The 461,373-nt window shown below is 52.9% G+C and carries 379 protein-coding genes, 7 tRNA genes, 3 rRNA genes, 1 other RNA gene, 2 pseudogenes, 1 riboswitch and 2 other annotated features (2 of these 395 cut by a window edge); of the genes and pseudogenes, 66 read left to right on the top strand and 326 right to left on the bottom strand.

Annotated features, from left to right (window positions below; all coding sequences use genetic code 11):
- From carA to NSS64_RS05080, 5 genes are all read right to left on the bottom strand, one after another.
- On the bottom strand, positions 1–889 hold the 5' portion of the coding sequence (gene carA / locus NSS64_RS05100; protein ID WP_340752336.1) for a glutamine-hydrolyzing carbamoyl-phosphate synthase small subunit. The gene continues 293 nt to the left of window position 1, outside the view; 889 of the gene's 1,182 nt are visible here — the first part of the coding sequence; the start codon lies at positions 887–889; the stop codon falls past the left edge of the window.
- A gap of 84 nt (positions 890–973) precedes the next feature.
- Entirely contained in the window at positions 974–2,248 is a 1,275-nt protein-coding gene (locus NSS64_RS05095; protein ID WP_445667770.1) for a dihydroorotase, read from the bottom strand.
- Positions 2,249–2,363: 115 nt separating this feature from the next.
- The gene (locus NSS64_RS05090; RefSeq protein ID WP_076076017.1) at positions 2,364–3,272 is read right to left on the bottom strand and encodes an aspartate carbamoyltransferase catalytic subunit; all 909 of its coding nucleotides are present in this window, start codon (positions 3,270–3,272) and stop codon (positions 2,364–2,366) included.
- A gap of 2 nt (positions 3,273–3,274) precedes the next feature.
- Positions 3,275–3,856 (bottom strand): bifunctional pyr operon transcriptional regulator/uracil phosphoribosyltransferase PyrR, encoded by a 582-nt coding sequence (pyrR, locus tag NSS64_RS05085; protein ID WP_341139404.1) that lies wholly within the window; start codon positions 3,854–3,856, stop codon positions 3,275–3,277.
- A 623-nt stretch (positions 3,857–4,479) separates the two neighbouring features.
- Complete coding sequence (locus NSS64_RS05080; RefSeq protein WP_341139403.1) at positions 4,480–4,716, bottom strand: hypothetical protein; 237 nt, start codon at positions 4,714–4,716, stop codon at positions 4,480–4,482.
- Between the two features lie 169 nt (positions 4,717–4,885).
- Between NSS64_RS05080 and NSS64_RS05075 the strand changes: the two genes are divergently transcribed.
- Positions 4,886–5,446: a GNAT family N-acetyltransferase gene (locus tag NSS64_RS05075; RefSeq protein WP_341139402.1), complete on the top strand. Its 561-nt coding sequence runs from the start codon at positions 4,886–4,888 to the stop codon at positions 5,444–5,446.
- A 354-nt stretch (positions 5,447–5,800) separates the two neighbouring features.
- On the opposite strand, the gene NSS64_RS05070 is transcribed toward NSS64_RS05075, so the two are convergent.
- From NSS64_RS05070 to lspA, 3 genes are all read right to left on the bottom strand, one after another.
- Entirely contained in the window at positions 5,801–7,054 is a 1,254-nt protein-coding gene (locus NSS64_RS05070) for an LL-diaminopimelate aminotransferase (protein WP_340938928.1), read from the bottom strand.
- Positions 7,055–7,155: 101 nt separating this feature from the next.
- The gene (locus NSS64_RS05065; RefSeq protein ID WP_341139401.1) at positions 7,156–8,130 is read right to left on the bottom strand and encodes an RluA family pseudouridine synthase; all 975 of its coding nucleotides are present in this window, start codon (positions 8,128–8,130) and stop codon (positions 7,156–7,158) included.
- Entirely contained in the window at positions 8,123–8,626 is a 504-nt protein-coding gene (gene lspA / locus NSS64_RS05060; RefSeq protein WP_076075971.1) for a signal peptidase II, read from the bottom strand. Before lspA ends, NSS64_RS05065 begins: the two co-directional genes overlap by 8 nt.
- A 256-nt stretch (positions 8,627–8,882) precedes the next feature.
- Here lspA and NSS64_RS05055 point away from each other — a divergent pair, with 256 nt between their 5' ends.
- Positions 8,883–9,611, top strand: coding sequence for a TraR/DksA C4-type zinc finger protein (locus tag NSS64_RS05055; protein ID WP_340938926.1), 729 nt, complete (start codon positions 8,883–8,885; stop codon positions 9,609–9,611).
- A 361-nt stretch (positions 9,612–9,972) separates the two neighbouring features.
- Here the strand turns inward: NSS64_RS05055 and NSS64_RS05050 are convergent, their stop codons facing one another.
- The 14 genes from NSS64_RS05050 to NSS64_RS04985 form a co-directional block, all read right to left on the bottom strand.
- The gene (locus NSS64_RS05050) at positions 9,973–10,257 is read right to left on the bottom strand and encodes a DUF5665 domain-containing protein (protein WP_340995684.1); all 285 of its coding nucleotides are present in this window, start codon (positions 10,255–10,257) and stop codon (positions 9,973–9,975) included.
- 453 nt (positions 10,258–10,710) lie between these two features.
- Positions 10,711–13,803, bottom strand: coding sequence for an isoleucine--tRNA ligase (ileS, locus tag NSS64_RS05045; protein WP_341139400.1), 3,093 nt, complete (start codon positions 13,801–13,803; stop codon positions 10,711–10,713).
- Positions 13,804–15,066: 1,263 nt separating this feature from the next.
- Positions 15,067–16,119 carry a pseudaminic acid synthase gene (gene pseI, locus NSS64_RS05040; RefSeq protein WP_341139399.1) on the bottom strand — a complete coding sequence of 351 codons (1,053 nt, stop codon included), beginning with the start codon at positions 16,117–16,119 and terminating at the stop codon, positions 15,067–15,069.
- Positions 16,097–16,669 carry a UDP-4-amino-4,6-dideoxy-N-acetyl-beta-L-altrosamine N-acetyltransferase gene (gene pseH / locus NSS64_RS05035; RefSeq protein ID WP_340993958.1) on the bottom strand — a complete coding sequence of 191 codons (573 nt, stop codon included), beginning with the start codon at positions 16,667–16,669 and terminating at the stop codon, positions 16,097–16,099. The genes pseI and pseH overlap by 23 nt, the downstream gene beginning before the upstream one ends.
- The gene (gene pseG / locus NSS64_RS05030; protein WP_341139398.1) at positions 16,641–17,759 is read right to left on the bottom strand and encodes a UDP-2,4-diacetamido-2,4,6-trideoxy-beta-L-altropyranose hydrolase; all 1,119 of its coding nucleotides are present in this window, start codon (positions 17,757–17,759) and stop codon (positions 16,641–16,643) included. The genes pseH and pseG overlap by 29 nt, the downstream gene beginning before the upstream one ends.
- Positions 17,753–18,547, bottom strand: a complete 795-nt coding sequence (locus tag NSS64_RS05025; RefSeq protein WP_341139397.1) for an SDR family oxidoreductase — start codon at positions 18,545–18,547, stop codon at positions 17,753–17,755. Before NSS64_RS05025 ends, pseG begins: the two co-directional genes overlap by 7 nt.
- A gap of 4 nt (positions 18,548–18,551) precedes the next feature.
- The gene (locus NSS64_RS05020; RefSeq protein ID WP_341139396.1) at positions 18,552–19,469 is read right to left on the bottom strand and encodes an aldo/keto reductase; all 918 of its coding nucleotides are present in this window, start codon (positions 19,467–19,469) and stop codon (positions 18,552–18,554) included.
- Positions 19,470–19,486: 17 nt separating this feature from the next.
- On the bottom strand, positions 19,487–21,256 hold the full coding sequence (locus NSS64_RS05015) for an N-acetylneuraminate synthase family protein (RefSeq protein ID WP_341139395.1): 1,770 nt from the start codon (positions 21,254–21,256) through the stop codon (positions 19,487–19,489).
- A 23-nt stretch (positions 21,257–21,279) separates the two neighbouring features.
- Positions 21,280–22,476 carry a UDP-4-amino-4,6-dideoxy-N-acetyl-beta-L-altrosamine transaminase gene (gene pseC / locus NSS64_RS05010; protein WP_341139394.1) on the bottom strand — a complete coding sequence of 399 codons (1,197 nt, stop codon included), beginning with the start codon at positions 22,474–22,476 and terminating at the stop codon, positions 21,280–21,282.
- A complete protein-coding gene (locus tag NSS64_RS05005; protein ID WP_341139393.1) occupies positions 22,473–23,438 on the bottom strand; it encodes a dTDP-glucose 4,6-dehydratase in 966 nt (321 codons plus the stop codon). Before NSS64_RS05005 ends, pseC begins: the two co-directional genes overlap by 4 nt.
- An 11-nt stretch (positions 23,439–23,449) precedes the next feature.
- Positions 23,450–24,454, bottom strand: a complete 1,005-nt coding sequence (locus tag NSS64_RS05000) for an SDR family NAD(P)-dependent oxidoreductase (protein ID WP_341139392.1) — start codon at positions 24,452–24,454, stop codon at positions 23,450–23,452.
- Positions 24,455–24,471: 17 nt separating this feature from the next.
- Positions 24,472–25,896: a CDP-glycerol glycerophosphotransferase family protein gene (locus NSS64_RS04995; protein WP_340993965.1), complete on the bottom strand. Its 1,425-nt coding sequence runs from the start codon at positions 25,894–25,896 to the stop codon at positions 24,472–24,474.
- A 41-nt stretch (positions 25,897–25,937) separates the two neighbouring features.
- The gene (locus tag NSS64_RS04990; protein ID WP_340993966.1) at positions 25,938–26,714 is read right to left on the bottom strand and encodes a glycosyltransferase family 2 protein; all 777 of its coding nucleotides are present in this window, start codon (positions 26,712–26,714) and stop codon (positions 25,938–25,940) included.
- 179 nt (positions 26,715–26,893) lie between these two features.
- Positions 26,894–27,868: a CgeB family protein gene (locus NSS64_RS04985; RefSeq protein ID WP_341139391.1), complete on the bottom strand. Its 975-nt coding sequence runs from the start codon at positions 27,866–27,868 to the stop codon at positions 26,894–26,896.
- 111 nt (positions 27,869–27,979) lie between these two features.
- Between NSS64_RS04985 and NSS64_RS04980 the strand changes: the two genes are divergently transcribed.
- Positions 27,980–28,417, top strand: a complete 438-nt coding sequence (locus NSS64_RS04980) for a hypothetical protein (RefSeq protein ID WP_341139390.1) — start codon at positions 27,980–27,982, stop codon at positions 28,415–28,417.
- 95 nt (positions 28,418–28,512) lie between these two features.
- Here the strand turns inward: NSS64_RS04980 and NSS64_RS04975 are convergent, their stop codons facing one another.
- The 36 genes and pseudogenes from NSS64_RS04975 to NSS64_RS04800 form a co-directional block, all read right to left on the bottom strand.
- On the bottom strand, positions 28,513–28,998 hold the full coding sequence (locus NSS64_RS04975; RefSeq protein ID WP_036690176.1) for a DivIVA domain-containing protein: 486 nt from the start codon (positions 28,996–28,998) through the stop codon (positions 28,513–28,515).
- A 131-nt stretch (positions 28,999–29,129) separates the two neighbouring features.
- Positions 29,130–29,912: a YlmH family RNA-binding protein gene (locus tag NSS64_RS04970; protein ID WP_341139389.1), complete on the bottom strand. Its 783-nt coding sequence runs from the start codon at positions 29,910–29,912 to the stop codon at positions 29,130–29,132.
- Between the two features lie 4 nt (positions 29,913–29,916).
- A complete protein-coding gene (locus NSS64_RS04965; protein ID WP_340938909.1) occupies positions 29,917–30,189 on the bottom strand; it encodes a YggT family protein in 273 nt (90 codons plus the stop codon).
- A 4-nt stretch (positions 30,190–30,193) separates the two neighbouring features.
- A complete protein-coding gene (locus NSS64_RS04960) occupies positions 30,194–30,637 on the bottom strand; it encodes a cell division protein SepF (protein ID WP_036690181.1) in 444 nt (147 codons plus the stop codon).
- Complete coding sequence (locus NSS64_RS04955; protein ID WP_340938908.1) at positions 30,637–31,332, bottom strand: YggS family pyridoxal phosphate-dependent enzyme; 696 nt, start codon at positions 31,330–31,332, stop codon at positions 30,637–30,639. The genes NSS64_RS04960 and NSS64_RS04955 overlap by 1 nt, the downstream gene beginning before the upstream one ends.
- A gap of 4 nt (positions 31,333–31,336) precedes the next feature.
- Positions 31,337–32,194 carry a peptidoglycan editing factor PgeF gene (pgeF, locus tag NSS64_RS04950; protein WP_341139388.1) on the bottom strand — a complete coding sequence of 286 codons (858 nt, stop codon included), beginning with the start codon at positions 32,192–32,194 and terminating at the stop codon, positions 31,337–31,339.
- Between the two features lie 103 nt (positions 32,195–32,297).
- Positions 32,298–32,642, bottom strand: a complete 345-nt coding sequence (locus NSS64_RS04945) for a YlmC/YmxH family sporulation protein (RefSeq protein ID WP_209871931.1) — start codon at positions 32,640–32,642, stop codon at positions 32,298–32,300.
- 166 nt (positions 32,643–32,808) lie between these two features.
- A complete protein-coding gene (gene sigG, locus NSS64_RS04940) occupies positions 32,809–33,591 on the bottom strand; it encodes an RNA polymerase sporulation sigma factor SigG (protein ID WP_036690188.1) in 783 nt (260 codons plus the stop codon).
- A gap of 78 nt (positions 33,592–33,669) precedes the next feature.
- The gene (sigE, locus tag NSS64_RS04935; RefSeq protein WP_036690190.1) at positions 33,670–34,392 is read right to left on the bottom strand and encodes an RNA polymerase sporulation sigma factor SigE; all 723 of its coding nucleotides are present in this window, start codon (positions 34,390–34,392) and stop codon (positions 33,670–33,672) included.
- Positions 34,393–34,400: 8 nt separating this feature from the next.
- Positions 34,401–35,369: a sigma-E processing peptidase SpoIIGA gene (gene spoIIGA, locus NSS64_RS04930; RefSeq protein ID WP_341139387.1), complete on the bottom strand. Its 969-nt coding sequence runs from the start codon at positions 35,367–35,369 to the stop codon at positions 34,401–34,403.
- A gap of 214 nt (positions 35,370–35,583) precedes the next feature.
- The gene (locus NSS64_RS04925; protein WP_341139386.1) at positions 35,584–36,447 is read right to left on the bottom strand and encodes an Rpn family recombination-promoting nuclease/putative transposase; all 864 of its coding nucleotides are present in this window, start codon (positions 36,445–36,447) and stop codon (positions 35,584–35,586) included.
- A gap of 125 nt (positions 36,448–36,572) precedes the next feature.
- Complete coding sequence (gene ftsZ / locus NSS64_RS04920; RefSeq protein ID WP_036690196.1) at positions 36,573–37,691, bottom strand: cell division protein FtsZ; 1,119 nt, start codon at positions 37,689–37,691, stop codon at positions 36,573–36,575.
- 63 nt (positions 37,692–37,754) lie between these two features.
- Complete coding sequence (ftsA, locus tag NSS64_RS04915) at positions 37,755–39,017, bottom strand: cell division protein FtsA (RefSeq protein WP_036690197.1); 1,263 nt, start codon at positions 39,015–39,017, stop codon at positions 37,755–37,757.
- A 316-nt stretch (positions 39,018–39,333) separates the two neighbouring features.
- Complete coding sequence (locus NSS64_RS04910; RefSeq protein WP_340993972.1) at positions 39,334–40,098, bottom strand: cell division protein FtsQ/DivIB; 765 nt, start codon at positions 40,096–40,098, stop codon at positions 39,334–39,336.
- A gap of 65 nt (positions 40,099–40,163) precedes the next feature.
- Complete coding sequence (gene murA / locus NSS64_RS04905) at positions 40,164–41,447, bottom strand: UDP-N-acetylglucosamine 1-carboxyvinyltransferase (RefSeq protein ID WP_340938902.1); 1,284 nt, start codon at positions 41,445–41,447, stop codon at positions 40,164–40,166.
- 185 nt (positions 41,448–41,632) lie between these two features.
- Positions 41,633–42,748 (bottom strand): undecaprenyldiphospho-muramoylpentapeptide beta-N-acetylglucosaminyltransferase, encoded by a 1,116-nt coding sequence (gene murG / locus NSS64_RS04900; protein WP_341139385.1) that lies wholly within the window; start codon positions 42,746–42,748, stop codon positions 41,633–41,635.
- A 5-nt stretch (positions 42,749–42,753) separates the two neighbouring features.
- Positions 42,754–43,851, bottom strand: a complete 1,098-nt coding sequence (gene spoVE / locus NSS64_RS04895; RefSeq protein WP_036724276.1) for a stage V sporulation protein E — start codon at positions 43,849–43,851, stop codon at positions 42,754–42,756.
- A 49-nt stretch (positions 43,852–43,900) separates the two neighbouring features.
- Positions 43,901–45,322, bottom strand: coding sequence for a UDP-N-acetylmuramoyl-L-alanine--D-glutamate ligase (gene murD / locus NSS64_RS04890; RefSeq protein WP_341139384.1), 1,422 nt, complete (start codon positions 45,320–45,322; stop codon positions 43,901–43,903).
- A gap of 3 nt (positions 45,323–45,325) precedes the next feature.
- The gene (gene mraY, locus NSS64_RS04885; RefSeq protein WP_340752298.1) at positions 45,326–46,291 is read right to left on the bottom strand and encodes a phospho-N-acetylmuramoyl-pentapeptide-transferase; all 966 of its coding nucleotides are present in this window, start codon (positions 46,289–46,291) and stop codon (positions 45,326–45,328) included.
- A 15-nt stretch (positions 46,292–46,306) separates the two neighbouring features.
- Positions 46,307–47,716, bottom strand: a complete 1,410-nt coding sequence (locus tag NSS64_RS04880) for a UDP-N-acetylmuramoyl-tripeptide--D-alanyl-D-alanine ligase (protein ID WP_341139383.1) — start codon at positions 47,714–47,716, stop codon at positions 46,307–46,309.
- Positions 47,716–49,203 carry a UDP-N-acetylmuramoyl-L-alanyl-D-glutamate--2,6-diaminopimelate ligase gene (locus NSS64_RS04875; RefSeq protein WP_341139382.1) on the bottom strand — a complete coding sequence of 496 codons (1,488 nt, stop codon included), beginning with the start codon at positions 49,201–49,203 and terminating at the stop codon, positions 47,716–47,718. The genes NSS64_RS04880 and NSS64_RS04875 overlap by 1 nt, the downstream gene beginning before the upstream one ends.
- Before the next feature lie 94 nt (positions 49,204–49,297).
- On the bottom strand, positions 49,298–51,226 hold the full coding sequence (locus NSS64_RS04870; RefSeq protein WP_341139381.1) for a stage V sporulation protein D: 1,929 nt from the start codon (positions 51,224–51,226) through the stop codon (positions 49,298–49,300).
- Positions 51,227–51,316: 90 nt separating this feature from the next.
- On the bottom strand, positions 51,317–53,548 hold the full coding sequence (locus NSS64_RS04865; protein WP_341139380.1) for a penicillin-binding transpeptidase domain-containing protein: 2,232 nt from the start codon (positions 53,546–53,548) through the stop codon (positions 51,317–51,319).
- A gap of 46 nt (positions 53,549–53,594) precedes the next feature.
- Positions 53,595–53,990 carry a hypothetical protein gene (locus tag NSS64_RS04860; protein WP_341139379.1) on the bottom strand — a complete coding sequence of 132 codons (396 nt, stop codon included), beginning with the start codon at positions 53,988–53,990 and terminating at the stop codon, positions 53,595–53,597.
- A 23-nt stretch (positions 53,991–54,013) separates the two neighbouring features.
- Positions 54,014–54,967, bottom strand: a complete 954-nt coding sequence (rsmH, locus tag NSS64_RS04855) for a 16S rRNA (cytosine(1402)-N(4))-methyltransferase RsmH (RefSeq protein WP_340752294.1) — start codon at positions 54,965–54,967, stop codon at positions 54,014–54,016.
- 39 nt (positions 54,968–55,006) lie between these two features.
- Positions 55,007–55,444 carry a division/cell wall cluster transcriptional repressor MraZ gene (mraZ, locus tag NSS64_RS04850; RefSeq protein WP_036724286.1) on the bottom strand — a complete coding sequence of 146 codons (438 nt, stop codon included), beginning with the start codon at positions 55,442–55,444 and terminating at the stop codon, positions 55,007–55,009.
- A 209-nt stretch (positions 55,445–55,653) separates the two neighbouring features.
- On the bottom strand, positions 55,654–56,925 hold the full coding sequence (locus NSS64_RS04845) for an adenosylhomocysteinase (RefSeq protein ID WP_340938893.1): 1,272 nt from the start codon (positions 56,923–56,925) through the stop codon (positions 55,654–55,656).
- Between the two features lie 25 nt (positions 56,926–56,950).
- Positions 56,951–58,582, bottom strand: coding sequence for a bacillithiol biosynthesis cysteine-adding enzyme BshC (gene bshC / locus NSS64_RS04840; RefSeq protein WP_341139378.1), 1,632 nt, complete (start codon positions 58,580–58,582; stop codon positions 56,951–56,953).
- A gap of 194 nt (positions 58,583–58,776) precedes the next feature.
- The gene (locus NSS64_RS04835) at positions 58,777–59,697 is read right to left on the bottom strand and encodes an ABC transporter ATP-binding protein (RefSeq protein ID WP_036724386.1); all 921 of its coding nucleotides are present in this window, start codon (positions 59,695–59,697) and stop codon (positions 58,777–58,779) included.
- A 194-nt stretch (positions 59,698–59,891) separates the two neighbouring features.
- Positions 59,892–60,115 (bottom strand): annotated as a pseudogene (locus NSS64_RS04830) (peptide ABC transporter ATP-binding protein); the annotation flags it as partial.
- A 25-nt stretch (positions 60,116–60,140) separates the two neighbouring features.
- On the bottom strand, positions 60,141–61,088 hold the full coding sequence (locus NSS64_RS04825; RefSeq protein WP_341139377.1) for an ABC transporter permease: 948 nt from the start codon (positions 61,086–61,088) through the stop codon (positions 60,141–60,143).
- A 3-nt stretch (positions 61,089–61,091) separates the two neighbouring features.
- Positions 61,092–62,024 (bottom strand): ABC transporter permease, encoded by a 933-nt coding sequence (locus tag NSS64_RS04820; protein WP_340938890.1) that lies wholly within the window; start codon positions 62,022–62,024, stop codon positions 61,092–61,094.
- 224 nt (positions 62,025–62,248) lie between these two features.
- The gene (locus NSS64_RS04815; protein ID WP_341139376.1) at positions 62,249–63,967 is read right to left on the bottom strand and encodes a peptide ABC transporter substrate-binding protein; all 1,719 of its coding nucleotides are present in this window, start codon (positions 63,965–63,967) and stop codon (positions 62,249–62,251) included.
- 150 nt (positions 63,968–64,117) lie between these two features.
- Positions 64,118–64,504 (bottom strand): DUF3397 domain-containing protein, encoded by a 387-nt coding sequence (locus NSS64_RS04810; protein ID WP_036690228.1) that lies wholly within the window; start codon positions 64,502–64,504, stop codon positions 64,118–64,120.
- Between the two features lie 6 nt (positions 64,505–64,510).
- On the bottom strand, positions 64,511–65,491 hold the full coding sequence (locus NSS64_RS04805) for a ketopantoate reductase family protein (RefSeq protein ID WP_341139375.1): 981 nt from the start codon (positions 65,489–65,491) through the stop codon (positions 64,511–64,513).
- Between the two features lie 137 nt (positions 65,492–65,628).
- The gene (locus NSS64_RS04800) at positions 65,629–66,276 is read right to left on the bottom strand and encodes an RsfA family transcriptional regulator (protein ID WP_340938887.1); all 648 of its coding nucleotides are present in this window, start codon (positions 66,274–66,276) and stop codon (positions 65,629–65,631) included.
- Between the two features lie 346 nt (positions 66,277–66,622).
- On the opposite strand from NSS64_RS04800, the gene NSS64_RS04795 reads away from it, so the two are divergent.
- Together NSS64_RS04795 and NSS64_RS04790 are read left to right on the top strand one after the other, a co-directional pair.
- Positions 66,623–66,859 carry a DUF2626 family protein gene (locus NSS64_RS04795; RefSeq protein ID WP_036724295.1) on the top strand — a complete coding sequence of 79 codons (237 nt, stop codon included), beginning with the start codon at positions 66,623–66,625 and terminating at the stop codon, positions 66,857–66,859.
- A gap of 173 nt (positions 66,860–67,032) precedes the next feature.
- A complete protein-coding gene (locus tag NSS64_RS04790) occupies positions 67,033–68,169 on the top strand; it encodes a coiled-coil domain-containing protein (protein WP_340938886.1) in 1,137 nt (378 codons plus the stop codon).
- On the opposite strand, the gene NSS64_RS04785 is transcribed toward NSS64_RS04790, so the two are convergent.
- Both NSS64_RS04785 and NSS64_RS04780 read right to left on the bottom strand, forming a co-directional pair.
- Positions 68,161–69,393 carry an extracellular solute-binding protein gene (locus NSS64_RS04785; RefSeq protein ID WP_341139374.1) on the bottom strand — a complete coding sequence of 411 codons (1,233 nt, stop codon included), beginning with the start codon at positions 69,391–69,393 and terminating at the stop codon, positions 68,161–68,163. The genes NSS64_RS04790 and NSS64_RS04785 overlap by 9 nt on opposite strands.
- Positions 69,394–69,791: 398 nt before the next feature.
- Entirely contained in the window at positions 69,792–71,123 is a 1,332-nt protein-coding gene (locus NSS64_RS04780) for a PhoH family protein (protein ID WP_036724299.1), read from the bottom strand.
- Positions 71,124–71,229: 106 nt separating this feature from the next.
- On the opposite strand from NSS64_RS04780, the gene NSS64_RS04775 reads away from it, so the two are divergent.
- Complete coding sequence (locus tag NSS64_RS04775; protein WP_341139373.1) at positions 71,230–71,805, top strand: YhcN/YlaJ family sporulation lipoprotein; 576 nt, start codon at positions 71,230–71,232, stop codon at positions 71,803–71,805.
- Between the two features lie 34 nt (positions 71,806–71,839).
- On the opposite strand, the gene NSS64_RS04770 is transcribed toward NSS64_RS04775, so the two are convergent.
- From NSS64_RS04770 to NSS64_RS04745, 6 genes are all read right to left on the bottom strand, one after another.
- The gene (locus NSS64_RS04770; RefSeq protein WP_036690242.1) at positions 71,840–72,292 is read right to left on the bottom strand and encodes a pyridoxamine 5'-phosphate oxidase family protein; all 453 of its coding nucleotides are present in this window, start codon (positions 72,290–72,292) and stop codon (positions 71,840–71,842) included.
- Positions 72,293–72,392: 100 nt separating this feature from the next.
- The gene (locus NSS64_RS04765) at positions 72,393–73,499 is read right to left on the bottom strand and encodes an LCP family protein (RefSeq protein WP_340993982.1); all 1,107 of its coding nucleotides are present in this window, start codon (positions 73,497–73,499) and stop codon (positions 72,393–72,395) included.
- Between the two features lie 87 nt (positions 73,500–73,586).
- A complete protein-coding gene (locus NSS64_RS04760; RefSeq protein WP_341142759.1) occupies positions 73,587–73,883 on the bottom strand; it encodes a YlaH-like family protein in 297 nt (98 codons plus the stop codon).
- Positions 73,884–74,034: 151 nt separating this feature from the next.
- The gene (typA, locus tag NSS64_RS04755; protein ID WP_036724305.1) at positions 74,035–75,879 is read right to left on the bottom strand and encodes a translational GTPase TypA; all 1,845 of its coding nucleotides are present in this window, start codon (positions 75,877–75,879) and stop codon (positions 74,035–74,037) included.
- 255 nt (positions 75,880–76,134) lie between these two features.
- Entirely contained in the window at positions 76,135–76,647 is a 513-nt protein-coding gene (locus NSS64_RS04750) for a hypothetical protein (RefSeq protein WP_076075875.1), read from the bottom strand.
- Between the two features lie 209 nt (positions 76,648–76,856).
- Positions 76,857–77,519 carry a TerC family protein gene (locus NSS64_RS04745; protein WP_340938880.1) on the bottom strand — a complete coding sequence of 221 codons (663 nt, stop codon included), beginning with the start codon at positions 77,517–77,519 and terminating at the stop codon, positions 76,857–76,859.
- A 182-nt stretch (positions 77,520–77,701) separates the two neighbouring features.
- Here NSS64_RS04745 and NSS64_RS04740 point away from each other — a divergent pair, with 182 nt between their 5' ends.
- Positions 77,702–78,391 (top strand): TerC family protein, encoded by a 690-nt coding sequence (locus NSS64_RS04740; RefSeq protein WP_341139372.1) that lies wholly within the window; start codon positions 77,702–77,704, stop codon positions 78,389–78,391.
- Here NSS64_RS04740 and thiI read toward each other — a convergent pair.
- The 6 genes from thiI to NSS64_RS04710 form a co-directional block, all read right to left on the bottom strand.
- Entirely contained in the window at positions 78,373–79,614 is a 1,242-nt protein-coding gene (thiI, locus tag NSS64_RS04735; RefSeq protein WP_341142758.1) for a tRNA uracil 4-sulfurtransferase ThiI, read from the bottom strand. The two genes, NSS64_RS04740 and thiI, sit on opposite strands and share 19 nt — an antisense overlap.
- 57 nt (positions 79,615–79,671) lie before the next feature.
- Positions 79,672–80,823, bottom strand: a complete 1,152-nt coding sequence (locus tag NSS64_RS04730) for a cysteine desulfurase family protein (protein WP_341139371.1) — start codon at positions 80,821–80,823, stop codon at positions 79,672–79,674.
- A 112-nt stretch (positions 80,824–80,935) separates the two neighbouring features.
- On the bottom strand, positions 80,936–81,583 hold the full coding sequence (locus NSS64_RS04725) for a lytic transglycosylase domain-containing protein (RefSeq protein WP_445667829.1): 648 nt from the start codon (positions 81,581–81,583) through the stop codon (positions 80,936–80,938).
- A gap of 218 nt (positions 81,584–81,801) precedes the next feature.
- Positions 81,802–82,212 carry a hypothetical protein gene (locus NSS64_RS04720; RefSeq protein WP_341139369.1) on the bottom strand — a complete coding sequence of 137 codons (411 nt, stop codon included), beginning with the start codon at positions 82,210–82,212 and terminating at the stop codon, positions 81,802–81,804.
- 13 nt (positions 82,213–82,225) lie between these two features.
- Positions 82,226–82,447 carry a DUF1540 domain-containing protein gene (locus NSS64_RS04715; protein WP_445253443.1) on the bottom strand — a complete coding sequence of 74 codons (222 nt, stop codon included), beginning with the start codon at positions 82,445–82,447 and terminating at the stop codon, positions 82,226–82,228.
- A 152-nt stretch (positions 82,448–82,599) separates the two neighbouring features.
- Entirely contained in the window at positions 82,600–83,097 is a 498-nt protein-coding gene (locus NSS64_RS04710) for a YpuI family protein (protein ID WP_036724316.1), read from the bottom strand.
- Between the two features lie 284 nt (positions 83,098–83,381).
- Here NSS64_RS04710 and NSS64_RS04705 point away from each other — a divergent pair, with 284 nt between their 5' ends.
- Positions 83,382–85,253, top strand: coding sequence for a S8 family peptidase (locus tag NSS64_RS04705; RefSeq protein ID WP_341139368.1), 1,872 nt, complete (start codon positions 83,382–83,384; stop codon positions 85,251–85,253).
- Between the two features lie 17 nt (positions 85,254–85,270).
- Here the strand turns inward: NSS64_RS04705 and pdxR are convergent, their stop codons facing one another.
- Positions 85,271–86,704: a MocR-like pyridoxine biosynthesis transcription factor PdxR gene (gene pdxR, locus NSS64_RS04700; RefSeq protein ID WP_341139367.1), complete on the bottom strand. Its 1,434-nt coding sequence runs from the start codon at positions 86,702–86,704 to the stop codon at positions 85,271–85,273.
- A gap of 96 nt (positions 86,705–86,800) precedes the next feature.
- Here pdxR and NSS64_RS04695 point away from each other — a divergent pair, with 96 nt between their 5' ends.
- A complete protein-coding gene (locus NSS64_RS04695; RefSeq protein WP_341139366.1) occupies positions 86,801–88,015 on the top strand; it encodes an aminotransferase-like domain-containing protein in 1,215 nt (404 codons plus the stop codon).
- A gap of 426 nt (positions 88,016–88,441) precedes the next feature.
- Here the strand turns inward: NSS64_RS04695 and rnpB are convergent.
- From rnpB to NSS64_RS04540, 31 genes are all read right to left on the bottom strand, one after another.
- An RNA gene (rnpB, locus tag NSS64_RS04690) (RNase P RNA component class A) lies at positions 88,442–88,859 on the bottom strand.
- 63 nt (positions 88,860–88,922) lie between these two features.
- A complete protein-coding gene (locus NSS64_RS04685) occupies positions 88,923–90,038 on the bottom strand; it encodes a Nif3-like dinuclear metal center hexameric protein (RefSeq protein ID WP_076075850.1) in 1,116 nt (371 codons plus the stop codon).
- The gene (locus NSS64_RS04680; RefSeq protein WP_341139365.1) at positions 90,014–90,793 is read right to left on the bottom strand and encodes a tRNA (adenine(22)-N(1))-methyltransferase; all 780 of its coding nucleotides are present in this window, start codon (positions 90,791–90,793) and stop codon (positions 90,014–90,016) included. Before NSS64_RS04680 ends, NSS64_RS04685 begins: the two co-directional genes overlap by 25 nt.
- Entirely contained in the window at positions 90,790–91,614 is an 825-nt protein-coding gene (locus NSS64_RS04675; protein WP_341139364.1) for a hypothetical protein, read from the bottom strand. The genes NSS64_RS04680 and NSS64_RS04675 overlap by 4 nt, the downstream gene beginning before the upstream one ends.
- Positions 91,615–91,753: 139 nt before the next feature.
- On the bottom strand, positions 91,754–92,887 hold the full coding sequence (rpoD, locus tag NSS64_RS04670) for an RNA polymerase sigma factor RpoD (RefSeq protein WP_036690273.1): 1,134 nt from the start codon (positions 92,885–92,887) through the stop codon (positions 91,754–91,756).
- 40 nt (positions 92,888–92,927) lie between these two features.
- Positions 92,928–94,763 carry a DNA primase gene (gene dnaG, locus NSS64_RS04665; RefSeq protein WP_245368119.1) on the bottom strand — a complete coding sequence of 612 codons (1,836 nt, stop codon included), beginning with the start codon at positions 94,761–94,763 and terminating at the stop codon, positions 92,928–92,930.
- A gap of 24 nt (positions 94,764–94,787) precedes the next feature.
- The gene (locus NSS64_RS04660) at positions 94,788–95,267 is read right to left on the bottom strand and encodes a YaiI/YqxD family protein (protein ID WP_076076338.1); all 480 of its coding nucleotides are present in this window, start codon (positions 95,265–95,267) and stop codon (positions 94,788–94,790) included.
- Between the two features lie 175 nt (positions 95,268–95,442).
- Positions 95,443–97,524: a glycine--tRNA ligase subunit beta gene (gene glyS / locus NSS64_RS04655; RefSeq protein ID WP_341139363.1), complete on the bottom strand. Its 2,082-nt coding sequence runs from the start codon at positions 97,522–97,524 to the stop codon at positions 95,443–95,445.
- Positions 97,517–98,404, bottom strand: a complete 888-nt coding sequence (gene glyQ / locus NSS64_RS04650; RefSeq protein ID WP_036724333.1) for a glycine--tRNA ligase subunit alpha — start codon at positions 98,402–98,404, stop codon at positions 97,517–97,519. Before glyQ ends, glyS begins: the two co-directional genes overlap by 8 nt.
- A 446-nt stretch (positions 98,405–98,850) precedes the next feature.
- Positions 98,851–99,606 carry a DNA repair protein RecO gene (recO, locus tag NSS64_RS04645; protein WP_341139362.1) on the bottom strand — a complete coding sequence of 252 codons (756 nt, stop codon included), beginning with the start codon at positions 99,604–99,606 and terminating at the stop codon, positions 98,851–98,853.
- A gap of 36 nt (positions 99,607–99,642) precedes the next feature.
- Positions 99,643–99,786: a YqzL family protein gene (locus NSS64_RS04640; RefSeq protein ID WP_076075837.1), complete on the bottom strand. Its 144-nt coding sequence runs from the start codon at positions 99,784–99,786 to the stop codon at positions 99,643–99,645.
- Between the two features lie 110 nt (positions 99,787–99,896).
- The gene (gene era, locus NSS64_RS04635; RefSeq protein ID WP_036724337.1) at positions 99,897–100,787 is read right to left on the bottom strand and encodes a GTPase Era; all 891 of its coding nucleotides are present in this window, start codon (positions 100,785–100,787) and stop codon (positions 99,897–99,899) included.
- A gap of 512 nt (positions 100,788–101,299) precedes the next feature.
- The gene (locus NSS64_RS04630) at positions 101,300–101,572 is read right to left on the bottom strand and encodes a hypothetical protein (RefSeq protein WP_341139361.1); all 273 of its coding nucleotides are present in this window, start codon (positions 101,570–101,572) and stop codon (positions 101,300–101,302) included.
- Positions 101,573–101,784: 212 nt separating this feature from the next.
- A complete protein-coding gene (locus NSS64_RS04625) occupies positions 101,785–102,204 on the bottom strand; it encodes a cytidine deaminase (protein ID WP_341139360.1) in 420 nt (139 codons plus the stop codon).
- A 179-nt stretch (positions 102,205–102,383) separates the two neighbouring features.
- Complete coding sequence (locus NSS64_RS04620) at positions 102,384–102,779, bottom strand: diacylglycerol kinase family protein (protein ID WP_341139359.1); 396 nt, start codon at positions 102,777–102,779, stop codon at positions 102,384–102,386.
- The gene (gene ybeY / locus NSS64_RS04615; RefSeq protein ID WP_340938864.1) at positions 102,779–103,279 is read right to left on the bottom strand and encodes an rRNA maturation RNase YbeY; all 501 of its coding nucleotides are present in this window, start codon (positions 103,277–103,279) and stop codon (positions 102,779–102,781) included. Before ybeY ends, NSS64_RS04620 begins: the two co-directional genes overlap by 1 nt.
- A complete protein-coding gene (locus NSS64_RS04610) occupies positions 103,251–105,530 on the bottom strand; it encodes an HD family phosphohydrolase (RefSeq protein WP_340938863.1) in 2,280 nt (759 codons plus the stop codon). The genes ybeY and NSS64_RS04610 overlap by 29 nt, the downstream gene beginning before the upstream one ends.
- A gap of 17 nt (positions 105,531–105,547) precedes the next feature.
- Complete coding sequence (locus tag NSS64_RS04605) at positions 105,548–106,519, bottom strand: PhoH family protein (protein WP_036690294.1); 972 nt, start codon at positions 106,517–106,519, stop codon at positions 105,548–105,550.
- A 15-nt stretch (positions 106,520–106,534) separates the two neighbouring features.
- Positions 106,535–107,716, bottom strand: coding sequence for a sporulation protein YqfD (gene yqfD / locus NSS64_RS04600; protein ID WP_341139358.1), 1,182 nt, complete (start codon positions 107,714–107,716; stop codon positions 106,535–106,537).
- Entirely contained in the window at positions 107,713–108,006 is a 294-nt protein-coding gene (yqfC, locus tag NSS64_RS04595; protein ID WP_036690297.1) for a sporulation protein YqfC, read from the bottom strand. The genes yqfD and yqfC overlap by 4 nt, the downstream gene beginning before the upstream one ends.
- Positions 108,007–108,187: 181 nt before the next feature.
- On the bottom strand, positions 108,188–108,781 hold the full coding sequence (locus NSS64_RS04590) for a hypothetical protein (protein WP_341139357.1): 594 nt from the start codon (positions 108,779–108,781) through the stop codon (positions 108,188–108,190).
- Between the two features lie 16 nt (positions 108,782–108,797).
- A complete protein-coding gene (gene floA, locus NSS64_RS04585; protein WP_341139356.1) occupies positions 108,798–109,799 on the bottom strand; it encodes a flotillin-like protein FloA in 1,002 nt (333 codons plus the stop codon).
- A 36-nt stretch (positions 109,800–109,835) separates the two neighbouring features.
- Positions 109,836–111,173, bottom strand: a complete 1,338-nt coding sequence (locus tag NSS64_RS04580; protein WP_341142757.1) for an NfeD family protein — start codon at positions 111,171–111,173, stop codon at positions 109,836–109,838.
- Between the two features lie 202 nt (positions 111,174–111,375).
- Complete coding sequence (locus NSS64_RS04575; protein WP_036724349.1) at positions 111,376–111,819, bottom strand: GatB/YqeY domain-containing protein; 444 nt, start codon at positions 111,817–111,819, stop codon at positions 111,376–111,378.
- A 15-nt stretch (positions 111,820–111,834) separates the two neighbouring features.
- Positions 111,835–112,008, bottom strand: coding sequence for a 30S ribosomal protein S21 (gene rpsU, locus NSS64_RS04570; RefSeq protein WP_005547957.1), 174 nt, complete (start codon positions 112,006–112,008; stop codon positions 111,835–111,837).
- Positions 112,009–112,150: 142 nt separating this feature from the next.
- Entirely contained in the window at positions 112,151–112,510 is a 360-nt protein-coding gene (locus NSS64_RS04565; RefSeq protein ID WP_076075810.1) for a histidine triad nucleotide-binding protein, read from the bottom strand.
- 1,191 nt (positions 112,511–113,701) lie between these two features.
- The gene (locus NSS64_RS04560) at positions 113,702–117,346 is read right to left on the bottom strand and encodes an AAA family ATPase (protein ID WP_341139355.1); all 3,645 of its coding nucleotides are present in this window, start codon (positions 117,344–117,346) and stop codon (positions 113,702–113,704) included.
- 1 nt (position 117,347) lies between these two features.
- Complete coding sequence (locus tag NSS64_RS04555; RefSeq protein WP_341139354.1) at positions 117,348–118,532, bottom strand: exonuclease SbcCD subunit D; 1,185 nt, start codon at positions 118,530–118,532, stop codon at positions 117,348–117,350.
- A 372-nt stretch (positions 118,533–118,904) separates the two neighbouring features.
- Positions 118,905–123,086 carry a UvrD-helicase domain-containing protein gene (locus tag NSS64_RS04550; protein ID WP_341139353.1) on the bottom strand — a complete coding sequence of 1,394 codons (4,182 nt, stop codon included), beginning with the start codon at positions 123,084–123,086 and terminating at the stop codon, positions 118,905–118,907.
- Complete coding sequence (gene addB / locus NSS64_RS04545; RefSeq protein ID WP_341139352.1) at positions 123,083–126,643, bottom strand: helicase-exonuclease AddAB subunit AddB; 3,561 nt, start codon at positions 126,641–126,643, stop codon at positions 123,083–123,085. Before addB ends, NSS64_RS04550 begins: the two co-directional genes overlap by 4 nt.
- 314 nt (positions 126,644–126,957) lie before the next feature.
- Positions 126,958–128,361, bottom strand: a complete 1,404-nt coding sequence (locus tag NSS64_RS04540) for a class I SAM-dependent rRNA methyltransferase (protein WP_341139351.1) — start codon at positions 128,359–128,361, stop codon at positions 126,958–126,960.
- Between the two features lie 100 nt (positions 128,362–128,461).
- Here NSS64_RS04540 and NSS64_RS04535 point away from each other — a divergent pair, with 100 nt between their 5' ends.
- Both NSS64_RS04535 and NSS64_RS04530 read left to right on the top strand, forming a co-directional pair.
- A complete protein-coding gene (locus tag NSS64_RS04535) occupies positions 128,462–129,451 on the top strand; it encodes a Na/Pi cotransporter family protein (protein ID WP_341142756.1) in 990 nt (329 codons plus the stop codon).
- 149 nt (positions 129,452–129,600) lie between these two features.
- Positions 129,601–129,978 (top strand): SpoIIAA family protein, encoded by a 378-nt coding sequence (locus NSS64_RS04530; protein ID WP_036732199.1) that lies wholly within the window; start codon positions 129,601–129,603, stop codon positions 129,976–129,978.
- 121 nt (positions 129,979–130,099) lie between these two features.
- On the opposite strand, the gene NSS64_RS04525 is transcribed toward NSS64_RS04530, so the two are convergent.
- The 13 genes from NSS64_RS04525 to NSS64_RS04465 all read right to left on the bottom strand — a co-directional run bounded on the left by NSS64_RS04525 (position 130,100) and on the right by NSS64_RS04465 (position 142,223).
- Complete coding sequence (locus tag NSS64_RS04525; protein WP_340950805.1) at positions 130,100–130,306, bottom strand: hypothetical protein; 207 nt, start codon at positions 130,304–130,306, stop codon at positions 130,100–130,102.
- Between the two features lie 134 nt (positions 130,307–130,440).
- Entirely contained in the window at positions 130,441–132,687 is a 2,247-nt protein-coding gene (locus NSS64_RS04520; protein WP_341139350.1) for an Ig-like domain-containing protein, read from the bottom strand.
- A 211-nt stretch (positions 132,688–132,898) separates the two neighbouring features.
- Entirely contained in the window at positions 132,899–134,248 is a 1,350-nt protein-coding gene (gene mtaB, locus NSS64_RS04515) for a tRNA (N(6)-L-threonylcarbamoyladenosine(37)-C(2))-methylthiotransferase MtaB (RefSeq protein WP_341139349.1), read from the bottom strand.
- 3 nt (positions 134,249–134,251) lie between these two features.
- Complete coding sequence (locus NSS64_RS04510; RefSeq protein ID WP_340994002.1) at positions 134,252–135,016, bottom strand: RsmE family RNA methyltransferase; 765 nt, start codon at positions 135,014–135,016, stop codon at positions 134,252–134,254.
- Between the two features lie 163 nt (positions 135,017–135,179).
- A complete protein-coding gene (locus NSS64_RS04505) occupies positions 135,180–135,863 on the bottom strand; it encodes a site-2 protease family protein (protein WP_340994003.1) in 684 nt (227 codons plus the stop codon).
- 2 nt (positions 135,864–135,865) lie between these two features.
- Positions 135,866–136,924: a 50S ribosomal protein L11 methyltransferase gene (gene prmA, locus NSS64_RS04500; protein ID WP_341139348.1), complete on the bottom strand. Its 1,059-nt coding sequence runs from the start codon at positions 136,922–136,924 to the stop codon at positions 135,866–135,868.
- Between the two features lie 160 nt (positions 136,925–137,084).
- Positions 137,085–137,666: a DNA-3-methyladenine glycosylase I gene (locus tag NSS64_RS04495; RefSeq protein ID WP_340938848.1), complete on the bottom strand. Its 582-nt coding sequence runs from the start codon at positions 137,664–137,666 to the stop codon at positions 137,085–137,087.
- Between the two features lie 111 nt (positions 137,667–137,777).
- Entirely contained in the window at positions 137,778–139,439 is a 1,662-nt protein-coding gene (locus NSS64_RS04490; RefSeq protein ID WP_341139347.1) for a DUF4179 domain-containing protein, read from the bottom strand.
- Entirely contained in the window at positions 139,399–139,956 is a 558-nt protein-coding gene (locus NSS64_RS04485) for an RNA polymerase sigma factor (protein ID WP_209872145.1), read from the bottom strand. Before NSS64_RS04485 ends, NSS64_RS04490 begins: the two co-directional genes overlap by 41 nt.
- Before the next feature lie 188 nt (positions 139,957–140,144).
- Complete coding sequence (locus NSS64_RS04480) at positions 140,145–141,056, bottom strand: methyl-accepting chemotaxis protein (protein WP_340938845.1); 912 nt, start codon at positions 141,054–141,056, stop codon at positions 140,145–140,147.
- Positions 141,057–141,166: 110 nt separating this feature from the next.
- Positions 141,167–141,526, bottom strand: coding sequence for a hypothetical protein (locus NSS64_RS04475; RefSeq protein ID WP_341139346.1), 360 nt, complete (start codon positions 141,524–141,526; stop codon positions 141,167–141,169).
- 122 nt (positions 141,527–141,648) lie between these two features.
- Positions 141,649–141,828: a YfhD family protein gene (locus NSS64_RS04470; protein ID WP_036732220.1), complete on the bottom strand. Its 180-nt coding sequence runs from the start codon at positions 141,826–141,828 to the stop codon at positions 141,649–141,651.
- 35 nt (positions 141,829–141,863) lie between these two features.
- Entirely contained in the window at positions 141,864–142,223 is a 360-nt protein-coding gene (locus NSS64_RS04465) for a hypothetical protein (RefSeq protein WP_340938842.1), read from the bottom strand.
- Positions 142,224–142,761: 538 nt separating this feature from the next.
- Here NSS64_RS04465 and NSS64_RS04460 point away from each other — a divergent pair.
- Complete coding sequence (locus NSS64_RS04460; protein WP_341139345.1) at positions 142,762–146,832, top strand: S8 family serine peptidase; 4,071 nt, start codon at positions 142,762–142,764, stop codon at positions 146,830–146,832.
- A 420-nt stretch (positions 146,833–147,252) separates the two neighbouring features.
- Here the strand turns inward: NSS64_RS04460 and dnaJ are convergent, their stop codons facing one another.
- The 10 genes from dnaJ to gpr all read right to left on the bottom strand — a co-directional run bounded on the left by dnaJ (position 147,253) and on the right by gpr (position 159,513).
- Complete coding sequence (gene dnaJ / locus NSS64_RS04455; protein WP_341139344.1) at positions 147,253–148,380, bottom strand: molecular chaperone DnaJ; 1,128 nt, start codon at positions 148,378–148,380, stop codon at positions 147,253–147,255.
- A gap of 118 nt (positions 148,381–148,498) precedes the next feature.
- Positions 148,499–150,346: a molecular chaperone DnaK gene (gene dnaK, locus NSS64_RS04450; RefSeq protein ID WP_340938839.1), complete on the bottom strand. Its 1,848-nt coding sequence runs from the start codon at positions 150,344–150,346 to the stop codon at positions 148,499–148,501.
- A 73-nt stretch (positions 150,347–150,419) separates the two neighbouring features.
- Complete coding sequence (gene grpE / locus NSS64_RS04445) at positions 150,420–151,007, bottom strand: nucleotide exchange factor GrpE (protein ID WP_341139343.1); 588 nt, start codon at positions 151,005–151,007, stop codon at positions 150,420–150,422.
- Positions 151,008–151,056: 49 nt separating this feature from the next.
- Complete coding sequence (gene hrcA, locus NSS64_RS04440; protein WP_340994015.1) at positions 151,057–152,088, bottom strand: heat-inducible transcriptional repressor HrcA; 1,032 nt, start codon at positions 152,086–152,088, stop codon at positions 151,057–151,059.
- A gap of 251 nt (positions 152,089–152,339) precedes the next feature.
- Positions 152,340–152,849: an N-acetyltransferase gene (locus tag NSS64_RS04435; protein ID WP_340938834.1), complete on the bottom strand. Its 510-nt coding sequence runs from the start codon at positions 152,847–152,849 to the stop codon at positions 152,340–152,342.
- A 74-nt stretch (positions 152,850–152,923) separates the two neighbouring features.
- Positions 152,924–154,108 carry a radical SAM family heme chaperone HemW gene (gene hemW, locus NSS64_RS04430; RefSeq protein WP_340938832.1) on the bottom strand — a complete coding sequence of 395 codons (1,185 nt, stop codon included), beginning with the start codon at positions 154,106–154,108 and terminating at the stop codon, positions 152,924–152,926.
- Between the two features lie 144 nt (positions 154,109–154,252).
- Positions 154,253–156,064, bottom strand: coding sequence for a translation elongation factor 4 (gene lepA, locus NSS64_RS04425; protein WP_340938830.1), 1,812 nt, complete (start codon positions 156,062–156,064; stop codon positions 154,253–154,255).
- 225 nt (positions 156,065–156,289) lie between these two features.
- Positions 156,290–156,805 (bottom strand): hypothetical protein, encoded by a 516-nt coding sequence (locus tag NSS64_RS04420; RefSeq protein ID WP_341139342.1) that lies wholly within the window; start codon positions 156,803–156,805, stop codon positions 156,290–156,292.
- 30 nt (positions 156,806–156,835) lie between these two features.
- On the bottom strand, positions 156,836–158,209 hold the full coding sequence (locus NSS64_RS04415) for a stage II sporulation protein P (protein ID WP_341139341.1): 1,374 nt from the start codon (positions 158,207–158,209) through the stop codon (positions 156,836–156,838).
- Positions 158,210–158,502: 293 nt separating this feature from the next.
- The gene (gene gpr, locus NSS64_RS04410) at positions 158,503–159,513 is read right to left on the bottom strand and encodes a GPR endopeptidase (protein WP_340938827.1); all 1,011 of its coding nucleotides are present in this window, start codon (positions 159,511–159,513) and stop codon (positions 158,503–158,505) included.
- A 180-nt stretch (positions 159,514–159,693) separates the two neighbouring features.
- On the opposite strand from gpr, the gene rpsT reads away from it, so the two are divergent.
- Positions 159,694–159,966 carry a 30S ribosomal protein S20 gene (gene rpsT, locus NSS64_RS04405; protein ID WP_036732246.1) on the top strand — a complete coding sequence of 91 codons (273 nt, stop codon included), beginning with the start codon at positions 159,694–159,696 and terminating at the stop codon, positions 159,964–159,966.
- 190 nt (positions 159,967–160,156) lie between these two features.
- On the opposite strand, the gene holA is transcribed toward rpsT, so the two are convergent.
- The 5 genes from holA to NSS64_RS04380 all read right to left on the bottom strand — a co-directional run bounded on the left by holA (position 160,157) and on the right by NSS64_RS04380 (position 164,738).
- Positions 160,157–161,176, bottom strand: a complete 1,020-nt coding sequence (gene holA / locus NSS64_RS04400) for a DNA polymerase III subunit delta (RefSeq protein WP_341139340.1) — start codon at positions 161,174–161,176, stop codon at positions 160,157–160,159.
- Positions 161,177–161,485: 309 nt separating this feature from the next.
- The gene (locus tag NSS64_RS04395) at positions 161,486–162,745 is read right to left on the bottom strand and encodes a zf-HC2 domain-containing protein (RefSeq protein WP_341139339.1); all 1,260 of its coding nucleotides are present in this window, start codon (positions 162,743–162,745) and stop codon (positions 161,486–161,488) included.
- Positions 162,742–163,293: an RNA polymerase sigma factor gene (locus tag NSS64_RS04390; protein WP_036690462.1), complete on the bottom strand. Its 552-nt coding sequence runs from the start codon at positions 163,291–163,293 to the stop codon at positions 162,742–162,744. The genes NSS64_RS04395 and NSS64_RS04390 overlap by 4 nt, the downstream gene beginning before the upstream one ends.
- 290 nt (positions 163,294–163,583) lie before the next feature.
- Positions 163,584–163,844, bottom strand: a complete 261-nt coding sequence (locus NSS64_RS04385) for a hypothetical protein (protein ID WP_341139338.1) — start codon at positions 163,842–163,844, stop codon at positions 163,584–163,586.
- Between the two features lie 252 nt (positions 163,845–164,096).
- Positions 164,097–164,738: a bifunctional 2-keto-4-hydroxyglutarate aldolase/2-keto-3-deoxy-6-phosphogluconate aldolase gene (locus NSS64_RS04380; RefSeq protein WP_341139337.1), complete on the bottom strand. Its 642-nt coding sequence runs from the start codon at positions 164,736–164,738 to the stop codon at positions 164,097–164,099.
- A gap of 340 nt (positions 164,739–165,078) precedes the next feature.
- Here NSS64_RS04380 and NSS64_RS04375 point away from each other — a divergent pair, with 340 nt between their 5' ends.
- Positions 165,079–166,032 carry a sugar kinase gene (locus NSS64_RS04375; RefSeq protein ID WP_339250324.1) on the top strand — a complete coding sequence of 318 codons (954 nt, stop codon included), beginning with the start codon at positions 165,079–165,081 and terminating at the stop codon, positions 166,030–166,032.
- A 375-nt stretch (positions 166,033–166,407) separates the two neighbouring features.
- Here NSS64_RS04375 and NSS64_RS04370 read toward each other — a convergent pair whose 3' ends face one another.
- From NSS64_RS04370 to NSS64_RS04360, 3 genes are all read right to left on the bottom strand, one after another.
- Positions 166,408–167,433, bottom strand: a complete 1,026-nt coding sequence (locus NSS64_RS04370) for a LacI family DNA-binding transcriptional regulator (protein WP_341139336.1) — start codon at positions 167,431–167,433, stop codon at positions 166,408–166,410.
- A 135-nt stretch (positions 167,434–167,568) separates the two neighbouring features.
- Entirely contained in the window at positions 167,569–168,726 is a 1,158-nt protein-coding gene (locus tag NSS64_RS04365) for a hypothetical protein (protein WP_341139335.1), read from the bottom strand.
- A complete protein-coding gene (locus NSS64_RS04360; protein ID WP_341139334.1) occupies positions 168,723–169,259 on the bottom strand; it encodes an RNA polymerase sigma factor in 537 nt (178 codons plus the stop codon). Before NSS64_RS04360 ends, NSS64_RS04365 begins: the two co-directional genes overlap by 4 nt.
- Positions 169,260–169,874: 615 nt before the next feature.
- On the opposite strand from NSS64_RS04360, the gene nrdI reads away from it, so the two are divergent.
- The 4 genes from nrdI to NSS64_RS04340 all read left to right on the top strand — a co-directional run bounded on the left by nrdI (position 169,875) and on the right by NSS64_RS04340 (position 174,536).
- A complete protein-coding gene (gene nrdI, locus NSS64_RS04355) occupies positions 169,875–170,234 on the top strand; it encodes a class Ib ribonucleoside-diphosphate reductase assembly flavoprotein NrdI (protein ID WP_036732265.1) in 360 nt (119 codons plus the stop codon).
- Positions 170,221–172,305 (top strand): class 1b ribonucleoside-diphosphate reductase subunit alpha, encoded by a 2,085-nt coding sequence (nrdE, locus tag NSS64_RS04350; protein ID WP_341139333.1) that lies wholly within the window; start codon positions 170,221–170,223, stop codon positions 172,303–172,305. Before nrdI ends, nrdE begins: the two co-directional genes overlap by 14 nt.
- Before the next feature lie 36 nt (positions 172,306–172,341).
- Positions 172,342–173,301 (top strand): class 1b ribonucleoside-diphosphate reductase subunit beta, encoded by a 960-nt coding sequence (gene nrdF, locus NSS64_RS04345; protein WP_341139332.1) that lies wholly within the window; start codon positions 172,342–172,344, stop codon positions 173,299–173,301.
- A gap of 455 nt (positions 173,302–173,756) precedes the next feature.
- Entirely contained in the window at positions 173,757–174,536 is a 780-nt protein-coding gene (locus tag NSS64_RS04340; protein ID WP_341139331.1) for an alpha/beta fold hydrolase, read from the top strand.
- Positions 174,537–174,558: 22 nt separating this feature from the next.
- Here NSS64_RS04340 and NSS64_RS04335 read toward each other — a convergent pair whose 3' ends face one another.
- From NSS64_RS04335 to NSS64_RS04315, 5 genes are all read right to left on the bottom strand, one after another.
- Positions 174,559–175,323 carry an ABC transporter permease gene (locus NSS64_RS04335; protein ID WP_341139330.1) on the bottom strand — a complete coding sequence of 255 codons (765 nt, stop codon included), beginning with the start codon at positions 175,321–175,323 and terminating at the stop codon, positions 174,559–174,561.
- Positions 175,316–176,242, bottom strand: coding sequence for an ABC transporter ATP-binding protein (locus NSS64_RS04330; RefSeq protein ID WP_341139329.1), 927 nt, complete (start codon positions 176,240–176,242; stop codon positions 175,316–175,318). The genes NSS64_RS04335 and NSS64_RS04330 overlap by 8 nt, the downstream gene beginning before the upstream one ends.
- Before the next feature lie 80 nt (positions 176,243–176,322).
- Positions 176,323–177,030 (bottom strand): response regulator transcription factor, encoded by a 708-nt coding sequence (locus NSS64_RS04325; RefSeq protein WP_341139328.1) that lies wholly within the window; start codon positions 177,028–177,030, stop codon positions 176,323–176,325.
- Positions 177,008–177,961 carry a sensor histidine kinase gene (locus NSS64_RS04320; protein WP_341139327.1) on the bottom strand — a complete coding sequence of 318 codons (954 nt, stop codon included), beginning with the start codon at positions 177,959–177,961 and terminating at the stop codon, positions 177,008–177,010. Before NSS64_RS04320 ends, NSS64_RS04325 begins: the two co-directional genes overlap by 23 nt.
- Positions 177,962–178,299: 338 nt before the next feature.
- Positions 178,300–178,632, bottom strand: a complete 333-nt coding sequence (locus NSS64_RS04315; protein WP_036732281.1) for a PASTA domain-containing protein — start codon at positions 178,630–178,632, stop codon at positions 178,300–178,302.
- Positions 178,633–178,886: 254 nt separating this feature from the next.
- Between NSS64_RS04315 and NSS64_RS04310 the strand changes: the two genes are divergently transcribed.
- Positions 178,887–179,468 carry a hypothetical protein gene (locus NSS64_RS04310; RefSeq protein WP_341139326.1) on the top strand — a complete coding sequence of 194 codons (582 nt, stop codon included), beginning with the start codon at positions 178,887–178,889 and terminating at the stop codon, positions 179,466–179,468.
- Positions 179,469–179,668: 200 nt separating this feature from the next.
- On the opposite strand, the gene NSS64_RS04305 is transcribed toward NSS64_RS04310, so the two are convergent.
- From NSS64_RS04305 to NSS64_RS04295, 3 genes are all read right to left on the bottom strand, one after another.
- Positions 179,669–182,347 carry a ComEC/Rec2 family competence protein gene (locus NSS64_RS04305; protein WP_341139325.1) on the bottom strand — a complete coding sequence of 893 codons (2,679 nt, stop codon included), beginning with the start codon at positions 182,345–182,347 and terminating at the stop codon, positions 179,669–179,671.
- A 159-nt stretch (positions 182,348–182,506) separates the two neighbouring features.
- The gene (locus NSS64_RS04300; RefSeq protein WP_341139324.1) at positions 182,507–183,025 is read right to left on the bottom strand and encodes a deoxycytidylate deaminase; all 519 of its coding nucleotides are present in this window, start codon (positions 183,023–183,025) and stop codon (positions 182,507–182,509) included.
- 624 nt (positions 183,026–183,649) lie between these two features.
- Complete coding sequence (locus tag NSS64_RS04295) at positions 183,650–184,480, bottom strand: ComEA family DNA-binding protein (RefSeq protein WP_341139323.1); 831 nt, start codon at positions 184,478–184,480, stop codon at positions 183,650–183,652.
- Positions 184,481–184,618: 138 nt separating this feature from the next.
- On the opposite strand from NSS64_RS04295, the gene comER reads away from it, so the two are divergent.
- On the top strand, positions 184,619–185,470 hold the full coding sequence (comER, locus tag NSS64_RS04290; RefSeq protein WP_341139322.1) for a late competence protein ComER: 852 nt from the start codon (positions 184,619–184,621) through the stop codon (positions 185,468–185,470).
- 589 nt (positions 185,471–186,059) lie between these two features.
- Here comER and leuS read toward each other — a convergent pair.
- Positions 186,060–188,489: a leucine--tRNA ligase gene (gene leuS / locus NSS64_RS04285; RefSeq protein WP_341139321.1), complete on the bottom strand. Its 2,430-nt coding sequence runs from the start codon at positions 188,487–188,489 to the stop codon at positions 186,060–186,062.
- 811 nt (positions 188,490–189,300) lie between these two features.
- Positions 189,301–190,368: an AI-2E family transporter gene (locus NSS64_RS04280; RefSeq protein ID WP_340950761.1), complete on the bottom strand. Its 1,068-nt coding sequence runs from the start codon at positions 190,366–190,368 to the stop codon at positions 189,301–189,303.
- 227 nt (positions 190,369–190,595) lie between these two features.
- On the opposite strand from NSS64_RS04280, the gene bglS reads away from it, so the two are divergent.
- Positions 190,596–191,285, top strand: a complete 690-nt coding sequence (bglS, locus tag NSS64_RS04275) for a beta-glucanase (protein WP_036732455.1) — start codon at positions 190,596–190,598, stop codon at positions 191,283–191,285.
- A gap of 280 nt (positions 191,286–191,565) precedes the next feature.
- On the opposite strand, the gene NSS64_RS04270 is transcribed toward bglS, so the two are convergent.
- Positions 191,566–193,146, bottom strand: coding sequence for an extracellular solute-binding protein (locus tag NSS64_RS04270; RefSeq protein WP_341139320.1), 1,581 nt, complete (start codon positions 193,144–193,146; stop codon positions 191,566–191,568).
- Positions 193,147–193,230: 84 nt separating this feature from the next.
- Between NSS64_RS04270 and NSS64_RS04265 the strand changes: the two genes are divergently transcribed.
- Together NSS64_RS04265 and NSS64_RS04260 are read left to right on the top strand one after the other, a co-directional pair.
- Positions 193,231–194,979, top strand: coding sequence for a sensor histidine kinase (locus NSS64_RS04265; protein WP_341139319.1), 1,749 nt, complete (start codon positions 193,231–193,233; stop codon positions 194,977–194,979).
- The gene (locus tag NSS64_RS04260) at positions 194,957–196,564 is read left to right on the top strand and encodes a response regulator (RefSeq protein ID WP_341139318.1); all 1,608 of its coding nucleotides are present in this window, start codon (positions 194,957–194,959) and stop codon (positions 196,562–196,564) included. Before NSS64_RS04265 ends, NSS64_RS04260 begins: the two co-directional genes overlap by 23 nt.
- 5 nt (positions 196,565–196,569) lie before the next feature.
- Here NSS64_RS04260 and NSS64_RS04255 read toward each other — a convergent pair whose 3' ends face one another.
- The 6 genes from NSS64_RS04255 to NSS64_RS04230 all read right to left on the bottom strand — a co-directional run bounded on the left by NSS64_RS04255 (position 196,570) and on the right by NSS64_RS04230 (position 207,176).
- Entirely contained in the window at positions 196,570–199,542 is a 2,973-nt protein-coding gene (locus tag NSS64_RS04255; RefSeq protein WP_341139317.1) for a GH36-type glycosyl hydrolase domain-containing protein, read from the bottom strand.
- Positions 199,543–199,751: 209 nt separating this feature from the next.
- Positions 199,752–204,305, bottom strand: a complete 4,554-nt coding sequence (locus NSS64_RS04250) for a carbohydrate binding domain-containing protein (RefSeq protein ID WP_341139316.1) — start codon at positions 204,303–204,305, stop codon at positions 199,752–199,754.
- A 256-nt stretch (positions 204,306–204,561) separates the two neighbouring features.
- Positions 204,562–204,771, bottom strand: a complete 210-nt coding sequence (locus NSS64_RS04245) for a hypothetical protein (RefSeq protein WP_036690502.1) — start codon at positions 204,769–204,771, stop codon at positions 204,562–204,564.
- A gap of 14 nt (positions 204,772–204,785) precedes the next feature.
- Complete coding sequence (locus NSS64_RS04240; protein WP_341139315.1) at positions 204,786–205,307, bottom strand: PRC-barrel domain-containing protein; 522 nt, start codon at positions 205,305–205,307, stop codon at positions 204,786–204,788.
- Positions 205,308–205,396: 89 nt separating this feature from the next.
- Complete coding sequence (locus NSS64_RS04235; RefSeq protein ID WP_340938788.1) at positions 205,397–206,548, bottom strand: cysteine desulfurase family protein; 1,152 nt, start codon at positions 206,546–206,548, stop codon at positions 205,397–205,399.
- Between the two features lie 157 nt (positions 206,549–206,705).
- Complete coding sequence (locus NSS64_RS04230) at positions 206,706–207,176, bottom strand: DUF523 domain-containing protein (RefSeq protein WP_341139314.1); 471 nt, start codon at positions 207,174–207,176, stop codon at positions 206,706–206,708.
- Positions 207,177–207,278: 102 nt separating this feature from the next.
- Here NSS64_RS04230 and NSS64_RS04225 point away from each other — a divergent pair, with 102 nt between their 5' ends.
- From NSS64_RS04225 to NSS64_RS04215, 3 genes are all read left to right on the top strand, one after another.
- A complete protein-coding gene (locus NSS64_RS04225; protein ID WP_341139313.1) occupies positions 207,279–207,977 on the top strand; it encodes an SOS response-associated peptidase in 699 nt (232 codons plus the stop codon).
- Positions 207,978–208,087: 110 nt separating this feature from the next.
- Positions 208,088–209,902, top strand: coding sequence for an alpha-glycosidase (locus tag NSS64_RS04220; protein WP_341139312.1), 1,815 nt, complete (start codon positions 208,088–208,090; stop codon positions 209,900–209,902).
- Between the two features lie 151 nt (positions 209,903–210,053).
- Positions 210,054–210,458, top strand: coding sequence for a GNAT family N-acetyltransferase (locus NSS64_RS04215; protein ID WP_341139311.1), 405 nt, complete (start codon positions 210,054–210,056; stop codon positions 210,456–210,458).
- Positions 210,459–210,464: 6 nt separating this feature from the next.
- On the opposite strand, the gene NSS64_RS04210 is transcribed toward NSS64_RS04215, so the two are convergent.
- From NSS64_RS04210 to NSS64_RS04200, 3 genes are read right to left on the bottom strand one after another with little or no spacing between them, the layout of a single operon-like run.
- Positions 210,465–210,944 (bottom strand): hypothetical protein, encoded by a 480-nt coding sequence (locus tag NSS64_RS04210; protein WP_036732304.1) that lies wholly within the window; start codon positions 210,942–210,944, stop codon positions 210,465–210,467.
- Positions 210,941–212,200 (bottom strand): DNA polymerase IV, encoded by a 1,260-nt coding sequence (locus NSS64_RS04205; RefSeq protein ID WP_341139310.1) that lies wholly within the window; start codon positions 212,198–212,200, stop codon positions 210,941–210,943. The genes NSS64_RS04210 and NSS64_RS04205 overlap by 4 nt, the downstream gene beginning before the upstream one ends.
- Positions 212,193–212,390: a hypothetical protein gene (locus tag NSS64_RS04200; RefSeq protein ID WP_340938778.1), complete on the bottom strand. Its 198-nt coding sequence runs from the start codon at positions 212,388–212,390 to the stop codon at positions 212,193–212,195. The genes NSS64_RS04205 and NSS64_RS04200 overlap by 8 nt, the downstream gene beginning before the upstream one ends.
- 221 nt (positions 212,391–212,611) lie before the next feature.
- Here NSS64_RS04200 and NSS64_RS04195 point away from each other — a divergent pair, with 221 nt between their 5' ends.
- A complete protein-coding gene (locus tag NSS64_RS04195; protein WP_341142755.1) occupies positions 212,612–212,932 on the top strand; it encodes a hypothetical protein in 321 nt (106 codons plus the stop codon).
- Positions 212,933–213,271: 339 nt separating this feature from the next.
- Here the strand turns inward: NSS64_RS04195 and NSS64_RS04190 are convergent, their stop codons facing one another.
- Positions 213,272–213,997: a hypothetical protein gene (locus NSS64_RS04190; RefSeq protein ID WP_340938776.1), complete on the bottom strand. Its 726-nt coding sequence runs from the start codon at positions 213,995–213,997 to the stop codon at positions 213,272–213,274.
- Between the two features lie 177 nt (positions 213,998–214,174).
- Between NSS64_RS04190 and NSS64_RS04185 the strand changes: the two genes are divergently transcribed.
- Positions 214,175–214,522, top strand: coding sequence for a DUF3221 domain-containing protein (locus NSS64_RS04185; RefSeq protein WP_341139309.1), 348 nt, complete (start codon positions 214,175–214,177; stop codon positions 214,520–214,522).
- A 286-nt stretch (positions 214,523–214,808) separates the two neighbouring features.
- On the opposite strand, the gene NSS64_RS04180 is transcribed toward NSS64_RS04185, so the two are convergent.
- Positions 214,809–215,216 carry a hypothetical protein gene (locus NSS64_RS04180; protein ID WP_340938774.1) on the bottom strand — a complete coding sequence of 136 codons (408 nt, stop codon included), beginning with the start codon at positions 215,214–215,216 and terminating at the stop codon, positions 214,809–214,811.
- Positions 215,217–215,448: 232 nt separating this feature from the next.
- Between NSS64_RS04180 and NSS64_RS04175 the strand changes: the two genes are divergently transcribed.
- A complete protein-coding gene (locus tag NSS64_RS04175; RefSeq protein WP_341139308.1) occupies positions 215,449–216,450 on the top strand; it encodes a VanZ family protein in 1,002 nt (333 codons plus the stop codon).
- Between the two features lie 44 nt (positions 216,451–216,494).
- Here NSS64_RS04175 and NSS64_RS04170 read toward each other — a convergent pair whose 3' ends face one another.
- Positions 216,495–217,379, bottom strand: a complete 885-nt coding sequence (locus tag NSS64_RS04170; protein ID WP_341139307.1) for a LysR family transcriptional regulator — start codon at positions 217,377–217,379, stop codon at positions 216,495–216,497.
- A gap of 147 nt (positions 217,380–217,526) precedes the next feature.
- On the opposite strand from NSS64_RS04170, the gene NSS64_RS04165 reads away from it, so the two are divergent.
- A complete protein-coding gene (locus tag NSS64_RS04165; protein WP_341139306.1) occupies positions 217,527–218,474 on the top strand; it encodes an NAD(P)-dependent oxidoreductase in 948 nt (315 codons plus the stop codon).
- 66 nt (positions 218,475–218,540) lie between these two features.
- Here NSS64_RS04165 and NSS64_RS04160 read toward each other — a convergent pair whose 3' ends face one another.
- The 7 genes from NSS64_RS04160 to cymR form a co-directional block, all read right to left on the bottom strand.
- A complete protein-coding gene (locus NSS64_RS04160) occupies positions 218,541–219,029 on the bottom strand; it encodes a DUF4358 domain-containing protein (RefSeq protein ID WP_341139305.1) in 489 nt (162 codons plus the stop codon).
- 22 nt (positions 219,030–219,051) lie between these two features.
- A complete protein-coding gene (locus NSS64_RS04155) occupies positions 219,052–220,200 on the bottom strand; it encodes a DHHW family protein (protein WP_341139304.1) in 1,149 nt (382 codons plus the stop codon).
- A gap of 15 nt (positions 220,201–220,215) precedes the next feature.
- Entirely contained in the window at positions 220,216–221,622 is a 1,407-nt protein-coding gene (locus NSS64_RS04150; RefSeq protein ID WP_341139303.1) for an MBOAT family O-acyltransferase, read from the bottom strand.
- Positions 221,623–221,657: 35 nt separating this feature from the next.
- A complete protein-coding gene (locus NSS64_RS04145; protein ID WP_341139302.1) occupies positions 221,658–222,344 on the bottom strand; it encodes a GDSL-type esterase/lipase family protein in 687 nt (228 codons plus the stop codon).
- Positions 222,345–222,493: 149 nt separating this feature from the next.
- Positions 222,494–224,311, bottom strand: coding sequence for a sensor histidine kinase (locus tag NSS64_RS04140; protein ID WP_341139301.1), 1,818 nt, complete (start codon positions 224,309–224,311; stop codon positions 222,494–222,496).
- Positions 224,308–224,985: a response regulator transcription factor gene (locus NSS64_RS04135; protein WP_341139300.1), complete on the bottom strand. Its 678-nt coding sequence runs from the start codon at positions 224,983–224,985 to the stop codon at positions 224,308–224,310. The genes NSS64_RS04140 and NSS64_RS04135 overlap by 4 nt, the downstream gene beginning before the upstream one ends.
- A 184-nt stretch (positions 224,986–225,169) precedes the next feature.
- Positions 225,170–225,589 (bottom strand): cysteine metabolism transcriptional regulator CymR, encoded by a 420-nt coding sequence (gene cymR, locus NSS64_RS04130; RefSeq protein ID WP_036732323.1) that lies wholly within the window; start codon positions 225,587–225,589, stop codon positions 225,170–225,172.
- Positions 225,590–225,865: 276 nt separating this feature from the next.
- Here cymR and mnmA point away from each other — a divergent pair, with 276 nt between their 5' ends.
- The gene (mnmA, locus tag NSS64_RS04125) at positions 225,866–227,008 is read left to right on the top strand and encodes a tRNA 2-thiouridine(34) synthase MnmA (RefSeq protein ID WP_341139299.1); all 1,143 of its coding nucleotides are present in this window, start codon (positions 225,866–225,868) and stop codon (positions 227,006–227,008) included.
- A gap of 164 nt (positions 227,009–227,172) precedes the next feature.
- Here the strand turns inward: mnmA and NSS64_RS04120 are convergent, their stop codons facing one another.
- The 4 genes from NSS64_RS04120 to NSS64_RS04105 form a co-directional block, all read right to left on the bottom strand.
- The gene (locus tag NSS64_RS04120) at positions 227,173–230,085 is read right to left on the bottom strand and encodes a glycoside hydrolase family 48 protein (protein WP_341142754.1); all 2,913 of its coding nucleotides are present in this window, start codon (positions 230,083–230,085) and stop codon (positions 227,173–227,175) included.
- Between the two features lie 30 nt (positions 230,086–230,115).
- The gene (locus NSS64_RS04115; protein WP_341139298.1) at positions 230,116–232,851 is read right to left on the bottom strand and encodes a glycoside hydrolase family 9 protein; all 2,736 of its coding nucleotides are present in this window, start codon (positions 232,849–232,851) and stop codon (positions 230,116–230,118) included.
- A 618-nt stretch (positions 232,852–233,469) separates the two neighbouring features.
- Positions 233,470–234,792 (bottom strand): IS4 family transposase, encoded by a 1,323-nt coding sequence (locus tag NSS64_RS04110; protein WP_341139296.1) that lies wholly within the window; start codon positions 234,790–234,792, stop codon positions 233,470–233,472.
- A gap of 249 nt (positions 234,793–235,041) precedes the next feature.
- Entirely contained in the window at positions 235,042–237,057 is a 2,016-nt protein-coding gene (locus tag NSS64_RS04105) for a methyl-accepting chemotaxis protein (protein ID WP_341139297.1), read from the bottom strand.
- Positions 237,058–237,666: 609 nt separating this feature from the next.
- Here NSS64_RS04105 and NSS64_RS04100 point away from each other — a divergent pair.
- From NSS64_RS04100 to NSS64_RS04090, 3 genes are all read left to right on the top strand, one after another.
- Positions 237,667–237,957: a CD3324 family protein gene (locus tag NSS64_RS04100; protein WP_340938757.1), complete on the top strand. Its 291-nt coding sequence runs from the start codon at positions 237,667–237,669 to the stop codon at positions 237,955–237,957.
- Between the two features lie 142 nt (positions 237,958–238,099).
- Entirely contained in the window at positions 238,100–239,404 is a 1,305-nt protein-coding gene (locus tag NSS64_RS04095) for a replication-associated recombination protein A (RefSeq protein ID WP_340938758.1), read from the top strand.
- Between the two features lie 650 nt (positions 239,405–240,054).
- Complete coding sequence (locus NSS64_RS04090) at positions 240,055–241,377, top strand: IS4 family transposase (RefSeq protein WP_341139296.1); 1,323 nt, start codon at positions 240,055–240,057, stop codon at positions 241,375–241,377.
- A 516-nt stretch (positions 241,378–241,893) separates the two neighbouring features.
- On the opposite strand, the gene NSS64_RS04085 is transcribed toward NSS64_RS04090, so the two are convergent.
- From NSS64_RS04085 to NSS64_RS04040, 10 genes are all read right to left on the bottom strand, one after another.
- Positions 241,894–244,098 (bottom strand): HelD family protein, encoded by a 2,205-nt coding sequence (locus NSS64_RS04085; protein WP_341139295.1) that lies wholly within the window; start codon positions 244,096–244,098, stop codon positions 241,894–241,896.
- Between the two features lie 138 nt (positions 244,099–244,236).
- The gene (locus tag NSS64_RS04080; RefSeq protein WP_340938754.1) at positions 244,237–245,538 is read right to left on the bottom strand and encodes an NCS2 family permease; all 1,302 of its coding nucleotides are present in this window, start codon (positions 245,536–245,538) and stop codon (positions 244,237–244,239) included.
- A gap of 117 nt (positions 245,539–245,655) precedes the next feature.
- The gene (locus tag NSS64_RS04075; RefSeq protein WP_341139294.1) at positions 245,656–246,414 is read right to left on the bottom strand and encodes a tRNA threonylcarbamoyladenosine dehydratase; all 759 of its coding nucleotides are present in this window, start codon (positions 246,412–246,414) and stop codon (positions 245,656–245,658) included.
- Positions 246,415–246,490: 76 nt separating this feature from the next.
- Positions 246,491–248,269, bottom strand: coding sequence for an aspartate--tRNA ligase (gene aspS / locus NSS64_RS04070; protein WP_340994063.1), 1,779 nt, complete (start codon positions 248,267–248,269; stop codon positions 246,491–246,493).
- 50 nt (positions 248,270–248,319) lie between these two features.
- The gene (gene hisS / locus NSS64_RS04065; RefSeq protein WP_340994064.1) at positions 248,320–249,579 is read right to left on the bottom strand and encodes a histidine--tRNA ligase; all 1,260 of its coding nucleotides are present in this window, start codon (positions 249,577–249,579) and stop codon (positions 248,320–248,322) included.
- Between the two features lie 1,378 nt (positions 249,580–250,957).
- Positions 250,958–251,419 carry a hypothetical protein gene (locus NSS64_RS04060; RefSeq protein WP_036732344.1) on the bottom strand — a complete coding sequence of 154 codons (462 nt, stop codon included), beginning with the start codon at positions 251,417–251,419 and terminating at the stop codon, positions 250,958–250,960.
- Between the two features lie 59 nt (positions 251,420–251,478).
- Entirely contained in the window at positions 251,479–251,985 is a 507-nt protein-coding gene (locus tag NSS64_RS04055; RefSeq protein ID WP_341139293.1) for a type 1 glutamine amidotransferase domain-containing protein, read from the bottom strand.
- 158 nt (positions 251,986–252,143) lie between these two features.
- A complete protein-coding gene (locus tag NSS64_RS04050) occupies positions 252,144–252,308 on the bottom strand; it encodes a hypothetical protein (protein WP_155991691.1) in 165 nt (54 codons plus the stop codon).
- A gap of 386 nt (positions 252,309–252,694) precedes the next feature.
- Positions 252,695–253,138 (bottom strand): D-aminoacyl-tRNA deacylase, encoded by a 444-nt coding sequence (gene dtd, locus NSS64_RS04045; protein WP_340938748.1) that lies wholly within the window; start codon positions 253,136–253,138, stop codon positions 252,695–252,697.
- Positions 253,139–253,166: 28 nt separating this feature from the next.
- A complete protein-coding gene (locus tag NSS64_RS04040; protein ID WP_340938746.1) occupies positions 253,167–255,347 on the bottom strand; it encodes a RelA/SpoT family protein in 2,181 nt (726 codons plus the stop codon).
- 312 nt (positions 255,348–255,659) lie between these two features.
- On the opposite strand from NSS64_RS04040, the gene uraA reads away from it, so the two are divergent.
- Positions 255,660–256,970 (top strand): uracil permease, encoded by a 1,311-nt coding sequence (gene uraA / locus NSS64_RS04035; RefSeq protein WP_209872306.1) that lies wholly within the window; start codon positions 255,660–255,662, stop codon positions 256,968–256,970.
- Between the two features lie 112 nt (positions 256,971–257,082).
- Here uraA and NSS64_RS04030 read toward each other — a convergent pair whose 3' ends face one another.
- From NSS64_RS04030 to NSS64_RS04005, 6 genes are all read right to left on the bottom strand, one after another.
- A complete protein-coding gene (locus tag NSS64_RS04030) occupies positions 257,083–257,601 on the bottom strand; it encodes an adenine phosphoribosyltransferase (protein ID WP_036732465.1) in 519 nt (172 codons plus the stop codon).
- Positions 257,602–257,683: 82 nt separating this feature from the next.
- Complete coding sequence (gene recJ / locus NSS64_RS04025) at positions 257,684–260,086, bottom strand: single-stranded-DNA-specific exonuclease RecJ (protein ID WP_341139292.1); 2,403 nt, start codon at positions 260,084–260,086, stop codon at positions 257,684–257,686.
- A 29-nt stretch (positions 260,087–260,115) separates the two neighbouring features.
- A complete protein-coding gene (locus tag NSS64_RS04020) occupies positions 260,116–261,081 on the bottom strand; it encodes a cation diffusion facilitator family transporter (RefSeq protein ID WP_341139291.1) in 966 nt (321 codons plus the stop codon).
- 121 nt (positions 261,082–261,202) lie between these two features.
- Positions 261,203–262,102 (bottom strand): protein translocase subunit SecF, encoded by a 900-nt coding sequence (gene secF, locus NSS64_RS04015; protein WP_340938741.1) that lies wholly within the window; start codon positions 262,100–262,102, stop codon positions 261,203–261,205.
- Positions 262,092–263,345 carry a protein translocase subunit SecD gene (secD, locus tag NSS64_RS04010; RefSeq protein ID WP_341139290.1) on the bottom strand — a complete coding sequence of 418 codons (1,254 nt, stop codon included), beginning with the start codon at positions 263,343–263,345 and terminating at the stop codon, positions 262,092–262,094. The genes secF and secD overlap by 11 nt, the downstream gene beginning before the upstream one ends.
- Before the next feature lie 233 nt (positions 263,346–263,578).
- Positions 263,579–263,830 carry a post-transcriptional regulator gene (locus NSS64_RS04005; RefSeq protein WP_036690543.1) on the bottom strand — a complete coding sequence of 84 codons (252 nt, stop codon included), beginning with the start codon at positions 263,828–263,830 and terminating at the stop codon, positions 263,579–263,581.
- Positions 263,831–264,044: 214 nt separating this feature from the next.
- Between NSS64_RS04005 and spoVB the strand changes: the two genes are divergently transcribed.
- Entirely contained in the window at positions 264,045–265,646 is a 1,602-nt protein-coding gene (gene spoVB, locus NSS64_RS04000) for a stage V sporulation protein B (RefSeq protein WP_340994069.1), read from the top strand.
- Here the strand turns inward: spoVB and NSS64_RS03995 are convergent.
- The gene (locus NSS64_RS03995) at positions 265,643–266,452 is read right to left on the bottom strand and encodes a DUF421 domain-containing protein (RefSeq protein ID WP_340938737.1); all 810 of its coding nucleotides are present in this window, start codon (positions 266,450–266,452) and stop codon (positions 265,643–265,645) included. The two genes, spoVB and NSS64_RS03995, sit on opposite strands and share 4 nt — an antisense overlap.
- Positions 266,453–266,652: 200 nt before the next feature.
- On the opposite strand from NSS64_RS03995, the gene NSS64_RS03990 reads away from it, so the two are divergent.
- Both NSS64_RS03990 and NSS64_RS03985 read left to right on the top strand, forming a co-directional pair.
- On the top strand, positions 266,653–267,045 hold the full coding sequence (locus NSS64_RS03990) for a TIGR04086 family membrane protein (protein WP_341139289.1): 393 nt from the start codon (positions 266,653–266,655) through the stop codon (positions 267,043–267,045).
- Positions 267,046–267,144: 99 nt separating this feature from the next.
- A complete protein-coding gene (locus NSS64_RS03985; RefSeq protein ID WP_340994070.1) occupies positions 267,145–267,984 on the top strand; it encodes a phosphatase PAP2 family protein in 840 nt (279 codons plus the stop codon).
- 89 nt (positions 267,985–268,073) lie between these two features.
- Here NSS64_RS03985 and yajC read toward each other — a convergent pair whose 3' ends face one another.
- The 9 genes from yajC to NSS64_RS03940 form a co-directional block, all read right to left on the bottom strand.
- Positions 268,074–268,391, bottom strand: coding sequence for a preprotein translocase subunit YajC (gene yajC, locus NSS64_RS03980; protein WP_340938733.1), 318 nt, complete (start codon positions 268,389–268,391; stop codon positions 268,074–268,076).
- A 45-nt stretch (positions 268,392–268,436) separates the two neighbouring features.
- Entirely contained in the window at positions 268,437–269,573 is a 1,137-nt protein-coding gene (gene tgt / locus NSS64_RS03975; RefSeq protein ID WP_340938732.1) for a tRNA guanosine(34) transglycosylase Tgt, read from the bottom strand.
- Positions 269,574–269,594: 21 nt separating this feature from the next.
- A complete protein-coding gene (queA, locus tag NSS64_RS03970; protein ID WP_341139288.1) occupies positions 269,595–270,623 on the bottom strand; it encodes a tRNA preQ1(34) S-adenosylmethionine ribosyltransferase-isomerase QueA in 1,029 nt (342 codons plus the stop codon).
- Positions 270,624–270,640: 17 nt separating this feature from the next.
- Positions 270,641–272,743 carry a SpoIID/LytB domain-containing protein gene (locus tag NSS64_RS03965; protein WP_341139287.1) on the bottom strand — a complete coding sequence of 701 codons (2,103 nt, stop codon included), beginning with the start codon at positions 272,741–272,743 and terminating at the stop codon, positions 270,641–270,643.
- Between the two features lie 65 nt (positions 272,744–272,808).
- On the bottom strand, positions 272,809–273,816 hold the full coding sequence (gene ruvB, locus NSS64_RS03960; RefSeq protein WP_036690556.1) for a Holliday junction branch migration DNA helicase RuvB: 1,008 nt from the start codon (positions 273,814–273,816) through the stop codon (positions 272,809–272,811).
- Positions 273,817–273,842: 26 nt separating this feature from the next.
- Positions 273,843–274,466, bottom strand: a complete 624-nt coding sequence (ruvA, locus tag NSS64_RS03955; RefSeq protein WP_341139286.1) for a Holliday junction branch migration protein RuvA — start codon at positions 274,464–274,466, stop codon at positions 273,843–273,845.
- Positions 274,463–274,966, bottom strand: coding sequence for a crossover junction endodeoxyribonuclease RuvC (gene ruvC, locus NSS64_RS03950; protein ID WP_036690559.1), 504 nt, complete (start codon positions 274,964–274,966; stop codon positions 274,463–274,465). The genes ruvA and ruvC overlap by 4 nt, the downstream gene beginning before the upstream one ends.
- 203 nt (positions 274,967–275,169) lie before the next feature.
- Positions 275,170–275,916 (bottom strand): BofC C-terminal domain-containing protein, encoded by a 747-nt coding sequence (locus NSS64_RS03945; RefSeq protein WP_341139285.1) that lies wholly within the window; start codon positions 275,914–275,916, stop codon positions 275,170–275,172.
- Positions 275,917–276,004: 88 nt separating this feature from the next.
- Entirely contained in the window at positions 276,005–277,246 is a 1,242-nt protein-coding gene (locus tag NSS64_RS03940; RefSeq protein ID WP_341139284.1) for a serpin family protein, read from the bottom strand.
- Between the two features lie 193 nt (positions 277,247–277,439).
- Between NSS64_RS03940 and fabV the strand changes: the two genes are divergently transcribed.
- The gene (gene fabV, locus NSS64_RS03935; RefSeq protein WP_341139283.1) at positions 277,440–278,630 is read left to right on the top strand and encodes an enoyl-ACP reductase FabV; all 1,191 of its coding nucleotides are present in this window, start codon (positions 277,440–277,442) and stop codon (positions 278,628–278,630) included.
- 119 nt (positions 278,631–278,749) lie between these two features.
- On the opposite strand, the gene NSS64_RS03930 is transcribed toward fabV, so the two are convergent.
- From NSS64_RS03930 to NSS64_RS03920, 3 genes are all read right to left on the bottom strand, one after another.
- Positions 278,750–279,460, bottom strand: coding sequence for an ABC transporter permease (locus NSS64_RS03930; protein WP_341139282.1), 711 nt, complete (start codon positions 279,458–279,460; stop codon positions 278,750–278,752).
- Entirely contained in the window at positions 279,457–280,302 is an 846-nt protein-coding gene (locus tag NSS64_RS03925) for an ABC transporter ATP-binding protein (protein ID WP_341139281.1), read from the bottom strand. Before NSS64_RS03925 ends, NSS64_RS03930 begins: the two co-directional genes overlap by 4 nt.
- 105 nt (positions 280,303–280,407) lie before the next feature.
- On the bottom strand, positions 280,408–281,343 hold the full coding sequence (locus tag NSS64_RS03920; protein ID WP_340938720.1) for a LytTR family transcriptional regulator DNA-binding domain-containing protein: 936 nt from the start codon (positions 281,341–281,343) through the stop codon (positions 280,408–280,410).
- A 111-nt stretch (positions 281,344–281,454) separates the two neighbouring features.
- Here NSS64_RS03920 and NSS64_RS03915 point away from each other — a divergent pair, with 111 nt between their 5' ends.
- Positions 281,455–281,916, top strand: coding sequence for a hypothetical protein (locus NSS64_RS03915; protein ID WP_341139280.1), 462 nt, complete (start codon positions 281,455–281,457; stop codon positions 281,914–281,916).
- Between the two features lie 107 nt (positions 281,917–282,023).
- Positions 282,024–283,178 (top strand): glycoside hydrolase family 88 protein, encoded by a 1,155-nt coding sequence (locus NSS64_RS03910; protein WP_445667828.1) that lies wholly within the window; start codon positions 282,024–282,026, stop codon positions 283,176–283,178.
- 7 nt (positions 283,179–283,185) lie between these two features.
- Here NSS64_RS03910 and NSS64_RS03905 read toward each other — a convergent pair whose 3' ends face one another.
- A complete protein-coding gene (locus NSS64_RS03905; protein WP_341139278.1) occupies positions 283,186–283,563 on the bottom strand; it encodes a hypothetical protein in 378 nt (125 codons plus the stop codon).
- A 561-nt stretch (positions 283,564–284,124) separates the two neighbouring features.
- Here NSS64_RS03905 and NSS64_RS03900 point away from each other — a divergent pair.
- The 5 genes from NSS64_RS03900 (at position 284,125) to NSS64_RS03880 (ending at position 289,918) form a co-directional block, all read left to right on the top strand.
- A complete protein-coding gene (locus NSS64_RS03900) occupies positions 284,125–285,090 on the top strand; it encodes an MBL fold metallo-hydrolase (RefSeq protein ID WP_341139277.1) in 966 nt (321 codons plus the stop codon).
- 392 nt (positions 285,091–285,482) lie between these two features.
- Complete coding sequence (locus tag NSS64_RS03895) at positions 285,483–286,187, top strand: response regulator transcription factor (RefSeq protein WP_340938713.1); 705 nt, start codon at positions 285,483–285,485, stop codon at positions 286,185–286,187.
- Complete coding sequence (locus NSS64_RS03890) at positions 286,184–287,197, top strand: sensor histidine kinase (protein WP_341139276.1); 1,014 nt, start codon at positions 286,184–286,186, stop codon at positions 287,195–287,197. Before NSS64_RS03895 ends, NSS64_RS03890 begins: the two co-directional genes overlap by 4 nt.
- 98 nt (positions 287,198–287,295) lie before the next feature.
- Positions 287,296–288,063: an ABC transporter ATP-binding protein gene (locus NSS64_RS03885; protein ID WP_340994083.1), complete on the top strand. Its 768-nt coding sequence runs from the start codon at positions 287,296–287,298 to the stop codon at positions 288,061–288,063.
- Positions 288,035–289,918, top strand: coding sequence for an ABC transporter permease (locus NSS64_RS03880; RefSeq protein WP_341139275.1), 1,884 nt, complete (start codon positions 288,035–288,037; stop codon positions 289,916–289,918). The genes NSS64_RS03885 and NSS64_RS03880 overlap by 29 nt, the downstream gene beginning before the upstream one ends.
- A 59-nt stretch (positions 289,919–289,977) precedes the next feature.
- Here the strand turns inward: NSS64_RS03880 and NSS64_RS03875 are convergent, their stop codons facing one another.
- The 6 genes from NSS64_RS03875 to NSS64_RS03850 form a co-directional block, all read right to left on the bottom strand.
- A complete protein-coding gene (locus tag NSS64_RS03875) occupies positions 289,978–293,751 on the bottom strand; it encodes an Ig-like domain-containing protein (RefSeq protein ID WP_341139274.1) in 3,774 nt (1,257 codons plus the stop codon).
- A gap of 142 nt (positions 293,752–293,893) precedes the next feature.
- Entirely contained in the window at positions 293,894–295,444 is a 1,551-nt protein-coding gene (locus NSS64_RS03870) for an ABC transporter substrate-binding protein (RefSeq protein ID WP_341139273.1), read from the bottom strand.
- A gap of 38 nt (positions 295,445–295,482) precedes the next feature.
- Positions 295,483–296,367: a carbohydrate ABC transporter permease gene (locus NSS64_RS03865; RefSeq protein ID WP_341139272.1), complete on the bottom strand. Its 885-nt coding sequence runs from the start codon at positions 296,365–296,367 to the stop codon at positions 295,483–295,485.
- Positions 296,368–296,382: 15 nt separating this feature from the next.
- On the bottom strand, positions 296,383–297,369 hold the full coding sequence (locus NSS64_RS03860; RefSeq protein WP_341139271.1) for an ABC transporter permease: 987 nt from the start codon (positions 297,367–297,369) through the stop codon (positions 296,383–296,385).
- A 248-nt stretch (positions 297,370–297,617) separates the two neighbouring features.
- Positions 297,618–299,927 carry a helix-turn-helix domain-containing protein gene (locus NSS64_RS03855; RefSeq protein WP_340938705.1) on the bottom strand — a complete coding sequence of 770 codons (2,310 nt, stop codon included), beginning with the start codon at positions 299,925–299,927 and terminating at the stop codon, positions 297,618–297,620.
- A 33-nt stretch (positions 299,928–299,960) separates the two neighbouring features.
- Positions 299,961–300,707 carry an SGNH/GDSL hydrolase family protein gene (locus NSS64_RS03850; protein WP_341139270.1) on the bottom strand — a complete coding sequence of 249 codons (747 nt, stop codon included), beginning with the start codon at positions 300,705–300,707 and terminating at the stop codon, positions 299,961–299,963.
- 134 nt (positions 300,708–300,841) lie between these two features.
- Between NSS64_RS03850 and NSS64_RS03845 the strand changes: the two genes are divergently transcribed.
- Entirely contained in the window at positions 300,842–301,708 is an 867-nt protein-coding gene (locus NSS64_RS03845; RefSeq protein ID WP_340938702.1) for an AraC family transcriptional regulator, read from the top strand.
- A 19-nt stretch (positions 301,709–301,727) separates the two neighbouring features.
- Here the strand turns inward: NSS64_RS03845 and NSS64_RS03840 are convergent, their stop codons facing one another.
- Positions 301,728–302,639 (bottom strand): AraC family transcriptional regulator, encoded by a 912-nt coding sequence (locus NSS64_RS03840; protein WP_340994091.1) that lies wholly within the window; start codon positions 302,637–302,639, stop codon positions 301,728–301,730.
- A gap of 130 nt (positions 302,640–302,769) precedes the next feature.
- Here NSS64_RS03840 and NSS64_RS03835 point away from each other — a divergent pair, with 130 nt between their 5' ends.
- Complete coding sequence (locus NSS64_RS03835) at positions 302,770–304,761, top strand: alpha-amylase family protein (protein WP_341139269.1); 1,992 nt, start codon at positions 302,770–302,772, stop codon at positions 304,759–304,761.
- A gap of 326 nt (positions 304,762–305,087) precedes the next feature.
- Positions 305,088–305,207, top strand: a complete 120-nt coding sequence (locus NSS64_RS03830; protein WP_341139268.1) for an NAD(P)-dependent oxidoreductase — start codon at positions 305,088–305,090, stop codon at positions 305,205–305,207.
- Between the two features lie 96 nt (positions 305,208–305,303).
- Here the strand turns inward: NSS64_RS03830 and NSS64_RS03825 are convergent.
- The 46 genes from NSS64_RS03825 to NSS64_RS03600 all read right to left on the bottom strand — a co-directional run bounded on the left by NSS64_RS03825 (position 305,304) and on the right by NSS64_RS03600 (position 350,289).
- Positions 305,304–305,382 (bottom strand) — tRNA-Leu (locus NSS64_RS03825).
- A 187-nt stretch (positions 305,383–305,569) separates the two neighbouring features.
- Positions 305,570–305,646: transfer RNA gene (locus NSS64_RS03820), tRNA-Arg, on the bottom strand.
- 6 nt (positions 305,647–305,652) lie between these two features.
- Positions 305,653–305,727, bottom strand: a tRNA-Gly gene (locus tag NSS64_RS03815).
- 32 nt (positions 305,728–305,759) lie between these two features.
- A tRNA-Asp gene (locus NSS64_RS03810) sits at positions 305,760–305,837 on the bottom strand.
- Between the two features lie 9 nt (positions 305,838–305,846).
- Positions 305,847–305,920: transfer RNA gene (locus NSS64_RS03805), tRNA-Met, on the bottom strand.
- Between the two features lie 41 nt (positions 305,921–305,961).
- A tRNA-Val gene (locus NSS64_RS03800) sits at positions 305,962–306,037 on the bottom strand.
- A 187-nt stretch (positions 306,038–306,224) separates the two neighbouring features.
- Positions 306,225–306,299 (bottom strand) — tRNA-Glu (locus NSS64_RS03795).
- Positions 306,300–306,442: 143 nt separating this feature from the next.
- Positions 306,443–306,559, bottom strand: a 5S ribosomal RNA gene (gene rrf, locus NSS64_RS03790).
- A 148-nt stretch (positions 306,560–306,707) separates the two neighbouring features.
- Positions 306,708–309,754, bottom strand: a 23S ribosomal RNA gene (locus tag NSS64_RS03785).
- 243 nt (positions 309,755–309,997) lie between these two features.
- Positions 309,998–311,558, bottom strand: a 16S ribosomal RNA gene (locus NSS64_RS03780).
- The 16S, 23S and 5S rRNA genes sit together here with 7 tRNA genes alongside, the layout of an rRNA operon.
- Before the next feature lie 466 nt (positions 311,559–312,024).
- Positions 312,025–313,572 (bottom strand): LysM peptidoglycan-binding domain-containing protein, encoded by a 1,548-nt coding sequence (locus NSS64_RS03775; RefSeq protein WP_341139267.1) that lies wholly within the window; start codon positions 313,570–313,572, stop codon positions 312,025–312,027.
- Between the two features lie 214 nt (positions 313,573–313,786).
- A complete protein-coding gene (ilvE, locus tag NSS64_RS03770; protein ID WP_340994102.1) occupies positions 313,787–314,668 on the bottom strand; it encodes a branched-chain-amino-acid transaminase in 882 nt (293 codons plus the stop codon).
- A gap of 4 nt (positions 314,669–314,672) precedes the next feature.
- On the bottom strand, positions 314,673–315,560 hold the full coding sequence (gene pheA / locus NSS64_RS03765) for a prephenate dehydratase (protein WP_341139266.1): 888 nt from the start codon (positions 315,558–315,560) through the stop codon (positions 314,673–314,675).
- Positions 315,557–316,537, bottom strand: coding sequence for a homoserine kinase (gene thrB, locus NSS64_RS03760; RefSeq protein WP_341139265.1), 981 nt, complete (start codon positions 316,535–316,537; stop codon positions 315,557–315,559). Before thrB ends, pheA begins: the two co-directional genes overlap by 4 nt.
- A 64-nt stretch (positions 316,538–316,601) precedes the next feature.
- Positions 316,602–317,888 (bottom strand): homoserine dehydrogenase, encoded by a 1,287-nt coding sequence (locus NSS64_RS03755; RefSeq protein ID WP_341139264.1) that lies wholly within the window; start codon positions 317,886–317,888, stop codon positions 316,602–316,604.
- 8 nt (positions 317,889–317,896) lie between these two features.
- Complete coding sequence (locus NSS64_RS03750; protein WP_036698990.1) at positions 317,897–318,334, bottom strand: ACT domain-containing protein; 438 nt, start codon at positions 318,332–318,334, stop codon at positions 317,897–317,899.
- A 147-nt stretch (positions 318,335–318,481) separates the two neighbouring features.
- Entirely contained in the window at positions 318,482–319,237 is a 756-nt protein-coding gene (locus NSS64_RS03745) for a hypothetical protein (RefSeq protein WP_341139263.1), read from the bottom strand.
- 15 nt (positions 319,238–319,252) lie between these two features.
- Positions 319,253–319,999: a hypothetical protein gene (locus NSS64_RS03740; RefSeq protein WP_341139262.1), complete on the bottom strand. Its 747-nt coding sequence runs from the start codon at positions 319,997–319,999 to the stop codon at positions 319,253–319,255.
- A 5-nt stretch (positions 320,000–320,004) separates the two neighbouring features.
- On the bottom strand, positions 320,005–321,183 hold the full coding sequence (locus NSS64_RS03735) for an SPFH domain-containing protein (protein WP_341139261.1): 1,179 nt from the start codon (positions 321,181–321,183) through the stop codon (positions 320,005–320,007).
- A 214-nt stretch (positions 321,184–321,397) separates the two neighbouring features.
- A complete protein-coding gene (gene obgE / locus NSS64_RS03730; protein WP_341139260.1) occupies positions 321,398–322,705 on the bottom strand; it encodes a GTPase ObgE in 1,308 nt (435 codons plus the stop codon).
- A 15-nt stretch (positions 322,706–322,720) separates the two neighbouring features.
- Positions 322,721–323,461 (bottom strand): Spo0B domain-containing protein, encoded by a 741-nt coding sequence (locus NSS64_RS03725; protein ID WP_076079456.1) that lies wholly within the window; start codon positions 323,459–323,461, stop codon positions 322,721–322,723.
- A gap of 238 nt (positions 323,462–323,699) precedes the next feature.
- Positions 323,700–324,011, bottom strand: coding sequence for a 50S ribosomal protein L27 (gene rpmA / locus NSS64_RS03720; RefSeq protein ID WP_020429282.1), 312 nt, complete (start codon positions 324,009–324,011; stop codon positions 323,700–323,702).
- 17 nt (positions 324,012–324,028) lie between these two features.
- On the bottom strand, positions 324,029–324,364 hold the full coding sequence (locus NSS64_RS03715; RefSeq protein ID WP_340938673.1) for a ribosomal-processing cysteine protease Prp: 336 nt from the start codon (positions 324,362–324,364) through the stop codon (positions 324,029–324,031).
- A 12-nt stretch (positions 324,365–324,376) separates the two neighbouring features.
- Complete coding sequence (gene rplU / locus NSS64_RS03710; protein WP_036698983.1) at positions 324,377–324,688, bottom strand: 50S ribosomal protein L21; 312 nt, start codon at positions 324,686–324,688, stop codon at positions 324,377–324,379.
- Between the two features lie 14 nt (positions 324,689–324,702).
- Positions 324,703–324,788 (bottom strand) — a sequence feature (ribosomal protein L21 leader region).
- Positions 324,789–324,889: 101 nt separating this feature from the next.
- Positions 324,890–326,131, bottom strand: coding sequence for an Rne/Rng family ribonuclease (locus NSS64_RS03705; RefSeq protein WP_341139259.1), 1,242 nt, complete (start codon positions 326,129–326,131; stop codon positions 324,890–324,892).
- 34 nt (positions 326,132–326,165) lie between these two features.
- Positions 326,166–327,008: a M50 family metallopeptidase gene (locus NSS64_RS03700; protein ID WP_340938670.1), complete on the bottom strand. Its 843-nt coding sequence runs from the start codon at positions 327,006–327,008 to the stop codon at positions 326,166–326,168.
- Positions 327,001–327,867 (bottom strand): M23 family metallopeptidase, encoded by an 867-nt coding sequence (locus tag NSS64_RS03695; protein ID WP_340938669.1) that lies wholly within the window; start codon positions 327,865–327,867, stop codon positions 327,001–327,003. Before NSS64_RS03695 ends, NSS64_RS03700 begins: the two co-directional genes overlap by 8 nt.
- Positions 327,868–328,033: 166 nt before the next feature.
- Entirely contained in the window at positions 328,034–328,828 is a 795-nt protein-coding gene (gene minD, locus NSS64_RS03690) for a septum site-determining protein MinD (RefSeq protein ID WP_076079452.1), read from the bottom strand.
- A 5-nt stretch (positions 328,829–328,833) separates the two neighbouring features.
- Positions 328,834–329,493: a septum site-determining protein MinC gene (gene minC / locus NSS64_RS03685; protein WP_036698972.1), complete on the bottom strand. Its 660-nt coding sequence runs from the start codon at positions 329,491–329,493 to the stop codon at positions 328,834–328,836.
- A gap of 81 nt (positions 329,494–329,574) precedes the next feature.
- On the bottom strand, positions 329,575–330,105 hold the full coding sequence (gene mreD / locus NSS64_RS03680; protein ID WP_341139258.1) for a rod shape-determining protein MreD: 531 nt from the start codon (positions 330,103–330,105) through the stop codon (positions 329,575–329,577).
- On the bottom strand, positions 330,105–330,974 hold the full coding sequence (mreC, locus tag NSS64_RS03675) for a rod shape-determining protein MreC (RefSeq protein ID WP_341139257.1): 870 nt from the start codon (positions 330,972–330,974) through the stop codon (positions 330,105–330,107). The genes mreD and mreC overlap by 1 nt, the downstream gene beginning before the upstream one ends.
- A gap of 67 nt (positions 330,975–331,041) precedes the next feature.
- Positions 331,042–332,076 carry a rod shape-determining protein gene (locus NSS64_RS03670; RefSeq protein WP_036725912.1) on the bottom strand — a complete coding sequence of 345 codons (1,035 nt, stop codon included), beginning with the start codon at positions 332,074–332,076 and terminating at the stop codon, positions 331,042–331,044.
- Between the two features lie 39 nt (positions 332,077–332,115).
- Positions 332,116–332,805 carry a RadC family protein gene (gene radC / locus NSS64_RS03665; RefSeq protein WP_340938666.1) on the bottom strand — a complete coding sequence of 230 codons (690 nt, stop codon included), beginning with the start codon at positions 332,803–332,805 and terminating at the stop codon, positions 332,116–332,118.
- 26 nt (positions 332,806–332,831) lie between these two features.
- Positions 332,832–333,434, bottom strand: a complete 603-nt coding sequence (locus NSS64_RS03660; RefSeq protein WP_341139256.1) for a Maf family protein — start codon at positions 333,432–333,434, stop codon at positions 332,832–332,834.
- 37 nt (positions 333,435–333,471) lie between these two features.
- Positions 333,472–333,717, bottom strand: a complete 246-nt coding sequence (locus NSS64_RS03655; RefSeq protein ID WP_076079449.1) for a DUF4321 domain-containing protein — start codon at positions 333,715–333,717, stop codon at positions 333,472–333,474.
- A 227-nt stretch (positions 333,718–333,944) separates the two neighbouring features.
- Positions 333,945–335,300 (bottom strand): SPOR domain-containing protein, encoded by a 1,356-nt coding sequence (locus NSS64_RS03650; RefSeq protein ID WP_341139255.1) that lies wholly within the window; start codon positions 335,298–335,300, stop codon positions 333,945–333,947.
- A gap of 76 nt (positions 335,301–335,376) precedes the next feature.
- Positions 335,377–336,564, bottom strand: coding sequence for a glycosyltransferase (locus NSS64_RS03645; RefSeq protein ID WP_341139254.1), 1,188 nt, complete (start codon positions 336,562–336,564; stop codon positions 335,377–335,379).
- Between the two features lie 175 nt (positions 336,565–336,739).
- A complete protein-coding gene (locus NSS64_RS03640; protein ID WP_341139253.1) occupies positions 336,740–337,921 on the bottom strand; it encodes a glycosyltransferase family 4 protein in 1,182 nt (393 codons plus the stop codon).
- Positions 337,922–337,974: 53 nt separating this feature from the next.
- The gene (locus NSS64_RS03635) at positions 337,975–339,147 is read right to left on the bottom strand and encodes a GGDEF domain-containing protein (protein ID WP_341139252.1); all 1,173 of its coding nucleotides are present in this window, start codon (positions 339,145–339,147) and stop codon (positions 337,975–337,977) included.
- A 58-nt stretch (positions 339,148–339,205) separates the two neighbouring features.
- Complete coding sequence (locus NSS64_RS03630; protein ID WP_341139251.1) at positions 339,206–340,363, bottom strand: GGDEF domain-containing protein; 1,158 nt, start codon at positions 340,361–340,363, stop codon at positions 339,206–339,208.
- A 173-nt stretch (positions 340,364–340,536) separates the two neighbouring features.
- Positions 340,537–341,913: a UDP-N-acetylmuramate--L-alanine ligase gene (murC, locus tag NSS64_RS03625; RefSeq protein WP_076079445.1), complete on the bottom strand. Its 1,377-nt coding sequence runs from the start codon at positions 341,911–341,913 to the stop codon at positions 340,537–340,539.
- A 7-nt stretch (positions 341,914–341,920) separates the two neighbouring features.
- On the bottom strand, positions 341,921–343,297 hold the full coding sequence (locus NSS64_RS03620; RefSeq protein ID WP_341139250.1) for a bifunctional folylpolyglutamate synthase/dihydrofolate synthase: 1,377 nt from the start codon (positions 343,295–343,297) through the stop codon (positions 341,921–341,923).
- Positions 343,298–343,302: 5 nt separating this feature from the next.
- Positions 343,303–345,939 carry a valine--tRNA ligase gene (locus NSS64_RS03615; RefSeq protein WP_341142753.1) on the bottom strand — a complete coding sequence of 879 codons (2,637 nt, stop codon included), beginning with the start codon at positions 345,937–345,939 and terminating at the stop codon, positions 343,303–343,305.
- 159 nt (positions 345,940–346,098) lie between these two features.
- Positions 346,099–346,382: a binding site (T-box leader), on the bottom strand.
- A 92-nt stretch (positions 346,383–346,474) separates the two neighbouring features.
- Entirely contained in the window at positions 346,475–347,137 is a 663-nt protein-coding gene (locus NSS64_RS03610) for a stalk domain-containing protein (RefSeq protein WP_340938658.1), read from the bottom strand.
- A 230-nt stretch (positions 347,138–347,367) separates the two neighbouring features.
- Positions 347,368–348,732, bottom strand: a complete 1,365-nt coding sequence (locus tag NSS64_RS03605; RefSeq protein WP_341139249.1) for a LysM peptidoglycan-binding domain-containing protein — start codon at positions 348,730–348,732, stop codon at positions 347,368–347,370.
- Between the two features lie 135 nt (positions 348,733–348,867).
- Positions 348,868–350,289, bottom strand: coding sequence for a glycosyltransferase family 4 protein (locus NSS64_RS03600; protein WP_341139248.1), 1,422 nt, complete (start codon positions 350,287–350,289; stop codon positions 348,868–348,870).
- A 195-nt stretch (positions 350,290–350,484) separates the two neighbouring features.
- On the opposite strand from NSS64_RS03600, the gene NSS64_RS03595 reads away from it, so the two are divergent.
- Positions 350,485–351,726 carry a GGDEF domain-containing protein gene (locus NSS64_RS03595; protein WP_341139247.1) on the top strand — a complete coding sequence of 414 codons (1,242 nt, stop codon included), beginning with the start codon at positions 350,485–350,487 and terminating at the stop codon, positions 351,724–351,726.
- A gap of 189 nt (positions 351,727–351,915) precedes the next feature.
- On the opposite strand, the gene ypfJ is transcribed toward NSS64_RS03595, so the two are convergent.
- Positions 351,916–352,770, bottom strand: a complete 855-nt coding sequence (gene ypfJ / locus NSS64_RS03590) for a KPN_02809 family neutral zinc metallopeptidase (RefSeq protein ID WP_341139246.1) — start codon at positions 352,768–352,770, stop codon at positions 351,916–351,918.
- 206 nt (positions 352,771–352,976) lie between these two features.
- Here ypfJ and NSS64_RS03585 point away from each other — a divergent pair, with 206 nt between their 5' ends.
- Entirely contained in the window at positions 352,977–353,771 is a 795-nt protein-coding gene (locus tag NSS64_RS03585; RefSeq protein ID WP_341139245.1) for a hypothetical protein, read from the top strand.
- A 92-nt stretch (positions 353,772–353,863) separates the two neighbouring features.
- Here the strand turns inward: NSS64_RS03585 and NSS64_RS03580 are convergent, their stop codons facing one another.
- The 11 genes and pseudogenes from NSS64_RS03580 to hemA form a co-directional block, all read right to left on the bottom strand.
- Positions 353,864–354,415, bottom strand: a complete 552-nt coding sequence (locus NSS64_RS03580) for a hypothetical protein (RefSeq protein ID WP_209876979.1) — start codon at positions 354,413–354,415, stop codon at positions 353,864–353,866.
- Between the two features lie 917 nt (positions 354,416–355,332).
- Positions 355,333–356,058, bottom strand: a pseudogene (locus NSS64_RS03575) (RluA family pseudouridine synthase); the annotation flags it as partial.
- 236 nt (positions 356,059–356,294) lie between these two features.
- Positions 356,295–357,596, bottom strand: coding sequence for a glutamate-1-semialdehyde 2,1-aminomutase (gene hemL, locus NSS64_RS03570; RefSeq protein WP_341139244.1), 1,302 nt, complete (start codon positions 357,594–357,596; stop codon positions 356,295–356,297).
- An 18-nt stretch (positions 357,597–357,614) separates the two neighbouring features.
- Positions 357,615–358,613: a porphobilinogen synthase gene (gene hemB / locus NSS64_RS03565; RefSeq protein ID WP_341139243.1), complete on the bottom strand. Its 999-nt coding sequence runs from the start codon at positions 358,611–358,613 to the stop codon at positions 357,615–357,617.
- Between the two features lie 142 nt (positions 358,614–358,755).
- On the bottom strand, positions 358,756–360,303 hold the full coding sequence (cobA, locus tag NSS64_RS03560; protein ID WP_341139242.1) for a uroporphyrinogen-III C-methyltransferase: 1,548 nt from the start codon (positions 360,301–360,303) through the stop codon (positions 358,756–358,758).
- Positions 360,304–360,347: 44 nt separating this feature from the next.
- A complete protein-coding gene (hemC, locus tag NSS64_RS03555; protein ID WP_341139241.1) occupies positions 360,348–361,295 on the bottom strand; it encodes a hydroxymethylbilane synthase in 948 nt (315 codons plus the stop codon).
- A gap of 810 nt (positions 361,296–362,105) precedes the next feature.
- The gene (locus NSS64_RS03550; protein ID WP_341139240.1) at positions 362,106–362,753 is read right to left on the bottom strand and encodes a precorrin-2 dehydrogenase/sirohydrochlorin ferrochelatase family protein; all 648 of its coding nucleotides are present in this window, start codon (positions 362,751–362,753) and stop codon (positions 362,106–362,108) included.
- Between the two features lie 6 nt (positions 362,754–362,759).
- Positions 362,760–362,909, bottom strand: a complete 150-nt coding sequence (locus NSS64_RS03545) for a hypothetical protein (RefSeq protein WP_341139239.1) — start codon at positions 362,907–362,909, stop codon at positions 362,760–362,762.
- Positions 362,899–363,066, bottom strand: a complete 168-nt coding sequence (locus NSS64_RS03540; RefSeq protein ID WP_341139238.1) for a hypothetical protein — start codon at positions 363,064–363,066, stop codon at positions 362,899–362,901. Before NSS64_RS03540 ends, NSS64_RS03545 begins: the two co-directional genes overlap by 11 nt.
- Positions 363,067–363,072: 6 nt before the next feature.
- Positions 363,073–363,897, bottom strand: a complete 825-nt coding sequence (gene ccsA / locus NSS64_RS03535; protein ID WP_340994132.1) for a cytochrome c biogenesis protein CcsA — start codon at positions 363,895–363,897, stop codon at positions 363,073–363,075.
- A 5-nt stretch (positions 363,898–363,902) separates the two neighbouring features.
- A complete protein-coding gene (gene hemA, locus NSS64_RS03530) occupies positions 363,903–365,294 on the bottom strand; it encodes a glutamyl-tRNA reductase (RefSeq protein WP_340994133.1) in 1,392 nt (463 codons plus the stop codon).
- A 331-nt stretch (positions 365,295–365,625) separates the two neighbouring features.
- Positions 365,626–365,728, top strand: a riboswitch (purine riboswitch).
- A 125-nt stretch (positions 365,729–365,853) separates the two neighbouring features.
- On the opposite strand from hemA, the gene NSS64_RS03525 reads away from it, so the two are divergent.
- The 3 genes from NSS64_RS03525 to hpt are packed head-to-tail and all read left to right on the top strand — an operon-like array spanning position 365,854 to position 368,519.
- Complete coding sequence (locus tag NSS64_RS03525) at positions 365,854–366,414, top strand: phosphoribosyltransferase (protein WP_076079433.1); 561 nt, start codon at positions 365,854–365,856, stop codon at positions 366,412–366,414.
- A 32-nt stretch (positions 366,415–366,446) separates the two neighbouring features.
- Complete coding sequence (locus NSS64_RS03520) at positions 366,447–367,961, top strand: IMP dehydrogenase (RefSeq protein WP_341139237.1); 1,515 nt, start codon at positions 366,447–366,449, stop codon at positions 367,959–367,961.
- Positions 367,962–367,991: 30 nt separating this feature from the next.
- On the top strand, positions 367,992–368,519 hold the full coding sequence (gene hpt / locus NSS64_RS03515; RefSeq protein ID WP_076079431.1) for a hypoxanthine phosphoribosyltransferase: 528 nt from the start codon (positions 367,992–367,994) through the stop codon (positions 368,517–368,519).
- Positions 368,520–368,580: 61 nt separating this feature from the next.
- On the opposite strand, the gene NSS64_RS03510 is transcribed toward hpt, so the two are convergent.
- The 18 genes from NSS64_RS03510 to NSS64_RS03425 form a co-directional block, all read right to left on the bottom strand.
- Positions 368,581–370,143: a glycoside hydrolase family 76 protein gene (locus tag NSS64_RS03510; RefSeq protein WP_341139236.1), complete on the bottom strand. Its 1,563-nt coding sequence runs from the start codon at positions 370,141–370,143 to the stop codon at positions 368,581–368,583.
- A gap of 56 nt (positions 370,144–370,199) precedes the next feature.
- Positions 370,200–371,258 (bottom strand): glycoside hydrolase family 76 protein, encoded by a 1,059-nt coding sequence (locus NSS64_RS03505; protein WP_341139235.1) that lies wholly within the window; start codon positions 371,256–371,258, stop codon positions 370,200–370,202.
- A gap of 17 nt (positions 371,259–371,275) precedes the next feature.
- Positions 371,276–372,352 carry a glycoside hydrolase family 76 protein gene (locus tag NSS64_RS03500; RefSeq protein ID WP_341139234.1) on the bottom strand — a complete coding sequence of 359 codons (1,077 nt, stop codon included), beginning with the start codon at positions 372,350–372,352 and terminating at the stop codon, positions 371,276–371,278.
- A gap of 42 nt (positions 372,353–372,394) precedes the next feature.
- A complete protein-coding gene (locus NSS64_RS03495) occupies positions 372,395–373,282 on the bottom strand; it encodes a carbohydrate ABC transporter permease (protein WP_173132356.1) in 888 nt (295 codons plus the stop codon).
- 33 nt (positions 373,283–373,315) lie between these two features.
- Entirely contained in the window at positions 373,316–374,203 is an 888-nt protein-coding gene (locus NSS64_RS03490) for a carbohydrate ABC transporter permease (protein ID WP_173132353.1), read from the bottom strand.
- A 41-nt stretch (positions 374,204–374,244) separates the two neighbouring features.
- On the bottom strand, positions 374,245–375,546 hold the full coding sequence (locus NSS64_RS03485; protein WP_341139233.1) for an ABC transporter substrate-binding protein: 1,302 nt from the start codon (positions 375,544–375,546) through the stop codon (positions 374,245–374,247).
- Positions 375,547–375,595: 49 nt separating this feature from the next.
- Positions 375,596–376,891, bottom strand: a complete 1,296-nt coding sequence (locus NSS64_RS03480) for a glycoside hydrolase family 125 protein (protein ID WP_445667827.1) — start codon at positions 376,889–376,891, stop codon at positions 375,596–375,598.
- Positions 376,892–377,105: 214 nt separating this feature from the next.
- Positions 377,106–378,269 carry a GntR family transcriptional regulator gene (locus NSS64_RS03475; RefSeq protein ID WP_341139232.1) on the bottom strand — a complete coding sequence of 388 codons (1,164 nt, stop codon included), beginning with the start codon at positions 378,267–378,269 and terminating at the stop codon, positions 377,106–377,108.
- A gap of 95 nt (positions 378,270–378,364) precedes the next feature.
- The gene (locus NSS64_RS03470) at positions 378,365–379,525 is read right to left on the bottom strand and encodes a glycoside hydrolase family 88 protein (RefSeq protein WP_341139231.1); all 1,161 of its coding nucleotides are present in this window, start codon (positions 379,523–379,525) and stop codon (positions 378,365–378,367) included.
- Complete coding sequence (locus tag NSS64_RS03465; RefSeq protein WP_341139230.1) at positions 379,518–380,885, bottom strand: hypothetical protein; 1,368 nt, start codon at positions 380,883–380,885, stop codon at positions 379,518–379,520. Before NSS64_RS03465 ends, NSS64_RS03470 begins: the two co-directional genes overlap by 8 nt.
- A gap of 70 nt (positions 380,886–380,955) precedes the next feature.
- Positions 380,956–382,731 carry a cache domain-containing sensor histidine kinase gene (locus NSS64_RS03460; protein WP_341139229.1) on the bottom strand — a complete coding sequence of 592 codons (1,776 nt, stop codon included), beginning with the start codon at positions 382,729–382,731 and terminating at the stop codon, positions 380,956–380,958.
- Positions 382,728–384,344 carry a response regulator gene (locus tag NSS64_RS03455; protein WP_341139228.1) on the bottom strand — a complete coding sequence of 539 codons (1,617 nt, stop codon included), beginning with the start codon at positions 384,342–384,344 and terminating at the stop codon, positions 382,728–382,730. Before NSS64_RS03455 ends, NSS64_RS03460 begins: the two co-directional genes overlap by 4 nt.
- Positions 384,345–384,394: 50 nt before the next feature.
- Positions 384,395–385,981, bottom strand: coding sequence for an extracellular solute-binding protein (locus NSS64_RS03450; protein ID WP_341139227.1), 1,587 nt, complete (start codon positions 385,979–385,981; stop codon positions 384,395–384,397).
- Between the two features lie 99 nt (positions 385,982–386,080).
- Entirely contained in the window at positions 386,081–386,947 is an 867-nt protein-coding gene (locus NSS64_RS03445; RefSeq protein WP_341139226.1) for a carbohydrate ABC transporter permease, read from the bottom strand.
- Positions 386,948–386,958: 11 nt separating this feature from the next.
- On the bottom strand, positions 386,959–387,918 hold the full coding sequence (locus NSS64_RS03440) for an ABC transporter permease subunit (protein ID WP_083685112.1): 960 nt from the start codon (positions 387,916–387,918) through the stop codon (positions 386,959–386,961).
- A 264-nt stretch (positions 387,919–388,182) separates the two neighbouring features.
- Entirely contained in the window at positions 388,183–388,449 is a 267-nt protein-coding gene (locus NSS64_RS03435; RefSeq protein WP_076079418.1) for a hypothetical protein, read from the bottom strand.
- Between the two features lie 415 nt (positions 388,450–388,864).
- The gene (locus NSS64_RS03430) at positions 388,865–389,644 is read right to left on the bottom strand and encodes an SDR family NAD(P)-dependent oxidoreductase (RefSeq protein WP_341139225.1); all 780 of its coding nucleotides are present in this window, start codon (positions 389,642–389,644) and stop codon (positions 388,865–388,867) included.
- Positions 389,645–389,758: 114 nt separating this feature from the next.
- On the bottom strand, positions 389,759–390,076 hold the full coding sequence (locus tag NSS64_RS03425; protein WP_341139224.1) for a hypothetical protein: 318 nt from the start codon (positions 390,074–390,076) through the stop codon (positions 389,759–389,761).
- 187 nt (positions 390,077–390,263) lie between these two features.
- Here NSS64_RS03425 and NSS64_RS03420 point away from each other — a divergent pair, with 187 nt between their 5' ends.
- Positions 390,264–390,572: a hypothetical protein gene (locus tag NSS64_RS03420; protein ID WP_341139223.1), complete on the top strand. Its 309-nt coding sequence runs from the start codon at positions 390,264–390,266 to the stop codon at positions 390,570–390,572.
- A gap of 115 nt (positions 390,573–390,687) precedes the next feature.
- Here the strand turns inward: NSS64_RS03420 and NSS64_RS03415 are convergent, their stop codons facing one another.
- The 3 genes from NSS64_RS03415 to NSS64_RS03405 all read right to left on the bottom strand — a co-directional run bounded on the left by NSS64_RS03415 (position 390,688) and on the right by NSS64_RS03405 (position 392,834).
- Positions 390,688–391,875, bottom strand: coding sequence for a hypothetical protein (locus tag NSS64_RS03415; RefSeq protein ID WP_341139222.1), 1,188 nt, complete (start codon positions 391,873–391,875; stop codon positions 390,688–390,690).
- A 134-nt stretch (positions 391,876–392,009) separates the two neighbouring features.
- Complete coding sequence (locus NSS64_RS03410; RefSeq protein ID WP_341139221.1) at positions 392,010–392,285, bottom strand: hypothetical protein; 276 nt, start codon at positions 392,283–392,285, stop codon at positions 392,010–392,012.
- A gap of 126 nt (positions 392,286–392,411) precedes the next feature.
- Positions 392,412–392,834, bottom strand: a complete 423-nt coding sequence (locus NSS64_RS03405; RefSeq protein WP_076079411.1) for a hypothetical protein — start codon at positions 392,832–392,834, stop codon at positions 392,412–392,414.
- Between the two features lie 338 nt (positions 392,835–393,172).
- Here NSS64_RS03405 and NSS64_RS03400 point away from each other — a divergent pair, with 338 nt between their 5' ends.
- Positions 393,173–393,352, top strand: a complete 180-nt coding sequence (locus tag NSS64_RS03400; RefSeq protein ID WP_341139220.1) for a hypothetical protein — start codon at positions 393,173–393,175, stop codon at positions 393,350–393,352.
- Between the two features lie 72 nt (positions 393,353–393,424).
- On the opposite strand, the gene NSS64_RS03395 is transcribed toward NSS64_RS03400, so the two are convergent.
- The 5 genes from NSS64_RS03395 to NSS64_RS03375 all read right to left on the bottom strand — a co-directional run bounded on the left by NSS64_RS03395 (position 393,425) and on the right by NSS64_RS03375 (position 398,961).
- On the bottom strand, positions 393,425–394,321 hold the full coding sequence (locus NSS64_RS03395) for a sugar phosphate isomerase/epimerase family protein (protein WP_341139219.1): 897 nt from the start codon (positions 394,319–394,321) through the stop codon (positions 393,425–393,427).
- Between the two features lie 43 nt (positions 394,322–394,364).
- Positions 394,365–395,387 carry a LacI family DNA-binding transcriptional regulator gene (locus tag NSS64_RS03390; protein WP_340938627.1) on the bottom strand — a complete coding sequence of 341 codons (1,023 nt, stop codon included), beginning with the start codon at positions 395,385–395,387 and terminating at the stop codon, positions 394,365–394,367.
- A 65-nt stretch (positions 395,388–395,452) separates the two neighbouring features.
- Entirely contained in the window at positions 395,453–397,024 is a 1,572-nt protein-coding gene (locus NSS64_RS03385; RefSeq protein WP_341139218.1) for a DUF3502 domain-containing protein, read from the bottom strand.
- A 77-nt stretch (positions 397,025–397,101) separates the two neighbouring features.
- Positions 397,102–397,998, bottom strand: coding sequence for a carbohydrate ABC transporter permease (locus NSS64_RS03380; RefSeq protein ID WP_340938624.1), 897 nt, complete (start codon positions 397,996–397,998; stop codon positions 397,102–397,104).
- Between the two features lie 27 nt (positions 397,999–398,025).
- Positions 398,026–398,961 carry an ABC transporter permease gene (locus NSS64_RS03375; RefSeq protein ID WP_036725975.1) on the bottom strand — a complete coding sequence of 312 codons (936 nt, stop codon included), beginning with the start codon at positions 398,959–398,961 and terminating at the stop codon, positions 398,026–398,028.
- A gap of 387 nt (positions 398,962–399,348) precedes the next feature.
- Here NSS64_RS03375 and NSS64_RS03370 point away from each other — a divergent pair, with 387 nt between their 5' ends.
- Together NSS64_RS03370 and bglX are read left to right on the top strand one after the other, a co-directional pair.
- The gene (locus NSS64_RS03370) at positions 399,349–402,702 is read left to right on the top strand and encodes a GH36-type glycosyl hydrolase domain-containing protein (protein WP_341139217.1); all 3,354 of its coding nucleotides are present in this window, start codon (positions 399,349–399,351) and stop codon (positions 402,700–402,702) included.
- Positions 402,671–404,905, top strand: a complete 2,235-nt coding sequence (bglX, locus tag NSS64_RS03365; protein ID WP_341139216.1) for a beta-glucosidase BglX — start codon at positions 402,671–402,673, stop codon at positions 404,903–404,905. The genes NSS64_RS03370 and bglX overlap by 32 nt, the downstream gene beginning before the upstream one ends.
- Positions 404,906–404,994: 89 nt before the next feature.
- Here the strand turns inward: bglX and NSS64_RS03360 are convergent, their stop codons facing one another.
- Positions 404,995–405,765, bottom strand: a complete 771-nt coding sequence (locus tag NSS64_RS03360) for a DeoR/GlpR family DNA-binding transcription regulator (protein ID WP_341139215.1) — start codon at positions 405,763–405,765, stop codon at positions 404,995–404,997.
- A gap of 781 nt (positions 405,766–406,546) precedes the next feature.
- Between NSS64_RS03360 and NSS64_RS03355 the strand changes: the two genes are divergently transcribed.
- Genes NSS64_RS03355 through NSS64_RS03345 form a run of 3 tightly spaced genes read left to right on the top strand, consistent with a single transcriptional unit; the run spans position 406,547 to position 411,638 of the window.
- Positions 406,547–407,515, top strand: a complete 969-nt coding sequence (locus tag NSS64_RS03355; RefSeq protein WP_341139214.1) for a metallophosphoesterase family protein — start codon at positions 406,547–406,549, stop codon at positions 407,513–407,515.
- A 25-nt stretch (positions 407,516–407,540) separates the two neighbouring features.
- Positions 407,541–408,413 carry a DMT family transporter gene (locus NSS64_RS03350; protein WP_341139213.1) on the top strand — a complete coding sequence of 291 codons (873 nt, stop codon included), beginning with the start codon at positions 407,541–407,543 and terminating at the stop codon, positions 408,411–408,413.
- A 54-nt stretch (positions 408,414–408,467) separates the two neighbouring features.
- Entirely contained in the window at positions 408,468–411,638 is a 3,171-nt protein-coding gene (locus NSS64_RS03345; RefSeq protein ID WP_341139212.1) for a hybrid sensor histidine kinase/response regulator, read from the top strand.
- Positions 411,639–411,733: 95 nt separating this feature from the next.
- Here NSS64_RS03345 and NSS64_RS03340 read toward each other — a convergent pair whose 3' ends face one another.
- From NSS64_RS03340 to NSS64_RS03320, 5 genes are all read right to left on the bottom strand, one after another.
- Positions 411,734–417,004, bottom strand: coding sequence for an S-layer homology domain-containing protein (locus NSS64_RS03340; RefSeq protein ID WP_341139211.1), 5,271 nt, complete (start codon positions 417,002–417,004; stop codon positions 411,734–411,736).
- A 261-nt stretch (positions 417,005–417,265) separates the two neighbouring features.
- On the bottom strand, positions 417,266–419,050 hold the full coding sequence (locus NSS64_RS03335; protein WP_341139210.1) for an aminopeptidase P family protein: 1,785 nt from the start codon (positions 419,048–419,050) through the stop codon (positions 417,266–417,268).
- Positions 419,051–419,127: 77 nt separating this feature from the next.
- The gene (locus NSS64_RS03330; protein WP_155991469.1) at positions 419,128–419,280 is read right to left on the bottom strand and encodes a hypothetical protein; all 153 of its coding nucleotides are present in this window, start codon (positions 419,278–419,280) and stop codon (positions 419,128–419,130) included.
- 357 nt (positions 419,281–419,637) lie between these two features.
- Entirely contained in the window at positions 419,638–421,038 is a 1,401-nt protein-coding gene (locus NSS64_RS03325) for a helix-turn-helix domain-containing protein (RefSeq protein ID WP_341139209.1), read from the bottom strand.
- A 165-nt stretch (positions 421,039–421,203) separates the two neighbouring features.
- On the bottom strand, positions 421,204–422,130 hold the full coding sequence (locus tag NSS64_RS03320; RefSeq protein ID WP_341139208.1) for a helix-turn-helix transcriptional regulator: 927 nt from the start codon (positions 422,128–422,130) through the stop codon (positions 421,204–421,206).
- Between the two features lie 174 nt (positions 422,131–422,304).
- On the opposite strand from NSS64_RS03320, the gene NSS64_RS03315 reads away from it, so the two are divergent.
- Complete coding sequence (locus NSS64_RS03315) at positions 422,305–423,000, top strand: nuclear transport factor 2 family protein (RefSeq protein ID WP_341139207.1); 696 nt, start codon at positions 422,305–422,307, stop codon at positions 422,998–423,000.
- A 254-nt stretch (positions 423,001–423,254) separates the two neighbouring features.
- On the opposite strand, the gene NSS64_RS03310 is transcribed toward NSS64_RS03315, so the two are convergent.
- From NSS64_RS03310 to lonB, 26 genes are all read right to left on the bottom strand, one after another.
- Positions 423,255–423,881, bottom strand: coding sequence for a YdcF family protein (locus tag NSS64_RS03310; protein WP_341142751.1), 627 nt, complete (start codon positions 423,879–423,881; stop codon positions 423,255–423,257).
- Positions 423,882–423,910: 29 nt separating this feature from the next.
- Positions 423,911–425,038 carry a non-hydrolyzing UDP-N-acetylglucosamine 2-epimerase gene (gene wecB / locus NSS64_RS03305; RefSeq protein ID WP_341139206.1) on the bottom strand — a complete coding sequence of 376 codons (1,128 nt, stop codon included), beginning with the start codon at positions 425,036–425,038 and terminating at the stop codon, positions 423,911–423,913.
- Positions 425,039–426,148 (bottom strand): capsular polysaccharide biosynthesis protein CapF, encoded by a 1,110-nt coding sequence (locus NSS64_RS03300; RefSeq protein WP_341139205.1) that lies wholly within the window; start codon positions 426,146–426,148, stop codon positions 425,039–425,041.
- Positions 426,145–427,167, bottom strand: a complete 1,023-nt coding sequence (locus NSS64_RS03295; RefSeq protein WP_341139204.1) for a polysaccharide biosynthesis protein — start codon at positions 427,165–427,167, stop codon at positions 426,145–426,147. The genes NSS64_RS03300 and NSS64_RS03295 overlap by 4 nt, the downstream gene beginning before the upstream one ends.
- Complete coding sequence (locus tag NSS64_RS03290; RefSeq protein WP_341139203.1) at positions 427,160–428,539, bottom strand: lipopolysaccharide biosynthesis protein; 1,380 nt, start codon at positions 428,537–428,539, stop codon at positions 427,160–427,162. Before NSS64_RS03290 ends, NSS64_RS03295 begins: the two co-directional genes overlap by 8 nt.
- 4 nt (positions 428,540–428,543) lie before the next feature.
- Entirely contained in the window at positions 428,544–429,692 is a 1,149-nt protein-coding gene (locus tag NSS64_RS03285; RefSeq protein WP_341139202.1) for a hypothetical protein, read from the bottom strand.
- Positions 429,670–430,932, bottom strand: coding sequence for a hypothetical protein (locus NSS64_RS03280; RefSeq protein WP_341139201.1), 1,263 nt, complete (start codon positions 430,930–430,932; stop codon positions 429,670–429,672). Before NSS64_RS03280 ends, NSS64_RS03285 begins: the two co-directional genes overlap by 23 nt.
- Positions 430,910–432,124: a glycosyltransferase gene (locus NSS64_RS03275; protein WP_341139200.1), complete on the bottom strand. Its 1,215-nt coding sequence runs from the start codon at positions 432,122–432,124 to the stop codon at positions 430,910–430,912. The genes NSS64_RS03280 and NSS64_RS03275 overlap by 23 nt, the downstream gene beginning before the upstream one ends.
- Entirely contained in the window at positions 432,121–433,428 is a 1,308-nt protein-coding gene (locus tag NSS64_RS03270) for a glycosyltransferase family protein (protein WP_341139199.1), read from the bottom strand. The genes NSS64_RS03275 and NSS64_RS03270 overlap by 4 nt, the downstream gene beginning before the upstream one ends.
- Position 433,429: 1 nt before the next feature.
- Positions 433,430–434,215 carry a glycosyltransferase gene (locus tag NSS64_RS03265; RefSeq protein ID WP_341139198.1) on the bottom strand — a complete coding sequence of 262 codons (786 nt, stop codon included), beginning with the start codon at positions 434,213–434,215 and terminating at the stop codon, positions 433,430–433,432.
- A 35-nt stretch (positions 434,216–434,250) separates the two neighbouring features.
- Complete coding sequence (locus NSS64_RS03260; RefSeq protein ID WP_341139197.1) at positions 434,251–435,528, bottom strand: phenylacetate--CoA ligase family protein; 1,278 nt, start codon at positions 435,526–435,528, stop codon at positions 434,251–434,253.
- Positions 435,529–435,578: 50 nt separating this feature from the next.
- On the bottom strand, positions 435,579–436,886 hold the full coding sequence (locus NSS64_RS03255) for a UDP-glucose dehydrogenase family protein (RefSeq protein WP_341139196.1): 1,308 nt from the start codon (positions 436,884–436,886) through the stop codon (positions 435,579–435,581).
- Positions 436,887–436,905: 19 nt separating this feature from the next.
- Complete coding sequence (locus tag NSS64_RS03250; RefSeq protein WP_341139195.1) at positions 436,906–437,682, bottom strand: glycosyltransferase family 2 protein; 777 nt, start codon at positions 437,680–437,682, stop codon at positions 436,906–436,908.
- Positions 437,679–438,542 (bottom strand): NAD-dependent epimerase/dehydratase family protein, encoded by an 864-nt coding sequence (locus tag NSS64_RS03245; protein ID WP_341139194.1) that lies wholly within the window; start codon positions 438,540–438,542, stop codon positions 437,679–437,681. The genes NSS64_RS03250 and NSS64_RS03245 overlap by 4 nt, the downstream gene beginning before the upstream one ends.
- Entirely contained in the window at positions 438,543–439,166 is a 624-nt protein-coding gene (locus NSS64_RS03240) for a sugar transferase (RefSeq protein WP_341139193.1), read from the bottom strand.
- Between the two features lie 108 nt (positions 439,167–439,274).
- Complete coding sequence (locus NSS64_RS03235) at positions 439,275–440,327, bottom strand: stalk domain-containing protein (RefSeq protein WP_341139192.1); 1,053 nt, start codon at positions 440,325–440,327, stop codon at positions 439,275–439,277.
- 2 nt (positions 440,328–440,329) lie between these two features.
- On the bottom strand, positions 440,330–440,992 hold the full coding sequence (locus tag NSS64_RS03230) for a hypothetical protein (protein WP_341139191.1): 663 nt from the start codon (positions 440,990–440,992) through the stop codon (positions 440,330–440,332).
- A 23-nt stretch (positions 440,993–441,015) separates the two neighbouring features.
- Positions 441,016–442,848: a polysaccharide biosynthesis protein gene (locus tag NSS64_RS03225; protein ID WP_341139190.1), complete on the bottom strand. Its 1,833-nt coding sequence runs from the start codon at positions 442,846–442,848 to the stop codon at positions 441,016–441,018.
- A 41-nt stretch (positions 442,849–442,889) separates the two neighbouring features.
- Complete coding sequence (locus tag NSS64_RS03220) at positions 442,890–443,576, bottom strand: CpsD/CapB family tyrosine-protein kinase (protein ID WP_209876903.1); 687 nt, start codon at positions 443,574–443,576, stop codon at positions 442,890–442,892.
- Positions 443,557–444,339 carry a YveK family protein gene (locus tag NSS64_RS03215; RefSeq protein ID WP_076159883.1) on the bottom strand — a complete coding sequence of 261 codons (783 nt, stop codon included), beginning with the start codon at positions 444,337–444,339 and terminating at the stop codon, positions 443,557–443,559. The genes NSS64_RS03220 and NSS64_RS03215 overlap by 20 nt, the downstream gene beginning before the upstream one ends.
- A 92-nt stretch (positions 444,340–444,431) precedes the next feature.
- Positions 444,432–446,459 carry an S-layer homology domain-containing protein gene (locus NSS64_RS03210; protein ID WP_341139189.1) on the bottom strand — a complete coding sequence of 676 codons (2,028 nt, stop codon included), beginning with the start codon at positions 446,457–446,459 and terminating at the stop codon, positions 444,432–444,434.
- A 92-nt stretch (positions 446,460–446,551) separates the two neighbouring features.
- Complete coding sequence (locus NSS64_RS03205) at positions 446,552–447,334, bottom strand: tyrosine-protein phosphatase (protein WP_209876899.1); 783 nt, start codon at positions 447,332–447,334, stop codon at positions 446,552–446,554.
- Positions 447,335–447,435: 101 nt separating this feature from the next.
- On the bottom strand, positions 447,436–448,023 hold the full coding sequence (locus NSS64_RS03200; protein WP_341139188.1) for a non-ribosomal peptide synthetase module: 588 nt from the start codon (positions 448,021–448,023) through the stop codon (positions 447,436–447,438).
- A 30-nt stretch (positions 448,024–448,053) separates the two neighbouring features.
- Positions 448,054–448,719 carry a ribosome biogenesis GTP-binding protein YihA/YsxC gene (gene yihA / locus NSS64_RS03195; protein WP_036726020.1) on the bottom strand — a complete coding sequence of 222 codons (666 nt, stop codon included), beginning with the start codon at positions 448,717–448,719 and terminating at the stop codon, positions 448,054–448,056.
- Positions 448,720–448,731: 12 nt separating this feature from the next.
- Positions 448,732–451,125 carry an endopeptidase La gene (lon, locus tag NSS64_RS03190; protein WP_339311338.1) on the bottom strand — a complete coding sequence of 798 codons (2,394 nt, stop codon included), beginning with the start codon at positions 451,123–451,125 and terminating at the stop codon, positions 448,732–448,734.
- Positions 451,126–451,354: 229 nt separating this feature from the next.
- Positions 451,355–453,064 (bottom strand): ATP-dependent protease LonB, encoded by a 1,710-nt coding sequence (lonB, locus tag NSS64_RS03185; protein ID WP_341139187.1) that lies wholly within the window; start codon positions 453,062–453,064, stop codon positions 451,355–451,357.
- 188 nt (positions 453,065–453,252) lie between these two features.
- On the opposite strand from lonB, the gene NSS64_RS03180 reads away from it, so the two are divergent.
- The 4 genes from NSS64_RS03180 to NSS64_RS03165 are packed head-to-tail and all read left to right on the top strand — an operon-like array spanning position 453,253 to position 457,302.
- The gene (locus tag NSS64_RS03180; protein WP_341139186.1) at positions 453,253–454,716 is read left to right on the top strand and encodes a spore germination protein; all 1,464 of its coding nucleotides are present in this window, start codon (positions 453,253–453,255) and stop codon (positions 454,714–454,716) included.
- Between the two features lie 41 nt (positions 454,717–454,757).
- The gene (locus NSS64_RS03175; protein ID WP_341139185.1) at positions 454,758–455,963 is read left to right on the top strand and encodes a Ger(x)C family spore germination protein; all 1,206 of its coding nucleotides are present in this window, start codon (positions 454,758–454,760) and stop codon (positions 455,961–455,963) included.
- Complete coding sequence (locus NSS64_RS03170; RefSeq protein ID WP_341139184.1) at positions 455,960–456,169, top strand: hypothetical protein; 210 nt, start codon at positions 455,960–455,962, stop codon at positions 456,167–456,169. Before NSS64_RS03175 ends, NSS64_RS03170 begins: the two co-directional genes overlap by 4 nt.
- Before the next feature lie 32 nt (positions 456,170–456,201).
- Entirely contained in the window at positions 456,202–457,302 is a 1,101-nt protein-coding gene (locus tag NSS64_RS03165) for a GerAB/ArcD/ProY family transporter (RefSeq protein ID WP_341139183.1), read from the top strand.
- A 107-nt stretch (positions 457,303–457,409) separates the two neighbouring features.
- Here the strand turns inward: NSS64_RS03165 and ispG are convergent, their stop codons facing one another.
- The 4 genes from ispG to tig form a co-directional block, all read right to left on the bottom strand.
- On the bottom strand, positions 457,410–458,555 hold the full coding sequence (gene ispG / locus NSS64_RS03160) for a flavodoxin-dependent (E)-4-hydroxy-3-methylbut-2-enyl-diphosphate synthase (protein ID WP_209877026.1): 1,146 nt from the start codon (positions 458,553–458,555) through the stop codon (positions 457,410–457,412).
- A 130-nt stretch (positions 458,556–458,685) separates the two neighbouring features.
- Positions 458,686–459,942, bottom strand: a complete 1,257-nt coding sequence (gene clpX / locus NSS64_RS03155) for an ATP-dependent Clp protease ATP-binding subunit ClpX (RefSeq protein WP_036697574.1) — start codon at positions 459,940–459,942, stop codon at positions 458,686–458,688.
- A gap of 12 nt (positions 459,943–459,954) precedes the next feature.
- The gene (gene clpP, locus NSS64_RS03150) at positions 459,955–460,545 is read right to left on the bottom strand and encodes an ATP-dependent Clp endopeptidase proteolytic subunit ClpP (protein ID WP_340752026.1); all 591 of its coding nucleotides are present in this window, start codon (positions 460,543–460,545) and stop codon (positions 459,955–459,957) included.
- A 282-nt stretch (positions 460,546–460,827) separates the two neighbouring features.
- Positions 460,828–461,373, bottom strand: the final stretch of a protein-coding gene (gene tig, locus NSS64_RS03145; RefSeq protein WP_340938558.1) for a trigger factor. The gene runs 798 nt beyond the window's last position; 546 of the gene's 1,344 nt are visible here — the last part of the coding sequence; its start codon lies beyond the right edge, outside the window; its stop codon occupies positions 460,828–460,830.

Raw genomic sequence — 461,373 nt, 5'->3', positions numbered from 1 at the left:
CATTCACGGTGTACCCATGATTCTGGGAGGTGATGAAGCAGCGTCCGCTCTCCAGCTCCTTCACCGGATGGTTCCCGCCGCGATGGCCGAACTTGAGCTTCTCTGTATCAGCGCCGCAAGCCAGAGCGAACAGCTGGTGCCCCAGGCAGATACCGAAGATCGGGTATTCGCCGAGCAGCTCGGAGATCGTCTGTACCGCATAAGGCACATCCTTCGGGTCTCCAGGGCCATTCGAGAGCTGAATGCCGTCAGGGTTCAGGCGGCGGATCTCGTCTGCGGTGACATCATGAGGGACAACCACCACATCACAGCCGCGGTTGTTCAGCTCGCGCAGAATACCGGTCTTCGCGCCGTAATCAACCAGCACGATGCGTTCTTTGGTGCCCGGGCTGCTGTAGGCTGCTGTAGTTGAGGTACGTGCAACCTGATTGCGCAGCTCTTCAATGGTAGTGTCACCCATCATCTCCATCAATTCTTCCACACGCTTGTTCGAAGTGGTGAGAATTGCCTTCATGGTGCCATAGTGGCGGATAATGCGGGTAAGCATACGGGTATCAATCTCGCTGATGCCGGGAATGTCATATTCCTTCAGCAGATCGTCTACACTGTATTCAGCACGCCAGTTGCTGGGTACGGATTCGTGACGCCGCACGACAAAGCCGTGTACAAAAGGGCGAACGGACTCGAAGTCATCACGGGTAATGCCGTAATTCCCGATCAGCGGATACGTCATGGTGACGATCTGCCCACAGTACGAAGGGTCCGATAGTACCTCCTGATAGCCTGTAATTCCTGTGTTAAAAACAACCTCGCCCGTCTTCTCGCCTTCCGCGCCAAATGCGGTGCCTGTAAACAGTGTTCCGTCCTGAAGCAGCAATCTCGCCTGCATGCCTTCCACTCCTTCTTGTTTCTGTAGTCTGATTCTTATGTCACAGCCATGCAGCCGGGCTGCATGGGCTACTGCTTACTTCTGTTAAGCCTCACTCCATACGGCTCTGCCGTCTACCCAGGTCTTCACCGGCCAGCCCTTAAGCTTCCATCCGGTAAAAGGTGTATTACGACCCTTGCTTGCAAACGTAGCAGGATCTACTGATTTCTCTTCATTCAAGTCAATCAGGGTCAGATCGGCAGGCGCCCCTACTGTAAGGCTGCCTGTATTCAGTCTGAACACCCGGGCCGGATCAGCGGTCATCCGCTGCACCAGCAGGGACAGATCCCATTTGCCTGTGGCCACAAAAGCGGTATACAGCAGCGGGAAGGCCGTCTCAAAGCCGACGATGCCAAACGGTGCAAGCTGCATGCCCTTGGCCTTCTCTTCCTCGCTGTGCGGGGCATGGTCGGTCACGATGATATCCAGCGTGCCGTCCAGCAGCCCTTCGATGCAGGCTTCAACGTCGCGGCGCGAGCGCAGCGGCGGGTTCATTTTCCAATTGGCGTCCATGCCCGGAATGTCTTCCTCCGAAAGCAGCAGATGATGCGGACACACCTCGGCGGTCACCTTAATGCCAATTTGCTTCGCCTGGCGGATCAGCCGGACCGACTGCTCGGTGCTGACATGGCACACATGATAGTGGACGCCCGTTGCTTCAGACAGCAGAATGTCACGGCCTACATGAATGGCTTCCGATTCGTTCGGAATTCCCTTCAGGCCATGCTTGTCGGCAAAAGTGCCTTCGGCTACAGGCGCTCCTTCCACCAGCGAGTTATCCTCACAGTGGGCAATGACCGGCATATCCAGTCCCTTCGCCAGCTTCATCGCATCCTTCATCATCTGCGCGCTCTGTACGCCTACGCCATCATCGGTGAAGCCGATCGCTCCTGCTTCCTTGAGTGCCGCAAAATCCGTCAGCTCGCGTCCCAGCTCATTCTTGGTAATGGCCGCATAAGGCAGCACCTTAACTAGTCCCGCTTCGCGCGCCTTATCCTTCACGAGCTGTACGATCTCTGCACTGTCTGTTACCGGGCGTGTATTCGGCATGCAGGCAATCGTTGTGAATCCGCCTTTGGCTGCCGAACGTGCGCCGGTCTCAATCGTTTCCTTATGCTCGAACCCCGGTTCGCGCAGATGTACGTGCATATCAATCAGTCCCGGAATCAGCAGCTTGCCTTCCGCTTCAACGGTCTCCCCGGCTTCCTCTACCGCCTCGGCGGCATCCTGAATCTTCGAGATAATACCGTCCTGCACAACAATATGCTTGCGCTCCAGCACGCCTTCTTCGTTCAGTACACTGGCATTTTTGATGATCACGGTTAGGATTCTCCTTTGTGCCTTCCGGCCGCAGCCGTAAGCTCTGTAGTTATTATATAATAAAAATTCATCTTTGTGTATATTTATTAATACTCTTATGTGAGGTTTTTTTCTGCTATTGCAGCGCCCGCTCCATGACAGCCATCCGTACCGGGACTCCGTTCGCCATCTGCGGGAAAATCCGGGACTGGCTGCTCTCCACCACCGCATCGTCGATCTCTACATTGCGGTTGACCGGCGCCGGGTGCATGATAATCGTTGCCGGGTCCAGCCTGGACGCCCGTTCCTCAGTCAGCCCGAAGTGCTCCCGGTACTGCTCAGCCGATAAAATAATACCCGAAGCATGCCGCTCCAGCTGCACTCTCAGCATCATGACCACATCCGCCTTCAGCGCTTCTTCCATGGACACGTATGGAGCGTAGGCCGCAAGCTCAGGAGCCTGCATATTCGCCGGTGCGCAGAACTGCACGCTTGCCCCCATTTTGGTGAGTGCCCAGAGGTTGGACCGTGCTACCCGGCTGTGCATAATATCCCCGATTATTGAGACCTTCAGGCCCTTCAATCCGCCAAAATGCTTGCGCATCGTGTACAGGTCCAGCAGCGCCTGCGTCGGATGCTCGTTGTTGCCGTCCCCGGCATTGATCAGCGGAACGCCAACCTTCTCGGCAAGCTGCTGCAGCACACCGGCAGGCTTCAGCCGGACTACTCCGGCATCGATCCCCATTGACTCCAGTGTGCGCACGGTGTCGTAGATCGACTCGCCCTTCTCCACACTGGAGGCCGCAGCCGTGAAGTTCAGCACTTGCACACCCAGGCGTTTCTCGGCCATCTCGAAGGAAAAGCGGGTTCTTGTACTATTCTCGAAGAACATATTGGCAACAAAATGTGCTCTCAGCACCGGCGTGAGCTTCTCGCTCTGATGATCCCAGTAGGCTGTTCTGTCTAACAGCTGGGTAATCTCCGACCCCGCCAGCTCCTTCATCCCCAGCAGACTGCGTTCCTTCACTTTGGTTGCCGTCATCATTGTTATCGTTCCTCCCGGTTTGAAATAATGTACACTTCGTCCTTGCCGTCATATTCGCTCAGGGACACTTCAATCTGCTCATGCCTGGAGGTAGGTACGTTCTTGCCGATATAGTCGGGGCGGATCGGCAGCTCCCGGTGGCCGCGGTCAGCCAGTACAGCCAGCTGGATCATCCGGGGCCGTCCGCAATCCATCAGCGCATCCATTGCCGCGCGGATCGTTCTTCCGGTGTACAATACATCGTCGAACAGGATCACTTTCTTGTCCCGGGTGCCGCTGGTGCTCGGAGGCAGGATTAGGTTGCTGTTGACAACTGCCTTGTCCATCGCTTCCAGGTTGTCCCCGCCGCCTTCGCGGTCATCGCGGTAATGGGTGATGTCCAGCTCCCCGTAAGGGATGTCCACGCCCTCAATTTCCTTAATGCGCTCCGCAATCCGCTGAGCCAGATAGATCCCCCGGGTGCGGATGCCGACCAGCAGGCAATTCTCGATACCCTTGTTTTTCTCCAAAATCTCATGTGCAATGCGTGACAGTGCCCGGCGAATCGCCGTTTCGTCCATAATGACATTTTTTTCAGTAACCATCCTCTTTGCCATCCCCCTGCTTGATCGCCTGTTCAAGTTCCCCGGATAACAAAAAACTCCTTGCCCAAAGCAGGCAAGGAGTGAAATCCGCAGATTCAAAAAGATGGCGTGTCCGCGCGCATAAAAAGACCCTCCGTACTCATACGGATTCCTTCTTTACATGACGCGAACCTCGATTCACGTTACCTTGCCAGCCTCACGGGACTGAATTAAAGGCGCTATTCAACTATAGGGAATTATGACAGATGGATGGGGGGATGTCAAATTTTCTTCACTGGTTAGGGAAATGTTTAGGTGAAGTGCGCGGCTGCGGCTGGGTTTAGGTGAAGTGCGCGGCTGCGGTGATTTTGGACTTTCGGTCGCTGTTGTCTCCAGATTGATTTGAATAAACCGCTTAGCGGATTAAATCCGGAGACAAAGGCGAACGCTGCCGCTCCTACAGTTCCAAAATCCCCTCCGCCGCTTCCACCTAAACGGTGAAAGAGATTTGTCATCCCCCCTTGGGGTGGGGGCAGAAGTGAAGAAGCACTATGGCGCTGCGCTGATAGTGCGGACTACACAACTGCGGAATTCAGGAGTTTCACTAATGGCACAAGACACCGTATCAGCGGCAATATGCCAGCTCATTTAAAAAAAGTGACCGCCACAATCAAACTCATTAACAACACAGGGATACCGTAGACAATCATGTATCCTATATATTTCACGGGTCTGGGAAGGCTAGTTAGATCAACTCGCCGAAAAGGCCCCCCGCCTTCGATCAGCTGCTGAGGCAACAATTGTTCATCGATATAACCAATACTGCTTTCAGCAATATCGGCTTTCTTATGGGTTTCAGTATGTGCGGGTGTAGTGTTCATCTTCTCTCTCCTAATGGAATTATAATGTCGTACAAGATCCAACAGCACAAGAGTCTGATTATTTGTTCTCATATTATACATTTTTTTACACGGGCGATCTACCCTAATTTCGTTCCAGCCCCTGCTCTGTTATGATAAAACTGGAATGGAACTGGAGGCGAATGAAATCATGAACATGGAGTTTATTACTATAGAAAAATGGGATGAAGCGTGGTGGGGGCGGATGGAGCAGATCTACCATGAGGCTTTTCCCAGCGGAGCTAAGACGGAAGCGATTCTGCGCAGTATGCTGAACCGGGGGATTGGTTACTTACATGCGGGGGTGCATCAGGGGGTAGTTGTCGCGATGGCTGTTACGGGTGTTGTGGGACAAGCTGCGGACAAGATCCTGATTATCGATTACCTCGCAGTAGATAAGGCATTGCGCGGAGAGGGAACGGGGACCTGGATGCTGGAGCAGATCAAAGCTTGGGCTATGCAGGAATACAGCATCCGTGGAATTATCATCGAGGCTGAATCGGGAGCTACGGAGTCGCACAAGGAACGTATTCATTTCTGGAAGCGGAACGGGTTCGTCCTGACCTCCTATGTGCATCAATATCGAATGGTACCGGAGCCTTATCAGGCGATGATGCTGCCGCTGGGTGGATCGGTGAATGTGCCGGATGACGGCGAAGGATTGTTTCGTTATATCAATGCTTTTCATAAGGTAGCTTACCGGAAAGGATAAGCGGCACTGCTTCCCTACATGTTGCACATTATGCAGGAATTCTTCCGCTTAACGAAGCTGCTGGGCCAATTGTTGCAGTTTTTGCAGGATTCATGCCAAAGATTTATCATTACCGAATGGATTGTTGCAAAAAGTGCAGGATTTGCGTGTCCGGGCTTGGTTTGAGCGGTGCGAGGTTGCAATTTGTGCAACAAATTGGGGCGGGTGGCCGGTTCAGGCCGGGCGATCACCATAGTAAATAGACGGCGACCAAGTGGAAACGGCATTGCCGTCCTTGTAAAGGACCGTACCGTTTCAGCGAGAAATAAAAACCGCCGCAGATTGCTCTGCAGCGGCTCCCATTCAAACCAAAACTTAAAATTCAAATTCAACGTCGCTAAGACGTCTTTGGATTTCGGAGATGACACGCTTCTCCTCTTCCTCGCCCTTGGCCACGAAGGTCACGGAGAAACGCACGAACGCGCCGGCATCATCCCAAGGCACGGTGGAGATGAGCTTCTCGCGGATCAGGAACTGCGAGAAATCCTCGCCGGATTCGAAGCGGCGTCCGCCCTTGACGCCCTTAGGTGCGGCTACATAAAGGAAGAAGGAGCCCTTTGGCTTCTCGGCCTTGAAGCCCAGGCTGTTCAGCGCATCCACCAGCATGTTGTGGCGGCGGGAGTATTTGGCGGCAATCGCTTCGGTAATCTCAGGATGAGAGAGGCCGTAAGCGGCAGCTTTTTGAATGGCGATGAACTGGCCGGAATCATTGTTGTCCTTCACATCACTGAACGCCTTCACGATCAGCGGATTGCCGGCCACGAAGCCGATTCTCCAGCCGGTCATGTTATAGGACTTGGACAAGGAGTGCAGCTCAACGCCAACATCCTTCGCACCAGGCACGGACAGGAAGCTCAGCGGCTTCACGCCGTCATACGTCAATGCAGCATAAGGTGCGTCATGGATGACGACTACATCATATTTTTTGGCCCAGGCCACTACTTCGCTGAAGAATTCAGGGGTGGCGCTTGCGCCGGTAGGGTTGTTCGGATAGTTGAGGTAGAGCAGCTTCGCCTTACGGGCAACCTCTTCAGGAATGGAGCTCAGATCAGGCAGGAAGTTGTTCTCCTTCTTCAGCTCCACAGAGTAGACTTGTCCTCCCAGATACTTGGTATGAGTACCCAGTACCGGATAGCCCGGAATGGTCATGATCGTGATATCGCCCGGATTAATGAATACGGATGGCAGCATAGCCAGCGCAGGCTTGGAACCGATGGAATGCACGATTTCCGTTACAGGGTCAATTCCGTCTACCTGAAAAACTTCCTTAAGATACACAGCCGCAGCCGCTTTGAATTCAGGAATACCGTTATCGGAGTAGCCGCGGTTCTCTTCCTTGGCCGCTTCCAGCGCAAGTCTTGCCACAATGCCTTCATCTGCCATTTCGTCCGGCTCGCCGACGCCCATGTCGATCAGTTCAATGTTCGGAAAATCCTGCTTCGCCGAAGCTTTGGCGCGTTTGATTTTCTCGAATTTGTAGATGGAGGTGTCCTTGCCGTATCCTTCGCCGCCGATGCGGTCTGCGAAATTCGTCTGAATGAATGTAGCCTGATATTGTTCAATGCTCATAATCTTCTATTCATCTCCTGGGCCTAAATTGTGAAGCTATGCTCTTAATATGACGCAAATCGGGCCTGTGTACCATGGATTTATAATCTATTGATTTGTACTTATCTGCTGCGCAGTGTAAATAGAAGCTCTTCCATATCCGCCGGGATCGGCGCGCTGAACTCCTTGTACTCGCCTGTAGAAGGATGTACGAATCCAAGTACCGCTGCATGAAGGGCTTGTCCGTTCATGGTAGTTCCCTTGCTGCGCCCGTAGACCGGATCACCCACCAGCGGATGGCCGATGAATTTCATGTGAACACGGATCTGGTGCGTCCGCCCCGTCTCAAGCTGAAGCTCCAGCAGTGTGCAGTCACCGAAGCGCTCCAGCACGGTAAAATGCGTCACGGAGCGCTTGCTGTTCTTCTCAGTTACGGTATACAGCTTACGGTCATGCGGATCACGGCCGATTGGCGCATCTACGGTCCCCTTGTCATGGGACAGATTGCCGTGTACCACTGCGATATAGCGGCGGGTCACGCTGTGCTCCTTAAGCTGGGCGGACAACGAAGCATGACTGGCGTCATTCTTAGCCGCCATAATCAGACCGGAGGTATCCTTGTCGATCCGGTGGACAATGCCTGGACGAATCTCGCCGTTAATGCCGGACAGATCCTTGCAATGATACATCAGCGCATTGACCAGGGTGCCGGAGGGATGTCCCACTGCCGGATGCACGACCATGCCGCGCGGCTTATTCACCACAATCACATCGCTGTCCTCGTAGGCCACTTCCAGCGGAATATCCTGTGCGATCAGGTCCGTAACCTCGGGTTCCGGCACCGTAACAGTTACCTTATCGCCTTCATTCAGCTTGTAGTTCGCTTTGACCGGCGAGCCGTTCACCACTACATGTCCGCTGCCGATCCATAGCTGAACCTGGGAGCGCGAGATCTCGTCTTCCAAGGCCTCTGTAACGTATTTATCAATCCGCTCCCGCGCATTTCCCTCGGCAACGATCCATTCGGTGACGTCTCTGTCTTCCTCGAGGGCGCCTGAATCCGCCAGCTCTTTGACGTCTTTGTTCAAATCATTCATTCCCTTCTTTGACTTCCTGTGATTCCTTCACCTCGGTGACTTCCTGTTCGCCCTTCACTTCCAGCAGCGTATCCAGAATAATCAGACCCACCCCGACCACAATACAGGAATCGGCCACGTTGAAGATCGGGAACGTATAGCTGCCGAAATTGAACATGAGGAAATCCACAACCTCACCGTTAAGAATCCGGTCCAGAAAGTTGCCGATCGCTCCGCCAAGGACAAGCGCCAGCGCGGTAGGCAGCAGCTTGCGGGTCTTGCGGGCCTTGTTCAGGTACCAGACGATTCCGCATACAACGATTACTGTAATCACAATGAAGAACCATTGCTGCCCCTCCAGAATTCCGAAGGCGGCTCCACGATTGCGGTGCGACGTAATAATGAAGAAATCCTTGATTACCGGAATTTGCTCTGCGAGCTCCAGCCGGGTGGCAATCAGATATTTGGTACCCTGGTCAATCAGAAATACAATTAGCGCAATCAGAAAGTACACCACAGAAGTTGTCACTCCGTTCTTATTTTTCCCGCGGCTACGCGGTACGAATACTGTATAAAGACTTGTATATTGTAGCACAGGCCTCAAGAACCCGTCTATTGCATGACCAGGCAAACCGGTTAAGGAAGGGCACTATTTGCCAGCGCTAAAAAAGGGCCCCGGAGGCCAAGCTATCCGTACAAGCGGAACCGGCTTTGCCGTCCTTTGAAAGGACGGTACCGTTTCAGCGATTAGCTACCGAAAGGAGCTCACAGCAATGAGCCATCTGACACCACAGCAGCTCTCCGGGCTGCGTACTGCTCTTCTGCAGCAGCAGGAGGATATCAAGCACAGGCTAAGCAATAGCGGACAATACGGACTGCAGGAGGCTATGCGTGACAACACGGGTGAGCTGTCGGAAATCGATAACCATCCCGGCGATGCTGCCACAGAGCTGTATAACCGTTCCATGGATATCTCCCTGCTGGAGCGGGATGAGCATGAGCTGGATGATATTGAATCAGCCCTGCGGGCGATGGACGAAGGAACCTACGGCATCTGCATCGCCAGCGGCGAACCTATTCCCTATGAGCGACTGGCCGCCCTTCCCTCCACCCGCTACACGAAAGAGCATGCTCCCCGTCAGAGTGCTCCGTTCACCCGGCCGGCCGAGGAGGAGCTGCTGTCTCCGCCGTTTGGCCGCACCAGTCTGGATGAGCGGGACGACCAGAACGGGTTCGATGGCGAGGATGCCTGGCAGATCGTGGAGAGCTGGGGCAACTCGGATTCGCCGGCTATGGCAGAAGGGAACAACATCGGCTCCTACAATGATATGGAGATCGAAGCGGACGAAACCGAGGGCTTCGTGGAGCCCTGGGAGAATTTCGTGGCCACCGACATTTCAGGCAATCATCTGATGATTATCAAGGGCAACAGCTACCGTCATTACATGGACGACGAGGAAGGCGACTACCTGCTGGACCCGACTCGAAAAGAACGGAAGTAGCACAGCTGGCACAGCAAGTGAGCACAAACCATGGCCCAGCTAATGCTTGGCAATGGTTAGGAACGATCCGATGAGAGAGCTGGAGAGGCTTAATTGCACTTTGTACAACTAAAACATCTGATTCATAGGCTATATCTCGTTTAGTTGCATTCCGTACATTTAAAAAGCCTTCTTCGCTAAGTTCGGTCCTCTTTAGGCAAATTTAGTTGTACAGAATACAGTTATCCGTCTAAAGCAGGCTATTTCGCTGCATTTAGGTGTACATTCTACAACTATCCCTGTGCTTGTCTTAGAACCCTGTTCCATTTCTGTCTAACTAGTACTGCCCCACAATGTGGGGTTATTTCAGGTTCAGCGCCGCTCAGAACGTCTTCAGCTCCAGTTGATGCTGGACAATCCGTACAATATCCGCGATATAATCGCCGATGATCGGCAGATTGAGTGCACCAAGCACCTGAAGCACATAAATAATCGTCGCTGCAAAAAAAGTGAATCCGAGCGCAATCCCCAGCCCCCTGGCCACGCCGGAGAGAATGTTCAGCCAGATTAGCCGGAACGGGGAATACAGCAGCTCGGTATATTCCGAGATTCGTGACTTCTCCATCTGCTGGGCCAGACTCGTGGTCATCCGGTACAGGGCGTTCAGCTTCTCTTCCGGGGGAAGGTCGGCCGGATCAACGGTTGCTGTGACAGATACTGTAGGCTTAGAACGGGGAGAAGCGGCTGGCTGACTTGTCCCAGGATATTCTGCGCCCGGTTCTGTCTTGCCCGAAGGGCCTGCTCCAGAATGCGGGGGCTGCTTCTCATGCGGCGAGTCCTCCCTGTTATTCCCTCTGTCCGTGGTTCTGATCGAAATTCTGCCCGGCCCTTCCGGCTGCTTCGGCTGCTCCGCAGGACTCTTCCCGCCTTTCCATCCGCCCATGCCCCTGCACCTCCTGGTTGTCTATAAGCCGCAAAACAAACGAGCCCGGTCAAAGAGAGTTCTCTCTTCAAGCACAGGGCTCGTCATTTGCATTCTAACCCGTGGAACCTTTTCCTTTGCGGCTAGTATATGCCATACAGGGACAAGTAATGCAGGAAATGCGCGGCCGCTCTGGAGTTAAGCGCCGATATGAATACCGATGCTCTTGCCGCCGGCATCCACGGTCTCATAGGTATACTCTCCGTCAAAATCAACCGTAGTCACCAGTACATTCTCACGCAGCACATGCTCGAATGCAGTCACCGCTGCCTTCAGCTCGTCATCGACATGCAGCGTCAGGGCAATCCGCTTGTCGATCGGCAGATCCAGACGTTTGCGGTAATCCTGCACCGCACGTACGACTTCGCGTACCCAGCCTTCCTGTACCAGCTCCGGCGTGATTTCCGTGTTCAAGGCCACGGTCAGTCCATAGCCGGAAGCGGAGGCAAAGCCTGGTTTGGCCTGCTTCTCCACCAGCAGCTCCTCGGACGTAATCTGCAGCTCTTCTCCGTCCGGTGACACAATGGCGATAACGCCTTCTTGCACTGCTTTGCGGGTAGCGTCACTATCCATCGCTTTGAGGAAGCCTTGCAGGAAGCCGACGCTCTTGCCGTATTTCTTGCCTGCTACCTTCAGGTTCAGCTTCAGGGTGAAGTCTACGAAGCCGCTGTCGCTGTGCTCGATGACAATATTTTTGACGTTGATCTCTTCTTTGATCAGCTCTTCATAATCCGCCACGTTGAAGTTGTCAGGCGTGGATGCAATCAGCTCGGACAACGGCTGGCGGTTCTTGATGCCGCTCTCGTTGCGGACGTTACGGGCCAGCTCGACGATGCCGCGGGCGTACTCCATATCTTTTTCCAGAGCAAGGTCGATCAGGTTCTCATCCGCTGCGGGATAGTCTGCCAGATGCACGCTCTCCCCGCCGCCCAGGTTCGTGAAGATATCCTCGGACAGCATCGGAGTGAATGGAGCCATCAGCTTGGCCGTGGTCAGCAGAACATGCGTAAGGGTGCGGTAAGCATCCAGCTTCTCTTCGCCCAGCCCGCTGCCCCAGAACCGGTCACGGGAACGGCGGATGTACCAGTTGCTCAGCTCATCCACGAAATTCTCAATCGCCTTGGAGGTGTTCACGAAATCATTCACGGCCAGCCCTTTATCCACCAGCACGATCAGGCTGTTCAGGCGGGACAGAATCCAGCGGTCGAGCTTATGCCCAGACACCTTGAACGGGTGATCCGCAGGATCATAGCCGTCGATTCCGGCGTACAGCGTAAGGAAAGCATGCGTGTTCACCAGAGTGTCCACTACCTTGGACTTCGTCTCCCCGACCAGACCGCGCGAGAACCGCTTGTTGTTCCACGGCGCACTGTCAGACAGAATGGCCCAGCGGAAGGCATCCGTGCCGTATTCGTTCATGATTTCCCATGGATCGATGACATTGCCTTTGGATTTGGACATTTTCTGGCCGTTCTCATCGAAAATATGGCCGTGGGCGATAACCGCCTTATACGGAGCCTTGCCTGTGAACAAGGTAGATACCGCCAGCAGGCTGTAGAACCAGCCGCGCGTCTGGTCGATCCCTTCGCAGATCATATCTGCCGGATACTGGTCCTCGAACCGGTCTTGATTCTCGAACGGGTAATGACTCTGGGCGAACGGCATTGAGCCGCTGTCGAACCAGACGTCGATCACTTCCGGGGTGCGGACCATGATGCCTCCTTCGCTGAACGGGCTGCGCAGCTGGATATTATCCACGTACGGCTTGTGCAGCTCGATATCCTCTGCCACTTCCCCGATAGCCATCGCTCTCAGCTCGGCAATGCTGTGCGGTGCGAATTCCTTGCCGGTATCCTGGCAGACCCATACGTTAAGCGGTGTACCCCAGTAACGGTTACGGCTGATATTCCAGTCCACCAGCTCCTCCAGGAACTTGCCGAAGCGGCCTTCGCGCACATGGTCCGGGTACCAGTCCACACTGTTATTGTTGGCAATCAGCTGATCCTTGATCGCTGTCGTCTGGATGAACCAGCTGTCTGTTGCGTAATAGAGCAGCGGGGTGTCGCAGCGCCAGCAGAACGGATAGCTGTGCTCGTATTTCTCTTTGTGGTAGAGCAGGCCGCGTTCAGACAGCACCTTCACGATATCAAGGTCACAGTCCTTCACGAACCGTCCGGCAAAATCACTCACTACATCCGTGTATTTCCCGGAAGCATCCACTACATTCACGAAGCTGATCCCATTCTCGCGGCAGCTCTTATAGTCGTCTTCCCCGTGAGCCGGAGCCATATGTACGATCCCGGTACCGCTGGAGTCCGTTACAAAAGAGGCTCCGACAATCACATTATGCTTCTCTGCCTTGATATAACCGAACGGCGGTGTGTAGCTCTGGCCGATAAAGTCAGCGCCTGTGTGTGTCGACAGGATAGTGTACTCGCCCTTCAACACATCGTCCACCAGATTCTTAGCCAGTACATACACGCCGTCTTCCTGCTGCGCACGCACATATTCCATAACCGGATTCATCGCCAGCGCCATGTGCGCCGGAAGCGTCCAAGGCGTAGTCGTCCAGGCCAGCACATAGTCGCCGCTGCCGTCCAGCTTGAACTTGGCGGTGGCACTCAGATCCTTAACTGTCTTATACCCCTGGGCTACTTCATGGGAGCTGAGGGTCGTCTGGCAGCTCGGGCAGTACGGGCTAACGCGGTGCCCCCGGTACATCAGGCCTTTCTCATGAACAGTAGCCAGGATGTTCCACACGCTCTCGATATACGTATTGTCCAGCGTTACATACGGATGATCCAGATCTGTCCAGTAACCGATCGCTTCTGTGAACTCGCGCCACTGCTTCTCATAGCCGAATACACTTTCCTTACATTCCTTGATGAACTTCTCCACACCGTATTCTTCGATATCCTGCTTGCCGGAGATGCCGAGCTTCTTCTGCACCCCGAGCTCTACCGGCAGGCCGTGCGTGTCCCAGCCCGCTTTGCGGATGACGCGGAAGCCCTTCATGGTCTGATAGCGGCCGATGAAGTCCTTGATGACCCGACCCAGCACGTGCCCGATATGCGGCACCCCGTTCGCGGTGGGCGGCCCTTCATAGAACACATAGTTCGGGCGTCCCTCGCGGTTCTCCATCGAGCGGCGGAACGTGTCCTCCTCGCTCCACTTTTTCAAGATCCGGACATCTCTGGCCCGGGCTTTTTCTTTGACGTCTACCTTATGCATGATGGTCAATCCCTTCGTTTAGTCTTAAACTGTATCGGATATCATCCGAGCCTTCTTCTTTTAAAAAGATTTTAAAACTTTAAAGCTTTTCGATCCCTCCCAAACCCTCCCTTCGCCAAGGGAGGGCCCCAAGGGCGCCGCCCTCTGGACACCCGAAATAAGTGCATCGTGCGAGGAGCAGGGTCAGTGGAAGGGAAGGATTACTTCGGCGGAGTCCTCGGCCCTTCTTAGGCTGCCCTGACGGGTACGCCTGCGGGGCCTTAACTGCGTGGGGCCTTGCCGTTACTTTTGGGCCACCCGGCCCGCGAACCCGGAGGGCAGCACTGGACGGGGGCCTTGCCGTTGGCTCTTGGGCCACCCGGCCCGCGATCCCGGAGGGCAGCACTGGACGGGGCCTTGCCGTTGGCTCTTGGGCCACCCGGCCCGCGAACCCGGAGGGCAGCACTGGACGGGGCCTTGCCGTTAGCTCTTGGGCCACCCGGCCCGCGAACCCGGAGGGCAGCTACTTGGACGGGGGGCTTGCCGTTGACTCTTGGGCCCCCGGCCCGCGATCCCGGAGGGCAGCACTGGACGGGGCCTTGCCGTTAGCTCTTGGGCCACCCGGCCCGCGAACCCGGAGGGCAGCACTGGTCGGGGGGCTTGCCGTTGACTCTTGGGCCACCCGGCCCGCGAACCCGGAGGGCAGCACTGGACGGGCGCGCCCGGGGCTTTGCCGTTTGCGCTGTTAAGGCCCCGCAGGCGAACCCGATAGGGCAGCCTAAGAAGGGCCGGTCCTACGCCGAACAAATTTTTCCCCTTCCGCGGACGCCTCTCCAACCTCGATAAGCACTTGTTGCGGGTGTCCAGAGGGCGGCCAGCCCTTGGGGTCCCCCTTGGAAGGGGGATTTAGGGGGATGCCCACCACACAAAAATGCGCCGCCCCGCCCCCAAAGGGGCGAGACAGCGCTCGCGATACCACCCTAATCTGCACTGCACGCACATCCTAAGGGTGTGGATTCAGTACAATCTCAGTCCGCAGGCAATAGACAACCTTGCGGGTCCGGGATAACGTCCGGCAGACGGCGGAGCCTACGCACGTATTACACGCTTCAGCTTAGCTTCTAGGGGAGGATCTTCGGGTAAGGCGTGAACGATCGGCTCGCAGCAAGCACCGACTCTCTGGAGAACGTTACCTTATCGTACTTGTCCCGTCATCGAATTTGGATTCAATGGATACAGATATGTTCTAGTTATAGACGTTTTCGCCCCAATTGTCAAGGCGGATTACAGCAGCAGGTCCCAGCTCAGCGGGGTGCCGACGGGCAGATCGGTTCTGAGGCGTTTGCCGAGAAGCAGATCATAATATTGGGGCGCGAGGCCGTAGCCGGGACGAATGACTTTGAGGTTATCCGTAGTGAGCAGGTCTCCGGCCTTGATGTCCTTGGAGGTATAGACAGACCGTCTGAATTGCAGGGATTTCTCTTCTTCGGGGGTGGGCCCGATGGAGACGCCGCCGAGCGCCCTCCAGGCCGTATCTGTCTCCCGGACCAGGGAAGCGAATTCTGCCGGCTCCAGGGAGAATGCAGCATCCACCCCGCCTTCCGCACGGTTAAGGGTGAAATGCTTTTCGATCACCGTACTGCCCAGCGCCACGCTTGCCACAGCGGCCCCTACGCCCAGGGTATGGTCGGACAGGCCCACCTGAGCACGGAAGACGTCGCGCAGATACGGAATGGTATTGAGGTTGGTATTCCCGGGCGAAGCCGGATAGCTGCTGGTGCATTTGAGCAGGATATACTCCCGGCAGCCGGCTTCAGTTATGGTCTGGACAGCCTGTTCAATATCGCCAAGCGAAGCCATTCCGGTCGAGATGATCATCGGCTTCCCTTTGGAGGCTACCTTTCGCAATAAGGGAATATCATTATTTTCGAAGGAAGCAATCTTGTAGCAGTCGACGCCGAGGGTCTCCAGGAATTCGAGCGAGGACTCATCGAACGGGGTGCTGAACGGAATCATCCCGAGCGCCCTACACGAAGCAAAGATAGGCTCATGCCACTCCCAGGGCGTATACGCCTCAGCATACAGCTCATACAGCGATTTCCCCTTCCACAGTCCATTCGAATCCCCAATCATGAAATCCTTATTCCGTAGATTAAGCGTCATGGTGTCCGGCGTATAGGTCTGGATTTTGAACGCATGTGCACCCGCCCCGGCGGCGGCCTTAACGATTTCGAGCGCACGGTCCAGAGACTGATTATGATTACCGGACATCTCCGCGATCACAAAAGGCGGATGCCCGCTGCCGATGGTGCGGTTACCGATCTTTATTTCCTTCATGGCCTGTCGTTGCCTCCTCTGTCAGCCGTAGCCTGTGCTTCTCCCATTGCTCCCGGAACAGGGCCATCAAGACCACATCCACTGGCTGATGATTTCTGATCCGTTGCCTGCCTAGCCTGCCTTCCTCTATGAAGCCTAGCTTGCGGTGATAGGACAGGCTCCGCTGATTGAAATCCAGGATTTGCGCGCACACCTTACTTAGCTGCTCCACCTGGAAAATATGCTCCAGTGCCAAGATTCCCATCATGGTGCCGGAGCCGGGGGGACAGCTCATGTCCCCTATATAAAAGCCCCATTCACAGGTCTTATGGACCCTGTCGATCTGTGAGAACTGCACGAAGCCTACCGGTGTGTCCAGATAGTAACAGATTCGAACCACCCGGCTGGTATCCTCGGCAATAGCATCCATCCAGCTAAGATGCTCTTCCAGCGCAATGATCCCGTCATGATTCATATAGGGCCTGATATGATCCGCATTGCGCCATTCCCATATGAGCCGGCTATGCTCTTGGCCCAGCTTCTCAAGCCTGTAGTCCCTTAGGTCTGCCATAGTCCCCTCCCATAATCCTGTCTATGACCTCATCCCATTTATCCTCGCCCATCAGGCGGAGCGCCTGCTCAGACATGGCCCGTACTCTGGGCGGGTTAGCGAGCATAGAATTAAGCCCCTGCTCAATTGTTTGAGCGGTCACCTCGTTACTCTTCCCCAGGCAAAGTGCAGCCCCCTGCGCATGAACCAAGGCCGTGATCTCCCGCTGATTATCCGCCGTAATAATACACAGTGAAGGCAGGCCCAGGTAACAGCGCTCCCAGGTCGTACTTCCGCCTGCTCCGATGGAGAGGTCTGCCTTCTGCATCAAGTCAGCCATATAATCAATCTGACAATGGAAGCTGGCCTGTGGCATCGTGCCGCATAAGGCTGCGATGTCATCCTTGCGGCGGTTCATTCCTCCTGCCACTACATCCAACCGCAGGTTTGCGAATGCGGGGCTCTGTAGTGCTTGTAAGGTCTTCAGGGTCTCCCCCGTAGGATCTGTGCCGCCAAAAAACACCAGAACCCGGCTTATGCTTCCGTCCCGTTCAGCCAGCCCCAGCTTAGCCGCACGGAATTCCGGCCGCAGCAGCGTATAGCATGTGCCTGTCAATTTCGTGCAATAAGCGGGAAGCAACCCCTGGTAGCGGTCCCGGGCAGCGGATGGATTGGGGTCCAGCAGCAGATCACACTCATGCGGACGGTCCGCCAAATCGTCGATGGCCACCAGCTTCTTCACTTTCCTCTGGACCATTGTCTCCCACCGCTTATCAATGCCGTAATGGTCAACAATGAGGCAATCTGCAGGAGCAGCTCCCTCCAGCCGCTGCACTGTCTCCAGGGCATCGGTCCGCCAGTCCACCTGAAGCCAGAATGCGGCGTATGACGGATCATCCGGCGGCGGAAGCAGCTCCACCGCATAGCCCTGCCCCCTGATATAATCTGCCAGATTCCCCGGCAGCTCGCGGCAGATGAAGGTGACCTGCCCGCCCCTGGCGGCAAGTCCGCCTGCAAGTGTGAGGCAGCGCATAATATGGCCCGTGCCCATAGAATACGAGGAATCGGCGCGAATCCATATATTCATCTGCTTATCTGCTGTGCTTACCATGCGGTCCAGCCTCCGTCAACAGAGATATTCTCACCTGTAACATAGCTTGAAGCGGCAGAAGCCAGGAATACCATGACTCCCTTCAAATCTTCAGGAGTGCCGATCCTGCCCAGCGGATTCTTCCTCTCCAGCTGCCGGATGAACTGCGGATCGGCTTGAACCGCTGCATTAGGAAAAGGCCCAGGCGATACCGTATTGGCCCTGATTCCGTGTGTCCCGAAGTGGCAGGCAATGTAACGGGTAAACTGGCCAATCGCCGCTTTACCGGCCCCGTAATTGGCGGGATTATCCATCCCGCTGTCTCCGTAGACCTCCGGGTTCGGCGAGACCAGCCCATACATCGAGGAGACGTTAATGATGGAGCCTCTCTTTTGTTCAACCATATAGGGCAGGACGGCCTTGACACATCTGAAGGTTCCATTGATCGTCCCGTCCAGCCCGGCCAGCCACTGCTCTTCACTCATGACGGCCAGCTTGGCGGCTGAGCTGAACGCGGCATTATTCACCAGAATATCGATGCTTCCGGCCGCTTCGGCGATGCTCTGAATACATTCTCTGACTGATGCTTCATCCCGGATATCCATTGCCTTGCCGAAGCAGGCTGCTCCGGTTGTCCGGGCAATGGCCTCCGCCGCCTCCTTGCAGCGCTGCACGTTCGAGCTGACCAGATAGACTGTCGCGCCAGCCTCAGCCAGCCCCTCTGCTATAGCTGTGCCCAGATAACCAGCCCCTCCGGTCACAACCGCTGCCTTGCCTTGCAGATTAAATATTTCTTGAAGAGTACGCATCCGGTTACTTCCACCTCCTGGGGTCAATGATCTCTACAGGAATATCCGTAAAGGATTCACCAAGCTTATGCCTCACTGCCCGGCTTAGAGGGGGCAACGCCATCATCCGCAGGTTCTCCTGCACCTGTTCCACCGTCTCGCAACCAATCACCATCCCGGATATCCCCGGAAGATCTCTCACATAGAGGAAGCACAGCTCTTTAACGGGTATCCCGGTTTCCTCGCTGTACCTGATTAATCGTAACAATGGCTGCTCCGCCTGCTTCAGCCCCGCCGGAAGCTGCTCCGGTGCCATCAGCAGCAGGCCTTGCAGATAGACACTGCGGACGAAGATTTCTGTGCCCTTCCGGGCGAGCCGCTTCAGCATTCCATTCGTTATCCATCTCTGGTCCAGCACATTCAACGGAATTTGAATGCTGTCCAGGTCCTCCGCGCGCATAAAATTCGCAATATCCTCCGCATCATACACGGATACACCGATTCTACGGATGAGCTGCTGCTGCTTCAGCTCCTGCAGCATTCGCAGAATCTCACCGCCCTGGTAGGGCAGATCCAGCGGATCATGCAAGAGACAGACATCCAGCGCAGAGCACTTCAGCCGGTTCAGGGAAGAGCGGACAGAAGAGGTGACGAACCTCCTCCGCGCTTCCTCCGTGCGCAGTCCTAACCGCTGGACGGAAGGAAGCTTCGTCACAATCTGCGGCCGGCTCTGCGGATCTGCACCTTCCAGGCAATCTCCGATGATAGACTCGCTGTCCCCATATCCCGGTGCGGTATCCAAATAACCGATCCCCGAGGAGAGGGCATATTGGAGCAGTTCGTTCCTCTGTTGTATAGAGAAATTGACAGCTGTATTCGCAATCCCGTAATTTCCGCCTAACTGGGCTGTACCCAGCACAAGGCTCGCTCTATTCGTCATCATCCGAAGCCTCGCTAACGTTATGGTCTCTTTTTCAGGGTGGTTGCTTCATTCAGCTCCTTGACCAGCTCCGTATCATCCCGCCATTTCACCTGAATGCCCCGGTTGCGCTCAGCCATCTCAGGGTGGCCCTGCAGGAATGCCTTCAATTCTTCGAAGTACAGCGGTCTTGCACCCACATCCAGTGCCTGGTAGATCGCCTCGAACAGCTCCAGATCCTGAATCTCATCCATGGTTAACCGCCACTCGGGATGCACCCACTCTGCAGGAAGATCCACAGCATTGATCTTGAAGAGCTGCGGATTGTTGAAAAAGTAAAAGGACAGATACTCCGCATGCGTAAGCGGATTGGAATAGTGCAGCAGCCTTCTCAGCGCTTCAACGGTAAACACATCCCCCACCGTACCCATGGTCGACTCCTTGGCGTAGGTAAAGTCCGCACCGCTTGCCAGATGCCGGTCTATCAAAAACTGAAGCATCTCCGGGGAGATCGCCGGATTGTCACCGGTGACCCGGACTACGATATCTGCCTGGGCCGCTTCAGCCACGCTCAGCATTCTTGCAGCCACATTGTCCGGGTCGCCGGTTACCACCTTCACCTGATGGTTCAGGGTGAACGCTGTAAGGGGCTGGTCGTCCGGCAGATCCGAGGTGGCCAGCACCACCTCATAGCCGCCCGGCACAGCCAGACAATTCATCAGGCATCTCTCGATGGCTGGAATGCCGTGAATCTCGCGCAGCGCCTTGCGGCGGAGCCGGGTGGATTTCAATCTGCAGATGACGGCGATGCAGATTTTGGGTACTTTTACCTTCCTGGGCGTGATGGGTGTGTTCGCTGGTATTGCTGCCGTTGCAATCATAGGGAATTGCACCGAAGCATTGCGGGCCATGAGGGCATCCGACTTAGAGGAACGTTTATAGCATATGTTCGCAGGCGTGATGATTTCACCAGGGTGCAGCTCCGTACGGGAGATGATCTTCAGAGAGGAATCCTCCAGATACCTTCTTTCCGATTCCTTAATTTCGAGGCTGCCCAGTACACACTCTGCCCGGCGCAGCTTATCCACCATCCGCCAGAATTCCTCGGGCGTAAGCGCCGAATAATAGTCAATGCCCTTCTCCGCACGATTCAGAGTGATATGCTTCTCAATGACACTGGCGCCCAGCAGATAGGCATAGACCGGAAGATCAACCGCCATTTCATGATCGGCATCCTCATGGTCCGCGAAGCCCACCTCCAGCTGATAGGTCTGCTTAATATGGGCGATCCGGCTCAGATTAGACTCCTCCGTCCGGGTCGGATAGCCCTGGAAGCCGTGCATTAGCACGATGGGGCCTTTGAAATGACTCCGGATGTAGGATAATTGGGAATCCATCTCTTCCTCCAGCCAGCCGCTTACGCCGATGAGTAAGGGCTTATCGAACCTGTGCAGGGCTTGAATCAAGGGGAGCGACTGTAAGACGGTTGTCGGTAATTTCAAGCCGTCTACCTGACCTTCAAGCTCCGTAAGCAGCCCGGCCCCCCATTCATCATAGAGATCTACCCAGACCTCCAGCCCCGCATCCTTGGCAAGCTGTACCGCCTCCGCCCATTGCTGCTTGCTGATGAACAAATCGATATACGTCTGATAATGGATGAAATCCGGCACCGCTAGGCTGTCGTAATGGAACCATTGAAATTTCACCCCGTCAGCGCCGCTGCGTGCGGCTGCGAGGATCAGCTCCCGCAGCCGGCCGGGGTCGCCCATATGGGCATTGGCAATCTCGGCAATCACCTTCACTTTGGCCACATTAATCACTCCCTTCTCTATTTTCACTTGGAGTAGTGGCGGATCACCTTCTTGACCGCGGCGACCACATCCATCACATCTTCAGCTTCCATGCCCGCATACAGCGGGAGCGTAATGAATTCTTCGTAGCAGCTTTCAGCGACCGGACAGATCCCCTTCTTGAATCCCAAGCTTTCGTAGTACGGATGCAGATAGGCGGGAATGTAGTGGACGTTGACTCCGATGTTTTCCTTTTGCAACGCCTGAAAGACCGTCTTGCGGGTGGCCTTCAGCCTTACGAGCTGAAGTCTGACAATGAACAGATGCCAGCTCGACTCTGCCTCGGGAAGCTGATGCGGCAGAATAAGCTCCTTGGCACTACTCAGCTCTTGCAGATACAAGGCTGCAAGCTGCTTGCGCTTCTCAATGAAGCTTCCGATTCTGCGCAGCTGGGAGATGCCGAGTGACGTCTGGATATCTGTGATCCGGTAGTTGTATCCGAGGAATTGCATCTCGTAATACCAGGGTCCGTGGTTCTCCCTTAACTTGCGCTCATCCCTGGTGATGCCGTGCGTGCGGAACTGCAGCAGCTTCTCATAATACGCCGGGTTATTGGTCGTAATCATTCCGCCTTCGCCCGTTGTTATATGCTTTACAGGATGGAAGCTGAACATGGTCATATCCCCGATAGCCCCGATGCTTCTATCCTTATATCTGGCGCCAAGCGCATGGGCGGCATCCTCAATCACGATCAGATTATGCTCCCGGGCAATCTTCAGAATCTCATCCAGCTGTGCCGGCTGGCCGGTGAAATGGACCGGGATAATCGCTTTCGTTCTCGCGGTTATGCTCTCTCTGATCCGCTGCGGATCAATATTGTACGTCAGCGGATCGATATCCGCGAATACCGGTACGCCCCCCTGATACAGCACACAATTCGCCGTGGCAGCAAACGTCATGGGAGTCGTAATCACCTCATCGCCTTCGCCGATCCCGGCGGCATAACAGGCCCCGTGCAATGCCGCAGTTCCGCTGGAGAAGGCCACCGCATATTTTGCCCCAGTAAACGCTGCGATCTCTGCTTCGAATTGCTCAATGGCCGGGCCGCTGGTCAAATAATCACTTTGCAGCACCTTGACCACGGACTCAATATCCTCGTCATCGATCATCTGTCTCCCATACGGCAGGTAGTGGGCACGTACAGGCTTCCCGCCGTCAATGGCCAGTTTGCTTTTACTCATGACTGGTTCGGCTCCTTTCGGTGAAAGGTCTCAAGAATCCATTGCTCTGTCCGCCGGATGCCCTCTTGGATCGTAACCTTGGGCGTCCAGGACAAGTGCTTCTCTGCCTTGTTGTAATTGCATAACAGCTTCTGGATCTCACTCTGTGGGTGAATATGCGGAACGTGATGGATGGGGGCCTGCCCGTCTGCAATAAGCTCGGCCAATTGATTGACAGTGATATCCACACCCGTGCCTGCATTGACAATTTCTCCATGCAGCTTGTCGCTGTAGCCCGCCTCCACCACGAAATCTGCACAGTCCCCCACGTATAATAGATCCCGTGATTGGGTGCCGTCTCCGTAGATATTCAGCGGCTCGCCCTTTAATTTGCTGTGGATGAAGATCGCCACAACGCCGCCTTCGCCGCCGGTTTTCTGATAGGGACCATAGGTGTTGAACGGTCTTACAACGACCACCGGCAGATCATAAGCATAGTAATAGGATAGCACCATATTCTCCGCAGCAATCTTGGCACCGGCATAAGGAGAGGCTGGCTTGATGGGGGATTGCTCGTCAATTCCCTGCTCATCCGTAGCTCTGGCGTAGACCATGCAGGTACTCATGAAGACCATCTTCACCTGCTGCTTGCGGCATTCCTCCAGCAGATAGAAGGTGGCCAGTGTATCATTGTTGAACGTGGTCTCAGGATCATCTATGCTGTCTTGCACATTGATACTTGCTGCCAGATGGTAACACAGGTCGAAAGTATGCTCCCGGAAAATCTCCTTCAAGGCTTCTCTGTCCTTGAGGTCCATGATCTGCACCTTCTGCAAATGCTCGTGATCTTCATACTCTTTCAGATTATCCAGTGAAGAATTCGCCAGATTATCAATGATCCATACCCTTTGTCCATCCTTTAACAAACGTCCGACCACCGATCTGCCGATGAAGCCTGTGCCTCCGGTTACAAGTATATTCATAGTAGCCTCCACTAGATTAGATTTTGTTCCGATGCCAGCTTCCTTACCTGCTCCTTGGTCAGCGGGATCTCTCCTTCGGAGCTGTAGGTGCCCGGCTTCGGCCTGCCTGCTCCCCGGTAGGACTGCGGTGCAGCATAGGGGGAAGGGACAATGTATACATCCTTTAATTCATAGGCGGTTAAGGATTCCTCGTGGGTCATCAGCTCTTCGTACCTCTTCTCACCGGGCTTCAGGCCGATCTCCAGAATCTTCACCGCAGACGGGCGGGTCCCGTATTTCTTCGGTGCCTCCTCGGCCACAACCTCAGCCAGATCCTTCAGCCTGATCACGGGCATCTTCAGAATAAAAGTCTCACCGCCCTTCGCCAGCTGCAGGGACTGAACGGTGAGCCGGGTCGCCTGCTCCAGCGTCATCATGAACCTTGTCATGGACAGATCTGTTACGGTGATCGATCTGCCTTCTCTCGCCTGCTTCACAAACAAGGGAATGACAGACCCTCTGGACCCCATCACATTCCCGAACCGCACCGTGCAGAACACCGTTTGGCCAGAGGCTCCCGAGGTGACGGCAGAGGAAATCAGCTTCTCCGCAGACAGCTTGGTGGCTCCGTAGTTATTGGTCGGTGAAATGGCCTTATCTGTGCTTGTAAAAACGACCTTGTGTACCTTCTGCTGCTTCGCTGCCTGAATCACGTTATGAGTGCCGATAATATTCGTTAGTACAGCCTCGAACGGGTTATATTCACAGAAGGATACATGCTTCATAGCAGCTGTATGGAACACATAATCTATCCCCTCCATCGCAGCCAGCACGCGGTCATAATCCCGGACATCGCCGATCAGATAGCTAAGCCTTGCGTTCCCTTGCAGCTCATCCTGCAGCTCGAACTGTTTATATTCATCTCTGCTGAGAATCCGGATGATCTGAGGCCCCTGCTTCAGCAGGAGCTTCACAATACTTTTCCCGATCGTGCCGGTTCCTCCAATGACCAGAATTTTCTTGTTCCTAAAGAACATCTCCTCCTCCCCCCTGTTCATAGCTTGGGTCTTCCCTGGATCAGGCGGTCCATTAATTCGGCAAGTCTCCGGCCGGATTGCTCAATCTGATAGGATTGCTGCAAGAACTTATCCATCACAGTCTTGTAGTTTACTTTCTCTTTATTGCTGGAGAAATAATGGGCCACCATTCGGGTCAGATCAGCCGGTTCTTTTTGAATATAGGGATCAAGGGCATCATAGTAATCATATTCACGGTTGGCCTGAATGAATTTGTAGACAAATACAGGCTTGTCGAATAAAAGGCCTTCCAGGGCAACCGTGGAGAGGGTGGCGACCACAGCGTCCGATTTCATAATCAGCTCACGGGTGTCAGCCTTTCGGTCGGTAACCACATGAACATTGCTATATTCTTCTTCATACTCGGTATACAGCGAAATCAGCTTCTTGGACAGCTCCCAGGGATGGGGCTTGATGATCAGCTGAAACTGCGGATGTGAGGCCAATTGGGTGAGCAGGGTGCGGATCTTGTATTCATCCAGCGTCGGTCCGGTAGCGATTAGTAAGGTGATTTTATGAGGATCAAGCTGGTAGGTTTCCCTAAAAGATTCTATAGCGGTGGGCTTCGAAGTAAAGATATCATCATAACGCGGGTGGCCGGTGATCACAATTCGCTCCGCTTCAAGCCCTCTTCTCGTATACCAGTCGTGTTCATATTGCCCGTAGATTCCGATATGGCTGGAGAATACAGGAATGAATGCTTCCTCTCCCATCAGAATTCCGTGCTGCAGACATACGCTGGGAATCCCCTTAATCCCTGCAACGACGGCAAGTGTCCGGCTGGCAACATCCTCTGTCGTACCTACCATTACAGCGGCTACCGGCAGGTCATTGTAGAGATTAAACACCATTTCAATCGTATCTACAATGGAAGGAATCCGGCTTAGGAAGGTCTGGGTAAAAAATTCATTACTGAATGCAGGGTGTCCTTCGGCCTTAGCGAATAGCTCCGCCGCCCGCTGGATCAGCTCTTCCGCCTCAGCTTTGGTGTCCTGCTTGTAGCCCAGGCTGTAAACATTGGGGATGCCAAATAACTCATCCGCTCTGGAACGGGATAGAATCATAGCCGAATTTCCGCTGAAATGCTCGCTGATCGTTTGCTCCGACATTCTGATATAGTCCAGATTAATCAGTATTTTGCCCTTCAGATTGGACTTCACGGGCTGATAGAGCGGCGCAACCCACTTTTCAAAGAAAGGCTGAATCTGGTGCTGCTCTTGAATACCGGAATGCTCCAGCTTCAGCTTAAAATCACTGCTCCCCATCTCGCTTCTAAGCTCATCATTGATTTGCTGATAGAAGTTCGTCATCAGGGCCAGAGGGATATTCCTGTATTTCAGCTCCTGCGCAACATGGATAAATTCACTATAGAGCGACCAGTAATTGGACAGATAGATAGACAATCCGTTTTCCCTCCTCGTGGTACCTTTCTATGGCAGAGACCTTATTTCTTTTGCTGCTGAATGGATTTCAGCTCTTCTCTCAGCTCCTTGCAGGTTCGCTGCGGTGGAAGCATCTGGATGAATTGACTCTTCTCCTGGTGCGCCAATTGGTAGTGAATGGACAGCTCGGTGATATAGTTATCATCCAGAATCTCATCCACCGGGTAGAAATCCCAGAACTGGTTGAGCCGCCAGAAGAACCGGCCGTCGCCAATTCTATAGAACTCCGGATTCTCATCCCAGTAGGACCCGAACTTGTCATGAATGACCGGAAGAATGGAGCTTCTGTGCAGGATGGAGCAATGATCAATGACGCAAGGAGCCACCGAAACGATTTTTTTGGCCGGTCTTAGCTGGCTGCGGGTCACTTCATTGTGTTCATTCAAGTAGTTGACCAGCGATGCAGAGTAGGCAATCATGACCTCGGGGTTCTCCTCCAGATAGTCCACCATCTGCTCTAGTCTAGTATTTCTGTAACAGTTGTCATCCGTGGCATAGGAAATATACTCTCCCTTGGCTTGATACAGGGCTTGATTGATCAGTGCGGAATATCTGACCTTCTCCACTCTCTGCTGCAGAGTTTCTGTATCGCTTCTGACAAATTTGATTCTCTTATCCTTGAGATAGGGCTCAATCACTTTCAGAGTTTCTTCATTCGAGTTATCATCCATCAGGTAGAATTCAAAGTCTGTAAGCGTCTGATTCAGAATGGATTCAATGGACTTTGCGACATATGCGGCCTTATTGTAGCTGGTCATAATGATCGTAACTTTTGGCAATCGAATACCTCCCCCGCTGTTTACTTGCTATCATATGTATCCTTCTTCGAAACGTTATAGGTTAGAAGACTAAATTTTCAAATGGAGGACAGAATACCGCTCGTAATCTATGGGCAAACCTGAATAGACGCCTAACAGCATGGCTGTTAAGCGTCTATCAGGTCCGGTAAATCCGTCTATTAAGCTTGCACGTTCATCAACAAATCATGCAGCCGGTGCTCAAAGGTATGGGCTGCCAGCACCTGCTGCCTCGCGGCTTCAGCGATCCGCTTGCGCTCATCGCCATGTGCCATGTAGTAATGGATCTTCTGCAGTAAATCATGCTTATCCTGATACGAAACCACCTGTGTGCCTTCTTCAAACTGCTGACGGAGCCCGCTCTTATAATCTGTAAGCTGGAACGCTTCACAGCTGGCCGCATCGAAGGTGCGGTTGTTGATGCTTGTGGCGATAATCCCCGCCCGGTTCCGGTTGTACTTCTCAGCGTAGGGCCGGTGGATATTCAGCACAATTTTCGCCCCGTTATAATAATTGGCAGCCGTTTCCGGCGGAACCCAGGCATTCACCAGCTCCACATTGCGGTTAGCGTTGTGCTTCCATTCATGATAGTACCGCCCCCACCCCCGCCCCACCAGTTGGATACGATAGGCTGTGCCTGCAAGTAAGGCTTCTATAAGCTCAATCCGGTTACTGTAAGGCACACCTACTAAGCAGAGATCACTTGTGTACTCCTCGGATACGGCTGCGGGATGAAACAGATTCGGGTCTGTGCCAAGAGGCAAATGATAGACACGCGGATGACCCAGCGCCCGATAATGCTCCAATGCAGCCTGGTCAATGGTGAACATATAATCGAAATAAGCAATCAGCGGAATCGTCCAATCCATGTAATAAGGGTCCTCTGTCATCCATACCGCCGACTTCACCCCGGATTGTCTGATGAACTCCAGCACCGGCTGCGCAACCTTCAGACCGCCTATAAGCAAAATCAGTTCCGGCTGCCACGAATGCTGTTTAAGCTTCAATCCATTCAACACACTGCCAGGCTGCACAGCTCTGCAATGATGCCCCGCTTTCAGCAAAGCCTCTGTGATACGCTGTTCGAAGAAAGAATACACACCCTGGAAGCCTGAAGTTATCAATAGGATATTCATAGCTATCACCACCATAAGTCCGATATTTTTCCAGTCTATAGGATGTTGTCTCTAACATATTATTCACTCAAAACATAGGATGGAACTATGCCATCGTAGGGAGGTGAAAAAATGCCGTATACCCTAGTTGAATTTGCCAGGAGTGTCGATACCAACCTATCGTTTGGATCTACCATTCCAATCGACGGGACCCAACGCCTGATTTTAGAATTCGGTATGGCTGTTTCTGCTCCAAGCAATTTTGTAGAGCTCACTACAACGGTTGGCTGGTTGGTTACGAACGTGTTTGCTACACCGCCCGTTCAGCCCACGCTCCTGCTTGAAGTGCGTCTGGATGGAAACCTCGTCGGCAGTGCCGAACAATCCGCCATCCCGGGGGATGAAGATGAGACGGTTCGAATGACAACCATGTTCCAGACCATCCTTACCGATCTTCCTGAAGGCTATTATGCGTTTCAAGTCTTTGCCTCCAATCTGGAGGATATCCTAGGCGAAATTAATCTGGGTGGCCCTACCCACATTACAGGCAAAGTATTCGTACCCGTTTAAAAGGCACAAAAAAACTCCTTAGCTTGAGGTCTTGATTGACCTGTTGCTAAGGAGTTTTTGTGTATTAGGGGTACAAGCTAATCATCATCTTAGGCTCAGAGCGCGTTCTCGCTAACCTCACGGCTCTCCAGCGCATTCCAGTCATCCTGGGACAGCAGCTCCAGCTGGGCTTCCAGCAGCGTCCGGAACCGGGTACGGTAGATCGAAGCCTGCTTGCGCAGCTCCTCGGTCTCGATCGCCACCTTGCGGGATTTGGACAACGCTTCGTTGATAATCCGGTCGGCGTTCTTCTCCGCTTCCTTGAGGATCAGCTGGGATTCCTTCTTAGAGTTGTTCTTGACATCATCCGCAGCCTCCTGGGCTACAAGAATAGTCTTGGACAGGCTTTCTTCAATATTGACGAAATGATCCAGGCGTTCCTGAAGGGTTAACAGCTGGTTGTGCAGTTCCTTGTTCTCCCGGATCACACTCTCGTAATCCTTAATCACCTGATCCAGAAATTCATTGACCTCATCTTCGTCATAACCGCGGATTCTCCGGGAGAATTCCTTGTTATGTATATCGAGCGGTGTTAATGGCATGCTGTGCACCTCCTAGAAATTTCGGTGAAGATTATAGATGAAAGACAATTACCGGCGCACGGCCTGCTAAATGTCCATATTTCCCTGAGATTATCAATTTCGACAAGCACAGCTGTAATCCTGCAAAGACTTCAGACAAATTTGCCTACCAAAATCCGGTAACGGCCCTTCTTCGTCAAGCTGCCGATCTCCAGCACCTTGAACCGTCCGAAGCCCTGGATAGAGACCATGTCCCCGTCCTTCAGCGAGCAGGACGGGTCTTCCTCGACCTTCCAGTTGACCCGGACGCGCCCGGCCTTGATTGGGGCCAGAATCTTGCTCCGGCTCAGCCGTGTGACATCCGCTGCAATCCCGTCAAGCCTGAGGGAAGCCACTGTGAACTCCATCGCCTCCAGCTTGACCTCACTGCTGCGCAGGCCGGATAACGGCAGAATCTCCGTACTGACGTTAATCCGGTGTACACCGGTCAAATGAATGGACAGGTAATCCGCGATGTCAGCAGCCACCACTACGTGGCAGCCGTCTTCCAGCACATGAATATCGCCGATCTTGCCTCTTGTGATGCCCAGTCCCAGGATTGCTCCCATATAATCCCCATGCATAAGCGAGAGAAATTTCTGTTCGCCTGAGGTGATATTCAGCACGCTAAGCTCCATAGCCTCTTCCGTGAGGTCACGGTAATCCGGGGCCACCAGCCCCCGCTTCCGTTCGGCATCCGAAGAACCGCCCTCCCAGCGCACAATCACATCGGGATGGCGGTTCACCAGACTCTGCAGAATATAGGCCTGACGGGGGTCCAGGAATTCGGTCAGCTTCGTCTCATGATACTCCCCGGCATTCGTGACCCACTCCCAGGCCTTGTCCACAAACGGCCGCTCATCCGGGTGGAAATGCCCGTAGATTTCATTCTTCATCGGATTAGCCGAAGACCGAGGTTACGATAGACTGAAGCCCGACTGCGGCAAAGCGCAGCATGATAATCGCGACAATCGGGGAAATATCCAGCGTTCCAAACAGCGGAGGGATAATCCTCCGGAACGGCGCCAGATACGGCTCCACCAGCTTGCCCAGCAGCTCGCCGATAAAGTTCTCACGCAGATTCGGCAGCCAGGACATCAGAATGTATACGAGAATCATGTAATAGTAAATCTGAAATAGGATGAATATAATTGAAGATACTTCGTTTAACACCTGCTCACCTCATTCTGTTGTAATCTTGCTCGTCACCCAGGATCTCGGTAATGGAGCCTTGAATCTCCACGGTGTCCGGTGTGCACATAAATATATTGCCCCCAATTTTGGATATTCCTCCACCCAGAGCATAAACAGTTCCGCTGAGAAAATCGATAATCCGCATCGCCTGGTCATTGCGCACCCGCTGCAGGTTAATTACTACCGTACGGTGTGAACGCAGATGGTCGGCAATCTCCTGCGCCTCGTCATACGAACGCGGCTCGTAGAGCACAACCTTCACATTTTTTTGGGAATGAATGCTGACGACGTTGGCCCTCTGATTCTTGCGTGTTTCTACAGGGGCGGGTTCGTATTCATCCTCATCGCGGGAGATTTGCTCCCGTTCCACAATCTCCTCTTCCTCCTGCAAGCCCAAGAAACTCATAAATCGGTTCATCACGCCCATCATTCTCCCTCCTCATGACCTACTAATACCGTTCCCAGGCGTACCCGGGTGGCTCCTTCCTGTATCGCCACTTCAAAGTCATTCGACATGCCCATCGACAGCTCTTGTATTGGCTCAGGTGTCAAGCCCAGGAGATTCAGCCGGTCACGCAGCTCGCGGAGTCCGCGGAATACCGGCCGGGTCGCCTCGGGGTCTTCCTCGTGAGGAGCCATCGTCATCAGTCCGATGACCTTCACCCGGTCAAGCGGGGCGATCTCCCTCAGGAAGTCCTCCACCGCTTCCGGCGCCAGGCCGAACTTGGTATCCTCGCCTGAAATATTCACCTGCAGGAACACCTTCACATCAAGTCCCGCAGCCTCCGCCTTCTTATGCAGCTCCCTGGCCAGCGACAGCCGGTCCAGAGAGTGAATATATTGAAATTTACCGATAACGTCCTTCACCTTATTCGTCTGCAAATGCCCGATAAAGTGCCATATTCCCTTATGTCCAAGCGCATTCCATTTCGGCTCCGCATCCTGCCAGCGGCTCTCGGCGATCTCCTCAAGACCTGCCTCCAGCACAGCGGCAACCGTATTCAGCGATACGTATTTCGTTACCGCAATCAGCTTGACTTCACTGGTATCCCGGCCGCTGGCCGCGCAGGCCCGTGCGACACGTTCCCGGGTAGTGGCTATTCTTTCTTGTAGCGAGGCCAAAATGTCAACTCTCCTTTATTCCGATCCAGCTCGTCATTCTCCCAGTGACCCCGTTTTCCTTCCGGTAGGAGAAGAACAGATCACTGTTACAGCTTGTACACCAAGTTGTACATTCGATATGAGTCGGCAATATTCCTGCTTTTATCATAATGCGTTGATTCAATTCTTTCAAGTTCAGCATCATTTTGCTGCTGTCTGTCTCCGATGGTCTATATATAGCCCGCGCACCTTCTGCCGCAGCCGGCAGGTTCAGCCCGGCCTCCAGGCGGCGGACAGGGTCCATTACATAATCATCCACCTCATAGCAGCAGTCACCGATGGAAGGCCCTATAGCGGCCTGTATGTCCTCTGGACGGCTCCCGTACGTCTGTCCCATGCGCTCCACCATCGCCGCCGCGATTTCCGCCACGGTCCCCTTCCAGCCAGCATGCGCCAGCCCTACCACGCGGTTCAGCGGATCATGGAAGAACAGCGGCACACAATCAGCGTAAAAAGAAGTCAGCAGCACCCCGGGCACATTCGTCAGCAGCCCGTCCGTGGCCTGAAAGGCAGAGTTCCGGTCCAGGCTGCCCCGGCCCCGGTCCTGTTCTGTAATGACTGCGATCTCTTTGCCGTGGGTCTGTTCCCCGCAGGTCCAGTCGGCCAGCCGGAAGCCCAAACTCTCAGCCAGCAGTCTGCGGTTAGCCAGCACATCCGCCGGATCATCCCCTACATGAAAAGCACAATTGAAGCTGTCATACGGCTTCGTGCCGCTGCCGCCTGCTCTGCCGGTAAAGCCTGCAGTAATGCTCTTATAGGGCTCACGCCACGGCTCCAGATGCAGCAGCATGGGCGCTGCGCCATTTTGCATAAACGGTTCCATCTCTTCACCTCCGCTTAAGTGTAACACAAACTCATCCCACACCGTCCATTTCTCAACCCACCCTATGACTATACCCATAAAGGCAGAAAAAAGACGCACCTCATTAATAAGTGCGCCGTTCACTGCGGTCCGGCCGATCCAGGTACATCATCTCGCGGTCTTCCTGTCCCTGCGGTATGCGGGGCTCCTCCAGCTTCACGAGCACGACATCTGCCCCGATCTTCACGATATTCCGCCACGGAATCACAAGATCGGCGCCGCCGCCGAACAGCCCCATGAATCTGGTGTACCCCGGGACAATCACAGCGTCAATAACGCCTCTGCGCAAATCCAGCTCCAGATCGCTGATCTGGCCCAGCCGTTTACCGTCCACAATATTGATTACATCTTTGGTTTGAAAATCGGAGATTTTCATCTTTTTACCCGAAGCTGACGTTTCCTCAATCATCCTGCCACCCCTGTACATTCAGACCTATAGCTTCAGTATATGTCCTTAGGGCTTGGCCGCATGACTGTATTCCAGAGCCTTAGCGCCCCGGACATATAAAAGGATATCCCGGCTGGCCGCTAGGTGCCGCCATCCGGAATATCCTCCGCTCATTTATAGACTGTGGTCAGGACTTTACATGCTTTTGCATTTGCTGGATCGCTGATTTCTCAAGCCGTGAGACCTGGGCCTGTGAGATGCCAATCTCGTCGGCGACCTCCATCTGGGTCTTGCCTTCGAAGAAGCGCATGGACAGAATGCGTTTCTCGCGCTGCCCCAGCCGCTGCATGGCCTCCCGGAGCGCAATCTCCTCAATCCAGGAGACATCCTTGTTCTTGTCGTCACTGATCTGATCCATCACATAGATCGGGTCCCCGCCGTCATGATAGATCGGCTCGAACAGGGATACCGGGTCCTGAATCGCATCAAGCGCGAAGACAACATCCTCCTTCGGAACGCCGAGCGCTTCGGATATTTCGAAGATCGTCGGCTCCCGCGAATTCTGGTTCGTCAGGCTGTCACGCACCTGCAGCGCCTTATAGGCAATGTCGCGCAAGGAGCGGGATACCCGGATCGGGTTGTTGTCGCGCAAGTAGCGGCGAATCTCTCCGATGATCATCGGCACCGCATAGGTGGAGAACTTGACATTCTGCGATAAATCGAAATTATCGATGGCTTTCATGAGTCCGATGCAGCCTACCTGAAACAAATCATCCACGAACTCTCCACGATTATTGAACCTTTGAATCACGCTTAGCACAAGCCTGAGGTTGCCATTTACCAATTTCTCTCTGGCGGATCGCTCGCCCTGCTGCTGCAGCGAAGTGAACAATGCCCGCATTTCCACGTTCGTGAGAACAGGCAGCTTGGCGGTGTCCACACCGCAAATCTCGACTTTATTTCGGGTCATGATGATTAACCTCCCAAGGAGAAACATTACTGTACATTATCTCCCCGGTCCGGCATTTTATTCCTCAGCTTTCATCACTTACACCATCTTGTTGAACTCCTTGCGCAGCCGCTTGATAATTCGTTTCTCCAGGCGCGAAATATAGGATTGGGAAATGCCCAGCAGATCGGCCACATCCTTTTGCGTTTTTTCCTCGCCGCCCCGCAGCCCGAACCGCAGCTCCATAATCAGCCGTTCCCGTTCGCTAAGCTTCTCCAGCGCCTTCTGCAGCAGCTTACGGTCGACCTGCTCCTCAATGTTGCGGTAGATCGTATCGTTCTCCGTGCCCAGCACATCCGAGAGCAGCAGCTCGTTGCCGTCCCAGTCAATATTCAGCGGTTCATCAAAAGAAACCTCGCTTCTGGTCTTGCTGTTGCGCCGCAGATACATCAGAATCTCATTCTCGATGCAGCGCGAGGCGTAGGTGGCCAGCTTGATTTTTTTCTCCGGATCAAAGGTGTTGACCGCCTTAATGAGTCCAATCGCGCCAATAGATACCAGATCCTCGATGTTAATGCCGGTGTTCTCGAATTTCCGGGCGATGTAGACCACCAGCCGCAGGTTACGCTCAATCAGCATAGCCCGGACCGCCGCATCCCCGCTGGAGAGCCGCTGGAGCAGAAATTCCTCCTCCTCGCGTGTCAGCGGCGGCGGCAGCGCTTCACTTCCCCCGATATAATAAATCTCCTGGCTCTTCAGACCGAGCAGAAACAGCATGCGGTAATACTGCAGTTGCAGCACAAGCTTGAATTTAACCATTATTGTTCCTCCTATAGGTTACTTAGCCCCATCACCTTGTCAGCCGGCGCTTCTGGAGCACTCTCTTTATGGGTCAGGTCAGGATGTATGACCGCCCGGTACGCGCCGTCTCCCGACAGTGTCCCGCCATCCAGCCCGATGAGTACCCTTGTGCTGCAAAAGGTATCACCGCCAAGCTCTATCCTCACCTTATCCGGCTTCAGCGCGAGCATGAAGGATGCCCCGCGGTTGACGCCTCTGTACGGCACCAGCCGTACCCTGTCCTGCCAGGCGAACGACTGCCCGTCCGTTTCCAGTACAAGTGTATCTGCACCCGTCTGGGTCAGCCTCCCTTTCCAGGAAGCCGGCAAATGGCCCTCCCACAGCGAGGCTTCCATCACCATCACCGGAATCCTCGTCAGCGGATCGCTGAGCCGGTTCCCGGTATCCAGCAGTCCGGGGCAGGTAACTGAAACTCCGTCGATCTCCACCGTCACTTCCCCGATATAGGAATCCAGCTGCTCTCTGTGCCGGCGGGAGGACTGGATCAGCTTGAAGAGCAGCAGCACAAGAGGAAGCAGGGCAAGCACGAACCAGAACCCGATCTTCAGCCGGTAAGCTTGGCCTCCCGATGAGGTGAAGATTATGCCCTTCCAGATGTCACCAGAGCTTTGCAGCAGATAATGAACGCCTATGATCCCTCCCGCCGCCGCAAAATTAATGATATAAAACGCCCCAAATGCCCGAAGATAGCTTTGCAGACTTCTAAATCCAAAGGCTATCCAGATCATCAAAACCGATAAACCGAATTTGACGAGAAAGGTATACAGAAAGGACAGCTCCGGTACAAACATCATGACCACATAGAGAGCCCCCGCCAGCGCTGAGAGTGTCAGCCGCCACCAGGACACCTTGTGCTTAACCAGCCAGCTTGTCAGCCACAGCAGGACTCCGTCGATCAGCAGATTGGCGGCAAAAATCAAGTCAATATACACAACCATCGCTCTCACCTGCCTGCAAGCGGATATCTATCCGGAGGCCGGGGTGCAGGCTCTCTTTTTAGACGATATGATTAGTATAGAAACTCCCGCATCCAAAGTCTGTCTAAACATGGGGGGCGTTCTTGCAGTTTTTTTGTCGAGTTATAGGCCTTGAGAGGAACTTCAGCGCACAACAAAAGCCAGCCTTAAGCGGCTGGCTTCATTCGTGCCGGATTTAATTGTTGATAGATTTCAACTCTTCTTCGGAGAGTCCGGTGGCCTTCTGCACTGAAGGATAATCCATTCCCATAGACAAGAGATTCTTTGCTATAACCCGTTTGGCTTCTAGCTCACCTGCCGCTGTACCTTCCGCCACTCCCTTGACGAAGCCTTCCCTAAGCGCACCATCACGCTGTGAAGCTTCGTCCATCAGAATCTTCTGGCGGTCCTCATATTTACGGCGGGCTTCTGAATCCTGACTCAGAAATTCCAGCGTCTCCATCGCCTTCTTCAAGGCTGGCTCGTTCATTTGCAGCACCTCCCAATCAGAGTAGTCAATCCCTTTCAAGAACAGCAGCCAGTTCACAAGGCCGCCCTCGCCGGGCTTAGCCGGCTGGTTCAGCTTGGGCAGCTCCAGGAAATGAATCTCGATATCGTCTGTCAGCGGCGCTCCGCTGCTGTCCTCCCGCAAATGAAATACACTGTGTGTATGTTCATTAGGGAGTACCTTATAATTCAGAATATTGATGGTCACACATTTCTTGAGGTCTATATATTTGCCGCTCACCTGAAGCTGGCCCGCATACCTTTTGCTCCAGTAATACAAGGTCCGTTTCTCAATATCATATTTGTTAAACAGCTGCATCTCAATATTAATCAGCTTGCCGTCTACAGACTTCGCCCAAATGTCAAATATCGATTGCTTATCCAGCGGATCATCCTTATCCGTATAGGGATTGAGCAGCACCACTTCCTCCAGCGGAAGATCGCCCGCATCCAAGAATATCTGGTTCAGAAAAGCGAGCAGTACATCCTTGTTGCCCTCGCTTGCAAATATCCGCTTAAATACAAAATCCACCCGGGGGTCCAGCATTTCCATGGTATCGTCTCCCGTTAACGTTATTATACAGCCTGAAAAGCAAAAAAACACCATACCCCGCAGTTCAAAGCTGCGTGATACGGTGCTTCCGTAACAGTCTAAGCTATAATCGCTATTGATGGCTCTTAATCATTATTGCCGCGTGTCCGGTTGCGCAGGAAAGTCGGAATATCCAGCTGATCAGAGCTTGTCTGATTCCCGAACGGACGAAGATTCTCACTCTTGCTCTTATTATCAGCAGCGGGTTCGCTGTTTGCCGCAGGACGGCGTACAGGAGCTATGGGAGAAGGCTTGTGTTCAAAACCGGTCGCAATAACCGTAACCTTGATCTCGTCCTTCATGCTCTCTTCGATAATGGCACCGAAGATCATATTCACTTCAGGGTCCGAAGCAGAGGTAACAATCTCGGCAGCTTCATTCACTTCGTACAGGGAGAGGTTAGAGCCGCCTGTAATGTTCATAATGACGCCGCGTGCACCTTCAATGGAGGTTTCAAGCAGCGGGCTCATGATCGCCTTGCGGGCCGCCTCAGATGCACGGTTCTCACCGGTTGCAATCCCGATGCCCATAAGCGCTGAACCGCGCTCCGTCATAATCGTCTTCACATCGGCAAAGTCAAGGTTGATTAGGCCGGGAACCTGAATAAGGTCGGAGATGCCTTGTACCGCCTGACGGAGTACATTGTCCGCTTCACGGAAGGCTTCGAGCATTGGAGTCTTCTTATCCACAATTTCCAGGAGGCGGTCATTCGGAATCACAATCAGCGTATCAACCTTTTCCTTGAGCGCTTCGATTCCGAGCTCTGCCTGGTTGGCACGTTTTCTGCCTTCAAAAGTGAACGGGCGGGTCACGACGCCTACCGTCAATGCTCCGCATTCTCTGGCGATTTCGGCAATGACAGGCGCTGCGCCTGTTCCGGTACCGCCGCCCATGCCTGCGGTAACGAAGACCATATCCGCGCCCTTCAGCGTATTCGAGATCAGATCGCGGGATTCCTCTGCCGCCTTCTTGCCGACCTCAGGATTCGCTCCTGCGCCAAGTCCGCGGGTCAATTTATCCCCGATTTGTAATTTATGCTCCGATTTGGCCATATGCAGCGCTTGGGCGTCTGTATTAACCGTGATGAACTCAACACCCTGAACGCCATTTTCAATCATCCGGTTCACAGCGTTGCTTCCGCCGCCGCCGACGCCGATGACTTTTATTTGCGCCAAACTCTCCATTTCAAAATCAAATTCCAACATATTGTTTCCATCTCCCCCTCGAGTAGTGCTTGGATGGCCAGTCCAAGTATATCTGGATTACACTTATATGAACTCGCTAAACATATTCTTTAGTCGTTCCACCAGACCCGGCTTCTTGGAAGAATCCTGAACCGGCGCTGCGCTCTGCTTGCTGCGGTTAACGGTCTTCTTGTTGGCACTTCCGCCGCTGCTCCGTCCGCGGTAGTTACGTACCACATTATGAAGGATGCCTACGCCGCCCGTGAAGCCGGGGTCGCGTACTCCAATATAATCCGGAACAGCGATCCGTACGGAGGCTGCCAGCTCGTTCTGGGCCACCTTAAGCACCCCAGGCATCGAAACTGTACCACCCGTAAGTATATAACCTCCCGGGAGCTCCGTATAACCAAGCCGCTTCACTTCCTGGCGGATCAGGTGGAAGATTTCCTGGACTCTCGGCTCGATAATCGCCGCCAGATCTTCCTGGTTGAATTCCTTCTCTACATTGCTGCCGATACGCAGGACCTTGAAAACGACCTCCGAAGCGGCATCGTCGATCCAGGCACAGCCGTATTTCAGCTTGACCTTCTCGGCCTGGTCGGTAAGTGTCCGAAGTCCGTACGCAATATCATTGGTTATGAATTCTCCACCGATCGGAATCGTGGAGGTTGCACTAAGGGAACCTTCTTCATATACGGCTATCGTGGCTTGTCCGGCACCTATATCCACCAGTACAGCCCCCATCGATTTCTCATCTTTGGAGAGCGCTAATCCGCCAGCCCCGAGAGACATAAGGACAAGATCTTTAACCTTAAGACCTGATTTCTCCACGCAGCGGAGCAGATTATGTATGGGGGTCTTGGCACCGGTAATGATCGTGGCCTCCACTTCCAGGCGGACGCCGATCATTCCGCGCGGGTCCTGAATGCCTTCAAGGCCGTCTACGATATACTGCTTGGCGACAACATCAATGACCTCGCGTTCAGGCGGGAGTGCAATGACCTCCGCTGCCTTGATTACGCGGTCGATGTCATCTTCGCCGATCTCACGGTCCTCATTCTGAACGGCAACTACGCCATGGCTGGATTGCAGGCCGATATGGTTGCCGGAAATGCCGACATACACCTCGGATATTTGAATACCGACCATTTGCTCCGCATGCTCTACGGCACTCCTGATCGATTGCACAGTCTGATCGATGTCTACAATCGCACCCTTGCGTATCCCTTCCGAATCAGCAGATCCAACGCCAATAATATTGAAGGTTCCACTAGTAACTTCCCCGATTATTGCCCGAACTTTGGATGTACCGATGTCCAAACTAACAATGATGTCATTGTTGCTCAAGCCCTATGGCACCTCCTGTTATAATCATAATAAACATGTCTTTGATCCCGGTCGCGGGAAACATCTCTGTACATATTCAACATCCCTAATCCTTTCCCTCTTTTTTCAACAAATTTTTTGAGAGGAATAATATGACAAGGTATTCACGTGCAGGCAGGCGCCCTCCGCTTAGCGGGATCAGCACCTGACATTCAAACAAGGAAAACAAGAGAACAACGGCTATATATCTCAAAAAATCCGCAGAAAAAAGAGGGATATTGCTTATTGCCCGTAAAACAGATTGTAGCATTTATTCCGCTCTATTAGTAGGGACTATTTACTCTTGTGTCTCTGCGTCTTCCCCGTTGTCCCCGGCTTCGGTATGGAACGGAACATAGGAATCCGCCTCCAGCATTTTGATCAGTCCCGGCTCCTCCGTCTGAATCACCTGATTCAAATAGCCTACTTTATTCTTCAGCAGGGAAATGGCCGTAATGACCTCAAAACGTGAACGTGTATAGAGCTTGATCCGGTCAGGAAAAGATAACGTCGGGGAAGGCACGATCTCCGATATATCACTGGTCAGTTCATTTGGAATTTCGGCCAGCGCCTGGCACAGCTTGGTCTTATAAGGATCGTCAGCCTTCCAGTTGGTCAGTATCGGCTTCTCCACGGCAATTCCGGTATCCGTCACAGAGACGGCGGCCCCGCTCGACAGAATAGCCTCCAGCACGCCTGCCTGGTCCAGCTCATAGGCAACCGCCGGGTACTCCTTCACAGTGATCGTAACCACACCGGGGAACCTCTTGCTCACTTGCGCCTCCTGAACCGTCTTCAGCTCCTCCAGCGCCTTCCCCACAGTATCTCCGGAGACTGCGAAGAACTGTCCTCCGATCTTCAGACCGCTTGCAGCCAGCAGCTGCTCGCGGGACGTATATTTATCCCCCTGCATTTCAATGGCTGTAATCTTGCTGATCGACGAACGGAAGAAGATTACAGCCAGCAGCGCAGTGAACAGCAGTGCCAGGATAATGATGATTTTACGGTTTTTTCTCTTGCTAGGCTTGTCCTCTTTCAAAAGAGGTATTCGCGTTTTTGGCATTCTCATATCTCCGTAATAAGGCCCTGTCTCCTTCCTCACGGCTACGCCGAAGGAGACAGGGAGCTTTAATTGGCCAAATCCAGCGGGTCAGGCACAGGCACCTTGCGGCTAATGCGTGCTCCCAGCTTCTGAAACAGTAACTCAATGCCGTCGTATCCACGGTCAATATGATGCGCCTGCTCAACAATAGTCGTTCCCTGAGCAGCCAGCCCGGCGATTACAAGGGCTGCTCCTGCCCGCAGGTCAGTAGCCTCAACCGTTGCCCCATACAACCTCTGAACGCCGCGTATGAAGGCCCTGTTCAGATCAATGGAGATATCGGCTCCCATCCGGGCCATCTCCTCCACATGCTTGAAGCGCCCTTCGAAGACCGTTTCCTTAATCACACTGAATCCTTCTGCCAGGGACAATAGAACCATAACCTGAGACTGCAGGTCCGTAGGAAAGGACGGATACGGAGAGGTAACAATTCGCTCAACCGCACGGGGACGTCCCATACAGCTGATATTAATTATATCATTGCACACTGTAATTTGAACACCGGCGCGCCTCAGGATGTGGATCAGGGAGGTCAAATGTCCTGCATTGGTGTGTGTCAGCGTCACATTGCCCCGCGTGGCGGCGGCGGCAATCATCACGGTTCCGGCAACAATCCGGTCGGGGATCACCTCATAGCTGCAGGCATGGAGCTTGCGGACACCCTGAATGGTGATCGTATCCGTCCCTGCGCCGATAATCTGTGCCCCCATCGCATTGAGGAAGTTCTGCAGGTCCTGGATTTCCGGCTCTCTCGCTGCCCCGGAGACGGTGGTCGTGCCCTCGGCCATGGCGGCGGCCATCATGATATTCTCCGTGGCGCCCACGCTGGGATAATCCAGATGGATATCACAGCCTCTCAAGCTGGCAGCCCGGCAGCAGATCCGGCCGCCGGACTCCTCAATCTCTGCCCCGAGCAGCTTCAGGCCCTGCAGGTGGAGGTCAATCTTGCGCTCCCCGATGGCACAGCCCCCCGGCTGATAGATCGTCACTTCCCCGAACTTGGCCAAAAGCGGGCCCATCAGGAATATGGAGGATCTCATCTGCCGCATCAGGTCCTCCGGAACATGAGAGGTCAGGAGAAAGGATGTATCGACGGTGACCGTCTCCTCTTCATGTACTGTCCTGCAGCCCAGCCGCTGCAGAATATGCAGCATCGTTTCGATGTCCAGCAGCTTCGGCACATTATGCAGTGAGTGAACTCCTTCGGCCAGCAGGCTGGCTGCCAGAATGGGCAGTGCCGCATTTTTTGCTCCATGGATACGTATGGTGCCTGACAGGGGGTTTCCACCCTCAATCACCAATTTGTCCAATGTATCACCTCCGAGATTACCGCTCACCCACCGTAAGCACTTCCTGCACCACGGTCCTGCAGAATCGGCCGGAACGAACTCCGTTTCCGAATCTCAGACATTAAGAAGCGCTCTGGGTGATTGTCACGATTATAGGATCATCCTATGTTCGGAGCTCCGTGTGTGTGACAATGTCAGCCCGGATTCTAGCGTTCCCGTCCTGCAGCCAGCCTGCGGAGCTCGCTGACAACCAGGGAGGCGGAATCTCTTTTGCCTAGGCGTCTAGAGGCCTCCGACATGCTGTGACGCAGCGTATCCGCTCCGATGATCTTCTGAACCGCTGTGAACAGCGCCTCGCCGCTTAAGTCCTTCTCCAGCAGTACCACTGCCGCACCTTCACCTTCCAGCGCTCTGGCGTTGGCTTCCTGATGATTGTTCGTTACATTGGGAGACGGAATGAGGACAGAGGGTATGCCAAGCGCGGTAATCTCTGCAAGGAAAGAGGCGCCTGCCCGGTTCACGATCAGGGAAGTGCAGGCCAGCACCTCAGGCATATTGTGAACGTAAGGGAGGACATGCAGCCAGTTCGGAATACCGCCCAGCTGCTCGCGTACCGCTTTGCGGGTATCCTCAAAGTAAGACTCTCCGGTGACATACACATAGTGAACACCATTACCCTTACCCACAAAGGGTGCCATTTCAATCATGGCACGGTTAATCGCCTTGGCTCCTCCGCTTCCTCCGACAACCAGCACCACCGTGCTTCCTTCGGGGATACCGAGTGAAGCGAAGCCTCGCTGCGGATTAGCCGTCATGACCGTAGTGGCCCGGGGATTGCCCGTATAGATTACATTCTTGGCCCCGGGAAAAGCAGGCTCTGTGCCTTCAAAGCTCACCGCGACCGTGCTGGCATACCGGCTGAGAAAGCGGTTGGTCAGTCCCGGAATCGCATTCTGTTCATGGATCAGCGTCGGGATACCGAGCCGGGAGGCTGCATACACCACAGGTCCGCAGACATACCCCCCGGTGCCGACAACTACATCAGGCTTGAACTCACGCAGCATGGCTTTGGAGGCTTTGACCCCCTTCAGGAACCGCATGACCGTCTTCACATTATCCATCGACAGCTTGCGGCGGAAGCCTGTAATATCAATGGACTGGAAAGGCAGATTCTCCTGGGGAACCAGCTTGCTCTCCAGACCTCGCTTGCCTCCTATATACAGGAAGACAGAATCCGCATCTTCGGATTCCAGTTGTCTGGCTACGGCAACGGCAGGATAGATATGTCCTCCTGTGCCGCCGCCGGTAAGTACAATACGCATGTCTTTCACCTCGCATAACGGGATAAATTAAGCAGAATGCCAAGAGCTGTGAGCATCAGGGTGAGCGATGAGCCGCCATAGCTGATGAGCGGAAGCGTGATGCCGGTTACCGGAATCAGGCCGATTACCACACCGATGTTGATGACGACCTGAACCGCCACCATACAGACGATTCCTACGGCAAGATAGCTGCCGAAGCGGTCCGGCAGGCTCATGGCTACCTTCATTCCGCGCCAGATCAGCAACAGGAACAGCAGCAGCACGGCCAGCCCTCCGATGAATCCCAGCTCCTCGGCCAAGATGGAGAAAATAAAATCAGTCTGCGGCTCCGGGACATAGCTGTATTTTTGCCGGCTCATCCCGAAGCCCAGTCCGCCCAGCCCGCCGGGACCCACCGCGTAGAGCGACTGAATGATCTGATAACCCGCGCCCAGCGGATCGGACCACGGGTCCAGGAAGGCGGTGATCCGCTGCAGCCGGTAAGGCGCAGCGGCAATGAGTCCGGCGAACCCGGCCAGTCCCAGCGCACCAAGGGAGAGCAGATGCTTCATCCGCGCCCCCGCAGTGAAGACCATCATCATAGCCGCACCGAACATGACAGTGCCTGTGCCGAGATCCGGCTGCAGCATAATCAATGCGAACGCGGAGCCGATCAGCGCAAGCGGCGGAAGCAGCCCGCGCATGAAGCTGGAGATGTCATACTCCTCGGTTCCAAGCCACTTGGCCAGGAAGAGGATCATCCCCATTTTCATGAATTCCGAGGGCTGAATGCCGAAGGAGCTGATGCCGAGCCAGCTGCGTGCACCTCCGCGAACCACGCCGATGCCGGGAATCAGCACCAGCACCAGCAGGGCGAAGCACACCAGCAGGAGCGGCCGGGCGAACCTTTTCAGCACCAGATAATCGGTGTTCGCCGTAATGAACATCGCGATGAGGCCCAGGCCTGCGAACAGCATCTGTCTTTTGACAAAATAAAACGAATCGCCATAATTGCGGAAGCCCAGAACGGACCCGGCACTGTATACCATTACCATACCGATAGCCAGTAAAGCCAGTATCGGAAGCAGCAGCCAGATATCGGGCGCATGACGGGATTTGTTCATCAGGAGCACACCTCTTGCATCCGTAGTAGGGGCTTATCCACCCCCCTACTTAAAGGTTATGCACCGCCTCTTTAAAAATACGCCCGCGCTCCTCATAGGAGGTAAACATATCCCAGCTGGCACAGGCAGGGGACAGGAGAACTACATCCCCCGCTTCCGCCAGGGCGGAAGCCTCCCGCACAGCCTGCTCCAGCACGGCAGCGGCACTCTCCCCATTATCGACGGAGATGACAGTCTTTACTCCTGCCAGCCGGGCTACAGCCGCCAGCTTGTCCCGGGTCTGTCCAAGCGCCACCAGGGCTTTGACATTCTCTCCGAGGACAGGCAGCAGCTCCATATAATCCGAGCCGCGGTCCAGACCCCCGGCGATCAGAATGACCGGCTTCCGGAAGGAGGCCAGCGCCATGGAGGTAGCTTTGGAATTGGTAGCCTTGGAATTGTTATAATAGGCGGCCCCTGCCTTGTCTGTTACATACTCCAGCCTGTGCTCCACCCCGCGGAAGGAAGCCAGCACCGGACCCAGCACCGCCGGGTCCGCTCCTGCGGCAATGGCAATGCCGCAGGCAGCCAGCGCATTCCCCACATTGAAACGGCCGGGAAGTCCGATAGAATCAACATCGGCTATTTCGGTCTCGCTCCCGGTGTAATCGCGGCAGATAATGACCCGCTTCAGCTCGTCTGCCGTATCCGCCACGTAGGACGGGCGGACGAAGATGCCCTGCACCAGCTCCTCGTTCATGGAGAAGGGCAGAATGCCCGCCTTCAGATAGGGTACGAGCTCGCGGCAGACCGAATCATCCCAATTCAGCACAGCGGTATCCTCCGGTCCCTGATTGGCGAACAGCTTCGACTTGGAGGCTACATAATCCTCCATGCCTCCATGGTAGTCCAGGTGGGTCTCCGCCACATTCAGCAAGGCAGCGATTCTGGGCCGGAATGCTTCGGTGCCCTTCAGCTGGAAGCTGCTTAGCTCGACCACCATCCAGTTGTCCGCGTCAGCCTCCTGTGCGGCCTGAGAGAGCGGCGTTCCTATGTTCCCGGCCACAATGGGGCGCATCCCTGCTGCCTCCAGCATATGGCCCACCCAGGTCGTTGTAGTGGTCTTGCCGTTGGAGCCGGTGATGCCGATCATCGGGGCAGCGCAGAGATGATAAGCTACCTCCACCTCGGTCACCACCTCAATCCCCAGCTCCAGCGCCTGCTGCACCGGAGCGACCGAATAGGGAATTCCCGGGTTCTTGACAACCAGCTGCACACCCTCGTGGATCAGGCTCTCCGGATGCCCGCCGCATAGAACAGAAATTCCCAAAGATTCCAGTTCGGAAGCTTCGGGACTCTGATCTCTTTCCTTTTTATCATTGACCGTCACCACAGCGCCGTGTTCATGCAGCACCTTGGCCACCTGGACGCCGCTTTTGGCGAGCCCCAGGACGACCACCTCTTGACCACGGTACAGATCCGGATGTTTCATTCGTTACAACCCCTTGATGAGATATAGTCCAGCTGCCGCCAGCACGAGGCCCACGGCCCAGAAGGAGACAACTACACGCCACTCCGACCAGCCGCCAAGTTCAAAGTGATGATGGATCGGGCTCATTCTGAATACCCGTTTGCCGCGCGTCTTAAACGAAGCGACCTGAATAATTACGGACAGCATTTCAACCACGAAGACTCCGCCAATCACCACAAAGAGCAGCTCGGTCTTGGTGACAATAGCAATCGCGCCAATCGCCCCGCCGATCCCGAAGGAGCCGAAATCGCCCATGAACACCTTGGCAGGATGGGCATTGAATACGAGAAAGCCAAGCACTGCGCCAATCATCGCAGCAGCACAGACACCAGCGGCAATCGAGGTTGCCTGCATGGCTACCACCGCGAAGGCAGCGAGCGCAATTGCGCTTACGCCTGACAGCAGACCATCCACACCGTCCGTGAAGTTAACGGCATTCGTGACCGCCATCATCATCAGCACAATGAACGGATAATAGAACCAGGGGCCCCAGTCGAAGCTGAAGGAGGTTCCCGGAACGCTGATATTCGTATGATGCCCGGAAGAGATCAGCAGAACACTGAGCACGACGCCGACCAGCAGCTGGCCCAGCAGCTTCTGGCGGGCCGTAAGCCCGAGGGAGCGCTTGAACACAATTTTGATATAATCATCCAGGAAACCAATGAGTCCATAGCCCAGCGTAGCAGCCAGCAGTACATAGAAGTCGGAATTAATGACCGAGAATTTCAGAAAAGACAGCGTGAACGCGACCATGATAATTACGCCGCCCATGGTAGGGGTTCCCGCCTTCTTCAGATGGGTCTGGGGCCCGTCGTCACGAACCTGCTGTCCCAGCTTAAGCCGGCGCAGCAGCGGTATGATCAGCGGAGCGGCAATGACCGCAAGGATAAAGGACACAGCAATAGTCAGCAGAAGTAATTGATAATCCATGGGTACACCCCTCCTTTAGTTAGCATTCGCTTCAGAATGTTCTTTCAAGCGCTGTAGCACTTCTTCCAGCCGCATCCCTCTGGATGCTTTGAACAACACAACATCGTCATTGCCGCACTTCGCGTTCAAGGCATCGATCAAGGCTTCTTTATCTGTAAAAGCATAGATATGCCCGGCCTCAAAACGCTCCGAGGCCGCCGCCGCAAGCTGCGCCGACAGCGGGCCGAAGGTGAATACGTCATCCGTCAGCTCCGGGTCGATATAGCTGCCGATCTGCCGGTGGAACTGAAGCTCCTCCGGCCCGAGTTCCAGCATGTCCCCCAGCACCGCGATTCTGCGGCCGCTGCATTTCATGGACTGCAGCACATCAATCGCCGCTCTCATGGATGTAGGACTGGCATTATAGGCATCATTCAAGAGCACCAGCCCGCTTGCCGCCTGAATAACCTCAATCCGCATACCGGTCAGCTTGAGGCCGCTTAGTCCTTCTGCTATATTCTCACCCGTCACCTTATAATGACGCGCCACTGCAAGCGCAGCGAGCGCATTAATTACATTATGCTGCCCCGGCAGCGGAAGGGTGAAGGCCCGCTCCCCATGCTGCAGCGAGGTGAAGGTCATTCCACCGCTGTGCGTCATCAGGCCGGTCGGATAATCATCATTGTCAGCCGACTGCCCGAAGCGGAAGGTTAGCAGCCCTTCAGGCGTGCGGAAGCCTGGCTCTGCCAGAACCTCGGCAAGCAGCGGCTCATCCCCGTTATAGATCAGCAGCCCGCCTGGCTGAAGTCCGTCCACAATCTCCAGCTTAGCTCTGGCAATCTCCTTGCGGGAGCCAAGCTGGAGCAGATGGGATTCGCCGACATTGGTAATTACCGCTACGTCAGGAGAAGCGAGCAGAGACAAGAGGGCAATCTCTCCCCGTGAGCTCATGCCCATCTCCAGCACAGCGATCTCAACATCGCTGTCCATGGAGAGAATCGTAAGCGGCAGGCCGATATGATTGTTGAAGTTCCCTTGGGTCTTGTGTACCTTGTACTGCACTTCCAGCAGTGCCGTAATCATATCCTTGGTCGTCGTCTTGCCGTTGCTTCCCGTTACGGCAACCACCTGGGGGGCCACCTCAGCCAAATAGGCGGAGGACAGCTTCTGCAGTGCCTCTAAAGTGTCCTCTACCAGTATAATCCCGCCGCCTGCGGGTGCAGGCCCCTTATCCCTCTGCCAGAGGGCAGCGGCAGCTCCTGCCGCCAGCGAAGCGGCTGCATAGTGATGGCCGTCGAAGTTCTCTCCAACGAGCGGGACGAACAGGCAGTCCCGCGATATTTTGCGCGAGTCGGTTACGACTCCCTTAATCTCTATATCCTTAGCTTCGGATGAAGACAGCTCTCCTCCGCACATTTCCGCGACGTTATGCAATGTTCTAATCATCAATAGCTTCGGCCCCTTATCACTTCTTTGGCAACGATGCGGTCATCGAAATCATGCACGACTCCCTTGATCAGCTGATAGGTCTCGTGACCTTTCCCCGCAATCAATACTACATCGCCGAGGCTTGCCATTTCAACAGCTTTTGTGATGGCTTCCCTCCGGTCCGGAATCATCTCATAGCGCTCGCGCGCCACGCCATCCTCACGCAGGCCGGCCTCAATATCGGCCAGAATCTGCAGCGGGTCCTCCGTCCGCGGGTTGTCGGAGGTGACCAGCACATGATCGCTGTATTTGGCAGCTATTTTGCCCATGAGCGGCCGTTTGGTCGTATCGCGGTCCCCGCCGCAGCCGAAGACAGTCAGCACCTTGCCTTGCGCAAACTCCGTAACAGCCTTCAGCACATTCTCCAGACCGTCCGGCGTATGCGCATAGTCAACGATTACCGCGAAATCCTGACCGGCATCCACTGATTCGACACGGCCGTCCACGCCGGACACCGACTCCAGACTGGCCTTGATGTCCGCAAGCGGCACATCCTCCAGCAGCGCAGCCGTAATAGCCGCAAGCGCATTATAGACGTTAAACTTGCCGACCATGCGAAGCGAAATATCCGTCTCACCCTTAAACGTCTCCACGTGGAAAAAAGTTCCTTTGGAGGTGATCGATATTTGCGAGGCCCGGACATTGGCAGCCTTGTCGATACCATATGTAATGACCTCCGCTGCGGTCTGGGCGGCAAAATAGGCGCTGGCTTCATCGTCGGCATTCAGCACGGCATATTTGCGTTCTTCCTTCCACGGGGAGATCACGTTGCCGAGCCGTGAGAAGAACAAGCCCTTCACTGCGCGGTACTCCTCCATCGTATGGTGGTAATCCAGGTGATCCTGGGTCAGATTCGTAAAGATCGCGGTGCGGTAGTCGGTCCCTTTCACACGGCCCTGCTGGAGGGCATGGGAGGACACCTCCATTACACAGCACTGCACGCCCTTAAGCGCCATATGATTCAGGCTGCGCTGAAGCTCCAGCGATTCCTGAGTCGTACCGGACATCGGATAGCTCTGACCGTCATACCGCATCTGGATTGTACCGATCAGGCCGGTCTTCACCCCATGATCCTGCATGATCCGTTCAATCAGATACGTAGTCGTGGTCTTGCCGTTGGTACCGGTGATGCCGATCAGCTTCATCCGGCTGCTCGGTGAACCGAAGAAGGCATTGGACAGCACAGACATGGCATACCGGCAGTCATCCACCACGATCTGTGGCAGGTCAATGTCCAGCTTCCGTTCGCAGACCAGGGCAGCCGCGCCCTTGGCAGCAGCCTGAGGTGCGTAATCATGTCCGTCCACTGTATGTCCGGGCAGACAGATGAACAAATCGCCCGGCCCCACCTTGCGTGAATCGGCCTGCAAATCTGATATTTCTATGTCTCCGTCCCCGTATAGACGGGAAGCAGCCAGACAAGAAGAGAGCTCTTTAATTAACATACCTATCCCTCACTCTGCATAAAATCCTTATATTTTGGGCGAATTATCCATTTCAATAAATTATACTTGTAAGTTTTTCAATATATAACAAATCTTATGGTTCACTTGGCGTTCCCATGTAAATCCGGATCGTGGAGCCTTGCTGCACTCTTGCCCCGGCCTTCGGAGCCTGATTGATCACAGTATTGCCGGTGCCGGAACGGACCAGCATGAAATTCATATTCAGATCCTCATAGATATCCTGAACGGTAGCTCCCGTAAGATCAGGAACCGTCACGATCGGGGTCTCGCCGTATTTATAGGTTCTCGGCAGCTGATCCTTACGCTCTGGAACCTTCAGATACAGAAGAGAATCCTCAAGAATATTCTGGACAATCGGAGCGGCTACTACACCCCCGAACTGAATTCCCTTCGGGTTATCGACTGCCGTATAGACCACGATCTGCGGATCATCCGCCGGGGCGAAGCCGATAAAGGAAACGATGTGCTCCGTAGGAGAATACCGGCCGTTGATTACTTTCTGTGCTGTCCCTGTTTTGCCGCCCACACGGTAGCCGTCAATAAATGCCGGCCGGCCTGTGCCTTTGGCAACCACGCTCTCAAGGGCAGCCCGCACTTTCTTCGAGGTCTCCTCCGAGATCACCTGCCGCACTTCCTCCGGCTCAGTCTCGGAGACAACGTTCCCGGTATCCGGGTTAATCCAGGCCTTGGCCACATGCGGAGTATACAGCTTGCCGCCGTTGATGGCTGCCGATACCGCAGCAATCTGCTGGATGGGCGTGACGGATACCCCCTGGCCGAATGCAGTAGTCGCCAGCTCCACCGGGCCCACCTGGGCCGGCTTGAACAGAATCCCGTTCGCTTCCCCGTTCAAATCAATGCCCGTCTTACTCCCGAAGCCGAAATCCCGGATGTACTTGAACAGCGTATCCTTACCCAGACGCTGTCCCAAGGCTACAAATCCCGGGTTGCAAGAGTTCTCGACCACTTCAAGGAAGGTCTGACTTCCATGCCCGCCCTTCTTCCAGCAGCGCAGCTTGGCTCCGCCGACCTCAATGTAGCCCGGATCAAAAAAATGCTCATGCTGCAGATCCACCTTCCCCTCCTGCAAGGCCGCAGCCAGCGTGATGATCTTGAAGGTGGAACCCGGCTCATACGTCATCCAGATCGGAAGATTCCGGTTATATACCTCGGCATCGTATTCCTGGTAAGCCCCCGGCTCATACCCCGGCCGGCTGGCCATCGCCAGAATCTCGCCATTGCGGGGGTCCATGGCAATAGACCAGGCCCCCTGCGCCTGATATTTCACCATGGCCTGATCCAGCTCGCGTTCCATAATAGATTGAATCTGCTTGTCGATGGTCAGCTGCAGGCTAAGTCCATCCTGCGGCTCAGTGTACTTCTCGGAGGACCCGGGCATCAGCCGGCCTCCCGCATCGGAGAGATAGGAGATATTGCCCGCACTCCCCTGAAGCAGCTTATCATAGATACTCTCAATACCGGTAATCCCCTGATTGTCAATTCCGGTGAAGCCCAGAATATGTGCGGCCAGATCCCCGAAGGGATAATACCGTTTGTTATCCTCAGCGACAACGATGCCCGGCAGCTGCAAATTACGGATGCTCGCGGCAAGCTCCATCGTAATTTTGCGGCCGCCGGGCTGCAGTTTCACTGAGGCTTTCTTTTGGGTCAGCAGCTGAACAAGCTTCTCCTCGGTCATGCCGAGCAGCGGAGCCAGCTGCTTCGCGGTCTGTTCCTTCTCCTTCACCTGTACAGGAATGGCATAAACCGTCGGTGAACTGATGTTATAAGCCAGCGCCACACCCTCCCTGTCCAGAATCTCGCCGCGCTTGGCGGTGAAGGGGATATTCCGCCGCCATAAATCCTCGGCCCTCTCGCTCAGCTTCTCGCCTTGGGTTAACTGTACATAGGCAAGACGCACAGCCAGCGCGCCGAACAACACGGCCAGTCCCAGCAGCGTCCACAGCATTCTCCGCCGGCTAACGACTTTCGATACCTTCATTGAGTTCTCCCCGCTTTCACTCATAGACATGATCTCTTACCTTCATGACTATTCGGGACAAACAGGGGTTAGAACAAGCCTATTAGGGTGTTACTCTGCAGCTTCTTCCTTATCGGCATCACCGGCTAAGGCAACAGGTATATTCTCGCCGTATTCATTGAGAGGGCTAAGCGTAAGTGATACCTGCGTTTTCCCTTTACTCTTGGCCTGGCTCTGCTCTGTGACATAGCCTTCTCCCTCAATGGAGATCCCGACCTTCAGCAGGTTCAGAATCTCCAGCGCATCGCGCAGAGACTGCCCGCGCAGATCAGGAAGCGTCACGTTCTCTCCCTGCTCGCTTAACAGATAGATGCGCTGTCCGGCGGTCAGTACGGTGCCCTTCTCAGGATACTGGCTGACCACATTTGCCCCTTGGCCTACAGCTTCAAAATCAAAGCCCTGATTAATGAGCAGTTGTCTCGCCGCCTTCACCGTCTTGCCGGTCAGATCCGGCGCTTTGCGCTGGACCACAGCCTCGGCCTTCACCGTCTTCTTGTCAGCAGGGCCTGTGACATCCCCCGCTTTGGGTACGCCCATATAAGGAAGCGCCTGGGAGACGATATCTTTGAAGACCGGACCCGCCGCCGCACCCCCGCCGGCCGCATCGGCAGGTTCGTCAATAATGACGAAGACTGCGATCTTAGGGTCATTGGCTGGTGCATAACCGAGGAAGGAGGAGCGGACCTTATCGCGGTCATACCCGCCCTTACCATCCGGCTTGATCGCCGTACCTGTCTTACCTGCTACCCGGTATCCCTCAATATAGGCATGCCGGCCGGTTCCGTGCTGCTGATCGGCCACTACCTGCTCCAGATAGCTGCTTGTCTCACGGGCACTTGCCTCGGATAGTACCTGACGCACAACCTCTGTCTGCGTGACCGTAGTCTTGCCGGTGTTCGGATCGGTAACCTCCTTCACCACATGCGGCACGAGCAGTTTGCCGCCGTTCGCAATCGCCGCGACGGCTGCAAGCTGTTGAATCGGAGTCACCAGCAGCTTACCGTGTCCATAGGCAAGCGTTGCATTCTCTACCGCCCTGTTCGGATCAGGGTTGACAATACCCGTAACCTCTCCCGGGAGGTCAATGCCTGTCTTTTCAGTGAACCCGAAATCCGTAATATACTGCAGCAGCTTCTCTTTGCCCAGCATCTCATAACCGAGCTTGACGAACGCAACGTTACTCGACCGCTTAACTCCTTCGAGGAAACTAATGGTTCCGTAACCGGCTCTGTTCATATCATAGATAGGCTTGCTGTATCCCTTAATCCGGACGGAACCGGACTGGAAGGTGGCATTCGGATTGAACAGCTTCTCCTGCACAGCACCCGCCAGCGGTACAATCTTGAACGTTGAACCCGGTTCAAATCTCGTCATAATAGCATGGTTATAGAAGCCGGCTGCATCCTGATTCTGATCATAATATTCATTTGGGTTAAAGGTAGGCATATTGGCCAGACCCAGAATCTCCATCGTCTTCGGGTCGGCAGCAATAACACTGATCGACTTCGGCTTATACTCCGCATACGCCTTTTTCATAGCCTCTTCAATATAGAACTGAATCGTGCTGTCAATCGTCAGCTTGTAGTTGCTTCCATTGACCACAGGCTGGAACGTATCCTTCGAATCGGGCAGCTTGATGCCCTTGCCGTCACTCTGGTAATTCAGCTTGCCGTCCGTACCGGAGAGCTGTTTGTTCAGGAGCTTTTCCAGTCCCATCATCGCTTTGCCGTCCCTGTCGGTATATCCCAGAATATGTGCAGCGAGCGCCCCCTTCGGATAATAGCGCTTCTGCTCCCTGACGAGTCCGACTCCGGTCTCCAGCGTATCATGCTCCTTCTTGAGCTTCTCAACGAAAGCCGTCACTTTATCTTTCATTTCCTCATCGATTTTCCAGCCCTCATTACGGATCTCGCGGTTCTTCAGATATTTCCCGTCTTTATCCTTGGCCTCCACCAGCTTCTTCAACTCATCCACCGGCTTGTTCAGCAGCTCATGCAGGCCCTGAATCACCTCTTCACCGATCTTTTTCTCGGCAATGACCTCAGGGTTAACCACCACCGTGTAGGCCGGCACATCGCTTGCCAGAACACTGCCGTTACGGTCTTCGATCACCCCGCGGACAGCCTTGATGGTTGAAGTGTGGGCCCACTGCTTAGCTGCAGTCTCCTGCCACTCCTTGCCTTGCAGAACCTGAATCCAGAATACTCTGGCGACTAAAACAAGAAAAAAGAGGGTAATACACCCTCCTATAAACAGCGTGCGAAGTTTGATTCTCTTAACCATAAGGTACCTCACAACCTCTATTATTGCGATTGCCGTTCATCGCTGATTATTTACCGGCTTTGTCAGTAGCCTGGCTGTTAAGCGGAACATAGATAGTAGAGTCCTCAGAAGGGACCACAAAGCCCATTTCCTTCGCCCGCGGGACAATCGTCTGCTCCAGCGTCTGCTTCTCCATCTGATAGGTGGCAATTTGCTTTTTGTTATTGGCGATTTCGCTGTCCAGCTTCTGGGCCTGCATATTCAAATCGTAAATATGGACGTAACGCCAGATCAGGGCGGCTGCTACCAGAATAAAAGCTCCCAGTGTCAGCAGGTACATAAGCTTCTCCTGCAGCGGAAGCACTCTCCGCGTGGTAACAACTTTCTTTTTCTCACGGTAGAGCGGGTTGGTCTCTTGTTTTCTCTTGGGTTGAACTGCTAAATTACCGCGGGTATAAGCCATCTCTGATTCTCCTTTATCGTCATCTACAATTTCTCTGCGATACGCAGCTTGGCTGAACGGGCACGCGAGTTAAGCTCCAGCTCTTCTTCCCCCGGCACAATCGGCTTGCGGTTGATCAGCTTCAGGGTGCCTTCGGCACCGCACACGCAGTACGGAAGGTCAGGCGGACAAGTGCAACGGCTCAGATAGCTGCTGAAAATCTGCTTGCAGATCCGGTCCTCCAGCGAGTGAAAGGTAATAACAGACACCCTTCCCTCAGGCGCCAGACAGCGTACAGCGGCATGCAGCCCTTCCTCAAAAGCGCCCAGCTCATCATTGACAGCAATCCGCAGCCCCTGAAAGCTCCGCTTGGCCGGATGTCCTCCGGTCCTTCTTGCCGCCGCAGGAATGCCTTCCTTAATCAGCTCGGCCAGCTCTCCGGTGCTCTCCACCGGACGTTCTTCCCTGCGCTCTACAATCTTCCGGGCAATCCGCCGGGAGAATTTCTCTTCTCCATACTGGAAAAGCACCCTGGCGATTTCCTGTTCACTCCAGGTGTTGACGATATCCGCCGCGCTCAGCTGCGCCGACTGGTCCATCCGCATATCCAGCGGAGCGTCATGGTTGTAGCTGAAGCCCCGTTCCCCTTCATCAAACTGCGGAGAGGATACTCCCAGATCAAAGAGAATCCCGTCTACTTGGGGAACTCCATCCTTTTGCGGAACAAATGGCAATCCCTTCAGCACCTGCTCCAGATCGCGGAAGTTGGTCTTGACGGTCACCACCTTGTCGCCGTATCCGGATAATCTCTCCTTCGCGTTGTTCAGTGCCCAGTCATCCTGATCCAGACAGATCAGCCGTCCCCCGCCGCTAAGCTTGGATGCGATAAGGGCGCTGTGCCCGGCTCCCCCGAGCGTACAATCTACATATAGGCCATCCTTCTTGATGTGCAGCCCTTCTGTCGCTTCTTCTTTTAGTACCGTGATGTGGTGAAACAAGCTGCATCCCTCCAAGGCAGTAATTCGAAATGTTATGTTTTATAGATCAAAATTGAAATCCACCAATTTCTCGGCGATTTCGTTGAACGATTCCTCTGACTGTTCGAAGTACTGCTCCCATAGCTCCTTGTTCCAGATCTCCACCCGGTTCGAAACGCCCAGAATAACACAGTCCTTGTCCAGCTTGGCATATTGCCGCAAGTTTCCCGGCAGATTCACCCTGCCTTGCTTGTCCCATACACACTCCGTCGCTCCCGAGAAAAAAAAGCGGCTGAAGGCACGGGCATCCGATTTCATCAGTGAAAGGCTTTTAAGCTTTTGCTCCATGATTCCCCATTCTTCCATGGGATAAACAAACAGGCAGGAGTCCAGGCCGCGGGTCGCCACGAAGGAGGTTCCAAGCATGTCACGGAATTTGGCCGGGATAATGATCCGTCCTTTATCGTCAATGGTATGCTGGTATTCCCCCATAAACATGATCTATTCCCACCTCTACATCCCGATTCCCCACTTTGCCCCACTTTTCACCACCTAAGCATAATAGATTCGCCATTAAAAATCAAAAACCTTTTTCCGGAGCAAGGTAATTTTTTCTTATTTGTCAAGAGGCTATTCCTGCATCCCCTGCGGACACGCAAAAGCCCGGGCCAATGTGATTGGCTCCGGGCTCGTGCAGATCCATATCCTTAGTCGTTCAGATTCCAGCTGTCCAGATACTCGACTTGCGCCTGTGTCAGGCTGTCGATGGATATCCCCAGACTTTCCAGCTTGTAACGCGCTACCTGCTCATCCAGCTCATAGGGAACATTCTCCACTTTGACACCAATACTCTTATAATTGTCATTCACATATTTAAGGGACAATGCCTGGAGTGCGAAGGTGGTATCCATAATCTCTGCCGGATGGCCATCGGCTGCGCCAAGGTTCACCAGACGTCCTTCGGCCAGGAGGTACAGCTTGCGTCCATCCTTCAGCTGATACTCTTCGATATTCTTGCGCACCGTCCGCTGCGACACTGAGCGCTCAGCCAGCTCCGGCTTGTTGACTTCCACATCGAAATGTCCGGCATTGCAGAGAATCGCGCCATCCTTCATCACATCATAATGCTCACCACGGATCACATAACGGTTACCTGTGACTGTAACGAAGAAATCACCGTGCTTCGCAGCTTCGAGCATCGGCATGACATGGAAGCCGTCCATATGCGCCTCTACCGCCTTAATTGCATCCACTTCCGTAACAATTACGTTCGCCCCAAGCCCCTTGGCCCGCATCGCTACCCCTTTGCCGCACCAGCCATATCCCACCACAACCACGGTCTTGCCGGCCACAATCAGGTTCGTAGTGCGAACAATGCCGTCCCATGCCGATTGTCCTGTGCCATATCGGTTATCGAACAAATATTTACAATAGGCGTCATTTACAGCCACCATCGGGAACTTTAGCATTCCTTGCTTCTGCAGTGCCTTAAGGCGGATGATACCGGTAGTTGTCTCCTCAGCACCACCACGGATATTCTCCATCAGGTCGGGTCGTTCGGAGTGCAGCAGGGTGGCGAAATCACCGCCGTCATCAATAATCAGGTCAGGCTTGCTCTCCAGCGCCTTGATGTTCAGTGCTTTGAACTCCTCCGGGGAGGGGTTGTACTTGGCGAACACCGTAATGCCGTCCTCAACAAGCGCAGCGCACACATCGTCCTGGGTAGATAACGGGTTGGACCCTGTAATCGTTACCTCAGCGCCGCCAGCCTGCACTACCTTGGCCAGATAAGCAGTCTTGGCTTCCAGGTGAAGGGTGATCGATACCTTGAGCCCCTTGAACGGCTGCTCGGCTTCGAACTGCTCACGGATACGGTTCAGTACCGGCATATGCTGGCGAACCCAGTCGATTTTGAGATGCCCCTCGGGTGCAAGCGACATATCGGCAACAATACTGTTTTGCTTGGATAATGAACTCATGGTAGGACCCCCTAGAATAATTTGCTTACATATAAATAATACGGTGTGTTCCGCTGTAGTCAGCAGGCACAGCCATCAATTCCTCCAGCCATTCCAGCCCGTACCGGTTCAGATAATACATCATATTGTAGACCCGCTCCTGAAGCTTGCCCAGCGGCATTAGCGATAGCTCAATCCGTTCCCACTGGCGCAGCGCAGCCTCATTCTGCTTCTCCATCGCATCCAGAGCTTTGCCCTGCAGGAAGGAGATCTGGTCAATAATCTTATCCTTATTATTGCTGCCCAGCTTCAGCAGGCCCGCCTGAATACTGCCAAGCTGTTCGATCAGCGGCTCATACATCCCGGAGAATGCTGATTTGATCTCTTCGAATTTGTCTTCGAGCTTCAGCTCATCCTGAGCGTTCAGCCACGCCTTGCGTTTATCATCCAGACCAGTCTGCACATCCGTGAAGGATAAGCCGTATTTATCCATATGCTTGCGAAGCGTTCCCTCAATCACTGTAAAAGACATGCGCGGAATAATCAGCGGCATCTGTCCATCCAGCACCCTGAAGGCTTGATGCGGAATGGCCCAGTAAGCCATTTCCCCTTGTCCAAGCACCGTAGCAAGTACAGGAAGTACATAGTCCTGCATCAGCGGACGGGTTAGCACATTGTTGCTGAACCGTTCGGGATGGCTCTCCAGCAGCTCCAGCAGCTCGGAACGAGAGAATGAGACAGTCGCCTTCCGGTCTGCGAACCGCCCCTCCACCTTATGGAGCAGAAGCCTTGCACCTTCATGAATATAGAAAAGATTCGCATTGCCGGGCGTCACATCAGCCTGCAGCTCATATCCGCTCGCCTTAATCCGTTCAGCCGCTGCAAGATAGGCCGCCTCCAGTTCGTCATTCCGTTCGATCATGGAAGCGAACATGGGCGCTTCCAGCCTGCGCAGCGCAGGATCGGCCGAATCCAGCAGAATCAGTCCGAATTTGCCGAACAAAGACCCCATTAGCTTGGCAAATGCCTCCGTCATATTCCCGGCGCCCGTGGATGCAGCCGTAACCAGCTCCATCAGCTGCAGTTTGAATTCACTGTCCTGCAATAAGCCGTCCAGCTGCGTAACCGCCTGAAGCCAGCTCTCGGCATCTACCTGGATCTCGCTGACCGAGGACCGGGGTCCTTCGCCTTTATCCAGCTTAATACGGGTAATTTCGCCTGTCCGGTTCAGCACATAGGTATGATTGACTTCATCCCAGTCATGATCCTCACCCGCAATCCAGAACAGCGGAACGACCGGCCGGCCAAGCTGGGCCGCTGCCTCTCGGGCCGCCTGAATCGTAGTAATGGCTTTATAGACCACAAAGAGCGGGCCGGTGAACAAGCCGCTCTGCTGGCCGCCTGTCACCACTAGGGTATCCGGCTGTTCCAGCAATTCTATCGAGCGGAGGACGGCTTCATGGGTATTGTATTTCCCGTTGTAGCTGCGCAGGTACGATACAACCTCTGCGCGTTCTGCCCGCAAGCTTCCTGTACAATCAAGCCACGCTGCGCGGTCTTCCCGGCTCTCCTGGCTGCGGAAGTCCCCGCCATACAAATGTCCTACTGTTTCGTATTGATGTATATAGTCACTGGCGAGCGCAGATCCGCCCGGCAGTGGTTCCGGTACAACATTCATTGATAATGGCCTCCTTGTTCTGCAATAACCCGCTGCTATATGTAATTCATAAATCGGTAAACCCTTTATGATTGTATCCAAAGTTGAGTGTGGCGTCAAAGTAATATACGCCATCCTTTTGAAGGATATCCGTAAATTGAAAGAATAGGCGAGAGCTGAATGCTCCCGCCTACGTTCCGCCTGCCATTTTAAGTTTAGGCAAATTGCTTGGCTACGAAATGTCCCTTGGACACCTCAACCAGCTCATAATCGCTGTCATTTGTTTTCTCGCCGGCTGCATAAATCGGGCTGCCCAGCTCATCATGCAGATGAATGCGTTTTTTGTTGGCTTCAACCTCTGGGTCCGGAACCGGAATCGCCGAGAGCAGGGATTTGGTATACGGATGGATCGGATTAGCGTACAACTCTTCGCTTTCCGCCAGCTCTACCATTTTGCCCAGGTACATAACGGCCACACGGTCACTGATATGCTTAACCATGGACAAGTCATGCGCGATGAAGAGATAAGTCAGTCCAAGACGATCCTGCAGCTCCTTGAGCAGGTTAACGACCTGCGCCTGGATGGATACGTCCAGTGCCGAGATCGGCTCGTCACAGACGATGAACTTAGGGTTCACGGCAAGCGAGCGGGCAATCCCGATACGCTGGCGTTGTCCGCCGGAGAACTCATGCGGATAACGGGTGGCATGGTCATGGTTAAGTCCAACCATATCCAGCAGCTCTTCAATCCGCTTCTTGCGTTCCTGCCGGCTTCCGGCCAGATTGTGAATATCCAGTGCTTCACCGATAATATCAGACACGGTGAACCGTGGGTTAAGCGAGGCATACGGGTCCTGGAAAATCATTTGCATATCCCGCCGCATCGCCTTCATCTTGCCGCCGGACAATTTGTAGATATCTGTACCATTGTATTTCACGCTTCCCGCAGTCGGTTCATACAAGCGGAGAACGGTACGGCCGGCAGTTGTCTTGCCGCAGCCCGACTCCCCTACCATCCCCAGGGTTTCGCCTTCGCGGATCGAGAAGCTAATATTATCAACTGCCTTAAGAACTCTTCCTTTGCCCACATTGAAATATTTCTTAAGACCTTCTACTTCAATCAGATTCTTGCTCAGATTCTTACTCAAACGAACTGCACCTCCTTGGCCATCGAATGCAGATTTCAGCAGTGCGCTATAAGCGTATCACTGAACTCTGTGAGGTCTTATGCTGCAGTGCCGCACAAGACCATTGGTGTATTAAGATAACCCTCTCATCTGTCCCGGCAACTGCGCCGGGGTTCAGTGTATTCAGGATGATGGAGATCCCAAGCGAATTGCTGCACTTCGCCGGAGAATTCGTGGGGATATTGGTTAAAGCGAGCCTCCGCTTTCATAATGCCTACTAGCTTCAGCATTTCAACAGCTTAATGATTCGCTTCGGCCGCTAGCATATTCTGATGTTAATCAAAACTTCGGTTATCTGATTGCCCACTTGGATCATTGGGTTCAAAGAAGTCATCGGGTCTTGAAATATCATGCCAATATCTTTGCCGCATGGGTTCCACCATAGTGTATTTCTATTTCTTCAGCTTAGGGTCAAGCGCATCACGCAGACCGTCACCAAAAATATTAAAGGAAAGCATCGTTAAACTGATAAGAATCGCAGGGAACAGGAAACGCCACGGATAGTAAAGCCAGCCGGTCAGCGAGTCATTGATCATCGATCCGAGTGAAGCTACCGGAGCCTGTACACCAAGACCAAGGAAACTCAGGAACGCTTCGGCAAAGATGGCATTCGGCACGGACAGCGTAATCGTTACAATAATCGGTCCAACCGCATTCGGCAAAAGATGCTTGAATAGCAGCCGCTTGGACCCTGCACCCATCGAACGCGAAGCCAATACGAACTCACGGTTCTTCAGCTGCATAATCTCGCCGCGCACAATCCAGGACATCGTAATCCAGCCTGTTATCGTCAGCGCCAGGATAATGGTACCAAGGCTTGGTTCAAGTACAACCAGCAGCAGGATAACTACCAGCAGGTATGGAATGGAGTACAGAATTTCAGAGATCTTATTCATGATATTGTCTACACGGCCACCGAAATAACCCATGATTCCGCCGTAGATAACCCCAATGAAAAGGTCAATGGCAGCAGCGGCAAGGCCGACAATCAGTGAGATTCGTGCGCCGTACCAGGTACGGACAAAGATATCGCGCCCCAGATCATCTGTACCAAACCAGTGAGCGGATGATGGGGGCTTATTCGTGTTGAGCAAATCGTTAGAGTAGTAATTGAACTTTGAGAAGAACGGCGCAAAAATTGCAGCCAGTACGATCAGTCCAAGAACCCCCAGAGCTGTCATTGCCATTTTGTTCTGGCGCAGGCGCTCCCAGGAATCCCGCCAGGCGGACAGACTTTCGCGCTGAATGACTTCAGCTTGTCGTTCATCAACTCCGACCTTACGGAAATCTTCCGGTTTCAGGTTCGCATCCTGCGATACCAAGTTTTTGTCAGAAGCCACTCGTTAGCCCTCCTTTCCGCCAGATAGTTTGATACGCGGATCTATAAACACATAAGCAATGTCAGTGATAAACCGCGCTACCATAAGCAGTACACCATAGAAGATGGTAATCCCCATAATAACGGTATAATCACGGACGCCAATCGCTTCGACAAATTGCTTGCCGATCCCGCCGACACCGAAGATCTGCTCAATAACGACCGAACCGGTTACGATGTTAGCCGTCATAGGTCCCATATAGGTTACCACCGGCAGAATTCCGTTACGCAGCACGTGGCGGCTCAAGATGGCTGCCCAGCTTAGGCCTTTGGCCTTAGCCGTCTTAATGTAATCTGCATGCAGGACCTCCAGCATACTGGAGCGCGTCAGCCTCGCTATGAAGGCTATAGGCTGCGCTGATAACGCCGTTACCGGGAGGACATAATACATTGGCCCTTTGAACCCGGAGACAGGGAACATGTGGAACTTGTAAGCAAACACATATTGCAGGAGCGAGGCGACTACAAAGCTCGGAACCGCAATCCCCAGCACCGCCAGCACCATTGCTGCACTATCAATAAACTTACGGTGATAGAGTGCCGCCATCATGCCGAGGAAGACTCCGACAATAACCGACACAAGAATTGCGATAAGCCCCAGCTTCAGAGACGCCGAGAATGTCTGGCCGATCAGGTGTGTTACATCCTGATTCAGACGCTTCATGGATACACCCAGATCACCCTGGGCAATGTCACCCAAATACTTGAAATACTGATGATAGAGCGGCTTGTCCAATCCATATTGCTCGTATAAACGCGCTTTTATTTCTGGTGGAATCTTCTTTTCAGAAGTAAACGGGTCCCCCGGAATAGCTTTCATCAGAAAAAAGGTCGCTGAAATCAGCACAAATAGCGAAACAAGCATATAGAAAAACTTATTGGCAATATAACGAACCATCCCCATCAACACCTCCTTTGACTTTTTTGAGACACATAATTAGATTTTATGAAAAAAATGGCCTTTTGTCTAATTTCTTATTTTGTAAGTTAGTGAAATCTTTAACAAAAAGCCCGAAATGCAAAAAAAAGGGATATATATGGAATTCCACATATATATCCCGAAGTGTAAAGCTCCCTTCAGACTATCACTATTCAGTTCATAAACTGAAGGTTCTGCATTTCTTAGTGCTCAAGCAAGTAAGCACGAGTGAAGTCAATGGCACCGCTGAAGTCAAGAGTTACACCTTTGAGGTACTCTTTAGTCAGGGAGTTGTTGGTGTAGTAGTAGAACGGAATCAGGATCATGTCATCCTGAATGATCATTTTCTCAGCCTGAGCAAACAATTCTTGGCGTTTTGCCAGGTCAGAGCTTGTTTTCGCTTCTTGAATCAGCTTGTCATACTCAGGGTTAGCGTAACCTGTATCATTGTTACCACCGCCTGTTACCCACATATCCAGGAAGGTCATTGGATCATTGTAATCCGCAGTCCAGCCGGCACGTGCGATCTGGTAGTTCAGGTTCTGACGGTTGTCGATGAATACTGCCCACTCCTGGTTCACCGTGTTAACAGTGATACCCAGAGCCTGTTTCCACATATCAGCTACAGCCAAAGCGATTTTCTTGTGGCCTTCACTTGTGTTGTAAGACAATTCAATTGGTGGCAGCTCAGTCAGACCTTCTTCAGCCAGACCTTCTTTCAGCAATGCTTTGGCTCCTTCAATATCTTCCTTGAAGTAATCGTCTTTAACTGCAGTACGGTATTCACCGTCAGCGCCCGCGATACCTGGAGGTACATACCCGAATGCCGGAAGCTGTCCGCCCTGTGTTACGTTGTCAATCAGGGATTGACGGTTAACTGTCATAGCCAATGCTTTACGGATTTTAACGTTATTGAAAGGTTTTTCAGTGATGTTGAATTCATAGTAGTAGGTACTTGCGATACCTTTTCTCTGGAATTCGTTAGGAAGCTCTTTTTGTACGATTGGCACCTGTTCTTGCGGGATTTCACCGTGAGGTGCGCCAGCGCGGTCAAGCTCGCCGTTCTTGTAGCTCAAGAGTTCAGTTGCTCCACTGTTAACCAGGGAGAAGTCGATTTTAGCCAGCTTGATGTTGGCAGCATCCCAGTATTTATCGTTCTTGCTAACTTGCAGGGATTGGCCGGTAGTCCACTCAGTCAGTGTGAACGCACCGTTAGTGATCATAGTGTCTTTGCTTGTAGCCCATTTAGCATTACCCTCAACGGATTTGTGTACAGGGTAATAAGTATAGAAGGACAGAAGGCCAAGGAAGTAAGGAGTTGGTGCTTTCAGCGTAACTTCAAGAGTTTTCGCATCTACAGCCTTTACGCCCACTTCGTTGAAATCTGCAACTTTCTTAGTGTAGTATTCTTCACCATTCTTCAGGTAGTACAATTGATAAGCGTAAGGTGCAGTAGGATCTGTGTTAGGGTCGAGCACGATTTTCCATGCGCGAACGAAATCAGCAGCTTCTACAGGGTCACCGTTGCTCCACTGTGCATCACGCAGGTGGAACGTATATACCAGTCCGTCAGCGGAAATATCCCACTTTTCAGCAATACCCGGCTCAGCTTGGCCAGTTTCATCATTCATGCGGGTCAGGCCTTCATACATAGTTTTCAGGACGGTGTTGGCTTGGCTGTCCTGAGCTTGTGCAGGGTTAAACGTAGGTGGTTCTGCAGTCAGGTTGACTCTAAGTGTCTGGTCAGCAGCCAGCTTCTCGTCACCTGTTGTTCCTGTGTTCGTGCTGCCCTCTGGTGCAGTCGTCGCCGCTGCATTGGTGCCGCTGTTCGCATTGTTCTTGTTACCGCCGCAGCCAGCAAGCACTGTGCCGATCACGAGAACCATTGCGATCATGAGCAATAGACTTTTACTCTTCTTCATCTAGCAGTTCCCCCTAAATAGAATGTGGTATATGGTTTATGATTATACAACCAGTGGTCAAAAAAATCTAGAGCAATATTTTCTGAAAACGACTTTTTTTTAATTCTTTAAAATTTTGTGACGTTGACGCTTCACCGGAGCAGTGGAACGTTACATCGCTTGTGATATGTATTGAATGAGGCCTACCACCATAAATAATACGTAACCTACGCCCAGGAAAAAGAAAGAAAGCCGCCACACAGCACGAAGTAACCGTTTTCCGTCCACCCCTCCTTTGAGACGGTTTTGCGCGCCGCCAATCAGTCCGGCGGATATTAATACAATAAGTAGTATAAGAAAGAATCCAAAGGTTGAGTCAAAAATGATATTAAACAGTCCCGAAACTGACAGCAATAAAAATAAGGTAGTTACATCCATCGCCAGCATCATCGTTTTCCTCTTATCATGCCTCAGCCCGATTCCTGCGAAATACACAATCAAAAAAGGAACAATCGGAATAACGCTTAACACGCCGAACGAATTCCGGAGAAATTCCAAACAGCTTCACCCCTCCCTCACAGTCATGCCTTCTACCAGTCCGCAGATCCAGCGGTGCAGCGGAGCCTGAACGCCCTGCCGCAGCCCCATATTCACAATGCTTCCGTTAATCCAGCGGATTTCCGTCTCCCTTGCAGCAAGTACGTCAGCCAGCATCGATGATGTATTGCCCGAGGTCGCACGGCATACTTCAAGAATGGCTTCCCAGGCACCCTGCTCTAGGGTGATCCCGCAGGCCTCGAATATCCCGATTGCCTCTGTATACAGTTCCTTCATAAGGTGTACACGTGCAGGGGAGGCCAGCAATTCGCCGTTCTGAACCCGCCAAATGGCGGTTAAAGGATTAATTACAGCATTGATCAAGAGCTTCCGGTAAATGATGGTATCCACTTCTTTCGACAGAGAAGCGTGAAATCCTGCTGAGGCAAGAGCTTCTATGAAACTAATTATCGCCGTAGGCTCAGATGCCTGCCGGTCAGTTTCATGAATATTTATAGGAGAGCTGCTCTTCCCTATACATATTTCCCCTTTGCCGGCATGAATAACCTCTGTTAATGTTTTCCTCTTCGCCGCCTCTGTCGTTACAGCTGCCCAGATGGATGATTGCGGCAGCAGACCCCCGAGCAGCTCCAGATGTCCGCAGCCGTTCTGAAAGCCTATGATTACAAGCTTCCTGTCTCTTAGCGGCCGGAGAATCGCAGGCAGAGCTTCATGAAGCACCTTCTGCTTAACCGTAATCAAGGTAACCTCCCCCGGCTCAGTCAGCTGACACTGTGTATATTCTTCTACCGGTGCAGCGGAGAAGCTCCCGCCTGGAAGCTGTGTCGCCTCCTTGCCATCTTCATAGCTGACAGTCAGCCCCCGTTCGGATAATGCCCTGCTCTGCTCCTCCCCCCTGCACCATATCCGTACTTCAGCCCCACCGGCGATCAGCCGGCCTGCAAGCAGCAGCCCCAGTGACCCCGCACCTATCACATCTATTCTCACTAACCCTGCCCCCTGCCATGCCAAGCTCCAATAATTTTCCTAATTATATCCTGCCTGTCTCTGCAAAAGCAAAACAAAAAACCCTGCTAATCCGTTGCTGTTACGCATTCGGACGCAGGGCTCGCTGCCTAAATCTTCTATTCAATCCGTTCCAGGTTTCCGTTCGCATCCATTTTGAAGCGGGTCTTCTCTTCATCCTCTTCATTCAGAAAAGCCAGCCTGCGGGCACGGTCCATAATCTGGATCAGTGCCTTGTAATCATCATTGACCACACGGTAATCGCTCTGGGCAAGATTAACCTCTCTGGATAAGCGTTCATTCTCCACTCTCAGCTCTGAAAGCTCTTCTTCCTTCTCCCGCAGATCACGCTCCAGCATCTTAAGCTGTCTTCCGGCCTCCTGGAACGTTCCTTTCCATTGCCGCAAAAAGCGGATGACGGCATCGATGGACAAGCTGTTCTCGCTTAATCCTTCGCTGCGGCTGTAATCTTCCTCAATGTCACCGAGAATCAGTCCGGCTACCTGCGCCCCGCGCGAAGCAGGCTGTTTTTTCAGATAGCTCCGTTTCTGGCGCTGGCCTTTGGCAATCCCGATGGCCTCCTCGTAGCTTTTGCGCACGCAGCTGTTCCAGCGGAAACCGCAGGCAGCCGACGTTCTGCCAATTTTTTCACCCACCTCTTCAAAAGCAGCAAGCTGTGTGCTGCCCTCTCGGATATGACGCAGCGTTATTTCTGCCAATATCAGATCATCTTCTGCACTCCAAGCATCCTGTCTAACGGCTGTCATAAAGCCTAACCCTCCTAACAACATCATGAAATAACCATCTTCAGAACCGGCAGCTCCGCCGGGTAGTGAATAGGGATAAAAGCTGCTTACTCCATTTCTATGCCTCTATTAGAGTTCATAGAATCTATTTGATACTAATTTGTATTGCCAATTTGTCTGGACCTCATACTCCCTTTGCTATAAATTCTCCTTTTCGAAACAAAAGGCTTGTGTCAATAATAAAAATCATATATTTTATGAAATTTTGAATTTTTTTCAATGAATTCGTTTACAGTGTTTTGGAGAGCCGTTATAATAAAGCTAAAGCAGCTGTTAGCCGGATTCATACTGGAAGGGGGACCCTCTCTTGGACCGCATGTTTCGCGTATTAGGATTTTTTACACTCACCATCGGACTTATGGCTTTTGCCGGCAATCTCACGGAAATGGCCCTGCTATTCTTTTTGCAAACCGCTTTTTTTGTGATTCTGGGCTATATGAAATTTACAGAAAAGACCTACATTCTGCTCTTTTGGGGGTATATGATCCTGACGTTTACAGGCTTCAGCTATTGGACGATATTTGAGATGGAATTGCCGCTCTAACGCATATATATAGAAATGAACGGATATGGCTTCTTGCTTTATGGGAGCATTTCCGTTCTTTTTGTTTGCAAAATTGTAGTTCGGGGAGACGCAAAACAGGGTATGATATTTTAACAGGCTGAAACATATGAATAGTACATACCTGTCTAACTCTGTTCAAGGTGGTGGTGCAAGTGTTATCCCGTAATACGGTTCGCCGGTTATTCGCAGCAATATTGATCCTCACCTGCATCGCTATGCCGCCGGCTTCTCCGGTCTATCTGTCCGCCGGTTCCGGCTCCCCTTCAGGAGTCAGCGCTCCGCCGCCCTCTATGCCGGATGATGAAGAGACCCGCAAGCTGCTGGAGCAGACGCTGTCCTCCGCAGAGCTTGAACGTGAGATTGCCCGGATTACTGCAGAACAACAGACGCTGGAGCACAAAGCCGCTGAGCTGGAGGAGCAAGCTGCTGCCAAGCAGAATAATATCGCGGATCAGCAGGAACGGGCAGGTGCTGTTGTGCGGGCCTATTATATGGGGGAACGGGATGGACTTCTTACCGCATTCCTCTCCGCCAAAAGCATCAGCAGGCTAATCGCTCTATTTGATTATTATGAGATTATTATGGGGCAAGACCGGAAGACGCTCACGGAATATGAGACGCAGTACAAGGATTTGAAAAGCACACTCACGGCCGCCCGGCGCAGCAGTCAGGAGCTGTCAGAGCTCAAAACGGCGCTCGAAGAGCAGCAGAAGCGTATGCTTGCCTTAGATAAGGAGATTGCAGGCGGGATTCAGGCCAGTACAGATCCTCAGAGTATGGAGCGGCTGCTGGAGGAGTTCAGTAAATATTGGGAGAATATCGGACTGCATGAGGTGCGGAAGTATTTCAAAGCGCTGGCTTCTGCGATGAAGCAGCTGCCGGAGTTCGTCCAGAGCCGGGATGGCGTGCTGGTGCGCAAGGGGATGACCTATAATCTGGCCCTTTCCGAAAAGGATCTGAATGAGTTCCTCGTAACCCAGAACCCGCTGTTCCAGGATTTCCGGTTTGCATTCAAGGACAATTCAGTCTCGGCAACGGGTAAAAGCGGGGGCTTGTCGCTGTCGCTGACCGGCCGCTATACCATACAGCAGGAGCCTGTCAACGGATTGATGTTCCATGTTGATCATGTGGTATTCAATGGCCTGGAGCTGCCGGATACCACCCGCCAGGCTCTGGAGGAGGAATTCGATCTCGGCTTCTATCCGGCGAAGATTGTCTCCTTCCTGCAGGCCACCGAGGTCTCAAGCTCGGACGGCATCCTGCATGTGAAGCTGTCCCTCTCATTCTAACGGAGGCTTTACCACCGCTTCATAAGCGGCGGCATTCAGCTTGCCGGTTAACAAACCAAGCGCCGCCTCCGCCTTCCGGTTCCACTCTGCCTCAGAGCCGGGACTGGGGGTGTTATCCTCTGCAAGGAACCATCCGGCTTCCATTGGCAGCTTCCCAATCTTGGGCTGAGTTGCCCGGTACAGCTCATCCAGTGCCGGCAGACGGTCCGTGTTCTCCAACCATTCCAGCTGGGCCGTGCTTGAAGTCACGTAGGCGAGCCATTTGACCGCTGCTTCCGGACTGCCGGATTGTGCAGGAAGGGCAAAAAAACGGCTGTGAATACCCTCGTAGCTCGGTATACCCTCCTGCTTTTTCGGCATCTGCACCGCCAGCGTCGAATTCCCGTGCTTCTCCCACTCCGAGAGCGGCACAGCCGCCACCGCAAGCTTCCCATCCTGCAGCAGCTCCCAGATCTCCTTATTGAACCGGCTGGTCAGATACAAATAGCTGCGCGCCGCTTCTGTCCACTGAGCCTGCTCAAGGCTGGCGGAGCGCAAACTGCTGCCCATACTATGCAGTACGGCGGCATATCCGTACGGATTCCGCGTATCCATAGCCAGCAGATAACGCTTCTTCTCCGGGTCCTCCTTCAGCCGGCCTAGCAGCATATTCCACTGCTCCAGGCTTGCAGGCACCTCCGCAAAACCCATTCCGGCGAGCCGCTCCGGCGAATACACAAGGACATAGGGATCGATATCCAGCGGCACTCCCCAGTTATATCCGTTCCACTGCATCTGCGGAATCAGCATCGTAAGCGGCGTGCTCCCGGGAACACTCTGGTAGATATCTACCGGCAGCAAATAGCCCCGGGTCGCCAGATCATAGATGCTGTGGCCGTCCAGCATCACAATATCCGGGCTTGTCCCAATGGTTAGTTCATCACGCACCTGTGCTCCCCCGTCTTCCGCCTCTACATTCTTAAGGCTCACGCTGACTCCGCTGGATAAAGTGTACTCTTTGCTAATCTGCTCCAGCACGCTGAACTCCTCCGTACTGAGCGAGACGCGGATCTGGAGGCTCTCGATTTCCCCTGCTTCCCCTGAAGGAGGACGCTCTGATTGGTCCAGCGGCTGTCTGGGCGGATAGCTTCTATGATCCGTATTCAGCTCCATGCTGGGTGACAGGCTTGTCAGAGCCAGCAGCAGAACTGCAAACAGCAGCCAGTAATTTTTGCGTTTCAGCACATGCGCCCTCTCCTTCAGCGTTTCTTATTCCTCATTTTAGCAGAGATGCAGGCGCTTGTCTTGGGTTGTGAAACCGTTCTCTTTATATAGAAGGAAACGGCGGGATGGGAGCACCTAAGGAACATGGTAGCAAGTTGGCGGTAGCCGCACCTACGGTGAATATTTGGACTTCCGGCCGCTGTTGTATACAGATTTCTTGATCCAAACCGCTGTTCGCGGTTGAAATCCGTATACAAAGGCGGACGCTCCCGCTCCTACAGTTCCAAAATTCCCCTCCGGTGCTGTCGCCTTATTGCTTCAGCTAACCACAGAAACTCCCTTCCCGCCGTAAGGGGGAGGGCATACAAAAGCCGGGAGTGGTTAGCTCCCGGCTTTTAATGGTAGTTGGTTTCAGAAGGTTACAGCAGATCGGCGGCCAGCTGGGCCAGATGCGAACGCTCGCCCTTTTCCAGTGTAATATGTCCGCTGATGCCCTGCTGCTTGAACTTCTCAACGATGTAACTGAGTCCGTTACTCGCCGCATCCAGATAAGGGTGGTCTATCTGCTCGGGGTCACCCATCAGGATCACCTTACTGCCCTCGCCGGCCCGGGAGACAATCGTCTTCACTTCGTGGCGGGACAGGTTCTGCGCCTCATCAATGATAATGAACTGCGACGGGATGGAGCGGCCGCGGATATAAGTCAACGCCTCAACCTGAATACTTCCCAGACCCATCAATATTTTATCGATATCCCCTGCCTTCTTGGTGTCGAACAGGAATTCGAGGTTATCATAAATCGGCTGCATCCATGGACGGAGCTTCTCATCCTTCTCTCCCGGCAGATAACCGATATCCTTACCCATCGGAACCACCGGGCGGGCAATCAGCAGCTTCTTGTATTTGTGCTCATCCTCTACCTTGAACAATCCGGCGGCGAGCGCCAGCAGCGTCTTGCCTGTTCCCGCCTTGCCCGTGATGGTCACCAGCGGAATGTCATCATTCAGCAGAAGCTCAAGCGCCATCCGCTGCTGCGCATTCCGGGCACTAATGCCCCATACCGCATCGTTGCCCAGATAGAGCGGCTCCAGACGGGAGGCATCGCTGTTGACCTTCAGCAGCGCTGATTTGCCGCTGCCGATCTCATCCTTCAGAATGACGAATTCATGCGGATACAGCGGATAGGACAGCGCCAGCTGCTTCGTGGGCAGGAACCGGTGACTGTAATATTCATCAATCAGTGAAGGATGGGCCATCAGCGACTGGCAGCCGGAGTACAGCTCATTCAGATCGCCGGTGCGGTCGGACAGATAATCCTCCGGAGTTATACCAAGCACATCCGCTTTGATGCGGACGAGAACATCTTTACTTACAAGCACCACAGGACTCGGGTCAGCCTTCTCGTTCTCCTCATGAAGATAATTGAGCGCGACAGCGAGTATCCGGTTGTCATTGGAGACTTCGCCGAACATCTCCTGTACCTTGACGAAGCTGCGGTGGTTAAGCTCCACCTTCAGCGTGCCTCCGTGGTCCAGTACCACCCCGCTATGCAGGTGGCCCAGCTCCCGGAGTCCGTCTAACAGACGCGATACGGTGCGGGCGTTACGGCCGATTTCATCGGCATTACGCTTCTTGGAGTCGATTTCTTCCAGGACTACAGCAGGAATGACCACTTCATTCGCCTTGAAAGCAAAAATCGAATTGGGGTCGTGCAACAGCACGTTAGTGTCCAGTACGAATATCTTTTTCATGTTATCCCCTCCACAGCGCCTGGTTTGATTGATCATACATAACTCTTTTCAGCAAGGGCAAGATAAGGTAAATCACTAATTCTCAGGCTGAAAGGAGTACGCACATATGAGAAAATCAATGTGTCTGTTACTGGTACTGCTGCTGCTGACAAGCTGCGGTATCGCTAATAAAGAGACATCACCCTCTCCTCAGGATAAACAATCAGCTGGCACTTTAAACAGCCAGGGGAACCGCGGAGTGCGGACATTGTCGGAAGATGGTACAGCCCTACAGGAGCCCACCCCGGACTCGGGACAGCCTTCAGAAGGCAAGCGCGACAGCGATGTGGCACTCAAGGATCATTTTGAACAATTAGCGCGAAGAGTCCCAGGTGTGGAAGGCGTCCACTGTGTCGTCATGAACAACCTTGCCGTGGTCGGCATTGATGTGGACGGCGCCCTTACCCGTTCGCGGGTCGGAAGCGTGAAATATTCGGTAGCCGAAGCGATCCGCAAGGACCCGAGGGGCGTAAGAGTCCTGGTGACTGCCGACATGGACCTCAGCAGCAGACTGGCCGAGATGGGCAAGCATATCTCCAAGGGCAACCCGGTCTCAGGCTTCGCCTCCGAGATGGCCGATATTATCGGCCGGATCATTCCGCAGCTGCCGGAGGATATAGAGCCGCAAGGCAATACCCGGTAGGAGCTAATTTCAAAAAAAGCCTAGTGATAGCACACTAGGCTTTTTGCATGGCGGCAAACACCTGTCCGTCCAGCTTCTCAGCCGCACGTGCATCGTATACCTTCGCATATTTCGGAGCAGATTCCAGGTGCGCACCATAGAACAGCGCATTGCGGACCGCTTCAATCTCAATATCAAAACAGCACATCTTAAACGGAACATCCGGCAGCGGGTCCAGCCGAACAGCAGCATGACCGTTAATGGCATGCACCGTCCCTTCACCAAACACGGTAATCGTTACCCTCGGGTTAACCTTCATGTTGTTCACTAGTCTGGAGCGGTGGTCCACAGCCAACCGGACAATGGAAGGGCTCACAGCATAGATCCAGGAGATCGCAGTCGACGTAGGTCCGCCGGATTCTGCATCCACAGTGTTAAGAAGAACAAACGTCTCCGATTGCAGCATAGCTAGCAGAGTTTCATTGAGCTGAGCAACGGCTTCAGACATAGTTACAGGCCCCCTATGCAGCAAGAATACATTCAATTTATTATATTATAGCACAGGACGAAACTTGCATTCAATTTACAGATTGTACCCTGCCTGCTGCTCAAGGCTGGCCTGAGACCACTGCTGCGGACACTCCGGATATCCGGTCCTGAAGGCTTTTCTTGGCTGCGTCCAGCTCCTTATCGTTAATATATACATAGGGGCTGCGCCAGGTTCCGGTTACCGGTACATATTCGACATTCTCCTTGGAAATATCCCAATACGTAGCGATCAGGCTCTTAATCTGCGCATTCTCAATATCGCTCTCCAGATTATCGTCCACCGCATCCAGCACCCGGCCGATTTTGAGAACACCGCCCAGCGACTGCATCTGGGAGATCAATGAAGTCAGTACCTCGTTCTGGCGCTTATTGCGTTCAAAATCATCCGAAGGCTTCGTCGCCGGCTTGCAGTTGGACTTGCGGTAACGCACATAATCCAGCGCTTTATCTCCGTTTAGCTTGGCTTCGCCTTTTTTAAGATTAATATTGGTGCCGTCCACACTGTCCGTGTAACACATATTGGCACTGATATTAACATCTACGCCGCCGAACTCATCCACAATATCACGGAAGCCCTGGAAATCCAGCACGGTTGCGTAATCTACCTTAATGTCCAGATATTTGCCCATCATCTTTTTCATCTCATCCTCGGCCAGAGTCCCGGAGGTCTTCTCCTTGCTCTTGAAGCGGGAGTAAAAGGCATTGATCTTCGTCTTCTTGTACCCGCCAAGCTCGACATATGTATCGCGGGGTAATGAGACCACCGTAGCCGACTTGGTCTCCGGGTTCAAGGCCGCGACCATGATCACATCCGTCAGGTTGGACGGGTGCTTCGGACGGTTGTCCGTTCCAAGCAGCAGCATCGTCAGCGGCTTCTCCGAGGCGGATTGTCCTGCCGCAACCGGCTGGTCCACTCCGAATCCTCCGTGGTCCACCTTCCAGTACAAATATCCTGCGTAACCTACTGCTGCTATAACAGCTATCAGGAGAATGATGAGCAGCACTCTCATCAGCCGGGCGAAGAATCCGCGCTTTTTCGGTTTCCGCGCTTTTTTCTTTGCGTTTGAAGCTGAAGCAGCAGACCTCGGCTGCTGCCGGTTAGTAGGGGTGGTGCTTCCTTGCTGGCCGTTCCTTCTGGGTGGCAAATTGCCCTTGCTTGTATTCATAATCCATTTAGTTCCTTTTCATTCAACTGGAGTTGAAGCAGATCACTTCGTAATAACTTAGACGAGCCCTGTCATCAAAAGTTGCGCCTACTCCCGTTTTGCAGCCGCAGCAGCCTTGCGCTTCTGCCGGGCCTCCACCAGGTAGCGGACCCGCACAAGCAGCATCAGCCCCACCGCTACAAGCAGGCACTGGATGATCGGCAGCTTGTCATGCTGGAAGATAAGAAGCATGCCTGAGCCTGCCGCCATCATCACATACAGTACGATCTCTTTGCCGATCGGCAGCTTCTGATTGACGCGGAATACTTGGTTATACACATAAGTCAGTAAGATAAAAATGACAATGTAAGCGATAACTGGATGCTCAGCGAACCAGCTTTGCATAGCCAATCACTCCTCCCGGATCATAAGTTACGCTTACATTATATCACCCGCAGCCGTTTTATACTGCTATTAATCCCTGCAATTTGAAAGATCCCCGCCTGTACAATGAGAAAAGCCGCCGGATTATTCCGGCGGCTTCATTGTTATCAGCTTACGCTTGGCTGGCTTGCGCCGCCTTACGCTGCTTCTCTACACGCTCGCGTTCGCCCTTATTCAGGATCTTTTTGCGCAGACGTACAGATTTAGGAGTGATTTCACAATATTCATCATCGTTCAAGTATTCAAGCGCGCCTTCCAAAGAGAAGGTACGTGGAGTCTTCATTTTTACAGTATCATCTTTGCCTGAGGTACGCATGTTGGTAAGTGCTTTTTCTTTACAAATGTTAACGATAATATCGTTATCACGGGTATGCTCACCTACAATCATACCTTCATAAATTTCTGTACCAGCATCCAGGAAGAGAATACCACGATCCTCAACACCCACGATTCCATATTGAGTTGTTGTGCCACTTTCACTTGCTACAAGCACACCCTGATGACGTCCGCCAACTTGGCCGCCAACCAGTGGAGCATAGCTATCAAAGGCATGGTTCATTACACCGTAGCCGCGTGTCAGCGTCAGGAAGTGTGTGTTGTAGCCGATCAGGCCGCGTGCCGGAATCAGGAATTCCAGACGGACTTGGCCGGTGCCGTGGTTGATCATGTTGACCATCTCGGCTTTACGGCTGCCCAGACTTTCCATAACGGAGCCCATGCTTTCTTCCGGAATGTCAATCATGAGGCGCTCAAGCGGCTCGGATCTGACACCATCGATGTCTTTAATGATTACTTGTGGTTTAGACACTTGCATCTCATAACCTTCACGGCGCATATTCTCGATCAAAATACCAAGGTGAAGCTCACCGCGTCCAGAAACGATAAACGCATCAGGGCTATCCGTTTCATCCACACGCAAGCTCACATCCGTTTCCAACTCTTTGAACAGACGCTCACGAAGCTTACGGGAAGTTACCCATTTACCTTCTTTACCGGCAAAAGGACTGTTATTTACAAGGAAAGTCATTTGCATCGTTGGCTCGTCAATCTTAAGAACAGGCAATGCTTCAGGGTGCTGCGGATCAGCAATCGTCTCACCGATGTTGATATCCTTGATACCGGCAATAGCCACGATGTCGCCTGCGCCGGCCTCTTCTGTCTCCACACGCTTCAGACCCTGGAAGCCGAACAGCTTCTCGATACGGGCAGTCTTGCTCTTGCCGTCACGCATAATGACTGTAACGGACTGGCCTTGCTTGATTACACCGCGGTTCACACGGCCAATGGCGATACGGCCCAGGTATTCGTTGTAGTCCATCAAAGTGACCAGGAACTGCAGCGGCTCTTCAACCTTCTCGGTTGGAGCCGGGATATGCTCAACGATGGTTTCATAAAGGGATAGCATGGTCTCATCCTGCTTCTCAGCATTCATGCTCGATGTGCCGTTAAGCGCAGAAGCATAGACTACAGGGAATTCAAGCTGATCGTCACTGGCTTCAAGCTCAATGAACAAGTCCAGCACTTCATCAATAACTTCCTTCGGACGCGCAGCCGGACGGTCAATCTTGTTCACGACTACGATTGGGGTCAGGTGCTGTTCCAGCGCCTTGCGGAGTACGAATTTGGTCTGCGGCATGCAGCCTTCATAAGCGTCAACAACGAGCAGTACGCCGTCAACCATCTTCATGATCCGTTCTACTTCGCCGCCGAAGTCAGCGTGTCCAGGTGTATCTACGATGTTAATCAGGAACTCTTTATAAGTGATTGCTGTATTTTTAGCTAGGATTGTAATTCCACGTTCCCGTTCGATATCGTTAGAGTCCATGGCGCGTTCCTGAACGTGCTCGTGCGCGCTGAAAATCCCGGACTGCTGGAGAAGCTGATCGACGAGTGTTGTTTTACCATGGTCAACGTGGGCAATGATCGCAATGTTACGGATATCTTTTCTTGAATGCATGATTTGTATCCAAATCCTCTCATTTATCAAATTAAAACTGTTTAAATTCTTAGCATGTCACGGCAGTCTCACAAAAGAAGCGCCAGGCAGAAAGCCGACGCTCCAACATTCCTTAATTTTATAGTGAAAGTACTATGAAAAGCAAGTCTTTTTCTGAAAAAAAACGTTGCCAAGTCCGCTTAAATTTTCTAATTTTGCCTCATGTCCGGCTCAGCGGTCTTGAATTGTCCTATCAGGGTGTGTAGACGATCTGTTCTACCAGCCACCGTTCCACTTCTTGCGGCTTCCCGGTCTGCCTCTTCCCAGCATCAGCCACAGTCCCGCAGCAACCAGCACAGCGCCGAGCAGATAGAGCGCACCAGTACCCAGCAGGGTGAAGATAACCAGCACTACACTAAGCAATCCAAGGATCACAGCGGCTGTAGTTAACCCTCCGGTTCTGCCTGAAGCATACAGCGAATATTCATACAGTCCCACTGCGATCCCCAGCAGAAGAACAGGCCATAAGTATCTCATGAGGTCCCAGCCCCAGGTATTGCATAAGCCGAAGAGCAAGCCATACACCGATAGTATACCCGCAGGAATGAGTACAGATGCAGAAGCGCGGCGGGTGAAAAAGAGCACATGCAGGAACAGGCCCGGAACCAGAATGATGAGCGGCCATAACGCCCGTCCCAGAAAACCGAACACCCCCAGCTTGCCCAGCAGAATCACGAGCCCGGCGGCGGCGATGAATACACCCAGTTTCATGTCATTTTTGGAAGACATCTTTCACCTATCCCTTCAAAATTTCGTGTCTTTTCACCGGTCGGTGCCCCTTCAGCAGGCAAATCCGGCGACAGGTTTCCCTTTATTTTAGCTGATAAACGCATAAAACACCATCATTCTTCACACATCCCGGCAGGGCATTCTCGAAAAAAAAGAAATAAGGCTGCACCAAAGCCTTCCAGCTTTTGGTACAGCCTTATTATTGCCGGTTATCTGCCTGCAGATACTTTTCTGTGCTTCAGCATGCCCGTGACAACCACAATAATGCCCAGCAGCATCGGCAGCATGGCATGAAGCGTCGGCAGCAGGAACGAAATCACCGGGCCGAATTTGGCATCCTGCAGCAGCATGTTCCCGGCGGTATACGCCAGAATATAGGCGCCGATGAAGACCAGCACCGGGAAGCGGTGCAGCCAGCCCACGATAATGCCGCTCCCCCAGACGACAATCGGAATGCTGATCGCAATCCCGATCACGATCAGTGCCAGATCCCCTTTGGCAAGCCCGGCAATCGCCAGTACATTATCCAGGCTCATGATGAAGTCCGCCAGCAGGATGGTACGTACCGACTTCCATACGCTGGGGCTTCCCTCAATTCTCAGCTCTTCCTCGTCCTCAAGCAGCAGCTTGAAGGAAATCCAGAGCAGCAGCATGGCCCCTCCGGCTTCGATATAGGGAATCTTGAGCAGCAGCACTGCGGCGAAGGTCAGGATACAGCGCAGCGCGACTGCTCCGGCGGCCCCCCACCAGACTGCCAGCTTCCTGTGCTTCTCCGGCAGATTCTTGCTGGCCATCGCAATGACCATAGCGTTATCTCCGCTGAGCACCAGATTAATCATTAGAATTTCACCAAGCAGCAATAATGAATCCATCCACCTCAGCCTCCCTGAACTCCATGTATCTACATGTATGCCGGGGGGCGACAAGCTATGCATCTTGTCCCGCTATTTTAGAAACTGCGCATGTACGGCCGGATTGCAGCGTATATCTATAGTCTCCGGCCTGACTCGCAGCAGGGGATAGCAAGCCACCAAACCTATAGGAGTGACCCGGGATGAATACATCCGCTACGGATTTCATATTATCTCTGCTGAATATCGTGTTCCTCGATTTGATTCTGGCAGGCGACAATGCCATCGTCATCGGCCTGGCCGCGCGGAACCTGCAAGGACAACGGCAGAAGCAGGCGATTCTGCTTGGCACCGGCGGTGCGGTAATCCTGCGGATTATCGCCACGATTCTTGTGGTGTGGCTGCTTAAGATTCCGTGGCTGCTGGCAATCGGCGGGCTGCTGCTGATCCTTATAGCTTACAAGCTGCTGTCCGGCGGCAGTGCAGAGACGGATATTCAGGCCGGTGGAACGCTGTGGGCGGCTGTTAGGACAATTGTGATCGCCGACGCAGCCATGGGACTGGACAACGTCATTGCTGTTGCCGGCGCAGCGAATCAAAATATTACGCTAGTGGTGCTGGGACTGCTGATCAGTGTGCCTATTGTGGTCTGGGGAAGTACCCTGTTTATCCGGCTAATCAACCGATATCCATGGATTATCTATCTCGGGTCAGGCGTACTCGGCTTCACAGCCTCCAGCATGATTGCCGGTGAGAAGTTCATCGCCCCTTACTTCAAGACACATCCGCTGCTGCACGTTCTCTTCATCGCCGCAGTAATTGCCGGTATCCTGGCTGCGGGACACTGGAAGCGCCGCCGGACACACCTCGCTGTTCAGAACCACTCTTCCTGAAGTCCTGCCTGCGCAGGTACCAAGTCCTCCGGCTTCTCATTGCCATAAGGTGTAATGAGTACGGTCTCGGTTCCGGCAACCGCCGTATCGAGTAAGGCCTGATAGCCCGGCAGCGTCGCTTCAATCTTGTCTACAATCCGCAGATTCGGATTCGTCGTCGGCGATTTGGGCACAAACAGCGTACAGCAATCCTCGTATGGCAGGATGGACAAGTCATACGTACCGATGGTCTGCGAGAGCTCCACAATCTCACTCTTGTCCATCATCACCAGCGGACGCAGCAGCGGCAGAGCCGTTGCACGCCCGATTACATTCATACTTGGCAGGGTCTGGCTGGCCACCTGGCCCAGACTGTCGCCGGTAATCAGCGCAAGCGCCCCCTCCTTCTCCGCAAGGGCGGTAGCAATCCGCAGCATAGCCCGGCGCATGAGTGTAATGATCAGATTATCCTGCCCGATCCCGGTAAAAGAGGTCTGCACCTCCGTGAACGGAACCAGATGCAGCTTAATTACACCGGCATAACGCGACAAGATACGCGTCAAATCTACAACCTTCTGGCGGGCAAGCTCGCTCGTATATGGATAGCTGTAAAAGTGGACGCACTCTACCTCCAGCCCCCTGCGCATCGATGACCAGCCCGCAACCGGACTGTCGATCCCGCCGGAGAGAAGCAGCATAGCCTTGCCGTTCGTTCCCAGCGGGAAGCCGCCGACTCCGGCAATATTCTCACAGAAAATAAGAGTATGCTCTTCACGAATCTCAATCTTCAGCTCCAGATCGGGAGACTTCACATCTACCAGCAGCCCCGGATATCCCTGCAGCAGCGGTGTAGCTATAAGCTTATTCATCTCTATAGAGCCGTGTGGGAAGCCCTTCCACACCCGGCGCGCACTAACCTTGAAGCTGGTTCCCGCCGCCGGAGCAAGAAGGTGGAGGAAGGTCCGGCTGGCCGCAAGAATATCCTCGAATTCCGGCCGGGAGACCTTCACCGGGCTAATTGAGGCGATCCCGAATACTTTTACGAGCGCCTCTGTTAATTCTCCTGCGGATTCACCGTTCAATTCGACGTAGATCCGCCCGAATTCCCGGGTCAGCTTCGCATTGGGATACGGCTTCACCATCTCCTTCACATGCCGCAGTACGGTCTTCTCGAACCGGCTGCGGTTCTTTCCTTTGAGAATGAACTCCCCGAAGCGCAGCAGGAGCATATCGGCATAGTCCATGCTGCTTCCGTATCCGGCATTCTGTACTCCGCTACCTGTCTCAGTTGTTGTCATTGGTTATTTCATGCCTCCTTCTGCAATCTTCAAGGATTGGACGGCTGCCAGCAGCGCCTGCTCCAGCCTGCTCACATCCTGCTGCGTGTGACTGTCCCCCAGGCTGATCCGTATGCCGCCAAGCGCAGCGGCGGTATCCATGCCCATGGACAGCAGAATCCGGCTCGGCTCGGCTTGGCGCGAGGAACAAGCGGAGCGTGTGGCAACCGCCATCCCGAGCTCTTCCAGCCTGCGGGCCAAGACCTCCCCCTTCATGCCGGGGTAAGAGAAGTGAACAATATGCGGCGCCCCGTCCTCCCTGCTGTTCAGTACAAGCTCTGGTATCCCTGCTATATAATTCTCCAGCTGTGCCTTGAGCGGACGAATCCGGTTGCTGAAGGCCTCCCGCTGTTCCCCGCTCATCCGCATGGCCTTGGCTGAAGCTACAATATTCGGCACATTCTCTGTCCCGGCGCGCTTGCCCTGTTCCTGGGAACCGCCAGTCAACAAGGGAAACAGCGTGACGCCTTCTCTGACATAGAGAATTCCCGTCCCGCGCGGCCCGCGTAATTTATGCGCGGACAGGCTGTACAGATCTGCCTGCCAGGCCTTCAGTGGAGCCTCAAGCTTCCCGTAGCCCTGCACGCCGTCTACATGGAAGAGCGTCCGGCGGTTCACCGCCTTGACCAGTTGTCCGATCTCACGCAGCGGCTGTACCGTGCCGATCTCATTATTCACATGCATCACACTCACCAGCACCGTATCCGGCCGGACCGCAGCGGCAATCCGCGAGGGTTCGACCACTCCCTGAGAGTCAGGTGGTACGAAGGTAACCTCCCAGCCCAGCTTCTGCAGCTGAAGACAGCTCTCGTAGACCGAAGGATGCTCCAGCTCCGTGGTCACAATATGCCGCCCTCTGCTCTGGTACTGCAGCGCAGCTCCTTTGACCGCCAGATTGTTGCTCTCGGTAGCTCCCGAGGTGAATAGTATTTCCTGCGGCAACACATCAAGCGCAGCTGCGCACACCTCACGCGCACGCTTGATCAGCTTGTCCGCCTCTTCTCCCGCCCGGTGCAGGGAAGAGGGGTTGGCGAAGTGCTTCCTCATCACCTGCTCCAGCGTCTGCACAACCTCCTCATAGGGAGGGGCAGCAGCGGCATAATCCCAATACAGCATATATCTGCGTTCTCCTTTGTTGATCAGAATTCATAACTGCTTATATGTTGCAAAAAGGATCAAACGGCCTGCCCCCAAAGAAGCAGAGTGCAGATTCCGTTTGATCCTTATATTATACCGCGAATTGCGCGCGGGCGCGTTCTATTTTGGCAATGTAGGCCTGAGTCTCCTTCGGAAGCCCGGAGAGGTTCGCCATAAGCTCAGCATCGGTGCTGACTCCAAGCTTGTTCACCCGGCCCGGTCCGGCATTATAGGCGGCCAGCGCCATCTTCTCCTGTCCGTCATACCGCTTAAGCTGGTACGAGAGGTATCGTACGCCGCCGTCAATGCTCTGGGCAGGATCGAAGGGATCAGAGACACCCAGTCCGTTAGCCGTTCCGTCCATTAACTGCATCAGTCCCTTGGCACCGGCAGAAGATACAACATTCGGATTGAAGGAGGATTCCGTATCGATAACCGCCTTGATCAGATCAACCGGAACGCCATATTTCGCGCTGGCAGTCTGAATCAGCTGTTCATAATCCGTCGGTACGGTCTGCGTTATTTCCCCGGAAATGCCGCTATTCGCTTCTGCTGCTTCCCCAAGCTGCTGCCACAGCAGATTATCCATCGAAGAGGTACCTGCAAGAGCAACGTATGTGCTTTTATTGCTGCTGTCAGTGGCTTGAGACGTCCCGGCTGCCTGCTGAAGCATTGCAGTGAACGCCGCTGCCGAGGCACCGGTCACTTCGGGGTTCGATTGGGTATCCTCACGCTTCATGCTTGAGCTTCTCAGGTCTACCCATTTCAACTGACCGCTTGGCGCAGCGGCATTGATTGACATGCATTCATTCCCTCTTTCATCCGAAGTCTTATATTTGAACTTTACTATTTATTCACAGCAATTACTATATGCCTAAGCGAAAAAACAGACCTCAGACCTGCATAGTTAGGTCTGATAGCCTGTTTTGAAAATCGGATATGCAGATTCAGCCGGCTCTAACGGGCAAAAGGAATTAAGACAAAATAGCTTAAAGTGGATACAATCCCCAGCCCCATCGACCAGGCCCCGGCTGATTTTTGTCCTCTGGCATAGGCATAATACCCCAGAACAGCGGCAATCGGCCCCAATATAATGGACCAGATGAATAAGGATACTACACCGAAGCCCAGGCCGATATAGCCGATACTTTTGTCTTCTCCCTCTCTTACGCGGCCTGTTGTCCGCTGAGCTTCGCCGCTCCGTTCCATAGTGCTCTGAAGCTGCGACGGGAGCGGACTGAGCTCGGCGGCATACTCCTCATTGTGGCTCCGGTCCCGGCGTGGGTAATCGACTCTGCTGCGCGGGCGCAGGATAACCTTTCTGCGGGCGGAACGGTCCACTTTGGGTTCATCATTCGGATTATCCATAAGGGCCTCCTTCTCAGGCGTTCGGCTTGAACGTCAGACAACAGGTTGCGGACGAGGTTCCGGCATGATCATGATGATTACCCGCCGTCAGCTCCTCTGCGTATTCCTCCATATAACGGCTGCCTGCATGCTGATCGATCTCAATGACAATTTCCTCGGCACGGCACAGGTTCTGTTCTCCCCAAAAATGACAGTTGCTCACACTACACTTCACAAGCGGTTTGGCGTTTGTCATAATGATCACCTCGTCATGTATTATGCCCGCTGTGAATTCTGGATATGCGGCTATGGCTGCCTGCCTGAAGACGGCAAAAAGACCGCCCAAGCAGCCATAACGGCAATTGGGACAGTCTTTTACAGAAATAAGATTATAGACCGGACAATGGATTACACCTGATTCTGCATCCGCTTCTCTGTCAAATAATCATTCTCATAATAAGTCAGATCATCACGCAATTCTTCATAGACCTTGGTGATCTCCATAATGATGTCGCGTGCCGGACGCACAGGCTTCTTACGGAAACGAATCGCATCCTGCCCGGTATAAGCGTAACGTCCATCCTCCGAATAACTCTCATTCTTAGGATAGAAGAAGTTATTAACTCCTAGATGATATACATTATATAGCGCTTTTTGCGCGAAAGGTTCATCGAAGGTAGCGCGGCGCAGTGCAAGCCCAAGCTTCTCATAAGACATTTCCGAGAACACCAGCAGATGGCGGAGATCGGACAAGAACCCCCGATAGAAATGCAGCGTTTCTTCATCCTCTTCGGTAACAAGTTGCGGAAGTGCATGCTCATTCAGGAACAGTTCCATTTTGTCGATAACGGATTTAAGCTTCTCTCTCGTGGATTCACACAATTTCTGCACACTTACTGCTGACATGGCGGTTGCTCCCCCTTATTGTACCTTGCATTAGTAGTTGTTAATGACACTTAGACATTGCAGTTGTACTCTCTTGATAGTATCACAAAATCTCGTAAGCCTCCACCGTACTGATACCGGAGAAGAATCCTTCTTCTGAAAAGAACATTATAAGCCCCGGAAGGCGCTTTCTTTTTGATATTAACATAAAACCAAGGACGGCGGTAGCCTTTTCGTAAGATGTATAAAACAGGCTCTTGCTCCGAACCCTAACCGGTATATGAAAACAGGAAGGAGCGGAAATCATGTCACGTAAAAATTTAACCGTCGCCGGTGTAGTCACTGCCGCGCTGACCGTACTGCTGCTCACCTTCGCCCTGCGTCCGGAAGGCAGCGGCGGTACCCTCCGGCAAGCGTCTGTGCCTAATCCCGCTCAGGAAAAAGTGATCAAGAAAACCACCCTTGTGCAGGATGTAACGGCCACTGACAAGCTGAACCGCATCGATGTAAACAGACATCTGAGCACCCTGCTGGCCGATATGCATCACGCTTCGCCTGAAGCTATCTCAGCATATGCGCAGAGCCTTCAGGAGGGGCACGGGCATATTACCATGCTGATGCTGGTGGATTTCAACACCCGTAAGACAACCACCTTCAAATCTTCACTGCCGGAAGGAACCGACCAGGAGAATAAGCAGCTGCTTCATTATCTGAACACGGCCAAAGCTGCGATCAAAGGCCACCAGTCCTATGAATCCCCTTCGTTCATTATCGGCGACAAAAAATATTATTTCGTGGCCCAGCGTAACCGGGAGGGACAAATCGCTGTCATCGCTCTGATTAACCAGAAGATTCTGGACCGCGTCGCGCTGCATCAGCTCAAGAATCTGCGGCTCATCCCATACCCGAAGGAAGGCAAGTACCGAGTAGAATCCGTCCACGCCGATACCTTGAAGGACATCACGGTCAAGACCGGACATGACAATGAGAATGCCAGCCATTACTACGAGAATGAGATTGTCGTCCGCTTCCCGAACGGGCATCCCACGGCGGCACAGCTTCAGACCATCGCCGCCGATATCCGCTGCAAGGAGCCGCGCAAGCTGGGGTATGCTTATATTTTCCGGTCGGATAAGATGAGTTACTCTCAGCTCAAGACCTACTTCGCCAATAAGTGGCATCCGCTGTACGCAGAGCCTCACTATATGTACTTAACCAATGATGCGGTCAGCGAAAATACGGGAGCGAATGTAATTACGCCCAATGACCTGCTCTTCTCCACTTACCAGTGGAATCTGCCGGCAATTGAAACCCCGCAGGGCTGGAACCTGTCCAAGGGCAGCAAGGAGATCGTGATCGCCGTTGTGGATACCGGTGTTCAAGCGAACCACCCGGATCTGAAGGGGCAGCTGCTCAAGGGGTACAATGCGATTACCAGCGGCAGTACGCCGGATGACGATGTCGGACATGGCACTCATGTGGCCGGCATCATCGGAGCGTTAACCAATAATGAAGAAGGGGTCGCCGGCATTAGCTGGTATAACAAGATCCTTCCGGTAAAAGCGCTGGATAATGCCGGGGCGGGCACCACCTATTCGGTGGCCGAAGGCATTATCTGGGCGGCAGATCAGGGGGCTAAGGTGATTAATCTCAGCCTGGGCAACTATGCCGACTCGCAGTTTCTGCATGATGCGATTAAGTATGCCTATGACCGGGATGTAGTGATTGTCTCCGCTTCCGGCAATGACAATACAGAGCGGCCGGGATACCCCGCAGCCTATGAAGAGGTGATTGCAGTCGCCGCAACGAATGCGGCAGGAGAGCGTGCTTCCTTCTCCAATTACGGGGGTTACATCGATGTGGCTGCACCCGGGGAGAGCATTGCCAGCACCTATCCCGATAATCAGTATGCTGCGTTATCCGGCACCTCGATGGCCAGTCCCCATGTAGCGGCGCTGGCCGGACTGGTGCGCTCCTTGAACCCTGCGCTGACGAACAAGGAAGTGACCGCGCTCTTGACCTCTAATGCCATCGATCTGGGCACCGCCGGCCATGATAAATATTACGGCTGGGGCCAGGTGGATATCTACCGTACCCTGCAGGCGGCAGGAGGAGGCCAGGTTCCGCTCCAGCTGTTCCCGCAGCAGGTCGGCAAACAGCTCGATTCCATACAATAAGCTGCGGCCGTTAGCTGTTAAGAGCGCAGATGCCGTTCCAGCAGCAGCAGGAACCGGCGGAGTCCGCGCTCCATCCCCTCCTGCGTCAGCTGCGAATAGCTCAGCCGGATATGCCTGGAGGGTATATCCCCGGCATAGCAGACATCGCCCGGGAGGAAGGAGATCCCTTCCTGCTCGGCCAGAGCATGCAGCTTCGTAGTCCCGGGGGATTCCGGCAGCTGCAGCCACAGATTCAGCCCGCCCCCCGGCAGCTGCCAGGTTACCCCGGCCGGAGCATACTGCTTCAGCAGCTTCGCTGCCGCCTCCATGCGGACACGCAGCGCTGACCGCAGCTTCGCTGCGTACTCGTCATACTGGCGCTCGATGAAGGGCAGCACTGCCCGCTGGGTCAGCAGCGGACTGCCGAGATCACTGGCAGACTTGGCGGCGATCAGCCTGGAGAGGATATTGCCCTCAGCGGCCACACAGGCGATCCGGCAGCCGGGGGCGAGGACTTTGCTGAAGCTCTTCATGTACACTACATGCCCGGCGGTATCCAGCGATTTAATGGACGCCGGGGGCGGCTGATGGAAATACAGGTCACTGAACGGATCATCCTCCACAATGAGACAGCGGTAGCTGCGGGCAAGCTCCAGCAGACGCTGTCTTCTTGGCATGCTCATCGTGACCCCGCTAGGATTCTGGAAGGTCGGATTGGTGTAGATGAGCTTAGGCGGCCTCCGGTCACACATCGCTGTAAGCCGGTCCACCCGCATGCCCTCCCCGTCCATTGGAACGAAGATCATCTCAGCCCCCCGCCCGGCAAAAACATCAATCGCCCCCGTATAGCTGGGCGCCTCCAGATACACCGTATCCCCCGGACCGACAAAGGTCCGGGCGACCAGATCGATCCCCTGCTGTGCGCCGCTTGTGATCATCAGATCACCGGAGCTAAGCTGTATTCCCCGGCTCTGCAAATGCTTGCGCATTACCTCGCGCAGCTCCGGGTCACCCTGAAAATTACCATAGGTGGCCATCAGCTCAGGCTGCTCCTTCACAAGTGCAGCCATAGTCGTGCCAATTGGCCCGAGCGGAAGCAGACTGCTGTGAATGGAGGCCAGATGAAAGGGATAGTCCACCTCAGAATAATCGAAGTTACGCCACAGCTGGGCCCGTGGCAGATAGTCATCATATCCGTCCTGCCACCTTACCTCTGCACCTTGCCTGTTCCGCTCCCGTTCTGCCACATAGCAGCCTTTACCCTGGCTGCACAGAATATGACCGCGCTGCTCCAGGTCAGCATAAGCCTTGCTTACCGTCACCTGGCTCACCTTCAAGGAGGATGACAGACCTCTAACGGACGGCAGCCGCGTGCCCGGCTGGAGCAGCCCCGAGGTGATCCGCTGCGCGATCGTCTCACTGATCTGCCGGGGCAGCGATTTGTCGCCGCTGCGGAGTAAATCAATATGCATGGCCTGCCTCCTCTTAACTGTTATATTTACCGCTTTACTGTTATACCGCTATACCGTTATGATACTACAAAATTCAGAATAGCAGGGAGCATGAATATGAAGATCAACTATGCGGACATGACGAACCACCTGGGGTCCTCCGCAGTCCGCGATATCCTTAAGATCACACAGGGCAAGGACATCATCTCGCTTGCCGGCGGGCTGCCTGCCGAGGAGCTGTTCCCGGCAGAGGCGATCCGGGAGGCTTACAGCCGCGTGCTGACAGGCGACAGTTCTGCGCTGCAATACGGACTGACAGAAGGCTATCTTCCGCTGCGTGAACAGATCGCCGCCAGACTGGGGCAACAGGGCATCCCTGTCTCCTCCGATGAAATGATCCTCACTACCGGCTCCCAGCAGGCCATAGATCTGCTCTGCAGAATTCTGCTCGATCCGGGAGACACTGTACTCGTAGAGGCACCGACCTATCTGGCCGCCTTGCAGGTACTGGGTTCTTACCGTGCAGACATCCAGGTTGTGAAGAGCGATGAAGAAGGGCTGCTGCCGGAGCATCTCGAAGAGCAGCTTCGGGTACACCGCCCTAAGCTCTTGTACGCCGTTCCCACCTTCAACAACCCTTCTGGCGCAACCTGGAGTAAAGTACGCCGTGAACAAGTGGTGGAGCTATGCCGGAAATACGGTGTGCTGATGCTGGAGGATAATCCTTACGGAGAGATTAGATTCGATGAATCTCCGGGAGCCTATCCGCCGACCCTCGCAGCCATCGACAGGAATCTGGGCGGTGATCCCTGCGTGGTGTATACAGGTACTTTCTCCAAGATCGTAGCTCCGGGACTGCGCACCGGCTGGATCGTTGGCCCCGCTGAATTGGTCAAGATGATCGCCAGAGCCAAGCAAGCCGCCGATTTGCACTCCAGCACCATCGATCAGCGCGCCCTGCATGAGCTGCTGCGCACCTTCGATCTTGAAGGCCATATCCGGCTGGTCTCCCGGGAATACAAGTCACGGATGCAGCTGCTATCAGCAGAGCTGGCTTCACAGAACTGGCAGGATACCTCCTTCCTGGAGCCGCGCGGCGGCATGTTCCTGTGGCTGAGCCTGCCTGCCCGGATTCATACCGCCGAGCTGCTGCCGCTTGCCGTGGAGCAGGGCGTTGCCTTCGTTCCGGGCGAAGTTTTCTATTCGGAGCAGCCCATGAAGAATACGATGCGCCTGAATTTCACCCATACCCGGCCGGAGCTGCTGCCGCTCGCGGTGCAGCGCTTGTCCACTGCGCTGTCCCGGTATGAGGAGCGTCTGTTGCCGTTGTAACGGAATCTGCTTAAGGAACATGGGAACATCCTCTCTGGCGGCGTCTGCGAAATGGCTTTTTCGCAGAGGTCGTCTTGTGCAGGAACTCCACCTTCAAAACCCTCATTTGTAACGCTATGTGGACTGAGAAGACGTTATTTTGCTAAAAATAAACCTTTTCTACTCGTTACGGACTGAGGGGCCGCTATTGGGTCGCTGGGAACGCAAAATGAAGCAAAATTTGTTTGTTATGGCCCACTGAGTCCGCATAGCTTACAAAATAGGCTCATTGCCCGAATTAACAGCTTTGGAGTCCGCGAGTGAAGAGGCTGAGGTATATGATGATATGGACTTATGACAAAAAGGCGGCCCCCGAAGGAGGCCGCCGTCTTATTGTCAGTATGTGTCATAATTAATTACTGCACTGTTCTTATAAAAGTTGTCAGTTAGGAAAGTTTGCCGTAAGCCGGGTTCTGTGCTCGTTGTGGTTCAGACGGGAACTACCCTCCCACCATAAGCGACAATCATCTATCTAGGCCATACATTACTGCACAGCTCCAGCGACCAACCTAGACACGCCTCAGGCGAAGGCTGCGGCTTCCGGTTAGGGAAGCGGCTGCGTCTCATTAGGTCTTGCTCCAGATGGGGTTTACCAGGAACGAAGTCACCAGCGTTCCTCGGGGTCTCTTACACCTCGGTTCCATCCTTGCCTGTGCCGCCCGAAAGCGGCCATCGGCGGTCCATTTCTGTGGCACTATCCTTCGGCTCGCGCCGACTGGACGTTATCCAGCACCCTGCCTTGTGGAGCCCGGACTTTCCTCCCGCATACGCTCTCACGCATACCGGCGATTGTCTGTCAAACTTTCCGAAACAACATTGTATATTATACAGATATGCCGCCCGGCGCACAAGTGTAAATAATAACAGCCTACAGGAATGTAAAAGGCTCGGTATCCGGCTGCGAGGCATGCACTGCCGTGCCGTACTTATGCTCCGTCAGCTTGCCGGCCAGAAACTCCGCTACCTTCACCTTCATGATCTTCTCCGCATTATGGCCCGGATCGATCAGGGCGATTCCCGCGAGGTGCGCATCCTGTGCGGTATGGTAATCAATATCGCCGGTCACCAGCACATCCGCTCCCTTGAAGATAGCGCTGCTGTAGTACTTGGCACCGGACCCGCCCATGACTGCCGCCTTGCGGATCTTGCGGTCCAGATCTCCAACTACCCGCACGCTCTCCACATCCAGCCCGCGTTTGACCGTATCGATGAACTCACCAAGCGTCACCTGCTCCTTCAGCTTCCCCACTCTTCCAAGTCCAAGGCTGCGGCCTTTGAGGTCCATGGAATACAGATCATAAGCCACCTCTTCATACGGATGAGCCTTCAGCATGGCCTGTACCACCTTGTTACGGATCGTATGCGGCACAATCGTCTCGATACGGACCTCTTCAGCCCGCTCCAGCTTGCCAGGCGTGCCGAGATACGGGTCCGTGCCCTCCTGGGGAATGAAGGTGCCATAGCCTTCGATATTGAAGCTGCAATGGCTGTAATTGCCGATCCAGCCTGCCCCGGCGTTCAGGATGGCATCCAGCACCTTCTGGTGATGATCCTTCGGCACGAATACAACCAGCTTGGACAGCTGCTCGGTATGAATATCCTTGATCGGTGCACCGTTCTCAATGCCCAGCGCCTCGGCCATCCAGTCGTTCATTCCGCCTTCGGCCACATCCAGATTCGTATGGCTGATATACACGGCAATGTCGTTTTTGATCAGCTTCTCATATAAGCGGCCTGCCGGGGTATCCGTCAGAATCCCTTTGATCGGCCGGAAAATCACCGCATGATGGGCAATGATCAGATTACAGCCCTTGGCAATCGCTTCGTCCACAATGCTCTCATTGACATCCAGCGCCACCAGCACCCCGGTAATTTCCTTCTGGAGACTGCCGACCTGAAGCCCGACATTATCCCATTCCTCCGCCAGATGCTTCGGAGCAAGCTGCTCCATATATCCAATTACGGTCTGTCCTTTGGCAAACATTCCAGCACCTCCGCAATCCGTTTAATCTGAAGCTTGATTCTGCTGCGCTTCTCCTCAGCCGCCTCCAGCTCCGAACGTGCGAGCGAGGCCAGGATGCTCTCCAGCTTGGAGATTTCACCCTGCCATTTGGCAGCGAATACTTCATTCGGCGCTTGCAGCAGCAGCGGTCCCATCTCCAGCAGCAGCGCCTGATCAAGGGCTACCTTCCCTCCGGCAAGCAGACGTCCGCTGTACAACTGTTCATTTGTCCCCGCCGCTTCAGCGCCCTCAGGGACCGCGGTCAGGATCTCGTAGATTTTGCCGTCTTCCTCCAAAATATGCTCCGAGACCAGCACCCAGCTGTTAGCCAGCAGCCAGCGGCGCAGAATATCCTCGCCTACATTGGGCTGCAGCGCGAGCGTCTTCACCCCGGCCAGCTTGCCGAGCTTCTGCCCGCGGTCCAGAATCGCCGCGATCAGTGAGCCGCCCATCCCGGCAATGGTAATGCAGTCCGTTTCCCCCGGCTCCAGCACCTCCAGCCCGTCTCCGCGCCGTACAGCGATCTTTGCACCGAGTCCTGCTTCCGCAACACCACGACGCGCCGCTTCATAGGGTCCCGGATTTACTTCTCCGGCAATAGCCGAAGGCACCCGGCCGCTCTTCACAGCGGCAACAGGCAGCAGGGCATGATCTGAGCCGATATCGGCAAGTCTGCTGCCCGCAGGGACCTGCTCCAGCAGCAGCTGAAGCCGGTCAGATAATTTTACGTTGTTCATGAGGCCACCCACGTTATCCATTTTTTTCTGAAGAGGAACAGCAGCGCAAGGCCCACTGCAATCTTCAGTATTAATATCAGCGAGGTCCATTCCGGGAATCCCGCTCTGAGCCATAGCGCATCCACCTCCGGCATCAGCCAGAGGGCAGCACCCGCCCCCAGGTACACCCCAGAGACCCCGCTAACCCTGTGATACATCAACCAGCTCATCCAGATCATCAGCACACACAGCGGAAGCCAGAGCAGCTCCAGCTCCAGAAGAGAGGCATCCGGCCGAACATGTCCGAAGAATCCTGCATAGAGCAGAGCCCAGAAGGCATATCCGCAGAAATGAAGCAGCCCGATGCGCAGAAAAAAACCAAGCACACACCACAGCAGCCCGCAGGCCGCAATCAGCAGCGGTGTCCAAAAATCAGCATCCAGCTTATGCAGCTCAATGAGCCACAGTCCGAATCCCAGCGTTAAAATGCTGCCGATTCCCGCCAGCATCAGACTGATTGTCTTGTTGCGGTTCAGGTAAATCGCTGAATATCCATAACAAATAATTAGGACACTGAGCGCTGTTGCAAGTTGCAAAGGCCAGGGAAAAACGCTAAAATAAAGACTAATCAAGAAAATCAAGGAAATAATTCCAAAACCAAACAGCCAAATTTTGATGCTTCCCTGCTGGAGATTCCGTAACGATACCGGATTGCTGTCCTTCACCTCTGCCTGATCATCATACAGGTTAGTCAGGAAGTCACAATATTGCTCGGGCAAAAGCTTGCTTCTTCTCCAGTATTGTATTTCTCTTAATATAGTATCACGTTTCTCCAGGTTCAACCGGCATCCCTCTTTCCAGAACTTGCCATCCTTACATTAGAAGCTCCCGCACACGGCGGGACTCCAGCATCGGTGAATCCCCTTGACAACATAATAGGACCTCCTGCCACCGTGCAGCAGAAGGTCCCGGTTGTACGGTCTATTCGAGGAAATCCTTCAGCCGCTTACTGCGGCTGGGGTGACGCAGCTTACGAAGCGCTTTGGCTTCGATCTGGCGAATCCGCTCGCGGGTTACGCCGAACACCTTGCCCACTTCCTCAAGTGTTCTCGTCCGTCCGTCATCCAGTCCGAAGCGCAGGCGGAGCACATTCTCTTCACGCTCAGTCAGCGTGTCCAGCACATCCTCCAGCTGTTCCTTCAGCAGCTCATATGCCGCTGCATCCGCAGGCGCCAGCGCCTCCTGGTCCTCAATGAAATCTCCCAGATGCGAATCATCTTCCTCACCAATCGGTGTCTCCAGCGATACCGGCTCCTGGGCAATCTTCATGATCTCTCTAACCTTCTCAACGGTAAGCTCCATCTCCGCAGCAATCTCTTCAGGTGACGGCTCGCGTCCCAGCTCCTGCAGCAATTGGCGGGAGACCCGGATCAGCTTGTTGATGGTTTCAACCATATGCACCGGAATACGGATCGTACGCGCCTGGTCAGCAATCGCACGCGTAATCGCCTGACGAATCCACCAGGTTGCATAAGTACTGAATTTGAAGCCTTTGTTATGGTCAAACTTCTCAACTGCCTTGATCAGACCCATGTTGCCTTCCTGAATCAGATCCAGGAACAGCATGCCGCGTCCGACATAACGCTTGGCGATACTGACCACGAGCCGCAGGTTCGCTTCTGCCAGTCTCCGCTTCGCTTCCTCATCACCATTCTTGATCCGCATCGCCAGTTCCACTTCATCGTCAGCCGATAACAGCGGCACGCGGCCGATTTCCTTCAGATACATCCGGACGGGGTCGTTGATCTTGATCCCCGGAGGCAGCGACAGATCATCGTCGAAGCTGAAGTCGTCTCCTTCTTTGTCCTCATTGTCTTCGCTTGGACGGAGGCTGTTCACCTCTTCATCGTTCTCATTGACAACCTCGATCCCCAGATCGCTCAGCTGCTCGTAGAATTCCTCCATCTGCTCGGGGTCTTGATCGAATGGCGACAATTTCTCCATGATATCTTTGTAATTAAGTGATGATCTTTTCTTCCCGTGATCAATAAGCTGATCCTTAACCTGATCCAGAGTAAATTCCGCTTCCAGTTCAGTGTGCTGATCGTTCGCCATAATTCGACTCCCTCCTCCCTAGGTACATCCTGTCAACAGCTCATTGTCTCTCTAGGGCTAAAATTTCACTTGCTATTTGTGCTGCACGCAAAAAGTCACCGGATTTCTCCGCCTGAATCATCTCTTCACGCTTGGGTTCAATTTTGCGCTGCAGAGGATACTTCCGCACTTCACGAATACAATCGTCCAGAACCTGGGTATTCCAGTCCGGAGGCGTATCCATCATGGAGATGGCCGTTGCGGTCTTCTCCAGACGGTCGTCCTGAAGCGATGATAGGAACCGGCTGATGCCGGGTGGTTTGCCTTGCGCATAATAAGCATATAGATAAGCGGCGATTGCCGCATGATCATCAATATTGAACTCTTCTCCGAGCCGTTCACCCACATAGGCCGCCGCTTCCGGGTCTTGAATCATGAATGATAACAGGCGCCGTTCCGCAACATGGTAAGCAGGCAGTAAGGTAGGTGTCTGCACTTGCCCTTTTTTATGCCTACCATTATTCCACCTATTATCGTTATTATCCCCTTCGGGGTTGTTTTTTTGCATGGAGGCCCGAAGTAAATTACAATCCTGCTTCAGACTGTCGTAGGACAGCTCAAGCTCGGAGGCGATTTCCCGCAGGTACACCTCCCGCTCCGTTGAAGAAGGGAGCCCGGCGATAATCTCCAGAGCCTCCTTGACATAGGCAATTTTGCCGTCTTCCTCTAGGAGTATATGGTTTTTTTTCAGATATATAAGCTTAAATTTGATGGAGGACACGGCAGAGTCAATCACTTGTTCCCTGAATCTGTCCCCGCCATGCCGGGAGATGAATTCATCCGGGTCCAGGCCGCTGGGAAGCAGGGCTACCTTGACCCGCAGACCGCTGGCTTCCAGGATAGGAATGGCCTTAAGGGCCGCAGCTTGTCCAGCCTTATCTCCATCATAGGCAAGCACAATCTCATCTCCAAGGCTCTTCATCAAGCCCACGTGACCCTCGGTGAGCGAGGTTCCCATCGTGGCTACCCCGTTCTGCACACCTGCCTCCCAAGCCGAAATGACATCACCGTATCCCTCGAACAGGACGATTTGCCGCGTTTTGCGGATGGATGCTTTGGACTGGTGCAGATTGTACAGAATGCGGCTTTTGTTAAATAAACGGCTCTCGGGAGAGTTCAGGTACTTCGGCTGCCCCTCCCCGAGAATACGTCCAGCGAAGGCGATCGTCTTGCCCATGCGGTTCGCAATCGGAAAAATAACCCGGCCGCGGAAGCGGTCCAGATATCCTTTGCCTTCCCCTCTGGCAGACAATAGTCCGCCCTTCTCCATCTCGGCGAGATCGAAGCTGCGCTTCTCCAGAAACTGCAGCAGCGTATCCCAGCGGTCCGGCGCGTAGCCGATCTGGAACTGGTCAATCATTTTGTCGCTGAAACCCCGGGTTCTTAAGTAATCCATGGCGGCAGTGCCGTATTCCGTGTTTTTCAGCAAAAAATGATAAAACTTCGCCGATAATTCATACGCCTGAATCAGCCGGTCCCGCTCGGGATCGGGGGCAGCAAGCGCCCCGCCTCTCCCCTCAGGAACAGGGATATCACTCTCTTCCGCCATGATTCTGACTGCTTCGGGGAAGGATAATCCTTCGATTTCCATCCTGAATTTGATGGCATTTCCGCCCATACCGCAGCCAAAGCAATGAAAGACTCCCCGGTCAGGGGTGACAGTGAAGGAAGGGGACTTCTCCGAATGGAACGGGCAGAGGCCCCATAAATATTTACCCTGCTTGGACAAATGGACAACCTTGCTGACTGTATCGACAATATCATGCCGCGCCAGCACGTTCTCGATAACCTCTTCGGGAATAGGACCATGTCCGCTAGCCACTTCAACCACCTTCATCTCTTAACAGTTAAATATAATTCGCTATAGCTGGACATTCTCCTGCAAAATTGTTAAAAGTTTTGTCAGTTTATGTTGAAAAAGATTTTTTTCCTCTGCGGTAATCGCTTTGGGACCCTTGGAATAGTGCCCGCGCCTGCGTTCAACCGCCTTGGCATGCCTGCTCTCCAGCATAAAATCCATGGTAGAATTCTCATATTCCTGGCCCCGGTTCGAAAGTGCAAGGCAGCGTTTGCCCAGCGCCAGCGCCGCCAGTCCATAATCCTGCGTAATTACGATATCCCCTGCAGAGATATGATTGGCGATATAGAGGTCGGCACTGTCTGCCCCGCGGTCCACCTGAACCACCGTAACCCCTTCTTCCGCCCGCAGCACATGATCATAGGAGGAGACCATCAGCACCGGAAGCCCGAATTCGCGCGCCACGGTAATAATCTCCTGCTTAACCGGACAAGCATCCCCGTCCACAACAATCTTTCTTAGCCGGGAAGTTCCCAAGCTCACCTCACCAAATTCCTGTGTAATATATATTACGCTCAACCGTTCAAAAATCCTTCTTTGGTAAAGCATAAATACGGAACGAATGTCAACTTACGCATTGGCACCGTTCCGTATATTTATACCCTAAACCCTCGATCTATACCATAAAATCGCAAACATTACTTAAAACCTGCCTGAATTACCACACCAGCTTGCCGAAATCAGCAAACAACTTGGAGTCGGTATGAATGCCGGCCAGCAGCGCCAGACGGTTCGAGCGGACGGCTTCGTCTTCGGCCATAACCATAACCGAATCGAAGAATCCGGTAACAGCTGCTTCAAGTCCCGACAGAATCTGCAGGGCCTCAGCGGCATGTCTGGAAGCAAGAGCTGCGCGGTAAGGCTTATGAATACTCTGCCAAGTCGCGTACAGCTTCTGTTCCGCTTCTTCCTTAAGCAGGACCGGGTCGATAACTGCACCCTCCGGAGCTTTGGCGGCCAGATTGCTGACACGGGTCAGGGAATCCACAGTAATTTTGAAATCAGCCTGATCGGTTACTGCATTCATCAAAGCCAGACTTCTGCTTACTACATCAACGATATCATCGAATCCTGCCGCAAGCGCTGCATCTACAACATCATAACGTACATTGTTGTCAGCTAGCAGGCGTTTGACGCGCAGACCGAAGAACTCGTACAGAGTTATACGCAATTCAGGGGTGAAATGTTTCTCTGTACGGAAACTTTCATGAACTTCCAGTGCCGCTGCAAAAATCTCCTGCAGGCTTAGGCTCAGCTGATGCTCCAGTACGATCTGGACAATCCCTGCTGCCTGACGGCGCAGGGCATAAGGATCCTGGGAGCCAGTTGGAATAATTCCGATCGAGAAACAGCCGACAATCGTATCGATTTTATCAGCAAGGCTGACTACAAGACCTGCCTGTGTAGAAGGAACAGCATCTCCGGCGAAGCGCGGCTGATAATGCTCGAAGACCGCTTTGGACACCCGTTCTGCTTCCCCGGCCTTGCGGGCATAATCCTCACCCATCGTGCCTTGCAGTTCAGGAAACTCACCTACCATCTGGGTTACCAGATCGAATTTGCAAATATCCGCTGTACGGCTCACTTCCGCAACAGCTTCTGAAGACAGCTCAAGCTTCACCGCCAAGCGGTCAGCGATGGCACGGATACGGCGCACTTTGTCACCTACACTGCCCAGCTCTTCATGATAGACGATATTCTCCAGCTTGGCCAGAGCATCATTAATCTGCAGCTTCTGGTCTTCTTCATAAAAGAATTTAGCATCCGACAAGCGCGCGCGCAGCACCTTCTCGTTCCCCTTGGCGATGACATCCAGCGATACCGCATTCCCGTTACGTACTGTTACGAAGAACGGCAGCAGCTTGCCGTCTTCACCAAATACCGGGAAATAACGCTGATGCTCACGCATCGAGGTGATCAGTACCTCCTGCGGAATATTCAGGAAGGCCGGATCAAAGGTACCGAACAGCACAGTCGGCGTCTCTACCAGGAACAGGACCTCTTCCAGCAGATCCTCCTTGATCGCAATCTTCCACTTCTTCTCTTCCGCAAGCTTATGAATACCGCTTAGAATCAGCTCTTCGCGCTCCTTCACATCCACCAGCACATGCTGGCTGCGCAGAGCTTCAACGTATGCAGCAGGCTCTGCGATCACAGCTTCTTCACCGAGGAAACGGTGGCCGCGGCTCACCTTGCCCGCCTTGACTCCGGTAATCGTAAGGTCAATGATCTCTTGTCCGAAGAGAGCTACCATCCAGCGGATCGGACGGACGAACTTGAAATCATAAGCGCCCCAGCGCATATTTTTCGGGAAGGTCATGCTGCTGACAATGCCAGCCAGGCCTTCGGAGAGCAAGGAGGCTGTCTCGATGCCGGTGCTGCTCTTGGTCACATAGATGTATTCCACGCCTGCCAGTTCCTTGAACGTGAACTGCTCCGGCGTGGCGCCCTGACTGCGGGCAAAGCCTAATGCAGCCTTGCTCCATTCGCCGCTGGCATCCAGTGCGATTTTGCGTGACGGGCCTTTGACCTCTTCGCTTACATCCTCTTGGCGCTCTGCGGCATCCTTCACCAGTACCGCAAGGCGGCGCGGTGTTGCATATGCACTGACGCCCTGATGACTGATCCGTGAGGCCTCCAGCCATTTCGCCGTTCTGTCCTTCAGTTGCTCCATCGCCGCGCGGATAAAGCGTGCAGGGATTTCCTCCAGACCGATCTCGAACAGAATATCCTTAGACATGGTCAGCACCTTCTTTCTTCAGCAGCGGGAAGCCCAGCTTCTCGCGTTCCTCCAGATATGTCGCCGCTACGGTGCGGGCCAAATTGCGTACTCTCGTAATGAAGCCTGTGCGTTCCGTTACGCTGATTGCGCCGCGCGCATCCAGCAGGTTGAAGGTATGCGAGCATTTCAGCACGTAATCATACGCCGGGAAAACTAAATGGTTCTCCATCGCTCTGCGGGCTTCCTCTTCGTAGGTGTTGAACAGGGTGAACAGCATTTTGACGTCCGAGACTTCAAAGGTGTAGGTGGAATGCTCAACCTCCGGCTGATGGAACACATCTCCGTACGTCATGCCGTCTACCCATTCCAGGTCAAATACATTTTCCTTATCCTGAATATAGGAGGCCAGACGCTCCATCCCGTAAGTGATCTCCACCGCTACCGGACTTGCTTCAATTCCGCCAACCTGCTGGAAGTACGTGAACTGGGTAATTTCCATACCGTCCAGCCACACTTCCCAGCCGAGACCCGCACAGCCCAGAGACGGATTCTCCCAGTTGTCTTCAACAAACCGCACATCATGCAGCAAAGGATCTACGCCCAGTGCCTTCAGGCTATCCAGGTACAGCTCCTGAATATTGTCCGGGGACGGCTTGATGATCACCTGGAACTGGTGATGCTGATACAGGCGGTTCGGGTTCTCCCCGTAACGGCCGTCGGACGGACGGCGTGAAGGCTCCACATAAGCAACCTTCCATGGCTCCGGACCCAGGGAACGCAAAAAAGTCATAGGGTTCATCGTGCCCGCCCCTTTTTCCGTATCATACGGCTGGACGAGAATGCAGTTCTGGGCGGCCCAGAATTGCTGCAGGGTCAGAATCATCTGCTGAAAGTTCATAACTACCGGCTCCTTCGCTTTACAAGTGTGTACTGCCTCTTGCTTATGACTGGCTCTTGCTGCTGCGCGATGGAGGCGGCACCAGCTTCTATGTACCTGCGGTATGTGCTGGAAGAAGGATCTCCCGCACAGCCACAAGCCAAAAAGCTCCCGCCCCCATGCCTGATGAACAGACATAGGGACGAGAGCTCAAATATGTTCTCCCGCGGTTCCACCCTACTTGATTACGCAAAAATCACGAAATCCACTTTTGATGTCGCCGCTTCCGTACTCCCGGGTGCCCTGTTCATGAACGTCGTCCCGCCAGGCTTCCACTACCCCCGGCTCGCTGCTGCGACAATATCGCCCACTACTTTCCCGATCCACGCACTCTCTCCAGTTCTGGAGCAAACACGGCAATCTTATAAAAGAAACTGAACTTATAGTAACGGATAATTAGCGATTCGTCAAATATTGTATTTGTCGAGCTGGTCCAGGAAGCTCTGGGACTTCAGTCTGAGCCCCAGCTGCATATCCATGAATCCCCGCATGACGGTCTTCAGCTCCGCACGGGTCTCCGGCTTCACATCCACGTTCCCCAGCCTGGTCAGATCCAGCGCCGCGAAGATCCGCAGCAGTTTCAAGGCACGCGGAGAAATCTCCATGGCCGGAGGATCGTTATGCCGGCAGCTACGGCAGAGGACTCCCCCCAGACGCGGACTGATTCTAAGCTCCTCATCCGGCTTGTCTTTGCCGCAGACGATACAGGAATCGAGCTGAGGCCCATAACCGGCAGCCTGCAGCACCTTCATTTCAAATACATTATTGATAATGCCAGGCTCTTTGTCTTCCTCCAGTGCATTCAGGCAGGCGGTCAGCTGGCGGTACCAGAAGCTGCCAGTCTCTTCATCATGCAGCACCCGGTCCAGCAGCTCGCAGGCATAGGATGCATACGCCGCCTTGACCAGATCCTCGCGCAGCGGATGATGGGACTTCGTGATCTCGCCGGCATTCAGTGTTCCCAGTCCGCTGTTGTTGCGGAAGAACACGAACTCACCTGTTGTGAACAGCTGGATCAGGGCAGCATGACGGCTTTTGACCTTCTTGGCGCCCCGCACCAGAACCCCTACTTTACCGGCGTTCTCGGTGCAAAGCGTAATAATGGCGTTCCCTTCACCGTAGTCCATGCTGCGGATGACGATCCCTTCCACCCTGTATAGCATGCCTCTTCCCCCAACCACTCGGCAAGCAACCAGTCCTTATTGTGCTTCTTCATCGATGGCCATCTCTTCCTCCGCCGGCAGCGGTCCGCTGCCCTCGGGCGAATCCCCAGCTTCCCTGTACAGCAAATACGCATCGAGATCTCCAGTCATTGCAAAATACTTCCACGAAAAATTCCGCATTCGTATTCATCCTTTCTTCGGAAACACGATGTCTCTTCAGATGTAGGATGTGCGATGCCCCAGGATCTATCCGTGCAATTCCTGCCATGTTGAGGCGGCGTGAGAGGTGATCATTCTTTATGGAAGCCCAAATCCCGCAGAACGCGGTCCTGGTTACGCCAGTCTTTTTTCACCTTCACCCATAATTCCAGGAAAATCTTCGAGCCCAGCAGGTTCTCAATATCCGTCCGTGCCCGGCGTCCGACTTCCTTCAGCAGCGCCCCCTGCTTACCGATAATGATTCCCTTCTGGGAATCGCGCTCGACAAAGATAACCGCCGAAATATGCACAACCCCATTCGGTTCCACGCTCATATCCTCAATCGCCACGGCGATGGAATGCGGCACCTCTTCACGGGTCAGATGCAGAATCTTCTCGCGGATCAGCTCCGCGCAGACGAACTGCTCGGGGTGATCGGTAATCTGGTCGTCCGGGTAATACTGCGGACCTTCCGGCAGGTATTTCTGCACCTGCTCCAGCAGCGTGTTGACGTTATTGCCCATCTTGGCTGAGATCGGCACGATCTCGGCGAACTCATGCAGCTTGTTATATTCCGTAATCATCGGAAGCAGCGCTTCCGGTTCAATCTTGTCAATCTTGTTCATCACCAGAATGACCGGGGTCTTAATGCTGCCAAGCTGTTCCGCGATAAAACGGTCGCCGCCGCCCATACCCTCGGAGGCATCGACAAGGAACAGTACCGCTTCCACTTCATGCAGCGTGCTCATCGCCGTCTGATTCATGTAATCGCCCAGTTTGGACTGTCTTTTATGGATACCCGGGGTGTCCAGGAATACAATCTGCGAATTATTCGCCGTATATACCCCGTGAATCTTGTTCCGGGTGGTCTGCGGCTTGTCCGACATAATGGCAATCTTCTGGCCGATTACTTGGTTCATGAGCGTTGATTTACCTACGTTTGGTCTGCCGATAATAGCGACAAACCCTGATTTGAATTTCATATGATCCTCCTATTTATCTTACAACTTGGTTGAAAGCGTTTCGGTCAAAAGCGTTCACCCTTAAAAGCGTTTCGATCCCCCTTCGCAAGGGGGACCCCAAGGGCCCCGGCCCTCTGGACACCCGGAACTGGCGTGGGCACAGCGATTGGCGCGGTAAGAGACTTTGGAGCATGAGCGCTTTTCGTTCCCTGCGGGAACACACTTGACTGCGGCGCGGTTGTTGGCTGTGACCAGCATGCGGCGCGGGACAGGTAGCTGCGGAGCATGAACGCTTGCCGTTCCCTGCGGGAACACGCTTGAGTGCGGCGCGGGAAAGATTAATTTGTTGCATACCCGAAGCCTGCCCATGCTCACCCGCAATAACTAGCCCGGCATTCCCACAACAACTAGCCTGTCATGCCCCGCAACTAGCTTAGTTGTATTTTGTACACTTATTCTGCTCCAAATCAAAGGTTATTACGGTTTAGTTGTAATTCATACATCTATTTTCTTCATCAAAGTCACTTTTGGCGTTATCCGATGAATATAGTTGTACAAATTACACTTAAATCAACTTTTAGCGGGAATAGTGGAAAGTTAGTTGTACAATATACAGTTAACTCTGGAGCACGCTTGACTACAGCGCGGATGATTAGTTGGATACCGGAACGCTCGCCTGGCCCATGTCCCAGCACCAGCACCAGCACCAGCACCAGCACCAGCACCAGCACCAGCACCAGCACCAGCACCAGCACCAGCACCAGCACCAGCAGGCTTAATTGTATTTTGTACAACAGAATAAGCAAATCTAAGGCTCTTTAACGGTTCTATTGTATTTTATACAGCAGATTTGCCGCAAACAGGCCATAAACAGGTTATTTCCCGTTTTCAATTGCACGATATACAACAGAACCTATCTTGCATCCAATTTTGGCACAATCTATTGTACGTTATACAGTAGAGTGCCCAACAGCAGCAATATGTTGAAGTCCTTAGTTCCAGCACCAGCCTGCTGTCATCACTCCGCACTCTGTCCCTGCGTAAGATCCGCAGGACCGAAGGCGCCGGGGAGCAGATCGCGCACGGTTGTCTCCACAATATCACCCTTGAGGTTGCCGAGAATAACCGGCATATCAGGTCCGCACAGCTCGACCATCACCTGTCGGCAGACGCCGCAAGGCGATACGGGGCCATCCGTGTCGGCCACAACTGCGATGGCTTTGAAGGTACCGGGCTTGTGGCCGTCCGCAATGGCGCGGAACATGGCCGTCCGCTCGCCGCAGTTGGTCGGGCCGTAAGCGGCATTCTCGATGTTGCAGCCGTGGTGGACCTTGCCGTCCTGATCCAGAAGGGCTGCACCGACCCCGAAGCGGGAATAAGGTATATATGCATTGGCTCTTGCCTTGATCGCTTCCTGAAGAAGTAGCGCATAATCCATAATTGTCCTCCTGAAAGTTTTATTGAGCACTCTCTTCATCGAATCTTCTTCGAAATAAAACTCGCTTCGTAAGCATAACCTTAGTTTTGGGAGCATGGCCCGAAAATATTATCCTAATTAAAGATGACGGAGCGCGCAAAGCGGGTCCGCCTCTTACACCAGCTGAAGTTGTAAACTGATTATGACATAAGACCTGTGATCCAGTCCATCACGGGATGATAAAAAACATAGATTCCGGCAATCACGGCAAACACCGCCGTAAGCAGCACGGCGCCTGCGGCGGTATCTTTGGCCTTCTTGGCCAAGGGGTGAACCTCAGGCGAAACCAGATCAATCGTCGCTTCAATCGCCGTGTTCAGCAGCTCGGCTGTCAGCACCAGCGTAATGGCCAGCAGCAGCAGCATCCAGCTTGACAGAGGAAGCCTGAACACAGCGGCGGCAATCATTACGATAACTGCAAGGCCGCTATGCACCTTCATGTTCAGCTCCGACCGGAATGCTGCCGCAATGCCGTGTGCGGCGAAGCGAAAGGAATGCCAGAATTTTTTGTGGCCCACCGCCGTATTCTTGACCATTAGCGTGTCAACCCGACCTGAGCCAGAGCCTTCTCCTGCTTGGACATCATTTCGGCCTCAGCCTCCGGCTCCTGATGATCATAGCCCAGCAAATGCAGGAACCCGTGGACGAACAGGAAGCCCAGCTCCCGCTCCAGCGAATGGCCGTATTCCTCAGCCTGCTCCTGCGCCCGGGTAACCGAGATGATAATATCCCCAAGCACATTCGGTACTTCCTCCAGCTCTTCGTCCTCATCTGCCAGGTCGTACCGGATCTCCAGCTCATCTTCTCCGGCTTCATTCATCGCGAAGGAGAGCACATCGGTCGGACGGTCAATGCCGCGGTACTCGAGATTCAGCTCGTGAATGCGTTCGTTATTGACGAAGGTCAGATCCACTTCCCCCGTGTCAATCCCTTCCGCTTCCCCTGCTGTCTGCAGAATCCGCTCCAGCAGCTCAATCAGATCGCCGTTAATTTCATGTTCATCCTGTTCATTGTTCCAAACGACGCTCAGACTCATTTTTGATGGCCCCTTCCTCTTTTTTGGGCTTGCGCACATCCTCGGGGTATTCAATCCGGGAATGGAATATGCCCATTACCGTCTCTTTCAGTGTCCGTGAAATAATATCCAGCTCCTTGAGCGTCAGATCGCATTCATCGAACTGATGGTCATCCAGCCGGCTTTTGATAATTTTCTCAATCATGGTCTCCACCTGCACCACGGTTGGCTTGCGGAGCGAACGGACTGCGGCCTCCACACTGTCGGCGATCCCGACGACTGCGGATTCCTTCGACTGTGCCTTCGGGCCGGGATAACGGAAATCCTCCTCCGTGAAGTCCGGCTCTACACCCTTATCTTCTGCAAGCTTCAATGCCTTATGATAAAAATAATGCAGGAACGTCGTGCCGTGATGCTGCTCCGCAATATCGCGGATCGGCTTCGGCAGCTTGTATTCCTTCTGCATCTCCACCCCGTCCCGGGCGTGGGCCACAATGATCGACTTGCTCAGCTTCGGCTCAATCGAGTCATGCGGATTCTCCATATTGTTCTGGTTCTCTATGAAATAGAACGGGCGCTTCGTCTTGCCGATGTCATGATAATACGAGCCTACCCGGCACAGCAAGCCGTCCGCACCAATCGCTTCGGCCGCAGCCTCGGACAGATTGCCTACCATCACACTGTGGTGATAGGTTCCCGGCGTCTCTGTAAGCAGCTTGCGCAGCAGCGGATGGTTCGGGTTAGACAGCTCTACGAGCTTCAGGGCCGACAGAATGCCGAACGTTACCTCGAAGAACGGCATCAGGCCGATGACCAGCACTGCGGTAAGCAGCCCCCCGGCAAAGGAGAAGCCCAGAGCATATAACGTATTCGTCTCGTTCCATACGCCGCCGCTCAGCATGGTCAGTATGGCTACGGTCAGGCAGCCGAGCAGGGACACCATAATACCGCCCTTCAGCAGCGTTGAACGCTGTCCGGCGCGGTGGGTCGAGAAGATGGCAACATAACTCACGATTAGGGCAAAGAAGCCGAAGGTGAAATCAAATATCGTATTCTGCTGGACATTCAGCAGGATACTGGCCAGAATGCTGAACAGAATGGAACAGAAATAAGCTAAAGTCATGTCCAGCAGCATGGAGATCAGCATCGCGCCCAGAGCCACAGGTGCCAGATAGCCTATATATGTCCGCACATCCGTTTGCAGGAAGGCCGTCAGCTTCATCATAACGATGGTAATGATAAAGACCAGGACCAGCATAAGCAGCTGGGAGTTATTGTATTTGAAGCCTGAGGCTCCGCCATTGTAGCGGATGAAGGTCATCAGGCCAAAGGACAGCAGTGCAGAGAGCAGAAGCAGGCCGAGCTGAGGCCAGTAATTAATCTCTTTACTGAGCAGCCCGTTCTCATCCAGCAGCTTGTACAGCTCAGGGGTAATCTCCTGATTCTTGGCTACCAGCACATCCCCCTGCTCGATGAATACATCCGGTGTATTCTGACGGGCCTGCACCTTCGCTTCCTTGGTCGCGTCCTCGTCATAGAATTTGTTGGCGGTGATCACCAGCCGCACCAGCTCCTGCACCACCTCGCGGGCGGTCCGCTGGCCCAGCGAACTGACGCTGACCTGCTCAGCGACCTTAGCACGCGCGCTCTGGGCGTCGGTAATCTGGTCATTCATCAGCTTCGTGACAATATCCCGGGCCACCGGCTTCATTTCGATGATATCCTGCTGAGTCAAGCGCGGAATCTTGATATAGGTCTCTTCCGGAATGACGTAGGCCTGGTCCTTGATGACAGACTGCATTTCATTCAGCAGATGCTCGGAGTAAGTCCCGGCCTTTTGGCTGGCAGCCACAAAATTAAGGATAAAATCATTGGCCCGCCGCGGAATCTCTTCCCGGTAAATCTCTGTCTTCTCACTCTGTGAAATCGTATCATCCTGATTCAACCCGCCGATCCGGTCCAGCAGCAGAGTTACTAGATTCTCCGCCCGGATAGGAATAATGGCATAACGGTTGGTCACATTCTCTGCAGCAGTCTCCTGGGCCTTGAGCTTGGCGTTGGTGTCCAGGATTTGCTTGGGTGCTGTAATCTCCTTGGCACTGCGGGTTCCCTCTTTGATATCATACCTTTTGGGCAGCAGATCAGAGGACAGGCTGAGGTAGAAAACAACCGCGAGTAACAGGAAAAGAGCATAGCGCGACACCGCGCTATACTTCCATCCGCTGCTGCTATATACAAATCCGCTTAATTTCGATGGTTGCTTTGAGGCCATGAAGACAATCCCCTTTTTTATTGGAGGTTTTCGGCAGAGCGGTCATAGGCAACAATAATTTTCTGCACAAGGGAATGACGGACAACGTCCTGCTCAGCGAAGTAGACAAAGCCAAGCTCCTCGATACCGGAAAGAATCGTTTTGGCTTCGATCAGCCCTGACTTCTTGCCGCGCGGCAAATCGATCTGGGTCACATCGCCCGTGATGACCATCTTGGAGCCGAAGCCCAGACGGGTGAGGAACATTTTCATTTGTTCGGGTGTGGTATTCTGCGCTTCATCCAGGATGATAAAAGCATCCTCCAGCGTACGCCCGCGCATATAGGCAAGCGGTGCAATCTCGATCAGCCCGCGCTCCAGCGCCTTCGCCACCTGATCAGGCCCCATAACGTCGTACAAGGCGTCGTAGAGCGGCCGCAGATACGGATCTACCTTCTCCTGCAAATCTCCCGGGAGGAAGCCCAGGTTCTCCCCGGCCTCTACAGCCGGACGCGTAAGCACGATCCGTTTGACCGAGCCTTCCTTCAGCGCCGTCACCGCGAGGACCACAGCCAGATAGGTCTTGCCGGTGCCCGCCGGGCCGATGCCGAAGACGATATCACGCTTTTTGATGGTGCTCACATAATGCTTCTGGCCAATCGTTTTGACACGGATCGGCTTGCCGCGGAATGTTGTCGTAATCTCGCCCTTGAACAGGTCAAGCAGCTGGTCGGCACGGAAATCCTTCGCCAGCTCCACGGCGTACTGCACATCGCGTTCGCTCAATATGTAACCCCCGCGTACGAGTGACAGCAGCACGTTGAAGAGCTGGCCCAGCATGTCCACTTCCCGCTCCGTACCGCGAATCGTGATTTCGGCCTCGCGTGAGTTAATAACTGCCGGAATTTCTTTCTCGATGATTTTCAGGAATCCATCCTGCGGGCCGAACAGGGATTGCGCTTCTCCCGCATTGTGCAAAGATATTTGAATGCTTGCAGTCTGTTCTGACAAGTAGCCTCATTCTCCTCAATTGTTTACTATCGGAAGCTCTTCCGCGATTCTCTCTTCCACCTCAAACAGCACTTTCATATAAACTTTACCATTCTCTTTCTTCTCATGCAAAATTTTTTGACTTTTGATGACGCTATCAGCGCCGTAACGCGCGAAAATATCGCTCTTGGCCCGCGTCAGCCCTTCTGCACGCGCGGCCTCCGAAGTAAGCGCTTCAGTGGTATATTTAATCTCCAGCTCCTTCTCGGTCATAAGGCCCAGCGGCAGCTGAAACGAGCGCCACGACAGCATGTCGGGCTCTGAAAGTGTACGTGACTTCGTAAACCCGGAGTCCCCGTAGCCCCATAGCTGAATTGCCCATTTGCCGAGAACGAGATAGGTGCGGTCCTTGCGTTCTCCTGTATACGCACTGCCTGTTCTTTTAAGAGGTACCTCCAGATTATATTCATGCCATACAAGGCCTTTGACCATGCCTTTGGCAACTACGAACTCTGTATTCTCCTCGTCACCCAGCGCTCCAGAGATGAGGATGTCCCCTTTCTTGACCCGCGAATTCCGGCTGACCACCGGTCTGCCCTGCTCCGCGTAGATCTCAGTCACGACTGCATCGGTCCGGCTGATGAGATGGCGCTTGCTGAGCAGCGGTTTGTTATCCGGGCGGTCAGCTTCGACGACCTGTATGGTAATGCTCGTCCCGTTCCGGTGGAACCCGGCCCAAGTCAAGCCCGGAACCAGGGTGGTCAGCTCTCGGGACAGCTCGTCCGACTCCTGCATGCGCCAGATCCACTGAAACGGATAGACACCCTCCTTGCGTGCGGCTTCCAGAATGTCCTCGGTCGGAATGCGGGTATTCCCTTCCACCTTGACGCTCCAGATCATCGAGGAGAGCAGCAGCAGGCCTACACCGAAGATCAGCATACCTGCGGCAAAAAACTTCCGTCTCCACAAGCGCGCGAGGCGAAACGGAAGTCCGTGCCTGGCTGTAACATGCATACGGCAGCCTGTCTTTTTGAGGAGCGGGCGAAGCCGGAAAAAGTCATCCAGCAGCAGATTCAAAGAAGCGCCGTCCCCGGCAGGCCTCACATCCCAGATGATGATGCCCGCTCCAGTTACAGCATTAATGAATTTCTCCACCTGCGGTCCGCTCACATGCAGTGTAACGAACCCCCGCAGTGATGACAGAGGCGGTTCTTTCATGGATTCTCCCCACTTTCCTTATATCTGATTTCACCGATTACTCCAATGACGGCAAGCTCCTGGCCCAGAATATTGCGGATGACCAGTCCTTCACCGGAAATCTCCAGCACCCCTTGGGTTAATGCCAGCCTGAGCTGCTCCGAAGAGAAGTGCAGCACGCCGCGGTGGTTCTCAATATACAGCTCCTTATTGCCGATCAGGGTGATCCGGGGCATCTCCTGCAGCACATCCTGCGGAAGATCCAGTACCCCGTTTGTCCATCCCCGCAGCCTGCGGCCGATACGGGTCATAAGTAGACGCTCCCCCTTCCTGCCTTCTGTACACCTTATGCGGCGGGGCGGCTGTTTATGAGAAGAACTCACACCCTTCTCCCAGGGAAAACAGCACATAAGCCTGAATCCCTTCCGGTTAAGGAAGGGATTCAGGCTTATGTGCAGTATTACATGTTGATCGGGAGGCGGAGGCAAGATCTTAGCGCCGCGTGGAATGCGGCTGGCGGGCACGGGGCGGACCCAGCACCTCCGCCCATACCAGACCGCTGCGCAGCGCGTCAGGGTCGCCTGTGAGCGGATGGGCAGCATATGCCGATGATGCTGCATCTGCGTTCTCCCCGCCTGCTTCGGAGCCCGCAGACGGGACCGCAGCCGCCATTCCGTCGAAGGCAGCCTGCAGCGCCTCCAGCTCCCGCTGCATGCGTTCTGTGCGGGCCTCCACGCTGTCCAGGTCATCGGCCTGTTCCAGAGACACCCCTTCGCCGTTCTCATCATCGGCAGCCGGCTGCTCAGCCTCAGCCCATGCTGGCGAATACGGGGCCTCCTGAGCATCCGGCGGCAGGGCAGGCCGGTCCGGGCCAGCCTCTGTCCCGGCAGGCGCAGGGAAGCCGCTGCCCTGCTGCTGTGCGTGTCCGGCCTTCCGGCGGCGGGGCAGCATATTGCCGCTGCCCCCGCCGCCGCCAAAGGTAGGCATCCCTTCGCGCGGAGCCTGTTTGTCTTTGCCCTTTCTTTTGTTCAGATTGGTGATGATCGCTATGGCCGCCAGCACCAGGAAATAGATCACGCCGCTCATGGGAGCTCACATCCCTTTATTTGTGGGGCGGACGGCCGCTGTCGTCCCCATCGTTTAGTTTGCCGAGGGAACCGCGCATCTGCGTATCTGCCTCGATGTTTTTAAGATTCATATAATCCATCACGCCAAGCTTGCCGGAGCGCAGGGCTTCGGCCATCGCCAGCGGAACCCGGGATTCGGATTCAACGACCAGCGCCTTCATCTCAACCACGCGGGCCTTCATCTCCTGCTCATGGGCAACCGCCATGGCCCGGCGTTCCTCAGCCTTCGCCTGGGCGATGCGCTTATCCGCTTCCGCCTGCTCGGTCTGCAGGTACGCACCAATGTTCTTGCCTACATCCACATCCGCAATATCAATGGACAGAATTTCAAAGGCAGTCCCTGAGTCCAGACCCTTGGACAATACGGTCCGGGAGATGGAATCCGGATTCTCCAGCACATCCTTATGCGAATTACTGGAGCCGACTGTGGTTACAATTCCCTCGCCGACACGGGCAATAATCGTCTCTTCGCCCGCACCCCCGACCAGCCGGTCGATATTGGCCCGCACCGTTACCCGTGCCTTGACCTTGACTTCAATCCCGTTCTTGGCTACAGCCGCAACAATCGGCGTCTCAATGACGCGCGGGTTAACGCTCATCTGAACCGCCAGCAGCACATCGCGTCCGGCCAGATCGATGGCGGCGGCACGTGTGAATTCCAGCGGAATATCCGCTCTCTGGGCAGCAATCAGCGCGTTCACTACACGGTCCACATTCCCTCCGGCCAGATAATGGCTCTCGAGCTGGTTGATATTCAGTCCCAGCCCGGCCTTAGTCGCTTTAATCAGCGGATTGACAATCCGGCTCGGCGTTACCCGGCGCAGACGCATGGCTACCAGCGTGATAATGCTGATTTTGACCCCGGAGGCCCAGGCGGACACCCACAGCATGACCGGGAAGAAGCTGAAGAAGACGCTTAGTACAATAATCACGGCTACCGCGATCAGCAAAAAAGTAATCATAGATGCTTCTAACATACGCTTACCTACCTCCGATATTTTGATAGACAAAAATTATTTCACAGCTTCCTTCACTACCACACGGCCGCCCTCAACCTTCACCACGGACACGGCCGTCTGCGCCTCGATGAACCCGCCTTCTGTCACCACATCTATCCGTTCGCCGCCAAAGGTGGCTGTTCCGGCCGGACGCAGCGGGGTTACACTCATGCCGGAAGCCCCGATCAGACGCAGCTTCTCCGGGACAGGCACGAATCCCTTTTCTCTGGTAAGGCTGTCCTGAAGGATGAACCGGTTCCAGATTCCCCGCTCCTTGAAGACTACGGCTACAATCACAATAACCACAGCCGCCGCCGAAAAAGCAATACCAAGGCTGAACAGCGCATGTGTAAAGCTGTAAGCAGCCCTTACAACACCCGCCACCAGACTGATGGACCCGAGGATTCCCAGAATACCGAAGCTCGGCACGAACAGCTCCAGAATCAGCATCACCAGGCCCAGAATGAACAGCAGCAGCGTCTCCGCCCCGGCGAAGCCGGCCACATAGTTGCCGAAGAAGTAGAGGGCAAATGCCAGCGTACCGACAATTCCGGGCACCCCAAAGCCGGGCACCAGCAGCTCGATGAACACACCGGCGATGCCCACAAAGAGCAGAATTGTCATGACTACCGGATGAGTCAGAAATTGCGACATTTTCTCCGCACCGGTATGTTCAATGCGAAAAATGTCGTCTGTCGAGTAGCCCAGCCAGGTAATGGCCTCCTGCTCCGTTCCAGCAATCCGGTCGGCGTAACCCGCCTGAAGTGCTTCATTGCTGCTCAGAGCGATAATCTCGCCCGCCTGCTTGTTCACGCCCAGTTCCGGGCGGTTAACTACCAGATGAACATCCATCATGCCGGCAGCCACTTCAGGATCACGCCCGTTCAGCGAGGCAGCCCCGATCATTTTGGATTTCCAGTACGATACCATCTTGGCGTCTTCCACGCTCTTCCCGTTCATGTCCACCAGCGAAGCGGCCCCGATCATGCTGCCCGGCTTCATGATAATGGCGTCCGCGTTCAGCGCGATATAGCTGCCTGCTGAAGCGGCGTTGCCTTTGATATAGGCTACTACCGGGATCTTGCTGTCTCTGACCAGAGTGCCGATTCTTTCGGCGGAATCCACCCGCCCTCCAGGTGTATCGATCTCCAGAACAATCAGAACTGCGCCGTAATTCGCCGCCTCCTGAAAGCCCCGTTCCAGAAAGCTCTGCAATCCGCGTTCGATTTCCTGGTCCACCGGAATGATGAAGACCGGGCCGCCGACAACTGTACCCGCCGCTGCGCCCGGTGCGCGGACCGCTTCATTATCCGCCTGAACCGTCCCCGCCAATGGCAGGAACAGAAGAACCATTAAGGCCGCGATACAGGAAAATATGATGGTGCGTAACTTATTCAAGCCTGCGCCCCCCCTTTTGTACGTGAACCATTTGCATTCTCAACTTATCATTTTATGTAAGTCTGCATATAATTCTTAGTATACCTTATACGCAGTTCTATCCAAAAAGCTCCACACAATGAAAAACACCCCTTATAAAAGGGGTGCTAGCGTTATATTATTGCAGAAATTGCTGAACCGCCTGGTTCACAAGTTTACCATCGGCGCGACCTTTGACCTTAGGCATCAGTGCGCTCATCACCTTACCCATTTCACTTTTCGAAGAAGCACCGGTTTCCTGGATGGTCTGCTGTACAATTACTTTAATTTCTTCTTCGGTAAGCTGCTCGGGAAGATATTTAATGATAATCTCGATTTCTGCCTTAGTACTCGCGGCAAGCTCATCGCGACCCGCTGCTTCAAATTCTTGGAGGGCATCTTTGCGCTGTTTGATTTCACGACTAAGGATATCAAGCACTTCGTTGTCGTCTAATGTTCTCTTCAAATCTATTTCAAGATACTTTATTGTAGAACGAACCATTCGAATGGTGGAGAGTGTGAACTTGTCCTTACTCTTCATCGCTTGCTTCATATCTTCGTTCAATCGTTCGCTAAGATTCATGCGTGGGTAATCCTCCTAAAACTTTCTCTTACGAGCAGCCTCAGACTTCTTCTTGCGCTTTACGCTTGGCTTCTCATAATGCTTGCGTTTCTTCACCTCAGCCAAGACACCATCCTTAGCAATGGAACGTTTAAAGCGACGAAGTGCAGCATCAATTGTCTCGTTTTTGCGAACTTTCGTTTCAGACACCAGTTTTCCCTCCCTCCGACCAGACCGTCCAAGAGCATAACAACACGGTTCATCACCTTTCATTATAGGTCAAACCTAAATAAGGTGTCAACCTTCGCGTTATTCTTTTTTCAGCCGGGCTGTACATAGTTGCATTGCTTACTTAGGCATGAGAACTGGAGTTCCCCGTAAGGGCACCAAGCTTGGCTCCGCCCAGCAGATGATAATGCAGATGCGGCACTGCCATCCCGCTGTCCGGACCGCAATTATTAATCAGCCGGTAGCCGGTATCGGCAATTCCGAGCTCTGCGGCAAGCTGCTGTGCTACGGCATGAATCTCGCCAATCAGCGGCAGATCCTCAGGCGTAACCTCGTTCATGGAAGCGATGTATTTCTTCGGGATAATCAGCACATGCACAGGGGCGGCAGGCTCAATATCGTGGAACGCCAGAATCCGCTCATTCTCGAACACCTTTTTGGACGGGATTACACCTTCGATAATTTTGCTGAATACAGTTTCCATACCACGCTTCCTCCCAAAAAATTTGTAATGCAGAAGCTTGCATCCGGCACTTTCCGCAGCACAGGCTGAGATAACAGACACGAACGTAACTCTTATTCGTGCAACGGCCACCCGCCACTCACAGGCGATGATCCGTCAATACAGCTAGAGCTCTGCGGGGCGCACACACCTCAAGATCATCGGGCTTCCGGCCTGATCGGCTTCGCGACAAATTTCAATTTATGGAACTAATCATACAGGAATTTGAGCAAATACGAAAGGCGGAAGGCTATATTCTGGTAAAACCAGATGTTTGGGGCGGCTTATGCTGGGATTGTAAGGGAAACTGGGCGGGCAGCGATGTGTTGTGGGGGAACAGGGGTGGGAGTAGCAGAGAGTATAGGAGCAGGTAAACAGGCAGGGATCAGGATATCAGGTGGGGGCGGATCAGGGGAGCAGTGATCGAAGTGTCATGATAACAGAGGGTTATGGATCAGGGGCAGGGGGTGGATGATCACGATAACAGGGGGTGTAGGGAGGGCGGACTGTATTATAACAGGGTGGCACAATGTGTTCAGTTTCTCGCATATATTTGGCTGTTTACACGCCTACTGGCTCATTATGTTCGGTTTTCCGCATACATTTGGTCTTCTAACACGTTCAATAGCACAACTGCTCCTCTAACCCTCGCTGTGGCACAATGTATTCGCTTTTTCGCATACATTTGGCTATTTACACACCTACTGGCTCATTGTGTTCGGTTTTCCGCATACATTTGGTCAACAAACACCTCAACAGCCATATTGTGTTCGGTTTTTCGCATACATTGGTCTATTATCACTTCAACCGCCATATTGTATTCGGTTTTTCGCATACAATTAATCCGGGTCCCCCCCACCAGCAATAATTGCCCACCAAACTTCTCACTGTGACAATGTACTCGGTTCTCGCATTCATTGAGTTCGCTTGTCTTCGCGGAGCTTGGTCCTCTGGGTAGGACCGCTGCTAATTTTGAGTGTGGACCCAAAAAAAGACAAAAAAAAGGAAACACCCTTCACAGCTCATCTGAGCTGCTTCGGCGGCGGACGTATGAGAAGGAGTTCATTCCCTGTCATACGTCCGCCGAGGTGTTTCAAATAATGTCGGCTTAGCTGTATTATAACAGGGGGTTGGAGGTGTATCTGTGATTCTCATCACAACCAACCCCGGCTTTCACATTTTTTCCAAAAGAATGGTTGAACCCCCGCCGCCCTGCTCTGCAGGAACCACGATCAGCTTGCGCGGCAGGCGGGCCCGAAGCTCAGGAACATGGCTGATGATGCCCACAGACAATTGGTCATTATGCAGTCTCTCCAGTGAAGTGATGACGGTGTCGAGCAGATCCGGGTCCAGGGTGCCAAAGCCCTCATCCAGGAAAAAGAATTGCAGCGGGTATTGTCCGCGCAGCTGAATCTGGGCTGACAGGGCAAGCGCAAGCGACAGGGAGGTCAGGAAGGTCTCTCCCCCGGATAACGTGGACACAGGACGTCTAACGCCGCCGTTCCCGTCATCCCGGATGACGAAGCCCCCGCCTGAATCCACCTCCAATGCATAACGCTGCTTGCTCAGAAACCGCAGACGCTGTGACGCAGCCTGGCATACCTGCATCAGCTGCTCCTCTGCAATATACTCCACAAAGGCATTGCCGCGCAGTACGGTCTGCAGCTTGGATAGACGCTCCTGCATCGCCGCATGTCCGGCCCGCTTGTCCTCCAGCTCTACCCAGCGGATATGGCGCTGCTGCAGATCCTCCAGATCCCGCTCTGCCCGTGCACGGGCCTGAAGCGAGGCTTCATCATCCTCTTTGCACCTCAGCAGCGTATCCTGGCTCTCCTGCCATTCTTCACTGCTGAGCACAGCTCCAGCCAGCTTGTCTTCAATACTCCGCAGCTGCAGCAGGCACTCCGCCTCTTCTTCGCGGTAGGACTTCACCCGCTCAGCGGCCTGCGCCTGTTCTCCAGCCTCCAGCGAAGAGGCCTCGACCTCTGCGGCTGAAGCGAACGGCGAAGACTGCAGACTCTCCTCCCACTGGGCGGAGGCAGCGGTATAATGCTCCTGCGCCGATTCTGCTGCCTGGCGGGCTACCGCAGCTTCACGGGTCTGCTGCTGCGCCTTGTCCGCTGCCCGGCGGTGTTCCTGCCGGCTGCGTTCCAGCGCAGTCTGCAGCTCCAGCAATCTGCGTTCACATGCGGCCAGCAGTTCCCCGGCAGGCTGGCCGCCGGTCCCTTCGCGCAGGCGCTGCTCTTTATCACGGGCAAGCGCCTCTTTGCCTTCAAGCTGCGCATCCCACTGCGCCAGCTCCTTGTCCAGCCCGGCCAGCTGCTCGTTCAGCGTCTGTACGGCGAGGCTTTTCTCGTCCAGGAACTTGACGCTGATCTCCAGCCGGCTGCGGATCTCCTCGGCGCGTTCATCCTTGCCAAGCATCTCCTGATACGTTCTCTCCGCTTCCTCCGGGGCAAGCTGCGGGAAGAGACGGCTCCATTCCTCCCTTAGCTTGCTGGCTGAAACAGCCAGCTCCTCTGCCTTGGCAGACAGCCCCTGCAGCCAGGTCTTCTCCGCTTCGGCACCTGCCGCTTCCTTGTGATACACCTGCTCCAGCTCTTGCAGGGAACGCTGCCAGTCAGCGGCCGCACGGCGCAGCTCTGCGGAGCGTCCTCGCAGCGCGGCCAGCTGCTCATTCAAGGCAGACAACTGGCCCTTCAGCGCAGATAGGGCTTGTTCATCCGGGAGGTGCGAGGGTGCCTGGGAGTCGGGAGACTCCGGGGCGTTTAAGGAACCAGGTGCGGCGTGTGAATCCGAACTGTTCAGAGAGTCAGATGCTGCATAAGAGCCGGGACTGCTTGAGAGCTTGGAAGCATTAAGAGGCTCCGAAGTGCTCAAGGAATCAGAAGCGGTGTGAGACTCGGAATTGCTGAGAGTGGTAGGTGCGGCGTGAGAAGTAATGCTTGCCGTCTTGTCCGCAGCCGCCTCTGCCCCGGCGGCGCCAGCGGCGGACTGGTGCAGCGCCTCTTCGGACGCGGCTCCCGCTAGCCCGGCAAGCCACGAGCTGTCCTGCTCCAGCAGGCTGTGCAGCAGATGGCGCGTCTCCAGCGCTTGCCGGGCCTGAGCGCGGACATGGCGGAGCCTATTGTCCAGCTCCTCAGGGTCCCCCTGCTTCTGAACAAGCGCAGGGGAGGGGTGATGCTCGCTGCCGCATACCGGGCAGGGAACCCCTTCCTGGAGTTCACCGGCGAGTGCCTGCGAGAGCCGGTGAACCTCCTGCTCCTTCAGCGCAGCCTCCAGCGCGCTGATATGCCCCTCCAGGCGGCCGGCAGCGTCTCCCGCTGCCCCTTCGGCCGTCCGCAGCTCTTCCTGGTGCAGGGCGGCGGCGGCCAGCAGCTCCCCGCGCCCGGCATCCAGCGCCTGCCGCCGGGACCCGGCGGCGGCCAGCCGCGCTTCCGCCGCTGCGAGCACCGCCGCGCGGCCCTGGCGCTCACGTTCTGCCGATTCCCGCTGGGCCTCGGCAGAACGCAGCCCCTGCAGTCTCTGCATGGCTTCCTGCAGAGACTGCCGCTCCTGGGAGCGGACCGCCAGCGGCTGCAGGCTCTGCTGCAGCTCGTGCTGTTTCTTTTGGCCACGGGCCAAAAGCTCACGCTCCCGGGCCAGGCTCTCCCGCCCGGCGGCCAGGCCCCGGGCGGCTTCCTCGCGGCGCGCCTGCAGCGCCGCCCGCTCGCTGTGCAGTGCGCCGAGCTCGGCCTCCAGCTCGAGCGCGCGCCGGTACCGGCCCTCCTCCTCGCGGAGGGCCGGCTCGCCTGCGGACAGCGCGGCCTGGGCCGCTGCTTCCGCTTCTGCCCCGGCTGCCGCCTCCTGCACGGCGGCGGCGGCCAAGGTCTCAAGGCCCCCGGCGCGTGCCGCCCGGGCCTTCCAGGCCTCCTCCGCGCTGCGCCAGGCCTTCAGCGCAGGCAATCTGCGCTCGGCCTCGTCCGCCTTGCCGAGCTTCTGCTCCAGGAGGAGGATCTGCTCCTCCTGGGCCAGCAGGGCCTGCCGCTGCGACTCGCGGCGGGCCCGTTCCTCCTGCAGCTCGCGGATGCGGGCGAAGCGCTCGGCGCGCTCCGCAGCCTCCGTGAGCCGCCCCCGGCAATCCGCCGCATGACGGATCGCCTCCTGCACACGGACGGCGGCCGCTTCCACATCTGCCTTGCCCGCGCTGCCCAGCCCCTGCTGCTCGGCCTCCAGAGCGCGCAGTGCCGCCTCGTTCTCCTTGACCCGGCGGCTCAGCTTCAGTGCCAGCCCGTCGCCGTACTGCTCCAGATGGAACAGACGCTGGAGCATCTGCCTGCGGTCCACGCCCCGCAGCGACAGGAACTCGGCGAATTTGCCCTGCGGCAGCACAACGGCCCGGGTGAAGTCATCCATCTTCAGCCCGATGTGCTCCTCGACACAGCGCGTAACCTCCGCCAGCTTATCGGCCATCACAAGATCCCCGTCCGCCTTGACCTCGATGAACCGGCTGATCGTATTGCTGACCGACTGCTCCCCGGTGCGTTTGAACTTCCGTTCCACGCGGTAGCGGCGCGCCCCGGAAGAGGAGTTCAGCTCGAAGGTGAAGGCCACACTGAGCTGGTCCTCGGAATGGTTCATAATCCCCTGGGTTCCGTTCACGGCGCGCTCCACTTTGCCGTACATCGCCAGTGTAATCGCGTCCAGCAGACTGGATTTGCCGCTGCCTGTCGGACCGAAGATCCCGAACAGCCCCGTCTCGGTCAGGCTCGCAAAATCAATCTCCTGCTGCGCCCGGTAACTCTGCAGCCCGGATAATTTCAATAATATCGGCTTCAAATCAGTTCTCCTCCCCTTCCGCAGCTTCGTGCCGCTCTTCTTCCGCCAGCTCCAGGAACAGCTCAATCAGGCTGTCATCCGGCTCCGCACCGCCGGTCTGGCGCTGATAGAACCTGCGGAACAGCTCCTGCACCGGCATGCGGGAGCGTGACATCTCTTCCAGCTCCTGCTCCATCTGCGGATAGATTGGCCGGATATGGACGATGCCTTCCCGTGACTTGCGCAGCCGCTGGATATCATTCATGGACATGGCTTCGGTTAAGCGCAGCTCCAGATCAATAAATGCTCCTTCATCCCTGCCCTCATCCAGCCAGCCGTAGACCTCCTGCAATCCGCCCGCAGACCTCCAGTTCACCAGTGGCCGCCCGCAGGAGAGATAGATCTCCTCGAACACAGGCTCCCCGCCGGGGGCAACATCGATCATGGACACCGACTTGGTCTGCCCCACTTCAGAGAAGCTGTAAGCCAGGGGCGATCCGCTATAGCGGATCATCCCCTCGCCCTTGACCCGCTGGGCGCGGTGAAGATGCCCGAGGGCGGTATATTGCGCGCCGCAGAAAAGGTCCGAAGGATCAACGGTATAAGCACCACCAACCTGAATCGGACGTTCAGAATCCCGACTCTCCACGCCGCCCAGCACATAGATATGGCTCATCGCCAGATTGACGGTCTGCGGGGTGAACTCGCGTCCCAGCAGATTCATCAGCCGCCCCACCCGGGCGCTGTAAGCCAGCCTCAGCTCAGCCTCTCCGCTGTCTCCGGCAAGCAGCTCGCCCAGCCGGGCTTCGGAGGGGTAAGGGAGCGCAGCGATTTTGGCAACCTCGCCGGTTCTGGCCGCATGCACCGTGACCGGTTCCGAAGTCGGCATTCCGACGAGCGTAATCCCCTGTCTGCGGACAAGCGGAGACACGGAAGCTACGCGCTCCGGCTGGTCGTGATTGCCCGAAATAACCACCAGCGGACGGCCGCCTGCCGTCAGTCTGGCCGCCGCGTCATAGAATAGCTGCTCCGCCGCAGCCGGAGGATTGACCGAATCATAGACATCCCCCGCCATGAGAATCAGATCCGCCCCGGAGGAGTCGGCTATCCTAACCAGCTCATCCACGAACTGCTCCTGCTCCTTCTGCCGGCTTCGGCCCTCCAGCGTCCGCCCCAGATGCCAGTCTCCCGTATGCAATATACGCATTTCCGCCCTCTTTTCCCCGCCTGTCTGCGGCAATCATAGATTCATATAATAGATTGAACAATCGACCAGTAATCCTGCACAGAATACAACATTCCTATTCCAATATGTGGCCCTATTCCGGAAGTATTGCAAGAAAAGCAGCATTTCCCCCCGTCCAGTCCGATATACGGAGCTATTCTTGTATTTCATGCAGTAATCCGGTCCAATACGCGGCAATGTCTACACTCAAGCTGCAATATTTACAACATTTCGCATCTTATAGTCCCGCCGCCAACGATCACCGAGCCGAATGTATGAGCAGGTATGAATTAGCCTAAAACACCGCTTAGCACACATATATCCGCCGCAGTTATCGCATCATTTCCCCGCCAATCACAATCTCACAGCATGTCCGCCGTCGAAAAAGTACAGCCATACCTCGCTGACCGGCTCGCCCAGAATATCCAGCAGCGCCTTGCTGTACAGCTCCAGCTGGAAACGGTATTTGTCCGACAGCTGTGTAAGCCCGTCTCCATGCGGAGGGATATGATCTGTTTTGTAATCCAGCAGAATCAGCCGCCCCTCTTCCCGGAACAGGCAGTCAATCACCCCTTGAATCAGTACCGTCTCTGCAAAATCACCGCCACCGCGTTCATCCGCAAGTCCGGCAGCCGCTTCATCCAAATAGTCAAGCCCCCGGTAGGCTTCACCAGCTGGCATCGTGTAGCTGAAGGGCTGCTCTCTGGTCTTCCAGGCAGAGTGGAAGAGTCTGTGGCCCAGCTCACTCCGGCAGAACTGCCCGACTTCCTCCAGCACCACTGCATCCGCCTGTTCCCTGCTAAGGATAGCAAGCCTTACAAGACGCTCAAGCGTAGCCTCCAGCACAGACCGGTCTACCGGCTCATCCAGGGGAATATGCTGCATCACCGTATGGTAAGCCGTTCCACGCTCTGCAGGGGTAAGTCCCCGCTTTTCCATGAATTTCGGCCGCTGGAGATGCAGGCTGTCCCTATACCCGCGTTCGTTCCGTTCGTCCGGAATGCCCGGTAGCTTCCGCTCCTCCAGCTGGTCGTAAGACGGCTGCTCCTGCATCGACAATAACCCCTTGAGCTCGGTGACCGAGGTCTTAGCAGGAATGCTTGAAGCTGCCGCATACCGGTAAGTCCAGCCCAGTCTCTCCGCAATCTCCGCAGCAGCCGGGGTCTCAGGTGTTGACACCGCCCTGCCCCTGCGGAGCGCCTCCAGAATTACCTGGCGTTGCTCGCTCTTGTCCTGATCGTCATCCCCTGCAAAAAAAGCGCCCGGGCTAAGCTCCGCTGCACCAGTCACCGTAATGCTCCAGTTCGACTCATCGCCATGCAGCACCGTGGATACCGGTCCCTCACTGCCTGCCAGCTTGCGCAGAATAGCAGCGGCAGGGTGGCGGATCAACGCCGGTCCCACCCAGTCCAGATAGCTGCGGCCCCGGGCCAGTAAGTGATCCGCCAGCAGCAGCTCCTCGCGGCCCTGCATCGCGGCCCAGCCGGAAGCCGTGCGCGGCAGATCCCTGACCGTACCGACCAGAATCATTTTGTCGCGCGGACGGGTCAGTCCGACGTAGAGCACGCGCATCTCCTCAGCGAGCAGCTCCAGCCGCGAACGGCGGTTAATCGCCAGATAGGGCAGTGTCGGGTAGCTGACCCGGGTCTCCCGCTCCACGAAGCGCGGCCCGAAGCCAAGCTCCTTGTGCATCAGGAACGGAGAATGGAGGTCCTGACGGTTGAACATTTTGGCCATACCTGCCAGGAAGACAACAGGGAACTCCAGACCCTTGGACTTGTGGATCGTCATAATTCTGACGCCCCCGGCCTCCTCGCTGCTTCCTCCGGCAACCCCCAGATCGCCGCCGTTCTCTCTCAGCCGTGAGATGAACACCAGGAAGCGGAATAGCCCTCTGGCCGAGGTCTCGTTCTCGAATTGAACAGCCCGGTCATACAGCGCCTTCAGATTGTTCTGGCGCTGAAAGCCTCCGGGAAGACCCCCGACCCACTCCAGATACCCGCTCTCCCGGTAGATCCTCCAGATCAGCTCGCTTAAGCTTCCTTGCCGGGCAGCATTTCTCCAGTTCTCCAGCCTATCCAGGAAGGACTTAAGCTTACGCTGCAGCGTAAGCGGAATATCCCGCAGTGCCGCCGAAGCATCGGTTCCGTCTATACCTTCCTGTACACTCTCATTTCCTGACGATGGCGTAAGCTCTGACGCGGCGGCTGTCTCTCCGGCTGTGTCACCGGTACCGGCATCCTGCCCCGCCAGCAGCGCAGACTCCCGGAACAGGTCCGGCCGATTGTCCAGCAGTACTTCCCCTGCTTCAGAGGCCGCAACCAGCGCATCATAGAATGTTCCTCTGCTGCACAGACGCACCTTCGCCAGCTCTTCCTCACGAAGATTCACTACCGGTGAGCGCAGCACTCCGGCCAGGGGAATGTCCTGGCGGGGATTATCGACAATCTGCAGCAGGGAGAGGGCAATCTCCACCTCCGTAGCCTGAAAATACCCCTTGTTCTGGTCCCCGTACGCCGGAATGCCTTCACCCCGCAGCTCCTCAATCATCAGCGGCGTCCATACCCGGGCCGAACGCAGCAGAATGACAATGTCGCCGTATACTACGGGACGCATGATCCGCAGTCCTTTATCATAGATCAGCAGCGGCTCACCGCCGGTCATTCCCGTCATCTGTGAGATACGCCGGGCAATGGCCCGTGCTTCCAGCTGTGCAGTCTCACTCTCGGCCGCCTCCAGCTCCAGAAGAGGCAGCTCATCGCCCTCTGCCGCCTCGTCCGCCGGACCCGTCGCAGAGGCTCCCTTGTCGATCAGCAGCAGCTCCGGCGCAAAATAAGTATCCGGGCCTTTCTCCGCAGCTCCCGGGAAGTTCGCTCCGTACACCAGTTCTGCCCGCTCATCATAACTGATCTCCGCGACATTGCTGTCCATGATCTGCCGGAAGACCATATTCACCGCATTCACCACTTCCAGCCTGCTGCGGAAATTGCGGGCCAGATCGATGACGAGACCCTCTTCCCGTTCCTCCTGTCCCGGATCAGCCCCCGCCCGGCCATCTGCCTCACCGGCATGCAGGGCGCTACCTGCACTGTCTCCGTAGGACGGACCATTACTGAACCTGCGGTATTTGTCCAGGAACAGGCCCGGCTCCGCCAGGCGGAACCGGTATATACTCTGCTTCATATCCCCGACCATGAAACGGTTGCCGGGGAATTCCCGGGAGATCAGCCGGACAATCTCCTCTTGCACACTGTTAGTATCCTGATATTCATCCAGCAGCACTTCGTCGAACTGGCTGCGGTACTCCATCGCCGCATCCGACGGCAGCGAATGCCCCGGCTGCGAGTCCGGATGGCGCAGAATCTGCAGGCAGTAATGCTCCAGATCACTGAAGTCCACCAGCCCCCGGCCCGCCTTCTCCAGCCGGTAGCGCTCACCGAACGTGATTACAGTCTCCGCCAGCTCCTGCATCAGCGGAGCCGCCGTATGAAGCTCACCCAGGAAGGATTCCGCCGGACGGCCGAACAGGGATTTTTGCAGCTCCAATAGGCTCTTCTTCACCTGATCCCGGATCGCCTTCACGCTCTCCTGAAGCAGAGGGTCGGTGGCATCCTTCTTGCAGGGCTTCAGCTTCCCGAAGGAGATCTCCATGAAAATATCATACAATCCGGCCCAGGGCTGTGAGTCCACTGCGTCCAGCAGACCTTGCGCCATCTCCAGATCGGCTGTGAGATTCTCCGCATAGGGTGCAGGACCGCCTGGCTGAAGCGCGATGTCACGCCCCTGCTCCAGCTGGCTGACCGCCCCCTTCAGCGTCAGCCTGGCTTCGGCGAGAATGCTCTGCACCCAAGGCGTATGGCTCAGAGCCTCAGCATCCGGCAGCGCAAAGTCGGCTGCGGTATCCCGCAGCCACTGCGCGGGCCAGGGATGGCTGCGCGCGAAATCATGCAGCCGCTGAATCAGCGAATGCACCGCGTCATCACTCCGTTCACCGCTGAACCAGTCTGCGAGCTGTACGAACAGGGTATCTTCCCCGTCCTCGGCTACCTCACCGTATTTCTCCTCGAGCAGCTCTTCCAGCAGCTCCTGGCGCATCATCTCCGCCTCATGCTCATTCAGAATACGGAAGCCGGGATCGATTGGAATCATCTGGTAATACCTGCGGATTACTTCAAGGCAGAAGGAATGCAGCGTGGTAATAGAGGCTCTGCCCAGGAGAGCCAGCTGGCGGCGCAGATATTCGTTCCCGCCTTCACTTTCCTCCTCCAGCTTGCACTCGAGCGCTTCCCGGATACGCTGGCGCATCTCGGAAGCGGCAGCCTTGGTGAATGTTGCCACCAGCAGTCGGTCCACGCTGAAGCCCGCTTCCTCATTGCTGATTTTGCGGATAATCCGCTCGACGAGAACCGCCGTTTTGCCGGAACCGGCTGCCGCCGCCACGAGAATATCGCTGCCGCTCTCGGCAATGGCGCGCCACTGGTCGTCACTCCACAGACTGCCTTCCGGCTTCGTTTCGGGTACAGGTCTTGTGCTCACAGCTTCTCTCCTCCTTTGCGGGACAGCAGATCCCAGATCACTTCTTTGCCCGGCTTACTTAGAATGTTATAACTATTGCCATCCACCGCTTCATCGAACTGGCAGACGGGACGGAAGGAGCAGAAGGTACAGGCCGTTTCCTGCTGGATGCGGTAAGGCTGTATCGCCACATCCCCCTCCGTAATGCTGGTCCCGATCTCCGAGATCGTGCTGCGCACCGAGGACCGCAGCTGCTCCCACTGCTCTGGGGTAGCTACAGATGCGCTGCTGTAGAAGCTGCCGTCACTCTTCAGCGCTACCGGAACAATAGAGGAATACCCTTTGTCTAGGGTGGTATCCATCAGCGATACTACCTCACGGTCGGCGGTCAGCAGGCCCTTCATCTTGAAGCGCTTCATCAGCTCCTGCTCCGCCTGTTCCCGGTTCATTCCGTTGGCTGAGGTCAGAAGCGGATCATGAACGTGGAAATAGAGCGCCCCGGCAGGCAGTGCTGCCTGGCCGAGCCATTGCTCGGAATAGGTCAGCAGCACATCAAGGTAAGTTAACATCTGCAGCGACAATCCATAGTAGACCTCATGCAGCTTGAGGTCCTTCTGGCTTGATTTGTAGTCGATCACCCGCAGCAGAATCCCCTGTTCCCCTTCAGCCTTATCCACCCGGTCAATCCGACCGACCACCTCCATGACACAGCCGTTCGGCAGTGTAATTCTCAGCGGAGGCAGCTCCTGTCCCGGGCCGAAATCCAGCTCCAGCCCGACCGGCTCGAAGCTCCCGCGCCGCGAATGCTCCCCGAGGATGACCGAAGCGCGGCCGACAATATTCTTCAGCTTGCGCGAGATATAGCCGTAGCGCTTGCTGCTCATCAGAATCTCTCCCTGTAACAGTGGTGACAGCTTATCCACTGTCGCCCCTGCCTCACGGCGGCATTCCTCCGCAGTCATGCTGCCCCAGCTGCGGCCTTGCTCCTGCAGCCGCTTCGCCATTTCACTAAGGGCCGCATGGAAAAGCTGCCCGATATCCGGAGCCTGGAGCTTATAGAGCTGACGCTCCTTCAGCCTCAGTCCGTAGGAAGCGAAATGAGAGAAGGAGCAGGCAACGAACCGCTCCATCCGTGACACGCTGCCGCGCAGCGTAGAGCCGCCATACAGGCGCAGGCTGGTCTCCTTCTTCAGCTGTATGCCTTCATTGCGGTAGAACAGCGAGCCGAGCAGCCGCTCCAGCTTCAGCTTCATGGACAGATCCGCATGGCGGTATTCTGCTGCCTGATCACCCGCAGGCTTGTCTGCGCCCTGCTCCGCCGCAAACCAGTTATAGACCTCCCACCACATGCCGGGTATCTCTGCCCCTTGACGCCACTGGCGGAGCTGAAGCAGCAGCATGCGGAGTGTCTGCTCAGGATGGCCGATGAAGTCCATATGGACTTCATCGTCATCATTGCCGCTCTGCGGGAAGCCGGAGAGGAATTGTTCATCTAACTGCTGCGGGAACATTCCCTGCAGCTGGCGGATGACCTCCGAAGGCAGCAGAGCTTTGCCCTCATCGTCAGCTGCAGCATAGCTGATCCACAGCTTCCTGCTGGCCGTCGTAAGCGCATTGTAGATCAGGAAGCGCTCATCCAGCAGCTTCCGGGAGGAGCCCGGCGCAAGCTCCATCCCGGACTTCTCCAGCAGGAGGCGTTCCCCTTCGGAAAGAATGCCGTCTTCCTTAAACTGCGCCGGCACCACTCCTTCGTTGAAACCGAGCAGGAAGGCGTACTTCACCCCCGACACCCGGGTACGGTCCATCGTACCTACCAGCACCTGGTCAAGAGCGGGCGGGACGAGCCCCATCTTAAGCTCAGCCAGACCGGTCTCAAGCACCCCGGCGAACAGGCTGAATTCTATCCGTTCCTTGCCCATCATCTCGGCAATCTGGTCCAGCAGACCCAGAACAGCGCCCCAGAGCTGGCTATGCTCCCGGGCGGCTTCCGGGCGGCCTTGCTTCAGAGATTCTGCCCCCATCCCTTCGAGCTTCCGTGCCGCTTCCGTATCCTCCAGCAGCAGATATACCGCCCGGCATAGCTCCAGACCGCTGCGGCTGGCTTTGATTCTCTGCTCAAATGACTGCAGCGGTTCCGCAACCGCCTTCCGGCAGGCCTCCATCCTTGCCAGCATCGCTTCATCTACAGCTTCACTGCCCTCCAGAGAGAGGCGCGGAATCCCCTTCCAGGAGCGCCCGTTCGTCCAGCGGGAGCCGTGAATGCCGCAGGCCAGCACGTAGTTCTCCAGCTCATCCATATGGGCGCGGGTAATGCTTCCGTCCAGCGGCAGCAGCAGCTCTGTCTTCACGCAGCGGAACACATCCTCATAACGCCAGCGGCGGCGGACGACATCCAGGGCCGAGCGGATGAATTCCACCAGCGGATGATGCAGCTCACTGAGCTTCTGGTCCAGGAAGAACGGAACGCCGAAGTCCTGAAATAACGGGGCGATCAGCGGCTCATAATCGGCCATATTACGCATGAATACCGCCATTTCCCCATATTTGGCTCCCGATTCTCTGGCCAGGGCCTGCATCTCGCGCAGCACGCCCTCCACCTCGGTGCGTCGTGAAGCTGCAGCCCGGATGCTGATAGCTTCTTTCACCTGTTCAGCCGGTCCTGTCCAGGGATGCCGGCGCTGTAGTCCGCGCTCCAGATGCGCGAGTACCGGACTGTCCTTGAACCTTGGCAGGACGGGCGGAGCCAGCAGTTCATCCCACACGGTAAGTCCCATCTCTTCTGCTAATCCCCGCAGCTTAATGTAAGTAACCGCCGCCGGATGGAACAGCTCCAGTTCATGCGGGGCACCGCCCGGCGGATAGATCCGGTCCAGTGTGAGCGCAATGGTCATTGTGTCCGCGTACTGCATCAGCTCACGCAAGACGATGAATTCCTGGTTGCTGAAGCCGTGGAAGCCGTCCACCCAGATCTCGGCGCCGCGGATATAGGCAGAGTCCGCAATATGCTCAGCCAGTTCGGCCAGTCTGTCCTCTTCATCTATATAGAGCTGTGACATCTCCTGGTCCAGCTCACTGAAGACGAGATGCAGATCATCCAGCTTCCCGGCCAGAATAGGGCTGCCCAGCGTGGCATCCCGCATTCTGCCGATCTGCTCCTCCAGGTCTCCGGCTCCAAGACAGCAGCGCTTAAGCTCCGTGTGCAGACTGCTGAGCCGCTCCACAAATCCCGGCCGGTCCGAGGAAGCCCCGAACAGCTTCAGCTCCTCCTTGCGCTTGCTTATAATCTTGTAGATCAGCATCTTCTTGCCTTCTTCACTGATTGGCAGACTTGCGCTGCCGCCGGTCTCCTGCTTCACCCGGTAGGCAAGCCGCGAGAAGCTGAGCGTCTGGGCGCGCAGACTTCCCTTCACGCCGCCCGCCGCCAGCAGTCCCCGTTCCGCTCCGAACGATCCCTGCTCGGGAACAAGTATAATGATTGGGGCCCCCAGCGGCTCTGCCTTCAGCCTGGAGGACACCCGCTCCCATATTGTAGTCGTCTTGCCGCTGCCCGAGCGGCCGATGATGAAGTTAACCGTCATTTCAGCAGACTCCTTCCGTTGAACCCTGGCACTCAATGCAATACCAGAATCTATGAAACTTCTCGTCTCAATAGTATAGCATACCTCCACCGCACGCTCCAGAACGTACGTTTGCCATTGTTTGCAAATACACAAATAAAAGACTCTCCCGGAGCCGCGCAAACGGCAGACGGAAAAGTCTGAATAAACTCATCAGCTATCGCAGCTATTCTGGTTATGAACCACCTTTTAACTGTACCAAAATGCATCAAAAAAGAGCCTCTATAAAAGAGACTCTTCCCGCAAAACCGGCTGGCCCGCCGGGTCTGAAACTTCTATTTGCTGCGCACCTCAAAGATGGCAAACTTCAGATAATGCCCCTCGTCCACGCCGAGAATCTGCGGATGATCCTTGCCTGCGGCCCGCCATTCGATCAGTCTCAGCACCTTGCCGGCATCCTTGGCCGCCTCCATGATCGTGTCAAGGAACAGCTGCGGCTGCATGTGGTATGAACAGCTGGCCGTGACCAGATATCCCCCGTCATTCACCAGCTTCATACCCTGCAGATTGATGTCCTTGTAGCCGCGTACGGCCCCTGCCACTGCACTTTTGGTCTTGGCAAAAGCAGGCGGGTCCAGAATCACGACATCCCACGTGCGTCCGCCCCCGGCGGTCATCGGCTTCGCGGTGTCCGCCTTGGCAGCCGGTTTGCTTCCGGTTTTCCCTTCCGCCGTTGTGCCGCCCGTAGCCCGCTCAGTGCGTTCCTCCTGACCCTTGACCTGATTGCGCAGGAAGGCAAATGCATCATCTACCACGAATTCCACCCGGTCGCTGAATCCGTTGATCTCCACATTGGCCTTTGCACTCTCGATGGCATGTGCGGATACATCCAGGCAGGTTACCTTCTTGGCACCGTACTTGCAGGCATGCAATGTGAAGCTTCCCGTATGCGCAAAGCATTCCAGCACAGTCGCACCATCCCAGTACGGGAAGGTGACAGGCTTGCCGCTTTTGTTGACCGGCAGCATCTGGAGTGAACCATCCTCAGCAGCTACATTCTGCAGTGTAATTCCGCTGCGCCCGCCCCAGCCCTTCATCAGCGGAGCAATCGATGCTCTATTCTCCCGCTGATCGAAGAAGTAGCCGGTCTTCTGCCCCTCTTCAATATCGACGATGACCTTCAGCCCGTTCTCACTTACGGTAATGTGGCGCGGGCATTCGCCGTAGAGCACACCCGTGGTCTGTTCCAGTCCCTCCAGCTCCCGCACACTGACATCGCTGCGCTCGTAGATGCCACGCGGCGCCATCACCTGCACCAGCGCCTCCACAATCTCGGAGCGGTGCTGATCCATAGCCAGTGTCAGCAGCTGCACCACAAGGACTTCACCGAAGCGGTCAATGATCAGCCCCGGCAGAAAATCTGCTTCCCCATAAACCAGACGGTAAGCATCCGCCCCCGGCAGGAAGCGTTCCCTGTGCCGCAGACAGTCCGCGAACCGCTTGACAAAAAACGCCGTGTCCATAGCCGCCAGCTTATGCTGCGACAGAATTCTCACCCGAATCTGTGAAGCCGGATTATAATACCCGGTAGCCAAGTACCGCCCCTGATGGGTCAGAACATCCACCAGTCCGCCTGGCTGCGGATCTCCGTCTACAGATGCTACTTCACTGGCGAAGACCCATGGATGGCCCTGCTCCAGTCTTTTTTTACGGTTTCGTTCCAGAATTACTGATGCCAATACCTTCAACTCCCTATTCTTGTTGCCAGATTAATATACATGTCCTATGCCTGGCGTTCATATATTGGTACAACCCCCGTTCAAAAAGGAGCCTGTCCTTATGATCCGTGAAATGTTATTCCCTGTCCTCTACGGTCTTGTCATATTCCTCGCCGGCATGAAGGTGATGGAAGCCTCGTTGTCGCGGCTGGCCGGTCCGCTGCTGAAGCGCAGCCTGCACAAGGCTACCTCCACACCTGCCAAAGGCCTGATCGTCAGCGCCCTGCTATCGGCGCTGCTACAGAGCAGCACCGCTGTAACGGTGCTGAACATCGGCATGGTCAATGCCGGGCTGCTGACCTATGCCCGCACGCTCGGCATTATTCTCGGCAGCAACATCGGCACCTGCCTGACAACGGAGCTGATCAGCCTGCAGATCAGCACGCTGGCCGCGCCGCTGCTGATCGCGGCGCTCTGCCTGTGGGCCGCCGCCGTGATGGCCGGCGAGCTGGCCCCGCAGTCCTGGCGGCTGCTTGAGGTCTTCCGCCGGATCTCGGGACCGCTGCAGTTCATCTGCCTCGCGGTCACCGGCTTTGCGCTCGTCTTGTGGGGCATCGCGGTCATGCAGTCCATCGGCCCCGCCCTGGAAGGCAGCACCCTGTTCCGCTGGTTCCTCGGGCATGCCGCAACCAGCGCACTCTGGGGGCTGGCCGCCGGGGCTGTGCTGACGGCGATGGTGCACAGCAGCGCCGCAGTCATCAGCATGGCGATGGGCCTAGCCGCCAGCGGCGTGATGCCGCCTGGGCTTGGCATCGCCATCGTCCTCGGTGCGAACATCGGCACCTGCGTCACTGCCGTCATTGCCGCCATCGGCAGTACGCCCTCCGGCGTATTCGTCGCCTGGTCGCATGTCACGCTGAATGTCGGCGGCGCCTTGCTATTCCTGCCCTTCACCCAGCCGCTGCAAGCCCTGTCCGCCTCGATCGGCGGCGGACCTGCCGCCCAGCTCGCCCATGCCCAGACTATTTTCAACGTCGTCTGTTCGCTTGGGGTACTGCCGTTATGCTATCTGCCCGTCTGGTCCAGGCTGGAGCAGCGGCTGCAGTCCTGAGTCTTCCAAGAATCGTAATCGCAGTCCTCATTATACTTCAAATCCGCCCTGCAGTACTAATCCAAAGCTTTATTGCATAAGAAATTTATCCTTTATTGATTTTATGGGATTTATACGCATAATTGTAACTAAGGGAGATGATTTCAAGGTTGAGTAAACAAAATATCAGCACAACAGTTTCAGGAGATTTAATTGTTACCCATCTAATTGGCAAGATTAACACAGATGATGTGAATGAATGGTTCCATGGGTTCGAGCATGCTTGCCAGCAATTCATTTCCGAGAATCGGAAATACAAATTGCTGGTGGACCGAAAAGGATACACGCCAGATCATTTTTCTGTTCAAAAAGCATGGAAAGATAAGTTCTTCAATGAAACCCTATTGAATCACAGCAAGGCAATTGCGTTTCTCCTTGAGGAAGGGGAGATCATGAATTATTTACAACAATCCAACACCAAAAAATCCGTGAATTTTTTTGATAATTATGAACAAGCATTGATTTGGTTGAATGAGTATTCAATATAAAGCCTTACAAATTTCCAGTTCATTGTGAGTCAGCGCTCTGTCATAGCAACAATTTTATAGAATTACAGAAAAGATCCTAAAAAAAGACCCAGGGCCACCGATATTGGCTCCGGGTCTATATTTACATCAGCTTCTTAATCTTATCCAGCGGCATTTCAACAGCCTTAGAGACCGCTTCGGGAGAAAATCCATTAAGCAGCAATTTACGGATGAGCTCCGCCTGACCTTCTTCTTTTCCTTCCGCTTTTCCTTCAGCTTTGCCTTCCTCAATACCTTCCGCTTTGCCCTCTTCGTATCCCCAACGCTTCCAGGCTGGCATCAATTCCATAATGACTTCTCCCTCCTCGCTCCTTATTAATCTTGAGCATTCCGATTCCTCACCATAAACAAAAAAAACTGCACACCGTCCATATAGACGAATGTGCAGGTCTTGTTGCCGCTCAAACCGCAAGCAGCATTACACTATTTCACACTAACATATACCGAGACTGTCTTAGTTCCCAGTTTTCCTTTAATAGATGCGCTCCCCTTGCTAACTGCTGTAATCTGCCCGGTAGCACTCACCTTGGCGACAGCAGGCTTGGAGCTGGTCCAGACCATGCTTCCTGTGACAACTGCAGTGCGGCCGGTATCATACAGCGCGGTTACCACTACGTTTTTGCCTGCGCCTGGTGCAAGACTTAGCCGGTTCTCACTGACCGTAAGCTTCATCAGTTTGGGAACAACCGTAATCTTAATCGTCGCCTGAATGCCCTGATAGGAACCGGTTAAGGTAGTTGTACCCTCTGCCAGCGCTTTGACGGAAGTACCCTTAATGGAGGCCACGGCAGGGTTCGAGGATTCCCAGTTCATTGCCCCCGAGAAGTTGGCAGATTTGCCGTTAGAGAAATACCCTGTGGCCTTAATGCTCTTGGAGGCCTTGATATTCATCTCCAGCGTTGCCGGGTCCACCACCAGCTTCACGACCTTCTGTTCAATCGTTACCGGAACACTGATGGTCTTGTTGGAGTAGGTTCCCTTCAGGGTTGCCGTACCTTTGACCAGTCCCTTGATCGTCTTGGCGGCAGTTGTCTGCTTAAGAACCGCATTGCTGCCGCTCAGCTCCCATTTGATGCTTCCCGACACATCCAGCTCGTCGCCATTCTCCAGCACAGCCTGGACAGCGGGCAGTGGCAGCTCTTCACCAATCACTACTCCCAGAGCAGCATCGGGTCCGATCAGGACAAGCACTTTATTCTGAACCGTTACATTAAACTGAACTGTCTTGGAGCGGATCGCCGCAGCCGAAGCAGAGGTCACTTCACCCGTCTTGAGCTTCCCTGTCAGGATCGCTGTGCCTGCCTTGCCGCCGACAAACTTCCCGTCCTTGATGGACACAATCTCTTCATTCGCAGAGGTCCATTCCATCTCATCACTGATATCCAGCTTGGTTCCGTCATACTTGGTTCCGTTCACCTTCGGCAGGCTTACTGCATCCGCCGTGTATATTTCCTGCTCCGTCTTCTCCACGCCCAGCTCAGTCAGGGTTGGATAGACCGTGATCTTGAAGCTTTTGCTGATGCCCAGATAGCTGGCCTTAATGATTGAAGTTCCTACCGCTTTACCCGTAACAGTGGCATAAGCGTTGCCTGCATCCGCCGTATTGGCAGTTACCGTAGCATTCATCAGGTTATCCGAGGTCCAGACGGCGGACGCTGTTTCGTTCGAGGTTGAATTGACGGCATTACGCATTGCTGCGGTTACATTCAGACTCTCCCCCAGGAAAAGCGACTGGTCGCCGGAAGGCGTCAGCAGAAGCGCTTCATAAGGCGCACGCACATACACATCCACCGACTGGGTCACACCCAGGTAGCTTGCGGTGATGACCGTTTTACCCACGCCCAGGATGGTAACCTCGCCGTCTTTAACAGTAGCTACGCTCTCGCTGGAGCTGCTCCATTCCACCTCATTGCCCAGAGTAATCTCCTGACTTGCCGAAGTGGCTTTGGTCTTGGCGGTCAGCTTGACCGGGTTGTCGCCAACCAGCATTTCCATTTCCTTGACGACGGTGTCGTTCTTGTCTTTCAGTACGATAGCTGCATAAGGTAGCTCTACTACCGCTTTGATCGTTTCGGTTAATCCCTTGTACTTGGCGGTAATGGTAGCCTTACCTTCACCGACCAGAGTAATCTTGCCTGCAGTAATGGTCAGCACGCCCGTATTCGAGCTGCTCCATTCCGTGTCCTTCGTGACATCCTTCTCCGCAGTGGCCGATGTTCCGCCGATGGCAGTGGCCGTAACAGACAGCAATTCCTCTTTGTCGCCTAATTTATAGCTGCCCTCTGTGCTGCGGGTCAATTTCAGTTCCTTGAAGGCATGGGTGACCGACACCTCTACAGAAGCTATAGCATTATTGTAGGTTGCTGTGATCATCGCCGTTCCTGCACTTACCGGTTTAAGCTGGCCGTTCAGTACCGTGACCACTTCCTGCTTGGAGGAAGTCCATGTCGCGGCTGCCGTCACATCCCGTTTGGATGCGGAGCCCTCCACATTGGCATATACCTTAAGCTGCTTCGGCGACTGGCCCACGGTGAGCTCAACCTTGGCTGCGCTGTCGAATTCAATAGAGATAGTGTCTCCAGCAGCGGCAAAGACGTTTACCGGAAAAGCGGCTACAACGAGCAGTATCATAATGAGGAGCGTTTTTGTCATTTTCCTGTACACGGTCATCTGTTCTCTCCTTAGACGGTCTGATTATCGGTGGACTTTTTTCCCACTCTCTTCCACTATATCGACAACTCCGGCCCAAGTCTTTACCCCATTTTCAGTATTTCACGATTCCCGGGCAAATTCAGGTCTTTGTAACTATAGAATCCGTACTTATGAAAAAAGGATGTCTCCCTGCCAGCAGTGGCCCGGAAGACATCCGTATACGTCTGTTCTAGCGGACGCTTTCGCGCAGTCCAGCTGCCGCCCGGCTAACACTAACAAGCTCGCCGCGGCATTCATTCACGCCGGCTTCGGTTATCTTCACGTGGCACAGCTCGCCCTGCAGCGAATCGTCGCCGTCAAACAGCACCTGGAGATAGTTGTCGCTGAAGCCATGCTGTATACTGCGACTCGCCGAGCCTTTGGCCGCCCGCTCCGGGATCACAGATAACGTCTTGCCGACGAACCGCCGGGCATAAGCTAGCTGCATTTCTTCTGAGAGGTCAATCAGCTCCTGCACACGCGCATTCTTGATCTCCTCATCGACCTGATTGAGCATCCGTGCAGCCGGGGTTCCGGTCCGTTTGGAATACGGGAAGACATGCATCTCCGAATAGTTGACCGCCTTCATGAAATCATAGCCTGCCCGGAACATCTCATCCGTCTCGCCCGGGAAGCCGACGATCACATCAGTTGTGATCCCCACATCCGGCATAGCCTGGCGGATCAGCCGCATTTTGGCAAAATACTCTTCCGTGGTATACTTCCGGCGCATCGCCTTCAGCACCTCGTTATGGCCCGCCTGGAGCGGGATATGCAGATGGCGGCACATCTTGGTGCTGCGGTTCAGCACCTCCAGCAGCTTCTCATCAATCTGGCTCGCTTCAATGGAGCTGATGCGAACACGTTCCAGCCCGTCCACCTTATCCAGCTCCCAGAGCAGGTCAGCGAGGCGGTAGTTGTCCAGATCATCCCCGTACCCGCCGGTATGGATGCCGGTCAGCACGAATTCTTTGTATCCGGCCTCCACCAGCTGATGCGCCTGGGCGACAATCGATTTCGGATCACGGCTGCGCGACAGACCGCGCGACCAAGGAATGATGCAGAAGGTGCAGAAGTTGTTGCAGCCGTCCTGAATTTTCATGAACGCCCGCGTCCGGTCAGCGAACCCGGGCACATCCATCTCCTCGAACTCACGTGTCTTCATAATGTTGCGGACCGCATTCACCGGCTGGCGCGACTCCTGAATATTCTTCACATGGGTCATAATCTGTTCACGGTCCTGGTTGCCGATCACCAGATCGACTCCGGGAATATCGAGAATCTCTCCAGGTGAGGTCTGCGCGTAGCAGCCGGTAACCGCTACGATGGCGTCAGGATTGCGGCGGACCGCCCGGCGGATCATCTGCCGGCTTTTTTTGTCCCCCGTATTGGTCACTGTACAGGTGTTAATCAGATAGACATCGGCGGAACCCTCGAAATCTACTTGCTCATATCCATCATTCTTAAATAGCTGCCAGATGGCCTCGGTATCATAGAAATTAACTTTGCAGCCCAGTGTATAAAAAGCTACAGATGGCATGGTTTAAGCTCCTCCCATTTCTCCGGATTCATATAAAATGCAGGCGGCGGCAACCATGCCTGCGGTTTCACAGCGCAAAATACGAGGCCCCAGCCCGACAGAGACGGCTCCGGCTTCCTCAGCCAGCCGGCATTCCTCCGTACTGAAGCCGCCCTCCGGCCCTACAACTATCATCACTTTGGCCGCAGCCTCCTGCGGAAGCGATGCCAGCCATGGCGCGGCTGCGCTGCGGAGCTGGAGGCCCTCTTCCTTCTCATAGCAGAAATAGACGGCATCATAGCCGCCGAAACTCTGAAGCAGCTGCTTCCAGCTGAGCGGCGAATGCACCTGCGGAACAATATTCCGGTGCGCCTGTTCGGCAGCCTCCTTACAGATTTTGCGCCAGCGCTCTACCCGCTTACTCTCCTTGCGCTCATCGTACTGCACAATCGTCCGCTCTGAGAGGAACGGCGTGAAGGCTACAGCCCCGATCTCCGTGCATTTCTGAATGACTGTCTCCAGCTTGTCCCCTTTGGGCAGACTCTGGGCGACGGTAATCTGGATACGCGGCTCATGGGTCATGGCCAGAGGCTCCAGTATGCTCACGGTGACGAGGCCGATCTCTATGTCAGCAATCTCGGCCAGCGCCTCGCGGGATACCCCGTCGCTGACGATCAGCTTGTCCCCCGCCTTGCCGCGCATGACCTTGGCGATATGGCGGGCGTCTTCACCGTCAATGCTAACCTTGTCTTGTCCGAACTGTGCCGGAGTTACGAAATAACGCTGCATCTCTCAACCTCATTCTGTCCGTTATTCAGCGTAAAAGCGGCGTAGTCCCCGCCAAATCAGGTCCCGGCCGCCGCTTCACACGTATCATTCATCTACTTAATAATCACATTATATTCTACAACGTTTGCCGGGCACTGAACAGCCCCCGTCCTTACTGACGTTCTCAGACCCCGAACATCCTCAGGAACAGCTGGAAGAAATCATTACCCGTACGTGTCGCCCAGTAGCTAAGCGGTTCTATCGTATAGGCGCGCAGACCCGGAATGAAGATGATCAGCAGGAACAGGAAAACCGTATACTGCTCATACTGCTGAAGTCTTCCACGGATCGGACGCGGTGCGATATCCTCTACGATCCGGTAACCGTCCAGCGGCGGCAGCGGAATCAGGTTGAACAAGAAGAGGAAGAAGTTGAAGTGAATGAACATCCCGAAGAACCAGATCAGCGCCCGGAGCACCTGCTCGTTCTTGATCGAATCCATCGTGCCCGTTCCCACAAGAATCGCATAGATCAGCGCGCCCAGAATACCCAGCAGGAGATTGCTGATTGGTCCGGCGGCCGATACGATGACACCCATCAGGCGGGGACGGCGGAAATTATCCCGGTTCACGGGAACCGGACGCGCCCAGCCGAAGCCCGCAATCAGCAGCAGAATGATACCGAAGAGATCAAAGTGCACCGCAGGATTCAAGGTCATACGGCCCAGCAGACGCGCTGTAGGGTCCCCGAATTTATTGGCAAAATAGGCGTGTGCGAATTCATGCACTGTAAACGCAATAACAATCGTAATCAGAAAAAACGGAAGCTGCTGCAAAGGATATACTAAAATTTGATCCAGGGAACCCATGTCTACCTCTTTCCGGCTGTGAACGCCACCCAATCTTCTTCGCGGGTTACTTCTAAAATCTCGAAACCGGAGGACCTCAGCGCTTCCGCGACTAGCCCTTCCTTATCCTTATAAATCCCCGAGGTAATATAGATCCCCTCCGGCTGAAGCGCACGGTAGACATCGTCCGTGAACAGTACAATAATCTCGGCCAGAATATTCGCCACGACGACCCGGACCGGCAGAGTCACTCCCAGCCCGTCTGCCGCCGGGGCAACACCAGGAACGGCCTCTTGGTCAGCCGTATTGCTTGGCCGGGCTGAAGGCCACATCTCTCCGGCTGCGGTATCCGCCGCCCCCTCACCGCCCAGCAGCGAGAGCAGATCGCTCTCCTTCACGGTGATCGCTGACTCCAGCCGGTTCAGTGCCACATTCTCGCGGGCACTCTCCACGGCGACCGGGTCCAGATCCAGCGCCAGGACAGAGGCGGCACCGAGCAGCATCGCTCCGACAGCAAGGATACCGGAGCCCGTACCTACATCGATGACCTCGTCACCGCTGACAATATGCTTCTCAAGAGCGCGAAGGCACAGCGCCGTTGTCGGATGCGTCCCGGTTCCGAAGGCCATGCCGGGGTCGATCTCAATAATTTTTTCATCCGCAGAGGCCGGGGTATATTCTTCCCATGTCGGCTTAATGGTCAGCCGCTCCGAGACGCGCAGCGGCTTGAAGTACTGCTTCCAGGCATGGGCCCAATCCTCCTCATCCACCGTCTTCCAGGAGATCTGTGCCAGCCCGGGGTCGATGCCGAACTCTCTCAGCTCTTCCACCCTTGGCGTCACCTCGGACACAACCGCGTCCATGTCCACCGATTCCGCATAATATCCTTTAATGACCGCTTCCCCTTCGGGGATGTCATTGAGCGGTTCATCGTATAATTCACCGTAACGTGTATCCCGGGTTTTATTCAGCGTCCCGGATTCTTCAATAGAGACTCCGCCCGCTCCGGCCTCAACCAGCAGATTGGATATCATCTCCTGTGCTTCCTCGGTTGTATGTACCGTCAATTCTTGCCATAGCATGGTAATGAATCCTCCTAAAAGTTTGTGAGCGTTACTTCTCTCGATTCTGCTTCGAACAAACTTACCTCGGAAGCATAGACTCAGTTTTGGGAGCATAATCTCCCTTGAAGCATGTCTTAGTTAGTATAGCATTTCTTACCCGTTCAGCGCCAAACTGCGTTCAACTCTCTACGCCTGACGGGGTGCTGCGGCAAAAACAATCCAGCGCATGGTCATCTACCATCCCGGAGGCCTGCATAAAAGCGTAACAGATCGTCGAGCCGACAAACTTCATCCCTTTGCGCTTCAACGCCTTGCTCATCTGATCAGACTGGGGAGTGGTCGCAGGGACCTCCGCTCTATTCTTCCAGTGGTTCACAACCTGCGTCCCGCCGACGAAGCTCCACAGATAACCGGCAAAACCTCCCTCTTCCTCATGGCAGATTTGCTGGTATACCTGTGCATTGGTAATCACTCCCTTAATCTTCAGACGGTTGCGGACAATCCCCGCATTTTGCATCAGCTCTTCGACTTTGTCCTCCCCATACAGCACGATCTTCTCCGGATCAAAGCCGTCAAAAGCCTCGCGGAAGCCCTCCCGCTTCTTCAGCACCGTATACCAGCTCAATCCGGCCTGCATGCCCTCCAGCATCAGCAGCTCGAACAGCTTCAGGTCATCAACCAGCGGCTTGCCCCACTCTTCATCATGATAAGCTATATATACCGGGTCCGTGTTCACCCAATCGCAGCGCTTTAGTTCCACCGTACCTCTCTCCTCTGCCTTATGATCCTTCAGCTGTACATAAGCCGTATCTTCTAACTGTATACGAAAAAAAGAGAAGAACACAAGGTTCTTCCCGTTAAAATAATGTCACTATTGTCCTTGCAGCTGCACCCGTGTCTCTTTGTCCGGTTCATTGGTAGAGTAGAAAAACATGTATATTGAAGCTTCTGTGCCTTTGAAGTCCTTATACACATCAATGCTGCGGTTGTTTCCGTCTCCACGGAAGCCTACGGTCACTATTTTACCCAAGATTCGATCTTTACCTGTGCCAATATGAGTCTGATTCACACCGCCGAAATGGGGATCATCGCTCTTCATCTCTACATAAAGATCTGCACCCTGCATATAGTACGTCCACTGCACCGGATAACCGCCGGTTTGCCGGATTAACGTCTGCTTCTCGCTGGAGATGTTGGTTAATTCCAGTGGCTTCTTGTCATCCTCATGCCGGGTAACCTTATAATTACCTACAAGTGTCATTGGTGTTGTCTTTGTAATCTCAAGATCTACCGGCCGTTCGAAGCGCAGCGTTCTCAGATCCTTGTCCTCCGATGTCGAATACCACAATCCGCCTTCCAGCTTCTGTCCGCCTACCTCAAGACTATAATTCACATAAGGCAGCTCAGCGAATTTAGCTTTAGTCCGGATGGACACACGGACCTGCGTAGGCGTTACTACCATTTGCTCAATCTTGTTAGTCGTGTCTTCCGCTTCCAACGGCAGATCCAGTGCCGTCTTCATCGTGGCGCCAGCCATCTTCTGCTTGCTCAGCTCGAAATCGAACGTCCATGGACCATCAATATTGCGTTCAAGTTTGGTGTAGCTGAGCTTATACGTTGTGTCAGCCTTGGGCACATCACCCGGCTTGTAGTACTGAAGCGAGGTGTATTCCCTGTTGTCTCCGGGCTTGCCCATTGCTCCTGCCTGAGAGTTCTTGACTGGCTCTCCATCTCTATATGCTATGATTTGCGGGTATGCCAAGCTCTTAGCTTCTGGATTATTAAAGACTGCTGCCGTGGACAGCATCAGCTGTTCATTCCCTTCCTTAAAAGGCTGAACACTGAACGACTCTAGTCCATCCCGGTTCACCTGGAAGCTCTGCCGCTCCGGTGAGTCGGTATCGAACTTCAAGTCCACCTCCTGCTGAGAGTAGGACTGAATCCCCGTTGCGGTCAGGCTTACCTTGACCGTCTCCTGTCCCGGACTCCAGTTCGTCTCGAAATAACCATTGTACCGTTTATTTTTCTCATCCCACTGCTGGTAGTTGTATTCATTTTCATCGCCGTTCCCATTCGTATCCTTAAGGGACATTCCATTCACATTCCACATTCCATTGCCCTTGTCTCCCCCAACGTCCAGACTATACAGAATTACAGTCCGGTTCTCATCCGAGAGCGCCGTATGTAACGTCAGGGTTACTCCATCCTTGGTGACCGTCTGTCCGAGCGGCTGACCCAGATTCTGTGCCAGCGCCGCCTGTACACCGCTTCTATGGTTCAGCAGATTCCCCCAGTCAACTTGCACAGCGGCATACACAGGAACAGCCATCAGCACTACGCTGAATGAGGCTGCGACAGTAATCTTTCGCCAGTTGCGGTGGCGGACCGGGCTGCCTGCTCCCGCACGGCTGCTGCCTTTGGATGATGCATATCCGGCCTGCTCAATCCGGCCCCACATCTGCTCGAAATCCGGATAGATCAGCTCCTGATCCTCATTTAAGCGACGCTTTAACTGTGCTTCGGTTCTGTCCATATTCATCGTCCTCCTTCGTTATGGGCTGAACGCCCGCTTCTTCCAGAATCCTCTTCATCATGCGCAGCCCCTTATGCTGCCTCGACTTGACGGTCCCCAGCGGGATATCCAGCATCTTGCGGATTTCTTCCAGACTGAAATCATGCATATACCGCAGCGTCAGCACCGCCCTGATCTTCGCCGGGAGCCGGGACATGTATCCCGCCCATTCCAGCTTCGTTTCCTTCTGCTCCACCAGCTTGTCTACCAGCGGCTGCGGATTCTCCCTGAACATATGGAGATGGGCTGTCAGCTTCTGCTGCAGGCTGTTCCTGCGCTTCAGGTGGTTCAGGCAGGTGTTGACGGTGATTTTCATAATCCAGGCCTTCAGATATTCAATACCCTGCCACTCGCTGCGGAAGAGAGTGATGAATACCTCCTGACACAGATCCTCAGCATCGGCAGCATCGTGTACCATATAATAGCAGGTACGGTATACCTCCTTGCTGTAGGTTTGGAATAATTCCCTGTTGCCCACTTGAGCATGCCCTCCTTTCTTGTTTGAATTACCTTTATAACAACCCCGGGCTTCAAAAGGTTCATTTTCAGCAGCATATCCAGCTATATGTACTAAAAAAGCAGCATGTCCACCTGAAATGATCAGGCTGCATACTGCTTACGATAGATTGTCCGGGAATAACTGCTCATCTTCAGGGCAAGCACAGCTTAGATAATATTCATGACCTCACGCGCCTGGTTGTCCAGTTCCTGCGCAGAGGTAGCAATCAGCGTGAATTCATCCAGCGCCACCTGAATCTGCTGCTGGCTGAGCTGGACATTATCCTGCACCTGGTTCAGGCCCGTGGATATTCTGCCGACCTCTTCCGTAATGGCCTGGACACTGTCCCGCACTTCGGTAATCTGATCCTGCACCATCGCGGAGAGCTTTCTTACCTCCTTGGCCACCACATCGAATCCCCGGCCGAATTCTCCGGCATGTGCAGCCTCAATCGCTGCATTCAGGGCAAGCAGATGGGTCTGGGAAGCAATATCACGGATGGTCTGCACTACGCCGCGGATCGCCGCCGCCTGCTTTTGCAGATTCAGCAGCGTTTCGGTATTCTCGGTCGACACCTCGGCAATCCTGTCAATACTCAGCAGCAGCTCCTGACTCCGCTCAATTCCCTTGTCCGCACGCTGATTAAGGCTATCTGCCATTCCCTGCATCCGTTCCACGACATGGCTCATGTTATTCTGTCTCTCCGTGATGTTGGTGGCCACCTTGGATACGCCGATGACATGGGTATCTGTCTCATCAAACACTGGCATATATGTAGCTTCCAGCCAGACTGAATTCCCTTCTGCGTCCATCCGTTCAATTTTGTCCTGGAAGCTCCGGCCAGCCATTAAATTCTGCCAGAACAACTCATAATCGGGACTGTTCACGAATGAGGGGAAGCACAGCTGACTGTGCTGCATGCCGTACATATCCTCTGTTTTGTATTTCACTGACTGGGCAAAGATCTCATTGACATAGGCGACACGGCGGTTAAGATCAAACCGGATCATGGCAAGATTCTTTTCCAAGGCTTTGACAACCAGTTCGTCTGTAACTGCTTGGTCTGCTAGATTTTCCATATTGACTGCTCCCTATACATCTCAATTTTTAACTGATATGCGGACGACACTCGCTTATTTCACTTTACTCTTATTAACGGCTATTTTAGCTTTTAAAATGATAAGATTTTTTAATTCCCTAACTTAATTCCCCATACGCTGTCCTTCCTGTATGCAGCCGCTTCCAGCAGCTCTGGTAGTCTCGTATCCTGCGGATAATGCCGCTCCAGATACTGGACGAAGGCCTCGCGCAGACCGATCTCCTTGTCCAGCTTGTTGAATTCATTGGGGTGCTTTTCCATTTCGGCGATGGAAGCTTCCCAGCCTACCAGATCTGCCGCCTCCGACTGTTCTGCTCGAACCTTTTCAGCAAGCATTCTTAGCTCCCGGTAAGCTCGTTTCACTTTGGAGGAATAGACCTGCTTCTGGTTCAGGAAGGTTAACAGCGCTACCAGCAGCGCCAGTCCCACCCATATTATCACTGTATCCACTTATGTATCCTCCCGGCTTCGCATATCACTCCATTATACACGCCAAAACACAAAAATACCCCACTTACGCAGGGTATCCGTAGCAACAATTCGTCTGCTCATCTCTTCTTGACTTCACCGAGTTATTCTTTCTTCATAATCTCTCCCAACTGCCGCTTATCAGCCTCACGGGAACGGTCCATGGCCTCAATATCATCCTGATCTGCTTCAGCTGCTGAGAATTCAACATCCTCTGCCTTCGCCTCATAGAGCATTTTCATTTTTTCGGTTTTGGAAAAGATTTTCGAGTTTTCTCTGTCCATCGCTTGCCATCAGCCTCCAATGTATTTATCTGACCTTAAATCATTCCGCCGGCTTCCTCAATGAGCGACATCGCCTGACCATGGACAGCCGCATCTACAATAACCGTCAGCAGAATATTTCTGCCCGTCGGACCGCCATCCCCGCCGTGGCTCATTCCGCTCCCGCTCGTATGCGCCGCAGCTAATATGCCCGTATGGTCACTGACTGCCGTCATCGAATCCATGCTCGCCAAATTGCCGGTAACCGGATTTACTCCCGGCTTCTGCCCGCTTCCCCCAAACCTGCTGAACCGGTCAATGGAAATCTCCTCTGCACGCAGTGCCTGCAGCTTACGGGAGACCCCTTCCGCTTCCTCCGGGGTTTTGAAGTAGGCCAGTATACTTTTTTCAGACATGGGAATTCCCCGCTTTCTGCCTGGTGTCCATAACGTACAAGCTTACTTGGCTATTTTGGATTTCCGGACATAATTTTATACATTTCCCGGCTAAAGGTTCCTTTAAATGGAGGAAATCAGGAGCCAGACTACTAAACTATAAGTTCGTTTTACGCTCAGCATATATGTCAGTAATTATGACGAAAATTGTTTTTTTCTCTGTTATTTTGTATTTTTTTGTCCTATAAGATTGGTTTCATAGGTTAAATAGACTAAACATGTCATATAACATTCCACATAAAATAAAAACGTTCTCAAATCTCTATAAATTTTGTGTGGATTTTACAAATAACCAGTGGTAAAATCTTCTTAATATTTTTCCTAGTAATCTTGACGGAAATAAACCGGATTAATAGAAAAGGAGAATCCGACTACTGTCTGTAGCAGGAGAGATGAAGCCAGAACCAACATCATATTGTGGAGGGGATTACATTTGGAGTGGACAAAATTACCTCGTAAGCTATCATTACTAACATTATCATTAGGTGTGGCTGCAAGTATGATTCCAGGCGCGGCATTCGCCGCCAGCAGCTTGAAGACACCCGTATCAGGCAATCATCTTCCAGCCTTGATTCCAGCGAATCAGCCTTATATTTCTCCACAGATTAACACCAAATCCTCAAATCTTGTCCGGGTTATCGTTCAACTCAGCGGCCAGCCTGCCGCCGTAGGCAAGTATGCTGCCAGACAAGGAATTACAGCGCTCGCCAATTCAGCGACAGAAGCTGCGGTGAACAGCCAGCAGGAAGAAGTACTTGATAAGGCTGAAGCCAAGAAGATTGACCTGACCGTCAATTACAAGTACGACACGATTCTGAACGGCTTTGAAGTCACCGTTCCGGCTGACAAAATCCCTGAGCTGGCGAAGATCTCCGGCGTGTCTTCCATTTATCCGAACAGCACCTGGTACGCTCTCCCTGATCAGACAGTGACCGAAGTGACTTACAGAAACGACAATGCTCCCCTGAAGCAGATTCATGCCGACTGGGCAGCAGACAAAGGTCTTGACGGTAAGGGACTGAAAGTCGGTGTGATTGACACCGGTGTTGACTATACACACCCGGATATTGCTCCAGCTTATAAGGGCGGTTATGACTCCTTTTACCAGGATGATGATCCCTATGAAGAAGTGCCGCTTACTCCTGAAGAAGATGAAGAATATGGTGTAGGATATGCGGGAACTTACCACGGTACGCATGTAGCAGGCACGATCATAGGTCAGTATGCAGCTAAGGGTGATGTGGCTCAGAAGGGTGTCGCTCCCGGGGCTGATTTGTATGTCTACAAAGTATTAGGCCGTAATATTGATAAGCCGAATACTTCCTCCGGATCTTCCGCTCAAGTCATTGACGGAATTGAACGTGCGGTCAAGGACGGCATGGATGTCATCAACCTGTCGCTCGGCTCCGATTCCGAGAAGGATGTTAACTCCCCTGATTCCATCGCAATTAATAATGCAGTACTCTCTGGAGTAACTGCTGTAATTGCGAACGGGAATAATGGGGAAGCAGGTTACTTCTCCATGGGTTCTCCTGCTGCCTCCCAACTTGGAATTTCGGTAGGTGCCGTTAATAGCCCTATCAAAGCGTTCTCCGGTGAGTTCAAGGCAGAGATTACGGGTTCAGTCACTTCAGTGACTTATGACACCTATAATCCGTTCCATGTCATGGCCTATGAATTGGGTCAAACAGACTTTGCCGATATTATTGGAACAGAGCCGGTTAAAGTGTTCTACGCTAATTTAGGCGCAAATGAAGATTACCCGGAAGGAAATTTCGGTGAGAAAACTGTTGTTCTGGTATCCCGTGGCGATCTAGCCTTTGTAGACAAGATTGCTAATGCCAAAGCTCACGGTGCCAAAGCTATTGTGATCTTCAATGGTAATTTCCAGACAATAGACGGTAAGAAAGTAGCTATTCTGGATGAGAGCTATACTGACCGTTCTGACTTTATCGGTTCCAACCTTGGCGATGGATATGACAACATCCCTACGCTGGACCTGAAGGGCTCCCAAGGCCGCGCTTTAGCCAGAGCCATTGTTGCTAACGGCAACAAACCTGCTTACTTTACTTTCAGCTCCGAATATCCGATGGATATGACCGCCGGCGATGAAGTGACCAGCTTCTCCTCACTAGGACCGAACTTCGACGGTAAATTAAGCATTAAGCCGGACATCGTAGCTCCTGGTGACGGAGTGCTGTCTACGTGGCCTGCTTATGGCAAAGGTCATCCAGGAACTGATTATTCCAAAGCATACAATCGTATTAGTGGTACAAGTATGGCAACACCGCATGTAGCAGGCTTGGCACTGCTGATCAAGCAGGCACATCCAACTTATACACCATTAGACATTCGTGCCGCTCTGGCCAACACAGCAGATCCTGTGTTCTATCAGGAAGCTCCTGAAGACTTCTATCTACAAGGCCCAGGACGCGCTAATGTAGAGAATGCCATTAATACTCCGGCATTGCTGCAATCCATCGAGCCGATCTCCATTCTGGACAAGAACTTTGTCCCGCAGAATGTAATCAACTACAATCCGTCTACAAGCTTTGGCACCCTGCTTCCCGGTTCTGAAGCTAGCCAAGTGCTGCAATTAAAGAATATGAGCGATACTGCGCTTACCTATTCTGCTTCCGTGGAATGGAACTATGGTGATCCCAAGCATGTATCTGCGACACTCGACAAATCATCGGTAACTGCCGCCGCGAAAGGTGCCTCCACGTTCAACCTGAAGGTTACCGTCGCTGCTGATACCGTGCCGCAAATGCTGCAAGGTAATGTCGTCCTGGAAGCAGCAGGACAGCCAACTCTGCACTTGCCGTTTGCAATCAATGTAGATAAGACGACCGAACAGCCTAGCTGGGGCACAGGCATTCAGGAAGCTGCACTGAACCAGCCGATCGTCTATACCAATTCAAGTGCTATTCTGAACTACAAGCTGAAAGCAGATGATATTAACTATTATGAAGTAAATCTGATTGGTCTTGATGATACCAAGAAGGGCTCCTTCCAGGTATCCACGACCGGTGCGCCGGATAAGTTCTTCGAGCCTGGGAACTATAGCACGGTTGTATCATCAACCTATCACCCATATGACCACAATGGTGATCCAATCTTGGATGCTTACGGCAACCCTGCGGTGGCGGGTCTGACCGATGGAGTCTACAAGCTTGAGGTTCTCGGCATTAAAGCCAAAGATAACACCAAACCGATCAAGATTGACTATAACAATGATGAATACTACAGTGCCTACACCTCATTCCGCTTTATCACTGTCTCTGACAGTGGAAACAATGGCGGCGGCGGTGGTGGAGGTGGCGGTACAGTAGTTACGCCAACACCTGTGGTGGTTCCAGAACCTGTGAAGTCCCTTGTTGAAGAAGGCGTTCAGCAAGTAACGGTAACACCTCTAACCGCATCGAAGGATGGTGTAACGACAGTAACCGTGAGCGACAGCGATCTGAAGGCCGCTCTGGACAAAGCCGCTACTGTCAAGACAGCCGTTGTTATCTCTCTGATCAGCATCTCAGATAAGTCTGCTGAACTGAGCCTGACTGCTGATCAGGTGAAATTACTGTCCGCCATTCAAGCAGGCAGCACCCTTATCGTGAATGTTGGCGGATCTGCTGTAGCCTTGCCGGTATCCTTATTAGCCGCTTCCCCTGCAGGCCAGAGCTTGAAGCTAGTAATTAAGCAAGAACCAGACGCAGCCAGCAAGCTGATTGCAGGTACTCCGGGTGCCCAGGTTATCGGAACCCCGGTATCCTATGAAGCTTCATGGACTACAGCTACAGGCAGCACTTACTTGAACGTTCCAACCAACGTGTTCATCAAGCGCACCTTTACTGTACCAGGCAAGATTGAATCCAAGACAGCAGGCGTATTGTTTGAAAAAGATGGACTGGTGACCCCGGTTGCTTCTGTCTTCACACCACAGCCAGACGGAACAACCATTGTTACAGTAAGCCGTCCAGGCTTCTCCGTGTATGCAGCAGTCAGCAAACCGGCAGCAGCCTTCACAGACATTGCTAATTCCAAATCAGCTGTTGCCATCCAGACGTTGGCCGACAAGCTGATTATCCAGGGAACCTCAGCGACTACTTTTGCACCACAGAGCAATCTGACCCGCGCTGAGTTCACAGCGCTCTTGACCCGTGCATTGGGTCTACGTACCGATGCCAGCGTAACCTTCTCCGATGTGAAATCAACGGACTGGTACGCCAAGGATGTCGCCGCAGCCTCCAAGGCCGGTTTGATTCTGGGCATTGGTAACGGCAAGTTTGCCCCAACCCAGAAGGTAACCCGTCAGGAGCTGGCCGTCATTCTGGACAGAGCCCTGAAGCTGACTGGAACCGAACTGAAGGCCGCTGCCAATCCTTCGTTCACAACCTACTCCGACAGCGCTAAGGTAGCCCCTTACGCCAAGGACAGTCTGCAAGCCCTGACCAAAGCCGGCATCTTCGCCAGCGAATCAGGCATTGCTTTCAACCCAACAGCTCCGGCAACCCGCGAGACAGCAGCCGCTGCACTCTATGAATTGCTGAGCAAGAGCGGATTAATCGAGTAGTAGAATAAGCTTAAAAGGCTGTCCCAGTAGTTGTTACATGACTACTCTGGACAGCCTTTTTTGTTTGGTTATGACCCGTTTGAACACTTGAGCAGACGCTGCTGCAGATAATGTGCATACTACCTCTGATTGCATTTACTACATTAGAATCCCCTTTAATTCGTCCCAAAAGAGATTCTGTTGTATTTCATACATTTAATTCTTAGATATCTGTTTAAAAATGCCCATTTAAAGAATTTCTACTGTATGTTGTGCAACAGATTCTCTTTTTGGTGAATTTCAGAAGCATTCTGTTGTATCAAATACAACAGAACCACAAAGACAATATACCCGGCAAAAAACAGCGCCCCGCCTCCACTTAATGGAGATGAGGCGCTGTTTTACAAGCTCTTCCATCCTTATTTCATATTACTTAAAAGTTCAGTCTCCCCGGAACGCCCGTTTCACACGGTCGAAGAACGACTGCTCCTGCTCATGCGTATTCTCTCCGTTGAAGGAGGCGAACTGGCGGAGCAGGTCCTTCTGCTCTTCGCTGAGCTTGCTAGGCGTGACGACGATGACGCGGACATGCTGGTCGCCGACGCCGTTGCCGCGCAGATGCGGAACTCCTTTGCCTTTGAGGCGGAAGAAGGTACCGGTCTGGGTGCCTGCCGGGATCTTGAGCTTCACCTTCTCGGTCAGCGTTGGGATCTCAATCTCGTCACCGAGCGCCGCCTGAGCGAACGTCAAGGGAACCTCGCACATAATATCGTTGTTCTCACGCTCGAAGAAATCATGATTCTTCACGCGGATCACAATGTACAGGTCTCCGGCCGGGCCGCCGCGTGTGCCGCCTTCGCCTTCACCAGTCATGCGCAGCTGCGCGCCGTCATCGACACCGGCAGGGATACGCACATGAATCTTGCGCTGTCTCTTCACCTTGCCCTGGCCTGCGCAGGTGGTGCATTTCTCTTTGATGATTTTGCCTGTGCCGCTGCAATGGGAGCAGGGACGGCGGTTACGCATCTGTCCAAGCGGTGTATTCTGCACGAATTCCTGCTGTCCGCTGCCGTGGCAGACGGAACAGGTCTCCGGCTTCGTACCCGGCTTGGCTCCGGAGCCGAAGCAGGTATCGCAGGTCTCCGTGCGCGGAATGGTAATATCGGTCTCTTTGCCGAACACCGCTTCCTTGAACTCAATGGTCATTGTATACTGCAAATCGCCGCCGCGCTGTGGGGCATTCGGATCACGCCGTCCACCGCCGCCGCCGAAGAACATATCGAAGATATCCCCAAGACCGCCGAAATCTCCGCCACCGCCGCCAAAGCCGCCGCCCATTCCCTGATTAGGGTCAATATGCCCATATTGATCATACCGCGCGCGCTGTTGCCCGTCGCTCAGAACGTCATAGGCTTCCTTCACCTCTTTGAACTTAGCCTCAGCATCACTGGCCTTATTCACATCGGGATGGTACTGGCGCGCCAGCTTGCGGTAGGCCTTCTTCACTTCGTCTTCTGAAGCATCTCTTCCGAGGCCCAGAACCTCATAATAATCACGTTTATCTGCCACTGCTTTCACCTCCGTACATCGTTAATTCTCCCCATTTACAAGGTAAAAGGAAAGCCAAAACCCGGGATGCCCCGGTCTTGACCTTCCCTCTCACCACCATAGAACTTATCGTCTAAGGTTACCCTTGATTCTTCTCATCGTCAACCACTTCGTAATCCGCATCTACCACGTTATCCTTCTTGGCATTGCCTTCAGCAGCATCCTGACCCGCTTCAGCACCCTGCTGCTCCTGCGCAGCCTGCTCATACAGCTTCACGGACAACTGCTGCACAATCTCATTGAGCGCCTCTGTAGCGGCATTGATTTCTTCCAGGTTGTCAGTTTCAAGGGCAGCCTTCACTTTGTCCTTAGCTTCATTCGCTTTATCGATCTCGGAAGCATCGACCTTGTCGCCCAGATCCTTAATTACTTTATCTGTGGAGTATACGAGCTGGTCAGCACCGTTCTTGGCTTCGACCAGTTCTTTACGCTTGCGGTCTTCCTCAGCGTGCAACTCGGCATCCTTCATCATCTGTTCCACTTCTGCGTCACTCAGACCGCTGGAAGAAGTGATGGTGATCTTCTGGCTCTTGTTGGTGCCTTTATCTGTAGCAGAGACGTTAACGATACCGTTGGCATCGATGTCGAAGGTAACTTCGATCTGCGGTACGCCGCGCGGTGCCGGTGGAATCTCGTTCAGCATGAAGCGTCCCAGCGTCTTATTGCCGTTCGCCATCTCGCGTTCACCCTGCAATACGTGGATTTCCACGCTAGGCTGGCTGTCTGCAAAGGTCGAGAACACCTGCGATTTGCTTGTAGGGATCGTAGTGTTGCGCTCAATCATCTTCGTGAACACGCCGCCAGCAGTTTCAATACCGAGGGACAGCGGAGTTACGTCGAGCAGAACTACGTCTTTTACATCGCCAGTCAGTACGCCCGCTTGAACAGCAGCACCCAGGGCTACTACTTCATCCGGGTTAACGCCCTTGTGAGGCTCTTTACCGGTAAGCTTCTTGATCGCATCCTGTACGGCAGGAATACGGGTGGAGCCGCCGACCAGTACGATTCTGTTCAGATCCGCAGGGGTCATTCCGGCATCCTTCAGCGCTTGACGGGTAGGTCCCAGCGTGCGCTCAACCAGGCTTGCCGTCAGCTCGTCGAACTTGGCACGGGTCAGGTTGATCTCCAAATGCTGAGGCACTCCGTCAACTACCGTGATGAACGGAAGCGATACTGTAGTTGTAAGTACGCCGGACAGCTCTTTCTTCGCTTTTTCCGCAGCATCCTTCAGACGTTGAACAGCCGCTTTGTCCTTGCTCAGATCAATGCCTTGCTCTTTCTTGAATTCAGCTACGAGATAATCCATAACCAGTTGGTCAAAATCATCTCCGCCCAGACGGTTGTCACCGCTGGTAGCCTTTACTTCAAAGAAGCCGTCGCCCAGCTCAAGGATGGATACGTCGAAGGTACCGCCGCCAAGGTCATAGACCAGGATGGTGTGATCTTCGGATTTCTCCAGACCGTAAGCAAGAGCTGCTGCTGTTGGCTCGTTGACGATACGCAGCACTTCAAGGCCGGCGATTTTGCCTGCATCCTTAGTAGCCTGACGCTGGCTGTCATTGAAATAAGCAGGAACTGTAATAACCGCCTGAGTTACAGGCTGGCCCAGATAGGCTTCAGCATCGGATTTCAGCTTCTGGAGAATCATAGCCGAGATTTCCTGTGCAGAATAGTCTTTACCGTCAATGCTTTCTTTGTGGCCTGTACCCATGTGGCGCTTGATGGAAGCGATGGTACGGTCCGGGTTCGTAATGGCCTGGCGTTTTGCCGTTTCACCGACGATGCGCTCGCCGTCCTTCTTGAAGCCTACAACCGATGGGGTTGTACGCGCGCCTTCCGGATTCGGGATAACGACGGCTTCGCCGCCTTCCATAACGGCAACGCAAGAGTTCGTGGTTCCTAAGTCAATACCGATAACTTTACTCACAGTAATGTGCCTCCTCAGAAATAATGTGAAGCCCGGGGCTTCATCGATTTTTATTATCTTATATAGAACAGATCTACATGCTGACTTTGACCATGGCCGGACGAAGAACCTTATCCTTCAGGAGATAGCCCTTCTGGACCTCTTCCGTCACGATGCCTTCCTCGTACTCCTCGCTCTCCACCTGCATGATCGCCTGATGATATTCAGGGTTAAAAGGCTGTCCTACCACTTCCATGGCTGTAAGTCCTTCAGTCTTAAGGACTCCCTCCAGCTGCCGGAAAATCATATTCACGCCTTTGATGAACGCTTCAGCGTCTGCACCTGCTGCAGGAGTCGCCAGTGCGCGTTCAAAGTTATCCATTACCGGAAGCAGCTCGGTTACAAGCTTAGACGTTGCGTACTGCGCCAGCTCTTCCTTTTCTTTCTGGGTCCGGCGGCGGAAGTTATCGAAATCAGCCTGCACACGCAAGGTGCGCGCCTGATGCTCATCTGCCAGCTCCTGCAGCTTTCTGTACTCCTCATTGCCTGAAGCCGCCTCGCTGGCCTCTTCAGCCGTGAATGCGCCGCTGTCCGCTGTGGTATCTGCCTCTTCAGCTGCGTGATTATCATTCACCGAGGGATCATTCTTCTCATTCATTTCCTGAACCTCTTCCTCTTTCAAGTTGTCTTCACCTCCTTAATAATATTCATCATGGACTAGTACACTCTGTTCACTTATACCAGTGTGCCAGCATCGCTGTCAAATCCCGGGACAAAATCCCCAGAATACCCATTACACGTGCGTACTCCATACGGGTCGGACCCAGGATACCAATGCTCCCCAACGGCTTGCCGTCTAATGAATAGGTGGCGGTGATCAGACTGCAGTTGGCAAAAGCCTCATGCTTATTCTCTGTACCGATGCGCACCTGCATTCCTGCTTCGCTGCTGGCCGGGGTAAGCATTTTGAGCAGCGTGGGTGTCTCCTCCAGCAGATCCAGAATCGTCTTCACCTTGTCGACGTCCTTGAACTCCGGCTGGGTCAGCATATTCGTGGCTCCGCTTAAGTAAATCCGCTGATCTTGGTCGCTCTCAAGCGCTTTATCCAGCACCTGCATTAATTCTTCATAATGGGAGATGTGGCGCTGCATTTCTTCGCCCAGCTCGGAATAGAGCTGACTCTTCAGCTTGTAGAGCGGTACATTGACCAGCTTGCTGTTCAGCAGATTCACGACCTTCTCCATCTCGGAGACAGATATCTCCGGAGGAAGACTCACGGTTCGGTTCTCTACCTGCCCGGTGCTGGTAACGATAATCGCCACAGCGGTCTTGTCATCGAGCGGAAGCAGCTGAAAATGGCGCAATGAAGTATGAAAAACCTCCGGTCCCAGCAGGATGGAAGTATAATTCGTCATATTGGACAGGATCATTGCCGCATGTTGGATAACCTGCTCTGTAGCATTCAGCTTCTCGGCGAAAAAAGCGCGGATCGTGCCCAGTTCGGCCGTTTCGGCGGAATTCCACGGTACCAGATGATCCACATAATAGCGGTAGCCCTTATGGGACGGGATTCTCCCTGCCGACGTATGAGGTTGCTCCAGATAACCCAGATCCTCCAGATCGGCCATTTCGTTGCGGATCGTGGCTGGACTGTAGCCCACATCCCCGCGTTTCGAGATACTGCGCGAGCCCACCGGCTCAGCGGAAGAAATATAGTCATCGACAATGGCATTCAGTATCATTCTCTGGCGTTCAGTTAACATGTTATTCCCTCCTATCCGGCTGTGGCTCCGATTCGTTAGCACTCTAGTGAGATGAGTGCTAACCACTAATACAAAAATACCAAACTGACCTCGGCATTGTCAAGTGAGTTCAGCAACTTGATTGCGCCTATTTTAGTCAAAGCAAGATTTGGGTCTGTTATCCGTAAAAAACCACTGTCACCCTGAAGCATCAGCTTCCGGGTGAACAGTGGTTTCTTATTATAGTTTACCGGAGGCTATGGCCCGCCGGATTAGTCCAGTCTCTTCAGCACGGCGATCTCGTCACAGGCATGCTGCTTCTTGCAGTTGACACAATCGGTCCAGACCTTCTCGGGGAATATCTCCTTCTGCACCACATCGAAGCCGTTCTTAAGGAAGAAGTCCACGGCATAGGTCAGTGCCATAATCTTCGGGATCCGCTGGCGTCTCGCTTCTTCAACCAGCTTTTCCAGAATCATCGTGCCTACACCTTTGCCCTTACCTGCATCATTCAAGCCAATCGAACGGACCTCCACAAGATCACTTCCTAGCCGGAACAAGGAACCGCAGCCGACAAACTTGCCGCCGATCTCGGCGATCACGAACTGGTCGATCTGGCGGGTCAGTGCTTGCCTTGAACGGGGCAGCATAATCCCCTGCCTGGCATACTCCTCTATCATCAGATACAGCGGCTCTACATCCTCCACCGTAGCATTTCTGCATATCACTTGCTGCTCTCCTGCTGGAGAAGCCTTTTGGAAATGATCCGTTTTGACAAGCACCTTGACTCACCCCTTGTTGTTAATATGAATAAATATACAACAAGGTGAATTACAATTCAAGGGGTATTTCAAAATTAAACCACTGTCAAAGCACCGACAAATTCCCCGAAAACATCGTTGCCAAACAGGATTCCCTGCTTGCTCAGGCGATAGGTGTCCCCCGACTGCTCCAGCAGCCCGGCCTTCAGCATTTTATGCAGCGGTTTTGCAAAAACAGCCTCCAGCGGCTTTCCGAATTGTGAGCGGAACGCCGCATCCGAAATCCCTTCGCGCATCCGCAGGCCGACCATCATGAAATCCTCCATCGCCTCCTGCTCGGAGACCTCAAAGCTGTCCAGACGCGGCAGCCCGCTGCGCGAAGCCTCGTTATACGGGTTCACGCCCTTGATATTCATGTGCCGCTGCCGGCCCACATATCCATGCGCCCCTGCGCCCAGACCGTAATAATCCTCGTTGCGCCAGTACGTTATATTGTGGCGGCTCTCCAGCCCCGGCTTGGCAAAATTACTGATCTCATACTGCGTATAACCTGCGGCCTCCATAGTAGACATCAGCAGCAGATACATCGCCAGCTCATCCTCTTCATTCGGCAGCGGAAGCTTGTTCTTGTTGAACAGGGTGTGGAACAGCGTATTCTCCTCCACCTTCAGACTGTAGATGGAATAATGGGGAAGATCCAGCGCCAGCGCCTTGTCGATACTCTCTCTGAGCATATCCACCGTCTGGTTCGGCAGGCCGAACATCAGATCCAGCGACAGGTTATTAAGCCCGACCGCACGGGCATTCTCCAGACTGCGGTATACGTCATTCACATCATGAATCCGGCCGATTCCGCTCAGCAGCTCATTCTGGAACGCCTGCACCCCGAAGCTGACCCGGTTGACGCCGCCTTCCTTCATGACTCTGAGCTTGTCGATATCGGTTGTGCCGGGGTTAGCCTCCATCGAGAATTCAATCTGCTCATCCCACTGCGGGAAATGCCTGCGGACCGATTCCAGGAAATAAGCCATCTCATCAGGCTTGAGGACAGTAGGCGTACCCCCGCCGACAAAAATCGTCTTGATCACACCCGGAGGCGTGTGCTGCACGGTCAGCTCCATCTCGCGGTCAAGCGCATGGAGATAGTCCATCACCGGCTGATCCTTCAGCACGTAAGAATTGAAATCACAATAGAAGCATTTATTGGTGCAGAACGGGATGTGAATATATACGGCCTCAGGGGGACGGCCACTCTGTGCAGAGTTCATAGCTGAGTTCATTAGCTGTCTCCTTTTGTTCTATTAATATACAGGCCTGCCACACTACCTGCTGCTGAAAAGCAAGAAGAAACGGCTGCACCGCCCTGCGTAGGGCGGCACCCGTTTCTGCGATAAACCGAAAGTTCCGGGGGAGCTTATATGCTGCTACTCAATCTGAAGCACGGCCATGAACGCTTCCTGCGGCACCTCGACGCTGCCGACCTGCTTCATGCGCTTCTTCCCTTCCTTCTGCTTCTCCAGCAGCTTCCGCTTACGCGAAATATCGCCGCCGTAGCATTTGGCGAGTACGTTCTTACGCATGGCCTTAACGGTCTCACGCGCAACCACCTTCGTGCCGACGGATGCCTGAATCGGCACCTCGAACATCTGGCGCGGGATAATGCCGCGCAGCTTCTCACAGATGACCCGGCCGCGGTTATAAGCGCGGTCGCGGTGAACGATGAAGGACAGTGCATCGACCTGCTCATTGTTCAGCAGGATGTCCATCTTGACGAGATTGGACTGGCGGTAACCGGAGATCTCGTAATCATAGGAGGCATAACCCTTCGTGCCGGATTTCAACTGGTCGAAGAAGTCGTAGACGATCTCGGACAACGGAATTTCGTACGTAATGGTTACACGGTTGCTGTCCAGATACTCCATGTTGACGAATTCACCGCGTTTGTTCTGGCACAGCTCCATAACGGTACCCACGAAGTCGTTAGGCACAATAATGGCTGCTTTGACATACGGCTCTTCGATGAAGTCAATCGTCCCGATCTCCGGGTAATGCGACGGATTGTCGATCTGGATGGTCTCCCCGTTCGTCAGCTTAATACGGTAAATAACGCTCGGCGCCGTAGTAATCAGCGGCAGATTGAACTCGCGTTCGATCCGCTCCTGAATAATCTCCATATGCAGCAGCCCCAGGAAGCCGCAACGGAAGCCAAAGCCGAGGGCGCTGGAGCTCTCCGGCTCGAAGCTCAGGGAAGCGTCGTTCAGCTGCAGCTTCTCCAGCGCTTCACGGAGATCATTATAATCAGAAGTCTCAATCGGGTAGAGACCGCAATAGACCATCGGATTAATCCGGCGGTAGCCCGGCAGCGGTTCAGGGGTCGGATTCTTGGCATCCGTCACCGTATCCCCGACACGGGTGTCGCCTACATGCTTGATCCCGGCCACAATGAAGCCGACATCACCGATGTTCAGCTCCGGCACAATGGTCATACGCGGCATGAAGGCTCCGACCTCGATCACCTCAAAGGTTTTGTCGGTGGCCATCATTTTAATCTTGGAACCGGCACGGATACTGCCGTCCATTACGCGGACATAGACGATAACACCCTTGTACGGGTCATAATGGGAGTCGAAGATCAGCGCCTTGAGCGGTTCTTCCGAGCTGCCTGTCGGCGCCGGAACCTGCTTCACAACCTGCTCCAGAATCTCCTTGATGCCGATGCCTGCCTTAGCGGAAGCCAGAACGGCTTCGCTGGCATCCAGCCCGATGACATCTTCAATCTCCTGCTTTACCCGGTCGGGATCTGCGTTCGGAAGATCGATCTTGTTGAGTACCGGAAGAATCTCCAGATTGTTATCCAGGGCCAGATACACGTTGGCCAGCGTCTGGGCCTCAATCCCCTGGGCTGCATCCACTACCAGAAGAGCGCCTTCACAGGCAGCTAGACTGCGTGATACCTCATAGGTGAAATCGACATGCCCCGGTGTGTCAATCAGATTCAGATAATAATCCTGTCCGTCATCGGCACGGTACGTCAGACGTACGGCCTGCAGCTTAATGGTGATGCCGCGCTCGCGCTCCAGGTCCATCTGATCCAGAACCTGCTCCTGCATTTCACGCGTAGACAGCGCACCCGTATACTCCAGAATGCGGTCAGCCAGTGTCGATTTGCCATGGTCTATATGTGCAATAATCGAGAAATTGCGAATTTGTTGTTGTCGTTTCTGAACGTCAGTCATTCCTTACCCCCACAGACAGCCTAATGTTAATCCACTTATTATAACAGTACGGGCTCCGCCCATCAATCCCGCCAGCCGCCGGAAAAGAAAGAAACCGCCCAGACCCTCTACATTTGCGAGCTGAACCCTGCAAAAAAACACACAAACGGGTGCGGGCTTCCATCATCCGCAGCCGTTTGTGTCCTCAACCTCATTGCAGCCCGGGAGACTCCGGGCAGCTCCTGCTCACTCCTCCGAGGAGTCGAAGAGGGAGACCACCCAGCGGATGCCCTTCTGCGAAGCCTGCTGGAGCAGCCCGGCGGTCTTATCCGCCAGCACATCCACAGTCGGCTTCTGCTCCTCTGGAATCAGAATCTGCTCGGGACTGAGCGCAGAGTAGTCCTTCACCTCCTGTTGCGGGAGGCTGCCCGTGCCGCCAGCCGTCTGCGCCTGTGTACCTGCAACCGGCTGCTTCATGGGCAGCATGGTGTAAGCGCCCGTTACCGGATCAATAGTTACGGGCACATATACATAAGCCTGGCCGCCCGGGGCTGTGCTGGCAGCCGGAACGTACGCAGTCCCGGCTGGGCCGTTCTGTCCAGCCGGAAGCTGGCTGACAGCCGCGCTGCTCCCGGCCGGCTTACTCCAGTCCGGCAGTATACCGGAGACTCCCGAACCGCCGCCTCCGAACTGCAGACCGATCAGCAGCCCCACGCCCGCCCATATTCCAACCATCACCAGCTTTTTACCGAACCGTGTCATAATCTCCACTCCTTTTCAGCTATAATCCGTTCAGGAACCTGTCGATGTCTCTGCCCCGGTGCCTCCAGATTGCGTACTGCCCTGATCTGGCGCAGCTGCCTTCTCGGCATCCCGGCTGCTCCAGTACACATCAGCGATGGCATCCGCCAGAATATCCGCCGTCCGCTTCAGCTCATCGGCGCTGTTGTCAATTCCGCCTACCTCAATCAGCACACTGTTCGGGGACAACGTCTGGTTATATTCCCCATTATTCCCGTTTCCGGACGATTTCCCCCATATCCCGCGTGAAATTCCAGGATAATTTTTCTCAAGCAGCTGATGGATCTTATTGGCGAAGGCCTCGTTTTGTTTCCAGTTTTTATTCGCATGCCCCAAAATAAAATAGACCTGGGCATAATTTTTCCCGTTAATCAAAGCTGTTGTTTTGCCGTGCCGCTGCGAATCACGGTGGATATCAATCAGCTCACTCATGTTCTGATTGGAGGCCATGGCCGATTTCACAGTCATACGTGAATATTTATAAGAGAAGTTCCAGTTGTAGCCCGGTACCTCTGTAGCATAGTCCTCCTGGGCATGGACAGTTCCGATCCCCCGCTCTTCCAGCCTCTTGGCAATATAGGAGCCTACCAGCATGACATTCTTGGAAGGAACTGCCGAGCTGGGGTTGTCGCTCTGTGCGCCAAGCAGCGGATTATAGGCCTCCCGGGGATGGGAATGATAAACGAGAATCCGCTTGACCGAAGTATCTCCTGTGCCGTTCTCGGCATCTCCGCTTCCGGAGTAGCCCTCGTCAGGTTCTGCACCGGACGGGTCAGGGACAGGCGAAGCCTCGGGCTCTGCCATGCCTTCCCCCGGACTGTCATGGCCATTACCAGCCTCAGTACCTTCCCCAGAATCTGGCAGGGCTCCAGGATCGCCCCCTGCTCCGGGATCTTCTCCGGTGGCCAGTTCATCGCCCCCCGGATGATAGTCGGCCGGTGCTCCTGTACTTCCCCCTGAGCCTTGCCGCAGCAGGAAGGGATCATCGGCAGCAAGTCCTGGCATCTCACGCGAGACCAGACTCTTGGGATCACCTGGATCAACACTGGTAAGCAGCCGGAATACGAAGGAGGTCACCTTGTCCCCGGAGAAGGCCGAAGGCTCCTCGCCCTTCGGCAGATGGGGAACCTCCATGCCCAGCAGCTCCATGAAGAATCCGCTGGAGAGCGAGGCCGCCAGACCTTTCATGGAAGGAATGGGCGAAGAATTCAGCTTCTGCCCGGCCAATCCGCCGGCTCCAAGCAGCATGAACAACACAAGCGAACCTCCGGCCAGCAGCAGCATCGTCCTTCCCAGCGACAGAATATCCATCAGCCGTCCGCGCAGCCGCCCTATATTCCATAGCTGAAACCATTTTCTGTTCATGATTGTTATGTCCTCCTCTAAGCCCTCTGTAATCTCTCATACTCCAAATCTATGAGCGGAAGAGTTGTGCTAGAACCACAGAATGAGAGATAGCAGGGAGCATCGATAGAGAAGTGAAGGGGCAACACCAAGTAGAAACGGCTTCGCCGTCGTTTTAAAGGAAGGTACCGTTTCAGCGGGAAATAGAAGGATAAGTTATCGTGTGCAACATATAAGTTCTTATATTTATATAAAGAGCCCGCGACCAGTTCTGCGTTATAGCAGATGGTGCGGGCGAGGTGATAAGTGACAGATCAGTGAGTGTAAGCTCCGACATTGCCCGGATCTACCGCTTCATGGAGTGCAGCATTAAGTCCGCTTGCCACAATGTTGGCGATCTCTTCAATGAATTCATCGATCTCTTTAGGGGTCACAATCAGGTCATGCCCCAGCGGCTCAAGCACTTCCTTCACCAGGGCGAGACGCTCCTGCTCAGATATATCGTCAAGGAGACCCATAATTTCCTTGGTGTGAGCACCGCCGTCCGCCATCTGCCCGAAATGGGTCCGCATCATCTCCAGCACATTGTTGACGATGGTGGAAGCATAGCAGACCGTTGGGACGCCGATGGCGATGCAGGGCACGCCCAGCACCTCCTTGGTCAGCCCTCTGCGCTTGTTCCCGATCCCTGAGCCGGGATGAATGCCGATGTCCGCAATCTGGATGGTGGTATTGATTCTCTCCAGTGAACGGGAGGCCAGCGCATCAATAGCTATAATGACATCCGGGCTGGTGCGGTCCACAATCCCCTGTACAACTTCGCTGGATTCAATCCCCGTCAGGCCGAGCACTCCGGGAGCAATAGCACTGACATTCCGGTACCCAGGCGAGATCTGGTCGGGCACCAGCTCATAGAACTGGCGGGTAATCAGCGAATTCTCAACGACCAGCGGGCCGAGCGAGTCGGGCGTCACATTCCAGTTGCCCAAGCCTACGATAAGGACCTTGGAATCGCGGCCAATGCCGATTTCATCCAGGAAGTGCTCGAATTCCCGGGCAAACACTGTGGAGACCTTCTGCTGCAGCCCGGTGTCCCCGCCGCGCAGCCCAGGCACCTCCAGGGTCACGTAATTGCCGATAGCCCGTCCAATCGCCTGAGAACCGGCAAGGTCTGCTACAGCAAGTCTCGTGACCTTGATGCCGTCCGCTTCTTCCACTTCCTCATTGACACCCGGGATCGGCGCATTGGCGTGCCGCTCTGCCATTTCCTTCGCTTCCACCGCCAAGTCCGTACGTACCGAATACAGCTGAAGATCCAGTTCCATTCTTAGTTCAGCCTCCTTTTGCATATTGCTGATAGTGTGCGAGAGAAAGCCTCCGTTTATACAAACCGCTCTAAGGGAATTACAAAGCTTTTTATCTTGCTTTTTGCTACCCTTCATGCTAAACTATTTTAAGTTGTGAATCATTTGTTGATTTCGAATGTCTTTCAGGAGGTGAATGCAATGCCAAATATCAAATCCGCGATAAAACGCGTCAAGACGATCGAGAAACGCCGTGCACTGAACGCTTCCCAGAAGTCCGCTCTTCGTACAGCTGTGAAAACTGCTGATGTAGCAGTGACTGGTACGGAAGTTGAAGTAGCTCAGGCTGCTTTCCAAGCGGCTTCCAAAAAGCTGGACAAGGCTGTAACTAAAGGCCTGGTTCATAAAAATGCGGCTGCCCGCAAAAAATCCCGCTTGGCTAAGAAATTGAACGCTCTCAAGGCTCAAGCCTAAGCCAAGGGCGACAATCATAACGAGCACTGAAGAACCTGACCGCTATGCTGCATACGGTTAGGTTTTTTTATGCTCGTTAGCTTCATTCATTGAATTTCGCTGTGCAATCAAAGAGCCTGTCCATCCCATGATACATGCGGGTGGACAGGCTCTTTGATTCGTTGATTCGTTCCATGAGAAGCCGCTCTGTTCAGGCTCCAAGGCGCAGCATGAACATCTCCAGCCCCAGCACCTTATCGACAGCTCCCGTCTTCATCTGATAGTCCAGATCCGCCAGAATACTCAGGATCTGCCGCAGCCGCTGGCTTCCGAACTTATGAGCCTGCTCTCCGGCCAGCTTCACCGCATACGGATGCAGTCCGAGCTGGGAGGCAATCTGTCCCTGCGAATAGCTCTGGGCTGACAGATCCTTGACCTGCAGGATGATTCTGAACTGCCGGGCAATCAGCGAAGCGATCTTGATCGGCTCCTCCCGCTGCTTGAGCAGCTCATAGAGCGTATTCAGCGCCTTGTCCAGGCGCAGATTCGCAATATCCTCCACCAGCGTGAAGATGTTCTGCTCCGTCCCCCGGTGGACCAGACTCTCCACCGCTGCCGCATCCACCCGACCGCCAGTACCGGCGAACAGACACAGCTTGTCCATCTCTGCAGACAGACCCTGGAGTCCGGTTCCGCTGCTTGCAATCAGAACCTCCGCCGTCCCAGGCGCAAGGGAGCAGCCGCGTTCGCGGAAGCCCTTCTCCACCCAGCGCAGCAGCTCCTCCGCACCCAGGGGATTGAAGGCCAGCACGGTGCCGGCGGTCTTGATGCTTTTGACGATTTTTTTACGTTCATCCAGCTTGTCGCCGTTCACCATAAATACAATCACACTGAACTCGGCAGGGTGCTGCATATATTCGCTCAGCATCTCCACGTTATGTTCCAGCTTCGCCTTCTCCTTGCCTGCCGTGAACAGAGCCGCATCCCGCACCAGCAGGAGCTTACGCTCTACCATGAACGGCACCGTCTCCGCCTCTTCAATGACAGCCTGAACCGGAGTTTCGGAGAGATCGAACGGGATCACCGCGAAATCGCGGTCTTCTTTGGGGATCAGGTGTTCCTCCAGCATGGCCGCGAATTCATTCATCCGGAACTTCTCACTGCCGTACAGCAGGTACAGCGGAGAGACCTTTCCTTGCTTGATGTCTTTGGCAGCCGTTTTGGCATCCATCCCGCCACTTCCTTTTTCATTTACTTGCCTGGTCCGTATCAGACACATACATTCGTACATTTTAACAAAAAAACGGCTGAAAACATAGGTATCATTATCACTTTGTCCTGACCGGGGCGCAAGCCAAAACGGAGCAACCTCGGCAGCCAGGGCCAAAGTTACTCCGTTTCAGCGGCGCATCTATATAAACGACGGAGGGAGCAGCTCTAGAAACTCTCCCGGCCGCCGGTCATACCGATGATACTCGCAAAGCCTGTAATTCATGTCCTCTTGCCTTAGCATATTCCGCAGGCCGGAAGAACGTTCCGGTTATTTGTCGGACGTTGCCGCGTCCGGGGTAATAGCCGGGCTGGGGACAGATGAAGCAGAAGCCGCCGGAGAAGCGGTAGGCGCTTGAGAGTTGGCAGGAGCCGGAGAAGCAGATGGAGCAGGTGTCGCACTCTCTGCCGGAACCGTGTATACCTTCGTCGTCTGCGTACCGTCCTCAAGCTGCAGCACATAAGTGAACTGGGTGCCGTCTTCCGACCACGCACCGGAGACCCAGTTTCCCTCCAAAGGAAGCGAAGTCAATGCTGTCCGTTGTTGTTCTTCTCCCGCTGCGGTTAAGCTGTAGATTACAACATGCTGACCCGTCAGCTCAGCCATATGCTGCCCGCCTGGCGAAGTCCAAGCAGAATCAGCCGGCTTCAGCGCCATGATGCCTGCCTCTGCCGGGGCTGGAGTCGGCGCCATACGCGCATCACCCGCAGCCGCCTTATCGTCCGCCATACTCTCTTGTGTTGGCGCAATCGACTTTGTGCTTTGGGGTTCCGCTGACTGGCTATCCGCTTTCTTGGTGCTCTTAGGGCGGTCCGCCGGAGGCGCAGTAGCGGTGCGGTTACTGATCGGAGCTTCGCTTACCGCAGGCACCTTGTCTGAAGCTATACCACCGTCGGCTGCGGCTGGTTGATCAGCAGGCTCACTTGGAGCAGGCGGTGCAGATTTCATATCGCCGTCTGCAGTGTCACTAGGCGTGGCCTGTTCCATTAATCGGAGTTCACTGCTGCCGCCGCTGTTATTCTGTCCGTCCGCCTGCGGGGCGTCCGCACTGCTTTCCGTGCTCATGTTGGAGTTCGCCGCTCCGCTGCTCATCAAATTGGATGACATATCCAAGTCTGCGCCCGGCAGGCTCTTAGGCATATTGAATACGGCGATGAGCAGAATCACCGCTGCCGCCGCAGCACCAATGCCTGTCCGCGCAGCCAGTGAAGGGCCCTTGGACTTCTTGCCCCGGTTATTTGAACGGGAGAAGGGAATAACCTTCGGATCCTCCGGCTCCATTACAGCAGGCTCTTCCGGGACACCGCGGTCCAGCTGTTCAAGCTGAGGCAGGATAGAGTCAACCAGACTGAAGGGGGGCTTCACGTCGGGAAGCTGCTCCAGCTGCTGGGAGAGCAGCGTCAGCCGGTCCAAGACTTCCGCGCAAGCAGGACAATCGTCGATATGACGGAACATTTCAAGCATTTCTTCCTGACTGAGATCATGATCCAAATAGCGGTGCATCCATTCCATCACCTCCGCGCATTTCATCCTGACACACCACCTTTCTGATACTCCTGAAGTCTATTCTGCAGCTGCTGCCGCGCCCGGAACAGGTACGATTTGACCGTGTTCAGAGGCAGATCCAGACAGTCTGCAATCTCGTTGTAAGAAAAATCCTGTAAATAGCGGAGCACGATTACCGTCCGGTGATGCTCCGGAAGCTGGTCTATGGCCTCACGGATATCCTCCGCCAGATAACCCGACATCACTTCGCGCTCTACGTTATGTTTTTTATCCTGGAACACCATTTCGTGTTCATCGATAGAAACGGTAGGCTTCGTTCTCCGGAATTTGTCTATACATATGTTGGTTACTATTCGCTGAACCCATGTTTTGAACTGCGCCTTCTCCTCATAGGAGCCGATCTTGGTGTACACCCGGATCAACGCTTCCTGGGAGGCATCCAGAGCATCCTGTTCATTATGCAGAATGTAGAAGGCCGTCTTATATACATGCCCCTCAATTTCTCGCAATAGGGTGATTAGAGCGTCGCGATCGCCCGCTTGAGCGGCTCTGATGAGTCCCTGCTCCACCACGAAGGTTCCCCCTCTCTATGCAATCTTACTGACGCGCAAGACTGCGAATTTGTTGCAAGCCTGTAATGATTATTTTAAAAGATAAAAACTATATGCTTCGCGCATAAATGTTCCTTATCTTTCCCGCTGAAACGGTACCGTCCTAAAAAAGGACGGCAAAGCCGTTTCTACTTGTAGTCCACAATCCCTACTAAGCATACAAGGGATGCTGCTATCATTCAAATACTCTTTTTATAGAAGTTAGTTACAGAAATGACATGAGAAGCAGACCGTCCCATACCTGACTTACGCTACGACCGGGACGGCTCCTCTAATGTATATAATGCAGTTGCGCACACCAGGAGCACCGCATAATTCTCCCTGGAGTCATCATCAAGCACATATACTTCTCCCTGCTCAAAAAGTTGCGGATGATTATAGTTACGATACAGCTTATAAAGAGCTCCCGCGCTCACCCTGCAGCCGTGGACTGCAGTTCGAATCTCCACATAATCGGCTTCTTCCACTACCAGTGTCGGGTACAGCTTGCTGCGAAGATCGTCGCCAGTCATGGCATCACCTTTCAGGTATACTTCTTCTCAATGTCCGCAGGCGCTTAAGCACTCTGCTCTATTATAAGTATTGCCCGAAGCGGCAGCAATTCTATCATTTAAGCTTAGCTAACAGTTAACAAAATACCCCCACAAAGTGGGGCTTTAGCGCAGGTGATGACCCAGGTACTTTGCGGGGACCCCAAAACATATAAATTCATCAAAAAAATGCCCTGCCCCGTAGAGGCAAGACATTATTGTTGTACATGTATTTTAATTGCCTTGAATCTCCTTGAACTTCGCTACATACTGCGCAGCCAGCTCGGTGATCTGGTCATAGCGGCCCTCCTTGGCCGGTGCGGTCAGGTTGCCGCCAATGCCGACAGCGATGCAGCCGTTCTTGATCCATTTCTCCATATTGTTCAGATCCACGCCGCCGGTAGGCATAATGTTCACATGCGGCATTGGCCCCTTAACCGCCTTGACATAGTCCGGTCCGAACGCACTGCCAGGGAACAGCTTCAGCACATCCACACCGAGCTTCAGGGCTTCCTTCATCTCATTCAGCGTCATGCAGCCCGGCATGTAAGGAATGCCGTACAGATTACACATCTTGGCCGTATCCTCTTCAAAAGAAGGGCTTACCACAAATTCCGAGCCTGCCAGAATAGCAATTCTTGCCGTCAGCGGGTCAAGCACGGTACCGGCACCAATCACGGCGCGGCCCCCGTATTCGTCAACCAGGCGCTTGATCGCTACTTCGGCTCCCGGAGTCGTGAAGGTAACTTCAATATTATTCAGTCCGCCCTCGATACAAGCCACCGACATGGCATAAGCATCATCGGCATTATCCGCACGGATAACAGCTACTACGCCAACAGAGGTGATATTCTGCAATACTTTGATTTTCTTCATGGTTGTTACTTCCTCTCTGGTTATATTCCACTTAGAATATTTATTTAGATAAATTAATTTATCTATTTTACTAACATCAGGCTTTATCCTTCTAAGAAAATAGTAATAACATTGCCGCTAACAGTCAATATATATTTATTCAGGAAGCGTTATTAATCCTTCAAAAATCTTCGAAAACGCTTATGTATCAAGGTCAAATGAATCTCCCCCCCTGTTTCCTGTGCAAAATAAGCCCGCAGAATGAGCATTGCTATATTGTACAAAACCGTTTTATGTGATAATTTCAACTTATATTTTATTCTAAACCATAATAACGTGTTCATTTTAGGAGGAACTATTCATGAACAAACAGCTGGATGCAGTCACCTTCGGGGAGCCGATGGCCATGTTCTACGCCAATGAAGCCGGCCCCCTGCATGAGGTCACTTCTTTCTCCAAGGCGCTGGCAGGTGCGGAGAGCAATGTAGCCACCGGATTATCACGCCTGGAGCATCTGACCGGTTATGTGACTAAGCTTGGCGAAGACAACTTCGGCCAGTTCATCACCTCGGCGCTGAACAAGGAGAAGATCGATACCGCAAGCATCACAACTACCAAGGAGTTCTCCACGGGCATGCTGATCAAATCCAAGGTACTCACTGGAGATCCCAAGGTGGAATATTTCCGCAAAAATTCCGCCGCCTCCAAGCTGAGTCTCGCCGACTTCGATGAAGATTACTTCGCTTCCGCAGGCCATCTGCATGTGACCAGCATCTCTTCCGCACTCTCGGCTTCGTGTCACGAGTTCTCGCTGCATGCCATGGAGTTCATGAAGCAGCGCGGCAAGACTGTATCACTGGACCCGAATCTGCGCCCGACCCTGTGGCCGGACACTGAAACTATGGTCAATACGATCAACGATCTGGCTACCCGCTGCGACTGGTTCCTGCCCGGCCACGGAGAAGGTAAAATCCTCACCGGCCTTGAGACTCCAGAGGAGATTGCCGGGTACTATCTGGAGCGCGGCGTATCCCTTGTAGTGATCAAGCTCGGTCCCGAAGGCGCTTACTACAAGACCTCCGCTGGTGAAGAGGGTTATGTGGACGGCTTCAAGGTCGAGCAGGTTGTCGATACAGTCGGCGCCGGAGACGGCTTCGCGGTTGGGGTAATCAGCGCCATGCTGGAGAAGCTCAGCGTAGCAGAAGCCGTGAAGCGCGGCAATGCGATCGGCGCACTCGCCGTGATGTCGCCTGGCGATATGGACGGCCTGCCGACCCGCGCCCGGCTGGAGGAGTTCATGAGCGCTGGCGTATAGCCAATGAGCAGGTGCTCTGCTGCCGGCAGCGCCCGGCTTCAGCATGAACACACATTAGCACAACAAAAAGGGTGTCCCTGAGCCGGCAGACGGCTGGGACACCCTTTTGCATATGTTATTGACTTACGGACCGGAGAGCCGTTATTTGGGGAATTGACTGCACTATAGCAAGCCTAACGGACTCAGATGACGTTAAGCTGCACTTTTCGCGCCATCCAGCGCCCTAAATAGCCATTTAACGGCTCCTGTGTCCGTAAAACTTACACCCCCCTTATTTTCCGCACAATAACGGCCCCTGGGTCCGTAAAGCCGTGGATTCTGAGCAGATTTCCTATCTGTTGTCACCACGATGGACCTTTCGCCGCCCGCCCTGCTCTATTCCGGCTTAGCCGGCGGTTGCACAGAATCGCCCTGCTGCAAGGAAGGCGGGAATCTGTAGGTGATGGGCATCGCGCTGTCTGCATCATTGATCAATGAGAGCATGATCTTCGCTGCCTGCATCCCCATCTCGTAGGCAGGCTGGCGGATCGTTGTAATATCAGGATTATAGATCCGGGCGAATTCGGCATCGTCGATGCCGATGACCGACAACTGGCCGGGGATCGCAATGGCATTGCGGTTCGCATATTTAAGAATTTCGCCCAGCACCAGATCATTGGCGGCAAGCAGCGCCGTCGGCGGCTGGGGCAGCTGTAACAGCTCGTCCAGTGCGGAAGCGATATCTTCGCGCGACACACTGCGCATATACGAACCCAGCAGAGGCAGACCTGCTTCCTCCATCGCTTTTTTGTACCCGCTCATTCGCTCCTTGCGCGGGGTGATCGCATGTACGCCAAGCGGCAAGGATAGAATAGCAATCGCTTCATGGCCGTGGCCGGTCAGCTCCCGGATAGCGGTCTTCACCGCCATTTCATTATCCAGCAGCAGGCTCTGGGTCGTAATCCCGTCAACCAGCCGGTCCATGAAGACCAGCGGATATTCCGCTTCAATTAATCTGGTATAAGGCGCAGGCTGATCTCCAGCCGGGAAAATAATCAGGCCATCCACCTGACGGGCGACCAGCGTCTCCACATAAGTATTCTCCTTGTCCGCATTCTCATCAGAGTTGCAGATAATCACCTGGATACCGTGGCGCTGCAGCTCATTCTCGATGGCCCGGATACACTGAATGGACAGCGAATAATCTATATTGGCCACAATAATGCCAACCATATGCGTGCGGTTCTGCTTGAGACTGCGGGCAAGTCCATTGGGCTGGTAATTCAGCTCATCGATAACCTCGGCAATACGGTTTTTGGTCGCCTCACTCATATATTTGAACCGTTTATTCAAAAATTGCGAGACTGTGCTTTTCGATACGCCCGCTTTCCGGGCCACATCCTCAATAGTCAGCTTCTTCATTGATCCCGCTCCACTCTTCGATATCGAACTCCAGAAGTAAACACAAATCAAGTTTACTTAGAGATATTATCAAAAAGTATAGCTTTTTTTTAGTAAATTATCTATATGATCCACGTAAAATAATTAGGAGCCCCTTCACTTCCCTGTCTTGGCAGGATCAATCTGCTGTCCGTATTCCTGATAGTACCATTCATAGTACCACTGCTGACCGAGGAGCAAAACGATATCCGCTTTCCGCTTCTTACCGTTCACTTCATAAATAGCCGTCTGCTGCTGGCCTTGAACGTCGATGCCGATTTTGCTGCTTATATTCTGTATCGCTCCAGTAGCAATATCGTACAGACTGCCATGAACGTCAAAACCATTCTTTTTATCATCACTGTAATATACAAGCAGCATCTCGCTATTAGTTTTATCAAAAGCAATAAAGGATCTGTACAAGGAATATTTGTCACCTAAGCTGCTTAAATCCAGCAGTTCCTGCGGGGCTATTGTTTCTCCAGCTGCGGCTGCTTTTAAATTCAATACGGATAACTTTTCAGGTGTCATTCCTACCCCTTTACCCAAAGTGATCGTTCCGATACCCAGCACTACATAGTTACCTCCATCGCAGATCCCCGTTAATTCATAATATTTCTGCGAGCCACCCGCATAGAGCGGAAGAGTATATATCCGCTTAGCTGTGGCTTCAGATAACTCGGCCTGACCTTTGGGAGACAGATACAATGTGTAAGGCTCTGTAGGATGGGTGTATTTGGGCTTGCTGTAATTTACCATCGGAGGCGGCGGCGACCAGACAATCCCGGCGTTGGTCTCAACGGCACGCGCACGTGTCTTGTCTCTGTTCATGGGCAGGGGCATGTAGTACTTCACTCCACCAAGCTCGAACTCCGCAGAACCAACCGGCGGGTTGTAGGCTTGCGGCGATGTTGGTGAAGCAGCATTCTGCGTAGCCGAAGGAGGCGCCGACGGCGTAACCACAGCCGCTCCCGAGCCAGGCTTAAAGACCGCTGCCAGCCTCCCTGCCGGATCGAGGCCGGCCCCTGGGCCAAACGGCCAGATCAGCGCGGCGAGCAGCAGGACGGCTGCCAGTCCGCCGAAGGCGGCCATACGGCTGAAGCGGCGGCGTAGTCCGATTATGCCCGGTGATCCTTCTGCCGCAGCCTCTTCAATCCGCGCCATGAGCTGTGGCGTGAATCCAGGCTCTGCAAGCGGGCTCCGCCCGGCTTGCCTGTACCAGTCCTTCTCCCCGCTCATCACCTTCACTTGCTCCTTCTCTTGTCTCGTCTTCACAGGTTTTCCTCCTTTATCGCCGTTCTCACTTTCTCTCTGGCCCGTCCGAGCCGGGATTTGACCGTCCCCTGCGCGATCCCGAGCAGCGCGGACATCTCAGCAACCGGAAGATCCTGCTGGATATCCAGCACCAGCACCTCTCTGTACTTGTCCGGCAGGGCCATAATAATCTCCCAGATCCGGTTGGCGTATTGATTGCCGATGGCCTCTTGTTCTGCGGACAGGGTGCCTCCATGATCCTGATAGCTGCCCAGCGGAGTGAACCTCCGCCAGAAGCTGTTGCGCCGTAAGCTGAACGCGGTGTTGCGCGTGATGGTCAGCAGCCAGGTTTTCAGGGTGGCCTGTCCCCGGTACTTGCCGATGCTCTTGTAGGCCTTCAGGAATACCTCCTGGCTGATGTCGCTGGCCTGCTCCCGGCTGCGGGTTAAGACAAAAGCATAATTCCATACGTCCTGGCCGTAGGTCTCCATCATCTCGCGAAGCGATACCGATGAGGCACAGGTCATGCTATACGTTAGTTCTTTACTCTGCATGTTCTCTCCCCTCTCACCTAATAAGACTCCTGCCGGCGGATATGGTTCCCTGTTATTGTAAAACTGAATATGCGGATTGCACTTTCTGCAATAGAATTGCCGATATTTTCCGTTAATCTCCATTCTATTGTATTTCCTGCATTAGAATCTGAAGAATCTGCTCAATCAGCCGCTGTTAGCTGAAATCAAGTGTACAAAATACAACAGATCTGATTTCCTCCTGAATTTAAGGAGCATCTAATGTACGAAGTGCAATGAAATCCAGATCCCCCGAAGGCTAAACGCTTTCAAAAATCACAGCCGTTTCCCCTTCCCGGGAGCCCCTGTCTGCACCATTCCACAGCCCCGCAAATTGCTTTAAAAAAATACTAATTAATTATAAGAGAATAGAATGCAGGCGGGGCGTGGGATTGGCGGTTTTAAGCTCTGTTTTGAGGGGCCGCAGAGGTCTGTCTGTCTCTTGACTTTTCAATATATGGTATATAAAATGATTAAGCATTACTAAATATAGTGTATATAAGAGTAAAGCCCATAAATCTAGTGATTTCGCCCAAGTTCATTTGTCAAGTAGAAAGAGCTGTAGAATGGGCTACATGTTATAGGAGGTTAGGAGCCATGTTGATTGCTTACGATTCCAAGACCGGCAACGTCAGAAGATTCATTAATAAACTGAAGCTTCCGGCGGTTCAAATCGAAGAGCATATGACGATCGACGAGCCTTACGTGCTTGTTACATACACTACCGGATTTGGACAGATTCCAGAGAAGGTGTCAACATTCCTTGAACGAAACCACTCCAGGCTCAAAGGCATCGCCGCGAGCGGCAACAAAAACTGGGGTGAGCTATACGCGCACAGCGCAGACTTAATTGCACAGCGTTACAACGTACCGGTGGTCGGCAAGTTTGAATTGTCGGGAACCTTCGGGGACGTACAGCGCATAAAACAGGAGGTGGACCGGGTTGCGGCATATTGAATTGAACAACATGTTGATGAAGAGAGACGAAAGCGGCTTTTTCCAATTGGATAAGGACCAGGAAGCAGTAGCCGAGTTCATGCAGGATGTGGAGCGGCGCAGCCTGACCTTCACAGATACGAAAGCCAAGATTGATTATATGATTGCCAATGACTACTACGAGGACCTGTACGACCGCTACTCCGCTGCTGAGATGGAGGATGTCTACCGGATCGCCCATGAATATAATTTCCGCTTCCCTTCCTATATGGCGGCTTCCAAGTTCTATACCGACTATGCCGTCAAAAGCAATGACCGTAAGCAGTACCTGGAGCATTATCCGGACCGCGTAGCGGTAGTGGCTCTGCATCTGGGACGGGGTAACGTAGAGACTGCCCGTACACTGGCCCGTTCGATGATGGAACAGCGCCTGCAGCCGGCGACACCAACCTTCCTCAATGCCGGTAAAAGCCGCCGCGGCGAGATGGTCTCCTGCTTCCTGCTGGAAATGGACGACTCGCTCAATTCGATCAACTATGTGCTGAACACCTGCATGCAGCTGTCGAAAATCGGGGGCGGCGTTGCGGTCAATCTGTCCAAGCTGCGCTCGCGCGGCGAGACGATTAAAGGTGTCGAGGATGCGGCCAAAGGCATCATGCCTGTCCTGAAGCTCATGGAAGACGGCTTCTCCTATGCGGACCAGATGGGCCAGCGTAAGGGTTCGGGTGCGGCTTATTATAATATTTTCGGCTGGGATGTACTGGAGTTCCTGGACAGCAAGAAGATTAACGCCGACGAACGGACACGCCTGAAGACGTTGTCTATCGGCCTGATCGTGCCTAACCGCTTCTACAAGCTCGCACAGGATAATCAGCCGCTGCATGTGTTCGCTCCTTACACGGTCTACAAGGCGTACGGTACGCATCTGGATGACATGGATCTGGACGTTATGTATGATACCCTGCTCGCTGATCCGCGCGTGAAGAAAAAAATCGCCATGAGCGCACGCGACATGCTGACCAAGATCGCCATGATCCAGCTTGAATCGGGCTATCCGTATATTATGAACAAGAGTAATGCCAATAACGCCCATGCCCTGCGTAATGTGGGCCAGATCAAGATGTCCAACCTGTGCACCGAGATTTTCCAATTGCAGGAGACTTCAGAGATTAACGACTACGGTCAGCAGGACGAGATCCGCCGCGATATCAGCTGCAACCTGGCTTCCCTCAACATTGTGAACGTGATGGAGCACGGCAAGATTCGTGAATCCGTACATGAGGGCATGCTGGCACTGACGGCTGTCAGCGATATGACTACGGTCTCCAACGCTCCGGGCGTAGCTAAAGCGAACAAGGAAATGCACTCCGTAGGTCTGGGAGTAATGAACCTGCACGGGTATTTTGCCAAGAACAAGGTGGCTTATGAGAGTGAGCAGGCCCGTGATTTCGCACGCACCTTCTTCATGACCATGAACTATCATTCGATTGAGAAAAGTATGGAGATTGCCGCCGAGACAGGTGAGACCTTCTATGGCTTCGAGCAGTCCGACTACGCCAGCGGCGTGTATTTCGACCGTTATCTGACTACAGACTACCGTCCGGTTACGGCAAAAGCGCAGGAGCTGTTCGAGGGGATCTACATTCCTACTACAGAGGATTGGAAAGAGCTGCGTGACAAGGTGATGAAGCACGGCCTGTACCATGCCTACCGTCTGGCGATTGCGCCGACCGCAAGCATCTCGTACATCCAGAATGCGACCTCCAGCGTCATGCCGATTGTAGAGCAGATCGAGACCCGCACGTATGCCAACTCGACCACCTACTATCCGATGCCTTACCTGCGTCCGGACAATGTGTTCTATTATAAATCCGCCTACCAGATGGACCAGTTCAAGGTGATTGATCTGATTGCGGAGATTCAGCCTCATATCGACCAGGGTATCTCAACGGTTCTGCATGTGAACAGTGATGTTACAACCCGTGAGCTGGCCCGCTCTTACCTGTATGCGGCGCACAAAGGGCTGAAATCCCTGTACTACACCCGGACCAACAAATTGTCTGTCGAGGAATGCCTGGCCTGCTCCATCTAAGAGGAGCACAGGTACAGAAAGGGAGAATATACGATTATGAGCGCAATTCAAGCCGTGAACTGGAACCGTCCCGACGACGATTTCTCGCTGATGTTCTGGAACCAGAATATTATGCAGTTCTGGACCGACGACGAAATTCCATTATCCGATGACAAAATGTCCTGGCTCACGCTGAGTGAGATTGAAAAGGACTCTTATATGAAGGTGCTGGGCGGACTGACCCTGCTGGATACGATTCAGGGCGGCGTAGGGATGCCGCAGATTATGGAGCATGTGGACGGCTTGCAGCGCAAGGCGGTCCTTGGCTTCATGGGGATGATGGAGCAGATTCATGCGAAGTCGTACAGCAGCATTTTCACCACACTGGCTTCGACTGAACAGATTGACGGGATTTTCCGCTGGGTGGAGGACAATACGTTCCTGCAGTTCAAGGCGGAGACGATCTCGGAGTATTATCAAAAGATTGAGACGAAGAAAGACCTCTATCTGGCGATGTCCGCCTCGGTCCTGCTGGAGAGCTACCTGTTCTACAGCGGCTTCTTCTACCCGCTCTATCTGGCCGGTCAGGGCAAAATGACCTGCAGCGGCGAGATCATCGACCTGATCCTGCGCGATGAGAGCATCCACGGCGTCTATGTCGGCGTGCTGGCCCAGGAGATTTTTGAGGAGCTGTCCGATGAAGACCAGAGCGATGTCTACGAGACCCTGGTCGGCCTGCTGCGTCTGCTCCATGCGAACGAAGAACAGTACACCGAGCAGATCTACGCGCCGATCGGTCTGGTAGAGGAAGTGAAGACCTTCCTGCGCTACAATGCCAACAAGGCGATGATGAACCTCGGCCATGATCCGCTGTTCGATGAGGAAGAGATTAACCCGATCGTCCAGAACGGAATCAGCACCCACACGAAGCAACATGACTTCTTCTCGAAGAAGGGGAACGGGTATGTGCGGGCTATGAATGTGGAGCCTTTGCGGGATGAGGATTTTAATTTTTGAGTGGGTAGATTGAACTTGCAGTATCTTTATCTTGGGATAGTCATGACTCCAGAGAATGTTTGGACTTCCGGCCGCTGTTGTATACAGATTTCCTTGATTTAACCGCTGTTCGCGGTAGAAATCCGTATACAAAGGCGGACGCTACCGCTCCTACAGTTCCAAAATTCCCTTCCGCCATTCATCCCTTAATTTGTATATTACAAGTTCAATCTATTGGATGGTATGTAGAATAAGCACCCGGCAGCTTGGACAAGCTGCCGGGGCTTTTTTGTGAATACATTGCCGATCCCCGCAAAGATCCTGAGTAAGCATCGAAACCCAAGCTTCACTTTTCATTGAAACGGTACCGTCCCGAAAAGGAAGACAAAGCCGGTTCTACTTATGAGACCATATTGTTACTGGGACGTAGGAGTAGGAGTAGGAGTGGCTATTTTACAAGAAAGAGGTGTAACGGGATGGCGATACATATTCAGGAGTACGGAGACCCGGATGGGGCTTGTCTGATGGTCTTCCTGCATGGCGGGGGCGTGAGCGGGTGGATGTGGGAGAAGCAGGTGGCGGCGTTCGCCGGGTATCATTGTCTGGTCCCGGACCTGCCGGGGCACGGGTTCAGCCGGGAGGATACGGAGTTCACGATCCGCAGCAGTGCGGAGGAGCTTCTGTTGCTCATTGAGGAGCGGGCTCAGGGACGAAAGATCGTTGTCACCGGCTTCTCGCTGGGCGCACAGGTGTTGGTTCAGATGCTGGGGTTAAGACCGGAGCTGATCGATTATGCCATCATCAACAGCGCGTTAGTGCGGCCCATTCCCTCCGCCAGCAAGCTGATCGGGCCGGCGGTCAGACTGTCTTTTCCGCTGATTAAGTACAGATGGTTCGCGAAGCTACAGGCTAAGACGCTCTATCTGGGCGAGGAGTACCTGGAACGGTATGTTCAAGAGAGCCGGCAGATGGAGCTGAAGACGCTGATCCGGGTGCTGGAAGAGAATATGTCGTTCCGCATTCCAGCCGGGTTCAGTGAGGCTGCAGGCAAAATACTGGTTACTGTAGGTGAACGTGAGAAATCTGTCATGAAGCAATCCGCCCGGGACCTTGTAGCTGAGAATCCCCGCTGCATAGGCGTGGTGATTCCCCGGATGGGACATGGCCTCTCTCTGGCGGAGCCGGAGCTGTTCAATAAGCTGGTCGAGGCCTGGGTTCAGGGCGGGGAGCTGCCCGGGGAATGCAGAAGAATCTAATTCCCTCAGGCGCGAAATGACGCTAGTTCAGATCCTCCCTGATTTTGTAGCGGACAGCAAGATAGCTTAGTATTAGAATCGCAGCAACCGCTACTCCGAATGTATGAATCATGTCAGCCGTGCTGCCTAGATCCTTGACCCGTACGAGCGTGTTGATCAGCAGATATTGCGTGAGATGAGTGCCTGTGAACTGATTCTCCAGCGCCCCCAGTACCATCCCGATCACATTCAGGGCCAGAACGAAGCCGGCGCTCAAGCTGATGAGCAGGTTCTTAGTCATCATAGCAATGCAGAGAACAAGCAGGGAGAACGCCCAGTGCAGCAGGAATTGGCTGGCCAGCAGGGTAATGAGCATGCCTAGATCTCCCATATCTGTCTGGTCAAAGAGCATCCTTCTCCCGATCCCATCCGCAATTAACAGTGTCAGGAACAGCATGGCCACGAATAGGGCGAGAATCGCCATTTTGGAGAAGACGGAGTGGATTCTTGCCTGTCTCATGGAGATATAATTCTTGTGGAAGCCGGAATTCCATTCGCTCATATAGAAATAGATCGTGAACACGGCGATATAGATCAGCATCCAGGAAGGCGGCTGTGAGATCGTGTACTGGATGAAGTCTATCTCCGTTAAATTTCCGATCTGAACACCGCCTTCCTCCACAGGCTGCGCGTATTGCTTCATCATATAGATGCCGAAGATCTGAAAGGCACAGAACAAAAGCAGCAGCAAGTACATAATCTTGTTTCGCGTGAAGCGGTACAGGTCCATCCGCAACAGATTAATCATGGCGTTCACCTGCACTTTCCGTGCGTTCCAAGAAATACTGCTCCAGGCTCTGCTTATGTCTTGAGATGGAATCTACCATTATCCCATGCTGCGCCAGCTCCTGGACGATCTGCCGGATGCGGATATGCTCGTCGTATACATACACCGTACGGCTGTCCACCACTTTATATTGTGTAATCTTCAGCTCGCGCTCCAGCACCGGGAGAGCCTCCCGGGCTTCCTCCACGCTAATCTCGATCCGTTCCTCACAGCGCTGTTGTAATTCTTCCTTGGAGATGACCTCGGCGAATTCCCCCTGATGGATAATGGCATACTTGGTGGCGATTTTGGAGAGCTCCTCCAGAATGTGGCTGGAGATCAGAATCGTCAGACCCGCTGCGTTCAGCTCCAGGATGAGCTCCCTGATCTCTACAATCCCCTGCGGATCAAGCCCGTTAATCGGCTCATCCAGAATCAGCACATCGGGACTTCCAAGCAAGGCCACCGCGATCCCCAGCCGCTGCTTCATACCCATGGAATAGCTTTTGACTTTGGCGGTATTCTTAGGGTCCAGTCCTACGAGCCTCAGCAATTTCTCTATCGTGGTAACCCTGTCACTTAGACCATATGCGATGGCGAGCAGCTTCAGGTTCTCATAGGCCGAGATGTTCGGATATAACCCGGGCTGCTCAATCAGTACCCCCATCCGCTCGAAAAAAGACTGGTCTCCCGCCGCCGCACGGTTGAAAAAATGCAGCTCTCCCGAGGTTGGATACACGTGTCCGCTGATCATTTTGAGCAGGGTCGATTTGCCCGCCCCGTTCTTACCGATGATGCCGACAATCTCTCCTCTGTAGATTTTGAGATTGGCATTCCGTACTGCCGCTTTCGATTGGTACATCTTGGTCAGTCCGCATAGTTCAATGATGCAATCTGTCATGTCTGCCACCTCCTTACCCTAAGTTAACAGGATGAAGACTAATAGTTCGCCAACAAAAGGTTAAGAAAGTTCAAAGTTCATCATGGACTCAGCCGGAAGCCGATGCCCCAGACCGTATCGATATAGGCTTCGCTGTCGTGCGCTTTGATTTTATTGCGGATATTGCTGACATGTACCGTTATCGTCTTGTCCTCGCCCAGATAGATCTCCTCCCAGGCCAGCTCATAGAGATCCTGCTTCGTGAACACGCGGGTAGGATTCTTAACCAGCAACTCGACAATTCTGAATTCCTGGCGGGTCAGCGAAAGCTCAGTTCCATGAATCCTGACACTGTAGGCCGAGCAGTCCAGTACCAGATTTTTATGCCTGAACTCCTTCACCGGCTCACCGGCAGCCGTCCGCTGGATATGGACATGGATGCGGGCAATCAGCTCCTCCAGCTCAAAGGGCTTGGTCACATAATCGTCAGCGCCCAGCGTGAACAGATCCAGCTTATGATCCAGCTGATCCTTTGCCGAGAGGACAATTACCGGAATCCGGGACTTCAACTCCTCACGCAAACGGTGCATGAACCCTTCGCCGGACAATCCGGGCAGCATCAGGTCTAAGACAATCAGGTGGTACTCCTGCTCTGCCAGATTCAGCATCCCTTCACTGCCTGAATAGGCCCGGGTACACTGAAAGGCTGCGGCGGTAAGCCCGTCATGCAGAATTGCGTTAATATGCTCGTCATCCTCAACGATGAGAATTCTTTTGCGGTGCCCGTTATCCTTGAGATGGGTACTCATGGCTATGCTCCTCCCCCCTTTTTGAGAATCCGATTAATATACTGAAGGTATCCGCTGTACACCCGGCCTCTGCATCCCCGTTCATTTTCTCCGTCAGCGCCTTCACAATCGAGAGTCCAAGCCCTGAGGAATGCCGGGTACGCGAGGGATCTTCTCTGTAAAAGCGGGTAAAGATCTTCTCCGTATCCACACTGCTGCCTGGCTTAAGCCGATTGGTGAAGCGTATACACAGCATCTCCTGCCTGTCTTCAACCTCTACGGTCAACGGGCCTTCGCCGTGGATGAAATAGTTGCCGATGATATTGGTAAAGATTCGTTCCAGCGCATGGATATCCCCCATCACCCGGGGAGAACGCTCCGGCAGCCGAAGCTCGGGCTCATTCCCGGACCGGGTAAAATCATCAATGAACGTGAACAGGTTCCGCTTCAGCACCTCCACCACATCAACCGCCTGCAGCTCCAATTCATATTCGGGATTCTGCAGCTTGGTATAGAGGAACAGCTCCTCTACCAGCTTAATAATCTGCTGTATTCTCGACTGGGCAAGCGCTACGTACCGCCCCTTTTCCTGCTCCACCTCTGTCCGCAGCGCCAGCTGAAGGTAACCATCCAGTGAAGTGAGCGGCGTGCGGATATCATGCGACAGACTGGTAACCGCCAGATTCATCTCCTGATTCTTGCGGCTGAACTGTTCTCCCATCGCTTGCTGGCGGCTTAACAGGTTATTGCACTCCCGCACCAGCCTGCCGATCTCCCTTGGCTTCAACTGGGTCGCTACCAGCTTACGGGACTCATGCTCCATAATAAAAGACAGCTGGCTGCTGATCTGACCGACCTGTCTCCGGTAGTTCAGCAGGTACACAGTCTGGGCAATCAGCAGCAGCAGCAGGAGTCCTGCCAGAACAATAAGGATAGGATCAACTCCTCTCATATGAGGTTATTATATACGATTGAGAGAGGCTTAATAGTAACACAAAAAGCTACGCTTATACCCAAACTATTTGGGGTAGCGTAGCTTATTTCAATGGCCTTCATCATCCCAGCGCTAACTCATAAACAAATAAAATAATATCTCCGATCTAAACGGTATTGATGTGCTGAGTTCTGGAGATTAATAGAATCGGGTAAAACGGATTGGTACATAGAAGACAGTACTCTGGATTCAAGAGCGAATACCCCCTCCTGAAGATTATTAAATAAACTCTTGTGATTCTTTTAGTGTGTTGACTTAAGGAGTTATAGCAATCCGCCATATCCAATTATAAAAATTTATTTATTATTTTTCACACTTATCGTTACAATTTCATTTTTAGCAATTTGAGTATTCTCAATAGGAGATTGGCCAGTTACTATTCCATTCTCTACAAGATAATTATTGGCATCTTCTTTTATGTTTACACGCAAATTAAGATTTTCTAATAGTGTTACGGCTTCTTGCTCAGAAAGCCCTACTAGGAATGGGACATTGGATTTTTTTGGATTTTCTCTGTAAGCAAAAACTATACTAATTGCAATAACTATAACTCCAATAGTAGTTAGCAAATAAACTCTCCTAAATCTCAAGTTAATTTCAAACGATGAAAGTAACCACTTTTTAATCATTTTTAACCTCCTTGAATATTTAGTTCTTATTAGGTTTACTCAAATCTCTCCATTACCTTAAAAAGGATTTATTATTATATTTTATCCTATATGCACTCAAAAATGAACCATAAATTTATTTTTTTATTTATTATTGTAATTAAGTTCTATTATATGTAATATATTAATTAGGTAAAAATTAGATGATTATGTATTGAGTGACTACAAAACGCCAGAAGTAATCACTAATTTTAATTTACAAAGGAGGAATTATATTGAGGTTTAATTCTAAAAAGCTTTTATTATTTTCAATGATTATTTTAATTCTGGTTTTCCCAAACATGGTATTTGCAAAGGATAACTCTGTTAAATTAACTGAAGAAAAAATTTCAAGTGCAGTTAATGAAATTGTAAAGAATGCAGGCTCTTTCACAGAACCCCTAATAGTTGATTCAGGTCTAGTAGACACAGAAGATAATACAAAAATTTATTTTTATATTTTACCCGTTGATTCGAAAGCTGTTAAATCTTCAAATGATTTTTCAATACAAAGCGTGACCCCTTTAAGCAGTCACACCATTCCACAAGGCGTAAAAATGATTTATTCCAGATCTGATGGTCAGCCGTGGACGGTAGCTACCACTACTCTTGTTAGTATGAGTTTTTCCACTAATCAAACAAGTCCAACAACTATGCAATATGGACATTTCAATACTGACAATGGACAAACTATACAGAGTTTTACTGACACATCTAACTATGCTTATGCCCATTATGCTGGTGCAACTCATATTAGATTCTTTATAACTAATTTATCGGCAGGTTCAGTTATTGTTAGTGGACAAATATCATTCTAAAAACTCAACGCGGTTTGTTTATTACGGTGCTTCAATTTTTATAAGTTTTAATATGACTGCAAGCCCCTCTCCTGAATATCGGAGAGTGGGCTTGTTTTTTGTATTCCAAATTTTATTCGATACAATTACTTGCTCAATAGCTAAAGGGAGTTGAAACAAGCATAAAGAAGTATAGTTTAAACTCTAAGGCTATTTACACACTAATTGAGCTTATGGCGTACGTTGATTCCCTCCTTGCCCACTCTAAGCTGAATCTCCCCCTGCTGATCGGTCCGGTAGATCTCAGTATTTGCGTCAGCCAACCGGTCCAGCACACCGCCATTGGGATGCCCGTACAGGTTATTCACACCGGCTGAGATAACAGCGGCCCCGGGGTTCCAGAAGGCCAGCCAGTCTGCGCTGGTGGCGGTTTTGCTGCCGTGGTGGGCGACCTTGAGGGCATCGATGGGTCTGCCTTGCTTAATCCCGGATTGACTTGCGGAATGTAGGATGGCCTCCTCTGCAGCCTGATCCATATCTCCTGTGAAAAGAAAGCTCCGGCCGTTCATCTCCAGCCGGAACACCACCGATTCGTGGTTCTGGTCCTCCACTTCCTCCGGCAGGGTCTGTCCATCCGCTCCCTGATCCGGCCAAAGGAAATTCAGCCGCGTGGCATCGTCCGGTTCCAGCGTCATGCCCTGCTGCACCGGATATAGCCGGACACCCGCTTCCAGTGCAGTCGTCATCAGCTTGGTATACGGCTCCGTGTCGGCCAGTGTTCCGTTGAACAGCAGCGCCGATACCGGCAGCCCTTCCAGCACCGCCTGGAGCCCTCCGGCATGGTCCTGATCGCCATGCGTCAGGATAACCGCGTCCAGCCGGTGGATACCCCGCTGCTTCAGGAGCGGCAGCAGCGTCTTCGCCCCGACCTCGAACGGACTGCGGCGTATGCGCCATGCCTCCCTTTTGCCGAAGCTAACGGTCCCGCCGCCGTCCACCAGGATATGGGCTCCGCCCGGCGTGGTAATCAGGCTGCTGTCCCCCTGGCCTATGTCCAGGTAACTGATGGAACCGAAGCCGTCGCGTATAGCCTCAGCGTTATAGCCCTTATAAAGCAGAATGGTCAGGCCTACGGCACACAGTATGGCTGCGGAATTACTCCAGCGCGTAGCTCCAGTCGGCGGATAGGCTTGGAAGGCCAAGGCTGCTCGACCGCTGTTTGCAGTGGATGGCAAATCTGGCTGGTTGGTGGTGTTGATATGGTTACCCAGCGGTTCCGGCCTCTCCAGCTCTGCCAGCGGACGGGTCTCATCGTCCATGAACTGGGGAACAAGCATGGCCTCAGTCCTCCGTTTCAACGCATGTAACAAACCATATAACAGACCGTAATAGAGGCAGATCCACAGGAAGGATGGCGAAGCCCAGATCAGCACCCCGGCAGTGAATCCGTTCACCCACTCTACTGCCACAAAAGTGATATTATTTAGTATCTCCGCAAGCTGCGCAGTCAGGAGTGCAGCTGCATTCCAGGCCCTTCCGAGGAGCAGTGCCAGTGTTCCCAAAGGCAGCACCAAGAAAGTGATGAAGGGAACCAGCAGTAGATTGGCGGCAACCGACAACAATGAGAATTGGTTGAAATAATAAATCGTCAGCGGAAACGAGACCAGTTGAGCAATAATCGTTACGGAGAGACTGCTGCCCAGCCAACCCGGTAACTGCTTGAACAGCGGCGCAGCGAGCGGTGTGTACACCATGAGTCCTGCCGTTACCAGAAAAGACAGCTGAAAGCTGACACTAAGCAGCAGATAAGGGTTCCAGACCAGCATCATCAGAGCGGATGAAGCCAGAATGTTGAGCCCATCCTTGAGCATGCCGAGCCTTGCCGCCAGCAAGGCAATCATGCTCATGATCCCAGCGCGGATCACAGACGGTCCGGCCCCGGACAGCAGCACATAGACCGGCACCAGCAGCAAGGTCACCGTTAGTGCGGTTTCCCTGGTTAAGCGGCAGCGGCGCAGAAGAACCAGGATTACTCCGACGTACACCGCCACATGCATCCCCGAGATGGCGAGAATATGGGTCAGTCCGAGCTGAGAGAACTGTCTGAAGGTCTCCGGGTCTAGCTCCTTCTGGATACCGATGACAAGGCCTTTCATATAGCCCGCATGAGGCTCCTGAAATAAGCGGCTCATTTCTGCACCGAGTACGGATCTTGCCTTATCATTCCAGCGCAGAATCCTGGACGGCTCCCACGAGACTTGGGGGTTAACCTTTACACTGGCTGTTCCCGTTCCTTTTAGCAGCCAGTGAATCTTTTGGGTGAGCAGATAGGCCCGGTAGTCGAATCCGCCAAAGTTGCGCGCTGTCTGCGGTTGGATCAACTCCCCTTCAATGACCACCCGGTCTCCCCGCTGCCACTGCGCAGCCACCGCAATTTCACTCTCCTCCTGGAGCTTGATTTGTACAGTTACACGTTCACCTTCAGCCTCCCTCTCCACCGCTCCCGCTGCGGCAGACTGTTCCCCTTGCTGGTGTAGTCTGACACTGGACAGCTTCGCGACAAAGTCAACCCGGTCCCCGTCCCGCTCCACCGGAGAAGCGATAACGCCTGCGGCTGTTATATAGGCTTCATTCAGTTCGCTTACTGGTTGCCCCAACACCTCAGGCAGCAGACTCACATTGCGTACCTCGCTATATTCCCAGTATAAGGATGCCACAATCAGTGCTGTCACCAACACCCCAGCCATCCTCCAGCGTATTCTGCCGCTCACCGCCCAGACTACAGGCAGCAACAGCAGCCCTGTGAGGCAGAACAGCAGACTGCGGCCAGAGAACAAACATCCTGCGGCACTTCCCGCTACCCAGCAGACCGTAAAGCTTAAGAGCGGCCTTCTGTTCATAATCATCTCTCCTTCCTAATTAGCACTAGACGCCAAAGAACCCCTGCATACGCATACAAATGCGTGTACAGAGGTTCTTCCTCTGGAGCCCGTCACTATTCTTTTCGCGGCTCGTTCAGCCAACTATGTTAAGCCCGTCAGCCCATCCGTAGATGCTGGTTATTCAGATACCGAAATCATCGTTTCCTTAGGCGGCTCATAGTTCTCCAGTTGACGGAACACGATCCCTTTGGAGGAGAGCATCGCCTGCACCTTTCCCATGTCTTTCTTGTACGGGCGCAGGTAGACAATCTCCACGATTCCGCTGTTAGCCAGCATATTAGCACAAGTCCAGCAGGGTTCATCAGTAACGTAGACCGTACTGCCTTCCCGGTCGCTCCGGTCTGTGAACAGCAGCAGATTCTGCTCGGCATGGATCGTGCGGATGCAGCGCTGCTTTTTGACCATTGTCTCTACACCGTCTATCATCTCACGCTCGTACTGCTCAGATACCATACAGCCTGCTTCCGAGCAGTCAGGAACGCCCATCGGCGCACCGTTATAGGCCGTACCCAGCAGCTTCTTCCCCTGCACCAGCACCGCGCCGACATGGCGGCGGGGACAGCGCGAACGGGTGGAGACCATGCAGGCAATATCCATGAAGTATGTATCCCAGTTCTTGCGGTAAGCCACAGTCATCAGTAATCTCCACTTTCTCTTCAATAGTTGTTCATTATTGTAGCATACCTGTCTGCGTTTTCACTAGGATATTGATAGCCCGTAACACCCCACATTTCACCTAACTCTCACTTAGATCTCCCGTCCCGCCCACTTTTACAGCTCATCTGTAGAGTCGGGTGTGATTGCACTTCATACAGTAGAAATTGCATTCTCAGCGCCTAAGTCACGTTCTGCTGCACTTCATACAATTGATTCTCTCATTTAGTCTCCAAAGACCCTCTTTTGCAAAATTCTAATGTACGAAGTGCAGCAGCTTCAGTTATCAGGCGGATTGTGGGCTAATCTAATGCACTGAGTGCAATTGCAGCTTACTTTGCCTCTGTCCATGCTCAGAGTATAGAGCCCGCTAAGTGGAAAAACTACAACTGTTACTGGTAAAAGCGCCGAATGTAAGCTAGTAGTTGGAAAAATGACACTTAATTTATTGCAAATTGCTGATTCAGCGCATTCAGGCTAAATTAGATGCCCTAAATCCACTTACTGTTCGTCAAGGTAGCATTTAAGATTTATTAAGTGGAGGAAATCCAACTGCTTCCCCGACAGACGGGTTGTTCGGAGACGGAGACATTCAGGACGGCGGCCTTAAAATGCCACCAGCGGCTTAAGCTTCTCCAGCAGCTTGGGGCCGATGCCCTTCACCTTGCCCAGCTCGTTCGCGCTGCGGAAGGCTCCCTTACTGGTGCGGTAGTCGATAATCGCCTGCGCCTTTTTCTCTCCAATGCCCGGCAGGTCCATGAGCGCTTTGGCATCGGCTGTATTCACATTGATCCGGCCGTCAGCCGCTGCCGGGACTGCAATGCCAGCGGCTCCAGCTGTTCCATCACCGGTGGCCGCACCGCCAATAACTCCGCTACCCGCCTCGCCTACAACATTCGCACCAGCAACTCCATTACCAGTCACACTCCCGCCAGCTCCTGTGTCCACTGTTGCACCACCCGTGGCTGCGTTGCCAGTTGCTCCACTACCCACCTTACCGCCACCAGCTACCTCGCCACCTGCATCTCCACTACCCGCCGCACCTGCAACACTCCAGCCACCTGCCCCGTCCCCAGCCGCACTCCCGCTAGCCACTCCACTACCCGCCTTACCACCACCAGCTACCTCGCTACCAGCCACTCCACTACCTGCCGTATCGCGACCAGCATCCTCACCGCCTGCCTCCCCACTTGTCATACTTCCACCCGCCGCTACGCTCCCACCATCAGCCCCGTCCGCCGCACTCCCGCCATTAGCCCCGGCGGCGGCACTGCCACCCTCACCTATGTCCGCCACTCCCAGCGCCTGCGCCATTCCGGCGTTCAGCGTCGTCCATCCGGCGATGCCGGTGTCCTGTGCTTTATGATCTGCGGCCCATACCAGGCCGCCGCCCAGCAGCGCGGCGGTGATGGCGCAGATGATCATTCTTTTATCCATCAGGTTGTCCTCCCTCATCGAACTGGAATTTTATTCAAAAACCCGATTAAAACCTGTCATTGGTCCAAGTCTGGTGTGCATACATTTAACGAAGAGTATCACTGTAAGCCAGCAGCATAAGAAAGGAGGTACCACAGGATGAAAGTGGGATTTATCGGAACAGGCAGCATGGGAAGTCTGCTGATCGACACCTTCCTTCGGTCGGGAGCCCTTGATCCATGTGATGTGATGGCCAGCAACCGCAGCCCGGGCAGGCTGATGGAGCTGAAGAAGCTTCATCCCGGAATTACGATATGCTCCGGCAACATCGAAGCCGCCTCGGAGAGCGACCTGGTGTTCCTGTGTGTCAAGCCTTTGCAGTTCAAGCGGGTAACCGATGAGATCGCCCCTTATCTGCGCAGCGACCAGATCGTTGTATCGATTACAAGCCCTGTGCAGCTCTACCATCTGGAATCGGCCCTGCCCTCCAAGGTCGCCAAAATCATTCCCAGCATCACCCATTCCGTCAGAGGCGGGAGTTCGCTGTGCATTTTTGGAAGCCGATTAAATAAAAAAGACAGGCTCCTGCTGCTCCAGCTATTCTCCTGCATTGGAGTTCCGGAGGAAATTCCTGAGGGCCATACGCGGATTGCCTCAGATTTCTCTAGCTGCGGCCCGGCCTTTCTTAGCTATTTCCTGGAGCGGTGGATTGAAGCGGCTGTTGAAGCAACCGGCATCGACGAAGCCCTGGTCACCCGGCTCGCAGGGGAGATGCTGCTGGGTACGGGTAAGCTGTTGACCAAAGGCTCGTTCACCCCGCAGGAGCTGCAGGAACGGGTAGCCGTCCGCGGGGGTATTACCGCGCAAGCCCTGAATCACTTGCAGACCAGTCTGGAAGGGGTTTTTGAACGCCTGATCACCACCACACATGACAAGTATGATGAGGATGTGGAAAAGCTCGACGAGCTGTTCGGGCTTGGCAGTATCGCCCAGAGCCGCATCGACCGTTAAGCTGCCCTCATCTGTCCTATACCGCTTGTCATCCCGCCGCACGGTACCCTGCTTTGAACGGGCCACACGCGCTAATCTTCGCGGTACCAGCCTTGAAGCCATCGTTCACGCTCCAGGCTAGGCCGCCCGAAACCAAGTGGAAACGGCTTTGCCGTCCTTTTAAAGGACGGTACCGTTTCAGCGAGAAATAGAAGGATAAGTTATCGTGTGCAACATATAAATTCTTATATTTGAACAAAATCACCCTGCGGGTGAACGATGCTAATGCCTCTCTCACCGGCCGCTTTTAAGGAGCAGTAATGTTGCCCTTTTTGCAGGATTTCTCTATACCTTTTACGGGTTGAAGTACAATGTTGCATTATTTGCACAAATTTCGGTGTTTAGAGCAAGTTAGTGCTGAATTTGTTGCAGTTCGTGCAGGATTTCAGCATAGACTGCTTCTTTGGGGCAGTATTGTTGCACTTTTGACAGGATTCCTCTTAAAATGTTACCGCCTGTGATGCATGGGGCCCTTCCCTCGGCGCCTAAACAGCAACAAAGCCCGCAGCACGGAAACCTCCGTTGCTGCGGGCAGAATTGCGTTCTTCGCTTAACCCACTACGATATTTACCAGCTTGCCGGGAACGGCAATGATTTTGCGTACGGTTTTGCCTTCGACGGCCGCCTTCACATTCGGCAGGGCCAGGGCGTGGTCCTGCATCTCCTGCTGGCCCATATCCGCCGGAATCAGCGCGCGCTGGACGATTTTACCGTTGACCTGCACCACGATCTCAACCTCAGCATCTACGGTCCAAGCTTCATCATAGGATGGCCAGGCGACATAGCTGATGCTTCCTTCATGGCCCAGCAGCTCCCACAGCTCTTCGGCAATATGCGGTGCCAGCGGGGACAGCATCTGTACGAACTGTTCTGCCGCTTCCTTGGACAGGCTCTCCTGCTTGTAAGCGTCATTGATGAAAATCATCAGCTGGCTGATTGCCGTATTGAAACGCAGATGCTCGAAGTCTTCGGTTACCTTCTTCAGCGTCTTGTGCCAGGTGCGTTTGAATTCATCCGTGCCGCCGCCCTCTGTAATCTTCGCGCTGAGGCTGCCGTCTTCATTCACGAACAGGCGCCATACGCGGGAGAGGAAGCGGTGAATGCCTTCGACACCCTTCTCGTTCCAAGGCTTCGTTGCTTCCAAAGGACCCATGAACATCTCATAGACGCGCAGTGTATCAGCGCCGTAAGCTTCCACGATTTCATCCGGGTTAATGACATTACCGCGCGATTTACTCATCTTCTCGTTGTTGTTTCCCAGGATCATTCCCTGGTTGACCAGCTTGTGGAACGGCTCCTTGGTATCGACTACGCCGATATCATAGAGCACCTTATGCCAGAAGCGGGCATACAGCAGGTGAAGCACCGCATGCTCGGCTCCGCCGATGTACAGGTCAACCGGCAGCCATTCCTTCTGCTTCTCCGGTGAACACAGCTCCTGATCATTGTGAGGATCGATATAACGCAGGTAGTACCAGCAGCTGCCGGCCCATTGCGGCATGGTGTTGGTCTCGCGGCGGGCCTTCATGCCGGTCTCTGGATCCACCGTCTCCACCCACTCGGTCACATTCGCCAGCGGAGATTCCCCGGTGCCCGATGGCTTGATCGCATCCACATCCGGCAGCACCAGCGGCAGCTGATCCACAGGCACGGTCTTCATCGTGCCGTCTTCCAGGTGCAGAATCGGAATCGGTTCGCCCCAGTAACGCTGGCGGCTGAACAGCCAGTCGCGCAGGCGGTAGGTTACTTTGCCCTTACCGCTGCCCTTCTCTTCCAGCCAGGTGATCATCTGAGCTATCGCTTCAGTATTGGACAGGCCGTCGAGGAATCCCGAATTGACATGCGGACCGTCACCGGAGTAAGCTTCTTCTTCGATATTGCCGCCCTGCACCACTTCGATAATGTTCAGGCCGAACTGCTTGGCGAATTCCCAGTCGCGGGCATCATGGCCCGGAACGGCCATAATGGCTCCGGTTCCGTAGCCCGCCAGCACGTAGTCGGCAATCCAGATCGGCACCTGCGCGCCGTTCACCGGATTAATCGCATACGCGCCGGTGAATACACCGCTTTTCTCCTTAGCCAGATCCGTGCGTTCCAGATCGCTCTTGCGGGAAGCCTTGTCGCGATATTCGGCAACGGCTGCCTTCTGCTCATCCGTGGTGATGGCATCCACCAGCTTATGCTCCGGTGCGAGTACGCAATAGCTTGCTCCGAACAGGGTATCGGGACGGGTAGTGAACACTTCAAGCACAGCCTCATGCCCCTCAATCGCAAAGGTCACCTCAGCGCCGGTCGATTTGCCGATCCAGTTGCGCTGCATATCCTTGATGCTCTCTTCCCAGTCCAGCTCCTCCAGATCCTCCAGCAGGCGGTCGGCGTATTCGGTAATCTTCAGGATCCACTGGCGCATCGGTCTGCGGACGACGGGATGGCCGCCGCGCTCGCTTTTGCCGTCGATGACTTCTTCATTCGCAAGAACCGTTCCCAGCGCCTCACACCAGTTCACCGATACTTCGGCCACATAAGCCAGTCCACGATTGTACAGCTGGATGAAAATCCACTGCGTCCACTTGTAGTACCCCGGATCGGTCGTGCTGATCTCACGGTCCCAGTCGTAGGAGAAGCCCAGCGACTTGATCTGGCGGCGGAAATTGTCAATGTTCTTGAAGGTAATGTCACGCGGATGCTGGCCGGTATCCATCGCGTACTGCTCTGCCGGAAGTCCGAAGGCATCCCAGCCCATCGGGTGCAGCACGTTGTAGCCGCGCATCCGTTTGAAGCGGGACACGATGTCGGTGGCGGTATAGCCTTCCGGATGGCCTACGTGCAGCCCTGCGCCGGAAGGATACGGGAACATATCCAGGGCGTAGAATTTCGGCTTGCCTGATTCTTCACTTGTCTTGAAGGTCTTGTTCTCGTCCCAGAATTTCTGCCATTTCGGCTCGATGGTCTGGGCGCGGTATCCAATATTATCGCTCATCTTGTGCTCCTCCTTGGAGTGTTGCTGTATTAGGTAACTCTATTGTAAAAAAATACTGTAAATAAGGGTCACTGCAGAAAGTTTTGGGCTTCCGCCCGCTGTTATACTCGGATTTCTGATTATAAGCTTCAAGGTAGAAATCCGAGTATAAAGGCGGCCACTAACGTTGCTACAGCTCCAAAATTTCTTTCCGTTCCTTTATATTTACATAAAATCTGTAATAACCAATTCACTTACCCGGCAGAACAGCAAAGCCCAAGAGCCGCCCATGATTCGCCGGGCCGTAAAAACCACGGCAAGGCCATGTACCCGCCCATGATTTGCCGGGCCGGGAGCCGGAGCGAGTCAACATAATCGCTCTGGCCTGCTCAGGACTCGCCCGCTACGCCGGGCTAACCGCAAAAAAACCTCCCATCCCTAGCGTATAATCGCTAGGGACGAGAGGTATGAATTCCCGTGGTACCACCCTAGTTAGCGGCGGACATTCTTTGTCCGGCACTCACTTTGACACCCTGTATCGGGGGTGAGGCGACGGCGGTTCACTCGCCGGTCCCTAGGAACCTGCGGCTTGCGCCATTACTCGGAGGTGAGTTCACTGCGGTCCGTTAACCGGCTCGCACCTGGGGTGCCGGCTCTCTGCAATAACGGTCTCACGAATTAATACTCCTCTTCATCGCATTGCTATAATGACTCTTCTTATCGTAATATTCACCACATTATAACCAAAAGATACATGTACCGTCAATCCTTTCACCCGAAGTAGCCGCAGGTCCCCCTGTTCCTGCATGTGACGGGATGAATTACGGCTGCTTTATGCCGGCCTTCTGCGGATATAATAGCCGATGATATGCTGAATAACCACCTTGGCGGCGGCGAAGAAAGGAACGGCCAGAATCAGCCCGATCATTCCGGCGATCTCCCCGCCGACCAGCAGCGCGAAGATGATCAGCAGCGGATGCAGATGCAGCTTCCGTCCTACAACCTGCGGAGAGATCACGTTGCTCTCCAGCATTTGGCACAGGGTATTCACCACCGCCACCAGCAGGACAAGGCGCCACGACAAGGTTGTGGCCATTATAATGGCCGGGGCCGCCCCCAGAAACGGACCCATATAAGGAATAATGTTGAATACCGCGACAACACAGGCGAACAACAGCGCATAAGGCATGCCGATAATCGCGTAGCCGATATAAGCGAGCACACCGATGATGATGCAGACGAGAAACTGCCCGCGGATATAGTTGCCGAGCGCTTCATCAATGTCTTTTAACAGCATCACAATCGACTTGCGGCGCGAACGGGGCAGACAGGAGACCACCATCCGTTCGAATACCTCGAAGTCCTTCAGAATATAGAACACGAGAAAAGGCACAATGAATGCGTTGAACAGCACGCCAATGGTCGAAGCGATATTATTAAGGAAGTGGGAGATGCCTTCGGCCAGGCGGTTCTCCAGCTGATAGAACCAGTTATTCATTCCCGTCTCCACCCCGGGCGGAATCAGTCTGGAATTCATGCCCTTCATCAGCCCCTGCGCGTGCAGCGTCATCTCCGGCAGATGCTCGTTCAGCTCCTCCAGCTGTTCAATGAACATCGGGATCAGATTGATTAGAATCACCGCAAGCGAGGTCAGGAACACCGCATAGATCAGCAGGACGGCTACGCTGCGCGGCATTTTTCTCCGGGAGAGCATAGTGACCACCGGATTCAGTACATATGAGATAATCATGGCGGCCAGGAACGGGGCCAGGATCGCTTTTAGAAACAGGAATACCCCATTCAGCATCGGACGGAGCAGCCAGACGAAATATAGAATAATCAGTGAGAGCAACACGCCGGTCATCCAGCGGAGCCATTTACTGCGGAACCACTCCTCCATAATCTCCCTCCTGAACGTGTACAGCCCTTAACCATCATGCATATTAGTATGTGTGGGAGGGGAATGAAATACTCCGCTCTGCAAAAAATTGGTTTTTTGTTATTTCGATTCGCAGGTTGGTATAGTTGCCGGGTTCAAGGTCCGCTACAATCATATTGTAAAGCGCTTACATCATAAGGAGGGTATTGTATATGAGGAGAACGCTACACAAGCTATTCGGTGCAGGGATGACCCTGCTGCTTGCCGGTCTGCTGACAGGAGCTCCGTCCGTTTCGGCGGCCACCGTCTTTGATGAGCCACTGACCTACTTCAACCCCGCAACCTGGCAAAAAGCAGACGGCTACTCGAATGGCTCCATGTTCAACTGTACCTGGCGTGCGAATAACATCTCTTTCACCAGCGGCGGACAGCTTCGTCTGGCCCTGACCAGTCCCAGCAATAATAAATTTGACGGCGCGGAGTACCGCTCTGTGTACAAGTACGGCTACGGCAAATACGAGGTCAGCATGAAGCCGGCCAAGAACAGCGGGATCGTCTCCTCCTTCTTCACCTACACCGGGCCTTCAGACGGCACGCCCTGGGATGAGATTGATATTGAGTTCCTCGGCAAGGATACCACCAAGGTCCAATTCAACTATTACACGAACGGCGTTGGCGGCCATGAGAAGATTGTCAATCTCGGCTTCGATGCTTCCCAGAGCTATCATACGTACGCCTTCGATTGGCAGCCGGGTTATATTAAATGGTATGTAGACGGGGTCTTGAAGCATACGGCAACCAGCAACATCCCCTCCCGGCCCGGTAAAATCATGATGAACCTCTGGAACGGAACGGGTGTGGATTCCTGGCTCGGTTCCTATAACGGGGCGAACCCGCTCTACGCCTATTACGATTGGCTGAAATTCACAGGCAACTAACTTGCAGGCAGGAGATGGACCCCGGCGATGCGCAAGCGGCATCCGCCGGGGTCCTTTTGTCTATGCGGATCATGGCGGCTCATCTTCAATATTTGTTATTCCAATCGCCACATTGGTATGGCGGCTGCTGCCGTCCTTCTGTACGATATATAGCAAGAATACAGCACAGGAGGAACAGATCCGGGTGGGGCCGCCGCCAGGCAAACAGGCAGAAGCACCCAAGCGTATCTGCGACAAGAAACCGCCTTATTATAAAGGCGGTTTCTTGTCCCTGCGGTATTTAGCGGCTGCTGCTGTCCCAGGCATTGACCTCCATGGTTTCGGTAAGTCCGCCGTAGGTGTTCCACTTGTGCACGAATTCGTCGAATTCTTCAAGCGGGCTGTCCGCGAAGATGATTTTGATGAAGCTTTTCTGCTCCAGCTTCTTCAGCAGCTCGCCGTCACGCTTCATCGTCGCTGTCGGAGGTCCCGTGAACTGCTCCTTGCGGGAAGCCTCCTTCTGGCCCAGCAGCACAGGGGCAATGTCCTTCGGGATCTCCCGGATGACCCCGGAGGGAATCCGGGCCCCGTCGAAGGTTAGCGTGTAGGAGGCTACCCGGATGCCGCCCAGCGGCAGCGCAGAAGATTGGGCGCTCGGCTGGCCGCCCGCCATGGACCAGTCATAGCCCTCCGCAAGGCCATGGGCGAACTCGCCGGTCGAGGTAGCGTATGAATCGAACAAATAATTCTGATACGTAAAAAAGATTTCAGGGTGCTTCATCTGCTTATTAATCAGAATGGCACCATTGACAGGCAGGGTCCCTCTTCTCATGGTGAGCCCACCTGGCCCCGAAGGGATGGCAATTGCCCGGATGCGCGCCTCAGCGTCACGCTTGGTCAAGGAGGACAGCGGCCAGCCGCGCATCCAGTGGGGGCCGGCAATGATGCCCGCCTTGCCGGAGATGAACTGGTTCGCCGCCCCCTCCTCATCCAGCCAGGCACTGTCAGCGCTCAGATAACCGCGCTGTACCCATTGCTTCATGAGCCCGGCAGCCTTCCTTGCTCCCGGCTGGATAGAGCCGTATTCCAGAGTGCCGTCACTCCGGCGGTTCCACTGCTCAGGAACCGTACCGTAGGCGCCGAACACCCAGCTGCTGTCTCCCATCCAGGTGCTGGGACCGTTGCGGAATCCGACCGACAGGCCGTAGGTATCCTTGATCCCGTTGCCGTCCGGGTCCCGGTTGACGAAGGCATCCATGACCTGCTCCAGCTCATCCAGGGTTTGCGGGGCTTTCATATTGAGCTTGTCCAGCCAGTCCTGGCGGACCCAGAGCAGCGGATCGGAGTTATATTCATAATCCATAATGGGAATGGCATACCTGTGCGCGCCGCGCATGAAGGGGTTCCATGCCGAAGCATCCTCGGCAACAGCCTTCTTCCACACCTCGGACGCATGCTGCTCGAACAGGTCGCCGACTTCCATGAATTGCCCTGAATCAATCAGCTCCTGGATAATATCGGCATCTCTCGTCGTTACGATGTCAGGCATATTGCCTTTGGCCAGCTCCAGCCTCAGCTTGTTGGCGTAGGTCTCTGTGGTGCCGGAGATCGTCCAGAGATAACGGATACGGATGCCAAGCCGCTCCTCTGCCCAGGCCGTATGTACGTTGTGCTCCAGGCTCTCCCCTTTGATGAAATTCAGATTGGGGTTCACAGAGCCTACGGTGTACAGGTCTACCGGAGGATCATATTTGCCTTCCTTAACATCGAAGTAAGGGGCTGTACTTAACGGTGAAGCGGGCGGCTGACTATATTCGGTGCTGTCCCAGGAGCAGCCTGACAACATCAGGAGCAGCAGGAACAGCGGTGAACGGACTTTCATATAACCACCTGCTTTTCGTAGAGTTCATAATCTTATGATACACTTCTCCATATTACAGCAAATGTCTTGCAAAGGATGATCTTTATGGTGGCATGGCGTCCCAACCTGTTCATTAAAATGGTGGCAATCCTGCTCTCGCTGATTGCCGCCACACTCTTATTCTACGGCTCATCCTACCGTAAGGATGTCGGAGTCATTACAAGTCAGATCAAAACCACCGACCTTAATCATCTGGAATTTCTGACCCAGCAGATGGATAACAACATCAACCAGCTGGCGGGCAGCATGTATGCCCTGCAGAGAGATCCCACCATCCGCGATTATGAGCAGATTACGCAGCTGGGCCATCTTATTGATCCCGCCCAGACGATTATGACGGTGCTGGAGAAGCTGTCCCTCCAGACCAGCTCCAGTACGTGGGAGAACCAGATTGTCTTGTACAAGCCCTTCAGCGGGGAGACCTTGGGCTCGGATTCCTCGCTGTCCTTCGATGTCTCTGTCCTGCACAAGCCGCTCCCGGCGGGCTGGGAGTATATCTCGGCGGACAGGGCCGGCGCGGAGGCAGGCTTCCGGCTGCTCTTATCGGACCCTGCCCAGGCAACAAGCCGGCCGCGCGAGGCGCAGCTGCTGATGTCCATGTATTTGCCGGTCTCCAATATTGAACGGATGTTCGATGCCTACCAGTCGCAGAACACGGGGGACACCTTCTTGTACCATCCGTCATTCGGCGTCATCCTCTCGCGGAGTTCGGACCGGCAGATGGCGGAGCAGGTCACCGCGGCACTGAATATCACGGCCGGGAAGAGTACCTCCGGCATCTTCGATCTTAAGCAGGGCAGCTTCCTGGTCAGCTCGGTGCCCTCCTCGGCCATCGACTGGCAGGTCGTGCATTATTCACCGCTGAAGCAGATTCTTGAGCCGATCCGCAGCAGCCGCTCTTCCTTCCTGACAGGATCGGCTATCCTGCTGGTGATGAGCCTGCTGTTCTCCTTGCAGCTCTACCGCCAGGTGCAGCGTCCGGTGAGCCTGCTGCTGCGTTCGCTCAACCGGATGAAGGAAGGGCGCTGGTCTACCCGGATCCATACCCGGACCAACCCGGAGTTCACGCTGCTGAATGAGGAATTCAATGACATGGCCGAGAAGATTCAGTCGCTGATCGAGCAGGTCTATCTGGAGCAGCTCCGGGCCAAGGATGCCCATCTGAAGCAGCTTCAATCACAGATCAATCCGCATTTCCTGTACAACTGCCTGTTCTTCATCAAGAGCAAGGCCGCCATAGGAGATACCGAGTCCGTCGAGGCGATGGCACTCAGCTTAGGCGAATATTACCGCTATATCACCAGGGTCGATCATTCCCTCACCACCCTTCAGGATGAGCTGAAGCTGCTGGAGAATTACCTGAAGATCCAGAACCTGCGGAAGCAGCGTATCTGCTACGAGATGGATATGGAGAGCGGGCTGCTGGACCTGCACATTCCGCGGCTGCTGATTCAGCCTCTGGTAGAGAATAGTATCATTCATGGCATTGAGCGAAAAATCGGCCCGGGCTCCATCCGGATCACCGGCCGCCATACCCGAGAAGCCGTTCTCATAACCGTTGAGGACAACGGCGCCGGTATGACAGAGGAAGCCATTGCCGCACTTCAGGCGCGTATCAACGAAACTACGCGTGAGGATGGAGGCTGCGGGCTATGGAATGTCCAGCAGCGTCTCAAATTACATTACGGCGAGGCTTCCGGCCTGATGATTGCTCCTTCACCGGAAGGCGGTCTAATAACAACTCTCCGTATGGAGAAGAAAGAGGAACCTGATGCACCAAATTCTATTGGTTGATGATGAACCCTATGTGGTCGATGATCTGTCCATTTCGATTCCCTGGGCGGAGATGGGCTTCGGACAGGTCCACAAAGCTTATTCCGGGTATGAGGCACTGGAGCTGCTCCAGCGTTATCCCATCGATATTGTAGTCACAGATATCAATATGCCGGAGCTGTCCGGCACCGAGCTGATTGCCGCCATCCGCAAGCGCTGGAAGCATATCCGGGTGGTCATGCTGACCGGCTATGCGGAGTTTGAATATGCCCGCAAGGCCATTGAGGAGCAGGCCAGCGCCTATCTGCTCAAGCCGATAGCCAGCGACCAGCTGATCGCCGTCATCGGTAAGCTGCAGGAGAAGCTGCGCAGTGACTGGGAGGCCTGGTCCTCCCACCAACGGACGATGCAGACCTTCCGCGAGCATCTGCCCATCCTGCGGGACCGCCTGCTCGGGGAGCTGCTGCAGGGACGGAAGCTGCCCGGGCCGCAGCTCCAGGAGCGGCTGAACCAGTTCGACCTGCCGTTCTCGGCCGGACAGCTGGTCTGTCTGGCCGTGGTCCGCCCCGAGGAATTCTTCCGGCGCCAGGATATGCACAGCATGCTGCTGTTTGAATATGCAATCATTAATATCGCCCAGGAGCTGTTCCAGGACCGGTTCCTGATCTGGTCCTGCAAGGATGTGCATGACTATCTCGTATTCCTGCTGCAGCCCAGGGAGGATCTTGAACATGGCGGCAATCCGGGAAATGAGGTGGCCCAGGCTGCCTATCAGCTGCAGAATCATGTCAGTACCCTGATGGGAGGCGGCCTGTCCGTGGTGACCACCGGCTGGGGAGACTTCCCGGATCAGGTCTACACCCTCTATCAATCCGCCATCTCAGCCATCCGCCAGCATATCGGCAGCGAGACCGGCATCTATCTCGATACTACGGATAACAGCAGCTCCCAGCCCGTGGAGATTCTCCAGCCGCTGTATGAGCCTCCGCTGCTGTTCCACATGTTCGAAGCGAACAACTGGCAGGGCATTGAAGACAAGCTGAACGCTATCGTATCGGAGCTGATCCACAGTCCCGAGCGGTCACTGGAGCATATCCAGGAAGCCCGTCTGCACTTGGAGACGGCCTTCTATTACTTCGCCCACAAGAATAACAAGCTGCTGAGCGAGATTGTGGGCAATCCGCTGCTGGAGCAGGCTCCCTTTCAGACGCCGGACAAGCTGCGGGAGTGGGCCATGGAGGTTATCCTTTTGCTGAGAGAGCATACGGATTCCGAACGGCGGAACAGCCGGACCGTGCTGATCCGCAAGGTACATGAGTATATCAACCGCAATCTGCACTATGTCTCCCTACAGGCCATCGCCGACCATATCCAGATGCATCCGGTCTATCTCTCCAAAATGTACAAGCTGGAGACCGGCAAGCGGATCAGCGACTATATCAGTCAGGTAAAGATGGAAAAAGCGGCGTATCTGCTTATCCATACGCCGCTCAAAATTTATGAAGTTTCCTCGGAGCTCGGGTACTCCAACGCCCATTATTTCATCAAGCTCTTCAAGGAATATGCGGGGATGACTCCGCATGAATACCGTGACCGGGCGCTGTAATTCCGTCAGTCCGCGAAGATAAGCTCTACCTCATGGGCGAAGCCGTCATCTACGGCCGGTACCAAGCCGTCCTCCAGTACCCGGCCGTCCAGCATCAGGCGGGTTGCCCCGTCCTGCATGCGGTGGAAGCCCTCCGGCTTACGGACCTGAATCCGGTAGGAGGAGCTGCCAAGCTTCAAGGTGTAGGTAAGCTCCGTCTGCTCTTCCCGCAGCACCGGACTCAGGGCTATGCCTTGCTCCGTATATTCAATACCCAGCGCTTCCATCAGCGAGAGGGTGAGCCAGGTCGAGGTGCCGCTAAGCATCGGACCGATGTTCTCACCAGTCTCGCTGTTGTTGTATTGGGTGCAGAACCGCGGATTCCCGCAGACGGCAAACGGATCATCCATCGTCTTGAACGGCATAATCCGGTCCAGCAGCCAGTAACCCAGGCGGCAGAGCTCTGCTGCCAGATCCGGGCTGGATACTTCCTTGGCCCCCTTGAACATAGCCGCAGCAGCCATCATGCAGGCATGCTTGAATACGCCGCCGTTCTCACGGTCACCCGGGAAGTATTCATCCGATGCCGTGTGCGTGGATACCCGGCCCAGCGCCACCGGCGAGACCAGCTTCATGCCGTAAGGCGTCATCAGATGCGCCTTCATGGTGTCCAGCATCACCGCGATCTGCTCCTCATCCGCACAGCCCGCCAGAATACTCCAGCTGAACGAATTCAGGAAGTACGAGCCGTCCTTCGCCGGATCGGAGGACATCCCGTCCCCGGCAGCGCCGAGATACGTGTATTCTCCGTTCGGATAGCGGTTGAACAACACACGGGCGAAGAAATCTCCCTTCCAGGCATGCGCCTGGATGCGTTCGCGCAGCTTGGCTCCAAAGCCGGTCAGCTCATCTGCATACGCCTGCTCACCTTTGCGGGCGGCCAGAGCGGACAATTCATCGACCGCCACCTTCAGCAGGAAGGCGTTCATGACGCTCTCGGAATAATCACTCTCCAGCGAATCCCCGAAGACACCGCCGGCCTCCAGCTGCTTCCGGTAGAGTGCTTCCTTGGCCGGGCCGTTCAGGTAGGTGTCATCGAGCTTCAGACAGTCGTTCCAGTCTGCGAAGTCGAGCAGCGGCAGGCCGTGGCGGCCGATCGAGATCTGTCCGGAATAGACAATAATGGCCTTCAGGGTCTCGAATACCGGCCGCTCTGTGTCCGTGCCTGCTACCGGACAAGACTCATCCAGGAAATCCGTATCTCCGGTCAGCATAACATAACGGTATACAGCCTGGATCAGCCATAGTGCATCATCGGACCATTTGCCCGGCTCTTTGCCGGCCCAGAAGAAATTGTGATACGCATACCCCAGCTCAAAGACCATGCTGGTCCATTCTTTCAGCAGACTCTTGACGAGGCCGCCCCGGCCCATCCCGACGAAATAATACATCGAGGCATACATATCCTGAATTTCACGGAAGCCGATCTCCCGGTAGCCCTTCTGGGTCTGACAGAAGGAGCGGGAGACAAAGCTCTGGTAGAGCACCTGAAAAGGCAGATTGCGGTTCACGAACTGGTCGAAATCCGCGTCCCCGGAGGATACCTGCAGGAACCTGGAGTAATTCCGCACGAACTTCAGGGATTGTGCCAAGGCTTCTTCGGCCGCACTGCGGCTTGTGAAGCGGGCGATCAGTGCACCAACCTCTTCCTCCAGTACCGTATCGCTCCAGGTAGCACCGCTCTTGTCGGAGACAAGGCCCGTCAGCTGGTCAACCGCTGCTGAGGCTCCGGCAGCAACCTGAATCTCCCCTGCTACTGCGAAGAAGCCTGGCCCCTTGCGGTGCAGAATGCTGCTCAGCTTCAGCGCACCGGATGGCCGGTGGAGCGAGCCGGTGCCGACGAACTCATTGTAGCTGACGCAATATTCACGCGGCAGCACCGGTCCGTCTTCCCCGTGGATAATCATCGTGTGGAAGCGCAGATCATGCCGCCCGCCTTCCGGGTAATAGTCAGGGCTGATTGCAGCCACGGCACCATCGGCGTCCTGCAATACGCCGCCTTGCATAATAACATTGCTATACAGCACATCCTCGAACAGAGCGCCCGGGGCTGCCGAACCGAACATGCCCGTGTACACCAGACGAAGCCGGCGGCTGCTCTCTCCATGGTTCGTAATCGTAACGCGCTGTATCTCAGTCGCCAGCGGCAGACCCTCAGCATGCGGCAGAATGAAGATGGTGCGCGTAATCTCAAGTCCGCCGGACAGGCTGTACGTGATGATGGTTACATTCTGTGAATGGCGGCAGACCGCCGATTCAATGCCTTCTCCGCCCGGATCAGCGGAATAGAAGATCTGCTTCCCGTCCTCGAACAGATAGAATTGACGGTTGGCCGGGAAGCCGTTCTCCTCCTGGCGCATATCCCAGCGGGTCGCCAGCACCTGGGTAGCCGCATGGGAACGGAAGCTGCCGCCGCCATGGCGGTCTACCACGCTCTTCGGTGTAGTCTGGAGCGGATGAGGGAACTCCAGCCGGTTGCCCAGCAGCAGATTGACCGCGAAGTGCGGACCCGGAACGGGGGAACGCAGGTCAATGACATGCTCGCCTTCAGCGTTAAGGGCACCAGCCCAGCCCGGTGCAGCCTGAAGCTGCGCCAGTGCCGCGCCTGCAGCCGCCTCCGGTATGGCTATTGCCTGTTCCTGTCTTCCGGCATGGCGGATATGCAAGGATAGTTCCGTACCTGTATCATTCACGGTGAACAGCGCGGATGCGCCAGCCTCCTTCGGCAGCAGCACTGCCACCTCCGGGAGCTTCAACAGCTCCTGAATGGCAGGCAGCCGGAGCGGAAGGCCCGCTACGCCAACAGCCCCGATGCACCTGGAATCCGTGAAGACGGCGCTTAGCTGGCCGCCTTCCTCTATCCGGTCTGCGAATGCCTGTCTCAGGATATCCTCAGGTGAAGCTGCCGCTGCTCTTGCGGTATTGAATTTCAGCATCATGAATGGTTCTCCTCTTTTCCTGTTTTCTATTGGATGATACTCATTCCCTGTTATGTATACTCATTGGGCCGAAGAATGGGGGGAAGGTTCTGAACAAGCATGAAGAACGGTTGCCCGTTCTCCATGTAATGATTATAGAAGTGTATGCGGCCAGTCTAAATACCAAATCGTAAGCCTGAATAACAAAATCCAAAGCATGTTCGAGGTGCTTAAGGTGCAGCTGCTGTCCCGTTATTCGTGAGCACAATATCATCCACGTCCACCGTCAGATGCCCGGTGCCGCCATCCTTGATATCCCCCAGCTCGAAGGAAATGCGGCCGATGGAGGTGCTGCCTCCGGCAACATCGAATTCTACGGTATATTCCTGATATTCGCTGCCCAGATCCACAATTTTGCTCGTATACCCGTGCCAGTTGTAATTGTCTGCTACATCCAGCCAGCCGATGCTGATATTCATTTTGCGTTCAGCCGATGCCTTGGCCTTGAAGGTAAGTGTATAATGATTGCCTTCGTTGTAAGCGACTCCCTCATAAAAGACCTGCCGGTCCCAGGTGTTCGTTCCGGTGGAGCCCACCTTGATCTGCAGCGCTCCATCCACATTGTCAATGGCTAACTCCCCGCTGTCGGAGGAGTAGCTGCTCCAGCCCTTAAGCGGTGCCGAGAAGTCCCCGTTCGGAATCAGATTCTCCCCGTAAGCCTCACCGTCCAGCACCGGGCTTACCTGAAGCAAGGAGATATTGCTCAGGTTGACCGTGTGCGCTCCCAGCTCTTCGGTGATCTTGCCCAGACTGAACTGGAGCACGGCTGCAGGATCGGTTGCCGGGGCAGTGAACAGATATTCATAGTGTCTGCCGTCTTGGCTGAGTCTCAGCTCCTGTTCCAGATAAGGAGTCCAGTTGCCATCGTCAGTCCCGTCATGCTGAACCAGCGCTTTAATATCCCGGCCTACCGAAGCATCGGCATCGAAGCGCAGCAGATATTTCTTGCCTTGCTCTACCGGGATGCCCGCTTGCTTCACCTGTGCATGCCAAGCTTCCGTTCCAGTTCCTCCGAGGCTAACCTGCAGTTCTCCATACACAGCCTTCATTACAGTGCTCTTGCCCGGGTCATTGTCATCCCAGTCCTTCTTGTATAGCGTCCAGTTGTCGGTGGAAGCGTCCTTGAAGCCGCCGTTCACCACCAGCTCGCGGGACAGATCCAGCCACGCCAGATTGTAGCCGCTGCCGCCAAGACGGATGTAATAGCTTCCCGCAGGCAGCACAAGCGGGGCTCCAATGATCGCCCGGTAGGACTGAAGACCTCCGGTATCGCCAACTGCCGTGCTGTAGACAGATTCCGTCACCACCTTCTGCTTGCCGGCATCCAGCACTGACAGCGTTAGCTCCGAATCCGCACGCACACTGGATACGCGGGTTACCGGAACAATGCTGCCTGCCTGAGGCAGTACCACTTTGTATTCCACATAGTCGCCCTTATCCATATCCGTAACATCCTTGCCGCCTTCGCCGCTCGGAATCAGGCCGGTTCCTGAGGCTCTCCAGAACTGGTCTCCGCGCAGATGCAGGTAGTTCGTGAGCACTGGCGGATCGGTCATCCGTACCAGACGCACATTGTCAAGCTCGGTCTGTCCCGCAGCCGCGCCCAGAAGGAAGGATAACGCAGCTTCCGTGCCGGACCCGCCGGACAGCTCAATTTCTGCTGTATAGCTCTTCCACTCCGGTGTCAGAGTGAAGGTGGTTCCGTCAGGATAGACCGTCTGTCCGCCGCTGCTTGCCAGCTTAATGCCAAGCGGCTGCGCCTCGGCCGATCTCGCATCGAAGGCAAGCTGGTAGACGGCTGCCGCAGACACAGGAATTCCTGCCTGGGTCAGCGTCACATCCTCCGGCGATCCTCCGCCCTTCTGCACGTCCACCCGGAACTCCCGCTTCATCATCGGCAGGGCAAGTGTATTGGTTACACTGGCCTTCGCCGCTGCTTCCGAGCCCTGCTTAACGGCAAAGCTCCAATATCCGAGCCGTGCTTCTCCCAGATCGAAGCCTCCGTTATAGATCAGGTTGCCGTCAGCCAGCGGGGTGCGTACTACCGGCGGCGCTTCTGTCTCTACCACCCTTACATTCGCGAAGTAGGCGGATATGCTGTTCAGACCCAGATTGAACTCAAAGCGGGCATTATTGTCCGAAGCCTTGGCCATCGTGAAGCTGTACTCATACGGCTGCCAGTCCGGTGTAAGCTGGAAATTACGCTCCCCGGAGTAAGCCGTCCATCCGCCGCCGAATTCGGTCAGCTTGCTCATCAGCGGCCGGTCTGCGTCCGCTCTGGCATCGAAGGTTACCTTATAGGCTTTGCCCCGCTCCAGCAGCAGCGGCTTCTGCGCAAGCTGAATGGAATAATTCTGTTTGCCGGCCTCATGGACGGCAACCTTCACCGCCTTGCCCTTATCCTGATCATCAATGACGGAGGCTGTTCCGCTCCCGCCCTCATTCTCAATTAATTCCCAATATTCCGGCTGACCCTGGGCTGCTACAGTACCCTTGAAGTCCCCGTTGTAGATCTGATTCCCGTCTGCCAGGGCAGGACGCTGCGGGGCCGAGTGCCCCGGATCGATCGGCCGCTTGCCTGTTACATCCGGCCATTGATCCAGGTTCTTGTACTTGTAGACCCTTACATAGTCCACATACATCTTATCCGACTTGAAGTCGGCCTTCGGATCGCCCGGCCAGTCGCCGCCCACGGCCAGATTCAGAATCATATAGAACGGCCGGTCAAACGGAGCAGGGTACGTATAGTAATCTGGTTGGCCTTTGGCCATCGTTCCCCAGTCACTCGTCTCAAAATACATTTTATCATCCACATAATACCGGATCAGGCCCGGAAGCCATTCCAGCGTGAAGTCGTGATAATCATCCGCGAAGGTCTGGCCCTCCGGCAGTACATAGGTTTTGGTCTGGGACGCGTGCGGAATGTCGTAGTGAATCGAGCCATGGACCGTTCTTGGATAGAGTTCCGCCTCTGCCTTTCCGGCAACTGGTCCCGTCAATTCCATAATGTCCATCTCGCCGCTTCCCGGCCAAGGTCCATACTGCGTCTCGTCATCGGTTGGCATCATCCAGATGGCTGGCCACATGCCCTGCTGAACCGGCAGCTTGGCCCGCACGGTGAATTTGCCGTAGGTCCAGTCGCCCTTCATCTTCGAGGTCAGCTTGGCTGAAGTATAATTTTTCCCGCCGTAAGCCTGCTTCCGGGCTTCCAGCTCCAGTACGCTCTGCCCGCTCTCTGTCGTAAGCGAAGCATTGTCCGGGTGATAATATTCCAGCTCGTTATTGTACACCGTCCCGGTATCCTGTACATTCCATTTGCCCTCATCAATGGCCTGGCCGTCGAATTCGTCATTCCAGACCAGCTCCCATGGATTGTTCTGGGTTGGCGGAGTCGGGGCCGGCGTTGGGGTTGGCGTGACAGCAGGTGCCGCTGTCGGCAACGGCGTCGCTGGTGAAGACGTTGAGGTTGGCACTGGTGTGTCACCGCCGGCATTTCCGCCGCCCGCTTGGGCTGGGGCAGTGGTAGCCTTGGCACTTGCCTGCGCTGTAGCTCCCGTGCCGGACAAGTCCCGGAGCGTCTCGCCGGTCTTGAGCGCCTGGCCGTTAAGCAGCACACGCTCCCCCTGGTTCTCAAGCCGGCCGATCTGCCCCCGGCTCACGATCTCTGATCCTGCAGCGCCTGCGCCGATGAGCACAGTCTCTGCGCGTGAGCCCGCTCCGATCTCCACCTTCGCCGGCTTAAGCAATTCGATGCGCGCTGCGGTGCTGCCATCCTCCAGTACCATCCTTACCAGGGTGGTAAGCTTATTCAGCTTGATCTGTCCCAGGGTAGATTGGCGGAACACCACCGAATGGTCACCGCCTCCTGAGATATGAGCCGTTCCCTGCACCTTAATGCCCGAGAACGAGACTTCCCCTTCCCCTGCTCCGGCTGTCACGTAGAGATTGCCGCTGACGGTTCCGTCTTCGAGCTGCACATTCGCCCGGTTGACAATCACATTGCCGGACACCGCTCCAAGCTTCTGGCTTCCCTCGCCGGAGCTGATCCACCCGACCATCCGGCTCAGCAGCTCGGCCAGCTCGGCCCGGGTCATCTGCGCCTGCGGATTCAGCTTGCCGTCCGCATCGCCGCGCAGGTAACCGGCGTCCAGCATCGCACTCACGGCTTCCCGGGCATAGCTGCTGACCGCTGCCGCATCTGACTGTGCAGCCAGCGCACCCGGGGAGCCCGCCTCCAGCGAGAACGCCCGGCTCAGCATAGTCACGGCTTCCTGGCGGGTGACAGCCGCTCCCGGCTGGAACCGGCCATCCGCGTAGCCTTGAATAACGCCTGCAGCATTCACGCGGCTTACATCCTTGCCATACCAGGAAGAAGCGCTTACATCACTGAATACAGCGCTGCCCGAATCCGCATAACGGAACACGCGGCTGATGATGGCAGCCATCTCTGCCCGTGAGACCGCTTGTCCCGGTCTGAATTGTCCTGCCTCGTCCCCCTGCAGAATTCCTGCGGCTGACAGCCTGTTCACTGCGGCCGACGCCCAGTGCTGCTTCATATCGGCGAACCCTGCCGCCCGGGCTGCATCTGCCTGTCCTGTACTTGCAGACAGCCTGTCTGCGTCTTTCCCGTTATCTGCCTGCGCTATGCCTGTAGTTCCCGGAAGCTGTATCCCTGACAGCAGCAATCCGGCAATCAGAAGCTTGGATATTCCTTTGCGGTACATCTGAACATTCCCCCTCGTGTAGAACCTTGTTGAATTCTGGTCCCGTGCCAGTCGATTTCAGTATAGGGTCCGTATCCCGGAGACGACATACCAATTCCTTAGCCCGCATAACAAAGATGCAACTTTCGCAGTGTTGTTTTTCCAATTGTTTTTGGAGAACGCAAAAAGCCCAAATACCAGGCGGCTTCAAAAGCCGCCCGGTATTTGGGCACGGCGAATCTATGTAACTGTTAGCCGGTTATGAATCAGGCCATGCTCAAGAGGAGGCGTGGATTTGCGGGAAATCCTGTGCAACCTCTTCACCCGAGAACAGATCGTCAAGCGAGCTGAGCGTGCCATCCTCTTCAACCTGATACACCGACATTTTCTCGCCGTTGACCGTTAGTTCGATGAAACAGCCCCAGCAATAGAACTGGTGGGAGCCGATCTTGCCGATATCCTTGGAGTTGCAGTTTGGACACTTCATATAATACATTCCACCTATCCGTTAACAATATTAATGGCTTTTTGGAGCCGTTCTTCACTCATCGCAGGAACCAGTACAGAATCCTCTCCGATAGTCATCTCTTCAGAACAAGGCAGCCATTTGCGGCCTTCGATCAAATCAGTTACAAGCCCGTCACTGATTTCCAGCGCTACTATTGTGTTTCCCAACTTTTGGTCAAAATAAACATCCGATATCCGCCCGAGCACCGTTCCCGATGCTGTAAGCACCTGCCTGTCCTTCAATTTGTTCTTTCCCAAGAGGAAAGTATAGGATATATGGTCAGCGTCGACCTTAATAATCGACTCTTTATTGCGGATCATGACAGCATCTTCGCCATAAGCGGCAATATTATCCCATGCCACAACTTTCACATGCCTTCCAAAAAAAGATTTGCTTTCCAGTTCAATACCCGTAATATTCCAGTTTGAATCCAGTCCGATATCGATTATTTCACCGACTTCAGTACCCTCTTCAACTTCATACACAGTGAGGCCAATCATATCTTGAAGCTTCATGGTATCCCAAATCCCCTCACCTTAAGTATTGCATACGGGTTCCCATGAGCCGGAGTGCCTCTTGAACGGCTGCCAGAATGTACGGACGCCTAGTCTCTTGTACGCAGCCGGCTCAAAACGGTTCCAACTTTCCGGGCAACAACCTGCATTTCTTCATTAGTATTACCCAATCCTGTACTAAAGCGAATCGCAGAGTTCAAAAGTTCTTCCGGAAGCTTCATCGCCCGGAGGACATGCGAGATTTCCAGAGATCCTGATGTACAGGCTGAGCCGCTGGCCGCCGCAATCTGTTCCATATCCAGATTCATCAGCAGCACATCTGTCCCGGCTCCGGGAAAGCTGATATTCAGAATTCCAGGCACCGTATGCTGTTCATTTCCGTTAATGACATATCTCCCTGCTCCGACCTGCTTGTCCAGCTCCTCCAGCAGTGTTCTGCGGAGCTCCAGAGCCTGCTCATGATGACCCGGCAGCCCTTGTACAACCAGTTCAACGGCTCTGGCGAACCCGGCGGTATGAGCCAGACTCTCCGTGCCCGCCCGCCGGCCGCGCTCCTGAAGTCCGCCATGCTGTCTTGGCGTAAGCGGTGCCCCCCGCCGGACGTACAAGCCTCCAATCCCCTGCGGACCTCCGATCTTGTGGGCCGAGAAGCTCATATAGTCAACGGGCAGGTCGCGGAGCACCAGGGGCAGCGTTCCCAGAGCTTGTACAGCATCTACATGCACAAGCACACCCCGTTCGGCCGCTAATCTGCCAATCTCTTCTATAGGCTGTACAGTTCCCACTTCATTATTCACATACATTATGCTAATCAGTACTGTATCCTCGCGCAGAGCCGATTCTACATCCTCCAGAGAGACACGGCCGGTAGCATCGACAGGAAGATAGGTGACCTCGAATCCCTGCCCCGCAAGCTCCGCGCAGGTATGCAGCACTGCATGATGCTCAACCGCTGTAGTAATGATATGTCTACCCTTGGAAGCAGAAGCATAGGCTGCGCCGAACAGGGCGAGATTATCACTCTCCGTGCCGCCGCTTGTGAACACCCACTCCTCAGGGGAACAGCCCAAAAAGCCCGCGATTCTATCGCGCGCCCCATTTATAATTCTCTTGGCAGACCGTCCGAACTGGTGCACACTGGACGCATTGCCGTACTCGTTCAACAGCATATGATACATAACCGCTGCCACCTCCGGATGAACCGGTGTTGAGGCGGCGTGGTCCAAATAGATGGGTTTCATAACGAAATTCTCCGCTTCTTGAAATTCAAAATTTTCTTAATGGACGGCAATGCCGTTTTTACTTACAGGACTACTAGATTATACTGCTGAATTGCCTGTTTTACCACCTGTTAATAAACACAATATTGTAACATTTGTCCATGGTTGACGCTCCCGGTCAGCCCTCTAATTCCGGCAACCGCGCGGCAAGCTGCTCCTCGGAGATCACTTCAATACCATGCAGCCGCAGGAGAGCTGTGGTCACCCCTTCTCCGGGGATTTTCCCGCCCGCAAATCCTCCGTTATAGATCCTGGAGCTGCCGCAGGAAGGGCTGTTCTCCTTAAGGACAACAAGCGTGGCAGCTAAGCTGCGTGCCTGCTCCAGCGCGGCATACGCGCCTTCTATATACATTGCGGTTACATCATTCCCTGTTCTGTCAACCACCCGGGCCTGCCCCTTCAGCACATCTCTGCCGCTGCCGCCTATAATCTCTGCCGGTTCTCTCGGGGTAGAGAAGCCGCCCAGCAGTTCGGGACATACAGCAACCGCCTGCCGGCTGTCCAGCAACTGCCGGATGCCCTGCTCCAAACAATCGGTTCCATTATATCTGACCTTCATTCCTGCCAGGCAGGAGCTTACGATAATCATGTGCTGCCGTCCCCCTTCGCAATCCTAAGTCTCATCTTATATAATGCTAAGACAAGCTGTTCGGTCTGTAAACCATTAACTATCCAGGGAGGCATAGACAACATGTGCGGAAGATATACGATCACGGTAACACTGGAGGAGCTGATCGCCAAGTATTTCATCCGGGAGCATCCGCTCATCCAATATGCACCGAGATATAACGCGGCTCCGATGCAGCATATTGCGGCGGTCATTCATGACGGAGCACAGAATAAGCTCGGAGAACTCCGCTGGGGGCTGCTCCCTTCCTGGTCCAAGGAGGACAAGAACGCTGCCAAGCTAATCAATGCCCGCAGTGAGACCCTGCTGGAGAAGGCTTCGTTCAAAGGGCTGGTGGCCTCCCGCCGCTGTGTGATTCCCGCAGACGGCTTCTATGAGTGGAAGGCCCTGGAAGGCGGCAAGCAGCCGATGCGGATCACAATGCGGGACGGGCAGCTGTTCTCCATGGCTGCACTGTATGATATCTGGACCAGTCCGGACGGCGGCAGAATCTCTACCTGCACGATCATCACCACCGCCCCGAACGCTCTCATGAAAGACATCCATGACCGGATGCCGGTCATTCTGGATGCAGACGGGGAAGCGCAGTGGCTGGAGCGCAGCAACCGGAATATTTCCGACCTGATGAAGCTGCTGCGGCCTTACGATGCCGAGCAGATGCTGGCTTATCCCGTCTCCGCAGCCGTGGGCAATGCCCGGAGTGACTACCCGGAGCTGATCCGCAGAGCCGGGCCGGAGCCGGTGCAGGGCACCCTATTTTGACTGCTGCCTGGAGAAATATCTGCTGTTTGAAACCTCCGGTCCCAGGGTATTAACTAAAGCTCAACTCTCATAATATCCATCCACAATACGTATCCCAGGAGGAATTTCATATGGCTCCCAGCAGACAAGCAGTGTCCTTAAGCTCATCCGGCTCCTCCATTGAGCTGGAATGTCTCTATCATTCAACGCAGGGGCGATGGGCGTATGCCTATAACAAGGACACCTTCCATTTAAGAATCCGCAGCAAAAAGAACAACGTAGATCGGGTATTTGCCCTGATCGGCGACAAATACGACTGGGAGCAGCATCATCAGGAGCTGGTCATGCGTATGGTAGCTACCGACAGATTCTTCGATTACTGGGAAGCAGAGATCTTCCCCGAATTCAAACGCTTCTCCTATGGCTTCCGGCTGGAAACCGATCAGGAAACCGTATGGATGCTAGAATCCGGCTTCTTTACAGACGGGCTGCCCGAGCCTGCCGGAGGCTACTACGAAATGCCTTACCTTCATGAGGCCGACCTGCTTCAGGTTCCCGAATGGGCGAAATCTGCGGTCTTCTATCAGATCATGCCGGACCGGTTCGCTAACGGAGATCCGGCGAATGACCCCGAAGGGACACTCGAATGGGGGGCACCGCCCACCCACGACAGCTATTTTGGCGGGGACCTGCAGGGGATGATTGACCATCTGGATTATATTGCCGAGCTTGGCGTAACGGCGCTGTATCTGACCCCGGTCTTCCAGGCTCCCAGTAACCATAAATATGACACCGTTGACTACGGAACGGTCGATGCAAACTTCGGGGATCTCAATAAGCTTAAGCAGCTGGTGGACCTGGCTCATTCCAAAGGACTTAAGGTGGTCCTCGATGCCGTCTTCAATCATACCAGCTCCGAGTTCGCACCGTTCAAGGATGTGCTGGAGCATGGAGCGGATTCCAAATACGCAGGCTGGTTCCATATCCATGACTATCCCGTTCAGGTAGTGGACGGCAAGGCCAATTATGATACCTTCGGCTTCTTCAGCGGGATGCCCAAGCTGAACACTGCCCATCCGGAAGCCAGAGATTATCTGCTGGATATCACCAAATTCTGGCTCAAGGAGGTACACATCGACGGCTGGCGGCTGGATGTAGCTAATGAGGTGGACCATGTGTTCTGGCGGGATTTCCGCAAGGCGGTCAAGGAGATTAACCCGGAGGCGTTCATCATCGGCGAGGTGTGGAGCGACTCCCTCAGCTGGCTGCAGGGCGACCAGTTCGATTCGGTAATGAACTATCCCTTCTCTGACCGGCTGCTGAAGTTCTTCGGCGCGGACAACGACATCGACGCGGACACCTTCGCCGCGCAGATCTACGGGCTGCTTATGCGGTACCCCCGGCAGGCGAATGAGGTGCTGTTCAATCTCCTGGCGAGCCATGATACCCCGCGGGTGCTGAACCGTCTTGGCGGGGACAAGCAGCGGCTGAAGCTGGCGCTCACCTTCCTGTTCACCTTCACCGGTACGCCATGCATCTTCTATGGGGATGAAATCGGGCTTGACGGAGAGGACGACCCGGATTGCCGCAAATGCATGATCTGGGAAGAGGACCGGCAGGACCGGGGGCTGCTGCGCTTTTATCAGAGCCTCATTGCCCTGCGCAAGGAGCACGAGGTGCTGCGCACCGGCCAGTTCCGCTTCCTGCGGAGTGATCCGGGCAGCGGGGGCCTGGTGTATGAACGCTGGGATGAACACGCCCACTTCACGGTCTGGATGAATAATTCCGCTGAACCGCTGACTCTTACGCAATCACTGAGCGGCGGAGCCTGGCAGGATGCCTTGAGCGGCGAGCCTATAGAGGGCGAGGGTGACCAGATCCGCCTGACGCTGGAGCCGCTGGCATACCGGATTCTGTATAGCGGACAAGCTGGCGGCAAAGCGTGAGCACTTTAATAGTATAGACAAAGACAAGCCCCCGGAAAGGGGCTTGTTTGCTTATAGCTGTTTGTTACACCGGACCAGGCAACCAGAGGTGGTATACTTTTGTAAGGACAATCGTTCTTCACACACTATACAATGACAGGAGAATCGCCCTATGAACATCAGAACCGCAACCGAAGCCGATTATGATTATCTCGCAAGCCGTGACCACCATATTCTGAACTCACTTCTTCTCTCTAAAATAAACCAGCAGGAGATTTACATTCTGAGCGAGGGTAGCTTGAACATAGGCTGGCTGCGGTTCGGGTATTTCTGGGACCAGATCCCCTTCATGAATCTGCTGTGGATTGATGAGCCTTATCGCGGAGCTGGCTTCGGCAGACAGGCGGTGCAGCACTGGGAGCAAGCGATGCAAGCCCTGGGCCACAAACAGGTTATGACCTCCTCGATGGCGAGTGAAGAGGCCCAGCATTTCTACCGGAAACTGGGCTACCGGGACTCAGGCTGCCTGCTGCCGGACAATGAGCCGCTGGAGATTTTCTTCACCAAGGCGCTGTAGCTGATACTAACTGCTCAAATGCTGGTTTTTCAGACCGGCTCCAAGCTCCGCTGTGTACCTGGTCAGCCGCAGGCTGATCTCGGTGCGCATCACATCCCGGGTAAGTCCGAAGCGTTCCTGATAGCCCCGGCAAAAGATTTTGTAATACACCAGGAACTCCTCCTGCTCATCCGCCAGCACCCGGATATTATGCTGCTTCAGCTCCTTCTGGAGCTGGTAGGTATCCTGCATAATACGCTGCTGAATCGCCTGGCCGGCGAGCATGAAAGCCCGCTTCAGAATGCTATTGGACAGCTCAAGCTCCTTCAGGCTTTTGCTGACCATCGTATCGAGGTAAGGAAGCAGAATAAGGTCACGCACCATCGTCCGCTCCTCTACCGTAATCATTTTTCTGCCCTCTGTCCCCTGCTTCTGCTCATACTGCTGGACATGCTCTGTCATTAACATTTTGGATTTCCACCGCTCATTTCCGTCTAGCTTGCTCATTTATAGTGCCCTCCAATCTGCTGCGCCCGTTCCAGGGCGACCCCAGATTCCAGCAATGAAGACGCGCGGATCAGCGCCCCGCTTCCGTACCGGTTCTTGATCTGATCGATAGCCCGTTCTCTGTTACTGCTGCGCATCCGGTCGTCGAACAAGGTCAGCTGCATCACGCTGTCATCCGTGAGCTGGGATATAGAGATAGTCAACCGGCTTATCGGCAGACCGCTCCAATGATCCACGAATAGTCGGTAGGCTGCCGCTGCCACCTCATGGGTTAACGACGAAGGCTCCGGCAGTGTCGTCTGCCGGCTGTAGCCATTCGAGGTGTTGCCGTCTGTCTCTACTACCGCAACAGATACTACCGATCCCATGTACTGGTACTTCCGAGCCCGCTGGCAGACCTCAATCACCAGCTCCAGCAGCACCACCTCAATCTCCGGCAGCCGGGTATAGAGATTCCAGCGCAGCGCCTTCCCGTGGCCGACAGACTTCATCTCATGGCGTATTCCGGTAACGACCGGGCTGGGATCGATGCCGCGGGCGGTCTGCCAATAATATTCCGCCTGAATATCGCTCTGCTTGCCCATGGTGGTGCGCATCCGCCGTTTGAACTCCCCCAGCTCCATCCGGGCAATATCTCCAATTGTTGTAATCCCCATACGGTAAAAGTTCCGGGTCATCCGCCCGGCCACCATAAACATCTCGTGTACCGGACGCGGCCACAGCTCAGTGTCCAGATTATCGTAATCCAGCCGGAACGTGCCGCCCGGCTGCTTTTTGGCGAAGTTGTTAGCCATTTTGGCGAGGATTTTGGACGGGCCGATGCCCACCCGGGTCCACACCCCCGTGGATAACAGAACGTGCTGCTGTATCGAGTGAATCATCTCCGGCAAATCCCCTCCGAACGCGCGCAGAGAGCCGGTCACATCCAGGAACTGCTCATCGATGCTGAAGGCCTCCACCAGATCGGTATATACTTGGTAGATCTCGGAAATGAGGAGGGAGACCGTAATGTAGGTCCCCATCCGCGGCCGGATGACTACGAGCTCCGGGCATTTCGTCAGGGCTTCCCCCACGCGTGAGGCAGTGGTCACCCCGCGGGATTTGGCAAGAGGGCAAGCGGCCAGCACAATCCCGTTCATCCGCGTGGGATCGCCGACCGCCACAGGCTGATCCGCGTATTCGGGATGGGCCGCCTTCTCGACGCTGGCATAGAAGGACTGGCAGTCGGAGAGCAGAATAATCCGCTCTCTAGGCATACCGTTGCCCCCGTAACGGGCGCCAGGACAGAATATTGGCGGCCAGGAACACACGGGGCTGGCCGGTGCTCAGACAGGTGGCCCGAATCCGGCCGTCCCGAATCCCCCGCACTTCAATTTTCCGCTGCGTAATCTTGCCCGCTTTGTCCAGATATATCATTTCTATAGTTTGGCCGATGCTCATCTTCATGATTGATCGCCTCCGTGTAGAGTGAGAACATCTGTTTGTATTATATCCAAACAGATGTTCCCTAATCAATCATGAGTATATTCCTTGAATCCCATAATTATGTATCTGTGCTGCTGAAGGTGATATAATCAACGATTGTACAAGAAAGGGGCTGGGGCAAAGTGGGAAAAATCGTCGTTGGCGGACATACCTACTGGTGGAGTTATCAAACTGTGAGAGACATGTATTACCGTTCAACGCTGACGCTGATCACAGAGGACAGAAAGAACAAATGGATTGTTAAGTTCACCACTATAGATACCATTACTGCCGGAAGTCCTCTAAATGAAGGATTACGGGTCATCAAAGAGGGGCAAAACTACGCAATCAACCTAAACCAGCCCAAGTATGTCGCCGAAGTGTTGCAGTATGTACTGGATATGGGGCTGGATACATCCGCCAAGAACGTGCATGAGTTAAACGGCAATGATCTGCTGGCCGGCATGGGGTACCGGGACACTACGGGGATGTTGATACCCGCAGCAGTTATTCGGATGCTGTAGGCGCTGGGACGATAATAACTGCATTTTGTACAATGGAATACTGTAAAAAAGGCTTCGAAATAGAATCTGTTGTATTCGGTACAATTGAATATTGAAAAAAGGTCCTTTTTCACCCAAAACACAGCATCCCACTGTATGAAATACAATAGAATCTTATTTTACGGTCAGCTATGCGTTTTCTATTGCAGGAAATACAATCAGCTACTTGAATGTCTGGTACTGATACTAAAAAAGGATATACATTTCATGTCAAAGCTCTGGAAGAGTGCACTGTAAAGTTCAGTATCTGCACAAGAAAGAGCCCCGCTTAGTTTCAGCAGGGCTCGGTAAGAAATACTATTAGTTTGTTTTAAACCAGACTCCGCCTGTTCCATCATAATTTCGGGAGAATGCAATCAGCGGGGAGACATCACTTGTCTTCACTTTATAGCCAACCCAACCCTCATGAGAAGATCCGGCATAGACTTTTGTACTTATAGATGGATCTGGCGCTAGAATAATCTGGGCACCATATTCAGTGCCTGATGTTGATATGAGCTTATAATCAAACTGGTTTAAGTCCGCAGTGGCTCCAACCTTATCTACTTTGGATATACTTACTTTAATTTTAGCAAATAAGTATTCGTAGCCCGCTTCCGGTTCGCTTGCAAAAGCATCATACTGTTCTTTTGCAGCTTCCCAAGCTGCCGCACCTCTAAGAACCTGTGTAACAGCAACTGTTCCGGAATAGCCGCCTGTTTTATAATTGAAATTAACGGATTTCCCAATCTCGGTAGGTGTAGTACGACTAGAAGCTGTGACACTGTTAGTGGTTAGAGCAGCGGGGCTGCCTAACGTAACTTTTTTATTCTTTATGGTCACGGTGGTTCCAGTTGCCTTTGCTAATTCCTGTACCGGCGCATATATGGAGCCATTAATGACAGCACCCTCAGCAATTTTGACTCCACTCTTTTCAATAGTTACCACGCTCTGAACCTTCTGTCCCAGTAGTCCTGATGCTGCAAGTACAGTTACGCTACTAAATAGCATGGCCCCTGAAACAAACCCTATTACAAATTTCTTCATCTTATCCTCCAATGGTAGTTTTATCCTATCCTACCATTGAACTATATGGTCAGTAAATAATCTAAATCACTCGCCATAATGGAAATGCTGTTTATTCATATATTGGTCATGTGATGAACGCTTTATCCGCGCAACCACGGTTAAACTAATGTCTTAATCCTTCAAAGGAGAAGGTCCATGCTGCTAAACACCAGTACTATCTCTAAAAAGGCACTTATTTTTATTTTCTTGTTATTAGTCACTGCCTGCAGTAAGGATGACACCCTTTTTAAGGGAACTGTACACACAGTAGATGCAGACAATAACAGGATTCTAGTCATTGCTCAATTAAAGGAAGAAGACTTGGATAAGAATTACAAGGAAGTTCTGGGAACTAATACGTACTCTCAAGCCATTTGGGTAAATGAAGTTTCGCCTTCTAAATATAAAAAGGGTGAAGAGATTGAAGTGTTCTATACAACAAGTGATGATTCATTTCCGGCACAAGTTACGGCAAACAAAATTATAAAATCAAAAATAGAGTAGTGAATCCTGCAAGCAAGGGTCCAGAACTGCTATATTCGAGCCTTTGGCCATGCCGACAGAAGGGGCTGGCCCAAAAGTGACAGCCCCCTTTCTTGTGGGAATTATGTATGCGAAAAACAGCATACATTTGCTGATGCGCAGGTAATATCATCGATGGGAACAACGTTCTGTTGCGGAGCGTCTCCCTTCCCCCAAGTGCTCACGCTGAATCTACTCCAGCATAAAGAGCTATCCCAAGCAGCCGTTTCATGGCTTCTGGGACAGCTCCGTTCTGTTTTTTGCTTTTTTACCCAGTCGAAACGCCGGAGAAGGTCACGGGTCCGGTAACACTGGCAGTATTGAGCAGAACATTGGTGCTGTTATTGGCCACACCCAAAGAATAGGCATGATAACCTGCCGGAACATTTAAATCCAGATAAGAAATGGTAATTGGCTGTATTGCGAGTATAGAAAGCCCGCTTGCTCCTACATTAAAAATCGGCTGGTTATCCCGATATATAGTGAACACTACATTCGGAATGCCAAGCGTAGTCTGAAACCCAATGGTTGCACCAAGCAGAACATCCCCGTTTGCAACAGTAGCTAATCCAAACTCAGCCAATATTAAATTTTGCGCCGGCGTGAGAATTGGAATGGACAGGGTCTGCGTGCCGGTAGAGGCTGTGCTCCGTCCTACATCGATTATTTGTGCCACGATCAGGCCACCTCCCTTCCTCTAATCTATGAATATAGTATGTTAGGAGGACCCTTCCAGATTGGATGGATTGCAAGTACGATTAACACATTAATGTGTGTGGATAGAGGAAGCTCGGTTACTGAGGGGCTGGACTGCAACTGTCCGCCTTGCTTGGGCTAACGAAGATAGCTTATACTTCCTTTGTCCTCTGCAAGGGACATAAACTACCGGTAAAGAGAGGTTAACCATCATGCTTCAAGGCAAAACGAGGACGGCCGTTTGGACCGGTTTGGTTCTGTACACGGGTCTCACTCTGTTTTTCTTATTTGTCGGCTTCAACCGCTCATCGGCTCTACCGGAGACGGGTTTGCGGTATCACCTGTCTTTTGACGGGATTCCGTTGATATTTCCGGGCTATGGTTATTCGGAGCTTTGGGTCTTCAGCCTGGGTAACTATCTGGCCTTCGTACCGTTCGGGCTATTCATTCCGCTACTGGTCCGCTCCCGGTTCCTGCCGTTCCTCTTGGTCTTCATAGCAGCCATCACCGGGGTAGAGCTGATTCAGATGGTGACCCATTTGGGTGCGTTCGACATTAACGACATTGTCGTTAATACGCTCGGTGCAGCTGTCGGCTACGGCGCCCAGCGGCTAATCCGCCGCGACCGGTGGGCGCCAATAGGTATGCTCAAGCTCCTGTCCTCAGGCGCGGTCTTGACACTACTCGTCTACTCCGCCGTGAGCGGTATCAATTATTATCTGGAGCATGGCCGCGGGGAGATCAGGGCGCTGGATCAGCTCCCTGTTGAACGTGGTAAAATACAGTGGGAACAAAGGCTCAACAGCTTCACTATGGCCCAAGAACAGATCGAACCAGCTATCAATCTGTACAGCCCTGATCATCCGGGACTCCACGAGTTCTCACTGCGCCTGGATGGACAGTATAAGGAGTTAACCGGGAATTTCGGCGTCCCTGACGATGCTATCCCTGCTAAGGGCAGCGGCACCGGCAGCGTCATAATCAGCGCCGACGGAGAAGAGATTTATTCCCTGGATGTGAATATCGCACCGGGAGAGAATCAGCCGCTGTCTTTTCAGGTTAGAGTTGAAGGCAGACAAGAGCTGATCATCACAATCAATACCGAGGCTGCTGACCCCCGAACCCATGCGGTGTTGTGGGACCTTACGCTTACAGAAGCCAATGCCGGGCAAAAACTGGCAGCGCGGCTTCACCGGTTGCTCGGCGGGGGATAAAATAAACTGCCCCTGGCAGAAGCCCGGCGCTTTTGCAGATCAAATCATTGCACTCCAAATATCTCCTGCAGATACTGATCCAGAATACGAAGAGGCTCTTGCAAGGCCTGATTGGGAAACTTATGCGTGACCTTATAGCCTATTCTTGGGGGCACGGATTCCGATAGCTTCTGAAGCACAAACTCCCCCATCCCCGCCATATGTGCACCAATCGAAGCGGGAACGATCGTCCATTGTCTGGCATCCGTCAAAAAAGTCGTAATCAGTCCCGCTGTGTCCAGATGGACACGGGACGGGCATAGGGGGGCCCACCACTGGTCATGCCGGAATTGAAACTCCCTGTTCCAATTGATGAAGACCTCATGCTGCGCCTCCAATTCTTCCATGTCCACCGGATCTCCAGCCTGCCGCCCTGGGGCGGCCACACGCAGCACCACCATTTCTTCCGCAAAAAACGGGGTAACCGTGACACTCGGCGACACGATCTCCCGCACCACAAACGCCACATCCATCTCGCGCCGCTCAATACTGTCAAAAGCCTCCTGCGTATGCTGTGTACGAATCTGCAGCCGGATGGGCGGGGTATGCTGACTAAGCTTGCGGTAGACGGGAGGCAGCACAAAGTGACTGATACTCTCAGCCGCGCTGATGGCCAGACTTAACTGCGAGCCGCTGGCCTGTAAGATTTGGGTCTCCCTCCACAGAGCATCCCACCGTTCCGCAATACTAAAAAAGTCCTCCCCTTTCGGGGTCAGACTGATTTTGGGCGCCCCCTTTCTCCGCTCCACCAAAAGGCCGCCCATTTCCTTCTCCAGGGTCTTTAAACGGTAGCTTACCGTAGCCTGTGACAGGTGCAATAATTCGGCTGCTTTACTTATGCTTCCGGTCTGTACGATCGCCAGGAACGCTTCAATCCCGGGGAAATACATACAATCCCTCCTCGAAATATAGAAAAAGTTAATATAGTTCACAAAATATTTGCGTTTTACATCATTATTCTTCATGTTTAAAATATCATTAACAATGACAAAGGGCCAGCCTATCCGGTTTGCTTCAAAGTGAAAGGTGGTACAGCCATGAAGATTCTTATCGTCGGCCATTTCAGCGAGAGCGCGCAATCCAAGATTACAGGGCATTTTCCGCAAGATTGGAACGTTGTTATTGTCCCGCCCGGCGAGGAAATGCTGCAGCATATTGCAGATTGCCAGGTCCTCATCCCTGAACATATTCAAGTGGATCACAGCCTGCTGGCTAACGCCAAGCAATTAAAGCTGGTCCAGACGGGTGCAGGCTATGATAATGTCGATGTCGCTGCCTGTACACAGCTTGGCATCTGGGTAGCCAACGCCTCAGGGGTCAATGCACAGGCGGTGGCCGAGCACGTAATGGCCCTGATCTTGTCTTATTATAAGAACATCCCGTTTCTGGATCGCTTCATGAAGAACAGGCTGGATGAACATCAACTGGAGTATACAGGAAGTGAATTAGAGGACAAAACGATTGGGATTATCGGTCTGGGCGCTATCGGAAAAAAGGTGGCTGCGTTCTGCAGTGCTCTGGGGATGAATGTGCAGGCTTATGCGAGGAATACCGCTGTGTCCTCTGACGGTGTCGTGAAAATAACGGATTTCGATACGCTGATCAGCACATCGGATATCATCAGTGTGCATGTTTCCTTGAATGAGCAGACCAAACAGCTGATCAACAAGGCGGTTTTGGCGAAAATGAAGAATAGCGCTCTGTTCATCAACACGGCCCGCGGCGGGATTGTGAACCAGACAGACTTGATTGAGGCGTTGCAAAACGGGGAACTTTCAGGCGCCTGCCTGGATGTATATGAATCCGAGCCGCTTCCCCTTGACAGTGAGCTGCGCAATTTGGGTAACGTGATCCTCACTCCCCATACCGCAGGCATGCCGGACGGCCGGAAATTTCATCGAAAAAGATATGATTTTTTCATCGCTAATATAAAACGTGTAGCAAACGGTGAAGTGCCTGAGAGCAAGCTCAATCAGCTGCTATAATTCCAGACAAAGACCCCTTCTAAGCCGCAGATGGCCCAAGGGGTCTTTGTCATATAGTGTAAGGGATTATTTAAGAGCTTCGTTAAACGCACTTTCGATTTGCTCCGCATCCTTGGAGACCGTGAACAATATATAGCGGCCTTTGACCTTTAATATATGCTTTTCGACGAGGTAAAATTGCTCGGGGCGGTAGTCTTTCAGCTTGACTTTTTGAGCCTCAATTCTTTCCATGATTTTTTGCTTAACGCTGTCCGCTTGAGACTCTTGCTTCACTCTGATCACGGCCAGTTCATTCGCTTCCACGTTCGATTCTGCCGTATACAGCACAAAATCCTCAACTTCATCTGCATTAAGCTGATAGAGCTTCTTAAGCCTGTTCTTATCCCCCTTTTTCATACCTTCCATAGAAGCCGCTTGCTTGATGCGCTCCTCAATGGTATGGACAGGAACGTCTTTGGCGCCTTCCTTCTTACTGGAGCATCCGAGCAGAATGCCGCATAAGCTCATGAGCGCAGACAGGACAACCAGGTACTTTATTTTCTTTCCAGTCAGCATCGTTACTGGCCTCCTCTTTGCATTATTCCACAGCATCCGCTAATACTTTAATGGATGGATCTTCAGAAAATGTAGCAATATTATACAAAATCAACATGTCACCGATTTGCCGTTCTTCCATAAGCTTCCGTACATTGCCATCATAATACCGGAGATCTATCACATCAATTTCGCTAAAATGCAGGGTTAAAAAAGGGATCAGGCTGTTGGCATACGAATCTTTAACAATAAGCAGTCTTCGCCCTTCCGCACTGCCGGTTGTTATGCGGAGCAAGCCATGATTCCCGTTGAAAAAAACAGTGTATTTATCCTTCTTGGTGAGGTTGCCCATAACGTACATCGAATCCGCACTTTGCTGTTCGTGGGCGTACTCCACGGAAATGTTCCCCGGTGTTTTTGAATAATAAAGCTCAATAGAATCCGGCTGTAAGTGCCTAAACCCGCTTTTCGAATACAAAGATCCATAGAACTGGCTGGTGACTTGGCGGATGTTGAAATCAGCTTCGTTCATGGGTGAAAAACTCATTGGCGCGCCCAGCTCCCGATAGGCAAGGAATGCGCCTTTGGTCGTCCAGTGATGGTCTGTTTTGTAATAGAGCGGTTGCTCCTTGTCCGCCTCCAGCACGGGAAAAACATTGATCCATCGAATGTCCCCGAGATCAGAATCCTTGATCTTGTCCCAATAGCCCTTCTCATCCCCACCGGAAGCATAAGGCGGCAGTTTATCCTCAAGTATGGAAGCTGCGGTCGGCACGAGCATCATATATTTGCGCAGACCAGGCGTAGCCTGATCAAAGGCTTGAATGGCTTTCAGCTTGTCTGCCAGATCTTCTTGTCCGGGAGGAGTGAATTTTTGAATTAAGTACCCGTCCTTGCCGAGGTAGACCCCGTTGCTCTCTTTCCTCCCCAATCCCTGGTCCGCATCGGATTTCAGTCCAATCCAAAAGTCCCTTGCCATAAACTGGTCCGATAGATACGCTTCAAATTCTGAAGTAAACTTGCCTGATCCTAAGGCTTGAAGCGAGAATGCCGGGAGCTGCTGCAGCATCCGGTTCTCTGATTCGGAAAATACTTTCCCCGGGGTCAGACAATTGACAACCAATACCGCCCCGGTAAACATCAGCAGTACAATGGCGAGTGCGCGATAATAGACCTGGTCGTACTTCTTCAAAGATAATCACCTCTATTAAAAACGAAAGTATAAGAATGGATTGTACGTTGCATTGACCAGATAGGCTGTTGAGGCCACGATAAAGATGAAATAGATGGCGGAAGCGGCAAGCGTGCCGAAACGGGCAAACCTGGTTCTGAACCGGGTCAGTGCTCTGCCGGGAAACGGCGTGGCACAAACCGCCAAGATAAGCAGCAGCAGGGCATTCGTCGACACATCGTAAAGCGCCCGGTTGTCCGCGAATCCACTGGCCCCGGCGCCGAACATCGTTCCGATGAAGGTCATGGCTGCAGGCAAATGTTCAAATTCGAAAAATACCCAGCCGATGATCACCACAATCAGAGTGTAGACATGGCTTATAAAGACCGGCAAGCGCTGAAGCTGTTTCAGGAGCATTAGCTTTTCAAGCGTGACAAAGAGACCGAAATATAAGCCCCAAATGATGAAATTCCAGCTCGCTCCATGCCATAATCCGGTTATAAACCATACCACCGCCAAGTTTCTGAGCTGTTTCAGCTTACCTGCCCGGTTCCCGCCAAGCGGAATGTAGATATACTCACGGAACCAGGCACCGAGCGAAATATGCCACCTCCGCCAGAATTCCGTAATACTCTTGGAGATATAAGGATAGTTGAAGTTCTCTATAAATTCGAACCCGATCATTTTACCTAAACCGCGCGCCATATCCGAATATCCGCTAAAATCGAAATAGATTTGAAACGTAAAGGCGATAATGCCAAGCCATGCGGAGAGAACCGACAGCTCTGCCGCAGGCACCGCTTTGACAATTGTCCACAGCAAACCGATATTGTTGGCAAGCAATACTTTTTTAGCAAGTCCCCTAATAAATAGTTCCGCCCCTTCGCCAAAACGCTCCAACGTCACCGCGCGGTTAGCAAGCTGCCCCGCAATATCTCCGTATTTAACGATCGGTCCTGCTACAAGCTGCGGAAACATCGTCACGTAGGCGCCGAAGGAGATCAGGTTCTTCTGAACATGCACCTTCCTGCGGTAAACATCAATGATGTAAGACATCGTCTGGAACGTGTAGAAGGATATGCCCACCGGAAGCGGAAGATCTGCTGCCTGCAGGTGCAGGTTGAACATCGAATTGATATTATCGAAGACGAAACCCGCGTATTTAAAGAAGCTAAGAATCCCCAGGCTCCCCAGCATGGACAGGATCAATACTCCCTGTGCAATCACCTTACGATGCCGGTATCTATCGATCAGAATCCCGTTCAAATAGTCGAATACCGTCGAGAAGATCATGAGGAAGATGTAGACGGGCTCTCCCCACGCATAGAAGATCAGGCTTGCGGCGAGCAGAATAGTATTCCTAATCCTCATGGGCGAGATATAGTAGATCAGCAGGGTGACCGGCAGAAAGAGGAATAGAAAGATAAGGCTGCTAAAGACCAATCCCCGTCACCTCCAGCTCTTCACCTGGCTGCATGTTATTTCACCTGAGCTTTCAGCAAATCGAGCATACGTGTATAGAATTCCGGTTTAAAATGAATGCCGTCCGAACTATAGAAATGGGTGCTGTCCGCGAAAATGGAGGATAAATCGGCAAACCCGATCTGCTTCTTGCCTGCCAGCTCTTGTAATCCCTGGTTGTAATCGTCGATATTTTTGTAGCGTGGTTCCACTTTCTCCGCTTCTGCCGTAACTGGCGTAACCGGTAACACCGTTATGGATGCCTTCGGAAGCTTCTCCTTGATGCTGTCGATCAATTGGGCGTAGAACTTCAGTGAATACTGCTTGGGGTTATCGGTAATTTGCGGCGGCAATAGAATATCGTCGGACCCCAGCATGATAAATACATGTTGCGGATTCCGCTCTGCCAGCTTATCGGCATCTCCACCCGCCAGAGATAACTCGGTAGTCTTTCCGGCACCTGCCACTACATTGAAATCGTCCAAAATGTCATGGTAGGATAGCGCCTCTGTAATCGAATCTCCCAGAAATACACTGTTCTTAAATATTGTTTTATAGGAAGTAGAATTGAGTTGCTCCGGGGGAGCTGTTTCATTGACCTGTGGCTGAGATGTCACGTTTTGCGGATTTTGTCCGCTCCCGCAGGCTGCCAAGGTGAGTGCGGTACTGCCTGTAACTAGCGTTAAGATGATTTTTTTTAACATAAATAATGTCCTCTTTTCATTTAAAATTAGGCTTGCCGTATAAAAAGATTAACAGGGAGAGATGCAGAACAAGTGCAGAGCAAATCAATGCTGTATCAAAAAAGAACAAAAAAAGCGCAGAACCAAGGTCTGCACTTTCTTCCGTATTCCTACGCTTTTTTATTCAATTGAAAATAAAACATTACTCCATCGGAGGTATTGTTCACACCGTAAGGCACTCCGTGCATCTCCAATATTTTCTTGGATATGGCAAGCCCCAGCCCCGTCCCTCCGGTCGACCGGTGGCGGGAGGTTTCCCCGCGGTAGAAACGGTCCCATATTTTCTCCAGCTGCTCATTGGGGATATGGGCACCTTTATTTTCGATGCAAATGCGAATGGTGTCCTTCTCTTCCGAAGTAGTTATGAAGATAGATTCATGCTCCGGCGTATAGAAAAGCGCGTTGGTCAGGAAATTGACGATGACCTGCTCTATACGACGCTCATTCCCCTCGACTTCGGCAGGAATCAGCGAAGTGTGGAGAAGCAGCTGCCTGGCTGCAAAATCCGGCGTTAATTTAGCGCATACCCGGTTGATGACTGTATCGATATAGAACGAACCGGAGTCCATTTTATACGTACCGGATTCATATTTTGCCAATTCCAGCATATCCGTGATCAGCAGATTCATCCGGCCGACCTCGTCTTCCATAGCCGCAAAATAATGCTCCCGCTTATGGCTGGCAACCCCGTCATGCAAAATGGCCAGGCAGCTCTGAATAACGCTGAGTGGAGTCTTCAGCTCATGGGATACGCCGGATATAAATTCTTTTCGCGTATGCTCCAGCTGCTTTTCCTTCTCGATGTCCTGCTCAAGCTGGAGAATATGGGAGTGCAGGCGCTCGGATAGCTCGTTAATGCTGCCCGACAAGTCTCCGATTTCATCCTTGGTTGTGACGGGAATGGTCTCCGAAAAATCGAGGTCGGCCATTTGCCGGGTGGTGCGGTTGATACGCAGCAACGGCCGGGCAATCTGACGGGAGTAGTAAAACGCTGCTAGTAGCGCGAGCAGCAAGGTCGCAATAATGATATACACGTAGTAGTCTTTGATGATGCCTACAGCTTCATTCACAGGCTGCAGCGATGTCATTGCGAACAGGTATGTGGGATTTCCGTCGCGATCTTGGGTCAGGTCCACGTAAATTTTGTAGTTCACTTGATTTTCTTCAACATCTACGATCTGTTGTGCGTTCGTGGCATCCTTAAAGTCGCCGTACAACAGATCCGCCTGGAAAGCCTTGATGCGGTCCAGAAACAGGTGATTGGTGTAACGCGAGACTCCGGCCCCTTCCGGCACCCGGACTTTCGTAATGGTTCCTTTGACCAGAAAGGTGGAATATTGCTCACGATATTGGACCGCGCCCAATCGGCCCAGTACCTCGTACTCTTTGCTCACCATCTGATGATTCTCCAGCCGGCTCTCGTCTCTCAGATTGGAACTGTTCCTTCCCATCCGCTGGATTACTGGCTGGTTGTTCATGATCAAGCCTTCTATTGCGATCGTTCCCTCTTCTTCAATCCAGGGGGTGACGAATGTTTTATTGCTGCTGAAGGCTTCCACGTTGATAAAGCTGTATAGAGGTACGATTATCGTTTTACCGGAAAGCGCCGGTTCTTCCGAAGGCTCCAGCTTAATTTCCATGAAGAAATCGCCGGCATACTTTATATTTCCGCGGGTGTCCAAAGCCGTGATCCAGGTGTTATGCTTTTGAAAAAAGTCCTGCTCCAGCCTGGCCATCTCCTGCGGGTTCGAGGCATGCTTCAGGTAGTCCTGTTCATAAGCCTGAACCGCCGCGTTAACATCCTTCATTTTTTGATGAACATAAAACTGTTTGAAAAATACGGTTTGCAGGATAAAAATAACGGCGATCAGGAACAGGCACAACCCCGCTGTCAACAGGAACAGTTTTAGAACAATCCCCTTCTTCATAGCTCGTCCTCGAATTTGTATCCTGAACGCACCACCGTAACAATCTGCTTCGCATGTGTCCCCAGCTTGGAACGCAAATTGCGGATATGGCTGTTGACCGTACGATCATCGCCCGCGAAATCATATCCCCAAATTTTCGTAATCAGTTGCTCTCTGCTGATAATGATCCCTTTATTTTGCAACAGATAGGCTAATATTTCGAATTCCGTATGCGTTAGATCAGAGCTGGTGCCGTCAATCGACACGGTCCGGGAGGGAATATGGATCGAAATGCCTCCGCCGGACAACGTGTCGCTCTCATGCCCGCCGGTATGTCTGCTCTCGAGCAGCCGCTTTACCCGTGCCAACAAAATGAGAGGGCGGTAAGGCTTGGTCACGTAGTCGTCGGCGCCAAGCTCGAACCCAAGCAACGTATCGTCCTCATCCGAACGGGCCGTCAATATGATGATCGGCACATTCGATGTCTTGCGGATTCGCCTGCACACAGACCATCCATCCAGTTCAGGCAACATGATATCCAGTAAAATCAGGTCAACCTCATGCTCCTGAAATAACGAGACCGCCTGTTTCCCGTCAATGGCTTCAATCACGCGATACCCCTCTTCCAGCAGATAATCCTTCATGATTTCCCGTAAAATATTCTCATCTTCTACAATCAATATTGTTTTTGACATGTCATAACCTCACCTTTGTTGTAAAACCAGGAACGCAAAACTCATACAACTACCAAAGTACACCATATAGGTTACCCTATACAGATAAAGATCATATGCAGATGAACTGCAGATCAAATAAAAAACGGTGAGAGAAAAAAAGGTCCTCCCCAAGTTTCTTGAGAAGGACGAGTTAAAGGCATTTTTATATATAAAACATATAATTATCCGCCTGGCTCTCTTCCTTGAAGTTAATCAGGTCGGATAAGGTGGTGGAGTCCAGCACATCGGCGATGCTGTCGCGGATGCGCAGCCAGAGGTCGCGCTTGGCCGGGTCGTCTTCTTCAGTGAAGTCTACCGGGGAGATCGGGCCTTCCAGGACGCGGATGATATCTCCGGCGGTAATGGTGTTGGTCTCGCGGGACAGAATATAACCGCCGTAGGCTCCGCGGATGCTCTTCACCAGGCCTGCATTGCGCAGCGGGGCGATGAGCTGCTCCAGGTAATGCTCGGAGAGTCCGTTTTTCTCGGCGATGCTCTTAAGTGATGTAGGCCCCTCGCCGAATTTCAGGGCAAGCTCCATCATAATGGTTAATCCGTAACGTCCTTTGGTTGAGATTTTCAAAGGGGCACCTCTTTCGGTTTAGTTGCATATCAATGTATTCCGATGTCTGCTCTCAGCTTATGTTATCATATCTATGGACACATTTGAAACAGCAAACGGCAATAATTCACGATTTTGTTCTCCACTGGTGGACAAATTGTCAATTTCGGACCGTTTTTCGCTATATTTCATAGCAGCAGTGTCCTCGTTTGGGGTAGACAGATATGTTATAATACACAATGAGCCGGGTGTTCAGTGAGAACGCCGGTATTTTGTGTACAGAAAATGGTGATCACGATGACAAAAGCTAATCAGGATATCCGGGTCGTCGTCGGGATGTCAGGCGGAGTGGATTCCTCTGTTACAGCGCTGCTGCTGAAGCAGCAGGGGTACGACGTCATAGGCATCTTCATGAAGAATTGGGATGATACCGACGAGTTCGGCGTATGTACGGCCGAGACCGATGCCGAGGATGTGCGCCGCGTCTGCGAGCAGATCGATATTCCTTACTATACCGTTAATTTCGAGAAGGAATACTTTGATAAAGTCTTTTCCTATTTCCTTGAAGAATATAAGGCTGGCCGGACCCCGAATCCGGATGTGATGTGCAACCGCGAGATCAAGTTCGGTGAATTCCTGAACAAGGCGCTGCAGCTTGGCGCGGATTATGTCGCTACAGGGCATTATGCCCGGGTCGTGGAAGAAGACGGCCTGTTCAAGCTGCTGCGCGGCGTGGACAACAACAAGGACCAGACGTATTTCCTCAATGCGCTGAACCAGTACCAGCTCTCGAAGGCCATGTTCCCGATCGGACATCTGCCAAAGCCGGAGGTGCGGAGAATTGCCGAGGAAGCCGGACTCTATACCGCGAAGAAAAAAGACAGCACCGGCGTCTGCTTCATCGGAGAACGCAATTTCCGTGAATTCCTCAGCCAATACCTGCCTGCACAGTCAGGCAATATGGTCGATATCGCTACGGGCGAAGTGAAGGGCCGTCATGACGGCCTCATGTACTACACACTGGGCCAGCGCCAGGGACTGGGCATCGGCGGCTCCGGTACAGGCGAGCCGTGGTTCGTGGCCGAGAAGGATCTGGCCAGCAATACCCTGTATGTGGTGCAAGGTGAGAAGCACATCAGCCTGTACTCGACCAGTCTTATAGCTTCAGGGGTGAATTGGATCGATCCGGACACGCTGGGCGATACGCCGCTGAAGTGCACCGCCAAGTTCCGCTACCGCCAGCCGGATCAGGGCGTTACCCTGACGAAGCAGGCAGACGGAACGGTACATGTGGCCTTTGATGTTCAGCAGAAGGCGATTACGCCCGGACAAGCCGTCGTGTTCTATCTGGGCGAGACCTGCCTTGGCGGCGGAACGATAGAGAGTGCCGATAAGGTTGTGCCGCTGGCGCAGGTCTGGCTGCGGTCCCTGCCCGAGTGAACAGTGGCGGGGTGCTGAGTCAAATGTGTTCGGTTTTTCGCATACATGATTCTTCGTACATTCAAAAAGAACCTTCAAAACCACAGTGCGTGGAGTTGAAGGTTCTTTGTCTTGATTAATCAGAATACAGAGTCACGCCGGGACTGGCTTACCGGACGGCAGCCTTATTGCGGCTGAACGCCCCAGACCAGCACACCGTTCAGATACAGCGGCACACGGTTCCAGTCCGTGAAAGATGTTTTGGTTGCATCATAGGAGTAATCGTCCGCCTCATTATAATTGCTCCAGTCGGTCTTGTTAATGCGCAGTTGAATCTCGCCGGTATTCGCACCCGGAGCAAGACTGCCCGCGCCCGCACTAAAGGAAATCTCCACATAGTGGTCCGCTCCTGTAACTGCAGGCTCAAGCTTCACGAAGCTGCCCAGCACATTGCTGCCGCCGAGAGCCGCATAATCGACATTGAACTGCTGTGCCCGCTCGCCGTCAATCGTGTAGTAATACCGGACCTTAACTTTGCTGAGGTCTACCGCTGTGGTCCCGTTATTGACAATCCGCAGCTGCGGACGGAACTGCGGGTCTGTGGCGTTCGTATCCGTTGTACGGTATTGAACGACCAGATTCCCTACGGCAGGCGTAGCGGTTGGTGCAACTGTCGGTGTAGCCGTTGGCACTGTTGTCGGCGTAGCGGTTGGCACTGTTGTCGGTGTAGCTGTCGGTGCGACTGTCGGTGTGGCTGTCGGTGTGGCTGTTGGCACTGTTGTCGGTGTAGCTGTTGGCGCAACTGTCGGTGTGGCTGTTGGTGTTGCCGACGGTGTTGCCGTCGGTGTAGTCGTCGGCGTTGGCGTTGGGCCGCTACCGTTATTGATCAAGCGGTCATATTCGGCATAGGCTGTAGCCATGTCCACTTGTGACCAGAAGCGGTGGTAGGTGAACTCAGGTGCACCGTTGTCCCAGGTCTTGGTTGTTTTGTTGTACGAGCTATTGTACTTACCTTCCAGATAACTCCACTTGGGATCATTTTTGATATCTGGATACACATCGGTGTAGCTCGCATACACTCCATTACCGCCCTTGGCCGGATCGGAAGGTACAGTAGCGTTGCCCGGTATGGTATTTCCTTGGCCGAAGGTACCGCTCCAGCCTGCTGGGAAGTATACCTCTTTGGTGAAGAACCGGAAATAATCCGCACGCTTCTCAAGTGTCGTAATGCCCACTCCGTCATTGTAGCCCCAAGCCGTATCCAGCAAGGATTTGGCCAATTGTGAAGCGGTTCCGCCGAGCGCAGTATTGCTGCCATGCTCCGCTTTATTCCCTGCGGCAAAGAAGGTGAGCGCTTTAATGTAACTGCCCAGCACGCCGCTATCCTGTCCCGGATCTTTGGTCACTGCGTTCAGGCCGCTATTGCCGTTAAAAGAGCTGAACCCGCTCCAGGTATCCGGCTGTCCGTGCCACTCCACATTGCCCGGAATCCAGAACTCGCCGGGTGCGGATACGGTGGCAACCTGCGGATCATCTCCGCCCAGAATCCGGTTTCCTTGCTGATCCAGATAATAGCCGGCGGCATCCGTTACCGGACGGCTGCCCGCAAAGGCATAATCTGTAGACCAGTCAATCCAGTTCTCAATGGCCCGTTTGGCCATTTTGAAATTAGCCGAGGTGGTGTCCCCGCTGGAAGCCAGGATATAATACAGCTCTGCTACCCGTTCCATGCTCCAGGACTGCATCCCGAACCAGTTGTTGGATGGCGGGTCATGATAGACAGGAGCCTCGTCGTAGGCCATGCCGTAGAAGGTGCTTGTTCCTGAAGGATAAGCGCTGTAGGAGCCGTTATAGCTATTGGTCGCACCGCCCGCAATAGCCCCTTCAGCCGATTGCAGCCAGTTGTAGAATTCCAGCTGGCGGGTCAGCGATTTGCCCCAGTCCGTTCCGGCTGTTGCCGAAGACGGAATCAGCCCTCCGGCTGCGGTCGACAGCGCATAGGCTGCAACCACATTCTGATACCCCTGGTGCGCATGGCTGGCGCCGATTCTCCAGGCCCAGTCTCCGCCGGTTCCCAGGCCGCCGCCCCAGGCCGTATACCAGGCCAGCAGATACTGGCTGGAATCCTTGCCCGTTCCCGCTTCAGGCGTACCGTCAGCGGCACTGCCGACCTTCTGGAAATACTTATCGTACATGCCGTAGCGCAGGAAGTCACCCATTTTCTTGGCTTTGTTCAGATAGACCGTATTCGTATAGCCAAGGTCCTTGGCCCAGTACATGGCCTGCACAGCCCGCGCATCCGCATCCGTAGCATTCGTGTACCGCCATTGTGCGGAAGGTGCGCTATTTTCCTTGGTGAACAGGGTCATGAAGCCTTCATTGGCTTTGCCGAACGTCTTGTTATCCTGTGAAGGGTGGCCTACGGCCTCCCAGACCGATTCCTGCACTCCGCGCTGGAAGGTGTTCACATAGCTGGCGGTGTGCGTAGGGTTCAGCAGATTACCGAAGCCATACCAGTTGTCCACATCCACCAGCCAGTGCATCAGATAGGTCTGGTTATTGCCATAGGTGGCCTTCAGCTCTGCATCCAGCGGGTCCTTACCCGGGGTATACTTGCCGTTCAGTGCACTTGGATACTGATCCGGCTGGGCCAGCTCCGAGGCGTAAGTGGCCGGACTGTTCGGGTTGTAGCTGCTCATGGTCGGCTGCTCCTGCACCCCGTCGCCTTCATTGACCGGAATGATGTATTTCTCCATGTTGTCCCAGGCCGCTTCGAGCTTGCTCCAGTCTCCGGTGTTATGGCCGTACAGCACCTCAAGCCACATCCAGTAGCTATAGGCCTCGGAGGTTGTCATATGCCCATAGTTGGGCGCCTCGCTGAGCAGGGTCTCCACTGAGTGATACGGGATGCCTTCAGCCGAGAAATAGCCGCTGGCCGGGTTTTTCAACTGGTCATACAATTGCAGGAATCTGGTCTTCTCCACCGATGCCGCCTTGGCGGTTCCCGGATGGAAATTGATGATCCCGCTGGTGAGAGACAAGGTGAGCACAGCACTCAGCGCGATAGAAAGCGGTTTCTTGAATGAACTTAGCTTCATCATTTCGGCATACTTCCTCTCTGGTATGGTTTAGGGTTCGAGGCCCCAGACAAGTGTTCCTGCACGGTACAGCGTGACTTTGTTCCAATCCGCGAAGGTCGCTTGAGTACCCCCATAGGAATAGTCGTTGCTCTCATTGTAGGCTGTCCAATCGGACTTGTTGAAGCGTACTTGAATCTCCCCGCTGTCTGCCCCCGGAGCCAGGCTGCCTGCTCCTGCCGCAAAAGAAATCTCCAGATAAGAGTCGGCCAGGGTAACAGGTGTACTAAGCTTCCCGAAGGTTCCGCTCACGTTGCCGCTGCCCACCTGGGCATAATCACAGTGGAATTCCTGCGGCTTGTCCCCGTCCACGGTGTAATAATAGCGCAGCTTCAGACCGCTAAGCGGAATGGCTTCGGTTCCCGTATTGACAATCCGGAACTGGCTGCGGATCTGGGAATCCCCGGGGCTCGTGTCATTGGTGCGGTACTGCACATGCAGAGCGCCGGCAGGCACAGTAATCTCGCGCGGTTTGGCAGTCACCTGGGCAGACGCTGTACTCTCGCCTACACTGTTCGTTGCAGTCACCACATAATAATAGTCCACACCATTGGTCAGCCCGCTGTCATTGTAGACCGCTGCGGTTGCCGTACCCACTGTAGTGTACGGTCCGCCGCTCACCAGAGAGCGCTTGACGGTATACTTGGTTGCACCGCTGACTGCGTTCCAGCTCAAGGCTACGCTGGCATTGCCGGGTACGGCCTGAAGGCCGGACGGACGGGCCGGAACCTGCGGTTCACCTGGGGTCCCGCCGCCGGAAGGCAGCTCTCCGTACACTTTGACACCTGCATCGTATACCGGGATATAAGGGTTCTTCGTTGCCGCTGAAGCATTCGCGGCCACTCCCTTGAAGGAGAAGTCATTGCTGTTGTCCCAGAAGGTAGTATTCAGCGGTCCGGCAATCCGGAACTGTACTTCCTTGCGGTAAGCAGACTGTCCGCCCGGATAGATCGGGGTGCCGGAGAAATCTACTTTAGTATAGTAGATATGGTTCGCTGCATCGTAAGGCAGCAGCTGCGAGACGGTGGCTCCCTGGTTATAGCCGCCTGCCTTGACGGTGATATCGCCGGGGCCATATCCTGCGGCAACAGCCTCACTGATGTCCAGATAGTAGTTGAAGGACAGCTGGCTGCTGGAGCGGGCAGGCCATGCCGAACGGTTATTGAGAACCGCGCGGATCTCCACAAAATTGCTGCCGCTGGCATTCACAGAAGTCTCCGTGAACATCTCATCCTCACGCGTTTCGGCCGGCGGGAAGTTCGCAAGCGGGCTCTGCCCCTGCCCGTGGAGCATCATCATCCGGGCCAGAGAGCCGGTAAAGGCTGAATTGTAATCGGTTGCAACTTCATTTGAGACATAATCGCTGATCGCATCGGTGTAAGCATCGGTCTTGGAAGGTCCGCCAACGAGTGCGCCGTAGAGCACATGCCGGTGGTTGGCCGGAGTGGTCTGGCTGTCGCTCCAGGAGCCGTGTGAGGTGCGGTGATGAGGATGCTCAGGTGCATTCGCGCCGAAGCCGATGACATAGCTGCTATTACGCGGATTTTCGCCCAGCATATAGTTAATCTGGCGCTCTGCGAAGGCCTGGGCGGTATTTTTTTTCACCGGATCAGTAACCCAGTCTGCATAGACAAAAGCCAGAAAAGCATGGTTGGCTGCATACCGCAGCGCCCCCCATTGATCCAGATGGGCCAGCCCGCCTGGAGTATACGCTACCCGGTCAGAGGTGCCGTTCACCCCGGTCGTCCAGAACTGCATATTGCGTTCCGTGGACTGGATGAACTTGGGGTCCTCGGTGATGCGGGACAGCAGGAGCTGCGCACCATAATGCTTGTCATCCCAGGATTGGGTCCATTGGTAGCCCCAGTCACCAGCCTGGTTGGTGCCCCACAGATCACTGGCGGCAACCGCCTTATCGAGATAGGTCTGCTCACCGGTCGCCAGGTATAGCCAGACACCGCCCCAGCTTAATTCATCGGCATAGCTGCTCCATGAATTGTAATACTGCTTGGCGTCAGTGATGGTATCGGAGTAAGCCCCCCGGTACGTATCGGCAAAATTGTATAATTGCTTGGCATGCAGCAGGAGCTTGTCCGCATAAGCGGGATCTGAATCCCTGAAAATAATGGAAGCCGAGGCAAGGGCGGCGGCAGTCTCACCAGCCAGATCCGAGCCGGGATGTGCAGCATCAATCTTGTAAGCCGGGCGCGCCATAGGCATGACCTCCGCCGGTCCCCACCAGTTATGGTCCGCCGTGCCGTTACCCACCTGGCCCCACAGCTCATTCGGTGCAGTATGCGCTTTCACAAAATAGTCTGTGGCCCAGCGGATATTGTCCAGAATCTCATCCAGCTGCCCGGACTGCACATAACCATCCTTGTATTCATAGACCGACCATGCCAGCATAGTCGCGGTGTACGCCATCGGAAATCCGAATTTGACATGATCCCCTGCGTCATACCAGCCCCCCGTCAGGTCATGGCCGACATCGGCACCATCCTGCAGCCCCGAGTCGCCTCTCCATTCCACGCGGTTGTCCGCCGGCAGCTCACCCGAACGCTGGGCCTCGTAGAAATAGATCGATTTCTGCAGTGCCTCTGCATAATTAAATCCGGCGGTTGCCGCTTCGGTGACAGACGGGCGGACAGCCGTCCCTGAACCAATAGTGAAGGCTAACATCAGGCTTAGTGAAGCGATACAGCCGGTCTTCCGTTTACGTTGACTCATCCTTACTCATCTCCCTTCGTTTTCTTGCTTGTTCAGTCCGTGAGGACTCAGGCACGCACAAATACCTCCCCAGTGTCCATAATTAGACATAGTATTTGAGCACGTTCCATTTATCACCTCCATATTACAAATTAAGGTAAAATACCCCTACCTACACATATACCACATACAGTAAATTAATTCTATATATTTACATTATATTTTTCTGAGAATACCGGTTTTTTGTCAAAAAATTTCCATTTCCATCATATTTATCGTTCAGCGTCAGCCATTGGTGGTGAGAATGTAGGAGTAAAATACAAAAGCCCGAATCGCCCTGAGGAGTGCGCTTGTGCTTCTCGTTGTGCTCCTCATTCACTCGTTAAGCTCGCGTTTGCTGAATTCAGGGGCACTAGTGCTCCTCATTCACTCGTTTAGCTCGCGTTTGCTGAATTCAGGGGCATTAGTGCCAATGTCATTAAGATAAGTTCAAAGATAAGTTTGGAATTAATAAAGAGAATCCAAAACGGTATGGGGAAACGTCCTATGCCGTTTGTTTTTGGTGTAAGGAAGGAAAAAAGCGCATAGCAAACAAAGCGGATGGAAGATCCACTTAAAAAAATGTTCATGCGAACCGAATTATGCTACTCTGTAGACGAAGCTAATGGCGGATTTGCTACGTATTCTGCGTGTATTCCTTTGCCCAGGACGGGTGAGACGAATCGGCAAAATATTTTTGCGAATCAAAGCTTCCACATCAGGCGGGGGTCCATCGCCCTTGGAGCGCAGGAAATGTCTACAGACGTGAACGGCCACCGTGAAGTTGACTTGGTAGAGGTGCCGTTTATCCTTTTGGGAAATGACTACGTGCGAGGTAATCATTTCAGCGAAATTGTAGAGGATCATTCTTGCGAATATCTCTTGGGTAATGGACTCTTGCTTCTTTGCGTGAAAATGGGTCAGACCGATGGTGTATTTTAAGGCCCGGAAAGAGGTCTCAATCCCCCATCGCAGGTGATACAGTTCCCGGAGTTCATCCGGTGAGAATTCAGCAGCCGGTAGATTGGTAATGACGGTTTCATAATCGCCACTGGGCAGGAGGAAACGAACCACCCGAAAGGAAATCGGGTAAAACAGGTTCTTTTGCATGTCCAGAAAATCAAAGCTAGAGGTGGCCGGAAGAATTTTATAGATTTCGGGGTGATCCCTGAACGCTTTCGTTCGTTTTTTAGTCAGCGTCAGGTGAATCTCCTGATCAAACGCCCCTTCAAAGGTCAAGTGCAAGCCCGAAAGAATGCCATTCGAATGCAAATCCTTGACCCGTATGACGTACTTCCATCCTTTCCGTTCCAGATGCGCGAACGTATTGTAGCTTTCCAATCCTCGATCCGCCAACACAATGACGTTCCCCTGAATAGGGGACCGATCCACCATCGTGGACAGCGTCCTTCCTTCGTTGCGCAGCTTTCGAGGTTGAAGGATGGCGTCCACGTAAAGCCGGTTACAGAGGTCATAAGCAGCGTTCAAGTGCAGAAGGTTAAAGCCTTTCGAGTGGGGCTGACTTTGAGAATAGGTCAACGGGTCCGCAGGATCTGTTGCAATATGCAGATCGGAACCGTCAATGGCCAATAATCGATAGCCTCGATAATCCTTGAATTCCGTATGGGACGCGGTAAAGGTGTGAAACAAAGATTCGACCGCAGACGGCAAAATTTTATTTCTTTGCTGAACAAAAGCAGAAGAAGTTGCGGTGTTAACGTCATAGCCCTGCGATTCCAACAGTTCCTTATAGAGGCTGTTGCCGCCCATAAAGATCAGGGTTTGCATAACCATTTCAAAGGGTAGTTTTTTCGTTCGGGTAAAATCCTTTCCCGGGTTTCTGACGTAAGGCGCGGGGGCAGCCGCCATCTCACGGATGAGAGATGTCAGTCTGTCTTTCAGCGAATTTGCATAAGCATTCATTGGCGTAACCTCCTCGTTTTTTCAAGGGGCTTCGCCACACGTTTTCTACGGATTGTCAAGATTTTTTTGTGCAAAAAAAGAGCAGGCTATCTTTTCGATAACCTGCCTTTTTCTTGTTTTTGGCTCTATATCTTAACTTAATGACATTGGCATTGGTGCACCTCATTACACCGCATGCCGCCAGAAGCAGGCGGCATGCGAATGTGATGGTGGAGGCTGGATGGCTTTTACTATAGGTAACCGGAATCCTTAAGCCTTATTCTTCGCATCGAACTGGAAGCGCTCCACCTGTCCCTGCATATCCGCAGCCATGCCGGAGAGTGCCGCAGCGGAGGAGGTGATCTCCTCCATCGAAGCAAGCTGCTCCTCGGTAGCTGCGGTTACGCTCTGGAAGGAGTCGAGCGCCGCCCGGGCGATGGTGGCCATCTCCTGGACGGAGGCGGCTACTTGGGAGCTGCTGGCCGACATTTGCTCCGTAATGGCCGAGACCTCATGGATCTGCTCGCCGACCTGCCGGGTGGACTGTTCGATCTGCTGGAAGGCTTCGCTTGCCTCCAGGGTAAGCGCCATGCCCTGCTCCACATCCTCTGCCACCTTGTGCTTCATCACATCATACGCGCTGGCGATCAGGCCCACCATCTCGGAGATGGTCTCCTGAATCTGCCCGGCACTGCTATTCGTGGCCTCCGAGAGCTTGCGCACTTCACCCGCCACTACGGCGAAGCCCCGGCCGTGTTCTCCGGCACGGGCCGCCTCGATGCCGGCATTCAGCGACAGGAGATTGGTCTGCTTGGCAATGGCGGAGATCGCCGTGCTGGTCTCAGCCACTCTGGCGCTTAAGCCGTTAAGCTCAGCGATCAGGGTGCCGGACTGCTGCACTGATTCGCGGATCGTTTTCATCTGCTCCCCCACCTCCTGCATTCTGGAGCTGCCGGTTGCGACATCCGTTTCCGTAAGGATAGCGGCGCTCACAATTGCCTCTGAAGCGGAAGCGATTTTCTGGATGCCGGTGGACATCTCCTCCATCGTTGTAGCGACTTCGGCGGAAGCATAAGCCTGGGTCTCCACGCCCCGGGTGGATTCCTCCACCAGCTCCGTAACATACTCGACTGCCTTGCTGTTCTCGGCCGTGCTGGCTGTGAGCTGTTCACTGGCAGCGGCGAGCTGGCCGGAGGTCTCGGCAACCTCCTGTACCATGGTGCGCAGTGAAGAGACCATTTCATTATAATTGCCGGCAAGCTGACCGATCTCGTCCCTGCGGCTGGTCTGGACGAATTCATCCAGATACCCTTCGCTTACCCGCTTGGCCGAACGGTTCAGGCGTTCTACCGGCCCGGTTATCCGGCGGATAATCAGGAAGGTAATTACTGCAGCAAGCAGCAGCGCAACCACGAGAACGATAGCCGATTTGTACAGAATCGGGTAGACCGCCTTCGTATATTCACTCTCTGGAAGCACTCCGGCCAAGGTGAAGCCGGTCAGCTCATTGGTAATGTAGTATCCGTCCATTTGCGTATCGGCTGCAGCGTCCTTGTAGGAGATTTTACCCGCCGGGCCTTGCTGGGTTCCTGCTGTCATTGCGCCAGTGGCTTCCGAAGCAACCTCCATGGCAGGGTGGTAGATCACCTTGTTATTGCCGTCCAGGATGAAGACATATCCGCTATCGCCCAGACTGACATTCTTCGCCAGCTCCATAAGCTCCTTCATGCTGATGCTGATCGTAACAGCCCCCTTGCCGTCCGGAAAAGCCTTGGAGACCGGCAGAATGTAGCTGTTCGTTACTTTGGAGAAAATGGGATCGATCACCGATGTTGTCTCCGGGGTCTTAAGTGCATCTATGTACCAGTCGCGTATGCGGGGATCATAATTGTCCGGCTTGGAATCCGGCGCGAACATGTATTTCCCGTCCTCGTTGCCTACCGCTACAATATCTACCTCAGGATGCTCCAGCTTGAAGTTGTCGATCAGCTTGCGCAGCTGTGCAGGATTATTCGTAAGTGCAGCACTGCTCATCTGGTACGCCAGCTCATTCACCCCGGCGCTCTCCAGCAGAATCAGCTGAGACAGTGTTTTATCCAGGAGGTGGATGCTGGAGCGTGTGGTGTCTTCCATTTTGGAGCGCAGAGCCGACTCTGAGGTTTGTGTCGATATGGCCACCAGAGCCAGCGAGGGCAGTACAATGGCTGTAATGATAAGCAGCATCAGTTCAGTTCTGAGCTTCGTGATACGGAATAGGCGCTTTAGGGGTTTTTTGGGTGTTGGCATGGAAGTTCCTCCTGAATTTCTGAATGGATGGACGTTAAAATTTATTTCCATATCTCGAAGTAACTAGATATTTTAATATATATTTCGACAGGGATCGACTAAATAATTAGTTTTTCGTCAAAAAATGTACTCTAATATTTCTGGAATTCTCCCTCTTTCCAAAGGAGTGCGTGTGTCAGCCTTCAGGTGGAGAACGATTATAACTATTCTTGAACTTGTAACCGGGGGCGGCCTATGGCTTAATAATAAGTGTCCGGCCGGGCAAGATTACTTCTGGAAGGAGGCTGAATTATGTTTACAGAATACGAGGTGGTTTCCGTCTAAGACGGAGACCTGTTTAGGGGGAGGCCGCGAGGCCTCCTTATGTATAACGAGCGAACACGAGCGGATATATACTTCCGGTTACTACAATATATAGAATGACACTGACCAAGTACTGACAGATCGCTGATCCATAATGAATGTGGACGATAACCGCAGGGTTTAATATAATGTATTTAGTTGATTTACCAAATTTGAGGAGAAGAAAGGAGGCAGGTGGAATGATTATTCAGAACAGTACTGTGATCGGACTGAACAGAATACACCTGTTGAAGGAGGAAATTGAACGTGAGTTACGTCAATGGAAAGGATGTGCTCCCCCCGGGGCTGCTCGAAGAGCTGCAGGGTTACATACAGGGTGAGCTGTTATACATCCCGAAGAAAGCGGAAGAACGGGTAAAATGGGGCGAGAACAGCGGCTCCCGGCAAGAGATTGCTGCCCGCAACGAAGAGATCTTCTGTAGTCACAGCAGCGGCTGCTCGGTGAACGAGCTGCAGAAGAGATATCACTTATCCGAAGAAAGCATCCGCAAGATCATTTCAAAAATGCGGCAAACGCGGCTGGCGATGAACCGCTAGTCTGGAACGTATATGAGTTCTAATTATAGAACAAAGAGCATGGCTCCCGCCGTTGGCGGCGGGGTCATGCTCTTTTTATGGTATGATAGGAGAAGTGTATGTATTCTATCGAAATCTTAGATGATAGCAAGGAAGTGTAAGGATGGATTTATTCTCGCAGGGTGAAGACAACGGGAGCGGACGGCTGCTGGCAGACCGGATGCGGCCCGGCAATCTGGATGAATATATCGGACAGGAGCATATTGTAGGCAAGGGCAAGCTGCTGCGCAGAGCGATTGAAGCGGACCAGGTCTCTTCCATCCTGCTGTACGGGCCTCCGGGCTGCGGCAAAACCACTCTGGCCCATATCATATCGCATCACACCCAAGGTGAATTCGTGCGGCTTAATGCGGTGGAGGCTTCGGTGAAGGATGTGCGGGAGGTCATTGAACGCGCACAGAGCAATAAGGCGCTGTACGGCTCGAAGACGATTCTGTTCCTGGATGAGGTACACCGCTTCAACAGCTCCCGCCAGGATGCGCTGCTGCCGGCCGTGGAGAAGGGGACGATCACCTTCATCGGTGCGACAACAGAGAATCCGTTCCATTATGTGAACGGGGCCTTGATGAGCCGCTCGACCTTGTTCCAGCTGGAGTCCCTGACCAGCGGGCATAGCCTGATTGCGATGAAGCGGGCGCTTGCTGACGATCAGCGGGGCCTCGGCTTCATGGACCTGAAGGCAGACGAAGACGCGCTGCTGCATATTGCCGCGATGGCGAACGGCGATATCCGCCGGGCCTTGAATGCTCTGGAGCTGGCGGCGATGACTACGGCGCCGGAGCGTGACGGCAGCGTGCACATTACGCTTGCGGTGGCGGAGGAGTCGATCCGCCGCCCGATTGTCAAAGCGGACGAGTCGACGCAGTACGATGTGCTGTCCGCTTTTCACAAAAGCATCCGCGGCTCCAGCGACGCCGCCCTGTTCTGGTTCCTCTACGCGGTGGAGAAGCTGGGAATGGACCCGATGACCTTCATCCGCCGATTGATCGCGGCCAGCAGTGAGGATATTGGCCTGGCCAACCCGCAGGCGATGGTCCAGGCGGTTAGCGCGTTGGATGCCTACCGTAATAACGGCTGGCCGGAGGCGAAGCTGAATATCGCGCAGGCGATTCTGTTCGCTGTAGAGAGCCCAAAATCAGACGGGGTAGTGACCGCTATCGCCAACGTCATGAACAGTCTGGAGGATCTGAAGTCGGCCGAGGTGCCGCTGCATTTGCGGGATACACACTATAAAGGTGCGGCCCAGCTGGGCCATGAGGGCTACCAGTACCCGCATCATTTCCCCGGCCATTATGTGAAGCAGGACTATCTGCCGAAGGCAATCTCCCGCAAGGTCTTCTATCAGGCCACCGAGCAGGGCAACGAGGCGAAGATCCGCCATAACCAGCAGCTGCGGCGCGGACAATAGGGCTTTGAAGAAAACTCGCTCTGTCTGCTCCAACCAACCAACAAACAAACTGTACATTTTACAAACAGAGAGCAGCCATTCTCCATAACTGGAGGAGGCTGCTCTTTTTGACGTTGTAGGCTTCTGGGTAAAGGGCGGGGTGTGCTCGTTTGGCAGTGTGTGCTGAATGTTCAGGCTTCGCTGGATGATTTACCTAGCCGAATGTCGGCTGGAAGGTGGAGGTCAAAAATGAAAGGGAAAAATCCCTCTGAATCGGCTGGAAGCGGGATGTATGAGCAAATGAAAGGGATAAATCCCTCTGATACGGTGGAAAGTGGGCTGCAGGTAGGAAATGAGAGGGATAAATCCCACTGAATCGGCTGAAAGTAGGCCGTATGAGCAAATGAAAGGGAAAAATCCCTCTGGTCCAGCCGAAGGTGGCAAACTGAGTTATGAGGAGCACTAATGCCCCTGAGAATTCAGCAAAAGCGGGCCAAACGAGCGAATGAGGAGCACTAATGCCAATGTCATTAAGTTAAGATATAGAGCCAAAAACAAGAAAAAGGCAGGTTATCGAAAAGATAGCCTGCTCTTTTTTTGCACAAAAAAATCTTGACAATCCGTAGAAAACGTGTGGCGAAGCCCCTTGAAAAAACGAGGAGGTTACGCCAATGAATGCTTATGCAAATTCGCTGAAAGACAGACTGACATCTCTCATCCGTGAGATGGCGGCTGCCCCCGCGCCTTACGTCAGAAACCCGGGAAAGGATTTTACCCGAACGAAAAAACTACCCTTTGAAATGGTTATGCAAACCCTGATCTTTATGGGCGGCAACAGCCTCTATAAGGAACTGTTGGAATCGCAGGGCTATGACGTTAACACCGCAACTTCTTCTGCTTTTGTTCAGCAAAGAAATAAAATTTTGCCGTCTGCGGTCGAATCTTTGTTTCACACCTTTACCGCGTCCCATACGGAATTCAAGGATTATCGAGGCTATCGATTATTGGCCATTGACGGTTCCGATCTGCATATTGCAACAGATCCTGCGGACCCGTTGACCTATTCTCAAAGTCAGCCCCACTCGAAAGGCTTTAACCTTCTGCACTTGAACGCTGCTTATGACCTCTGTAACCGGCTTTACGTGGACGCCATCCTTCAACCTCGAAAGCTGCGCAACGAAGGAAGGACGCTGTCCACGATGGTGGATCGGTCCCCTATTCAGGGGAACGTCATTGTGTTGGCGGATCGAGGATTGGAAAGCTACAATACGTTCGCGCATCTGGAACGGAAAGGATGGAAGTACGTCATACGGGTCAAGGATTTGCATTCGAATGGCATTCTTTCGGGCTTGCACTTGACCTTTGAAGGGGCGTTTGATCAGGAGATTCACCTGACGCTGACTAAAAAACGAACGAAAGCGTTCAGGGATCACCCCGAAATCTATAAAATTCTTCCGGCCACCTCTAGCTTTGATTTTCTGGACATGCAAAAGAACCTGTTTTACCCGATTTCCTTTCGGGTGGTTCGTTTCCTCCTGCCCAGTGGCGATTATGAAACCGTCATTACCAATCTACCGGCTGCTGAATTCTCACCGGATGAACTCCGGGAACTGTATCACCTGCGATGGGGGATTGAGACCTCTTTCCGGGCCTTAAAATACACCATCGGTCTGACCCATTTTCACGCAAAGAAGCAAGAGTCCATTACCCAAGAGATATTCGCAAGAATGATCCTCTACAATTTCGCTGAAATGATTACCTCGCACGTAGTCATTTCCCAAAAGGATAAACGGCACCTCTACCAAGTCAACTTCACGGTGGCCGTTCACGTCTGTAGACATTTCCTGCGCTCCAAGGGCGATGGACCCCCGCCTGATGTGGAAGCTTTGATTCGCAAAAATATTTTGCCGATTCGTCTCACCCGTCCTGGGCAAAGGAATACACGCAGAATACGTAGCAAATCCGCCATTAGCTTCGTCTACAGAGTAGCATAATTCGGTTCGCATGAACATTTTTTTAAGTGGATCTTCCATCCGCTTTGTTTGCTATGCGCTTTTTTCCTTCCTTACACCAAAAACAAACGGCATAGGACGTTTCCCCATACCGTTTTGGATTCTCTTTATTAATTCCAAACTTATCTTTGAACTTATCTTAATGACATTGGCACCAATGCTCCTCATTTCCTCATTTGGCCCGCATCCAATGAATTCAGGTGCACTATTGCTCCTCATTTCCTCATTTGGCCCGCGTCCAGTGAATTCAGGTGCACTATTGCTCCTCATTTCCTCATTTGGCCCGTGTCCAATGAATTCAGGTGCACTTTTCCCTTTAATCTCATCAGCTAGCCTGATCTCAGTAGAATCGGAGGGATTTTTCCCTTTAATCTCACCAGCTAGCCTGATCTAACCTGCAGTCAACTTCCGGTGTACAAAAGAAACCTCTCCTTTGAAATGGCGGATTCCATTTCTTGAAAGAGAGGTTTCTTGCGTTTTTTAAAATTGCACTATGCCTTACTTCCCTTCTGGCTCCGGCCAGCCGGAGACGCTCTCCTCTGCGTTCAGTTGAACGTAAGGCGGCAATTCGCCGCCCCGCAGCAGCCATAGCTCATGCAGGGCACGTGTGCAGCCCACATACATCAGCTTCGCATCCCAGGCCGCCGCTCCATAATGGGCGCTGTCTGCGTCTGCCAGAATGACGGCATCGAACTCCAGTCCCTTGGACAAGTAGACGGGCAGAATCGACAAGCCGCCGCGATATTCCGTAATGCTGCCGTCAATCAGATGAAGATCCTCGAACTGCCCGTCCAGCTCAGCGTACAGCACAGAGGCTTCACGCAGGCTGCGGGTCAATACCGCCACTGTGCGGTATTCACGCCCGGAGAGCTGCGCCAGCGCGCTCTTGACCGCGCTGAGCCGCTGGTCCGCCGATGCAGCCGCTCCCGGCAGCACATCCTCCTCATAGGAGATCAGCCGCACCGGATTCCCGCTGCGGAAGACCGGAACGGCCAGCAGCTCGCTTCCGACGCCCGTGGACAGAATGCCGTTAGCGAACTCAATAATCTCCATCGTTGAGCGGTAGCTTCGGGTAAGTGCATGGTATGCAGTGTGTTCTTCGGCGAACAGCGTCTGCATCTCTCTCCAGGCATGCACTCCCTTGTAGGCGTGGATGCCCTGCGACAGGTCACCCAGAATGGTGAAGGAATGCCCCTTCACATACAGATCCAGTACGGCAATCTGGAACGGGGAGAAATCCTGCGCTTCATCGATCACGATATGGTCAAAGCGCTCAGTACCTTCGTTACCGTTCAGAAGATAATGGATATACAGCAGCGGAGGAAGATCCTCTTCGCGCAGAATTCCCTTCTTCAGCTCCTTGACGGTCTCCTTCAGCACGGATGGCGGAATCTCCTCCGGTGCTGCTGCCGGCCAGTCTTCCGGCGCTTTCGCCGCCCGGAAGATCTGCTTGTAGACGGCGAGCGGCTCGTACTTCGGCCACTTGGCGCTGTAGGCCTTCTCGCGGGCCGCGCCCTTCTTCTTGCGCTCCTTCAGCGCAGCCGCTGAAGGGCTCTTCTTCAGCTCCATCTCGATCCAGCGGTGAAGCCTTGCCATCACCCGCTCCTTGCGCTTCGCCGGAGGATACGGTGCGTATTCCTCATTGTGCCAGCGCAGAATCACCTGGCGGCTCAGCACCGCCCCGTCCCAAGGGCTGAAATCGCCCTCCGGCACAGCGCTGGTCTCCAGCAGCTTGACGCTGGATTCAATGACGCTCATCAGCACCGTTGAGCCTTTGAAGCGCCCGGGGGTCTCCTCCGTGATGACCGGCATCGCTCCCGCCGTCTCGAACCAGCGGCTCATGACCTCCGAAGCATCCTGCTCCGGCAAATCCACACCCAGCACCTCTGCCGCCCAGTCCGGGAACGTACTCTGGGCAATATTGCCGACGCCCAGCTCCGGCAGCACATCCGAAATATAGTCCAGGAACATGCGGTTCGGGGCGAAAATAATCATTTTCTCCGCCGAGACCTGCTCCTTGTATTGATACAATAAGAACGCCAGCCGGTGCAGCGCAACGGTGGTCTTGCCGCTTCCCGCCACCCCCTGGATGATCAGCGCCGTGTTCTTGGCCGCCCGGATAATCTTGTCCTGCTCCTCCTGAATCGTGGACACGATGTCCCGCAGCCGGTTATCCTTGTTCTCCCCCAGCCGGTAGACCAGGAATTCATCCGATACCGCCGGTGCGTCGCTGTCACGGTTATACGTATCCGCCACCCGCTCCAGAATTTGCTTCCGGATCACCACGTTGCGCTTGAGATAGACCAGCCCTTCGATCAGCCCCTCCGGCGCTTCATACGAGGCGGCTTCCGTTCCTCCGGTAAAAGAATAAAACAGGCTTGCCACCGGGGCCCGCCAGTCAATAACAAGCGGACGGTCGCTTACCTGCTCGCGGTCTACGCCGATTTTGCCGATATACAGTGCCTTGCGGTCTTGCTCGTCATTGCCCTGAAAATCAAGCCGTCCGAAATAAGGCTCCTGCCTAAGCTTGGCAAGATCTTTGCGCTTCTGTTCCCTGGAGTCCTCCAGCACCTGCTCGGTATAATCGTGTCCTGTGTACACCGGTGTTGAGCGCAGTCGCTCAAGGGTGGAGTCAATCTCTGTCAGCACGTGGTTCAGCCTGTCTTCTTCCTCTTGATAGGCACTTTGAAAGTTGTCTTCCAATTTCAGTTACCTCCTAAAAGTTGTGTGAGCAGTCCATCTTATCACAACAGGACAGGGAATGCCATGTATTTCTAGATGGTGTCTAAGCTGCGGATAAGCGGAAGGGGGAAGCGCTGCTTCCCCCTTCCGCCTTTACTGTTAGCCCATCAGCGCATGCAGCACGAAGTTCGCGATGAACAGCCCGGCAATACCGTACAAGGCAGGAGGAACCTCCTTGCCTTTGCCGGTAGCCAGCTTCACCAGCGGATAGGTGATGAAGCCAAACGCCATGCCGTCCACAATGCTATAGGTGAAGGGAATCATCACCATGACCAGGAACGCCGGGAACAGCTCCGTCATGTCGCCGAGATCCATCTCGCGCACACTCTGCACCATCAGCCCGCCGATCACGATCAGAATCGGCGCAATCGCACTGTCCGGCACATAAGCCAGCAGCGGTATGAACAGGAAGGTTGCCCCGAACAGCAGGCCGGTGACGAGTGAAGTTAAGCCGGAGCGGCCCCCTGCCGCAATCCCGGCGGTGGATTCGGCAGCGGCGACCACCGGGCTGCTGCCGAACAGACCTGCCGCGATGTTGGCGAGCGAGAGCGCCCGCAGACTGCTTTTGAAGCGTTCCGGGCGTCCTGCCATCAGTGTCTGGGAAGAGATCAGGCCGATATTCTCAAACACCACAATCAGCAGCAGCAGGAAGACGGCAATCCAGAAGACGAGACTGACGAATCCGCTCCAGTCCATACTGGCGAACACGCTGCCGTAACCGCTGAACACATGTCCCGGCTCGGTATTCTTCGGCGCATGAGCGGCCCCCAGCAGATAGGCAAGCCCTGTGCCGACGAGCATACTGATCAGCAGACCGCCGCGTGTGCCGCGGATGAACAGCACCAGCGCCAGCAGCAGCGTCACCACCGAGGTAATGACCGCAGGATCACTGAAATGCCCGATGGCGACGAAGGTGGTGGCGTGGGCAATGACAATCCCGCTTTTTTGCAGGCCGATGAACGTCAGGAACAGCCCGATGCCGACTGTGATCGCATGCTGCAGATTATGGGGAATCGCGTCGCTAAGAATGCGGTAGAGCGAGGTGAAGGCCACAATGGCAAACAGCACCCCGGTCACCACTACCACGGCCAGCGCCTCACGCCAGTCCAGCTTCATGGAATGCACCAGCGTATAGGTGAAAAAAGCATTGATCCCCATACCCGGGACCACGATAATCGGCGTTTTGCCGCCAAACGCCATGAGCAGGCAGCCTGTGACCGCTGTCAGCAGCGTGGCAACCATCCCGGCCCGCAGCGGCATGCCTGCATCGGCCAGGATCGCCGCGTTAACCATTACAATATATACCGAAGCGAAATACGACAGGATGCCGGCCGCCCATTCCTGCTTCCAGTTGTCACCCGGCTCCATTCCCACGCTATTCCGCCAAATATTCGATTTCATGTAACAACCTCCACTTAAGTTCTTCTCATAGGATGTCAAGTATATCCCCATAAAACATACCGTAATAAAAGGGCATATAGCCGGAAGCCGGCTACACACCCTTTTACCTGATAAAATTCATTCAAATGTAATGCCGCCCGTTTCGAGCAAATCCCGTACCGTTACACTGACCATAATCAGGCCGACTACAGGGGGGACAAAAGAAGTACTGGCCGGAGGCTGCTTCGCCTTGCGCCGGTCCGGCGCATTCGCAGGCACAATCTGCTCCGTCACATCTTCGCGCGGCTTCACAGGCTTCTCGGTGGAGAAGACCACCTTCACGCCCTTCTTGATGCCTTCCTTACGCAGTCTGGTGCGGATCACCCGGGCAATCGGGTCCATGGTGGTCTTGGAGATGTCGGCGACCTGGAAGCGGGTCGGGTCCATCTTGTTGGCCGCCCCCATACTGGAGATCATTGGGATCTTCCGGGCCAGACATTCCTTGATCAGGTGAATCTTATAGATAATCGTATCCGAAGCGTCAATCACATAGTCCAGCTTGTATTTGAACAGCTCCTCATACGTCTCTTCGGTGTAGAACATATTCAGCGCAATCGCTTCGCAGTCCGGATTAATCAGCTTGATGCGGTCCACCATCAGATCGGTTTTGTTCTGGCCGATGGTCGTGGTCAGCGCATGGAGCTGGCGGTTGATGTTGGTAATATCCACCGAATCCTTATCAATCAGGATAATCCGGCCGATGCCGGTCCGGGCCAGCGCTTCCGCCGCCATAGCGCCAACTCCGCCGATCCCCAGCACAGCTACTGTGCTGTTCTTCATGATCGCCAGGCCTTCCGGCCCGATCGCCAGCTCCGTACGCGAGAACTGATTCAGCATGATGTCAGCCTCCTTGGGCAAGGCTTCCGGGACGTCCCTCTGCTCTCCTGGAGCGCCCCGTCAGTCCATAGTTAATTTATTTCTTTTCTTTCTCCGGTTTCGGTGCCAGCTTGATGTGCAGCTGCTCCAGTTGTCCGGCATCCACCGGGGATGGGGCATCCATCAGCAGGTCCGTTGCACTTGCCGTCTTAGGGAAAGCAATGGTCTCACGCAGGTTCGTGCGGCCGGCCAGCAGCATAATCAGACGGTCGAAGCCAAACGCGATGCCGCCATGCGGAGGCGTGCCGTATTCAAAGGCATCCATCAGATAGCCGAATTTCTCATAGGCCAGCTCCTGCGAGAAGCCGAGTGCATTGAACATTTTCTCCTGAACGTCACGCTTGTAGATACGCTGGGAACCGCCGCCCACCTCGTAGCCGTTCAGCACCAGGTCATACGCCTGTGCACGGATGGCGCCAGGATCGGTATCGAAGAGATGCAGGTCTTCGTCCATCGGACGTGTGAACGGGTGATGCTCAGCCACATAACGCTTCTGGTCCTCATCGTAGCCGAGAAGCGGGAATTCCGTTACCCAGGCGAATTTGAACACACTGTCGTCGATCAGACCAAGCTGGCGGCCGATCTTCAGACGCAAGGCGCCAAGCACATCGGCTACCACCTTCTTGGTATCAGCGGAGAAGAGCAGCAGGTCGCCATCCTCGGCACCTGTGCGCTCCTTCACGGCAGCGATTTCTTCCTCGGAGAAGAACTTCACAATCGGTCCCTTGAACTCGCCGTCTTTGACCTGAATCCAGGCCAGACCCTTGGCGCCGTAGCGTGCAGCGTATGGTCCAAGATCGTCAATCTCCTTACGTGTCCAGGTGCCGCAGCCCTTGGCGTTCAGACATTTCACTTCTCCGCCCTTCTCGATCACGGAAGCGAATACCTTCACGCCGCTCTCAGCAACGATATCATTCATCTCTACCAGCTCCAGGCCAAACCGCAGGTCCGGCTTGTCCGAGCCGTATTTGCCGATCGCTTCGGCATAGGTCAGCCGCTGGAACGGTGCGGATACCTCAACCCCAATCGTCTCCTTCAGCAGACGCTGCATCAGCTTCTCCATCATCGACAGCAGCTCATCCTGCGGCATGAACGAGGTCTCAATATCGAACTGCGTGAATTCCGGCTGGCGGTCAGCGCGCAGGTCCTCATCACGGAAGCAGCGGGCCATCTGGTAATAACGCTCGATGCCGCCGACCATCAGCAGCTGCTTGTAGATCTGCGGTGACTGCGGAAGCGCGAAGAATTCCCCTTCATGCACACGGCTTGGCACGAGATAGTCACGTGCGCCTTCCGGCGAGCTTTTGGTCAGGATCGGCGTTTCTACATCAATGAAGCCTTCACTGTCCAGGAAATCGCGGAAGATCTTAGCCGACTTGGAACGAAGCAGCAGCGTCTTGTGCATCTCCGGACGGCGCAGATCCAGGTAACGGTATTTCATGCGCAGGGATTCGTCTACTTCCACTCCGTCTTCGATGAAGAATGGAGGCGTCTTGGCCGCATTCAGCACTTCGATGTCTGTAATCTGCACTTCAATCTCACCGGTCGGCAGGTTGCGGTTAATAGTCTCTTCATCACGCTTAACTACCTTACCTGTCACGGACAATACGTATTCACTGCGGACCTTATCGGCAATCTGCAGCGCTTCTCCGGAATAGTCAGGATTGAATACAATCTGTACAATCCCTGTCCGGTCGCGCAGATCAATGAACAGCACGCCTCCAAGGTCACGGCGGGTCTGCACCCAACCGTTCAATGTTACTGTCTCACCGATGCTCGCTGTCGTTAATTGTCCACAGTTATGGCTTCTGGTCATCTTTTATCCTACCCCTTCATGATTAAAATTACATATGCTTGGCTTTCCGTCTAATTCTGAATCAGCGCCTCTGCCAGTTCGTCCAGCTTCACAGTCCGCTGCTCGCCGGTCTCCATCGACTTCAGTGCGATGACGCCGCTATTCAGCTCGTCTTCACCGAGAATCGCAGTATACCGGGCTGACATGCGGTCCGCCGACTTCATCTGCGCCTTCATCTTGCGTCCCAGGTAATCGCGCTCCGCCGAGAATCCAAGGCTGCGCAGACGGAACAGCTGCTTCGTGATCTCCAGATCTGCTGCTTCACCTAATGCGACGAAATACACATCCAGCGGCTTTGCCGCTTCCAGCGACACACCCTGATTCTCCAGAATCAGCAGAATCCGCTCCAGGCCAATCCCGAACCCGATGCCCGGCTGATCCGGTCCGCCGATCTCCTCGACCAGACCGTTGTACCGGCCGCCGCCGCCCACCGTGTCGATGGAGCCAATGCCTGCCGCTTTATACTCAAACGCTGTATGCGTGTAATAATCAAGGCCGCGCACCAGGCGGGGGTTGATGCTGTACTCCACACCCATCACATCCAGATGCCCCTTCACCTTCGCAAAATGCTCTGTACACTCTTCATCCAGACTGTCCAGAATAGAAGGCGCACCGCCGAACTTGTCCTGATCAACCTTGCAGTCCAGCACGCGCAGCGGGTTGCGTTCCATCCGCCGCTGGCAGTCGCTGCACAGGCTCTCTCTCATCGGTCTCAGGAAATCCAGCAGCTTCTCGCGGTAAGCCGCACGGCTCGGCGCATTGCCGACCGAGTTCAGCTCTACCCGCACATCCTTCAGCCCCAGATCAATGTAGAACTGGTATCCAAGCGAGATGACTTCAGCATCAATCGCCGGGTCCACCGCGCCGAACGCTTCGATGCCGAACTGATGGAACTGGCGGTATCTGCCGGCCTGCGGACGTTCATAACGGAACATCGGTCCGATATAATACAGCTTGCTGACATCCGGCTCCCCGTACAGCTTGTTCTGGACATACGCGCGTACCACGCCTGCTGTCCCTTCGGGACGCAGCGCCAGATCGCGGTCGCCCTTATCCTTGAAGGTATACATCTCACCTTCTACAATATCCGTTGTTTCGCCGACTCCGCGCTCGAACAGCCCGGTGTGCTCGAACAGCGGGGTACGAATCTCCCGGTAATTGAAGCGGCGGCACAGTTCTCTGGCCTTAGCCTCCACCACCTGCCATTTCTCTACTGCACCCGGCAGCACATCCTGTGTACCTGTCGGTTTCTCGAATCTTTCTTTAGCCACGCCTATCCCTCCTGAAAATAACCCCTCTTACGCTTCATGGAACTCATTGTCTCTGATTCTAAAAACAACAAAAAATCCCCCGCCCTGTTCATTACAAACAGGGACGAGGGATTATCATAACCAATAATTCACCCGTGGTACCACCCACATTCCGAATCGGGGCAACTGCTCTGCCTCCAGATCCGCTCTAAGCGGTTAACGCCCGCCTACGCGCATTCGGCTACTGACTATAGGCAATCCATCTGCCTGCGTTCGCCGTGCGTTCTCGGGGAGGTCATTCGTCCGTTCATCAACAGAATCCTTACAGCCTTGCGGATCAACATGTGTCCTCCTTACCTGGACGACAGCCATGATCTGCGGGATTCCTCTCTGGGGTTGTGGGTTACGGATTACTTGGTCCCGTCATCAAAACAATATAACTTACCGTATACTGTTAGATTCTACTGAACCACTGCGCTAAAGTCAAGGATTGAATAAAATAAGCTATATGCAACAGCGTTCCTTCCGCCAAATGGACTGAGATTCCGTTATTGGGGCAAAAACTCATAATTCTCAGCCTAACCGGACTCAGATTCCGCTATGCACCTACATATACCTCATTATTCGCTCAAATCAACCTAATAACGGAATTTCAGTCCGCGTCCGCTTCAAAATAACGTTTTTTGGACAAATAGGCGCTTCTCAGTCCGCTTCACTCTGCTGGGACTCACTCATGCGCCAACCCTAAAACAAAAAAGTGACCTGCAGCCGATTGCTGCAGGTCCATCATCATATATTATAAAAAAGGGGGTCATGCTTCTATTATAAACACGCTATATTAAGGAATCATGAATGGAGTGTTACAGTTGCATTACAGAAAAGAAAGCGTTTCACCAAGCCGTCCAAATCCCCGCTGTCATGCTAATCCATAGGTTACACTATCCCCCTGTTCCTGTCTACATATATCCTGCCGTTTTTTCTTTTTGCGGCAGAACAAAATCATTCTAACGGATGGATGAATAAGATTACCTTCGCGCGAACACAATGTATGCTGTTTTTCACATACATTCAGGTCGTGTGCCTGCTTGCGAGCACCGCTTTGGGGCAGTAATGTTGCACTTTTAGCAGGATTTCTCTATATCTTTTACTGGTTGAAGTACATTGTTGCATTATTTGCACAAATTTCGGTGTTTAGAGCAAGTTAGCGCTGAAATTGTTGCAGTTCGTTCAGGATTTCAGCATTGACCGCTTCTTTCGGGCAGTAATGTTGCACTTTTGGCAGGATTTCTCATGGATGTATTCAAGGGATACTCATCTCCAAATCTAAAAAACAGCTCCAGCCTCTCCATAACGGAGGGCTGGAGCTGAAGTGTATACCGGCGGGATACCGCGGTCCCTTTTAATCAAAAATCTCCACATAGGCCTGCTTGCCGCGCAGAACCTCTACAACCTCGTTGTAATGATTCTCGGCTACCTTGAGATCCATAACATAATGCAAGTGCTCCAGGTCACTGCTTGTCAGCTCTTCCCCTCTATGCACTTCGCCCTCCGTGCGTACTTCATCGGCGCGTACTTCATCCGTACGTTTCAGATCATCCTCTGCCGCAACTGCCGGAACAATGGCCGCCCCGGACCCCATACCCGTTGCACCTCCGGCAGCGTAAACGCCTCCGGCACCTGTTGAAGCGGTATTGGTGGAGCCCAGCGGGATCAGAATGTTGCGCCGGTTATTTACTCCATTATCCAAAGGGTCCGTTAACGCCGATACCTCAATCCCCTCTACACCGTAAGGAATCAAAGAAGTTTTAGCACCTTCCGCTGCATCTTCTGTACTGAAATAGGCTTGGATTCTTCTAGTCATTGTAAATCCCTCCCATAAAGTTGTATTATGCCAAACGGTTTATGCAGATATTTCTTGTATTACAACACCTTAAGCAGCTCACGCACAAAAGCGGGCTCATCCTTGGGTGTGCGTGAAGTAATGTAATTGCCGTCTACGACGACCTCTTCATCCTTGAACTCCGCACCGGCATTGATCAGATCATCCTTCAGCGGCGGATAGGAGGTAAGCGTGCGTCCTTGCAGCAGTTCAGCGCTGATCAGAATCTGCGGCCCGTGGCAGATAGCGGCAATCGTCTTGCCTGCACGGTCAGCATCCTTCACGAATTGCAGAATATCCGGGTCAAGACGAAGATTCTCCGGCGAAGATCCGCCTGGAATGACTATCGCATCATACTCTGCGGCTGTGACCTCGCTGACCGCTTTATCGGCGGCATAGGATACGCTTCCTTTTTTGCCGAGCAGGGTCTCATTCCTCTTCAGACCGATGATTTCTGCCTGATGTCCTGCCTGTAGAACTTCTTCGTAAGGAACCTTCATTTCAGAATCTTCAAAGTCATTGGCGAGCAGAAAAGCTACTTTACTCATGAGATCCATATCTCCTCTCTACGCTGCTTTCGTTCATGTCAATCTATTACCCTCATTCCCCCGCTTTATAACGAGCCCTGGCAGGTTCGATGCAAATTCTTATTTCACAACTACAATCTCTATGCGTCGAAAAAAGCAGTCCGCTGCCCTTCCCTCTTCTAAGTCCGGGGCAGAAGACCGCGGCGCATTCCACGCATTCCCTGCATCTCCTGCATCTCCCGCAGCCCGCCGGCTTCCTTCGCTTCCGCTGAAGCTTCAGCCGCAGACCCCGCCTTATGACCTTGTATCGTGTTCCACATCCATGCTTTCGGTGCTTGTCTCATCACTTCGGACTCCCCGCAACTTGTGAATAGTCATTCATCCCTAGTCTATCCACCTGCGAGGATGGCTATCCGGCAGGGATTAAATAGAACCCATTGACCTTCGTAGCATCAGCACAGTGTGTCCGCTTTTCCGCTTACATCCCGCCCGATCGCCTCCGCTCCAGCACACTGTATGCGCCTTCCCGCTTAGATTATGCCCGATTACCTCCACAGCAAAAAAGACCCCAGCTTGTGGAGTCCCGTGATGTATCTTATCAAGTGGAAACGGCTTTGCCGTCCTTTTAAAGGACGGTACCGTTTCGGCGAGAAATAGAAGGATAAATTATCGTGTGAAACATATAAATTCTTATATTTACAGTTAAAGCGGCGTCTGCCCGGCTCTAATCCTAACCCTTACTGTCCAGCAGCAGCGTAACCGGTCCCCAGTTGGTCAGGGCGACATCCATCATCGCTCCGAACACGCCGGTCTCAACCTGTAGCCCTCCGGCACGCAGCACCTGGTTGAAGTAGTCGTAGAGCCGCTCTGCCTCAGCCGGAGCCGCTGCCGCCATGAAGTTGGGGCGTCTGCCCTTGCGGCAGTCCCCGTACAGTGTGAATTGGGAGACGGACAGAATGGCCCCGCCGGCCTCTGTCACACTATGGTTCATTTTACCGGCATCATCCTCGAAAATCCGCAGTCCGGCAACCTTGTCAGCCAAATACTTGGCATCCTTCTCTGTATCCTCATGGGTTACGCCGACCAGCAGCAGCAGGCCCTCTCCAATGGCTCCGGTCACTGCACCGTCTACCGTCACACTGGAGTTCTTGCAGCGCTGCACAACGACTCTCATCTCATCCTTCAGCTCCTTGCCTTAGCACCTATTGCATAATACGGTTAACGGTATACACATCCTTGACCCGCTTCACTTTGTCGACCACAGACTGCAGGTGGTCGGTATTGCGGATCAGAATCGTCATATGGATCATCGCCATCTTGTTCTTGTCGGAGCGCCCGGTGACCGCTGAAATATTGGTCTTGCTCTCCGATACCGCCTGCAGCACTTCATTCAGCAGCCCGTTGCGGTCGTGGCCGGTAATCTCAATATCGACGCTGTAATTAGCCTCCATACTGCCTTCCCACTCCACTTCAATCACGCGGGCTGCTTCCTCCCCGTCCATCTCGTTCGGAAGGTTCGGACAATCCTCACGGTGCACCGATACGCCCCGTCCACGGGTCACATATCCGATGATATCGTCGCCCGGCACAGGATTACAACATCGTGCGAAGCGTACCAGCAGATTGTCGATCCCCTTGACACGGACCCCGTTGGTCGGCTGGTTGCGCTTCTCTCCGCTGGATTTGATCGCCTTCATCTCGGAGGTAAGCTCCAGATGGCCTGCGGCCTCCTCCTGGTCCTTACGCAGCTTCTCAGTCAGCTTGGAGGCGATCTGCGCTGCGGTAATCCCGCCGAAGCCGACCGCCGACAGCATATCCTCCACATCATTGAAGGCGAACTTCTTCGCAGCCTCGGACAATTTGTCCTCCGTCAGCCAGTCAGAGACCTCCACGTTCAGGCGCTTCAGCTCGCGTTCGATGGCCTCCCGGCCCTTCTCCACGTTCTCCTCGCGCTTCTCCTTCTTGAACCACTGCTTGATCTTGCTCCGCGCATGTGAGGACTGGGCAATCTTCAGCCAATCGCGGCTTGGACCGTAAGAATTCTTCGAGGTCAGAATCTCCACGATATCCCCGGTCTTCAGCTTATGGTCAAGCGGAACAATACGCCCGTTCACCTTGGAGCCGATTGTCCGGTTCCCGACCTCGGTATGAATGCGGAACGCGAAATCCAGCGGCACCGAACCGGCAGGCAGCTCCACTACCTCACCCTTAGGCGTGAATACGAAGACCAGATCAGAGAAAAAGTCCATCTTCAGCGATTCTACAAATTCTTCGGCATCCTTGGCTTCGTGCTGAAGCTCCAGAATCTCGCGGAAGAACGGCATCCGGTTCTCGGGATTAACGTTGTTACTGCTGCCTTCCTTATACGCCCAATGGGCGGCGATCCCGAATTCGGCCGTGCGGTGCATCTCCCAGGTGCGGATCTGAACCTCCGTCGGCTCTCCTCCCGGACCTACTACGGTTGTATGCAAAGACTGATACATATTCGCCTTGGGCATAGCAATATAGTCCTTGAAACGGCCAGGCATCGGCTTCCAAAGCGTATGAATAATGCCCAAGGTGGCATAACAATCCTTAATATTGTCGACGATAATGCGGATAGCCAGCAGATCATAGATCTCGTTGAACTGCTTGTTCTTCGTGTTCATCTTGTTATAGACACTGTAGATATGCTTCGGGCGTCCCGAGAGATCGCCTTCGATGCCCATTTCATCGAGCTTGGCGCGGATGCGGCCGATGACACTGTCAATGAACTGCTCGCGTTCTGCCCGCTTCTTGTGTACAAGATTCGCAATCCGGTAGTACTGCTGCGGGTTCAGGTAACGGAGTGCAATATCCTCCATCTCCCACTTGATCGCAGAGATCCCCAGCCGATCCGCAATGGGACAAAAGATCTCCAGCGTCTCATAAGAAATCCGGCGCTGACTCTCTTCGGACTGGTATTTGAGCGTACGCATATTATGCAGACGGTCCGCCAGCTTAATCACGATCACCCGGATATCCTGGGCCATGGCGATGAACATCTTGCGGTAGTTCTCGTTCTGCTGCTCTTCCTTGGAGCGGAAGCGGATGCGTTCCAGCTTGGTCAGGCCGTCCACCAGCATGGCGCAGGTATCGCCAAATTTCGTGCGGATCTGCTCCAGGGACACCGTCGTATCTTCCACAACATCATGCAGCAGCGCAGCAATAATGGATATGACATCCATTTGCATATTGACGACAATATCTGCGACCGCCAGCGGATGCAGAATGTATGGCTCCCCCGACTTCCGTACCTGCCCGTGATGAGCCTGATCGGCGAATTCATAAGCTTCACGGATGCGGAGAAGATCTTTTTCTTTTATATAGGCGCCAGCCTTTTCGGTTAGTTGCTCTATGCCCATTCTCGTCGTATCCGTTTCCCTTCTATAATAAAATGAACCTGCAAGCATGCAGAATTTGCAGGTTCCATACGTTCCCGGCTGCATTGCGCTCAGGTTAAAGTTGTCTATAATTATGACGCTTACGAGGGATTCCGTCAACACTTGCCATAGCGTGGTATTCCTGTAAGGGAAAGGGTCAAGAAAAGACAATTTTGTGGCACGGATAAAAATGTTGTTGTAAAAACCCGCTGTTCTATTTAATCTAGTAAAGGCGGTTTTTTAAAAGATAAGAATTGTCAAATCAAATTAGATCAGAAAGAGAAGTGAACTCCATTGCAACGCGAAATTCAAGTTAACGAAAGACTCCCTTGGGGCCCGGGCTTCCTCCTGAGTCTTCAGCATCTGTTCGCCATGTTCGGCAGCACCGTGCTTGTTCCCAACCTGTTCGGGGTAGATCCCGGCATGATCCTGCTGATGAACGGTATCGGCACCTTGCTCTACATTCTGATCTGCCGCGGCAAAATCCCCGCCTATTTGGGTTCAAGCTTCGCCTTCATCTCTCCGGTGCTGCTTGTGCTGAAAGAGCATGCCGGCGACCATGAGCGCGGATATTCGCTTGCATTGGGCGCTTTTATCGTGACTGGTGTTATATTCATTCTTGTGGCTTTAATTGTACGTTATGCCGGTACCGGCTGGATTGATATTGTATTCCCTCCGGCAGTTATGGGAGCGATTGTGGCCACGATTGGACTGGAGCTTGTGCCTGTAGCCGCACGGATGGCCGGACTGATTGCACCTGAAGGTGTGGCCACCGCCGACTGGACACCTGACGGCAAAGCCATTACCCTGTCGCTCGTCACACTTGGTGTTACCGTGCTCGGCTCCGTGCTGTTCCGCGGCTTCCCCAAAATCATTCATATCCTCATCGGTATTGTTACCGGTTATGTACTCGCTTATATCTTGGGTGAAGTGAATACTGGTGCCATCTCTCAAGCAAGCTTCCTCTCGCATCCCACAATCATTACCCCATCCTTCAACTGGCAGGTCATTCTGACTATTATTCCTGTATCGCTTGTGGTCATTGTGGAGCATATCGGCCATTTGCTGGTCACCAGCAATATCGTCGGCAAGGATCTGACCAAGGACCCGGGACTGGACCGCTCACTGATGGGTAACGGGATTTCAACAGTACTCTCCGGATTCCTGGGGTCTACGCCTAATACAACCTATGGTGAGAATATCGGCGTTATGGCTCTGACTAAGGTGTACTCGGTATATGTTATCGCGGGGGCTGCCGTGATTGCCATCGTGCTGTCGTTCTCCGGAACGTTCTCCTCGGTCATTGCCAACATTCCGCTGCCGGTTATGGGCGGTGTATCCCTGCTGCTGTTCGGTGTCATTGCGGCGTCGGGCCTGCGTATCTTCGTTGAACAAAAAGTCGATTTCTCCAAAGCCACTAACATGATTCTGGCTACGCTCGTCCTGGTTGTCGGCATCAGCGGCATTTCGCTGAAGCTTGGCGGTGTAGAGCTGAAAGGCATGGCACTGGCGACTATCGTCGGTATGGTCCTCGCCCTGCTCTTCAAGCTGATCGAGGTTCTGGGCCTGTCCAATGAACAGGAAGCTGACAAATCGGCACATTAAATAACTCACATCTGTTATTATCCACCCAGCGCATCAACAAAAAGCGGACTGCTGTCTTCATTCGACAGCAGTCCGCTTTATATTTCCCGGGAAAAGTTGCCGGGCACGACGATTAATCCTCGTAAGTCAACAAAGTAACCACTTCAATATCCGACAGCTTGTCCCGTCCGGCCAGAGCCGTCAGCTCGATCAGGAATGCAGCGCCGACCACCTGACCTCCAAGCTGCTCCACCAGGTTGACAGAAGTAGCAATCGTCCCTCCGGTAGCCAGCAGATCATCAGCAATCAGCACCTTCTGGCCTGGCTTGATCGCATCGGTATGCACAGCGAGGGTATCCTTGCCGTATTCCAGATCATAGCCCACTTCGATTGTCTCATAAGGAAGCTTGCCGCTTTTGCGGATCGGCACGAAGCCTACCCCCAGCGCGTAAGCCAGCGGTGCGCCCACTACAAAGCCGCGCGCCTCCGGTCCGGCAATGACATCGATCTCCAGGTGGGCCACGAGAGCTTTAAGCTCATCGATGGCTGCACGGTACGCAGCGCCGTCCTTCAGCAGTGTAGTAATATCTTTGAAGCTGATTCCAGCCTGGGGGAAATCCGGAATTACGCGAATATTGTTTTTGAAATCCAACATCATCATCTCCTAAAAGTAAGCGGGGATCATCCCCGCTGAAGTTACTCGAACCAAATGACCGAGACAGCATGTCTAGCTGTTATGAGGCCCCTAAACGCCGTGACAGCATGAATTCCTGCAATTCACTGCGGCTGCCTTCCATGAAATACTGCTCCATCTCCGCCGTCTTGCCCAGTCTGACGAAATGCTCTGATGTGCTCAGACTCTTGGCGGCAGGCTGCGGGACAAAGGTGATTGTGCCGCCGCTGCGCTCAATGAAGTCAAGCTCAGCGAACACATCCAGCATTCTGCTCACCATACGCACACCAAGCGCCGACTGGCGGCTGAGCCGCAGCAGCACTTCATGCTCAGGAATTGGAGCTGCAGCAATTGCGGCAATCCATTGATATAACGATTTGAAATGATCACGGGTAGGAACCTGCAGCCGGTCACGCCCGTCACGGATTGAATGCAGCAAGGCAATGTTCTCCGCCCCCGGAAAAGCAGTAAACAGTGCTTCCAGCTGCTCCGGGGACTCCGGCATATCCAGCACACAGAGCAGTGACAGTCCCTCTTCGTCACGCGTGCCCTCCGGCTGATGTACAGCAGTGATCCCGGCTGCCTCATCGTATACCCAGAGGGACATGCCCTTCAGATCACGCAGCGGCGTTGTCCGGCTGTTCTGGAAGACCGCTGCACTCCGGCCCGGACTGCTTCCGCTATAGGTGCGGAGCAGCTCCTGAAGATGCGCCGCCTGCTTGACGGCATCGGCCGCGCCGCGCAGATCGAACAGCTGTGCCTTCGGTACCGCAAGATCCTGCAGCATCAGCTGAGGCTTGCGCGAGCCGTTCCATTCATTGACGGACAGCTCTGCCAGAACATCCACGACTGTACCGTCCGGAAGCAGCTCAGCCAGCGGCCCCTTGCCGAACGCTACAGCTTCAATTGTCAGCTTGTCCTGCTGGAGCACAAGCTTAAGGTGCTTGCCCTCCTGGCCCATCTTCCGCGTCTCCTTCACAACTGCTCCGCGTAGAATGAATCTCGGCAGCGGATTGGCCATGCCGAACGGCGCAAGCCGCTCCAGCTCAAGCGCAGCCTGGAGGGTCAGATCCGCAATGGATACTTCACCATCCGCAGCTGTAACAGCTACGAAGTCCTCCGGTGTCAGAACAGACGCAGCATAGCTATTCAGCGCCGCATCGAAGGCTTCCAGCTTGTCCTGCGGCACACTCATCCCTGCAGCGGCCGGATGTCCTCCGAAGTGGTCCATCAGCCCGGCACATGAGGATAAGGCAGCATAGATATCGAGGCCCGGGATGGAGCGGGCAGAGCCCTTGCACATCCCGGTCTCCGGATGAATGTCCAGAATAATGACCGGACGGTAATACCGCTCCAGCAGCTTGGAGGCCACAATGCCGACTACACCGACATTCCAGCCCTGGTCCGCCAGCACAATAATATCCGGCAGTCCGCTCCGGCTGATTCTCTCCTCCAGCTTGACTGTGGCTTCGGTGACAATTCGCTCGACAACCAGTTGGCGCTCCTTATTCAGCAGATCCAGCTCTCCGGCAAATTGCTCAGCTTCTGCCGCATCTTCTGTGGTCAGCAGTGTAACCGCCCGGCCAGCATGATCCAGTCTTCCGCTGGCATTAATACGCGGCGCCATCCCGAAGGCGATATTGACCGCACTGACGGTGTTCATCGCAATACCGCCTACCGCGAGCAGCGCACGGATGCCCGGGAACGACGAATTCCGCATGCTGCTGAGACCTCTGCGCACCAGACTGCGGTTCTCTCCCAGCAGCGGCATCAGATCAGCAACGGTACCGATAGCGGCAATCTCACACCATTCCTCAGGCACTTCACTGCCAAGGAGCGCCTCAGCCAGCTTGTAAGCCACACCCACTCCGGCCAGACCCTTGAAGGGATACGGGCAGTCCGGCAGCTTCGGGTTAATCAGGGCATACGCCTCGGGCAGCAGCTCCGGCGGCTCATGATGATCCGTGACAATAACATCAATGCCCAGCTCCGAGGCATAGGCAATCTGATGATAGGCACTGATACCAGTATCAACCGTAATGACGAGAGATACACCCTGCTGGACCGCCCAGTCCAGCGCATGATTATGCAGTCCATAGCCTTCATTGGAGCGATGGGGAATATAAATGTCAAAAGAGGCCCCAAGATGACGCAGAAGGTAGATCATCAGCGCAGTGCTGGAAACCCCGTCTGCATCATAATCACCATACACCAGAATATGCTCTTCCTCTTGCAGTGCCTTCTGTATCCGCGGCACCGCTTCAGCCATTCCTTTGAGCAGGAATGGATCATGTCTATCTTCCGCTCCTGAATCCATGAATACCCGTGCCTTGTCGGCGGTATCCAACCCTCTTTGCACCAGCAGTGAAGAAAGGAGCGGAGAAATAGAAAGGCTCCGGGCCAGTTCCGAAATACGCTCGGAATCGGCTGCCGGAGATTGCCAGCTTGTTTTTGAATGAAGCAATACAGTTCACCTTTCTCTCACCTTGCAGACTACTGAAGCAGCGTGGGAATATCGTTGTCCGCGAGCTCGTGATTGCTTTTATAAGGATAACCCGGATCATACGGCACAACATCCATATGAACCTCGCCTACATGAACGAACCGGTGCTGCAGCAGCTTGCGGGCACATTCTGAAATATCCTGGGCCTCCATCACGCTGATCCGCGGATTCACACTAATCTTCACATGCAGATTCACATAACTGCCTTCCTCCAGCGCCCGGAGCTGCTCCACCCGGATGACTCCATGCACCCGCTGAACCGTCTCAATGAAGCTGGCTGCTTCCTCGGAAGGAAGCTCCTGAATCTTTTTGCTGTACACTGAGGAAGTAATTAATGAATAGCCTTTGCGCAGAATCAGACAGCCGGTCAGCAAGGCTGCGATGGGGTCCATATACAGCAGAGGATGCCAATCCAGGTATCCTCCAGTCATGGCCAGGGCAATCCCGATAAATACAGTTATAGAGGTGTACAGGCTGAACCTGTGGCTATCAGCATAAGCCGCGTGACTGCCGTCGCCCTTTTTTTTGAAATAACGGTACTGGTATTGAAACACCGCCTCTTTGAACACAATGCACAGCAGGACAGCGGCAAGCGCTGACTGCCCCGGTGCAGACAGATGTCCCCGGGTCAAATCACGTATCGCCGAGAAGGCAACCTGCAGCCCGCCCATAATAATCAGCACAGAGAACAGAATAGCCGCCATCGGCTCCTTGCTTCCTTGCGCAGCCCGGCCGCGTTCCGCTGAGCCTTCTGCCTTGTGACTCTGATTCAGGTTCCACGGAATCACCCCCGCCAGTCTGGCAGCGGCATCTGCTCCGGAATAGATTGCATCCCCCAACAATGCCTTGCTGCCTGACAGATAACCGATACTTCCCTTCGCTAGAGCGAGTAGAACATCACTAAGGATTCCGGTCCAGGCAACGGTTTGTTTCCGGGGTAATGGTTTGTCATTCATAACGAGGCCCTCCTTACCACTAGCAGGTAAACTCATGATGATGAAATCAAGCAAGACGCCCTGACCCGGAGATTCCGAAAAGCCGCGTCGCTACAGACGCGGCTTACAGAACAACCGGGTGCTAGGCTTTGGCCGGGGTCTTCGCCGCAGGCTTCTGGTTCTTTTTCAGGAGCAGCCAGAGCGGACTTGCGATGAAGATCGATGAATACGCTCCGAAGAGCAGACCGATAACCATAGCAAGCGAGAACATACGGATCGACTCCCCGCCCATAATCAGCAGGAAGAATGCGGCAATAAATACAGTGAAGGCTGTATAAAGAGAACGCATGAGTGTCTGCATTACACTTTTGTTAACCAGGTGCTTCAGATCCTCATACGACTTCTGCTTGCCGAAGCGCAGATTCTCGCGGATCCGGTCAAAGATAACGATGGTATCGTTAATCGAGTAACCGATAATGGTCAGCACCGCGACAATGAAGGTGATGTCTACCTCCAGACGGAAGATCGAGAAGACCGCCACTACCATGAATGCGTCATGAAGCAGCGCCACAATGGAAGCCAGCGCAAAACGCCATTCAAAACGGATACTTACATAGATGATAATCCCGATACTGGATAGCAGCACGGAATAGATCGCATTGCGGGCCAGTTCCTTGGCCATCTCAGTATCTACGGTATTGATTTCAAAAGACGCCTTGTCATCAATCTTGTTGATTGACTGCTTGAGGGTCTCACTTTGTGCATCACTCAGCTCTTGATCATAGCGGATGTTGACCCGCTTGTCGCCGATGGTAACGGTTGGTTCATGCTCGATGCCCGCACCCTTTAGAGCCGGCTGCAGCTCAGCCAGCGTGACACTCTTGGAGAGCGCTACGTCCACATTGGACCCGGCCTTGAAGTCAACGCTGTAGTTCAGGCCAAAGGTTGCCAGAAAGACGAGCCCCGCCACAGTAAGGGCAATCGAGAAGATATAGAAGAATTTACTTAAATGTACGAAATCAAGCTCTTTCTTAAAGCGCACTGATGTCACTCTCCTTTACCCCAAATTGCTTCGGCTTCTTGAGTGCGCCGGCTTTAACCAGCACTGTCAGCAGCCAGTGGGCAAAATAAAGGTTTGTTACGATACTTAGTACAATTTCCACGATCAGAATCAGTGCGAAGCCTTTAACCGCACCCGTACCGAAGGCGAACATGACAGCCGCTACGATAATAGTGGTTATATTCGCATCCATAACTGTACGGAAGGAGGTCTTGTTCCCTGCTTTGACGGAAGACATAATGCCCTTCCCGCTGCGCATTTCTTCCCTGATCCGTTCATTGGTAATGATATTGGCATCGACGGCCATCCCTATACCGAGGATGAACGCGGCGATCCCCGGAAGGGTCAGTGTAAAGTCTGCCAGGACAAATACCAGAATCAGCAGCCAGGTGTGCAGGATCAGCGCGAAGCTGGCCAGTACGCCCGGAAGACGGTACATAAGCAGCATGAAGATCAAAATAATCACAGAACCGACAATCCCGGCTCTGACGGTCTCATCCAAGGATTGCTTACCCAGTGTAGCGCCTACGCTCTGGGAATATTTCTCTGTCAGCTTCAGCGGCAAAGCACCGAGGTTGATGGTATCGGCAATCTCACGGGCTTCATCCAGTGTATATCCCCCGGAAATCGAAGCCTTACCATCGGTCAGGACAGCTCGTACCGTGGGAGGCGAAGATAACAGATTCTCATCCAGATAGATGGCGAGTTCCTTACCCAGCAGGCGCTCGGTAATCTCTGCGAATTTCTTCTTGTCTTTGATGGAGATGCTGATTTCGGGCCGGTTCAGTTGATCGCGCTGAACCTCTGCCGCACCTTCAACAAAGTCACTGCCTACAAGCTCAATCTTGCTGTATACCCCGGGAGCATCCCCTTCATTGGCACTGCGGAAGGTCAGAACTGCGGGTTCTTTCATTTTTTTGCGGACCTCTGCTTCGTCCGTCACACCTGCGATCTTCAGACGGATGCGGTCCGTACCTTCGGTGGTCACCTCAGGCTCGCTGGTTCCGAGTGCATTCGCCCGCTTCTCGAGGCTCTCTGCAGTCTTCTGCAGTGAAGCGCGGGTCAGAGTTCCTCCCGTATCCATTGGCTCGGCGTGGTACAGAATTTCGAATCCGCCCTTGAGGTCAAGACCCAGACGGACTCTGTCCAGCAGCCCGGGAGTAGTAAATACCATGACGCCGGTTAGAACGACCACGGTAATGATAAAGCTCATCATTCTCTTCATGCTCTAGCTAGTTCCCCTTTCATTACATCAATATTCCTATTATAGCTACGTGCGAAATGACCGTCAATTCAGAAGGAATGACGGTGTCTTGATTCACACAAAGAAACGGCAGGTTCTGCTGCAAAGCGAAGATACCTCCGTTTGATAGGACAAGTCTGAACACTCTTTACTTACTTTACTGCTTCCCGTACCCGTTTGCAAAAGAAAATCGTTCCTTTTGACAAATCCCCCCGTTAATTCAATCCCCGGTAGGCCGCCAAGGTCAGATAAGTCATATAACTGCCTGACTTGAGTGAATAAATGTCATTGACCAGCCTGTGCAGGGGAGGTCTTCCCTCCTTGGCATAATTGCGGCTGATGCAATCCCAAATATCCTTACCGGTCACATATTCATAGCCGAGGAGCCGGAATTCCTCCGCTTTGCTGATGCACATGGCTTCGATATCTTCACTAAGCTCGTCATATCTCCATTGTTCCGATTCCACGTGCAGGCACCTCCAAAGATTCCTCAATTACGTATGCTCAGTGGTACGTATTCGACCCTGCGCTCACACTTTCCTGCTTAAGACCAAAAAACTTGTCTACAGAATGCTTGTCATGCAGCGCACCTGTACCCGCATATCCTTATACAAGCCTGGCTTGGTTATGGCGGTAATTCACCTGCAGTTTCATCTCATATGTAGGAAGAAGGAGTGCCCTGTGAGGAAACAGACCTTTATACAAGGAACGATCATCCTGCTGCTCGCCGGTATCATTAACCGGATGCTTGGCTTCATTCCCCGGATTGCCCTGCCCCGGATCATCGGCGCTGAGGGAGTGGGTCTGTATCAGCTCGGATACCCGTTTTTCATTGTGCTCATTACGGTAATTACGGGGGGAATCCCGCTGGCGATTGCCAAGCTGGTTGCCGAAGCCGAAGGGGAGAACCGCCCGGAGCAGTCGCGCAAAATCCTGCAAACCGGCCTCGCTCTCAGCCTGTCGCTGGGCATTGTGTTCACCTTCGTCGCCCTGTTCAGCGCCTCCTGGGTATCCAGCGTTCTTCTGACGGACCAGCGTGTCTATTATACCTTCGTCAGCATGACCCCCATGATCGCCATCGTCGCCGTTTCATCCATCTACCGGGGATACTTTCAAGGCAGGCAGAATATGATTCCCTCAGCCTTCTCCTCCGTGCTGGAATCGGTCATCCGGATCTTCTTCATGCTGTGGTTCTCCTGGATGCTGCTGCCGAAGGGCATCGCCTTTGCAGCTGCGGGTGCGATGCTGGGCGTGACTGTGGGGGAGATCGCCGGAATGCTGGCCCTGCTGGGGCAATATTATTTTAACGACAAAAAAGACAGGTCTGAACTCCCGCCTATCGTAGATACTATGGTTCAGGATACGCAGGGCAGTGCCGGACGCGAACCCGCGCAGACGACTACACCTGTCTTTAAGCGTCTCATCGGCATTTCAATACCGGTAACTGCCGGACGGCTGATCGGCTCATTCTCTTACCTTCTGGAATCGATTATTACCGTGCGCAGCCTCGCGCTTGCCGGAATCGCAGCCGCCGCCGCAACCGCACAATATGGTTCCTTGCAGGGAATGGTGATTCCGCTGCTGCTGCTGCCGGGTGTGCTCAGCTCCTCGCTGGCCGTCTCCCTTGTCCCTTCCTTATCCGAGGCCGCAGCCCGCAACGATTTGCCCACGATTCACAAAAGAATGCACCAGGCCCTGCGGCTCGCCATGGTGACCGGTGCCCCGTTTGCTGCTGTTATGTATATTCTTGCCGTACCGCTCTGTACGCTAATGTACGGCAATGCAGCGGATACGGCCCCTATGCTTAGGATGATGGCCCCGTTCGCTGTGTTTCTCTATGTCCAGGCCCCGCTGCAGGCTGCCCTTCAGGCCATGGACCGGCCGGGTAAGGCACTGATCAATACGCTGATAGGAGCCGTTGTCAAAATCCTGCTGATTCTCCTGCTGGCCTCCCGGCCCGAGTACGGCATTCTGGGCGCCATCATCGCCATTATGGTCAACAGCTTACTTGTCACGCTTCTGCACGGCTACAGTGTAGTCAAGCTCACCGCCATGTCCTTGCGCTGGTCGGACCCGCTCAAAATCCTGGCCGCTACGGTCATCATGGCCGCCGGGATGTCGTATGTGTATACGTCCGTTCCGATCTCCCCGTCGCAGTGGATACAATTCTTAGCCGCTGCCTTCTGCGGCATGGCCATCTATCTGAGCATCTGCCTGTTATCCGGGCTGATCTCCAGGCGTGACCTGGAGCGTGTGCCCTTCTTCAGACGCTGGCGCAGTTAGGTTTGCTTCCCCTTATCCGGGCTGATCGGGGCAATATAGAGCTCTCCCTTATGATCCACGGAGCACAGGAAAACATCCCGGAAATCAGAGACACCCTTCTGCCGGATCTGGGTTCTAAGCCAGAACCGGTTCTTGCCGATCATCTCAAGATTGCCATCCTGCACCTTCCCGTCCATAATCAGCGGAATCGGCAGTCCTTCATAACGGATCTTATGCTTCGGCAGCTTCACAGAAGCAGAGTCACCGCCGGATGATTCAGCATTGCCGGAGTCCTTCTGGCTATCGCTGTTCTTCTCCTTCCGCTCTGCGCCGGAGCTGCTGTTGCCCGACTGATTGGATGAAGTGACATTCTGGTTCTTCTCGATCACCGTTAACTGCCCGCTTGTCTCCAGGATAGCGAACTCCACATCTGCCGGACTGACAATATTCTGCCCGCGGAGCTGCAGCAGCAGATCATCAATATTATACCGCTGCCGGCGCATTTCGCCCCGGTGAATCTTCCCGTCCGAGATCAGAATGCTGGGTCTGCCATCCACCATTAAGCGCAGCTTCCGGCTCTTCAGGCTGAGCTGTGCGACGATAACCTGAATCAGCACCAGAGTCGCCATAGGAACGACACCATCATAGATGGGGCGCTCGATATCCTCAATTACAAAGACACCAATCTCGGCAATCATGATGGAAATGGTCAGGTCAAATACAGACAGCTTACCGATTTCACGTTTGCCCATGATGCGCATGCTCAGGAAAATGAAGATATACATCAGCACGGTCAGAAAGATATGGATCGTAATATGCTGGAACATATTCTCTTCGCTCCCCTTCCGCTACTCCCCCATACTGGCGGATTAATGTACCCCTATTCTGACCTGACCGTAAAGGGAACATTCGGAAAGCTGCTGATTAATTACTGGTAAAAGTCATACCGCCTATTCTTGTACTATTGGGGCAAGCCTCCCCATACAATAATTAGTATCCGGTTAACAAACTTTTAGGGGGTTTTACCATGTCTGTAATCAGGCGTCTATTCTCATGGAAAATATCTAGTCCGGTATTATCGGGTTTAATCCGCTCGTTCCTGTGGATGATGCTGGGTGCGTTCATCCTCTCCCTCCTGCTCTGGGGCAGTGGACTGCAGGAACAGGATCTCACCATGTACACCTACATTGTGCACGGCGTCGCTGCCGCATTCGGAGGCTTGACCGCAGGCAGCAGGGCCGTCCGCAAAGGCTGGTACCAGGGCGCACTCACCGGCTTGCTATACGGACTGGCTGTGCTGCTGATCGGATTTCTGGCTCTTGACAGTTCGCCGGGGGGAATAGACTTCCTGTGGGTTCTGGCGGCTGCAGGCATTAGCGCACTTGGAGGAATGTTTGGAGTTAATTTACAGAAATCCTAATTAATATAATTTTCGAAAATTGAAACCTTCCCTTGAAAATATGGTACACTACCTATGTCTGACTTCATATGAGCGATTATCAAGGAGGCTTCGAATGCTTTGCTGTACCAATCCATGAATCTTGTAGTAGTATATACCGTTGCCATTGTTGTGATCTTAATCTGGATCGGCGCACGGCGCAATCCGCTGATGGCCTTAGTTGAAATCGGGAGAGAGCTGCTGAGATCCTATAAATTCACACTCATTATTATAGGAATGTTCAGCATTCTTGCCCTGAATAAATATGAGCTGCAGATCGAAGAAAAGATGCGGCTGACCGCAGATTACACAGGTTTTATCTTCGGCCTGGAGGGGCATTTCGTCCGGATGGTTCAAGAGCTGTTCTACGCTCCCTGGCTGACACCGGTGATTGTCTTCTTCTATATCTTCATGCTGCAAGCCGTGCTGGCGGCCTCACTGGGGATCTATCTGCTGGACAAAAACCGTGTGATCCTCTATGCGACCTGCTACACCATTATTTTAACCTATGCTATCGCTATTCCGTTCTATCTGTACTTTCCGGTCAATGAGGTATGGTCCTATGCGCCTGCCGGGGTTCGGTTCATCATGCTGGATGTTTTCCCGAGGTTTGAACAGGAATACCGGCCGCTATCCGGCCTCAATAACTGCTTCCCGAGCCTACATACCGCTATCTCTGTATCCATGGCTCTGCTCGCTTACCGCTCAGGCAACCGCCGCTGGATGGTGATCAGTACAATCTCAGCCGTTATTATCGTTTTTGGAATCTTCTATCTCGGCATTCACTGGCTGACCGACATGATTGGCGGCACCCTGCTGGCTGTACTGTCCACGGCTATCGCCGTACCGCTTGCCAAGCTTACCCTGCGCAGCGGGGAACAGGGCTTGAGAGTGCGGGGCCGGGTCACCAATACACGTTAAGGCCCTCAATTCCGCATATCGCGTATAAAAAAATCGGCGTTCTCTCCTAAGAGAAACGCCGATTTTTATGTAATTAAGCAGAGAGACTATTACATCTTGTCTTCTACTTCCACAACTGCGTGACTGATCGAGCCCCGGTCAAACGTCAATCGGGTCACATCATTAACCCGCAGAATAACGATGTCATCCGAAATCTCCATGATCGTTCCGTGCAGACCGCCGATGGTAACGACCTTATCGCCCTTCTTGAGCGCTTTGAGCATTCCGTTACGTGCCTTGGTCTTCTTCTGCTGCGGACGAATCAGCAGGAAGTAGAACACGACAAACATCAGTACAAAAGGACCTACAAGACCCAGAATACTGCCTCCGCCGCCGCCTGAACCTGCTGCCATATAAAACTGTGACATATCATTTCCCCCCTTTCAAGAATAAACATGAACACTCCGTACTCTCTAGAAGCCTTTTAGATTATCATATAATCCGTATTGTGCAAAAAACTCATCGCGAAAATCAAGCAGCCGATCTTCCATGATGGCTTCACGCACTTTACGCATCAATTCCAGCAGGAAGTGTAAGTTATGGTACGTTGTCAGCCGCAAGCCGAAGGTTTCGTCGGCCTTAATCAGATGACGCAGATAAGCACGGGAATAGTTCCGGCAGGTGTAACAGGTACACTCCGGGTCCAGCGGCCCGAAATCACGGGCATACTGGGCGTTACGCACGACGAGTCTCCCCTGACTGGTCATTGTTGTTCCATTACGGGCAATACGGGTAGGCAGAACACAGTCGAACATGTCTATTCCGCGGATTGACCCTTCCAGCAGCGCATCCGGTGAACCTACGCCCATCAAATAGCGCGGTTTCCCTTGCGGCAGCAGCGGAACCGTGTAATCCAGCACTTCATACATAAGCTGCTTGGACTCTCCGACGCTGAGTCCCCCAATAGCATACCCCGGGAAATCCATGGAAGTCAAATCAGCCGCGCTCTGGCGGCGGAGATCCTCATGCATGCCTCCCTGTACGATAGCGAACAGTCCCTGGTCATTCGGACGGGCATGGCTTCGGAGGCAGCGTTCGGCCCAGCGGGTGGTACGTTCGAGCGATTTCTTCACATACTCATATTCTGCCGGATAAGGCGGGCATTCATCGAAGGCCATCATAATATCGGAGCCGAGCGCATTCTGGACCTCCATAGCGACTTCGGGAGACAGAAACTTCTTGTCCCCGTTCAGATGGGAGCGGAAATGAACCCCTTCTTCGGTGATCTTACGCATGTCGCTCAGGGAGAATACCTGGAAGCCGCCGCTGTCGGTCAAGATCGGGCGGTCCCAGTTCATGAACTTATGCAGGCCGCCCGCTTCGCCGATGATCTCATGACCCGGACGAAGGAACAGATGGTACGTATTACTCAGAATAATCTGTGCTTCCATCTGCTTAAGCTCTTCAGGACTCATCGTCTTGACAGTAGCCTGGGTGCCCACCGGCATGAAGGTGGGTGTCTCAATAATTCCGTGCGGGGTGTGGACTCTTCCGAGCCGTGCCCCGGATTGCTTACAGGTCTTAATGTGTTCGTAAGTGATTGCTGCCATTGGTTTAACCCTTCCTCTTGCTTAATAAATGAACATTGCATCGCCAAAGCTGAAGAACCGGTACTGCTGCTTAATCGCTTCTTCGTATGCGGCGAGAATCAGCTCCCGGCCAGCCAAAGCGCTTACCAGCATGACCAAGGTTGACTTGGGCAGATGGAAATTGGTGATCAGTGCATTGACGACAGTGAATTCATAACCCGGATAGATAAAAATATCCGTCCAGCCGCTGCATGCCTCAATCGGCCCGCCCTGGCATTGTCTGCCTACGGTCTCCAGGGTCCGGCAGGAGGTGGTGCCTACAGCTATGATTCTTCCGCCTCTTGCTCTGGCTTCATTGAGAGCATCCGCTGCTGCCCGCGACAGCTCGAAATACTCGGCATGCATGACATGCTCTTCCACGGTCTCGGCAGACATCGGACGAAAGGTCCCCAGACCAACATGTAGTGTGACATAGACGATATTCACACCGATGGCTGCAATCTGCTCCAGCAGCTCAGTGGTGAAATGCAGTCCGGCTGTCGGCGCTGCCGCCGAGCCTTCATGCCGGGCGTACACAGTCTGATAACGCTCACGGTCATCCAGGGTTTCCTTGATATAAGGAGGAAGCGGCATGGAGCCGAGCCTGTCCAGAATCTCCTGGAAAATCCCCTGATAAATGAAGCGGAGTGTCCGCCCGCCCATATCTGCTTCATCTTCAATCACGGCACGAAGCTCTTCACTGAAGACAATGACCGCTCCGGTCTTCAGCTTCTTGCCAGGCTTCACCAGCGCCTCCCAGCGGTCCCCTTCGAGATTCTTAAGCAGCAGGACCTCCGCCTTGGCTCCGGTATCTTCCTTGACTCCGAACAGTCTGGCGGGAATAACCCGTGTATCATTAAGTACAAGCGTATCGCCCGGGCGGAACTGCCCCAGTATATCCGTGAAATGACCGTGGTCCAGTTGCCCGCTCTCCTTGTCTACCAGCAGCAGTCTGGATGAACTGCGGTCGGCAAGCGGAGTCTGGGCAATCAGCTCCTCCGGCAGATTGAAATCATAAAGTTCAACATTCATAATAGGATCTTCATTCCTTAATTCTTAATTATAGTAACGTTATTAAAATAGTGTTGCAATATTTGCTTATAATCATACCCTTTGTCGGCCATTCCCTTCACGCCCCATTGAGACATGCCGAGTCCGTGCCCGTAACCCCAGCCGATGAAATAGAAGCCCGGACTGCCGGTCACGACTCTGGAGTTCTGATCCGCACCCATCACAACCGTACCGCTGCCGCTGGACGTCACTTGGCCCGAGGCAGACAGCACTCCGGCCGGGCTGGTGCTGCCGATAGCAGCTGTAGAGCCGTCAGCGCCTAATACAGTATAACTTCCGGCAGGTACAATATCAAACAAGGTGCTAGGCAATCCGCCGAAGGAGGAACGGAACAGATCCGGGTACTTCACCTGCAGGATCTGGCCGTTCGCCTTGACCTCCACCGCTCTTCCTGAAGGCCCGCGCCGGGTAACCTCCAGAGTGGTTATAGAAGAGGGCAGAGTGCCGCTGGTCTTGCCGGCCAGGCTCTTCAGCAGCTCGGCTGAAGAATACGGACCCTTGATCCAGCTGTAGCTGCCGGATTCATAGACCTGATTCAGCACTACGGCGTTCTGTCCGGGATTCAGCTTGCCTGCCGGAGCAGCACTGCTGTCAACGACAGGCAGCGGCCGGATATTTACATCCTTGGCAGTGGCTGTGGCAATAGGGAGCCCTGCGGCTGTCTTGCTGCCTGTTAATTTGATGTTATCTTCCCGGGCATAGCCGGAAACGCCGTTGTCCAGCAGTACATAGTACCACTTCTTAGCCGAGCCCACCGCAGCCACATCCTCTGCGCTGGCCACACTGGTATAGTTGCCGCCGCTGTTCCATACCTCCGACGGATCAGCCGTAACGCCGCCGCTGTTCGAGGAGAATACCGCCTCCACAACCTTGCCGCCGCTCTGCAGCACTTCACCTGCGGTTGCATCAACCGCCTTGATGATTGTGGGTGCTTCTGCACTGATTCCGTTATAGACCTGGCTGAGCGTTGTGTCCACCACATTGGCAACATCGAAGCGGTTCCCCTGGGACAACGCGTAACTGCGTGCCGCTACAGCCTGGGCCTTCAGCGCCTCTTCCGGCCAGCCGGAGGATACCTCTCCCCCCACTACCGCATACAGATATTGCTCCAGCGGAACCACGTTAATGACAGACAATGAACCATTCAGGTTGCCAAGCTCCATATCGCCGCGGTAGATCCGCTTGGACCTTTCTGTAAGCATAATTCCCTTATCATTGCCGGACAAGATGAACTTCGCGTCACTTCCGGATAACAGATAATGAAAGGCCTGGACTTCGCTGTTGAAATCGAGCCCTGCGTCCATGCGGATCATTACGCCGGGTGCACCCGGCGCCACAGGCGTCAGAGCAAGCTGAGGAAGCAGCGCAGCTGCCGAAGCAGAGACCGCCGCAAGCTCGCTGTCACTTGACGCCTCTCCTACCCATACCTCGGTACGCGCACTGCCGCCCTCACCGGATATGAATACCGGCCAGGCATCTAAGCCGGCAGTGGTCAGGCTGCTAACTACCGCCTGGGCTTCCTCAAGTGTAGCGTAGGAGCCCGCAGACAGATGCTTGGTTCCGGCCACCGCAGGGGTCTGCCCCTCAGGAATCGCCAGACCGGCCTTGAGGACTGCGTTCAGCCCGTTATTGGCTGCACTCTCACTGGCATAGCCTCCGGTATATAGCTGATATACCTTGGCGCCGCCTCTGGCAGCCATGAAGATCTGCGGCTTATTGGAAGAAGACTGGAGCTTCTTCGCCGCATCCGCAGCGCTCTGCCAGCTTGGCGTCTCCAGCACCTTCACCCGGAACCCGTCGAGACTGACACGGACCTTGTTCTGGGCCGGAACCGACAATAACGGGCTGCCGCCGGCTGCCGGAAGCAGGCTGAAGCTCTGCTCGGACTGCAGGGTTACCAGCGGTACAGTAGATTTATATTTGCTGCCAATATCGGCATACAGTGCAACCCGGATCGACCCGCCGGAATCGGCACGGGCGTAATCAGCCGGAATGAGCAGGCTGCCTGCCGCAAGCAATGCAGCCAGCGCCCCCCGGCCCAGCAGCCCGATTCCTGTTGTTGTCCACTTCGCAAGTTTCATTGTAGGCCTCCTAAAAAGTATTAGTGATACATCCGCTTCGGTGTGTAGCCCAAAATTCTCAGTAATCAGTTAGGCTGCGGAGGAAGCGGAAGGCCAAGATGATGATAGGCCGCAGGCGTAACAATGCGCCCTCGCGGCGTACGCTGCAGGAAACCGATCTGCAGCAGATAAGGCTCGTATACATCCTCAATGGTCTGGCTCTCTTCACCTATCGTAGCAGCGATGGTATCCAGCCCGACAGGACCGCCCCGGAAGGAGCTGATCATGGATTGCAGCATCTTATGGTCAATGCTGTCCAGTCCCCGGGGGTCCACCTGGAGCATCTTCAGCGATTCGGCAGCAATCTCCGGGGTGATAATCCCGTCACCCCGGACCTGAGCGTAATCGCGTACCCGCTTCAGAAGACGATTGGCAATCCGCGGTGTCCCCCGGGCCCGCAGGGCAATCTCTTCCGCTGCATCGCCCAGAATCTCAATACCCAGCAGTTCAGCATTGCGCGCCACGATGAAGCTTAGTTCATCGATAGTGTAATACTCCAGCCGGCTGACCACTCCGAAGCGGTCACGCAGCGGAGCAGACAGCAGTCCCGCACGTGTCGTCGCCCCAATGAGCGTGAAGGGCGGAAGGTCCAGACGGACCGACCGTGCGCTTGGCCCCTTACCTATCATGATATCCAGCGCGAAATCCTCCATCGCCGGATACATGACCTCCTCCACCGTCCGGTGCAGACGGTGAATCTCGTCAATGAACAGCACATCGCCTTCCTGAAGGTTCGTCAGCAGTGCTGCCAGATCGCCGGGCCGTTCAATCGCCGGGCCGGAGGTGGTCCGCAGATTGACACCCAGCTCGTTGGCAATAATATTGGCCAGCGTCGTTTTGCCGAGACCCGGAGGCCCGTACAGCAGGACATGATCCAGTGCTTCACTGCGCATCTTGGCCGCTTCTATATATATTTTCAGGTTCTCTTTCACCTGGTTCTGGCCGATATATTCACCCAGATAACGGGGGCGCAGACTTAATTCCACCGCCTGCTCGTCCATCATCAGATTAGCCGATATAATCCGGTCATCCATTCTTCCTCACTCCGTTCTTCAGGGACCTATTTGGCGGTATACAGCAGCCCCAGCGCCTTCTTCATCAGCACATCCACCGGTCCGGCATCCGTGCCTTCCTGCTTCATCTTCAGATGCACCCTGTCCAGCTCGGCATCGGTGTAACCGAGCGCCTTCAGCGCATCCCTGGCTTCTTCCCACGGGAGCGCCTCCGCCTTGCTCTGCGCTTCAGCTGCTACTGCGAACAATCCCGTCTGCAGGGCTGCCCCGCCGAAGCCGTCCAGTTTGTCCTTCAGATCCAGAATCATCCGCTGCGCCGTCTTCTTGCCGATCCCCGGCAGCTTCGTCAGGAAGGTGATATTCTCCTGATAGATGGCCGCGATCAGCTGGTCCGGCGTTCCGCCGGTCAGAATGCCCAGCGCAACGCGCGGGCCGATGCCTGATACCTCAATCAGCTTGCGGAACAGCCGCTGCTCCTCGCGCGACGGGAATCCGAACAGCAGTGTAGCATCCTCGCGAGTCTGATAATGAATGAACACAGTCACCGGACCCTCTGTCTTGGCAAAAGCATACGGGTTCGGGCAGAATACCCGGTACCCCACGCCCTGTACATCCAGCACAACATATTCCGGCTCCAAATGGGCAACCGGCCCTCTAAGAAAATCTATCATTTTCGCAATACCTCATTTAATTTGGAATTAAGACTCACAGAATGGGCATGGCATACCGCCACCGCCAGCGCATCCGCCACATCATCGGGCTTCGGCACAGCCGTCAGCTTCAGCAGCAGCTTAACCATCTCCTGCACCTGCTTCTTCTCCGCCTTGCCGTAACCGACTACAGCCTGCTTCACCATCATCGGGGTGTATTCCGCCACCGGAAGACCGCGCTGCACAGCTGCCAGAATCAGCACCCCGCGTGCCTGCGCCACCGGCAGAGCCGTGGTCACATTGCGGCTGAAGAACAGCTTCTCTACCGCTACCGCGTCCGGCTTATATTTATCAATCAGCTGCACCATGCCTTCATAGACATGCAGCAGACGCTCTTCTTCCGGGGTATGTGCCTCGGTCTGGATGCAGCCGTATTGGACCGGTGTTAATTTGTTGCCGACCTTATCGACAAAGCCAAAGCCGACAATCGCCAGCCCCGGATCAATCCCCAAAATGCGCAAGATCCTTCTCTCTCCTCTATGCCCGGGCGGATACTCCGGCCCTAAAGCGAACATATGTATTCCTTCCACCCATTATAGCAAAAAAAATTCCCCGGGAGACAAAAAGTTTGTCCCCGGGGAAATGAAACATGCATAACACAACAAAGACCCGCAGGCACCTGCGTGCCACGAGTCTTCATGATACTAACTCTATAGTCTCTCCCTCACTCCGCATGCATCACCTGTTCAGAGGAATCACGCGCATAGTCGCTGAAGGTGGAGAGCACGCTGTTATACTCCTCCAGATCCTGCACCCGGATGCCCTGATGAAGCTGCTCCCAGATGCCCTTGGGCAGAGAGGATTTGATGGAGCCCATGTCCATCTGGAAAAAGGTCTTCATCACCCGCTCCGCTTCGGGCGGGCCTTGGAACAAGGTCAGGTTGCCCTGCTCGTCCACTCCGAAGTAGGCTTCCTTCTTGGTCAGCGGCGACAGATCATTGACCCGCTGCTCCAGCCATAGATCCCCTTCCCGGCTGAGCCAGCCGCTCCAGCCCGCATGCCGGACTATAAGCTCCTTAAGCTGGGCCGGGGTCTGCTTGCCGGGCAGGGTCTGCACCTCTTCACCAGCTACATAGAGGGTCTTGAGATGCACCGTTCTGCTAATGGCTTCCTTGCCCACAGCCTTCAGCAGCTCTTGACTATTCATCACGGCAGCATCCACTTCGGCATCATCGTCTGTATGGTTATATACGGCGGCTACAGCCGGTAAGCTGCTTCCGGGTTCCAGATTCCGCCCTGCGGTTCCGCTCAGGAATGACGAAGATTTAAGCAGCGTACTGATCTCTTCCGGAACCTGCATGCCGCGCCAGGCGAGCAACGTCAGCACGAGGCATGCCGCACCAACCCAGGGAGCTTTTTTCCAGCGTCTCCACCGCCGCCACAATTGTTTTTTCAGGCGAAAAGCATTCACGTTAATCCCTTCATTCTGGTTTTTTCCTATTGTGACCTGTGAAGGGATCATTTATGCGTAAATGCTTGAAATTCATCCCAGCCTGAATCTAATCCGTGAGCTGCGGATTCTCAATTGCTCCAAGGAACAGCACGACCCCGGTCTGCGTATCCCTGATCATGAACAGGAACGGCCGGTTGACATTCATTTCAAAGGGCGCATCTACAGGGGGCGCTGATCCGGCGCGCATATCAATGACAGTGGAAGCCGCCGCCTCCGTTCCCCGCTCGTTCACATCGATATATGTTTTGTGGATGACCTGCTCGAAGTAGATCGGGCTGTCCAAATCTGCCAGCAGGGAGAAATCCCCTCGGCTCGGATCAAAAGCAAGCTTCACACCCAGTGTCTGCAGGACCTTGGAGAGTTCTGTGCCATAGCTGGCCGTGAACCTTGGCAGCCAGAGCGTCCCCCGGGAACTGGAGAAACCCTTATCCAGTAGCAGAGTCCCCTGCTCCAGATGACCCACAAGCTCCGCGAGAGAAGATGGCTCACCCGGAAGGATCACGACCATCTCCAGCTCTCCCTCTCCGTAGGGAAGCTTAACCGCCTGCCAACCGTCATGAGCTGCATACTCGAACATACCGCTCCGCTTCATCATCATCACCTGCACTGCCGGTCCGTCCGGAGGATAAAAGTCCGCCTGCTTCGTAGCCTGTTCCTCGAACACATCCGTCCAGGCACCTTGGAAATACAGCGCATTGACAAGGACGGCAACAGCCTGCGGTCCTGGCGGCTCCGTGAGCATCTCCTGAATCTTGTCCCCCGTATGGTCTGCCACCCATCCGTTAATCTCCTTCACAGACTTCTCTGCCGACAGGTCCGTAGTCTTAATCTGCGCGTCATAGAAATCCTCACCGGTCTTGAGATAGTCCCTGCGCAGCGTCAGACCCTTCATACCCCAGACCGAATTCGCGATCTTCAGCTCCCCGCCCGTTCCTCCATGACTCATGAGCTTCATTAATAACTGATGGCCGGTATTCAGCTTCTGCCGTTCATCCGGCGCATAGCCCAGCAGCTTCCCCAGCTCCTCTGCCGTCTCTCCGGCACTGCCGTTATAGGCCAGGGCCAGAGCGGCAGCAACACTGTACGGGGATATCGTCAGGTTCCCGCTCCCTTGCTTCCATAACTGGCTGAACAGCTTCACACCCAGCTGGTTGCTGCTGTCCGTCAGACGCGAACCGAGCTCTGCTGCGGCAGCCTGTCTCTCCGCATAATTCATGCCCGAACCTCCTTCACTGCAGCCGCCCAAGAGCAGCACGGTTAGTATAAGTGCGGATAATCTTCTGCCCATGCCAATCTCCTCCCTGTATCTCCGTAACCTCTCTACCCACTGACGCTGCGGATTGGGAAAAGTTGCAAATTCTTAGCGGCAGGCATCCAAAATTGCTATTCATTATATTGAAGGCTTATCTTTCTATGCCATCATTTGCTATACTCTATATTAACGAAAAAAGTTAAAAACTAAAACAAAGGGGATATCCTTGATGATTATTCAGCCAAAAACACGCGGCTTTATCTGCACAACAGCTCACCCGGAGGGATGTGCCGGACAAATACAGGAACAGATCGATTATGTACGGTCCCAAAAGAAGCTTACCGGCCCGGTGAACGTGCTGGTCATCGGCGCTTCCACAGGCTATGGACTGGCTTCACGGATTGCCGCTGCCTTTGGCGCAGGCGCGAACACTATCGGCGTCTTCTTCGACAAGGCCGCTGAAGGCACCCGCACTGCCTCCGCAGGCTGGTACAATTCTGCTGCCTTTGAACGTGAAGCGGCCAAGCAGGGGCTGAAATCCTTCAGCATCGTCGGCGATGCCTTCTCGAATGAAATTAAGACCAAGACGATTGAGCTGATCAAGGCCGAATTCGGCACCGTTGATCTGGTCGTGTACAGCGTAGCCTCCCCGCGCCGCACCCATCCGGTAACCGGAGAAGTGTTCTCCTCGGTGATTAAGCCGGTAGGCCAAGCCTATTCGAACAAGACGATGAACTTCCACACCGGAGAGGTCTCCACCGTTACCATTGAACCGGCTACAGAGGATGAAGTCCGCCAGACCATCGCCGTAATGGGCGGGGAAGACTGGGGCATGTGGATCAGCCAGCTGCAGGAGGCCGGTGTGCTTGCAGACGGAGCAACTACCGTGGCGTACTCTTATATCGGACCCAAGATTACGCATCCTATCTACAAGGATGGAACCATCGGCCAGGCGAAGAATCATTTGGAGCAGACCGCCATTGCCTTGAACGAGCAGCTCTCCGCCACAGGCGGCCGGGCCTTCGTATCCGTGAATAAAGCACTGGTTACCCAGTCCAGCTCGGCTATTCCGGTAGTGCCGCTGTATATCTCCGCCCTGTACAGAGTCATGAAGGAGAAGGAGCTGCACGAGAACTGCATCCAGCAGATGTACCGTCTGTTCGCCGACCATCTGTATAACGGCGGTGAAGCCGCTGCGGACGGCAGCCACCTGATCCGTATTGACGACTGGGAGATGCGCGAGGATGTGCAGATCGAGGTCATGAGACGCTGGAATGAGCTGGAGACGGATAATGTGCCTGAGCTGGCGGATCTGGCAGGCTATCAGGACGACTTCTTCCATCTGTTCGGCTTCCGTACCGAAGGCGTAGACTATGACGCTGAGACAGACCCTGCCGTAGAGATTCCTAATATGGTATAAAAGCTTGACGTTTGCTGTACGCAGTGCAAGGAAGCCGCCCCCTCCCGGGAGCGGCTTTCTTTGCGTTCTATCCAGCCTGTGGAGCGGCCTGCGCCACGAATGGTCACAGCCACGCCGGCCTATTCGTCCCGGAGCCGCTTCTGGTACAGCACCACAGACACAAGGGTCAGCACGGCTGTCCACGCCGCAATGATTAGAAGAGGCGGCCACACCTCCCCCGCCGGATAACCGGCTGGGCTCAGGTTCAGCAAGTGCACCAGCTGGCTGCTTGGCATGTAATCCAGCACTCCGAACACCGGATAATTCTTCGCCAGTACGGCACCCCAAGGTGCGCCCATGAAGATGAAGGCTACCGGGATGATCGATAAGGACGCATCCAGTAAGGTTTTGGAATAGAGACCACAGATCGTCCCGGCTGCCGTGTAGAGAACAATGGAAAGAACGATCGCGGCTACGAATACCCCTATATTTGCAGGCTCATAGCCAAACAATAGTGTAGAGATCGTGAGAACCACCGTCGACATGACAAAGACCAGACTGCTTTTGCCCACCAGCACATCCATTGTTGTAGCCGGAGTCATCATGAGTGTCCGCAGCGTGTTACGCTCCTTCTCTTCCGCAATCAGGCAAGCCTGGGCGAAGCAGGTCAGCAGCACAAACGAGCTGTTGAACAGAAATCCGGCGGCTCCCGGCAAGGATGCACCTGCGCTTTTGAACAGCACCGCAAACAAAATCGGAAACAGCAGCATAATGGACAGCGCATAATTGCGCGAGAATTCCTTATAATCCTTCACAAAGATCGCGCTGGCCCGCTTATAGGAGATGTTCATAGCAGCTCACTTCCCGTCATTTTGATAAAAATATCACCCAGGCTAGGTTCCTTCGTCTCTACCCGTTCAATGAGTCCCCGCTTCATCCAATCCGCGATCCGGTCCGCCGTGTCCCCATCCACCGGAAGCTCATAAGCCTCTCCGCTGGTCAGCTCCACCCGGATCAGGTTCTCGCGGTGCTGCCGCTTCAGCTCCCTTGGTGAGCCGATGGTCTGGATGCGTCCCTGATAGAGAATCGCCACACGGTTACAGAGCAGCTCCGCCTCCGCCATATCATGCGTCGTGATGAAGATGGTCGTGCCCTTCTCATTCAGATAACGTAAGCCTTTATAGATATGCGCTGAATTCACCGGGTCCAGTGCCGAGGTCGGCTCATCCAGGAACAACAGCTCCGGCTCATGGATAATGGCGCAGGCCAGCATCACCCGCTGACGCATCCCTTTGGACAGCGTATTTGTTTTCTTCTTGCGCTCACTGCTTAAATTAACGAACTGCAGCACCTGATCCACCGCAGAACGGGGAAGATCGTACAGCTTCCGGTACAGCTCCAGATTCTCCTCTATGGACAACCGCTCGTACAGACCGCTGTTATCAGTCAGAATGCCAAAACGCATCTTCTGGGCCGACTGCTGCATCGCCTCCGCCGGCTGATCGAATACTTTGGCCACTCCGCCTGTCGGCTTCAGCTGTGCAGTCAGAATCTTAATCAAGGTGGTTTTGCCTGCACCGCTCGGACCGAGGAACCCGAAAATCTCCCCTTTTGGAATACTGAAGGACACCTCTGTCAGCGCATCTCTCGCCCCGAAGGTCTTGCGGACCTGTTCTACCTGAATAACCGCCATCTCACCACATCCTTATGTTGTTGATGACTTAACGTTATCCAGAATTCAGCCTTTCAGCCACCAAAACCGGGTGAATTGTACCCATTCCGGCCTGAACGGTACCTTTTACAGCTTAAGCAGCGCCTTAAGTTCCTGCAATTTGGAGCGGGATAACGGAACCACGGCCTCCTTGCCGGTGTTCAGCCGCAGACTGTAGCTGTTCTTCGTCCAGGTTATGATCTCGCGTACCTTTTGCAGATTGACGATGTAGGAGCGGTGGCACCGGAAGAAACCGAAATTCAGCAGCCGCGCTTCAAGCTGGGTCAGGGTCAGGGCACAGTCATAATGCTCACCGCCGACATGTACCAGGATAGAGCCTTCTACACTTTCAATAAAATCAATCTCGGGCGGATCAAATAAAATCACCTTATCCTCCCGTTTGGTCGAGACCTTCTGCAAGGTGATGTTGGCCTCATCCTGCTTCACTGCCTCCTGCTTGTCCTCTTCCGAATCGCGGATATCCAGCTGATGAAGCCCGGACCCGCTCAGCCGGTAGATGACATCACAGGAGATCAGCGCATCCTCCAGATTCGAGGTCAGAATGAGTATCCTTTTCTGCTGCGACAGGTCATCCAGTATCCGCTTCAGCTGGCGGCGGTCCTGCTCCTCCAGATAGAAATACGGCTCCTCCAATACGAGCGTGGACTGATGGGCGAAAAAGGCCCGCAGCAGGGTCACATACACCCTTTTCGAAGAGCTGAGCTGCATCAATCTGACCTTACGTTCCTCCTTAAGCGCAAAATAATCCGTCAACACAGCCGCCCGCTCCTCCCGTCCCGACATTCGGATCAGAAACGAGATTAGCTCCTCTACCGTCAACCGCATATATTCGTTCTGCCCGGCCCACGACAAATAATTGCCGGATTCCCGGGACAATTGCTCCATTAATAACTGCTTGCGCCTCAAATCTGTGATAATACCAACCGAAGGGTTCGCAGACAGGTCAAGCTCGAGCTTCGGCATAATTAATTCTCCGTCTTCATATATAGGTTGAAATTGCATATCTTCCTCCCGCTCCAGGCTCTCTAGGATATATAATGCAATTATAAAGTTATGCCATGTATTTGTCAGGTACGGCCACTATAAATGCACAGAGGAAGGCGGATTTCTGCGATGGGACTGCATGCTCAAGGTTTTATCATCTCTTTACTTGTATTACTGCCGAATCTAATATTCATGTTCTTCCCGCCCCGGAGTGCTCCCGGCTCCCTGGACTCCGTCCCGTTGGTCTTCACGCTCCTGGAGCGGGCAGGCCAGATCACCTGCTTCATGATGCCCATTCTTTTCGGCCGAATGATTGCTGCTCAGCCCCTGGGAGTATCTGCTGTACTGATGGCACTATGTATGCTGGTGTACTATGGCTGCTGGGTGCGCTATTACCGGAGCGGGAGAGCTTTTGCGGTGCTGTTCAAGCCCTGGCTGGGCATCCCCGTTCCAATGGCCGTCTTCCCGGCCCTCTACTTCCTGCTGCTTGGCGTATGGCTCCAGTCCTGGTTATTCGTTGTTCCGGCCTGTCTGTTCGCCGCCGGTCATTTAGCCAACAGCTGGAGCGTCTATGGGCAGGTCCGTTCATAGCAGATCCGCAATATAACTATAGTTTTGTGCAACAAACCTACAGCTTGACCAGCTTATAATATGGTTAAGCACACTATAGCGATATGATGGAGGTTATGGCGGGTATGATGAACTGGGAGCAGGCAATTGAGCAGACGCTTACGACCACGCGGCTTAATGTGAAGCGATTTGGGAAGAGTTTTCCGATTGTAAGTATGGAGGACGGCAAATATCATCTGACCGACCACACCAACTGGACGGAGGGCTTCTGGTCCGGCATTCTATGGCTAAGCTATGAATACAGCCGGGACCCGGAGATTCATGCCGCCGCCATCCAGGCGACAGATTCCTTCAGAGGGCGCATGCTGGACGGGCAGGCGCTGGATCACCACGATATCGGCTTCCTGTACTCGCTCTCGGCCAAGGCCCGCTGGATTGCAGACAAGGATGAAGCCTCGCGTCTGCTCGCCTTGCAGGCAGCGGACCAGCTGATGAAGCGCTGGCGTCCCGGTCCGCAGCTCTTTCAGGCTTGGGGACCCGAGGGCGATGCAGACAACGGCGGACGGATCATCATCGACTGCCTGATGAATCTTCCGCTCCTCTGCTGGGCCAGCGAACAGACCGGCGACCCGGTCTATGCCAGGGCTGCCCGTATCCACGCCGAGACAAGCCGCCGCTTCCTGGTGAGGGGCGACGACTCTTCTTACCATACCTTTTACTTCGACCAGCAGACGGGGGATGCCCTTCGCGGGGGGACGGCGCAGGGGTATCAGGACGGCTCCACCTGGACGCGGGGGCAGGCCTGGGGCGTCTATGGCTTCGCTCTCGCCTACCGCAGCTTCCAAGATCCGCATTATCTTGAAACCTCCAAAAGAATGGCCCGCTACTTCGTGGAGCATCTCCCCGCCGACCATGTGGCCTATTGGGATTTCGATGCCCCGCAGGAGGAGGGCACCCCGCGCGACAGCTCCGCTTCCGCTATCACCGCATGCGGACTCTTGGAGCTGCTGGAGCATCTGCCGGAGAATGATCCGGACCGGGACTATTTCAGGGACGCCGTGAACAAATCCATGGCTTCGCTGATCAATCACTACTTCACCGCAGGCCACCCATTAGAAGAGGGATTTCTGCGGCACGGCTCCTATTCCGTCAGAGGCAACGCCTCCCCGGATGACTTCATGATCTGGGGCGATTACTTCTTCCTGGAGGCGTTGCTGCGTCTTGCGCGGGGAATTCCGGGGTATTGGTATGAGCGGGGGGGACAGAGTGAAGTGATATACTAACCAGATTTCAAGGGACGAATGTAGAACAAAATGCCTGCGGCATCCCCATTGTGGTCGGTTTTTCGACCATATCCGGCCCACACGCCTCTGCCGCACCGAATGTGGTCGGTTTTTCGACCATATCCAGCCCACGCGCCTCTGCCGCACCGAATGTAGTCGGTTTTTCGACCATATCCGGCCCACACGCCTCTGCCGCACCGAATGTAGTCGGTTTTTCGATCATATCCGGCCCACACGCCTCTGCCGCACCGAATGTGGTCGGTTTTTCGACCATATCCGGCCCACGCGTCTCCGCCGCACCGAATGTGGTCGGTTTTTCGACCATATCCGGCTGTTCGGTGAAATCAGCGAAGTCATTCCTATTACTGATCCAGAATATAGTCATCCTGCCGATGCTCCAAGACACTTCCCCCCAACTTTATGCACAACTTATCCTTATTGGACGCAAATCACAATTTCCTAATCAACAACTGGAAACGGCTTTGCCGTCCTTTTAAAGGACGGTACCGTTTCGGCGAGAAATAGAAGGATAATTTGTAGTGTGAAACATATAAATTCTTATCTTTGAACAAAATCACCCTGCGGGTGAACGATGCTAATGCCTCTCTCACCGGCCGCTTTTAAGGAGCAGTAATGTTGTACTTTTTTCAGGATTTCTCTATACCTTTTACGGGTTGAAGTACATTGTTGCATGATTTGCACAAATTTCGGTGTTTAGGGCAAGTTAGCGCTGAATTTGTTGCAGTTCGTGCAGGATTTCAGCATTGACCGCTTCTTTGGAGCAGTATTGTTGCATTTTTTGCAGGATTTCTCTTCAAATTGAACAGTTCGTAAGCTCTGCGAATATCGCCAATTAAACGGAAATCAAATGGAAATCCAGAAAAATATTGTCTAGCGGACTTTTGTAGCGTATAGTATATTCCCATGTTGGAAGGGAGAGATTACTATGCTGAACAGGATTGAATCATTTCAAGGCTCCAGGCATTTCCGGCTTCAATCTATTGCGGATAGCGTAGTTGCAGCAATTGCGGCTCCAGGCACAGGCTCACTCGCAAACGCGGCCATTATTGATCTGGGCGGACTCACTCTGGTGGTGGACACATTCGCGACGCTGGAGGCGGCTCAGGATTTGAAGGCTGCTGCTGAGCATCTCACAGGGAACCCTGTATCCTATGTAATCAACACACACTGGCATAGCGATCATACCACTGGCAATCAGGTGTTTGTGCCTGACGCCCGGCTGATTTCCACATCCAGGACCCATGAGATCATGAATACATTCGCCAGAGACCGGGTAGCCCAGTACCAGAACAACAGAGAGAAGATGCTAGAGGCGATCGGAGAAGCTGAATTGCAATGCGAGCAGGAGACGGATACTAAGCTGCAGCAGGAAATGGCCTGGGAGAATGCAACGGACCGTGAATTCGTGAATATGCTGCCGCAGCTGGTGCATACGGTGCCGACGATAACTTTTGACCGGCAAATGACCATTCACGGCAGTAACCGCAGCGCCCAGCTCATTACATATGGCGGAGGGCATACGCAGAGCGATGCCATTGTGTACCTCCCGGAAGATAAAATTGTCATCCTCGGAGACCTCGTGCTCTCGAACCACCACCCTGTTCTGGCCAATGCCAATCCTCAGGAGTGGCTGCATATTCTGGAGCAGATTGAGCGGCTGGATGTGGAGACGATTATACCGGGGCATGGTGAGGTCAGCTCCCTGCAACAGCTTCATGCGGTGAAGGGGTACATAAGCAGAATGATCGCCATCGTGACCGAAGCCGTCCAGAATCAGCAGAGTATTGAAGAGATCGAAATACCTGAAGAATACCAGGCTTGGTACTTCACAACCTATTTCAAGACAAATTTGAATAAGCTCTATGACCTGATTACTGCATCAGGGGAGTAACGGAGAGCATTCGATGTACATCGTATAACCAGACGAGGCAAGAAAAGAAGAGCATTTCCCTTCTTTTCTTGCTTTTCTCTATGCACGTTATCCCTTCCTAAGTACAAAACATAGCGTATCTGCTCCCCCCGTATACGGACTTCCGCAACTATCATCGTAAACACTGTCCAGTTGGAATCCCCAAGGTATCACTTCATCCACAAGGCTTCTCTATGTCTGTCTCCCGGCACAGTATGATTAAAATAAAAGTTGCTGCTGCGGGGCAGTGAGCCCGATCGCATACCGCTTCCACCCTTTATGACTTCCAACCATCCTCCCCCGCTAACTTCCCCTTACACCCTCACCCGTGTTATATATGTACTTAACTGAACAAGACAAGGAGCCCCATAAATATGTCCAGAATCATGATTGTTGAAGATGATCCGAAGATTGCAGACCTGCTGCTGTCAGCGATTGAGAAGTATGGTTATGAGGGGGTTAGGGTCAAGGACTTCCGGCTGGTGCTGCTGGAATTCGAACAGGTACAGCCGGATCTGGTGCTGCTGGATGTGAATCTGCCCAGCTATGACGGTTATTACTGGTGCCGCCAGATCCGCAAAGTCTCCACTTGCCCTGTGCTGTTCATTTCGGCGCGGGACGGGGAGATGGACCAGATTATGGCGCTGGAGAACGGCGGGGATGATTATATTACGAAGCCCTTCCACTCCGGGATTGTACTCGCCAAAATCCATAGCCACCTCCGCCGGGCTTACGGGGAGTATGCGGCTAAGCGCGAGGAGCTGATGCTGGAGAAGGAAGGGCTGATTCTGTATCCTGAAAGGCTTGAACTGCAATATGGGCAGGCGGTCGTGCCCCTTACCCGCAAGGAATCGGATCTCATCGAGAGCCTGATGGAGCGTTATCCGAGGGTCGCCAGCCGGGAAGCTCTGCTGGAGAAGCTGTGGGACCCGCAGGCTTTTGTGGATGAGAACACGCTGAACGTGAACATCGCACGGGTCCGCAAGAAATTCCAGGAGCTGGGGATGGAGGATGCCGTGCTTACCGTCAGAGGTTCGGGGTACCGGCTGAACAACAGCTGGTCAGAGGCCCGGCCATGAAGCTGTTTCTCCGTGAGCATGCGTTGTTACTAGCTGTGCAGATCGTGCAATTTGGGGCTATGCTGTCCATTTACTGGCTTGACGGCTACCGCGATCTGCCGACCGCGCTCTATGCGGTCTTTATTGGCTTCTTCTTTCTCGGCTGCTACTTGATCTATCAATACATCAGCAGGCGCCGCTATTATCATCGCCTCAGCAGGCCTCTGGAGACACTGGATGAATCCTTTCAGAAGCTGGAGAACCACCCTGTATCCACAGCTCTGGAGCAGCTGCTGCACACCCAATACGGCTACTATCAGCAGCAGCTGACGGCGGTGAAGCTTCAGCAGGAGCAGCATCTGACTTTTATCGACCAATGGGTTCATCAGATGAAGACGCCTTTGTCGGTCATCGAGCTGACCGTGCAGAATATGGACGAGCCCGAGTTTGCCAGCATCCGTGAGGAGCTGGAGCGCATGCGCAGCGGACTTCATACCGTGCTGTATATGGCCAGGCTGCGGGCTTTTGAGAAGGATTTCCATATTAAGCCTGTCAGCCTGCCGAAGCTGGTGAACGAGGTGGTCCATGATCACAGACGCCTATTTATCCGCAGCCATATCTTTCCCGAGGTCCAAGCCTCCACTCCAGACATTACCGCCCAGACCGATGAGAAATGGCTGTTCTTCATGCTGTCGCAAATTATGAACAATGCCATCAAATATTCAGCGGCGGATAACACAGAGAACGGCCGGAAAATCACGGTATCCTGCTATCTCAGAGGAATGGATGCCGTCATTGAGGTTAAGGACCGGGGGATCGGTATACAGGCGTCTGATCTCAAAAGGGTATTTGACCCTTTCTTCACCGGTGACAACGGGCGCGGACTGCGGGAGTCTACAGGAATGGGGCTGTATTTGACGAAGGAGTCCGCAGACCGTCTCGGACACCGGCTTGAGCTGGAATCGGCGGCTGGTGAGGGAACGGTGGTGCGGATTATTTTGGCGGCGAATCCTTTGCTTACAGGCGTGTAATAAAAGTGAAATCTAAATCGATAGATGAGACGCTGCCGTCTCCGGTATATTGGTTACAGAACAAGTGTGTTGCACACATGGAGGGGGAGTACAGCCATATGCTGGAGGTAAACAGGGTCAGTAAAATCTATGAAGGTAATGTGGCCTACCGGGCATTGACCGATATTGATTTAACCATTGCCGCCGGAGAATTCGTAGGGATTATGGGGCCTTCGGGAAGCGGCAAAACCACGCTGCTGAATCTGATTGCCACCGTTGACGCTCCGACCACAGGAAGCATCAGGATTGGCGGCAAGGACATCGGCACACTGGACAAAAATGAACTGGCGGTATTCCGCCGCCGCGAGCTGGGCTTTGTCTTTCAGGATTTCAACCTGCTGAACACCCTGACTGTAGAAGAGAATATTGTGCTTCCGCTGACACTGGACGGAACCCGGGTCAGTGAAATGAAGCAAAAGGCCCGAGAGATTGCCGGAAAGCTGGGCATCAGCGCCATTATGAAAAAACGCACCTATGAGATCTCCGGCGGACAGGCCCAGCGGACAGCAATCGCCAGAGCCATGATTCATTCTCCGAAGCTGCTGCTGGCGGATGAACCTACCGGCAATCTCGATTCCAAAGCCGCCAGAGATGTGATGGATCTGCTGGAAACGCTCAACCGGGAGCAGTCCACGACGATGATGCTTGTTACCCATGATGCTGTAGCCGCCAGCTATTGCCACCGTGTCGTCTTCATTAAGGATGGCAGGTTCTATACGGAGATTCACTGCGGGGATAACCGCCAGAGCTTTTTCCAGAAAATTATCGATACACTTTCGCTGTTAGGGGGATATAGCCATGACGTTCCGCCAGTTCGCATTCCGTAATGTCTCCCGGAACACGAGGCTATACACCGCCTATTTTCTCAGCAGCATGTTTACCGTGATGGTCTTCTTCACCTTCTCCATCTTCGCCTACCATCCGGTACTGAGCGGGGAACATATTCAATCAAGCGCAGCTCTTGCGCTTTCGGTCTCCAAATGGGTGATCTATGTGTTCTCCTTCTTCTTCGTGCTCTACTCCATGAGTGCATTCCTGCAATCGCGGAAACGGGAGTTCGGGCTGATGATGATGCATGGCATGACCGTCCGGCAGCTGCGGCGGATGATCTTTCTGGAGAATATGATCGTCGGGTCAGGCGCCACGGTCAGCGGCATCGGACTAGGCCTTATCTTTGCCAAAGGAATTCTGCTTGCCGGGGAGAATGTGCTTGCGCTTAATGAGCCGCTGCAATTCTATTTCCCGTTCAAGGCGATGGTGCTGACACTGATCTCCTTCCTGCTGCTGTTCGTCCTGATCTCCCTGTTCATCTCTACGGTGCTGCGCAGCGGCAAGCTGATCACGCTCATCCATTCAAACCGTCAGCCCAAGCCGGAGCCGAAGGCCTCGCTTCTGCTGTCTTTGCTGGTGGTAACGCTGCTGGGAATCAGCTACTTCCTGTCCCTGCGGGCGAGCGGTCTGAGTGTGGTGGTGCTGCTCGCGCCGGTGGTCATTATGGTGTCGATCGGTACCTATCTGCTGTTCACCCAGCTCAGTGTGTACCTGATCCGTAAGCTGAAGGCGCGTGAGCAGCTATTCTGGCGCAGAACCAATATGCTGCTGCTCTCTGATCTTTCCTACCGGATGAAGGACAACGCGCGTTCCTTTTTCCTGGTCGCCATCATCTCTACCGTATCCTTCAGCGCGATAGGAGCTTTATACGGATTCCAGTCGATGATCAACGGAGCGCTTACGCAGAAGAACCCTTATCTGTTCACCTATCAGTCCCTGGACGGGGACAGCAAGGCACAGTCCCATATACAGCTAATTGACCAAAGCCTGGGCAAAGCCGGGATTGCTGCCGAAAAAATGAGTCTGAAGCTTAACTATTATAAGGCTGCGGACAGCGGCCGGACACTGATTCTGGTGAAGCAATCCGAATACAACAGCGTAGCCGAGCTGCTGGGGCTAAATCCCATCCGGCTTACCGCAGGGAAAGCAGCCGTTGTAGATTTCGGCCTGTCCCGCGAGGGGGAAGAAATGCTCAACCAGCCGGTCGAGCTGCAGCCAGGAATCGTCATCGAGGCGGATCAGGCTGTCGTATCTTGGGCCGTACGGGGAGTCAGCGGTTATTACGTCGTCCCCGATGAGTGGACCCGCAAGCTTGGGCAGCCGCTCAAAGTGAGCCGTTATTATGCATGGCATGGTGCGATTGGACAGCCGGGAGCAGAGAAGGCAGGCGCAAAGCTGACGAATGAGCTTCCCTACGATGAGCAGTATATTTTCTATGCGCTCGAGTATTTAACCTCCAAGACCAATGACAGCTTTGGCCCCGTGATGTTCATCGGTTTTTTTGTCGGAATCGTATTTTTTGTCTCTGCCGGCAGCTTTCTCTATTTCCGGCTGTACAGCGATCTGGATGAGGACAAGCAGAAGTTCAAGGCCATCTCCAAGCTGGGGCTGAGTGACAAAGAGCTTCGCCGGATATTGAACCGCCAGATCAGCCTGCTCTTCTTCGCGCCGATCATTGTCGCGCTTATCCATGGAGCCGTTGCCCTTACGGCGTTGTCACATATGTTCCAGTACTCCATATTCAGGGAATCCCTGCTTGTGCTGGGCCTGTTCTTCTTCATTCAGGTGATCTACTTCTTCATAGTCCGCCTGTTCTACACGAGACAGATCCGGTCGGCCTTGGCCGGATAAAAGTCCGCAAAATACAAATAAGCGCCCTTCCGCAGGAAGGGCGCTCTTTCCGTTAAGACTTAAGGCAGAACCGAGAAGACAATATCGTCGAACAGCAGATAGGCGAAGCCGCTGGTGTAGAAGCCGACCTTACCGGACGGGCGGTGGCCCGGATCGGTGCCGGAGAGCCTTGGTGCACCGTCTACAAATACGGCGATATCTCCGTCCTTCACCGTCATCTTAACGTCATACTCTGTATCCGGCAGCAGGTCATGCCCCGGCAGCACACTCTCGGTAAGCTTCTGCCACGCTGTATCATACAGAATCCAGCCGGAAGATCCGTCTGCCCGGGTCCGGTAGCCGATCCGGGTCGAGCCGGTGCTGTCCTGGCGGTCGAAGATGTACAGGATGCCATTATCCGGCATCACGGACGGCGTCTTCAGCTTGAACTCCAGCTGATAATCCGTGAAGCTGCGGTCGAGCAGACCGGACGCGCCGTTCAGCAGCTTATAGCGGCGGTTGCCGTCTGGATCAGCAGCGATGCTGCGGTTAGGGTCCACCGGCCAGCCGTTGCCCCCGTGCTCGAAGTCTGTCTCATGCATAATAGTGGAGACGGTGACGGTAATATCCGCCTTAATGAGCGGATTCACCGTAGACACAGCCGAGATCAGAGTCTGCCCTTCGTATACGGCATGCACCACCCCCGTACTGTCCACCGTAGCGACCGCCGGGTTAGCCGACTGCCAGATGACGCCAGTATCCGGCGTATCCGCAGGATCGAAGGTTACCTGCAACTGCCGCTCTTCCCCTGCGGCCAGCCGCACCGCGCTCTCTGCCGGAATAATCCCGGCCAGGGTATCCGTCAGGGCTTTGAACTGAATGTCATCGAAATGCATCTGGCTGACATTGCTGACATAGAAGCCGACTTTGCCCTCTGCATTGTGTCCCTGATCATTGCCCTTCAGCCGGAACGCCCCATCCAGGTAGACGCTAATGTCGCCGCCTTTCACCAGCATTTTGACACTGTATTCCGTATTCGGCTGCAGGTCGTGACCGGGAAGCTTGACTTCCTTCAGCACCGTCCAGGCCGAATTGTACAGCAGCCAGGCGGAGCTTCCATCCGCCCGGGTCTTGTAACCGATGCGGCTGGAGCCGCTGCCGGCCTGACGGTCGAAGATATAGAGGGTCGCATTATCCCCCATCACCTCCGGCGTCTTCAGCTTGAAGCTCAGCTCGTAGTCGGAGAAGGACTTGGCACTGAGCGACGAGGCACCGTTCAGAATCTTGTACCAGCGGTTCGTGCCAATCTTCTCAATGCTGCGGTTGGCATCCTGCAGCCAGCCGTTCGCGCCGGATTCGAAATCCGTGAAATCCATCACGCCGTCGCCCGCCTCGACGTGAACGGTTACCGTGGCTGTCAGCAGCGGATTCTCCGCCGAGGCTACAGTAATAACCGTGCTGCCGACCGACTGGCCGGTAACGACACCTCCGCTATCTACAGCCGCAACCCCAGGATCGGCCGAAGCGAAGGTCAGCGCGGAATTATTCGCGTTCCACGGAAGCACCGCCGTGCGCAGCTTCACCGTTTTCCAGCGGTCCACGGTAACTTCGCTGTCATAGACGGCAACTCCCTGCACGGGATAGCTGTCCGGGCCGGCTGTCGTGCCCGCCTTGCCGTCAACGCCGATATCGTTAAACGGAATGTCAGGGAAGCCGGGAATGGCATCGAAGACATCCGCATCCGTCCGCAGCGACAGATCGCCTCCTGCCAGATCGGTGAAGCCCGGATCACCCGCAGTAACCCAGTTATTAGCATACTGGACCAGCCCGAACTTATCATAAGCCCCATACACATTGGTCGTTACACTGCGCGGAACCGACGGGTTGTAGATGACATTGCCCTGGAAGGTATTCGTATCAGGATAATAACGGTTCTCCGTGAAGAAATCCGCCAGCTCGGGATATTTGGCCAGGTAAGGGGTTCCGGTAAAATTATTGTTCGCCGCGAACAAGGCCTGCCACTTGGGCATGTAATTCAGCGGCACCTGATCATCCGGCTCATCGCCCAGGAACATATCCGCATAGTCGTACGGAATTTTGCTGTCGATAAAAATATTGTTGCGGGTCAGAATATGCGAGCCGCCGTTGTTTTTAATGGCCGAATTGCCCATCTTGTAGAAAATATTCTCGTCAATGGTCAGCCCCATTGTGAAATTGTCGGGGTATACGCCTTCTACTCCGGCTTTGCTCTCGCCGATGTTATGGAAGTAATTGCGCCGGATGACCGTCCCCCGCTCATGGGGCTGCTCGCCCGCATTCATGTAGATCGCGCCGAGGTCGGAGAAGGTGGTGCATACGTCATAGATCTCGTTATACTCCACGGTATGGTCATTGCCGAAGATCAGCACGCCGGGATGCGGCGCATCATGCAGCTCATTGTTCGACATGCGGTTGCCCACGCCGGACAGCAGCACCCCGGGATTGTAGGCTTTGTGATAGTAGGCAAAATCGTGAATATGCGAATTCTCCACCACATTGTTGCCCGGGGCAAGCGTCGTTTTGTTGCCGCCCGTCAGTGTAACGGCGGTGCCGCCGATATGATGAATATGGCTGCTGATAATCGCATGGTCCGTACCCGGCGCCCCTTCAAAATTGTTGTAGTAGAACCGGCTCTGGGTATTGACCAATACGCCGCTGTTGGTGAAGTTGCGGATCTCGCTGTTCAGGATACGCATTTGCTTGCCGCCCATGAATACGGCTGCCGAATCACGGCCGTTCTCCAGGATAAGCTCGGAGAAGTCGATATACGAAGCATTCAGGGCGTTAATCATCGGACTCTTCAGCATCGTAACTTCAATATCCGGATTAGCCGCTGCGAATTCAGCGTTCGGCAGGAAATAGAGCTTGCCGGCCTGGCGGTCGATATAATATTCGCCGGGCATATCGATTTCCTCCAGCAGATTCTGCGCGAAGTGGAAGTCAGGATACCAGTTCTTGAAGATCCCGCTCATCTCCCCGTAGCGGAGGGTGATGCTCTTGGCGGCGGTGTCGATGGAAGCAATCTTGTTGTACGACCATTCCCAGCTGTAGCCGAAGATGCCGTCCAGCCAGATATCGTCTGCCTGTGTCCAGTACTGGGGCCGGTCATACGTATAGGTGAAGGTGCCGCCCCGTGTGTGCACCTCACCGTTCGGGTCCTTCCGGGTCGGACCGGGATCAAGGATCTCATCCATCTGAACGGTGCTCTCATTGGGCCAGCGGGCCAGGGTCATGCCCTGCCCGGCCACATACAGCTCCATCGGCGGCACCTCGCTGAGATCATTGGCCAGGTAATAGCCATGACGGCTGAGCTGGCCGTAATCGGTGATGCCAAGCGCCCCCAGATCGGCTGCCAGCACTTTCGTTCTCGCCTCCGGGCTGATGATCCGGCTGAGAATGGCCGGGTCTGTGACCGGAACGAAGGCCGATTTGGCCAGCTGGCGGGAGCCTGACAGCGTAACCGACTCCCCCGGATAGGCCGTGTACGTGATGGGCTTATCCGCCTCGCCGGAATCCTGCTGGCGCAGCTCGAAGCTGCTGGTCCGCTCATACCTTCCTTCCCGCAGATACACGGTAACGCCGCCCTCCGGCAGCCCCTCTTCCGCCTTCAGCGTACGGATCGCATCCCGTGCCTTCTCCAGCGTCTGGAACGGGGCATTCAGCGTCCCGGCATTGGAATCGCTTCCATTATTGGCCACATAAAAAGCGGTCCCGGACAACACCTCCTCCGCATGTACAGGGGACGCAAACGGAGTAGAGGGATTGAGCGTGAACAGCAGACTGGCCGCAAGTGCCGCAAGCAAACGTTTTTTCACCAAGGCTCCTCTTCCTTTCAACGTGGGATGTAGGGGCTTGCGCCATAGCGTTGCCTTGGCGAAGCCCCTCATGAGCAGCAGGTTCCTCCGGTTCTCCTCCAGCCGTGCAGAATTACTCTCTAGGGTACTTACCTCTTACTTCTTACTTCTTCAGACCTTTATCCTTCAGGAATTGTTCGAATTGTTTGGTGACCTCAGCCACATACTTCTCTTCGCCGGCTTCCTTCAGCTTGCCATAGAGCGCAGGCCAGGTTTCTTCGAAATCAAGCGTTCCGGTAACCAGTCCCCGCTTGTATTCTCCCCACACGGCGTTCAGGTTGGCAATCTCCGTATTCACCGGCTCGGAATTGAACTTGAAGGCGCCTACAGGGTTGACCTCGGAGCTCGAGTTGATCTTCTTCGTCTCCTCCCAGACATTCTCCGGCTGTCCTTCCTTCAGATACGAGTTGAACACGCTGCCGAACACCCAGTCCATATTGGGCAGATAACGGGAATCCGCTTTGGCCTTGATGTACTCTCCGTCTGCCTTATCGTAATGCTCACCGGCAATCCCGTTACAGAGCAGATTGTACAGCTCCTTGTCGGTATTCACCAGATTCAGCAGCATCATGGCACGTTCCGGGTTAGGGGCAGTACGGCTGATCGATTGGTTCGTGGTCGCCGAATACCCGTTGGAGAACCAGTCACTGAGCAGGACAGTGATGACGTCATTGCCGCCGTTTTTGGCCTTCACCTCAGCTTCCACACCCGGCTTCAGCGTCACGTTGAAATCAACGGCAATCCGGCCTTTCGCCAGGTAATCATTCGCTTTTTCAGTAGCGGCATCCTTGTAAATATAGCCTTCCTTATACCATTTGCTGGCCAGCCGGAAATTGTCCAGCTCTTCTTCCGGGTAACGCTGCAGGGTATAGGTAGGGTCATCTGTCTTGATATAGAAATGGTCATCCAGACCTGGAACTACCCAGTACTTGTCGTCATGCGACTGCGGATTAATGAAGGAGGTGCCGAAGATGCCAAACGGAATGATATCCAGCTCACTCTGCTTAATCTGGGCCAGGAACGGCTCGATATCTGCGATTTTTTTAATGGAAGCGGTATCAAGTTTGTACTTGTCAGCGAAGCGCTTCTGGATGATGAAGCCGTACCGCGAGCCGTTAATCTGCTGATTCGGAATGCCGTAGATCTCCCCGTCCACCGAGAGGCCATCCCACATCACCTGCGGCACATCCTTCTTCAGCTCCGGCGCATACTCCTCAAGCAGCTTATCCATCGGCTGAATCGCTCCCTTGCGCACCAGCTCCTCCGGCTTCAGCATGTAACCGGTCCAGAGAATATCGAACTTCTCGCCCGCCGCAAGCACGGTGTTCATCTTCTGCACGTAATCCCCGATGGCAACAGGCATCAGCTTGACGGTGGCGTTGATCTTCGCCTTCGTAAGCTTATTTACTTCCTCCTGCACTTTATCCTGATCGGCCTGAAGCTGGGACAGCGGATAGTACCAGGTTAGTTCTACCGGCTTCAGTTCGCCATCCTTCCCGGATTCCGGAGCCGTACTTTGCGTTGCTTCCGCTCCGCTTCCTTCCGTGCCTTTAGCGGCATTGCCATTGCCGCCGTTATTGTTGCCCCCGCAGCCTGACAGCACGGATGCAGCCAGCATTACAGATGCCAATACGCCAACCAGCCCTTTTTTCATGTGAGTGACCTCCTGTACTTTGTACATGTAATTGTATGTTAACCCTTTAGGGAGCCAACCGTAAGCCCTTTGACGAAAAACCGCTGAAAAAACGGGAAGATGACCAGCATGGGTCCGCCGGCCAGTACGGCAATCGCCATCCGCGCCGAGCTGTTCGGAAAACTCGACAGGTCAATGCCAAGCTGCCCGGTGAATTCCGAGTTCGTCGTCAGAAACTCAATACTGTTCAGCGTCCGCACCAGCAGGAGCTGCAGCGGCACCTTGTTCGGATCATCGATGTACAGCATCGCATTGAACCATTCGTTCCAGTAGGTGAAGGAGATCAGCAGACCCAGCGTAGCCAGGGCAGGCGTCGAGAGCGGCAGAATAATCCGGAAGAAAATGCGGAACTCCCGCGCCCCGTCGATTTTGGCCGACTCAATGATTTCCAGCGGAATCTTGGACATGAAGCCCTTCATGACCATAATATTGAACGGTGACAGCAGAATCGGCAGAATCAGCGCCAGCAGGCTATCCTTCAGATGCAGGTACTGCGTAATGAGAATGTAGGAGGGAACGAGTCCCCCGCTGAACAGCATGGTGAAAAATACATAGAACGTCGTCGCCCGGTTATACCGGTAATCCTGCCTTGAAATCACGTAGGCGGTCATCGCGGTCAGCAGCAGTCCGGCAAGTGCGCCGATGATGGTTATCGTGAACGTCACGCCATAAGCCCGGAGCAGAATATCAGGAGCGTCCAGCAGATAGCGGTAGGCATCCAGACTGAAGGACTCCGGGATGAACTGGTACCCGTTCTCAGTCAATGACTTCTCATCCGTCAGCGAGACCACGATGACCAGCAGGAATGGCAGGATCACCACCAGCGACAGCACGATAAACAGCAGATTAATGAACAGCTTCGAGAATTCAAATTTTTTGCCCACGCTCAGGGCACCTCCTTACCACAGGGAATTATCGGGATCGACCTTGCGCACAATTCCGTTGGCCGTCAGCACCAGCACCAGACCTACAACCGACTGGTAAAAGCCTGTAGCCGCAGACATGCTTACATTGCCGACCTCACGCAGCGCACGGTACACATAAGTATCAATGATATCCGTAGAGCCATAGAGAAAACCGGAGTTGTTCGGGATGAAATAATGCAGGCCGAAATCCCCGCGGAACATATTGCCGATCGACAGAATCAGCATAATAATGATGATTGGGGCCATCAGCGGAATCGTGATTTTGAAGGCCATCTGCCGTTTGGTCGCCCCGTCGATCCGCGCCGCCTCGTAATATTCACTGTTAATGCCAATAATACCGGCAAAATAAATCAGCGTGTTGAACCCCACCACTTTCCACAATTGAACCAGAATCAGAATGACCGGCCAGGGTCCGGGGTTCTGATACCAGCTCACCGGATTCAGCCCGAAGGATTCCAGCGTGCGGTTGATGAAGCCGTCCGAGTGGTTCAAGAAAGCGTATGCCACATACCCCACCAGCACCCATGACAGGAAATGCGGCAGAAACAGGGCCGTCTGGTAGAACTTGCTCCATTTCGCCTTGATCTCGTTCATCAGAATAGCCAGCAGCAGCGCCGCCGAGGTGCCTATCAGAATATAGGCGGTGTTATACAGGACCGTATTCCGGGTAATCCGCCACGCCGTGTCCGTAGTGAACAAATAACGGAAGTTGTCCAGCCCGACCCACTTGCTGCCGAAGATGCCAAGATCGTACCGGTAATTCTTGAAGGCGATAATCAGGCCGATCATTGGAATATAGGCAAAAATCAATTTGTACAGCAGTCCCGGCAGCGAGAGCAGAAACAGCTCCCGGTTGTTGCGGAAATGCCGAAGCTCCCTTCCGATCCAGGTCCTTTTGCGCGTTGCCGAAGGTGTACCTGAACTTGCTTGTTGTTCCGCCAGCGGAACCTTATTCAACATAACCAAAGCCCCTTCCTTTCCTTGCTTAGCTGCAGCTGTGTGCCTGTGTCCCAGGCTTTGCACGACTAACATAGCGCAGAACCAGGCCGCTGCGTTACTGTACAATTGCAAGAATGCTGTAAAGCCGGGCTGTATTGTTGCCAGATTCCTGTCTAGGGGGAGGCAGACTCCTGCACGCACAGCAAAAAGCCCGCCAGATGAACAGTGCTCATGTAGCGGACCCTGCCTTACGTATGGGGAAAGTGGAATCATCTGCTGCGGTCAATGGCTGATTTCAGGCGGTACTCCTTCGGCGTGGTGCCATAGCAGCGCTTGAACAGGCGGTAAAAGTAACTCTCGTTCCCGAACCCGACCTTCTCCATAATCTCTGTTACGGTGAAGTCCTCTTGCTCCAGGTACTTCTTGGCACTGGCCAGCCGGGCAGCGTTAATCTGATCGACCACCGTCTTGCCTTCCTGCGCCTTGAACACCTGGCCCAGATAGACGGAGCTCATCTTGAGCATATCAGCGATCCGCTGCACATTCAGATCAGGATCGGCGTAATGCTTATCAATAATCTCCTTCACTGTGTCCGCCAGCAGCCGGTTCTTGTCCTCTCGCCCGCTCCGGCGCTGCTCCGCGACTTCCCGCACCACCTCCAGCAGGACCGTCTCCATCTCATCCAGCGTCTCCTTCTCCAGGATCCGGCGGTTGATCGCCTGCAGGTTAAGCGAGACCGGATTGACATTCCGGCTATTCATCTCGGCAAGCGTCTGGCTCAGGGTCACGGCCAGATGAAGCACCGCTGAATACATATTCTCGTAGCTGAAGCCGCCAAGCAGTGCTCTCCACTTGCGGATTGTCTGCTCGGTCTCTGCCAGATCCCCGCCCTTCAGTCCCTCCGTCAGCTGCCGCTCCAGCTCCTGCGGAATGCGCAGCGCTTCATTCTCTTCATTCGCCCGTAGCATCTCAGGCTCAAGCACAGCTCCTTTGCCGTAGATCATCCGGTAATTGGCATGGCGCTGCGCCAGATTATAATGCTCCGTGATGCTGCGGTAATCCGTGAAGACCTCGCTTAGCGTGACTGTAAAAGTAATATGATAATAGTTACCGATCGTCTGCTGAAGCTCCCTGAACCGTTCCTCCAGCTTCGCCAGTTCCCCGTCGTCACTCCCGGCAATAAAGACCAGATGGCCGCTCTTCATATCTGCAGCTTCACAAGAGCCCTGGAGGCGCAATAATTCCTGTCCGATGTTGGAGATGGCGAAGTACAGCAGCGATTCCATCGGCAGTCCCGGCTCTGCCGCCAGCCCCTGCAGGTTGTCGATCTGTACCAGCGCCAGCCGGAGCGGGGACGGATAAGCAATATCGATGCCGTGCTGCTCTCTGAGCTGCAGGAAGGACTGCTCATCCAGGCTGTGGCTTGAAGCGATCAGGCTGCGGAGCTGATAGAGCTTGGCAATATTGGACTGCGAGGCCCGCTCCAGCTCCAGCCCCTTCAGCTTGCTGATCATCTCCGTAAGGTTGGCTGCAATCAGCGACAGCTCATCCTTGGCCTGCGGCGCACCCCGTACATCCCCGGGAACCAGCGTCAGCAGCTGGCCTACCGGCTTATACAGCCGCACCGCGAAGAACACGGACAACAGCACGGCCAGCAGAACAACAGACAGCGTGACCGCGATCTCCGTCCATTTCATCTGCCGTACGCTGCCCAGCACCACATCGTAATCCTGCATGCTGATAATCTGCCAGTTGTTCAGGGCTTTGCTCAGATAAGTCACCTTATACTTCCTGCCGTCATGTGTATAGTTGAAGGAATCCAGCGGCCTCCCTGAAGCGCTGATCTGCGGCAGCAGCTCTCCCTTCAGGTTAAGCCCTTCAGGAACCTGTCCGCCGGTTGCAATCAGCACCTCACCATCGGTATCGGTCACGAATAACACATCATTCTGCCGCTCCGCCACTTGGTTAAGCGCTTTCATATTATCAAGCATCCATCCCGGCTTTACCGTGAGGATCAGCACATTGTCATTGATTGAACCCAGGGTATCCCCGTCATAGAGGAAGAAGGCAAAGACATCAATGCCCCCACCCTTGCCGTCCAGGTCGAGCGGAATGAGCTGGAGCTTCGGCAGATCTGCCCGGGAATCCATATAGTTCTGCAAGGAGCTGTACAGAAGACTATTGTTAATCTCATGATTCAGCGACGAGAAGAACCGGTGCTGGGCCCCATTATAAAAAACAGCCGCATGCAGATACGGGGAGGCTGCGACCGTATGATTCAGCCGCTCAATCTTGAGGATGCTCTGCCTGTAATCCGCGCCGGACTTCAGCGCCAGCAGCTCCTCGTCATTGTACAGGGAGACCGCCAGATCTTTTACAATCCCGTTCATGTTCTCAATGTTGTAATTGATCTGGGTCAGCAGCTTGCGGTCCGCTTCGTTCTGGAGGCTGAGCACCTTGCTGCGGGCACCCGAGTTCACAGACAGCGAAGCCGCAGCCAGTATAGCGACAACAAGCATGAAGCTGAGTAAGATCCGCTGTAAATATTTGCGCGAGCGGATCGTCTGAAGTACATTCATAGGTGATCTCTCCCGGCTCTTAGGGTGACCTTACTATAATCCCGCGCCAAATTGCTTGTCAATCCGCAGAACCGGCTCTGCACCGAACAATTCCCTTATTAGCATCCGCGCGATCACCCGGTGCCCCGGAGTGTCCGGATGGATACCGTCGCCATATCTGTATGCGGCGTTCTGCGAGCGCTCATGCCGGATCAGCTCCAGCAGCGGCGTACGCAGGTCAATGACTCCGTCTGCCGGACAACCACCGGACAGCAGCCAGCCTGCATAACGCTCCAGCCCCCGATCGTATTCCCTGTATGGCGCGAGATAGCTGAAATCTGCCGCGTCTGCGGGCTGTAGCTCCCCCGTCATGGACAAGGCATCGAACGGCGGAGGAGTCATGAGAACGACCCCGGCTCCGGCTTCACGGATGCGGGTGCTGAGTGCCAGCATACCCGCCTTATAAGCGGCGAAGCGTTCTTCCGAGAAGGGATGATAGATCCCGTCATTCATACCATAGCAGGCTATAACCACATCTGGAGCAGCCCCCGCCAACTCTCTGGCCAGCCGCTCATGCACACAGGGGCGCGGATAAGGATGCGCCGCCTCGCTCAGACCCGAGACCGTCTCGCTGGGAACTCCGGATGGAATCAGCTCAGCGGTCCGCTCCGGCCGGTGCGTGTTCAGCCATTCCCCGGTCAACCGGATATATTGTCCGTCAGCAGTAATACTGTCCCCGAGAAACAGAATCCGGGGATTTCTGTTGTTCAGTGTAATTCTATCCTTAAGTATATTCCGCATTCTTTGCCCTCCTGACCTTGGCGCAGCTCTCACTGCCCGGCCGCAGCCAGGCCGGTACATCCGCCACCCTAATGGTAGCGCCGCCCGCGCCTTTGCGCCTTGACGATCCCGACCTTCTTTAGCATAATATGGCCATGACTACCAAAATACTAGCGCGGGATATCGGCCTTGAGCCGGGTTTTACCTTTAGAATCCAGAAATGCCCGCTGACCCATGATTACTACGTCCACAGCCATGACTTCTCCGAGCTTGTCGTTATTCTGTCAGGACACGCTATACACATCATTGAAGGGAGAGAGGTGCCGGTTAAGGCCGGACAGGTTTTTCTAATCCACAGCAACGTTTCCCATGGCTACAAGAATGTGGACGGAATTGAATACGTGAACGTGATGTTCCAGCCGGAGCAGCTGCTTCAGCAGTCCGAGCTGAGGCTCCTGCCCGGCTTCCAAGCCTTATTCTATATTGAGCCGTTCTACCGGAAGGAGATGTATTTCAAGGGGATGCTCTCGCTGGAAACCGGGCAGCTCCGTGAAGCTACCCGGCTGCTGGATCAGATTCTCGAGGAGCATGACCGGCAGCCCGAGGGCTACCGGCTGATGATCCGTACCTATTTCACCGCTCTGGTAGGCATGCTCTCCCGCTATTATCAGAACAGCAGCAGTCATGAGGATAACAAAGCGCTGCGGATCGGGGAGACCGTCACCTATATCGAAGAGCACTTCCTGCAGCCGATCACGCTGCAATCCATGGCAGACCGGGCCTATATGTCCACCCGCCAGTTCCTGCGGGTATTCACCCGCAACTACCAGACCACCCCTATGGATTATGTCATCCGTAAGCGGCTGGATTATTCCTGCACCCTGCTGCGCAGCCCGGGCCTGAGCATCTCGCAGGTGGCGATGGACAGCGGCTTCCATGACCAGAATTATTACTCCCGCCAGTTCCGCAAGGTATTTAACTGCAGTCCCAGCCAATACCGCGAGCGGATGCTGGACTCCTGACCGCTGCCCGGGCGGGTGCTCAGCCCTCCCCCGGACCGGGCGCGGCAGCAGCCTCATCCCGCTGGCGCAGCCGCTGCCGGTAGGCTCCGGGGGTTACTCCGAACCTGGCACTGAACAGCCGGGTCATATAATTGGGGTCCTGAATGCCTACCCGTTCGGCAATTTCCGAGATGCCAAGCACCGTACCGCCCAGCAGCTTCTTCGCTTCCTCCAGACGCAGATGCAGCACATACTGCAGCGGCGTGGTGCCGATATGCTGCTTCATGCATCTGGTAATGTAATCCGCCTGGAAATGCAGCTCCTCCGCAAGCCGGGCCAGATGAAACGGCTCCCGCCAATGTTCCGCCAGATAGGCCGCGGCAGCCCGGGCCAGCCGGACCGCCGGCTCCGGCGGCTGAGCCGTATGCTCACATTCCGCCTGAAGCGCTGCCAGCAGACCAGCCAGCAGCAGATGAAGCCGCATGGCATTCTCTGCGCTGAGCCGGTTATGAAGCTCGTTCATCTCCTGCAGGATCGGCTCCAGCCCCTCCAGATCAACGGCTGCGAACTTCGGCAGATACAGCCGCTGCTGCACCGAAGGCTCCTCATCCTCTACCGTTCCCTTTGCCAGCAATGAAGACCAGGGGATATCCCTGCGCCGGATATACGCCGGTTCAGGTGCATGAATGAAATGCACCCAGTAGATCTCCGTATCCTCCTCACAGGCACGGTATCCGTCATGCGGCAATCCGGCCTCCAGCACCAGCACCATCCCCGTCCCCACCGCATATTCCTTGCCTGCTTCCATCATATAGAGCGTACCCCGCTTGACCAGCAGCAGATCATATACACCGAAGGTGCGGGCGAAATGCCGGTCCCCCGGTGACCAGACGGCATGTCCCACTGTGACAAACTGCGGCAGCGGCGGAATGGGAAACTCCAGGCACAGCATAATACCCCCCCTGTCTTAAGTCGGTTTTGTGCTATTCAAAGTCTATATTATCACTGGCTGCTCCGGCAATAAAGAGGTACAGTGACTGGGAATCTTCTTTTCATTCCATTCCATAAGGGGCTGTATATCCATGCGTTTTCGTCAGGTTCATCTTGATTTCCATACCTCAGAAGCCATTCCCGACATTGGCCGGGACTTCTCCAGAGCCCAGTTCCAGTCCATGCTGCGTACAGGTCATGTTGACTCGGTCACCGTATTCTCCAAATGCCATCACGGCTGGGCCTATCACCCGAGTGAAGCCAATGAGATGCACCCCGAGCTCACCTTCGACTTGCTGGGTGAAATGATTGAGGCTGCCCATGAGATCGGAGTCCGTACACCGGTGTATTTATCGGCCGGCCTGGACGAGAAGCTGGCCCGCCGCCACCCGGAGTGGCTGATCCGTGATGCCGAGGACCGGACCCGGTGGGTGAAGGATTTCATGACACCGGGTTACCACGAGTTCTGTATGAACACCCCTTATCTGGACATCCTACTGGCCCAGATTCATGAGGCGGCTTCCCGGTACGATGCTGACGGCATCTTCCTGGACATCGTTGGTTGCCGTAAATGCCGCTGCCAATATTGCGTCACCGCTCTGCGGGCCGCGGGCCAGGACCCCCGGGATGAAGCTGCCGTCATCGCCCTTGGTGAGCAGACTTACCTGAATTATGCCCGCCGTGTGCGGGAGACTCTGGATGCCGTCAAGCCTGGACTTCCTGTCTATCACAACAACGGCCATCAGCAGCGGGGACGCCGCGATCTGGTACAGGTCAACAGCCATCTGGAGCTGGAGTCGCTGCCTACCGGAGGCTGGGGTTATGATCATTTCCCGCTGTCCGCACGCTACGCTCAGACACTAGGTATGGAATTCCTCGGCATGACCGGTAAATTCCATACCTCCTGGGGCGAATTCGGCGGCTATAAGCATCCGAACGCGCTGCGGTTCGAGACTGCGCTTAGCCTGGCCCACGGCGCCAGATGCTCTATCGGTGACCAGCTCCATCCCTCCGGCCTGATGGATGAGGCAACTTACGCCCTGATCGGCGCTGCCTACAGCGAGGTCGAGGCGAAGGAGGAATGGTGCAGCGGAGTTACGTCCGTTGCAGATATTGCCGTCCTGTCCCTGGAGGCAGCACGCGAAGCCTGCCCCGGCGGACAGGCACGCAGGGGGGAACGCAATCTGGCCGATGCCGGTGCGGTACGCATACTGACAGAAGGCCATTACCTGTATGATATCGTAGATACATTCAGCGATTTCACCGCCTACAAAGTGCTGGTGCTGCCCGATGAGGTGCACGTATGGCCGGAGCTTGCCGACGCGATCAGGGCCTTTACCGCCGGAGGCGGCAAGGTGCTGGCCACCGGACGCTCCGGCCTGAATCCGGCAGGTGATGCGTTTGCGCTGGACCTCGGAATCAGCTGGCTGGGAGCCAACCCTTACCAGCCCGCTTACTTTAAGCCGTATTTCACGCCCGGCGCGCTGCTGCCCGCCTCCTATGTAATGTACGGCGAAGGCCAGCTAATCGAATTGCAGGAAGGACAAGGAGAGGCGCTAGGACATCTGGAGAACCCTTATTTTAACCGCGATGTCTTCACCTTCTGTTCCCACCAGCATACACCGGGCGCCATGGAGAACAACGGTCCGGGGATGGTGGAGAGCAGCAGCGGCATCTATATTGCCTGGGATGTATTCAGCGAGTATGCGGATGCCGGCCCTCTCATCCTGAAGGAGATGGTGCTGCATGCACTGTCGCGGCTGCTCCCTCAGCCGTCACTGCGTACGAATCTGCCGGCCCGCGGCATAACGACTCTGCAGTATCAGCAGGCAGAGCAGCGCTATGTGCACCATCTGCTCTACGCCGCTCCTACGCTCAAAGGCCGGATCGAAGTCATCGAGGATATTGTGCCGCTGCGGGACATTTCCGTCAGCCTGCGCCTCCCCTCCTCTGATCCCGTGCACCGTGTCTATCTGGCCCCGTCAATGACAGAGCTGCCGTTCACGTTCAGCAGCGGGGGCGAGATGAACTATACGATTCCTTACCTGGAGAATCACCAGATGGCGGTAATCGAGCTGGTATAGCCGGAAGAACGGCGGTTACTCCGCCCTGCCATTCATGCCAGACAGGCTTACAAGTTGCCCGGACGCAGCTTTGTAGGCCTGTTTCTGCTTCCTGGTCCAGGCAGTCAAAATAACATAAGAAAACTAAAAAAAATGAAAGACTCTCCAATTTCCGTTCCAGACTCCTCTTCTGCCGGGACAATCGCTCAAAATATCGCAAAACATGATGCGGAAAAACAGTTCCGTTTCTATTTTATAATGAATGCGTAGCGCTACAAATTTAAGTAAGCGGTTTCATTTATCGGCACTTAAGCTTTCAGGAGGAAAATCGAACAGATAAGGAGATTATGATGAATCAAGAAGTCTTCAAGAAAATGAAGAATACTGCTAGTTTTATTAATACCGCCCGCGGGGGATTGTCAACGAAAGAGACTTGCCGGATGCATAAAAAACGGGGAAGAACCTGAAAGCAGGATAATCAGTTAGTATAGTTTCGGTGCAATAAAAATACAAAAAAAGCTTTATGACATTGTACAAAATACAATGTCATAAAGCTTTTTTAATACCGGCGAGAGGACTCGAACCTCCACGGTTTCCCACTCGATTTTGAGTCGAGCGCGTCTGCCATTCCGCCACGCCGGCTTAATATCTTATATATCCGCTATGGATAATTAAATTTTAGATGAAAACCATTCAATAGAATAATAATGGCGCGCCCTGAGAGATACGGATGCTATGCATCCGATTGCGAAGTTATGCTATCGAAGCTTATGCTCCAACGAACTCGTTCGAATCTGAAGGACACTTTGTTAAATCAGAGAAGTATTAATGGCGCGCCCTGAGAGATTCGAACTCCCGACCTTTTGATTCGTAGTCAAACGCTCTATCCAGCTGAGCTAAGGGCGCAAATTATGGAGCGGACGACGGGAATCGAACCCGCGACCCTCGCCTTGGCAAGGCGATGCTCTACCGCTGAGCCACGTCCGCACACGGTATGTATTCAATTGCTTCAATAAAAATGGCGGAACCGACGGGATTCGAACCCGCGATCTCCTGCGTGACAGGCAGGCATGTTAGGCCAACTACACCACGGTTCCAAAATAATATTGCGGGGGCAGGATTTGAACCTGCGGCCTTCGGGTTATGAGCCCGACGAGCTACCGGGCTGCTCCACCCCGCGTCAGTAATAAAAATATTCTCTTCTTGCTAGTTAAGTCTCCATGGTGGAGGCTGAGGGGTTCGAACCCCCGACCCTCTGCTTGTAAGGCAGATGCTCTCCCAGCTGAGCTAAGCCTCCATCGAAGAAGCAACTTAATGATCATAACACATTTTTATGAGATATACAACCATTAATTTATCAAAGATGAATTTGGTGACTCGTATGGGATACTCTTCACTTCGTTACGAGATTGCGATGTAATCCTTACGAAGCTTATGCTTCAACGAACCCTGGGAATTCTCATCCCATCACTCAAAGAAGAAATTGGTGACTCGTATGGGATTCGAACCCATGTTACCTCCGTGAAAGGGAGGTGTCTTAACCCCTTGACCAACGAGCCAAATTAGCAAACAATCTTTCGACAACAAAAAATATTATATCATATAAACTAGATTAATACAATAGAAATATTATTATCCTATTCATTGTATGCACAATCAAAAAACAAAAAACCACCATTGATAATCAACAGTGGTCTTAAGTGCTTGGCAACGTCCTACTCTCCCAGGACCCTTCGGTCCAAGTACCATCGGCGCTGGAGGGCTTAACGGTCGTGTTCGGGATGGGTACGTGTGGAACCCCTCCGCTATCGCCACCAAACGGGCATTTGAATATCAAATGCTATTATTCAGGTCTCAGCATCGCCAAATGCTGAAAACAAATCTTCTTTACAGAGCTACTTGAACTCCATAAATTACAATTTGATTCCTGAAAACTGAATCCGAAACGAATTTGTGTGTTAGTGTGTTTGGATAAGCCCTCGACCGATTAGTATTGGTCAGCTCCATGCATTGCTGCACTTCCACCTCCAACCTATCTACCTCGTCGTCTTCAAGGGGTCTTACTAATTGGGAAATCTCATCTTGAGGGGGGCTTCACGCTTAGATGCTTTCAGCGCTTATCCCGTCCGTACGTAGCTACTCAGCCATGCTCCTGGCGGAACAACTGATGCACCAGCGGTACGTCCATCCCGGTCCTCTCGTACTAAGGACAGCTCCTCTCAAATTTCCTGCGCCCACGACAGATAGGGACCGAACTGTCTCACGACGTTCTGAACCCAGCTCGCGTACCGCTTTAATGGGCGAACAGCCCAACCCTTGGGACCTACTTCAGCCCCAGGATGCGATGAGCCGACATCGAGGTGCCAAACCTCCCCGTCGATGTGGACTCTTGGGGGAGATAAGCCTGTTATCCCCAGGGTAGCTTTTATCCGTTGAGCGATGGCCCTTCCATGCGGTACCACCGGATCACTAAGTCCGACTTTCGTCCCTGCTCGACTTGTAGGTCTCGCAGTCAAGCTCCCTTATGCCTTTGCACTCTGCGAATGATTTCCAACCATTCTGAGGGAACCTTTGAACGCCTCCGTTACTCTTTAGGAGGCGACCGCCCCAGTCAAACTGCCCGCCTGACACGGTCCCCGTACCCGATGAGGGTACCAGGTTAGAACCTAGATACGATCAGGGTGGTATCCCAACGGCGCCTCCGCAGAAGCTTGCGCTCCTGCCTCACCGGCTCCCACCTATCCTGTACAGATCGTACCCAAATTCAATATCAAGCTGCAGTAAAGCTCCATGGGGTCTTTCCGTCTTGTCGCGGGTAACCTGCATCTTCACAGGTATTAAAATTTCACCGGATCTCTCGTTGAGACAGCGCCCAAGTCGTTACGCCATTCGTGCGGGTCAGAATTTACCTGACAAGGAATTTCGCTACCTTAGGACCGTTATAGTTACGGCCGCCGTTTACTGGGGCTTCGGTTCACAGCTTCGGATTGCTCCTAACCGCTCCCCTTAACCTTCCAGCACCGGGCAGGCGTCAGCCCGTATACTTCGCCTTACGGCTTCGCACAGACCTGTGTTTTTGCTAAACAGTCGCTTGGGCCTTTTCACTGCGGCCCCCTCGGGCTATTCACCCTACCGAGGCACCCCTTCTCCCGAAGTTACGGGGTCATTTTGCCGAGTTCCTTAACGAGAGTTCTTCCGCGCGCCTTAGAATTCTCTTCTCGCCTACCTGTGTCGGTTTGCGGTACGGGCACCTTCTCCTGACTAGAGGCTTTTCTTGGCAGTGTGAGATCATGACCTTCGCTACTATAATTTTCGCTCCCCATCACAGCCCAGCCTTACGATGTGCGGATTTGCCTACACACCAGCCTCACTGCTTAGACGGACATCCATCAGTCCGCGTCACTACCCTCCTGCGTCACCCCATCGCTCATAGCGGATTACGGTGGTACAGTAATTTCAAACTGTTGTCCTTCGACTACGCCTGTCGGCCTCGCCTTAGGTCCCGACTTACCCTGAGCGGACGAGCCTTCCTCAGGAAACCTTGGGCTTTCGGCGGATCAGATTCTCACTGATCTTTTCGTTACTCATACCGGCATTCTCACTTGTATACTCTCCAGCGCTCCTTACGGTACACCTTCAACGTATATACAACGCTCCCCTACCCCAGGATCGACTTCACTCCAGCTTCGAAGCCTTGTGTTTATCCCCTGAAAGCATTTAGCCTTTCATCCCTGCGGATGATTCACGGCATCAATGTCAATCCGGATAAACACGCCTCAAAGGCGCAGTGAAGTCGATCCTAGCCATAGCTTCGGTGGTGTGTTTAGCCCCGTTACATTTTCGGCGCAGAGTCACTCGACCAGTGAGCTATTACGCACTCTTTCAATGGTGGCTGCTTCTAAGCCAACATCCTGGTTGTCTGTGCAACTCCACATCCTTTCCCACTTAACACACACTTGGGGACCTTAGCTGATGGTCTGGGCTGTTTCCCTTTTGACAATGGATCTTAGCACTCACTGTCTGACTCCCGGCAAGAAGTAAATGGCATTCGGAGTTTGACTGAGCTTGGTAACCCTTGCGGGCCCCGCACCCAATCAGTGCTCTACCTCCACCACTCCATTCACCGAGGCTAGCCCTAAAGCTATTTCGGGGAGAACCAGCTATCTCCGAGTTCGATTGGAATTTCTCCGCTACCCCCACCTCATCCCCGCATTTTTCAACATGCGTGGGTTCGGGCCTCCAGTGCGTGTTACCGCACCTTCACCCTGGACAGGGGTAGATCACACGGTTTCGGGTCTACGTCCACATACTTAGTCGCCCTATTCAGACTCGCTTTCGCTGCGGCTCCGGCTTCTCACCTTAACCTTGCATGTTAAACGTAACTCGCCGGTTCATTCTACAAAAGGCACGCCATCACCCATAAAGAGGGCTCTGACTTTTTGTAAGCACACGGTTTCAGGTTCTATTTCACTCCCCTTCCGGGGTGCTTTTCACCTTTCCCTCACGGTACTGTTTCACTATCGGTCGCCAGGTAGTATTTAGCCTTAGCAGATGGTCCTGCTGGATTCATACGGGGTTTCACGTGCCCCGCACTACTCGGGATCCGTCTCGGAGAGAACACAGTTTGGGCTACAGGGCTTTTACCTCTATCGCGGGCCTTTCCAGACCTCTTCGCCTACTCTATTCCTTTGTAACTCCATGTGAGACGTCCCACAACCCCAAGAGGCAAGCCCCTTGGTTTAGGCTGTTCCGCGTTCGCTCGCCGCTACTGACGGAATCACTATTGTTTTCTCTTCCTCAGGGTACTTAGATGTTTCAGTTCCCCTGGTCTGCCTCTGCGTATCCTATGTATTCAGATACGAGTAACTGCGAATTACCACAGCTGGGTTTCCCCATTCGGACACCCCCGGATCAAAGCTTGCTTACAGCTCCCCGAGGCAGTTTCGTTGTTCGCCACGTCCTTCGTCGGCTCCTGGCGCCTAGGCATCCTCCGTGTGCTCTTAGTAGCTTAACCAATGTGTTTTCCCTAAGGAAAATCACGGTAGCAACTAATAACTATTTCAACTTGCTTACACAAGTTTCAGCTAAAAGATGTTCTAAAACGCAAATTCGTTTCGGTATCCAGTTTTCAAGGATCAAGTTGAGAGCTTAAACTCTCAAAACTGACCAACGAGTGAGTATTCGAACCCAAGGGTTCTTTGGTGGAAGCGAAGCTTCCGATTTGAATGTTTCCGTTGCAGGAAACGATTCTCCATAGAAAGGAGGTGATCCAGCCGCACCTTCCGATACGGCTACCTTGTTACGACTTCACCCCAATCATCTACCCCACCTTCGGCGGCTGGCTCCCTTGCGGGTTACCCCACCGACTTCGGGTGTTGTAAACTCTCGTGGTGTGACGGGCGGTGTGTACAAGACCCGGGAACGTATTCACCGCGGCATGCTGATCCGCGATTACTAGCAATTCCGACTTCATGCAGGCGAGTTGCAGCCTGCAATCCGAACTGAGACCGGCTTTGCTGGGATTGGCTCCACCTCGCGGCTTCGCTTCCCGTTGTACCGGCCATTGTAGTACGTGTGTAGCCCAGGTCATAAGGGGCATGATGATTTGACGTCATCCCCACCTTCCTCCGGTTTGTCACCGGCAGTCACTCTAGAGTGCCCAGCTCAACCTGCTGGCAACTAAAGTCAAGGGTTGCGCTCGTTGCGGGACTTAACCCAACATCTCACGACACGAGCTGACGACAACCATGCACCACCTGTCTCAACTTTCCCCGAAGGGCACCTGATGCATCTCTGCTTCGTTAGTTGGATGTCAAGACCTGGTAAGGTTCTTCGCGTTGCTTCGAATTAAACCACATACTCCACTGCTTGTGCGGGTCCCCGTCAATTCCTTTGAGTTTCAGTCTTGCGACCGTACTCCCCAGGCGGAGTGCTTACTGTGTTAACTTCGGCACCAAGGGTATCGAAACCCCTAACACCTAGCACTCATCGTTTACGGCGTGGACTACCAGGGTATCTAATCCTGTTTGCTCCCCACGCTTTCGCGCCTCAGCGTCAGTTACAGCCCAGAAAGTCGCCTTCGCCACTGGTGTTCCTCCACATATCTACGCATTTCACCGCTACACGTGGAATTCCACTTTCCTCTTCTGTACTCAAGTCACCCAGTTTCCAGTGCGACCTCAGGTTGAGCCCAAGGTTTAAACACCAGACTTAAATAACCGCCTGCGCGCGCTTTACGCCCAATAATTCCGGACAACGCTTGCCCCCTACGTATTACCGCGGCTGCTGGCACGTAGTTAGCCGGGGCTTTCTTCTCAGGTACCGTCACTCCGGTAGCAGTTACTCTACCGGACGTTCTTCCCTGGCAACAGAGCTTTACGATCCGAAAACCTTCATCACTCACGCGGCGTTGCTCCGTCAGGCTTGCGCCCATTGCGGAAGATTCCCTACTGCTGCCTCCCGTAGGAGTCTGGGCCGTGTCTCAGTCCCAGTGTGGCCGTTCACCCTCTCAGGTCGGCTACGCATCGTCGCCTTGGTGGGCCGTTACCCCACCAACTAGCTAATGCGCCGCAGGCCCATCCCCAAGCAGCAGATTGCTCCGCCTTTCATTCTCTCCTCAGGAGAAAAAAGAAATTATCCGGTATTAGCTACCGTTTCCGGTAGTTATCCCAGGCTTGAGGGCAGGTTGCCTACGTGTTACTCACCCGTCCGCCGCTAAGTCTGAAAGGAAGCAAGCTTCCTTTCAGACTCCGCTCGACTTGCATGTATTAGGCACGCCGCCAGCGTTCGTCCTGAGCCAGGATCAAACTCTCCAAATTGGTATTTAGAAAGAGCGATTGCTCATTTTGAAACATCTGACGAGAATGGTTACATTCTCTAATTTTGGATCTCACCGAAGTGATTTCCGATACTCACTCGTTGTTCAGTTTTCAAAGATCAAACTCGTTGTTAGCGCCGCTCACCGCGTCACCAGCAACTTTTATAATATAACATGTTCTTCTTATGAATGCAACACTTATTTTCGTTGAAGCAAAGTGTGTATTCATCAGAGCAACATGTCCAACCTTCTTGCAAGGCACCTGCCTTGCGACTGGATATATAATATAGCATGATATCTACCTGCTAACAACCCTTAATTTCTACCATTTTTTGAGATAGTACTATAGACTTTCATAGATATCCTATACAAGCCTCTATACCTGTATAAGCATGCCCAAAAGCACATGCCGGCCCTCATATCTAGCAGGACCTGCATGTGCAACCCTCTCCTTAGGGACTATCCTCTTAATTCGGAATCCAAGGAGTGTGATTTTTCTTATCTGTACTTGAACGTCCGCTTGAGTTCGAACGCGGCTTGGCGTGGGCCTTATCCTTGGCGGCAGAGGTCTGGCTGGAGGTTTTCGCTTTTGCCGCTGCCGGTTTGGATTTCCCTGGTTTTGTATCCTTTGCTGCTGTGGCCTCAGTGCGCCCTTTATCCGGCACTTCCTCCGCTTCCTCCACTACAGGCTCAGGAATCTGAATCTCGGGTACGCGGTTGTGGGCGAAATTCTCCATGCCCGGATAAGCCGGATATGGCGGAATATTCGATACCATAGGCTGTTCATACATCGGTGACACCGCGTTAGGCATGGCATTCATTCCTCCGGCATAAGGAGAGACCATCCCCATCTGCGGCATGCCGTACACCGGATACCCGTTATACATCGGCTGCTCATAAGGATAGGGCTGAATCGACATTGCGCCGCATCCGCAGGAAGGCCACGGAAGATTAACCTGCTCATTCTGGTACTGCGGAGCAAACGCAGCATTGTCACTGACAGGGCTGACTCCTGACATATTCACATTGTCATAATCCGGTGCTGCATTAGGATGCCATGCTCCGGGGTATTGTCCAGGCGGACAAGGATTAACCGGCTGAGCATAGAACGGCGGGCATTCCGGCATAAACGCTGCAGGCTGAACATAACTTGGAGCGTTATTCATGTTATTCATGTTATTCATATTGTTCATATTCATATTGTCCATTGGCTCATATACGGGATACACGGGTGCATAATTCATAAAATACGGATTCTCGCTGAGGCCGGGATAGCCATCACTCTTTCCCCAGGGCGAGCTTTTCCCCTCATCCCAGGCGGCAGGCTGAACCTCTGACTTATGATGCACTTCTTTGGTTTTCTCTTCCTGCGCGGGAACAGAAATTTGCACATACAAGCTTTGTTTCTCATGGACGGCTTCCTGAACCGGTTTGACTTCCGGCGCTTTGTTAGGTGCAGGGTTAGGTGCAGGAACCGCCAACGGGATAGGGACTGCTTCTGCAGCAGGTGCAGGAACTGGCGCCGGTGCGGGAGCCGGCTTTTCGATGACACCAGTGTAGGTTTTACCGCCAATCGCCGTTTTATCGACCACTGCCGGAGCGGTGGACTGAGCCTGAATTGGGGTCGTATTAGCTTTTACCGGATCGATGGATTGGGCCTGGATTGGAGCAGTACTGACTTTCTTAGGGATATTCACGACTTCACCCGTCATCAGTGCATTAGGGTTCTTAAGCTGCGGGTTGGCATCAATCATATCCTTGAGTGTAACTCCCCAAGCCTTGGAGAGCTTCCATAAGGTATCGCCCTGCTTGACTGTATGCTTATAGTAGATATCGTTGTTGTCCGGAACAGGCAGAGCTACGGGCGCAGCCGGGATCTTAACCTTGTCTCCTACAGCAAGTACATCTGGATTGGTGATTTGCGGATTGGCCTCGATTATTTTTTGCAGCGGCACTCCATACTTCTGTGATAACGCAAACAGCGAATCACCTTGCTTAACAATGTGTATTTTCACGCAGCATTTACCTCCTAAAAGTATCTATTGATCGGCACTGCACCCCGGTTCAGGGATGATAGCCCTCCAGATTCGGTAGTTGCGGTACAGCCGCCTCCTTCGTTACTACATCTTATGCAGCCCATGGGCGAATGACATCCCTATATGCAAAAAAAATCCTTCCATGCTTGGCATGAAAGGATTTTTCTCTATTCGCTCACGCGAAATTACTGTACTATTCCCAAACCTTATAGCCGTCTTTATCAACCACATTGCGGAATTCTTCCAGCAATTGCAGGGTAATCGGCCCGGCCTGGCCGGAACCGATGACTCTGCCGTCGATCTCACGGGCAGCAATAACTTCAGCCGCTGTTCCGGTGAAGAAGACTTCATCGGCAATATAGACATCATGCATGGTGAACGGCTCTTCCTTCAGCGGCAGTCCCAGCTTCTCACACAGCTCAATGATCGCCAGACGGGTGATTCCCTCCAGGGCACCCAGGTAACAAGGCGGTGTATAGACTACCCCTCTTTTGATAATGAAGATATTATCGCCCGAGCCTTCGGTTACATACCCTTGAGCGTTCATCATGATCGCTTCATCGGCTTCCGCCAGATTCGACTGAATCTTCACCAGAATATTGTTGAGATAGTTCAGCGATTTGATCTTCGGATTCAGGGCATCCGGGAGATTGCGGCGCTGGGAGACCGATACGGCACGAAGTCCGTTCACATAAGCCTGCTCCGGGTAGATGGCGAGCTGCTCAACAATGATAATTACACTCGCTTTGGGGCAGCGGCGCGGATCAAGACCCAGGTTGCCGGGACCGCGTGATACGATCAGCCGGATGTACCCGTCCCGCATTTCGTTCAGGCGGATTGTCTCGGCCATGGCCTCCAGCATCTCATCATAGGTCAGCGGAATGTCCAGCATAATCGACTTCGCCGAATCATACAGCCTGTCCAGATGCTCCTTGCACTTGAAGATGTTGCCGTTATAAATACGGATACCTTCAAAGATTCCGTCTCCATATAAAAAACCGTGATCGAATACGGACACCATTGCCTTGTCCTTCGTTACATGTTGTCCATCCAGATAGATCCATTGCTCAGCCATGAACTTACTGCACCTCCGCTTTCTCTTCCTCATAGGTGTATGTGGGATAAGACCCCAGAATCCGTACCTGACAGCCCAAGGCTTTGATCTCTTCAATCGCACCCGGGAGCAGTACCGATTCTATCGGTTCCAGCACATCAATATAGAAATAATAAGTACCCAGCTTCTTCTTCGTCGGCCGTGATTCAATACGGGACAAGTTCAGCTTACGCCAGGCAAAAGCAGCCAACACCTGATGCAGCGCACCAGGGAAATCCTCGGGCAGCGTAACAAGAATACTCGTCTTGTCTCCACTGCTCTTCTGCGGAAGCTCCAGCTTCTGCGGACCAACCAGCACGAACCGCGTGTAATTGTTATTATGGTCTGTAATCTGGCGTTCCACAACCTCCAGCCCGTGCGTAGCGGCTCCAAGCGCGGTACCGATGGCAGCCCAGCCTTTACCGGGATTGCCCTTCACAATCTCCACCGCTTCAGAGGTGCTTCCCACAGATTCCAGCTCAGCCCAGGGCATAGCCTTACGGATGAACTGCGTGCATTGCGCCATAGCCACCGGATGGGACAGGATCTTGACAATCTTCGTATAATCCTTGTCCCCGTCCTCCTTCGTGAATTCCTGCGGACAGCTGATGAGATTCTGTATCGACGGGAAAATCCACTCCGCCTGCATCGGCAGGTTCACTTCATTAATGAGCCAGTCGATATGCAGGCTGACCGAGCCTTCTATCGTGTTCTCAATCGGAATGACACTGTAATCGGTGACTCCGCCAGCCGTGGACAGAAAGACATCGGAGATGAGCTTATGATGCTCCAGATGAGCAGGGTTACCGCCAAATAAATGCAGCAGCGCTTCATGCGAGACGGAGCCCTGAGGCAATAACGCTATCGATTTCATGACTGTAATTCTCCTTTTATCATATCCAAAAATGATTCGTTTTGCATCCCGTTTCTTTCAAGCAGCTCTGCCGTGACACCCGTATTGCATGGGGACAGCCATACGGTACGGGAAGAAATCCCGTTCTCCTGCATGGTCTCTGTCAAAAACAGCTCCAGCTCCTGCTTCCGCTGCTCGCTGCGGTCCACCATACATAACAGGGTCGGGCCTGCACCGCTAAGCGCAATCCCCAGCGCGCCGTGGCCCGGAGCTTCAGCCAGCAGCTTCTCCATTCCCGGCACCAGCGGTGCACGGTAGGGCTGATGCAGCCGGTCCTGCATCGCTGTGCCAATCAGGTCCAGCCGTCCTGCGGCTAACGCTGCAGTGAGCAGCGAGGTATGGCTGATGTTATGAACCGCATCGCTCACTGTTACCTCCGCAGGCAGTGCCTCTCTGGCCTTGACGGTCTCCAGCTCGAATTCAGGAATTACCACCAGGAATTCCAGCTCCTGCGGCGGCTCAATGCGGATGTAATCGGCATGCTCGCCGTCCCATACGGCCGTAATAATTCCGCCGAAGAGCGAGGCCCCGACATTGTCGGGATGCTTCTCGATCGCTGTAGCCATATCGAACAGCTTCCCCGGACTAAGCGGTGAACCTATCATAGCATTAGCCGCAGCCAGCGCGCCAACAATGGCCGAAGCACTGCTGCCAAGCCCGCGTGTGAGCGGGATTTCCGAATACATGGAGATGGACAGCTCCGGAACCTGGACCCCGGCCTCTGCAAATACCATTTGTGCAACCTTGTAGAGCAGATTGCTTTTGTCCCGGGGAAGACCGGCCATCTCATCTCCATACAGATGAAATACGGTTTCAGCCGCTTCCTCCATTTCAATCCAGGCATACAGCGACAGCGCCATGCCCAGCGTATCGAAGCCCGGACCGAGATTGGCGGTGCTGGCAGGGACCTTCACTCTAGACCTTCCGTAAATACTCATGGCGGGTAAATCTCCTTCATTATATTTGCGCGCAAGCCCTGTGTTCCATGGACGCCTGCGATATTTAGCCTTCTACACGGTAATGGCTTTTGATGCGGTGAATGACATTCAGTTGCTCCAGGTGGCGCAGCACTTTGTTCATGCTGGCTCTGCTGGCGTTATGTGTGACAATGATAATTTCGGCATCAGGATTATTAGGATTGGCCTGCTGCACTACGGAATCCAGGCTGACATCGTATTCGGCAAACACCTGGGTAATCTTCGCCAATACACCCGCCTTGTCATCGACATGGAGCAGCAGGAAGTTTTTGTAGAAAATATCCTCGTCGCTCTTCAGCTTCTTCTGCTTGTACGGCACAATCTGCTTAAGCCCGTTAACCCCCAGCTTCAGGTTCTTGATAACCGCCACCAGATCCGCCACAATCGAGGTTGCCGTAGGCATCGCCCCTGCCCCCGCACCGTAGAACATCGTCTCCCCCACAGCCTCACCATATACATATACCGCATTAAAGACGCCGTTCACGGAGGCAATCGGGTGGTTCGTACGGATCATCGTAGGCTGGACGCTAATGCTGAATGCTTCATCCTGGCGTTCGGCAATCCCGAGCAGCTTCATCTCGTACCCTAGCCGTTTGGCAAAAGCCATATCCTCCTTGCTGACGCCGGAAATCCCGCTTACACTGACATCGCTCAGCTCCACATTGGTCCGGAAGCCCAGCGTGCCCAGAATCGCCATCTTGCGGGCTGCATCCAGTCCCTCCACATCGGACGTCGGATCAGACTCGGCATACCCCAGCTCCTGCGCTTCCCGCAGTGCGTCGAGGTAAGATGCGCCTTCCTGGCTCATTTTGCTGAGGATATAGTTGGTCGTCCCGTTCACAATCCCCATAATCTTCATAATCTTATCCGAGGAAAAGCCTTCGATCAGCGTGCGGATAATCGGAATGCCTCCCGCCACACTCGCCTCATAGAACACATCGCACTGCTTCTCCTGCGCCTTAGCCAGTATCTCCGAGCCGTGCAGGGCCATCAGGTCCTTATTGGCTGTTACAATATGCTTGCCGCGCTCCAGTGCCTCCAGAATGTACTCCTTCGTCCCTGCGATCCCGCCCATGACCTCAACAATGACATCAATCTCCGGGTCGCGGATAACGGCCCATGGATCATCGGTAATCTTGGACGGGTCCACATCGATATCACGCGGCTTCTCCGTATTCTTCACGGCAATCCGTTCAATCAGGATCGGCGAGCCCACCTGGCTGCTCAAATCCTCCTGATTTCCTTCTACAATACGGACAACGCCCGTACCCACAGTACCCAGACCCAGCAGACCTACTCTAACCGGCTTCATTCGTATTCTCACCCCTGACCAATAATTAACGCACGCTTCACACCGGGAATTGCCTTGAGACTGTCCAGCAAGTCGCCCAGCTCTTCATTCAGATGGGAGATCTCGACAGAGATCACCACATTGGCCCGCCCCTGCAGCGGGATACTCTGATGGATGGTCAGCACATTCGCCCCGTGAACAGCCACAGAACCAAGCACCTTGGACAGCATGCCTGACTCGTGCTCCAGATCAATCGAGATCGTCACAATGCGCTCGCGCTCCAGCTGATGAATTAAGTGTATCCCATCTTTGTATTTATAAAAAGCACTGCGGCTAAGCCCGACCTGTTCCACGCCCTCGTGTACGGTTTTGGCATCTCCTGCTTCTAGCAGCTGCTTGACCTGCATGGTCTTCAGCACCGCATCGGGCAATATGTCCTCCCGGACCAAATAATAGCGTTCTTTCACGAACGTCCTCACCCCAAAGACTTTTGTATGTACATAGTGGACATTATACGGGATTGAAGGCTTTTATTGCAATAACTTTCTGTAAACAAGCGAAAAAGACTGTCCCCCTATTAGCTAGGAGGAACAGCCTTCACCTGCAGAACCCGGTCAGCTGTAAGCAATGGTCGTCCCGCAGTAATCGCAGCTGGTAGATTGGTTGGGAGCTACCGTATTCTGTGCCCCGCAGCCGGGACAACGGACAGATTTGGGAAGCTGCTGCGGCCTCGGCTGCTGATAGGACGGCTGCCTTGCAGGCTGCGAGAAGGGCGATGCACCTGCCTGCCCCGCCTGGGCCTGCGGCACTGCATCCGCTCCTTCATGGAAGAGAAGCCCGGAGTCCAGCACCCCGTACTTCTGCAGATAGATAAGATCTCTGTTCACATCGCCTTCGCTCTGCCCGGTGCGGTCAGCCAGATTCCCGGTATAGCGGACTCTGCCTACGGTAATCAATTGCACATATTGATTCGCTAGCTGGGCGAACCGGAACCTGGCCTTGGCTGCACTTCTGGCAAATACGGCCGCAGGCAGAAGCGTTATCAATGAGAACATAATTAACATTCCAATTAACGTACCAGTATCAACGGCGACTTCACTGAAGATGGAATTGACGACAATTCCCATCAACTGCACGAAGCCGCCCACAAATACATGGAACAACAGACTATAATTGACGGGCTTGCGGTAATTTTTATAATGGGTGCTCAGCATGCGTACCAGCGCAAGCACGAGCCCCAACGGCATAAACAAATATCCGGCACCGATAGTTACAATATCAAAAGTAGTCCGCTCATACTTAGGCAGACTATCAGAGGGCTGTCCTTCCCGGCCCGGCAGCAGTCCGCCCGGCTGATTCCCTATCCCCATTGCTGTCTATTCCTCCTATTTAAGCGCCGCCAGCTCCAGGTTACGCCGCTGGAGCGTGCCGGCAATACTCTCGGTTAATTCCTCTGTCTCTGTGTCCCAGCGGGCCGGCAGCTCCTTCAGGACAAGCAGCAGCGCCACATGGTCATGCAGCAGAGAGATCTGCTGCCTAATGATGTCTTCCGTGGCATACAATCCCGGTCTCGACACCGGGTCACTGTAGCGGAATTTCTCCTCCAGAGAATCAATCAGTTCTACCAGCCTGCTTGCCTCAGAATGCTTCCAGGTGCCGGCAATTCGTCTGATCTCCTGCAGCTCCTGCATGTGGGTACGCAGGCTCCGCGAAGCTTCCGCAGCCCTGCGCTCCCCGGAGGCGGCATTCCAGCCATACCCGGCTGTAGCCGCAAGCACGAGGGCAGCTATAATCAGGATGAGCAGCTGCTCTCCCGCATACCAGAGCGGACTCAGTTCCAGAAGCCAGTCCAGCAGAATAGCCGAAGCAAGTACCGCTGCCAGATAGAAGGCTATAATTACAGCTCCGCTGATGAATACCGGTGAAGTCCGGCCCGCTTCAGGAGCACGGCGCAGCCATAGCATGCAATATACATAAACCACAGTCTCTGCCATACATACAGCAAGCAGAGTCACTACGAAGCGCGGCAGCGATTCCGAGAATCCAAGTGTGAAGAAGGCACCGGCAGTAACTGCCAGCACAGCAGCATAAAGGACAGTAACAAGACCCGTATATGACCTCTGCCTCTGCATTCCGTTCACCCGTTAGCCGCTCTGGTGCCGCACTCTGGACAGAATTTCTGTCCGGGCTTCAGCTCATGCCCGCAGCCTGCGCACTTCAGGATCAGGCCTTCTCCGCAATGCGGACAGAATCTGGCACCAGGGATGACCGCCTTGCCGCAGCTAGGGCATACCTCATTCTCCGCCTCCGGCGGGGGTTGCAGACTGCGGCCGCAGCCGGTACAGAAGCGGGCATCTGCCGGATTAACGGTTCCGCAGCCCGAGCAGGATTTAGAAGCAGTATGAGGTCCTTGCTGACTGCCTGTACTGCCGTCGAGGGACATGTTCCGGGTCATCCGGGTGGCTATCTCAGCCGCAGGTCCGGCCAGCCCGAAGCCCATGCCGAGCCCCAGCCCCGCATTCATCATGCCCGCCCCTATATTGCCAGGATTGCCTGCTGCCTCCTCCATGGCATCGAAGCTTCGTTCCTGCTGGTAGGTGAAGCCGATAATGTCCATCTCCGCTTTTTTGGCCAAGGCTTCCTTGAGGCGTTGGGTTGCCGGATCATCATCAGGAATATTGATCGAATCAATATAGAAGTTATTAAGTTCAATGCCGCTATCCAGGAATGAGGAGGCCAAGCGCCCCTGAATATGCTTGGAGATTTCAACGACGTAGGCGTTGATCTCCAGGATGCTGATTTTTTTGTGCACCAGATAAGAAGAAATGAGTTCATTGATATTAGACATCAGCAGGCCGCGGAAATAACTGATCATCGTATCCTGATCGAAGACCGGCAGCGTGCCTACCAGCTTCAGCAGGAATTTGCGGGGATCTTCGATCCGCACGCCAAACTGCCCGAAGGCCCGTACCGCTACCATGAGCTTGTACTTAGGGTCCTGCAGCTGCAGCGGTGCACTGGTCCCCCACTTCACATTCATGGAGTTCATCTTGTTCACAAACCATATCTCTGCGGTGAACGGAGACTTGCCGCCGAATGGCAGATTCACCACATTCGACAGAATCGGAATATTCGCTGTGCTTAAGGTGTGGCGTCCGGCTGTGAAGGAATCCAGCGCCTCTCCACCCTTGAACAGAATCGCTTCCTGGGATTCATTCACAATCAGCTGTGTCCAGGTCCCCAGCTCCTGGTTCGGATACTTCCAGGCAAAGACACCCGGAGGCCCGTCATATTTGACTACTTCAATAATTGCCATCTGTCCATTCCCTCTTTCCTGACAGGTATGTATGATATACGCAGATTACACCCTTTGGATTCAATTTAACATCACTTATATAATGATTGTAGTAAATTAATCCAGATATATAAAGAAAACTTTTATTAGCAGAAATAGTTTTGCCACCTGTTTAGCAATAAAAAAAGGCCGCATCCCCCTCTCGGAAGATACAGCCGGTAACCTTGCTTCTCTATTAATAGTAGCTGCTGTTCTCGACAAATTCGAATTCAAAATCAGCAATGCGCACGATCGTACCTTCGACAGCACCGCGTCTGCGCAGCTCGGCATCCACACCCATGTGACGTAAAGTACGGGCCAGCCTAAGAATAGCATCATGTGTGCTTAGCTGCATTCTCTTAATCATCCGCTCAATCCGCGGACTGTTGACTACAAAGGCCTCGTTGTCACGGGTAATCGTGAATGAGTTATCCTCTTCCGCCTCCAGCTTATACACCTTGCGCTCTTTGCCGGCCACTTCTTCCACCACCGGAGCCACAGGAATACTGTCAAGAATATCTGTAGCACGGTAGAGCAGCTCCTGAACGCCCTGACGGGTCAGTGAAGAGATCGGCATAATCTCCAGGTCCGGGCGAAGCTCCGCAACACGCTCACGGAAGGAAGCCAGGTTCTCCTCGGAATCAGGCATATCCATCTTGTTCGCCGCCACGATCTGCGGACGGTCAATCAGCGCCGCATTGTACTGCTTCAGCTCATCGTTAATCAGTACCCAGTCTTCAAAAGGATCGCGGCCTTCCGAGCCGGACATATCCACGACATGAATGATGATACGCGTCCGTTCAACGTGGCGCAGGAACTCATGTCCAAGCCCCACCCCTTCACTCGCGCCTTCAATCAGTCCAGGCAGATCCGCCATCACAAAGCTGCGGCCGTCTCTGACATCCACTACACCCAGATTCGGGGTAATGGTGGTAAAGTGGTACGCTCCGATCTTCGGCTGGGCAGCGGACACGACCGACAGCAGCGTAGATTTGCCCACGCTAGGGAAGCCTACCAGGCCTACGTCCGCCATGACCTTCAGCTCCATTACGATGTAACGCTCCTGACCCTCTTCCCCATTCTCAGCCAGCTCCGGCGCCGTATTGTTCGCCGTCGCAAACCGGGTATTCCCCCGGCCGCCCCGGCCGCCGCGGGCCACTACAACCTGTTGTCCATGACGGGTCATATCGGCAAGGATCTCCTGGGTATCATCATCAATCAGCACCGTACCCGGAGGAATACGCACGATCATATGATCGGCGTTGGCCCCGTGCTGGCTCTTGTTGCGCCCCTTAATTCCCTTATCCGCCTTGAAGTGCCGCTGATAACGGAAATCCATCAGGGTCCGTAAGCCTTCATCCACGCGGAAGATCACATCTCCCCCGCGGCCGCCATCGCCGCCGGCAGGACCTCCATCCGGTACATACTTCTCCCGGCGAAACGCTACGAGTCCATCTCCGCCGTCTCCGCCTTTTACATAAATCTTAGCCTTATCTACGAACATAAATGTTCACCTTCCTTACATCTCCAGCGGTAACCGCAGTTCCAAATAACCCTTGGCAGGCTGAACCTGCTCCGCCTTCATGATTTTTCCTTGTACTATATTATAAATTTGCCCCTGAAGCAGTTCGGGATTGTCTTGCTCTCCCTCACCTTTGAAAGAGATCAGAATGTCTCTTCCCTCCTGTGAAAAGCTGAGCTCAAGCTTCCGCGTGTCTCCATGCTGTGTTATTCCGCTGTACTGGTACGCTCTAACCGTCTGCATAACTACCGAAGTCAGCTCAGCTCCTACCTCTGGACTCAGCTTGTCCTCCAGCTGGAGCCCTTCCTCTACCTGTATGTCCAGCTCCAGACTGCTTCTGAACGTACGGAAGGATTGCAGATAGAACACCAGGGAAGGTACTCCCAATTTGGCAATACGGCTGTCCAGCGCAATACGCTCCTTTATTCTTTCCACACATTGTACGGATTTATCAGGCTTGCCCAGCTGGATATATCCGTAAAGCACCTGCAGATCATTCATCCAGTCATGACGATGATGATTCAGTGTCCGGTTTGCCGCCTGCTGCAGAGTATTCTCCTGTATACGCAGTTCCTCTTCATATTGACGCCGGTTGTAAACAAAGCTGAATGCAAGCACTGCCGCTACCCAGACTCCGAGCAGCAGGCATGTGAAAAGGGAGGTTTGCCAATACACGAGACCTAAAGGAAACACTGCGGATAACATGACTGCCCAGACCTTACTTTTCCAGGATTTCATTCTTTCTCCCCGTCCCTTGGTTCGCAAAATTGATTCCAATGTAAGCACTGCTTATCTTGCTTCATATTCACCATTTCCCAGTATAACACAGGCTTTCTCCGCAATCACCAGATTCCCCCACAAAGTGTGGCTTAAGCTTCGATACTTACTCAGGTACTTTGCGGGACCCCGAAACAATTTCAAAAAAAGCCCCCGGCACTGATGCCGGAGGCTTCTCATCTTCATAGGTTCCGTAAGCTTACGCTTCCAGTGCCGCTGCTACCGGAGCGACATCCACCGGATACACGCTCACTTTTTTGCGGTCGCGTCCCCAACGTTCGAACTTCACTACGCCGTCCACAAGTGCGAACAGTGTGTCATCTTTACCGATGCCCACGTTCGTGCCCGGGTGGATTTTGGTTCCGCGTTGACGAACCAAGATGTTGCCGCCGGTTACTGCTTGACCGTCAGCCCGTTTCACGCCAAGACGCTTAGAATGGGAATCACGTCCGTTCTTTGTGGAACCAACACCTTTTTTCGATGCGAATAATTGAAGATCCAATTTCAACATGTTGTCAACCTCCTTCTTCAAATGATGACTTCCTGTATCTGAATATATTTCCTGTAGGATTTAGCAATATCCTTGAGCATCAGCACCATAGATTCCAGCAAAAGCTGTACCTTGGCGGAGACTTCGGGATCATTCACGGGAACCAGGGTTCCGCTTAAGAATCCATGATTCATCGAAGTATCCAGAACAACTCCGGTCAGGCTCTCAATCGCATTCACAGTTCCAACGGTAACCGTCGAAACACCTGCGCAGACGATATCCTTGCCATTCCTTGCGTATTCCGCATGCCCCTTGACGGCAAAACCGACAATGACACCTTGAGCAGAAGCCCGTGTAATCCGCACGTTAATCATTAACGCACCTTCTTACGCTTGAATCTTCTCGATAGTTACTTTGGTGTACGGTTGACGATGGCCTTGTTTCTTGTGGTAGTTCTTCTTAGGTTTGTATTTGTAAACTACAACCTTATGACCCTTACCATGCTTCTCGACTTTGGCTGTTACAGACGCGCCGCTTACCAGCGGAGTTCCTGCAGTCAAACCACCTTCGTTAGAAACAGCCAAGACACGGTCAAACGTTACGCTTGCGCCGTCTTCAGCTTCCAGCTTCTCAATGAACAAAACATCGCCCTCTTGGACTTTGTATTGTTTACCGCCAGTTTCGATAATTGCATACATTGTACTTGCACCTCCTCATGTCTCAGACTCGCCTAGTCAAGGTGGCAATCCCCGGAGGAATTACGCTTCATCTACCCGATCGGAGCGGTTACAGCATGTGCAGGAATGGAACAACCAAACACATACTTGAAGATATTATCATACATACGGGCCCTAGTCAATATCTCCTTACAAAACATATACAACCTGATCATCTTATCCCTACTCCAGCCATGTCCCAACCTTGCCTGTACCGCCGCAGCACTGGCAGATCACCGGGGCAAATCCGGCGGAATCATGTCTGGCCTTCTTACGGGTCATCTCCAGCAGACCGAGATGGGTCCAGCCGAGAATATGCGTCTTGGTCCGGTCCCTGCTGATAATGCTCTCCAGCTTGTCCGTCACCTGCCTGCGGTGCTCTTCCCGCTCCATATCAATGAAATCAACAATAATAATACCGCCCGTATCCCGGAGCCGGACAAGCCGCCCGATCTCCTCCGCAGCCAGCAGGTTGGTCCGCGTTACCGTATCCTCAAGGTTCGTCCCGCCGGTGTACTGCGCTGTGTTGACGTCAATCACTGTCAAGGCCTCTGTCTCATCCCAGATGAGCGTAGCCCCGCCTTCAAGGATGATCTTACGGCTGAAGCTCTTATGAAGCTGTTCCGTCACCCCGTAAGCAGAGAAAATGGACTCCTGCCCCCTGTAGAATCCCACAGGCTTGTACCCTTCAGGAGCCATATCCGACAGGAAGGCTTCCGCCTCCTTAACCGCCTTGGCTGAATCGATCAGCAGCTCATCACGCTGCGGATTGAAGGCATCCCGGATGAACCGCTGGACGATACTCAGATCGCAGTGCAACAGAGCGGGTGCCTCCACTTCCTTGGAACGCCGCGTAATCATTTCCCACTGCGCCCGCAGAAAAGCCAGATCTCCCTCCACGGCATCCACCGGCTCGTCCTCGGAGACGGTGCGCATAATGAGTCCTTCCTCACCCTGGCGCAGCCGCTCGCCGATGCCTTTGAGCCGGCTGCGCTCCGATTCCCGGCTTATTTTCTTGGAGACCCCGACATATTCGGCAAAAGGCATGTACACCATCCAGCGTCCGGGCAGCGTATAATGCGTGGTTACCCGCGCGCCTTTGCCGCCCCGCGGTTCTTTTCTCACCTGGACGACAATCTCCTGACCGGGCTGCAGCAGCGTCTCAATCGAAGGCTTGACGTCCGGCTGCTTGTCCAGATGGGGATGCAATACATCATCTACGTATAGGAACGCATTCTTTTTCTGTCCGATATCTACAAAAGCCGCCTGCATACCAGGCAGCACATTCATTACCCGGCCTTTATAATAGCTCCCGACCAGACCTTGCTGCTGATCGCGTTCAGCCGCATATTCCACCAGCCTCCCGTTCTCCAGAAGTGCCATGCGGGTAATATGCTGTGTACAGTGAACGATCATTTGTTTCATGGCTTCACCTCTGGTTTGAATCATTTCTCGCTTGTTACTTTCCGAAATACGAAGCAATCAGACGCTGCTCCGGCACAACGGCTACGATGTCTCTGTCGTTATTCATCACATAGATATAATGATAATGGTTACGTTTAAATAGACGCAATATCTCATCCAAAGGTTTCGCGAGCGAGGCAACTATTGGGCGGGCAATACTCTCCGCCAGCAGATACCGCTCATAAATCCGCTCACGGTTCATCAAAAAACCAACAAACCGGTACGGCAAATTACGCTGGTCCGTCCAATTAGAATAGAGCAGAAACGCTCCGATCATCAGCAGGTTAAGGCGGAGGCCGTCCCCGTGCCCAAGCGGAAGCAGGGCGAACCCTATCACAAGCAGGCTGGCCGCAATACTGACTCTGCCGGTCCACAGCAGCGTGTAATAATACGGAAGCAGCAGACTCAGGGCTGCCTGAAGGATTTTGCCGCCGTCCAGCGGAAGCACCGGCAGCAGATTGAACAGAGCGATCATGGCGTTGGCTCCGATAAAATAATCCAGATAGGCGATATTTCCATACTCCACCTGCTTAAGCGCCAGCGCCATCAGAATCATAATTCCGTTCTGCAGCGGACCGGCCAGGGCAATCCCGATCTCACGGACAGCCGTAAGCCGCCCATGATCCTCTATAACCGCAACGCCGCCGAATGGCAGCAGTTGTACCGATCTGACGTTAATTCCGGCCAGCAGCGCCGCACATACATGTCCAAGCTCATGAATGAACACGATCAGAAACAAGGTAAGCAGCTCCAGGAACTGTCCGGTAAGCACGGATACCATGAGAATCAGCACGAAGAGCGGATGCAGTGACAATTCAATGCCGCAGACCCTAATCAAACGATACCACTTCGGCCGGATCAATATAAGTCTTGTCTTTCATAACTGCAAAAAACAGCAACGGGACCCGGGCATCCTCCGTCCCCTGAATCCAGCCTATTTCGTCTCCGCTCTGTACCCAGTCATCCACCGCGAGCCGTGTCCCGCTCAAATGACCGTATTCTGCCGTGATCTCCCCGGTATGGCGGACCGTAATACGGATGCCTCCCCGGGCTTCCTTTGAAACGGCCAGCACACGGCCCGTATCTACACTTTTCACCGTGACACTGGCACTTGAATCGTCTGCCGGTATAATTTCAATGCCATTAAGCGAAGTGGCAAAAGGACGCACAATACTTCCTGCAAGCGGAGCGCTAAGTTCATGGGCGGCTGTCACCTTCTCCGCCGGTACCTGTTCATCTCCGAAAATCGGAATGAAGGACGGGGCTCCATTGAAATGTTCCTCGTACCACACCTGTGCTGCTGCAAAATCCATATCATTGCTGAGGATGTCTGTAATAAAGTACTGTGCCTTCACGGCCCATGGCTCCTGCACGGCAAAAATGCCCCATACAGCGCCGAAGACAAGCAGACTGGCTACCGTCCGCCGCAGCAGACCAGCACGGAAGCCCTGCCCCGGTCCCCTCCCGTCTTCATCTTCCCAGTGGTTACGCTGCTGCTTCCACATCGTCTCGGGGTCAGGCTCAGGGGAAGAGGCAAATTCATTCCTGTCCCCAGCCCCCCATTCTCTGAAGGAGGGAGGACTATCAGACAGCCGGAACCGCTCTGGTGCTGGTGCTGCTCCGGCTGCCGGCTTCTCCTCCAGCAGATTCTGTATACGTTTCTTGCGGCGGTTCTTGGACTCTCTCGGGTATTCCATAATGATCCCTCCGGCGGGCTTGTTTTACTTCCATTTTATGAGTGGCGGAAGCCGCTTTAGAACAAGCCCTGTCCAAGTTACTGCACAACAAAAATAAGCCCGCCGGTGATTTCTCAGCAGCGGGCTCTTAACTGAAGATTGCCATGTATAAGTGCGTGGCCGGGATTCAGCCCATTCCAAAAAATTTCTTGAGCTTCTTGAAGGCGCCCGTCTTCTGGTCAAGCTGCATCAGCGGCACCGCATCGCCAAGAATACGCCGGGCAATATTACGGTAGGCGATCGCTGCTAAGGAGTCCGGGTTCATCACGGTAGGCTCCCCGTTGTTCGCCGCCCGGATGACCTGTTCATCATCGGGTACAATCCCGATCAGATCAATATTAAGCACCTGCAGAATATCCTCGATATCAAGCATATCCCCGGACTTGATCAAGCCCTGGCGAATCCGGTTAACCACAAGCTTCGGAGATTCTACCGATGACTGCTCCAGGAGACCGATAATCCGGTCCGCATCCCGCACCGCAGCATGCTCCGGAGTGGTGACCACAATGGCTTTGTCAGCACCGGCAATCGCATTGCGGAAGCCGTGCTCAATGCCGGCCGGACAATCGATCAGAACATATTCATACTCCTTCTTAAGCTCCAGAATGATATCCTTGACCTGCTCCGGTGTAACGGCAGTCTTGTCCTTGGTCTGGGCAGCGGGCAGCATGTACAGCTCATCGAAGCGCTTGTCCTTGACCAGCGCCTGATTCAGACGGCAGCGGCCTTCCGCCACATCGACAAGATCATAGATGATCCGGTTCTCCAGCCCCATGACAACATCCAGATTCCGCAGTCCAATGTCGGTATCCACCAGACATACTTTTTTGCCCTGCAAGGCGAGTGCGGTACCAATGTTGGCTGTTGTGGTTGTCTTGCCAACTCCGCCTTTGCCCGAGGTTACGACAATCGCTTCTCCCATGGAGGCTACACCCCTTTAAACACATTTAAATCCTGACGTAACTTCACTATATTATGAATTTTGTCGATTTGCATAGCACCGCCTGATAAGTAGGCAAATTCCATGCTGCTCTCCCGGGTTCCCCATTCATCCGGAGGTCTGCTGATAATCTCAGCAATCCGGAGCTGGGTAGGCGCGAGCAGGGAAGCGGCAATAATGGCCTCCTGGTTACCGTTGATTCCGGCGTGTGCCATCCCTTTGAGTGCTCCAAGAATATAGATATCCCCTGAACAGGTAATGGTCCCTCCCGGATTCACATCCCCGAGGAACAGCAGATTGCCCTCATGATGCAGCACCTGGCCCGAGCGGAGCATTCCGCTCATCATGAACAAGGCTTCCGTATCCTTCTCTTCAGGATCTTCAATAGCTTCAACCGAACGGATTAACAGATTCCCCTGACTCTTGAGGATCTCCAGTACCGCCTCTTTATCTTCTTCAGTAACAGCACGGTTGCCCAGCTTAATATCCACATGCACAATCGGTCCGGTCAGAATATTTTGATGGCTGTGCTCCAGCTTGTAGCGAAGCTCGCTTAAGAGATCTTCAAAGGGACACTTGTCGTCTAGCAGGAATACCAGGCCATCCTTGATGCCCTTAATCCTTACGTGCTTGGATTTAACTGTCATATGCCTGTCCCCCTATCCTCATTCATTCGTGCCGGGCCGGGCAAACTCCTTCTTTGGGTGATAAGAAAATGCTGCTGCAGCTTACGCAGCCTCCTCATCGATAGTCTCTTTCTTCAGCAGCTCCAGCTGGCGCCGGAGCGGAATGTAGAGAAGCAGGCCTGCAGCAAAATGAATGAGCATGGTAGGCAGCATATGATGCAAGAGTGCCCAATTATATGGCTCCTGGCTTAGATTAAACACATTATAGATGGCAAAAAGAATACTGTCCTCCAGCAGGCTGCCCAGCAGCACCACTGTCATCATCAGCGGCAGCGGTGCGCGGGGAATCTGGAATATCAGCCCGATCAGGTACGCAGATAAACCCATAGCGAAGGAATGAGCACCCAGTATGCGGCCATAGAAGACCACATCATGCAGCATGCCGAACGACAAGCCCAGAATAAGTGCCGAATGCCGGTGATGGTATACCGTTACGAACAGAATGACGATGAAGACGAGATTAGGAATAATCCGCATCTGCCAGCCGTCAGGAATCAGCCAGGGAAGCACTGTGCCTTCGAGAATAAACAAAAAGAATAACAAAAGTACCAGGACAGGTCTGCGCATCCTCACTATTCTACACGCTCCTCCGTATAGACAACGAAGAGTTCCTTCCAGTCCTGGAATTCTGCCGCCGGCTTGATAATCGCTGTAGAGGTGAACCCATACTGTCCTACCTTGACTTCTTCCACCTTGCCGATAGGCATTCCACGGGGATACATCCCCCCGCCTCCAGAGGAAATAATCATATCACCCTCAGCAATCGGATCGCCTACGGGAATTTTGTTCATCAGCAGCATTCCGGTCTGCTGGTCGTAGCTCTCAATCATCCCAAAGGTCTTGCCTTCCTTGTTCACAGCGGTTGCCGATATAGGAGGCTGTGAGTTGGGGTCCTTGCTATCCATCATTGTCATGAGCTTCACGGTAGAGGTGAATTTACTCACATTACTGATGACCCCTACAAGGCCCTCGATAGAAGTTACAGACATATTCAGCCGGATGCCATCCTTCTCCCCAAGATCAATGACAAGTGTATTATTGCCTGGCTCTGTCGTTACACTGACAACATTGGCAATCAGATATTCATATTTATACATGTTTTTTTGGGCTTCCGTGAATTTAAGATTCTTTTGGTAGCGCTCATTCTCAGCTTTAATAAAATTTAACTGCGCCTTATCCCGGGCGTACTGTGCGGCCAGAATCTTAAGTTTCTTATTCTCTTCGGCCAGCTCTTTCAGAGTCCCGATATCTTGGAAGAAGCCCGCTACGTATCCAGCGGGCTTGTAGAACATTTTCTGCACGAATCCGGTCGTATCTCTGAGGAAGTTCTCCGGCCAGGACAGGGTCTTCCTCTGCCCCAGGCTGAAGCCCATCAGAACGATAAACGTAACCAGCGTAATCAGCAATATAAACAGTCGTTTATTGTTAAACAGCTTGAACAATCTCGAGCACCCTCTAATAACCGTATTTCTCCAACCTCAGGGGTTGACGTTCACAGTCCGCATGATCCTAGCGTTTGGAGCGGAGGCCCGAACTGCTGCGGCTCTTGAACAAGTGGATATTCTCCAGCGCCTTGCCTGTACCGATTGCAACACAGTCCAGCGGATTCTCGGCTACAATCACCGGCATTCCGGTCTCACGCGCCAGCAGCTTGTCCAGGTTGCGCAGAAGTGCGCCGCCGCCTGTAAGCACAATGCCGCGGTCCATAATATCGGCAGCCAGCTCCGGCGGACATTTCTCCAGCGTTACCTTCACGGCTTCAACAATTGCATTCACAGTATCGGACAGAGCTTCGCAGATTTCATCAGAGGTAATGGTCAGCGTCTTCGGCAGACCGGTTACCAGATCGCGTCCGCGGATCTCCATCGTCTCAGCCTTCTCAAGCGGCAGGGCAGAGCCCACATCCATCTTGAGCTGCTCAGAGGTACGTTCACCGATCATAAGGTTATACTGGCGTTTGATGTATTGGATGATAGACTCATCTGCATCATCCCCTGCCACACGTACAGAACGGCTGGTAACAATACCGCCGAGTGAGATTACCGCCACCTCGGTAGTTCCGCCGCCGATATCTACAACCATACTTCCGGTTGGTTCCCATACAGGAAGATCTGCACCGATGGCAGCAGCAAAAGGCTCCTCGATAATGTAAGCTTCCCGCGCGCCGGCCTGCTTCGTAGCATCTTCAACGGCACGCTGTTCAACGGCTGTAATTCCGGAAGGCACACAGACCATGACATTCGGATGGCGCTGGAACATCGAGCGCTGCTTCTGGGCCTGGCGGATGAAATATTTGATCATAGTTGCTGTAGTATCGAAATCAGCGATGACCCCGTCCTTCATTGGACGGATGGCACGGATGTTGCCCGGTGTGCGTCCGATCATTTTTTTGGCGGATTCCCCTACTGCTTCTATCGTCTTAGTATCGGTATTAATAGCAACCACGGACGGCTCTCTGACAACGATCCCTTTACCGCGCACGTAGACGAGCGTATTCGCTGTCCCCAAGTCAATTCCTAAGTCTTTCGTAAAACCACCTAACATCTTGTATGCTCCTTTTCCATGTGAATCTAGACAATTGTATTACATGTAGCCTTTCTCTTTCAAACTTACGTAGCTGCTGTCTCCGATCACCAGATGATCCAGCACATCAATGCCGACAATCTCGCCTGCCTGCATCAGCCTGGAAGTCAGTGAGATGTCTTCAGGGCTTGGTGTAGGATCACCGCTCGGATGATTATGTGCGCATATAATTGCTGCGCTGCTGCATTTCATGGCTGCCCGGAACACCTCGCGGGGATGCACAATGGAGGCATTAAGGCTACCCATGGACAATGTTTCCTGCGCAATAACATGATTCTTCGTATTCAGGAACAGACAGATAAAATGCTCCTTCTGCAAATAACGCAGCTGCTCGGTCAGAATCTCCGCCGCGTCCTGGGGACTGCGGATAATGACCGGTCCGGTAAGCCGGGAATTCGCCATCCGTCTTCCCAGCTCTATGCCTGCTTTGAGTTGCACGGCCTTGGCAGGGCCGATGCCGTTAATTGTTGTCAATTCTTCAATGCTCAGATCCGCCAGTCCGCGGAGACCGCCTGCATGGCTCAAGAGCCGCTGGGCGATAAGAAGGGCTGATTCACGGTGCGCACCTGTGCGCAGCAGGATAGCCAGAAGCTCCGCTTGACTTAATGATTCCGCCCCATAATGCATCATGCGCTCTCGTGGTCGTTCTTCATGGGGGAGGTCACGCAGCATAAATGATTGCGACTCCATCCCTAACCTTCTTTCTTCGGCTACCCTTACCGGTTCAGCACCGAAATGCCGAACCCGGACAACATACCGCTCAGCAGTGACAGCGGCAGACCGACCACGTTAAAATAGCAGCCTTCAATTTCTTCCACCAGGGTGGCGCCCAGTCCTTGTATCGCGTAAGAGCCGGCTTTGTCGGCAGGCTCCCCGGTCGCTATGTAAGCGGAGATTTCCTCTTCGCTCATGGCTCTCATAGTTACAGAGGTTACCCTATGATCTACCAGGGTACGTCCCTCTGCAGTACCGATGCAGGCCACCCCGGTGTATACCTGATGCGTCCGGCCTTGCAGCATGCCCAGCATTCTGGCGCTGTCCTGCTCGTCCGCCGGCTTGCCGAGCACCATGTCGTCAAGCACAACGATCGTATCGCTGCCGATAATAACGGCATCCCGGTCTCCGGCAACAGGAACCACAGCTTCTGCCTTACGCAGAGCCAGATTCCGTACAATAGCTTCAGGACTCCATTCAGGCGGCGTACTCTCATCAGCATCGCTGGACAGCACCTCAAAGGGCAGGCCAAGCGAGGCTAACAGCTCACGCCGCCGCGGCGAACCCGAGGCCAGAATAATATGCCGCGAATTGTCATGCTCCACTGTAATTAACGTCCCTTCCTGATGCTGCCAGCTAAGGCTACAGCCTGCGGTACAGCCATACGGCTGTAATCATCCCGGCAAGACTGAGCAGGCACAGTTTCAAATGGATTGTGATGTCATAGGTAATGATGTCTAAATCGGCTTGCGGCGACCACTTGAGAACAGTCGAAGCTGTAAGAAAAGACAGAGCTTGTACAGGTTCCAGCAGCTTGGCAATCCAGGCTCCGGCCAGCCAGCCCAGAATAAGAAATAACAGCAGTGTTCCTACATTTTTCTTCTTCATTCAAGTCTTCCCTCGCCATTTTTTGACACCCTAATTATTATACGGTGAAACGGAGTGCAATACAAACTCAAAATCCATCCAGGGAATGTTTACCACGTAAGCAGCCTGCGGATCTTATCACACCGCAGGATTATGCCTGGAAATACAGCAATCCCCCGCCGGGCAAATGCCTGGTACGGGGGATCATTTATTTAGCCTATAGTCAGCGGTGCATTACGCCACAGCTGTCAGCTCATGGCGGACAACAGGCTTTTCTGGCCGGTCAGGAAGCTCATCATGGCCTCCTGCACCTCCCAGAGCAGCCCCTCCGCCTTATTCTTATTGTATTCGTTCAGGGCGGCTATCCCCTGGCTCATCGATTTCTCCAGCCCGTCGGCGATTCTCTGACCTTCCGGGGTCAAGCCCGGCTCCAGTGCCTTGACTGCCTGGGTCCACTGCATATGGAGATCGCTTACCGCTCCGCCAGTGTTCCCGCTGTCCCCCCCGCCAAGCAGGGAAGCAGACAAACTGCTGAGCTCGCTTAACAGCTGGCTGCTAAGCTTGAAGTAGCTGTCTACCGCCGCCGCCGTACCGGTATAGCGGACCTGGTTCACAGCGGGCAGGGCCACTTCTCTCACGTACAGCTCAATGCCCTGCCCCTTAAGGCCATTGCTGAGCAGCTTGGCCTGCTCACGGTCAGGCGATAATCCGGCGTACACACGGTTGCCGTCTGCCGGGTCAAGACCTGCGGCAAGGCCGGCGGTCAGCAGCTCCTGTCGGGCCTGCTCCGCTCCTGCCGGTGTACTGAACACGCCATATTGCAGCAGATAATAGCTCTGCGGCGCAACCTGAACCGGAATCTGCGTGCTCACCGCTTCTCCCGTCTGCTCAGGAGGCACGCCCGTAATCTCTGCTGCGTTACCGCTGTTTGCCGCCTTTTGCCCCTGAGTGATTCCCGTCTTAACCGCTGCATTGCCGGGAGCTTTAGCAGTCTCCCCCGTCCCTCCTGTGATGAACGACAGGGCTGCGTATCCGAGCAGAATTCCCGTTCCCAGCGCTCCAGCGACGGACAGTGCGAACTTCCACCAATACGAGGGACGGCGGGTATGATAAGAGCCGCCGTAGCTATTCCCTTGAGCTCCGGGTTGATCATGACTGTCTGCAGCGGATTCACGGTTATCTTCATACAGCGGGTAGTACTCATCTGCTGAATGCAGACCTTCTTCATCCGCCCCTCCATAGAAGGAATGCTCCTCCGAATCTTCACTCTGTTCCCATAGATGCCTTGCAGAAGCAGGACGGACAACAGAATACAGCCCCAAATCATAGTTATCCTCAGGAGCTTTCGGTTTCCGGCGGCCGGAGCCCGGGGGCTTCAAGTAAGCTGCCTCTACAGGCCGGGGCAGCTCCACCTTCTCCAGATCCACAATATATTCATCGGCCTTGGAATAGGAGGATGTCTTAATTTCCCCGCGCTGCACCTTGTCAGTGTCCTTATTCTCCAGAACCACACCGGTTTCGTTCACTACCCGGCGCTCTGCCGTCTCTGTCCGCTGTCTGCCCTGGTTCCCGTCGAAGCGGAATGTCATTCTTCCGTTATTCAATACCCTCACCTCGCGATCTTCAGTTCTATACTGAAAGATATGAAAGATGCGAGAGAGATATGCTATTTTAATATATTTACACCAGACTAAGCAGCTTCGCCTTCACACCGTCTGCTGCATAATGCCTGCTCAGTGTCCGGTAGGCCTGATCCGCAATAATAGAGCCAAGCTCCGGCGTCGTCAGCAGCCTGATCAGATGATCGGCAGTGCCTGCCGTTGTTCCGGCCAGCAGAATATTCCGCCCCGGCTCGCAGATCAGCTCCTCCGAGCCCTTCAGGCTGCTGACCACCGGCGTGCGGAGGGCCCAGGCCTCCAGAATGCTGCTCTGAGCGCCGCAGTCCTCGCAGCATGAGGCAACCACAGCTCTGGCCCTGCGGATATAATCGGCTGTCTGTATGGCTTCACTGATAATTGAAATAGAAGAGTCCTTCCGGACGGCTGCTGCGACCTCTGCATGCACCGCTCTGCTAATAATGCAGCAGCGGATATCCGGCACCGCCGCCCGAATCAGCGGATATACCTTCTTGAAGAACAGCAGCGCTGCATTCTTGCCTTCAGTGGAATGCATGTCCCAGTGCAGAACGATAGAGTTCTCCTTGGCAGTATCTCCCGCAGCCGCATAAGGGGGTTCACTCAGATTAATGTACGGCGGAACAACATGCACCTTGCCTGCATCGGCAAAGGATAGTGCCTTAAAGGACAGCGCCTCTTCTTCTGAAGCGGCCAGCAGCAGGCTGGTCTTGTTCATTAACCGGCGCTCTTCGCGGCGGATCAGCGCATCATTCAGCTTGCGGTAGCCTGTACTTATTCCCCGCTTGCCAGTCGCCCGGCTCTGCACCCGTATGCCACCGGCACGGCGGGCGTCGGTGACGATAACAGCCCCGGGAAGCAGCGAGGCGACCAGATCCAGCCCATTGCCGAGCATGGCATACGAGACAAACACATGGCTGTAGGCGTGCTGGCTGCACATCTCTGTTATTACCGCCCGCAGCGACTTGTCATTGCCGATCATCGAGGCATCCCTGCGGAGCCTGTTCAGCGGAAACAGCAGGCTTCTGCGGGTGGACGCAGGCCGCTTCACCTGATGCACGGTCAGGGCAGGACTGCGCAGAATCTGTGTCTCGCGGCGGTGGTAGCAATACTCCAGCAGATCGATATCAAACCGCTCCAGCAGCATATTAAGGAAATTCTCTATTCTGATGTCTCCTTCCCGGTCTCCCGGTGTGTGACTCCGGGCAGAAAGGAACAGCATTCTCTCTCTCATGGCTATAGCTCCTTGGTTCTATGTAGATGTGTATGATTATGTACGAAACAAAAAAGGCCGGATGACATCCAGCCCAGAAATGTGAAACTTTCGATGTAGATCTATAGTAACGCAATCCCCCTGAGAAGGTTGTCGATTTATGGGGAAAAATAATTATTTTACCCTCCATATCCCTTCAGACCAGACGAAGCAGCTTATCCTTGACACTTTCCGCCTCATAATTCGCCAGCAGAGTCTCGTATGCACGGTCCGCCAGCACTACTCCTCTTTCATGATCCTGAAGCAGCAGTGTCACACTATCGGCAAAGGAAACCGGGTCATCGGCAATCATAATATTCCGCGAATGCTCATAGAGCAGCCCTTCTGCCCCCTTGGAGCTGGATACGACAGGCGTCCTCAGCGCCCAGGCCTCCAGAATTTTCAGCCTTGTCCCGCTGCCTTCCAGGAGCGGAGCTACGACCACCTGCGCCTTGCGTATATAATCCGCCACACTGTCCACATACCCGGTGATGACGATAGAGGAATCCTTCAAGGCCAGTGCCGCTACCTCCGGATGCACATCCCGTCCGACAATATACCACTTAATGTCCGGTACCCTCGCCTTAACCAGAGGATATACCTCACGGTAGAAGTAGAGGGCTGCGTTAATGTTGGGGAAGTAGTTCATATTACCCGGAAGAATAATCCACTGCTCCTTGGACAGCAACGTCTTGGTCCGGTAATCCTCCATGCGTATGAAATTGGGAATGACATGAACCTTCTGCGACCGGCTTGGAGCCAGTGCCTTGAAGGCCAGAGCATCCTCTTCCGAAGTAGTCAGCAGCAGATTAGTCTTGTCCATCAGCTTCAGCTCATCCCTGCGCGTCCATATAGCATTAAGGGAATAGTAGACCTTGGCGATCCCCTTTTTGCCGCCTGCCAGCTGTGCAGACAGTCCGCTCTCGAAATTATGCGCATCGGTAATGATCACAGTGTCAGGCAAGCAGCGCTGTACAATGTCGATGCAGCAGCCCAGCAGGCTGTGCGAAATAAATACATGACCGTAGGAATTCCGGCTGCAGAGCTCCATAATCTTCGCCTTCATGTCCACATCGACATGGCTCATATACGAGCAGTTCCGCCAGGTATAGAGGGAACGAAGAAGCGCTCTGCGGTAGCTGACCGTACGCTCTACTTCATACACTGTAAGTGACGGAAGTCCCTCCGGCGTCCCTGTCTTCCGGGGATTGGCATAGGTGATGAGCTCTACCTCATATTTGCCCTGCAGAAGCTTCAGAATGTTGCCTGTTCTCAGCTTGCCCCCGCTATCCTGCGGATATGGATTCTCTGCGGAAATGAATAGCAACAGTTCCTTCATGGCCTCTTCTCCTACTCTCCAATGATCAATTCGCCCTGGACTGCCCGGGACATCTAGGATCTATTACCCAAGTTAGGGTGTTTGACCACGCAGTTCCTTCCACGCTGCTTCGCCTCATATAGTGCGGTGTCACTCAGTTTGTATAAGGTGCTAAGCGGCATGCGTTCACCGGAGAGAATCGTAATCAGACCGATGCTGACTGTATAGGATAGCGGCATGCCTTCGACCGTCGCACCAAGCACAGAGCAGCGCAGCCGTTCCGCTATTCGCTCACCGTCTTCCTCATCCGACCTGTGCAGCAGCACCGCGAATTCCTCGCCCCCAAATCTTCCGAAGAGATCCCCGCTGCCGAGCTGGCGCTCAATCCTGCGGGCGAAATCCTGCAGCACCCGGTCTCCCGTATCATGGCCATAGGTGTCATTAACCTGCTTGAAGTGGTCCACATCCAGCAGCATGAATGAGAAGGGCATCTTCTCCTTGGCGGCGGCAGCAATCAGAGGCTGGGCACGCAGCACGAAGGCCCTGCGGTTCAAGACGCCCGTCAGCTCATCATACGTTGCCACACGCTCCAGCTCCGCATAGGACTGCTCCCGGGAGAGCAGCATGAAGCCCGCAGTTCCGAGGAACATCAGCAGGTAGATCCCCGCATAGAAAAAGCTCTGCAGCCACGCCGCTGCAATCGAGCCGGCAGGCGGAAGATAGAAAAGGCCGCTGGCCTTACTGAGCAGAGAGAGGATAGCCACGCCATACAGCATACCCGTAATTTCCTGCAGCGGGGTCTTTCTCGCCTTCCAGGATAACAGATAGGCCGGATAGAGCAGCAGAATGGCACCCGTAAGCGCAGAGGCTGCGATTAGCCCGGGGACATCCGGATGCAGCAGGTTGAGCAGAAGCAGACCTATCGCAGATATCGCGGCCAGCGCGTAATACCGCTGCTTCATTCGTTCGGAATCGGCTTCCAGCTTCTTCAGCAGAGCCAGAATCTCCGCAGTTCCTGCAGCCACGCTCAAGAGAATAAGACTTGGAAGCACGAACGGTAGATCATGAATTCCCTCTAATAATAACAGCTGCAGAATAGCGAGCTGCAGAATTTTGGCTGTCAGGAACAATGGGGTTGTCTTCTCTTTCGGATAACTGGGCCGGTATGCCAGAATAAGCAGAACCGTAAATAGATTGCCGAAAAAAAGACAAGCCAGCAATGTCTTCAAATCCAAGCCGGCTGTCATCATGTCCACCCCTTTGTTTAACGATATGTCTATGTATGATATGTATTTGAGGGTCCGTTTACCCGGACCTGACCACACGGTCCCGGCCTTCCTGCTTCGCCTGATAAAGCGCCAGATCACAAAGCTTGTAAAGTGCGTTCAAGCTGGTCTGCTGATCAGGCAGCACAGAGACTATACCAATACTGACTGTATACCCGCAGGGCAGACTATGCACAGAGGCCTCCCCCAGCGTCTCCCGCAGTGCTTCCGCCTGATGGCTGCTGCTAAGCGCATCCTGCCCGTACAGCAGAATGGCGAATTCCTCGCCGCCTACCCTTCCGAGCAAGTCGCCGCCTGCAAGCGTACTCTCAGCAGTGAGGGCGAAATCCTGCAGCACACTGTCGCCGGTGTCATGCCCGTAGGTATCATTCACTTTTTTGAAATGATCCAGATCCAGCAGCAGCAGGGAACAATATTCCCTCTTCTTGGCAGCCAGCGCCAGCTTCAGTTCGGCTTCCAGCAGGAAGGCCCGTCGGCCGAGAATCCCGGTCAGGCTGTCATAGGTGGCGATACGCTTCAGCTTCTGGTAGGAATGCTCATTGGAGAGCAGAATGAAGGCGGCAATGCCTCCAATCAGCATCAGGAACATCCCGAGATAATACAAATACTGCGCCGGGTTAGCCGTCAGCGGTCCCATATCCGGCTCCACCGCCAGCGCAACGAACGACCGGAGTAGCATCACTGCTGCAATCGCATAAAATACGGTGGCGAGTATCTTTTGGAGCGGAGAGCGCTCCGGGCTCGCTGTCAGTCGGCAACCTGGGTAGAGCACAAACAGCATGACCCATAACGAGGTCGTTGCGACCCGTATATTCGGATGGTTGAAGAACAGGGCAACGATAACGAAGCTGAGTATGCTCCCTGCCGTGATTACCAGATAATAGAGCTTCGCCCGGCGGTCCAGCATACCCATCATCATCAGCAGCGCAGCGATCTCCAGCCCTCCGCCGGCCAGAATGAGCGCATTGCTCAGAGGCACAGCGATTCTATGGGGAAGATAGTCCCAGAGTAGAATGGAGCTCCAGAAGGTCACCTGAATCCACTTGGAGGCAATGAACAGACTGGAGGCAATGTCTTTGGGGAAGTGATAGCGGTAAAACGTAATCATCAGGCCGGAAAATAAATTTCCCAGAATGAACAAGTATAACAGCGACTTAATATCAAGCTGAAAGCTCATCAACACACCACCGAACTATGCGGATATACCTGCTCTATCCGAACGATATCATTCACAGCTTATATCGGCAATATCATTATTATCTATAATCTCTAACTTCGTATGCAAAAAAACGGCCCTACACTCCTTATTAAAGGAATGTGGAGCCGTTTCTGTAGTCATGCGATGCTATCTTACCGGTTCTTCAGGCTGTCTGCCAGCGCATAACCGACCTTCCAGATATCGCCTGCACCCATGGTGATGACCAGATCACCGGGAGCAATCCGGTTCTGCAGATCTGCCAGCACAGCTTCCTTCGTCGGCAGATGCCGCGCACCGGCGTTGCTGTTCTGTACAATCAGCTCTACCAGCTTGGCGGAGGTGACGCCCTCAATCTGCTTCTCACCCGCAGGGGAGTAGATATCGGTAATAATCACTTCGTCCGCCTCGCTGAACGCGCGGCTGAAAGCATCCAGCAGGAAGAAGGTACGCGTGTAGCGTTGCGGCTGGAACACGGCGATAATGCGTTTGCCGGTTGCCTTGGCGGCGCTGATCGTAGCCTGAATCTCTGTGGGATGATGCGCATAATCATCAATGACGAGAATCTCGTCAACCTCGCCCAGCACCTGGAAGCGCCGTTTGGCGCCGTGGAACTTCACAATCGCAGCCGCAATGGCTTCAAAGGCAATGCCCGATTTCAGGCAGGAAATCACTGCCGCCATAGAGTTATACAGATTGTATTGTCCCGGAATAGAGAGCTCAATCCGGCCTAGCACCTCAGCTCCATGGTTCATCGTATACGATACCTGCCGGTCGCCGAGAACAATATCAGTCGCTGTATAATCAGCCGTCTCTGATTCAATCCCGTAGCTGATCACTGTACCTTTTACCTTAGGCAGCAGGGATTTCAGATTCTCATCATCCGCACATACGATAGCTGTTCCATCCTCGCGCAGCTGATTCATGAACTGAACATAAGCATCCTTCAGCTTGCCGAAGTCGCCGCCGTAGTTCTCCAGATGGTCAGCTTCAATGTTCGTTACGATTCCCAGCCAAGGGTGGTACTGCAGGAACGAGCCGTCACTCTCATCGGCCTCTGCCACGACGAATTCCCCTTGTCCCGCTTTGGCATTCGTGCCGACATTCATAATCTCCCCGCCGATAATGTAGGTAGGGTCCACGCCGCAGTCTTCCATCACCAGAGCAATCATGGAAGAGGTGGTAGTCTTGCCGTGCGCTCCGGCCACCGCAACGCCCTTGCGTTCATTCAGCAGCCGGGCCAGCATCTGCGAACGGTGCAGAATGGGAATCTTCAGCCGCTCTGCTTCCACCCATTCCACATTATCCGCGGCAAGCGCCGTGGAGTAGACGACCAGATCCGCGCCTTTTACCTGCTCCGCCGTATGCCCGATGAAGACCTTGGCACCTTTGGCAATCAATTTCTCCGTTAACTCCTGGGCAGCTACGTCAGAGCCTGTAACTGTATATCCCATCTCCAGCATCACCCGGGCAATCGCGCTCATACCATAGCCGCCGATCCCTATAAAATGCACACGTTCAGTAGTATCCAACAGTTCGTCACCAGCCTTTTTCAGAATCGGGTTGCCGTAAAAGCGTACTGCGCACATCAGAAATCAAATACAGCGTTCCGGACACAACCGCGAGGTCATCGTCCGCTGTGATCGTCTGCAGCTTCTGCAGCGCTTGGCCCCAATTACGTTCTACTATGATTTCCAAGTTTTCCTTGGCATATTTATCCCGCAGACTTTCTGCGATCGCCTGCAGATCTTCCGCGTCCATCTTCTTACGGAAATCAGGTTCGGTCAGGATGAGCGTATCCACTATAGGCAGTATATGCTTGAGATACGACTCGTGATGCTTATTTGCCAGCATCCCCATGAGCAAATTTAATTTACCGTAAGGCTGGAACTGCGGAAGGCTCTTCGCAAGGCTCTCAGCCCCTTCCGGGTTGTGCGCGCCGTCCAGAATAATTCTGGGCGAGGCGCTCACTTCCTCCAGCCTTCCGGCCCAGAATGTGCCCCGGAAGCCCTCCAGCACATCCTCGTCCTCAAGCATGAAGGCCATATACTGCCGCAACACCTCAAGCGCCATCATGGCCCCGGCCGCATTCTCCAGCTGGTGTTCGCCTTTCATGGCAATATCCAGCTCAAGTCCCCGGAACGGCCCGTTGAAGGTGAAATGCTGGCAGCCGTCTCTCAGCTCAACTCCGCTATAGCTGAAATCTTCTCCGGCTAAATAGAGTGTCGAACGGGTAGCCGCCGCCTTGGCCTTCAATACAGCTACAGCCTCGGGCTGGCTCACACCGCTGACTACAGGAACGCCCGGCTTAATAATCCCGGCCTTCTCGCCGGCAATCAGCGTAAGCGTATCTCCCAGCACATCGGTATGGTCATGTCCCACATTGGTAATGACCGACACCACCGGAGTAACAATATTCGTTACATCCAGCCTTCCCCCAAGCCCCGTCTCCCATACGACAACATCGGGATAACAGACTTCGCCGTAATAGAGAATCGCGAGCGCCGTCGCCACCTCGAACATGGTCGGTGAGCCCAGCTCAGTACCCGCAATCTCCTCTACCAGCGGACGCAGCCGATTGGCAAGCGCAAGCAGCGTCTCCTCAGGAATATCCGTCCCGTTGTACTGGAACCGGTTCGTGAACTTCGTGATATAAGGAGAGGTAAAGGTCCCCACCGAATATCCGCTCTGAATAAGGGCCGAGGTCAAAAAGGCGCAGGTCGAGCCCTTGCCGTTGGTCCCCGCCACATGAATGAACTTCAGCTTCCGGTGCGGATGTCCCAGCTTCTCCATTAGAAGCTCTATCCGCTCCAGACCCGGCCTAATTCCAAAAGGAATCAGGCTGTTGATCCAGTCTACGGCTTCTGTATAAGAACTTAAGGGAGCGGCAGCGCCGCTCCGGGTGATCTCTTCCATGTCTGTTATCCTCTCAGTTCTGCAATACGGGCCAGCACCTTCTCGCGTCTGTCGGAATAATCCGCCTGCTTCGCCCGTTCCTCTTCGATGACTTTCGCCGGAGCTTTGGCCACAAAGCCCTGATTACTGAGCTTCTTCTCCACACGCTCCACTTCGCTGTTCAGGGTCTGAACTTCTTTTTCGAGACGGATAATCTCCTGATCGATATCAATCAGACCGGACAGCGGCAGAAGCAGCTCCGCTCCGGTAACCACGGCGGACATCATTTTGTCCGGTGTCTGCGGCGCAAGGCCTGCTTCGAAGGAAGAGGTGTTGCAGAAGCGCCCGATGTAATTGTCGTTGCGGGAAATAATGTCCAGGATATCCTGGCTGCCGGCCTTAATAATCAGCTCGACCTTCTTGCTCATCGGCGCATTCACTTCCGCACGGATCCCGCGAACGGCCCGGATAATATCCATCAGCAGGTTCATCTCTGATACTGCCTGCGGATTCTCAAGCGCCGCATCGTACTTCGGCCACTCGGCCAAGGTGATGGATTCGCCCTGATGCGGCAGATGCTGCCAGATCTCCTCCGTAATGAACGGCATGAACGGGTGAATCAGCCGCAGTGTGCGGTCCAGCACGTAAGCCAGAACAGACTGGGTCTTGGCCTTGGCAGCTGCGTCCGCTCCGTATAGCGAGAGCTTGGCGAATTCGATATACCAGTCACACAGATCATCCCAGATGAAGTTGTAGAGCAGGCGCCCGGTCTCGCCGAACTCGTACGAGTCAATTAGACGCGTAATATCGCGGGAAGTTTCGTTCAGGCGGTGCAGAATCCAGCGGTCCGCTGTACCAAGCTCACCTGTAATGTCAATATCTTCAAAGGCTACGCCTTCCAGATTCATCAGCGCGAACCGGGAGGCATTCCAGATCTTGTTGGCAAAATTACGCGCCTGCTCTACCTTTTCCATACGGAACCGCAGATCCTGGCCCGCTGTACTGCCGGTAGTAATCATATAGCGCATGGCGTCAGCGCCGTACTGCTCGATAACATCCAGCGGATCAATACCGTTGCCCAGCGACTTGGACATCTTGCGTCCTTCAGCATCGCGTACGAGTCCGTGCATCAGCACATCGGAGAACGGCTTCTGGCCTGTGAATTCCATGGCTGAGAAAATCATGCGCGCTACCCAGAAGTAGATGATATCGTAGCCGGTAACCAGTACATTGTTCGGATAGTAACGCTGATAGTCGCTGCTGTCCTGATCAGGCCAGCCTAAGGTAGCGAACGGCCAGAGGTTCGAGCTGAACCAGGTATCCAGAACATCCTCATCCTGCTTCAGGTCGGACAGCCCGCTGATGCGGCGCGCTTCTTCTTCATCGTGTGCAACTACAAGCTCCCCGGTAGATTCGGAGTACCAGGCCGGAATACGGTGGCCCCACCACAATTGGCGGGAGATACACCAGTCACGGACATTCTCGATCCAGTTCAGGTACGTCTTCTCGAAGCGGTCCGGCACGAAGTGGACCCCGTCACCGTCCTTCTGTGCAGCGATGGCTGCTTCTGCCAGCGGCTGCATTTTGACGAACCACTGGGTGGACAGATAAGGCTCTACTACGGCCCCGGAACGCTCACTGTGCCCAACCTGGTGTACATGATCCTCAATGGAGATCAGCACGCCTTGCTCCTTCAGGTCGGCTACGATGGCCTTACGGCAGTCGCTGCGGTCCATTCCCTGGTAAGCGCCCGCTTCCTCATTCATCACTCCGCCTTCATCCATTACGTTGATCTGCGGAAGGTTATGGCGGACTCCCATCTCGAAGTCGTTCGGATCATGCGCCGGTGTAATCTTAACCGCACCGCTGCCGAAATCCTTATCTACGTATTCATCAGCAATAACCGGAATCTCACGTAAGGTAACCGGCAGAATCAGCGTCTTCCCGATCAGATCCTTATAGCGCTCATCCTCCGGGTGTACCGCTACCGCTGTATCGCCCAGCATCGTCTCGGGCCGCGTGGTAGCCACCGTGATATGGCCGCTGCCATCCTTCAGCGGATAACGCAGATGGTACAGATGCCCGTTCACTTCCTTGTATTCAACCTCAATATCCGACAGCGCTGTACGGGCAGCCGGGTCCCAGTTAATAATCCGCTTGCCGCGGTAGATCAGGCCCTTCTGGTACAGCTCCACAAATACCTTGCTTACCGCCTTCTTCATTCCATCATCAAAGGTAAACCGTTCGCGGGAGTAATCGAGGGACAGGCCCATCTTGGCCCACTGGTCATGAATCGTCTCTGCATACTGGTCTTTCCAGGCCCACACCTGCTCCAGGAACTTCTCGCGTCCCAGATCATGGCGGGAGATTCCCTGCTGGCGCAGCTTCTGCTCTACCTTGGTCTGTGTAGCAATCCCTGCATGGTCGGTACCCGGCAGCCACAGGGTATCATATCCCTGCATCCGCTTGGTGCGGATCAGCACATCCTGAAGCGTGAAATCCAGCGCATGTCCGATATGCAGCATTCCTGTTACATTCGGCGGCGGAATCACGATGCTGTAAGGCTCCGCATCCGGCCGTTTGCCGGCTTCGAAGAAGCCCTTCTCCATCCAGTACGCATACCATTTCTTCTCTGCCGCTCCCGGATCATATGTAGTCGGCATGTCGCTCTGCTTGTGATTAGCTGAAGCGGTAGCTTCTGCCGCTTCCTGCCCGTTCGGCAGCTCTGCTGCTGCATTGTTGTTATCAGCCATTGTGAACCCTCCACTGTTAAATGTATTGAGTAGCTAGCGGTTTCTGAGAATACAAAAAGGCCCTTCGTCTCAAAGGACGAAAGGCCATTCTTTCGCGGTACCACCTTTGTTTCGCGCCAATAAAAAATAAACCACTGCCTTAAGTTCCCTTACAGGTTCCTGAAGCTTAGCGCGACACTCATGCAGGGTAACGGCTGCAACCGGCCGCATCCTAACCGTCTTCATGATGAAGACAAGCTCAGAAGGGCAACTCCGGGGCGACTTCGGGGGCTGCATCCTGCGGGAATTCACACCAATGATAATCCCGCTCTCTGAAGGGCTGACCGCCTACTCTTCCCGTTCCCAGTCTTTATGCTAGTTATTACTTAGTTCAATAATACATTCAGTGTTATCCCTAGTCAACCAGCATATACACAAAGGGCGCGCAGCAGACGTACATTGCTGCCTACTCCCCGCTCCAGATCACTTGAACCACATTGAAGCCCTGATTGCCGCCCGTTCCGGGAGCGCCATCCAGCGTAACGGAGAATGTGCTTCCGGCATCAATAATCGAGAAGGCTGAGGCGGAGACCTCTTCAGACTTGGAGGTTGCCCCTTTTTGTACAAAATAGTCCTTGTACGTATTGCCGAGCGTCTCCAGACTCTGCTTCGTGCGGTAGCTGAAGGTCGCGGACGGCTTACCGGTTGCCGAGCCTTCGATCAGATCAAATATCTTCGCGTCCGCCGGAAGCGGGAAGTCTGCCGGCAGGCTCTTCGGCCGCTTCACAGCATCTGCTGGTGTTCCTGCGGACGAGCCGCCGGAGGAGACAGCCGGAGCAGCCGCATCACCGATGATGACCCGGCTGGTTGCAGCATCGTAAGTAACAGCAGTGTTCAGCGCTTCGCCGATGGAGCGTACAGGCAGATAAGTGATCCCGTTGTAGGTAATCGGGGCGAGGGTTTTGCCGTTGCCGTCTTTGGGCGTGTACGCCTGGCCGTTCACGACGATCCCGATTTTGTTGTTCAGGAGCGCCTTGATCTCCTGCAGATTACTGGCGGCGTAGACACCGGCCGAGACTGTGAGCGTCAAGCTTAGTGCGGCCGCAGTGGCTGCCACTTTTCTCTTCATGTGATATATCATCCTTCCAGAAGTGATGTACCAGCGCATAGCTGCCTGAATGTGTAATGTATGTAGGCCGGTAGTGACTATTACCCCGACCTAGGCGGTTTGTAAACCAGGAGCGGAGACACGTGTAAACATGCCCCCAACAAAAGCCGGTTCACAAAAAACAGGAACAGCCCCATGCATAAGGCAAGGGCTGTTCCTGTTAAGCCTGAATTCTCCGCACACCATCAATCTCAAGGAATGTATAATACCTGTCCCTCTTCTACAATCTGACCGGACAGCCGGTTATACATAGTCAGCTCCCGGGTGCTTAGCTGGTATTTCTCGGCTATGGTATCGAGCGTCTCTTCCCGCTGCACGATGCAGAGCCGTACCTTGCGGAACAGCTCTGTCCCACCCATCCCGCCGATGAACCTGCTCTTCCACGCTGTATCATTGCCTGCCTCAGGAACAGCCTGCGCTACAGAGTCTATATTGCCAGAGAGCAGTTCCTCCTGCTCTCGGTTGGCGCGGCTTGCGCTGAGCAGCGAGGAGAAGGTGAGCGGCTCCTGCTCGGCGGCTCCCGGTTCTTTTTTGCTGCCAAGGGCAACCTTGAGATCCTGCTTCTCCTCCTGGGGAGACAGAGATTCCGCAGACAGGAAGACTTCATTGTCTGTGGCCTGGATCTCCTCTGCCGCCTCCCCTTCTTCGTTCCCGGCAAACAGCGCAGCAGCATCGTTGGCAGCGGAGGTAAGCACCGGCTCCGGCTGCGATACGGCATGAAGCTTCGCATTGCCCCAATGGTCCACAGTGTTCAAGGCGGCGGTGCCTGTCTGAAGTGTGGTGTCCTCCTGAAGCGAGCCGTTCACAGCCGCCGGTGCCGTCTTCTCTCTGGAGGTGAGGAAATGAGCGGAGGCCTTATCAGCCGACGGCTTGCTGCCTGCCGAAGAAGCCGTATCCAGACTATGGGTCCTTACTCTGGGTTCCTTGTCCTTCAGGGGTGTGGAGAGATAGGCTGCGGGCTGGCTGTAAGAAGTATCTTCCGCGTACAGCGGCTCAGCTGCTGCCTCAGCCGGACTAGCGGGAGTCTGATCTTCCGCAGCGCCCTCTGCCGTCCCTTCGCCATAGGTCCAGAGCGAATTCTCATACAGGGTGTCATTCTCCGGATTGCGGATTTGCTCCTCAGCCGTTCTGCTGTCTCCTGCTTCGGGCGAATACGCTACCGTGTACTCCTCCTGCTGCCAAGCGGGCTGTACATCTGTACTTCCGATTCCGCGCAGCGAGAGCACTCCGGTAATGTTGACGGTTCGCATCGTCAGCAGATCAATATCGAAATTCTCGATCTCCACCCCTATGTCATCAAGTGAGCTGACCCGGGTCAGCGGAACAGTGATTTCAACAGGAATTGCATGCTCCAGACGCTGTGTAAGGTCATCCTCCCCCCGGTAGAGTCCGGTGAGCAGCAGCTGTCCGTGCAGCTCGGCCCGGTCCTCCCGCTGGATGACCTGGATGTCGGGAACCAGCTCAACTTCCTCCAGCTCTGCTATTCCCGGAAGCTCTTCCGAAAGGTGAATGCGTTCATAAATATCAAACCGCAAGCCATGGGACTGGTCAAACACGGGAAATGTCCTCCTTCTTGGCATAATCTATCCCTGAGACAAGCCCAGAGTATAAGCCCAAAATGTTACTCCCCTCATGTATATGCTTCAATCAGGCAGGCATGACAACTTTGCCGCTTCAATTGCGGACAGCGCCTATTCCAGGGGAGGAAGGGCCGTACGTGCATCAGGAATAGAGTAGTGCTGCGGAAGCTTGACACGCATCGTTACGGCAAGCGGATTCCCAGGATCACACTGGTTAAGCACATCTGCCGGATGAAAAGCTGCCGGCAGCCCACCCGCGCCCGGTTCTTCCTCAAACCGGAGGTGATCCGGAATTCCCGGCCGGCCGGCCCGCAGATTGACCGCTCTCTGGTATACATGCAGCGTACCCGCAGCCATGACCTCCAGCGAACGGGTCTGCTCTGCCCAGTGCTTAGCCTGGAGGCCGGTGCGTCTTCTCAGCTCCTCATCCCCCAGCAGCTGCTCCATCTGCAGGGCGAGCTGAGCGGCATCTCCCGGAGGAACAATCCAGCCCGTCTCTCCCTGCCGGACCATTTCCGGCATGCCTGCAGTTCCGGCGACAATCGGCGCGATTCCGGCAAGCTGCGCTTCTGTAACCGAGAAAGGCTGCGTATCCTGGAGGGAGGGCTGCACATAAATGTCGGCAGCCCGGAGTGCAGCCGGAATATTGTTCAGCTTCCCGGTGAAATGGACCTTCCCCGCGATACCCAGCAGGCGGGCCTGCTCCATGAGCTCCTCCAGGAGGCTGCCGATTCCGGCCACCGCACAGATCCATTGCTGACAGCGCTGCTCCAGAATGCCTAGCGCCTCTATCAGCACATGGACGCCTTTGATATATTCAAGACGTCCGGCATACATGATGACAGGAATTCCTTCTGCAAATTGAAGCGGCGGCGTCTCTGCGGCCCTGGCTGCATATTGATGCAGGTCCAGCCCGTACGGCAAGGTATGAATACGGTCCGGGCTGACCCCCAGGCTCTGCGTAAGCTGTCCGATCCACTCCGAAGAGACCAGAATCTGGTCAGCCGCCTGGGCACCCAGTGTCTCAAGCCTGCGGAAATAGCTCCAGATCGGCCGCTGCTCATAGGCCTCCCGGGTCAGTCCGGGCTCAAGCCCCTTGTACTCATAGTAGGTCTCCTTGGTCAATGCCCCATGAACACTTGCGACCAGCGGAACAGGACGGCGCATGATCCGCCGTATTGCATATGAGGCTATAGGGTCCTGGGCATGAATGACATCATATTCCTCCAGCCCCAGCACAGCGGCACCGCCCTCGAATACGTAACGCCCCAGCTCAAAGCTGAAGATGCCATGCTCCAGATGCAGCGAGGGGAACCGGCCGATATCAAGCTGGGGCAGCAGCAGCGAATAGAACGCTTTTTTATCAAAAGACTCCGTCCGGTTGAGCAAATACAATGTATTGTTCTCCGCATGGCTGCCCATCAGTGTAACGGAATGGCCCTGCTCGCCCAGCTTGTCGGCCAGCTGCTTCATATATGTCCAAATTCCGCCCATATTGGTGAGGCCCCAGTAGGTGACCAGCAATATCTTCATGCATTCCTCTCCCCGGCTATAGATGTATTTAGGTGCAGGAGCAGTCTGCTCCACCCTAATCAGAATAGTATATGTAGGCTGCGGGCAGGCGGAAAGGGATATATGATCATTCCCTGCAAATTTCAAAAATATCTTTTAATCAAGAATCATCTTTTCGGGTATAATCGGTATAAATCCTGAAAGGAAATTTCCGACATGTCAAAAGCGAGGGTGTTTGACCTTTTCCTATTCGTCGCATCCCTGGCTATAGCCTTCATTCCCGCGCATGCTGTAGTCCTGGACGCTACCTATATAAAAGCATTACTGCTATACACTATCTTCTCCAGCATCTACTTCCAATTGCGGATTGTGACCCGGAGCGGGAACTCAACAATCGATTATGCCATCAGCTATACCTCCTCCTTCGGGATTTTTGCCGGTCCGCTCGGCACGCTCCTGTTCGAGACCGTATACCGGTTCATCGTATATTTCTATAAAAAGAAAACAAAAACCGCCGATCCCGGCGAGTTTCTGGATACCTTCTACAATATCGGTTCGTTCACACTGGGCGGCTCTGCGGCGTACTATCTGTATACGGCGCTCTCTCCCCTGGCGGACAAGCTTCCGCTCGGATACTGGCTGCTGTTCCTGCTCGTGGTCTGCGTCACCACCCTGCTGTCCTCCACCTTCCTGGTGCTGACCTTTGCCTTGTCGGGAGATATCAAGACACGCCGGGAAGCGCGAAATCTGCTATTCCGAAGCCGGAATCTGCTGGACTTCAGCAAGGTGGCTCTTAGTAACGCTCTGCTGCTGCGGCTGCTGCAAATGGAGAAATGGGAGATGCTGATCGCCCTGTTCCTGCTCAACTATGTAGTCAGCATCTCATTCTATTCCAAATCGCAGAGTGCCCAGCACAAGTATGAACGCGACAAATTCGAGCAGATGGCTTACCGCGACTTCCTGACCGGCACCTACAACCGGGCGCATATGGACAAAATGATGAAAGAGCTGAACCAGAGCGGGGAGTACATCGGAATTGTAGTGGCGGACATCGACCGGTTCAAAAAAATCAATGACAGCTACAACCACGCCGTTGGTGACCGGGTCATTGTTCATTTTGCCAAGACGCTGCAGAAGCACCTGCAGGAGCAGGATGTTCTGTTCCGCAGCGGCGGCGAAGAGTTCACGCTCTTCCTAAGGGACAAGACCTTCGAGGAGTGCAGGACGCAGATTCAGGAGATTCTGGACAGCCTTCACGGTCACACCGTAAGTGCAGAATTCGAGGAGCAGATCATCCGCGTGCCCTATTCGGCATCCTTCGGACTCTTTTACTACAAGGCAGACCCGGACCAGAAGACCTCTATGGAAAAAGGGTACGTCTACGCCGACCAGCTCCTGCTGGAGTCCAAGAAGCTTGGCCGCAACCGTCTCTCTTACCGGAATGATGTGCAGCCTTGAGACACGTTTCCGCGCAGAGCGACGGCCTATGAAGGCGCGTGCGCGGCAGCACAATGTATGCTGTTTTTGGCATACATCCCAGCTTCCCGGCGGAGCAGAAACGGCTACTCATCATAGTATCCCAAATAAGAACAAGAGCCGCTCTCCGGCAACCGGAAGAGCGGCTCTTGGTATTCCTGATGCAGGCGGCTACAGCTCTGCAGCCTTGAAGGTATCTCCGCCGGCAATCGTGCCGGAGTTGAAGCCCTTATAGAACCAGCGCTTACGTTGCTCGGAGGTTCCGTGCGTGAAGCTGTCGGGCACCACATATCCCTGCGCCCGCTTCTGGATCGTATCGTCCCCGACTGCGCTCGCTGCCGTCAGAGCCTCATCCAAGTCTCCCTCCTCCAGCAGATTCTCGCCCTGGACATGATGCGCCCACACTCCGGCATAATAATCGGCCTGCAGCTCAAAGCGAACCTGAACCTTGTTGAACTCGGTCTCACTGAGGCGCTGGCGCTCCGAATTCAGCTGCTCGGAAGCGCCCAGCAGCGTCTGCACATGATGGCCCACCTCGTGGGCAATCACATACGCCATGGCGAAGTCGCCCGGCGCATTGAACTGCTGCTGCAGCTCATCATAGAAGCTGAGGTCGATATACAGCTTGGCATCTCCCGGACAATAGAACGGGCCTACGGCCGAGCTGGCGGTTCCGCAGGCAGAGTTCACGCTGCCGCTGTAGAGCACAAGCGTCGGGTCCTGATAAGTCATCCCCTGCTCCTTGAAGATATCGGACCAGACATCCTCGGTATCGGCCAGCACGACAGATACGAACTCGGATAACTCCTTTTCCTGGGCGCTCTGTTCATAAGGGACACTTGAGTTCGTACCCGAACCGGTTGAAGTCAGATTCCCCATAATATCGCCGATATTCCCTCCACTCAGCAGCGTAACAATCACTATAATCACGATCCCGCTGATTCCGCCGCCAATCAGCTTGCCTCCGCCGCCGCGGCCTCTGCGGTCTTCCACATTGGAACTGCCTCTTCTGCCCTGCCATTTCATGGCCTTCCCCCCAGTTATGAATACTCGCGAATGCAGATATCTTTGTACTTATTAGTGTTATACCCATAATTGCAGGGGTGCCACTCGCTCAAGACAGACTGGAGATTTTACCAGTAACAAAAATAATGTATCCTTGAGCTTGATGGACTATCTCTATGGATAAACCGTAATTTTACAATAAAATGCATAGTCAGGATGGTGATGAAATGGGACTAACCAACGAAATATTAAATTCATTTAATCTTTGCGGGGATATTATTCCATTAACTGGTGGGCAGAATACAGCAGTAAGAGTTGGGAATGCGGTATTAAAGCCTGTGGATGACATAAATCAATGTGAATGGTTACTTCATATTGTTAGCAATTTAAATCCGCAGGGCTATAGGTTATCAAAGCCTGTTCAAAGTAAATACGGTACTTTTGTGTACAGAGGATGGGCTTGCACTCAGTATGAAATAGGTAAAGATGCGCAGGGACGAATAGAAGACAAACTTCAGGTATCTAGACTGTTCCACCGGGATCTATCTAAAGTTGATTTTCACGACTTCCCTTATACTGAGAGTCCTTGGTCAAAGGGTCACCGTATAGCCTGGCAAATAGATGAATTATCAAGGGACCTGCCAAGAGAGGCGCAAGAAATGATTAGTCCTATACTCGGGATGGTCAGCCTGAAGGAGCAATACAGTATGCAGATTGTTCACGGCGATTTGTCAGGTAATATTCTTTTTGACGAGGCTATGAGTCCTTTAGTCATTGATTTTTCTCCTACGATTGCCCCAGTAGAATATGCGGAAGCCATTTTAGTGTGTGATTGTATAGCATGGCAGGGAAGCAAGGTTTCAGAGATAGACCTGCTGCCAAATGATAAACTGTACAGGGAGATGATACTACGAGCTATTATTTTCCGTTTAACGGTTTCTGCAATTTTTTCAAAGGGTGATTTTGCTGAATTTTCCAAAGAGTATGAGGCATTCAAGCCTATAATTGAGTATATCAAGTAGGGGGTATTCACTGAGCAACATAGCCTACATCCTAATCAAAAAAACCTCCCCAGTCTCAGCCGGGAAGGAATCATGGAACCGGAATCCGCTTATTATTTTGCAGCTTTGGCTGCGCTTAGAATGGCTTTCAGGTAACCTTGGGTATCCACCAGAGTTGCACCGCTCACCGCATCAACGACTTGCTCTTTGCTTTTGTTAGTCAGTGTAGCTTCAAGGGATTTTATCGTTTTGCCTGTTGCGAATTTCTCGATAGCCGCCAGGTTCTTGTCATAGGCTACTGTCGATTTGGCTTCTTCCGTCATGTGCTCACTGTAGTATTTGGCGTTGGTCTTCTTGGAGGCCAGCACCATATTCGGATCTTTGTAATTCTTGCCGAAGTCCTTGTCCGAGTTCGGTACGCCAGTGGCTACATCGCTACCCAGGAACTGATAATCATCCAGCGAAGCCGCAACGATTACGCCATTCTGGACTACAGCAACCGCTACGGTGAAGCATTTGGTGCCATGGGCAGCCGCTTCCACCCGGCCTACCTTAAGCGGTGCGCTCGCTGCCGAAGTGACATTGTTCAGGGCGCCGCTGTTCCCTACCCCGACAAGTGCCAATGAGATGCCGGCCACGAGCATTAACTTAGTAACTTTTTTCACAAATATTCCCCCAGTTAACGTTATGAGTTACGCTTACACCCTATTTTTATCAATATATTGGGAGGCCGTCAGTTACAAATGTTACTGGGAATCTGCAAATATATGGAATAAGCATGGGAATGCATCAGAGGGAACGCGGGCTCACCGGCAACTTGACTGGTGGAGGTTTCCTTGAACAACAAGAACAAGATCACCCAGCGGGTAAACGATGCTAATGCCTCTCTCACCGGCCGCTTTTAAGGAGCAGTATTGTTGCACTTTTGGCAGGATTTCTCTATACCTTTCAATGCTTGTAGTACATTGTTGCATTATTTGCACAAATTTCGGTGTTTAGAGCAAGTTAGCGCTGAATTTGTTGCAGTTTGTGCAGGATTTCAGCATAGAACGCTGCTTTGGGGCAGTATTGTTGCATTTTTTGCAGGATTCCTCTTAAATGGTAACTTCCTGTGATGTATGGGGCCCATGTATGGGGCCCTTTAGCCAGGCCGCAATCCTCCAGAGTTCAGAGAAATGCGGCCCGGCTGGGCATGGCTTACATTGACTTATCTTAGCTTCACAGAGCCGATTGGTATAATGGCCTACTCCTGAACTGTGCCGCCGATTTGCTCGCGCAGGCGGCGCAGATCCTCCGGCCAGGGATCGGCTACTTCGATCTTGCTGCGGGTCCAGGGGTGGGCGAAAATCAGCTTCTCGCCATGCAGCGCCTGGCGGTCGGAACTCCCCTGCTTCGCCTTGACTCCCGGCTTGGAAGGTGGAGCCGGCGGCTGCTTGCCTTGGACTTGCAGACCCGGGGTGAGGCCTGCCTTCTCCTGCTCTTCGAACCAGGCCGTAATGGCAGACTTCACCTGACCGGGCTCCGAACGAAGGGGCTGCTTCTCCTTAAGGCTGTTGCCGGACGGAATACCAGCGGTGTGCCAGGCCGATCCGCCGTACAGGTCGTCCCCGAACAGCGGATGCCCCGCATGGCTGAGGTGGACACGAATCTGGTGCGTCCGGCCCGTCTCCAGCTGCAGCTTCACTACGGTTCCGCCGGGCAGGGCTTCGCGCCCCACAATCCGTGTTACCGCCGCTTGCCCTCCAGGGGATACCCGTCTGCGCGCCGCATGATGGCGGTCACGGCCGATGGGAGCATCGATCACCGTAAGCTCAGGCGGCACTGTGCCTTCAACAATCGCCGCGTACAGGCGGGATACGTTCTTCTCACGCATCTCTTCATCCAGCACAAGCTGGGCGTATTCGTTCTTCGCGTACAGCACGGGTCCGGTAGTATCCTTGTCCAGCCGGTGGATATGACGGACGGCAATGCCGCCGCCGGAAGCCGCATAATGCGCGGCTACAAGATGATCCAGCGTTACCCCAGTGCCGCTGCCGTCCGGGTGAACTGCCAGACCCGCAGGCTTGTGGACCACAAGGCAGAAGTCGTCCTCGAACAGCACCTCAGCCGCAGCCTCCTGCCACACCGGCTCTATTCCTGCCTCCCGGTGGGGGAACAGGGCCAGCCGCAGCCGGTCGCCCCTCCACTGGATGCCGTCCTCGCGGCGCAGCCGGGCGTGCAGCTTCTCCGGCATGCCGGCTGCGCCCAGCAGCCAGGCATCGATGGCTGCCGCTCTATCGGCAGCCCCCGTAATGACCCGGCCAGGCATGGCTTCCAGCCATTCCCCGCGCCGGGTCCACTTGCCCCCGCCCGCGAAGCCGGCGGCGGTAACCGCAGCAGCCGCACCGACTGCGCCCGGGCCGGGACTGCCGCCGGCGGCAGCGTTCCCGGCTGTAAGATCCGGCGCTCCGCTGCGGCGGGCTGCCGCAGGGTCTGCGCCTGCATGGCGGGCACGGCCCTCCGTATCTGCGCGTTGCCCGCCGGACCGGTCCTCCGGTCCAGCCGTCATAGCGATTTCAGGGCCTGGTAATGGCCCGCAATCGTATCGTCAATATCCTGCTCGCTATGCGCAGCGGATACGAACATTCCCTCGAACTGGGAGGGTGGAACGCTGATGCCCTGATCCAGCATTTTGCCGAAATAACGCTTGAACAGCTCCAGGTTACTGGTCTTGGCCGTCTCAAAGTTAATGACCGGCTCCTCCGTGAAGAATGGACATACCATCGAGCCCACACGGTTAATCGTCAGCGGAATTCCCGTCTCCTGCGCATTGCGCTTAAGTCCGGCTTCCAGTCTCGCGCCAAGCGACTCCAGACGGGTGTAGACCTCAGGGGTCAGCAGCGCAAGCGTGCTGTAGCCCGCCGCCATCGCCAGCGGATTCCCGCTGAGTGTGCCTGCCTGATAGATCGGGCCGGACGGGGCGATCTGCTCCATGATCTCTCTTTTGCCGCCGTAAGCCCCTACAGGGAGCCCGCCGCCGATTACCTTGCCGAAGCAGGTCAGATCCGGGTCCATCCCGAACAGTCCCTGCGCACAGCCCCTGTCTACACGGAAGCCGGTCATCACCTCGTCAAAAATCAGCAAAGCCCCGTACCCCGTAGTCACCTTACGGAGACCTTCCAGGAATCCCGGAAGCGGAGGCACAACGCCCATATTTCCGGCGATCGGCTCCACGATGATAGCGGCAATCTCGTTGCCGAAGCGCTCAAACGCGATTTTGACCCCGTCCAGGTCATTATAAGGTACCGTGATCGTATTCACCGCTACCCCTTCCGGCACGCCCGGACTATCCGGCAGCCCCAAGGTCGCCACCCCGGAACCGGCCTTAATCAGCAGGCTGTCGGCATGGCCGTGATAGGAGCCTTCGAATTTGAGGATTTTGCTGCGTCCGGTGTAGCCGCGGGCCAGTCTGATCGCGCTCATCGTCGCTTCCGTTCCCGAGTTCACCATGCGGACAATGTCCACCGAGGCCACGCGTTCTACCACGGTTTTGGCCATAGCGGTCTCGAGCAGGGTAGGCGCGCCGAAGCTTGTCCCTCTGGCCGCAGTCTCCTGCAGCGCCTTCACCACCTCAGGATGAGCATGTCCCATAATCAGCGGTCCCCACGAGCAGACGTAGTCAATGAAGCTGTTGCCGTCAATATCGTAGATCCGTGAGCCTTCGCCCCTCTCCACATAGACCGGGGTCAATCCTACGGATTTGAATGCCCGGACCGGGCTGTTCACCCCGCCGGGAATATATTGTTTTGCCTCTTCAAAAGCCATGCGGGAAGCCTCTTCCCGGCGGTTCAACGGCAGATTGCCCATGCTTGTTCCCTCCTGATCCTAGCCGCGCAGCCAGCGGGCTGCGTCCTTGGCGAAATAGGTAATAATTATATCTGCTCCTGCACGCTTCATGCCTGTCAGCATCTCCAGCACAACTGCCTGCTCATCGATCCAGCCCTGCTGTGCAGCCGCCTTGACCATCGAGTACTCACCGCTGACGTTGTAGGCTACAAGCGGCAGATCGAACTGGTCGCGGATGGTGCGGATTACATCCAGATAAGCCAGCGCAGGCTTCACCATCAGCATGTCCGCGCCTTCCAGCACATCGGAATCCGCTTCGCGAACCGCTTCCCGCAGGTTGGCCGGGTCCATCTGGTACGTCTTGCGGTTGCCGAACTGGGGAGCGGAATCCGCCGCTTCGCGGAACGGGCCGTAGAAGGCGGAGGCGTATTTTACCGAATAGGACATGATCGGCACCTGCTCGAAGCCATTCGCATCGAGTCCGGCACGGATCGCCTGCACGAATCCGTCCATCATGTTGGACGGCGCGATAATATCCGCCCCTGCCCGGGCCTGCGAGACCGCCGTGCGGGTCAGCAGCTCAAGCGAAGCATCGTTAATTACATCCCCGTGCACCACACCGTCCACCGTATGGGTATGCACCATGCCGCAGTGGCCGTGGTCGGTGAATTCACACAGGCAGGTATCGGCGACAACCAGCAGGTCGGGATACCATTTTTTGATCAGACGCGTGGCTTCCTGCACAATGCCATCGTCTGCGAAGCCGGACGAGCCAACCGCATCCTTCGTCTCGGGAATTCCGAACAGCAGTACCGCCGGAATGCCGAGGGAAGCAATCTCATCCACCTCCGCCTTCAACGTATCCAGCGAGAAATGATAGACGCCGGGCATCGAGCTGATCTCATTCTTTACACCCGTTCCATAGGTTACAAAAATCGGCTGGATGAAATCCAGCACATGGAGTACGGTCTCGCGCACCATGCCGCGAATACCGGCCGACCCGCGCAAACGGCGGTGTCTGGTTATTGGAAAGCTCATTGCTGCAAACCCCCTGTTCAGTAAGTATATACACACATCTATTCGTCTTAAGCAGTATTGAGATGTTAAAGCTATTGCTGTTAGTAGACCAGACCCGATTGCAATACTCAAAGGCAGCGCTGACAGATCCGGCAGGAACAGGCTATCTCAGCCTCGTCGATTCATTCCAGCGGCACAGCTCCTGCACCAGTCCTTCGATGGTGGCTTCTTCCGGGAGCAGTCCCGGAGTGAGGCCCGCTTCGACTGCGGTCTGCTCGGTAACCGGGCCGATGCAGGCAATCTTGACACCCGCCAGCAGCGCCAGCGGATCTTCCAGACCCATCCGCTTCAGGATGCCAAGGAAGTTGCGCACTGTGGACGAGCTGGTGAAGGTCACCGCATGAATGCGCTTCTCCTCCAGCAGCTTCAACAGCTCAATATCATCCTCGCCGGTGACAACCGTCTCATACGTATCTACCTCGGTCACTTCCAGCCCCAGCTCCCTCAGCTTGCCGGGCAGCCACTCGCGCGCCAGGTCGCCGCGGGGAAGCAGCACCTTCTGCCCCGGCTGCAGCTGTGAGCCGAAGGCTTCAATCAGCCCTTCGGCCTGAAAGCGGCCGGGCAATTCTTCAGAGATCAGCCCGCGCTCTGCGAGCGCTGCCGCAGTTCCCGGTCCCACTGCGCACAGCCGCGCCCCGTGCAGGGCGCGAATATCCTGCTTCTGCTGCGTCAGATGACGCATGAAGAAGTCCACGCCGTTCGGACTGGTGAAGAACACCCAGTCGTACGCCGCAAGCCCGCCAAGTGCCGCAGCGATCTCCGCCTGCTTGCCCGCATCCCGCTGCATCACCGTCTCAATGACCGGGAACTCATACGGCTCGCCGCCCAGCTCCTCGATCCGGTCCACCAGTTCGCTTGCCTGCGCACGCGCACGCGTCACTACAATGCGCTTGCCGAACAGCGGCAGCGCCTCCACCCACATCAGGTGCTCCCGCTGGAGCACAACGTCACCGACCACAATAACCGCCGGCGGCTGAAAATTCGCTGCTGTAACCTTCGCCTCAATATCGGCCAGCGTGCCGGTCAGCGTCTCCTGATCCGCACGGGTCCCCCAGCGCACCAGCGCCACCGGGGTTTCCGGCGGACGTCCGTGCTTCATCAGCTGGGCGCTGATATAGCCGATTTTGGCAACACCCATCAGGAATACCAGCGTGCCTGTCGCATTCGTTACTTTATCCCATTGAATGGAATGATCCAGCTTATCCGGGCTCTCATGGCCGGTAATAATCGACAGGGAAGACGATGCCTCCCGGTGGGTCACCGGAATCCCGGCATATGCCGGGACGCTGATGGCCGAGGTAATGCCCGGCACAATCTCATAGTAGATGCCATTCCTGCGCAGCAGCTCCGCTTCTTCACCCACCCGGCCAAAAATCACGGGGTCCCCGCCCTTCAGACGCACCACCGTTTTGCCCTCCAATGCGAGATCTACCAGCAGCTGATTAATATCCTCCTGCTTCATCGTATGGCGGTCCGAAAGCTTGCCTACGTATATTTTCTCGCCGCCGGGCTTCATCCATTTCAGCAGCCTTGGACTGGCCAGCCTGTCATAGACCAGCACATCGGCCTTCCGGATACACTCTAGCCCCTTGACTGTAATCAGCTTCGCATCCCCCGGACCTGCACCTACCAGATATACCTTCCCCGCCATCTCCGTCATCCCCTTATCCCTCTACACATGCGATTCCTTACCCCTTATTCCCTTACATCCGCCAAAATCTTCTCCGCACCTCTGGCCGCCAGCTTCCGCGCGACCTCCACACCCAGCTCCACCGGATCGTTGCCGGTGCATGTCTCCTTCAGAATGACTGTGCCGTCCGGTGTTCCGACCATTCCGGTTAACGTTATGGACGGATTCGCTGCTGCCACGGCCTCTGATTCAAGTACTGCATAGGCGCCAATGGGGACCTGGCACCCCCCGTTCAGAGCACCGAGGAAGGTCCGCTCCGCTGTCACCGTGAGTGCCGTGCGCTCATCATTATACAGCGCCAGCAGCTTGCGCAGCTCCTCATCGTCCTCACGGCACTCAATACCGAGTGCTCCTTGGCCTACAGCGGGCAGGCAGACCTCAGGCGGCAAATATGCCGTAATCCGGCCCTGCCAGCCCATGCGCGACAGCCCCGCTGCTGCCAGCAGAATCGCGTCATATTCGCCGCTCTCCAGCTTCTTCAGCCGCGAGTCGATATTGCCGCGTACCGGTTCAATAAGCAGATCCGGCCGGAGTGCAGCCAGTTGGCTGGAGCGCCGCAGACTGCTTGTGCCTACGCGCGCGCCTGGCGGCAGACCCTCCAGGCCCGCTCCGCTATTAGAGATCAGAACATCGCGCGGATCTTCACGCTTCGGCACCGCACCGTTCATCAAGCCTTCCGGCAATTCGGAAGGCATATCCTTCATGCTATGTACTGCCATATCAATATCCTTCGCCAGCATCGCCTGTTCAATTTCCTTGACGAACAGACCTTTGCCGCCCACTTTGGACAGGGTCACATCGAGAATCCGGTCACCCTTGGTCACAATCTTATGCACCTCAAAAGTAAAATCAAACCCATGCTCCCCGCTAAGCCGCTCCAGATCGGCAATTACATGCCCCGTCTGCGTTAAAGCCAGCGCACTTTGTCTGCTGCCCACGATAATCTTCCGCATGCCCACTCCCCCTGTTCAAGTCAGTCCCTTATTTCAGCCGTCGCCGTACCTAACCCCTGAATTTGCTCGCTTGAGCTGATTCGGCCGAATTCAGGTGTATTTATACACCTCATTTGCTCAACTGAGCTGATTCGGCCGTATTCAGGTGTATTTATACACTTCATTTGCTCGACTGAGCTGTTTCGGCCGAATTCAAGGGTATTTATACACCTAATTTGCTCAACTGAGCTGATTCGCCCGTATTCAGGTGTATTTATACACTTCATTTGCTCAATTGAGCTGTTTCGGCCGAATTCAGGTGTATTTATACACTTCATTTACTCGACTGAGCCGCTTCGGCCGAATTCAAGGGTATTTATACACTTCATTTGCTCGATTGAGCGACTTTCGCCGAATTCAGGTGTATTTATACACTTCATTTGCTCGATTGAGCTGTTTCGGCCGAATTCAAGTGTATTTATACACCTAATTTGCTCAACTGAGCCGTTTCGGCCGTATTCAGGTGTATTTATACACCTCATTTGCTCAACTGAGCTGCTTCGGCCGAATTCAAGGGTATATATACACCTCATTTGCTTAACTGAGCCGCTTCTCCCGTATTCAGGTGTATTTATACACCTAATTTGCTCAAATGAGCTGTTTCGGCCGAATTCAAGGGTATTTATACACTTCATTTGCTCGACTGAGCTGTTTCGGCGGAATTCAAGTGTATTTATACACCTAATTTGCTCAACTGAGCCGCTTCGGCCGAATTCAAGGGCATTTTTGCCCTTGCTTTGCTCAGCTCGATAACCTAGCCACTTAAGCACCTTATTCCTCCCGGTTGCACGCCGCCCAAGCCTCAATCTGCTCGCGTGTCCATGGTATAAAGGTGCCCTGCCGCAGCTCATTCAACACATCCAGCTTCCCCAGCCGCCGCAAGAGCCGCGACCGGTTCTCTGCCGCTGGCTCCAGCTGCTTAATTGCTGTACGCAGCTCATGCAAAAAATCCAGATACGGCTCGTATTCCTCGCCGAGCAGCCCCGCAATCTGCTGCGTAATCTCCGCAGCCGCAGACGGTCCCGCCCCGGAGGTCGAGACCGCAACCGTGAGGCGCCCGCGGCGGAGCACGCCGGGCGTAATGAACGTGCCCGCCTCCGCATGGCTGGCCACATTAACGGGCAGCCCCAGCTGCCGGGCTTCCGCGGCAACGGCCTCGTTCACCGCCCTATTATCGCTGGCGGCATAGACCAGCACAGCTCCCTGGAGATCCCCGGGAGCATAGGGCCGGCTGATCCATTGCAGCCGCCCCCCATCAGCCATCGCAGCCAGCGTCCCGCTGAGCGAGGGGCTGATCACCGCCAGCTCCGCGCCTGCTTCCAGCAGCGGAGCCGCCTTGCGCGCAGCCACCGCCCCACCGCCAATGATCACCACCCTCCGGCCTTCCACATCCAGCATAATCGGCAGATACTTTTTCATCCCGCTTCACTCCAGCTCTCCCAGCGCTTCCAACTCACTGTCATCCAACTTCCATTCCACTGGCAAGCTACTCTTCATCCCGCTCACTCCAGCTCTCCCCAGCACTTCCAACTCACTCTCACCCAACTTCCATTCCACTGGCAAGCTACTCTTCATCCCGCTTCACTCCAGCTCTCCCCAGCACTTCCAACTCACTCTCATCCAACTTCCATTCCACTGGCAAGCTACTCTTCATCCCGCTCACTCCAGCTCTCCCCAGCGCTTCCAGCTCACTCTCATCCAACTTCCATCCCACTGGCAAGCTACTCTTCATCCCACCTCACTCCCCGCCCCAGCCATGGAACTCCGACCAGGAATTCAGCAGGAAGTTAAGAATAATGAAGCCGTACCCGGTAATCGCCCAGCGGGCCATGACTGTACCGCTTCGGCGGCCGGAGAACTTCAGCACAAGGTAGACGATATAGACGCCCAGGCCCGTAAGTGTTGTCAGGACCTTCGTATCCTGAAAAAGCGGTGTCCGCCCTTCCGCAACAATCGACAGACCCGCCAGAATCAGCGAGGCCAGCAGCAGTGGTACTCCGGCCAGGATCGCCGTGTAGGAATATTTGTCCATCGTCTCCAGGCTGGGCAGCCTGCGGACACGGTCATCCCACTTCTTATTCTTCAGCTTCGTATGCAGGAACAGATACATTATCGCAAATACCGTCCCCAGTGTCAGTGCGGCAAAGCTCAGATTCGCCAAAATTACATGCATCGCCAGCCACCCGTGCACCGCACTCCAGCTCTGCAGCGTATGATCCTCCGCCGTCAGCCATACCCGGTTCAGCAGGAATACACTGAAGCCCGCCATGCTGAGCAGCAGGACGGTGAACTCGCCGCCGCGCGTATAGGCTACCGCAAACGAGGTGACCACCATGCTGAAGGAGAACCAGAACAGGAAGTCGTAAGGCGTAAAGATCGGCAAGCCGCCCTCCTGGGAGAAGCGGATGGCCAGGCCCCCAAGCTGAAGCAGGCCGACAACAGCAAGAAGCCCTGTGCCCAGCCGCTTTCCGCCCGGATTGCGCCGAAGGCAATCCGAGAAAACAAACAGCAGGCTCAGGGCATATAGCAGCAGAGCGGCATCATATATTCCGTTCAGCAGCATGTGGCTCACCCGCCCAGCAGACCGGCTGGGGTAAGCACCGCTCCCGGCACACGGATCTCTCCGCCGGAGGGCCGTTCAGCAGAGCTGCGCTGAAGCGGTTCAACACTTTCACCGGCCGGACCTGCATCCAGCTGCTCCTGCAGGGCGAAGATTTGAGTGAAATACTCCAGTGCCTCATTCCCTTGCTTGCCGCCGGACATCTCCTTGATCACATTGATCGGATCATGCATCATCTGGTTGACAATGCTCTTGGTCAGGCGGCGGATCACCTTGCGCTGATGCTCATCCAGCTCAGGCAGCTTGTTGAACAGACTATCCATCGTGTCTTCATATATTCCGTTTGACTTGTCCTGCAGCGCACGGATCACCGGTCTGACGCCCAGCGTCTTCAGCCATTGCTGGAAATCCGCCATCTCGCCTTCAATCATAACCTCGATCTTGGCAGCTTCACTGCGGCGCATCTCCAGGTTGCTCTCCACAATGCCTTCCAGATCATCGATATCATAGAGGAATACATCCGGTACACTGGCAGCAGCAGGGTCAATATCGCGCGGCACAGCAATGTCGATCATGAACAGCGGCCGTGAAGGGCGGCGCTTCATGCCCTCGGCTACCTGGGCAGCCGTCAGCACATAGCCGTCCGCACCCGTAGAGCTGATCACAATATCCACTTCATCCAGAGACTTCAGCGCCTCTTCAATCGTGCTGGGCTTACCCGAGAATTTCTCGGCCAGCTCGATAGCACGGGACAAGGTACGGTTGGCGACAATCACTTCCGCCGCACCGCTGCTGTACAGATGCTTCACCGTCAGCTCGCTCATTTTGCCGGCGCCGAGAATGAGCACTCTTTTGCCGGTGAACATGCCGAAGATCCGCTTCCCCAGCTCCACCGCCGCATAGCTGACCGACACCGCACTCTCGCCGATCGAGGTCTCACTGTGCGCACGCTTGCCGAGCGTCACCGCCTGCTTGAACAGCCGGTTGAACCAGGTTCCGGTAACCCCTTCCGCCTGAGCCGTCAGGAAGGCACTGCGCACCTGACCCAGAATCTGCGTCTCGCCTATCACCATTGAATCCAGACCGCAGGTGACACGCATCAGATGGGCAATCGCCTGCTCGTCTTCATATATATACATATGTTGCGTAAATACATCGCTTCTTACTCCGAACCACTGCTCCATGAAGCTGCGGATGAAATATCCGCACATATGAAGGCGGTCCACGACCACATAAATTTCCGTCCGGTTACAGGTGGCGACAACGACCCCTTCCAGAACGCTCTTCGTCTGCAGCAGCTGATGAAGCGCAGCAGGCAGATCCTTCTCGGCAAAAGCGAACTGTTCCCTCACCTCTACGGGAGCCGTACGGTAATTCAGGCCAACGACGACAATATGCATCGCTTGTTCACCATCCTAATCTATATTCATTGGTGTAGGCACTGTTGCTGCTTATCAGCAGATATTAGAATCAATTTCACAAGATCCACGAACACTGTGTTAAGTATATCACATCAAAATACGGCTTTTAACAAAACCTTTGAACTATTTATGAATTGCAGATAATAATTATTATAAACAAGTATATAAGTCATATAATATGACGCAATGATGAAATATTGACACACTCTATTACGGATGATAGCATATAACAAATGATCTGAGTTAACTTTTATAACATCCATAGCAAAAATGGTCTGATTCTTCGTCCCTAAGTTAACACCGCGTCAGTTATCCCCCTTCAAACCTCTCTTGTATAAGCCCGTTAATCCGGAATGGGCGTATCTACAGGCAACCGTAAATTGCCCCAGGCTACAAGAGGCCAGCCCCCCTGCTGGATGTATCAGCGTGAGCTCACGGGAGAAACCGTGCTTTTCTGCGCTGATGTATCCTGCTTTGGACTGCGCCTCCTTTAGCCTGGGGTTTTTGGCATCCATTATAATAGAAGGAGTGAGGGCAAATGAGTGCTTCCTACGCAAGCTTAAGTGAATCGATCCGCAAGGCCAGAAATGTGAGGATCTACAAGAACAAGGACACCGCCTATGACTTTAAGCTCTACCCCTTCGGAGAACGCGGTACGTATATCGCCCCCGAGCTGATCCGTGAAATCACTCACAATCTGGCGGATGCTGTAACGGAACAGTTTCCCGATTTTGATTACATTGTCTCCCCTGAACCCGGCGGTCATACCTGGGGGATGCTGGCTGCCTATAAGCTGATGAAGCCGATGAATATTCTGCGCCTCAGCACTGAGCTGTACGAGAATTATGAGGTTAGTGTGAGACGCGAGACGGCGTATAATGAGAATTATATTTATTTTGACGGCTTCTCCGCCGGTGACCGGGTGCTGCTGCTGGATGATGTGATCAGTTCCGGCGCTACGATCCGCTGCATTGCTGCTCAGTTGTCCGTGATGGGCATAGAGCTTGTCGGCGTGCAGGCGATTCTGGCCAAAGGGGAGCATTACAAGCAACTGGAAGCGGACATTGGAGTACCCGTCAGATTTCTGTCCCAGGTATGATTTGTCAAAAAATAGCAGGGGAGTGACAAGCCATGGCTTTTTATTACGAGCAGCCTTCAAGAACCTTCAGTGAGTTCCTGCTGGTACCCAGCCTGACCACCAAAGATTGCATTCCCGGAAATGTGGATCTTAGCACACCAGTAACCAAATTCCGCCGGGGAGAGACCCCGGCACTGACCATGAACCTCCCCGTGACTTCGGCGGTAATGCAGGCGGTATCCGACCACAACATGGCGATTGCACTGGCGAAAAGCGGGGGCATCTCCTTCATCTACGGCTCCCAGTCCATCGGCCAGCAGGCCGAAATGGTCCGCCGGGTCAAAAAGTTCAAAGCAGGATTCGTCCTCAGCGACTCCAACCTGCGCCCGGAAGATACGCTTCAGGATGTGCTGGCGCTGAAGGCGCGCAGCGGCCACTCCACCATTGCGATCACAGACAACGGGGAACCGACAGGCAGACTGATGGGCATCGTCACCAGCCGGGATTACCGCGAGAACCGTCTCCCGCCGGATTGCCCGATTACAGAGTTCATGACCCCGCTTGCTTCACTGATCTACGCCGAAGAAGGCATCACGCTGACAGAAGCGAACGACATGATCTGGGATCATAAGCTGAACTGCCTGCCGATTGTGAATGCCAGCGGCCATCTCGTCCATTTGGTCTTCCGCAAGGATTATGACAGCCATCAGGAGTATCCGCTGGAGCTGCATGACGACAACAAACAGCTCATTGTAGGCGCAGGAATTAATTCGCGGGATTATAAGGAGCGTGTGCCAGCACTGGTGGAAGCGGGGGCAGATATCCTGTGCATCGATTCTTCTGACGGGTATTCGGAGTGGCAGGCGGAGACCATCCATTATATTAAGGATACTTTCGGGGAGAGCGTGAAGGTTGGCGCGGGCAATGTTGTTGACAAGGAAGGGTTCCTGTACCTGGTGGAAGCCGGGGCGGATTTCATCAAAGTCGGCATCGGCGGCGGCTCCATCTGTATTACCCGCGAGCAAAAAGGGATCGGACGCGGTCAGGCCTCCTCTGTCATCGAAGTGGCGGCGGCCCGCCAGGAATATTACGAGCAGACCGGCATCTATGTCCCCATCTGCTCGGACGGCGGGATTGTCCATGATTATCATATTGTGCTGGCGCTGGCGATGGGCGCTGACTTCGTGATGCTTGGCCGCTATTTTGCCAGATTCGATGAGAGCCCCGGACGCAAGCTGCTGGTCGGCGGGAACTTCGTGAAGGAATATTGGGGCGAAGGCTCCAGCCGTGCCCGCAACTGGCAGCGTTACGACTTCGGCAACACCGATAAGGAGAGCAAACTTGAGTTCGAGGAGGGCGTGGATTCCTTCATTCCCTATGCCGGGCGGCTGAAGGATAATCTGGATCTCAGCATCAGCAAAATCAAGTCCACCATGTGCAATTGCGGCTCGCTGACCATCCCGGAATTACAGCAGAAGGCCAAGATTACCCTGGTCTCCTCAACAACGATCTTTGAAGGAGGCGCACATGATGTTATGCTTAAGGAAAAGGACAGATCCTCCTCGTGATCACATCCTAATCCATAAGGAGCGTCAACCATGACCCAAATTACCAAAGTTCTGGTCAGCAAGGACCAACTGCAGCAGCGAGTACAGGAACTGGGCGCTGAAATATCGCGCGATTACGAAGGCAAGGAACTGGTGCTTATCGGCATTCTTAAGGGCGGGGCCGTCTTCATGTCTGATCTGATGCGTGAGATCACCTTTCCGGTCGGCGTCGACTATATGTCGGTGTCCAGCTACGGGGCAAGCTCTACCTCCTCCGGCGTCATTACGATCAAGAAGGATATCGACATGGATATCCGCGGCAAGCATATCCTGCTGGTCGAGGATCTGATCGACACCGGCCTGACGCTTCAGCATCTGAAGGAGCTGTTCGCCCTGCGCGAGGCGGCAAGCGTGCGTATCTGCACCATCCTCAGCAAGCCTTCCCGCCGCCTCGTCGATGTTCCCATTGACTACAGCGGGATTGATATCCCCGACGAATTTGTTGTCGGCTACGGTCTCGACTACGCCGAGCAGTACCGCAATCTGCCGGAGGTCTGGATCGTCGAGACCGGGGACTAGGATGAATAAGCAAGCAGAAGGGAGCGCCATTCACGGCGCTCCCTTTGTACTGCTGTGGCCTTCAAAGCCCGCTCAGCAAATCAACATTCAGATAGTTCGTATTTCCGAGCGCACTGTTATACCCGAGTTGAATCGTGTTAGAGCCAGCGTTCAGCGGGATCGTGACGGATACCGTTCCGTAGGTGCTCCAGCTGGAGGTGGAATTGAACACCAGATTGGAGGTAGTAACCACGCCGTTCACTTTCACGTAGCGGGAAGCATTGCCTGCCGCCGCCGCGTAGCGGAAGGTGACAGTTCTGGTTCCGGCCGCATTCTGGTTGACATAGAAATCAATGGAGGTGCCGCTTGTGTTCCAGCCCCCGACATACCCTCTTCCGGTAAAGCCGGCATTAGTGCTCTCATTGATCATCCCGCCTCCGCCAACCAGCGTCCGCGCGGCATTCTCCGCTTCATAAGCCCCGTTGCCCGCAATGTACCCGGTGTAGCCGTCAGCGGGAACGAGTTGCAGAATGGAAGCGCCCGCAGCGGCGGCCAGGCTCTGCACATAGGAAGTGCCCGTATTACGCAGCCAGTCACTGCCGATGATTCCGTCGCTCATGCGGCGGTGATTCCAGGCCTGCGTTGCATTCTGCTGAAGAAAGCTTAAGTATTGCGGCTGTCCGCCCAGCGTACGGAGGCGGTTCAGGTTGCGGGCAAAGACCATTTTAAAGCCCGCAGCATCATTCTCCCCTTCATACAACAGAGTCTGGGCTGATACCATTTTGTTAACAGCATACCCGGCTGCATTATTGGCATCCGTAAGGTAGGCGGCTGTTCCGGTAGCCTGATACAGGGATACAGCCGCCCCCAGGAACGTTCCGTAATTGTAAGTGAAATCCCAATCCTTAATGAGACCGCTGCCCGCACCTTCAATATGATCGTTGATTTTGCTGCCATTGACCAGGGTGGATTTGGTCCAATTATAGATTTGTGTAGCCTTGGTCAGATAAGCAGGATCATTGTAGGCACTATACAGCTTGACTGCGGTCATGACCATCGGGGCATTCGTGGCCATATTCTTCTGGGCGTTGGCCTGGCCCGGGACATGGGCGTCCCTTCTCCACCAGATCCCGCCGCCGTATGTGCTGTCCCATTCGCTGTAGATTTGGCCAAACAGGAAGCTGGCACGGTTCAGATACTCCGCCGTTCCCGTCAGTTCATAGGCTCTTGCGCAGGCCAGCGCCCACCAGCCCAGGTCATCGTTGAACGGATTCGTCATCATATCCGGGTATTTGGCGTTGAATCCGGTGTAGATCTCATCGATCATCGTGCGGTAGACATTGCTGCCCGTGCGCTCGTAGGCATCCATTACGGTCTCCCAGAGCTGTGCCTCCCACCAGAAATCGGTGTAGAGTCCCCCGTTCGGCCCGTGAGCATGTTCAGAATGAATCAGATGATCACTGTTGGTATAGAAGTATTTGGCGGAAGAATCATAGAATACTTGCACAAATGAGTTCATTGCAGCATCAGCGTTAGAGACGGTGAATGCCTCTGCCGTACCTCCTGCACCGGGAGACGGCACAGACAGAGACAGGGACAACAGACAGAGAACAGCGGCACTTCTTATTTTCTTCCAGGTGAACATTTCCGGGTACCCCCTTCATTTGTACATCCAGTCCACAACCGTCAGGCGGCAATGGGCTAATGATCAAGCTTGACTGCTCCCTCTAGCAGCATCAGACCGCTTAGCTGTACACTGAGTTGTACCGGCAGCCCGGGAACCTGCTCCCAAGAGGGTCCGCACAGCCCCAGCGTCCGGTCCAGCCCTTGCGCCCATAGCGTCCGGGCATTGGCCAATATGACTTCACGGACCCGGTCATTTCCGGGGAAATGCTGCTCCAGCTGTACCAGATAGCGGATCAGAATTCCCTTGAACAATCCGGTGTCGTCAATCCCTTCATCCGGCAGCAGCAGCGATTCAGAATGGCATAAGCGGTCTATGCAGGCCTCAGCGGTCCGACGGGCATCTGCGGCATAGCCGGAATCGCCGGTGACACGGCAGAGCTCTATCCCCGCTCCCACGAACACGCCCTGACAGTAAGTGAATTCCCAGTCGTAATCGATCTGCCCATCCCCCTGCCGGTTGATTCCGTCCCATACGAACCCGGTGTCCGGGTCCACCAGATTGGCCTGGTTCCAGCGGTAAATCCGGATCGCCCAGTTCAAATCCTCCTCCTGTCCACGCAGCGAGTATAGGCGGGCGGCCAGAATAGCGGCCGGGGCATTCGCCGGGGTGTTCTTGTAATCCAGCTGATCTTTTTTCCAGGCCATGCCGCCCCCGCAGTGTTCATTCCAGGCCGTCTGAATATCCGCCCATAATTCAAGGACAGCATTCAGGTATTCCGCTTCGCCGGTAGCCTTATAGGCCCGCAGCAGCGCAAGGGCAGTCCATTCCATATCATCATAATAATTATGCGTGAACGTCCCGCCGTTATAGGCGTGTAAGCTGCGGCTCAGGCTGCGGATGCGTTCGGCATATTTGGAATCCCCCGTCCGTTCATAAGCATCGGTCAGAACATCAATGACATGAGCCTGCCACCAGTAGTAGAAATTGTCGCCTGCCCTGCTGTATTCCCGCGGATACCATTGGTTCATAATTCCGCTGTCCGCATTATAATAGTGCTGCCAGAAGGAGTCTTGAAGCCAGTCCGCACGTGCTGCCCAGTTCTCTGCTAATGCTGTCCCGTTATAATGATCCATAAGCCAGCTCCTCCTATTTAAAATGAGGGTTGAGCATTCGGCTGCCTTGCCCCTTCAAGCACAGCCATCCGTTCCAGCAGCTTAATACCGCTCAGCTGGGTGCTCAATTGAACAACGCCCGAAGGTGCCGTAGTCCAATCGGGTCCGAACAGAACCCGGTCTGCTGCCCTCCCTTGGTCCCACAGCATCTCTGCGTTGCTGCGCAGGAAGGCTGCAGCCGCTCCGTCTTCCGGCTCGGCCAATGCCAGTTCTGCCGCATAGCGGACCAGAATTCCCTTGAAGAGACCGGCATCGCCGCCCCCCTCATCCGGGAGTACGCCGTCATGCGGGCCAGCCAGTTCCTTGACCGCTGCGGCGAAGGTGCGCCGGGCCTCCTCAAGATAGACACGGTTCCCGGTAATCCGGTACAGCTCGATAGCCGCACCGATATATACACCTTGATTGTACGTATATTTCCAATCCTTATCGATCCCGCCGTCACCGGTACGGTTCATCCCATCCCAGACGAAGCCCGTGTCCGGGTCCACCAGATGGGATTGCTGCCAGCTATACAGCGCATGCGCCCACTCCAGGTCCTGCGGATCTCCAAAAGCCTGATAGAGGCGGACGGCTAGGATCGCAGCCGGGGCATTCGCCGGGGTGTTCTTGTAATCAAGCTGCGTTTTCTGCCAGGCAATGCCGCCCCCTGAATGGCTGTTCCAGCCGGTTCTGATATCCGTCCAGAGGATAAGGGCCGTCTCTTTGTAGAGCTCATCTCCCGTTGCCTGATAAGCGCGGAGCCAGGCCAAGGCCATCCACTCCATGTCGTCGTACAGCTCATTGGGCCATACTCCGTCATTGCGGCGGAGCAGCCCCGCATGCAGAGCGGATAGTCGTTCACGGTATCCCGCAGCCCCGGTCCGCAGCAGACCGTCTACCAGCACATCCACGGCGTGTGCCATCCACCAGTAATGAAAGACCGTATTACATTCTCCATCTGGACAAGGAGTCTCAATGTCATACATTCCGATAGCTTCGTTCCAGAAGAATACCTCCAGCGCTTCCTGCGCCGAGTCCGCCCGTTCCGCCCATTGTTCAAGCTCTATTTGCTTCATATGGTCTCTCTCCCCGTATATAATTTGCCTCTGGCAGATCACTCAGCCTTTGATGCCGCTGAAGGCAATCCCCTGTACAAAATAACGCTGCAGCGCTAGAAACAGCACCAGTATCGGCAGGATTGCCACCAGCGCCCCGGCCATCATCGGCCCGTAGTCCGTCTGGAAATTATATGAAAAAGCCTGCAGGCCCATCTGAATCGTTGCCTTGTCCGGATCATTCAGCACGATCATCGGCCACAGGAAGCTGTTCCAGCCGGCCTGGAAGGTGAAGATGCTCAAGGTAGCCAGCGCCGGACGGGTAAGCGGCAGATAAATCCGCCAAAAAATTTTAAACTCCCCGCAGCCCTCAATCCGGGCCATCTCCAGCATGTCACTGGGGAGCGTAAGAAAAAATTGCCTCATGAAGAACACCGCGAAGCTCCCGGAGGCCCCGGGAAGAATAATGCCCCAGAACGAGTTCATCAGCCCATTGCCGCCCCCGCCAAAAATATCATTGCCCCCGGCAAACGGGATATGGCGCATCACGTACACTGTCGGGATCATGGTCACAATGCCGGGAATCATCATTGCCGCCAGCAGCACGCGGAACACCGGTTTGTTCAGCCTGAATCTCAGCTTCGCAAAGGCATAGCCGCTAAGTGATCCAAAAAACAGGTTGGCCAGCACGCCCGACACGGCAAGCACGAGCGAATTCCAGAAGAATAAAGCAAAAGGCACCGTTGAAAAGGCTTTGCGGTAATGCTCAAAGGTCAGATGCTTCGGAAACCACTGGATCGGCATCGCAAAAATCTCATCATCCGGCTTCAGCGAGGTTAGCAGACTCCAGTAGAATGGCAGAAACATAACAACTGCTATAAGGATACATACAATATAAAAAATGAGCTTGTAGAGGCCCTGCTTCAAGGCCGAACCGCCAGTAACACCCATCCTGTGAACCTCCTTTTCCTGGACAAGCTGCCCCTAAATGATCGACTCTTCCGCCTTGGAGACCCGCATATTAATCAGCGAAAAAATAAGAATGGCTACAGCAAGCACAAAGGCCTGCGCCGAGGCATAGCCCATTTGCAGCTGATTGAAGCCCTGCTGATAGATTAGATAGACCGGGGTCTTGGTCACATTGGCCGGACCGCCCTGCGTTAGCACAAAGGCCTGGTCAAACAGCTGCAGTGCACCAATAATCGCCATCGTGCTGACCAGGAAGGTCGTCGGCCGCAGCTGCGGCCAAGTGATGTAGCGGAAGCTGGCCCATTTGTTCGCCCCGTCCAGCCGTGCCGATTCATAGAGATAATCCGGGACACCCTGCAGACCGGCCAGATAAATAATCATGTTGGAGCCCACGGATTGCCAGAGGGTGAGCATCACAATGGACAGCATGGCCGTACTTGTCTCGGACAGCCAGGCCGGGCCGGTAATGCCCACATAGGACAGCAAGCCGTTCACCAGACCGAATTCAGGATGCAGCAGCCAGATCCATACGGTCGCCGCTGCTACCGCCGAGGTCAGCGTGGGCAAATAATAGAAGGTGCGGAACAGCTTAACCCCCCGCCACGCCCTGCTCAGCAGCATCGACAGCAGCAGGGAAATGATAATATTCAGCGGAACAAAAATAATGGAGTACAAGAACACATTCTTGAATGTCTTCCATAGCAGACTATCATCAATCAGGCGGCGGTAGTTCTCCAGGCCGACCCAGTCATTTCTGCTAAGCACATCATAGTTGGTGAAGCTTAAATATAGAGCCATCACAACAGGGATGACTGTAAATACAGCGAACAGCAGCACCGTAGGCGTAATGAATACATAGGCTGTCCGGGCTTCGTGCCGTTCCACTTTTCTCATGGAAGCCATACAACTCCCCCTCTCATCATCCGGCAAGGTTCCCTGGCAGACTACTTAACAACCGCGTTATCCTCCAGCATTTTGTCTCCTTGCTCCTGAGCCTTCTTCAGGGTATCTTCAATGCTCAGCTTGTTCTGCTGGTTCAGCTGAAGATTAGGTGCAAGCGCATCGGTCTCCATCACAGAATATCCGGGATGCGCCGGACGGATTTTGGCGAATTCCAGCGTATCCAGAAACGGCTTCCACTGCGGATCATCCTGGAAAAACGGATCTTCCATCGAAGGCTTGAAGCCCGGAAGATTCAGGCTGGTCTTGGCCCACAGCAAGGCATTATCCTTATTCGCTGTCCACCATTTAATGAATTCCCATGCCTCATCATGATGCTTGGAGCCCTCAGGAATAACGAGTCCGAAGCCGCCCATCACACTGCCCTTGTCGCCGTTCGGTCCGGCAGGAGGCGGTACAATGCCATAATCGAGATCTTTACCGTATTTGTTATAGGTACTGAGCATCCAGGGCCCGGAATAGAGCATGGCGACCTTGCCCGTAACGAAGGCATCCTGCCCTTCGCCAAGTCCCAGCTCAAAGCCAACCTTATACACCTTCTCTTTGTTCATCAGGCGGTCCCAGAATTCAAGCACCTGCTTGCCCTGCTCATTATTGAAATTGGTTTTACCATCCTCTGTAAGCATCTGGCCGCCTGCCTGCTGGAGATACATATTGAACAGGCCGAGGTCACCCATGGAGAAGCCTGCCACCTCAAGCTTGTCGCCGTTCCACTTAGTCAGCTTGGCAGCAGCCTGCTCCAGTTCATCCCAGGTAGCCGGAGGCTGAAGCCCCGCTTCGTCCAGCAGCTTCTTATTGTAGAATAATGCCCGGGCATCAACGGTCAGCGGAAGCCCGTATAGCTTATTGTCATAGGAGAGCTCGGTCAAGGACTCGCTGTAGAAATCATCCTTGGAGATACCGTCACGCGTTAAGTACTCATCCACCGGATGCAGCACGTTCTTGGGAGCATACAGCGAGGTCCGCCAGCGGTCCCAGAACAGCACATCGGGAGCGCCGCCATTCGTAGCCGCAGTCAGGAATTTGGTGATCATATCCTGCTGCAGCACATATTTCACATGAATCTTGTCTTGTGATTTGTTGAAGGCATCCACCATGGTCTCGAACTGTTTCTGGCCTTCACCGCCCCAGTCGCCCCAGAACGTAAGCTCCGTCTTCTTCCCGCTGCTGCCGCTTCCGGCTTTGCCGTCATTTGCAGGGCTTTCTTTTCCCGAATTGCCGCTGCAGCCAGCCGCCAAGGCAGCGACCATCATCACCGAAAGTGCCGTAACCCATCCTTTTCTCATTGCTTCATCCCCTTAATTTGTATTTGTCTGTTATAGGAGCCAACGCTGCTCAGCCTCGCTTCACCTCAATTCCGCAGCGCATAAGCAGCAGCTCGCAGAACATCATATTGGCCCAGGAGAACCAGGGTCTGGTATACCTCTGCGGATCATCCGCATGAAAAGCCTCATGCATGAATCCGGTCCCGGCATCCGTCTGTTCCAGCAGCCCCAGCAGAGCCTCCTGCTCCTCCCTCTTCCCGGAGGTCATTCCCTGAACCGCCAAGGCGATAGGCCATATATAATGCGGAGGGGTATGCGGACTTCCAATACCCGCTGCGGCTTTGCCTTCATAGAAATAAGGATTGGTCCGGCTTAAAATAAGCTTGCGGGTGTTGAGATACACCGGATCATCTGCAGGCACATAGCCAAGGTAAGGAATGGACAGCAGGCTGGGCACATTGGCGTCATCCATAAGGTTCACCCCTCCCAGGCCATCGGTCTCATAGGCGTATACCGGGCCATATTCAGGGTGCTGTACAATGCCATACCGCTTGATCCCCCCGTTAATCTGCTCAGCCAAATCTTCCGCTGCCTGTGCAAGCTCCGGGTTGCCAAGCACATCAGATGCGATTTCGCTAACGTACCACAGGACCACGACGGCGAACATATTGGCAGGAACCAGGTAACCGTATTCGCAGGCATCATCACTTGGGCGGAAGCCTGACCAGGTCATTCCGGTGTAGGCGGTAACAGCTCCTTTGCCGCCGCGCACAAGGGTATCCGTTGGGACACCGTTCATGCGCTCAAAAACATAATCGGAACCGCTCTCATGATTCTGCTCCCTGATCCACAATTTAATAATCTGCCACACTCCGGCTTCAAACGCTGAATTGAACTGCGTGACCCGCCCGGTGTTTTTCCATAGCAGATAGCTAAGCTGAATGGGATAGCAGAGGGAATCGATTTCGTATTTCCGTTCCCAAATCCATGGATTCATCATTGTCTTGTCTTCCTGGTGACCCCGTCCATCCGCTTCCCGGTTGAACGCATTTGCATAGGGATCAAGGGCAATATAGGCGAATTGCTGTGCGATAAGCCCTTCAATCATGCCGGCCATCTCTTCGTCCCCGGAGGCGGGGATCAGGAAGGGGCGGACTTGTGCGGTGGAATCCCGCAGCCACATGGCCGGGATATCACCGGTAATGACAAAGGTGGTTCCATCCGGATTGCGCTTGATCGTTGTGTTCCAGGTGTTGAGCATGCATTGTTCGAACATGTCAGCCAAGCGCGGATGGTCCGGCAGTGTGTTACGTACACGGTCAGCCAGCTTCTTCAGGGAATCAGGTGTTTCTATAGTCGCTTTCAGTTGGAATGACCTCCTTTTGTGTAATGAAGCGCTTTCACAAATGAGTATATTGATATGCTATTGGTATGTCAATATATATTTTCAGATAATAATATACTAATATATGAAATTCACGGTAATCCACTAGATTGCAAGCTTCACCCCCTACCGGAAGAAGTCAATTAGACGCACCAAAAAAACCCATTCGGCAGAATGGGTTCTCGGATTATAACAGCTAGTTGTTTCGGACAGGACCGGTCGAATTCCCGGGCACCAGCTCAGCTTCCAGCATCACCTTATTGGGGACGGCTTGCCCATTCATAATACTGAGCACATTCTCCAGGGCCATCCGGCCCATCTCCTCTTCATTCTGCCGCATATGGGTGAACGCATACCCGCCTCCCAGCTGTGTCGGCGGACTGTCGAAGCAGATAATGGAAATATCCTCAGGTATGCGCAGCCCCAGACGTTCCACCGCCGTCTTCGCGAGCAGCGCAATATTGTATTCAATGGCAAATAACGCCGTTACGGACGGATGGCTCTGCAGATGGGTGACCAGCCGCGAGATATCCCGCTCAATATTATCCGCATGAAAAAACTTCGGCAGCGTCGAGGTTAAATCACTGACCCACAGTTCCTTATCAACCACGACTCCCCGCTGGGCATGAGCCTGAATGAAGCCCTCAATCCGGTCCTCCACCGCAGTGGTATCCACGGGAGGCGGAGACAGAAACGAAATATGCGTATGCCCGAGGTCAAATAAATACTCCGTCGCTTCAAGAGCTGCCTGCAGATTATCGGTGCTGATGGAGGCCGCAGCTACTCCTTTTAGATGTCTGTCTACCAGCACGAGCGGAAAACGTCCGATGACCAGCTTCAGAATTTCCGCATTGAAAAACTCGCCCTGGGCCGGGAAAATAATCAGACCGTCCACACCCAGATTCAGCAGCTTCTGGACCGCCTGCTCTTCATTCTCCGGAACACCGAAGGTTCTGCGCAGCACCAGAAAGCAGTCATTGTCGCGTGAAGCCTGCTCCATCCCGTAAATCAGCCCTGTCCCGTAGCTGTTGCCAAAGTCGGTGATAATCAGGCCGATTGTTTTCTCATTGGCACGAATATTCATCGCAGCCGGGGCTGTAAGGCTCATCCCCGGGTCAGGCTGCTTAGCGGAACCATCGGCCACGAACGAGCCGCGGCCGGGCTTACGGACGATCAGCCGTTCGGCGGCAAGCATCTCAAGTGCTTTTTTGCTGGTTATGCGGCTGACACTATAGGTCTCGGCCAGCTCTTTCTCGGAAGGAACCCGCTCTCCGGGTTTATAAGCCTCCGTAAGGATGCTCTCCTTCACTTCATCAAAGATCTTCTCATACATCGGCTTGGAAGAGGTTGATTCAGCCATAACATTCCTGGTCCCCTGACGTTCATTTTTCGGTATCATACATAATAATATATCATGATATATTCAAAATGTCGATCCGGGTCACCAGAACTTGTCTACCAATAACGCCGCCACTCTCCAAGCACCCGCATTAAGGCCTCACAGTAGAAGTAATCCCCCCAGAGGGTGCATTCATCAATCCCCCAGCCCCGTGGTTTGTTATAGACACCATGCAGCAGAATTCCGTTGGAATGGGGATGCTCCTTCGTTGTGTACCGTTCAGCGAGTATAACCAGCATCTCCAGGGCAGCCTCCCTGTATCCGGCTGCACCCTGATCTTCAGCCGGTAATTGCCGGCACAGCTCCAGCAGCCCGCAGACGGCAATAGCGGCGGCCGAGCTGTCTTTTTCCTGACGGTCACCATCCGTAAATATCAGATCCCAATAGACAATGCCGTCTGCCGGAAGTTTGGACAGGAAATAGTCGGCCAACTGCCTGGAGGCGTCAAGCAGCGATGAATCGCCCGTATGCGCATAGGCAAGCGCGAAGCCGTATATGCCCCAGGCCTGCCCTCTCGCCCAGCAGGAATCATCGGCATACCCCTGATGAGTGTTGCCGTACAGCGGCTTGCCCGTTTCCGCGTCCATATAATAGGTGTGATAGGAGGTATGGTCTGGACGGACCAGATACCGGGCTGATTGCCGGGCGTGTCGGTGGGCTATGGATGCCAGGGCGCTGTCCCCGGTCTCTTCAGCAGCCCAGTGGAGCAGCGGAAGATTCAGCAGGCAGTCGATAATCATCCGGCCGCGCTGCGCCGGGTCATTCAGATCTCCCCATGCCTGAATGATTCCAGCCTCGGGAAAGTAACGGTCCGCCAGCAGTCCGGCCGCTTCCAGCGCCATCTCCCGCGCCGCCGGATTGCCGGTAATCCGGTGAGCAGCAACCGCCGAGAGGCTGTACAGAAACCCCAGATCATGCGTATCCACCGCGATCCGCTCCTCCACCCGCCGCCGGAAGCTGTCCAGCTGCTCTTCTGCCGCTTCCCGGTACCTGCTGTCTCCGGTCCATTCATACGCCAGCCAGACCATGCCGGTCCAGAAGCTGGCTGTCCAGTCCGTATTCTCTATCGCGGGATAGACCAGATCTTGGCTGGCGGACGCCGGGAACAGCTCCGTAAATACGGGCAGATTCTGCTCAATTTTATCTACCGCAAACTTCAGGGCCTGTTCGAAGAACAGACGCTCATCCGCCTTAAGTTCACGCAGTACTTTATGCATGGTCTTCCAGCCTCCTTTTTAAGCGGAGTGTAAGTCCAATTGTCTGCCGGCCGCCGGTCAGATTGAATCTGAGGAAGGCAAGCTTATCCTTAATCAGCTTAACTTCAGCACCGCCTGAACATGCGCTGACTTCATAGCCCGCCAGATCATCCCAGTACACTAACCCGAACGGAACAGCGCTGCTGCTCCCAATCTCATATTCAAGCTCAATCACCGTATCTGTCTTCAGATACTTCGTCACGAATACCGGCGGAACAGCTTCTGTGAAATCATCGTTCATGTTCAGCTTGCCGATGTAATTGCGCAGCAGGCGGGGCCTGCATTCTCCCTCCACGAAGGACAGCTGGCACTCTTTATCATAGTATAGAAAGGTTTCCGGCCAAGGGCCGAAGCCCACTCCGCCCAGAGTCATGGTGTATTCGTTAACCTCCGGCCGTACCGGATAATCATGGGTCAGCATATAGGACGGTGCCGTGTATTCATTCTGCTCTTTATACAGGCGTACAGCATGGGGTAAATTCGTTAAGGTAATAGGATAGCTGGTAATATAGTTGAAAAAGAGATCCAGCATCCCCGCACATTCCTCGACATGGGAAGCCGGGAATACAGTGAACCGGTCTGTGAACTCCATCTCATGGCCTTCCTGCTGCTGGAGGAAAAACACCTGCCCGTTATAATCTGTATTGAACAAATATTCATCGAACAGATGCTTCCAGTAGTCGATATTCTCTCCCGTACACAGACCGGCGCGCAGCACATCGTTGGGGTCCGTGGAATAGATGACCGGGCTGCCGGTATGGTAGGTGGAGTGCAGGTCCCGGGCGGTCCATTCACAGGCCACCACCTGGCCCCGGCCGGGATGCGGCACCTTGAAGCTTCCGCTGTCCACATACCAGGACCCCCAGGGAATGCCCTTATGGGTGATGCCATCCCACCAGAACTGCTCATAGCAATACCCCCACATGCCTTCAAAATCCAGTTCCTCCAGCACTTCAATCACTTCATTGTATATCTTCCCCCTTGCGGCCACCTTGGTGGCGGCCCATGGGAATGCCTCCTGCAACAGCGACCAATCTTCTTCCAGCCGCCGCTTCAGCACCTCCTTGGAGGAGCCAGCCTCCTCTTCGAAAAAGGGGCATTGCAGGATGACCTCATCGCCGTAGGCCGCATGCCATTCCCCGATCCGTTCCCGCAGGACCGGAATCGAGCCCCGGTTGACGATCCAGGTTACGGGAATCGCATATTTGTGCGCAAGCTCCGCAGTCCGCTCAATCCCGTCAAGGGCGACACCCTTGCCCCAGTCTGCATCATAATGGGCAGCGTAGCTGACGAAGGTATAAATAAGTCGTTCCGGTTTCAACACAATCCCTCCAGATATTCATAGTTTGTTCCTGCCGGACCCTGCCCGGCGCGGCTTCTCCGCCGCTGCTTTAGTTATCTTCATACTCTCCCGGAAACAGGAGGGTTACGGCGGTAAGCTTGTAGGGCTCGCTCTCCAGCTCCATTACGGCTTTGTCCCCATAGTGCAGGCGCAGCCGGGTGTAGACATTCCGCAGAGCGTAGCCGCCATGCTCCTGCCCGGTTGCTGAGACAAGTCCGGCTTCTACCCGCTCCTTGTCGAAGCCTTCCCCGTTGTCCTCCACCTTACAGACGATGAAGGTCCCTTCCCGGTACACGCGGATGATGATCCGTCCGGTATGGCCTTCACTCCTGAATCCGTGGAGAATCGAGTTCTCCACCAGGGGCTGGAGCAGGATTTTTAGCAGCGGCTGCTCGTCCAGCCCCTCCTCCACCGTAATCTCATAGGTGAACAGCTCCTCGTAGCACTGCTGCTGTAGGCTTAAGTAACGGGTGACATGATCTACTTCCTTGGCTACGGTTGTCAGATCATGGCCGTTATTAAGCCCAAGCCGGAACAGCTGGGACAGGGAGACAATCATCTCCTTCACATCCTCCTGCTTGCGGGATTCCGATTTCCAGAGAATCGTATTTAAGGTGTTGTAGAGAAAATGAGGATCAATCTGCGCCTGTAGCGCCTTGACCTCAGAGACGCGCTTCTGCTTCTCCGCCTCGGTGACGTTCTGGATGAGCTGCTCAATTTTGACCAGCATGATGTTGAAACGTTCGCCCACCTGTGCCACCTCATCCTTGTAATCGCTGGAGAAGCGCACGGAGAGATCATTGTCACCGGCTCTGGACATCAGACGCTGCAGCCGGTAGAGAGGGCGGATCAGCAGGCCGGTCATCCACTTCGACAGAATCAGTGCCAGCGGAATGAGAGCGAAAACGATTATAAGTGTGGCCCACCACATGTAACGGATATCCTTCAGCAGCACAGCCTTGGGCTGGAAGTAGAAGATCATCCAATTATCGGGAAAGGTCACCTTGGCCCAATTGACCAGATATTCCTTCCCTTCGAACCTGTATTCAAAATGATTGCGCCCTGTGTTAACCTCGCTCTGGAAGGCCGCTTCCCGCATGGGGGCCACGAAGCGGGAATGCTCATCCATCACCGGATTACCTGCTGCGTCAATGACTGCAATGCTTCCGCTGTCGCCGACCACATTCGTCTCGGCATATTCCTTGATGGCAGACTCCCGCACATTGACGACCACCTGCACATCGGTTCCCCGATAGGCCGAGATCGGCTCAATCAGCAGGCTGAGGACACGGCCGCTGTTCTCGAACAGCCCGTCACGGTGGGCCGGAACCCAGAGCGGCAGCGTCTTCTCCTGCATAATCCGGCTTAGCGGAGTGTCCGCGAAATCCAGATTCGTCCGCTTCGCCCCGGTGACAGAATAGAATTCACCAATGGGCGTGGACACAAGCACCGAATCAATGGATGGCTCGATTAGCTGCATCTGGACCAGGGGCACCTGCAGCGCGTTGTTCAGCGCGAAATAAGAATAGTAGCTGGCCTCTGTTCCCGGCGAGGCGCGGAGAATATCCTCGAAGGGCGGACTCATCATAAAGGTCAGGACCGACAGCCGGACCTTGCGCAGCTTCTCCTCCAGCGCCTGGGCCGATTTGCCGATCATCATCTGGCTGAGCTCTGCCGTCTTGCGCTCCAGAAGCCGCGAAGCCAGGTATTGTGAGGAGACGCCTGTAACCCATATCGCCAGAATCACGATGGACACAATGCCGATCCAGAGCCTGGTTTTGAAGGTGGAATTGTGCAGGAATGTCCGCAAAATCGGCTTTCTCATCCGTTGCCCTGTCTGGGCCCATAGGCCGCCCGGAATTCCGTAGGCGTCATGCCGGTCGTTTTCTTAAAGACATCGCTGAAATAGGAGCGCTCCTCATAGCCGAGGCTTTCGGCAATTTCGGCGATGGGCCGGTCACCGGCCAACTGCAGCTTGGCCTGCTCCATCTTCTCCTGGATGACGAAAGCGCCGACAGAGAGCCCGGTCACCTTCTTGAACAGGTTGGAGAAATAGCTGGTGCTCAGGTGAACATGGGCAGCATAGTCGCCGACCAGCAGATTGAGATGCAGATGCTCACGAATGTAGCGGATAGCCGCCTGAATCGCCTCTTGGGCACTGAATTGCAGCCGGGACTGGACCTGCGCACAGCTCAGCTTGCACAGCTGCTTCAGCGATTCGCGCAGATCGCTCAGCACCGCGCGGGGCGAGGTCAATGCCTTCATTAGCTCGGTCAGCTCCGGACTCCCGGCCAGTTCAGACACCGCATTGCGGATCAGAGCGGCAAGCTCTACACAGAGCGCCTTCGCACTGTCCGGCGAAGGCAGGGCTTCTGTCTTCCCGGCAGTTTCCAGCAGCATCAGCAGCAACTTCTCGGCCTGCCCGGCATTACCGGAGCGCAGCGCATAGACCAGTTCCTTCTCCAGATCGGCATCAGGACGCGGAAGCACCTCGGGGCGCTGCGTGATATGCTCCCAGAAGAATACACTGTTGCCGCCGGTATAGAAGGTGTAGGTTAGTGCCTCTACCGCCTGCTGATAGGCAACGGGAAGCTCATCCAGCTCCTGAACCGTCCGGCTTACGCCTGCCGAGACCGTGCATTTGGAGTAACGCTCGGCGTTCTCCCGGCATTCCTCGGCGATTCCCAGTGCGCTGGCCCCGTCCCCTGTGTTGACAATGAGCACGAAGCGGTGAACCGATTCGCGGAACAGCGTTCCCTTGGCCACCCGGAGCACAGTCTCCTCTACGATGTTCTGCACGGCAAACCGCAGCAGCTCCGCATCATTAACCGGAATCTCCTCGCTTTTCTGTACGAAATGGTCAATCTCCAGCACCACGACGGCGAGCGGAGAGGACTGCATATCCATCTGCAGAAATTCCCAGCGCCTGCGCAGCGTCTCCGGTTGGGCCGAGAAGCGGACCAGCAGGCTGAGGTATTCCTGGCGCAATAACGGCATGCTCTCCCGCAGCTTCTGCTGCATGTCGCTCAGCTCCTCGCTGTGCTGCCGCTCTCTCTCCAGCTCCTCCGCAGCCTTCTTCACCACTTCGGCCAGCTGCCTCGGCGTGAAGGGCTTAAGGATATAATCGAAGGCGCCCAGACGAAGCGCTTCCTGCGCATGATCGAAATCGGAATAGCCGCTGATGAAGATAAATTTGGCCTGCGGGAGCTGCGGCCGCAGCTCCCGCATCATCTCAATGCCGCTCAGCCTGGGCATACGGATATCCGTCACAATGATATCGGGCAGCTTCTTCTTCACGAGCGCCAGACCTCCCTCGCCGCTGGATGCCGTGCCCACGATGTCTATCCCCAGTTCGCTCCAGTCCATATCCCGGGAGATCCCGTTCACGACAGCGCGGATATCATCAATTACGACCATGGTATATGTCCGCTTGATCATAGGTGCCTCCTCCTTCAAAAGCCTCCTCCGGCCGGAGGAGGCGGAACTGATTATTGTTGTTCCAGATAACGCGCGTAAGCCGTATTATAGATTTCCAGTACTTCATCCAGCTTCAGCTGCTTCAGCTGCTGAACGAATGCGTCATAGCTGCCCTCCACTGCCTCTCCACCCATGAACCACTTCTGCGAAGTTTCCATCACATAGGTTTCGATCGGCGGGAACAGCTCCTTAATCTTCTTGTCCTCATCCAGGGTGAAGTTCAGCTGCGGCACCTGGTACTCCGGGGCGAAGTAGTTATTGTCCACATACATTTTCACGCCTTCCAGAGCGATCTTATTCGTCCATTGCTCTTCGTAGGCGAAATCCTGATGTCCGCCGATCGTCAACTGGGCACCGGTGGTCTTGATCAGATAATCGACTACAGCAGGCTCATTCAATACCTTCTCGGTGAATACCGGCTTGCCGTCCACCACCGTGTACGTTTCGCCTTCGATTCCAAAGTTATGCAGACGGCGTCCTTCTTCAGTCCACCAGAAATCCATATAACGCAGTACAGCCGCCGGGTCCTTGGCATTCGCTGAAATCGCCCAGCCGGCATCGTTGCCCAGCGGATTGCGCTTGGTTACTTCAAATACCTTGCCGGAAATGCTGGCCGGAGGTGCGATAGGACGCAGCGAGAAATCCGGCAGAGTCGGCTGGAGCTTATTGTTGTAATTGGCGGTACTGGCGAACCAGTCATGTACAGAACCGCCGGTATCATTCGCAAAGAGAATATCACGTGCGGTATTGCCGCGGGTGAAGATCTCCTTATCAATCAGCCCTTCCTTGTACCACTTGGCTGTCTCGGTCGCAGCCGTCTTATACTCCGGCTCGTTCGGCCCGTATACGATCTTGCCGTCCTTCAGCTTGAAGGACAGCGAGGCATCCCACAGCGGAAACAGGGAAGCGAAGCCGGAAGTAGCATTGCGGGAGAAGAAAGGCACCTCGTCCTTCTTGCCGTTTCCGTTAGGGTCCTGTTCACGGAACGCCTTCAGCACCTCGTAGTACTCCTGAACCGTTGCCGGAGCCTTCAGCCCCAGCTTGTCGAGCCAATCCTGACGGATATACCAGCCCTCCTGGGCTTCCCCGTCAGACACGAACGGCACGACATAAATCTTGCCGTCTGAGGCAGTGATGGCACTCTTAACCGCCTTGTTCCCGTCCAGGAACGCCTTGAAGTTCGGAGCATTCTCGGCCAGCAGATCATCCAGCGGCACAAGCGCGCCCTGAACAGCGATATTATTAAGTCCGGACAGCTGGTAAGCCACAATATCAGGCAGTTCACCCGAAGCGAGCAGCAGATTCCACGCCTGGGCATCGTCGCCTCCGGTCGGAGCTACATTCTTCAGTGTGACGCCGGTAGCCTTGGCCGCTTCCTGAAAAATCGGCAAATCGCCGTTAATCTGAAGCGCCTGGCTATAATAATAGAAGTTAAGGTTTCGCGGTTCCACATTTGCTGCCGGTGAAGCAGAGGCGGCAGGCGAAGCTCCTGAATCATTCGCTGACGGGGATGGGGCTGCCCCCTCGTTGCCGCCGCAGCCTGATACCAGGACGGCCATAAGCGCTGGTGCAAGCAGCAGGCTTTTCATCTTTTTCATGTACAATAATCCTCCCTTTTATCTAGTATATCTTATCCCTTTTCTATGCAAACAAGTACGCCTCCGGTCAAGGCTTCCCTGGCGGCACCGCTACTGGCTTCAGCCCTTGATGGAGCCGATCATGACTCCGTGTACGAAATACTTCTGGATAAACGGATAGAAGAGCATCATCGGAAGAACGGCAACCACAATCGTGGCGTAGATGACCGTTTCTGCAATCAGATAGGAGCTGTCCGTGACCATCATGGAATCGCTCGGCTTCATCTGTACCACCAGACGGTTCAGCAGCACCTGCAGCGGCACCTTGTCCTCACTGCGCAGCAGCACCATGGCCCAGAAGTATCCGTTCCAGCGCCCCACCGCATAGAAGAGCGTAACTGTCGCCAAGGCAGCCTTGGACAAGGGCAGCATAATCCGCAGCAGAATGGTGGCCTCGCTCGCCCCGTCAATGCGGGCTGCCTCCTCCAGCTCTTCGGGAACAGACTGGAAGAAGGTGCGCAGGATAATAACATTAAAGGTCGAAATAGCGAAGCCGAAGATGATTGCACTCCGCGTATCGAGCATGTCCAGGCTGCGGAAGTTCATATAGATAGGGATAATGCCCGCATTGAAGACAAGCGTGAAGGATATCATCAGATTGATCGCCTTCCGGCCTTTGAGCCTGCGCTTAGACAAGCTGTATGCACCGCAGATCGTAAGTACCATGCTGACCAGTGTACCTGCGACAGTATAAAAGAGCGTATTGGCGTACCCGAGCCAAATGGTCGGCTCCCGGAAGACCGCCTTATAAGCGTCCAGTGTCGGCTCGACGGGGAACAGAATCACCCGGCCTGACACCACCGCATCCGGAGAACTGAAGGAAGCGGACAGCACATAGAGTACAGGGAACAGGACAATGATCATCAGAAGCGTCAGGAATACATAATTGAAGCGGTAAAAAAGCTTTTCGCCGCGGCTTTCTGTCATGATTTCTTCACCTACCAGAGACCGTTGCCGGTGTATTTTTTGCTGAGCCGGTTAGAGATTACAATGAGGAGCAGGCCCACAACCGAGTTGAATAATCCGACTGCTGTAGCCATGTCGTAACGGCCGTTCAAGATCCCTTCCCTGTAGACATAGCTGTTAATGACGTCTGCCGTCTCGTAGGTTGCAGGTTGATAGAGCAGAATAATCGCCTCATAGCCAACCTCCAGCAGACTGCCGATCTTCAGAATCAGCATGATCATGATCGTAGGCAGAATTCCCGGCAGGGTCACATTTAGCATACGCTTCCATTTATTAGCTCCGTCTACCACCGCTGCCTCATACAGATCCGTATTGATGCCTGCCAGCGCTGCAATATAGATAATGGCAGAGAAGCCCATTTCCTGCCAGATGCCCATCGAGACGAAGATGGTGCGGAAATACTCCGGCACGGCGAGGAAATAAATTTTCTCGAAGCCCAGCTGCTCCAGCAGAAGGTTAACGATCCCGTTGCCGGGTGCAAGCAGATTGGTTACGATGCCGCACACAACGACAACAGAGATAAAGTGGGGCAGGTAAGTAATGGTCTGCACCGTTTTTTTGAACATGGCGTTCTTCACATCATTAAGCAGCAATGCCAGCAGGATCGGCGCCGGAAATGCGAATAACAGGCTGTACAAGCTGATCAGCAGCGTGTTCTTCAGCACCCGCAGGAAGTAATCACTCTGCAGGAATGCTTCAAAGTGGCTGAAGCCTGCCCACGGACTGCCCGCGATGCCCTGAAAAACGCTGTAATCCTTGAAGGCAATCTGCAGCCCGTACATCGGCTTAAAGGCAAACAGGATATACCATAATACAAAAGGCACAAGGATCGCATACAGGAACCAGTCCCTGCGCAGTGTCTTCCCCAGGCCCCCGGTCTTGACCGGTATTGCCGGCAAGCCGTTCTGACTCTCCTTAATCCGAAGTTTCATCACTCTTCTCTTCCTTCCTTGGCTGCCTGCTCGGCCGCCGCTGTCTTAAGTTCATTATAAGTAACGGTACTGCAGGCCATAAGGCAAAATCCGATTGTGAGGGACGGTTATTCAACTGTAACCGGGTTCACCCGGACCGGTCCGGGTTATCCGAAGGCTGGTGTAAATCACATTCTGCCCACATCAAAAAACACCCGCAGCAGGAGACCCATCTCCAGTCTGCGGGTGTTCGGGTAGTATCGGTTCTTCCAAGATCAGGATGAGCTAGAAGCTGCGGCTGTCCTGAACATGAATATAATTAACGCCTTGCGCAGTCAGTTTAGAGCCGCTTGTATTCGCGACGCGGACCGCCTTCTTACCTTTACCGCTGAGGGAGAAGCTGATGTTATTCGCCAGTTTGTTCTCCACAATCTGTTCGAGTGCACTGTGGAAGCCCCCGACCGTCACACCCTCCAGGTTCTCCAGTACCGGTTCTTTGCCCTCTTCAATCGTCTTGAGAATTTGATAGATCAACGATTTGCTTCCGTCCATCCTGATTCGCCTCCTGCATCTATTGTGAGCGTTTACACAACACTAGCCTTACATGCGAACTTTTCACTCTGTATATCTATTCTCTTATTCGACAGCACAGACCTTTTACCTCTTATTGGAATCTAATCTTCAATAAAAAGTCTCATCTATATGTCCTCCGCTCATGCTGCTGACTCCGACTAGTCTGAACACTCCATTCACTTTGGCATAGGTATTTATCACACTGGTGAATGCCGGCAAACAAATTGTATTCGGTTTTTCGCATACATTTCGGACTACTCATATACTCTTTCAGCTTGCGTCCGGTGAAATCAGATATACTCCCACTCTTTTGCCCTTGCTTCACTCTTAACGCAAAAAAGCACCCCTCAAGGTGCTTCCTGCCACTAGCCACTCTTCCTGCCACTTTCCATCCTTATGCGTTCTGGCGGTATATCGGTGCGCCCAGCGGAGAGCTTCCGGCCCCGCCGTCTACGGCAATATCTGCGCCTTGGATATATGACGAATCCTCGGAGGCCAGGAACAGTGCTACCTTAGCGATCTCTTCGGGTACACCCGCGCGGCCCAGCGGAATCGACAGTGCCATGCCTGCCTCGACCTGCTTCCAGTTATCCATCGCCGACTCGCCCCAGATCGGAGTGCGCGTTACGCCGGGCGCGATGTTGTTGACCCGGATGCCCAGCGGAGACAGCTCGGAGGCCAGCACCTTCGTCATGCTGCTGACCGCTCCTTTGCTGGCGGCATAGGCGGAATTGCCGGGTCTTCCGGCCTTGGCTAACACGGAGCCGGTCAGAATGACTGAAGCTCCAGCCTTCAGATGAGGCAGTGCAGCCTGGACGGTGAAGAAGGTACCGGTCACATTGACCCGGAGCACTTCCTCGAAGGTGGCAAGCTCTGTGCTGCCCAGCGGTGTATAGCCCGCGATTCCTGCATTCGCATAGACCACATCCAGTCTGCCGAAGGCCTCTATTGCTGAATTCACAGCCTTCACCGCACTCTGCGGATCAGTCGCATCCGCCTGGACAGCAACTACGTGCTCCGCACCCAGCTCTTCTACCGCCGCCTGCAGAGATACCGGATTACGGCCGGTAATGACCACTCTGGCGCCCTCCGCCACAAATAACCTGGCACTAGCCAGCCCAATCCCGCTATTCCCTCCAGTAATCAATGCAACCTTCCCGTCAAGCTTCCCCATCGTTAACACTCCTCATCTATTTTATTTGAGACCGTTCGTTCTACTATAGTCAAAAAAATAATCTGCCTCGTACCAGCATCTTAGCACATTCGAGAACGATCAGTAAAGTATTTTTTACCGGACGTTCTCGAATATCATCAGCCCTGCAAAAAACAGAAAATATCCCCCAATCCACAGTAACGCCCCTATCATGATGAAGATTCCTGTGTACCCTGCCCAGCCTGGCGGTTTCCTTGTGTACTTCAACAGAAAAAGCGATGCAACAACCAAAATCGCAGAGGGGATGCCTAAGATCTGCGTTAGCATTATATTTACGATATCCAGGATAAACCCTTGGCTGAACCCCGGGCTCGTCTGTAACAGAAAGAGGGCCAATCCTATGATATTCACCACTACAGCGCTGATCCAGAGTATTCTAACGGGTCTGACCATACTTCACCCCCTATGCTATCCCATTACCCGCTAATCACAAGTATTACACCAAAGCTAACATTGTCTCCACAATACCTGTCCTTCTGCTGCACCACAATAGAAACGATACCGTCCATTTAAAAGGACGGTATCGTTTCAGCCGAACACAACGTATGCTGTTTTTCGCATACATTCAGGCCGGGCCTGCTTGCGAGCACCGAATGTAATCGAAAAACCGATTACAATGGGACGGCCAGCGGCGCGTGGGCCGATTGTAATCGAAAAACCGATTACAACGGGACGGCCAGCGGCGCGTGGGCCGATTGTAATCGAAAAACCGATTACAACGGGACGGCGAGCGACGCGTGGGCCGATTGTAATCGAAAAACCGATTACAACGGGACGAGGAGCGGCGCGTGGGCCGATTGTAATCGAAAAACCGATTACAACGGGACGGCGAGCGGCTCGTGGGCTGATTGCTCCTATTACAACAAGCAAGACGGGCCCGCCCCCATAGGGAGAAGACCCGTCTTTGTCTTTGTCTTTGCCTTTGACCTTCGTCATTTGTCATTTGTCATTCATCTTCGTCATTCATTCTTTCCTGCGTCATTCGCCATTATCTTACGGACAACCTACCGCCCTGCCGTCTCAAAAGAAAACCGTGCTGTCCAGGTAGCACCTGCATCCTTAGTCACGTAGAGGGTGGAGCTGTTCAAATCCTTGACCGCCAGCCAGCCCTGGTTGGCATCGGTGAACGAGATCGTTCCTTCGAAGCCGGGAACGGTCTGCTGATTCTTCCAGCTCTGTCCGTTGTTCTTGGTGAGCCCGATGCCCACTTGCTCCGCTGCCGGCTGGTACCCTGCCAGGAAGGCAGTCTGTGTACCGATCAGCACCATATTGCCGGGGGTGCCCGAAGCGGGGCCCTTCTTCGCTACGGCTGCGCCGCTGCCCGGAGCCGGACCGCCGCCCGCGGTCTCCTGGGCAATCACCCGGGTCCAGCTGCCGCCGGAGTTAGAGCTGCCGTAGAGGGAATACGAGGTCTGCGACATGCCGGCCCCGCCGTACAGCAGCGCATACACCTGACTGCCCTTGGCGTAGATCTGTCCGTAATTCGCCTCAGGGGTGGAGGCACTAAGTACCTGCTTCCAGGCTGCTCCGCCGTTAGTTGTCTTCATTACCCGATAGCCGCTCCCGGGAACAACTACCACAGCCCAGCCGTTATTCCTGCTGGTGAATTCCGCTCCGCGTGTGTTGGCAGGCGTCTTGATCAGACTCCAGCTCTCCCCGCCATCCTTCGTATAATATGTAGATGCGCGGTTGTAGCCGAAGCCCTGGTTGCTGTCCAGGAACTCTATCCGTTCAAAGGTTACTGCCTGGTTAGACAGCCTTGTCCAGGTAGAGCCGCCGTCTGCCGTTCTTAACAGATATTTAGCCTGTCCGTCCTTAACCGCGGCAAGTGCCCAGCCATGGACATTATCCGGGAAATCGATCTGCTGGAAGCTCCATTGCCCCTCATAAATCTTCTGGAAATGGCAGCCGCCGTCCGAAGTACCGATCAGGAAGCCGTTCCCGGCTGCGCGCCCGGTATTCGCGTTCAGAAAATCCACATCCGAGAAGGTGAGCGGAACGCTGTCAGCTCCGCTATGCGCCTTTTGCAAATCCTGAAGCAGACCGTGATCTCCAGTCCCGCAGGCCGGTGCCGGTGCCGAAGCTGCCGCCGCCTGAACCGGGGAAGCCGCCGTCCCCCAGCCTGACAGGGTAACTAGACCTGCGGTAAGAAGAGTTACGGTTATCTGCTGTAATCTGGTCGTTCTATTCATCGGTAACACCTCCTACATATATATACCCTCTCCACAGAATGCCACTCCGAAGGCAAATGAGTATTGTAACCAGAGCTTCTGCTTCACATGATATAAAAAGACCGCATTCCGTCACTAAAGTAACAGAATGCAGCCTATTCATTTGTCTCTTCTTTGCTCATTTCAGTTTTAAAGGATTCGACTCGTTCATCTGCCCAATTGTATACCTTATCTTTATCACGAGGACCTATAGCAATAATCTCCATACGAATCATTCCATTAGACTGCAGAACCGGTCTGTAAACAATCCGCAACGCCATTGCTTTGGGTTTTATTTTTGTAAAACCCAACAGCTTTCCAATAAGAGGTTCGCCGTAACCATCAGGTTTGATCAGCGGCCCTCTCAGTGCCTGCTTATAGATTAAGGCCAATATGGTGGTGATCTCTTTTCGGTAGCTCTTTAAATCATTAAGCGCACCTGATCCTAAAACAACTTCAACATTAGTATCGGCAAGTAACTGCTGTAATTTATTCTCTATTTAGGATGGCTGCATCAACTATATCTCCAATTCATCCGCCATATCTTGAATTTCCTGAAGATTTATATCCGTTACACCGATCTCATCTAAAGCGTGTGCCAAAGAGACGTTAGGTTCGAAGGTTTCCAGCCGCTGTAAGGCTGTAGCTTCTACTGCCTTATCCATGGCCTCGTAATACTTATCACGCAGTTGAAGTAATTCAGTCAGAAATTCCACGTTAATTATCGCACCCATGGAGTCCCTCTGACGGCCACTCTTCACTAAGAAGATTTCTTCACTTTTTTGATCATTAAAGGTTTCGAGTATTTCTGACAGCTTATTTTTACGAGTCAATTCTGTAATCGAGAGTACATTATTTTTGGCAAAGTTTATCATTGAGGTTGTGATGTTCTTAGGATCACTTGTCATTGAATGCACCGCCTTGTGACGAATGGTATTCATATGGGCTATCGACCTCCCCTTCTACTTTTACCTTGATATGCTAAGATTATTCTTACACGCACTTAGTTGTGTCGAAGTATACACATATAATAACACATTTATTATTCATCCTAAACATTCTTGGCCAGCCTGCATAATCCAATTTGAATCCATGACTATCACTCATAGCGCTTCCACCTCTTCAGACAGCGCTATTAACAATATACCTCCATCAGCCGAATGTATATAAGAAATGGTACAAAACTGTAACCAATTTTGCTGTTAAAATCTCCTATCCGTGTTTAATAATAAGTACAGAGATTTAGAAGCATACTGCATTCGAGGAGGAAGTGAAGGGTATGATTAAACAGGATATTCAGCATGCACTTCTCTCCAATCTATGCCAGCGCGTGCATTTGATCAGCGGAGAAACGTACACCGGAGTATGCCAAATCGATCATTCCGCAGATGCACTGCATATTGAAACGAATAAAGGGCCCTTCACCGTCCCCTATTGGACCATCAAGCGATTCATCTAATCACATAACTACAACCAAAAAGACCTCACGGCCACATCCGCAGATGTGAATCATGAGGTCTTTCTTGTATACTCATACAACCGGATTTGGTATCATACTGCCGCCCCGGCAATGCTTCAGGTAATTCAGCGCATGAACCTGGCCTGTCATCTCCAGCTCGTCCCGGTAGACCGGATCATGCCAGCCTTCAATATCAATCGTGCCCTGATAGCCGCCCTGCCGGAGAATGGTGATAATATCCGTCCAGTTCGTATCCCCGAAGCCCGGCGTCCGGTCCCACACATAAGGCTTCGGACCATGAATTCCGTACTCCTTGACTATGTCCCAGGCAATCGTCGCATCCTTGCCATGGACATGGAAGATCTTATCCACCCATTTGCGCAGCTGCGGGATCGGATCAATCAGCGCGGTGTGCTGGTGGGCAGGCTCCCATTCCAGCCCGAGATTGTCTGCTGTAACGGCGTTGAACATTTTCTCCCAAGCTGTAGGGTTATGGGCGATATTCCAGTCACCCTTCTGCCAGCTCCCGCCCATCGCACAGTTCTCAAAAGCAATCCGCAGACCCTTATCTGCCGCCCGCTTCGACAATTCGCTGAACACCTCGGCGAATCTCGGAAGCGATTCGTCAATCGACGAGCCGGGCAGCCGTCCGGTGAAGCCGCCAATAATGTCCGTCCCGAACAAGTGAGCGTGCTCAATCAGCTGCTCCCAGCCCGCCAAGGTCGCCTCCGTCTCGGCCTCCGGCCCGCCGCCAAGCGGATTACCATAGATCCCGACAGATGAGATCACGAAGTGATGTTCAGCAGCCAGCTCCCGAATCCGTGCCGCCGTCTCCACCAGATCGGTATCGCCAACCGTCTGCCAGAAATTCAGTTGAAAGGATTCGAAGCCATGCTCCACAATCTGCGGAATAACTTGGACGGCTTCGCCGCCGCGTACAAGCGTTCCTATTCTTAGTGAATCTTGCATGATTTTGTCATCTCCAGTTAGTTTTATAGTCAGCGCCCTGCTGTTACCGGCCCTTAATCATCTTGCATGAGCCCCGTTTGAGCAATACCGCATCATAGACAATATGCTGATGGGGGGAATGTTTGGTAATCAGGTCGAACAGCACGCCCACACTGGACAGTGCCATTTCGGTGCCCGGCTGGCTGATCGTATCCAGCGCAGGATGATAGTATTCGGCCATCTCAATACCGTCGAAGCCGATGATCGAAATATCATCGGGGATAGATAAGCCTGCGGTAAGCACAGCTTTGGCCGCACCGATCGCAATCGTATCGGAGGCCGCAAAGATAGCGGTTACGGTTCTGTCACGGTTCAGCAGTCTGCGTGCAGCGTTGAAGCCCGAGCTTGGACTGTATTCACAATCCTCTACGAATCCCGAATGATAAGGTATGTTATGTTCTTCCAGCGCCATCCTGTAGCCAAGAAGGCGGCGGCTGCCTGTGGTGTCTTCCAGTAAAGGGGATTTGGCGAGAAAGCCGATGTTTCGGTGTCCAAGTGAAAGTAAATATGAGGTTGCCTTATAGGCTTCCTTGGATTCATCGATCGTTACGCTTGAGAAGATGGACGGGTCCACTTCCTGTGAGGTAGTGATGGTCGTGAGTACGAATGGAACCGTTAACTGCTTGAATTTCTCTTCGGAGTGATTATAGGTACCGCCCATGAAAATGATTCCGCTAAGATTCTTCTCCTTCACCAGCTGAATAGCAGCGTTGATCTCATCGGTGCCGTCCTCTACCTGATGGATGAGAAATGGATAGCCGCGCAGATTGACCTGACGTTCAATCTCCTTAATCATAATGGAGAAAAACGGGTTAGTAATCCCTTTAACCATAAGTGCAATATTTTTGGATTGGGTTGTTTTCAGATTTCGGGCATTGGAATTGGGAATATAGTTATATTCCTTGACGACACTCAGAACCTTCTCCCGGGTGGCATCGCTCACCAGCCCCTTATTATTAATGACTCTGGATACTGTTGAGATGCCGACACCGGATATCCTCGCGATATCCTTAATGTTTACGTCCACTCTACTCCCCCATTTATAGGTAAGGGAGCTATAAGATATAGCTCCCCTGTAACCTATACATTCTTTTAGTTAACAGGTGTAAATTCTGCCAATTGTTTCTCTACTTCGGCAATGACCTTGTCAACTCCTGCTTTTTTCAGCTGATCGCGGTATTCTGCTACAGCCGTTTTTGGATCTTTATTTGTTTTACCCAGCATGAGCTGAATACCAAGCTGTGCATTCACGTTCGAGATCGAAGCAATTTCGGTAGTTACATTAGCCGGGTCGAAGCTGAAGCCGTTGTACGGATCATCGATCGCTTCTTTATCCCATGCAGCGAACAGGTCTTTACGGACCGGGTTCTCAGTATCACTAGGAATCACGAACTTGTCATTTCTGAGCGACCAAGCTGAGAAGCCGCCGCCGTCTGTTTTTTCATTGAAGCCTGCAGGCTGTTTCTTCACACCATCTTCAATAACGTAGTGCTTGCCTTCAATACCGTACTGCATCAGGTTGTAGTAGCTTTCATCCGTCATGAATTTCTCAATAACCATCAGAGAGCGCTCTGGATTATTGGAATTGGCGCTGATAACGGTTGAGTTGTCTACACCCATCTTACGTTTGATTTTCTTGTTGGCTTCAGCAAAAGTATAGAAAGCTGTAGGAGCATCAGGCAGCGCCTTGATATCTCCGCCATACTGGCCGATCCAGTCCTGGGCATGAGTCAGATAACCCGCAGAGTTCGCGGCTCTGAAGTTGTCTTTGCTGCCGAGGGAAGCGGACAGAACGTCTTTGCCCCAGTAGCCCTTGTCGCCCCACTCACGCATTTTCACAGCCCAATCCTCGAATTCCTGGGTGAAGGCCGGATGGAATACAGTCTTGTAATCCTCTGGGCTCTTAGTGACCAGGTTCAATTCATTAAGCGAGATCCCAGGTGCGTTCAGCCACATGCCTGTAGTATCTACGAGCATTCTGTACATGTTCTGTGCATCCTCAGCCTTACCGTTAATTGGCGGGAAGGATTCCTTGGCCACTACATTATCCATGTATTTAACCATATCATCGATTGTCTTAATTTCAGTCATACCGTATTTCTTCAGCAGATCGGTACGATAAGCATAACCGGCAGGCGTATATTCGCTGAACAGACTCGGTACGCCGTAGATTTTGCCATCCACCTTGGTGTTCTGCCAGGAGGATTCTGGAATCTCCGCTTTCAGCTTAGGCGCTACCTTGTCCAGCATGTCGGTAATGTCAGTCAGCGCGCCTTCAGTAGCCAGGGTGTAGTAGGACACAGGAGCACCCGGAGAAGCATGCGACAGATCGAACGATTCGCCGGAAGCGAACAGCAGCGGATACTTGGTCGCTACGTCTCCCCAGTCAATATATTTGATTTCAAGCGTAGTATTCAGATCGGCCTTAAGCTTCTTGTTAATCTCAGCCAGAATGTCTTTATTGGTAACTCCCTCACTGCCCCACAGGTAGTACGTCAGCTTCGCTTCCTTAGAAGTGTCTACGCCTCCGGAATTAGTGGAAGAGGATGGAGTATTCGACGAACCCGTATTTCCATTTGCATTATTGCTTGACGAACAAGCGGATAGCACTCCAGTAAGCATGAGGACAGCAGCTAGAGAAGAAGCAATCTTTTTACCTTTCATTCGGTAAGCCTCCCTTTTCTTTTCTATATTATGGATTTTGCATCTATAACAAACACCCTACAATAAGCAGGGGTCCATTAACCCTTGACAGCACCGATGGTAAGACCGGTTACGAAGTAACGCTGAATGAATGGATACAGGAGAATGATCGGGCCTGTGGCCAGCACGGCTGTAGCCATTTTGATCGATTGGGTCGGCAGATCAGCTGTATTAATGACCGCCCCCGAGTTGATGAGACTGCCCATATTCGCCTGGTTGATCATGCGCTGCAGGAAGTACTGGAGCGGGAACTTGCTCTGAGTGTCCATGTACAGCATTCCGTTGTACCACTCATTCCAGAAGCCCAGTGCCGAGAACAGTCCGATTGTTGCCAGTGACGGAACCGCCAGCGGCATGAAGATCCGCCAGTAGATGCGGAAATCGCCTGCGCCGTCAATCGTCGCTGATTCATACAGGGAATCCGGGATCGCCTTCATGAAGTTACGCATCAGGAAGATCGACCACGCCCCTACCACCGCCGGCAGGATCATGGCGAACAGATTGTCCTTGAGGTGCAGATGCTTAACCATCAGGATGTAAGTCGGAATCAATCCTCCGCTGAACAAGGTGGTGAAATAGATCAGGAAGGAGAAGAAGTTACGGTATTTGAAATCCTTGCGGTTCAGGACAAATCCGGCCATGGACATCATGAACAGCCCGAGCACCGTACCGACAACTGTGATAAAGATCGTTACCTGATAAGCATCCACCAGCTTGGAGGAGTTACTGAGCAACAATTCATAGGCCTTGAAAGACACCTCATTCGGTATCAGCTTGTACCCCTCGCGGATAATCTCCTGCTCATTCATGAAGGAGGAGGAGATCATCAGCGCAAAAGGAAACACACAGAACAGGGCAAATACGGAGATGCAAATGTAGCTGATCACCTTAATGAAAATGCTCCCTGAATCCTGTTTAATAGTATTACTTGCCATATTAACACCCCTGTTTCTTATCTTGTCTTAGAACAACGCACTATCCGGTTCAACCTTGCGCACAATAAAGTTAACGACAAGCACCAGAACCAGACCGAATAAGGATTGGTAGAAGCCTACAGCAGCACCCATGGAGAAGTTAAATTGTCCCACGAGCGACCGGAAGACATACGTATCTATAATATCCGTCTGCGGATACAGCACGGAGTTTGTTCCAATGAGATTGTAGAAGAGATCGAAGGAGCCTTTGAGAATTCCGCCCATACCGAACAGGAGGAGCAGAATGAAGGTTGGCTTCAGAATCGGCAGAGTCATATAACGGATACGCTGCCAGGTAGTGGCGCCGTCCATATAGGCTGCTTCATAGAGATCATGATTGATCCCCGTTATAGCTGCCAGATAGACAATCATACCGTAACCGGTACTTGCCCAGATCTTGAACGCTACAATGATGTATTTCCAGATTCCAGCGTCGGAGTAGAACTCAATCTTGTCTAAGCCCGTACTAGTAAGCATCGTATTGATAAACCCGGAGTTGAAATTGAACAGGTTATACGCGAATACGCCGACGATAACCATCGAGATGAAATTCGGAAGCAGAATAACCGACTGGGAGATCTTCTTGAACCACTTGCCCGCAATCTCCGACAGCATGATGGCAAATACAATCTGGATGATGTTACCCAGTGCAAGGAACACCAGATTGTAGAGCAAAGTATTCTTGGTGATATTCCAGAGGTCTCCGTTCTGAATCAGGAACTCAAAATTCTTGAGTCCGATAAAGTCACTGCCAAAGATCCCTTTGTTGAGCTTGTAATCTACGAATGCAACGTACGCGCCAGGCATTACCGCATAATGAAACACAGCAAAATACACAATGACAGGCAGCAGCATGAGATACAACACTTTGTTCTTCAATAATTCCCGGACAACATTTCCGCCCGATTGTACAAATCTTGCCAATGAACCCACCTCCAAATTAAACATTGCATTCTACTGCAACTAACTTAACCCTTTTCGACCATATAGAAACGTTTCCATTATTTCTTTGTGTTTCCCCTTGCTCAGAGCATACTCCTTCCTTGTATACGCTGTCAAACATTTTTTATTTTCAAATAACAAGTAATAATTTTACATTTAACTGAGCATAATATATAAAAAGCCGGTTTTTTTATAGATAATTGACTTTTTTCCGTCAAAAGTCTACACTCGAAATGTATCGCCTATGGAAACGTTTCTATTTATTCTTTACATGGACATGTCAGCCCTTTTTTGTGACATCTGATGATGAATTCCCCCGTTCTGATCGATTTCATGTCCTAACACAAGCACTGGAAAGCGAGGCTCGATATGATATTCAAACAACAAATGAACATGATTACCTTAACCCGGGATGACCTGTCGTATACATTCCTGCCTACAGGAGATATTTTTGAATTCACGCAGGGCTCCACTCTTATTAATCTGTTCCAGGGTAATCCGGCAGACGGCTCTTCCAATAATATTTATCTGCGCGTATATACGGAGCAAGGAATCCAGAGCTATCCGCTGCTGGGTATTGCGTCGGGCTCCAAGCTGTCCCGTACAGATGACAAACTGATTTTTGAAGGTTCTATAGAAGCAATCAGCTACCGCGTTACCTTCGCACCGGCCAAGGACGGCATCTGGTTCTGGCAGCTTCAGCTCTCCGGCAACGGTGAGACTGTAGATGTAGTGTATGGGCAGGATGTGGGCATTGCTGACAAAGGCGGCATTCTCGCCAATGAGCTGTACATGAGCCAATATCTGGATCACAGCATCTGGGAAGGCCCGCAGGGCTACACCGTATGCTCGCGCCAGAACCAGCCGCAGGGAACGGACTTCCCTTATCTCCAGCAGGGTGTAGTCGGTTCACGGGCTGTAGGCTATTCCACAGATGGTATGCAGTTCTTCGGCATTTCCTATAAAGGAAGCTATGTGCCGGAGGCGCTGAACGGCAATCTGCAGAACCGTAATTATCAATACGAGCTGGCTTATACCGCACTCCAGACCGAGAAGATGGTCCTGTCGGCTCCGGCTGAGTTCGCCTTCTACGGCCTGTTCCGTCCGAATCATCCGTCTGCAGTTACAGAGCTTGAATTCCAGGCTGAGCTGCAGGCAGCTTATGCAGAGATCGACTGGAACGGCAAGGATGCCGTGCCAAGCCGGGATGTTCCTGTACTGAGTGACGATATCGGCAAGCCTTATGTCTCCCCACAGTGGTCACAGGCCGAGATTGATGCCGCCTTCCCTAACCGGAAGCTTGAGGAGACCCAGAACGGCCAGTTGCTGTCCTTCTTCACAGACGGGCATGTCCATGTGGTGCTGCAGCCTAAGGAGCTGCTGGTGGAACGTCCGCATGGCCATATCATCACCTCGCTGCTGGGCGACAAGCAGGTAGATAACAACCTGATCTCCTCCACTAACTATATGTACGGTCTTTTCAACGGGCAGACCGTGGTGGGGAATACCTCTTTCCATAAAGGGCTCTCCACGCCGCGCGGCCTGCTGAATATTCAGCACAATAGCGGTCAGCGGATCTATGTCCGCATGGACGGGGTTTACCGGATTCTTACGCTGCCGGCGGCTTACGAGATGGGCGTGAATTTTGCGAAATGGCATTATCAGCTTGAAGACGATGTGCTGACCGTGACTTCGATCGCAGCAGCAGGCCAGCCGGATGTCGCGCTTCAGGTACAGTCGAAGCTGGGCAGATCCTATGATTATCTGATCACGAACCAGCTGGTTATGGGCGAGCATGAATTCCGGCACCCGGTAAGAGTGGAGTCCAAGGATGGCATCCTGCAGATTCTTCCCGATGAGGCATCTGTTCACAAGCTTCCATATCCCGGCCTCCATTTCGATATCCAGTTGCCGGGAACCGCATATACGTACAGTGATGACCGGGTGTTCTATGCGGACAAACAGCCGCGCAACGGTACACTGCTGACAATTTCTGTTACACAGTCAGGTGGCTTCCAGCTAGTAATACAGGGCAGACTTACAACATCGGATGTTCTTCCGCTAGTGTCGCCTTACACCCAGGAGAAGGAGCAGGCTCTGTTCCATGAGTTCTACTCGTCGTTCATTTCCGGCTTCCAGCTCCAGATTGACGGCACAGAGCAGTCACGGATCGACATTCTGAATGAGACCGCATGGTGGTACACCCATAATGCAATGACGCACTTCATCATGCCGCATGGCCTTGAGCAGCCGGGCGGAGCAGCCTGGGGCACACGCGATGTCTGCCAGGGGCCAATGGAATACTTCCTGATGACCCAGCATTATGAGCTGGCCCGCAGCGTTCTGCTGAAGATCTATTCGCATCAGCTGTGGGAGAGCAAGGAATGGCCGCAATGGTTCATGTTCGACCAACATCCGGTCCAGGCCCATGAATGGCATGGCGACGTAGTGCTCTGGCCGCTGAAATGCATCAGCGATTACATCATGGCTACCGGAGACTACGCGATTCTTAACGAAGAAATCGGCTATCACCATCTGGCAGATGCTCAGCCAAGCCAGCAGACCGAGACGGTCCTCGAACATGTGAAGGCTGCAGTAGAGACCATCCGTGAACGCTTCGTACCGGGTACGTCTCTGATCAACTATGCTGGCGGCGACTGGGATGACACCCTGCAGCCAGCCAATGAAGCTCTCAAGACTAAGCTGGTCAGCGCATGGACGGTCGCACTCGCCTTCCAGGTGATCCGCAACCTGTCCCAGGTGACTTCGGCGGACTCTGAATTCTCTGCAAGCCTGGCGGCTATGGCCGAAGACATGAAGGAATCATTCCGTACGCTCCTGATCAAGGATGGAGTCATTGCCGGCTTCGCTTACTTCCAGGAGGACGGCAGCATTGATTATATGCTTCACCCGCTGGATACAGAGACCGGCATTCATTACCGGTTACTACCTATGACCCGCAGTATTATTGCGGAGCTGGTTACTCCGGATCAGGCGGCAGAGAACCTGCGCCTGATCGACGAGCACCTGAACTGCCCGGACGGCGTGCGCCTGATGGACCGTCCTGCCCGCTATGAAGGCGGCGTAAGTACCATCTTCCGCCGTGCGGAGCAAGCAGCCAGCGTCGGCCGTGAGATCAGCCTGCAATATGTACATGCCCATATCCGCTATATTGAAGCTTCCGCCAAGCTGGGCGAAGCGAAGCGTGCCTGGGATGGCCTGTTCCAGATCAACCCGATCAACATCCGGCAGAGTGTGCCTAATGCCCAGCTGCGCCAGAGTAACATGTACTTCAGCAGCTCGGACGGCGACTTCCCTGACCGTTACAGCTATCAGGAGAACTTCGACCAACTGCGTGACGGCAGCGTAGAAGTGAAGGGCGGCTGGCGGCTGTACTCCAGCGGTCCCGGGATCTATCTTAATCAGCTGATCTCAGCCGTTCTGGGTATCCGCTTCAGTGAAGAAGAGCTGATTATCGATCCGGTCCTTCCGGCCAGCCTTGACGGCCTGCGCTTCACTTATGAGTGCTTCGGCAAAAAGATTACCTTCGTCTATCACATCAGCGAAGGTGAGGCCCGCACCCCGGAAGTGCAGGCAGCAGGCGTTGCTGTTACCGGCCAGGTTCTACCGAATCCATACCGCCCGGGCGCGGTAAGCATTGCTAAGAATCACCTGCTGAGCCTGCCCGGCGATGAGCTGCATATCAGCTGCATATCTATGTAACACAATAACTTTCAGTACGCTTACGAAGGAGTTAGCCATGACTAAACCGTTTATCCAGGATCTCGTGAACGATATGACACTAGACGAGAAGTTAGCCCAGCTTACCCAGCTTGGTCCATACTATTGGGGTCTGGATGATACCGTGGATTTGACGGGTCCATTCAAAGAACTTAATATCGAGCCGCAGGTAATCAAAAGCATCGGAAGCGTTCTGAACGGCATCGGCGCACGGAATGTCATTGAGCTGCAGACCCGGCATCTGGAATCCAGCCGTTTGAAGATCCCGCTGATCTTCATGGCCGATGTCATTCACGGCTACCGGACCATTTTGCCGATTCCGCTCGCTATGGGCTGTTCTTTCGATCTTGATGCCTGTGAGCAGTTCGCTGAAGTAGCTGCGCGGGAGAGCGCTGCCGCCGGCATTCACCTCACCTTCTCTCCGATGACCGACCTCGTACGCGATCCGCGCTGGGGCCGGGTCATGGAGACCTCCGGTGAGGACCCTTACCTGAACGCCCGGGTGACTGAGAGCATGGTCCGGGGCTACCAGGGCAAGGACCTGAAGGAGCCGGGGCGGATCGCTGCCTGCGTGAAGCATTTCGCCGGCTACGGCGCGCCTGAAGGCGGCCGTGAATATAACACGGTGGACATGTCCACCGGCGTACTCCGCGAGTTCTATCTGCCAGCCTACAAGGCGGCAGTAGATGCCGGTGTCGCTATGGTGATGGCTGCGTTCAATACCATTGACCGCATTCCGTCCAGCGGCAACAGCAAGCTCCTGCGCGGTATTCTCCGCGAGGAATGGGGCTTCGATGGCGTAACCATCGCCGACTTCAACTCCGTGAACGAGCTGGTGCCCCACGGCGCAGCGCAAGACGGACGTGAAGCTGCCCTGAAGAGCCTGGTAGCGGGACTTGATATAGAGATGATGTCCACCCACTATCTGAACCATGCTGCCTCGCTGGTCCAGGAAGGTCTGCTCGACCTCCGCCTCATCGACGAAGCGGTTACGCGGGTACTGGAGCTTAAGGATGCCCTCGGCCTGTTCGACAATCCGTTCAAGGATGCCGACCCTGTAGCTGACGAAGCCGATAAGCCAAGTCCTGAGCACCTTCAGGCGGCACGCGAGATGGGCGCCCGCTCGATCGTTCTGCTGAAGAACGAAGGCGGAGTCCTGCCGCTGAAGCGCGGCATGAAGATCGGCCTCGCCGGTCCCTTCGCTACCTCGATCAATGTTCTTGGAGGCTGGGCCGGTACCGAGAAAGACCCGGCGGTCTCCCTCTACACCGGCATCACCGGCAAAATCCCGGCAGCGGACCTGCTCACAGCCATGACCGGCGAGCTGGGAAGCATGCTGGAGGGTGTATTCGATGTGGAGGATGCTTCCGAAGCGGCTTACGAACAGCTGAAGGACTGCGATGTCATTCTGGCCGCAGTCGGCGAGAATCAGCAGGATACCGGGGAAGGCGGCAGCAAAGCCAGCCTGCGGCTGTCCGCCAATCAGGAGAAGCTGATCCACCGCCTCAAGGCAACCGGCAAGCCGGTGGTCACCATTGTGTTCAGCGGCCGTCCGCTGGAGCTTGCGCCAGTGCTTGAGTCAAGTGACGCGCTGGTACAGGCCTGGTTCCTCGGCACGGAGTCGGGGAATTCCATTGCAGATGTGCTGTTCGGCGATTATAACCCGTCCGGACGCCTCTCTATGAGCTTCCCTTACTCCGTGGGACAGATTCCGGTGTACTATAACGCTTATCAGACAGGACGCCCTTATGATCCCCAGTATCCGAATGTGCGTTATGTAACCCGCTATCTGGATATTCCGAATGATCCGCTGTTCTGCTTCGGCTACGGCCTGAGCTATTCTACGTTTGCCTACAGCGGCTTTACGGTAGAAGCTGCGGCAGACGGCAAGGTGCTTGCCTCCATCCAGGTGGAGAACACCTCGGAGGTTACCGGCAAGGAGACCGTTCAGCTCTATATCCGCGATGTTACCGCAAGTGTGGTCCGTCCCGGCAAAGAGCTGAAGGGCTTCAAGCAGATTACCCTTGCCCCGCATGAGAAGCAGACGGTGTCCTTCGAGATCACCAGAGACATGCTGATGTTCTACGGCCAGGAGGATCAGCTCGTGTTCGAGCCTGGAGACTTCGATATTATGCTCGGCGCAAGCTCCAGCGACCATAGCACGCAGCGGATCTGGATCGGCTGACCCTATTAACCAATAGACATAACAAATAGCGCCAATCCTCCACTTCACAAGTGTATGGATTGGCGCTATTTATATTGCACAGCTCTGCGTTACGCCCCGGTCAGCAGCTCGATATCCAGCCGGGCAAAGGTATCCTTCCATTCCGCAGAGCAGCCGCTGTCGGTCAGCACCATGGAGATATACTCAAGCGGAGCGATCTGGGCAAAGGTAGTGATGCCGAATTTGGAATGATCCGCGACCAGAATGGATTCCTCGGCCCGTTCCATCATTTTGCGGGAGATGAGGGCTTCTTCCAGGTGGTAGTCGGTGATTCCCTCCGAGAGCGAGATCCCTCCGGCAGAGATGAACGCCTTATTCACCTTGAACTGACCCAGCAGATCATGCGCGGTGCCTCCTACTGCTGCCTGATACCCTGCATTCACCTCACCCCCGGCAAAAATAACCTTCCCCGCAAACTGCTCCAGCGCACAATTCAGCACGGGAACAGAGTTCGTAATCACCGTCACCTGTGTACGGTCCTTAAGCGCGCGCATAATCTCAAGGGTCGTTGTCCCATTGTCGAGAATCACCGTCTCACCGTCTTGAATGAGCGAGGCTGCCAGCTTGCCGATAGCCTGCTTGCCCGGCAGATGCATCTGGGCGCGCTTCATGAACGTAGGCTCATGGTTCTCCGAGCGAATTCGCACCGCTCCTCCGTACACCTTGCGCAGCCGCCCTTCCTTCTCCAGCCGGTCAAGATCGCGCCGGATCGTCTCCGTCGTCACCCCGAACCGTTCCGCAAGAAAATGCACCTGCACCTTCCCCGCAAGCTCCAGCTGGGACAGAATCGTGTGCTTGCGTTCTTCATAGGTCAGCGACATCTATGCTTCCTCCAGTCGTTGTAGATTTTATAGTGATTGTACTTTTAATTACTTTAACTAACTAATGGCTTGCTGAGGGTTTACCGCGCCCGTTTAGTGGGCAAGGGGGAGGCTTAATTGCAATTTGTACAACTAAATCGCCTTATGTGCTGCCAAATCTCCGTTTAGTTGTAGTTCCTGCAATTAAAATGCCTCTATATCTTGATTTTCGCCCATCCGGGCAAATTTAGTTGTACGAACTACAATTAGAAGAGGAAGCCCACCCGTTTCACTGTTTTTAGTTGCACAGAATACACTTATCCCTGTTGCTTTGCTAAGAACGCAGCTTCATACCATACCATATTTATGGAATGAAATCACTTGTTTACTTCTGATTCTCTACTAGTTTAGTACAAACAAATGTATGTTGTTTATCTCTAGTCGAAATGTTGTTTTTAGTGTATTGATGTTGTTTTCACCAGTATATGAATCTGAATTCCACTTGTCAATGCGGACCCCTTACCACAGAAACATCCTTGGTAGGCATGTCGGTGTGGCACACATTGTACTTTATACAGCAGAATGAGCTTTTGCCTAATCTCGTGCTAATTCTATTGCAGAGAATACAACCAGCACGAAATGAAGCTTGACAGAATAACCATCCGAGCCTAAAATCAACATGAAACAACATAAAGAAACACGAATCAACAACACATTAAATCAACAAACACCGCACTATTACATCACCACACGCCTTACCGCTTAACCCATAATCGGATTGACAAGAGAGGGGATTTTCCGCATGAACAGTAAATTATCATTTCGGCCAGACGGCACCTTCACCATCGTACAGTTCACCGACCTGCACTGGATGGATGGAAGAGCAGAGGATCAGCAGACCCGGGAGCTGATGGAGCTGGTGCTGGAGGCGGAGCAGCCGGACCTGGTTATTTTCACAGGGGATACGATCTATACGGGGCCGGTCCGTGAAGGCGAGCTGACTTGCCAGGACCCCAAGCAGGCCTTCCGCGATGCCGTGGCTGCTGTAGTGAATTCCGGTGTGCCTTGGGCGTTCGTATTCGGCAACCACGACACGGAGAATGGAGTGACCTACAGCGAGCTGATGGAGATTGCGCAGGAGTCCCCGCAGTGTCTGGCTGAAGCTGGTCCGGCGGAGCTTGCCGGTTCAAGCAATTACGTTCTGGAGATTGAGGGCGCGGGCAATCATGCGGGAGCCATCCTCTATATGCTCGATACGGGCGCTTACTCCCCGTTGGAACAGATTCCCGGGTATAGCTGGGTCCGGCGTAACCAGATGGATTGGCTGGCAGAGCAGTCTGCGCGGCTGAATCCCGGAGAAGGTCAGGCCAAGCGGCCGGCGCTGGCATTCTTCCATATCCCGCTGCCCGAATATGACGAGATGTGGAATACCCAGACCTGCTACGGACACAAGTATGAACGGGTCTGCGCCCCGGTTCTGAATTCAGGGTTATTCGCTACGCTTGTAGAGATGGGCGATGTGGCAGGCACCTTTTGCGGACATGACCATATCAATGATTTCACCGGTACGCTGCATGGCATCCGCCTCAGCTATGGCCGGGCAACCGGCTATAATACTTACGGGCACGACAACCTCAAGCGGGGCGCCCGCGTCATCCGTCTAGAGCAGGACCATCCGTCCTTCGATACCTGGCTCCGGCTGGCAGACGGCTCCCGCTGTACTGAACAGCCTGCCCATACACCTCTCTCTGCTGCCGATTCACAACACTAACTACTTCCTGAGGGGTTGACTATCCATGCTGCTGCCAATTCTTTTGGTGCTGGCTTCCGGAATGTGCCACGCGGTGTGGAGCATGTTCACCAAAAGAAGCCTGAATAAAAGTATCTTCCTGTGGTCGATCATGATGGTCTCCACAGTGCTGCTGCTGCCGGTCCTGCTTATCGAGCTGTGGACACAGCCGCTGGCCGCCGGTGCTTACGCCCTGCTGCTGCTGTCTGTGGCGCTGCAGGCCTTATATTCCTGGCTTTTATCCATAACCTATGAGATGGGCGACCTGTCCCAGATCTACCCGGTGATGCGGGGAACGAGCACGCTGCTGATCCCGTTGATCGGCGTTATTTTCCTGAAGGAATCCTTGTCTGTCTACGGCTGGATCGGGATCTGCTGCATGCTCGGCGGCTTCGCTGTCCTCAGCGGAATCGGCGCAAGAAGAAGCCTCCCGGCTTCATCCGGCTCCGGCACCACCCTCAGCTACTATACTCCGATACTCATGGCCCTCTGTGTGGGATTATGCACTACCTGCTACGTGTTCGTCGATAAGCTGAATCTTCAGCATATGTCGCCGCTGGCGCTGCTTGAGGTGACCAATATCGGCTTCGTTGCCGGACTGACCCCCGCGGTCCTGAGATCGCGGAAGCTGCTTGAAGAGTGGCGCCGCAACAAGTTCACCATCCTGCTGGGCAGCGTGCTGAATCCGGGTTCCTATCTGCTGTTCCTGTTCGCACTTCAGCAAGCACCGCTCGCCCACATCAGCCCGCTGCGGGAGATCGGAACCATATTCGCTACGCTCCTCGGTGTGCTGCTCTTGAAGGAGCGGCAAGGCCTGCGGCGGATGATATGCTCGGTCGTCATTTTCTGCGGAATTCTGCTGATTGGCATCTGGGGGTAAGCAGGAGAACTATCACAAATGTCGAATTGAAACCGTATGATGAAGATAACCTCGATGAGTACACACCTAATGAAGGCCAAAGCCAGATTCAACCCCAAGCAGGCTCTATTGCTGCTTCTCTACTTAACCATTCTGATCAGTCTGCGCTATCTGTGGTTCAATGCCAATACGGCGTCTGAGCATCCCGAGGCACAGCAAGGTGTGCTGGATATGCGGGGCTGGGACTTCGTGAATTCCCCGTCCATCCAGCTGGATGGAGAATGGGAGTTCTATCCCGGCCAGCTCCTGGGCTATGAGGATTCCGCCCTACTTGCTGCGGCCACACCGCATGTTGTCCAGGTTCCCGGTGACTGGAGCAGCGGCTTCCCGGAAGGGGAGCAATCCTCTCTGGGCTATGGTACATACAAGCTGCGTATCCTTATAGATCCGTCACAGACCGAGCCTTACGGCTTCTGGATTCAGCGGATTCAGGCCACCTCCAGCATCGATATTAACGAGCAGAGAGAGACCAGCTTCGGGAAGCTGTCCACGGATAGCGGGGACTATATTCCTAAGGCGGTCTCTTACACCGCAGCCTACGAGAATCCGGGAAGACAGGAGATCGTTCTCCTCGTCCGGGCAGCCAACTACGACCATCCGCTGGAGGGCGGGATTGTGAGGTCGATCCGTTTCGGCTCCCAAGCAGCGGTGGATAGCGAACGGATGTATTCACTCGGCTTCCAGCTGGTGGCGTTCATGATCATGCTGCTGCATGCGCTGTATGCGGGGATTTTATTCTTTTTTAACCGGAAGCAGCGGGCGTTCCTGCTCTTCTTCCTCCTGCTGATGGCAGTAGCAACTACCATTGTAGCCGATAACGATACGATTCTCCTGCTCTGGTTCCCCATTAACTATACCTGGGCACTGAAGCTCAAAATGCTGGCCTATCCTGCGTTGTCCCTGTTCATGCTACTGCTGACGCGCAGCTTCTCTGCCAACGAGCGCCCCGGCCGTCTGTTCAAAATCTATCTGCTGGGTCTCTTGCTCTATACCGCCTATGTCCTGATCTTACCGGCACATTACGTGGTCTATGCCAGACTGTTCTTCTCCGTCTTCTACCTGCTTCCGGTAGCCGGAGTCATCTATTCTATCGGCCGGATGGTGATGCGGCAGGAGCAGGATTCCTTCTTCCTGCTGTTTGCTGCCGCCGCTATCGGCTCCAGCGTCATTGGCGGGGCCATGGAATCCAATGCCAAGGGAAGTATCCTGTATTATCCTATAGATGTCATTGCCGCAATTATTGGCTTCTCCTCCTACTGGTTCAAGCGGTACTTCCGCAATGCAGAAGAGAACCGGCTGCTCAACCAGCAACTGAAGGAGAGTGACCAGAAGAAGGACGAATTCCTGGCGAATACCTCCCATGAGCTGCGGACACCGCTGCACGGCATTATCAGCATTGCCCAGACCGTAGCCACCAAGGAACAAGCTTCGCTGGACGAACAAAGCTACAAGGATCTGGAGCTGCTCATTACAATCAGCCGCAGAATGTCCCTGATGCTGGGCGATCTGCTCGATGTGACACGCCTGCAGGAGAAGCGGATTGTGCTGCAGCGGGAGCCGCTGGCCATGGGTTCACTGGTCTCAGGCGTGCTAGGAATGTTCGAATTCATGATCGAAGGCAAACGGCTACAGCTGCGTAATGAGATTCCCGCTTCATTGCCGCCGGTCTGGGGGGATGAGAAACGGATTGTGCAGATCCTCTATAACCTGCTGCACAATGCCATCAAATACACGCAGGCCGGAACGGTCACTGTATCCGCTGCAGCCGACGGCAAGCTTGCGTGGATCAGCGTAGCCGATACCGGAGCGGGGATCGACAAGGAGACGCAGGCGCGGATCTTCTCGCCCTATGAGCAAGGCAGCAAAGGCATCATTGACGGCGGCGGCATCGGTCTCGGCTTAAGCATCAGCAAGCAGCTGACCGAGCTGCACGGCGGTGACCTTACACTAGACTCTGAGCCGGGAAAAGGGTCCGTGTTCACCTTCACTCTTCCGCTGGCCTCCTCTGCCGGGGCCTGGGAGAGCATGGATCAGGATACAGCCGCCGCCGGGCAGCCGGAGAATCCTGATCTGCAGGGACTGCTGCTTGAGGAGAGCCGGCTGCTATTACAACAGTCCGATATCCGCAATCTCACAGTCCCTATAGAGTTAACGGCTCCGCCGCAGATACAGGACGCCTCTCAGTCGGCCAAGTCTCTGATCCTGGCTGTCGATGATGATCCGGTCAATCTGAAGGTGCTCTCCAGCATGCTTTCGGCAGAGCATTATCAATTGGTCACCGCCACCAGCGCCGGGGAAGCCTTGGAGCTGCTTGGCACCGAGCCGTGGGATCTGCTGATCGCCGATGTGATGATGCCGTATATGTCCGGCTATGAATTAACACGGATCGTCCGGCAGCGCTTCTCCCTCTCGGAGCTGCCGATCCTGCTGCTCACCGCCCGCAACCAGCCGGCGGACATCTATACCGGCTTCCTGGCCGGAGCCAACGATTATGTCGCCAAGCCGGTGGACGCGCTGGAGCTGAAGTACCGGGTCCGCTCGCTGACCGGACTGAAGCAGTCCATCAACCAGAGCCTGCGGATGGAGGCAGCTTACCTGCAGGCTCAGATTCAGCCGCACTTCCTGTTCAACACGCTGAACGCGCTGATGGCGCTGAGTGAATTCGACCAGCCGAAGATGCGCGATCTCGGAGAAGCCTTCTCCTCCTACCTGCGCATCAGCTTCGATTATATGAACTCGCAGCAGCTCGTCGGATTATCCCATGAGCTGGAGCTGGTAGAATCCTATCTCTTCATTGAGAAGGCTCGCTTCGAGGAACGTCTGCAGATCGAATGGGAGGTTGATCCCGGCATCGAGCTGCTGCTTCCTCCGCTCACCCTACAGCCGCTGGTGGAGAACGCCGTCAGACATGGCCTGCTGAGCCGCAAAGCCGGAGGCAAGCTCCAGATCCGCATTCACCGCCAGAAGGGATACACCTCCTTCGAAGTGGAGGATAACGGCAAGGGCATGAGCGGGGAACAGGTGGCCCGTCTGCTCGACGACACCTTCCGGGCCCACCGCGGCATCGGCCTGCTGAACACCAATCGCCGCCTGACTCAGCTCTACGGCGAAGGCCTCGTCATCCGCAGCCAGCCCGAAGTTGGCACTACAGTATCCTTTGTGATTCCTGAGCGGAGGCGGGAGTGATCCTGTAGTTATACAGCTCAGACTTTTGACCACAACACAAAGCAGCGATTCTCCAATACCGGGAGAACCGCTGCTTTTTTGAGTTTAGATATCATTCAGTATTTCAACTGATATAACCGGTAGATCAAGGCCGCAGCCTCTGCTTTACTGGCGGTCTGGGCAGGACGGAAGCTCTGATCCCCGAAGCCTTCGAACAGATGCATACTCTTGGTCAATGCCACACTGGATGCCGCCCATTTCGATATTTTGGCTCCATCTGTGAAGGAGGCAATCAATGCTTCCGGCTGGGTAACAGCCGATTTACCGTTATACGCTGTAAGTGCACGTGCAAGCATTGTTGCAATCTCTTCACGTGTGATGGTTGCCTCAGGGTCAAAAGCTGCCGGTGATTTGCCGTTAATGATCCCGGCTGCATAAGCCGCAGCAATCTCATCCGCATAAGGATTCGTTGTCTTGATATCCTTAAACGGCAAGACCACTCCCTCACCATTCAGTCCGTAAGCTCTGGCGATCATTGCCGCGAACTGCTCGCGGGTAATCTTGTCAGATGGAGCAAATGCTCCGCCTTCGTCCAGGATTCCCTTGGTCAACAGGTAGTTGATCTCTTTCACTGCCCAGTGACTGGCAGGCACATCTGTGAATGCAGCAGCTCCAAGCATCACAGTGTACTTGCTGAAGTGTCCTCTCGGCGCAGTTACAGTTTGAGTAACAGGATCATATTTACCCCCAACCGCTTCCCAGGTAAGACTCTCCTCATTCAGGACGTACACGGTCAGATTCTCCAGATTCGCCTCCGAATATTTCGAAATATCAATGGCTGACACATCAAAGGTCACATCGATCGGCTTAGCGAAGCTCTTCACCGGCTGGCCGCCAACAGAAGCACTGAATTCCATCACTGGGATGTTAGCCAGCGGTTCTGCCTGACGGGGTTTGTTAATCACAGCATTCTGTACAACTTCTGCTGCCAGATTAATCTTCTGGCCTGCCTCAACCTTACCGAAGGTATCCGGCTCAATGGTAAATGCCGTCTGATCCATTTGAATCTTCAATCCGGCAATATCATTCTCCCGCACCAGGGTAAGAATCTCGGAGGGAAGCGTGGTGTTGAGCTTATGAATCCCTTTATCCACCGGAGGTACCTTCACCGTCAGGCTCAGCTTCAGGTCAGCAGCTGTTCCGGCCCCAAGCTTGCTTGTCAGCTCTCCAGCGACTGATGCTAATGCCTGCTTGGCCGTTTCAATATGTGCGCTGATGAATCCCGAATCCAGCTGTGAAGAGACGGCATTTCCTTCTACAGTTACATTTTCTTTGGCAATTGTAACTTCGCCAGCCTTGTTAAGCGCGGCCTGGCTGGAATGAATAACAGCATCCTTCAGCTTCTGAACCTCTTCAGCCTTGATGCCCTGCGCGTTATTCAGCACCGCAGCCGCATTATTAATAAGGGCCTGGGCAACCTCTACTGCCTTGCTGGAGCTATCCAGCTTGTTCAGTAAATAAGGCGCACTTCCTATCAATTGAGTAATTGAACTCACAATCTTCTGTTTCTCTGCGGAATCCTGAATAGTTCCCAGCAGCTGCGCTGCTGTATCCATGGCCTGAGACAGACTCTTACTGTTCTGTTCAGCTTGTGCAGGCGTATTAGCCGATTTGAGTGACTCGGCAATGCTGGACAGCGCATTCTGTGCTGCCGTGGCTTTCTCTGCTGCAGAGCCGGAAGTATTCTTCAGCAAGTCTTGCAGCTTGTCATTCTGCTGCTGAACATTCGCGTCATTCCCTGTTACCGCAGCCGGAACGGGAGCAGCCGGTGTTGCTGCAGGTCCAGGTGCTCCTGGCCCGCTTCCTCCTGGTGCCGGTGCAGGATTTGGATTCGTACCGGTGTTGCCGCCGCTACCACCATTATCGCTTCCCGGCGGGTTCGGGGCCGGATTAACCACAGTACCTCCAGACGACTCCAGGATTACTTTTTTGTCCAGGGTATAGGTCTGTCCATCAATAGTCATCGAAGCTTTGATCACATAAGTACCGTCCGTCAAAAATTTGTTATCTGCATAATTATAAGAGACCGCCATTAGCGGGTAGCCTTGTATCGTCTCTGTAGAGAGCACTTTCCCCGCTTCGTCCTGAAGCTCATAGGTAGCCTTGTCCGGGGACAGACTCTTGCTGCCTCTGCTTGATCCGCCATTGGCAACCAGAATTTGCGGCTTCTTGATTTGTCCGATGGAGTTGCCTGCCGTATCGACCAGTCCAATCTCAAGCAAGGTCGTACCTGCGGGCCGGATTAATTTTCCATTCTGCAACCCTACAATATCCAGCCCTTTCAAGGCCGGTGGCGCAATCTGGGTTAGTGTGCCTGCTTGCAGCGTTCCAGGTGCGAAATGAATATCGTACTGGTATTCGATGGCACCCTTGATTTGGTCTACAGATACTACTACATCGCCAGGGGTAACTTGTACCTGATTGGCATTGAACGCATAGCCCTGGAGTGTCGATTGGCCCGCAGTCGTATATTTAACCGCATAGATGGTCCCCGATTCAGGCGCCACCAGCGTAGCCAGCGCGGACGCACTATCATCCATCGACAAGCTATTGTCTCCTGCACCGATTACCACCTGATCATAGTATACAAAAGTGTCCGACCGGGTATGTGCCAGCATGCTGTAGGTTCCTTGAGTTGCGTAGAAATAATTCTCACCTGCAGGATTACTGTCGATCACATAAGGAATGTAATCAGCTCCTGGCAAATCCCTGCGCACTACATACAGCTCGTCTGTCGGCTGATCTAATAGAACCTTGCTGACTTCCTGAAGCTCTTGTCTTGCATCCAGCACCAGCGAATAATCCTTGCCGGGTTCTGTGTTAATGGAGCCATACATGTAGTAACCATATTTGGACTCAACTCCATTATGGCTTCTGTTGTAGCGTATGAAATCAACATCTACGGCAGAAGGAGAATCTACTACCAGGAATCCCTGTGATCCGGGAGTGCGAATGTAAGAAGAGGCGGTAGCAGAAGTTCCGTCGCTTCTTTTCACTATAGCCTGGATATTCGCATTATCGAGCGGAATCCCGCCCGCATAGTTCCCGCCTTCCGCCTTATCGAGACCCCGTACACGGATGACAGCCTGCGATTGCGGATCAATGATCGCTACGTACACACTTTTAGCTAAATAATCAGTCTTCTTAAAATACAGCTCACCTATATAAGAAGCCTTGTCAGCCGGAATGGTGAACGTTCCCTGCTCATCGGTGGTGCCAAGCACCTCCTCATAACGGCGGATCTGCACTCCTGCCACCGGTTGCCCCTGGGCACCCGTATCATGCTGGCGTACAGTAATCGTTACCTTCTGCGCCTGGTCAACGGTCAGGTATGGCTTGTCTACCAGATCCACCAGCTTGCCGTCATTGCCTCTAATCTCAATATCCAATTCGTTCTTCGGCAGAACCTTCAGCTCAGCCTCACTCAGTAAGTCCCCCTGAACATAACCATTATTTATCCAGGTGTTTGGGAATAATTGAACCTTATACGTGCCTGATTTGGCAGGCTTCCAATTCCGCATGTTGATTCGCTGCGGATTGCCTTCCTGTTCCTCAGTAGACCAATACAGAGAGTCATCCGAGATCACTGCACCGCTCTCATCTGTGATGACCAGCTTATAATTACTGCTGAGATCAAGACGATTCTCGTACTCATCTGTCACCTTCACCAGAACATCTACACTCTCGCCCAGAACTACCTGATTGCGGAGTTCAGCCTCGTCATAATAATTGGAACCCGGAACCCGGAAGCTGATTCCGGCCTTATAAGTACTGCCTCCACGGATCGTATACTCATCGTCAACCGGAGTGAAGTATGAACTCAATACAAGTTCATTCGGGTTGCTGTTAGAATCCGCACCGCCAAAAGTAGTGTTTGCCGTCAAGCGGTGAATTTCTTCACCCTTAGGTACATACAGATGATCGCCTACAGCAAGATTCATACTGATCTGGTTATAGTTATATCTTTCGTTCAGATAAGAGATGTTTATTTTACCACGTCCCATCCCCATAGCCGGTATCTGAAGTTGCAGCTTGCTGAAATCCCGGGAATGTCCATCATAGAATATTTCATGTTTTGCTTCAGTCGGCGTGATTTTATTGCGGAATAAGATATTGACGCCGGTATCACGATTTCTAGCAAGCGACGTGAATTCATATTCCTTATTCTTCTCAAGATAGATACTTTGCCCGAAAAAGAGCTTAGCACCTCTCGCATCGCCAATCTGCTTGTACCTGGTATTATCAATGAGAGAATAGTTCTCTACATATACAGGCTCACCGTCCAAGGAGGCACGGAAGCTGATCCGGCTGTAGTCACTGGCATCTTTGATGATTTCTTTGTGTAGCCCGTCTTCCGTTGCGTACAATGAAGAGGCAGGAAGCTGGAACATGTAAGCTTCACGGTCCTCAGTGGCTATATAAGCTTTATAGTCTCCAGACACCTCTCCCGTTCTGAATACCAGCACCGTATATCCCGGTACAGCAAACTGATTCACCATTCCACTGAGTCCGGAGTTAGTCAGGAACGGCTGAGTGAACAGCTTCCCCTTGGCATCCAGATAACGGACAGCCACCATATATGTACCCGCTTGCTCCCGGTCAGTTACATAGATAGGCTTAGCCTCATACTGTTCGCTTCCCTGCTTAAGCAATACGAACATTACCGGACTATTCATAGATAATTGATGATTATCCCTAAGCTGAATCTGTCCGTTCGCATCCGTGGTATAGTTGTAAGACTGATAATTCATCCATACCGCCACAGACCCATTCACAAGCGGAACACCATTATTCAGGATGGTAAGCCTTACATTCTTATCATCGCTGCGGATCTCCGATTGTGTAGCACTTTCATATGTATTGGAATCCTTAGTCATCCGTTCTACAGAGATTTCAATCCCCGTAGCTGAAGGCACCCGGATGCTCTGAGGGGGTGTCACCACCAGCCCCTGCTCGCCCGTATATTCGGCATGAAGAGAATATTCCTCACCGGCAGCCAGCCCTTCAAAAGAAAGATAATTGTACTCCATAGAAGTATACACTGCATCCAGCACAGTCAGCTTGGCTTCACTTCTCGCCTTCACCTTACTGGCTATCTCCACATCTTCTTTCATAAGTACGAACTTAACCTCATTTAGAACCTTAAGATCGCTATAAGTCACATCTACTACACTATTGACCGTAATCCTTTGTGTGCCGTCCGGGAGCCGGTCATTCGAGATTACCCCTGCTCTGAACGGGGCGGCTGATACCTCAAGCACACTTAATAACGATAATAATACGACCATAACCATGGAAACTGCCGTTCTTAATTTCTTCGAATACATATTCCATCTCCTTCTCTCCAGTTCAATCCATACACTTTAACTTATAGTTAGATTATTACTCCCTCCCCAGTTAATCCTATTCAGAAGACTCACAACAAGGATGTTACATTTTTTTCGCGAAAATGTCTATTACTTCCTTAATAGGGTCCCGGAAAGTTAACTTTACGCCGGGTTTTTGTCATATTTTGTCTGAAAAAATTCCAAAAACATATAAAAAAGACGAAGACCCCAAGGTCCCCGCCGTTTCAATTCTACTATTCCTCACAACACCAAAGCCGCCGTCTCCCGCTTCAGCCACGCCCGGTGCTCCTGATCCAGCAGCGGAGCCAGCTTATCGTACACCTCAGCATGATAATGGTTCACCCACTCCAGCTCCTCGCTGCTTAGCATAGACGGCTCAATCGCCCGGAGGTCTATCGGTAAATAACAGAGGTCTTCAAATTTAAGGAATCTTCCGAACTCCGTAGTCACATCCTCCGTAATCAGCAGCGTGTTCTCCGTACGGATCCCATGACGGCCTTCCTTATAGACTCCCGGCTCTACCGTAATAATCATCCCAGGCTCCAGGCGGACCTCATTCGGCTTGAAGCTGAACCGCTGCGGCTCTTCATGCACATTGGAGTAATAGCCCACACCATGTCCGGTTCCACACTTGTAATCGAGGCCATGGTCCCACATCGGCTTGCGGGCGAGAATATCGAGCGTAGATCCGGTGGAGCCATAGAGGAACTTGGCCGTAGAGAGCGCAATCACAGACTTCAGCACCAGTGTAAAATCTCTCTTCTCCTCATCCGTCAGCGGGCCAAGCGCCAGCGTGCGGGTGATATCCGTTGTCCCGTTCTGGAAGTGTGCGCCCGAATCCAGCAGATACAGGCCTTTGGCTTCCAGCTCTACCGGATGGTCGGCGGACGGCGAGTAGTGCATCATCGCAGCATTCGCGCCGTAAGCAGAGATACTGGAAAAGCTCAGCTCAGCGAATAACGGCTGCTGCCGCCGCAGCTCCAGCCCCCTCTGGTCTGCTTCCACCTCTGTCACCGGACGCACGGGGACGGTCTCCTGCAGCCATTTGAACAATCCTACAAGGGCAACGGCATCCTTCAAATAGACATCACGGATATTACGGATCTCCACCTCGTTCTTAATCGACTTAAGGGCCACCACAAGACCCGGCGCTTCCATAATAGAAGCGGATTCCGGGATGGCCGCCGCCAGACTATATCCGGTTTTATTCGGATCGTACAGCACCGAAGCCGCTTCCGGGAGCGCCTGCAGGAACGGCAGGATGTCCTCATACTCCTTGATCTCCACTCCATCCCGGGCCAGCGTATCCTTATCCTCCGGGGTGGCTTTATGTCCTCCGGCGAACAATTTTGCGTTATGTACCCCTACTATGGCAAAAGCAGTCACATACGGATTGAACGGAATATCCCGTCCCCGGATGTTGAACAGCCAGCACAGATCATCCAGCGCGGACAGCACATAATAATCAGCGCCCTTACGCTTCATTGCCTGCCGGACCTGCGCCAGCTTATCTACCCGGCTGAGGCCCGCATACTGTTCATCATGCAGCATTAGCGGCTCGGCCGGAATGGCCGGTCTGTCCGTCCAGATCGCCCCTACCGGGTCGAGGTCTGTAATCGCCTGAATCCCTTTCGCCGCGAACTTGGCCTGCAAACCCTTCATAGCGTTTACGGACAACGTTCTGCCGTCTACCGCCATACGTGCGCCTTGCGGCAATTGCTCAGCCAGCCATTCATCCCATTGCGGGACGCCCGGTTCAGCCATACGGAACATACGGATGCCCGAGCCCTCCAGTTCCCGCTCCGCCTGAATGTAGTACCTGCCATCCGTCCACAAGCCAGCATCCGTTAGCGTGATCACAGCCGTTCCGGCGGAACCGGTGAAGCCGGTAATCCAGCGGCGGCTTTTCCAGTGCTCCCCCTCATATTCACTGATGTGCGCATCCCCGCTTAATACCACACAGGCCGCTATCCCGCGCTCCGCCATCCATTCTCTTAGCTTATGTACTTTCTCCTTAGGTAACATATCCGCAACTCCTTCTCTTTATCTAGTCTACTGAATTATCATACACCTGCATTTCCTATAAAAAAAGATGAAGACCCTCAGGTCTCCATCGTCTCATTATCCTCTTTGCGTACCAGCTTCCGCCGCTGCTTCCCCTTCTTCACCCACAGCCGGTCCTGGTCATCCCGGTAGAATCTGATCCCGAACAAGCGTAACGGTGTCCACACTTCCCTAAAATAATAATTAGGCATGGTCCATTTCTCCCAGACTATTAATAGATTTGCTCCTAATTATAGACCGGGATACCTGGTTTGTTTGTCGCATTGTGGAAGGAGAGCCTTAAGGTTACCGCCTATTTCCCAAAATCGCCTTATCTGCGGAACCAGCGCATGATCTGCTCTAGCGAACCCTTCGCTTCAAATCAAAAACGCTCCCGATATACCGGGAACGTCGTTTGCTCTGTGTACTGACTTGAAATCATATCTTTGCTGCCCGGTAAGCATCAACCACCACCATAACCGTGCCCCATAGTTTGAATAAAAGTTTGAATGCTGATGTTTGCTACAGGCTCAGCAGTACCAACAGTTATAATAATTGCAATAGCCAGACTACAGGAAGCTAGAAGCCTGATAAATTTTCTTTTCATGTGAATCCTGCACCTCCCTAATTAGAAGTTTGTATTGCTCCTTCTCTACTTCATCTGCCAGATGCCGATGTTGTTCGAATAGATCAACACATCGGATGATATTGCTCTCATCATTGATTCTAGCAGACGATTCCAAACTTTGTAGGATGAATCTAATACCTTCTTTACGCTCATTATGTAAATAATAGGCTGCCATTTCAGCAAGGAATTGAGTGTGTTGGTCTAACATCACCTGCCGATTATAATCGCCAAATTCTGTAGAATACTTCCGGTAAGGAATATAGGCAGCAAAACGCTCCAGAATATAATCAACATTCCAGTCATAGCGGTTAGCCGACAAGATAATATTGTATAACGCTATAAATATCTCATCTGGTCGATCGGATATATATTCAACATAGTCAGAGAGCGCCTCATACTTTCCTCCCATCACCCGATAGAGCAGTCTGTTTGCGGTACCCCACTCCTGGAACTGAGCTACAGTCCGCTTAACTTCTTCATTGTTTTCTTGTATCCAGCTCCCATCCATATAGAGGGACACCCAATCTAATGCCGAATTGTAGTCTCCTAATTCCTCACACACCGTTGAACGGATAAGCTGTGCGTACAGGATATAGAAATACAGGGGTTTCTCGGTTTTTTTCTCGTTACTCTCTCTGCGATCCGACTGACGCTGGAGATTATAACGAAGAGTTGCTAATTGCAGCATCTTCTTCGCGAGTTCATCCACCTTATGCCACCGATTCATTGAACCATAGACATGACCCAAATGCTTCAACCCGTCCAATTGATCCGCTTCATCCAGCCGGTCCAGGTAACATTCGAAGAGATGCGCCGCCTGTAGATTCCGCGTCTGGTCGTCACCAATGGCGATTCGGAACAGACGGTATTGGCATATCGCGAGTCTCTCGGAATTCTGATACTTCTCACTGACACTCACATTCTTATACAGCAATTCGGCAGCTTGCCACAGCCCCTCTTGAAATAGGCCTTCAGCCACTTCGAACAGCATGGGGGCATAGACCAGATTCTCCAGCAGATTCTGAACCACCTGTTCAACGCAATCCAGACGGCCCAGCTCAGCTGAGCGCACAAGAAAAGGCCGCAGACGCCGCCAGGTGGGTGACGAGAAATAGAAACATTCATCCACGTATAAGCTGTAGAAATGATCCTCCGGCAGATCCATCGTCCGGGTGATTCGCTCCAGATGATTCATAGCAATGGGCTGGTGACCACTAAGTATCCGGCTAAGCGTTCCTGAATTAATTCCGGATTGTCCGGAGAATTGATTAATAGGCATTCCCTTCTGCGACAAATACAACGCTAATTGATCGCGAATCATCGTTCTAGTAGTAGGGACCACGCAAACACCACCTAACTGGAATCCAATATAATTTCTTTTATAGTTGTAATAATATGTCACATTATACCAATGGTCAATAACGCAGACTGCTGCAGATTAGTCTAATCCGTGAACTACAGGCAACCGGTTTGCCATGATCGCAAAAAAATAGAGACTCTAGTAGTCTCATAAGGTAAGTCCACCCTTTCGATTCAAATTCCCCATCATCACCTCTAGCTTGCTCATAATAGCATCCCGTAGACTTTGAGGCTCCATCGCTTCAATAATCGGACCATAAGAGAGAAAGTAATTTGAAAGCCAATCTCCTTCGGGCATCGATGCGATAACAGTAAAAGATCCATCTTCATGTTTTATTATTTCTTTTTCACTAAAGTCATCATATATTCTATACGCTCCAGCCGGAGAGATTTTTAACCGAATATCAATAAATTTCTGAACTTGATTATCTGTCACTTCAGCCGCAGATTCCACTGATGTCTCTTGCTCAAAAACCTCTTCAGTGATTTCAATATTAGCCATACGGGATATTTTGAATGTTCTGTATGTTCTTTTATCATAGCAATACGCTTTCAAATACCATGCCTTATCCTTAAAAATCAACTTAAGCGGCTCAACCCTGCGCAAGCTTTTCACACCTGAGGTATTAAAATATTCGAATATAATAATATGTTTGCTTATAATTGCCATTTTTAGTGCATGGAAATTTTCTTTGTTTCGTTCATCACTTCCCCAGGGTGAGAAGTCCAATTCAATCCAATTAACATCACTCTTTTTGAAAAGGCTGCTTAATCGTAAAAGAATAGTCTCAATTTCCGGATACCGCGCTGCTGATAGATTCTGCAAGGCGAGCAGTATTTCATCCTGTTCTTTTTCAGAAAGTACCGACTTATTGAGTATAAAATTGTCAAGAATGACGATTCCGCCGCCTCTGCCTTGATTCGTATAGATAGGTATGCCAGCGCTGCTTAATGTCTCAATATCGCGATATATTGTTCTAACCGATACTTCAAAACGGTCGGCAAGCTCTTTCCCCGTAGTTTCTTTTTTCTCAAGTAAGTAATAAACAATGCCGAAAAGTCTGCTGATCTGCATTAAAGCACCTCAATTCAAGTACAGTATATCGTTCTGAACACGACACCAGTGTGTCATATTTACATATTTTTTAACACAAAACCAGACGGACTGTTGTCAGGTTTTGTCCTTTATATTAAGAAGTGTACAATCGACTGCGGCGTTGTCCGCACATTATAAAGGAGAATGATGATTATGATAAACAAAATTCAATTACCCCAACCGGTTGAGGAACATTTTCATGCGACAAATACAGATGATCCCGCGGCCTTCCTTTCGATCTTTGCCGAGGATGCCGTTGTTTTTGACGCCGGCAAAGAATATCACGGGAAAACCGCTATCAAAGAGTGGAGCGACCACGACTATTTCGAAGTAGGCTTAAGACTAGAAATCATAAATGTCGTTCAAAATGCCAAGGAGATCGTTGTTACCGCAAAATCAGACGGAAATTACGACAAAACCGGACTACCGGACCCCCTCTATCTTGATTTTCATTTTACTGTGGAAGGGGATAAAATTACACGCCTGCACAATGTTCTTTCCTCTAACAGTAGGGCAATTCCTTTGCCGCAGCCTATTGCAGCCTATTATCATGCCTCAGATATCTTTGACGGTGACCTTCTCGCTAACTGCTTTGCAGAGGATGCCATATTAGTTGACAATGGAGAAGAATTTCATGGTCCCGAAGTTATCAGCAAGTTCATTGTGAAGGCAAACAGAGACGCTGCGGGTAGGACTGAAATCACCAATTGTGCGGAGAAAAATGACGAAACGGTTGTCACCGCCACCATTTCAGGTAATTTCAAAGGCAGTCCAATTCCACTGGATTTCCGCTTCACGCTTAATAACGGGAAAATCAAAGCCTTGAATATCGTAGTGTCAGGTGTATAAAGAGGATGGTGGAGAATTTAATTAAGGTAAATCAAGATAAAGAGCAGGTTATCGAAAAGATAACCTGCTGCATATGAACGTCGTCTATGTCTTCTTTGTTAGAATCCTGTTTTTATATCCGGCAACTTCCGGACAGGCAATCCCGCCAGCTTCGCTTGCGTTATGATTCAGCAGAAACACCTAGTAGTCTCATAAGGTCTCTGTCGTCCTGGTATCACAATTGCAAAGCTGCTGCCTCTACTGTTCCCCCTGCTTCACCCACTGCGGAACCAGCGCTTAATCTGCTCCAGCGAACCCTTCGCTTCCGGGCCATTATAGCCGAAGGCATTGCCAATCATCTTAATATATTCGTTAAAAGTCGTCTCCCGGCTATACCGGTCACTCCACCACGCCTTAGAATTATAGCCCGAGTCCGCCCCGATATAAGTCAGCTCAATCCCCGACTTCTTATACACATGATCGAAAATAAACTTCACCCGCCGCATGTGAAAATCCGACGACACCACAATCGCCGACTTGAAGCCATGCTGCTTCATGATCGGAAGTGTAAACAGGGCGTTCTGGTAGGTGCTCTCGGCAGCATCTTCCGTCAGAATAGCGGATTCCGGGATGCCCAAGGAAAGGGCTGTTTCACGCATGTCACCTGCGGGGCCGGTGATCTCTTTAGCGTTAGACAGCAGGAGCTGCGGCGCGTAGCCTTCTTTATACAGCTTAACCCCTTGCTCCACCCGCCCTCCCCCGCCGCTGAGGATGATGATGATGTCTGATTGCTTCGGAGTCTGGGATAGGGGAAGGAAGCGTCCAACAAAAAAGGAGATAGTAAATATAAATGTTAGGCATAAGAATAAAATAATTTTTCTTTTTCTTAATTTAATTCTCATGTTTGTCACATTAAAATCTCCAATTAAAATCACATTTTTCTCCAAACCATTTTATTAACTATGCCTGTATAACTCTGTATAATTTTCACTACCTTTACACTTACATTTTCGTCGTTATAGTCTGGTGTCGTAATGCCTAAGTCACCATTTGCATACATGGAAACAGCAAGTTCTACAGACTGCAATACCTGTTCAGTAGTTATACTTCCAATGATAAAATTCCCCTTATCCATAGACTCCGGTCTTTCGGTGCTGGTACGAACAGAGACTGCCGGGAATTTAAAATAGGAGGCTTCCTCAGGTATTGTTCCACTATCCGACACTACACAAAATGCATTCATTTGCAAATTATTATAGTCAGAAAACCCAAAAGGAGTTAAACTCCTCACATTAGGATGGAATTTAAAATTTCTTTGATCAATAAATTTAGCACTCCGAGGATGAGTACTGTATATAACGGGCATATCATAGTTATCAGCCATAGCGTTGACCGCATTCATCAGTGCTAGGAAGTTGTCTTCATTATCTATATTCTCTTCACGATGTGCAGATAGCAATATATATTTTTGTTTATCTAAACCCAAATCCGTTAGTATATTACTACTCTTTATCTTGTTAATATTAGCAGTTAAGACTTCTGACATAGGTGATCCAGTTACGTAAGTACGTTCTTTAGCAACGCCCTCATAGTTTAAATAACGGCGTGCATGCTCACTGTAACATAAATTCACATCTGCAATATGATCGACAATCCGTCTATTGGTTTCTTCGGGTAAGTTCTCATCATAGCACCTATTACCAGCCTCCATGTGAAAGATAGGAATTTTCAATCTTTTGGCTGATATTGCTGATAAAGCAGAATTTGTATCACCTAGAATCAAAAGCGCATCTGGTTTAACTTCTGAAAGCACCTTATAGCTCTTTGAGATAATATTGCCAATTGTCTCTCCTAAGTCACTACCCACTGCACTAAGGTAATAATCTGGCTCTCTCAACCCCAAATCTTTAAAGAAAATCTGATTAAGAGAGTAGTCATAATTCTGTCCTGTATGAACAAGAATATGGTCAAAATACATATCGCACTTTTTAATCACTTCAGAAAGACGAATAATCTCTGGTCTTGTTCCAAGAATGGTCATTAATTTAAGTTTACTCATTTAAACCTCCACGAAATAGGTATCTGGATTCTCTGGATCAAAAGATTCATTAGCCCACATTATAGTCACCATATCCGTGTCACCTAAATTTTCGATATTATGGGTATACCCAACAGGAACATCAACAACCTCTAGTACTTCTCCACTAACGTGATATTCAATAATTTCACTAAAACCAATTTTCCTGAATCTTATGACACCATTTCCACTTACAACTAGAAATTTCTCATTCTTTGTATGATGCCAATGGTTTCCCTTTGTTATCCCTGGCTTTGAAATGTTCACAGAGACTTGTCCTCTTTCTGGAGTTTTAATAAACTCAGTGAAAGATCCTCTATGGTCTACATTCATTTTTAAGGGGTAGCTGAATTTTTCTGTAGGTAAATAACTTAAGTAAGTACTATATAACTTTTTAGAGAAGAGATCAGACATATTAGGAATTGCTCGTTCTTCACGACTATTCTTGAACGAATATATTAGATCCACAATTTCTCCAAGAGTTGTAGAATGAACTACTGGAACTTCACAAAAATCACTAAGTTTGTTTTCATTTCCCTGAAGAGCTCGAATAAGTTCCTTAACCAGATCATCTATATAAACTAGATTCATAACGACACTACGATTATTTACATTAATCGGCAAATCATAAGCAATGTTATGACAGAATGTTGCTACAGCGCTGTTATAGTTAGGTTTACACCATTTCCCAAATACATTTGGAAAACGATAAATCAAAACCTTTGCCCCGGTCTCAGCAGCATAATGAAACATAAGATCTTCACCAGCTTTTTTACTCTTTCCATAAGCATTATCGAGGTTTGCCTGAGTTGAAGAAGCAATCATAATAGGACAGGTATTGTTATGACCACTTAATGTTTTTAATAACATTGAGGTAAATTCAAAGTTTCCCTCCATAAATTCTGACTGTTCCTTAGGACGATTTACCCCAGCAAGATGAAATACAAAATCTGCTTCTTTGCAGTATGTATTCAACAGTTCGGGTTCAGTATCTTTGTCACATTCCATAATATCAGCATACTTATCATTAATTAGTTCAGCGATAAGATTTTTACCAATAAATCCTCTCGCACCTGTTACCAATATCTTCATAATTGATTCCAGCCTTTTAGTTCATTAGTTACATATTCTAATTCCAGTAATTTTCTCTTTATCTGTTCTATATTTAGTCTTTCAGTATTATGGGAATTATACTCTTCTTCAGAAGATAATTTTTGATCTCCTTCAATAAAGTACTTATCATAATTAAGATCCCTATGATCTGCAGGAATTTTATAGAATCCCCCCATATCTACGGCTACTGCATATTCTTCTCTAGTTAATAAGGTCTCATATAGCTTTTCTCCATGACGTGTACCAATCACTTTTATATCTTGTTGAACATCAAACAGTTCTCTTACCGCTTGGGCTAAATCTCCTACTGTAGATGCTGGAGATTTTTGTACCATAATATCTCCTGCCTGAGCATTATGAAAAGCAAATATTACAAGCTCAACTGCATCTGCGAGATTCATTAGAAATCTAGTCATATTAGGATCAGTCACTGTTAATGGTTGCCCATTTTTTATTTGATCTACAAACAGGGGAATAACAGAACCTCGTGATGCCATAACATTCCCATAGCGTGTACCACAAATCAAGGTCTTATTAGGATCAATAGTTTTTGCCTTTGCAACATATACTTTTTCCATCATTGCCTTAGAAATCCCCATAGCGTTAATTGGATAGGCTGCTTTATCAGTAGACAAACAAATTACTTTTTTCACTCCACATTCTATAGCAGCTGTTAGTACATTATCTGTTCCTAGTACATTTGTCTTCACAGCTTCAAGAGGGAAAAACTCACAAGAGGGGACTTGTTTAAGTGCAGCTGCATGAAAGATGTAATCTACTCCATACATCGCATTCTTAATAGACTGTAAATCCCTAACGTCACCAATATAAAACTTCACTTTATCATTTTTATAAAGCTTCCTCATATCGTCTTGCTTCTTCTCGTCACGAGAGAATATGCGAATTTCCCCGATATCTGTACTGAGGAATCTATTGAGTACAGCATTTCCAAATGATCCAGTTCCACCTGTGATTAATAAAATCTTATTCTTAAACATTATCTAATACCTCATTTTTATTATTTTTGAAAAATTTATCTAACCAAATTGGCTGTATAACACAATATAAACTCATAGATATAATGTTTGCTATAACTACACCAATCCAAGAATTTAATGCATCAACAAGGATCCACGAAATAGGTATTTTGATGATCGCTCCTAAAGTAAAAAAAACGGCTTGTGTTTTTAATTCACCGATTCCGTTTGCAATACTCGATAATACTGAATTCCATATAAAAACACTTCCGGAAATCGCAAAAATAATAGCATATGTATAATTCACCTGAATCGCACTATCTTTAAGCCAAATATTAATACCGAACTGTAAAAATGGTATCATGATAAATTCAGATAGCACTGCTATTATTGCCATTAAATTTAAAACTTTATAAAGCTTCTTAATCCAACTAAATTTTCTCTCAGTATATGCCTTTGTTACAGCAGACCAAATAGGGGTTATTGCTAATGTGAAAACAACGCCAATCAAAGTGAATAATTTGTTATAAATTTGGTACTCTACAACCATTTCTGGAGCAGATAAACTCGTAATTAAGAATTCATTAGTTGTTGTTATAATCATATACATGATTTGAACCCAAAAGAAAACCCCACCGAGTTTCATAACCTCTTCAGCATATTTTCTTTCAAAAAAATGAAAGCTAGGTTTACTATTTTTTAATTTCTTGGAGAAGACTATTACCGTTGTCACTAACAACGGTATATTAACTGCTAGAACATTGACAATAGATAAGGAAATCAAGTTGGATGCTATGTTAGTAGATTCCGAAGATAAAACATACACTAATGTAATAATACTAGTTAATAAACTCAGCAAATTATTCAGTGCAGATTTTTGCATCGCATAAAGTATTGATGTTATTAACTTAAATAAAAATTGAAGCATTATTCCAGAAAACACAATACTTACAGAAAGATAGAGGGTATTTTTCGAAACTACACTTATTGGTATATTAAAAATAGAATTCCAATCAATGAATCTAAATGCAACTATTGATGCAAATATTGATGTTAGAACCATCACTCCGATAATAATGTATGCAGATGATATATATTTTTTAGCTGCTAAGTGATCTTTTTGAGCTAATACAGGCACTAAATGATTTCTGAGACCATTTCCAATACCTAAATCGAATGTAAGAATCCATGATAAAACAGATAATATAGTGAACCAAAGACCCAAAATTTGCTGACTATTAAAATAGTTTAAATATGCTGGTATCGTATATAATGAAATAATTATTGCTCCGCCTTTGACTAATAAAGCACCTATGGTATTGTACAATATTGTTTTATTACTTTCATTAGATTTTAATATATACTTATTTAACGCTTTAAACGGCTTAATCATTATTTTAGACTCCTAGCATATCCTTTATGTTCCCTACGAATTCTTTATTAAGTCTATTAAGATAATTGAAACTATCATACGTATCATCTAAATTTATGGATTTCACAGCTTCAGCAATAGACTCAGGTGCATCTACTGTATAATAATAAATAATTTCTCCTATCTTGGATTTTTCAACACACTCAATGTTACTTGAAATTACTCTTAAACCTACACTCATGTATGATAGTATTTTAGACGGAAAACTGTATCTTAAATATTCACCAGTCGCAGTTTGTGTACTCAATCCGATGTCACACTCCGATAAATATTCTATGTATTCACGCCCTTTTTTTTCTCCATCATACTTAATTTCACAATCCGTGATTTTATTTAACCTCTCTATCTCTTGTTTTAGTTTAATTATATTTTCTTTATCCCCGAAACCTATGACCTTAATAATGTAAGATGAATTTAAATATTCCGCTACTTTTATAGCGTTAAAGGCTCCAGATTTAACGGAGTCAATTATTCCCGCATAAACTATCGAAACCTTATCATTTTCTTTACCCTTAGTGACTTCTTGGACGTTATAATTCCCATAAATTATAATGCTGTCTTTGTTTAAATGAGAATATGATTCTTTCATTAAATCCGTAGATAATATATGATAATCGGCATAACAGATCATTTTTTTTTCAAGCCATTCAAAGAAAAACGGTTGTTTAATAACAACACAATACTCTTCTTCTATTTCTAATATAAGCTTAAAACCTTTTATACGCTTCGCACAATATAAGGGAAAATCTATCATAAGAGAGTGGTAAGCGATAATTTTCTCTCCACGTTTAACATTAAATACAAGGTAAAAGAAAAGCCATGTCCATGACCAAATGATTCTCATTATTTTCATTATTCTAATATTTGCTCCAAAAGTAGATCCAAGTATTAACTCAATTCCCTCACTTAAATTAGAGGTTCTTTTTTTATACCAACCTTCTTTATTAGCCGTCCAAGACGGTGAAATAATCTGGACATTATATCCTGCTTTAACAATTGATTCTGAAATATAATCCATTTTATTAACTGCTGCTAAACTAATACTTCTTTTCTCATCAATGAATTCTGAGCTATCATAAAAACCTATATATTTAATCGTTTTCTTGAAATTCATTCTTACCCTCCTTTATTCTAGGACGGGATATTGTATAAAATATAATTATAAAAATTATACCATTATCAATAAATCTTTCATTGTTTATACTTATCATCATTCCTAAAAATAGTAATATTCTCGAATAAATAGGTGCATTAATATTAAATATGAATTTTGAAAAGAGAATAAAATACATACCCCCATAGAATAATCCATAAAAGGCGAAATTAGTAAATATAGTATTCGTATTGTGAGCTGTGTATTGAGATAAATACTTCGCACCACCTTCCCAAACACCAGCCTCGTATCCCCAGCCTACAATTGGTTTTTCAAACCACGCCCATAAATATGCAGAAAAAGATCCAGCACGAGAGTTAAGTGACGCCCCGCCAGATAACTTTACAAACAAACCATCTATAATAAAGGTGAATTTTGGAAACCAAATATAACAGCCTACCGAAATCAAAGAAAGAACTAAAACAACCCACCTAATATTTCCTTTATACACTTTCCTTTCTTTTTTCTGAATAACAAAAGCCAAAATTATCAAAAAACCTACTAATATACCCGCAGTAGAAAAAGTTGTTATTAAAGTAATAATAAGAATAGTAATTCGTAATGTTTTATGTTTATAATCTTTTATAAACCATAGTTCAAAAATAAGCGCTATGTTAATATAAAACTGAAAAACACCCGGTTCTGAAAATACAGAATAGTTTCTATACTGCATCCCACCGTACTGAGGAACATATATGAAAGAAAGACCTGCATCTAAAAACCTCATGCTCAACATTTCATGTGTAAATGAAGGTAGTATCCCGTTAAAAAAATCAACAAAAGTAATTATTGTATAAGTACTAATTAGAGAATATAAACAAAGCATCATCATAGCTTTAGTATAGTAACTAATAAATTCATCATATGATATCATTTGTGTAAATAAGAACATGGTAAATATCACAAAAGCAAGAAGCATAGAGAATGCTAATGAATCCTCGGTCAAAAGTTTGTTTGAGAGGAGTATAGTCATGAATCCGAGAGCCATTATAAGTTGGATGTTATTAAATTTCAGTTTTTTTTTTTGAAAAAAAAGTATTCCTACGATAATTAACTCAATAATAATTACTTGAAAATGACTTAGTTTATAATAACTAATATAAGTTTGTGGTTCTATCACTATAAGTATCAAAACCAAAATAACATTCAACCAATATTTCCTTGCAGATAGTGTAAGTTTATTGTTCTCTAAAGTATACATCGAAATACCCCTTAAGCATTTTTTCTTTAGAATAGAATTCCCCCGCCATTCTCGCTAATGCAACTGTCAATTCACTTTTTCGAGTTATCCATTGTCTTACGAGTTTTTCCAAAGAATTAATATCACCATATTCCACAAAATCACTAAAATCTGGTAGTGCAATGGTTTCTGGAGCGCCTGCCTTAAAACCAACTATCGGTGTTCCACAAGATAAAGATTCGGCGCATATCATCGAAAACGTCTCGCGTTCACTTGTCAAAACTGTCAAATCTGCCATAGAATAGTATGCAGCTAACTCTTTCTGGTTATTGATGCGCCCCACATTAATGACATTATTCGGAACAGCTATTGTCAAATCCCTACTACCTATAATAATAATCTTTATATTATCTTTAATTAATCGTTCGGCAAGATCGACAATATGTCGCCCTCCCTTAACATCGTCTTCACGCAAGCTAAAACTTGCAGTAACAAATAGTATTAATTTTTCGTCGTTTAATCTATGTTTTTCTCTTAAATATTGAAATTGTGTAGGATAGAAGATTTGCTCCGTATCAATCCCATTTCCAATAACTTTAAAATTATGTGCTTCCATAATTGGGGACTTTTTGGCCCTATTCTCCAGCCAATGAGAGACGGAGACAATTTGTAGATTATTAAATCCTTCAAATCCACGTCTCATCTTTTCCCATGCACTATGGGTACGATCAAAAAGGTAAGATTTTGTAGCACTCCGTAGTTGCGGACAATTTCCACAACCTGTCATCCACTTGTTACATTCGTAAGCATAACCACAACTTCCAGTATGCATAAACTCTGCATGGAGTGTCAAAACGGTCTTTATATTATTTCGTTTCAGAAAATTCAACAGATTATATATATTCACAAAATAACCATTAATACAGTGTAAATGTACTATATCCGGATTTTCTCTTTTTATACACTTTATTAATTTATTAGTCGCAAACAGTGCCCCATTATATTGAAGCCCAGTGATTCGTGCCCTCAGTGCATTAAATTTCGCTAAAATTTCACTTGAAGTTTTATAAACATTCGGCTCGTTCACTCTAAGACCACGACCATAACAAATGATAGATTCCATGCCATTTTCCTGTATTCCTCTATGAATATCATACATAATTTTCCCTGTACTACCGTTATTGTATACGCAATTCACCTGTAGGATTTTCATTTGAAGCCACTTACTTTCGCAACTGTATCATTAACGATTCTTTTGATATATTCCGCATTGTCTCTCGCGTTATGCCTTTTACTTACTATTTTCTGAGCAGTATCAATATAACTTTGGCGTAATTCTTTATCATTTATCAACCTTACAAGAGATCCCTTCAAATCAATCTTATCAGTAACAACTAAAGCTCCATTATTTCCTTTTAGATATTCAGTACAAGCTATGTCTTCAGGTGCATAGACAAAAAAACATGTACCGCTCGCTAAACAGTCCGCAATTTTTGTTGAGAACGCATGTTTTAAATCCCACTTACTAAACTCAGAAAAGTTTTCTGCATGTACTAGTAAATCACTGTCTTGCATAATTCGAACAACCTCATCATACGATACTAACCCTTTATAACGAATACCAGCACAAGTGTTAAACGCTGAATTAACAAGTTCATTTGGAATTTTCCCATAAACATGAAGGTATAAATTAGGACTAATCTCTTGCAAAGTGTTAGCTATCTCAATTAAAGATTCATGTCTTCCTATACCTAAATTGCCTAAATAACAAATAATAGGTGGATCATTATCCTCTTTATCTTTTAGTAAAGGTACCATACTAGTTGCTGTCATTAAAACAGTACTTTCGTGCCTAAACTGCTTATTATAAGTATCCTGCAGTTTATCGCAAATATAAATAGTATGCGATGCATAATCCAGCAAAGTTTCAAAATTTTTCTTATATTGATAACGATAATAATGATAAAGAGGAGAAATTGTTTTTTTATTTTTAAAATAGTAATCCTCACTATTGTATAAAACCACTGGTATTTTACGTTCCTTCGCTATACTCATAGCAATTTTAATCATAAATGAAAAATCACCAATCTGTAGTAATAATACATCAGGATTGAATTCATTTATCCAATCTATAAACCGCTTACTTATCCATCTCTTGGAATCCCATATTAGATTTCTTGCTATATAATTAACCGAAGTTTTTTTACGGTGCCGCCTATATATTTTATTAAGTAATGCCTCACTATTTTCATCCTGCTTAAATAAAGTTTCATTTCTAACGATTCTTCCTGCTTCGCTACCCTTATAGAACGCTTTTAAAGCTTCCGTATCAGTTACACGAAAGTAGTTTTCACAAACAGACGAATCAGGAATTTCATTAAAAATAAAAAATTGAGCTATCGCTTCTTTAGGCCAATTAACAAAAAAATTCCCAAGTGTTCTACCATTAGAACCTGACGTAGAGAAACAGTTATGTGAAATAACAAGTACTTTGGGGTAAGTTTTAATATCATTCATTTTACATTCTCCTTGTTTTGTCAACACCTTGAAGCATTAATTTATATGCTTCTCTCGCCGTCTTTACATTATTAAAACTGGTATGATGTCTAATTACATATTGTAAACACAAGAGTTTCTTCAATCGCTTAGAAAGAGAAGCGTACAATACGCCTTTATCTATAAAATATTTATCGGTATATCCTTTAAACCAAGTTGACTCTTCTTGACTGACATACCCAATTACTGATGGATTTGTATATATTGTCAAACCTTTTCTAATACATTCCGCAATAAAAAGACTGTCTTCTCCTGAACTATACATTGCTCCACCACCAAACAATAGCGAAAAGTAGATATTTGCTTGTCTCAATTTATTTGTTCTAACAGCGATTCTAACAGCTCCATATTTCAAACATTCGAACCATCTTACACGACTATGTTTTTTTATTTCAAACATTGGTCTCTCTAAATTCGTACTTACCACATTAAATATTATGATATCTGCTCTAGGATTTTCTTCAAACGCTCTAACTATAATATTTTTATAATCATCAACGTATTTGACATCTTCGTCTGAGAATAAACAAATGTCAGCAGATGCGCGCATAAGAGCATTGTTTCTACTAAGGCCTATTCCACGTTCATCATATGAAATAAACTTAATATCAAAACCACAATATTGAAAATTTTCAACTTCGTTTCGATTACACTGATTAATAATGATTGAATCAGATGAGATATTCATTTTTTCGAGTAGACTATGATCTACCTGATGCATTGTCGAAACAAGTACTTGTAAATCCATAGCTTACACCTCAGTATTAATATAATTGTGACTTACTAAACTTCTGATATGAAATCAGTAAATTTCTTATTGTAATCCCTTTTTAAAGCGTTGGGATAAATTGAAATCTCAATGTCATCTGAAAAGTACGCTTTGCATTCTTTACGCATATATATTTCTATTTCTCTATTGATATCTCTGTCCAGATAGAACTCAAGCTTTCCTTTTTCTTTTTGAATAGCTTGATAATTAATCATAGTATTATACTTCACTGCAAGATTCTTAAATATATAGTATAAAGTAAGACTTGGATAATTACTTTCATTCCCATAAATGGTCTTACCAACCCTACCCTTGACTTCGCTAATAATCTTGTGTTTTAACCCACAAGAGCAGACAGTTTCATTATCCAACACAATACTATCGCCTAATTTATATCTAACTATTGGGAAGGAATCTGAGATTAGATTCGTAATAATTGCTTCCCCATCTTCTTCTTCGACAATTACATTTTCCATCATTATGTGCATATGACCTTCTTTGCACTCATATGCAATTATGCCAGTTTCAGCCGATCCATACTCGCTAATAATTTTTTTTCCAAATGCATTTATGGCTTCTTGTTGATAACTATCAAAAATTTTTTCAGAGGTTCCCTTTATCATTTTTAAGTTAAATGGCCCTAATTTGTTTCTATTAATGAGTTTTGCCACTTCATAAATCATAGAGGAATAACCCTCTAGATAAGTAGCATATTTGAGTTTTTTAGCAAAACGTTTTATTTCAGCATCTTTATACGAAAATATACGAAATCGGTTAAGTAAAAAATCGTAAGTTTTAGTCACAAGTCTCCTATTAAAACTAAATGCGTAACCCCAAAAGTACCCATTTAAATCCCATGGCATAACATTGAACCACGAATATCCTCGGAGTTGTGCGGCACGGTGTCCAGCATCCCATTCGCTATTCCTATAGAATACCAATGGTTCACCTGTACTCCCTGATGTTTCAGAAAAAAACAATTTTCTATAACCATTCTTATTCTGTATAGCAAGTTTGTTTTCTAGAAGATCTGACTTCGATGTTGTAGGTATCTTCTTTATATCATCCAAAGATTTTATATCATCCGGTTTTAAACCTACATTGTTAAATGAATTACGATAAAATATAGATTTATTATAAGCAATATCTACTATTCTCTTTAGTTGTTTAAACTGATAAGCTTCAAGTTCTTCCAAACTCCAATTTTCAGATTCCTTTAAAAACGTATATTTTTTAGGGATTTCTGGACTTCTTAGTCTTATGCCGATTTTATAAATGAATTTATGAATCATATCAAGCCTACCCTTTGCTATATTATTATCAAAAAAATAATTTATAAATACTATTTACCTATGCCATTGTATATAATACCATGACTATCAGCATTGCTTGGGGTATAGCAGTTTCTTCCATCCATTATTATTGGTTTTTTCATTAATTTACTATATTTACCTATATCATATTTTTTTATTTCTTCCCATTCAGTAAATATAAAACAGATATCAGCATCTCTTATTGTGTCATCAATATTATTGTAATACTTAATTCGATCTAATCCATCTACATCCTCATATTTCATTGCATTCTTGAAGTTTTCTATTCCAGCCGGATCAAATGCCCTAATATTAGCACCATCCTCTAAAATTATTGGTATATTAATTAACGATGCTGCTTCCCTCAAATCATCGGTACCTGGTTTAAACGTTAACCCTAAAACTGCAACTGTCAAACCTTCAAAATTCTCATAGTACTTCCTTGATTTTTTTATCAATCTTAATTTTTGTTGTTCATTCACTTCAATTGCTGCTTTAACAGTCTTTAAATCATAATCGTTCATATTAGCAAGCCAATGGAGTGCCTTTGTATCTTTTGGAAAACAACTACCACCATAACCTATTCCAGCGTTTAAAAACTTATCACCTATTCTATTATCATACCCCATGCCTTTAGCAACATCTTCAACATTCGCTCCTACTATTTCACACAAATTTGCTATTTCATTTATGTACGATATTTTCAACGCCAAAAAATCATTTGATGCATACTTTACCATTTCAGCACTTTTGATGTCCATCACAAGCATAGGTGCATCATAGTCTTTATAGACTTTACGCATTACCTTTTCGACATCTCTATTATCTACTCCAATCACAATACGGCTAGCATGAAGAGTATCTCTAACAGCAGTGCCTTGGGCTAGAAATTCAGGATTTGAAACAACACTTATTTGGACAGAAGATTTTTTATTCTCATTGAGTATTTTCATAACTTTTTCAGTAGTTCCTACAGGGACAGTAGATTTCACTACTACAACGCAATTATGCTCAACTGATTCAGCTATTTGTTTGGCGACAGCATAAACATAAGACAGATTAGCTGATCCATCTTTTTTCTCAGGTGTGCCTACTCCAATAAAAATGACTTCAGCATCTTTATAGGATGACATAAAATCAGTTGTATAATTTATTTTCTTCTTATTCTTTCTCATCAATTCCTCTAAATCTTGTTCAAAAATAGGAGAAATACCTTCTCTAAGTTTTTTTATTTTACTTTCATCAATATCAATACAAGTGACGTTATGACCATTATCTGCTAAACAAACTGCAGTAACTAAACCCACATATCCTGTTCCCACTACCACTATTTCCATAAAAACAACCCTCTCAATATCATCTTAATTTAAAAACTGTAGCGATTACCCAGTAAATGATAAGGTAAATTGATTTGATAACAGACAATTTCTCTATCTCTCTATATACCTTCCAATGATATCCTACTAAGCTTTTCTTTTTCTCCGAAAGAGAACCTGATCTAATCCGATGACTTCCTAATGACTCTTCTAGACCATAAATGTATTTTGCCTTTTTGATAATTTGCAACCACATTACGTAGTCGTTTCTTTTTTTAATATCTGGTATTTTAAATTTCCCCAACACATCTGCGTTATATATTACTGTTGAGTTACCTGGATTTCTTTTTAATATCCCATCATAATCACTTTTAGTCTTTGCTTGAATAGTTCTGTTGAGATATTCACCTAACTCATCTATTTTGTCATAACTCGTACAAGTGAAGTTATAGCTATTTTGCTTCATGAATTTAATTTGCCTAGATAACTTCTCAGGAACCCATATATCATCACTATCAAGAAATGCAATGAATTTACCCATTGCCAAATCGATACCCTTATTTCGTGCTACAGCAGCACCAGAATTTTTATCTAGTCTAAAATATCTAATTCGATTTTCAATAGTTACGTACTTCGAAACAATTTCAGCTGTATTATCTTTTGAACAATCATCAATAACAACAGCCTCCCAATTACTATATGTCTGGTTAATAATGGATTCTAACGTTATCCCTATAAAATCACCACAGTTATATGCGGGGATAATAATTGAAACAAGTTCTTCTTCAATCCCTTTTTTCGTTATATACTCATTCATTTTTCTCTCCACGCTGTCAGGTTTATCGACTCTTCAAAATTTATAACACAATATTCTTTTTTATAGTTTGACATTTCTTTTTCATATACTAAGTTCCCGAATACTTTATTGATTATATTATTTCTTTTTCTAAGTATATTTATTATAGGATTAAGAAAATTAATTAAAACAACTTTTTTGCCATAGGATTCTGCTATCAACTTAACCATATCCTTAGTACTGACATATTCATTATTTTGCGGAAAATACAATCCCGAATCACCATAGTCAACTAAATGTCTTACGAATTCGCATAAATTATCTACATGTATCATACTTCGCTGGTTTTTTATATTAGGAAAATAATCAAATTTAAGCACTAATTCTACCAATTTCGGATAATTACCTTTACAGCCTTTTCCATATACCATTGGTGGTCGAAGCACTGCTATTTTAAAATTCTCATTTTCCATAGGTAGAATCATTTTTTCAGCTTGCAGTTTTGACTTTCCATAATTGCTTATTGGATTCACAAGAGTATTTTTATCTATCAAACCACTTTCATTTCCGTATACGCTCATAGAACTCAAAAAAATAAATTGTTTAACCCCATCTTGCTTTGTCTTTTTAGCAACTTCATGTGCTAAGTCACGATTCACTTCATAATAAAGGTTAATATTTTTCTTTGATTCTTTTACATGAGCAATTCCTGCAACATGGAATACTACATCATATTCTTTGAAGTCTTTTTCTTTCCATAAGGTATCTTTCACGGACAAAGTATCAATAGAATAATTATCAGGCCACTTCTGTAGCCATCTTATAAAACTAGTACCTATGTAACTTTCTTTTCCAGTAATCAATATCTTTCTTTTGTTCATTCAAGAGACAACCCCCTTTCTATTAGAATTCTTTGTAGCTGCGCCTTCTTTTACACCTTCAGACTTTAGGACGCTTAAAATGGTCTTAATAAATATTTTTAAATCAAACTGGAAAGTTAGATTCATAGTATACTCACCATCAAGTTTTGCTTTCTCTACAATGGAAGGCTCATCCCGCCCATTAACCTGCGCCCACCCGGTAAGACCAGGCTTAATCTCATTCGCCCCATACTTATCTCGCTCCGCGATCAAATCATATTGATTCCATAGCGCAGGGCGCGGGCCTACTATGCTCATATCGCCTTTGAGAATATTTATAATCTGAGGAAGCTCATCGAGACTTGTCTTCCTGAGGAATTTGCCTACTTTGGTAATGAAGAAGTCTGGATCTTGTAGCAGATGTGTAGGCATATCACTTGGTGTATCTGTGCGCATCGTTCTGAACTTGAGAATATTGAATTCTTTTTTATTCCTGCCTAACCGCTTTTGCCGGAATAGTACAGGTCCTTTAGATGTGGACTTGATCACTATGGCGATAATCAAGAAAAAAGGCCATAAAAGGAGCATTCCGATTAGAGCCAATATGAAATCTAAAGTTTGTTTGACGATCATATAAGGCTTCATACGTTCACCTTGTCCTTGAGATACTATGGTTTACAGCTACGGTTGAATAGAATGCAGCCTACAACTGTAAACCATGTTTGTTCTGATATTGATACTTTTTCAAATCTATTATTTCCCCATACCCTCAGCCGCAGCTCTTCCTCTATCCAGTTCAGCCTCGAAGGCCGCTCTATACTGAGCAATAATAGCTGTGCTATATCCGTTAGTGTTTAGTTTTTGTTCAGCGTCTGCGATTATACTGTTAAATGAGGCTTTAAAAGAGGCGAGTTGCTCTAACCCTCTAGCCTTGATACTTTGCTTGGTTGCAGCATCTGTAGCAGCCACATATTCAAAGGCAATTCCTAACAATGTAGATGTACTCTGCGCCTGTAGCGCGCTCAGCTTCGCTTCAGTCTCACTAGTAATACTCTCATAAGAAACCTTACCGGACCCTGTTCCTGCCGATCCTGAACCGCCTGCTGCTCCACCTGGTTCAGCCACTGGAGTTGCTGCTGGTGCCGGTGTTGCACTTGCAGATGGACTTGTTCCCTTGTCAGTTGGTTTCGCAGAAGCCATATTTTCTTCGTAGTTCTTGGAATTTGCTGTAATAGTCTTTGTTTTCGGATTCCAGCTAATGGAATTTCCTACAGATTCCGATAAGAATCTTAGGGGGACATAGATCGAGCCGTTCAGCAGATAGCTGGACTGGCCTTGGGGCAATGCCTTCGTACTCCCGCTAAATACATAACTTGCCTTAACGTTGTTCAGCGAAATATTCTTGGCTGTAAAAGAAGGACTGGAAGTCGCATTCATCAGGTATTCCTTAATGACTACTATCTCTGAGCTGCTTGGCTCAGCTACGGATACCTTCAGGTTCTTGGCATCCCAGCTTACGCTCTTCTGCAGGGCATACGACATGAAGCGCAGAGGGACATAAGTGGTGTTATTGTACATGAACACATGTTGTCCGGCTGGCGGCTGTAGGGCTACACCATCGAATAGCATGGTTACATCCACATTCTGTACTTTGATAGCATTGGACGCCTTGAGAGGCGCTGCTGTTGCAGTGGCTACAGGGGTAGCTGCCGCTACGGTGGTAACCGGAGCCGATGCTGTCAGGGGCTCACAGCCCATTAAGGCTACGCTCAGAAGTGCTGCTGCTGGAATCTTGATCTTGAACATGCCTATTCACTTCCTTTTTCTTGGGCTTTGAGTTTCTCTTCTTCAGCTAAGATCTGATCCCGTGTTTTCCCTTGGCTAAGTCCGTATTTCTTAGCAATCAGAGCTAATTCGTTATATTGCTCCTCTGTGACCTTGCCGAGGATAATGCTGCGGGCTTCCCGCTTCTCTTCATTGGTTAGTCCGCCTTGGGCTAATTCTTGCAATCTCTTAATATCTGATACACTGAGTTGCTTGGCTACGATGGTTGCCACATTCGCTTTATCTGTGATCGTTACATTCTCTTGAACTTCCTTAGCCTTGTCTGTTGAAATATGGGCTAGTCCATCCACACCCGCAGGTGTTGGAGCAGGAGTGCTTGCAGGCTTGTCCGTGCTGGTAGCTGCCAGATCAGCGGCATTACCGGATGCAGGCGCACTATCTGGTGCAGAGCTTGAAGCCGGATTAGCGGAAGCTGCTGGCTCCGCAGACGGATCACTATCTGCTACCACAGGCTCAATCACTTGTCCTTGAGGGACACTGGGCGTATCGCCGGCTTCCACATCGAAGCCGCCCGCCATTGAGTTCATCAGCTTGTCGACAGCATAATTGGCGGCGAATAGTCCGCCAACCCCTAACACCACGATGACTGACAGCGTCCAGATCAATACTTTTTTCCATCTTTTCACTTCAGGTACCTCCACATCTATAATTAGCTAATGGCTGCCTGGATCACTGGCTGCATCGGTACGATCTGGTTAATCACTTCGCGGATGGCTTCTGCATCTTCGGTGATCACCCGTTCTAACCGTTTGAATTCCAGCTCCATCTGGCTCCGGGTGATGACATTAGGTCTGCCGATGAAGATCCGGTCATGCTGAGTGGAACCCAGGTTCTCCTCATCGGTCAGCAGTTCTTCATACAGCTTCTCGCCTTCACGGATGCCGGAGAAGGTGATGTCGATGTCCTTGTAAGGCTCGTAACCGGACAGTGTTATAAGATCCTCCGCAAGCGTCAGGATCTTAACCGGTTCACCCATATCCAGAACAAAGACTTCTCCGCCATTCGCGAAGGAACCGGACTGGATCACCAGTTGAACAGCCTCGGGAATAGTCATGAAGTAACGGACCATCTCGGGATGTGTTACGGTGACAGGTCCACCGGCTGCAATCTGCTGCTTGAAGGCGGGAATGACGCTGCCCCGGCTGCCTAGTACGTTACCGAAGCGTACCGCAGAGAACTTGGTAGGACTTGTTACATTAAGACTCTGCACATACATCTCGGCAATCCGCTTCGTGGCTCCCATGACGCTGGTCGGGTTCACGGCCTTGTCGGAAGAGATCATCACGAAGCGCTCTGCACCATACATGTCAGCACAGTCGGCTACATTGCGGGTCCCAAAGACATTATTCTTGATGGCCTCGGAAGGGTTGCGCTCCATCAGAGGAACGTGCTTATGTGCTGCTGCATGAAAGACCACCTGCGGCTTGTAGCTCTGGAATACATCCATTAACCGGGTACGGTCCTGAATATCAGCAATTACGGTCACGATCTCCAGGTAAGGGAAGCTCTTGCGCAGCTCCATCTCAATCGTATAGATACTGTTCTCGCCGTGTCCCAGAATCAGCAGCTTGTCCGGTGCAAAAGGGGATATCTGGCGGCATAGCTCTGATCCGATCGAACCGCCTGCGCCCGTAACTAGTACGGTCTTGTTATGAACATAGCCCAGAATACTGTTCATGTCTGCAACAATCGGCTCACGGCCCAGAAGGTCTTCTACGCTGACATCGCGGAGCTTCTTGACAGAGATCTTGCCTGCAATCAGGTCATTCAGTGCCGGGATAATCTTCAGCTTCGCGCCTGTAGCCTTAGCCAGATTAATAATCTCGGATATTTGGGTTCTGGAGACCGAGGGCATCGCGATAATAATCTCGTGAATCTCCTTCTCCTTCACAATCCGCGGAATATCATAACGGTTACCCAGTACAGGTACACCCAGAATGGACAGGTGATATTTATCTGCACTGTCATCAATGAATCCAACCAGCCGGGTGCCCGCGAAGGAAGGTCCTGTCAGTTCTTTGGCAATCAGGATTCCGCAATCTCCGGCCCCGACAATAAGTGTATGAAGCTCCGTATTCTTATTGTTGCTCCGGTCACTGCGGAAGACTCTCCAGAAAAAGCGTACGCCCCCCACCAGTAGCAGAACCGTCTCCATCGACCGGATGGCTATGCTGAATGGCACGCGCTCAGGCAGGATGATATAAGCAGCAGCATATGACAATACTGATCCTACTACAATAGCTTTGAGGACCGAGATAATCTCGTTAATACTGGCATATTGCCACATTCTGCGGTAGAGTCCGAAGTAGACCAGGCTTCCCCCAACCGCCACCGTGGAGATTACGCCGAACACGATCATCTGTACCACATATTCCGGCGGAATCTCATTGTAGAACCGGAACAGGTAGGACGTCACGATGCTGAACCATATGATCGCAATATCGATCATGAATAACACCAACACTCTGGTTTTCGCTGTCATTTTCAGTGCCTCCAAAAATAACATTTTATCTATTAAACAATTCAATTGCCGTAGTAGTAATAATAGTAGCCTTCACTGGCCTTGCGCTTCACATTGTTAAGGACCACGCCCAGCATCTTGGCCCCGACCCGGTCCAGATTGGCCTTCGCCTTAGCTGCAATATCGCGCTTCACCTTACCGTAGCTGACCACCATAATTACGCCATCACTCTTGGAGGCAACAATCTGTGCATCTGTAACGGCCAATAGCGGCGGAGTATCAATCAGAATCACATCATATAATTGACGCAGCTCCTGCAGCACCGCACTCATCCGGTTGGAGGCCATCATCTCAGCAGGATTCGGAGGAATCGGGCCGGATGTCATCAGATACAGGTTGTTCACACCGGATTCCTGAATCACATCGGACAGATTCGCCTGCTGCGAGAGCAAGGAGGACAACCCATACCGGTTACTCAGTGTAAAAGTCTTATGCGCTGTAGGCTTACGCAAGTCACCGTCGATCAGCAGCACCTTCTTATCCGCTTGCGCGTACGCAGCGGCCAGGTTGGCAGTAACGGTTGATTTCCCTTCCTCCGGTCCGGAAGAAGTGACCATAATAATCTGGATCTGTTCATCTACAGAGGAGAAATCTATGTTCGTGCGCAGTGCCCGAAAGGCTTCGGATACCGGCGAACGCGGGTTGGTCACGGTGATCAGATGACGTTGTTTATTTGGCTGCTGTGACATGCTCGAGTTCCCCCGCCTTTCTGCTCTGTGTCTGAGCCTGCTGCCCGGTGGTCTTGGTTTCTTCCTGGCCCAGCCGGGTAATCATAGCTATAGTCGGAAGTCCAAGGTATTTCTTAATGTCGTCTTCTGTCTTCAGCGTATCATCGAGATACTCCAGCAGGAAGGCGATCCCCAGACCAATCATCAGGGATACGATAAAAGCAATGGCGAGGTTCATGACCACATTCGGCTCTACCGGTCCGGGTGCAACTGGCGGATTAAGCTTGGCTTCGTTGAGGATGGACACATTCTGTACGTTGAACAAGGACGGAATCTCCTGCTTGAATACAAGTGATATGGCATTCACGATCTCTGCGGCTCTCTGGTATGAATTATCTCGAACGACAAGTGTCATCACCTGCGTGTTATTTACAGAACTCACGTTAACCTTCTTCAGCATTTCCTCTGCCGTAATCCCGAACTGCGGGTAGTTCTTAGCCACAACATCGAGGATCGCCGGAGTCTTGATAATTTCCTTGTACGTATTGATCAGCTGAATGTTGGTATTGATCTGATTCAGATCCAGCTGTGCTGCCGTAGCTTGGGTAGGCGTCTGATTAACGATGATCTTCGTTGAAGCTTCATAGACCGGATTCTTGATATATAAGCTGTAGATCCCGGCAAGAACACAAGCCACGATAACAATGCTGATAATCATCCACAGTCTCTTCCTGACAATCTGGAAATAATCGCGCAAATCCAATTCTTGTGCTGACAAGTGCATTTCCCTCCAAGCTGTAAATTCTTATACCCTATATCCTAAAAAAGTGCCTCCTCTCTATACGACGAGAGGAGGCTCTCCACAATACTATTTACTTACTTGAAGTTGATTGTACGGTAGATAATCACTGCAGCTTCAGCACGTGTAGCTGTGTTGTTAGGGTTAAACTTGCCGGCGTTGCCGATCACCAGGTTGTTGCTGGCAGCGAAGGCTACTCCGTCTTTCAGGGAAGCAGCGATCTTGCCTGCATCGGAGAATTTGCTCAGGGAGCTGACATTCGTTGCAGCTTCCGGCTTCTGTGACTTCACGGCACGGGCAATCATCGTTGCCATCTCAGCACGGGTAATCGTTGCATTAGGATCGAACTGGGCTGCACTGCGTCCAGTAATGATTCCCTTCTCAGCAGCAACAGCTACGTAAGGAGCATACCAGGCAGTGGAGCTAACATCGCCGAAGCTCTGCTTCGCGGAGTTGTTCTCCAGGTTCAGTGCGCGGATCAGCATCTTGGCGAATTCTGCACGGGTCACATTGTTCTTCGGAGCAAAGTTGCCGTTGCCTACGCCTTCAATAGCGCCCTTGGCTGCTACGACTGAGATCTGTCTTCCAGCCCAAGCCTGAACACTTGCAACATCCTTGAAGCTAACTTTGTTCTCCAGTACAGCGTAAGAAGAGAAGCCGTCACGCGGTTCAGTGATGTGATCACCATCTACAACACCACCCTGGTATTGCAGTTCTTCGTAGACTACCTTCGCAACGGACAGCAGTTCACGGTCAAGGCCTTCTGTATTCTTAAGCGGCAGCTTGATGATGATTGGCTCCTTGAAAGTGGATGTAACCACACCGCCCACAGTCAATTCGAAGTCATATACGCTGGATGCCAGCTTCATGCTGGACAAGGAAGTTACGGTTGTATCTGCTACAGTGGAAGTGGTCAGTGCAATAGCTTCACTGAACTGTCCTACCGGAATCGTTACGGTCAAGCCGTTGAAAGTAATCGCAATGTTGGCAATGCCTTTCGCCTTGGCTGCTTCGATGATTGCTTTGGACAATGGCACTTCTACGGTTGCCGCGTTCACTGTACCCAGGTTCAGGGTAAGTGTAAGACCTGTCTTACCGGCATTGGCAGCAACCAGTGCATCGAAGGCTTTCAGTACGTCAGCATCTACGAGCTTCAGGGTTGCTTTGTCGCCCACAATCGTTACCAGCTTGGATACATCGTATACACCTGGTGTAGCTGTAGGATTGGTAACTGGAGCAGTTACTGTGCCGCCACCGCCACCGCCGCCGTTTCCAGGGTTGGTTCCAGGATTAGTTCCAGGGTCAGTTCCGCCATCGTTGATGTAAGCTTTCACATAAGCTGAAGCAAGAGCCTTCAGTGCTGGCTTGGCCGTTGGGATTGTATCCTTGAGGTTCTTCAGACTGAGCTTAATATCTCCAGGAGTAATGTTCAGGTTGTATACTACCTGGCTTACGGTCAGACCACCTTCAACTGTTTTGTGATTCAGAACCTTGGTAATGGCTTCATCCAGCAATGTATTCAGAGCGTCATCAGTGCTGGAAGCATTAAGAATCAGGTTCAACAACTCTTCTTTGGACTTATTGCTGATCATTGCGCGAAGTTCAGCTTCAACGCCTTTGTCACCGAACAGGAATTCAGTGAAGTCTTCAGCTGTAAGGTTGTTCACGCCAGCCTTAGCTGCAATCTTCTTCAGCAAGGCAACGTTGTCCATATTGTAGCGGATTTCCTTAATTGCAGTGTAATCCTTGTCATAGACATCATAGACTACACTGGATACACTCTTGAAAGCTTCATGGGCAGTTACCACATCAGCAGGATCTAAGGCTAACTTGTCCAGCACTGGCTTGAAGATCTGTTCGAAAGTTCCAGCGGTGATATTTCCTGCTTCCTGCTCATAAGCAAGAAGCGCTTGTCTCTCTTTTTCTGTCAGCTGAGCATAAATCTTCTCAACCTTCGCCTTCAATTCTGCATTAGACTGTGATGCTGCGGAAGCTGTACTCACTCCAAAATGTTCAGCCAGCCCCTTGCTGCTGAACGGGAATCCGGCAACGGATGCCGCTGCCATGCTTACTGCTAGTGTAGATACTGCTAGTTTTTTCTTCAAAGTCACTTGTCATCCACCTCTTGGTATGTATTTGTTTTAATAATAGTGCAAGAATCCAGTAATACCCATTCTACCATTAATGACACAGAAGGTCACCCTTTGCGAGAAAAAAATCCGAACAATCTATGAAGTTTGCTGTTAGATTGAATAGAATTCACTCGATTAATCTCGTTATTTGCAAGGATGTCGCGCGCATTTTGTAGAAAAAAGTCGAATGACTCTTCTCCCAATTCCCGCCGCACCACTCCGTAAGCCTCGCTTAATCCAAAGGGACGGTGCACAGAATCATGCGCATCTGATGCAATAATATGCACGGCATGCTGGCGGCATAATTCGAGCGACAGCTTCTGCAGCTTACTCCCGAATACGCCGGCCATACTCTGTGCGGTAACCTGCCCCAGGGCACCAAGCTCTATTAACCGCAGCAGCTTGGACGGATCGGCAGCAACCTCCGCATTGCGCTCCGGGTGGGCGATAACCGGCACCATGCCCTGGATGACCAGCTCATGGCAGGTCTCTTCCATCGTGCGGGGCACCCGCGAAGAGGGCATCTCCAGCAGAATATACCGGGAACCGGCAAGCGTCAGCAGTTGTCCGCGCTCCAGATCATCGAGCAGTTCTCCGTAGATCCGGATCTCCTGCCCGGGCAACACGACCAGCGGATTGCCTGCCTCCTGCAGCTTCGCGTTCAGCACCCGCACCGCCGCTTCAATCTCCGGAGCCGGATTCATATAGACTCCGTTCGCATGGTGGGGGGTAGCCACTACAGTTGTAATACCATCGTTATGGGCGTCAAGCGCCATGGCGAGAGCGGCGTCGTAATCAGCGGCTCCGTCATCCATGAAGGGTAGAATGTGGCTATGGATATCTATCATATGTTGTTTATCGGTCCCTTCGTAGAGGATATGTATAGTTTTCGCAAAAAAATACAACCATTTCACTAGGAAATGATTGCCAAATTTTAAAACAATATCATTTATGCTTCCAGTCGGAACAGCCGGACGGCCGCCTCTGCAAGTCTCTCATCGACTTCCTTAATTACTGCCTCTTGCTGACTACGGTTGCGCATATCAAGCAGTCTATTAATCTCTTGACGGAGCTGCTCAATCTCACATTCTACCGTCTGACGCTTGTAGACAGCCAGCATCTCTGCCACTGAATATTTATGCTGATAGATCAGCTTGGTGCCGTCCGGTCTCACTTCCGAGATCCGGCGCACCGAGCCGCCTTCATAGTAGTACATCATTGTAAGATCCTTATAAATCCGGTTTACGGTACCCGTGCCCTTATACATGAAGAATAGTTTGCGGACTGCATTAATCAGATGAGGATTCACCACCCTGCAGGACAAGGAACCCATATAGATGCCGCCTTTGCGTTCAAAAGACAGATGGACCTCCTCGCCTCCGGCCTCCTCCAGCACAATCTCCTGTTCGCCCGCGCCTAGCACCTTCACACGGTGACTGATATAGCTGGTATCAGCGGTCAGCAGAAACTGGTTCAGCTGAAATTCGGTCATTTGCATCGTTGCATTCACATATTCCATCGCCAGACGCTGAGCCATAAACATCCCTCAATTCTTAATGACTAACCCTTAAGTCTCGGAAGGCGCTTCGTGCTGCGGTTCATCCCCGGAATCCTGATCATCCGGTTCTGCCGGAAGCTCTTCTTCGGTGGGTAGAGTATGTCTATCTATAAGTTCCCATAATTCGTCTTTGCCAAGTCCAATCTCTGATGAATACGCAATGAAGCTGTCTCCCGGCAGCACACCGAGCTCCTGCTTCATTACCTTGATATGCTTCGGCCAGCGGGTCTTCGGAATTTTGTCCGCTTTGGTAGCCACTACGCAGAGCGGCAGATCGTAGTGCTTCAGCCAGTCAAACATCATCTTGTCATTGGCTGTCGGCGGATGGCGCAGATCCACTACAAGCAGGACCATCTTCAGCGTCTCGCGCTCCGCCATGTACTTCTCGACCATTTTGCCCCAGGAGGCGCGCTGTGTCTTCGAGACCTTGGCGTAGCCATACCCCGGAAAGTCAACGAAATACATGCTCTCATTCACAAGATAATAGTTCATATGCTGCGTCTTGCCCGGCGTAGAACTGGTGCGGGCCAGATTCTTGCGGTTAATCATCCGGTTGATCAGAGAGGACTTCCCTACATTGGAGCGCCCTGCCAGAGCAATCTCCGGCAAGGCATCCACTGGGTATTGGTCAGGGCCTACGGCACTGATAATAAATTCGGCGTTGTTAACTTTCATAAGACTTCCTTTCTAATGCACACTACTGGGCGCTTCAATGCTTATTTCTGTATCTGAATCTGAGCCGGTGTTAACTTCTTCTGCGTGGTCTACGAGCGCGTGCTTCAGCACCTGGTCCATATGGGATACCGGCACGAACTCGACATCATTACGGACACTCTCAGGAATATCCTTGAGGTCGCGTTCATTGTCCTTCGGCATAAGAATCTTCTTGTAGCCTGCACGGTGGGCGGCCAGGGACTTCTCTTTCAGGCCTCCGATCGGCAATACGCGTCCGCGCAGCGTGATCTCGCCGGTCATGGCTACATGCTTGGAGACATAACGCTTGGTGAGCGCGGAGATCAGCGCCGTGGCGATTGTAATCCCTGCGGACGGACCGTCCTTGGGAATCGCACCTTCGGGAATATGGATGTGAATATCGTTCTTCTCGTGAAAATCAGGGGCAAGCCCCAGCTCCTCGGCCTTAGAGCGGGTATAGCTGAAGGCGGCCTGCGCCGACTCCTTCATTACATCGCCGAGCTGTCCGGTCAGCGTCAGCTTCCCGGTGCCCTGAACCACCGTGACTTCAATCAGCAGCGTATCGCCGCCAACCTCTGTCCAGGCCAGCCCGGTAACGGTACCGATCTGATCCTCCAGCTCAGCCATTCCATAACGGAACTTGGAGGCTCCCAAGTAATCCTTGATCTCCTCCGGAAGAATGCTGACGCGTTCCTTCTCTTCCGAGACAATCTGCTTCGCCGCCTTGCGGCAGAGGGCAGCAATCTGCTGCTCCAGATTCCGCACCCCGGATTCGCGGGTGTACTCGCGGACAATCTTCAGCAGCGTATCGTCTCCGATGGACAGCTGCTCTTCCGCAAGGCCATGGCTCTTGCGCTGCTTCGGCAGCAGATAACGGCTGGCAATCTGCAGCTTCTCCAGCTCCGTATAGCCGGGAATGAACAGCATCTCCATCCGGTCCAGCAGCGGACGCGGAATGTTGTGCACGGCATTCGCCGTAGTGACGAACATGACGTTTGACAGGTCGAACGGCAGCTCTACGAAGTGATCGCTGAACGTATTGTTCTGTTCCGGGTCCAGCACCTCCAGCAGGGCCGCCGACGGATCGCCGCGGAAGTCCGCTGCCATCTTGTCGATCTCATCCAGCAGGAAGACCGGGTTGATGCTGCCTGCCGTCTTCATCCCCTGGATGATCCGGCCCGGCATTGCGCCGACATACGTACGGCGGTGACCCCGGATCTCGGCTTCATCCCGCACGCCGCCCAGCGAGATGCGGACGAACTTGCGGTTCAGGGAGCGGGCGATGGAGCGGGCGAGCGAGGTTTTGCCGACGCCCGGAGGACCTACCAGACACAGAATCGGCCCCTTCAGACCCTTGACCAGCTTCTGCACGGCCAGGTATTCCAGTACCCGTTCCTTCGGCTTCTCCAGACCGTAGTGGTCTGCGTCCAGCACTTCTTCCGCCTTACGGATATCCAGATCATCTTCCGTGGCTTCACTCCAGGGCAGACCGAGCAGCCAATCCACGTAGTTGCGGATGACGCTGCCTTCGGCCGAGCTTGCCGGCATTTTCTCCAGACGGTCGATCTCCTTCAGGATCTTCTCCTGCACCCGCTCCGGCAGATTCTTCTCTTCCATCTGGGTGCGCAGCTCATCGGCTTCACCGGCCCGGCCTTCCTTCTCGCCAAGCTCCTTCTGGATCGCTTTCATCTGTTCACGCAGGTAATATTCCTTCTGGGTCTTCTCCATCTGCTTCTTCACACGCTGGCTGATCTTGCGTTCGAGCTCCAGCACTTCACGCTCATTGTTAAGGATATCGAGCAGCTTCTCCAGACGCTTGCTGACGTCAATGGTCTCCAGGATCTCCTGTTTGTCCTTGATCTTCAGCGCCAGATGACTGGTGATGACATCCGCCAGCCGCCCAGGCTCCTCGATATCGGAGACCGCAGCGAGTGTCTCTGGAGTTACCTTTTTGGATAAAGTGATGTAGTGTTCAAACTGGCTCAGTACGCTGCGCATCAGGGCATCGCTCTCCTGGTCCACATCCTCCTGCTCCGGCAGCTCACGCGCCATCACCTCATAGTACTCCTCGTTGTCCGTATAATGAATGATCTCAGCCCGCTCTACGCCTTCCACCAGCACACGGATCGTACCATTGGGAAGCTTCAGCATCTGCCGCACATTCGCCACCGTACCCACGCGGAATATATCCTCTTGTCCCGGCTCCTCAATATTGACTTCAGACTGGGAGCAGAGCAGAATCAAATTATCTTCAACCATAGCTTTCTCTAATGCCCGGACGGACTTCTCACGGCCTACATCCAGATGCAGAACCATACTGGGATAGACAAGAAGACCTCTAAGCGGTAATAAAGGAAAACGACGACCTTTGGATTTATTTTGTATCATCGCTTTCGCACCTCCCATGGTTCATAAGTTGTGTCATATGCATTCATTCTAACAAAAGCCGCATGAAAACACCAACAACCCGTGTCCGCAATTGGCGTTATTGGCACGCTTACCCATCGGTATGTAGTATTCGCTGAACATTCGTGTCCTATGCCGCCGCTCTCCCCTACTCAGCCATAAAAAATCCCCCGGCAGCTGCCCGCCAGGGGATTTCTATTCTGTGCCTGTCTTACCCGGGCATACTCTCGCCCGAAGCGTCCGCCTTCAGCAGCGAAGGCGACGAAGAGAACGTCTCGCCGGATACGGCGGGCATCCGGATGTCTGCCGTGTCGGTGCCGAACAGGTGGCGGAAGACTTCCTCCACCGTGTCCACGGGGATCACCCGCAGCGCGCCGAGATCGGCGAACAGCGACTGCCAGTTCTCCTTTGGAATCAGCACAGTCGTTGCTCCCGCCTGGAAGGCAGCCTCCACCTTGGCGACCACGCCGCCGACCGGCTTCACCCGGCCATGGATGCCGACCTCCCCGGTGATCGCCACCGTGTTGTCCACCGGCAGCTGCCGGATGGCGGAGACGATGGCCACCGCCATGGCCACCCCGGCGGACGGGCCGTCAATCGGCGTCCCGCCGGGGAAGTTAATGTGCAGGTCATACTTGTCCGGCTCCAGCTTCATGGAGCGCAGGACGGTCAGCACATTCTCAATCGAGCCCCGGGCCATGCTCTTGCGCCGCACAGTCCGCGAGCCTCCGCGTGTCTCCTCTTCATCGACTACCCCGGTGATATTCAGCCTGCCCGGCCCGTTAAGGGCTGGCGCGGCTGAGACCTCAATCTCCAGCAGTGTGCCCATGCCTGGCCCGTAGACGGCAAGGCCGTTGACCAGTCCGACCTGCGGGGCGGATGGTATCTTACGCTCCGTCCGCAGCGGCAGCTGGCTGCTGCTGGCGACCCATTCCACTTCCGCTGCGCTCAGCGTATCCCGGCCTTCGGTCAACGCAAGGCCCGCAGCCAGCTGAATCATATTCACCGCCTCGCGGCCGTTCGTAGCGTACTGCTGCACGACCTCGACCGCTTCGGGGCTTGGCTTCAGCCCGATCTTCTGGACGGCATCCCGTCCGATCACCGCAATCTCCTCCGGCAGCAGCGGACGGAAATAAATCTCCATGCAGCGCGAACGCAGCGCCGGCGAGATCTCGTCCGGCGACCGTGTAGTGGCTCCGACCAGCCGGAAATCGGCAGGCAGGCCATTCTGGAAAATATCATGGATATACGCTGGTGTATTGCTGTCCTCCGAGTTGTAATAGGCGCTCTCCAGCAGTACCTTGCGGTCCTCCAGCACCTTCAGCAGCTTGTTCATCTGAATCGGATGCAGCTCGCCAATCTCATCAAGGAACAGAATTCCGCCATGCGCCTTGGTCACCGCTCCCGGCTTCGGCTGCGGAACTCCAGCTACGCCCATGGCTCCTGCTCCCTGATAGATCGGATCATGCACGGAGCCGATCAGCGGATCGGCAATTCCGCGCTCGTCGAAGCGCGCCGTAGTGGCGTCGATCTCGGTGAATTTGGCATCGCGTTTGAATGGCGATAACGCGTTCTTCTTCGCTTCTTCCATAACTACCCGCGCCGCTGCCGTCTTGCCTACACCCGGCGGCCCGTAGATAATAACATGCTGCGGATTCGCACTGCATAACGCGGCCTTCAAGGCGCGCAGCCCGTCCTTCTGTCCGACGATGTCGTCGATGGAGGCGGGGCGTGTCTTTTCCGAGAGCGGCTTGGTCAGTGAGATCATCCGCATCTTCCGCAGCTTATCCAGCTCCTTGCGCGATTCCCGGTCCACCGCCGTCTTGTTCGTCTTCTGTCCCCGCAGCAGATTCCAAAAATAAACGCCGATGACCAGCGCGAAAAAGAGCTGCACGACCATCAGCAATATACTTAGTTCCATAGGTCACCCTCCTGTATCCTTCCGTCTGCATGTTCTGTATTCAGCTTCTACTAGGTAGTATAGCCGTTTCAAACATTCGTAAACTCCGGCGGCAAAAAAACAGGAACCGCACCGCCCTGCCGGGCAGTCTATTGCATACGATTTCCACAATCGGAAAGACTATACGGGATGATAGGAGGCGAATGAACATGACACAGCTGGAGAATGCAGGCTCGCCGCAGGAGAAACTGCCGGACTCTCTGTCCGCTTTTATAGAGGGAATACAAGTCCGTCTGGGTACAAGTACAGATATCATCTATAGATTCATTACACTCGGACCCTCGTCCGTAGTGGTTGTATATATTGAAGGAATGGCTGATCCGCAAGCTCTGATGGAGGCCATTCAAGAAGACGAAGGCCGGTTCAATGAGTTCAGTGAACCGCAGCCGGAGCGCTGCCTGGAGCTGCTGCAGGAAAGAACAATCTCCCTCGGCAAAGTTGGAGGGATTACTAATTATACAGAGGTAGAGACGGAGCTGCTGGCCGGCAACTCGGTCATCTATATCGATGGAAGCACGAAGGCGTTGTCTGCCGGTACAGAAGCGCTGAAGCAGCGTTCAGTGGAAGACGCGGTTTCCCAATCCGTAGTAAGAGGGCCGCGTGAAGGCTTTACCGAATCCCTGCGGGAGAACACGGCTCTGATCCGCCGGCGTATCCAGAACCCCAAGCTGCGTATTGAACAGCGGAAGCTTGGAGAGCAGACCCAGACCAATGTCGCGGTGATGTATATTGAAGGCAATGCCGATCCCGAAGTGCTGCAGGAGCTGCGCAGGCGGCTGGATGCCGCTAAGCTCGACAGTGTGCTGGAGAGTAACTATGTTGAAGAGATGATTCAGGACCAGCGCTACAGCCCCTTTCCGACGGTGTATAATACAGAACGCCCGGATGCTACCGCCTCTGCACTGCTGGAAGGCCGGATCGCCATTCTGGTCGAGGGTACCCCGTTTGTCCTGGTGGTTCCGGCGCTATTGGTGCAGTTCTTCCAGTCTAGTGAGGATTATTACCAGCGGAGTGATTTTGCCAGTCTGGTCCGGATGCTCCGGTTCTTCTGCTTTGCCATCGCCCTGCTGACTCCCTCCTTCTATATAGCGATTACTACCTTCCACCAGGAGATGATTCCTACCACTCTGCTGATCAGTCTGATCGGACAGCGTGAGGGGATTCCTTTTCCGGCCTTCCTGGAAGCCTTCATCATGGAGATTACCTTCGAGATTCTGCGTGAGGCCGGCATCCGTCTGCCCAAATCGATCGGCCAGTCCGTGTCCATCGTCGGAACGCTGGTGATTGGTCAAGCGGCGGTCGATGCAGGACTCGTCTCGGCGGCTATGGTTATCGTCGTATCCATTACAGCCATTGCCAATTTCGCCTTGCCTGCCTTCAATGTGGGAATTTCCGTGCGGATGCTGCGGTTTGTCCTGATGGTCATTGCCGCCTCCTTCGGTTTATTCGGAATCATTATTGCCTTAATTATTCTGGGATTGCATCTGTGCAGCCTTGAATCTATGGGCATTCCTTACATGACCTCGTTTGCCCCCATCCGCTGGCAGAGCCAGAAGGATACGTTCATCCGCTTATCCCGGCGCACCATGAAGAAGTATTTTGGGCAGAATTAGCAGGTTGACATGAACTCTCTTCAACGAAAGGACTGCTGGCCATGTGGAGAAAATTCCTGTGTATCCTTCTGATCATCAGCCTTACCTTGCTCACCGGATGCTGGAGCCGCAAAGAGCTGAATGATCTGGCTCTCGTCATGGCGCTCGGCATTGATCTCGATCCGGGCGGCTATGCCGTCACCGTTCAGGTGATGAATCCCGGGGAGGCGGGCAACCAGAAAGGCGGCAGATCCGGGGGGATGCCTGTGGTTACCTATCAGACCATTGGCAGAACTGTTCCCGATGCGTTGCAGCGCATGCTGAGCATGACTCCGCGTATGCTGTATCTGGCCCATATCCGCGTGTTAGTCATCGGAGAGGCCTTGGCACGCAGAGGAGTCAGCGATGTGCTGGACTTCATCTCACGCAACCATGAGCTGCGTACCGATTTCTTCCTGCTGGTAGCGAAGGAATCCAAGGCTTCCAAGATACTGGAAATCATCACTCCATTCGAGCATATTCCGGCGAACTCCCTGTATTCTTCTATTCTGGTCTCGCATAAAAAATGGGCAGCTACCGGGAAAGTGACCCTCCAGCAGTTCATTACCGAGCTTGAGCGCGGCGGCTCCAATCCGGTGATGTCCGGTGTGCAACTGAATGGGGGCGGGCAGAATGGAGGGTCCGTGAACAATGTAGATACGATCCGCCCGAAGACCATAATAGAGCATGCGGGAATCGCAGTATTCAAAAAGGACAAGCTGGTCGGCTGGCTGGACGAGCCCGGCAGCAAAACGGTCAACTATGTCCTGGATGAGGTAGACTCCACAGTTAGCAATGTATCCATTCCCGGAGGCGGGCTTGCAGGCTTCATAATAACCCGTTCAGACAGCAAGCTGGACGTCCGGCTAGATACACAGGGCAAGCCTGAGTTTACGGTAAAGCTAAATATAGAAGCCAATCTTACCACGATTCAAGGCAAGCTTAATCTGAATAATCCGGCCAGTATCGAGGACATTCAGAGGAATCTGGAGCAGAATTATGACCTCAGCCTCACGCAAAATATCCGGGAGGTCCAGCAGAAATACGGCGCTGACATCTTCGGCTTCGGTGAAGCCCTGCACCGGAAGTATCCCCGTCTGTGGCGAACGTACCGCGAGCATTGGGAGGACAGCTTCAGAACCGTCAAGGTTAATGTACGTTCCAAGATAGTTATTCAGCGCATCGGTTCGGTCATCCAACCCTTGAAACAGGAGATAGAGGAAAAATGAATTGGAATCTGATACTGCTGTTCTTTCTGTTACTGGTATTGATCCTGAAGACACCTGCTGTAATTAGGCTACGGTCACTGCGGGATGCAGCTGCCTTCTATAGTCTCTGGAGTCTTACTGTTGCGGCAACCATACTGGACATGGCAGACCTGCCTCAGTTCAGGCCGCTCGACTGGGTACGCAGTCTCATGCAGCTTCTGTCCTGAAATAACTTTCATGAGAGGGAGTGAACCACCCTGTGAAGAATCATTCGGGTATTTCCTTACGGCAGTTCTATATCATGACCTTCGGACTCACCATCGGAACCTCCATTCTGATCATCCCAAGCGGACTGGCGCATACCGCAAGAGAAGATGCCTGGATCGCTGCACTTTGCAGCCTCCTGATTAATCTGATTATGGTCACCCTGTATCTCGCAGTTGCCCGTCTTTATCCCGGCAGAGATCTCTACGAAATACTCGAAGCGGGTTTCGGCAAATGGGTTGGCAAGATCATCTCGCTACTGTATCTGTTCTATTTCCTGATTCTCACCGGCACGCTGCTGGGCGACCTGGGCTTCTTCATTACCAGTGAGATTCTGCCCGAAACACCGATTGAAGCGGTCCAGATTATCTTCCTGATCGCTGCCGTCGTGAGTGTCAAATCAGGGATTGTCGTATTTGCCAGAGTATGCGAATTATTATTCCCCTGGGTGCTGTTCCTGTTCCTGATTCTGGTGCTGGCCCTGATTCCCAAAATCGAATGGAATCATATCAAGCCGGTCCTGGAAGGGGGCTTACCTCCTGTTCTCCTCGGCGGCTATCAATCCGCTGTGTTTCAGGAACTCATCGTGCTGATGACCTTCCTGCCACTCGTCAGGAAGCCAAAAAGCGGGGAGCGGGCCTTTCTGCTGGGCACGTTCACAGGCGGCATGGTCCTTAGCCTCATTGTGCTGCTCAGCTTGCTCATTCTTGGGATTGAACAGACGGAGAACAGCACCTTTCCCGCCTATGCTCTGGCCAAGACGATTAATATCGGAAATATTTTACAGCGGGTCGAGGGCATTCTGATTACCATTTGGGTACTGACCTTTTTCATCAAAATCTCGTTGCTCTACTTCTCCATTCTGAAGGGGCTGCAATCCGTCTTCCATCTGCGGAAGCAGGACTATCTCATCTATCCCCTGGCTGTATTGTTCATCATCATCGCATGGAATACCTATATCAACACCGTTTATATCAATGAAATTATTGCAAAGGTATGGGGGAATTTCGCGTTTATATTCTTGGTACTTCTTCCGCTGCTGCTCTATGGGCTAACTTTGCTGAAGAAAACTATTCATCGGCTCCGCACAAAATAAGCGCCCCGCCACAAACGTCTGATCAAACAGACTTCTGCAGCAGGGCGCTTCAAGTACATGGACATAATTATAATTAGGACAGGGTTCGTGACGAACGGGGCGTTCTGTTAATTACCGTTCTCCGAATTGCTGAGCGCAGCGGCCGGAGCCAGTCCGGCATGACTGCGGCCGGGAATCTCGCCAGTCGCCTCAAAATGCTCCACAATAATGTCAATCTCCTTCTTCAGCTCAGAGACCAGCTCCGCCTCAGGCACCTTGCGGATCATCTTGCCGTAACGGAACAACAGCCCTTCTCCGCGCGCACCGGCGATGCCGATGTCCGCTTCTCTGGCTTCCCCCGGACCATTCACCGCACAGCCGAGGACTGACACCTTAATCGGCACCTTCAGCTTGGAGATGTACTCCTCCACTTCGTTCGCAATCGAGAAGAGGTCAATATCCAGGCGTCCGCAGGTCGGGCAGGAGATCAGAGTTGCCGCATTCGAGATCAGACCGAAGGTCTTCAGCAGTTCTCGCGCTACCTTCACTTCCTCCACCGGATCAGCACTCAGGGAGATCCGCACTGTACTGCCGATGCCCATGGAGAGCAGCGCGCCGATCCCGGCGGAGCTCTTCACTGTTCCGGCGAACAGAGTACCGGACTCGGTAATCCCCAGATGCAGCGGATAAGGAATGACCTCCGCTGCCTTGCGGTAGGCTTCGATGGCCATTGGCACATCGGACGCCTTCAGCGATACGATAATATCGTGGAAGTCCAGCTCCTCCAGAATGCCGATATGGTACAAGGCACTCTCAACCATCGCCTCCGGTGTAGGATAACCGTATTTCTCCAGCAGGTGATTCTCCAGTGAACCGGCGTTAACCCCGATACGGATCGGTATTCCCTTCTCCTTACAGGCCTTAACGACAGCTTCCACCTTATCACGGCGTCCGATATTGCCGGGATTGATCCGCACCTTGTCGATGCCGTTCTCAATCGCCAGCAGGGCCAGCTTGTAATTGAAATGAATATCCGCTACGAGCGGGATATGAATCTGCTTTTTGATTTCCTTAATCGCTGCTGCCGCTTCTTCATTGTTGACCGTTACCCGCACGAGCTGACAGCCGGCTTCCTCCAGCCGCAGAATCTCGGCCACGGTTGCCTCCACATCAGCGGTCTTGGTCGTACACATGCTTTGGATGGCAACCTCGTTGTTACCCCCGATAATCACTCCGCCAACATTGACGGGACGGGTCTGGTGTCTCAGGAACATGGTTTTCTCCCCCATAACGATCAAAGCTCCACCCTCTCCGCCCCCGCAGGTCATGCGGGGTGTGCGGGAGAAAGTGGAGACCCTGAGCTGTATTGTTAAGCCGCATCAGGCCTGGTTATTTAAGCCTGGCTTACGCGCTTTCTTCTTTTTTCTTATCCTTCTTGAGACTAAGCTCCGGCAGGGACTTCTCCTTAACAACCTGCTCGGTAATGACACAATCCTTAATGTCATCACGTGAAGGCACCTCGTACATCACATCAAGCATAATGCTCTCGATGATGGCACGCAGTCCACGGGCACCGGTGTTGCGCTTGATCGCTTCCTTGGCAATTGCTTCAAGGGCAAGCGGCTCGAACTTCAGTGCTACATTATCCATCTCCAGCAGCTTCACATACTGCTTCACGAGCGCATTCTTAGGCTCGGAGAGAATACGTACCAGGGTGCTCTCATCAAGCGGCTCCAAGGTCGAGATTACCGGCAGACGGCCGACGAACTCTGGGATAAGACCGAACTTCAGCAGATCCTCAGGCAATACCATGGACAGGTATTCACCGGCCTTGAGGTCCTTCTGTCCTTCAACCGCAGCGTTGAAGCCGATGACTTTTTTGCCGATACGGCGCTTGATCATCTGCTCCAGGCCGTCGAAGGCACCGCCCACGATGAACAGAATGTTCGTAGTATCGATCTGGATGAATTCCTGATGCGGATGCTTGCGTCCCCCTTGCGGCGGAACCGAAGCAACCGTACCTTCCAGAATCTTCAGCAGCGCCTGCTGAACGCCTTCACCGGATACGTCACGGGTAATGGACGGGTTCTCGGATTTACGCGCTACCTTGTCAATTTCGTCTATATAGATAATGCCGCGTTCGGCTTTCTCCACATCATAATCAGCCGCTTGAATCAGCTTCAGGAGAATATTCTCAACGTCTTCACCGACATAACCGGCTTCCGTAAGGGAAGTGGCATCTGCAATGGCAAAAGGCACGTTGATGATCTTCGCCATCGTCTGCGCCAGCAGGGTCTTACCGGAGCCTGTAGGTCCGAGCAGCAGAATGTTGCTCTTCGTCAGCTCCACATCTTCAATCTTGCTCTGGCTGTTGACACGCTTGTAGTGATTGTATACAGCGACGGAGAGCGATTTCTTCGCTTGCTCCTGGCCGATCACGTATTGATCCAGAATATCACGGATTTCCTTCGGCTTCGGAATATCCTTCATATCCAGCTCTTCCTCGTGGCCAAGCTCCTCTTCCACAATCTCTGTGCACAGCTCGATGCATTCGTCACATATATAAACACCAGGTCCCGCTACGAGCTTACGAACCTGCTCTTGTGATTTGCCGCAAAAGGAACATTTCAATTGTCCTTTTTCATCATTAAATTTAAACATCTTACCACCCCTTTAAGATATGATCGGTGAAGAGAGTACTTGGTCAATGAGCCCGTATTCCTTCGCTTCTTCCGCGCTCATGAAGTTATCGCGGTCTGTATCCCGTTCGATTTTGTCAAGGGGCTGACCTGTGCGCTCTACATAAATCTGATTCAGCTTCTGTCTCGTCTTGAGAATCCAGTCGGTATGAATCCAGATGTCGGACGCCTGCCCCTGAACGCCGCCGAGCGGCTGATGAATCATAACCTCGCTGTTGGTCAGCGCATATCGCTTGCCGGGCGCTCCGGCTGTCAGGAGCAATGATCCCATACTGGCGGCCATCCCTACGCAAATCGTTGAAACATCCGGTTTGATATATTGCATCGTATCATATATACCCATGCCGGCTGTCACAGAACCACCGGGCGAGTTGAGGTACAAGTGAATGTCTTTTTCGGGGTCATCTGCTGCCAGGAACAGCAACTGCGCAATAACCAGATTGGCGACATCATCGTCAATCGCACTGCTCAGGAAGATGATGCGATCCTTGAGCAATCTGGAATAGATATCGTATGAGCGTTCTCCCCGGCTTGTCGTTTCCACAACCATTGGTACCAGACTCATGCCACCAACCTCTTTTCTCTATACAGATTAGTCTTTCCGTTTCAGAAATATTTTAACACGTTCAAAGCGGGATGTCATTTATTCACTGGCTCCCTAAACCGCATTGTTCATGTGCATGCCATTATAACGCAATTCCACGGACAATGCCAATTGAAGGGTTCATGATATGTACTACTAAACGCCCGGCCCCCGATAAAAATAAGGCACGTAACAAAAACTTACGTGCCTTATCAAATCTCTATGGAGGCTAATGGATAGCCGTTCTAGGTAAAGGATTGAAGCTTACTCAGCCTTTGCTTCTTCTGCTGCCGCTTCTTCTGCAGGTGCTGCCGGAGCTTCAACTTCCACGCTGTTGCTAACGAGGAATTCGATGGTCTTGCGCAGGGAGATCTCATCGTTCAGACTGCTCAGGGAACCGTTGGCTGCCAGAATGCTGCGGATTTCTTCAGGAGTACGCTTGTAAGCTTCAGCCATCGTAGCCAGCTCTTGCGTAACTTCTTCTTCCGACACTTCGATCTTCTCTTCCTTGGCAATAACTTCCAGAACAAGGTTGTTACGAACGCGCTTCTCAGCATCGCCCTTCATTTGTTCCTGCAGGTCTTCACGAGTCTGGCCCGAGAAGCTGAGGAACATATCCATGTTCATGCCCTGCTGGCGGAGACGGGTATCGAAGTCACGAACCATGTTCTCTACTTCGCTGGCGATCATGGCCTCAGGAATTTCCACTTCAGCATTTGCTGCTGCTGCGTCAACTACTGCGGATTCACGAACGCTCTTCAGTTCTTCCTGCTTGCGGGATTCGAGCTGTGCCTTCAGATCTGCCTTGTA

The organism is Paenibacillus sp. FSL H8-0122, from assembly GCF_038005345.1.
Classification (GTDB): Bacteria; Bacillota; Bacilli; order Paenibacillales; family Paenibacillaceae; genus Paenibacillus_AQ.
Note: the sequence above shows the minus strand (reverse complement) of the source record. Positions and strands in the feature narration are given on the sequence as shown.

What these genes read in the sequence shown, in the direction of transcription:
- NSS64_RS04875 (WP_341139382.1), bottom strand. Translation starts at nt 49,203, where the DNA reads ATGTTAATTAAAGAGCTCTCTTCTTGTCTGGCTGCTTCCCGTCTATAC.
- bglX (WP_341139216.1), top strand. Translation starts at nt 402,671, where the DNA reads ATGAGCTGCATATCAGCTGCATATCTATGTAACACAATAACTTTCAGT.
- NSS64_RS03755 (WP_341139264.1), bottom strand. Translation starts at nt 317,888, where the DNA reads ATGAAGCCGGTTAGAGTAGGTCTGCTGGGTCTGGGTACTGTGGGTACG.
- lon (WP_339311338.1), bottom strand. Translation starts at nt 451,125, where the DNA reads ATGATACAAAATAAATCCAAAGGTCGTCGTTTTCCTTTATTACCGCTT.
- NSS64_RS03260 (WP_341139197.1), bottom strand. Translation starts at nt 435,528, where the DNA reads ATGATTCATAAATTCATTTATAAAATCGGCATAAGACTAAGAAGTCCA.
- NSS64_RS04910 (WP_340993972.1), bottom strand. Translation starts at nt 40,098, where the DNA reads ATGCCAAAAACGCGAATACCTCTTTTGAAAGAGGACAAGCCTAGCAAG.
- pgeF (WP_341139388.1), bottom strand. Translation starts at nt 32,194, where the DNA reads ATGGAACCGTTTATGCAAAATGGCGCAGCGCCCATGCTGCTGCATCTG.
- NSS64_RS03255 (WP_341139196.1), bottom strand. Translation starts at nt 436,886, where the DNA reads ATGGAAATAGTGGTAGTGGGAACAGGATATGTGGGTTTAGTTACTGCA.
- NSS64_RS03885 (WP_340994083.1), top strand. Translation starts at nt 287,296, where the DNA reads ATGCTGGAGGTAAACAGGGTCAGTAAAATCTATGAAGGTAATGTGGCC.
- NSS64_RS03380 (WP_340938624.1), bottom strand. Translation starts at nt 397,998, where the DNA reads ATGGCAAGTAATACTATTAAACAGGATTCAGGGAGCATTTTCATTAAG.
- NSS64_RS03460 (WP_341139229.1), bottom strand. Translation starts at nt 382,731, where the DNA reads ATGAGAAAGCCGATTTTGCGGACATTCCTGCACAATTCCACCTTCAAA.
- NSS64_RS04330 (WP_341139329.1), bottom strand. Translation starts at nt 176,242, where the DNA reads ATGACAGATTGCATCATTGAACTATGCGGACTGACCAAGATGTACCAA.
- NSS64_RS03360 (WP_341139215.1), bottom strand. Translation starts at nt 405,765, where the DNA reads ATGTCGCTGACCTATGAAGAACGCAAGCACACGATTCTGTCCCAGCTG.
- NSS64_RS05070 (WP_340938928.1), bottom strand. Translation starts at nt 7,054, where the DNA reads ATGAGCATTGAACAATATCAGGCTACATTCATTCAGACGAATTTCGCA.
- NSS64_RS04280 (WP_340950761.1), bottom strand. Translation starts at nt 190,368, where the DNA reads ATGGAGGAGTGGTTCCGCAGTAAATGGCTCCGCTGGATGACCGGCGTG.
- NSS64_RS04815 (WP_341139376.1), bottom strand. Translation starts at nt 63,967, where the DNA reads ATGAAGAAGAGTAAAAGTCTATTGCTCATGATCGCAATGGTTCTCGTG.
- ccsA (WP_340994132.1), bottom strand. Translation starts at nt 363,897, where the DNA reads ATGCTGCTGAACGGAATATATGATGCCGCTCTGCTGCTATATGCCCTG.
- NSS64_RS04710 (WP_036724316.1), bottom strand. Translation starts at nt 83,097, where the DNA reads ATGTCAGCAGTAAGTGTGCAGAAATTGTGTGAATCCACGAGAGAGAAG.
- minD (WP_076079452.1), bottom strand. Translation starts at nt 328,828, where the DNA reads ATGGGAGAAGCGATTGTCGTAACCTCGGGCAAAGGCGGAGTTGGCAAG.
- yihA (WP_036726020.1), bottom strand. Translation starts at nt 448,719, where the DNA reads ATGAAAGTTAACAACGCCGAATTTATTATCAGTGCCGTAGGCCCTGAC.
- NSS64_RS03725 (WP_076079456.1), bottom strand. Translation starts at nt 323,461, where the DNA reads ATGAAATCCTGGAAAAGTAAGGTCTGGGCAGTCATGTTATCCGCAGTG.
- NSS64_RS04055 (WP_341139293.1), bottom strand. Translation starts at nt 251,985, where the DNA reads ATGAGTAAAGTAGCTTTTCTGCTCGCCAATGACTTTGAAGATTCTGAA.
- NSS64_RS04260 (WP_341139318.1), top strand. Translation starts at nt 194,957, where the DNA reads ATGCACCAAATTCTATTGGTTGATGATGAACCCTATGTGGTCGATGAT.
- NSS64_RS04705 (WP_341139368.1), top strand. Translation starts at nt 83,382, where the DNA reads ATGTCACGTAAAAATTTAACCGTCGCCGGTGTAGTCACTGCCGCGCTG.
- NSS64_RS03850 (WP_341139270.1), bottom strand. Translation starts at nt 300,707, where the DNA reads ATGCGGAATATACTTAAGGATAGAATTACACTGAACAACAGAAATCCC.
- NSS64_RS04075 (WP_341139294.1), bottom strand. Translation starts at nt 246,414, where the DNA reads ATGCTGAATCAGTTCTCGCGTACGGAGCTGGCGATCGGGCCGGAAGGC.
- NSS64_RS04020 (WP_341139291.1), bottom strand. Translation starts at nt 261,081, where the DNA reads ATGAATGACAAACCATTACCCCGGAAACAAACCGTTGCCTGGACCGGA.
- NSS64_RS05020 (WP_341139396.1), bottom strand. Translation starts at nt 19,469, where the DNA reads ATGATGACGAATAGAGCGAGCCTTGTGCTGGGTACAGCCCAGTTAGGC.
- NSS64_RS03490 (WP_173132353.1), bottom strand. Translation starts at nt 374,203, where the DNA reads ATGGCTTCCATGAGAAAAGTGGAACGGCACGAAGCCCGGACAGCCTAT.
- pseG (WP_341139398.1), bottom strand. Translation starts at nt 17,759, where the DNA reads ATGGTAAGCACAGCAGATAAGCAGATGAATATATGGATTCGCGCCGAT.
- recO (WP_341139362.1), bottom strand. Translation starts at nt 99,606, where the DNA reads ATGCTATACAGGGTGGAAGGGATCGTCATCCGCAGCATGGACTACGGT.
- NSS64_RS03910 (WP_445667828.1), top strand. Translation starts at nt 282,024, where the DNA reads ATGAACTGGGAGCAGGCAATTGAGCAGACGCTTACGACCACGCGGCTT.
- NSS64_RS03595 (WP_341139247.1), top strand. Translation starts at nt 350,485, where the DNA reads ATGTCAAAAGCGAGGGTGTTTGACCTTTTCCTATTCGTCGCATCCCTG.
- NSS64_RS03895 (WP_340938713.1), top strand. Translation starts at nt 285,483, where the DNA reads ATGTCCAGAATCATGATTGTTGAAGATGATCCGAAGATTGCAGACCTG.
- NSS64_RS03740 (WP_341139262.1), bottom strand. Translation starts at nt 319,999, where the DNA reads ATGCAGAGGCAGAGGTCATATACGGGTCTTGTTACTGTCCTTTATGCT.
- NSS64_RS04095 (WP_340938758.1), top strand. Translation starts at nt 238,100, where the DNA reads ATGGATTTATTCTCGCAGGGTGAAGACAACGGGAGCGGACGGCTGCTG.
- NSS64_RS03510 (WP_341139236.1), bottom strand. Translation starts at nt 370,143, where the DNA reads ATGTTCACCTGGAAGAAAATAAGAAGTGCCGCTGTTCTCTGTCTGTTG.
- NSS64_RS04575 (WP_036724349.1), bottom strand. Translation starts at nt 111,819, where the DNA reads ATGAATCTTAGCGAACGATTGAACGAAGATATGAAGCAAGCGATGAAG.
- NSS64_RS04175 (WP_341139308.1), top strand. Translation starts at nt 215,449, where the DNA reads ATGCTTCAAGGCAAAACGAGGACGGCCGTTTGGACCGGTTTGGTTCTG.
- ftsZ (WP_036690196.1), bottom strand. Translation starts at nt 37,691, where the DNA reads ATGTTGGAATTTGATTTTGAAATGGAGAGTTTGGCGCAAATAAAAGTC.
- NSS64_RS04230 (WP_341139314.1), bottom strand. Translation starts at nt 207,176, where the DNA reads ATGATTATCGTAAGCTCCTGCCTGGCAGGAATGAAGGTCAGATATAAT.
- NSS64_RS04870 (WP_341139381.1), bottom strand. Translation starts at nt 51,226, where the DNA reads ATGAAGGTATCGAAAGTCGTTAGCCGGCGGAGAATGCTGTGGACGCTG.
- NSS64_RS03965 (WP_341139287.1), bottom strand. Translation starts at nt 272,743, where the DNA reads ATGAAACTTGCGAAGTGGACAACAACAGGAATCGGGCTGCTGGGCCGG.
- NSS64_RS03265 (WP_341139198.1), bottom strand. Translation starts at nt 434,215, where the DNA reads ATGGATTTACAAGTACTTGTTTCGACAATGCATCAGGTAGATCATAGT.
- NSS64_RS04205 (WP_341139310.1), bottom strand. Translation starts at nt 212,200, where the DNA reads ATGCCTAGAGAGCGGATTATTCTGCTCTCCGACTGCCAGTCCTTCTAT.
- NSS64_RS04695 (WP_341139366.1), top strand. Translation starts at nt 86,801, where the DNA reads ATGAAGATCAACTATGCGGACATGACGAACCACCTGGGGTCCTCCGCA.
- ileS (WP_341139400.1), bottom strand. Translation starts at nt 13,803, where the DNA reads ATGCATAAGGTAGACGTCAAAGAAAAAGCCCGGGCCAGAGATGTCCGG.
- prmA (WP_341139348.1), bottom strand. Translation starts at nt 136,924, where the DNA reads ATGCTATGGCAAGAATTGACGGTACATACAACCGAGGAAGCACAGGAG.
- NSS64_RS04245 (WP_036690502.1), bottom strand. Translation starts at nt 204,771, where the DNA reads ATGAAGTGTCCAAACTGCAACTCCAAGGATATCGGCAAGATCGGCTCC.
- NSS64_RS05065 (WP_341139401.1), bottom strand. Translation starts at nt 8,130, where the DNA reads ATGAATGATTTGAACAAAGACGTCAAAGAGCTGGCGGATTCAGGCGCC.
- dtd (WP_340938748.1), bottom strand. Translation starts at nt 253,138, where the DNA reads ATGAGAGTCGTTGTGCAGCGCTGCAAGAACTCCAGTGTGACGGTAGAC.
- NSS64_RS04200 (WP_340938778.1), bottom strand. Translation starts at nt 212,390, where the DNA reads ATGAAGATGAGCATCGGCCAAACTATAGAAATGATATATCTGGACAAA.
- secD (WP_341139290.1), bottom strand. Translation starts at nt 263,345, where the DNA reads ATGAAGAGAATGATGAGCTTTATCATTACCGTGGTCGTTCTAACCGGC.
- era (WP_036724337.1), bottom strand. Translation starts at nt 100,787, where the DNA reads ATGAAATTCAAATCAGGGTTTGTCGCTATTATCGGCAGACCAAACGTA.
- NSS64_RS04780 (WP_036724299.1), bottom strand. Translation starts at nt 71,123, where the DNA reads ATGAAAAAGATATTCGTACTGGACACTAACGTGCTGTTGCACGACCCC.
- nrdF (WP_341139332.1), top strand. Translation starts at nt 172,342, where the DNA reads ATGAGCGCAATTCAAGCCGTGAACTGGAACCGTCCCGACGACGATTTC.
- NSS64_RS04925 (WP_341139386.1), bottom strand. Translation starts at nt 36,447, where the DNA reads ATGGAAATGCTGGACCCCCGGGTGGATTTTGTATTTAAGCGGATATTT.
- NSS64_RS03415 (WP_341139222.1), bottom strand. Translation starts at nt 391,875, where the DNA reads ATGAATAGAACGACCAGATTACAGCAGATAACCGTAACTCTTCTTACC.
- NSS64_RS03220 (WP_209876903.1), bottom strand. Translation starts at nt 443,576, where the DNA reads ATGTCACAGCAGCCAAATAAACAACGTCATCTGATCACCGTGACCAAC.
- yajC (WP_340938733.1), bottom strand. Translation starts at nt 268,391, where the DNA reads ATGTCACAGTTTTATATGGCAGCAGGTTCAGGCGGCGGCGGAGGCAGT.
- hemC (WP_341139241.1), bottom strand. Translation starts at nt 361,295, where the DNA reads ATGCGGAAGATTATCGTGGGCAGCAGACAAAGTGCGCTGGCTTTAACG.
- NSS64_RS04470 (WP_036732220.1), bottom strand. Translation starts at nt 141,828, where the DNA reads ATGGACAGAGAAAACTCGAAAATCTTTTCCAAAACCGAAAAAATGAAA.
- NSS64_RS04680 (WP_341139365.1), bottom strand. Translation starts at nt 90,793, where the DNA reads ATGAACAACGTAAAATTATCTGACCGGCTTCAGCTGCTGCTGGAGCAG.
- NSS64_RS05005 (WP_341139393.1), bottom strand. Translation starts at nt 23,438, where the DNA reads ATGAATATACTTGTAACCGGAGGCACAGGCTTCATCGGCAGATCGGTG.
- NSS64_RS04215 (WP_341139311.1), top strand. Translation starts at nt 210,054, where the DNA reads ATGAACATCAGAACCGCAACCGAAGCCGATTATGATTATCTCGCAAGC.
- NSS64_RS04525 (WP_340950805.1), bottom strand. Translation starts at nt 130,306, where the DNA reads ATGGAATTGATGCCAGCCTGGAAGCGTTGGGGATACGAAGAGGGCAAA.
- NSS64_RS04110 (WP_341139296.1), bottom strand. Translation starts at nt 234,792, where the DNA reads ATGAATGCTTATGCAAATTCGCTGAAAGACAGACTGACATCTCTCATC.
- NSS64_RS04395 (WP_341139339.1), bottom strand. Translation starts at nt 162,745, where the DNA reads ATGAAATGCGCGGAGGTGATGGAATGGATGCACCGCTATTTGGATCAT.
- NSS64_RS04145 (WP_341139302.1), bottom strand. Translation starts at nt 222,344, where the DNA reads ATGTTAAAAAAAATCATCTTAACGCTAGTTACAGGCAGTACCGCACTC.
- bshC (WP_341139378.1), bottom strand. Translation starts at nt 58,582, where the DNA reads ATGAATGTTGTACCGGAACCACTGCCGGGCGGATCTGCGCTCGCCAGT.
- NSS64_RS04535 (WP_341142756.1), top strand. Translation starts at nt 128,462, where the DNA reads ATGATCCGTGAAATGTTATTCCCTGTCCTCTACGGTCTTGTCATATTC.
- NSS64_RS03455 (WP_341139228.1), bottom strand. Translation starts at nt 384,344, where the DNA reads ATGATCAAGCGGACATATACCATGGTCGTAATTGATGATATCCGCGCT.
- NSS64_RS04490 (WP_341139347.1), bottom strand. Translation starts at nt 139,439, where the DNA reads ATGGACAGAACCGAAGCACAGTTAAAGCGTCGCTTAAATGAGGATCAG.
- NSS64_RS03240 (WP_341139193.1), bottom strand. Translation starts at nt 439,166, where the DNA reads ATGAAGCCTTATATGATCGTCAAACAAACTTTAGATTTCATATTGGCT.
- NSS64_RS03870 (WP_341139273.1), bottom strand. Translation starts at nt 295,444, where the DNA reads ATGAAAAAAGGGCTGGTTGGCGTATTGGCATCTGTAATGCTGGCTGCA.
- NSS64_RS03500 (WP_341139234.1), bottom strand. Translation starts at nt 372,352, where the DNA reads ATGAAGCAAATAGAGCTTGAACAATGGGCGGAACGGGCGGACTCGGCG.
- NSS64_RS03425 (WP_341139224.1), bottom strand. Translation starts at nt 390,076, where the DNA reads ATGGTCAGACCCGTTAGAATACTCTGGATCAGCGCTGTAGTGGTGAAT.
- NSS64_RS04190 (WP_340938776.1), bottom strand. Translation starts at nt 213,997, where the DNA reads ATGAAGAAATTTGTAATAGGGTTTGTTTCAGGGGCCATGCTATTTAGT.
- NSS64_RS03880 (WP_341139275.1), top strand. Translation starts at nt 288,035, where the DNA reads ATGACGTTCCGCCAGTTCGCATTCCGTAATGTCTCCCGGAACACGAGG.
- NSS64_RS04555 (WP_341139354.1), bottom strand. Translation starts at nt 118,532, where the DNA reads ATGCGTATATTGCATACGGGAGACTGGCATCTGGGGCGGACGCTGGAG.
- NSS64_RS03200 (WP_341139188.1), bottom strand. Translation starts at nt 448,023, where the DNA reads ATGGCTCAGCGTCTGGCGATGGAATATGTGAATGCAACGATGCAAATG.
- NSS64_RS03545 (WP_341139239.1), bottom strand. Translation starts at nt 362,909, where the DNA reads ATGAAGAGTAGCTTGCCAGTGGAATGGAAGTTGGGTGAGAGTGAGTTG.
- bglS (WP_036732455.1), top strand. Translation starts at nt 190,596, where the DNA reads ATGACCCTGCTGCTTGCCGGTCTGCTGACAGGAGCTCCGTCCGTTTCG.
- yqfC (WP_036690297.1), bottom strand. Translation starts at nt 108,006, where the DNA reads ATGACCCGTATCGGCCGCAGGCTGCGGGGATGGACAAACGGGGTACTG.
- NSS64_RS04520 (WP_341139350.1), bottom strand. Translation starts at nt 132,687, where the DNA reads ATGACCGTGTACAGGAAAATGACAAAAACGCTCCTCATTATGATACTG.
- NSS64_RS04115 (WP_341139298.1), bottom strand. Translation starts at nt 232,851, where the DNA reads ATGAGTCAACGTAAACGGAAGACCGGCTGTATCGCTTCACTAAGCCTG.
- NSS64_RS04135 (WP_341139300.1), bottom strand. Translation starts at nt 224,985, where the DNA reads ATGTCAAAAACAATATTGATTGTAGAAGATGAGAATATTTTACGGGAA.
- NSS64_RS03405 (WP_076079411.1), bottom strand. Translation starts at nt 392,834, where the DNA reads ATGAATACCATTCGTCACAAGGCGGTGCATTCAATGACAAGTGATCCT.
- NSS64_RS04420 (WP_341139342.1), bottom strand. Translation starts at nt 156,805, where the DNA reads ATGACACGGTTCGGTAAAAAGCTGGTGATGGTTGGAATATGGGCGGGC.
- NSS64_RS03915 (WP_341139280.1), top strand. Translation starts at nt 281,455, where the DNA reads ATGGGACTGCATGCTCAAGGTTTTATCATCTCTTTACTTGTATTACTG.
- NSS64_RS05055 (WP_340938926.1), top strand. Translation starts at nt 8,883, where the DNA reads ATGAGCCATCTGACACCACAGCAGCTCTCCGGGCTGCGTACTGCTCTT.
- NSS64_RS04800 (WP_340938887.1), bottom strand. Translation starts at nt 66,276, where the DNA reads ATGACAGCCGTTAGACAGGATGCTTGGAGTGCAGAAGATGATCTGATA.
- addB (WP_341139352.1), bottom strand. Translation starts at nt 126,643, where the DNA reads ATGACGGTTAACTTCATCATCGGCCGCTCGGGCAGCGGCAAGACGACT.
- NSS64_RS04340 (WP_341139331.1), top strand. Translation starts at nt 173,757, where the DNA reads ATGGCGATACATATTCAGGAGTACGGAGACCCGGATGGGGCTTGTCTG.
- NSS64_RS04620 (WP_341139359.1), bottom strand. Translation starts at nt 102,779, where the DNA reads ATGGTCAAGAATACGGCGGTGGGCCACAAAAAATTCTGGCATTCCTTT.
- NSS64_RS04775 (WP_341139373.1), top strand. Translation starts at nt 71,230, where the DNA reads ATGAGAAAATCAATGTGTCTGTTACTGGTACTGCTGCTGCTGACAAGC.
- NSS64_RS04315 (WP_036732281.1), bottom strand. Translation starts at nt 178,632, where the DNA reads ATGATTAAAAAGTGGTTACTTTCATCGTTTGAAATTAACTTGAGATTT.
- fabV (WP_341139283.1), top strand. Translation starts at nt 277,440, where the DNA reads ATGATTATTCAGCCAAAAACACGCGGCTTTATCTGCACAACAGCTCAC.
- NSS64_RS03640 (WP_341139253.1), bottom strand. Translation starts at nt 337,921, where the DNA reads ATGAAGGAACTGTTGCTATTCATTTCCGCAGAGAATCCATATCCGCAG.
- NSS64_RS04370 (WP_341139336.1), bottom strand. Translation starts at nt 167,433, where the DNA reads ATGAAGAAGCTGACTATTGAGGATGTGGCCCGGAAAGCGGGCGTATCG.
- NSS64_RS04750 (WP_076075875.1), bottom strand. Translation starts at nt 76,647, where the DNA reads ATGTCTTCCAAAAATGACATGAAACTGGGTGTATTCATCGCCGCCGCC.
- rplU (WP_036698983.1), bottom strand. Translation starts at nt 324,688, where the DNA reads ATGTATGCAATTATCGAAACTGGCGGTAAACAATACAAAGTCCAAGAG.
- NSS64_RS04090 (WP_341139296.1), top strand. Translation starts at nt 240,055, where the DNA reads ATGAATGCTTATGCAAATTCGCTGAAAGACAGACTGACATCTCTCATC.
- NSS64_RS03355 (WP_341139214.1), top strand. Translation starts at nt 406,547, where the DNA reads ATGAACAGTAAATTATCATTTCGGCCAGACGGCACCTTCACCATCGTA.
- gpr (WP_340938827.1), bottom strand. Translation starts at nt 159,513, where the DNA reads ATGGAACTGGATCTTCAGCTGTATTCGGTACGTACGGACTTGGCGGTG.
- pyrR (WP_341139404.1), bottom strand. Translation starts at nt 3,856, where the DNA reads ATGGTTACTGAAAAAAATGTCATTATGGACGAAACGGCGATTCGCCGG.
- NSS64_RS04195 (WP_341142755.1), top strand. Translation starts at nt 212,612, where the DNA reads ATGTATTACCGTTCAACGCTGACGCTGATCACAGAGGACAGAAAGAAC.
- NSS64_RS03540 (WP_341139238.1), bottom strand. Translation starts at nt 363,066, where the DNA reads ATGAAGAGTAGCTTGCCAGTGGGATGGAAGTTGGATGAGAGTGAGCTG.
- NSS64_RS04210 (WP_036732304.1), bottom strand. Translation starts at nt 210,944, where the DNA reads ATGAGCAAGCTAGACGGAAATGAGCGGTGGAAATCCAAAATGTTAATG.
- NSS64_RS03610 (WP_340938658.1), bottom strand. Translation starts at nt 347,137, where the DNA reads ATGAAGAGAAAAGTGGCAGCCACTGCGGCCGCACTAAGCTTGACGCTC.
- sigG (WP_036690188.1), bottom strand. Translation starts at nt 33,591, where the DNA reads ATGACCCGAAATAAAGTCGAGATTTGCGGTGTGGACACCGCCAAGCTG.
- NSS64_RS03345 (WP_341139212.1), top strand. Translation starts at nt 408,468, where the DNA reads ATGAGTACACACCTAATGAAGGCCAAAGCCAGATTCAACCCCAAGCAG.
- NSS64_RS03245 (WP_341139194.1), bottom strand. Translation starts at nt 438,542, where the DNA reads ATGAACAAAAGAAAGATATTGATTACTGGAAAAGAAAGTTACATAGGT.
- NSS64_RS04240 (WP_341139315.1), bottom strand. Translation starts at nt 205,307, where the DNA reads ATGAAGCTTCAAGATATGATTGGCCTCACTGTGTATGAAGTTGAAGAG.
- hrcA (WP_340994015.1), bottom strand. Translation starts at nt 152,088, where the DNA reads ATGTTAACTGAACGCCAGAGAATGATACTGAATGCCATTGTCGATGAC.
- NSS64_RS03890 (WP_341139276.1), top strand. Translation starts at nt 286,184, where the DNA reads ATGAAGCTGTTTCTCCGTGAGCATGCGTTGTTACTAGCTGTGCAGATC.
- NSS64_RS04640 (WP_076075837.1), bottom strand. Translation starts at nt 99,786, where the DNA reads ATGCGGAATTTTTCGTGGAAGTATTTTGCAATGACTGGAGATCTCGAT.
- ispG (WP_209877026.1), bottom strand. Translation starts at nt 458,555, where the DNA reads ATGTTCCTGAGACACCAGACCCGTCCCGTCAATGTTGGCGGAGTGATT.
- NSS64_RS04860 (WP_341139379.1), bottom strand. Translation starts at nt 53,990, where the DNA reads ATGGCTTATACCCGCGGTAATTTAGCAGTTCAACCCAAGAGAAAACAA.
- NSS64_RS04505 (WP_340994003.1), bottom strand. Translation starts at nt 135,863, where the DNA reads ATGGGTTCCCTGGATCAAATTTTAGTATATCCTTTGCAGCAGCTTCCG.
- ruvB (WP_036690556.1), bottom strand. Translation starts at nt 273,816, where the DNA reads ATGGATGACCGGATTATATCGGCTAATCTGATGATGGACGAGCAGGCG.
- pseH (WP_340993958.1), bottom strand. Translation starts at nt 16,669, where the DNA reads ATGGCAGACCTAAGGGACTACAGGCTTGAGAAGCTGGGCCAAGAGCAT.
- ilvE (WP_340994102.1), bottom strand. Translation starts at nt 314,668, where the DNA reads ATGGCTGAGCAATGGATCTATCTGGATGGACAACATGTAACGAAGGAC.
- NSS64_RS04295 (WP_341139323.1), bottom strand. Translation starts at nt 184,480, where the DNA reads ATGGATAAAAGAATGATCATCTGCGCCATCACCGCCGCGCTGCTGGGC.
- NSS64_RS03925 (WP_341139281.1), bottom strand. Translation starts at nt 280,302, where the DNA reads ATGGCGGTTATTCAGGTAGAACAGGTCCGCAAGACCTTCGGGGCGAGA.
- NSS64_RS03905 (WP_341139278.1), bottom strand. Translation starts at nt 283,563, where the DNA reads ATGACTATATTCTGGATCAGTAATAGGAATGACTTCGCTGATTTCACC.
- NSS64_RS03215 (WP_076159883.1), bottom strand. Translation starts at nt 444,339, where the DNA reads ATGCACTTGTCAGCACAAGAATTGGATTTGCGCGATTATTTCCAGATT.
- NSS64_RS03585 (WP_341139245.1), top strand. Translation starts at nt 352,977, where the DNA reads ATGGGACTAACCAACGAAATATTAAATTCATTTAATCTTTGCGGGGAT.
- NSS64_RS04220 (WP_341139312.1), top strand. Translation starts at nt 208,088, where the DNA reads ATGGCTCCCAGCAGACAAGCAGTGTCCTTAAGCTCATCCGGCTCCTCC.
- mnmA (WP_341139299.1), top strand. Translation starts at nt 225,866, where the DNA reads ATGACAAAAGCTAATCAGGATATCCGGGTCGTCGTCGGGATGTCAGGC.
- NSS64_RS03670 (WP_036725912.1), bottom strand. Translation starts at nt 332,076, where the DNA reads ATGTTAGGTGGTTTTACGAAAGACTTAGGAATTGACTTGGGGACAGCG.
- NSS64_RS03745 (WP_341139263.1), bottom strand. Translation starts at nt 319,237, where the DNA reads ATGGGGATAGGGAATCAGCCGGGCGGACTGCTGCCGGGCCGGGAAGGA.
- NSS64_RS03205 (WP_209876899.1), bottom strand. Translation starts at nt 447,334, where the DNA reads ATGATAGATATCCATAGCCACATTCTACCCTTCATGGATGACGGAGCC.
- nrdI (WP_036732265.1), top strand. Translation starts at nt 169,875, where the DNA reads ATGTTGATTGCTTACGATTCCAAGACCGGCAACGTCAGAAGATTCATT.
- NSS64_RS04980 (WP_341139390.1), top strand. Translation starts at nt 27,980, where the DNA reads ATGCCGTATACCCTAGTTGAATTTGCCAGGAGTGTCGATACCAACCTA.
- rpsT (WP_036732246.1), top strand. Translation starts at nt 159,694, where the DNA reads ATGCCAAATATCAAATCCGCGATAAAACGCGTCAAGACGATCGAGAAA.
- NSS64_RS03430 (WP_341139225.1), bottom strand. Translation starts at nt 389,644, where the DNA reads ATGGGGAAGCTTGACGGGAAGGTTGCATTGATTACTGGAGGGAATAGC.
- NSS64_RS03300 (WP_341139205.1), bottom strand. Translation starts at nt 426,148, where the DNA reads ATGAAGATATTGGTAACAGGTGCGAGAGGATTTATTGGTAAAAATCTT.
- NSS64_RS04960 (WP_036690181.1), bottom strand. Translation starts at nt 30,637, where the DNA reads ATGGGCGTGATGAACCGATTTATGAGTTTCTTGGGCTTGCAGGAGGAA.
- NSS64_RS03295 (WP_341139204.1), bottom strand. Translation starts at nt 427,167, where the DNA reads ATGTTTAAGAATAAGATTTTATTAATCACAGGTGGAACTGGATCATTT.
- NSS64_RS03280 (WP_341139201.1), bottom strand. Translation starts at nt 430,932, where the DNA reads ATGTATACTTTAGAGAACAATAAACTTACACTATCTGCAAGGAAATAT.
- NSS64_RS04235 (WP_340938788.1), bottom strand. Translation starts at nt 206,548, where the DNA reads ATGAAACCCATCTATTTGGACCACGCCGCCTCAACACCGGTTCATCCG.
- NSS64_RS03290 (WP_341139203.1), bottom strand. Translation starts at nt 428,539, where the DNA reads ATGATTAAGCCGTTTAAAGCGTTAAATAAGTATATATTAAAATCTAAT.
- NSS64_RS05075 (WP_341139402.1), top strand. Translation starts at nt 4,886, where the DNA reads ATGAACATGGAGTTTATTACTATAGAAAAATGGGATGAAGCGTGGTGG.
- glyS (WP_341139363.1), bottom strand. Translation starts at nt 97,524, where the DNA reads ATGTCTAAGGATATTCTGTTCGAGATCGGTCTGGAGGAAATCCCTGCA.
- NSS64_RS05025 (WP_341139397.1), bottom strand. Translation starts at nt 18,547, where the DNA reads ATGCGTACTCTTCAAGAAATATTTAATCTGCAAGGCAAGGCAGCGGTT.
- NSS64_RS03225 (WP_341139190.1), bottom strand. Translation starts at nt 442,848, where the DNA reads ATGACAGCGAAAACCAGAGTGTTGGTGTTATTCATGATCGATATTGCG.
- minC (WP_036698972.1), bottom strand. Translation starts at nt 329,493, where the DNA reads ATGACAGTTAAATCCAAGCACGTAAGGATTAAGGGCATCAAGGATGGC.
- ypfJ (WP_341139246.1), bottom strand. Translation starts at nt 352,770, where the DNA reads ATGAAATGGCAGGGCAGAAGAGGCAGTTCCAATGTGGAAGACCGCAGA.
- NSS64_RS04270 (WP_341139320.1), bottom strand. Translation starts at nt 193,146, where the DNA reads ATGAAAGTCCGTTCACCGCTGTTCCTGCTGCTCCTGATGTTGTCAGGC.
- NSS64_RS03400 (WP_341139220.1), top strand. Translation starts at nt 393,173, where the DNA reads ATGATTAAACAGGATATTCAGCATGCACTTCTCTCCAATCTATGCCAG.
- thiI (WP_341142758.1), bottom strand. Translation starts at nt 79,614, where the DNA reads ATGGACTATGCCGATATGCTCCTGCTGCGCTTCGGGGAGTTCATTCTC.
- hemA (WP_340994133.1), bottom strand. Translation starts at nt 365,294, where the DNA reads ATGCATATTGTCGTCGTTGGCCTGAATTACCGTACGGCTCCCGTAGAG.
- NSS64_RS03995 (WP_340938737.1), bottom strand. Translation starts at nt 266,452, where the DNA reads ATGTTCCAGCATATTACGATCCATATCTTTCTGACCGTGCTGATGTAT.
- obgE (WP_341139260.1), bottom strand. Translation starts at nt 322,705, where the DNA reads ATGTTCGTAGATAAGGCTAAGATTTATGTAAAAGGCGGAGACGGCGGA.
- NSS64_RS03990 (WP_341139289.1), top strand. Translation starts at nt 266,653, where the DNA reads ATGTCTGTAATCAGGCGTCTATTCTCATGGAAAATATCTAGTCCGGTA.
- NSS64_RS03860 (WP_341139271.1), bottom strand. Translation starts at nt 297,369, where the DNA reads ATGTTGAATAAGGTTCCGCTGGCGGAACAACAAGCAAGTTCAGGTACA.
- typA (WP_036724305.1), bottom strand. Translation starts at nt 75,879, where the DNA reads ATGCATTCAAGAAAAGATATCCGTAACATTGCGATCATTGCCCACGTT.
- NSS64_RS04945 (WP_209871931.1), bottom strand. Translation starts at nt 32,642, where the DNA reads ATGATTGAGGAAACGTCAGCTTCGGGTAAAAAGATGAAAATCTCCGAT.
- holA (WP_341139340.1), bottom strand. Translation starts at nt 161,176, where the DNA reads ATGGATGCCAAAACGGCTGCCAAAGACATCAAGCAAGGAAAGGTCTCT.
- NSS64_RS04160 (WP_341139305.1), bottom strand. Translation starts at nt 219,029, where the DNA reads ATGCTGACTGGAAAGAAAATAAAGTACCTGGTTGTCCTGTCTGCGCTC.
- NSS64_RS04320 (WP_341139327.1), bottom strand. Translation starts at nt 177,961, where the DNA reads ATGAGAGGAGTTGATCCTATCCTTATTGTTCTGGCAGGACTCCTGCTG.
- NSS64_RS04715 (WP_445253443.1), bottom strand. Translation starts at nt 82,447, where the DNA reads ATGACAAACGCCAAACCGCTTGTGAAGTGTAGTGTGAGCAACTGTCAT.
- NSS64_RS04250 (WP_341139316.1), bottom strand. Translation starts at nt 204,305, where the DNA reads ATGTACCGCAAAGGAATATCCAAGCTTCTGATTGCCGGATTGCTGCTG.
- NSS64_RS04335 (WP_341139330.1), bottom strand. Translation starts at nt 175,323, where the DNA reads ATGATTAATCTGTTGCGGATGGACCTGTACCGCTTCACGCGAAACAAG.
- NSS64_RS05090 (WP_076076017.1), bottom strand. Translation starts at nt 3,272, where the DNA reads ATGATGACGGCAACCAAAGTGAAGGAACGCAGTCTGCTGGGGATGAAG.
- queA (WP_341139288.1), bottom strand. Translation starts at nt 270,623, where the DNA reads ATGAATGTTGAACTTTATGATTTCAATCTGCCGGAGGAGCTGATTGCC.
- NSS64_RS04225 (WP_341139313.1), top strand. Translation starts at nt 207,279, where the DNA reads ATGTGCGGAAGATATACGATCACGGTAACACTGGAGGAGCTGATCGCC.
- NSS64_RS03635 (WP_341139252.1), bottom strand. Translation starts at nt 339,147, where the DNA reads ATGACAGCCGGCTTGGATTTGAAGACATTGCTGGCTTGTCTTTTTTTC.
- NSS64_RS03550 (WP_341139240.1), bottom strand. Translation starts at nt 362,753, where the DNA reads ATGAAAAAGTATCTGCCGATTATGCTGGATGTGGAAGGCCGGAGGGTG.
- hemW (WP_340938832.1), bottom strand. Translation starts at nt 154,108, where the DNA reads ATGAACTCAGCTATGAACTCTGCACAGAGTGGCCGTCCCCCTGAGGCC.
- NSS64_RS04040 (WP_340938746.1), bottom strand. Translation starts at nt 255,347, where the DNA reads ATGGGCATAGAGCAACTAACCGAAAAGGCTGGCGCCTATATAAAAGAA.
- ybeY (WP_340938864.1), bottom strand. Translation starts at nt 103,279, where the DNA reads ATGAGTCTGAGCGTCGTTTGGAACAATGAACAGGATGAACATGAAATT.
- pseC (WP_341139394.1), bottom strand. Translation starts at nt 22,476, where the DNA reads ATGAGTAAAAGCAAACTGGCCATTGACGGCGGGAAGCCTGTACGTGCC.
- rpoD (WP_036690273.1), bottom strand. Translation starts at nt 92,887, where the DNA reads ATGGCGAACGATCAGCACACTGAACTGGAAGCGGAATTTACTCTGGAT.
- clpX (WP_036697574.1), bottom strand. Translation starts at nt 459,942, where the DNA reads ATGTTTAAATTTAATGATGAAAAAGGACAATTGAAATGTTCCTTTTGC.
- NSS64_RS04300 (WP_341139324.1), bottom strand. Translation starts at nt 183,025, where the DNA reads ATGACTGTGGCTTACCGCAAGAACTGGGATACATACTTCATGGATATT.
- NSS64_RS03920 (WP_340938720.1), bottom strand. Translation starts at nt 281,343, where the DNA reads ATGCAATTTCAACCTATATATGAAGACGGAGAATTAATTATGCCGAAG.
- NSS64_RS03350 (WP_341139213.1), top strand. Translation starts at nt 407,541, where the DNA reads ATGCTGCTGCCAATTCTTTTGGTGCTGGCTTCCGGAATGTGCCACGCG.
- NSS64_RS03310 (WP_341142751.1), bottom strand. Translation starts at nt 423,881, where the DNA reads ATGAGAATTAAATTAAGAAAAAGAAAAATTATTTTATTCTTATGCCTA.
- NSS64_RS03930 (WP_341139282.1), bottom strand. Translation starts at nt 279,460, where the DNA reads ATGAACATCTCCTATAAGCGGGCCAGCGCGATCTTTGTGAAGGATTAT.
- mraY (WP_340752298.1), bottom strand. Translation starts at nt 46,291, where the DNA reads ATGGATTATCAATTACTTCTGCTGACTATTGCTGTGTCCTTTATCCTT.
- lepA (WP_340938830.1), bottom strand. Translation starts at nt 156,064, where the DNA reads ATGACTGACGTTCAGAAACGACAACAACAAATTCGCAATTTCTCGATT.
- pseI (WP_341139399.1), bottom strand. Translation starts at nt 16,119, where the DNA reads ATGAAGGAAATAAAGATCGGTAACCGCACCATCGGCAGCGGGCATCCG.
- NSS64_RS03835 (WP_341139269.1), top strand. Translation starts at nt 302,770, where the DNA reads ATGCGTTTTCGTCAGGTTCATCTTGATTTCCATACCTCAGAAGCCATT.
- NSS64_RS04265 (WP_341139319.1), top strand. Translation starts at nt 193,231, where the DNA reads ATGGTGGCATGGCGTCCCAACCTGTTCATTAAAATGGTGGCAATCCTG.
- NSS64_RS03735 (WP_341139261.1), bottom strand. Translation starts at nt 321,183, where the DNA reads ATGGCAATTATTGAAGTAGTCAAATATGACGGGCCTCCGGGTGTCTTT.
- aspS (WP_340994063.1), bottom strand. Translation starts at nt 248,269, where the DNA reads ATGACCAGAAGCCATAACTGTGGACAATTAACGACAGCGAGCATCGGT.
- rpmA (WP_020429282.1), bottom strand. Translation starts at nt 324,011, where the DNA reads ATGTTGAAATTGGATCTTCAATTATTCGCATCGAAAAAAGGTGTTGGT.
- NSS64_RS04170 (WP_341139307.1), bottom strand. Translation starts at nt 217,379, where the DNA reads ATGTATTTCCCCGGGATTGAAGCGTTCCTGGCGATCGTACAGACCGGA.
- NSS64_RS03495 (WP_173132356.1), bottom strand. Translation starts at nt 373,282, where the DNA reads ATGGGTGTTACTGGCGGTTCGGCCTTGAAGCAGGGCCTCTACAAGCTC.
- mtaB (WP_341139349.1), bottom strand. Translation starts at nt 134,248, where the DNA reads ATGCCATCTGTAGCTTTTTATACACTGGGCTGCAAAGTTAATTTCTAT.
- glyQ (WP_036724333.1), bottom strand. Translation starts at nt 98,404, where the DNA reads ATGAACTTTCAGCAGATGATTCTGACCCTGCAGCAATTCTGGGCCGCC.
- NSS64_RS03450 (WP_341139227.1), bottom strand. Translation starts at nt 385,981, where the DNA reads ATGAAAAAGATGAAAAGCCTGCTGCTTGCACCAGCGCTTATGGCCGTC.
- NSS64_RS04165 (WP_341139306.1), top strand. Translation starts at nt 217,527, where the DNA reads ATGAAGATTCTTATCGTCGGCCATTTCAGCGAGAGCGCGCAATCCAAG.
- lonB (WP_341139187.1), bottom strand. Translation starts at nt 453,064, where the DNA reads ATGGAACTAAGTATATTGCTGATGGTCGTGCAGCTCTTTTTCGCGCTG.
- NSS64_RS03175 (WP_341139185.1), top strand. Translation starts at nt 454,758, where the DNA reads ATGTGGAGAAAATTCCTGTGTATCCTTCTGATCATCAGCCTTACCTTG.
- clpP (WP_340752026.1), bottom strand. Translation starts at nt 460,545, where the DNA reads ATGAGTCTGGTACCAATGGTTGTGGAAACGACAAGCCGGGGAGAACGC.
- NSS64_RS04460 (WP_341139345.1), top strand. Translation starts at nt 142,762, where the DNA reads ATGATTCCAGGCGCGGCATTCGCCGCCAGCAGCTTGAAGACACCCGTA.
- NSS64_RS04465 (WP_340938842.1), bottom strand. Translation starts at nt 142,223, where the DNA reads ATGTCTGAAAAAAGTATACTGGCCTACTTCAAAACCCCGGAGGAAGCG.
- NSS64_RS05080 (WP_341139403.1), bottom strand. Translation starts at nt 4,716, where the DNA reads ATGAACACTACACCCGCACATACTGAAACCCATAAGAAAGCCGATATT.
- NSS64_RS03845 (WP_340938702.1), top strand. Translation starts at nt 300,842, where the DNA reads ATGACTACCAAAATACTAGCGCGGGATATCGGCCTTGAGCCGGGTTTT.
- spoIIGA (WP_341139387.1), bottom strand. Translation starts at nt 35,369, where the DNA reads ATGGTTGTGTATATTGACTTGATTTTTGCCGCCAATCTGCTGATCGAC.
- NSS64_RS03900 (WP_341139277.1), top strand. Translation starts at nt 284,125, where the DNA reads ATGCTGAACAGGATTGAATCATTTCAAGGCTCCAGGCATTTCCGGCTT.
- dnaG (WP_245368119.1), bottom strand. Translation starts at nt 94,763, where the DNA reads ATGAAGGTGGTTGAAGTGGCTAGCGGACATGGTCCTATTCCCGAAGAG.
- NSS64_RS03385 (WP_341139218.1), bottom strand. Translation starts at nt 397,024, where the DNA reads ATGAAAGGTAAAAAGATTGCTTCTTCTCTAGCTGCTGTCCTCATGCTT.
- NSS64_RS04865 (WP_341139380.1), bottom strand. Translation starts at nt 53,548, where the DNA reads ATGGTTAAGAGAATCAAACTTCGCACGCTGTTTATAGGAGGGTGTATT.
- NSS64_RS04590 (WP_341139357.1), bottom strand. Translation starts at nt 108,781, where the DNA reads ATGAGCGGCGTGATCTATTTCCTGGTGCTGGCGGCCATAGCGATCATC.
- NSS64_RS03340 (WP_341139211.1), bottom strand. Translation starts at nt 417,004, where the DNA reads ATGTATTCGAAGAAATTAAGAACGGCAGTTTCCATGGTTATGGTCGTA.
- NSS64_RS03275 (WP_341139200.1), bottom strand. Translation starts at nt 432,124, where the DNA reads ATGAAAATCCTACAGGTGAATTGCGTATACAATAACGGTAGTACAGGG.
- NSS64_RS03695 (WP_340938669.1), bottom strand. Translation starts at nt 327,867, where the DNA reads ATGGAATACCCGAGAGAGTCCAAGAACCGCCGCAAGAAACGTATACAG.
- NSS64_RS03435 (WP_076079418.1), bottom strand. Translation starts at nt 388,449, where the DNA reads ATGGACGGAAGCAAATCGTTGATCTATCAAATTCTCAAGACGATTGAA.
- yqfD (WP_341139358.1), bottom strand. Translation starts at nt 107,716, where the DNA reads ATGAAAGAACCGCCTCTGTCATCACTGCGGGGGTTCGTTACACTGCAT.
- NSS64_RS03715 (WP_340938673.1), bottom strand. Translation starts at nt 324,364, where the DNA reads ATGATTAACGTGCGGATTACACGGGCTTCTGCTCAAGGTGTCATTGTC.
- NSS64_RS03620 (WP_341139250.1), bottom strand. Translation starts at nt 343,297, where the DNA reads ATGGAAGAGATCACCCGGAGCGGCGCTGCCGCTCCCTTAAGTTCTTAT.
- NSS64_RS03335 (WP_341139210.1), bottom strand. Translation starts at nt 419,050, where the DNA reads ATGTTACCTAAGGAGAAAGTACATAAGCTAAGAGAATGGATGGCGGAG.
- NSS64_RS05000 (WP_341139392.1), bottom strand. Translation starts at nt 24,454, where the DNA reads ATGTTCTTTAGGAACAAGAAAATTCTGGTCATTGGAGGAACCGGCACG.
- radC (WP_340938666.1), bottom strand. Translation starts at nt 332,805, where the DNA reads ATGGAGTCGCAATCATTTATGCTGCGTGACCTCCCCCATGAAGAACGA.
- NSS64_RS03235 (WP_341139192.1), bottom strand. Translation starts at nt 440,327, where the DNA reads ATGTTCAAGATCAAGATTCCAGCAGCAGCACTTCTGAGCGTAGCCTTA.
- NSS64_RS04185 (WP_341139309.1), top strand. Translation starts at nt 214,175, where the DNA reads ATGCTGCTAAACACCAGTACTATCTCTAAAAAGGCACTTATTTTTATT.
- NSS64_RS04140 (WP_341139301.1), bottom strand. Translation starts at nt 224,311, where the DNA reads ATGAAGAAGGGGATTGTTCTAAAACTGTTCCTGTTGACAGCGGGGTTG.
- NSS64_RS04720 (WP_341139369.1), bottom strand. Translation starts at nt 82,212, where the DNA reads ATGGATAATCCGAATGATGAACCCAAAGTGGACCGTTCCGCCCGCAGA.
- NSS64_RS03470 (WP_341139231.1), bottom strand. Translation starts at nt 379,525, where the DNA reads ATGCATAAAGTACTGCGTGAACTTAAGGCGGATGAGCGTCTGTTCTTC.
- NSS64_RS03320 (WP_341139208.1), bottom strand. Translation starts at nt 422,130, where the DNA reads ATGCAGATCAGCAGACTTTTCGGCATTGTTTATTACTTACTTGAGAAA.
- murD (WP_341139384.1), bottom strand. Translation starts at nt 45,322, where the DNA reads ATGAAACATCCGGATCTGTACCGTGGTCAAGAGGTGGTCGTCCTGGGG.
- thrB (WP_341139265.1), bottom strand. Translation starts at nt 316,537, where the DNA reads ATGAGTATTTACGGAAGGTCTAGAGTGAAGGTCCCTGCCAGCACCGCC.
- NSS64_RS03440 (WP_083685112.1), bottom strand. Translation starts at nt 387,918, where the DNA reads ATGAAACTTCGGATTAAGGAGAGTCAGAACGGCTTGCCGGCAATACCG.
- cobA (WP_341139242.1), bottom strand. Translation starts at nt 360,303, where the DNA reads ATGGCGGGGAAGGTATATCTGGTAGGTGCAGGTCCGGGGGATGCGAAG.
- NSS64_RS03285 (WP_341139202.1), bottom strand. Translation starts at nt 429,692, where the DNA reads ATGAATTTCAAGAAAACGATTAAATATATAGGTTTTTATGATAGCTCA.
- murG (WP_341139385.1), bottom strand. Translation starts at nt 42,748, where the DNA reads ATGCGTATTGTACTTACCGGCGGCGGCACAGGAGGACATATCTATCCT.
- NSS64_RS04360 (WP_341139334.1), bottom strand. Translation starts at nt 169,259, where the DNA reads ATGCAGAGTAAAGAACTAACGTATAGCATGACCTGTGCCTCATCGGTA.
- NSS64_RS04685 (WP_076075850.1), bottom strand. Translation starts at nt 90,038, where the DNA reads ATGTTTGCCAAAGGACAGACCGTAATTGGATATATGGAGCAGCTTGCT.
- pdxR (WP_341139367.1), bottom strand. Translation starts at nt 86,704, where the DNA reads ATGCATATTGATTTACTCCGCAGCGGCGACAAATCGCTGCCCCGGCAG.
- NSS64_RS04565 (WP_076075810.1), bottom strand. Translation starts at nt 112,510, where the DNA reads ATGGAAACTGTATTCAGCAAAATTATCGAAGGTGTAATCCCGTCCAAA.
- NSS64_RS03600 (WP_341139248.1), bottom strand. Translation starts at nt 350,289, where the DNA reads ATGAAGATATTGCTGGTCACCTACTGGGGCCTCACCAATATGGGCGGA.
- NSS64_RS03655 (WP_076079449.1), bottom strand. Translation starts at nt 333,717, where the DNA reads ATGAAGAAGAAAAATGTAGGAACACTGCTGTTATTTCTTATTCTGGGC.
- pheA (WP_341139266.1), bottom strand. Translation starts at nt 315,560, where the DNA reads ATGAAATCGATAGCGTTATTGCCTCAGGGCTCCGTCTCGCATGAAGCG.
- NSS64_RS04580 (WP_341142757.1), bottom strand. Translation starts at nt 111,173, where the DNA reads ATGGTTCTTCTGTTCCTGCCATTGGCGGGGACGGTTCAGGCGGATAAT.
- NSS64_RS03475 (WP_341139232.1), bottom strand. Translation starts at nt 378,269, where the DNA reads ATGGCTGAATCAACCTCTTCCAAGCCGATGTATGAGAAGATCTTTGAT.
- NSS64_RS04060 (WP_036732344.1), bottom strand. Translation starts at nt 251,419, where the DNA reads ATGACTAGAAGAATCCAAGCCTATTTCAGTACAGAAGATGCAGCGGAA.
- NSS64_RS03370 (WP_341139217.1), top strand. Translation starts at nt 399,349, where the DNA reads ATGATATTCAAACAACAAATGAACATGATTACCTTAACCCGGGATGAC.
- NSS64_RS03645 (WP_341139254.1), bottom strand. Translation starts at nt 336,564, where the DNA reads ATGAGAGAGAGAATGCTGTTCCTTTCTGCCCGGAGTCACACACCGGGA.
- NSS64_RS04510 (WP_340994002.1), bottom strand. Translation starts at nt 135,016, where the DNA reads ATGCAGCGTTATTTCGTAACTCCGGCACAGTTCGGACAAGACAAGGTT.
- NSS64_RS04985 (WP_341139391.1), bottom strand. Translation starts at nt 27,868, where the DNA reads ATGAATATCCTATTGATAACTTCAGGCTTCCAGGGTGTGTATTCTTTC.
- NSS64_RS03315 (WP_341139207.1), top strand. Translation starts at nt 422,305, where the DNA reads ATGATAAACAAAATTCAATTACCCCAACCGGTTGAGGAACATTTTCAT.
- NSS64_RS03855 (WP_340938705.1), bottom strand. Translation starts at nt 299,927, where the DNA reads ATGAATGTACTTCAGACGATCCGCTCGCGCAAATATTTACAGCGGATC.
- NSS64_RS04610 (WP_340938863.1), bottom strand. Translation starts at nt 105,530, where the DNA reads ATGGCCTCAAAGCAACCATCGAAATTAAGCGGATTTGTATATAGCAGC.
- NSS64_RS04375 (WP_339250324.1), top strand. Translation starts at nt 165,079, where the DNA reads ATGAACAAACAGCTGGATGCAGTCACCTTCGGGGAGCCGATGGCCATG.
- hpt (WP_076079431.1), top strand. Translation starts at nt 367,992, where the DNA reads ATGACCCAAATTACCAAAGTTCTGGTCAGCAAGGACCAACTGCAGCAG.
- tgt (WP_340938732.1), bottom strand. Translation starts at nt 269,573, where the DNA reads ATGGCAGCAATCACTTACGAACACATTAAGACCTGTAAGCAATCCGGG.
- NSS64_RS04745 (WP_340938880.1), bottom strand. Translation starts at nt 77,519, where the DNA reads ATGGATTCATTATTGCTGCTTGGTGAAATTCTAATGATTAATCTGGTG.
- NSS64_RS03395 (WP_341139219.1), bottom strand. Translation starts at nt 394,321, where the DNA reads ATGCAAGATTCACTAAGAATAGGAACGCTTGTACGCGGCGGCGAAGCC.
- NSS64_RS04770 (WP_036690242.1), bottom strand. Translation starts at nt 72,292, where the DNA reads ATGTCTGAAGCCGTTGCTCAGCTCAATGAAACTCTGCTAGCTATGCTG.
- hemL (WP_341139244.1), bottom strand. Translation starts at nt 357,596, where the DNA reads ATGGGCAATCTGCCGTTGAACCGCCGGGAAGAGGCTTCCCGCATGGCT.
- NSS64_RS04480 (WP_340938845.1), bottom strand. Translation starts at nt 141,056, where the DNA reads ATGGAAAATCTAGCAGACCAAGCAGTTACAGACGAACTGGTTGTCAAA.
- mraZ (WP_036724286.1), bottom strand. Translation starts at nt 55,444, where the DNA reads ATGTTTATGGGGGAATACCAGCATACCATTGACGATAAAGGACGGATC.
- NSS64_RS04625 (WP_341139360.1), bottom strand. Translation starts at nt 102,204, where the DNA reads ATGGATTATGCGCTACTTCTTCAGGAAGCGATCAAGGCAAGAGCCAAT.
- NSS64_RS04845 (WP_340938893.1), bottom strand. Translation starts at nt 56,925, where the DNA reads ATGAGTTCATTATCCAAGCAAAACAGTATTGTTGCCGATATGTCGCTT.
- NSS64_RS04970 (WP_341139389.1), bottom strand. Translation starts at nt 29,912, where the DNA reads ATGAAGAATGAAATCTACGGGCATTTCCACCCGGATGAGCGGCCGTTT.
- NSS64_RS04385 (WP_341139338.1), bottom strand. Translation starts at nt 163,844, where the DNA reads ATGACTGGCGACGATCTTCGCAGCAAGCTGTACCCGACACTGGTAGTG.
- NSS64_RS03505 (WP_341139235.1), bottom strand. Translation starts at nt 371,258, where the DNA reads ATGGATCATTATAACGGGACAGCATTAGCAGAGAACTGGGCAGCACGT.
- NSS64_RS04325 (WP_341139328.1), bottom strand. Translation starts at nt 177,030, where the DNA reads ATGAGTACCCATCTCAAGGATAACGGGCACCGCAAAAGAATTCTCATC.
- NSS64_RS03940 (WP_341139284.1), bottom strand. Translation starts at nt 277,246, where the DNA reads ATGGGCAGAAGATTATCCGCACTTATACTAACCGTGCTGCTCTTGGGC.
- NSS64_RS04380 (WP_341139337.1), bottom strand. Translation starts at nt 164,738, where the DNA reads ATGAAGAAAATCAAAGTATTGCAGAATATCACCTCTGTTGGCGTAGTA.
- NSS64_RS03525 (WP_076079433.1), top strand. Translation starts at nt 365,854, where the DNA reads ATGAGTGCTTCCTACGCAAGCTTAAGTGAATCGATCCGCAAGGCCAGA.
- NSS64_RS04255 (WP_341139317.1), bottom strand. Translation starts at nt 199,542, where the DNA reads ATGATGCTGAAATTCAATACCGCAAGAGCAGCGGCAGCTTCACCTGAG.
- NSS64_RS04415 (WP_341139341.1), bottom strand. Translation starts at nt 158,209, where the DNA reads ATGAACAGAAAATGGTTTCAGCTATGGAATATAGGGCGGCTGCGCGGA.
- NSS64_RS03330 (WP_155991469.1), bottom strand. Translation starts at nt 419,280, where the DNA reads ATGCCTAATTATTATTTTAGGGAAGTGTGGACACCGTTACGCTTGTTC.
- NSS64_RS04740 (WP_341139372.1), top strand. Translation starts at nt 77,702, where the DNA reads ATGAATACATCCGCTACGGATTTCATATTATCTCTGCTGAATATCGTG.
- NSS64_RS04725 (WP_445667829.1), bottom strand. Translation starts at nt 81,583, where the DNA reads ATGAAGCGTGAGGATACCCAATCGAACCCCGAAGTGACCGGTGCCTCG.
- NSS64_RS03830 (WP_341139268.1), top strand. Translation starts at nt 305,088, where the DNA reads ATGATGAATCAAGAAGTCTTCAAGAAAATGAAGAATACTGCTAGTTTT.
- NSS64_RS03445 (WP_341139226.1), bottom strand. Translation starts at nt 386,947, where the DNA reads ATGACAGAAAGCCGCGGCGAAAAGCTTTTTTACCGCTTCAATTATGTA.
- floA (WP_341139356.1), bottom strand. Translation starts at nt 109,799, where the DNA reads ATGTTAGAAGCATCTATGATTACTTTTTTGCTGATCGCGGTAGCCGTG.
- NSS64_RS03520 (WP_341139237.1), top strand. Translation starts at nt 366,447, where the DNA reads ATGGCTTTTTATTACGAGCAGCCTTCAAGAACCTTCAGTGAGTTCCTG.
- NSS64_RS04880 (WP_341139383.1), bottom strand. Translation starts at nt 47,716, where the DNA reads ATGATTAGAACATTGCATAACGTCGCGGAAATGTGCGGAGGAGAGCTG.
- comER (WP_341139322.1), top strand. Translation starts at nt 184,619, where the DNA reads ATGAAAGTGGGATTTATCGGAACAGGCAGCATGGGAAGTCTGCTGATC.
- spoVE (WP_036724276.1), bottom strand. Translation starts at nt 43,851, where the DNA reads ATGAACAAATCCCGTCATGCGCCCGATATCTGGCTGCTGCTTCCGATA.
- NSS64_RS04120 (WP_341142754.1), bottom strand. Translation starts at nt 230,085, where the DNA reads ATGAAGCTAAGTTCATTCAAGAAACCGCTTTCTATCGCGCTGAGTGCT.
- NSS64_RS03170 (WP_341139184.1), top strand. Translation starts at nt 455,960, where the DNA reads ATGAATTGGAATCTGATACTGCTGTTCTTTCTGTTACTGGTATTGATC.
- NSS64_RS03630 (WP_341139251.1), bottom strand. Translation starts at nt 340,363, where the DNA reads ATGAGCTTTCAGCTTGATATTAAGTCGCTGTTATACTTGTTCATTCTG.
- NSS64_RS03270 (WP_341139199.1), bottom strand. Translation starts at nt 433,428, where the DNA reads ATGAATGATATTAAAACTTACCCCAAAGTACTTGTTATTTCACATAAC.
- NSS64_RS03250 (WP_341139195.1), bottom strand. Translation starts at nt 437,682, where the DNA reads ATGAATGAGTATATAACGAAAAAAGGGATTGAAGAAGAACTTGTTTCA.
- ruvA (WP_341139286.1), bottom strand. Translation starts at nt 274,466, where the DNA reads ATGATAGATTTTCTTAGAGGGCCGGTTGCCCATTTGGAGCCGGAATAT.
- hemB (WP_341139243.1), bottom strand. Translation starts at nt 358,613, where the DNA reads ATGAGCTTTCCAATAACCAGACACCGCCGTTTGCGCGGGTCGGCCGGT.
- wecB (WP_341139206.1), bottom strand. Translation starts at nt 425,038, where the DNA reads ATGAGTAAACTTAAATTAATGACCATTCTTGGAACAAGACCAGAGATT.
- NSS64_RS03840 (WP_340994091.1), bottom strand. Translation starts at nt 302,639, where the DNA reads ATGCTGTGCCTGGAGTTTCCCATTCCGCCGCTGCCGCAGTTTGTCACA.
- NSS64_RS03705 (WP_341139259.1), bottom strand. Translation starts at nt 326,131, where the DNA reads ATGAAACAAATGATCGTTCACTGTACACAGCATATTACCCGCATGGCA.
- NSS64_RS04820 (WP_340938890.1), bottom strand. Translation starts at nt 62,024, where the DNA reads ATGGTTCGTTATATTGCCAATAAGTTTTTCTATATGCTTGTTTCGCTA.
- NSS64_RS04050 (WP_155991691.1), bottom strand. Translation starts at nt 252,308, where the DNA reads ATGAGACAAGCACCGAAAGCATGGATGTGGAACACGATACAAGGTCAT.
- NSS64_RS04730 (WP_341139371.1), bottom strand. Translation starts at nt 80,823, where the DNA reads ATGCTGTATTGGGATTATGCCGCTGCTGCCCCTCCCTATGAGGAGGTT.
- NSS64_RS04765 (WP_340993982.1), bottom strand. Translation starts at nt 73,499, where the DNA reads ATGAATACAAGCAAGGGCAATTTGCCACCCAGAAGGAACGGCCAGCAA.
- NSS64_RS03615 (WP_341142753.1), bottom strand. Translation starts at nt 345,939, where the DNA reads ATGCCGACTACATATGATCCGGGAGCGGCAGAGAAGAAATGGTATGCG.
- NSS64_RS04760 (WP_341142759.1), bottom strand. Translation starts at nt 73,883, where the DNA reads ATGCAAAGCTGGTTCGCTGAGCATCCAGTTATCGCTTACATTGTCATT.
- NSS64_RS04305 (WP_341139325.1), bottom strand. Translation starts at nt 182,347, where the DNA reads ATGAACAGAAGGCCGCTCTTAAGCTTTACGGTCTGCTGGGTAGCGGGA.
- NSS64_RS04105 (WP_341139297.1), bottom strand. Translation starts at nt 237,057, where the DNA reads ATGCCAACACCCAAAAAACCCCTAAAGCGCCTATTCCGTATCACGAAG.
- leuS (WP_341139321.1), bottom strand. Translation starts at nt 188,489, where the DNA reads ATGAGCGATAATATTGGATACCGCGCCCAGACCATCGAGCCGAAATGG.
- NSS64_RS04080 (WP_340938754.1), bottom strand. Translation starts at nt 245,538, where the DNA reads ATGAAATCGAATATTTGGCGGAATAGCGTGGGAATGGAGCCGGGTGAC.
- NSS64_RS03485 (WP_341139233.1), bottom strand. Translation starts at nt 375,546, where the DNA reads ATGAGAAAAGGATGGGTTACGGCACTTTCGGTGATGATGGTCGCTGCC.
- NSS64_RS04975 (WP_036690176.1), bottom strand. Translation starts at nt 28,998, where the DNA reads ATGCCATTAACACCGCTCGATATACATAACAAGGAATTCTCCCGGAGA.
- NSS64_RS03180 (WP_341139186.1), top strand. Translation starts at nt 453,253, where the DNA reads ATGACACAGCTGGAGAATGCAGGCTCGCCGCAGGAGAAACTGCCGGAC.